Raw genomic sequence first — 461,373 nt, 5'->3', positions numbered from 1 at the left:
TATCTAGACTTGTATAAACAATAGTAATCTACATCGATTTCTGCATTTATCTCAAAGACAGACTTGATAATTTGCTTATTAAAATGAATTACTGGACTTTGTGGATCATAACAATAGATAACACAAGAAATTTCTGTATAGTATTGAGAACAAATCTCTATCAATTTTTCCCAGCTAGGTTGAAGTCTTGCCAGTACATCTTTAATATGACTTTCTAGGTCGGCTGATTGCTCAAGTTGAGATTTTAATACCCAACCATTTTTTTTACGACGTAAAAGACCTTTTCCAATTACATCCCCGATTTTCCAGGTTTTTGTAGGCAAAATTCCTAAAATGCTAGTAATTTCGTCGGGATTATAGTCAAAACCAGTGATTGTAAAAGCTGCGGAAATTTCAGATTCCATATCAACACATTTATCTACCATTATCTAGATTTATGTAAACAGTAATAATCAACACTGATTTGTGCATTTAGCTCAAAAGCAGACCTGATAATTGCTTTATTAAAATGAATTGCTGGACTTTGTTGGTCATAACAATAGATAACACAAGAAATTTCTGTATAGTATTGAGAACAAATCTCTACCAGTTTTTCCCAGCTAGGTTGAAGTCTTGCCAGTACATCTTTAATATGACTTTCTATATCGGCTGATTGCTCAAGTTGAGATTTCAATACCCAGGCATTTTCTTTACGCCGTAAAATGCTTTTTCCAATTAAATCTCCAATTCTAGATGTTCTTGTTGGTAAAATTCCTAAAATGCTAGTAATTTCGTTGGGGTCGTAGTCAAAATCAGTTATTACAAAAGCTGCGGAAATTTCAGATTTCATATCAACACATTAAGTGAGTAGGCAAAAAGAAATCAAACTATGTGTTTTGTAAAGTAAAAAATATTAAAATTAGTTCGTAGAGAGGGCTAAAACCCTCTCTATCTCCTGTCAAAATTCAAAAAAATGTAGATTCATTTAGCTTGTGGCTTCTTGCAGTTTTCTACTTAAAAATTCATCTAATAATTCAAAAAAGTCCTTGAGGGCTTCTTGTTCATCAATTGAATGAAAAAGAATTATCTTGTCCCATGACTGAGGAGAATGGATATCAAATCTTGCCTGCACCCATTCTTGAAATTGTAAAAAGTCTTGTTCTTGATCTGTGAGCGTTACACCTGCTTCCCGACGGGCATAATCGTATCCTTTCAATAACATATAAAGCCGAGTAATTGATGATGTACCTAAGTACATTGCAGGACGCCGCCGAATGCTTTTGAGAAAATCATAGAAATCTTCGTCCCAAATTTGATTACGGGAATCATTATAATCAGCAGCCTCAAGTCTTTTCTCAGATTGAAATTCTGCAAATAGGTCAAAAAATCTATAAAAACCGCTGCGTTCATTGCCACTATCAAACAGAATCATAGCTAACCATGATTGTGATGTTTTCATCTCTAATCTTTCTTTTATCCATGTGTGAAACTCTCTCAAATCTAAACCTATTTGTTGTAGTCCCATATCGGTGCGAGCCATTAAGTACCCACGCAAAAATGAATCAAGGCAAGTAATAGATGGCTTCCCCAGAAAGTAATTGGGATTTTCCTTGATTTGATGTAAGAGACTTGTTAGTTGCAACATAATATTTACTACTAAAAAAGTATTTAACTCCCAAATTCTTAAAAAAGCCGGGGATCTAAGACTGGGGATTTTTGCTGCAATTACATTTGCCGATTTAAAAATTCATCCAATAATTTAAAAAAGTCCTTGAGAGCTTCTTGTTCATCAATTGAATGAAAAAGAATTATCTTGTCCCATGATTGAGGAGAATGGATATCAAATCTTGCCTGCACCCATTCTTGAAATTGTAAAAAGTCTTGTTCTTGAGCCGTGAGCGTTACACCTGCTTCCCGACGGGCATAATCGTATCCTTTCAATAACATATAAAGCCGAGTAATTGATGATGTACCTAAGTACATTGCAGGACGTTGCCTAAGTCGTTTTAGAAAATCATAGAAATCTTCGTCCCAAATTGGATTATGGGAATAATTATAATCAGCAATCTCAAGTCTTTTTTCGGCTTGAAATTCTGCAAATAGGTCAAAAAACTTATAAAAAGCGCTGCGCTCATTGCCACTATAATATAGAATTACTGCTGCCCATGAGTGTGAGGTTTTTAGTTCTAATTTTTCTGGTATCCACTTTTGAAACCATATAATTTCTATATCTAATAGTTCCAAACCCATGTAGTTTCGAGCCAGTAAGTATCCATGCAAAAATGCATCAAGACAGGTAATAGAAGGTTTACCTAAATAGTGATTGGGATTTTCCTTTATTTGATGTAAGAAACTAGTTAGTTGTGACATAATTAGTCTATCTGTTGATGTTGAGTATTTTCTTATAATTTAGGCTAAGTCAATTAGACTTTTGCCACAATTTTCAGAAGAAGTACGCAGCCATTCTAAGAAAAATTTATCTAATGTTTGGATTACTTTGAGTCTTTGTAAATCTTCAGTTTGTTTAGCTATTTCTCTCACTGCAAATGGGTGATTTGCTATAGATTCATAAAACTTTTCCTCTCCATCTTTTTCTAAAGTAAGTTTAAAGTTTTCATCTTTGTACGGTATATATGCTTCAATAATATTTCTAGCGTGTTTTGCCACTTCAATAATTAGCTGTAAATCTGGCTCGATACAGGCAGCTAGAATAGCGCGGATTGCTATTAAAGTTTCCTGTGCTTCATAACAGTCATCACCAAAATCAAGGTCGTCTGGAAATATATCATCTTGACCACATTCGTCTCTTAATTGGCTAATTAAAACTGGATCTAATGGCTTTCCGGCTAAAATTTGCCAAACTTCATCTAGTGCTTCTTTTGGTACACTAGGATTTCCCCAAGGTTCTACTAAGTTTTGACAAAAAGCCTTATAGTTGGGAATCAAACGCTCACAAATAGAAGCTGCAAATGCTAATTGGTGTTGTGTTGGTATCTGTTTTAGCTCTTCTTCCAAAGTGTCATATTCAAAAAAATTGAAGTTCATATGGTTAACTCCTATTGTCTGGGAGGTTCATTTCGTCTGGGATGGTTTAAACCAGGTTTCCATTTATCATTCCATATGCTACCTGGTTTTATGCCTCTCTGTTCTAGCAATGGTCTGCAAAAATGAAATCAAACTATGTTAAGCGAAGTAAAAAATATTAAAATTAGTTCGTAGTGAGTGGCTCTTAGCCCTCTCTATATCCTGTTAAAATTCAAAAAGATGTAGATTCATTTAGCTTGTTGCTTCTTGAAGTGCCATTTGTAAACAAGATGTAAATTTTTGAACGTTTTCAAAAAATTTTACAACTGATTCAGCACCTACATAAGTTCGGCTTGCTTTTTTATCAGCTAGCCAACATTAATTAAAACCTGTAAGCTAAAGCTACCTTCATTATCGGAAAGAACTATCCCTGACAAAGCTTGAATCTGAAAATTAAGTTCGGACGTTACGAAAGTATACTTAAGAGTATATTTATTCTGAGTTATTTTTTAAACTATTCTTTTCCTCTAAAAAATCTTCAAAAATATTAAAAAGTCTATCTAGAGCATCTCTTTCATCAATAGAATGAAAAAGAATTATACTAGCCCATGATTGATTTGTATCGACACTATACAATTTCCTTACCCACTGTAAAAATTCTTCAAATTCTAGTTCTTCATCTGTTTCAGGAATTCCAATTTGGCGTCTAGAAAAATTATATCCAAAATAGAATGACTGAAAATCAAAAATTGATTGTCTACTTAGGTAAAGAGTAGGTCTTTTTCTTATTTCTTGTAGAAGATGATAGAAGATATCCATTGTTTAAACTCCTAGTACAAAACAAAATTTTTATCATTAAAATTGTACTATTTAGTTGGCTATATAGCAATCCTAAATCATTTGTGCGAGAAAAAGAGGCAGAAACGCTTATAAATACCTACTTTTTGTCTATGTATTTTCTCACGCTTCAATTCGCATTGCTATATCTGCTCGTCTCTGACAATATTAAGGCGATTACCTGGGACTGGGGATATTACTAAATTTTGCAACCATTGGTCTCTGGGAAGTCCTTCAGAGTGTACGTCATCAAAAACAATTTCTACCCCGTTTATTTCAATTGAAATACCTTCATGATAACCATTATTTGCAATCTGTTTTCCTGCAAGGTCATCGTAGATAATTCCGGCTACACCACGGTTTGAGGTTGTTTCTACTCTAATATGCTTTCCTGGTATTCCCTGTTCTCGCAAATATCCTTCAAGTTCTGCGGCACATTTATCACAATTAGTACCTGTCCGTCTGTTCCATTTCTGTGTAATCTTATGAATATTGTTTAGTTGTTCATTACTAATCTTTAAAACATGAGTTGTATCCGCTTGCGGCCCAGCACCAAACCCTTCCAGCTTTTCTGGTATCCCTGAAACCGTTGGTGGATGACCGGTATGCGACGGAATCTGAGGTTGTGGCCCTTCACCAAAACCTCCAAGGGGTGGTAATGATTCCGTCCTGGCATAAGTCGTATTGTTCCTAACATCTGCTTGGGGGCCTTCACCAAAACCTCCTAACTTTGGTGGCGGTGCTGCTGGTGTAATTGCTGATGTAGGTTGTCCATAAATCTGATTATTAATAATTATCTTCCCTAGACTGTCTGACCAAAGTCCCACATTACTAGGATTGGGGTTTTTGACATTAATCTTTTCCCCCGTGAGCTTAAAGTATTCTTTTGCGGCTTGCGTAATTACAGCTTCCTGTTGATCAGGTGGCACTTGCTTTAGCTTCTCTCTCCAGACCAGAGTCCACCTATTTTCGTTAGCTTGTCTTTGTGTTGCAACAGAAGTATTTTTTTCAATAGTTGCTCTGGTTCTGGCGTTAATTGCGTTAGTATCTGCAATTGTTGCTCTGGTTTCTGCCTTAATTACTTCGGTTCTTGCGTTCTGATAAGCTATTTGTGCGTTATAAGCAGCTATTTGTGCCTCAGTTAATGCTCTGTTGTTTTGTGTTGGTAAGGGTGCTGGGATATTTTGAGAATGAGATTGAGGTACATGATCTTTATCCTTTGATTTTGGAGGGAATGGAATAGCTAACTCTGGTTTAGTAGGTTCCTGTCCAGATTGAATTTCCATCCAGATACTATTAACAAAACCACCAATTTGTTCTCTAAAAACTTCGGTAGTACTACCAAAGATTTGCTGTAATTTAGAAACAATTTTGTTGGTGATTGAATCAGCTGTATCTTTTGTCCAATCTATAATGACTGGGATAACTTCTTGTCTATCCTTCTCTGTTGCAACCGTCTCACGAAAAAATAGCAACGCAACTTTTAGGCATCTGGTTAGAATCAATTTCATCGTCACAAGTAAATGCAGTACAGTTATGTGGTGTTGAAAGTGCGGCTAACATTAATATTGCGGCTACTGTCTGCTACGGTGCGGGGTGTAATTTGCATATCATTAAGGGCCATACTCTGCCAACTAACCCCAATGACCTTAATTACTTACTGCGACGATGGGAACGAGAAGCATTATTAAACAATAGTACTTTATTGCTGGACTGCCACGAGGTCAGCGTGGCTGATGGGATAATTTTATTTGCTATTAAACAGGTAATCGAGAATATTAATAGTCGGTTAATCATTATTAGTCGCGATCGCTTGCCACTATCCCAAGATGCCTTCATTACCTTTGATGTTCCCAAATTAACGAGTGGTGAACAACTGGCTATTTGGGAAGAGCATCTGGGTGCAAGAGCAACTGAACTTAACGGACAGGTGAAAGCATTAGTGTCTCAGTTTAAGTTAAGTCAACAAGTAATCCGTACTGCTTGCGCTGGGGTTTTGGGAACAAAAAATGCTTTTAACCATCAATCTAATGACCTCGGTACAGCCTTGTGGGATATGTGCCGTAACCAAGCTCGTCCTCAACTCGATGACTTAGCTCAACAGATGAAGACAGATGCTGTCTGGGATGATCTGGTATTACCCCAAGAACAACGTCAAATTCTGCGGGGTATGGCGGCTCATGTGCGCCAACGAATGAAGGTTTATGAAACATGGGGTTTTGCCAGCAAGGGGGGACGAGGCTTAGGTATTAGTGCTTTGTTCGCAGGTGCTAGTGGTACTGGTAAAACTATGTCCGCAGAGGTGGTGGCAAATGAATTACACTTAGACCTTTACCGCATTGATTTGAGTGCGGTGGTGAGTAAATACATCGGTGAGACAGAGAAAAACCTGCGACGGATATTTGATGCGGCTGAAGCTGGTGGTGCTGTGTTGCTGTTTGATGAAGCTGATGCTCTTTTTGGTAAACGCACCCAAGTTAAAGATAGTCATGATCGCCATGCAAATATTGAAGTAAGTTATTTGTTACAACGGATGGAGGCTTATCAGGGTTTGGTGATTTTGACTACTAACCTGAAAGACTCCCTGGATAATGCTTTTTTGCGCCGTATCCGATTTATTGTCAATTATCCTTTTCCTGATGTTAAAGAGCGAACGGAGATTTGGCGGCGCATTTTTCCCCAAGATGTCCCAATTCAGGGATTGGATTTTAGTAAGTTGGGGCAGTTGAGTGTACCTGGTGGTAATATCCGCAATATTGCTTTGAATGCAGCCTTTTTAGCCGCTGATGCTGATGAGTCAGTGATGATGAAACATCTCAAGGTAGCTGCTGATGGTGAATATCGGAAGGTTGGCAAAATGATGACTCAAGCTGAGGTTAAAAACTGGATTTGAGGTTAAGTGGAATGACTAATCACTAACTCTATAGATGTCAACCGCTGCAAAACTTGCTTTAATGCGATCGCAGTCCAATCTATATCCGCTGCTGTTGTATCCCGCCCCAATGTGAGACGAATTCCCCCCAAAGCCGCCTTTTCGCCATAACCCATCGCTAGCAAAATCGGGCTAGGACTAAGTTTACCACTATGACAAGCTGCACCTGCACTGATGCCAATACCGGCGAGGTTCATTTGTCGTACCAAGGTTTTACCGCTGAGTTTTTCCCCGTCAGCTTGTGCAAGATAAAAACTGACATGATGCGGTAAACGGTTAACTAAGTCACCAGTGGGAATTAAACCGGGAACATCTGCTAAATTAGCAAAAAGGCGATCGCGCAATTTGATTAATCTTGGCGTTTCATCGGCTAATTCAGCCAGCGCTAATTCAGCCGCTACCCCAAAACCCGCAATTATCGGTACAGCTTGAGTCCCTGAACGCAGTCCCCTTTCCTGTCCCCCACCAGACACCAAAGGCTGCAAATCCACACCAGGACGCACATACAACGCCCCAACGCCCTGCGGCCCATATATTTTATGGCTAGAAAGACTCAATAAATCAACAGGTAAACTTTGCACATTTATCGCCAAACGTCCCACCGCTTGCACTGCATCTGTGTGAAACAAAGCCCCATGTGCTTGGGTAATCTTTGCCAATTCCTCGATGGGTTGGACTGTTCCCACTTCACTTTGTCCGTAAATCACCGAAACCAAAACGGTGTTATGACGCAATGCAACCTTTAAATCTAGCGGGTTGACAGTTCCATTTTTATCCACACTCAAGCGTGTCACTTCCCAACCCCACCTCTCCAACAACCGCACCGGTTCAGCAATGGCAGAATGTTCTACGCAAGAAATAATTAGATGTTGCGGCACATTATACCAACGGGCAACACCCATAATTGCCAAATTATCTGCTTCTGTACCGCCATTCGTAAAGATGATTGATTCTGGATTTGCAGCGTTGATTAATCCCGCAACTTGGACTCTCGCTTGTTCGACAACCATTGCTGCCCGCTTACCCCACTCATGTAAACTAGAAGGATTGCCCCATTCTTGAGTGAGAACTGCTTGCATTTTAGCGATCGCTTCCGGGCGAGTGGGAGTAGTAGCACTGTAATCTAAATATATTTGCATATAACCAATCGATAGTGAAAACACAAGCTACCTAGATAGTCAGTACCAAATCTGGGTACTTGTGCGTTTATTGGGTGGATTTTTTAATTTGCTGGTGCAGATATTTCTCTACATAATCTCACACGCACCATTTTGGGAATGATAAATACGTGTACCCCTAATCCACTTTTAGCAGATTACCGTGTCTATTTTTCCTCGCCCAAGGTATTTTTCTTATATCTTTGTATTCATCCTCACCCTCACTGCTTGTCAACAAGTCCAATCGTCCAAGCAGCGTCTAGCACCCTTACCGCAAGATCCATTAGTTCAAGTTTACTTTAACCATTCCCAGTCCTCAGAATATCAAGAACCTTATCGTCAGCAAAACCGCTTAGGAGATGACTTAGAAAAACAAATAGTCAATGCCATTTCCCAAGCTAAATCTACAGTTGATGTAGCGGTACAAGAATTGCGTTTACCCAAGGTAGCCCAAGCGCTAGTTGATAGACAAAAAGCCGGGGTAAAGGTGAGGTTAATTTTAGAAAATACCTACACCCGCCCTTGGAGTAACTTCACAGCAGCCGAAGTCGGGAAGTTAGAAAAAAGAGAACAGGAACGCTATCAGGAATTTCGTCAATTTATAGATATTAACCAAGACAAACAACTCAGTCCAGAAGAAATTAATCAACGGGATGCTTTAGTAATTATTCAAAACGCCAAAGTTCCCTTAATAGATGACAAAGCTGATAATTCATTGGGGAGCAAATTAATGCATCACAAATTTGTGATTGTAGACAATCGCATTGTGATTCTCACCTCAGCCAACTTTACCTTGAGTGATACATTTGGTGATTTTACCAATCCCAGTAGTTTAGGTAATGCCAATAACTTATTGCAAATTGACAGTCCAGAATTAGCAGCTTTATTTACAGAAGAATTTAACATTTTATGGGGCGATGGGTCAGGAGGTAAACAGGATAGTCAATTTGGCATCAACAAACCCATACGTCCGCCCAAAGAAATCATTTTAGGAAACACCAAAATTACTGTTCATTTTTCCCCCACTTCCCCAACACAACCTTGGACTAACAGCAGTAATGGTTTAATAGGTAAAACTTTAGATGCCGCCACAAAATCTGTAGATATGGCATTGTTTGTCTTTTCAGATCAGCGACTGGCAAACATCCTAGAAAAACGCCATGAAGAAACTGTAGAAATCCGCGCTTTAATAGAACCACAATTTGCCTATCGTCCCTATAGTGAAGCCTTGGATATGATGGGAGTTGCACTCAGTAATAAATGTAAATATGAACTTGATAACCAACCTTGGAAAAATCCCATTACCACCGTTGGCGTACCAATTTTACCTAAAGGTGATTTGCTACATCACAAATTTGCTGTAATTGATAGCCAAACAGTGATTACAGGTTCTCATAATTGGTCAGAAGCCGCCAATAGTGGCAATGATGAAACCTTGCTAGTCGTTGAAAATCCCACAGTCGCTGCTCATTATGTGCGTGAATTTTCTCGTCTCTACGCCAATTTTAAACCTGGGTTACCACCAAAACTACAAGCAAAAATTACAGCCGAAGCCAAAAAATGTCCCCAAATTAAAACTCCTTCATCAAGTGAAAACAAGGCAATTACAAAAGTCAATCTCAATACCGCAAGTCCAGAAGAATTAGCAACTCTCCCTGGCGTGGGTAAAAAATTAGCGCAAAAGATAATCATTGCCCGTCAACAGCAAAAGTTTACATCTTTACAAGATTTAGAACGAGTACCTGGAATTAGTTCTAGGATGGTAGACAAATGGCAAGAACAGGTAACTTGGTAACAGTCTTGATTTAGTTGTAAACTCGCTATTTCCCAAACAATTGGCATATCCTAAACCAGAATAGACTAGCAATTGTCCTAGTTTGTGATTTAAAACCTCAGATGCACACTGAAAAATTATCTGTGTTTATCTGTAGTGGCATTTTACTAAGCTTGATTTTTGCCAGAGGTCTAATACCCAACTAATACCAATTTTATGTGAGGCTGCACAGAATGAAGAAATTAATTTAATTATCCATCTTTATCTGCGTTTATCTGCGTTTATCTGCGGTTAACTCTTTTTCATATCTTATTCTATTGTGCAGACTACATCACGCCAAATGAGACGATTGACTCTGCTGCATGGCATAATCTCCTTTTTTTTCAATACCACTATTCTAGCGATGAGTATTAATATCATTGCCTCGCTGATTTGAAAATTGTTTGACTCTACCAAAAGTATAGTAATTTTGATCTCTGCTTGCAGAAAGAGGAAAGGCGATCGCTAAATTTATAGCATAAACCCAAGTTAGATGATGATCGGAGCAGGTTTATGTCTTATAACAGCATAGAGGAATTACCTCAGCAAATCAAAGAAGAACTCCCTGTACACGCCCAGCAGATTTTTGTTGCCGGATTCAATGCAGCCCAAAGAGACGGTATGACCGAAGATGGTGCCCTTGAAGTTGCTTGGAATAGCGTTAAGAATGAATACGAACCAGGCAAAGATGGCAAATGGCACAGAAAACCTGAAGACCCCGCCATCCATCATAAAGCTGTTATGTCTGGCGGCAACTAATTTTATTTGACATAAATGTTAAAATAAAGGCAGTTTGTGATATGTATAAACTGCCTTTTATTTTATCAGCAGAATGAACAATACTACAATTCTTTTTCGTCCAATTGGTCAAAAAGAACTTGATTTAATCGTAGCTAGCAGCTATACAGCTTTTCCTCCAAGACTGGCTTACCAACCAATTTTCTATCCTGTACTCAATGAAGCCTATGCCGTACAGATTGCCAGAGATTGGAACACTAAAGATCAAGCTTCTAGCTATGTTGATTACGTGACAAAATTTCGAGTAAAAAAAGATTTTTTAGACCAATATACCGTGCAAACTGTCGGCAGTTCGCAACATCAAGAGTATTGGATACCCACTGAAGAATTAGCCGAATTTAATGCCAACATTATTGGTAAAATCGAAATTATTGCTGAATTTAGAGCAGATGAAGAGAAATGCTGATTATCCAAAATGAAATTACTATCCGTCTTATGGAAGACGATATAGATGATTATCAATTAATGGAGAAATGGCGCACCGACGAAAAAGTTTTGAAATTTTATGGCGGACGAGATTACCCTTATTTTTTAGAAAAAATCATCGAAACATATCAACCTAGAGTCCGAGGAGAGGAAAAAGTAGTTCCTTGCCTTTTCTATTATCAAAATCTTGCCCTTGGTTATTTGCAATATTATTCTCTTAATGATTTACCAGAAAACCATAGACAAATGTATCGTCTAGAGTCAACCGATGCTGTTTATGGAATTGACTTATTTATCGGTGAAACTAACTATTGGAATCAAGGTATTGGGACAAAAGTACTTACAGCAGTGATCAACTATATTTTTACCGAACTTTCATCTGTTAAAATTGTGATTGACCCAGATGTGAAGAATCTCCGCGCCATCCGCTGCTATGAGAAATGTGGTTTTGTGAAAGTGAAGCTGTTACCCTCCCATGAACTGCATGAAGGGAAGTATCAGGATTGCTGGCTGATGGCAATAGAACGCAAGAAATCATTACACTGAAGTTAGTTGCCCTGTTGGGATTTACCTTCCCTTAGAAACCATGACTCAACAACCTGCGAGAATTTGTATACTGGGTGGAGGCTTTGGCGGTCTCTACACTGCCCTACGCTTAAGCCAGTTACCTTGGGAAGCTACGCCAAAACCCGAAATTATTTTAGTAGATCAAAGCGATCGCTTTTTATTCTCTCCCTTACTCTACGAATTACTCACTGGTGAACTGCAAACCTGGGAAATAGCCCCACCCTTTGAAGAACTACTAGAAGGCACAGGTGTCCGCTTTCATCAAGGAATCGTCTCGGAAATTGATATCGACCAGCGACGGGTACAGTTACAGGATGGCACGAAAATTATTTGCGATCGCTTAGTCTTGACATTAGGCGGAGAAACACCCCTAGACTTAGTACCCGGTGCAGCCGACTACGCTTACTCCTTCCGCACAATCACAGATGCCTATCGCCTAGAAGAACGCCTGCGAGTCTTAGAAGAATCCGCACCAGAGAAAATTCGCGTAGCCATTGTAGGCGCAGGTTACAGCGGTGTAGAACTAGCCTGTAAACTAGCAGACAGAATCGGCGAAAAGGGACGCTTCCGACTCATTGAAATCGGCGACCAAATTTTGCGAACTTCCCCAGAATTCAACCGCGAAGCCGCCAAAAAAGCTTTAGACGCAAAAGGCGTATTTATTGACTTAGAAACCAAAGTCCTATCAATTGCCCAAGATACCATTTCCCTAGATTACAAAAATCAGGTAGATACAATTCCCGTAGACTTGGTAATTTGGACAGTAGGAACGCGAGTTGCACCAGTCATCAAAACCCTACCCCTCAAACAAAACCAACGCGGTCAAATCAGCACTACCCCCACCCTCCAAGTCCTCGACCATCCAGACATTTTTGCCCTAGGAGATTTAGCCGACTCTCGTGATGCCGAAGGTCAGCAAGTCCCCGCCACCGCCCAAGTAGCATTTCAACAAGCCGATTATGCCGCTTGGAACATTTGGGCCTCCTTAACCAATCGCCCCTTACTTCCCTTCCGCTACCAACAATTAGGCGAGATGATGACCTTAGGAACAGATAACGCCACCCTCACAAGTTTAGGCATCAAACTAGACGGGCCTTTAGCATACGTCGCCCGTCGGCTAGCTTATCTCTATCGATTGCCCACATTAGACCATAAACTAAAAGTTGGTTTTAACTGGCTAGTTCGCCCAATAATCGAAACCCTTTCAAAGTAGAAATTCACCAGACAACTGTATGTAAGGCTAATGGTAATTCAGTTGACTTTGTGATGTTTAAACCTAGAAGCTCCCCCCCAACCAGTAAGTGGCGTTTGAGTAACAAAACCCAACATTTCCGCGACGAAAGTTGGGTTTAACTTCGTTCTAGCCCTACTACATTTTTCTTAACTGAACCTTATACCTTATTGTCTTAAATCCTCTTCAACCCCCTTTCTAAGGGGGTCGCCACAGGCGGAGAGATCTTATTTGAACGACATTGGAACATGGTGTATACCCAAATTGACAATGATAAAAATATTCAAACTTCTGAAATCAAACTGATTTTGGGATTTCTTTGCCATCTATTTAGAGATTCATAGAAAATTTTAACCTGGCGGCAAAATCTGATTTTAATAATTGGGATAGTTTGGTACTGGATAATTTAAACGAGTTCTTTTCCTTCTTTTTGGCGCTCTCGCTTTAGCATCATAAAAGATCGGATATTTGCAATTTACTATAGCGATACAATTTATGACATGATGATGAATATAATTGGCGGCTTTGTTAGTTTTGCAATTTTAAAATGGAAAACATATAGCGGTTTTCAGATCAGTGAGGTACAGTTTTAAATCGCAAAGTCTGTAGGGGTTTCCCCGCCCTCGACTGTATTTCATCCGACCGAGAATCGCTATAAGTGCAAATCCGCTTTGAACAGTAACATCAGTTGCTTCAACGGGGAAAACTCCTAACCCGCACTGGCTCTACCACTCGGCACTTGGTATTATGGAACGACCGAAAGTAATTTTTTTAGATGCTGTTGGCACAATCATCGACGTCAAAGGTGGCGTAGGCAAAGTTTATAGTGATATAGCCCAGCAATTTGGTGTTACAGTTTCCGCTGAAACATTAAATCAAAGCTTTCGCCAAAGCTTTAAAGCCGCACCACCACCGAGGTTTCTCGATACCGATGTGCAAGATATTGCCCAACGGGAGTTTGATTGGTGGCGAATTGTCGCCCTAAACACCTTTGAAAGCGCAGGTGTTCTCAAGCAATTTTCCGACTTTTCAGGTTTTTTTAGCGAACTCTATATCCACTTTGGCACTGCTGAACCGTGGTTTGTCTATCCCGATGTGCTGCTGGCTTTGGTAAACTGGCGTCGGTTGGGAGTTGAACTCGGAGTGTTGTCTAATTTCGATTCCCGGCTTTACTCGGTATTACAAAGCTTGGGACTGAGAGATTATTTTGACTCCATCACCATATCCACCCAGGTGCGTGCAGCTAAACCCGACCCCCAAATTTTTGCTGTGGCTTTGCAAAAGCATAACTGTTCCCCAGATGAAGCATGGCACATTGGCGACAGCATAACAGAAGACTATCACGGCGCTAAAGCAGCTGGACTCAGAGGTATTTGGATTAACCGCGAGAAGCAGTCGTGAAGCGTAAGTAGGTAGGCACAAATAATTAAAAGATCGTGTAGTAAGGTGTGTTACGGCTGCCGTAACGCACCGAAAACCCTACTTTCTGGGGTTTGAGATTGCCACGTTCCCTATGTCCGAAGGCTCCCGTAAGGGATACGCAATCACAAGTATTTAAAAGCGAAATTTTTTCGCAGATTCCATAATTTCCACGTTTCATAAGTCACAAATTTTACGATAGGCTCTAAATTATCAGTAATTTAACGAGTCCTAGCCAATGAAAAAACGCTTATCGCAAATTTGGCAGCAGTTTCAGCAATCCTTCTCAATAGAAGAGCGTCTAAATACCACTCTGGATACTGGAAAGGCAGTTTTAGAAGCAGCAAAAACCCTTAAAGAACAAAGCCCCAGTTTAGAAATATTACAATCTGTGCTGCAACATTCATCTTCACTATTAGATGTGTTGTGTTTACCAGTAGTTCAGGTAGTGGATGCGGGACTGCCTTTTGCGTCAATTGGTATTGCCTTGCTGAAGTTTTATCGTGAATTAACTCAGCAAGACCCTTCTCTAGAAGACTGTGTATTTATAGTTAGTCAAACAGCATATCTAGAAAGTGCTAAAGAAATTTTATCTTTATACCCATCTGTTGATTGGGATGGCGAACCTAATAATAATGAAATAGTCAGAAAAAAACTGCAAAAACTTAAAGATTTTGAATTAGATTATCAACTTGCCACAAATACAATTGCCTGTTTCCATGAATCAGAATTAGCCAAAGCTTTCAATCAAGTATTAATGGCAAGGTTGACAACAGTCAAAACTACAAAATATCAAGCTCATCTATTAACAGAAAGAATTGCTTGGAATACTCATCGCTACTTAATTAAAGCTTGGATAGAGTCAGGTGAAGCCATTAAGAATGTAATTCAACCTTCTTTCGGTTACTGGCAACAAGAGCAGCAAAACTTCCAAAGCATTAATGAATATTTGCAAGCACATATTGCCACTAGACCTTTAGATAAACTACTTGATGAAAACTTTTTAATTAAAGAAGTTTATATACCTTTAAAATCTCAACCTATAGATAAAAATGGCTCAATAGATAAAAATGCTGATGCCTTAGATTTAGACACATGGGCTAAGAGGAATCTCCTAAAACCAGACAATCTAGAACAGGTGATGTTTATCCAAGGAGCGCCAGGAAGGGGTAAAAGTGTCTTTTGTCGGATATTTGCTGATTGGGTACGGCAACATTTACATCCCCTATGGACACCAATTTTAATTCGTTTAAGGGATATTGACTTTTTTGAACTCCGGCTAGAAGATATCTTAAAAGCAGAACTGAAAGTCAGTTTTATCCAAAGCGATGATAACTGGCTGACGAATAAAAATACCAGATTTTTATTTATTCTAGATGGCTTTGATGAGTTACATATTGAGGCAAGAAAAGACCTCAATTTAGAAGCATTTATCAAACAGGTGGCGAATTTCCAACAAGATTGTCAAATTTACCAGTCAATGGGTCATCGAGTCTTAATTACTGGTAGGTCGATGGCTTTACAAAATATCTCAGAATTACCCCGCAACTTAGAGCGGGTGGAAATTAGCGAAATGGATGGGCAACTGCAAGAAAAATGGTTAAAAAAATGGTCAGCATTACCAGATAACCAGGGTAAACCTACAGACTTGCAAAAATTTTTGCAAAATAAAAGATGTCCAGCATCTGTGCAAAAATTAGCTCAGGAACCGCTATTACTTTACTTATTAGCGGCAATGTATCGAGATGAAAAATTAGGAATTGATAAATTAAAAGAAGCTAACGCCAGAACAGCCAAAGTTTTAATTTATCAAGAAGCTGTGAACTGGGTGCTAACAAAACAGCGCTCTGAGGCAGATGGCACTAATTTAAATAATCAAATTACTAAACAGCTACCTGAAGATTTAAAGCGCATTCTCACAGAAGCGGCTGTATGTGTTGTGCAGTCGGGCGGTGAATTTGCTTCTATGTCAATGTTAGAAGCCCGTTTAGAAGAAATTGAAAAAGCTAAATATAACTTGGGTGATGAATCGCTGAAAACAACTTTAGCAGCTTTTTACATTCGTCCGGCACATCAACAAGAGGGCAGAGTTGAGTTTTTCCATAAAAGTTTTAGTGAATTTCTGTTTGCAGAACGCCTAAAACAAAATATGCAATCTTGGTCAGAATTGACTTCTGAAGACGAAATTAAACAGATGAATTGGCAGATTTACGATTTGCTGGGTTTTGGTGGACTCACATCAGCGATTGTCGAATATGTGATTGGGTTGCTAGTAGAAGTTAAAGATTTACTTTGGGTACGCTTATTTAAGCACTTAGATAATTTTTACAGTGAATGGTGTCAAGGTAAATTTATTGATGATGCTAAGGAGACTTTAGCCCAAACAAAGCTGCGACAGTTGCAAAAGTACGGCATTCACAAACTAGGTCAACGTCAGGTTGATATTTATGTGGGACTGAATGTAATGATTTTGCTGATGGAGTTACAGCGCTATGGTCAAGAGCATGATGTGCTTAAAGAACACATACTTTTCTATCCATCGGGTCAGCCAGAAGAAGGTTTGATAAACCAATTGCTTGAAGTTATTCACTACAGTTATTGTTTGCCGGGTAAGACTTTTAATAGTATGGTTGGGCAATTCTTGAGTGGTGCAAATCTCAGAGGTGTAAACCTGGTACATACAGACCTCAGCTATGTAAATCTCAGCCATGCAGACCTCAGCCGTGCAGACCTCAGCCATACAAATCTCATTCGTGCAGACCTCAGTAGTGCATACCTGATTAATGCTGATATCAGAGGTGCAACCCTTGTAGATGCAGACCTCAGCCAAACAAATCTCATCCGTGCAGACCTCAGCGGTGCAGACCTCAGTTATGCAGACTTGAGTGACGCAGACCTGAGTGGTGCATTTCTCAGTGATGTTAATTTTATGGGCGCTAACCTCAGTGGTGCTAATTTCAGCGGTGCTAACTTTAGTGATTCCTTTGGTAAGGATATTCGCTGGAATGAAGATACAAAATGGGAAAATGTGGACGGGTTAGACATAGCTAAGAATGTGCCAGCAGCTTTAAAACAACAGTTGGGGTTGAATTAAACTCACAAAAATACCCAAGAATCTCGCCCTAATATCATGTCTGGTAAATTACATATTGCTGAAGAACCCCACCCCGCTTTCCTCTGTGCTTTGTCTCCCCTCCCCGCAAGCGAGGAGGGGGTTTTTTTATTACTTCCATCCCAGGGTTAGATTAGTTAATTTCTTTAACGTAGACGCGTAGCGCTTACCGCAAAGGACACCAAGGAAGAAAAGGAAGAGAATTAAGAAATCTTTTGCTGGGAAGGGAGTAATTATTTTTCTCTGTCCACAAGTTATAAATTTTACGCTAGGCTCTAGGTTACTAGCAATACTACGAGTCTAAGCGGATGAGAACGCGCTTATCGCAAATTTGGCAGCTTTTTAACACTGATATCAGGGAGTTAATCTCAGCGGAGACTGTGGGAACAGCGGCTGAGTCTACTAGTGCAGTTGTGGAAATAGCGAAAACTTTGCAAGAACAGGGTAAAAGCCTGGAATGGTTAAAACCTTTGGTAGAAAATTCCGGCTCACTTTTAGGAATTTTGTGTAGTCCAGGAGTGCAACTGATTGGTTCAGGGTTGCAGTTCGTGCCAGTAGCGATCGCACTTTTCAAAGTTTACCGCAAAAGGACTAAGCAAGATCCTTGTCTAGTAGACTGCGTAGCTATCATTAGTCAAGCGGCATATCTAGAAAGCTTTGCCGAGATTTTAGCTCAACACCAGCAATTATTAGCTAGTTGGCAGAGTCAACCTAAGGGTGATGCAACGCTAACTAAGGCACTGCAAGCATTAGAGGATTTTGAGTTGGATTCTGAATCGGCAAAAAGTGCGATCGCATCTTTTCCTGATTCCCAATTAGTGAAACAATACAATCAGGTATTATCAGCCAGGTTGCAACTATCAGGACTGTCTGTAAATGAAGCTGAGGATTTTACTGAATTAGTTGCCCGAAATACCGAAATCTATTTTTTTAACGCTTTATCAGCATCTCGTGATTCTGTCAAGTTATTAGCCGAATTATATAGCAATGGTGGCATAGAAGTACTCAAGAAATACGACAGCATCAGAGTTTACCTAGAAACCGAAATTGAGCCTAAACCCCAGGAAACAGTATTTAATGAAACTTTTTCCTATAGAGATATTTATGTTAAGCCTAAAGCGAGAGGAGTAAACGCTAATGGCAAGATTGATAATCAATCTGAAACATTTGATTTAGAAACTTGGGTTAAAAATCTTCTTTTTGACAAAGACCCCAAAAACCAAAGCCAAGTAATATTTATTCAAGGCGGGCCAGGCAGGGGTAAAAGTATTTTTTGTCGGATGTTTGCAGATTTGGTGCGCCGGGATATATATCGTAGGTGGACACCGATTTTAATTCGTCTGCGAGATATTGAAGAATTTCAGCCGAGTTTAGAAGAAACTTTGCGCTCAAGGTTAAAGTTTGATTTTGCATTGAGAGATAACTGGCTAATTGACCCGCAAACAAGATTTTTGTTTATTTTAGATGGTTTTGATGAGTTAAGAATTGAGCGCAGTAACAACCAAACTGTAGAAAGATTTATTAGGCAAGTAGGAAGATTTCAACACGATTGCCAAGAGAATAAATCTATGGGGCATCGAGTTATAATTACAGGTCGAGAAATGGCTTTGCACGGAATTGACCGCCTACCGCCAAATTTGGAACGGGTGGAAATTGCGGAAATGGATATAGACTTGCAAAGTCAATGGTTTAATAACTGGCGAAGGCATTCTGACGCAGATAAAGCTATAGCATTTCAACAGTTTTTGCAAGATAAAAAACATTGCCCAGAAGCTTTAAAAGAGTTAGCAAAAGAGCCACTATTACTATATATGTTAGTGGCAATGCATCGAGATGACGAATTAGATATTAGCAAGTTTGAGCAAGCAAGTGGTACAGAAGCCAAGATTTTAGTTTATGAACAAGCGCTAAATTGGGTACTGAAAATACAGCGCTCCGATTCTCGCCACCCTGAGTTAAATGACGAACTGACTAAACAAAAACCAGAAGCTTTAAGGAGACTGTTAGCAGAAGCAGCGGTTTGTATTACACAGTTAGAGGGGGAAAGTGCTTCTATGCAGATTGTGAAAGCACGCTTGCAGCAAGATGATGAAGTTAAACAATTAATTGAAGCAGCCGAAAAACAACTTGGTGAAGAAGCGCTCAAAACTGCATTGAGTGCTTTTTATATTAAATCTGATGGTAGTGGGGGAGTTGAATTTTTTCATAAGAGTTTTCGGGAATTTCTCTTTGCGGAAAGGCTGAAACAAAGTTTAGAAGATTGGACAGAACCAGGTAAGCGCGGTAAAAACTTCAATATTGATGAGCAAAAGCTGCATTGGGAAATTTACGATTTACTCGGCTATGGTGGATTAACACAAGAAATTGTGAAATATCTGATGGGATTGCTAGTTAGGAGTAATGAATTTCGACCAGTGCAGTTATTCCAACGCCTTGAAGATTTTTATATTCGTTGGTGTGATGGGGAATTTATTGATGCACCACCAGAAAACTTTCCCCAGAAAAAGATGCGGTTACTACGAGAGCAAGGAAGTAAGCTAGGTCAGCGTCAGGTTGATATTTATGCTGGGTTAAATGTGATGATTTTGCTTTTGGAGTTGCATCGATATGCTCAAGAGCGAGATGATCTTAAACAAGAAATTGTTTTTTATCCATCAGGTAAAGCAGAAGAATATTTTAGGACAACCCAACTGCTTCGCATCATCAACTACAGTGATTGCTTTCAAATTGCAACTTTTAATAGTGTAGTTGGACAATTCCTCAGCGGCGCAGACCTCAGCGGCGCAAACCTCAGGGGCGCAGTCCTCAGCCTCGCAGACCTCAGGGGCACAAACCTCAGCGGCGCATACCTCAGCGGCGCATACCTCAGGGGCACAAACCTCAGTGGTGCAGTCCTCAGCGGCGCAGACCTCAGCGGCGCAAACCTCAGGGGCACAGACCTCAGCGGCGCAGACCTCAGCGGCGCAGACCTCAGCGGCGCAGTCCTCAGGAACGCAGGCCTCAGGGGCGCAGACCTCAGGGGCGCAGACCTCAGCCGCACAGTCCTCAGGAAAGCAGACCTCAGCCGTGCAAACCTCAGCGGCGCAGACCTCAGCCGCGCAAACCTCAGCGGCGCAAACCTCAGCGATGAATTTTCGGGCGATATCCGCTGGGATGAAAAGACAAACTGGGAAAATGTGCAAGGGCTAGACACAGCTATTAATGTCCCAGAAGCCCTAAAACAACAATTGGGACTGAATTAAACAATTAGCTTGAGCAGTTCTCGTTTGGATGCAGTACGCTTTGACCTCTCTCCAAACCTCTCTCCTAGGAGGAGAGAGGCTTTGAGGTTTTCTCCCCTTCCCGCGTCGGGAAGGGGTTGGGGGTTAGGTCTGTATTCGACTCAACTGCAAACCGCGATAATTTCATAAACCCAACAAAAAAGCCCTCTCCCCCTCTTCCTTGGCGTCCTTGGCGTCTTGGCGGTTCGTTCCTCCTCCCACCCCAACAGAAAAAGCGCCCCCTCCTCCTCTGTGTCCTCTGCGCCTCTGCGGTTCGTTACTCTACCTCAAAAACAACTCCCGAATGCCAGTACTGCCAATTTCCACCGCCAGCGCCGCCAACAGAAAACCCAAAAGCTGAGTGATAATCACCCCACCCTCCGCACCAATCCAAAAATCAATGCGGTTAGATAGTCGCATAATTAACCAACTGACAAACATCGCCGCGACAATACCCGGTACCACATCAAGATAGGGACTCTCCGACTTTGTCATTAACAACATTACCGTCGTCAGTGTACCCGGCCCCGCCAGCAACGGCAAAGCTAGAGGTGTAATTGCTACATCCCGTCCTTCTTCTATAATCGGCGTATTTAATTCACCCCGGAGCATTTGCAAAGCGATTAATAGCAACAACAAGCCCCCAGCTACCCGCAAAGACCCCATACTGATTTCCAAATAATTCAAAATTACTTGCCCAGTAAAGGCAAATAGTAACAAGATAGCGATCGCAATCACGACAGCTTTATCTATAACGTGGTTTCTTTCTTCTGGCGTCATACCTTTAGTTAAAACCAAAATTATCGGTATATTGCCCACAGCATCTGCCAAAACAAACACCGCAATAAAACTTTGGACAAATACAGAGGTATCCACAGCAGACAGCGCTTATCATGGTTTGCCCACAACTTTACCACAAACCCTTGCCCTTTCCTATAACCAAGGAGAATGGATGGGAATAGTCAGCATTTTCCCGAAAAGCCAAACATCCGCGATTCTTATGCGGCTCCATGAGGCTTCAAGTAACGATATATTTAAAAATCTGTACTGTATAAATCCACTGTTCTTATTTGAATCTATGAAGTCTTATTTAGCCGCCGCTATTCAAATGACCACCGTGCCCGATTTACAGAAAAACTTGGCACAGGCAGAAGAATTAATTGATCTGGCAGTGCGTCAAGGTGCTGAATTGGTGGGTTTGCCAGAAAATTTTTCCTTTATGGGAGAAGAAAAAGACAAACTAAGCCAAGGAGATGCGATCGCTTTTGAATCAGAAAAATTTCTCAAAACAATGGCGCAACGCTACCAAATTACCATCCTGGGCGGCGGCTTTCCAGTCCCCGTAGACAGCACGGGCAAAGTCTACAACACTGCTTTACTCATCGACCCCAATGGTCAAGAACTCGCCCGCTACCACAAAGCACACCTCTTTGATGTTAACGTCCCCGACGGCAACACCTATCGAGAATCTAGCACTGTCATGGCTGGGACCCAACTGCCCCCCGTCTATTTCTCAGAAAAACTCGGTAACATCGGACTTTCAGTTTGCTATGATGTCCGCTTTCCCGAACTATATCGACATTTGTCAGATAAGGGAGCCGATGTCATATTTGTTCCTGCGGCTTTTACTGCCCTAACTGGCAAAGACCACTGGCAAGTATTACTACAAGCTAGAGCCATTGAAAATACTTGCTATGTGATTGCTCCGGCTCAAACCGGCACCCACTACGCCCGTCGTCAAACCCACGGTCACGCCGTGATTATTGACCCTTGGGGCACCGTTTTAGCTGATGCTGGTGAACAACCCGGAATTGCGATCGCAGAAATCAAGCCCACCAGACTCGAACAAGTCCGTCGTCAAATGCCATCCTTACAACATCGAGTGTTTTAGAAACTTGGATAATCACCTGTCATTCTGAACGCTCCGCAAACGCTCAGAATGACATTTTTTTAAACCGATTTTAGGGTGGGTATTATCTACCCGATAAATACTGTCAATCTAATTTTTACTTGCTATCCCAAATCAAATCTAAACGCTCCTGAGCTTCTTTTAGGGCTTTTTCGGCGGAAGATTTACCTAGTAATGTAGATTCAATTGCTCGACCAAGACTATCAGATAAACGGCTATATCCAGCAATGATAGGTTGAGGATATGCCACAGACAATTGCTCAAAAAATACTTTTAAAATGGGCTTTTTGTTGATGAATTGCTGATAAGCTTCGCTTTGAGCAGATTTGAGGGTGACAGGCAAAAAACCCGTCTCAATACTCCATTCTGTTTGGAATTCTTCACTCAATACATACTCTAAAAATTTGAGTGCAGCTTGCTCTCTTGCTGGTGTGGTTTTCATCACAAAGAAATTTCCAGTACCTGTGACTGTAGCCGGCTTCACACCTGCGGGTATGGGGAAGACTTGATGATCAACTTGAGACTTCGCTATCAACGTCCAAGGGCCTGTGATCTGCATAGCAACGCGTCCCTGAAGAAAAGCGTCCTCTTCATAACCCCGTTCTGGGGGAGAAAGCATTGCTGAACCATCATTTATCAGGTCTTGCCAAAATTGTAAAGCTGCGATCGCACCTTGATTCGTTAAATTCGGTCGATTATTGGTGACAACCTCCCCTCCAGCACCAAATAAGAAAGGGAACCAACTAACCACAGTCCATCCTCCTTTTCCTAAAGGTAGCAATATTCCATACTGTTCAGGTCTGCGATCGCCATTTCGGTCTATAGTCAATTTTTTGGCAACTTGTCGCAATTCTTCCCAAGTCTTGGGTATCTCTGTGATTCCCGCAGCTTCAAAAAGCTTAGGGCGGTAGAAAATACCAAAATTACTGGTGTTCATTGGCACTGACCAGATATGACCGCCTAACTGCATTTCTCCCAGTAGATTAGGTCTGATATCTGACTTCACTGGCAATTTGTCTAACCAATCTTCTAAAGGTCGAATTGCCCCTAATTCCGCAAATTGACCTGTAAATTCAGGGTGAAATGATAGGAGGTCTGGCGGCACATTGGCAACCACTGATGTTAATATTTTTGGTAATTGAGGTTCACTCTCAAAGATAGATTCCACCTGAATATCAGGATGAGTTTGATTAAATTTATCTACTAGCTTTTGAAAAACATCTCGATTTGCAGGGGGATTAATAGCTTGCCATAGTGTCAGATGAATTACCCCATCTTCATTTTGTTTTATGCCCTGACAACTAGATAAAAATATCAGACACAAACTGAGAATAATTCTTAGAAGCGAAAGCTGCCAAGAAACATGCCAAAAATCTCTAACTTTGGAAAATATAAATTTAATATTCATACAAATTATTTAGATCTAAATATTAGGTTACATGGCACATTATTCATCACTAATCATACTCATTGAAAAAGAATTTGCTTGCTCATACTTTCTAATCTGTTAGCGCAGCTAGTTTCACTAAATAATTGTGCAATTTGCTCAGAGCGATCAATCCTCTCTTGAGGAGTTTTTACATGGTCAATAATAGCTGCTGCTAATGCATCCACATCACTTGGTGGTACTATTGTTCCACATTTCAGTACTTCAGAAATTTCACGGGGGCCAACTGGACAATCAGTGGCAATAAATGTTACTCCACTAGCTACAGCTTCTACCAGAACCATACCAAGTCCTTCAAAATGAGAGGTAAGTATAACTGCTCTAGACAGTGAGAAGTAAGCTCTAGGATTGGGGACAGATCCAGCAAAGAGAACAATATCGCCAATGGCTAAAGAATTTGCTAAAGCTTGCATCTCTGTTTCTAAATCACCGTCTCCTAGCAAAATAAGCCGGATATTTAAGTGATTTTTACTAACTTTAGCAAATGCCTTGAGTAAAGTTTTATGATCTTTTTGACGGTGGAATCTAGCAGCACATACAAAGGTAATTAACTGAGAATTATTTAACCAAGAATCGGCTGTAGGATGAAGAGGTTGGTTACTTATATCATCTATGGCTGGATTGTAAGATATCAGTATTCGCTTCTGATTTAAACCAAAATTTGAGAATCTTTCATAAAGAGTCTTGCAAACAAATACTAATCCACTAGCTTGCTGAAGCGCACGCAGATCAATCTGGCTAGTAAGACTTATAGATATGTTCTGGATTAATGCGCTGATGGGATTTGTTTTAGGTTTAACCTGTGATTCAGAGATATAATCACTGTGAATATAACTAATGTAAGGAACAGACAAACTTCCAGGGATGAATTGAGATATATAAAAGAGTTTAGTGATAAATACACTATGACAAACAATAATATCCGGTTTCTGTTCAGCGATGATCCTACTTAATTGTATCGCTACCCATATTTGATGTATTGCTCCGCCAATATAATATAAAGAGCCTGCAATTTTCATCACAATGACTGTTTGGGCTGCTTTAAAAGATATCTCCCATCGTGGATCTAAAATAGTAAGAACCACAGTAGAGATTTTATAACCAGCTTTGACTTGGGAAGAAATTAGCGAATCTGCTACTTTTGGCGCTCCACCAAGGTTATTCAGAACTATATGACAAATATGCATAGTTATAGGTAGTATTTTAGTCTCTAAAGCAAGATAGACAATGAGCCAGATACCCCTAGTGCAGTACTTTCCACTAAGTCTGACTATGCGGACTAAACTGTTTTTGTGGGGCTTTGAAAAAATGAAACAGCCGGGCTTTAAATAAGGGAGGTGAAGCAGCAACTTCTAACCCAAAATTTTATGCTTGCAGTTCCAAAACACTTTTGGTAACACTATTTTCCGCTCTTGTATAAAGATATGTTTGTAGTTCGGGGACTTTTTGTGTTTTGAATATTTTCACTGCTCGTTGCCAAAAGTCTGTATCTTCTCCGTAGTGGATATTTTCAAATCCCCCCAACTCAAAAAATACTTTTCTCTTGCCAAAAAATGTAGGGCCTAAAACACATTCTCGCAAATTAATTGTTTTACCTGGTTGAAAATAATCTGCCACAAAAATCTCTTCTTCACTGGCAAATCCACCTTCAATTAAATCAAGTTCCGGATGATTTTTCATATATTCAAGTCGCGATTCTAGATGATTAGGTTTGTAAGCATCATCACTATCGAGAAGTGTAATATATTTGCCAAAACTTGCCTGAATACCAGCATTTTTAGCGTAGGCTTGTTTCTTATTTTGATGTTTTAGATATCGGATATTTGGAAATTTTTGCACATAACGATTGACAATTTCAAAGGTGTTGTCTTCGCTACCATCATCAGCTATGATCAGTTCCCAATCTTTAAACGTTTGATTAATCACACTATTAATGCCAACATCTAAATATGTAGACCTGTTGTAAGTACAGATAACAACTGATATTTCCGGAATTGGGTCAAATTTTATCGGACTCATATGTATTGTCATTAAAATTAAGTGTTACTACTGGCAAAAGCTGATCACAACCAATTCAGTATGCCATCATCTGCATCTAAATTTACCTCTTCACCCACGGGTAAGGCTGCATTTGGGCTATTGTGACCAAAAGGCAAGTCAGAGACAATGGGAATCCCCAAATCTCCCAAGCGATCGCGCAAAACTTCCTCTACAGTAAAGCTAGGTACATTTGGCGGCGCCTCACATTTAGTAAAGCCCCCCAAGGCAATACCGCAGACTTTAGACAAAGCACCACTTAAACGCCACTGTGTCAGCATTCTGTCGATGCGATAGGGCGCTTCTGTGACATCCTCAAAGGCTAAAATTACACCGTCAAGATGGGGTTGGATTGGTGTACTCAAAAGATGAGTTGCTACTGTGAGATTACCAGGTAACAAAATCCCTGTAGCCACACCGCCACCCCAACCGCTACCTTGCAAAGGTGCTAGAGGACGACCTTCTAGTAAATCAAATAATCGCTGGATTGACCATTCAGGCTCATCTGCAAGGGTGGTAAGGACGGGAGCATGAACGCCAGAAATTCCTACTGTATAAAGGCTCCACAACAGGGCAGTAATATCAGAAAAGCCGATTAGCCACTTGGGTGAGATTGAGTTTTGTTGCCAATGCCAATCTTCCAAAATGCGGGTGCTGCCAAAACCACCTCTGGCACAGAGGATACCACGGCAATCAGGATCAAGCCATGCTGAGGCTAGGTGGTGGCGGCGGTTTTCGTCTGTTCCTGCTAAATAACCCCAGCGGTCATCTATGTTAGGGGTTATTTCTACACGATAACCATGCGATCGCCAAATTTCCACCCCGCGCGTAAATGTCTGTAATTCTCGCAAGGCCCCACTAGGGGCAATTACCCGGAGTAAGTCACCTGGTTTTAAAGGTGGTGGAATAATTTTTGTTTGGGTATTTTCCCTTGGGGTTAACATCAATTATTAAAATTTAGGTTTTTGAAAAAAACTAAGTAGAAAAGATTGATTCAGTTTAGAATACAAACTACTGATAAAAATAGCTAAATTCATGGTTAATTATCCGGCTCCAGCTTTCTTAAGCGACTATTGGCAAAATGCATTTAACTTAAAACAGCATTTACAGGAATTTTTGCATTTAGATTCAGAAACACTAGAAAAAAACTTAGCGGCAGGACAGGAATAAATACCCTTTTCACCTCGATGAGCCTCAAGTAATAGAGACTTTTTACAAAACAATTCAGAGCAAATTCTTAGAAGTTTTTCAGCCTTATTACACTACATCTCGCTGCTACCGTAAATAAGGTTGAGTTTAACTCAATTCCCACAGTACTTTTTATCTGTAAAGATAAAGTACTGTGTTTATAGACTAGCATGGGTATCATACCAAGGTTCTTTGATGTTGAGCGCGTCTAGGAGCATCTTCCCCACAGGGAATCGGTGAATAATCCCCTTGATCCCGAATATTTTGTAATTTAAAAAAATGCCTTTGTAGGCTTTGATTACTTCACTTTGCGAGAGCCAAATACCTGGTGTTTCTTCTCCAAAGAGTCCAGTAGCACCATATTCAAACTGATGGGGGATATAGTTGCCTTGTCTTGCTGGTGAGGGACAAACCTGTTGAGTTACTTTCGCTTGGTTGATGGCTTTGAATTTCTGATAACCAAGTTCTTTTAACAGCGCCAGTTCTTCAAGCAACGCACTCCAAGAAGCCTTTGTCGATTCCATAGATATGAACTGTGGTTTAATCTCAAACTGCCGTAATGCTTGTATGCACAATAAATCAGCACCTTCAATATCTACTTTGAGATAGTAAGGAATACCAAACTCTTCCAAAACCCGTTCAAATGTGCGCCCTTCTACAATCATCTCAACAGAACGCGTACCAAAGGCGCTTTCACCCTCACGTGCCCAATCTACTGAAGTCGTACCCCAAAAAGTTCTGTCCAAGTTGGCGTAAAAGGTGACTGGCTCGTCTTTCGGTGATATGGCAACATTTAGGAGGGTAAGTTGACCATTTTCTATGTATGAATTTAGACGCTTTTTCGTAGATTCGTAAATATCAGGATGAGCCTCAATGCCCACAACTCGAAAGCCTTTTTTTAAGTAAAACTCCGTGTCTTGACCTGTGTGAACACCGACATCTATGATTAAATTGCTATTCATCGTTTAAAATATTTGCTCTTAATTTTCAAAATACTCATTTTTCAAAATACTCATAAATTATATAGGCTTATGGTTGCGGTTCTTGGGGTGTATCTTCCGGTTGATCTTCTTGTTTGGGCAACCCACGCACTCGATTAAGATGATTCAAAGCATATCGTGCTGTTGCTTGCACTTCAGGATCAGTGTCTTCCGCTGCATGGCGCAATATCTGACTCATTTGCCCCATCATGTCATAAACGCGAGCTAAGTCACGAATGGCATTTTGCCGCACATCTGGACTTTCATCTTGCATTGAGACTGCTAAGGCACGGTTCATCGGTTTAAGGGTGCGGATGCCAATTTCCGCCAAAGCTGCCAAAATTAAGCCGTGTTGTTGGGAATCAGCATCAATCATCAGGTCTACCAGTGGGTTAATTGCCCGCGAGTCTCCCTGCTGTCCCAAATCCCAAATGGCCTTCCTCCGCTTGATTGGGTCAGGACTGTGTAAGTCTTTAATCAATTCATCAACGATATTGAGTTTAGCCAGACGGGAAGTTTTTTCTGGTGGTAGTAATTTTGTAGGTCTTGCTGTTGTTTGTATAAAGGTTACTTCCTCAGCATTATCTTCCGACTTTGGTAACGGTGGTGTCACAGGGTCTTGACTAGCTGCATTCAACGTTTCCCTCTCTAAGGTTTGGGACTCTTGGATTTGTGGACTCCTAGTAAATCGTCTGATTAGGTAGAGAATTGCGCCAATAGTTCCCAGAAGTCCCAGTCCTAATAGTGACCACCAGATGAAACCTCGTCGAGTTTGTTTTGGCTGGGTAATTGGTTTAGGGGTGGGTTTAGGAGTGGAGACAACTGAGTTCTTTGCCGTTATTGCTGCTTGCAGACTTTCCCTAGTCGTTTTACCAGCAATACCGTCTGCGATCAAGCCTTTTGCTTGCTGAAATTTAGCAACAGCAATTCCGGTACTTTCGCCGTAATCTCCATCTACCACACCCTTGTAGTAACCTAACTCCTTTAATTGGGTTTGTAGTACTTGCACATCTGGCCCTTGTGTACCAGAACTGAGATCGGTTGACGAGGGGGGTACTGTAGAACTGGCTTGTGCAAGTTCTAAAATTTTTGGTGCTAGGTTAGGCGTAACCGTGCTGGCGTAACTTGGGTAAAAACCCAGGCCAGAAAAACAGGTGAATATCAAGATTGAGGAAGGCCATAGCCTCATATTCCAAGTTTCAGCCTGAACGTGCTTTTTAGTCATTAGTCATTAGTCATTAGTCATTAGTCATTAGTTATTAGTCATTAGTTATTAGTTATTAGTGTCTCCCCATCTCCTACGTTTCACCCCTTGGCTGTGATCTATTTAGGGTAAAAATTCTGGTTCCGATTCTCTTAATGGTAGGGTGACAGGGTTAAGGTTTTGAGCGGTAGATGCTTCTAAAACTGGTTGCTGCTGTGCAGTATTTTTTTCAACTATATTATTTCTCCCTGCTAAGGTGTCGCGCTGATTGATCAGATAGATACTGATTAAAGTCAGAAAGACACCTAGCCACTGTAATGGGCTGAGAACTTCTGAGAGGAAAATATTACCAAATATTAAGGCAAAGACGGGTGTGAGGAAGGTGAGGGAACTGAGGCCGGTGAGATTACCACTTTTAGCAAAGTAGAAAAACAACCCATAAGCGATCGCACTCCCAAATACTGTGGCATAACCTAAAGCTATCCACTCAGATGCTACAAGATTTTCCCACTGTTGGGACTCAACAACTGAAGAAATTCCCCACAAAGGCAACCCAGCCAAAAACAAATGCCATCCTGTGGCGCTTACGGGGTCAGCGTACTTACACACATACCGAATCATCACCGTACCTATTGCCATTGACAATGCCGCCAGCAGCATCAACCACTCACCACGCGCCCAAAAATCTTGCCAATTGCCAATTGTCATATCTGCGCCTGCACCTAGAAGATTAAATATCCAGGGAGAAGGCAAGCCAATTAAACTAATACCTGTGACTCCTAAACCTAACCCCAACCATCCCCATAAACCGATATGTTCTTGAAATAGCCACAAGGACAGCAAAGCCACAAGCAATGGTTGAGAGTCAATCATCACTGAACCTAAGCCAGCGCTGGTTCTGACTAATCCTTCTGCTAAAAAGCCTTGAAATAGCGTCCCATCTACTAGGGCAAATAAGCTAATCCACAGCCATGCAGCCCAACCTTGAGGCTGGGGTCTACCCATAACGACTGCGGCTATGAGAATTAACACCCCCGCAGGTAGCGATCGCACTCCCGCCATAAATAGGGGTGTGGTGTGGGGAATAACGCCTTTCATTGCCACCATTGCTGTACCCCAGAAGAAAAAGGGGGCGATTAGCAACAGGGGAGGGAAGGAAGATGCAGATGCACTGAGTTTCAGTTGCATGGGTTTGCTGAAGCCTTTGTTTAACAAGCGCAAAAATTGCTTTACCCAATTTTACCGAATTGTGTGTTTTTGTGTTCGCGTCGCGTCTGGCAGACAAGGAATTAATACTCAGTTGTACCAAAGCTTACATTAGGCTAACAGTGCAGCCGACAAGATGGATAATTTATTTCTTGGAAGTCCCTAAAGTTGCAGGTTTTGTCCTGTATGAATAAATCCTCCCTCTCAAAAAATTTAGGTCTGCTACCGTACCTCATAAACCTGCAATACGCTGTACATTGCTTTTTTCCCACCCACTTAAGTAAATCCCGAATCTTAGATTACCAAGCGCGGAAACTTAAACAAATTGGTACAGTTGGCGAATATACAGCGCATTTTCCCTACATCTACGGTAGTCAAGAAATCCCATCGCTCAACTACTAAAGATCTAAACTTTACATAAGTGCCCAATATATTTACAGAAACTTTAGTGATTATACCGTTGAATATCAGCGACAATGTTGCCAATAATGAAATATTACTTAAGTAAAGGAGTAGTCAATAAATGAATTAGCAGAAGCAATTTATGTTACTTGAAAAATGTTGTCCTTACTTAATAAATAGATAATAAAAAATTATGGCCGATACCAATCTCTCAATCTTTGAATCAACATTACCGGACACAACCACCAAAGAAGTCACTGCTTACGATACAGCAACAACTACAGTATCTGGTTTGCCCAGCTATTTAAATGTAACAATCAGCAACGGCGGGTTGCTCAATGGAGTTTATGATGCTTGGTGTATTAACAGTAGCTTTGGTCTCGCAAGAAATACTTACGACAACAGTACTGTATACTCTAGCTACGGAACCATACCTGCTGGCATACTTTATACTGGTGAACAGACAGTAAACGCCTCATCTGCCGATCCATACCTGGATAAACTTCAGCAGATCAACTGGCTTTTGAATAACGTTACTGAAGCATCCAACCTAGTAAACAATACTTATCGCTATGGTGGTGTTGACTACACTTGGGGTGATGTGCAACTAGCTATCTGGAAACTGCTTGGCGAGACAAGCATATTAGATAGTACAGACTTCAACTCATTGGAGGTCTATAGTCAGCAGAAAGCTGATGATCTCGTTACTCTGGCGACAATAAACGGCAGCGACTTCCTGCCAGTGGCTGGCAACGATATTGGTGTGATTGTTAAAGCTTCTGGACAGCAGCCGATCTTGCTGGAAGTGAAGACATCTGGTATTGGGGATTTTGTTTGGGAAGATCTGAATGCCAATGGGATTCAGGACGGTAACGAAGCAGGAATCAATGGGGCAACAGTCACATTGCTCGATGCCAACGGTAATGTTCTCAGCAGCACTATTACTGGGGACAATCCCTACACAGCAGAAATTGAGAGCGGCTACTATCAGTTTGGCCCGCTGCTGCCTAGTAACTATCAGGTCAGGTTTACCTTGCCGACTGACTTTAATGCGGTCAGTCCCTACCTCCAAGGCAACAATTCCCTGGACTCCGACGCTAATCCCAACAACAACCTGACCTCGAATCTCCTAACCTTAGTTGGTGGTGAAATTAACAAAACCATTGATGCAGGCTTCTACAAATATGCCTCATTAGGAGACTTCGTCTTCAACGACAGCAATGTCAATGGCATTCAAGATGCGGAAGAAGTAGGAGTCAGTGGTGTCACAGTGCAGTTGATAAACCCCACAGATGGCAGTGTCATTGGCACTACCACCACAGATAGCAACGGGGCGTACACCTTCACCGGACTCACTCCCGGAGAATATCAAGTGCAATTTAGCGCCCCAACTGGTTACAGCTTCACCTCAGTTAACCAGGGAACTGATGATGCCCAAGATAGTGATGCCAACCCCAGCACCGGGTTGACCCAAACAGTTACCCTCACCTCTGGGGAGTTCAATGGCACCCTGGATGCAGGTTTAGTGCAACTAGCGCGTCTGGGAGACAGAGTTTGGCATGATATTAATGCTAATGGGATTCAAGATGCTGGCGAAGTAGGCATTGCTGAAGCCGGCGTTAACCTATTGAATGCATCTGGAAATGTGATTGCCACCACCAATACCGATGCCGACGGACTGTATTCCTTCAGTAACTTGCAACCTGGAGACTACAAAGTCCAGTTTGTCCAACCCAATGGCTTTAACGGTGTTAGTCCGGTTAATCAAGGTGGTGATGATAGCATTGATGCCGATGCTGATACCAACTTAACCACTGGGTTAATCAATCTGTCTGCTGGTGAAAATGACCCCACCATTGATGCCGGCTTCTACAAAACAGCTAGCCTTGGAGACTTCGTCTTCAACGACAGCAATGTCAATGGCATTCAAGATGCTGGGGAAGTAGGAGTTAGCGGTGTAACCGTTACCCTGATTAGCGGGGGAGCAGATGGGATCATCAACGGTATTGGAGATACCACTGTCACAACAACCACCAATGGCAGTGGCAACTACGGTTTTACAGGACTAACCCCTGGTCAAGAATATCAAGTCGAATTCTCTAATCTACCGACAGGATATCAATTTACCCAAGCAGATGCTGGTTCTAATGATGGCTTAGATTCCGATGCCGATCCCAGCACAGGCAAAACTCAGATTGTCACCCTCTCTTCTGGGGAAAATAACACCACTTTGGATGCGGGGATTTATCAAAATGCCGGCGACTTGTCGATTACCAAAACCGATAATTTGACGACGGTCACCCCTGGACAGCAGATAACCTACACCATCGTGGCTCAAAATAATGGTCTGGTAACTGCCACCAACGCCCTGGTGAGCGATATCATCCCCAGTAATCTGACCAATGTGACTTGGACAAGCGTGGCAGCAGGGGGAGCTACAGACAATCAAACCAGTGGCACAGGCAACATCAACGATTACGTCACCCTGACAGCGGGTAGTAGCATCACTTATACAGTGAACGGTACGGTAGCTACCAACGCCCTCTCATCCAGTCCTACTAGCAATTCTGAAACCAGCACTTTTAACTTCAATGGCAATAGTGCGTTGGATGGAACGAATGGAAATATCCGGACGTTCTCGGTTAACGACGTTTCTGTCAAAACGAGTGCCTTTAGTCGAGATAGTTTTGGAACTTGGAAAACCGCCTATCTCGGTAGCTTTACTGGTGGGTTAGGTGTGACTGACAGTAGCGAAGGCGATGGTGGTAACGGACTCCATCGGGTGGACAATGTGGGGCGGAATAACTACATCCTGTTTGAATTCTCCGAGTCGGTGATTGTCGATCGCGCCTTCCTTGATTCTGTAGTTGATGACAGTGATATCTCTGTGTGGATTGGTAACTTTAACAATCCTTACACTAATCACCTCACCTTAAGTGATTCGGTTTTGAGCAGCTTTGGGTTCAGTGAAGTCAATTTAACAGGTAGCAGTAGCGATCGCTGGGCGAATTTCAATGCCAGCAATAACATAGGCAATACTCTAGTGATCGCGGCTTGGACGCAGGACTCATCACCAGACGACAGATTCAAGATTCACTCTCTGGATATTCAGCAACCTGTTGCACCAACGACCGTTTCTCTGAGCAACACGGCTACGGTAACTGCTGCGACTGGTTTCACCGACACCAACCTCAACAACAACAGCGCCACCGATACGAACACAGTGATTGCCGTCTCCACCGTGAAAATTGGCGATCGCGTTTGGTACGACGCTGATGGAGATGGCATCCAAGATACAGGCGAATCTGGAGTTGGAGGAGTCAATGTCAAGCTGTTTAATCAAGCAGGTACTCAAATCGGTTTGACTACCACCAATGCCCATGGTCTCTACGAATTCACCGTCAAAGCCAATCACACCTACAGCGTTCAATTCGACAAACCCACTGACTTCGATGGTTTTAGCCCAGCCAATGTAGGTAACGATGCGGCCGATAGCGATGTTGTGAATGCTAACGGAAAAACAGCTTCTTTCTCAGTCGGAACGAGCGATGACTTGACGATTGATGCGGGGCTAATCAAAAATATCGGCGATTTGTCGATTACCAAAAACGACTGTTTGACCCTAGTAACGCCCGGACAGGAGGTGACCTACACCATTGTGGTTAGTAATGATGGTCTAATGACCGTCACTAACGCCCTGGTTAGCGATTTAATCCCCAGCCTCCTGACAAACGTGACTTGGAGCAGCGTAGCCACTGGGGGAGCCACGGGCAATGAACTCCATGGGACTGGCTCCATTGACGATTACGTCACCCTGACTTCGGGTAGTAGCATCACTTATACGGTGAACGGCACGGTAGCTACCAACGCCCTCTCATCCGCTCCCACTAGCAATTATGAAACCAGCACTTTTAACTTCGAGGGTAATAGTGCGACGGATGGAACGGATGGAAATGTCCGGACATTCTCGGTCAACGGCGTTTCTGTCAAAACGAGTGCCTTTAGTCGAGACAGTTTTGGAACTTGGAAAACCGCCTATCTCGGTAGCTATACTGGTGGATTAGGTGTTACTGACAGTAGCGAAGGATCTGGTTCTGGTGGACTCCATCGCGTAGATAATCTGGGGCGGAATAACTACGTCCTGTTTGAATTCTCCGAATCGGTGAGCGTTGATCGTGCCGAACTCGATTATGTAATTGATGACAGTGATATCTCTGTGTGGATTGGTAACTTTAACAATCCATTCAGTAATCACCTGACCTTAAATAACACAGTCCTCAGCAATTTTGGGTTCAGTGAAGTCAACTTAACAGGTAGCAGTAGCGATCGCTGGGCAGATATCAATGCCAGTCAGAAAATTGGCAACACTCTAGTGATCGCGGCTAAGACGGGGGACTCAAACGATCAATTCAAGATTCGCTCTCTAGATATTCAGAAGCCTGTTGCACCAACGACCGTTTCTCTGAGCAACACGGCTACAGTAACTGCTCCGACTGGTTTCACCGATACCAACCTCAACAACAATAGCGCCACCGATACTGACACAGTGATTGCCGCCCCCGGTGTCCGGACACCAGGATTCTGGCACAACACAGAGTGGCAGAAGTTTTGGGATGGTGTCCAAGGTAACGAACCGTCAGAAAAAACCGACCCCAAATTCCCTGACTGCGATCTTTTGTTTGCACCTCATACTAACTCCGCACAACCTGGAAAAGTTCTTGACCCGGTGAGTGGACAGTATGACATAGGGCTGCTCATTGGTGACTACAACCTAAATGGCAAAACAGATGCTGGTGAGAATACCCTCTTCTACACCCACGCCCAGGCACTCCAGATTGTCGATTCCTCGGCGCAGCCTAACTTGGAAGATAAACGGTACGATCTTGGTAGCTCTCTGGTGGCTAGCTGGCTGAATTATCTCGCTGGTAACCCCATTGATACCGCCAATCAGACTGATAAGGATGCTCGACACTACATCAACCAGGGAATAAATTGGTTGCAAGCCTCAACGCCAGACGAAAATGGCGATCATCAGGGTGATGGTGCGCTGAACCAACTTACTGGCAGCGTTGTCAATAGCCTTCTGGCTAATACCTACTGGAATCTTGGCATTTCCAGTGCGTCGGGTTTACTGAGTCCCCATAACTCCGACACCAACGTTGTTGATCCCTTAGATGCTGGTAGTGTGATCCACACCGCATTGGATAATTACAACAATGGTCTGGGTCTTGCAGATCATGTTTTCTCCGGAGGAAACTCATAACTTGCCACAACTGACGTAATTAAAACCCCTGTAGAGACGTTGCATCCAACGTCTCTACACTGAAGTTTAAATAAATGATTTCTGCTGTCAGAAAATTTGGTCGAAGCGATTGAGTAAAAAAATTTAGTTTAAATGAAGAATGAATATAGAAGATACCTATCTGGAGTCCTGCTCAAATGCTGAAAGATTCTGGCGAGATTTTTTGCGCGGTTTCACAGCCCCTCTCAAGTTATCGGCGATCGCTAATCCTACCTCATCCCCTCCTTGCCGTGGAACCCAAGAAATTCGCCTGACAAGCAGTAAAACCTTAGATTTAACAAATTTAACCCAAAATTATCAATTAAGCCTTTATAGCCTCATTCAAGGGGCAATGGCTCTACTTTTGAGTCACTATAGTGGGGAAACAGATATTTTGTTTGGCGCCACGAGAGCCTGCCGTCAAGCAGATAGCAAGGAACTTTGCCTCAACATTTTACCTGTCCGAGTTTCCATTCATCCCGGTACTTCAGTCTTATCGTGGCTGAGAGAATTACAGGCACAATGGATGGCGTTGCAAGACTATGAATCTATTTCCTTGGGACAAATCAGAAACTGGAGTCAAGTTCCCCCAGAATCACCATTATTTGAGACGCTTGTCATCTTGGCAAATGACGGACTTGAGGCTGAACTCCAGGAACAGGGAGACTATCCTCTAGTTTTGTCTGTTGATGCTGAGTCAGACTTGTTGCTGAAAATTGATTATGAGCGAACTCAATTTGCAGATGATGCGATCGCGCGAATGTTAGGACATCTGGAAACCATATTCACAAGTCTACTTAATCTTCCTCAACAAAGTATTGCAGATATTCCCTTGCTCACAGCAGCCCAAAGACACCAATTATTAGTTGAGTGGAATCAGACAGAGGCAAATTATCCCCAAGACAAGTGCATCCATCATTTGTTTGAAGAACAGGTAGAGAGAACACCGGATGCAGTGGCTGTAGTGTTTGAGCAGCAACAACTCACCTATCGAGAACTGAATCAGCGAGCAAATCAACTAGCACAATACTTGCAAACCCTAGGAGTGCAACCAGAGGTTCTCGTCGGCATCTGTACAGAACGCTCTCTAGAGATGATTGTAGGCATATTAGGCATTCTCAAAGCCGGTGGTGCCTACGTACCTTTAGATATTGCCTACCCAAAAGAGCGTTTGGCTTTCATGTTGTCAGATTCCCAGGTGTCTCTACTGTTAACACAGCAGCATCTAGTAGAAAAACTACCCGAACATCAAGCTAAGATAATTTGTTTAGATGGTGATGGGGATGCGCCAGCTAAAACACCAGAAAAACAGACAGCAAGTGCAGTCAAAGCAACAAACCTAGCCTATGTTATTTATACATCTGGTTCCACCGGCAAGCCTAAAGGCGTTCTCATCCCCCACTGTAACGTCGTCCGTTTGTTTGCAGCCACTCAGTCTTGGTTTCAATTTAACCAGAATGATATCTGGAGTCTCTTTCACTCCTATGCCTTCGACTTTTCCGTTTGGGAACTTTGGGGTGCGCTTTTATATGGCGGACGTCTCGTCATTGTTCCTTATTATGTAAGTCGAACGCCAGAATTATTTTATAACTTATTGTCTCAAGAAAAAATTACAGTTCTTAACCAAACCCCTTCAGCTTTTCAGCAAATCCTTCAACTAGAAGAATCTTTAAATGTCCAGAGAGACTTGAGCTTACGCTACGTTATTTTTGGCGGGGAAACTCTTAATATTCAAAGCTTAAGACCTTGGTTTGAGCGACACGGTGAGCAATCTCCCCAATTAGTCAATATGTACGGGATTACAGAAACAACCGTACACGTCACCTATCGTCCCCTGACCATAGCCGATCTCGACAGTTCAAGAAATGTAATTGGTCGTAAGATTCCCGATCTACAACAATATATATTAAATTCCCAACTCCAGCCCGTCCCCATCGGTGTTCCAGGTGAAATCTACATCGGAGGAGCAGGTTTAGCTCGCGGTTATTTAAATCGACCGGAATTAACCGCCCAAAGGTTCATTCTTCACCCCTTTAGTCAACAACCAGAAGCTCGTCTCTACAAATCTGGTGACTTAGTCCGCTATCTAGCCAACGGTGACATTGAGTATTTGGGGCGTCTCGACAACCAAGTAAAAATTCGGGGCTTCCGGATTGAAATAGGAGAAATTGAAGCTCTATTAAACCAACATTCAGCCATCCGGGAAACGAAAGTTATCGCCAGAGAAGATATCCCTGGTGACAAGCGATTAGTCGCTTATTTTGTCTTCTCCTCAAAGCAAAATTCCCCATCGGAAATCCTAAATCAACTACGCCAGTACCTGCAACAACAGCTACCCGATTACATGGTGCCTTCTGCCTTTGTTTTGTTAGAGTCTTTCCCCTTAACTCCCAACGGCAAAATCGACCATCGCGCCCTTCCCGCCCCCAATTTATTGGGTTTCCGCCGTCCAAGTAATTATCTTGCCCCTCGTACCCCCACAGAAGAAATCCTTGCCAATTTGTGGAGGGAAGTTTTGCAAGTAGAACCCATCGGCATCGATGATAACTTTTTTGAGTTAGGCGGACATTCTTTACTAGCCACACAAGTAATTTCCCGCATTAGACAAGGCTTAAATTTGGAAGTGTCAGTGCGATCGCTATTTGAATTTCCCACCATAGCCCAACTCGCCCCACAAATCAGCACAACTCCTCAAACCGACAGCCTAACATTACCACCGATTCCACCGAGAAAGCACCAAGGAACTCTACCACTTTCCTTTGCCCAACAGCGCCTCTGGTTCCTAGACCAATTACAACCCAACAGCACCGCTTATCATCTCTCCTACATTTTTCAGATTCAGGGGACACTCAACCTCTATGCATTGCAGCAAAGCTTAGGCGAAATCATCCAGCGTCACGAAATTCTGCACACCAATTTTCCCGCAGTCGATGGACAAGCAATTCAAGTGATTGTCGCCAATATCGCCTTCAACTTACCAATCATCGACTTGCAATCACTGCCTGTTACCCAACAAAAACTCGAAACCCAAAGAATAGCTAACCAAGAAGCCCAGCAGCCTTTTAACCTAGCCCAAGATCCGCTACTGCGCTTAAAACTATTGCGATTGAGTCCAGCAGAAAATCTGCTGCTACTCAACATTCACCACATTATTTTCGATGGCTGGTCTTTTGGAGTGTTGTTTACAGAACTCAAAACACTTTATCCAGCCTTTTGTGAAGCACAGCCATCTCAGCTTCCACAACTCCCCATCCAGTATGCCGATTTTACCCTTTGGCAACACCAGTGGCTCTCCGGTGAAGTCTTAGACTCGCAACTGCACTACTGGAAACAGCAACTAGGTGGCACTCTGCCCTTGTTGCAATTGCCTACAGACCACCCAAGACCCCCTGTACAAACTTACCAAGGCGCTTCTTTTTCCCTCATCTTATCCCCAGAACTAACTGCAAACATCAAATCCCTCTCACAACAAGAGGGAGTAACTTTGTTCATGACACTGCTGGCAGCCTTCAAAATATTACTCTATCGCTACACTGGTCAAGAAAATGTGATCGTGGGGACTCCAATTGCAGGTCGCAACCGCAGAGAAATTGAATCATTAATTGGGTTTTTTGTAAATACTTTAGCTCTGCGTACTGACTTAGGTGGCAATCCTAGTTTCCGCGAATTGCTCGGTCGAGTACGGCAGGTATGCTTAGAAGCTTACACCCATCAGGACTTACCTTTTGAACAGTTAGTGACGGCGCTGCAACCGGAACGCCACTTAAGCCATACTCCTGTATTCCAGGTCATGTTTGCTTTGGACAACGCCCCAATGGGGGAATTCGCTCTGCCAGGATTAGCTGTAACGCCTTTAGCATCACCAATTCAGACTGCTAAATTCGACCTCACTCTGTCAATGGAAGAACGAAATGGACAGCTAACAGGTGAGTGGGAATACAATACAGATTTGTTTGAAGCGGCGACAATAGAGCGAATGATCAAGCATTTTCAGACTTTATTATCTGGGATAACCGCTCATCCCAATCAAAGTATCTGGAAATTGCCTCTGCTAACAGAAGCGGAAAAACATCAATTATTAATTGAGTGGAATCAGACAGAAGCAGATTATCCCCAGGATAAATGCATTCATCAGTTGTTTGAAGAACAGGTAGAAAGAACCCCTGATGCCATAGCCGTAGTATTTGAGCAGCAACAACTCACCTATCGAGAACTGAATCAACGTGCTAATCAACTAGCTCACTACCTGCAAAAGCGGGGAGTAGGGACAGAGGCACTAGTAGGGATTTGTGTCGAGCGTTCTCTAGAGATGATCATAGCGGTTCTGAGTACTCTCAAAGCTGGTGGAGCTTATCTACCTTTAGATCCAGCATATCCCCAAGAACGCTTGGCTTTCATGGTGCAAGATGCTCAAGTTTCTATTTTACTAACGCAAACAGAACTTTTGCCGAGTCTACCAGTTTTCTCCACTCAACTTATAAACTTAGATACAGATTGGCAGCAAATCACACAATTCCCATCATCTAACCCAATTAATACCCAATTACAGCCGAAAAATCTGGCTTACATCATTTATACCTCTGGTTCCACAGGCCAACCAAAGGGAGTGATGATTCAACATTGCAGCCTGGTTAATACTTATTTTGCCTGGGAAACAATCTACCAATTGCGTACAACCACAACGTCTCATCTCCAGATGGCCAGCTTTTCCTTTGATGTTTTTTCTGGAGATTTGATTCGTACCTTATGTTCTGGTGGCAAACTGGTCTTATGCCCAAGGCATCTGTTGCTATCACCCGAACTATTATATGGACTGATGCAAAAAGAAAAGGTAGATTGTGCAGATTTTGTGCCAGCCGTTTTGAGAAATTTAGTTCAGTATCTTGAGAGTAGTCAACAGCGTCTAGATTTTATGCGGTTGCTAATTTGTGGTTCAGATAGCTGGAGTAGTGCAGAATATCAAAAAATTTTACAATTATCTAGTTCTCAAACCCGGTTAATTAACTCCTACGGTTTGACAGAAGCTACTATAGATAGTTCTTATTTTGAAACAACAGCAAAAAATTTAGCCCTTAACCAATTATTACCCATAGGGCGTCCATTTCCTAATACTCAACTCTGCATTTTAGATAAACATTTACAACCAGTACCCATAGGCGTTGCCGGAGAACTTTATATCGGTGGTGTTAATCTAGCTAGAGGCTATAGGCATCGGACTGAGTTAACTACCAACAAATTTATTCCTAACCCATTTAGTAAGAATCCGGGTGAGCGTTTATATAAAACTGGTGACTTAGTTCGCTACTTGCCAGATGGAAATATTGAATTTTTACAACGCATTGATAACCAAGTTAAGATCAGAGGTTTTCGGATAGAAATTGGTGAAATCGAGGCAACAATTAATCAAAACCATAATGTAACAAAAGCTGTAGTTATAGTCAGAGAGGATATACCAGACGACAAACGCTTAGTAGCTTATGTCGTTCCCCATTCCACAGAAACTTCTGTACTAGAATTACGTAACTTCTTAAAATCTAAATTACCAGGTTACATGATACCAAGTGCCTTTGTACTGTTAGAAGAAATTCCTCTCACACCCAATGGCAAAATCGACCATCGCGCCCTTCCTGCTCCCAATGTCTCCTTTTCCCAAAGTAATTATGTTGCTCCTCGCACCCCCACAGAAGAAATTTTGGCTAATCTTTGGCGTGAGATACTCAAAGTAGAACTCATTAGCATCCACGATAACTTCTTTGAGTTAGGTGGACATTCATTACTTGCCACCCAAGTTATCTCCCGCATCAGACAAGTTTTTAACCGAGAAATCCCCCTACGCTTACTATTTGAATCTCCCAACATTGCCCAACTCTCATCACAACTTGGCAAAACCAAAAGCTTACCAGTTCCACCGATTCAACCGAGAAAGCAGCCAGAAAACCTTCCACTTTCTTTTGCTCAACAGCGTCTCTGGTTTCTAGACCAATTAGAACCCAATAGCACTGCTTATAATATGCCCTTTACCTTGCGGCTTCAGGGGTTACTCAACATTCATGCATTGTCACAAACCATAGCCGAAATCATCCAGCGTCATCAAATCCTCCACACAAATTTTGCCGCTGTAGCTGGACAACTAACTCAGGTAATTAATGATCATAATGCCTTCAGTTTACCCATCATCGACTTACAGTCACTACCGAATTTTCAAAGGGAAGCAGAAGCTCAAAAAATAGCTAATGAAGAAGCACAGCAACCCTTTAACTTAGTTCATGATTCTCTATTTCGCGTCAAACTATTGCGTCTCAATGAAGCGGAACATCTGCTGTTACTCAACATTCACCACATTATTTTCGATGGCTGGTCTTTTGGGGTGTTGTTTGCGGAACTTAAAGCAGTTTACGCAGCCTTTTGTTTAGGTCATTCTTTACCATTACAACAACTGCCCATTCAGTATGCCGATTTTGCACTTTGGCAAAGACAGTGGCTTTCTGGGCAAGTTTTAGACTCTCAACTTAATTACTGGAAACGGCAATTAGGTGGGACTTTGCCTGTCCTAGATTTGCCGACAGATTATCCCAGACCCCCTATGCAAACATACCAAGGGGCTGCGAAATCTTTCGTTTTGTCCTTAGAGTTAACTGCAAGTATCAAATCCCTTTGCCAAAAAGAGGGTGCGACTTTGTTCATGACTTTACTGGCAGCGTTCAAGATATTACTTTGTCGCTACAGTGGACAAGATGATGTAATTGTGGGAACTCCAATTGCGGGGCGTAACCGCACTGAAATTGAGGACTTAATTGGGTTTTTTGTCAATACTTTGGCTTTGCGTACTGATTTGGCTGGTAATCCCAGTTTTCGGGAATTACTCGGTCGAGTACGGCAGGTATGTTTAGAAGCTTATGCCCATCAGGATTTACCTTTTGAAAAGTTAGTAGAAGAACTGCAACCAGAAAGAAATTTGAGCCACACTCCGCTATTTCAAGTCTGGTTTAACATGATCAACTTATCCAGTGATTCCCTCGAATTGATGGGGTTAAAAGTCGAACCTGTATCGATTCTTGAAACTGCTTCTAAGTTTGATTTATCTCTCTATATTAGAGAAGAAAATCAGCAAATTCATCTGCAACTGGTCTACAATACGCTTCTCTTTAATGCAGATACCATTCAGTGGATGGGAATGCACCTTCAGCGATTGTTAGCAGGAATTGCGGCTAATCCAGAAAAACCCATCTCTACTTTCCCTCTGTTAACTAAAACTGAACGTTACGAATTATCGCACCCTTGTAATCTTATCCGCCCCACTAACTCCTTTAATGAATTCCCTAAACAGGAGATTGAACAATCTATCCCAGCGCGGTTTGAGCAGCAAGCTAAAAAATATCCCCACAATATTGCTGTCAAAACAAAAAATTATCAGTGGACTTATAGAGAATTAAATCTGCAAGCCCATAAGATAGCCCAAATACTTCTGCAAAAAAATCTAAATAGGGATGCTAAAATCGCCCTCTTATTTGACCACGATGCCCCGATGGTATCTGCTATTTTGGGAGTTTTAAAGCTTGGTCAAATTTATGTTCCTCTCGAACCAAAATATCCCAGACAAAGGGTGTTATCTATCCTAGAAGATTCTCTTTGTCAACTGGTTTTAACTAATAATAAAAATTTAGCTGATGCCCAAAAAATAACTGATGGAAAACTTCCAATCATTAATATTGATGACATCAATGTTAATGATTTCCCTGAAGAGATTACCCAAGAAATATCCGCAGATACTCTGGCTTACATTCTTTATACCTCTGGTTCGACAGGAAAGCCGAAAGGAGTTATCCAAAACCACCGCAACGTTCTACATTTCATCAGGAACTATACCAATAACCTTCATGTTTCACCAAATGACAAGTTAACTTTGTTCTCATCCTATAGCTTTGACGCAGCGATTATAGATATTTTTTCTGCTATCTTAAACGGAGCCACTCTCTACCCGTTTAACATCAAAGTAGAAGGTCTAGCTCATTTATCTGAATGGTTGGACGAACAAGAAATTACTATTTATCACTCTACTCCTACTGTTTATCGACAGTTTATTCAGATTTTACCTGTAAAACCATCAATAGAAAAAACACAGCTTTCTAAAGTGCGTTTAGTAGTTTTGGGAGGAGAAGAGGTAGTAAAAAGCGATGTTGAATTATATCAAAAACACTTTTCTCATGAATGTATCTTAGTCAATGGTCTAGGATCTACAGAATCTTCTTTCAACCTCCAATATCTTATTGATAAAAAAACACAGCTTACCCAGAAGCAGGTACCAGTAGGTTATCCGTTTGATGACACCGAAATTATTTTGCTCGATGAATCTGGTAACCCGACCGATATTTTGGGAGAAATTGCGATTAGAAGTCCTCATATTGCACTAGGTTATTGGCAGAAACCAGAACTCACAAAAGTGGTATTTCTAAATGATTCGGAAGGTAGTAATAAAAGAATTTATCGCACGGGAGATTTGGGTCGCTTAAGAGTTAATGGCGCAATAGAATTTTTAGGAAGGAAAGACTTTCAAGTAAAAATTCGTGGTTTCCGTATTGAATTAGGGGAAATTGAAGCAGTTTTAAGCCAGCATCCGGCTGTACAAGAAGCGGTTGTAATTACTAGAGAAGTTATTCCTGGGGAGAAGCGATTAGTGGCCTACATTATCCCTAGGTCAAACCCAAATCTAAACCAGGAAATAGGGAATGAGCCATTTACCCAAAGTCAATCTTTAATTATCAATCAACTAAAGCAGTCCCTAAAACAGAATTTACCCGATTACATGGTTCCGTCTGCCTTTGTATTGCTTGATGTCTTGCCCTTAACTCCTAATGGTAAAATTAACCGTCGTGCCCTTCCTGCTCCCGATTTTGCCAAATTTGAATCAGAAAAATATACAACCCCTACCGATAATTTAGAACTTCAGCTGACAAAGATTTGGGAAAATGTTTTAGGTATTCAGCCAATTGGTTTAAGTGATAACTTTTTTGACGTGGGAGGACACTCACTTCTAGCTATCCGCTTATTTGCTCAAATTGAAAAGATATTTGGCAAGCATCTTGCTCTCACTACTCTCTTCCAATCTCCCACAATTAGGCAATTAGCTAATGTACTTCGGCAAGAAGGATGTTCAACTTCTTGGTCTTCGTTAGTTCCGATTCAACCCAATGGTTCAAAACCACCTTTTTTCTATATCCATACGGTTTATGGAGGTTTGATACACAGCCATAATCTACTTTCAAAAATGAATTCTGACCAGCCCATTTATGGGTTACAAGCACAGGGTTTAGATGGGAAAAAACCTCCTCATACTTGTATTGAGGATATGGCAGGTCATTATATTAAAGAAATACAAACTGTTCAACCACATGGCCCCTATTTTTTGGGAGGATGGTGTGCTGGAGGCATGATAGCCTATGAAATAGCGCAACAACTTTATGCCCAAGGAGAAACTGTTGAATTACTCGTAATTTTTGATGCCTATCCTCCCAAAATGATATCTCAATCAAATACATCTTCAAGTCACCTATCTTGGCGCCAAACCAAGTCTAGTCTCGATCAATCTATATTGCATTTAATTGATACAATTAAGCGCAATCGCAGCTTATTCGCTACCTTAAAAAATCAACAACAGATCATCTCTATTGGCAAAAAAATTAATCACCGAATTTATGACAGAATCAAAGAAATTATTTATAAATTTTATCTCAATAAAAATCTTACTTTACCTCACTCGCTGCGTGAATTAGCAGTTAGAGATGCTATCAGTCAAGCTTACAAAAATTATTTTCCGCAAGTCTATTCCGGTAAAGTTATATTTTTCAGAGCAGTGATTCAACCTAAAGAATATGCTGATTATCTCAAACAGTGGGAGGAATTAGCGGCGGGGGGCTTAGAAATTCATGATATTCCAGGACACCATGATAGTATTTTGTCTGAACCTAATGTACGGGTTTTAGCTGAAAAATTAAGAGCTTGTATTGCTATGCATTAAGTAGGTGGACGGGGAGAACTCAATATACAGCGTATTGCAGGTTTATGAGGTAAGGTAACAACAGTTTGTCAACCAATTTTTTAAATGCTCGGAATTAATCAAATCAAGCGCAGTTGCTTTTTAGTTCATCAACCAGGTTTTCCCTAGCCCTGATTTTTCGTTAGGCATTTTTATTAATCTATGATGATTGAGAATTAACCTGTGGAAAAAGCCACGTTGTTTGGCTGTTTGAGGACTTACGGTGAAAAGTCAGATACTTAAAAAAACTCTATCAGTTAAATTATAGGTTGAAAATTGCGATGGGCTACGCCCCACCGTAGCCCATCGCCTAAAGTCGGGCAATTATGAGATTTTTTTTCAGTACAAACACTAATACCAAAGTAGTATGTTAAAAATAATATAAGTAATCTTATTTCCGATAAGTCAGGAGTATTAGATGCCTGTAGGACTGCCTGAATTCGTTGAAAACCCAGAAAATCGTTGCCCTGTAATTCTCTTAGTTGATACTTCTGGCTCCATGTCAGGTCAGCCTATACAGGAGTTAAATCGAGGTTTGGCAGCTTTTAAAGAAGACGTCATGAGAGATGCTCAAGCTTCCCTCAGTGTGGAAGTTGCTATTGTCACCTTTGGCCCTGTGCGACTGACCCAAGATTTTGTGACTATAGACCAATTTACACCGCCCAACCTAGAAGCAGATGGTGTCACACCAATGGGTGAGGCCATAGAGTACGCTTTGGATTTGTTGGAACAACGAAAACAGACTTATAAAGACAACGGTATTCTCTATTATCGTCCTTGGGTATTTTTAATTACCGATGGGGCACCAACAGATTATTGGGAAGGTGCAGCGCAAAGTGTGAGAGAAGCAGAAGCACAGCGCCGAATGTTGTTTTTTACTGTTGGTGTCCAGGGTGCAGATATTAACAAACTCAAACAAATTGCTCCCCCTGAACGTCCACCAGTGACCCTGAATGGCTTAGATTTTCGCTCTTTATTTGTTTGGCTTTCCACTTCCATGAAACGGGTTTCTAGTGGCAAAGTAGGGGAAGCAGTGGCATTACCACCTGTGGGATGGGGTCAAATTAATACTTAGAATTTGAGGATTTATTGTGGGTTGGAAAGCAATTGCCCGTTCGGCGACGGGAACGAGTCATAAAATTCAGAAAATACCTTGTCAAGATTTTGGGCATTATCGCATTTTTAATGATGTGATTGTAGGCGCTGTTGCTGATGGTGCTGGTAGTGCTAAATATTCTCAAATTGGTTCTAAATTGGCGGTAGAAACAGTACTCAAATGCTTTGCTGAGATTAATCAATATCCTGATAGGCAAGGGTTTTCTCAACCACTTGGCAAAATAGAAGCTGAGAAACTGTTTGCTAAGATTGTGAACCAAGTTATTACTGATTTAAACAACCAAGCAGCCAAAGAAGGTTATTCAGTCAATGACTTAGCTTGTACTCTTTTGGTTTTTGTCGCAACTCCTGACTGGTTTGTAGCTATGCAAATTGGAGATGGATTTATAGTGGTGCGTTCCCAAAATTCAGAATATCAACTGTTGTTTGAACCTGATAAAGGGGAATTTTTCAACGAAACAACTTTTGTCACTTCAGCTAATGCGCTGGATGAGATGCAGGTGCAGGTTATTTCAGCAAAGCAAGAGTTTATTTGTGCTTCTACTGATGGACTAGAAAAAGTTGCAATTCGCTTGAGTGACTGGAAAGCATTTCCACCATTTTTTAAACCTTTTGACGAATACTTGCAAGAAATTGCTAATCCAGACGCAGAAGATCAATATATTATTGATTTCCTCAACTCTGAACGGCTAAATTCTCGCACTGACGATGATAAAACTTTGCTTTTGTGCCTGTTTGAGAGAGAGTAAAATTTGATGACAGTTCTCACCTGTGCCAGTACGGGGAAATCAATTACTCTGTTAGGTGAACCGATAGCTAATAGTGGTGAAGCGAAGGTTTGGCGAACTAATGAAAATGGTGATTTAGCTAAAATTTACCATTCTCCAACTCTTGAGCGGGTGCAGAAATTAGCGGTGATGATATCGTACCCACCCACAGAGCCAAATTCTCACCTCAATCATATTTCTTTTGCTTGGCCTAAGTCGGTGCTGAAAAATGATCTGGGTGATTGTGTGGGCTTTTTGATGCCAGAAGTAAAGGGTGGAAAAGAGCTTCTTGATATTTATAATACCCAACGTCGAAAGGCGTTGAAACTTGAGGTTGATTGGCGTTTTCTACACACAACAGCGCTGAATATTGCCTCAATTATTGAAGCACTTCACACGGCTGGTTATGTATTGGGTGATATCAAACCACAAAATATTCTGGTTAATAATCGGGCTTTACCTTCAATTATTGATACAGATTCTTTTCAGGTGATAAATCCTCAAAATGGTAAAGTTTATCGTTGTTTAGTTGGTTCAGAGGGATATACACCACCGGAAATGATTGGTAAAGATATTGCTAGCATTGAGCAGACGAAAGTACACGATCGTTTCCGGTTAGCAGTAATTATCTATCAATTGTTATTTGGAGGTAATAGCCCTTTTCAGGGAAGGTGGATAGGTGCGGGGGAAACTCCAGAAATTAATGATCTCATCCGTCAGGGTTTATGGCTGTATGCACCAAATAGTTTTATTCAACCTGTAGAGAGGACAATTCCCCTTGAGATTGTTCATCCAGATGTTCAGCAATGTTTTCTCAAATGTTTTAATGATGGGCACCAAAATCCTAATTTACGCCCTACGGCTAAGGAGTGGTTGGAGGCGTTAAGAGTAGGGAATGATCGGCTTAGTGTATGTGGCAGGGTAGACGGTCACTACTATAGCCGAACTTATGGTAAATGTTATTGGTGCGATCGCGCTACAAAACTTGGTGTTGATATATTTCCTGGAGTTGTTAGACCAAAACCACCTGCTGTTGTTGACTCAACACCACAGCCGCAAGTTATTAACACAGACCAAATTTTAGGAAATGTCGCCCCCTCCAGGCTACTCCAAACCATCGCAGGGCATTCCGACAGTGTTTATTCCGTAGCGTTCAGCCCAGATGGTCAAACCCTTGCTAGTGGGGGTGGTGACGAGACTATCAAACTGTGGAATGTCACTACAGGACAACTACTCCAAACCCTCTCTGGGCATTCCGAATCGGTTCGTTCTGTAGCATTCAGCCCTGATGGTCAAACCCTTGCTAGTGGGAGTCGTGACAATACTATCAAACTGTGGAATGTCACTACAGGAAAACCACTCCAAACCCTCTCTGGGCATTCAATCTGGGTTAGTTCCGTAGCATTCAGCCCTGATGGTCAAACCCTTGCTAGTGGGGGTGGTGACGAGACTATCAAACTGTGGAATGTCACTACAGGAAAACTACTCCAAACTTTCTCTGGGCATTCCGACTTGGTTGAGTCGGTAGTATACAGCCCCGATGGTCAAACCCTTGCTAGTGGGAGTAGGGATAAGACTATCAAACTGTGGAATGTTACTACAGGAAAACTACTCCAAACCCTCTCTGGGCATTCCAGAAAGGTTAATTGCGTAGCATTCAGCCCTGATGGTCAAACCCTTGCTAGTGTGAGTGATGACAATACTATCAAACTGTGGAATGTCATTACAGGAAAACTACTCCAAACCCTCCCTGGGCATTACTACTGGGTTAATTGCGTAGCATTCAGTCCAAATGGCAAAACCCTTGCTAGTGGGAGTCGTGAAGAGACTATCAAACTGTGGAATGTCACTACAGGAAAACTACTCCAAACCCTCCCTGGGCATTCCTTAGGTGTTAATGCCGTAGCATTTAGCCCTGATGGTCAAATCCTTGCTAGTGGGTGTGGTGACAAGAATATCAAGATTTGGCAAATTGCAGCACATATCACTACTTCATCTTCAGTCCAGCAAACTCAATCTCAGGTTTCGCAACCAGCAGTTTCTACACCTCAGAGTCAACCTGTAATAACCCAAACAACTGCAACATCTACTACTATAACTACTTCAAATTCCGATAGGAAAGTTTTGGTTCTGCGGCTTGCTGTGATTGGGTTCTTTATAGGGATTGGTCTTGGAAATGCTGCTATAGTTTATTTTTGTTTTGTTTTATTTTGTTTTATTTTGCCTTTGGTTGTTTCTTAAAGCGAAATATCTAAAGCGTTACGGAAAATTTTTAAGATTGCAGTAGTCAGAATCAGGATTTATAGGATTTGCCGGATTCAACCGGATTCAATGAGCTATAGGAATACAAAATTCTGTTAGGAAGAGAAGAATGGAAATAATTTTGAATTAATTAATTCTGGGTACAAGCCCCCGCCACAATCAAAGATTATGGCGGTCAACAAGAAAGTGGTGAGTCTAGAGCTACCACTAATTATCTTTAATTTTGAATACTTCGACAAGCTCAGTACAAGTTTTGAATTTTGAATTGGAGCGAAGCGACTTGACATTATATTTTTTCTCAAAAGAATGCAAGAATTGAATTTTGCAGTATAATATCTAGTTCATCAGGATGCAACAAGTTTCATACAGATTCGTTTAAACCTAGCTTGTATTACCCTGGGGTAAGCAAGTTACAGTCGGGGTTGAAATGCTTTGATGTAACAGTCTTAAATTTTTAATTATTTAAGACTCCAGTTTTTTCATTTTGGGAATTTATACAGGTGGTGAAATTATGTCAGGTGATGAAATATCTCAATCATCGATAGAGCCGACTAAGCAAGTAAATTCTAGATTTCGACTTGATTATTTGGATGGAATCCGAGGTTCAACAGCAATATATATAATTTTATTCCACATTTATTTAGATGTTTCTGCAACGCTTAGTGACACTGAGAAATTTAGCATTATATGGCAAGTAACTGATTTATTTTTCTCCCAAGGAAGATATGGGGTTGTAATTTTTATTGTGCTATCTGGTTATTGTCTAACGTTACCTATTGCTAACTCTGAAAACAGACAGATACGTGGTGGCATTCTTAATTACTTTCAGCGACGCGCATTAAGGATTTTACCTCCATATTATGCGGCTCTGATTTTGTCACTTATTTGTAACTCTCTTATTCCTAAAAATATAATGTTAGCTACAGGAACGCACTGGAATTATGGGCAACCTGCGTTTGATAAAGGGGCAATAATTCCCCATTTATTTTTAGTTCATAACTTTAATGCTGAAGACTGGATGTTTAAAATTAACCCTCCTATGTGGAGTGTAGCCTTAGAATGGCAAATATACTTTTTGCTGCCCTTCGTATTATTACCTGTATGGCGATATTTAGGCATAAGTGCTGTATTAGTCGTAGCATTTTTGCTGAGTTTGCTCTTAAGCAAATTCTGGTATGCATGGTACATCATTTTATTTACTCTAGGTTTTATAGGAGCAGTTATTGGCTTAGATAAACAATCATCTTCATTAAAGTGGAAAAATAGAATTAACTGGGATATAACTTGTATTATTTTTGCTACAATCTGGGTTGTAGCTTCATTTCCGCCTTCACGTTTAAAGCCGTTTTTAGTATTGATATTGACTAAAATATGTCCATTTATAAATAATTTTTCTCAACCGCAACAATTTATTTTTGATCTCATAATTGGCATAGCGGTAATTTGTTTAATTATATCTTGTAGTAGATTTATAGTTGAGGGAAAACCTACTTTTTTTCGGGGTATTTTAGATTTATTACAATCCCGATGGTTAGTTACTTTGGGTGGTTTTTCTTATAGTATATATTTAGTACATGCTCTGATAGAAGCACTGGTTCAATTGTGTCTCAAGGATTTGCATATATTACCATTAGTGAAGCTGGCAATATCAATTACACTCACCGTACCCCTGTCTGTAGTAGGAGGATATGCTTTTTATGTCTTTTTTGAAAAGCCAGTTATTATGCATTTAAAATCAATAAAATGATTTTGTAATATTTCAGTAATCAAGTGCGTTAAGCTGCGTTAACGCACCCAGTTTTTAGGAAATATTGGTAACGGTAGAACTTTCTAAACTTGCTACTAATTTCACCCCGAATTCTTCCTCGAATACTCCTTTTTTGTAATCTAAACTCCAGAGTTCTAAGGCGCAGTCATCACCAACTTGGGAGGGAAAAATTAGCATTTTAAATTCCCCGGTATCGGGACGATAATCACATTGGATTCGAGCGATTGCTCCAATTTGCCTTCTATCTAGAGCAACTGCTAATCTCAAAATGGCACTCAATTGACTGATCATTTGTCGATGCTCTTTAGTTAACAAATTGCGGTAATTTTCATGCTTTTTCTTGGGTGGGGATTTGCGATGATAACGGGCTAAATTGGCAATGAGTTCAATTTCTGTTTCGGTGTAACCAAGTAATTCACCATTGCGAATTAGGTAGTAAGAATGCTTGTGGTGTGCAGAATGGCTGATGTAGTGACCACAATTATGTAATATGGCAGCTGCCCAGAGCAATTGCCGATCGCCTGATTGCCAGTTGTGTAACGTGCCAAAAGTCTGGTCAAATAAGCTCAGGGCGAATACTGCGACGCGATCGCTATGTTCTAAGTTAATCTGGTATTTCTTAGCAGCTTTCAGCACACTCCGCTGACGCACTGAACCTTGATAGCGCAGTCGGTCTTCAATTAAACCATGTGCCAGCATCCAGTCGACAATCACGCCTTCTCGCAGAGAACGCTCACATACTGTCAGCGACTCAGCACCCAAAAGGGTCATGCCTTCCTGTAATATCACTGCACCAGCTAGTATTACTTCTGACCGCTTATCCGGCATCCCCGGAATTATGGCTCTTTCCACATTCGACAATCTCCGCAAGCGATTTACTAACTCCCGCAAGTCTTTGAGAGGAAATTGATAGCCGTTGAGGGTGGAAGGAACATAACCCAGCTTTTCCCGTGCGTGAATCGTCGCTAAGGTTTCAATCGTGCCAGAAGTGCCTACCAAGCGAGGAGATTCACCAAAATTCAGGTTTGCTAACACCTCATCTACAGAACGTTCTAACATCCCCCGTGCGTAGGCTTGCAGGTACTGAAACTCAATATTGCTAATGGGATCGGTGGTAATTAACTCGCCGGTGAGTCGCACAGCACCGACTTTGGTACTCGTGAGACTGCGCGGTTCATGGCTGTCTCCCAAAATTAATTCTGTGGAACCGCCGCCAATATCAATCATAATGTGGGGCTGGTTGTGAAATTCCATCCCCGATAACACGCCTAAATAAATGCGTCGTGCTTCTTCTTGTCCAGAAATCAAGTCAACGCTTAAACCTAACTCGGTTTCGATCCTGTGCAAAAAATCTTTGCCGTTGGGGGCTTCCCGGACAGCGCTAGTCGCTACAGCTACGATGGTTTCGACATTGGACATTTTGGCAATTTCTTGGAAGCGTCCCAAAGTGGCGATCGCCTTTTTGATGATTTCTGGTTTCAAATCTCCAGTGGCCAAATCGCGATCGCCTAATCTCACAGTTTCCTTTTCTTTAGCGATCATGCTAAAAGCTGGTAAGGTCGGCTCAATTTGCACCACTACCATGTGCAGAGAATTTGTGCCAATATCAATCGCCGCAATAATCCGGTGTTGCTTAACTGGCTGAGTTGGTATACTCAAGCAGTTAGCCGAAACTAAACTCAGCATCTAATTTTCTCTCTCTTCAAGAAGGTTAGTTAGCAATTCAAACTTCAAACTTCAGTCCCTGGAATCATGACGGGTATGCCGTCCATCAACTGGATGTAAATAAAAAGCGCGACAGCTTGAAAGCTGGTGTGTCGGGGCAATTGGTACTAAATATTACTTGAAATAAATGTATTTCTCAGGTTGACTGTTTGGCTGTGATACCTGATGAATAAAATTTAACCTGCTGCTGACAACCAAAGGAGCTATTTTGTATTCAAAGCCGCCAATTAAGGTTGTGTTTTAACAAATAGCAAATAACGATATTCTATAGATGTAAAGAAGTGTGTATTCATCTAGTTCAAGTAATTTCTTGATTTCTATGCTAAAGACGCCAGAGAGCAACCAAAAACCCCAGTGGCTGGTGATTATCCGCCTTTTGCGGTGGCATAAACCAGAAGGACGGCTAATTTTAATGATTCCTGCCCTGTGGGCTGTGTTTTTGGCGGCTGCTGGTAAACCACCTTTACCCCTAGTGGGAGTGATTGTGTTGGGTACTCTGGCCACAAGCGCTGCTGGGTGTGTTGTCAATGATTTGTGGGATCGGAATATTGATCCACAGGTAGAGAGAACACGCGATCGCCCTCTGGCTTCCCGCGCTCTTTCGATTAAAGTGGGAATTGTCGTGGCGATCGTCTCAATGGCTTGTGCCGCAGTACTGGCCTTTTATCTTAACCCCCTCAGTTTCTGGTTATCTGTAGCCGCAGTGCCCGTAATTTTGCTTTATCCAGGGGCAAAGCGGGTGTTTCCAGTGCCTCAACTCGTGCTTTCCATTGCTTGGGGTTTTGCTGTGTTAATTAGCTGGAGTGCAGTCACAACAACACTTTCGCCGACAACTTGGCTACTTTGGGGTGCAACTGTATTGTGGACATTGGGATTTGATACTGTTTATGCAATGAGCGATCGCGAAGATGATCGGCGGATCGGTATCAATTCTAGCGCCCTGTTTTTTGGAAAATCGGCTCCTGTGGCGATCGCTATTTTCTTTGCTGGCACAATGTTATTACTTGGTTGGGTAGGTGTCTTGCTTCACCTCCATCTTCCCTTCTGGATTAGCTTAGTAATTGCAACTATTGCCTGGATTTGGCAATCTCTGCGCTTAAGAAAACCACAACTCCCTAACTCTGTTTATGGTGAGATGTTCCGCGAAAACGTCTGGATTGGTTTTATCTTACTTGCAGGCATGATCGTTGGTTCTTTTTAAGTTTTTCGTTTTTCATCGCATTTCTTAGTTAAGTGAGGTACTCTAAGATTTAACCACAGATCAATTTGTACCGTTTCAGATTAGGAAGCACTAGAGTAGATGTCAATTTGCGGTTTTTGACTAGGTAACTATTGACTGCCTTCACGCTAATTTTATAAATTAGCCAGATTTATAAATAATCCGCAAACTTTTCCGAAATATTATGACGGTTGGGTAATTGGGTATATGCCTATAAAATTTAGACGTACCCAACTCGATGAAGCAATCTTATCTTGTCAAAATCGCCACGATAATTTTATTTTCCCTTGGCAGCATGGGTATAGTTGCCGGAAGTTTTTTGTTCAGAAATACTTTTAGCCGTGCAGGTGAAACGCAAATAATCACTGATAAATCACGCTATCGAGAAATTCGGACTAAACTGTGGTCTGATATCCACGAAATCAAGCATTTTCCCTCAGGTATTCCTGCTGATGCTCAAGGTGTACATCTTGCTTACTCTCCTGGCTTAATGCAAGCAAGCAGTTTTTTCCAAATTCGCCTAAAACAATCACCAGAAAAGATTCAGAACTTACTTTCTCACTACAGAAATATTTCTCAGCATCAATATAGAGGTGGTGACACAAACGACCATAGCAACCAACCCAATGGTGTGCCGACAACCTTTTTTTATACTAGCAATTCTGCTAATGAATCCTTTCCAGTCACCTATGAAATATTGGTATTGAATGCCAAAAATCGAGGCACTCCAGGCTTTAAGTGGAATCATGGTGATAGCTATGGTGTAGCAATTGATAGTTCAGCCTCGGAAATCGTCTATTGGGCGGAAAAGTGGTAGATAGATGCAAAACCATGAGAAAAATCATTATTGGCGTAATGGGGCCTGGAGAGAAAGCCACAGAAACAGATTTGCATAATGCATATCAACTAGGTAAACGCATCGCCCTAGAAGGATGGATTTTGCTCACTGGTGGTAGAAATGTCGGGGTGATGGATGCAGCAAGCAAAGGGGCAAAATCTGCCAACGGTTTAACTCTTGGGATTCTTCCTACCGAAAAGAGTAATAGTATCTCTGAAGCAGTTGATATAGCAATTTTTACCGATATGGGCAATGCCCGCAATAATATTAATGTTCTCACCAGTGATGTAGTGATTGCCTGTGGTATGGGTGCCGGTACAGCCTCAGAAATTGCCCTGGCCTTGAAAGCGGATAAGCAGGTAATTTTATGGACTGACGACGCCCAAAGCCGGGCTTTCTTCCAAAAGCTGATGCCAGATCATGTTTATGTTGCCGATAGCTGGGAAAGTGCGATCGCTACTGCCAAAAAAATTTTAGCTTAAACAACCGTTAAACTTCATTGCGAATTAACAAGCTAGGTAAAACAACGTGATAAGTTTTGATGATGTCAAGAAACGGCGCAAAACTCATCATAAGGAGAATTAAAGTGGCAATGGAATCCAATTTACTAACGGGCGCAGTTGTAGAGCATGAAGATTTTAGTGAATACGTAGCCCACCTACAGCTGCACATGACCCTGCAAGCTCGCAATCTGGTTCCAACCCTACAGCAAACAGTGCAAGACAGTCGCCAGCAATTACTCCATCAAACCCAAGCCAACTTTGAAAAGCTAGTTTCTCGACAAGGGCTATAGTATACAGAATTTTCCACCAAATTCCCATAAAATGAAGGCAGAACTTGTCAGGGTAACGCCAAGGGCGTGCTCACAAGCTTCTGCTTTTTCTGTTTTTTTAAGTATTAAGTTAAGAAAATCACTCTTTTGGAGCAATAGCCAGGAGCGGAAAGCCGTTAAGATTATTGCAGCACTACCTCACCAAGAGCAATTAGTAAAGGCTAAATGGCGGCTTGAATCAAAATGACTTCACTACTTCCTCGAAATCTCAGCGTCGTCGTCCGACCAGTCCAATACCGGGATTTGGATGGCATTGAACGCCTAACTCAAGAGTCATTCGCAGCCCGCTCAGACAAGGGAGCTTTCTTTGCCATGCACCAAATGCAATGGCTGCGTAGCTGGTACGGGTTACTCAAATGTTTGAGTTGGTTCCCCAACCCGCTAAAGTATCGATTCTGTAGCTATGTAGCAGAGCAAGGGCGGATGCTTCTAGGAATGATTCAAGTGTCACCGTTTAACCGGACACGAAGCACTTGGCGGATTGATCAGGTGATGCTCGATCGTGCTGCTGATAAGCAAGGAATTGGCTCGCAACTTTTGCGCCATTGTTTTGAATCGATTTTGGAAGCACGCACTTGGGTACTGGAAGTTAATGTCAATGATATGGAGGCGCTGGCACTCTATCGCCAAAATGGATTTCAGCGGCTGGCAGAAATGACATACTGGGAAATTGGCCCAGAGTTGCTAGCTGAATTGGCACAAGCAGAGCCAGACTTACCCAACCTCCTACCAGTGAGTAACGCCGATGCCCAATTGCTATATCAATTAGATACGGCATCAATGCCGCCTTTGGTGCGTCAGGTGTTTGACCGCAACACGCGCGACTTTAAAACCAGTTTATTCGGCGTTTTAACAGATGCTGTCAGACAGTGGATGAGCAAAACCGAAGTAGTCAGTGGCTATGTGTTTGAACCCCAGCGCAAAGCAGCGATCGGCTATTTTCAGGTGCAACTGGCTCGCAAGGGTGAAGCTCCCCACGTAGCAACGCTGACGGTTCACCCAGCTTACACTTGGCTGTATCCAGAATTACTGTCCCAACTGGCTCGCATCGCCCAAGATTTTCCTCAGCAAGGGTTGCAATTAGCTTCTTCAGACTATCAACCAGAGCGAGAAGAGTATTTAGAGCAAATCGGGGCAAATCGCAGAGAACATACCTTGATCATGTCGCGCTCAGTTTGGCACAAGCTGAGGGAGTCTAAATTTGTCTCCTTAGAAGGAATTCAGTGGACTGAGGTGCTGCAAGGTCTGCAACCGGCAAGAAAACCTATCCCCGGTGGGATGTCATGGGTACAACAAAAGCAGCAGCCAAAGTTAGACAGACCAGTGCCAAACAGGCCAGAACCTGTTCCTTTTAGCAGCCCAAACTTTAACATAGACGCACCTCTGGCGCCTGAGTCAGCAGATGCACAGCAGGAGCAGCAATAGGTGAGTTATCAGCCGCAACCAAAGTCTTTGATCTCGGCTTTGGGCTTGGACGTGGGTAGCAAGCGCATTGGCGTGGCAGGGTGCGATGGTACTGGATTGATTGCCACTGGCATCACCACAATCGAACGCAGGTCTCTTAACCAAGATGTGGAGCAGTTTCAACAAATAGTGCGCGATCGCCAAGTGCAAGTTCTAGTTGTTGGTCTACCATACTCAATGGATGGCTCCTTGGGCTTTCAGGCGCGTTATGTTCAGAAATTTGCCACCAGACTAGCTCAAGCTCTTAAACTGCCTGTAGAGTATGTGGATGAGCGATTAACTTCCTTTCAAGCAGAACAACTACTAATTGCTGAAAACCGCTCCCCGTCACGTAATAAAGGTTTAATTGACCGCAAAGCAGCTGCTTTGATTTTGCAACAATGGTTAGATACTCGGCGAGCTGCCTCTAGCAAATCAGTGGCAGATGTTCAGGATTGATACCTTTTAATTACTCCGCCGTAAGTCCCCCACTATAACGGCAGTTGATGCCCATCTGTGAATTTGGGAAGCCTACCACACTATAATCGATACTCCGATTTAGTGTATGGAGATGTCACCATGATATTCTGAAAGCTATTACTCAACTGTTGTATCTACGTCGCCAGCTTTTTGGTTGACATCCACTGTCATTAAACAGTTAAGCGATTTACTCAGTTGCTAATATTTATTAAAGTTCGATAACTCGGTTATGTTTTCCTCTGAATTTCCCGAAGAAAATGATCACGCTCAGGCGGGTTCCATCACTCTGACAGATGACAAAGAGCGATCGCTCGAATGTTACATTGAGCATTCGCTCTCAGTCAATGGGCAAGAATATGTTTTGCTTCTTCCTGTTGACTCACCTGTTGAAATCTTTGCTTGGCAAGGTGAAGGCGATGATGAAGAAGCCATTCTCGTTGAAGATGATGCCACAATTGACGAAATTTTTGCCACTGCCCAAGCAGTTCTCGCTGAACAGAACCTGATAGTTAAGAATACCGCCTATGCTCTGACGGTAGCGGGTGAGTTACCCCCTGTCGAAGAGTCGGAACTCTTTACCTTAGAAATCGAAGACGAAGAGGAAGATTTAGAGCCAGAGCAACTACAGCTACTCGCTAGCTTTTATCATCAAGAGCAAGAGTACGCAATTTATACACCCCTCGATCCACTGCTGTTTTTTGCCCGGATCACCAAAACGGGTAAGCCTGAATTGCTCTCTCCAGAAGAGTTTCGTCAAGTTCAACCGCTATTAGAAGAGCATCTGTTTAATCAAGTTGAGTAATCAGAATGGAAAATTAAAAACTAAGAATTAAAAACCGAAATTTTTAATTGTAAATTTTTAATTTTTAATAGTTATGAGTTATGCATTTATGAGTTTTAACTCTTAACGCCTCATTCTTACCTGGGGGTAAATCTCCAGGTTATGCTTGTTGATCTGACGCTTGAATCTTGACTATGACCTGGAACAATCTTTTACAGCCTGACTTAATTTTGTCAGGTTCAGTGTTGACTCTGACACCAAATATTATCCAACAGTACGGGTTGAAAGGGTTGGTGTTGGATGTAGATGAAACTTTGGTACCGATTTCCGTCGGGATGGCTTCCGTTGAGCTACGACAGTGGGTAGAACAAATTCGCGCCAATACTGCACTCTGCTTGGTCAGCAACAACCTGAGTGAAGCCCGAATCGGTGGAATCGCCCGCTCTCTCAACCTACCTTATTACTTGGGTGCAGCCAAGCCTTCACGCCGCAAAATCAGAGCCGCACTCCGAGGGATGGATATACCTAAGCATCAAGTGGGTATGGTAGGCGATCGCTTATTTACCGATGTTTTAGCGGGTAATCGCCTGGGGATGTTTACCATTTTGGTGGAACCCATTATCCATCCCGATACCGCCCTCCGCTCTCATCCAATCCGCAACTTTGAAGTCTGGGTATCGGAAATATTGGGAGCCTCGATTACTTCTAAGCACAAAAAAATCCACAAAGACTGAAAAACTATCAGGAAAGTAAATCTAAAGAAATCCTTAAGAAATCTTTGGAGAATGCAAAAATCGGAGATGATAAACATCGATAACATCGGGGTCAGCCAAAAAAGACCCTAGCCGATAACAGATAAATATAACCCCGTAAAGCGTCAGCCTTCACTATAGAGGGATTGGCGCTTTACAATTTTGTGTCATTTGTCAATGATTGATAATGACTAATGACCAATGACTAATGACTAATGACCAATGACTAATGACCAATGACTAATGACCAATGACTAATGACCAATGACCAATGACCAATGACCAATGACTAATGACTAATGACCAATGACTAATGACCAATGACTAATGACCAATGACCAATGACCAATGACTAATGACCAATGACTAATGACCAATGACTAATGACCAATGACTAATGACCAATGACTAATGACCAATGACTAATGACCAATGACTAATGACCAATGACTAATGACCAATGACTAAAACGATTGTTGTCAAAATTGGCACTTCTAGCCTTACCCAACCAGAAACGGGACAGTTAGCCCTTTCCACCATTGCCACTTTAACGGAAACTCTGTGCTACTTAAGAAGCGAAGGTCATCGCGTGATTTTGGTTTCTTCTGGCGCTGTCGGGGTGGGCTGTGCGCGGCTGGGCTTAACCGAACGTCCTAAAGCGATCGCACTCAAACAGGCAGTGGCAGCAGTCGGACAAGGCAGGCTAATGCGCGTTTACGATGATTTATTCAGCATCCTTCAACAACCGATAGCTCAAGTGTTGCTGACTCGCGCCGACTTAGTGCAACGCAGCCGCTATCTTAATGCTTATAACACCTTTCAGGAACTGTTGGGGCTAGGGGTGATACCCGTAGTCAACGAGAATGATACGGTGGCTGTGGAGGAATTAAAATTTGGCGATAATGACACCCTTTCAGCATTGGTTGCTAGCTTAGTAGAAGCAGATTGGCTATTTTTGCTCACCGACGTTGATCGATTGTATTCGGCTGATCCCCGTTCTGTACCAGATGCCCGTCCCATCGCTTTGGTAAGTAGTATGAAGGAGTTGGCAGAGTTACAGATCCAAACAGGTGGACAGGGTTCTGGGTGGGGTACAGGGGGGATGGTGACCAAAATTTCCGCAGCTAGAATTGCGATCGCCGCTGGAGTGCGAACTGTAATTACTCAAGGGCGTTTTCCCCGCAACATTCAGAAAATTATCCAAGGGGAACCGATAGGAACTCATTTTGAACCGCAACCAGAACCAACTTCAGCCCGAAAACGCTGGATAGCTTATGGTTTAGTGCCTGCGGGTAAATTATATTTAGATGAAGGTGCATTAAACGCCATTTTGCAAGCGGGAAAATCCTTGTTAGCTGCGGGAATTCAGACGGTAGAAGGGGAGTTTGATACCCAAGCAGCTGTGCAATTGTGCGATCGCACCGGTAGCGAAATTGCTAGAGGACTTGTGAACTACAGCAGCGAAGAACTGCAAAAAATCCGCGGATGTCATTCACGGGATATTTCCACAATTTTGGGTTATGCGGGTGCAGAAACTGTAGTTCACCGGGATAATTTGGTTTTGACTTAAGAGTTTTTTAAACGCAGAGGGGCGCTAAGGGAAGCGCAGAGGTACGCGGATTTTAATATTGAGGAGAGGGTTATGACTCAAGTTTTAGCTGAAACAGCAGAAGCCCCACGTCTCACTCTTAGGAGCGTGGGATGAATGCGAGGTAAAAACGAAACATCATCTTGATTGCTTTTCTGCGTAGCAGTAACAAATAAAGATGATAGTTGAGTTTTTACCAAAATATTTATTTTATTTCTTTAACCACTGGCAGACTGTCAATATACTCTTCAATTAACTGAGTCAGCGTCTTGTCTTTTTCTACAGCATATTCTCTAAATTTTTGCATCCTTCTTGCCGATACCCTTAAACTAATCCTGCAATCTTTCATATCATCCACCCAATAGACGTACTTTATGTTAATATACTTCCTAAGGAGGTAAAACAAATGCGAACTTCATACCAGTACAAGATTAAGCCAACTAAAGAACAAGCAGAAAAGATTGATAAAACGCTAGAAATGTTGCGTTGTCAATACAATTATTTGCTTGCTCAACGGTTTGACTGGTATGAACAGAACCGTTCTTCAGTTGATAGATGTTCTTTGATTTGCTACTTACCGGAGCTAAAAGACAAGCCTAATTATTACAGCCAAAAAGCATCTTTAACTCAATTAAAATTAGACAGACCCTGGTACAAAAATATTCATTCTCAAGTATTACAGGAAGTGCCTAAAAAAGTTGAAATAACTTTTGATAGATGGCTCAAAGGTGATGTCAATGGCAAGAAGTCCGGTAGACCTAGATTTAAAGGGATTGGTCAATACAAAACATTTACTTTCCCACAGTTTAAGCAACATCATTTTGTAAATAGTAAGATTAGGTTATCAAAAATAGGTGATGTAAAAGTAATTGTTCATCGTCAAATACCCGATAGATTTGATATTAAAACCGTGTCTGTCACCAAAAAAGCGGACGGGTATTATGTCACTCTAAGTCTTGAGGATAAGGCAGTTCCGACTATTAAGCCTGATTTCAATGATGTGAATATTGTTGGGATTGATGTTGGTCTGATTGATTTTATTGTTACATCTGATAATGATAGAATTGCAGCGCCTAGATATTTACGTTCATCTGAAGGTAAATTAAAATCAGCACAGCGTCGTGTTTCTCGCAGAAAGAAAGGTTCTAATCGTCGTAAAAAAGCTATTAAAAAGCTGGGTATTCAACATAAGAAGGTGTCTGATACCCGCAAAGATTTTCACTTCAAAACTGCAAATGCTCTACTCAAAAAGTATGCTGTTGTAGCTGTTGAAAAGTTGAATATAAAGGGACTCGCTCAAACAAGACTGGCTAAAAGTATTAATGATGCCGGATGGGGACAGTTTATGAGTATACTTTCAAACAAAGCCGAAAATGCTGGTTTGAAAGTAATAGCTGTAAATCCAAATGGCACTAGTCAAGAATGTTCTAGTTGCGGTCACAAGGTTAAAAAACCGCTATCTCAAAGGATGCACAATTGCCCTGTATGTTATACAAGCTTGTGTAGAGATTTAAATGCGGCTATTAACATCAAGAATCGTGGGGATTATCAAGCAGACTTATCTTATTGCTTTGAAACAGATAAACCTAGACCAGATTTATGTATTGAAGTGGTTATTACTAGCGGTAGTCCCATCAAGTTACAAAAGTACAAATTAATGCAAGTCCCGGAAGTTTGGTTTTGGGAAGATGGAACTCTTGAGGTTTACTGCTTACGAGAACAAGAATATGAGAAAGTTGTTCAAAGCGAGTTGCTACCAGATTTAGATTTATCTTTATTGAATCGTTGTCTTTTGTTATCTTCACCCCTAGAAGCGATTAGAGAATTTCGTCGGGGAATTTCTTAGTTAAAATATATACAATAAGCATAAATAGCGATCGCTCTTTTTCCATTTTCCATAAAAAGAGTGATGCTTAAATATTCTCAACATTTTCTACTTGAGATTTGGCAAGCCTAATTAGTAATCTTAAAGCCTCATTCACCGCATCAGATGTTGGAAAAGCCTGAGCAACATCGGGTGCTAGTAAAACTAAGTTAGTGCCTTCTCTGTAACGTTCCACATACTTACCCCGAACACCTCCCTCTAACTGAGAAAAATCATATTCAGAACGCAGTTCATCATCAAATTCAGAGTTAGTTTCCTTCTTCATAAAATCTCCGTTCTCTGCGCGTTGCTTCTCTTGCACTAATAATTCTTACACGGTTGCTTCTATTCCTCGTTCCCAGGTTCTACCTGGGAATGCAATCAAGAAGGCTCTGCCTTCTGCTAACATTAGATGAGGCAGAGCCTCATAAACTGTATTCCCTGTCAGAGACAGGGAACAAGGAATTTATATTTATCTAAACCTGCACTTTAGTTGCATTCAATGCAATCACATCTTGCAGCCGCGAAATTACAAAAGACTTCTCTAAATAAGAGAACAAACCGCCAGCCTTGGGCCCCCGTTCCTTATTTATAAAGGATAAGTACAAAGCTTTAAAAGCATTTGCTTGTTGAATTTGCAACTCTTTAGTAGTTGAGAAAATCAGAGTTTGCAATTCCTCAGCTTCCCAGTTAGAAATATGCTGCAAATTCTCTACCAGCTTTTCTAAATAAGCGACTTGTTCCGCAGTCAAATCATTCGCTTTTTCCGGCACTTCTTCCAGATAAATAACTAACTTTTCTTCCTCATCTGCATAATCTTGTAACCACCTTTGAGCCGCAGCAATTCTTTGATTAACAATTTGCTGATCATATTCGCTTAAAGGCTGTGTACTGCGTTGTACAACCTCTTCCTGAATATCTAAGCGGGGAATTTGCAAAAGGGAAATCAGCGTACTGAAATCGAAAGGATGGAAAGGTTTAATTTCATCTCCTAATTGCGCGTAGAATAGCGGCATTAATTCCTCAGTCAATTCTGAAGCAGCTTGATACTTGTTAATTAAAGTATCGTAGTCCCGGAAAAGTCGGGTAACTGTTTCATAATTCGGCGCAAAACTGATTACCGACTTCGGTTGAGTCCGCAACATCAAAAAGCGCAGTAATTCAGGAGGAAGTAAAGCAGCAATTTCTTGAGCGCTAGAACCCACACCCTTAGAAGAACTCATTTTTGTGCCATTCACAAGAATAAATTCATAAGGAGAATGGAAAGGTGGTTGCTTTTGCAAAACTTTACGAGAAATAGCATTAGCCACATCTCTAGAACCACCTTTTTGAGAGTGGTCTTTACCAGCCATTTCGATAGTTACACCCAACACATCCCACTTAGCAACCCACTCAACTTTCCAAGGTAATTTACCATTACCATCAAAAGGAGAAACCCAACCAGAATGACCGCAACCTTTTACATAGTTTGTTGCATCTGGTTTGCAAGTGTAAAAAACTTCTGAGCCGTTGTAGTCTGTAGTTACAGTTGTAGCAATTTTGCCGCAATTCTCACAAATAATTTGAAAAGGATACCAATTATTTGGTCGGTCTGCTTTACTTACCTCTTTGTAAGCTTCTCTGACAAGGTGAGCATTTTTGAGAAAAGTATCGATGTAAGAATTTAGTTTGCCAGTGCGATACAAATCTCGCAAAAAATAAGTTTCTGGTTTTATTCCTAAATACTCGAAAACCTCAAAAAATTCACCAATAAAATACTTAGCGTAATCACTCGCTGTCTCTTCTGGAGAAGGTACGTTACACAGGGGAAAACCAAGATAGGGAGTAAATTTTTCTTGGTCTAGGTATTTAGGAACGGTGTCCAAGGCATCGTAGTCGTCAACACCATACAAGAATTTCACGGGCTTACCTGCGTGTTTCAAGGCACGGTAAATAACGTCATGGATAACCACACCCCGCAATGACCCTACGTGTACCCTGCCGGAGGGAGTTTTAGAATCATTAACTACCTGGTAGCCTTGTGCTTCAGCAGCGATTTTATCAGCCCAAAACATTTTGACATCTATTTTTTACGATGCCTTATATTTTAACTCTTACAAGCTTTTGATCAACTCAAGACACTTGTGCATCTGCTGGTGCATCGTTTGGGTGTCACCATGAAAGCGTCTACCGTGACCTGGTAACACCCACTCAAAGGAGTAATTAGCCAATTTCGCCATTGATTTAATTTGTTCTGGCCAGGAATACCAGCAGAAATCGTGAAAGGCCGCTAGTTGATGAAGGTCTTCTGACCATGCGAGATGGTCGCCGGTGAAGAGAAATTTATTTTTATAGAGTAAAACGGTGTGTCCTTTGGTGTGACCGGGAACGGGGATGATTAATAAATCGGGAGTTAACTGAAATGGTTCTGAAGCAGTTAGCTGAATTTCTACATTGCGTGTATCTGTAGAAATATCATCCTGATGGAGGATGCGCTGACATTTAAAATGTTCGGCAAATTTTTGATGGTCGGCTACATCATCTTTGTGAGTTAGGTACATATAACGAATCTGTCCAAACTCTTCGAGACGCTTAACTAAAGGTGGAGTAAAGCGGGGAGAATCTACTAAAATGTTACCTTCGGGAAGATGAATTAAATAACTAGCAGCACCATAAGAACTTTCTGAATGATAGCCGCAATGGTAAACGTTTTCGTCTACTAAAATCGGGAAAGTTTGTTGAGCAACTTTGATATCTTTGGGTTTTTCAACTGTACCAATAGAACTGGTAGGACAAGCTAAAAGTGCTTGGAGTGCGGCTAATCTTTCGGCTTCGGTTGTTGGTTGGTGATAAACTGCTGATTGTTCATCTACTCGATGGAATACTTCGGGTGTCATCCAGCGACAGGTATCGCAATCAATGCAGGTGGTATCTACATAAAAATCGCCGTTGATATTTTGGGTGCGACGCTGATTTAAATGAGCCATGTTAATGCCTCTGGCTAGAGATAAATCTTATATCTCTAATTTAGCAAAGGTGAACTAATTTTGGGGAAATTAGATTGAAGCCCAGCGAAAATCTGTCTTCAGCTTTCTTGAAGAGTTACGAGAGAATTTACCTGGAAAAGCAGTTAGTGAAATTCTTGAGTTTATGAAATCCAATTACTTAAAAACTCTACTTGTCCCTGCATTTCTTCCGCCGTTTTTGTGTTAATCAGCCGTAAAACACCGCGCATCAATTCGCCAATTCCGTATCGTTGCTGTGGAGCCAGAATAATTCCTGTATGGGATAATTCCTGTTCAATTAGAATAGTATGCAGTTGGTAAAAGTCTCTGACGTTGAAGCTGAAGATAGTTCGGTTATTTTCTCTAGCCCAAGCAAGCTGTTCTTCATCCGAACGATAGAGCATTCCCACATCTGCCACTGTTAACACATCGACATTGCAGGATTTCAAAGCTTGTACGAAATCCTCATCCATTGAGTCTTCGTCAATATATAGAAGTATCTTGCTCATCCCCAAACCTGTTAATCTTGCTTGGTGTGCAATGCTGCAAGTCTCCAATATTCCGCATCTACTTCAGCTAAATCTGCCTCAATTTGGTCACGGTTAGCATGGTAATAAGCCAAAGCAGCATAAACTTGGGCTAGGTTTAGGTGACTCATGCGACGGGCAATTTCTTCAGCACTTGCACCTTGTTTATAAAGAACCACCACACGACTTACAGAGGTTCTAGTCCCCGCAATCATTGGACGACCATTATTAATATCTGGAGAATGGTTTACTAGTGTACCGATGTTAGTAGCTGTCGGCATATTTGACAAATTCCTCAGCTAAGGTTCCTCAAGCCTAGTCTATCATTTGGATCGTCTAGCTGAATTCAGCGGGTACGATGGAATTGGTAGCTAAAGGAATCAGATATGACGATTGAGATAAATCATACTCAGCTTATACATGAGTATCAAGAAGTTCTGCAAAATAGAGAATAAATTCAGAATTTCTGGGTTTTTACTGTTTGCAGAGTATATATACGGAACAAGTATGTTATAATAGTTGCTATTGCATTTTAATAAAACGTAAAAAGCATTAGATTGAGCTAAAAGTACCACAACCATGCCAACACGTATTTTCTTAGCGAATCCAGATATTGATGTTGATATTCCTGAATATCTGAATATATTGAAGAAGCATTTGATTACATCCAAGATGGAGGTTTTTATGAAATAACCTGGAGTGCCGGTCAAGTAAAATCAATCCATGCTGGAGATAAAGCCTATTTCAAAAAAACCGGAAAGGGGAAACGTGGTTTCATTGCAGCAGCGGATGTAATCAATGCTAAACCCGAAGATATGTTAAATCAACTTCCTAAAAGCTTGGCGTAATATTCTATTTAGTAGGCTTGGGCTGATATCTCCCTGGTGGGGATTAGGAATTGTCAGCTTAAACTCGCCTTTTACCAAGTACTGATGCTTACCGCCAGAATAAGGGCCATCAAAACCCGCGTTTCTTAGGTAAAAAATCAAATCCCGGCGATTAATTGGCCCAAAAGGTGGCATTAGGCAACCTCTTGACTAAGATTAAGGTTAATGCCATCAAGTATCGGCAGAATATGACCCAAACGCAAACCTAAAATAATCCATCCTTCTAGTGCATCTTGCAATTCTTCCCGACAAGCTTCTAGAGTTTCAGCATTTGCCAATACACCTGGACATTCTGGAATTTCGCCATAAAAAGTTTCATCTTCTAGCAACTCATAGGTTGCTTTATGCATTGCTGTATTAATGTAATTGATTAACATTTATTTTAGATTATTGACAACTTTTGCTTCACCTTCAATCAAGAAAGAACAATGATTAGTATCAAGCAAGTACATATTTATAGTTGCAGAGGCATACGGATATCATGGACAAGTTGAAGGCATTCTCTAATATCATCTCCTGACCAAGAGCCTGCAAATTCTAGCAAATCCTTGGCTTTTGAACCCTTTAGTTTATCTGCATTCAAATTTGGTTCGGTTGGCGAATTTCTTTGGAGGTGACTAGCTTTAATGAAGCGAATAAAATCTAGTGCTTCAGTTAATAACTCTGGTGGTAAGGACTCTATTTCTTTAACTAATAAATCTCTATTTGTCATCTGGCAATTACCTTAACTATTGTTACTCTAACTGCAAAACGTAATTCTAATTATCTAATATCTCAACGACAAAACGATTTTTTAAAATTTTAACAACTCAGCACCCCTCGGCGTTGAAAAAAAGCGATCGCACTATCCCTAGACAATGCGATCGTCTCCGGCGGGCGTTCCGCCATCGCAAATCCTCACCCCTAGCTGATAAAATGCAGCTGATTGATCGCCGCAGTTATCAAACTATGGGTAATCGGCAAACTATCCACCACCATCCCCAGACACAACAGCATCATGTAGGAGATGGAATAGAGGAACAACTCTTTAGCTACAGTGCGATCCTCTGGGTTCTGCAACAAGCGCCAAGACTTGTGGATAAAGAATCCACCCAAACTTAAAGCGATCGCCGCGTATAAAACTCCACTCGCCCCCAAAGGATAAAACAGCAGCACTGTTGCAGCTACTGTAATTAGGGTGTAATACCAAATTTGCCGCACCGTTGCTTTATCACCTGCAACCACTGGCAACATGGGGATACCAACTTTGGCGTAATCATCCCGAATCATCAAAGCCAGCGCCCAGAAATGGGGTGGAGTCCACAAAAAGACGATCGCAAAAATTAGCCATGCAGCCCAGCTTAAAGTATCAGTGACCGCAGCCCAGCCGACTAATGCCGGAATCGCTCCTGCTGCACCACCGATGACGATATTTTGAACGCTGTGGCGTTTTAGCCAGTGGGTATAGACCAATATATAAAAAACGATGCCAGAGAAAGCTAACAGCGCCGCTAGGAGGTTAGCAAATACTGTTAGTAAAGTGAAGGAACCTACCGCCAGTGCGATCGCAAAAATCAAAGCATCACGGGGCTGTACCCTACCGGAAGGCATCGGACGGTGGCGCGTCCGCTCCATTTCATAATCTATATCTCGGTCATAGATACAATTAATCGTCTGGGCGCTAGCAGCCGCCAAAGTGCCACCAATCAGTGTAACTAGCAACAGCAATGGGTCTACTTCACCCTTAGCAGCGATCCACATACTCCCAGCAGTGGTAATTAACAGCAACGGGATAATCCGTGGCTTCGTTAGCTGGTAGTAGCTTTGAATCACTTGCAAAAATGTTTCGTGGTGGCGAGAGACATTAGTCTCAATCATGTTGGCTCTAGTTCCTTATTTTTCAACAACTTATTCGCAACCCCTGCTCAGTCTCGCTTCTCTGAAATCGCAGGCATTGACAGACTTGGCTTAGGTAACAACCCGCGCGGTTGCAGCTTCCATGAAAGAGTGCTACTCAGAACTTTGTGTGTAGAGTCAGTTCATTACTCGTTACTCATTACTCAGCACTGTTTTGGGTGCAGGCGCGGATCATTCTTTTGTATCGTTCCACCACTTCTAGGTGCTAGGGGTTGATGCTAGATGTGATGTCAAGTTCCTTTGATCGCTAATTACTAAATGGCTAATGGCTAATTGCCATTAGTCATCAGTAAAAATGGCATTAGCAATCGTGGGCAAACGAACTTGATTCGGGTTATGGATTTGAGCCATTTGCCTGAGAGCTTGTAGCAGTGACTGTTAAACCAACGGGGTAAGCGCTGATTTTTCGGCTAGCAATCCAATCGCGCAGTGCCAGAACTGTGAAAGCCACCAAAGTACCCAGCAAAGAAGCTCCTACGGCTTGGTGAGAGACGGTGAGTGGCTCAACTTGCAGATGTAATCGGAAAGTGGCAACTCCCAACAAAAGTTGTAAAATCAACAGTCCACCAGCCATGTTTGCCAGTCGCCGCAAAGCTGGATGCAGTGCAGGTGTCCACCAGGAAATCAAGACTATTGCCAAGATGGCTACCGTTGGCGGCACCAAGCCAATAATATGGCTATACATCACTCCACAAAGTTGAGAATCACCAAAGCATTGGTGCAGCGCCCAGCGAGAACCGACTACAGCACCTAGTAAACTTTGGAGATAAACCAAAACAGTGGCTGTTATTCCCACCCAAGGCAACTTACCAACAGTTCCAGTTCCCTGATACGGGGTGAGTGCCGTGCCGACGACGAGGAGGGTAGAGAAAAACAATAGCGCCGTTCCCAAATGGGCGGTAACGATATCAAACCGCAACAGTTCGGTGACGGTGAGTCCCCCCAAAATACCTTGAAAGACGATTAAAAACAGGGCGAAAGTAGATGCCCAAGGTAGCCAGTTAGGTAAGGCACGACGATGCCACCAAGACAAACCGCAAAGTGCGATCGCGCTGACACCAATCAAAGCTGCATCCAGTCGATGAAACCACTCCAAGAATACCTGGAGATTCATTTGCTTGGCTGGCACCAGTTCCCCGTAGCACAAAGGCCAGTCTGGACAAGCAAGTCCAGCATTCATCACGCGGGTGGCACTGCCTATTGCCATCAAAATCAAGGTGGCTATGCAAATTTTCCACACCAAGCGACGAATCAATTCCTTGGGCTTTTGCTGCTCTACAGCCGCTTCATTTTGTTGTTTTAGGACAATTTCGTTCATTAACGATACCTTCTGCCCGCTCTTGATTCAGCGCTCAAAATTATCTATTTGTTAGTACAGACCTATCTCCACCCTAGCGTATAGGCCAGAATTTATAGATTGGCTTGCACTTATACTTTGAATCACTCTAGCTACTTTTAGCCGGAAGCTTTAGGTATTTTTTAAGATGTGAATACTTGATTTATGGCAATTAATTTAATGTTTCTAAAGTTTTCCTTAAATTTTGCTACTTTTTGACATTTACTCTGGGAAATCTCCTATAAATCCCTTTTACTCAAGATTAGTAAGATAGTCAAAAAAATTAATAAAAATTTCAGACCATTAGACCCCATAACTTACAGCCTAGACTACCGTAGTAAGTGAGCAGTTTTGAAATAACGTAGTAAATTCATTTAAGTAAGTAGTGAAAATTCCAAGTTCGATCTGGACATTACTCATTGGCATCGTGCTCACCCTAGCCAGCCTTTGGTACGGTCAAAATCACGGTCTGTTGCCTACAGCCGCAACGGATGAAGCTTTATTGGTAGACGGTCTGTTCAACGCGATGATGATCGTCTCTACAGGCATTTTTCTGATTGTGGAAGGTGTTTTAATTTACTCTGCAATTAAATATCGGCAGCGTCCAGGTGACAACGAAGACGGGCCACCAGTTGAGGGTAATGTGCCGCTAGAAATACTCTGGACGGCGATCCCAGCAATTATCGTGATCGGGATTTCTGTTTATAGCTTTGAAGTCTACAACGACATCGGCGGCTTCGATCCCCATAGCATCCACGAAGCCCCAATGACTCAGGAATCGATGACAATGCCAGGGGCAGCGATCGCGGCAACTCTCAGCGACACACCGCCCAGCACAGAACCCAACCTGAATCAAGCAAAATCTGACGAGGCAATGCAAGACCCTGCTACCGCAGCAGTCCGCAATGCTGACCAAATTCCCCAACTGCGGAATGCCCCTGGGGTAGGTAGCGTGGCTCCCACCCTGGGCGCAAGTCCCGAAAACGAAGGTAAAGCACCCCAAATGGTGATCAACGTCACCGGTCTCCAGTACGCCTGGATTTTCACCTATCCAGAAACTGGGATCACTACAGGTGAAATGCACGTTCCTGTTGGGCGGGAAGTGCGACTGAATATGACAGCTAACGATGTCATTCATGCCTTCTGGGTGCCAGAGTTCCGCCTGAAACAGGATGTTATCCCCGGTAGACAGAGTGAGATTCGCTTCACCCCCAGAGTTACGGGTTCTTATCCCCTGATCTGTGCTGAACTTTGTGGTCCCTACCACGGGGCAATGAATACACAAGTGGTGGTTGAGTCACAAGAAGCATTTGACAGCTGGACGCAAGAGCAGCTAGTTGCTAGCCGTGAAACTCTGAATCAAGCCGTTGCGGTTAATCCTGCGGGTCTATCCCCAGATGAATTTCTCGCTCCTTACACTAAAGAAATGGGTATTCACCCAGAAATGCTTCATCAAGTCCACCATTAATCAATGCTAATTTAGTCAACTGCTGACTAATGACCAATGACTAATGACCAATGACTAATTGATCATGACACGAGCTACATTGCAAGAAACTGCTAATATCCCCGCCCTGAATGAAGAATCAGGGGAAAGACACTGGCGGGACTTCTTTGGCTTCTGCACCGACCATAAGGTGATTGGGATTCAATATCTAGTCACTTCGTTTATTTTCTACTGCATCGGTGGCGTGATGGCTGACTTGGTGCGGACAGAACTACGAACGCCAGAAGTTGATTTTGTGACGCCAGAAGTCTATAACAGCCTGTTCACACTCCACGCCACAATCATGATTTTCTTGTGGATTGTGCCAGCCGGAGCCGGATTTGCTAACTATCTGATTCCCCTAATGATTGGGGCTAAGGATATGGCATTCCCTCGGCTGAATGCTGTGGCTTTTTGGATGATTCCCCCAGCGGGTATTTTGCTCATCGCCAGTTTGGTATTGGGTGATGCACCGGATGCAGGTTGGACTTCCTACCCTCCCCTCAGCTTGGTAACAGGACAAGTGGGTGAGGAAATTTGGATTATGAGTGTCTTGCTGCTGGGTACGTCATCGATTTTGGGATCGATTAATTTTGTCGTTACCTTGCTGAAGATGCGGATTCCCAGTATGGGAGTCCATCAAATGCCCTTGTTTTGTTGGGCAATGTTTGCCACTTCGGCGCTGGTGCTGATATCGACGCCAGTACTTGCAGGGGCGCTAATTCTGCTGTCTTTTGATTTATTGGCAGGGACAACATTTTTTAACCCGACTGGTGGCGGTGACCCGGTAGTTTACCAGCATATGTTCTGGTTTTACTCCCACCCAGCGGTTTACATCATGATTTTGCCATTTTTTGGGGCAATTTCAGAGATTATCCCCGTTCATTCGCGCAAGCCGATTTTTGGCTATAAAGCGATCGCCTATTCCTCTCTGGCTATCAGCTTTTTGGGGCTAATAGTTTGGGCACACCACATGTTTACCAGCGGTATCCCCGGTTGGTTGCGGATGTTCTTTATGATCACCACAATGATCATTGCCGTACCCACGGGAATTAAAATATTCAGCTGGTTAGCAACGATGTGGGGCGGAAAAATCCGGCTCAACAGTGCGATGATTTTCGCCATTAGCTTTGTAGGTACTTTCGTGATTGGTGGTATTAGCGGCGTCATGTTGGCGGCTGTACCTTTTGATATTCATGTTCACGATACCTATTTTGTCGTCGCTCACTTGCACTACGTCCTCTTTGGCGGTAGCGTTTTGGGGATTTTTGCGGCGATCTACCACTGGTTCCCGAAAATGACGGGACGGATGATCAACGAATTTTGGGGTAAAGTTCACGCTGTCTTGACTGTCGTCGGTCTAAATATGACCTTTTTACCCATGCACAAGCTGGGGCTGATGGGCATGAACCGCCGGATTGCCCAATATGATCCCAAATTTACCTCACTCAATGAAATCTGCACCTATGGGTCTTATATACTAGCGATTTCGACATTACCCTTTATTATCAATGCGATTTGGAGTTGGTTGTACGGGCCGAAAGCTGCTAATAATCCCTGGAATGCACTCACGTTAGAGTGGATGACTACCTCACCGCCAGCAATTGAGAATTTTGACAAACTCCCAGTATTGGCGACGGGTCCCTATGACTATGGCTTGTCTAAGGCTAAAGAAGGTGTACCCTTAGACGACCCTAACCCAGTTTTATCTGCTGGACTAAACTCGGTATTAAGAGCGAAACCTGATCCTGCGGTTGCTGCTAACCCTGAAGATTCTAAATAGGGAATTGGTAATAGGTAATTGGTGATTAAATTCTATTACCCATTACCTATTACCCATTACCCATTACCCATTACCCATTAATTAAGATTCATGCAAAGTCAAATAATTGACCCAGCTAAAACTGAACTGAATCATCACCACGCAGCGGTAGCGGCAGATGCTCATCACGAAGCGCATCCAGACCATCGTCTATTTGGGCTGGTTGTCTTCCTGATTGCTGAAGGGATGATTTTTGTGGGGATGTTCGGAGCTTACTTGGCTTTCCGTTCTACCTTACCTGTATGGCCTCCCGCAGGCACACCGGAGTTAGAGCTATTGCTACCCGGTGTCAACACAGTCAATTTGATTGCTAGCAGTTTTGTGATGCACAATGCTGATGTTGCAATCAAAAAGAACGATGCACGGGGAATGCGTATTTGGTTGGCGATTACTGCCGCAATGGGTGCGATTTTCTTGGTTGGGCAGGTGTATGAATACACCCATTTGGAATTTGGTCTGACCACTAACTTATTTGCCAGTGCATTTTATGTTTTGACTGGCTTCCACGGGTTGCACGTGACTATTGGTGTTGTGGCAATTATCGCGGTGTTGTGGCGATCGCGCGTTCAGGGTCACTACAGCAACGAAAAGCACTTCGGTATTGAAGCTGCCGAAATTTATTGGCACTTTGTAGACGTGATTTGGATTATTTTGTTCGGATTGCTGTATCTGCTTTGAGTATTAATTATGAGTTGTTCACTCCACTCGAATAACTTATCAGCCCCCTCCTGGGGGTTTTTTTATTGGTCGTGCCTCTTTTCTGAGTGTCAATAACAGGCTTTTAGGTTAGGCTTTCAATCTATAATATATTTAAAATGTAATCCAATACGCTTGGTGTTAAGGCTTAACTCTTTGTCAAAGTCAATTTTTTTAACGTAGACGCGGAGCGGCGTGCCGCGAAGGACGCAAAGAACGCAAAAGAAGAGAAGAAAGAGAAGGAAGAAATTCTTAACTGAACTGTCTTGGAATATAATCTTATGTTTAACTACAATCCTTTAGCTTGCCTACCTTCTTCCGAAGAGTTGCCAAGTTCTGATGATACTCCTGTGGATAATGAACTACAAATTTTAATTCCCAATTTATTGTTAGCTGTCTTAGCTACTATCTGGGAAAACCGGGATGATTGGTTTTTTGGCGTTAATATGGGAGTTTATTATACTGTTAATAAACCTGCCATTGTTCCTGATGCTTTTTTGAGTTTGGGTGTAGAACGTTTTGTTGGAGAACAAGGACGTTTAAGTTATGTATTTTGGGAAGAAGATGGGATTCCCCCAATTTTAACTTTAGAAATCGTTTCCCAAACTTACAATTATGAGTATGAACAAAAGAAGTTAGATTATGCACAGTTAGGTATTTTATATTATGTAATCTATGCACCAACTCGTCTACGGAAGAGACGCCAACGATTAGAAGTTTATCGTTTAGTTAATGGTGAATATGTTTTACTACCAGGTGATCAAATATGGATGCCAGAAATTGGTTTAGGTATTGGTCGGGAACGGGGAAAATATCAAGGCATTACGCGAGAATGGCTCTATTGGTATGATGAAGCTGGTAATAGATACCTGACACCAGAAGAAGTAAAATTTCAAAGTCAGCAACAATTAGCACAAAGTCAGCAACAATTAGCACAAAGTCAACAACAATTAGCACAAAGTCAACAACAATTAGAGGAACTGTTAATTAAGTTGCAACAGAGGGGAATCGATCCTAACAGCCTTTGAGTTTTTTAATGCTTCGCCGTATCCCTGCTTACTGACTGCGCCAAATATTAATTTTCCGGTCAAATCCGCCACTGGCTAGAAATTGCCCATCGGGGCTAAAAGCGATCGCACTCACCCAGTCAGAATGTTGATAAAGTGTATTGGTTAACGCACCTGTAGTTAAATCCCACAGTTTAACCCCATCTTTGCCAGCACTGGCCAGAGTTTGGCCATCGGGATGAATGGCGATGGCGCGGAGCGCCCGCTGGAAGCGATGGGCTACGCCCCGCCAAAGGCGATCGCATTTACCCAGTTATTATGTCCGGTGAGGGTGAGCACTCTTGTACCCTTGTTGACATTCCACAGTTTAATAGTGCGATCGCGGCTAGCACTAACTAAACTTTCGCCATTGGGTGTAAAAGCCACAGCAGTGACGACTTGATTATAGCCACTCATACTGAATGTGGTTCGTTGCGTGCTAATTGCTCATATGTGTCTAAAATATCCTGTGAGATATCTAAATACTTAGTTTCTTTTGTGGAAGAAGCAGGGAAATCTTTGAGAGCTAAAATATTTAAATAGAAATTTGGTTGACTATTAAAATATTTAGGCAACCTGTGTTGCTGATGCAATAGGCAGTTAAATTTATCGAGAAATAGCTTTAATTTTTGCGTTTTTAATTAGCTTGACTTAAGCTAATTTTGCCCACCGAATTGTGTTCACGGACAATGAATTCTTGGACTATACCTAGTTGGAGATATTTTTCTTTAATACTCGTTGGCAAGTCATGAAAATCCTCGATTGTTTTTCTACAATTTGCTGCTGAACATCCACACTCCATTGTCCATGGTTCATCTTTCTCACTCATACTTGTAGAGTAATCGTAGAAAATTTCCTCATTTTTGCCTATATCAATTAAAGCTACTAATGTATGTGTGTTTACAATTCCGGCATTGGGATTGCAATGATGATTGATAAAAACGCTAGGTTCTTCTAGGTCAATATATGTTTTAGTCTCTATTTGCAATGGATTGCCGACTAATTGCTCGTCTTTTGCTAAAACTTCATCCAAAGTAATTATCTTGCCAGTAAAGGTCAAAATAACTTCACCTTTAGTAATGTTTTGAGCAGCAAAACCTCCTCTACCAAAACTACATTTATCAATAAAAATCTTGCAAGAATTATTATTAAGACTCTTAAGTGTCACAGGATTTGAAGATAACTTTGTTTAGTGTAAGAATAATTATATATCACACATATCAATATTTAGATTAATATAATAAATTCTTTTTTATATCAAAATTGATGATTATTTATAATTTGAGTCAAGCAAGTTTTAACAAAATTAACTTATGCTAGCAAAATATGACTTGACAAATATAGTTGTTCGTGAACTTTATCCGCCGTATCCCTGCTCAAAAATCTTTGCTCAATTACTGCGCCAAATATTAATTTTCCGGTCAAATCCGCCACTGGCTAGAAATTGCCCATCGGGGCTAAAAGCGATCGCACTCACCCAGTCAGAATGACCAGCAAGTGAAGTTAATAACTCACCTGTAGCTAAATTCCACAATTTAACCCCATCTTTGCCAGCGCTAGCTAGATATTGCCCATCGGGGTTGATAGCGATCGCATTTACCCAGTTATTATGTCCGGTGAGGGTGAGCACTCTTGTACCCTTGTTGACATTCCACAGCTTAATAGTGCGATCGCGGCTAGCACTAACTAAACTTTCGCCATTGGGTGTAAAAGCCACAGCAGTGACGACTTGATTATGCGCCGCAACTCGACGGATTAGTTTACCAGTAGTCAAATTCCATAACTTAATTACACCCTTGCTATCACCACTAGCCAAAATCTGACCATCAGGACTAATCGCCAAGGTAAAGATCAAATTATCAAAGCGTACCAGAGTAGCCAGTGGACGCTGTTGTTGCAAATCCCACAGCCGAATTCCATCTAAAGCACCACTGACAAGAATTTTACTATCAGGTGATACCGCTAAAGACAATACATTAGTGGTATGGGCGACAAAAGAGCGGCTAAAATTCTTATTTTTCAGATTCCAAAGATTAATTGTGTTGTCACTACTACAGCTAACGAGGGTTTTACCATCTGGCGCCATCACGATAGATTCCACCGCTTTTTGGTGTGCTTTGCCGATAGTCCCCACTTTTTTGCCCGTTTGAGAATTCCAAAATTGAATTCTGCCTTCATTGTCGGCGCCACCACTAACCAAGATTTTGCTATTTGGACTGAAGGTTAGAGATTTAATAGTTCCCTCATGAGCAATGAAGGAGTGAAGCAACCGAGGATTAGCAAAGCTTGTGTTAGCTGTCAAGTCTAGTAGATTTTCGTTAGCAGCATGGGCAACATACATATCTTGCCCTTGCCAGATGGCAACAGGTAGGGCGACAGCTACCATACATGCCAAGACAAAATAAGGACGAAAGACAGCATTACCCCCACCTGTTCCCTGACTCCTCACCGCTTTTCCTCACGAATTGAATAGGTAGGCAATCATTGACAATCAGCAGCTACTATAGGCGTGGCTTTTTCTTAGAAACTGTCAATATTGGTAAAGCTGAACTGGACGAGCGAGAGGGCAAGTAATGTTGAACTACAGGTTCCTCAGGTAAAGGAGGACGCTGTTGCATCCGCCACAACTTAAAGGCAAGAGCAATCCCTGCTGTTCCCAAACCAAAAGCGAATAACGACCAGCTATCATCCAATCCACCAATTAGGGCATCCACCACACCCATTGTCATTAATGCACTGATTAGTGGTTCTTTCCGGTAGGCTGACTTCAAAAAACGAGGTAATACAGCGTTCATCACAGCTTAGTTAGTTCCAGTTAAGTTTTTCTATAAATCTACCCAGAGTAACCCACCAGTAATTTGCCATGATCATCAAAGGCAAATCAAGACACACAACATTATAATTTCCTAGAGTAGAAGAGCAAGTGTCGTAATTCACCCCCCTGTCTTTAGTAATGTCCGGCTGAGGATATCACCGTTAGTCCTATCTGCTTTATAGCCATAGACGGTAAGTTGCGTCAGGTAGTTCGCTTTCAAGCCAAAACCAGCTGGTTGTTCCAGCTGGTTAGAACTCTTCTAATTAATAGCTTACAACTTGCAAGCCCGTGCTTTCTTCTGGCACTACTTTAAACCGAGCCATGTGAGCACGCCTTGATTGGTAGCGTATTCAATTACCACCATCAAGATGAAGCCAATCATAGCAGCTCGACCATTCAAGCGCTCGGCATATTCATTGAAGCCAAACTTAGGTTCTTCTAATTTGGGGTTAACGGTTGGTTGTGGTTGTGTCATGATCAAAAATTCCTCTCTCTCTTGTCGGCAAACGAAACTTTAAATTGGGTTTTGAGCTAATTGCAGTGCCTGAATGCCAAGGTAGCTTGAGAAATCCAGCGGCAGCTTCCGGGAGGGAGCTATGCAAATGCTTTGTTTACAATTTTTAATTATTCTTTATCTATTGTAAGAATACTGGGGCATTAGTCAAGAGGAAGAGTCAGCAACTCTCCAGCGTTAGTTGAGTTGAGTTAAATCAAAATTCGCTATCCCTAATGCAGAAGTAGCGGGTTGGGGACTGGCAGGCTAAAGTGAAACAAAAAATAATCAGAGGCTGTAAATGGAAATCGGCGTTCCCAAGGAAACTAAAGATCAAGAGTTTCGGGTAGGTTTGAGTCCTTCTAGTGTGCGGGTGCTGCGGGAAAATGGTCATCATATCTTTGTCCAAACCCAAGCAGGTACTGGTGCTGGATTTACAGATGATGACTACAGCAGCGCTGGGGCAGAAATTGTCTCGACACTAGAAGCAGCTTGGAATCGGGAGCTAGTAGTCAAGGTAAAAGAACCGCTGAAAACTGAGTATAAATTTCTGCAAAAAGGGCAAATTTTATTTACTTATTTGCATTTAGCAGCCGATCGCCAATTGACCGAGCATTTAATTGATTGTGGCACTTGTGCGATCGCTTATGAAACCGTAGAACAACCAGGACAAAATAGACTTCCCCTGCTTACCCCCATGAGCATCATCGCCGGTCGGTTGGCGGTACAATTTGGGGCGAGGTTCCTAGAACGCCAGCAAGGGGGCAAAGGTGTACTTTTAGGCGGTGTACCCGGTGTTAAAGCAGGCAAAGTAGTAATTTTAGGCGGTGGCGTTGTCGGCACAGAAGCCGCTAGAATTGCCGTTGGCATCGGTGCGATCGTGCAGATTTTAGACGTCAACGTTGAGCGCTTATCTTATTTAGAAACTTTATTTGGCTCTAGAGTCGAACTGGTTCACAGCAATTCTGCCCACATTGAAGCCGCTGTTAAAGAAGCCGATTTACTCATTGGTGCAGTTTTAATCCCCGGACGCAGGGCACCGATATTAGTATCCCGCGATTTGGTCAAGCAAATGCATCCCGGTTCTGTAATTGTAGATGTAGCGGTTGACCAAGGCGGTTGTGTAGAAACTTTACACGCCACATCTCACACTAGCCCAGTATATATTGATGAGGGCGTAGTCCATTATGGCGTTCCCAATATGCCAGGGGCTGTACCTTGGACGGCAGCCCAAGCACTCAACAACAGTACATTACCTTATGTTGTGCAGTTGGCAAATTTGGGAATTAAGGCTTTGGATGTTAACCCAGCTTTAGGTAAGGGTTTAAATGTCCAAAATCATCGCTTGGTGCATCCGGCTGTGCAAGAGGTTTTCCCTGATTTGGTGAGTTAACTATATATATAGTGGTTTGCTGTTAAGTCTAAGAAAGACCTAACCCCCAACCCCTTCCCTGCTAGGGAAGGGGAGCATGATTTAAAACTAGGGAAGGGGAGCATGATTTAAAACTAGGGAAGGGGAGCATGATTTAAAGCCTTTGCAGTTAAGTCGAAGAAAGACCTAACCCCCAACCCCTTCCCTGCTAGGGAAGGGGAGCAAGATTCAAAACTAGGGCAGGGGAGCAAGATTCAGAACTAGGGAAGGGGAGCAAGATTCAAAACTAGGGAAGGGGAGCAAGATTCAAAGCCTCTCCCCTTGTAGGGGAGAGGTTTGGAGAGAGGTCAAAGTGTATTGTATACAAGCGAAAAACGCTATAGCGCTTTGCTGTTAAGTCGAAGAAAATTGGCTAAAGTAGGCTCAATGTTTTTAACGCTAGTAGTACTCTAAAATCAGTCTAATAGTCTGTTGGTTGCGCGGATGGGTGGGTGTAGAAAATGAGGGGTGAAAAAAAATGGCTGTATCTCTCTCTATGCAAGGCTTTGAGGGCTATCGAACTGAAAAACGATCCGCGCACCTTATGGGGACTGGGTTTCAGCGTTTTTTATGTTTTGCGATCGCGCTGAAACGTGGTATGATTTACCCATCCGCGCAAATGAACCTTGAAAACCAAATACAACCAGGCTTCCAGATCCCAGCCCTTGCAAAACATCAAAATCCCTATTAGGGATTGAAACATTGCAGTGGCTAGCGCACCTTCTACATTTTCTTTAACTTGCAAAACATCAAAATCCCTATTAGGGATTGAAACCCTATAAAATCATCTTCCTCAGAAAGCACTACATCCTTGCAAAACATCAAAATCCCTATTAGGGATTGAAACAACCATAGTAAGATGTAAACATAGAGGCAAGGAAGTAACTTGCAAAACATCAAAATCCCTATTAGGGATTGAAACGAAGTAGAGCTTAATCGCTGCAAAGTTCTTCTGTGCCTTGCAAAACATCAAAATCCCTATTAGGGATTGAAACGAGATAGCCTACTTCCATCGGTTTCCCACAGAACAGCTTGCAAAACATCAAAATCCCTATTAGGGATTGAAACTTGGTCAATCTGCGACCATCTGAGGGTGGTTTTTTGCTTGCAAAACATCAAAATCCCTATTAGGGATTGAAACGCTCACGGGTAAATCACCAATGCTGAAGTGAATACCTTCTTGCAAAACATCAAAATCCCTATTAGGGATTGAAACAGGTGCTCGCAATTACTGCGAAATCACAAATGAAAACTTGCAAAAGTCAAACCCAAGTAATGATGCAAAAAAGTCTTGTTTGGTTGATCAGTTGGACAATAGCTATAGCATCTTTAGGATGCGGTCTAAATCGTGCCGAGTCATCTGGATTAGTTAAAGGAAAACAAACAATGGTACAGTTACCAATGGTTGTAGTGAAGGCGGATATTGAAGAAAACGCTGTTGAGCAAGTCCGCCTCGTAGGACGCTATGTCCAGATTGATGTGCGTCAAAGACCTGACTCTCCGCCGGTTTACAACGGCAATGTTGCATTGGTATTAGAGGATGGCACGGAAGTTTTACTGTACCCAGTTTGGCATGTGGAGGCAAAACGACCGAAGGAAGAAATCAGCCGATTTGAACAGAAACAAGTGACTGTGGTGGGAACTATTTTTCCAAAAGCTCCCTCCAACCCTAGCCATGCTGCTAATTTTTTGATGCCGTGTTTAACTGAAGTTCAATCAATTGAACTAGCTAATTGAGTGCGATCGCTCTTTCTTTGAGCGGGCGCACTCCGCCATCGCCTCCGACACGCTGTACAATCACTCCCACCAAATTCTTAAATATCTAGCTTGCTGGCAAAACACCAAAATCCCTACTAGGGATTGAAACCCTTTAAACTCTATCCAAAGGTGGGTTAATCGATGGCTTGCAAAAGACTAAAATCCCTACCAGGGATTGAAACTTTAATATATTAACCGTCCTTGCTTCTGTTTCAACAGCGCACCAGTACAGCGGAACATTGTTAAAATCATTGCTTAAGTGTTTTAACTTTCCTTGTGTCTCTTTCTCGTTCGTGATAGATTACTTACGTAATTTGTACCTAAGTAGAGAAAAATATGATTGTAATCGGGAAAAAATTGATATCAGGATTTTTAGCACTGGTTGTAAGTAGCTTGATGTTCTTGGCATCTCCAGCTATTGCTGCTACCTCATCAGATGTGGCAACTCTTACTCCAGAAAATTTTGAAACTGAAGTAGTGCAATCCGACAAACCTGTAGTTGTAATTTTGATATCTGACACAACACGTGAAGCCTTTGAAGTTTCCTTAGACAAGCTAAAATCAGAAGCTCAAACCACTTTTGGTGATAATTACAAAATAGTTTTGGGCACTGTCGAAGCTAATCCAGAAACTTACTATCAAACCCCTGTTCCCCGAATCTATCCGCCTATTTCTACCGCTACTATTTATGAAAAAGGTACAAAGGTAGCAAGCGGATTTTTTATTAATCCAAATGACCCCAAACAAGCATTTGAATCAATAAAAGAATTCAATTATTGATGCCTTAAGCGACACTAAAGACTTACTCATGAAAGAGTGAAGAAAGCACTGAAGATTTTAACTAACTTAAAAATCTTTAGTGTTTTTTCTATTATTTAAGCATTCTGCATAATGCTAGGACTTACGCATCGCTAAAAAAAGTCCTATAAATTGTGCGTTAGGGAACGCACACTACGTCTAGTCCACTGACGCATCGAAAAAGCCTGAAAAGAGGGTAAATTTATACGATGCTTAAGTCTACGTAGGTTGGGTTGAGGAACGAAACCCAACATTTGCGGGACATTGTTGGGTTCTCGCACGGTAAGCCCAACCTACATTTTTTTTAACAGAACCGTATTGAAATATAACCCTTTGGTGCATTCCCATCAAAAGAGAAATAGATATTCTAAATAGGACAGCTTGCTAATGGGGAAAATTCGTGGAATTTTTATCCGATTCAGTTGTGCTATCAAGGATGCAATTTGCCCTAACGGCAATATTCCATATACTTTGGCCCGTCCTAACTACAGGAATGGGAATCTATCTCGTTATTATTGAGGCAATTTGGCTCAAAACTCAGAATCCAGATTATTATCTCCATGCTCGTTTTTGGGCTAAATTCTACGTGCTGAATTTTGGGATTGGTGTAGCAACCGGCATCCCAATGGAATTTCAGTTTGGCACTAATTGGGCACCATTCTCGGAAGCAGTTGGTAACTTTTTTGGCAGCGTTATTGGCTTTGAAGCTTCTTGGGCATTTATGCTAGAAGCTGCCTTTTTAGGAATTATGTTATTTGGCTGGGAGCGTGTCAATCCGACAATTCACTTTCTCTCAACAATTTTAGTTGCTGTTGGCGCTAATCTCTCAACTTTGTGGATTTTAACAGCTAATTCTTGGATGCAAACCCCCGCAGGAGGGGAATTAGTTAATGGTAAATTTGTTGTCCATGATTACTTTCAGGCAATTTTAAATCCCTTCATGGTTAACAGTGTTCTCCACATGTTTTTTGCCACATTGGAGACATCTCTATTTGTGATTGGGGGAATTAGCGCTTGGTATATTCTCCAAAGACGACACCCGGCTTTTTTTGCTCAGTCGTTGAAAATAGTTTTAGCAGCTGCGATCGCAGTTGCCCCACTACAAATCTACATCGGACACCTCAGCGGTGAACAAGTTTATCACTATCAACCCACAAAACTCGCCGCAATGGAAGCCCAGTGGGAATCATCACCGGCTGGAAAACCTGCTGACTGGAGTTTGCTAGCGTTACCCAACGAAAAAGCCGAGAAAAACGACTGGGAAATCACCATCCCCAACGGCTTGGGTTACATTCTGGAATTTAAACAAAATCTTTCTCAACCATTACGCGGTTTAAAGGAGTGGAAACCAGAGGATCGTCCGCGAATGGTGGGTTTAATTTATTATGCCTTTCGCACGATGATCGCGATCGCTTTTTTCCTCGCTGGACTGATGCTGTTAAGCACTCTGCAATGGTTACGGGGTAAACTCTCAACCGAAAATATAACCCAGCAACGTTTGTTAATGCTGGCTTGGGTATTCGCCGCACCTCTAGGATACATCGCCGTTGAGTCAGGTTGGATAGTCCGCTGTGTGGGAAGACAACCTTGGACGCTTTACGGACAAATTCGCACGGTTGATGCTGCTTCTCGTCTACCTGCGAGTAATGTTTTAGCTTCACTCACCACCTTTGCTACAGTCTACAGCCTGTTATTTATCGCCGTTTTGTATTTTGGTAGCCGCATTATCCGCAGAGGGCCAAATCTCGATTTACCAATACCAGGTATGGAGATTACTAAACCTGCAATCGATACCACACCAGGAGAATTTATCCCAGATGAACGTCCTGTAGAAGCACAACAGTGAAATTTAAAATTCAATATTAGTAGGACTTACGCACTAAAAAGCTGATTAAAAAGTGGGGTATCTAAAAAGCCCCCTTTTTAAGTGGGTTGGGGATCTCTTTTGTGTAAGTCTTAATCAGGAAAATGAAAACACAGATAAATACAAATAGTTAATCTGTGATTTTCTCTTTTTTGTAATATAATTTGACCTCTCTCCAAACCTCTCTCCTAAAAGGAGAGAGGCTTTGAATTTTACTCCCTTCTCCCACAACGAGAAAGGTTTTGAGAGGATGTTTTAAAAGTCGTTGGTGACGTATCAAAAATCTTTAGATCTCCCCTAACCCCCCTTCCGGGGGGAACTAGAGTCAAAATCCCCCAGGAATCGGGAGATTTAGGAGATCTCGATACGACTTGATACTTTACAAACATCCTCTGAATCTTACTCCCCTTCCCTAGTAGGGAAGGGGTTGGGGGTTAGGTCGATATTTTTGCCGCAGTCTAAATAGGAGATTTTATGGAGACGCTAAAGTATTTTCTCCCCCAAGTTTGGTTTGTAATTTTAGCCCTTTTCCTCTTCCTTTACGTGATGCTAGATGGTTTTGATTTAGGGGTAGGCATATTATCTCTCACTTCCTCTGATGAGAAACGCCGGGGAATTTTAATGACTAGCTTAAGCAATATTTGGGATGCTAATGAAACTTGGTTAGTGCTGATGGCGGGGGGTTTGTTTGGCGCATTTCCCCTTGCTTACGGCACGATTTTAACTGCTTTGTATATACCAATTTTTACAATGGTTTTTGGGTTCACCTTTCGGGGTGTGGCTTTTGAGTTTCGCGAACTTTCCAACCGCAAAATCTTGTGGAATTTAGCTTTTGGTGTCGGTAGTTTTACGGCTGCACTCGGTCAAGGTTTTGCTTTGGGTGCGGTGCTGGAGGGGATTAGGGTTGATGAAGCGGGACATTTTATCGGTACTTCTTGGGACTGGCTGAGTATTCCTTCTGTGCTGGTGGCGTTGACGTTGATTCAGGGATATGTGCTGATTGGTTCAACATATCTCGTGTGGAAAACCACCGGAGAATTACAACAGACTCACTATAAAACAGCGAAGATTGCGGCTTGGACAACGCTGCTAGGGGCGATTTTTATCACGATTAGCACGCCGATATTTTATGAAAGTGTGCGATCGCGTTTGTTCCAGCAACCCCTAGTTTACATCTTTGCCGTCATTCCTGTGTTGGGAGTCTGGTTAATTTGGCAACTCTTAAACAGTCTCAACCGCAAAGAAGAACGCGCACCCTTTGTTTGGACAATTCTGTTGTTTGTGCTGACATTCATCGGTTTGGGTTTGATTGTCTTTCCCTACATCATTCCCATGCAGATAACCATTTATCAAGCATCCGCTGATCCTAGTTCCTTGGTGATTATGCTGATTTTTATCGGCTTCCTCATCCCGGTGATGTTGTTTTACAACCTTTACCAATACATTGTTTTTCGGGGTAAAGTCACTGGTGGTGAATATGGGGAGTAGGTTTTACAAGAATAGTAGATTTCAATTCATCACACCTCACGCCCAACTCGTACAATAGAGAAAGATATTGTTGAGATTTGTATAGTTAGGGATAAGCTGTCATGGCGCCCGCCGTTTTAATTCAAAATCTGCAAAAGCGCTACGGCACCGTGGAAGCCGTCAAAGATGTCTCCTTTCAGGTGGAACCTGGGGAAATCTTTGGTTTACTCGGCCCCAATGGCGCGGGTAAAACAACTACTCTGCGTGCCTTGTGTACTCTGACTACGCCAGATGCTGGCAAAATCGAAGTATCTGGTATATCAGTATTAGATAACCCCAAACTAGCTAGACAAAAGCTGGGTTATGTGGCTCAGGAAGTCGCATTAGATAAGGTGCTGACGGGAAAAGAATTGCTGCAACTGCAAGCGGCGCTTTATCACCTCCCCGGTGCAGTAGGGAAAAAGCGTATTGAAACGGTATTAGATTTACTCGGTTTGCAAGAATACGCTAATAAAAAAACAGGAACCTACTCTGGCGGTTTACGCAAGCGCCTAGACTTGGCTGCTGGGTTACTCCATGCGCCTGATGTGCTGGTGTTGGATGAGCCTACAGTGGGGCTTGACATTGAAAGCCGCTTTGTGGTATGGGATTTTCTCCGGAAGTTGCGGGCATCGGGGACTACAGTATTAATTACCAGCCATTATTTAGAAGAAATTGACGCTTTAGCCGATCGCGTGGCAATTATCGATCGCGGGCTTGTAATCGCCTCTGGCACACCTTCCCAGTTAAAAGATCAAGTGGGAGGCGATCGCATAACTTTGCGAATCCGCGAGTTTTCACCGCTCGAAGAAGCAGAAAAAGCCACCAACCTCCTGCAAGCTTTGCCCTTTGTCCAAGAAGTGATCATCAACAGCGCTCAAGGTAATTCACTCAATTTGGTGGTAAAACCCCAAAATGATGCCCTGATTACCATCCAGCAAACCCTCACTGCTTCTAACTTGCCTATATTCGGCATAGCTCAATCTCGCCCCAGCCTAGATGATGTCTACCTTGCCGCTACGGGACGCACCTTAATGGATGCCGAATTAGCAGCAGTCTCCACCCGCGATCCCAAAGCCGAGAAAAAACAAAATATGCGGTAAGGAATGGGTAATGGGTAATGGGTGATGGGTAATGGGTAATGGGTAATGGGTAATGGGTGATGGGTAATGGGTAATGGGTAATAGTTTTTTCAATGACCAATGACTAATGACCAATGACTAATGACTAATGACTAATGACAAAATTGCTATGAGTGTAACTCCTAAAACTGAGATGAATTGGCAGCAACTAGCAGCACCTGTTGCAGTTGCTGATACCACCTCCAACTTTTTTGGTGAATTGGTACAAGAGACGCTGGCTTTAACTCGTCGCTTGTTTATTCAACTACAACGTCGTCCCTCTAGCTTAGTTGCGGGAATTATTCAGCCGGTGATGTGGTTGGTACTGTTCGGGGCACTATTCCAAAATGCACCTAAAGGCTTATTTGGTAGTACGACAAATTACGGACAATTTTTGAGTGCAGGGATCATTGTTTTTACAGCCTTTGCAGGGGCGCTGAATGCTGGTTTACCAGTGATGTTTGACCGGGAATTTGGCTTTTTAAATCGCTTGCTAGTAGCGCCGCTAGCTTCTCGCTTTTCAATTGTCTTTGCTTCGGCAATTTTTATTATCAGCCAAAGTTTGCTGCAAGCGGCTGTAATTGTAGCAGCAGCAGCGTTTTTGGGCGCTGGATTACCGGATGCAGTGGGTTTAAGTGCGATCGCTTTAATTGTCTTTCTCCTCGCTTTGGGAGTCACAGCCATCTCCCTCGGTTTGGCTTTTGCCCTACCTGGACATATTGAACTAATTGCCGTAATCTTTGTCACCAACCTGCCGCTGTTGTTTGCCAGCACGGCTTTAGCGCCTTTATCCTTCATGCCTCACTGGTTGCAAATTGTCGCCACCCTCAATCCTCTCAGCTACGCCATTGAACCAATTCGGTATCTCTATTTACATAGTGATTGGGGCTTGGCTAGTGTAGTGATGCAGGCTCCTTGGGGTGAAGTGACTTTTGGGGGAGCGTTGCTGGTGTTACTAGGCTTTGCCGTTATTGCCTTGCTCAGTATTCAACCCCAACTGCGACGAACTCTTGCTTAATATAGAAACATGAAAAAACCATTTTTACCTTTCACTAAACATTTTCTGGCTACCTTAGCCGGAATTAGCTTCGCTTCCTTGCTTGTGGCTCAACCTAGCTTGGCTCAACTAAACTCGGTGGATGCCAACACCAGTGCTGATCCTCTAGGGAATAGCAATCCGTTTGGTAACACCAACTCAGAGAATTTCGATATGATGAATTTGATTCATCGGGCAAATCTCGGCACTATCAACTGGAATGCTGAAGCACAGAATCAACAGTTGGACTCAGCCGCAGACTCGTTTAAAGCTAGACAGCAAAAACTATTTCAAAGTCAACAACAGCCAACTCCAGGTACAACCTTAACTACACCAGTTCAGACAACACCGCAATCAATTTCAATTCCTGCAAATAAGTGACCGACAAAGGTATTGGGGATTGAGGACTCTTGACTGGGGGCTGGGCCGAATAAACTATCTACCAATTACCAATTACCAATTACCAATTACCCATTACCAATTACCCATTACCAATTACCCAATCAAAACCCCAACCCCCAGAGGGGTTGAGGTTATTAATTCTTTGGGAAAAAAACTAAATTCCCAGTGCCGTTAAAACATCGCTAGCGTGGGTAGCTGTGCTGACAGCAGTGTCAACATGAACGATTTTGCCGTTAGGATCGATGACATAGGTAACGCGCTTGGCATAACCACCGCCATCGACATCGAAAGCTTTGATGAGGGCTTTGTCAGTGTCAGCCAGTAAGGGGAAATTCAGATTGTATTTGCTGGTGAATGCTTGATGGGCGGCTTCATCATCGGCACTAACTCCCAGAACTACTACATTTTTACTTTGATAGTTAGGTTGGGCATCCCGAAAACTACAAGCTTGTTTGGTGCAGCCTGGCGTATCATCTTTGGGGTAAAAATACAAAACCACCGTTTTACCTGCAAAATCAGATAATGAGATGGTGTTGCCGTTAGTGTCTTTAGCGGTAAATGCAGGTGCATCCGTACCAACTGCTAGGGGCATAATTAACCTTTCCTGTTTCAGATTGTTGATGCAATTGAAATTTTACATTAATTTACAATGATTTAAGAAATTGCTAGAAAAATAAGCAAAATTTACACCGAAGAAAATGCCCGCTGTTGATTCCCCAAACCCAAAAACGTTTTTCTCTACTCCTAAAACAGTAGAACGAGCCAAGCGATCGCTTTTGTGTTCGCCCTTCCATCTCAGTTTATTTGCGCGAATGCGTCACCAGAGTGTGTCCTTGGGTGCGATCGCTTTAGAAAATGGTGTCAAGCAAGGCTACACCCAAAGGCCATTATCAGAATTGGTCTGTGACAATGCTTTAGGCTGGCTGATCCAAGTCGGTGTACTGCGGCGAGAAGTCGATGGACAGGGAATTACAGATGGTTTTCGCCTGACGCCCCTAGGTTATCAATTAGTAGAACAATTACAGGCAGAAAATTTGACTACACCCTCATGGAGCGATCGCCTATCCGATGCTGTAACTCGTTGGATTCGACTACCATTTTAGAATCGAAAAATGAAGAGTTAAGATGAGGTAGTCGAAGTAAACAATAATGTATGGGAGCACCAATTCTGTTAATCAAGTCTTAACCATCACATCTGACCTAATTTGTGAGGTGACGGCAGGAAATACAAAACAGATCTGGGTAGCAGAGGATGTGGGAAACTAAAATCTCCCTCAGCTTCCTCTGCTTTTAAATTCTGAACAGCAGATTGTTATATTACCGTCTACCCCGGCAAATACACTGGCTATCTTAAAAAACTCTTAAATTAAATATGAAAGCAATTATGGTAGTGGGAACAACATCCCATGCAGGGAAATCACTCTTAACTACAGCTATTTGTCGCATTCTGTCGCGACGTGGCTGGCGAGTGGCTCCCTTTAAAGGGCAAAATATGGCTTTAAATGCTTATGTTACCGCCAGCGGTGGAGAAATTGGCTATGCTCAAGCAGTGCAAGCTTGGGCCGCAGGAGTCGTCCCTTGGGTAGAAATGAACCCGATTTTACTCAAACCCCAAGGGGATATGACCTCCCAAGTAATTCTCAAAGGTCGATCTGTCGGTAAAGTCGGCGCTAGCGATTATTACGAGCAATATTTTGAACTAGGTTGGCGGACTATTGAAGAATGCCTCCAGCATTTAGCAACAGAATTTGATTTGTTAGTTTGTGAAGGTGCCGGTAGTCCAGCAGAGATTAACCTCAAGCACCGCGACTTAACTAATATGCGGGTGGCAAAACATTTGAATGCGCCAACTATATTGGTAGTTGATATTGACCGGGGAGGGGCTTTTGCCCACGTGGTAGGAACTCTAGAGTTATTGGAACCGGATGAACGTGCTCTAATTAAAGGTGTAGTGATTAACAAGTTTCGGGGACAACGCTCAATCCTCGAACCGGGGATAAAATGGTTAGAAGAACGCACTGGTATTCCTGTTGTTGCTGTTATCCCTTATTTAGAACAAGTCTTTCCGGCAGAAGACTCTCTTGATCTGCTGGAACGTAAACCAGACAAACACCACGCCGAACTCAACATCGCCGTCATCCGTTTACCAAGAATTGCCAATTTTACAGACTTTGACCCACTGGAATCAGAACCGACAGTTTCAGTAAAATACCTCAGCCCCAAGCAAGATTTGGGACATCCGGATGCCGTGATTATCCCCGGGACAAAGACGACAATTTCTGACTTAATCATGCTCCAAAAAAGCGGCATGGCAGAAGCAATTCAAAATTATGCTGCATCTGGTGGCACAGTGATGGGGATCTGCGGCGGCTTCCAAATGCTGGGACAAATCATTGCCGATCCAGAAGGGTTAGAGGGACAAGCTGGCAGGTTTCAAGCGTTAAATCTATTACCCATCAGAACTGTAATTACTGGCCAAAAAATCGCCCGTCAGCGCCAAGTAAGCTCGAATTTTCCCCAGATGGGTTTGCCGGTGAGTGGGTTTGAAATCCACCAAGGGCGATCGCGCATCGAACAACAAGGCATAGGTTCCCAAGCCTACCATCCCCTATTTGATGATGTTAATTTAGGGTTGGTGGATAGTGGTCAATCAATTTGGGGTACTTATCTCCACGGTATTTTTGACAATGGCCCTTGGCGTCGTGCTTGGTTAAATCGCCTCCGTCAACAGCGAGGTTTGAAGTCTTTACCTACAGGCGTTGCTAACTACCGGGAACAGCGAGAGCAGATTTTAGACTCCCTAGCCACCGAAATTGAAAAGCATCTAGATTTAACCCCATTTTTATCTTAGAAATCTCTGCATAATGCTTTTCTTGTAGAACAGGCGTCTCGCCTGTTCAATGACTGTACATTTACTTAGATATATCGCACCTGTAGAGTGCATTAGGCTTTTAATCCAAAATCTTAAATTCAAAATTACTATGACTATTCGTATCCGTTTTGTACCAGATAACGTCACCATTGATGCCGAAGTCGGAGAACCCCTATTAGATGTAGCCGATCGCGCTGGGGTGTTAATTCCCACTGGTTGTTTAATGGGTTCATGTCACGCTTGCACCGTGGAACTGGAAGATGGCGAAATCATCCGCGCTTGTCTAACCTCAGTTCCACCAGGAAAAGATGAATTGACAATTAATGTGTTTAGCGATCCAACTTGGTAATCTCAACATAGGTGCAGTGAAAATTAAATATGCATTATGCAGAACCTTTGTAGAGACGTTGCATGCAACGTCTCTACATTATTTACCGGAGGTATCTATTAAATATTGATGCTTTGAGGAATATTAGTAGGCAGCAAAAACTTGTAAGGTATTATCCTATCACCCTTACTATTACTATTTCTCTGGTTAATCTCTTGCTCAATATCTTTGAGGTTTGTCTGGAATTTCTCCAAAGCCGATGTTACATTTGGGTCTGTAAAAGCTGATGTGGAGTAATTGCCTAGATTTGTGTAGTAAACAGAGCCAAGCAAATAAAGTAAATTTATCTGGTTTAAAGCTTGTTCTAACGGTGGTAGCCCATTGATGAAATTCTCTGGCTGCTGGGGATCTGTAGGTTCAGGTAAATAACGGGCTAAAGGAAATGCTGGTGTGTACATCATCAGTTCCTTTTGGGGAAAATTAACAGCAGCGTGTTGAGCACTAGCCGTAAAAATAATTGTCGACACAGCTTGCACTAGATAATCTAGTGTTTTAATATGTCCTTGGCCATTGTCACCAAAATTTTGTAAGCGGCCTCCTTCAAGGGAAATTAATGTAGATGCCCAAGTCTGTAAATCTTGATCATTGAGAACTGATGAATTGCTGCTGTAATAGACACTAAAATATTCCCTAACCCAACTTTCAATAGCCTCCCAAATCAGTAACCCGTCATCTCTGTAGGGATAAGTAGGTAATTTGCTAACATCGTCAACACCCCGATTTGTCAAAGTATTGGGAAAGGCAATATCATTAAAGTTAAACAGGTAGCTTTGCGCTCCATTAGCAGCTAAAGTTTGGTCACTGCCAATACTGCTAGCTAGTAGCTCGTCTACACCACCCCCTGGCGCTATTAAAGATGTATGAGCGCCATAATTAATTAGTACAGTCCCCTCAAGATGAGGTATCAGAAGGTTTCTGAGATTGTGGTTTTCAGGTAATTGATTAGTTGCCACAACAAAAGGCTCAACAACTAAGTGAGTACGGCCTAAGTGACTGATTAACTCGTGATAGTTGCTATCTGCCATTTGTACAATGTTCTTAGCAGTCATCCACGTATCTGCGTTAGTATCGGTGACTAAGGGTGTAAATAGTACCCAATCATTGCTAATTGAAGTCTGCTGATAACTAATTGCTACTGGAAATAAAGAGCGATTTCTATAGCTATTTGGTGGAACAGCAAATAGTGCTAAAGGCGCAGAAATATACTTTTGTTGTTGAGGGAAAGTGCCATTTACCATGCTATCTAACAGAGTATAATCTGCTAAATAAATCCGACCTTCAGCTAGTGCCTTATTTAGAGTATCTGAGACTCCGTAGAAGTTAGCAACATCAGAGTATGTGTCTTCGGTAATTGGCAAGCGCGAATCTAGTTGTCCTATTTGCTGGAGCATAACTGGGTTGGGGCCAGCCACCTGCATATAAGCAAAATATTTATCTTCTTGGAAGTGATAAGAAATATCTGGTTTGGCTATAGCTTGAAATTGTCTGTTGTAATTTTCTAGGCTAGAAGCATCAGCAAAGAACTTTAAACTATGGACTTGATACTTAGCTAGTTCTGCTAACTTAGCCGTGGATTTAATTATCTCCTTAAGATTTTGTATTCTAGGTTCTTCACTTAATTTTTCTAAATCAAGAGCAACCTTTTCTGGGTTTGTAATTAAGAATTGAGCTAGCTGTCTGTCAATTTCTTCAAATTCTTCGTCAATTGAAGGTTGAGTAATGCTTTCTGGTTGTTCAGTGAGTCTAGCAAGAGCAAGTTGCTCATCAACTTTCTGATGTTCATTAATTTCTTCTAAGTTTGATTTCAGCTTCAAAAGAATATTGCTTAATTCTTCTTGAATTTCTGGCTTGTTTATTTCGTTACCAATTGCGTCTAAGGAAACAGCAATAATAGATTTAAAAAAATTCGGTTGGGTAATTAAAGATTTGTTTAGCTGAGTAACAACTAATCGGATTACTACTGCAATTACCCATTTGAGGTTGGGAAATTGTTCTTTAGGAAGAAGAGGTATAGTAATGTTTCCAATTTTGAATTGCGGTACATTTGTTATAGCTAAAGGAGTTACATAATCGTAGTTATATTGATAACTAAAACCTTTTGCTGATGCTTCACTTAATTGCACAAGTGCATATAACAGTTTAAGCAAATCTACTATATCTAAGATTAGACTTTTCTGATTTAATGTGGATGAAGAATCTTCAGTGTTAATCTGGGACATGATTTTCCTGTTTGTTGATTTACCGAAATTTGTGGCTATTTTAGTCTTGAAAACAATGAACTTGGCACGAAAATCCAAATGCTCAACAGTATGTATTCAAGCCTGGAATAACTTACTAAGCATTTGAACGTAACTTTTGCTACGTTTTTATTTATCATGTTTAATTTGAATTTTTATTCATTTTTGCAAAAACTTAATGATCGCTATTATTCTCTGCGAAAATAAAATATATTGGCGGCTATAGTTTTCGATCATTAACTACTGATAACCTTTTTTTTCCTATAGAGAGAGAAAAATAAGCCTGATTTTTGCACCCATTCTCAGATGTTGATTTTCGATATTTGCTCAAAAAGGTTAAGGTTTTTCACTTAAACCTTAATCGCAGGTTATTTTGGTTTAAATAATATTTATACGTGTAATTACGGTTTATTCCTGTCTAGATAACTCGTATATTTTTAACTTAGTTGTTTATAACTAAGTTAAAAATATGGCAACATCTAGAGAATTAGAAGCTCTGCTACGCCAACAATTAAATGAAGACCAGTATCAGGTTGAAAAGGTTCTTACTTTAATATCAATGCATTGTGCAGCCCAAAGTAGAAAATATTTTGATAATGAGACGTCAGGGGATAAATACCAGGATTTTCGTTATTGGAGTACCTACGCGAATGGCATAGAAGAACTAAAAACAAAACTACAAAACTATATCCCACCTTCAACCGAGCAAGAAAAGTGAGCAGTTTCGTAGGGTGTGTTAGCGACAGCGTAACGCACCGTTTCCAAAATTGGTGCGTTCGGAGTACCGTAACGCACCCTACGAAATTCATTCAATTAAAGACAAACATTAACCGATTTACCCTTAACATATTTGAACTGTTGAGGGTAAGTAAAACTAAATTAATAAATTATTTGATAACTTCTATTTAAATCTTAAAAAAATGCCTTAAAAGATTTGAGAGCTTAAGAAAATGCTTGTCCATGCCGGTTTTACAGAACTACCAGCAAAAGGAAGTCATGGGTAAGAAAGAAGATGAGTAAACTCAAGTACCAAATGGTTATTCAGTGGTCAGAGGAAGATAATTGCTTCTTGGTAGGATTCCCTGATTTTCCAGGACAACGCTGGCGCACTCATGGGGATACTTACGAATTAGCCGTAGCGAATGGAATTGAAGCCTTAGACTCTCTAATTATTGCTTACGAAGCTGCGGGTGATGCGCTTCCAGAAGCAACAGTTTGTCATGCAGCATAGGGAAGTATTGAGGTGTTTTCGTAGGGTGTTTTAGCGACAGCGTAATGCACCCTACTGGCGTGACCAGACTAAATTTGTGTATTATGATTTTATTGTGGAACAGGCGTCACGAGAGTTCTGGGCGGGCGAGATGCCATTGGTGTCAAGTTAAGAAAAATGGATTTGTGTCAAGAGAGGGAAACCTAATGGTAGAAGTCAACACAGGGGTGTTGAAAAGAGCCATGAGTAAACCACGGAAAAAGCAAGGGAATCCAGATTTTCGCCATCGAGTCAACGTACCGGCTCCGGCAAGTGAAGAGATAGAATCAAGGTTGTTTGAGTTGGTAAGTCCAGGCACATTTACCAACCTCAAAGAAGTAAAAGATAAAGAACGGAGCTTGCGCTCACGAGTACTGACCCTACCAGTAATGGCAGCAATAGTGTTGAGTATAGTGTATAGACAAGTACAGCACTTAACAGATGTATTGCGAATCCTAGAAGTAGAAGGATTGATGTGGGTAGAGGCAACGAAAGTGAGTAAGCAAGCTTTGTCTCAAAGACTCAACAGCCTACCGGCTCATCTATTTGCCAAACTGTTAGAGCAGGTCATAGAGTGCCTAGCAGCTAAAAGGAGTGTAAGGGAATTAGCCCCAGCCTGGGCATCAGTGTCCGAGAAATTTCCCGCCATTTGGATTGGAGACGCCTCGACACTCGAAGCCATGAAAAAACACTTCGGACAACTGCAAGAAAAAACAGGTGCGGTGTTGGCAGGAAAAATGCTGATGGTGGTTGAAGCTTTCACTCACACTCCCGTGGCAGTTTGGTATGATGCCGATGTCAAACGAAATGAGACTCGTTGGTGGCAAGCACTGTTAGAACGTTTACCTTCAGGCGGTTTACTCGTAGTAGACATGGGATTTTATGGTTTTGAATGGTTTGATTCTCTGACTACAGCTAATAAGTATGTGCTGACACGCCAAAAGGAAAAGGTGAGATATAAGGTAGCACGTGTACTTTCTGACGGCTCTCACTACAAAGACGAAATTATTCAAATGGGATGGCATCACACCAACCCATGTCGCCATCCCATGCGCCAAGTTTCCGTATTGTGGGGCAAGACTTGGTATCATTACTTGACTAATGTTCTTGACCCACAACAACTTTCGGCACAGGAAGTTTGCGAATTATACCGTCGACGCTGGCGCATTGAGGATGCATTTTTATTGACTAAGCGTTTATTGGGATTGTCCTATCTGTGGGTTGGTGGCACTAATGGTGTGCAGATGCAAATATATGCTACTTGGATTTTCTACGCTGTTCTTAATGACTTGTGTGCCGATGTCGCAGTAGCTTTACAACAGCCAATTGAGCGCATTTCTGTAGAAATGGTTTTTCGCAGTTTCTATTTTTTCCACCGCGCACTTTTACGTAACCCTGGGTTACAACTTATTCCTTGGCTCGTAGAACATCATCGTTCGATGGGGTTGGTCAAAGCCGTCCGTCAACGTCACCGACGAACGGCTGCTCGGTCACTTGACATCTGGGCTGATGCCTTAACTTGACACCAATGGCGAGATGCCCACCCCACAAGAGCCAGATTTTATTTAATTCACGCTACGGGAGCAAATCCAGATTTTCCCATCAGACAGCAAGAAGCTATTAGACTTTGTTTATTACTGCCTGATATTTGCTGTTTATATCAATTAGCTTTGACATTCAAAGCGTATACCTTAAACCGCTCCAAATCTGCTTGAATTGTGGACTCCACCACCTTTCCCAAAAACAGATTATCCATGATTTTGCCAAGAAAACCGGGGATAGCATAGGAAACAGTCATTTTCACGATACTACTAGCTTGGCGATCGTAAAAGCGAATTGCACCCTGATTTGGCAAACCATCAACCGATTCCCATTGAATAATTTGATTCGGGATAACCTTGAGCATCCGAGATTTCCAAGTAAAATCCCAACCGCTAGTACTCAACTTCCAAAGAGATATATCAGGGTCATCCGGCAAAATCTTCACCGACTCAATCCACTTCATCCACTTAGGCATTTGCTCCAAATCAGACCATAGACTCCATACTAAATCTATCGGCGCTTCCACTTCCACCTGCACACTATGCTCTAGTAAATCTGACATTCTGGCTTTTTCCTCTGCGTCCTCTGCGTCTCTGTGGTTCGTTTCTTATTTCTTCACACTCTCCAAAATCACCTTCGCAGCCTGTCTTCCAGAAATAGTTGCCCCTTCCATGCTGTCGATGTAATCTTGCTGAGTATAACTCCCTGCCAAAAAGAAATTATTCACAGGCGTCTTTTGGCTAGGACGATAGGCATCCATCCCTGGTGCTTCCCGGTAGAGTGACTGAGCCAGTTTTACCACACTGTACCAAGTCATGTTTAACTCACGGGACGAGGGGAACAGTTCATAAACTTGCTTAAGGACGTGTTGCGCGATCGCTTCGTTACTTTGCTTAATAAACGGATCTCCCGGTGTCAGCACCAGTTGTAGCAGCGATCCCTCCCCTGGACGATAATAATCACTAGGGCTAGTCAAAGCCAAATCAGCAAAGCAAGAAAAGTCAGCATCGGCAGTATACAACAAATTATCTATCCCTGCCGCATGATTTAACTGTTTCCGCTTTTCCCCATCTTCAAGTTCTGTTACCCAACCATCAAACCGTAGCTGCACTGTAGCGACTGGTACAGCATCCAGTTTGTAAATGTTGTCAAACTCTGACCACTTGCGCCACTCTGGGGGTAAAACGCGCTGAATTCCTGGCACATCGCAGGCGCAAACATAAGCATCTGCGGTGATAATTTCTTCACTATCGCCTTGAGCAACTAATATGCCAGTAACGCGGGTTTGTTCGTCTGATTCAGCAAACTGAATTTCCCGCAATTGGCGACGAGTATATATTTTTGTGCCTCTTGCTTCTAAATATTCCAGGATTGGCTTGTGTAAGTACTCGTGGGGGGAACCTTCCAGCATTCGCAGAATTGAAGCTTCAGTTCTGACTGCAAAAAACTGGAAAATTGTCAACATACAACGAGCGGAAATATTTTCGCAATCGATAAAGCCGAGGGCGTAGGCGATGGGGTTCCATAAGCGTTTGATGCTTCCTTCGCTACCGCCATGACTGCGGAACCAGTCAGCAAAGCTGATTTTATCCAACTTGCGAATGGTTTTCATTGCGCCGTCAAAATCTATTAAACCCTGAACTATCGGGCTAGTTCCGAGTGCGATCGCATTTTGCAATTTATCCAGCAACGAAAGTTGGGAAGTAGTGAAAAATGCTTTTAATCCATTGAACGGCGCACCTGTGAAGAAGCGAAAATCCAGAGCACCAGTGCGTCCACCTTTGTTGATAAAAGTGTGGCTATGTTCCTTGAGGCGTAAATGAGACAACGCCCCTACTTTTTTCATTAAATCAAATAGCTCATAGTAGCAACCAAAAAACACGTGCAACCCCATTTCAACATGGTTGCCATCGCCATCAACCCAGCTACCGACTTTACCACCAACAAACGGACGAGACTCAAAAATCTGGACTTCACAGCCAGCATCTGCTAAATCTACAGCGGTTGCCAGCCCCGCCAGTCCCGCACCTACGATTGCAACACGCATTCCCTCGATCCTTTTCAGTTTCTTTACAAATTGTAACTGGGTTGGTGTCGGAATTTGCCACTCTTACGTGAAAGGGATTAGGGATTGGGAATTGGGGATGGGAAAAAACTATTACCCATTACCCATTACCCATTACCCATTACCCAGTTCTCTGACTACCTGCTTACATCCTTAGCCTCCTCAGAAAGCAGTAACCCTCTAATCAGTTCCCGAATCACATCGGTGGCAGGTCTACCTGTCTGCTGACAATATCTTTCGAGTTTTTCTGCTTCCTGGGTTGCTAGGTTAACAGTTATACGTTTAACGGCCCATTTTTTATTTGTCATTTCTGTTTTGCCCAAGTTCACCAAACACCTGTATAGAGAACATATACTACAACAGCTAAAATCAAGCTGAGAATTGTTATTATAGTTCCAAGTAGCATACCCCTCTTCTATTACTCTGGGAAGAGAAAAATCATCCCAATTTTTGAAAGCCTCCTCAGACAAGGGTTTTGTCCTTCAAATGGAAATTCAATAATGAGTAAAAGTCTTTGCAATCAATGGTTTCAGAATTTTATCTGGCACAAGTGACACAAGAGGGCTAATCGAAGCATAGTCAAGCTACAAGTTTAACCCCAGTAACGTGGATTGAGTGATCTGAGATGTCGTGTATCGCCTCCGCAGAAGGGTGAAGATGACGTATCTCGTGATCTTGTCACTAATTCCACAGGCGACGCCTAGGTGGGGGTGTAGCCGGACGCAAAAAACCACAGATTCACCCTAATTAACTTAAATTAGTATATTTTTTTTGTTCATCTGTGGCAATTACATAGATATTTATTCAAATTGAAGTTGGGGCATAAGCTGGAGAGTACCGATACCTAAATCTTTCGGTGAAAGAGCTCGCGCTTCAAACAGAGCCATCATATCTCGCAACTGGGGATTACCACGGGAAGCGCCTGTTAGTCCTTTGGCAATGATCAAGCCGCAGTAGCCCTTGGTATTTTTACACCGCTGATTCCATTTTTTTCTAGCTTCTACATGAACTGGGTCTGCATCTAAAAATTCACCGAATAGGAACAAGTCGCCATTTTGTGTTTGTAACAAACCTAAGTCATAGCGATCGCCATCAAATGGATCAGCACCTGGATTAAAGCAAATTGCTTGCAATCCACCAACGGCCTCTATATTCTCAATTACAGTCTTAGCTTTAGGACGGGAAGTTTGAATTAAAATCACAGGTAAACCATCACCCACTTGCTGGATTTCGCCCGCTGTATGGTAATTTACCCCATGACGTAAGTAATCTAACATCTCCCAAGACACCACACCTAGGCTGAGGAAAGAGTCTTCTGGGATCAAATCATCTCGCAATGAGCGGAACATGGGGTCGCCAGACTCATCTTCCTCTTCGATGCCAAAGCCGGCCATTTCCTCTAATTCTGCTGCCAACTCTGGCATGCTTGAGACAGTAACATTCACCGATTTAGTTGCTTCGTCTGACTCCGGCACAGAAATGCGGTAGCGACGACTGAGGGTAGGGAAAGTGTCCCCCTGTAACTGACGACGGTGATCGCGGATAAAGCGGCTGAGACTTTCGAGAGCAACCAAGACTACAAGTGCTTCTTCCTCATACAAAACAGACCGCAGACCTTCTAATGGGTGAATATTGCCGAAGGTGGGTTGAATTTCTGATAGCGCCAAATCCGCTAAATCATCATCCTCGTCTTCATCTTCATCAACGTCTGTGTCGTCCTCTCGCTCAAAGGTGAGAAATAAACAATCTTGCTTGAGAAAAGCTTCTTCTAAACCCTGGGTAGATTCGTCATCACTTAAAACCGCCGCCCGAAACCGCTTCAGAGAATCTTCTGAGCGATACAACAAAATCCCATACTCCATCCCTAGCATTCCCATCACGGAGGCATAGAGTGTGCCAACATCCCACTTATTGATCTCTATTGACAATATTTGCTGTTCTTCCAAAAATTTCCAAGGAGCTGCTTGCCAAATTGCAAATGCCTTTTCTTCTAAAATTTGTGCGTACTGTGGGGGTAAATCAGGGATTTGGCTATCGAGGATATCGGCAAACCCACGGAACAGTTCATCAATCAAAGGCAATTCTGGCGCGTAGTCAATGGCAATTTCCAAATCTTGCAGTACTCCGCGCAAATAAAATTGGATTTGGCGATCGCGCACCACAATTCTTTGAGGTCTGGCGGGTTTAGCAGGAGAGTGGGGATGCTCCATCGCTCGCATTAAGGTGCGGACAATTGCTTCTGGCCCTAGTTCGGCGGCGACTACATCCATGCCGCGGACAATCCCTTGAGAGCCATCTACCCAGAGAATGCATTCCCCCTTCGACTCTGAATCTCTGGGTAGATTTTGTGCTGGTGCCAACGGACGGCGATCGCCCTCCCAAACAGAAGGAATTTGGGTTAGTTTTTTCAACCGACGACTGGTAGAGCGATTAAAACTTGTCATAGAGTAAGTTAATCAAAAGAAGCTATTGAGAACTAAACTTTGGGAAATGGCTAGCCTCGGATGAAATTTTCCTAGCTGCACCTGAAGGGTAGTTGCTGCTCAGACTGCTACAAGGCTTAAACTCCAAAAATACCGAATCTCTAAACACACCGAATCTCTCAATTCTAGGATAAAAATCTTTAGCTGCTTTTGACGGAGTGTTTACAATTTGGTATCTAGAGGCATTAATGTCGCTAGAATAGATACAAAAACTGAAGGGTAACCCAGGGACAGTAAAAGCCTCTACAGGGTATATAGTCAGACCACTTAAGGAGTTGAAACAGCAGATGACACAAGCGACTCAGCCGCAACAACGCGGAATTCAGTTGAGCGAATCAGCATTGCGCCAGGTAAAATCCCTCCGAGACAAGCAAGGCACAGATTTCTGCTTACGGGTAGGAGTGCGTCAAGGCGGCTGCTCTGGGATGTCTTACATGATGGACTTTGAAGACACTAGCAAGATCACCCCTCAGGATGAAGTTTTTGACTATGACGGCTTCAAAATTGTGAGCGATCGCAAAAGCCTATTGTATCTCTATGGTTTGATGCTCGATTTTAGCGATGCGATGATCGGCGGCGGTTTCCAATTCACTAATCCTAACGCCTCTCAAACCTGCGGTTGTGGTAAGTCTTTCGGCGTATAGTGTAATATTTGTTTTGTCCTTGGTCATTTGGATTTTACCTCATGACTAATGACTGACGACTAATGCCTAATGACTGACGACTAATGACTAATACAAATACAGTTGAATTTCTGTTTGATACAGGTTTAGAACGCTATAAAGCCGGAGAATCAGCAGATGCTTTAATCCCCGTATTTAAAGAAGTTTGCGATCGCGCCCCCAAAATTGGCTCGGCTTGGATTTGTTTGGCGTGGTTGTATCTACTCGATAACAAACCCAACCTAGCTTATAAAGCTGCACTCAAGGCAGTCAAGGTCAACCCACAAGACCCACAGGCTAGGGTTAACCTCGCCGTAGCCATGCTGGAAACAGGCCAAAAAGGCTTGCGGCAACACATCGACTTTGCACAACAGTTGATGTTTGTCAACCAAGAATGGGAGGATGAAATTAAAAACAGCATTGAAGATGGTTTAAGCAGAAAACCAGATTGGCAGAGTTTGGCAAAAGTCAAAGCCTGGCTGTTTGAAAAATAATTGGGAATGGGTAATAGGTAACGGGTAATGGGTAATGGGTAAGAGTTTTTTGTCTTCCCTCATTACCTTTTTCCCAATTACTCATTACAGATGACTTACTCTATTCGTTTACAAGATGAAAGATAAATTGTTAAACTGGCTAAACCTACTTTTAGTCGCGGATGTATTCTTAGTTTTGTTGGGTTTTGTCTGGTTAGCGATCGCAGCTATTGGTGATGCCGCTGGCGTAAATCTGGGTTTGGATTTGTGGCATCAACTATGGCAACCCGTTTTTAACCCAGCCATAGGCATCTTGATGGGTGGCGCTATTCTCAGCGGTATTTCCAGTTGGATTTCCAAGAAATTTCTGACTGATTAGTAATTAGTAGATCAGTCAGTCATCAGTAGCAAAAAACAAAAAACTGACAACTGACCACCGACATTTATTGAAGAATTTGTGTCAGAGCCGAGGGCAAATTAGGATATTGGTACTTAAAGCCTGATTCTAAAGTGCGCTTGGGAAGGACCTGCTGACCTTCTAAAACAACTATTGCCCCATCTCCCAAAAGAACCTCGAGTGCTACAGCCGGAACAGGCAACCAGCTCGGGCGATGCATCACTTTTCCCATAGTTTGACTCAAATCTGTCATCCGGACGGGGTTAGGCGCAGTAGCATTATATACGCCTTCCATTTCTGGTTTAGTTAAAGCGGAAAGAATCAGGCTAACCATATCATCTAAATGAATCCACGAGAACCACTGCCGACCACTGCCAATGGGCCCACCGGCAAAGAGTTTGAAAGGAGTAATCATTTTGCCCAAAGCACCACCATTGCCCAAAACAATGCCAAAGCGCAAAATTACCAAGCGCACACCAGCATCTTTCACGAGTTGAGCTTCAGCTTCCCAAGCTTGGCAGACTTGGGCGAGAAAATCCTCACCATTCGGGCTAGTTTCGTCAAAGGTAGCAGTTTCACTAGTGCCGTAGTAGCCAATAGCCGAAGCATTGACTAACACAGCCGTTTTGGGACTAGCCTTGGCTATAGCTTCTACTATTTTTTGTGTACCGAGTTTCCGGCTATTAAGGATTGCTTGCTTGCGTTCTGGTGTCCAGCGTCCCTCAGCGATGGGTTCTCCAGCCAAATTAACTACACCATCACAACCAGCAATTGCATCTTGCCAAGAACCAGAGACACCCGCAGTATAGGCAATTATTTCTAGATTGGGAAAAGCCTCTGAGGGAAAAATCTTTTGAGCAAAGGCGGTGTTTCGGGTTAACACCAGTACTCTATTACCTTCCCTGTGGAGTCGTTCTACCAAACGACTTCCCACAAATCCTGTTGCTCCAGTAATTGCTACTTTCATTTTCCACCTCTAGCAAAGTTTTATTTTAAAGTTTTTTATCAATTTTTTAGCCTAAAAATCTGGCTTCTAGTAATGACTTACCGTTTGTATGCTGCGGTGTTATAGGATGGACGGAGTGTTGCAAGGCGTGGGGCTATTATGGCTCGCTATACCTGTTCATTTATTGTTTCTATCCCTAGTGGCCATCTCCAGCCGTTACTTATAGAACTGCTACAAGACTGTGAGTTGGACGTTCACTACTACACAGCTGACTACATTATGGCTCGTGAGATTCCTGGTAATGTTTCCTTTCCTAAGTTAGTCGCAGTGGAAGTTCTGATAGATAAATCATCAGCTACCGAAACAGAAACTCGGATGAGTATTGTGATTAAAAACGAGGAACTGCCACTTCAACTTGATAATCACTGCCGACAAATGTTTGAATTCGTCAAGCAGGCGATTGAACATAGTCGCCATTGGCATCTGGTGGAAAGTCTTGCGGGATAGCTATTAGTGTTTTTAACATTCTCCCGACTTGAAGTCGGGGGATTCTGAGACTGAGACGAGGAGATAGAAATATTGAGATTGAGTTGTCAAGATCAGTATTAGTGAGATCCTGGGTTTTGTAAGTTGTTAACTACTCTGACTACTATCACCAATTTTCCATATTACTCAGCGATTTAGCTTTCTTCGTCGCGTTCATTTCCTGATGAAAAATTCTTGGCTCTCGGCTTCTTTTTCGTAAGCAGTCTGCTTAACAGAACTAGCTTTGTAGTCAAGCTAGTTCTGTTAAGCAGCTAAAGCTTAATCCAAGTAAGCTGATAGCTGATGTATAGCTGAATTGGTATGTTGTCAGTCCTCCATATCCTCTGTCATGCCAGGGTTTATTAATGTAATGTCATACTCGCTGGAATCAGTTTGGCCTGGGCGCTGAGAATTTTTCAGTAGGTAATAAATAGCCCGTACCTGAGGACCGAAAACGATTTCGTCTTCATTTTTCAGGTCATGGGCTGGGATCTTGCGCCCGTTAATCATCAGACCGTTGGAACTAGGCCGCCCTTTAGCATCACCATCAACAATCCGGTAATAATAGCTAAGACTATTATGCTTTCGTGGCAATCTTACTAATGTGGCATGGCGTCGGGAGACAAACTGTGACATCAAACGGATATCACAATCGCGGTCTCTACCGATAGAATAGACGGCGTTTTCTAGAGGAAACTCTTTGCGCCCTTGGTCATCTTCAAGAATCAGTAGATGGTTTTCATCATTTTCTGCTGCCATTGACAGATAGTTACTATGATTGTGGGAACTTTGATTAGTTAAGATTTTTTGAGTCTCTTTGCCTGCCATTCTCGCGCACTAAAGTCTGTGGTACTGAATCTAATAAGCATTGAAATTGCATATTGCCAAGACATAAGTAGAATATGGTGGTTCTACTCTTGTGGTTATCGGTGCTCCGAGAGGAGTCTAAATAGATTTTGTGAGATGAGTAACACCTGACTAATGACTCAGTTTAACGTGAGAGGGAATTTAGGTTTTTGCCTGGGAATATTACCTCCTAGGGAGGATGTTATGGGCGATGAGCAAACCGCCGTAATAAAACTGAGTTGGTAACAACACTAACCGAACTAAATGCCATTAATGCAGCGGCACTGGATGGGCTAAGAACAAAACCCAAACTGGGTAAGAAAACACCGGCTGCTAGAGGAATACCAATTGTATTATATGCAAAAGCCCAGAATAAATTCTGGCGAATTTTGTTGAATGTGGCACGACTAAGCTGAATTGCTTCGACAACGTCGCTCAAGCAATCACGCATCAGGATAATTTCTGCAGTTTCCATAGCTACTCCTGTGCCACAGTGTAAAGAAATACCAACATCTGCTTGAGATAAAGCTGGAGCATCATTAATCCCATCTCCTACCATGGCCACAACAGAGTGCTGAGTAAGGTTAAGGTCACAAGAGTCAGGAGTTATCCAGATGCCTCCTTTTTGTAGAGACTCAATTGCAGCTGCTTTCTTCGCTGGGGGGACGCCTGCCATCACATCAGCGCTATCTATTCCCAGTTGTTTAGCGATCGCATCGGCTGCTTCTAATCTATCGCCACTGAGCAGCATTACCCGTAAACCCATTTGCCGCAACTGATCTACAGCTGCTTGGGCATCTGGTCTGAGGGTATCAAAGATAGCAATTAATCCGGCTAAAGTCCCGCCAACTGCTACGCAAACGACTGTTTTACCTTCTGCTGCTAATCTCTGAGCGGACTGTTGTGCTCTTTCACTAATCGCAATTCCGTGCCAACTCAACCAGTCCCAGTTTCCTAACAAGACGCTGACACCTTCTACCACAGCAGACACCCCTAGCCCTGGTTCGGTGTGAAAATCCACAGCATCAGGGATTGATAACTTTTGCTGCTGCGCGAACTGTTGAATCGCTTTTGCTAGGGGATGATATGTGCCGCTTTCTACCGCTGCTGCTAGTCGGAGAAGAGTAGAAGAGGCAGAAGGGAGTGGGGTAGGGACATTTTCCCCCTTGCTTTCTGCTCCCAGTTCTTGAGCCTTGATTTTGCCCTCAGCAAAGAGTTCCTCAAATACCAGACAATCTGTAACTGTAGGATTACCTGTGGTGAGAGTGCCCGTTTTATCAAAAACCACGGTGTCTAGCTGGTGTACTCTTTCCAAAACATCGCCGCCTTTGATCAGCAGACCGCGTTCTGCACCCATACCAGTTCCTACGAGAATCGCTGTTGGGGTGGCAAGTCCTAAAGCACAGGGACAAGCGACTACCATAACTGCGATCGCTAATTTTAAGCTAACTAGTATTGGGGAGTGGGGAGTGGGGAGTGGGGAGTGTCCCATCATTTCCATCCCACCTGACATAGTGAGATCAGTCCAGATATGGGTGCCGAAAAAGTACCAAAAAGCGAATGTTAATAAAGCAGCTGTCAACACACCATAGGTAAAATAACCAGCTACCGTATCGACTAATTTCTGCACGGGAGCTTTACGGGTTTGAGCCGCTTCTACCAAGGCAACAATTTGTGCCAGAGTTGTATCATTGCCGGTACGTGTTGCCTGAATAGCGATCGCACCCGACTGGTTGAGGGTTCCCGCTGTGACGATATCTCCTGGTTGCTTGATTGCTGGCACTGCTTCCCCAGTCAACATCGATTCATCCACCGTTGTTTGCCCAAAACGAACCTCACCATCAACGGGGATTTTATCTCCTGGGAGCACCTGTAACCATTCACCAACACGCACCTGCTCGGCAGGGATCTCAACAATAGTTGCCCCTGCTCCTATTTTCTCAGCATCTGGGTTGGCAATCAATCGTGCTATCTGTGGCTGGAGTGCCAGCAATTGTCTAAATGCGGCGGCGGCGCGACCTCTGGCTTGTTGTTCTAATGTCCGTCCTAGAAGGATAAAACCCAGCATCATCACTGGTTCGTCAAAGAAGCACTCCCAACCCATTTGCGGAAACAACAGCGCCACCAAACTAGCACTATAAGCTGTCAGCGTTCCCAAGCCCACGAGGGTATTCATGTTGGGCATATTCCGCCGCCAGCCCCGCCAGCCATCTACTAAAATCGGGCGACCGGGAATTAACAGCGCCACTGTTGCCAGACCACAGTGGAACCAGATGTTATTCAGCATCGGTAGCATAGAGCTACCAATGTTACCAAAATGCCCAATTCCCGACAACCCCAGTAATATCCCAGCAATCACCAACTGCCTGATTGCTGCCAGCATTTCTCGGCGTCCTCGTGCTGCTGGGTCTTGTAGAGCGGATGTCTCACCCGTTACTTTGTCGTTAGCCCTCCTCGTTTGAGTTGGGAATCCAGCTGTTGTTAATTGCTTTGCCAGTGCATCTGCATCTACTGCACCAGTTTCCAACTCCACCACCGCTACCTCTGTCACCAGGTTCACACAAGCGCTCTTGACTCCTGGTTGTTGAGTTAGCTGTCGTTCTACTGCCTTCACGCACCCAGCACACTTCATGCCGCCAACATCTAGAATAATTTTCTCTGTGATTGGGGCAGATTCTGGGGCTAGCTGAGTTTTTGGGACAAGTTGCATAGCAAGTGTTTAGGTACGCTACGAAAGTTTAACGCCTGACAAAAAGCGTCTCTATTTCGAGAGTAGGCGAAATTCGCAGCTATGACTGAGTGTAAATCATATTAACTTTCTTAAGTTATCGGTTCCAGAAAGAGTGTTAATGACGGCGAGGGCGTAAATAAGTTATATGGATCATAGCTAGAATCTGGATAGGCATGATGGCAATCATGCTTTTAAAAAAATAGTTTATTTCCAAATTAGACATAACGTTGAAATAGCCCATGCCTACCAGTAGTAACATTATCCAGGTAATGTGTTTAGGTTTGAGGATTTGCATATTTATAGCTATAAATCTGTATTTACCAGTAAAAATACTGAATTTAAAGTTGATTTTCTAGAACCATCCCTGCTTATTTACAAAGTAGGTATCAACGAATTCTTCATGGTTCTTATTCAAGTAGATCATGCCTTCAATCAAACCTACGAGTTGCATAATCAGCAAGCTAACGCCGTAAGTGAATGTACCCCCCACGAGGGAAATTGCTAGCATGATAAAACCTTCTGCGGTGTAACCGAGAATAAATTTATGCACCCCAAAACCCCCAAAAATAATGCCACAGTAACCAGCTAGAAGTTGTTTGGTAGCGCGAGAGGGGTTAAGATTTGCCATATTTTGTGCTGCTCCTTGATACTATGAGGTATAAAATTAAAGTCTTTATTTTAAGTAATAAGATAAAGAAATATATCTGGTTGCTAAATGTATTTTTACTCTTCTGATAAGAAAATCATTTCCCAAGATAAATAGCCAAAATTAACGTGCCACAATTCCAGAGGTAATATTGAAAGCAGTGGATGACAGCTGTCTTCCAATATCACCTGAAACTAACACGTTCCTCAAGGACTGTTGGTAAGTCTGGTCACAAATCCCAATACAATCAGAGATTTGCTATATTCTGGGCTAAACGTTTCTCTTGAGGAGAATTAACCCCAATAATCGGCAAAAACTGCCATATCATACTACTTTCTACAAGTACACCGATATTATGTCCGGACTTTTTCTGAGTTCGCGGCCATAATAGTGATATAATTTGCGGGTTTGTAAGCGCAGGCGTATGCAGTTAGTCTTCGCTGCTTTTGGAACTTCTGTCAAGTCCTACCCTGCCCTTCGGTATTTCCAAAGGAAAGAGATGCGGCTTGTCATCACACATTCAGAACTGCGGTTAATTTGTTTGGATTGGAGCGCAGCGACGGTCAGTTACTGATCGCCGTTTTCATAGGTGCAAACTGAATTTTCCACCTGCTATTCTCACCACTAATGGCTTAAATTATGCAGATCCAGTCAGTGATTTACCTAATACGTTGTTATCTCTTTAACAGCATCGTTTAAGTGAATTTTGCCATTAGTCTATTTGGCTCGAAGCAGGATTTTATTCCTGCTTATCGCTAATTATAACCAGTAAATTGATGTTACATATGCAGATATAAGCAAATTTTCCGGTTCTTCGCAACTGTGGTATTTAAGTATTAATTATTGCCACTACCCAAGATAAACAAACTGAGTAATGTGCCGCTATTCCAAAGGCTGTGGAGAAGCATAGGAGCAAGGAGGTTGCGCGTAGACCCGGAGGGGCTTGTCGTCAGACATCGCGTGTAAACTAATCCCAAGACAATTCCCAGCGCCGTTAGGGGCAGAATTTCTGACAAGCTGAGGTGAGCAGCGGCAAACAATAAACTACTGACCAGAATGGCTCCCCACACTGGTAAATAACGAGTTAAGGAAGGTAACAAAAAGCCGCGAAACAGAAGTTCTTCAAATAACGGGGCGGCGATCGCAGCTGTAAAGAAAAATATCCCTAGTGCTACACCATCTCGGCTTTCCAGAGCTAGTTGTAACAGCGGATTGCTACCACCTTGTCCTTGCCATAATTGTTGATTAATCAACGATACCAACACCACTATCGGTAAAGCCGTGCAATAGCCCCCCAGTCCCCACAAAAACCAATTACCTTGGAGACGGAAGCCAAACCATAATTCTGGCAGCGGGAAAAAGCGTTTGATCGAGTAATACAGGACTAACAGCGCCCCTGATGCCATCATTAGATAACTAATCAAGACGTAAACAGCCTGAACTCGCACATCAGCGGAACGCGGAATCGGCAGGAGCGCTAACACTGCGGGGACAAAAAGTTGCCCCATCAACAAAAAGCCGAGGACGAAAACCTGTAAAACGGTTTCCCCACCCCAAGGTGTTATCCAAGGTAAATCGCCATTTTGAGCTAATAAGGAGGCTTTACCCTTCAGCAAGCGCTGACCAATTAAAAAAACCAGCAGTACCACACCGATTAAAGCTGACAAAGTGGGAATCGTGGCAATCAGCGCTAACTTCAACACCGCTTGACTAGCAGCTTCTTGTTGCGCCGCTTTAACCGTTGATAAAGCGTCTTGGCGTTGCTGGAGTTGGTATAACTGAATCAAAGCTGTAGAGCGAAACCAACCTTGTAAATTTTTTTGAATCAGCTGTTGAGCATTTGGTAAAAGACGAGGGGGATTGCTCCAGAGTCCGCTTAATGCGATCGCAGTTTTCCCAAATTCTGGATTCACATCTGAGCGCTTTTCTAATTCACTCCAAGTATCGAGGGCGCTAGCCGTCTCACCCTGCTTTGCTTGCAAAATTCCTAGGCGCAATTCTAAAACATCCAGTAATTTTTGCAGTTGCTGAACAGACTGCTGTAACTGCTGTTTCTGTCCCTGTCCAGAGGTTTTGGTAACACGAGAAATTTTTGGTAGGGGTTTAGTTTCTGAGGAAGCAGCAACTTCTTGAGAGGGCAGTTGTGCTATTTGGTTTTTCGATTTATCTAAATTAGTTTGGACTGATTGAAGTGCTTCCTGATACTGCTTTGTCGCATTTTCCAGGGGTTTCTCGTCCACAATCATTTTCCGAATTGCCTGGAAACTCTCATCGTTACTATCTTCTGGTTGCCAGGACTGCGCTTCTAGCACAATATTTGTTTGGTACAATTCCAAGTTACTTTGGAACTGAGGTTTCTGCCAACTACTGAATAAAGACTCACTGGAAATCCAGAGTGCTAGCAGCGTCAGCGCAATTAAAAGCAACCGCTTAAGTGTCATCTATCCCCCTTTGATTAACCAGTGGAGAGCGCGTGCCCCTTGGAAATTATCGCAAGAAAAAGCAGCTATGTGGATAGATATGATCAATATTGTAAGTTTACTATATGTCTGCGTTTATTTCTGGCATCCCCACCATGTTAAATTACAACCCATTACACTGCTTACCATCCGCCGAGGATCTACCTGACTCTGACGATGAACCAGTGGATAATCAACTACAACATTTAATTCCCGGTTTGCTGGAAAGCATATTAGCTTGGTTATGGTCCAGCCGCATGGATTGGTTTTTCGGCGCGGATATGGGTATTTACTATGATCCCGAACAGCCGCCAATTGTACCCGATGGTTTTTTGAGTTTAGGAGTTGAGCGAGTTTTTGATGAGAACTTGCGTTTAAGTTATGTGTTGTGGGAAGAAAAGGTAATGCCAATTATGGCGTTAGAAATTGTTTCTCACAGAAGGCGCGGTGAATATACCGGCAAAAAGAAAATATATGCTGAAATGGAAATTTTATATTATGTTATCTATAATCCTCAACGTCGCCGAAAATCACCTTTAGAAGTTTATCGCTTGGTAAATGGCGCATATATATTACAGCCAGGAAATCCAGTTTGGTTAGCAGAGATAGGTTTAGCAATTGGTTATCAACGGGGAACCTATCAAGGAATTACACGGGATTGGTTATATTGGTATGACGAGCAAGGTGTGAGATATTTATCACCAGAAGAACGGGCAATATCTGCTGAACAACGCGCCGAAAGGTTAGCAGAAGAGTTGCGAAAGTTAGGAATAAATCCTGATAATTTATAACTATACCTCTTGTATGAATATTTTTTGTCTCGCGCAAAGGCGCAGAGAAGAACGCAAAAATAAGAAGCTTGGGAATTTGCAGTATTTTATAGGATGAGCAATTGCTTTTCTAGGACTTATGCACTGACAAAAAAGATAAATATGGTCATCAGTTTTATTTATTCAAAGTCTGATAAATTGTGCGTTAGGGAACGCACACTACGGGTAGGATGCGTCCCCTGACGCATCAAAAAAGTCTGAAAAGAGGGCAAATTTGTACGGTACGTAAGTCCTATTTCAGTAAATACTCTTATTAAAATCTTTGTTAGGCTATTCTTAAGCTAATCTTTATATAAAATTAAGTACATATTTTAGTAATTCTTTTCTGAGAGAAAAATTATGATGATAATCATCTAAGTTTTTTATATTTTTGGCTTTCGAGTATGTCTATCTACCATAAGATTGCTTTAGCTGTCCTTAGCTCAATTTTATTAGAAGTTGGCTTTACACAGTTCACTGATTCTAAATATGTATTAGCCCAAAGCATGAATAATGCTGATACAAGTTGCTATTGGCAGACGACAGATGGTAGGAATATAGATTTGGGTGTCCTATGTGGATCTAAATCTCAACCTCTACCTACATCATCTTCAACAAGTGAGCAAGAATTCAGTATTGAAAATGTTCGTCTAATCAGCATAATCAAGACAAGAGAGTTTTATGTAACTGGTAATCTAACAAATAGAAGTAACAAGACTCAGGGTATTTTAGATATGTCTTATCAGGTTTACAAACAAGTTGACGGTTACTTAAAGCCAGATTATTCTAATAACTTTACCGTTGAGAAAATACAGCTTCAAGCAGGTGAAACTACAAAGTTTGAAGCTCAACTTCGCCGCCGTCCTACTTTGTTAATGTTCACCAGTTTAGATTCAAGTGAGCAAGGATCTATACCACTTGATATTTGTTATACTAATACTGTTGAGCAAGGGGAATTATGTAAGCGTCTTTCTCCCATATCAATCAGGAGATATTCTCCATCAAAATAGTAAAATTAATTCAATCCAATACACTTTAACATTTTTATAAAATAAATCAGATGAAGCTACTGTGGAAAATTCGCCATGTAGGTTTAGCAGTTTTTAACTGGGAAAATACCGTTCTTTAGTATTTCGCGAAGGAAAGGTTGAGTTGGGGGCAAGAATATTAAAAAATTGGTTCCTATTTGCAAAATTACAAATTAATTATTGGCTATATAAGGAAAAAGAAAATCTAAAAACCATAGTTGGTGATGCAATAAATATTGCGAGTATTCTGGAGTGAAAAAATGTTGGATAATAATTTAAAAACGAAAATAGAAAAGCTTGATTTAGAACTGAGGATTAAAAACTTATCTTTAAATGAACGTAAGTCCAAAGTAATTGAAGAAATTTGTCCTAATTTAGAAGAATCAGCAGATAAATTTTGGAATTTTAGTGGCAAGTCGGGTAATAATTATTTTAATAATCTTGAGCTTGTGAATCAAGTTGAGAAATGGTATGAAATTAACTATCCTAATCAAATAAAATGTTCATTAAAGAAGATTAAACCTTTCTATATTCAAGGAGATATTTATTTTTTCGATTATTCAAAAGAAACAGAATTATTTATTAATTGTATAATAAACCTTTCTAAGAAAGACAGAGATTTCTTGGTAGAGAATTACCTTGAGGAAGTAGAGAGAGAATTTAGACAAGGAAAAAAAAATATAGAATCAATATTCTGCCTACAAAAGATTATTTATTTAAGAAATATAAAAAACCTAGAAGAAAAAAATGCCTATGAAAGATTATCAATGATAAATTTAGATAAAAGTGAATATTTAGACCCAAGAGTAATAGAATGGGTCAATTTTGCTATTGAAGATTTAAGTGTTGCTATAAATATTTTAGAATCTACGCGCAATTACCAAATTATAGTTTTCCCAATTTGTCAAGCTATTGAAAAATTTTTTAAAGCTTGTCTTATAGACAAAGAGAAGCAACAAAACCCAGCTATATCAACTGAGCAAATAGAGATAATCATTAAGAGATACAGCCATAAGATTACTTCGATAAAAGATAACTTAATTCAATGTAATTATTTTGATAACCCAAACTTAGTTAGAGAAGAATTAGAACAACTGAAAACAATAATTGAAATTGATAATAGCCCTAGCTATAGGTATCCTATTAAAGAGATTTCGTCCGCTGACGCTGTAAAAATTATAGATATAACATTAAATATTTTTAGTATAATAAAGGAAAAACTGCTGATTCCGCCTTTAAAATTTATATTCAACGAATGATGTATGTTCAATTCCACTAAATCTTAGATTAGCAAATCTAAGTAGTGTTTAAAAAACAGAATTATGTATGTAAGCATCTGAATTTTTTATCTTGTTATAGGTATTGTAAAAAAAAATCAACTTACCCTATCTTACCTCTCACCCAAGCGCGAAAAGATTTCAGCAAGGCAATTTCACCAATACTTTTACTCTGCTGAATAAATCTGCTGATATCACTCACCGATACTAGGGGAAAAGCAATACTAAACTCACATTCAATATATTGTCCTTCTAGCAATCGATAAAATTTTAAAATTTCCCCGTCATATCTCCAAAGTTCAGCTACACCTAAAGCTGCATAAATATTAAATTTATTTACAGAACTGCTGGTAATATCAATTTCAATTGCTAAATCAGGAGGCGGGTCAGTTTTTAAATCTAGTTCTAGCTTCCCTCTAATAGCTGGTTCATTCTGGATATAATAACAATTATCTGGTTCTATTCCCCGCTTAGATACTTTTCGCTTCAAGGTTGTGGAACCAGCACTTCTAACTTCAATATCCAGTTCTTCAGCTAAAGCAATGATAAAGTTACCCAAATTACTTTTGGGGTTTTCGTGTTCAAAAAGTGGAGTCATGATTTCTAAAGTACCGCAGTCATAAGCAAACCGAGAACCTCTATCCTCACCTGTATCTCTCAGTAAGGCTTCAAAGGTATCCCAGCTAACGTTATGTAGTACTGTTCTTTGTTCAGCAGGGGTTGACTTGACAAGCATATTACAATACTTCTTCTGTCAGAATACTAGATAAAATTCCGATAATTTTACCTATATCATTAATATAATATTCGCTTAAGTCAATTTCAACCACCTGCCCAATCAGTTTTAAAAATTTCCAGTTAGTCCCTGTGGTGACAGTTCCATAAATTGTCTGAATGTTATTCCCCTCACGTTCATTAAACAATTTAGCTGCTAACATTTCAGCTATGCATCGTCCTAAGCCTGCGTTGATATTTTCTTTTTTAGCTTCTACAATTGTAATAACTGGGGCATTAACAATTAATAGTTCTGGTGAAAGACTAATGATAAAATCACAATTTCCATTTAATCCTTGGGCAGAATCTACAGTAAAATCTATACCTGAAAATAAGCTTATTTGATTGTTTAAATATTTTCTGACAGCGATTAAAATAGGTGCAATTATCATTTCTGAACGGGATTTTTCCGTATTACTAGCAAGTGCTAAAATAATATTTTCTTTTAATACTTCTGCAAGTAATGCTGGACATTCAACTTCTGGGATAGAGGCAAATATCTCAACTTTGTCAACAAGGGTTAAACCAAAATTTTTCCTAACTTTATCTAGAGTAAAGTCACTGTATGACATTTTGATTAAGTAGGTTGGCGTAAATAATTCAAGGTTGGTAGTGAGGGCTTTAGCCCTACTTTGAGGGCTGAAGCCCTCACTACGAGCAAATTTCAATAGTTTTTACTTTGCTTAACATAGTTTGATTTCTTTTTGCCTACTTACTTACTCCTGAAAATTCAGGTAGTTAGATTGTGCCAAATATTTTTAATAATAAGTGGCACAATTAGGATAAAAACATTACCAAAACTAATCAAGGAAACCAGCAAAAAAGTCAAGGGTTTCTTTCAGTGCTTTGATGAAAACATCAATTTCTTCACGGGTGTTGTAAAAAGATAAACTAGCCCGTGCGGTTGCGGGAAGACCTAAATAGCGGTGTAATGGGTGAGTGCAATGGTGTCCAGAACGAATGGCAATGCCTTCTTGATCTAATAATGTAGATAAGTCGTTAGCGTGGACACCTTCTGCTGTAAATGCTGCTAAAGCGGCTCTACCTTCACCTTTGGCATTTGGCTTAGGCCCGTAAATTCTAATTTGGGGAATTTGTTCTAATTGTTGGAACAAATAAGCGGTTAATTCTGCTTCGTAGGCGTGGATCTTATCCATACCAATACTACTAAGATAATCTACCGCTGCCCCAAGTGCGATCGCTTCCCCAATTGCCGGTGTACCCGCTTCAAACTTATGGGGTAACTCTGCGTAGGTGGAATGGTCTAAATACACCTCTGCAATCATCTCACCACCACCTAAAAACGGCGGCATAGATTCCAGTAGTTCCAACTTACCATACAAAAAGCCTATCCCCGTTGGAGCGCACATTTTATGCCCGGAAGCTACCAACCAATCACAGCCTATTTGCTGCACATCAATAGGCATATGAGGGACACTTTGACAAGCATCAATTAAAACTTTTGCACCGTATCTGTGAGCGATTGCGACAATTTCTTCCACTGGGTTAATACAACCCAAAGCGTTAGAAATATGTACCAAAGACACCAATTTTGTTTTTTCAGAAATCAGTTGTTTAAACTGTTCCAAATCAAAACTTTCTTCTGGTGTCAGTTCGACAAATTTCAAAACTGCACCCGTTTTTTGCGCCACAAACTGCCAGGGAACTAGATTACTGTGGTGTTCCATCACCGACAGAATAATCTCATCTCCAGGCTGTAAATTGCTCATTCCCCAACTGTAGGCTACTAGGTTAATCGCCTCACTAGCGTTGCGGGTGTAGACAATTTCTTGACGCGATGCAGCATTGATAAATTTAGCAACTTTATCTCGCGCACCCTCATAAGCATCAGTAGCTTTAGCGCTGAGGGTATGGGCACCCCGATGCACATTAGAATTATACTGTTCGTAATAATCCCGCAGGGCATTTAATACGAATAAAGGCTTTTGTGAGGTAGCTGCATTATCAAGATAAACTAACGTTTTCCCATTGACTTCCTGACGTAATATTGGGAAGTCAGCGTGAACTTTATCAGCTAGGGTTTTGGTAGGGGTGAAAGTCATTGTCAGTAGTTATTAGTTATTAGTCATTAGTCATTAGATAAAGACTTAAGACTATTGACTGTGTTTAACAGGATTTTTTGCAGAGAGGGAACTGGTATTTGGTTGATGATTTCGGCAGCGAAGGCGTTAACTAAAAGCTTGCGTGCATCGTTTTCATCAATTCCCCGGCTTTGCAGGTAGAATATTTCATCATCTTCCAATTGGCTAACAGTGGCACCGTGAGCGCATTTTACATTATCCGCTGTAATTTCCAATTGGGGTTTGGTATCGATTCTCGCTTTCGGTGATAGTAGCAAATTGCGATTTAACTGAGCCGCATCGGTTAACTGTGCTGGTTTGGGGACAAAAACCTTGCCATTGAACACTGCATGAGCGCGATCGCCTACAATACACTTATGCAATTGCTTGCTAGAGCCGTGAGGATAGTTGAGAGCGATCGCACTGTGAGTATCCGCCACCTGCTTAGAACCTATCATCGTCAAGCCATTGAGACTTGTTTGAGTTTGTTCACCAGCTTGCAAAATCTCCAAATTGTGCCGCGTCAACTTGCCACCAAAAGCGATCGCATAACAAGTATATCGACTATCACGAGCTTGAGTAACAGCAGTCTTCCCCACATGAATTGCCCCTGCGCCTTCCATCTCAACCCTAGTGTGACTCACCTCGGCATTTTCAGCCAGCCAAATTTCCGTAACCGCATTAGTAAAGTAAACCCCCTCTTCCTTGGCGCTCTTGGCGTCTTGGCGGTTCGTAAACTCCTCAACCAAAGTCACCTGCGAACCACTTTCCGCCACCACCAAACAACGAGGCTGAGAAAAAGTCGGCGTTTCACCCACAACCGAAACAAACAGCAGATGAATAGGCGTTTCAACCACCACATTTTTACCCACCAACACCACCGCCGCATCAGTCAACCCTGCGGTATTGAGAGCAGTAAACACCTCCCTAGCACCCTCAGATTGGGCTAAAAAAGGCTGTACAACTTGATAATTATCCAAAAGAGCCAAATTACTTACCACAATTCCCCGTGGTAAATCTGCAACAGCCGATAACTCCGGCGCATAAACGCCATTCACAAAAACCAAACGGCTATTAGCAGCTTCAGGCAGAATATTTGGCTGTAGAGAAATTGTCTCCAACCTCCCTAAATTAAATTGCACCTTTCGCAATTCTGACAAATCAGTAAAACGCCATTCTTCCTCGCGGGTAGTGGGGATAGTCGAGTGACGTACCCAATTAGCCGCACCGTCACGTAATTCCTGCAACCAACCATTTGATTTAGTGGCAATTACATCATTTAACAAACCAGTCAGATAAGCATCTCTATCTAAAAGAGATGTTTCAGGAAGCGTCTCTACAATATTAGGAATAGCGCTGGGAGAAACTTGAATAGACATTACACACCCACCCCAACCGCAGCATCTTCTAAAACCCAGTCATAACCACGAGCTTCTAATTCCAGTGCCAAATCCTTACCACCGCACATGAGAATTTGCCCATTAGCCATCACATGAACATAGTCGGGAATAATATAATCAAGCAAACGCTGATAATGGGTAATCATAATCGTGGCATTATCTGGACTTGCCAACTGATTTACCCCATTTGCCACAATTCTCAGAGCATCAATATCCAAACCCGAATCAGTCTCATCAAGAATTGCCAACTTTGGTTCTAGCAGAGCCATTTGCAGAATTTCATTCCGCTTCTTTTCACCACCAGAAAACCCTTCATTCAAACTACGACTAAGAAAAGAGGGATTCATCTTCACCACATCCAGCTTTTGCTCAATCAAATCATCAAAATCAAAAGCATCCACCTCATCCAAACCCTGTCCCTTGCGACGGGAATTATAAGCCACCCGCAAGAAATCCAAATTACTCACACCAGGAATTTCCAAGGGATATTGAAACGCCAAAAACACACCCGCTCTAGCCCTCTCCGCAGGTTCCATTTCCAGCAGATTTTGCCCCTGAAAAATCACCTCACCACCAGTCACCTTATAAGCCGGATGTCCCGTTAACACCTTAGAAAAAGTACTCTTACCAGAACCATTCGGCCCCATAATCGCGTGAACTTCGCCAGAGCGAACTTCCAAATTCACACCCTTAAGAATCGGCGTACCATCAACCTCAGCCGTCAAATCTCTGACTGACAGCACAACTTCACTATTTTCAATAATCATGTTCTCTCTCTTCTCTCTTCTCTCTTCTCTCTTTCTCTGCGTTCTCTGCGCCTCTGCGGTTCGTTTCACCAAAACACAGGGGAACAGAATCAACTTAAACCGTAGTTTTACTATTACCCAACAGAACCTTCCAACTTCAGACTCAACAACTTATCAGCTTCCACAGCGAACTCCATCGGCAGCTGATTAAAAACATCCTTACAGAAACCGCTAATCATCATCGAAATAGCATCTTCTGGAGAAATACCCCGTTGAGCGAAGTAAAAAAGCTGATCTTCCCCAATCTTAGAAGTAGAAGCCTCATGCTCCACCTTTGCAGTATGATTTTGCACCTGAATATAAGGGAAAGTATTCGCATGAGCATTATCCCCAATCAACATCGAGTCGCACTGAGAATAGTTTCTAGCCCCTTTAGCCGTCGGATTAACCTTCACCAAACCCCGGTAACTATTACTAGATTTACCGGCAGAGATTCCTTTAGAAATAATAGTGCTGCGAGTATTCTTACCAATGTGAACCATCTTAGTGCCGGTATCAGCTTGCTGCATATTATTTGTCAGCGCCACCGAGTAGAATTCACCCACAGAGTTATCACCAACTAACACACAGCTAGGATACTTCCAAGTAATTGCCGAACCAGTTTCAACCTGAGTCCAGGAAATCTTAGAATTCACACCCTGACACAAACCGCGCTTAGTGACAAAGTTATAAATACCGCCTTTGCCATTGACATCTCCAGCGTACCAATTTTGGACAGTGGAGTATTTAATTTCGGCGTTGTCGAGGGCCACGAGTTCCACAACAGCAGCGTGTAGCTGGTTGCTGTCGTACATCGGCGCTGTGCAACCTTCTAGATAAGAAACATAGCTACCTTCTTCAGCGACAATCAAAGTCCGCTCAAATTGTCCAGTATCGCCAGAGTTGATGCGGAAGTAGGTAGACAATTCCATCGGGCATTTGACGCCTTTAGGAATGTAGACAAAGGAACCATCAGAGAAGACAGCAGCGTTGAGGGCGGCAAAATAGTTGTCAGCAATAGGGACGACGCTACCCAGATATTTTTTGATCAGTTCTGGGTGTTCTTGCAGCGCTTCGGAAATCGAGCAGAAAATAACGCCATCTTTGGCTAGTTTGTCTTTGAATGTAGTGGCGATGGAAACGCTATCGAAAATCGCATCAACGGCGACATTTGCCAAGCGCTTCTGTTCTGTGATGGGAATGCCCAGTTTTTCAAAGGTTTCTAGGAGGGTGGGATCAACTTCCTCCAAGCTGTTCAGCTTTTGTTTCTTTTGTTTCGGTGCTGAATAATAGACGATATTTTGGTAGTCAATTGCTGGATACTTGACGCTGGGCCAAGTTGGTTCCGTCATTTTTAGCCACTGGCGGTAAGCTCTGAGACGAAACTCCAGCATGAATTCCGGCTCATTCTTTTTGGCAGAAATCACGCGGATAACGTCCTCGTTTAGTCCACGCGGAATCGTGTCGGCTTCAATGTCGGTGACAAAGCCGTACTTGTAGGGTTGGTTGACTAAGGTATTGACAGTGGCAGTCATCGGTAGTTGTCTCTTGTGTTCGGTTCTGAATCTCTTGAACTAAGGATGGCAGAATGGCTCTGACTAGCCGATTCTCCTTTCGCGTTACCGAGTGGTCACACGGCTGCTAATATAGATGTGGAGAGTAAAACAACGGGGCTGTTGTTTAAACTATCTTCATTTTACGCTAGATTAACAACAACAATGTTGTTAAAGTCAAATTTTCTCAGAAATTTTTTAGGACGAAGATGGCGACTACCCACCAGTCCTCAACGAAGCAAGATATCCTAGAGTATCTGCTGAAACACTCACAGGCAACGGCTTTTGAGCTAGCGGCGATTTTAGAAGTTAGCCCCCAAGCGATTCGTCGTCATCTCAAAGATTTGGAGACGGAAGAGCTAGTTTTGTTCTCAACGCCAGAACAGCCGGGGATGGGGCGTCCGCAACACATTTATCATCTGAGCCGTCAGGGACGCGAACACCTACGGCTCAATGAAAGTGAACGCCGGAGGCGCACTGGGGGAGATTTCTATACTGATGGTTACGGCAAATTCGCCGTTTCGCTGCTGGATACCTTAGCGGAAACGGTAGGACGTGACCAAGTTAAATCGATTTTACAAAAACAGTGGCAGCGCAAGGCCCAAGAATATCGGGAACGCTTGGGTAATGGTTCCCTGGAAGAACGTGTGGCAAATTTAGTAGAACTAAGAAAAGCTGAAGGCTTCATGGCGGAGTGTCACCTTGTAGAAGAGCATGACTCCCCAGCAGGCAAATGCTTTATTTTAATGGAGCATAACTGCGCGATTTCCAACGTTGCTGAGTCTTTTCCTAGCGTCTGCGGTCATGAACTAGAAATGTTTGCCGCTGTTCTTCCCGATTGTACAGTGGAGCGCACCCACTGGATTATCAACGGCGAACATCGCTGTGGCTATTTAGTACGAAGCTCAAAAGCAAAAGCTTCATGAATAAACTTGTTTTCATAAGGATACCCGGTAAGTGGGAAACTCAGTGGCTTTAGCCCTGAGAGGGAAGCGACACGGGCGGTTTTAACCGCCGTAGTATTTTCCGTTACAATGGAGAAGTCAACAAAGTTACTTATGTTACTGGTGGCAAAAAAACAGAAATCAATTGGGGTACAACAGGTTTTGTTGTCTCCTGATAATGAAACTAAAGCGTTACTAGAATATCTTTGTCAACAATCTGGGAAGTTATATAATAGTGGTGTTTATTTCGCTCGACAAACATTTTTTAAAACCGGAAAACTTTTGACTGGTAAGTTTGATTTAGTTTATGAACCCACTGTTTCAAAAACATTAGTTGCTCAATCAATGCCATCAACGCCGATGCAACAAACTTTAATGTCTGTAGCGGAAGGTTTTAAGTCTTTTAAAGAATTGAGAAGTTTATATCTTCAAGGTAATTTACACTTTTTGCCAAAACTGCCAAATTATCTCAAAAGTGCGAAACTTTTTAAAGTTGCTTATCCAAATTCAGGAGGACAAAAGCCAACTCTGGTTAATGGACAACTTAGATTTTCTTTGGGACTGACGGTTAAAAGATGGTTTGGAGTTTCCGAATTTTTTCTACCAATGCCGTCTAACTTAGACTACTCGAAAGTTAAAGAGTTTACTATTCTTCCTAAGAACGGGGCTTTTTATCTAGAGATGTCTTATCAAATAGAAGGACACGAGCCCGAATTAGACATTAATCAAGCACTATCTATTGATTTGGGAACTGCTGATAATTTGGCGGCTTGTGTTGATACATTAGGTAATTCCCTATTGATTGATGCCCGCGTAATGAAAGCGATGAATCAATTGTGGAACAAAAAAGTATCAACAAGAAAAGAGGGTAAACCAGAATCTTATTGGGATAACTGGTTAGACCGTGTTACCCGTAAACGTAACCATCAAATGCGTGACGGCATTAATAAAGCTGCAAAACTAATTATTAACCATTGTTTAAAATATGGCATTGGGACATTATTAATTGGTTGGAATGAAGGTTTTAAATCTAATGCTAACATGGGCAAAATCAACAATCAAAAGTTTGTCCAAATGCCTTTAGGTAAACTAAAAACTCGACTAATGCAACTTTGCGATTTGCATGGTATTAGATTCCAAGAAACCGAAGAAGCTTATACTTCAATTGCTAGTTTTCTAGACGGAGACTCCCTACCCAAATATGGCGAAAAACCTGTTGGGTGGAAAGCGTCTGGAGAACGAATTAAACGCGGTTTGTATAAATCGGGCAATAGCTCGATAGTTAATGCAGATTTAAACGGCAGTGCGAATATTCTGCGAAAAGTAGCCAGCAATCTAAGCTTAGACTTAGGCTTACTGGGTAGGCGTTGTTTGACGAACGCAGCGAGAGTTAGACTTTGGATTTTACCTAAGTATACTCTGTCCGCAGAATCTCAGCGGCTTTAGCCCTGAGAGTGTCAAATTAGTTTCAGCAATTATTGGACTAAGTTTGAGAGAGTAATATATGGATATAGCACCACACCAATCGCCAACACAATTTTTAACTTTAGAAGAGTCAGCAAAGGTAGATGCTGCTTTGCTGTCTTCTCCAGAAAAGTTTTTAACCAGACTGACAATATCATCCTTGAGGATTTTGCAGCACATCGCCCAAGATTATGGTGTTGCTGTTGAAGATTTGACAACACAGCAAATAATTGCCTGGTTTGAAAAAGATGCCAAGATTAGGCGAGAGCAAGGAATTGAAGCGGCATATTTAAAGTGGTAAGCCTAACAAATACGTTAGGCATTGATGACCGTAAATAATATATGATACCCATTTGGGAAAATTTGTATTGTTAGCCTAACCATGAAATCTAAAATCCAAAATTGCTATGAGTGGAAGGCGAGTTTTTCTCAGTCAAAACTTTGCTATATTTGGATTAGTAGGATTATCTCTAGTTAGTTGTCGTTCTGCTAATAGTCGCAGTTCCTCAAAAAAGGAGGCGAAAACTATGAAATTGGCAAGCAGCGCTTTTGAAGCTAATAACTTAATTCCTGCTCAATACACTTGTGATGGTGCAGATATTTCCCCACCCCTAATCTGGGAGCAAGTCCCCAGAGAAACACAAAGCCTAGCATTAATTGTCGATGATCCAGATGCACCTGGAAAGACATTTGTTCATTGGGTGGTTTACGATCTTCCCCCTACAGTTCGCCAATTACCAGAGCAAATTTCTTCGACAAAAACTCTACCGAATGGCGGTGTGCAGGGAAAAAATGATTTTGGCAAGTTTGGTTATGGAGGCCCTTGTCCACCTAGCGGCATCCATCGCTACTTTTTCCAACTTTATGCCCTAGATAAAAAATTGGGTTTAGCCGCAGGTGCTAGCAAAAACCAAATTTTGGCAGCCATTGAGGGTCATATTTTGGCTTCGTCAGAATTAATTGGACGCTACAAACGCCAACGTTAAAGAACAAAAAGCACCTTTTTCAAGGTGCTTTCAAAATTCCAAATATCACGGATTGTAAGTGTTAGTTCGAGGACTGCGAGCACCGACGACTGCTCCCATCAGCGCTGCGGCTAAACCCAACAAGGAACCAAATACAAACCATAACAAAGCTCTAGAGGTTGCAGCCGCAATATCACGAGCTTGTTCAGCAGTTAGCCTCGGTAGGTTTGGCGGTACAGTAGTGCCTGGTTGTTGTACCTGGTTGATCACTACCGCCGTATTGGGAGCAGCAACACCAAAAGCACCCCATACCCCATTTGCTAATAGTAAAGCGCTAACTGCTAAAGTAGTTGCCCAGAGAATTGCGCCGTTGAGCAGGGCGGTGTTGCGGTTCATTGGCCCACAAGCGCGGGTTGTCACCCAACCGCCAATAAATAGGGAAATTAACAAAGCGACAGTTGACCACAGCCCGACATTAGTGGCAACCCCAGGTGTAATTGATCTTGGTGCGCCTGAGTTGGCAATTGTGCCTGCGCCAATTGCACCAAACAAGGAACTCAAAATAAATTGAGTAGCTAAAGCAACCAGAACGCCGGAAATTATTGGTCCCCAGCGAACGCGATCGCGATATTCGCTAACTCTAGCCGCGATCGCAGGCTCAGGAGGTATAACATCATCGCCTACCCGATTTACGTAAGACATACTCTATTTTCTCCCTTGCTATTTCAGCAAAGTTTCTCAGGTATATTCATGCTTATGTTTAAAATTAAATTGCTGGTGATGATTTTTATTATCTATCAATAGAAAGAGTTAGGCGCTATGTCTGTAGTCAGAACAGACTGCGGGGATCAATAAAACTTAATCTCACTTAGTCAATGTTTATATTTGCCCTAATTAACTATCTAACTTAGCTAAAAAGTATCAGATCTAATTCTAATTTAAATTAGACTTCAGGAAGAATTTAGCTTTCATATTTACTCCGGCTTCAAAGCCTATCAACTTTGTAATTAACGGACTTTCACCGCTGTGCCTGTAGCCGTAATCAGCAATAGAACTCCCGACTGGTCAACATTGATTGTACCAGTATCAATTTCAATGCCGATTACAGCATCTGCGCCTAAACGTAGGGCCCGTTGTTCTAATTCTTCGAGTGCTTTTCGTTGTCCTTGCTCAAATAAACGCTCGTAGCTACCGGTGCGTCCACCAACAATGTCTCGAATGCTAGCCAAAAAATCCCGGAGGAAATTACTACCATAGACAACTTCAGCAGTTACAATACCTAAGTATGACTGAATTACGGCTCCTTGAATCACATCGGTGGTAGTTAACAGCATAAATTAGCCTCACAAACTGGATTCTATATTCAAATTACAACTGTGTTCTGACTTTTGGCATTCCTGAGCAGAAGGCAGGAACTGAAAGAAAGTTTCGCGTTTTGGGTTGATCTTATCTTGATTATGAGCAACAAAGGATGATTATTGCCAGATGAATCTGAAAAAAACAAAGTCCCATAAGCCACCAGTTATATCTGCGAGATCTATCTGAATTCTGGATACTTTACACTCGGCTTTACCGTAGATACTCTGAGTCATCTTTCTAATCTGAGGAGACAAAGCTTACCAGTTTATTAATATATCGTAAAGGTGAACAAATACAGTTTTCAAAACGCAATATTTTTGTTTTAATGTACAAGAAAAAAGCTCCTGATGATTATCCAAAATTGACTATGTACAAGCAAGCATCATTTGTAGTTAGTGTGTTATTATTAGGATGTTTCGCCACCACAATACCCTCGATAGCACAGGCTGAGGTATTGATGGCGCAAGCCAGTAACTCTGAATTAAAGCAACTGCTGGAAGAAGGGCGGAGGCTTGTAAATGCTGGGGATTATAATGGAGCGATCGCTATTTATCAGCAAGCTGCCAGTCTAGCTCCCAAGAATGCCAAAATTTACTCCGGAATTGGCTACTCCTATGCTCAACAAAATAACTTCCCTCAGGCTTTAGCTGCTTACCGTCGTGCGATCGCCATCGATCCAAACAATGGTGATTTTTACTACGCTGTGGGTTATATCAAAGGTAATCTGGGAGATACACCTGGAGCTAAGGAAGCTTACCGTCGCTCCATCCAATTGAACCGCAACAATGTTAATGCCTATTTGGGATTAGGTGTGACGCAATCAACTTTGGGTGACTATCAATCAGCGATGTGGGCATACGAGCAAGCAATTAGCCTCGATAAGAACAATGCCCGCACTTATGAGTTGATGGGTTCAATGTTTAAGCAGCGACGGCAAACCAAACAAGCAAACAGCGTGCTGCTAAAAGCACGTGATTTATATCGGCGGGGCAATGACGCAGATAGCGTGGATAGGGTAGAAGCGATGCTGCGACAGTTAGGTGTGTAAAACAGGTAATGAGTTTTATCCATTACCCACTACCTATTACCAATTACTTCATTTAGGGAACTTTTTTAATAAATCATCCCCAGGAATGATTGTGGTGTAGAAAACATAATTGCGATTAGCGAGATAGCGGCGGTCTTGCTTAATAATCGCCATAAATTCTCTATGTCCCTCACGCCTACGTCCCACTAAACAACCTGCGCTGGCAAGGCGAATATCATTCTGGGGAAAATCAAAGCCGTAGTGTTGATTCACATAAAAATTATCACCTTTATCAAGTTTGTCGCCAGTCCGTTTAAAGTCTTTGTTGAAATCTCGACAAACAGTGATCTCTCCAACTTGCACTAATGCTTCGTGAGGCTCTGCGGTGCCGTGGGTGCCAACAGCCCAAGCTTTGTATTGCCCAAACTGAATCCTAGCAGCGCCTTTGGGATTCATCGGATTGTAAGTGTAGTACCTGCCTGGTTCCGTAGTCGCTTGCCAGCTATTCACCATTTTGGGAGTACCATCTACTACTTCAATGACAATCCTTTGATCATTAAATTGATTGGGTGTATCACTGTTAAGAGTCCAGTCCCCATCTATTCCTTCTACGTAAACAATATTGTATTCTTTAGGATTAGTGAATACTTGATACTTTTCTGCCAGCATATACTTCAAAATCCTGCTGGCAATGTCGTTACCTAGTTTTAAGGGGGGTTTTGGTAAGTCTTCTGGTTTGGTTTCAATCAGTTTTTTGGCTGTGACTGCTCCGATAAAGTCAGTCTCTCCAGTTTTTGTTAATGCTTGAAATTTCTTGAGAGATGCCACAGAAACAGGGCCAAATTTAGCATCGGCTGGAGGTTCCAGCAAATTTAAACCAATTAACAGTATCTGAATCTGACGAGATAAATCTGCGTCTTCAGCGATCGCCTCAAAGCCCCATTTATTAGTTGTTCCCAGAAAATCTTGTAGTTTCATATTGCACCTGCTTTGATGAACATATTTGTAAATCCAAATATGGTTTTCAGAGTTGATTATGTTTGAAACTATACAAGTTTAGCCAAATATCGTCAATATTTTGCCGATTAATTGATGATTCGACGCAGATGATCACTGAATACTTAAATCCCAGCCTAATAGTGTATTAAAAACCTACTTATTAATTAATTTTAGGTAATCGGTAATCGGGTATAAGCGAAGAATTACTGATTACTTATTGTCTAGACAATACCAGCAATTACTTAATTCGCGTCTGGGCATCTTGTCCGTCCCAATAGACTAAGGTAGGAGTAGGGATGGTTTGATTCTGGTAGGTATTTTTTACAGCTACCCAGTTACTAGCAATTGGCATTCGCCAACCAGTACCAAAAGCGCGATCGGTGATTTTCAGTCCGGGGGGTGCTTGTCTGCGCTTAAATTCAGCACGGGCTACCATCTGAATCACTCTATCTACAACAACTGCATCGTGACCGGCGGCGATAATTTGGGCTGCTGATTGGTGGTTGTGAATCAGGTGTTGCAAGATATCGTCTAAAATTTCGTAGGGTGGTAGGGAGTCTTGGTCAATTTGACCCGGTTTGAGTTCAGCGCTGGGTGCTTTAGTGAGGATGTTTTCTGGGATGATTTCGCTATGACGATTTAACCAATGGCAAAGTGAATAAACGCGGGTTTTGGGAACGTCAGCAATGACTGCTAACCCACCATTCATATCGCCGTAGAGGGTGCAGTAACCGACTGCCATTTCCGACTTGTTGCCGGTAGATAAGAGAAGATAGCCAAATTTATTAGCGATCGCCATTAATAAATTACCGCGAATCCGGGATTGCAGATTTTCCTCGGCGATGCCAAACTCAGTACCGGTGAATAACTCAGCTAAACTTTGGTCAAAAGATTGCATTAACCCGCCAATTGGTAAGATATCGGTCTTGATTCCCAGATTTTCGGCTAATGCCAAAGCATCGCTGATCGAATGTTCGGAACTGTAGGGGGAAGGCATCAGGACACCGAAAACGTTTTCTTTACCGAGTGCATCTGAGGCGATCGCCGCAACTATTGCCGAATCAACCCCACCACTTAAACCCAGTACAACTTTAGAAAAGCGACATTTGCGGGCATAATCGCGCACTCCCAAAACTAAAGCGTGCCAAATTTCCTCATCTTCTGACTGGTATGCAGGTGCTACCGAACCCAACTGCAAATCTCGCTGCACCTCGTCAAATTCAACTACTAGCAAATCGGTTTCAAACCCACGGGCACAACAGATCATCTCACCTTGACGATTCAAAGCAAAACTGTAACCGTCGAAGATTAAATCATCATTTCCCCCCACTTGGTTAGCATAGATGATTGGTTGTTGAAAACGCCGGGCACTATGCCTGAGAATGGTTTCCCGAAACTTCTGCTTGCTGACAGTGTAGGGCGAGGCAGATAAATTTACAATCAAATCCACACCGATATTTGCTAAATCAGCAATTGGATTGATTGCATAACTTCGTTTACCCCAAAATTCTTCATCGTTCCACAAATCTTCACAAATAGTGATGCCGATATTGATCTTATCCAGGGTGAAATGATTAGCTTGCGAACCTGGTTCAAAATATCTACGTTCGTCAAACACATCATAGGTAGGCAAAAGCCGCTTGTGAAAAATTTGCTTGATCTCTCCTCCTGCTAACAACGCAATGCTGTTAAATAAAGTTTTGCCGCCAGTAACGTGCGCCTTTAAATTTGGGACAACAGTTCCTACTAATACAGCTAAATTGGGCGGTAAATCTCTAGCTAATTGTTGCAATGTGATGTCCATTGCTTCGACAAAACTAGGATCTAACAATAAATCTCTTGGTGGATAACCGCATAATGATAATTCTGGTGTTAATAACAAACGCGCACCCTTTGATGCTGCCTGAAGTGCCGCTTCCAGAATTTTTTGGGCGTTGCCTGGTAAATTACCAATTATAGGATTAAGTTGAGCGATCGCAATTTTCATTTTTGTAGTTTGATTTAAGATTTTTTGTAATTTAGATGTGGTTTGACAGAAGTGATCAAATAGGGCGGGGGAAAGATATCCCCCACGACCGCAGAGTTAAATAAACACCAAAGGTTTATCTTTTAAGGGGGCAAAAGCCTCGGCATCAAACTTATACAAACTAGCGGGACGACCTGCACCCCGCGAAACCTTGGTTCCGGTATCAGATAAAAAACCCAATTTGAGTAGACGCGCCCGAAAATTAGAATAATCTGCGAAGTTGTCTCCTAGAACTGTGGTGTATAACTGATATAAATCATTCAAAGTAAACAATTCTGGCAAGACTTCAAAAGCTACCGGACTATACTCCAATTTATTTCGCAACCGCCTGTGTCCATAGGACAGAATTTCATTATGGTCAAAAGCTAATTGCGGTAATTGCTTGACTGGGTACCAAGCAATGCCTGTAACTTTATCAGCAATTAATTCTGCTTCCTCAAATCTCACCAAAGCAAAGTAACTAACTGATAGATAACGCACTCCATAACTATCAGTGTCTTCTCGTGGATCGCGATTGGGCCCACCAAAGGTATACAATTGCTCTAAATAGAGATTGTTGACCTTGATTTTCTCTGCCATGATGCGATAGGCTGCATCTTCTAAGGATTCTCCTTGACGGACTAAAGTACCGGGAAGACTCCAATAATTGAGAAACGGTTTTTGCTGTCGCATTACTAAGAGAACTAACAGCCGATTTTGTGCCGTATCAACAGAAAAAATTATATTATCAACGCCGACTTTGAAATCAGCCAAAGGTTGTTGATTTAGCAGAGTTGGAATCTTTTTTTGCTGGCGTCCTGGCATTTGTACAAATGCTCTCGATGAATATAGGCAACTACAGGGGGTGTGATGGCTCTCGTATCTCCTTGTGTACGAAAGGCCGTCGAGGAAACATCTAGACCAGTAAATAAGGCGATCGCAATTTTCCCTCCCAGATTTCTGATTTTCTCTAAAACAGACTCGTCTATTGGATATCCTGGTCGGGGTACTACCAGCAGCTTCACTTGGTTTAGCAAATCTGCAACCTGATACCAACGCGGTAGCTGACTCAGTAAATCTGAACCGATTACCAACGTATACTCAGCATCTTCTCCCCAACGAACTTTAGCTTTTTCTAAGGTTTCCAATGTCCTCAAACTACTTAATTCCTGTTCCAAAGCAATGTTCTGCTGTGGCGCATTGATATCTGTAATTAACAGTTGTAGCATTGCCGCCCGATGAAGCAAAGCAGTTTGATGGGACTTAAAGGGATTATCTGCTGCCCAGACTGCTACCCAATCATAACTCTCAGACAACCACTTGAGAATTTCCTGGTGTCCAGCAGTTGGCGGATCGGCACTAGTACCAAACAAAGCAATTCTCATAATTTACCTCTGTGTCTCTGCGCCTCTGTGGTTTGTTTCTGCGTTTCCTTGATCAATTCCTGCAATGCTTCAGAAATCTCGACTTTTACAGAAATCGGCTCATGCAAACGCCTTGTCTGTTCTGGTAAACTGGCAACTGAGGCGGCGGTACGTTGACGAATTGTCGTTAAAGTCTCAGGCGATCGCACCGATTCACCTTCTTTCACTATCAACTGCAACAGAGGTTGTTGATCAATAGGACTTTCACCGACTAACCCCAACCGATCTGTTTGTACCTTACCTTCGACATAAGAGCGAAAAATCTGCTTTCGACCTGGATAAGTAATTTTGCCACTGGACTGTTTCATTACTGGGATGCCATCGATATCTACAAGTTTATAGACTCCATTCACAGGCGAACCTGTAACCAGTTTAGTTCCCAGTCCATAACCATCAATTTGGGCACCTTCGGCTTTGAGTCGGGCTATTTCCCATTCGTCCAAGTCACCGCTAGCGAAAATGGAGACATGAGGCAGTAGCGATCGCACTTTTTTAGATAAGGTAACTAAATCTCCTGAGTCTAACCTCACCCCTGTTAATTCGATTTCGCCGGAATTTACTTTTTCTGCTAACGTCTGGGCAGCTGCAACTGTATCGTAAGTATCAATCAACAATGGCGCACCGGGAAAATATTGATGAAAGGCGCTAAATGCCTGTTCTTCAGTGCCTTCGATGGCTGACAATGCCATCACTAAAGCGTGTGCCATCGTCCCGCTTGGTAATTGTCCCAGTTTTAGCGCTGCTAACACATTTGAGGTGGCATCTAATCCACCTGCTAAAGCCGCCCGCGCCGCCCACAAGGAGCCTTGGGGACTAAAAGCGCGTCGGGTGCCAAATTCCAAAAGTCTGGCATCTTTCCCCGCAATATCGCGCAACCTTGCTGCCCTAGTAGCTATTAAGGTTTGGTAATTGATCGTATTTAAAAGGTAAGTTTCCACCAGTTGGGCTTGCCACAGGGGTGCTTCCACCCGTAATAATGGCTGATTGGCAAATACGGCTGTCCCTTCTGGTACTGCCCAGACATCTCCGGTAAAGCGTCCCTCGGCTAAAAGTGACCAAAAGCGTTCCGGTGCTTGAGCAAAAATTCCCGTTGCTTGTAAGGCTGATATTTGCGAAGAACTAAAGCGGAGTTTGGCTAAATATGCGATCGCTTGTTCCAACCCCATCGCGATTAAATAACCAAAACCCTCTGGTAATCGCCTAACAGATAACTCAAAGCTAGCCCGTTTTTGTTCTATACCTTCACCTGTGTAACAAGCTGCCATCGTCAACTGATAAAGATCAGTCAACAGGCTGTAATCTTCAGCACAAAGGTTTAAATCTTGGTTCTGGTAGCTTTGGTGATTATTGGTTTGTACATAGCCCAAATCTGACAAGGTTCTCATAAAAGAGCGTCCTGACAAGAATGCTTTTGATTTATGGTAGAACCTACCATAATTATTGTCAACTCCTGGGCGAATAATTTTGGAGACTCTCGCCAAACCGTATATTTACAGGGTATTTATCAGCTACTTAACATTTATTAATGGTAAATCCCAATAATTAACCCTCTTCTAATGATTTACGTCACTTTTAGGCAATATGTGGAATACAGCAATGCTAAAAGGTCGAGTGTTAGAATAAGCAGCGTGGGTCGTGAGTATCTGGGATGCCTACTGCTGCTCAATTAGAGAGTTTGTATCGCCTTAGTTATCAGCTGACATATCTTATGCTTCAGCCTATATATCTTATCTGCGTTGATAACAGAACTCGTAATGTATACATTTTAGCTGGATATCACGAAGAACTGGAATTTCAAATCGTACCCAATGGAGAGGTATTTTGATGAGTCAAGTTAACTACGATGCAATGTCCGATGTTGAATTAAAGCAGTACTTTCTCAAAAATCGCCAAGATCAAACCGCTCTTCAGGCATACTTAGATAGACTCAATCAACGTCCACGCGCAGTTATTGCAAGTCCGGGAGATCCCGATTTTGATGAAAAAATTCGAGCAGCAATTCTCAAACAGTTAGAGGTGGCAAAAACTAGTAGTCAGTAGAAATTAATCAAGAGGAATCCATTAAGATATTTATCCAAGCTACTGATATTGGAACATTAATTATTAAAACACCTGAAACTCTGGGTCCGTCCTCGCATTGCTGGTACTAGAGTTTCTATTCACCTCATTACAGCTATTCCAGATTAACTGTAGGAGCATAAAAAATATCTACATTTTTCTGATCAATCAAAAGACTGGATATTTTTATCTTCAAAAGGAGACCACTAATGGAAATTCAGGAACTTAAAGCATTAATTAAAGAGAGCATCCGCGAAGTTTTGCGAGAAGAAAGACTGTTACTCTGCCAAGTTCTCATACCCTACGTGAGTGAAGAAGAACAAGAGGAACTGAATGCAGAATTCGGTTCACCATCAGACTATGAAGCTGAAGAATCAGTTGATATGACAGATTGGGTGAGACATGTCCATAAAATTCCGTAAGAACGCAATTAAGTTCTTAGAAAAGGCAAATATTGAAGATATTGCTAGAATTCAGGAGAAACTCAATCAACTCCTGATTTTTGTTGAGGAACAAGGAATTATTCCTTTCACGGAACTTGATATTAAAAAGATGAAAGGAGATTGGGAAGGATTTTATAGACTGCGTATTGGTAAAATCCGCATTATCGCATTATATTTATAGTTAATATTGATTCTGCTGAAGTCGAAATTTACACAATTGGCGCAAGAGGAGATATTTATAAATAAAGGTATTGCTTCAGAAAACTAGCAAATTCCCATATTTCAGTATCAGTTCTTTCTTCCATCCCCTGAAACTGAACATGGCTAGAATTAGGAAAAACATCTGCTAATCGAGTCACTAACTTGCGACTCAGATTTTGGTCAAAAAGCAGCTTCAACCAGCACCTACCGACGCAACTAAACGATGTTCACGGTCAGCAGCAAATTCCAGACAAGCTCTAATATCCGCTTCTGTTAATTCTGGGAAGTCGTCTAATATATCGGTATGAGACATACCAGCAGCTAACCAGCCTAGAACATCGTACACTGTGATTCGCATCCGTCGAATACAAGGCTTGCCACCGCGCTTATCTGGCTCAATTGTAATAATATCGTGATAGCTCATGGTAGTTATAAACTGCATAGTATTTCTCTAAGTGTAGAACAGCTTAAAAAAATATCCAATCGGTAGGGACACAGCATTGCTGTGTCCCTACAAGTCTATGATTACTGGATAATTTATTTTTTGGTATTCCCTTAGCTGGAGCATACTGACAATGTAGATTACCAAGCTTATTGATAAAGTATTGCAAAGTTATCTGAAAATTGATTGCAGAGATTGTCAATATATTGAGAATATGAGCGCGGGGAGAATATCAGCACTACAGTATAAATATCACAAACAAAGGCTACTTTTAAAAGGAGTCTAATATTATGGCTATTTCCAGAATGCTTGCCAGCATAGCCCAGTATCTTTCTGAAGCTGCAATGCGGATTTTTAGCCCAACTGATGATGCTTATCCTGTTATTGGTGTACAACCTTTTACCGGTGATATTTATAAGCAAGGTACAGCCGACTCTTGGTAGATGCTGACGTTGCATTAATTAACATAATTTTAGTAGAGTGTAAAATAAAGGCGTGAGGTTTTTTCTCACGCCATTCGATTTTTTGACACAGCCCATGTCTAAAAACCGCATAACTTAGGGTTGGGTAGAGTTCTGGAGAATAGATTGTTGTTGCAACCAATCTTGACCTACCTGGATACTAATATCTGAGCCGATATTACCAGTACTTTCTACGCGCACTTCTCCAAACCCCAAAGTGTTGCGAATTGATTCGGCGCTGTCGCCATCTCCTTGTTGGGCAACAACGTGAGTCACTTCTAAAGGTTCACCCAATGGTCTAGAAACAAAGATGTTGCGATACCCAGCTTTTTCCAGCGTTCTAATCAGGGGTCGCAGACTTGAGCGATCGCCACCTGTGCTATCTTGAATTGCGACTCGTAAGGAACCTGGTTCAGTTACCTCTAGTGATTCTGTAGTTGTACTTAATCCAAAGTGCTGGGCCATTACTTTAGAAATACTTTTTTTATTGGGCACCCAATAGCTAGCATCATACTCGCCGTTTTCACTAAAGCGACCTGGTAACATTAACATCTGCATATTCGAGCGATTTGTTCGCACCCCGAAACCGACTAACGCCACTAACTCTTCAACCGTCAAGTTGGTATCAATGTTTTCTTTGACTACTTCGAGAATTTCGGGTAATTGAGTCAAGGTTGCGGGGTTGAGAGTTTGCTCAATCAAGGCCCGCATCACCGACTGCTGGCGTTGAATCCGACCGATATCTCCGAGTTCGTCATGGCGATAGCGCAGTAATTGCAGGGTTTGCTCGCCGTTGAGATGCTGCTTACCCGCCTTCAAATTAATATATAAGTGCTGGGATTCATCCCGATATTTCATATCTTTGGGGACGTAGTATGTCACCCCACCCAAAGCATCAATCAGTTTACCAACGCCCAAAACATTAATCCGCACATAGCGGTCAATACCCACCCCATCTAAGAGGTTACTGACTGTTTTGGCAGTCAAGGCTGGCCCACCATCAACGTTAGCAGCGTTAATTTTTTTTCTTCCATGTCCTTCAATCTCTGTACGAGTATCTCTGGGAACAGAAAGCATAACTATTTTTTTCGTGTCTGGATCAAATTTGACCAAGAGCATCACATCGGCAAGACCATCAAAGGAATTTACCTGGGGTAGATAACCAAGATTTTGAGCGTCAGGGGGAGGGTTTTGCACATCTGGCGGGAGTACACTCATTCCCATAACTAAGATATTCACAGGGCGAGTTAATTGTGAAAATCGCATCCCGTTGCCAGAAATGCGATCGCCATCAAATACCGCCTCCTCTTGTGGACTAAGCTGGGCTTGCTGCAAAGGCGTACTGTCCCAGGAAACCGCCAATAGCGCCCCCGCCATTCCTGACACCATTGCAATACCGCCCATACCCACCGCAAACCACAGCCAGCGTCCAGATTTTGAATTTCGATAATTTTTGCTTCTGGATTTAGTTTTTGCCGATTGGTTATCTTCTGCCGATGTTCTTTGACTGGTCACAGAATTCCTCACACTTAACTGCTCAAATTCGCTAAATTTGTAAACTCAATATATGCAGACAAATCAACTCATAATAGCTAACTCTTGATTAACTGTCGTATTAACCACAACATTTATAGGGATCTTTCTACTGTTTTGCTGCCAACCCGGAGATGTTGATTGAAGTATGGCAATAATAAACCGGATTTGACCAGAGTCGTTGGTAGATAATTTCTAATTTGTTGCTACACAAGTAAAAATACTGTCAAAACAATCACCCTAAAAAATTAAGACAAGTACTTACCCAGCAAGCGATTAGCAAAGTTACTCACGAATGGTAAGCGCACAGACTTGCCCTGAATCAGGCGAAAAATTAACCAGACACTGACTAAAAAGTAGCCAGATGTGAAAAAGCTATTGAGGATTAACAGACGTAGTGTGAAAAATTCTGAAGTTGCTGCCCCGGTTGTTAATAAGAGGTATACCAACATCCAGATAAGCCCCAAACTTGTAGACAGACGACTCACGGCCACTTGTTCCCGACTGCCCTGACGGCGATAGAGAGTCCACAGAGACGGGAAAAAGCCAATGACAGGAATCAAGTACAAAAGCAGCAGTCCTTTAGAGGTGACTGCGTCTTCATCGGTTGGCGGATTGCCAATTGGTTGGAGATTTTCCATGTTGGTTAGAGTCTAATCCTAAACTAAAAGGATGAATCACAGTCATTAAGTTAGAGATAATAAGCTGTAAAGAGAATTCTATTTAGTTGTATCGCGCAATCAGCTGAAAATGCAGACACGCAAGCTACTCGACTGGTGGCAGACACTCACACCAATAGCGCAAATCGGGGCGATCGCGCTATTCGCACCGCTGTTAGTTCTTAATGGTTGGGCGCTTTCGGCAATTTTTAGTTACTTTCACTCTCTGATAGTCATTTTAGTCGGAGCCTCGGTGCTAGCATTTCTGCTCAACTACCCCGTTAGTTGGATGGAACGTCACGGTGCTAGGCGAGAACCAGTTGCTATCTTAGTATTTTTATTGGCTTTATCCATTTTATTGGCGTTGGGTGTCACCCTCTTTCCTCTCGCCCTTACCCAAGCACAGCAACTCGTAGCCCGCTTACCAGAGTTGATTGACTCTGGACGCTCTCAGTTAATGATATTAAATGAGAAAGCAGAAAATCTAGGCTTACCAATAAACCTTGATGCTCTTGTAGTCCAAATTAACGATCGCGTCAAGGGGCAATTACAAGCGATCGCCGGACAAGTTTTGAATTTGGCTGTAGTCACATTCACTAGCCTGCTAGACTTCTTGTTAACAATGGTTTTGACTTTCTATCTGTTGCAACATGGAGATGAACTCTGGCAGAGTTTAGTCGAATGGCTACCCTCAAGATTTCGCGTGCCTTTCTCGAAAACGGTACGCCTCAGCTTTCAAAACTTCTTTATCACCCAGTTGATTTTATCTACTTGTATGGCATCTGCCCTCATTCCCAGCTTCTTGTGGTTGAAGGTGCCATTTGGGCTGCTATTTGGGTTAACTATTGGAATTATGGCCCTCGTCCCCTTTGGCGGTTCTGTAGGTATCGCCCTAACTACTTCGTTGGTAGCGCTGCAAGATTTCTCGATGGGGGTGAGGGTGTTGGTAGCAGCAGTCATCGTCCAGCAAATTCTCGAAAACATAATTGCCCCCCGTATTTTAGGGAGTTTTACTGGTTTAAATCCAGTTTGGATTCTGATTTCTGTCTTGACTGGGGCGAGAATTGGCGGACTTTTAGGTGTGATTGTGGCGGTTCCTACAGCTGTTGTGATTAAAACTGCTTTGAGCGCTATCCGTATTCCTGCCCCTAGCAGCGACATCCATGAAGGCTCTATGATTGGGGAAATAGCTGCACCCGTAGCACCCGCAGAATCTTCTCAAGCTGAAGCCAAAAATCCTCTAACTATTTCCGAAGCTACGTCACCCTAGAGTCGTTAATGCTGCAAAATTCTGGCTTTTTGAATTTTTAACCGAAAATTTTGAGCGCAGTCCCTACCTAGAATTGTTGATTTAGGTGGGGTGCGTTGAAGCCAAACTGATCAATTTTTGTCATTAACATCAATGATTTTTGGCTCAGAATTGACTGTTTTTTTCGACAAGGGAAAATCTGAGCTAGGTAGAGGAGATTGGGCCAGGGCACTCGTACTACTATCCATCGAGGAATAGCCTAATACGCTTAACAGCACGACGCTGGCAGCTGCCAGGGCGTAACGTCTTCCTAAACGCACACCGTAACGTCTTTGCCGGAAATTTTCTCTCTCACCACTAAATTTCTGCCGATTCATTCCGCTACCTCACTTACCAAATATTTTTAGCTATCTATAAAGCTAGACGCTAAGTGATGTGTCAATGATTCACTATCGCATTTACAAGTAAATAAACACTTGATGGTTACAGTTTTGGTAACAGTGAGTATCTCTGAGGAATTAAACACTTGTTAGTTGTTGGTTTTTAATTGAGGCGGTGATGTTACATAATTGCTAAAACCCTTGATTATCAAGGGTTTTAGATTTTTATTTGATAAATGTATTATAGACTACGGAATCACAAAATAACTGTTCTAGTTTGTTTATGGTGCTCATGAATTTGATGATTTGGTCATCTGTTTGGCGGTGAATTTCTCTCTTATATTTAGAAGTTTCACTTCCGGGATAAATACTTTTTTGCATATATCATATAAGCACAAAAAGCGGATGTAGGGTCAAACCCCACATTTATCGGTAGACTTCGGATTTCACTTTGCTGGTACAGTCCACCAAGCTAAAGCATAGGGTTGAGTGGCTTCGTTTACCTGTTGGCGAAACTGGACGCGGATTTTGTAATTGCCAGCAGCAGGAACGGGGCAAAAAATATGTTCTACACTATCGATTTGGCTGATTGAGGAGCAAGCCGTACCAGCATCGGTTTTTTTGGCATCAGCTTTTACTAAGTAGAGGTCAAGGTTATTCAAACCGCGATCGCTAAAATTCTCACCTGCATCATACTGCTGGTTTTTATTTTGATCATCTAGTTCGACCAAACGATCCCAAGTGAGGGTAATCGCCACAAAACTTTTTTGCTTTAACGGTTTGAAGAAGGCATATTCAACAGCAGCCCCGGCATCAACTGTGTGATAATCCCAACCAATAACTGGGACTGAGGCTGATGGCTGCCATTGACCGGGGCTAAATTGCTGATAAGCGCGAAATGCATTTAAATGACCCGTTCCCATTTGGGAATCTAAGGGAATTTTGGGATTTTGGTAGGTATCGGTTGCTAACCAGTCTTGATTTTGTTTATCAATTAATGTCCGAGTCATTCCTAGCCGCAAACCATCGCCGCTATCTTGAATTTTATCGGCTGAATTCAGCAATACAGCTTTCATTACTTGATGATGCCGAGAATCAGTAGTCCAATTCGGTTGTTTTGTCCGCAGTTGTCCATCACCTAATTCTTGTAATAAAGCCACAGTAGCTGTAACGTGAGGCGCAGCAAAACTTGTACCTGTAACCTTATTTTGCCTACGATCTAAATTAAGCACAGGAATGTTACTCCCTGGTGCAACTAAACTAATGGCGCGGCGTTCACCCAGATTAAACTCCTTACCAGCTAGGCGCTGATTAACTCCTGGATTAGTACTCGCCAGATTAGAAACATCTACTTTATTAAAAATTCCCCCGCGCCGGGATGAAAAAGCCACGTTGACTCCGTTAAAATTATCGGTAGGAATGGGAATACCGCCCTTACCCTGGTTGCCTGCGATCGCATACACAACATCATGAACGCGACTAGACCAGTCAATACATAAGGTTAGTAAAGCATTGCCATCTAAAACAGCCTCCGGTCTTGGGTCGCGGTTCAGGGGTTCGCCAAAGCTGAAGTTAATGGCACGGACATCGCCGCCGTTCTGTAAGGCTACGTGCTGCGCCGATAAACACTCTTCTGGCTGTCCCATGTTTTTCGTAGAACCCACAGCAGATGAATACAGTCTTGCTCCTGGGGATACTCCCGGTAAGGCTTTGTCTGTACTCACCATCACACCAGCAACATTATAGGCGTGGGGGTCAACACCGCTATTTGACTTAGCTGGCCCATTGCGTAAAAATACCGCCACTGGTGATATGGCACGATTCTTCGCTCCCGTTTTATCCCACCCGAACATTCCCGGACGCCCAATTTCCACCTGACCAATGGCAATTTTGCGCCCGATTAAATTGTAAGGAGATTGGTGTAGTTTCAGCGCATCAATGCCCTGACTTCCCAAAGAAGATCCTAAAGCTGAAGCAAACACTGGCAAACTCAAGCAGGAAACACTCAATCCCCAAATTACCCAGGTTAGTTTGTTGCCCATTATCAGTTGTCTGTTGTTGGTTGTTAATTCTTATTCTCCCTCCCTGAATCACAATGGCGGGATCAAAGTTATGAGCATGGACTCAATATTTTGTTACAATGCCTACAGACGAGGACGCTTAAAAACCCACCAGCCATGACCCAAAACCTATCTAAAAAGCCCATTGTGATTTCTCCATCCATCTTATCAGCCGACTTTAGTCGCCTAGGTGACGATATTCGCGCTGTAGACGCGGCAGGAGCAGATTGGATTCATGTTGATGTAATGGACGGTCGTTTTGTACCTAATATTACGATAGGCCCTCTGGTTGTGGAGGCGATTCGTCCCATTACAGCAAAACCACTGGATGTCCACTTGATGATTGTGGAACCAGAAAAGTATGTTGAGGGTTTCGCCAAAGCGGGTGCTGATATTATCTCTGTACACGCCGAGCATAATGCTTCGCCCCACCTGCATCGCACACTCGGACAAATCAGAGAACTCGGTAAAAAAGCTGGAGTTGTACTTAACCCCGGTACTCCTCTAGAGCTAATTGAATATGTCTTAGATTTGTGCGATTTGGTGCTAATTATGAGCGTCAACCCCGGTTTTGGTGGTCAAAGCTTTATTCCCACAGTAGTGCCCAAAATTCGCAAACTGCGCCAGATGTGTGATGAACGCGGTCTTGATCCCTGGATTGAAGTGGATGGGGGACTGAAGGCAAATAATACCTGGCAAGTTTTGGAAGCGGGAGCTAATGCGATCGTCGCTGGTTCCGCTGTGTTTAATGCTCCCGATTATGCCGAGGCGATTACCAATATTCGCAACAGCAAGCGTCCTGCACCAGAATTAGCGGCTGTTTAATCCATTTTTTGAGCGATTTGCTCCAAAAAAAAGAAGGGTGGTTATTTTCCACCCTTTTTTTCTAGATTTTTATTTTGGACTGCGGTAGTTATTTGCGACTATACAGCCACTTAGCCGCAGCGATGCTGATCATCCCTGCCACTATGGGATTGCTCCGAAACTTGAGAATACATACCTAGCTACTGTTTAAAGTGGGTAATTTCCGAAATGGTACGTGGTATTGCCAGAAGACCAAAGGCTTGAAATTTAACACAATTAATCAAGCTGTACCGGATGAATGTTGTTTATATTTGTGTGTAATTCAATTTAAAGAGCGCCGCGTCTAGCTAGAAAAATTTTGACTTTAAAAACCATCACCTACTGAGCAAAGGGGAATTGATTCGGGTATAGCTGCGACTTAGAGGATGTTTGAAAAGTTTTTGGTGATGTGTTAAGCACCAGCAGATACCCCTAAATCCACGCCAGTCGCTCATGGGGAGCCACTGCGTTGGGCGGCTCCGCCGACTTGAAGCATGTGGCGTGGAGACCCCCAAGACCGCGCTGGCTCCCCGAACGGGGGACTTTAAGAAGTTTTACCCCCCTTGGAAAGGGGGGCAAGGGGGGATCTCGATCAATTTTGATACTTTTTAAACAACCTCTTACAGTCAAATCCTAAGTCAGATTTACGCCTTTATAGACTAATAACGCTCAATGAGGATATCAAAATAAAAACTTGCTAAGGTTGGATTGATCTACAAAACCCAAACAAACACGTATTTGTTGGGTTTTGCGATTATTTCACCCGTTACTGAACCTCAAATGTTTTTAACTGAAATGAGCAGTATTGGGTCATAGACTTAGATTTGCTGCCAGAAAATACTACAAATCTTAATCAAGCTTTTTTCTGACATTATCTTTCACGTCTTCAACAGCGTGACGTACTTCACTTTCGGCTTGCTTCGCTTTACCTTCAGCTTTATCTTGTGGATCTCCAGTCACATTTCCTAGTGCTTCTTGGGCTTTACCCTCAATATTTTTAGCTGTGGCTTTGGCCTTTTCTTCTAAACTCATTTTGCTCTCCTGATTTTATAAAAAATATGTTTCAAAGCTGATGAACAACTTTGAAATTATTTGTTGTCTCCTTTACAAAGTAGCTTAAAGTTTTTGCTAAAGCCTTCCGTCGTAGGGTATATTAGCTATATATATAAAAAGAGAGATAACAAGAGCTAGTAAATGTATGCTATTGTAGAGCCGACTTGCAACTAGAGTTTTTGCTTAATTTAGACGTTGCCATCTAGATAATCGCTTGCTCAGGGTGCTATCTGAGCAAGTTGGATTTCTACCAAAATACTAATTCTTGGCTCTGGACTTTTTAAATAAAAAAATCGGTTTCGTGAAGAAACCGATTTAATAAATTTATAAAGATGATATCTTTTTCTAATCTAAAAAACCCATCAAAATTGCCGAATCATCAATATCGTTTGATGCCATTGGACGATTACCGAACGACGTATAGCTTTCAGAAATTACCAACGAACTTGAACTAATTGGACGAATACCAGATAAGTTAATACTGCTAACGATTTCAAATGTATGGGCACCAATTGGACGAATCCCCATTGAGTTATAGGTTTCAACTACTTGCAAACTACTGGCGCTAATCGGACGTAACCCAGCGGCTGAGAATGTTTCAGCGATGTTCAAGGCACTGCTGTCAATGGAACTAACTCCAGCAACGGCGAGTGTCCCTTGAGCATCCTGCACTGGCTGTTCAGTACCTGGCTCGACTTGATCTGGATTAAAATTCTGATCTTGGTTATTTGTGTCTTCCACCATTGTTTCTCCCTTGGAATTGGCAAGTTTTGCCGAAAACTAATTGTTTTGCCAGTGCTGCTAATACTCATAACTCAACACATCTGGCTTGTTAACTGAATTTTACAATAATTAAGTAAAGATAAATTTTTTTCCTATATTTATGAGAGCCTAACCTGAAAAAATCACTTAAAGCTATAAGTATTTTCAATACTGACATATAAGTAAAAATGAATAATTACTTTTTGTAAAAAATTATTACTATTTATGAGTTTGTCTAACTCGGTGCAAAGGTTGCCTGGTGGAATCGTTACTATGAGATAGGGTATTCTCGGCAAAACGGTATGGCAGAATTTGGTCTTCAAGCTCCCTTTGCTCCGACTGGCGATCAACCAAATGCGATCGCACAACTCGTTACTAGCATCGAAGCAGGTAATCGTTACCAAACGTTACTGGGAGCTACAGGAACTGGTAAGACATTCTCAGTAGCAGCAGTGATTGAGAAAGTGGGAAAACCTACCTTGGTGCTGGCCCATAACAAAACCTTGGCGGCACAGCTTTGTAATGAGTTGCGGGAGTTCTTCCCGAAAAACGCCGTTGAGTATTTTGTCAGCTACTACGATTACTATCAGCCAGAAGCTTATATTCCCGTCACCGACACGTATATTGAGAAAACGGCAGCGATTAATGATGAAATAGATATGTTGCGGCACTCAGCGACGCGATCGCTATTTGAACGCCGTGATGTCATCGTCGTTGCTTCCATTAGCTGCATTTACGGTTTGGGAATTCCCGCCGAATACCTAAAAGCAGCCATTCCCCTGCAAATCGGCATGGAAGTTAATCAACGTCAAATTTTGCGGGATTTGGCATCAGTGCAATATAGCCGCAACGATATAGAAATGGGACGGGGAAAGTTTCGCGTCCGGGGTGATGTCTTAGAAATTGGCCCCGCTTACGAAGACCGAATTATTCGCGTTGAGTTTTTTGGCGATGAAATTGACGCAATTCGTTATATTGACCCGGTGACAGGTGAAATTATCAAAAGTTTGGAAGCAGTGAATATCTACCCTGCGCGTCACTTTGTCACCCCAGAAGACCGGTTAGAAGTCGCTTGTCAGGACATCGCCGCCGAATTAAAACAGCAAAAATTAGCATTAGAAGCCGATGGCAAATTATTAGAAGCGCAACGCATAGATCAGCGGACACGCTACGATTTAGAAATGTTGCGCGAAGTCGGTTACTGCAACGGCGTAGAAAACTATTCTCGTCACCTAGCAGGAAGGCAAGCCGGAGAATCACCAGAATGTTTAATTGATTATTTTCCTAAAGATTGGCTATTAGTAATTGATGAATCTCATGTCACCGTGCCGCAAATTCGCGGCATGTACAACGGCGACCAAGCCAGGAAAAAAGTTTTAATAGATCATGGTTTTCGCCTTCCCAGCGCTGCTGATAACCGTCCTTTAAAAGCCGAGGAATTTTGGCAAAAAGTCAACCAGTGTATTTTTGTTTCTGCTACCCCCGGAAATTGGGAATTAGAAATTTCTGAAGATCATATTGTTGAGCAAGTAATTCGACCGACTGGAGTAATTGACCCAGAAATTAATGTCCGGCCGACAGAAGGACAAATTGATGATTTGTTAGGAGAAATTAAAGATAGAGTTGACCTCCATGAACGAACGCTGATTACCACATTAACCAAGCGGATGGCGGAAGATTTGACCGAATATCTGCAAGATAAGGGAATTCGGGTCAGATATTTGCATTCGGAAATTAATTCAATTGAGCGCATTGAGATTTTGCAGAATTTGCGCGAAGGTACTTTTGATGTCTTGGTTGGGGTGAATTTGCTACGGGAAGGTTTGGATTTACCAGAAGTTTCCCTTGTGGCGATTATGGATGCAGATAAAGAGGGTTTCTTGCGTGCAGAACGTTCTTTAATTCAAACTATTGGACGTGCGGCGCGTCACATTCGAGGGAAAGCCATCATGTATGCTGACAATTTAACAGGTAGCATGATTAAAGCCATTGATGAAACCGACAGACGGCGAGGAATTCAAATGGCGCACAACCGGATGCACGGAATTACACCGCAACCGATTATCAAAAAATCAAGTAATGCGATTTTGTCTTTCTTGGATGTATCTCGGCGGTTGAATGCAAGTGATTTGAAAATCGTCGATGAACATATAGATGAATTACCGTTAGAACAGATTCCGGCGTTGGTTACCCAGTTAGAAGCGCAGATGAAAGAGGCGGCGAAGAAGCTAGAATTTGAAGAAGCGGCCAAATTGCGCGATCGCATCAAGCATCTGCGAGATAAAATGTTGGGACGTTAACCTGAATCTTATGCTCACCAATAACTTTTAGGTTAGTGATGAAAAACCATCGAAGATTCCCCCAAGCCACGCCAGTCACTTATGGGGAAACCAACAAAACAATACTGGCTACCCTTAAAAAGGTAGCTTAATTTCCCCAACCCTCTTTTAAAGGAGGTCGCTGTATGTGCCGGGATGGAGGAGTCTTAACTGAATAGGATCGAGAAATTGGTATGATAAATTCAGATCCTTCTTCAAAGGAAATATAACCTTTATTAACAGCCATATTAATTAACCTAGCTAAGAAATCTAGTAACTTATTTAATACTTGCTGATTATCTAGCAAAAAAGTCTTTTGTTCAAGTGAGTATCCATACTTTTTCCAAATACATTTTATTTGCCAAAAATCTATAGGTTGTAAATAAATTACCATAGAGCTTTCAGGAAATTCTAACTCAATATTTTTACCTGACAATAATAGAGATACTTTTTCGGGTAATTCATCCAAAACTAGAATTATATCCGGATCTAGAAATAATTCTTGTTCTTCGCATCCAATTTCTAATAAGATTTTATAGTTATTTTCAAAGCATAAACGCTTTAGTCCCATTTCTAAATGAGAAAGCTCTCCTAATGGATCTTCAGGAGGGAGAAACCAGTTCTTAAAACAAGGTTCTAAGAATTGAAGAGAAAAGTTTTGAGTTTGATTCACTTATATCTCTCCTTGGGAATTTTTACAGTATGAACCTATTTAGAACAGGATATGAAGAGTTGAGAGTTCCATCATTATTTCTTTGAACAAATGCACGAGTTACATTTTCAGTTATAGTTCCATCTAAATGATACACTCTGCCAATAGGACGTTTGAAATCAATTATGTACCTGCCTGAATGTTTAGGTATAATCTGTTCGGCCTTTACCCAGTCCTCAGCATTTAACCATTGACCCTGGTAATTTCTTGTACTGGCTACTCTTCCCTTTAACTGCTCTTTTAACTCTTCTAATTGACCAACATTTAAAACATCATTTGGTGGGCAATTCCCTGCATAGAAATCATCTACCACCCTTTATGAGGCAATCGCATTCTGCAACTCAGAGCTTACAAGTCTGTGTAGTACATTTGCAACTGGGGAAGTTCAGCTTAATGGAAAAATGCACGCATTGCGATTGCTCGATAAATATTTTGTGTCCAGTCTCCAGTGCTTTAAGTATTGATTCTGAATTCTTCCTTAACAGTCCTGTTTAACTTTCTTAACTTTCCTTGAATTCTCGCTATCATACTGAGAATATATTGTTGTATTTGTCGGTTTAGTTGATTGAGGCAAAAACCTTCGTCAGGCAAGTACATCAAATTAGAGAAAATCAAATCATGAAAATTTTTCAGTTCCTTAAAAAATCTCTGGCGCTTTTCTTAGTTGTATTCAGCTTGTCTTTTGTGTTTGTTAGTCCTAGTTACGCAGTTAGTTCTGCGGAGATTGATTTTACTAAAGATTGGCAAGAAAACGTCACAGGTCAATTAGCTCCAAGCGGTCAATTAAAAATCATTTATGACGAAAGCCGATTAACTTGCCGACGAACAAATTATAGAGGTATACCAAGTTGGCAAATTCTGGCTGGTTTTCAATTTGAAGATAATGGACAAGTTCAATATAAATCACTCAGAAAAAAACAAGATAATTTCCTCACACCTCTAGAAATTGATATTCCGTCAAATGCTCAAAAGCTGAATATCTGGTTTGAAAATTATGGATATGATCCATATGACACTTCTGAGCAAAATGATATTCGTTGTTATGACAGTGATTATGGAAATAATTACAACTTCCAATTGTCCTAAAAAGTCGTTCACAAAATAATACATGGGACAGATCCCAGAATTTATACTAAATTCTGTACGACTATCCTGTGTCTGAAGAACAAGCTACGCGAGCAAACTAATATTTTCCCATCCCCGCAGATTTTTATGCACCTGCGCTAAGTACCACATATAATCATCAATTTTGTAATTATCAGCAGCTTTAACTATATATTCCTGAGCCAAATCAAGATTATTCTCGACTTCGTAATATAATCCTAAGTAAAGATGACTGTAAAACTTACCTTTTAAACCTTCTAATTTCCCAATATTTAAAACATCATCATGTGTGCAATTCCCTGCATAGAAATCATATATAGACCGCATAATTCGCCGGGGGTCATTTTTTACATTTAATAGGGAATTCCGCGCTTGTAGTACACCCTCATCGCGAGCTATGCAAAGATATTGCCAGACTGTTTCTTCTACATCTTGAGCATTTACTGTTAAATCTATTTCAAATTGTTGAGCACCTTCGGCAAATCTTTCGGCGTAATAATAAGATAGACCACGTTGCCAAAGGTAGGGTTTAAGACGAGAATCTAATTGTTCTGCGGTGTCAAAATCTTGAATCGATTCTGCAATTTTGGCAAGTTGAAAATTAACCATCCCTCGACGAATGTAAGCATTAGAATTTTGCGGGTGATTATGGATGGTATCGTTCCAGCGTTGGAGTTGATTTTCTAGGGAGTTGGTAAAAAACATGAGTTTATTGAGCTTAAACAGCAGGGTTCATTTATTTAGAGACGTTGCCTGCAACGTCTCTACTTTATAGGACAATTTAGTTAAAAAACAACTTAATACTCTGGCAAACTTGTTCAAGTTCGGTAGGAGTTAATCCTTGATAAATAGGTAAACTCTTTGACTGGTATCAATGTTGTAATCCTATTTATAGTTCGGGAAATTCAAGCTAGAAACCAGTAGCCTATACCGCTATATTGTAACATTTTTTAAATCTACTTTGATAGTCTGACTCATCAAGTTAGGGAATACCAAAAAATAAATTATCCAGTAAACATAGATTTGTAGGGACACAGCATTGCTGTGTCCCTACCGATTGGATATTTTTTAAATTGGAAGTCCCTTACCTAGCTCCCAACAGCTATTAAATATTATCTATCTTATGCTACTATCACTGCCTAATTTTATCTTAAGTATTTTTTAATTAACTACTTAACTTTCTCTTCAACCCTATTACAGTATAATTTTATCTGTCTTAACGTTCCCCTCATTGTTGTAATTAGCCATTTTTTTAGTCTCCCTTATGTTTATTTAATAAATAGGTTTTTGCCAATTTAGCCTCATTTGAAGATGATATTGGTATAGTGAGATAGCTAATTTCCTCCTATGACTTTCATCATTTAGACCAGGTTAGTCTCGCTTCAGAAAATAAAGAGCACTAGTTATTTAAGGGTCACTTACTAGGCAAAAAAGATTTTTTTAATTTTCTTTCTAATTAGAAAACAGAAAAAGTAGTATAGGTATAAAGATGTCATTAATTCTACGCGGCAGCTATCTCTATTTTTTACTGATTAGTTTCGCCAACTAGCTACCCTGTTAAAAGCAGACAGCAGGTAGGTTTACTGCTCCTTATTTTCAGAGAGTTACTAATCAAAAATCAGATGAACCGAAATGCAAACAATTTTAGTAACTGGTGGACTTGGTTTTATCGGCTCTAACTTCATTTTGAAGGCTAGAAAAGAACAGTGGGCTAATATTATCAATTTAGATAAGCTAACATACGCCAGCAATCCGCAAAATTTAGCAGAATTGCAGGATGATTCAGCATATCATTTTGTCCGTGGAGACATCGGTGATCTTGAGTTATTGTGCAGTCTGCTAGAGCAGGATCAACCAAATGCAGTTATTAACTTTGCTGCTGAGAGCCATGTTGATCGCTCAATCCTCAGTCCCCAGGATTTTATTCAGACTAATATAGTAGGAACATTCCAACTTTTAGAAGCAAGTAAAATCTATTGGGAAAAATTATCCCCACAAAAACGAGAACAATTTCGTTTTTTACATATATCTACTGATGAAGTATATGGCTCCTTAAGTCCGACAGATCCAGCTTTTCGGGAAGATACTGCTTATGCTCCCAACAGTCCTTATTCTGCGTCAAAAGCAGGGTCTGATCATCTTGTAAGAGCTTACTTTCAAACTTATAATCTTCCCACTTTAATCACTAACTGTTCAAATAACTACGGACCACGCCAGTTTCCCGAAAAACTGATTCCTTTGATAATTCTCAACGCTTTGCATGGCAAACCTTTACCAGTTTATGGTGATGGACAGAATATTCGAGACTGGTTATATGTCCTAGATCACTGCGAAGCCCTCTATCAGGTTTTGGAACACGGTCGAATTGGAGAAACCTATAATATTGGTGGTAATAAAGAACAGACAAACATCACAGTTGTTGAGAAAATTTGTGCGCTCCTCGATGAGTTATTATCTAAACCCAACTTCAGCCACTCTTCTCTGATTACTTTTGTCAAAGACCGTCCTGGTCACGACCGACGCTATGCAATAGATTGTAGCAAAATCTGCTCTGAATTAGGCTGGCAGCCAAAGGAGGACTTTAATAGTGGTTTATTAAAGACAATTCAATGGTATCTGAGCAATCAAACTTGGGTAGAGCAAGTTCAATCAGGCGCTTACCAAACTTGGATTCAGCAAAATTATCAAGACAGAATAATAGTGCTATCACCAAGAGCGGAACCCTAAACCATTTGAGGAATTAACTATGAAGGGCATTATTTTAGCTGGTGGTTCTGGTACACGATTGTACCCGCTAACACAGGTAATTAGTAAACATTTGATGCCTGTCTATGATAAGCCCATGATTTACTATCCCCTGTCCACTCTGATGTTAGCTGGAATTCGTGATATTCTGATCATCTCCACACCCGCACACTTACCACTATTTCAGCAACTTTTGCAAGATGGTAGCCAATGGGGTCTTAAATTTAGCTATGTGGAACAACCAAAACCTGAAGGTATTGCACAGGTATTCATTTTGGCTAAAGAATTTATTGATCACAACCCAGTATGCCTAATTTTAGGTGATAACATTTTCTATGGGAATAGTTTAATTGAGGTAGTAACTCGTGCAGCTAAGTTGCGTGAGGGTGCATTAATCTTCGGTTATAGAGTAGCTGAACCTCAGCATTATGGAGTGATTGAATTTGATGCAACTGGGCAGGTAGTGTGTTTAGAAGAAAAGCCTGATATTCCCAAGTCTATGTATGCTGTGACTGGTATCTATTTCTACGATTCTCAGGTTTGTGAAATTGCTGCCCAGCTTAAACCTTCTATTCGCAATGAGTTAGAAATTACTGATGTAAATCTGGTTTATCTCCAACGAGGGCAACTCAAATCTGAGATTTTGGGTCGAGGCTACGCTTGGTTAGATACAGGTACTCACGATTACCTGCACCAAGCTTCTTGTTTTATTCAAACCTTAGAACAACGGCAGGGTTTTAAAATAGCTTGCGTTGAAGAAATTGCCTATCGTCAAGGATATATCGATGCCGAACAACTTGATCAACTTGCCAAACTACTAGATAAAAGTAGCTATGGGCGTTACCTGTTAGACATTATCCATAGTGATTACTATACTACTCATATTAAGCAAAGTAACTGAATTGTCGTATTTAAGGAAATGAATGATATAAAGGCATAAAAAAGCTAACTTTTAGCGTTTTGTAATTTTTCAATAACCACTGCAAGCATGAGCCAATTACTTTTGCTTATGTGAGACTAGCTGCTTCTAAATTTAAAATACAAAGCTTTTGCGAAGGTTGCTATTAACTACCACAATCGGGTATCCTAGGCAGAAAGTACGTTGGCAGAGTTACAAGATTTAGGCTGTACTAGCAAATTTCCCAGCAATATCCATCCACAGGGTAGAAGAAATTACTGGTAAAGTTCGGTATTTTGAGGCTAAGTTCTCAAAAACTAGGAAAAAAGCCAGTGGTTCCCATTAGTGACGACAATCCTACAAAAACTACGCCTTATGTTACCTTGGTGCTGATTGCAGCGAATATTCTCGCTTTTATTTATGAAGCCAGTCTTCCCCCCCAAGCATTAAATGGTTTTCTGCACCTGGCGGCTGTAGTTCCGCGAGAACTCACCTTAAGCTTTGCTGGTATTTCGGTAAATCAACCAGTCCCGGAATGGGCAACTTTAATTACTTCTCAATTTCTGCATGGTGGGTTATTGCACCTAGCTGGCAATATGTTGTTTCTCTGGATTTTTGGTAATAATGTTGAGGACAAATTAGGACATTTCAAATATTTGCTTTTTTATCTGTCTTGCGGTATTTTAGCATCTTTAACCCAGTGGTACTTTGCCCAAGGTTCTAATATTCCTTCTTTGGGGGCGAGTGGTGCGATCGCAGGTGTGATGGGTGCATACATTCTCCGCTTTCCCCAAGCGGAAATTCTCGGCGTTGTGCCTTTGGGTATTTTCTTTCCTACTTTCCGCGTACCTGCATATTTCTTTTTAGGATTTTGGTTTCTTCAGCAAGCTTTCTATGGAGTCGCCGGTTTAGAAGCACGTACTAACATTGGCATGGAAAGCGGCGGTATTGCTTACTGGGCCCATGCAGGGGGTTTCATCTTTGGGGCAATTCTCGGACCCCTGTTGGGTTTGTTTAGCGATAAATCCCAAGAAGAATCTTTTTACAAATAATTCCAATTTACAGACATTTTCAGGTAAATGAACGATAGAAGGTAGAGACGTTGCATGCAACGTCTCTGAATAAATGAAAACTGCTGTAACTTGCTGCTGGAGTCATTACCAGGAGTTTTTGTATCTGTGCGGTGATGCCAAATTAGCGATGGGCTACGCCCCACCGTAGGCGATCGCATTTCGTCATCTGAGAATGTTTGAAAAATCATAAAGTTTACTGAAAGACTTCTCTCCAAACCTCCGGAGTTGTTTATTACAATGTCGAAATTGTGGGTAAAACTCGACAGGTTTCACAGATTGATGATCCCCCCCAGCCCCCCTTAAAAAGGGGGGAGTATGAGGAATTTATGACGACGATTTGCACTCAATTAATAGAAATTGCTCAAAATCAAGGTAGTAAAAATATCGCCGCTAACTTTCCTTACTTTACAAAAATTTACTTGACAATCTGCCATCAAATTTACAACTCTATTACCAAAATCATTGGCAAAAGATGAATTTAGCGACTAGCAAACAGCAATCAATGGCTTTGCAGGTGTTAAATATTTTAGTCCAACAAGAGAAACTAATATCGGTAGAAATGATAGCGGAAATATTAGATGAAGATGAATATGAAATTAATGTAATTTTAGACAGATGGCGAGAATTTTTACATTTAGAATCAATAGCAGGAGAAATTCGTTGTTGTCTTTATCATGCTAGCTTTCGTAATTGGTTGAGGCAGCAACTTGAGTCTAAGCTGTTGAGCGTTTAATTTGTATAATTATGGCGGGCTGTCCGGCTCACCCCACAAGAGACTTATGTAATTGAAATATGCAAATTAGATGTGTTTTAGCTTAACTGAATATTCTCAGTGTAGAGACGTTGTATGGAATGTCTCTACATTTGCTTTGATGATTTAACAGTAGAAAATTGTAGGTTGGGATTATTGTGTGAGAACCCAACAAATTTATTGATAATGAATGTTGGTTTATGCCGACCGCTCCCGTAATACCAATTCCCCATCAGGTTGAAACACATGAGACCCCCAAACCCCCTGAACAAGGGGGGCTAAGATAAATTATATGTAACAAGCTGTCTTGTGAAATGGTATGAGGGATACGTGCCTCAACCCAACCTACCTAAATAGGGGATTGAGTTATATTACAATTAATGATTATTAGGAAAAACACCTGTGTTTCCCCTTTACGACGAAAATCCGACGCGAAGCACACCGTATTTTACTTACGGTTTGATTGGGATGAATATTTTAGTTTTTCTTCACGAAGTGAGGTTGTCAGATAAGCCATTAGAGCAGTTTTTCCAGATGTATGCGGTAATACCTCAAGAGTTAAGCACTAACTTTGCTGGGGAGTGGACAACGCTAATTACATCGCAATTTTTACATGGCGGTTGGTGGCATCTGATATCAAATATGGTGTTCCTCTGGGTCTTTGGCAACAATATTGAAGACCGCTTAGGTCATTTCAAATATCTGATTTTTTATTTAATTTGTGGTGCTTCAGCCGCTTTGTGTCAGTGGTTTATTGGAATGAATTCTGCGATTCCTTCTCTGGGGGCTAGTGGTGCAATTGCTGGGGTTTTGGGTGCCTATATTCTTTGGTTTCCCCAAGCTAGCGTTGTGACTTTGGTTTTTTTAGGATTTTTCATCACCACAATCAGGGTTTCGGCATGGATAATCATTGGGCTTTTCTTTATCCAGAATCTCATATCCGGTTTTGCCACTCTCCAAGCCGCAGCTAACATGAGTGTGGAATCAGGGGGAGTTGCTTACTGGGCACATATCGGGGGCTTTGTTTTTGGGATTATTTTCGCGCCCTTCTTTAGGTTGTTTAACCGCGATTAAGGGTAATGGGGAAAAGCCTAAAATCTAAAATTGATCATCCCGTTTCCTTATTTTTTGCTAGCACCTGCTGCAACTTCTTCTGGTTTTTCGACAATTTCCGGTTCTGGATTTGGTGAAGGGGGGACAATTTCCAGTTCTATTTCCCTGGAAGATGCGAGTGGTGGTTCGACTGGTTGCGGTAGAGAAACGATGATATCCGCACCGTTAATGATAGCTCCTAACAGCCCTAATTCAGATTCCACTAATTGATCAATTGCTTCATTTAGCATATTTTCTTGTGTATAGTTTGGTCGCGCCACCAGTACTATGCCATCGCTGTAGGGTTGAATTAATAAGGGGTCGTTGGAATAACTGAGGGGGTTAGTGTCTAGAATTACTAAATCGTAACGCTGACGGGCATCTTCTATGAGCCGTCGCATTTCGCTAGATTCGAGAATAGCCGCAGATTGACGCACAGGCCCAGGGCTGGGAAGAATGTATAAATTTTCAACTTCAGGAACTAAGCGGATACATTCGCTCAAACTGGAATAATAGCGCAGGGGTTCAATAGTGGCGTCAGGATCAGGAGTAACGTTCAGGGATGATGCGCCAGAAGGCGATCGCAAATCTGTTTCAATAATCAAGGTTCTCTTGCCAGCACGGGCAGAAGCTATGCCCAAATTATAAACACTCGCGGTCTTACCCTCTTGACTGCTGACGCTAGTAATCAACAGTACCTTCAAGTTTTTGCCACCAATGCGCCGCAAATTACTACGGAACTTTTCATAAAACTCTAAATAAGGAGAATCTGGCGAAAGTACGACTGGTATTGCTCCGGCTGGCAAATCATCAACTGGCATTAAAGGCAATTCTCCCAGCAATAGTACTTCCCGTTGCTTGAGCCTGTCGCGGATATCTTCCTTGGTGTTGAGAATCCCTTCCATTGACCCCAACAAAAATATAACTCCACCACCAATCACAGCGCCCAAAAACCCACCGACAGCCAAAGTAACAGCTACACTCTTTCGTTTGACAACATCAGCGGTGACTATTGGTGGTCTGGCAATGCTGAGACTAGTTACAGTTTCAGCCTCTGCGGTTTTAGCATCAGTTAGCTTGGCCTGCATTTGGTCATATACGGCTTTTTTGAGTCCAACTACTTGTTCTAAGCGCGATCGCTCCAATTGCTTATTCGGTATCAGAGAATACTCTTTCCTTAATTGTTCCGCTTGTTTGATTTCCTGGGTTAGCTGTTGTTGTAGCGTCTCGCGTTGGGTTTGCAAAGACACCATTTGGTTTGCTAGTCCCTGCCTTGTAGGATCGAGACTGCTTTGGGTGCGAATACCCGTCACATTACCCCGAATGGGAGCAGCCGTACCACCACCGCCTAAAACTTCACTGGCACGTTGTTGCAGCAGTTCCTCAGCAGCTGCTTTCTGACGCTGTAACTGAATCATTGTCGGGTGTTCAGGACGCAAATCTTTTCTGAGAAGGGCGATTTGTGATTCAGCTTGATAAATTTGCGATCGCAAGTTGGCAATAATTGGATCGGCACTCAAAGCCGAAGAAACATAAGCCTGTCCAACTGTTAACCCCAACTTATTTTCTAAACTGCGAATTTGGGCATCAATCCCAGAAATAGTAAATTGAATTTGCCGTTGTAGATTTTGGCTAGTAGTAATTCCATTTAGCAAACTGCCATTTTCTGATGCCAGTATTGCTGTTCGCTCTATGCGATCATATTGTTCTAGCTTCTTCTCGGCCGCTTGCAACTCCTGCTTCGCCTGCGGTAAGCGATCGTTAATTTTGTCAATAATTGCTCTTAATCGCCCAGTATTAATCTCACCGCTCAATTTCACCATTGCTTTCATCAGTTCCAGCAATGTCTCCTCGGCTCGCTTTTCCTCACTATCTTGATATTTCAGACCAATGATTGTTGTTTCTAATTCCCCAGTCCTAGTTTTTTTCGGTAAAGTAATAGCTACACTTGAACCAATTTTCTTTGGTTCAACCTTAACTTCTGCTGCCACTGCTTTAATCAACTCATCTGATAGCAAAATTTGATCGTTCAGATCCTGCCCCTGCTGTTGGATTGCAGTACCAGTTGCAGAGAAAGAAACTGGTGGGCGAATATAAGTAAGTGCCGCGCTTGCTACGTAGTTAACAGGTGGTTCTGGTTGTATAGCCACCACCGTTGACCCCGCTACAACTAAAGTGAAGCTGGTTAATCCAATCCACTTGTACTTTTCAAAAGCAATCAGATAGCGCTTAACAATTGGTGGGGTCATAGCATTTTATTAGTCATTAGTCATTAGTCCTTAGTCATTAGTCATTAGTCATTAATCCAAAACTATTTATTCTGCCTTCTACCTTCTACCTTCTGCCTTTTACCTTTTTACTTAGATTGACCACCGAAGGTTTCAAAGAAATTGAGAAAAGACTGAACATTGAAGAAAGGTTGGGTAACAGTATTCAATAAATTAGTGATTTTGCCGATGAGATTTCGACCAACAACAATAACATCATTATCTTGAAGTGCCACATTTTGAGTCGCGTCACCAGCAAGGGCCCTTTTAGCATCAAGTCTTTGGGTAACAGCTTTACCTCTTTCAGGATCAAAACGAACTAGGGTAATATCCCGGAGGCTAGCAGTGTTGAGATTGATTCCTCCCAAAGCATCTATAAATGTACTACCATTAGGCAGCGCTTGAGTGACAATACCTCCCGCAGCATAGTTTAAAACCCGGACTTTAATCTGCGGTACAGCCAAAGTTGAACGCGCTACCAAATTGCGGTCATAACCTTCTTCAGTACCAACTTCACGGCGGGGGACAATTATTGCATCCCCATCTTGCAGGCGCAAACTAGGCAGTGAACCGCCATTTTGTAAAGCTGCATATAAGTCAATATTTTGTAAAATTATGGAACCATCAATCAACTTTCGACGTACTTGTACTTGCCGCAGGTCTGCTGTTAAAGTTGAACCCCCGGCTAACGGCAAAGTATCCGCAATGCGGGGTATTAACGAAGTAACCGGATAAATTCCTGGACGAAATACTTCCCCAGTAATGGTAACTTGAACTGGTCGCGTTCCTGCCAGTGATACTACCACAATAGGATTTAGCATAATGCGACTTAAAGCCAAGCGAATTTTTTCTTCGGACTCTTCCAAGCTCAAACCTTGTAAAGATATTGTTCCCACTTGCGGCACTACAATGTTACCTTCTGGACTAATTGCCGTTTGAAAACTCAAGTCTGGACGCTGCCCTGACAGTGATAAAACTATTATTGGATTAATTAGATAACGATTTAAGCCAAAGCGAATTTTTTCTTGGGCTTCTGGCAAGGTGAACCCTTGTAAGGGCAAAGTTCCCAGTAGGGGCACCACAAGATTGCCTTCTGGATTAATTTGAGATTGAAAGCTTAAATCTGGAAAGCGCTGAACCGAAACACTAATCGTATCTCCAATTCCTAAGCGGTAGGCACCAGGAGGTCGCTGAACTGCAACATTAATTACATCTCCTGCTCCTAAGAAGTAGCGGCTGAATTGGGATGAAATTTCCTCATTTTCATCCGGATTTAAAACATCAGCACTTGGCGGAGGCGAGGGGGGTTGCTCAATTGATTTTCCTGGAGATGGTGAAGGTTGAGCCACAACAGAGGGAAAAGATGTTGTTAAGAAAACACCTACTTGAAGACTGACACAACACAGGGCGCTGAATGCACGCATATGAGCACTGGGAAATATAAACATCGGTGCAGGAAAGATTCGGTCAGAATTGATTGCACCAAAACGGTATTCTACTCCGAAAATACTCTAAATAGCTGGTTCCTCTGCCAGGAGTTACCGAGAAAAAAAATCAAGAATCACAGTTTAAGGCGGTAATTTTACTGTTTATAACTTATAACTCCATATTTTAACCTTATTACTTACTACTTGACCTTTAACTGACTTCTAGCTCTGAGGGATTATTTGCGATCACCATCTCTGCATAAACCCGCCTATGTATTATTTGACAACGGCCCCGCCATCAATGCAGCTTGCACTGTCTCACCAAGAGACTGAGCTAAAGACCAAGATTTCTCCACCTGTCCCAAAGGCTCCATTAAGATCAGAATGCTCACACCCACCCAAGGAATCCGTTTCTTACCCAACTGTGCCAATTGATCTGCCAAAAACCAATGAAAAGGTGAGGGATTACCACCATTTGGCATCGCGTACCATTGCAACACAGCGAAGGTGTCCTGTTGTGTGGAAGCGCGAAAGAACCTAGCTTTGACATTGATTTCGGCTTTGGAATCTGACTTGGCTGGCTGTTTAACAGTAAACTCAGCGGAGCGATATTGAGCAACGTTCCATTTACCCCAATGAGACCTACCCCAACCGCTAATGTCTGTCCATTCCACTTCTGGTTGATCTCTAGGGCCGTTTTGTGGGTGCAAAAGCAGTACAGCTTGGATTGGCGAGTTTTCTTTCTTGATTAACTGCCAAGACCAATGGCCTTCGCCAATTTGTTGTTCTGCTTGTTCAAGAGTTTGCCAACCTCTAAGACTTAATCCCACCTTGCGGATCTGTTTCAATTCCTTGAGGCTAGTGACAGGTGGTGGCTCCTTCCATTGCCAGTCTCCTGTTAGGTAACTAGGAATGCCTCCCATCGCCAATAGTAGTAGTAATAACAAAAGCGCCGCTACCTGAGACAATTGCTGTTGCTTGACAAATTTGGATAAGCCAATCATGAGTAACATTTCTTACAAGATAAAATATTTTACTAAATAAAATGACAGTGTAGGGGACTGGGTACTGGGAAAATATTGCAGAAGTCTCCTGCTAATACCAATTACCCAATACCCAATTGCGTTTAAATTTCCCCTACTGGCTAAGTTTCTGAATCTACAGAGAAATAGCTATTCATCCAATTCAGCAAAGGCACTAATGAAAACAGCATACAAGCGGAGTAAAGATCACCGCCCCAACCATCATGCAGCCAAATAAAAGCAGCTTTTTGAGATGTACCGTGAAAGTATGTAAGTAATGTGTTGCGAATTATATTGGCGCTAATGCTAATTACAAAAGCAATAGATAAAAACCAAATAGTTATGCGGCGAGAAGACAAAGCACTTGTCCAATAAAGCAGCATTAAACAAACGTAGAAAGTAGTAAATAACATTTTCAGTCCAGCACAATATGGGGCAACTTCGACAATTTTTCCACCCACATATAGATTTATGCCATCGATAGTTACTTCCATGCCAAACTGATTCAGAATGAAACCTGCTGTACCAGCGATAAAGCTTTGCAGAGGAAAGGTGTAGGGAGCTATCAGGTAAGGTAATGCCGTTGGGGTTGCTAGAAATATTAGCAGCAAGGAGAAACCTTGCAATCGAAAGCCGGGTATTCCCTTGAGCCACAAACATAATCCTGCCAGTATAGTGGGCAAGGAAAGGTTAACCCATTCTGTGACACCACTAAGATAAAAAACTCCCCCGACTAATAACAAGAAAGCACCTAAAGGGTGGGTCATATCTGGCAACCGTCGCCACTGTTTCCGGTTGATCCAGCCCAGATAAGTGGCAAATGGTAGACCAATTATTCCGTGGCTGAAATATTCGTGTTCTGTACTAATATTTTTGTGCAGCCAACCATCGAACCAGTGCAGCAATATAGGCGCGTAAAGCAGCAGCAAAACACCTAAAATAGCTAAGCTTAATAACCATTGCAACCTATTGGTGTTGTTAACCTGTTGTGAAAGTGCCATAATTTTAAGCAATTAAAAATTTTAAGAATGTCAGTTAGCAGTGAAAAAACAGATGATTACTAGCTAGAAACTGGGCGACAAATTAAATGCACAACAACTTTTGGTGTTCGCTGCTGAAGGTTGAGGCAATTGCCGCTACAACTTCTTTAACTTGGCTACTGGTTAAACCAGGGTACATGGGTAAGGATAATATTTGTTTTGCCAGCTTTTCTGCCTGGGGAAAGTCACCTTGCTGATAGCCTAAGTTGGTAAATGCTGGCTGTAGATGACAGGGAATCGGGTAGTGAATGCCAGTTTGGATGCCTGCTGCTGTTAGTTGTGCTTGAATTTGCTGGCGTTCTAGGGCACAGGAATCATCAACTTTGACGACATAAAGATGATAAATATGTCCTGTGCTGCTTTGGTTGTGCAGAGGAATAATGCCAGTAGACAAGAAGGGTGCTAGTTGAAGATCATACTGCTGGGCAATAATTAGGCGATCGCGATTCCACTGTGACAGATATGGTAGTTTCTGGTGCAACACCGCTGCTTGTAAGGTATCTAAGCGGCTATTAGTACCCGATTCAATATGAACATACTTTTGGGATGCACCGTAATTCCGCAAGCGCAGCATTTTCTGAGCTACATCTGGATCTGCTGTGACTACCATTCCCCCATCACCAAATGCCCCTAAATTCTTGCTGGGATAAAAACTAAACGCTGCTGCTATCCCCACTGAACCAGCGATATATCCATCTCTTTGAGCTAGATGTGCTTGGGCTGCATCTTCAAAAATTAGTAGTTTGTAAGTATCGGCAAAGTCTAGCAAATCGCGTGGCGATACCATCTGACCATAAAGATGCACGGGGATAATCGCTTTGGTTTGAGGCGTAATTGCCTTTGCTGCCGCTTCTAAGTCAATTAAAGCTGTTTGCGGATCGCAATCTACAAAAACCGGCTTTGCCCCCGCATGCAGTACACCAATTAAGGTGGCGACAAAGGTATTTACTGGTAAAAGCACCTCATCACCAGCACCAATATGACACGCTTGCAATCCAAGGGCGATCGCATCGGTTCCTGATGCTACCCCAACTCCATATTTTGTACCAGACGCTGCCGCAAACGCTGCCTCAAAATTTGACAGTGCTTGCCCTAAAATAAAATCTCCCTGTTCCAATACCAATTGGATTGCCTGTTGCAGTTGCGTTTGTATCGGTTCGTGTTGCAACTTAAGGTCTACAAAAGGAACTCTAATAGTCATTTTATTCGTTTACTTAGGTGGACTCAAAAACTATCTATTTAAATACCGCTTTTTCAAAGCTAATACATTTTATACTTCAAGGTAGTCTCTGGTCTCATCAAGGTTATGAAAACTTGGTAAAGTTTCTATGATATTTGGATTTATCTACTGTCAGGGAAATTTCCAGGTTTTGATACCGCGCAGATAGCGCTAATTAAATAATTAAAAATTAAAAATTAAACAAGAATTAAATTCTTAACCCAATACAGTTTATTTAGTTATTTTTATCCCTTAAAGTCTCTATAAAACTCCTGGTTCAGTACAGATATTTTTGGCATTTTTGCAGAGGGGTTAGGGGGAAACAAGTCCGAACTACAATCTATTGACCAGGATAAAAATTCTTTTTATTGCATTCTTGGGATTATTTTACCCAGGCTGAAACCAGAACTAACATTGTCCAGCAACAAAAACTAAAATAATAAATGTTAGTGTCAGTATTAATTATAACTTTCAGCATCAGTAGCTAGAAAATTCTAGAGACGCAACTACCTCCTAAAGCAAGGGGCTAAAAAGATTTTTTTCCAAACTTGTTTATCAGAGGTGAAATTGGGGAATGCTTAAAAATAGCAAATAATAACCCAATAACACCGGTTATATAAATTACAGTATCGAGCAATTATCAAGGTAGCAGTGGCAATGTTAGAGCCTGAAAATAAATTATCTGCCCTCAAAGATGGTTGGGCTTCCTTGGAAACAAAAGAACAACAACGCCTTAAAGCATTGTCAGAATTAGGTTTGCGGCAATTAGAAACGATTCCGGTATTTGAAGAAGCCACTCAAACAGCTGCTCGCTTTTTAGAAGTACCAGTTTCCATTTTGGGCTTTATTGATCAAGAACGCCACTGGTTCAAATCTGCTTTTGGCTTATCTACCTTAGGACTAATGAATCCTCTGGCCCAAAGCCGTCAACTATCACGCCGAGAGTCATTTTGCACCCAAGTGGTTGAGAGTTTTCAGGTGTTATACATTAATGATACAGAAAAAAATACAAATCCCGTAATTACCGAAAGCCAGTTGGTGCAAAATTATGGCATCCGCTCTTACTTAGGAGCGCCATTGATTGATGCTGCGGGAAATTGTTTAGGTGCATTGGCGGTGATGGATTTGGTGCCGCGCAATTTCACACCAAGAGATATTGAATTTTTACAAATCATCGCTCGTTGGAGTATGAGTGAATTTGAGCGCAACCAATTGCTGCAAGGAAAACTAGAAAAAACCATTTCCAACAGCGCTCCTAGTTTGTTACTCAAAGAAGAACGAGTCCGTGATCACCGAACCACCCCACCTACTTCAGAAAAAGGCTCTGTTTCTACCAAACAACTAAAATTGGAACTTTTGGGGCAGCTAACTCAAGAACTGCGTACGCCGTTAACGTCTGTACTTGGTATGGCTAGTGTTCTAGGACGTGAAATTTATGGACCTTTGACGACTAAGCAGAGAGAATATCTGGAGATTATCCAACACAGTGGGCGGTATTTACTTTCTTTGGTCAATGAAATTACCGAATTGGGAGCAATGGATGAAAGCGCAAATGTACTGAACGTAGCTCCTGTAGATATTGAAATGCTGTGTCAACAAGCCATCAATACCTTAGAAGAAGTAGCTAATCGCCGTGAGCAAGATATTCGCCTGTCTGTGGAACCAGGACGTAGTCGCATTTGGCCTTTGGATAAAGAAAAGGTGCGGCAAATTTTGTATCACCTGGTTTTTAGCGTGATTCAACTTTCTGCAACAGGTAGCGTTGTTCGCATTCATGTCTCTTACAAAGAAGATACGCTCAGCATTACTGTGTGGGTTTCCCATCCCTGGCTGGGAGACGGTATTACCGAGGTCGATCCCTACTTTCGCCTCAATCCCTCGCCGCATTTTGACTTGACAAGTGAGGCAGCAACGTACAAGATACAGGCAGAAAATCAGGAGCAAGCAGAGAGTTTACCAATGGCGCTAGACAAGTCACAATACTTGATTGGCACTCACCCAAGTATCTCTGCTGCTAGTTCAACTATAGATTTAGCTAAACGGTCTGGAAGTCTGTCTCGCGAAAGCTTGGGTCTGTTACTTAGCTGTCAGCTGGCAGAATTGCACGGCGGACACATATATATTCAAGGCGCACTAGAATCAGGATATCGCTATGTGCTTTCTTTGCCCTTGCAACTGGCGACTCCCTCGCCAGCAATTAGCGATGTCTGACCCTTTTTAGAGCTACCCGCATTAAGATAAAGTCCAAGTGCTGTGCGGTCGTGCTCATTGGTTAAAATGTTTTTTATGAATTTAGTCTGGCAAAGATTTACTTTATCGTCTTTACCGCTCAAAGAATATCTGGCTACCAGTTACTTGCGTCGTTCTTTAGTCGGAATTCTGCGTTCTTGGCGGCAAACCAGTGTCTTGATACAGTGGGGAGATGCAATAGCGGCTGCTTTACTCAGCTTGGTGTATGCTCTTGCACCTTTTGCTTCTAGTACCTTGGTGGGGTTATTGCTGGTAGCTTGTGTGGGATTTTGGCTGCTGTTAACTTTGTCCGATGATGCAACGCTAGTCAATGCCTCATCAGTCACTCCCATTCACCTGTTGGTATTACTCTATTGGGGAATTGCCGCAGTTGCCACAGCTTTATCACCAGTCAAAAGGGCAGCATTGAGCGATTTGGTAACGTTGACGCTGTATTTGCTGCTGTTTGCCCTTTGTGCTAGGGTGCTGAGGTCGCCCCGCCTACGGTCTTGGATCATCACCCTTTACTTACATGTATCACTAATTGTTAGCATATATGGCATGCGACAATGGTTTTTTGGAGCTACAGCGCTAGCAACTTGGGTTGATCCTGAATCTCCTCTGTCTAAGACGACAAGGGTTTACAGTTATTTGGGCAATCCCAACTTATTGGCGGGATACCTCTTACCAGCCGTGGTTTTCAGCTTAGTGGCGATTTTTGCCTGGCAAAGCTGGGTAAGAAAAGCCTTAGCATTAACAATGTTGATTGTCAATACTGCCTGTCTAATTCTGACTTTTAGTCGTGGCGGCTGGATTGGTTTAGTGGTGGCAGTTTTGACTGTGATAGCATTGCTAGTTTATTGGTGGCGCCTTTCCATGCCTGCATTTTGGCGTACTTGGTCACTGCCAATTATTATGGGAGGTTTGATTGGGGTATTGGTGCTGGCGGCGCTATTTGTAGGAAATGTGAATACCCGGGTTTTAAGCATTTTTGCCAATCGCAACGATAGCAGTAATAATTTTCGCCTGAATGTCTGGGATGCTGTGTTTGAGATGATTCGCGATCGCCCGATTATCGGCATTGGCCCCGGTCACAATGCTTTTAATCTCGTTTACCCCCTCTACCAACGCCCTCGTTTTACTGCTTTGAGTGCTTATTCAATTTTTCTAGAGGTGGCTGTAGAAACTGGTTTAGTTGGTTTAGCTTGTTTCCTCTGGTTAATAACCGTCACCTTTAATGCGGCATTTTTGCAAGTGCAGCGATTGCGCCAATCGAGAAATGTAGAGGGTTTTTGGTTAATTGGAGCGATCGCTACTTTATTGGGTATGCTGGCTCACGGTACCGTAGATACAATCTGGTTTCGTCCCGAAGTCAATACCCTATGGTGGCTAATGGTGGCCTTAATCGCCAGCTATTGGCAGCCTGTTCTTAATCACCAGACATCAGAAATAAATTCACCAGAACCAAGCCCATGATAAAGCTAGTCAGTCGTCAGCAGCAAAACAACTGACAACTGGCAACTGACTAATTTTAAATCTAAAGAATTTCCTAGTCTCTGTAGCTGGTGGCCCCAGGAGCATTGGGGTCACGATAACGGGTAGGTTCGTCATCACGCTTTCTACCTGCTAAACCAGCTAGACCTAATAGACCAATTAGTCCCAACCAACCCCAATCAAAATCGTTACGCTCATAAACGGTTGTCCTCGGTGCAGCGTCAGTTCTCGGCTGGGTATTAACCTGGGCTTGTGTGGGTAGAGTAAAAGGCAAAATTGCCATACTCAAAGTGAGAACGCCAGCGCCAACGGTTTTAGTGAGATTACGTTTCATCGTCAAGGTGCCTCATCTCTTCCAAAGCTACTGCCCACTGTATCGAGTTTTAAAAGGAACAAAATCAATCTGTAGCTATAAACTAGACGTTTTCTAAACTCACGCTAAGGGTATACAAGGTATTTTCTCACCGTGAAGATATTTGGTGGTGGCAGGTTGTCAATATTTTTCCCTTACCCTCTTGCAAAAGTGGATAAACAATCTCAGACTAAATTGTGAGGCTAGACGATCAAACCCGCCTGTGCGGAATCTCACCCATGACTGAAAACAATGATACTTTGCTGCTGAATGCCGCTAAAAGTGGTGATATCAAGCGGCTGCATCTACTACTGGCTGATGGTGCTAAGGTGGATCTGTGCGATCGCTATGGCACCACAGCGTTAATGTTTGCTGCCAATTTAGGCTATACAGAAATTGTGCGATCGCTACTGGAATCTGGGGCAAATATCAACTTACCCAGAAAAACCTATGGTTTGACGGCTTTGATGTTGGCAGCTAGTGCTAATCAGCTTGATATCGTGCAGCTTTTACTATCTTTTGGCGCAGATGTGAATGCTATTAATGAAGACGGCAGCACAGCTTTAATGGCAGCAGCACTCAAAGGTCATCTTGATATGGTGCGAGTCTTATTGGCTGCTGGTGCCAAGGTAGATATCACAGATAAAGATGATGATACAGCTTTGAAACTGGCAATTAAGCACGGATACACAGCAGTTGTCCAAACCATCCTCGAAAATGGTGTTGATGTCAATCGCCAAGACCAAGAAGATGAAACGCCCTTAATGATAGCTGTAGACTTGGGATATCTTGAGGTTGTGCAAGCATTGCTGGCGGCTGGGGCTAATGTCGGAACTGCCTTGTTAGCAGCCGCAGCAGCCGGACATAGTGCGATCGTTACGGCTTTACTAGATGCCGGCGCCGAGATTAATCTCCAAGACAAAGACGGTGAAACAGCCCTACATCTTGCTGTGTTAGAAGGCTACATTGATGTAGTGCAAGTATTACTTCAAAGGGGTGCAGATGTGCAAATTAAAAACCATCTGGGTGATACACCTTTGCTTGTCGCAGCGTTTCAGGGGCACAGCGAGATTGTTGAAGCACTGCTGCGTTCTGGGGGAGATAATTATCGGCAAAACCTCGGTGACGTTCCTTTAATCATGGCAGTAGACCAAGGACACACCCAAACAGTAAAAGTATTGCTAGACTACGGTGCTAACCCCAACACCCTAGGAGATGATAGTAAAACTGCTTTAGTCAAAGCAACGGTAGGCAATCACCCAGAAATGATCCGATTGCTGCTGGCAAAGGGAGCAAATGTGAATTTTCAAGACTTAGCCGGGGCAACAGCACTAATGTGGGCTGTCTCAGGGGGGTTTAGTAAAGCGGTACAGGTATTACTCCAAGCCGGGGCTGATGTGAATTTGAAAAATAGAGGCGGTTATACTGCTTTAATGATTGCCGAATTTAATGGCTTTAGAAATATAGCCCAGAGTCTGCGGCAATTTGGGGCCCAGGATTAGCTGTAAGTTGGGCATTGGTTATTGTCAAACAATTTTGGATTTTAGATTTTAGATTTTAGATTGACCCCAGCAATCAAGTCAGGGGCAAGTCATTTAATTTTAGATTTTGGATTTTTTAGATCCCTCTAAATGTCTCTTAAAAAGGGGACTTTGAGTTCGTTCCCCCCCCCCTTTTCAAGGGTGGTTAACTAAGTGCCTAAAATTACAGCCAACTACTTTTAAAACATCCTCTTAGAAATAGCCTAATCCCTTTACAGGGAAGTGGTAACGGGAAGGATAAACAATCCTTTTTTCATAATTTAGTAAAGCTGGCATGGCTTCCTCACAATTGCTATAGCCTTTCCCAAGCTAATGAGGTACATCAAAATTTTGTAGATCAAGATTTTCGCTTTTTACAGCAGTTTTCATCTATTTGAACCACATCTGTCGTAGGGGCACAGCACTGCTGTTCCCCTACCGTGTGGTCTATTTACCTGAAAATCGCACTCAAGCTGTAAAGTGTACTTCACTTGATAGGGAAACGCTATAAGTCACAATTCTTTAATTAGGAATGTCATAACCTTGTATGCCTTCTAACACATAGCCGTTTGCACCATTACCTAAGAGATAAAAAATATAAAATAAGCAAATATAGACATGAAATTTTTAGCCATATTTAGTTAGCAAAACTCCGCCGTAACTGTTATTATCTTGCTACGACGGAGATAGGAAAAATCGAAAATACCAAGACGAACAGCTTGCGCCACAAGGGTAGAAATAAAGTAAAAATGAAGAAGCAAATTTACCCTTTACTTTTTACCTTGTATCCCCCTTGGCATTTCCTACTGTGCTAGATGTCCAAAATATATCGTTTTTCATTTCTAGGAAAAGTATTGTAATTAGCAATTTTAATGTATCATAGAAAACTTCAACCAAAATAACTCATCCCATAGGTTGAATTTGTGAACTTTTCAGGTATCCGGAAGAATCCTAAATAAAAATTCTAAATAAAAATCCTTTTGTGAATGAGCAAATTCTACAATTACCGTTAGAACCACGGCTTTTATGGGTGGGAATTGGTTGTCAAAGAGGAACTTCACGGCAGTTAATTGAAAAGGCTATTGAGCAAGTCTTTGAAGAATATCAGCTTGTGCATAGTGCGATGGCGAAACGCCCGCTGGAAGCGATCGCAGGTATTGCCACTATCGACTCTAAAGCCTCAGAAGCTGGTTTAGTGGAACTTTGCCACTTATACAATTTACCTTTAAAAACCTTTTCGGCAGAAATACTCAGCGCTGTCTGGGTTCCTAACCCTGCCAAAATCATTGAAAAAACAGTCGGAACCCCCAGCGTTGCCGAGGCAGCCGCTATTCTTGCCGCTTCTCGACTAATCCCCCTAGAGTCATCTTTTGTAGGAAAAACAATAGAGGGATTAGAGTTAATATTGGTTCCTAAACAAATTTTTCGCTTACCAGGACAAGCAGGGGTAGTGACGATAGCTGTTGCCCAAAGCACAAATCAAGTTGCATGTAACATCTCTACATCACTCTGACAGACTACTATTCAACCACCCTGAGAAAATAGTTAATGATGCTAGAAACAATCGATAGCACAATTGAACCCAAAAAAGCAGGCAAAAAGCCCTTAATCTCAAACCCAGAACCAGGAGTCAGTCCACTAGCCAGCCAAAGAGTTAAGGCGTTGATCACCAATGTAAATAAACCAAAGGTGATTAAGGTAATTGGAAACGACAAAATCCGCAAAATGGGACGAATAAACGCATTCACCAAACCGATGACTATTGCCGCAACAAGGGCCGCCTGGAAAGTCGTGAGAATGAATCCCGGAACAATTTGAGCGGTGATCAACAATGCTACCGCAGTACCGAGCCAAGTTAATAAAAAGTGTTTCATACGCTTTAGAGAAATTACATAGGAAGTTTAAATTATTCCACTATACAGGTGGTGTAGCACGAAAAAAATCGGCTACAGCGCCATCAACTAGCCTTATTTGTGAACAAATATTTGTATCAGCCTAACGCTGAGTTGGCGATGGGCTACGCCCCGCTGTTCGCGATCGCTGCAAAAGAGCCTGCCAAGTAGAACCACCAACTACGCCGTCAGCTTCTAATCCATAGCGTGCTTGGGCAGCTTTCACTGCGGCATCGGTTGTCGCACCAAAGTCTCCATCTACACCACCTTTGAGAAAACCCAGCTTTTGCAGTTGTGCTTGTAACTGGACAACTTCAGAACCACGCATCCCTAAACGCAAAATCGGCAATCCATCTGAGGTATATTGAACACCGGGAGTTTGCCCAGTCCGAGGAGTTGGCTGAGTGCGTACTGTTGTCTGAGTGCGTACCGTTGGCTGAGTGCGTACCGTTGGCTGAGTGCGTACCGTTGGCTGAGTGCGTACCGTTGTCTGATTCCTGGGAATTGTCGTCTGTTTTGGGTTAGCTGGTCTTGGTTCAGAGGAAGGCTTAACCTTGGGGACATTACTTGACATGGTGCTAACAGGAAAACCTGTTGCCGAGTTAGGTTTTGTAGTTGATGTAACTATCAGTTCGCTGGGGAAAAGTCTTTGCCAAGTGATACCATCAACAACGCCATCTGGAATTAAGCCCGCTGCTTGCTTGAACTGGGAAACAGCATTGGCTGTAGTCTCGTTATAAATACCATTTACTGTACCTGGATAAAAGCCCAACAGTTTCAGAGCTGCTTGGAGTTCAGATACACGTTCTCCTTGACTACCAACTGTCAGGGTAGGGCGGTTAATGCTACCTGCGGCTGTTACCTGGGCAATTTGTTGCGGTGCTGCCATCGATACTTTAGCAGCGTAGCCAATGAGCAGAGGTGTTGCACAGAACAGGAGTAACCAATCAAACTGATTTGCGCTCAAGTCTTTCAAGATACTTGCTTTCAGGCTACCTTTCATAGAAATACTCGGTAAGTGGGAAACGAGCGTGTCTTTAGACCTGGGTTACTGACAGAATTAGAGGAGGAATCTTCTGATGCTAATATTACCAGCTAGTGCGATAACGTGGAGCACTCGCCGTGTTGTGAATTTCTATAGATAGATATAGCCAGAGATTACTGGTAACTATTAATTGCTTCCTCTTGACCAACTAAAGACAAATATGGCTCCTGTAAATATCGGCTAGCTGCTGTCATAGCATCCGATACACTTACACTGGCAATAAGTTCTTGAAACTTGCTATCAAATTCTATTCCTAAACCCAAAGTTTCATACCAGCCATATATCTGAGCAATTTGCCCGTTAGTTTGTTTACCCAAGGCATACTGTCCCAGGATTTTGTTCTTAGCTGCTTCAAAGGCGCTTGCTGATACCTCTGTAGTACACAATAGTTCGACTTCTTGCCGCAGTCCTTGAAGCGCAATGCTGGTATTTTCGGGCGCTGTACCCATGTAAACCACAAATGAGGCAGGAAATAGCCTAGTTGAGTAAATTGCGGATACTTCATAAGCCAAGCCCCGCTTTTCTCGTAATTCGACAAACAAGCGACTAGAAAGCCCATTACCCAAATAGGTAGAGAGTAACTTCAGGGGGGCGTAGTCAGGAGAATTCACTGCTGGTCCCATATAACCCAGCATAATAATTGATTGCTGTGTATTTATGGGCTTGAGGCACTGTTGCGGTTGTACAAGAATGGAGGGTAAATCTAGGATTGGCAGTGGTTGTGCGGGGGCTTGCCAATCACCAAAAACTTTTGTTACTAGTGCCAGTGCTTCTGGGGGTGTGATTCGTCCAGCAATACTAATTACCACATTATCCGGCCGGAAATGAGTTTGGTGATATTGCACTAAGTCTGCACGAGTTAAGCGGCTAATGGTTGTTTCATTTCCCAATACCGACATGGCATAGGGATGATTTTGGTACATTACCTGCCGCATTTGCTCAAAGGCAATATTAAAGGGTTGCTCTTTTTGGGAGCGAATATCTTGTAGTGCTAGCCGCCGTTCTAGTTCGACTTGGGCTTCGGGAAATGTTGGCGATCGCAAAAGCAGCCCCGCCAATGCTAGAATTTCGACAAAATCAGCAGTTACTGTCTTTAAAGACAGCAAAAAATAATCAGTGCCAGTATCTGCACTCAAACTCGCCCCCACAGACTCGACTTTTTCGGCAATTTCCCAGCTAGATAGTCCATCACAGCCCTTGGTCATCACTGCTGACAGCAAATGCGCCAACCCCGCCTGCTCCCGGTTTTCGTGACAACTACCGGCACGAACAAAAACCCGCGCTGCTACGATATCCGCAGCCGGATTTTCTGCCACCAGTAAGACAATGCCGTTGTCCAATACGGTGCGATTTATTGGAGATAAAGAATTAACTACAGTTTGCATTATTAATTTAGAGTTCAAGGTTAAAGGTTCAAAAGTCCTTAGCTAATGACCTGTTTGACTAATGACTAATGACTAATGACTAACTTGGTTTCAGTATGGTAACAGCGTAATTTTGCGGTGAAAGATACTGTTTAGCTAATTTTTGCAGTTCTTGGGGATTAAAAGACAGAATTTCCTGGGGATAGGTTAAGGCTAATTCCGCTTTGGCGATCGTATTATAGTAACCATAAAGCCCAGTGAGTTGATGTGGTGTTTCCGTAGAAAAGGCAAACTCATTACACAGCACCCTACGGCTGCGGGCAAGTTCTGGCTCGCTAATACTTGTAGTTTGCAAATCTTGCAAATGAGCGCAAATCAAAGACTCAACTCGCTCCAAATATTCAGGCTCCAACCAGGCAGTAATTGTCAATAAACTCGATTCCTGTTGCAAGGAAAAATTACTACAAATTCCCTGAACTAGTTGCTTCTCTTCCCGCAAATCGCTCACTAAGCGCGAAGTCCGGCCTTCTGCTAGTAACACCGACAGTAATTCTAAACCATAGGATGTGCGGAGTTCTTGTACACCTGGCGCTGTCCACGCCATCATTAACCGCGCTTGCTCTAGCCGAGGTAAAGTCAACTCGTGGCGGCGAACTCTTGAGATTACTGGCTCTTGCTCCTTCTTAAACTGTGGACAATCAGAGCGAGTAGCAAAATCCGCAAATATGCGATTTACCAAATCCCAAGCTGGCTGTTGGGCAATTCCCCCGACAATCACTACTGTCATGTTTTCCGGTTGGTAGTGGGCGCGGTGAAAGCAGCGCATAGCTTCTGGTGACTGCTGCATTAGTTCTTCTTCAGTACCCAGCACACAGCGTCCGTAAGGGTGGCGGTGATAGACGCTCTTGAGGAGAGATTGGAATCCTATCCAGTCAGGATCGTCATAGCAAGCACGGATTTCCTCTAGCACCACGTCTCGCTCGCGGATAAATTCATCTTCAGGAATTGCCGCATTGAGCAACATATCCCCCAATTGGGGCAGAGTATCTACTAAGTAAGGAGCTGCTGTCGTGAGGGAGTAATGGGCATAATCATGGCTTGTAGCGGCATTACTCACACCACCACTATTTTCTATATTATGATCGAATACCCCTGGGGGTAAGGTTGCTGTACCTTTAAAAATCATGTGTTCTAAAAAGTGGGCCATACCAAACCACGGTTCTGGCTCCAGGGTAGCTCCAGCACGCACCCAAATATCCGCCACAACTACAGGGGTAGTGGGAATTTCTTGATGAATAAACGTTAAACCGTTGTCTAGTTGGACAACCGAGGATGGAAACACGGTATTAGTTAGTTGTTGTGACAATTTTTTGTAGTTTTAACCACAATTTAACGCAATCTTGCCATTCTAACTCTCCATTTTACTTCAATTAGAGTCAATCTATACAGATTTTGTCTTCGTGGGCGGGGATCACTAACTGTGCATCCATTTTTGGATTGGGAATTTTAGGTTGAGGTTATTTGATAAATTTATGACTATAGCTAGAATGCTTATTCCACCTATTTTCCAGTTTTTGATGGCTGATATTTCCTCTAACTTCTGCTGAGTTTAATATTAAAGCTCCCAAGTTTTTGTTAACTTTGGGAGCTAAAAATTTTGAGTTCACCGCGACGCCGTCTTGCCGAAGTTTATGACCTGGTTAAACCAGGTGGGAACTGATGTATCTCGTTTAAAGTTTCCGGGTACATGCCCGGTATACTGCCACGAGAAATTTTTGGCTCCCTTGTCATTAAAGGCATAGATCAAAAAACTTGTAGGCAGTCACCAACGTCGTAGTGCAACTAACTCATTATAGCTTTCAAAAATAGGATGTGTGTTTAATATGGAAAATTTCTGGGAAATTTAACCTGGATACCAGATAGATTCTATGGTTTGGGAGATGGCTGCACCGACGCCGTTGGCATACGCATTCGCTGTATCCTGGTTTTGCTGCTCTAACAAAACGGTTACGTGTCCCAGCTTACGTCCAGGACGAGATTCTGTCTTAGAGTACCAGTGGACATGAGCGTGGGGAATTTCTGCTAGTTGTTGGCGTTGACTGTGGTAGTCGCTGTGAGAATTTTCATACCCCAGGAGGTTTACCATCACGGCACCAGCGCACTGCAAAGCGGGATTACCTAAAGGTAAACCAGATACGGCTCTCAGGTGTTGCTCAAACTGGGAAGTTTCACAGGCGTCAAGGGAAAAATGCCCAGAATTGTGGGTGCGGGGAGCAATTTCATTTACCAGCACTTTGCCATCGGCGGTGAGAAATAGCTCAATGCCAAAAACTCCCACAACTTGGAGGTTATTTAATAAAGTATGCGCGATCGCTTCAATTGCATCTGCTAGATCGGGTGTAATATCCGCTGGTGCAATCACCCGCCGACACACCTGTTGTTCTTGCTGGGTTTCGACAACGGGATAAATCACAACTTCCCCAGTTACAGAACGCGCAGCAATTACCGCCAGTTCTCTTTCAAAGGGAACAAATTCTTCTAATAAAAACAGTTGTTGACTTAGCTTTTGGTTTATGGTATTCAAATCGAGCTTTGACTGCAAATTAGCTAAATCATGAATTATGAAAGTCCCCTGACCATCGTAACCGTGGCGTCGGGATTTTAAGACGACTGGAAAACCTAGATGTTCTATTTTAGATTTGATATCTTCCTGTTGGTCAAGGGCGAAAAAATTGGGAACAGGCAATCCCAAATCCCGTAAATAGCAGCGCTGGTGGTATTTATCTAGCAGGGGAGCTAAAGCTGTCAATCTAGGTCGAAAGCAAACCCCTTGATCTTCTAGAACTGATAAAGCATCTAAATTAACAAACTCATTTTCAAAGGTGATGACATCGCATTTTGTGGCTAAAACATTGGTGGCGTCGGCGTCATCAACTGCCGCGAAAACTGTTTCCTGAGCAACGGACACAGCTGGATCGTTTTTACTAGGAGTTTGTACTACTAATTCTAATCCTAGCTTCTTCGCTGCATCTCCCATCATCCAGGCAAGTTGCCCGCCACCAATTACACCAACAAGTTTCATCGACATCCCAGAGAATCACGAGTTTGCACGCCAGTTTGAGAATTTACGCCGCTGGCTTTTTCACAGAGTTCTTTGACTTGCGCCCTATCCAAGATGGCATCGGTGAAATCTGCACCTTCGATGTTGACATCAGTAAAGATGGCGCGGAGTAAAAGGGCTTCTATGAAAACGGCATCACTTAAGTCTGCCCTAGTCAAGTTTACCTGATCAACCATTGCATTAGTTAAATCCGCCCCGTGGAGATTCGCCTTTGTCATTACAGAAGCACTTAAAACGGCTCCCCGCAAGTCAGCGCCTGTAAAGTTGGTTAGTTCCAGATTGGCGTTAGAAAACTCAGCAGCTTGCAAGCTTTGACCCGAAAAGTCTTGTCTTCCTAACTCAGCATTGCTAAATGATAGCGGATGAGTCCAGTCTGCCAGTGCGGGAGCAGCCAGGCACCAGACAATAATCCCTAAAAATAATGCCAACCCTTGCCGCCAAGACATATGCTGTAGCCAATTTGGTGTTTAATGCCTTTTAGCTTACCGCATTCTGTTGGTGTGAATGGGCCAAAGTGATGGTTAGTTTCTGCCTTGGCTTAATATTTCTTAATCAAAAACCTGATATTGCCCTGAAGAGAAATCTTCAGAAAAATTTTAGTAACTTTTTTTCTAAAAGCTGATATGAAGATGGGTTAGTGTTAGCTTTTAGAAATATGGCAATATTTAGACACAGTATAAATGGGGCTATCAACCTTTTAACTAGAAATAGACATCTTTGACTAGCTATTACGGTGATCAGGTTGGTTAAAATTTGATTATGATTTATTTAAAGGATATTGAGCAGGCGATCGCTCATTTCGTAGTTTACATTTCTTGACTTGAAAATTTTATTCTGAGGTTATATGTATTCAGCACTCTAGCATTTAGCAAACAATAACTTACATATTTACAATTCTTTATCTGGCTATTTTCAAGTAAAGTTTATTGTCGTTTCAGGCAAACATCTACTATCGACTGTTAGTCTGTTAATTAAGGTAAGCCCTGTTGAAGCATGATTTATATATATGATGTCTCACATGCTTAACAAAGGTTAATCATTGTCAATTTAGCCTGAATGTTATAGCTGTCAACTACTTATATTAACCAACTACACAAAATCAACAACTGGAATTAGTACCCCCGATGATGAATCATTACTCTCTACAATGGATCGAAGAATGGTGTCAAGAAAACGGCTGGACAGAGTTATTTGTCGAGCGGAGTAACAATTACTGGGCTTTTCCTCCAGGAGGAGTAATGCCCGAACCAATTCCAGTTCATGTTCTGAGATTGATTAAAGCGGAAAACGGATTAACTACCGAAGAAAGATTGTGGTCGATGTCAGCAGTCGCTATCACAGTACTGTCTGTGGTTTCTACATTTTTGCTCAAGTGTCCCATGCCGTTAGTTTTGGCTTTCGCCGTTAACGCGGTGACTGTGGCGCAACTTGAACTAGAAGATGCCTAAATTATTAGTTGGGAATCTATGTAAAACTGCTCTTGTCTACACCTTCAGCAAGAGCAGTTTTTTATCAATGCCCGATTGTCAGGTCTAGTATTCTAGACACATAGAATGGGCGAGTCAGACTAGATTTATAGCTGGCTCCAGTACGACCTGTAAAAACCCATAGCAGGGAGCGACCACTATCCCGAAGAATGCGAAGAATGGATTCTTTGGGGTAAGAGGAGGGAACTGATACAGGGGTAAATGTGATACCTTGGCTGCCCAGAACAATAGTGGCTATTGCTTTAGCTCTAGGCATATGGAAATTAGAAGTAATCAGGTAGACGTGCTGAATCCGGCGTTGCTGGAAATCAGGGACAAGGGTTGTAAAGTTGGTAACAGTGTCAACGGCGCGATAATCGAGGCGGAAGCGATCGCTTGAGATATTTGCGGCTTGAAAAATGTCACGGACTACGGTTGGTACTGAGCCACTGGAAACCCAAATGCCTAGGCAGGGATATTTTTTGGCAAATTCGGCAGTAAATTCTTCTCGATCGCTCCCACCCCCAAGAGTAAGAATGGCTTGAGGTTGTGGCGCTTGGTAGGAGGCGATCGCTAGTCTAATGGGAATGACTAGTACCAGAATGAGGATAAAGCCAGCCAGGGCAAAAATCCAATACCGTCTAAAATAATAAAATTGTTTCGCCAACAGATTCACTGATTTGTCAATGCTTTATTGATCAGTCTATCCAGCAAAAATTCATATATCAGGTGATGAAATGCTAAAAAAATCTGGCGATTTTCAAGTATAGAACGTAATACCAATTTAATAAAATAAGGCGACAAATACGTTGAGTATAAGGACGAAAAACCAACATATTCAAAGTTTTAATGTTGAGTTACCTTCATCAAATACCACTTAGAGGAAACGGGGGAAACCTCCGCACGTGAGTTGCTACCCAACCTAAATTTGTAGCTATCATTAAAAAAGATCCTATAAATAGGATCTAAGCTTAGATGTATTCCTTTCCGTCAAAAAATACACTAGCCTAGCGAAAATAACCGTTATTAAAACTAAGGCGACTCCGTAAAAAATATGCAGAGTATCAGGCTGCCATCTTGACTGTTTAATTACTATTGAGAGGATGAATACCAAAAATGGTAGATGAGTCAAATAAATCGTGTATGAAAAATCAGAAAACCAAAGTGAAAATCTGGAAATAATATTTTCTTTTACCTTTCCCTGATGGAAAGACATGACCAACATGAGAATAGAAAAAACCAAGCCTAAAATTATATCTGCATAGCTATCGATAATGTTTAATCGAATTGCAATTAGCGTTATAATAACCAAGATCCAGGCTAACAGCAGGAAAAGTGACTGGTGTTTCTGTGGCAGTTTAATTTTTTTTTGGAACAAGGAAACAAAACTTCCAATTAACCATACTAATAATCCTGGATCATTTTTCAGATTCACCACAAAAAATAAGAATAACAATACAGCTAGATAAATTAAAAAAGTTTTAATTTTTCTGTAATTTACAACTGCCATGAGCACGACTGGCAAAGTCATATAATACCAGAATTCATGGCTGAGGCTCCATAGTGCTCCATTTGAGCCTAAGGTAGGAAAGTAGATATTTTGTAGGAAAAATAGATTACCCATCAATATATATGAACTGATGCTATTTACAACAGGTTCAGTAATAATATTTGTCCCTAGACGACCTGCATAAACAATAGATTCTCCTCGGCTGAGGGCATTACCTGCTAAATCCCAAATAAGACCGAGAAGCAACGCCGGTATTAAGACAATCCACAGTCGTGAAAGACGAGCTATCAGATATGATTTCCAAGTAAATCTATGTTGCTGTAACTTCTTGAAGACTGAGTTACCAATCAATAAACCACTGAGAACAAAGAAAGCAATAACAGCTTCATGAGCAAAGCCAGTTAAAAAGTATAAAAATTTTACGAATAGGTTGCTAGTAATAGTAATTTGGTTATAGTCAACAAAGTATAGGTTCCTGATGTGACTAATAAGAACTTCGAGAGTTGCTATCGCCCTCAAAAAATCTAGCCCTACAGATAGCTTGCTGCCTCGTTTGATCTCAGATACAGAGAGTTTATCGAGAAGTATAAAGGTTTTTTGAGTCATCTTTACTGTGAAGTTTAAGTTAGTTAAATTTTATCTGTTGTCTAAATATTTTTTGCGCCATTTTTTTACGGTCATTTATTTTTGCTCATGTCAGCTATGAGAAGATGAATATCAAAACCCCTATGTGAGCAGGACTAGTGAGTGAGATGAGATATTCTGGACAAAGAGAGGATAATCGGTAGACAGGATCACAGAGTTGCCAAGAAAAAGCGTGTGCAAAGAAAACCCACATTGCGGCAATACCACGCAGTCCTTCTAGGGCATAGTTGTATTCTTTTGAACGATTGATCATTATGGTAGATTTGCGTTGTTAGCCATTCAGAAACAGCGAAGCCCCAGATTATCAGTCTGTGGGCTACCAAATGCCAGCTATGAGATAATTTATTTATTCGACTAAATCCTAGATTATGATTTGATATCCTTGCGTTCTACATAATAAGAACCCAAAGCCAGGGCATCCATCTGCGTTCTTAAGAAACACTGGATTGCTTCTGTCGGAGTCCGGACAATGGGTTCATTTTCATTGAGGGATGTGTTTAGAATCAAGGGAATACCAGTGCGTTGAGAAAAGGTATTAATCAAATCCCAATAGCGGGGATTAGTTTGACGACTGACACTTTGTAAGCGTCCAGTACCATCAACATGGGTGACAGCAGGAATTAGCTCTCTTTTCTCGCGCCGAATTTTAAAGACTTTTTCCATAAATTGTGCTGGTGCATCAATTTCAAAGTATTCACCTACTCGTTCTTCGAGAATACTGGGAGCAAAGGGGCGGAACTTTTCCCGGAATTTGATTTTGAGGTTGATAATATCGCGCATATCAGCACGACGTGGATCTGCAACGAGAGATCTATTACCTAAAGCCCTGGCACCAAATTCCATTCTCCCTTGAAACCAGCCGACGACTTTACCTTCGCAAAGGGCATCAACAACCTGGTGCAGCAGTGCTTCTTCTTCTAGGTGTTTAGGTTGCAGATCATGGGACTGCAATGCTAACAAGCATTCTTCATCAGAAAATTCTGACCCCCAGTAGGCATGATTCAAAACAAATTGACGTGGTTGCTTGAGTAATTGATTCCAAACAAAGAAGGCTGCACCGATGCATGTACCATTATCGGCGGCACCCACTGGGGTATAGACTTGCTTAAAGGGAGTATTTTCAGTAATTTTGCCATTGGCGACAGAATTCATGGCTACACCGCCGGCTAAACAGAGATTTTCACTTTTGTAGCGATCGCTTAATTGGTTGAGTAAATGGAAAATAATTTCTTCTGTCACCGCTTGCACAGAAGCTGCAATGTTTTGATGCTTCTGGGTAACTTCCGCTTTCGGATGTCGCGCCGGTCCCAATAATTTTTCTAGTTCTGGGCTGTGGAAGGGTTCAACACTGGGTGCTCCATTTTCCCACTTCATCGCAATGCCTTGCTCATGGTGAGTAAAGTAATCCAGATTCAACTCAAAGCTATCTCCTTGAGGATAAATAACTCGCCGGAACGCTTCTAAATATTCTGGTTCCCCGTAAGGAGCTAATCCCATGACTTTATATTCATCTCCATAGGCAGGAAAACCGAGGTAAAGGGTGATGGCGTTGTAAAGATAACCAATGGAGTGAGGATAGTGGGTACGGGAGAAATACTTTAGATGGTTACCTTCACCCGCTGCTGAAAGTGTGCTAACGAAGTCTCCCATCCCGTCAACTGATAAGATCGCAGCTTTTTCAAAGGGGGAAACGAAGAAAGCACTGGCTAGGTGAGTTGTGTGGTGTTCCAGTGTATGGATAGTAGCGTGAATTTTTTCCGGTGAACTGAAGCAAGCCTCTGCTAACTGTTGCTGGAGGCTGGCAGATTTACTTTGTTTGTTAAACCGATCCAAGAGTGACGATAGAGAAGGACGTTGTTTGAGGGTAAAGAGAAGTTTGCTATTGAGGTTGGCTTTGGGGTTGAAAGATACTGCTACATGATCTAATTCTGCTCCGCTAATACCACCAACTTTGAGGCAATAGCGAATAGATTCTGCGGGAAATCCCGCCCAATGTTTAACTCTATTAAACCGTTCTTCTTCAACTGCGGCAATTAGTTGACCGTTTTGGATGAGGCAAGCTGACGCATCGCCGTGATAAGCATTAATTCCGAGGATATTCATATGATTAATTTTGATAAATTGGAACGTTTAAATTACTCAGTTACCACTAAGATTTAGGAATTGTTCATCCTATTTTATTCAGACGAGCACCAACGAAATCTAGAGCAGAATTAGCAATTGCTAAAACATTATTGCCTTGTTGTTGTTCAAGTGTGATTGCATAAACTTGGTTGGTTACTGGATTATACGTATACAAGCCGTAGCCATACTCTTGGAGGAAATTAACAATGTCCTGCTTCTGGTAACCAAAATTATTGACAGCATCATTAATCTCCATAATCCAAACCTGATGAAGCTGTTGTTTTAGCAGAGAAATTGCCCCTTTCATTGCTAAGAGTTCTGCTCCTTCAATATCCATTTTGACTAAGGTCAGTTCAGGGATAATTTCAGCTGGTAGTAGATTGTCAAGTGTATCAGTAGGAACTGTAATTGTGTTTTTAGTTACATTTGAGGTAATAAATGGCATAGAATCTCCCTCAGCCAGATTGAGCCCAGTATTTCCAGTAAAATCAGAAATTGCGATCGCATAAGGTTTAACTTGCCAGAATTGGTTGAGTGTTAGGTTTTCTTTCAGGCGTGTGTAATTTTTTGGGAGTGCTTCAAAGCTGTAAATTGAACCAGATTTAATTTTAGAGGCAGCTAGCAGCGTATAGATGCCCACATTAGCACCAATGTCAAGAAATGAATCCCCTGTCCGTAAGTATCGCAACAGAAAATTCATTTCGTCATAGTCATATAGCCCACAATAAAGTGCAGTAGCCGCAGAGTATCCATCTGGATGACAACGAATTTTTACCCCAGGAATAATTTGAATATCAATATATCGCCGGGTTAAACGTTTATAAAATTGCCAACCAACGAATTTGAGAATCGACTGGATTTTTTGCTGTTTACAGTTAGGATGTGACCAGATATATTTAATAGTGTCTATGGCAAATAGGTTGGAAGTCATGGATAATTATTCTATGGATTCATCAGCCAATTTTATGCATCTGAACTTGGCAATTTTTGGTATTCAAATATCCGAATTGCCAGCAAAATTTCTGCTAGAACCCGCTGAAATGCGTAGTACCAACCTTGCCAACCATCAAAAATACCGCCTTTGATGATCAGGCAGTAGACTAAGATGATCAAGGGAGCCAGAATTTTTTGTTTGCGGATGCGATCGCTCAAGCTAAGTTCACTCACTGGTGTTTCGAGGATTTTTTTAGCTTCAATCACCATGTAACGATCTTGTGCCCACAGCCAGCGGCTTAGGGGTTTGCGATCATCATGATGAATATAAGCACTAAGCATTCTCGACTCACCCTGCACACAAACCCGATGGGCATGTCCATCGGGTTTGTAAATTGCTTTTTCTCGTTTGTAGAGTACTTTTCGAGGTGGAAGTAAAGTCCCACGCAAGGGCTTGCCAAAGATACAGTACTTGAATCTGATGCTATAACTTTCTATACCGGGCGTAGCTGAAAGTGCTTTAATTTCGTTAATTAACTCATCAGTGACAACATAATCTGCATCCAGGGAAAGTACCCATTCAGATGTGATTTTTTCTAAGCCATAGTTACATTGAGTAGCAAAGGAATCAAATCTTTTTTGGAAGACTTGTACTTGAGGATATGCGTAAATAATTTCTAAAGTTTCATCTGTGCTGAAACTATCAATTACAACAATTGTTTTTGCCCATTGGAGGGTTTGAAGGGTGCGATCAATATTTGGGGCTTCATTGTAGGTGAGAATCAGTGGCGTAATTTTTTCTTGTATGGATATCATAAATTCATCAAAATTATCTCAACTCACTGTTACAGTACTCGAAGACAGCATGGCTTTCCAGAAATAGGGAAATCTGCCTGCAAACCTAAATTGAATTTGCCCACATCCTTCCTCTTCTAATAACTGAGTGAGTGTCTTGACTGAGAAAAACTTGACATGACCTCCGTCCCAGAGAGGATTATAGTGCTGATCTATTTTGCCCAAAATAGCTAAAACGATATTTTTCCAATAACTGTGGTAGGGAGTTGTAATAATTATTCTTCCACCGGGTTTAAGGCATTTTTTGGCAGACTGAATCAGTTCTCTGGGGTATAGCAAGTGTTCAATTACGTCAGCTGATAAAACAATATCAAATTTGCCTTCTAAGTCACTAAATGGCAAATCATAAATACTGCTTTGAATAAAAGTAGTCTCAGGAAAAGTTTCACGAGCGAATAGAACTCCTGAAACTGAGTCTTCAACCCCGACTACTTCATATCCCTGTTGAGCAATCTTGTCGCTGAGGCTACCGTTACCACATCCCAAATCTAAGACCCGAAGTTTTTCAATGGAATTTGTCTTTTGCTGTGAGATTAGCTCTAATAGTTGAGGAAGCATATAAAGGTGATGTTCAAAAGAACTACCATTGATGTAGGAATATTCGTATTGGTTGGCAGGGTTTTGCATAGTGAATTTGACTAGTTTGTTATTTAATCTTGAGTAAAAGACTTTTTTCGAGGATATTGATGTAGACTTGGTGGATTTTAGAGGTAATCTATGATTTCCTAGAAAATAACCGAGATATCATAAAAAATACTAAAATTAGTTGCTATTGATAATTTTTTCATAAACTACAATCATTTCCTGAGCTACACGCTCCCATGTATAGTTTTCCATAACTACTTGACGGGCGCGATCGCACATTTCCTTTGTTTCTTGGGGATGGCTGAGATAGTGTTCTAGGGCAGATGCGATCGCTAATACATCCAGTTCTGCAATGTAACCCAATTGATGTTGTTGCACAATTGAAGCTAAAGCCACACCAGAGGTAAGCAGGACGGGAACACCTACAGCCAAAGCCTCTAGGACTGAGAGTCCGAAGTTTTCCGCGTGGGATGTGAGGGCAAATAAATCTGATCCTTGCAGGAAGAGGTTTTTTGTCTCTCCGGCAACAAATCCAGCAAAATGAGTGCGTGAGCGAATACCAGTTGAAATCAAAAGCGATTCAATTTCCGCAACGTATTCTTTTGAACCACTACCTGCTAAAACGAAGGTAAAGCGGTGATGAGTGAGTTTGCCTAAAGCGGGAATGAGATACTCTAAACCTTTCTTAGGATGAAGACGGGACAAAAATAAAATGACAGGTTCGTCTGTTGGCAGGTTGAGGTGTTGTCGAAGTAGATAGCGGACGTTGAGGATGGGAGGAGGAATAGAGACACCGTGGGGTAATACAAAGCTAGGGGCATCCAGACCTAAATGGTAAACTTCTTGCTGTTCTTGTTGCGATGTCAGGTGAAGGGCCCGACTATGGCTGAGGTTAGTCCGTTCTATCAAATTGAGATAAATCTGTTTTTTGCGGGCACTTTGTTGAAGTGACCATTCGCTGAGTTGTCCTAGAGGGCGCACAATATAGGGAATACCCTGAAAACGTGCGATCGCCATTGCTGCCGTAGAAGCATAGGAAAAAATAGCGTGGACGTGTAGCAAGTCGTAATTAGAGATATTTTGCCATAACCATCTCGTTAATTGGCTAGAAAAAGCAAATTCTCTGATGGAGTTAACTTTAGGAGAAAAACGAGGAAAGAACCGAACTGGTACTTGCTTGTAATCTATAAGTTTGCCAAGAGGGACATCAAGTAAATCATTGCCATTATCATTAGTAGTAGCAATTTCTGTATCAACTCCTTGATTTCGCAGTGCTTTAACTGTTTCCACTATGGCTTGACTGGGCCCACCTCGCACTGATGCTACTGAAGGAATGATATGTAGGATTTTCATAATTACCCGAAACCTTGACGTTAGATGCAATTACATTAATTATGTACAGCACGAGATGCTTTAATATAACTAATGTGATGAAATTAGCGACAGGTTAAAAATAATCTATTGCTATAAGCATCAAATTTATTGTCATTCTTATTGACTGATTAAGGGATTCTAGCCAGTTATTTGCTGCAACCAATAGTCAAGAATTGCCAGACTCCAACGACGATACCATAGTTTTAGGTCTATATTTTTGCTCAGTTCATGGGCTGGAAAATAATCACTCCACTCTTGATCTATCCATTGCTGAAAAGGAAAAAAGAATCCTCGCTTCGGGCGATCAAGTAACCAATTTGGTAACTCAGGAACGGCTTGGATTAATAACTGTTTACTTGGTGCAAGGCGCATTGCACTGGGAATAGAGGCGATTGTTTCGAGTAAAACGCGATCAACTAAAGGCACTCGCAACTCTAAGCTCCATGCCATACTCATAACATCGCTGTCTCGCAACAACTGATTACGCATATAACAAGTCAGTTCTAAAAAGCTGACTTCATCTTCTAAAGAAGGCAGATTTGTGGTTAGGTTCATATCCTGAAAAATACCCTCTTCCCAAATTGGGAATTTAGTCCAGGAATCTTCGCAATAATGCTGAGTAATTTTCCAGGCTTCTCTTTGAGAAAAAATACCCCTAAAACTGCGATAAGCTGCTGAAGTTGTCGGCTTTTGCTGTAAAAAATCTCCTAAACGCTTCAGCCGTGGTGATTTCCCCCAAGAAGCTAATCCCCTACCTAGTCCAGTGCTGATTGGTTGAATCTTCTGTAATTGCTGACCCCAACGGAGCATATTTGGTACTTGTTGAAATGTTTTATAACCACCAAATATCTCATCTCCCCCTAATCCAGATAATACTACTTTCGTCCCATCTTTATGGGCAACTTGGGAAACACAAAAAGTATTGAAGCCGTCAATACTAGGTTGGTCAATACTAGCTAAAAATTGAGGTAATAATTCTCGCCCTAAAGATGCTGTAACTTTATATTCTGTATGAGCAGTATCAAATTCTTTAGCAATTCTTTGAGCTAGCGCCCCTTCATTCCATTCATTTTCTTCAAAGGCAATTGAATAAGTACGTAAATTACCTTTTTGAGTTTGGCGTGCTAAAGCAACAACTGAGCTTGAATCAATACCACCACTGAGAAATATCCCTACGGGCACATCACTTATAAAGTGATTTTTAATAGAGTCAACAAGAGCATTACGAACTTTTTCTTTAGCCTCAGTTAGAGAGATTGTTGCATTCGTAAAGTTAATTTGCCAATACTGCTGCTGAGTTAGTTTATCTGTCTGCCAATGTAACCAATGACCAGCTTCTAAACAGCGAATACCTTCAATTAAGGTGTAAGGTTCTGGTACTGTCCCACTGATAAGATAACCATATAAACCCTGTGGACTTAAGGCAATAGTAAGTAGCTTAGAAGCTAGAATCGCTCTGATCTCTGAAGCGAATACTAAAGTTGATCCAGATTGCCAATAGTATAGTGGTTTAATTCCTAAAGGATCGCGGGCAATAAAGCAGGTTTGTTCTTGGTTATCCCAAATAGCAAAGGCAAACATACCCCGCAAATTATTTACACATTCTGCTCCTTGACGCTGGTAAAGTTTGAGAATTACTTCAGTATCAGTATTGGAATAAAACTGTTCTCCTTGGGATTCTAAGGAATGTCGTAATTGTTGAAAGTTGTAGATTTCCCCATTAAAAGTAATCCAGTAGCGTCCATCAGATGTAGACATCGGTTGATGTCCTGCTGTACTGAGGTCAATAATAGAAAGCCGAGTATGAGCAAAAGCAACTTGTTTGTTTGGGGAAATATAAATTCCTTGGTCATCAGGTCCACGATGCTGTAGAGCATTTTGCATCCTGAGTATCAAGGGTTCCAAGTTGTTTTTTATTTTAGTTTTAGTTAAAATTCCGGCAATGCCACACATAAAAGTATTGTTTAAGAAATTTTCACAGATTATCAGGTAAACACTATCAGCAAAATATTTCTAAAAAGGTATGATCTCAATGAAGTTTTAAAAGCATAACTCGGTAAATTTCTATTAATCTTGCTGCTATTCTGTCCCAAGTGTATTGTTCTATGATCATTTGATGAGCACGTAGCCCCATTTCTTTAGCTGCTTGAGGATGGCTGAGATAGTGTTCTAGGGCAGATGCGATCGCTAATACATCCAGTTCTGCAATGTAACCCAATTGATGTTGTTGCACAATTGAAGCTAAAGCCACACCAGAGGTAAGCAGGACGGGAACACCTACAGCCAAAGCCTCTAGGACTGAGAGTCCGAAGTTTTCCGCATGGGATGTGAGGGCAAATAAATCTGATCCTTGCAGGAAGAGGTTTTTTGTCTCTCCGGCAACAAATCCAGCAAAATGAGTGCGTGAGCGAATACCAGTTGAAATCAAAAGCGATTCAATTTCCGCAACGTATTCTTTTGAACCACTACCTGCTAAAACGAAGGTAAAGCGGTGATGAGTGAGTTTGCCTAAAGCGGGAATGAGATACTCTAAACCTTTCTTAGGATGGAGACGGGACAAAAATAAAATAACAGGTTCGTCTGTTGGCAGGTTGAGGTGTTGTCGAAGTAGATAACGAGCATTAGAAATCAAACTTGGCTGGAAAATGCCTAGGGGCAATACAAAACTGGGTGCGCTGAGTCCTAATAGAGCAACTTCCTGCTGTTCCAGTTGAGAGGTAAGGTGGATAGCTTGACTACAGTTGAGGTTTTCTTTCTCTATCAGCCTCAGGTAAATTTGCTTTTTGCAGGCATTTTGCTGTAAAGACCATTCACTTAATAAACCATGTGGAATAAGAATATAGGGAACTTTTTTGCAGCGGGCAATTGCCATTGCAATTGTAGATGCATAAGAGAAAATAGCGTGTATGTGTAGAAGGTCGTACTGGCAAATGTTATGCCAAAGCCATACCATTAGCTCCCAAGAAAAGGCATATTCTCTTACAGCTTTAATAGTTGGAGAAAACCGAGAGAAAAACCAAACTGGGACTTGCTGATACTCAACACACCTATGTAAAGGAACATTAAGCAAGCTATCACCGTTGTCGTTAGTTGTGGCAATCTCGATATCGAGATTGTTCGCCCGTAATGCCTTGACTATATCCAAAACAACTTGGCTAGGGCCACCCCTCAGCGGAGAAATAGAAGGAATGACGTGGAGAACTCTCATAACTGAGATCCAATATGTTGGCTAGAATTCCACTTTCTCCTGGATCAATTTTCTGTTTTTTCAGCAGGCAATCGCTTGTATAACCGCTTAAACCTAAGATGTGGTCTATGTATTATATAGCAGAATTTACTTTTATAAGTATAACCTCAAAATTTATTTATTAATCCAATATTTTTAGCCTGAATTTATTATGTTTTTATCGTATTGAATTATGAGTTGATTTTTATCATGGATTTTCTGCTCTAGATTTTGCTTTACTGGGGATATTTTTCCTCAATCGCTTGACAATACAGATTAATATATTCAGAGATCATTTGTACTGCGGGGAATCTTTGATAATTAACAAATCCTTTTGATTTAATTGTTTCTAGTTTAGGAACTTCATCAAGAATTTTTTTTGCAGTTTCTTTAGGTTTATCCGGCTCTATATATATAGCTGCTTCTCCTCCCACATCATTCATTGGAGCACGGTTTGAGGTAAACACAGGACAACCGCAAGCTTGAGCTTCTATAATTGGCCAGCCAAAGCCTTCATAAAACGAAGGAAACATTAAGGCTGTAGCAGCAGAATAGAGAGCTCGTAAATTTTCGTTATCAACTCCTACTAACTCTATTACCTTGTGAGTCAGGTTATGCATATTAATGAACTTATGCATTTCATCAGTTAGGGGTTTACCAACCATGACCAAGTAAAAATCTGGTGGTCTCAGTTGCAGCAGATGATAAAAAATTGATAAAACTCCCAGACGATTTTTGTACCAATGATTTGCACCTACATGAAGAATGAATGGGCAATCATGGGGAACTTTCAAAGCTTCTAAATGTTGTTTATATTCTCTAGACGTCATAGGGGTATAAGGATAGTTTAAACCCATATAAATTAAAGATATAGCGCTTTCAGGTAGAGAAGAGAGACGTAATAAGTCACGTCTAGTTTGCTCTGAAACACAAGCAATTTTTTGCGCTTTTTTAAGTCCATTCATCATCATTTGCTGCAATATTTTTCCAGTCCATCCAGTTCGATATTCTGGAAATTCTCCCAAACCAGAACGAACTGATAATAAATCGTGGCAAGTGACGATATGAGGTATATTTTGCAAATATTTTGTATAAACTGCATTACCATGATCGCATATATGAACTACATCCGCCCAAGATAATGCTTGACGCAGTTGCGCTGGAAACAAAATCAATTTATCAATATAGCCTAACCATTTTTTTAATAGATTTGGTAATAAAATAAGCCTTCCCATCCAGCTTTTTGGACGGATAATACGCACTTGATGCCCAGACTGGATTAAGTATTTTTCCAACATGGAAGCAAATATATCCATACTTTGGATTGCATCTATTTGGTAATTACCTACCAGTAAAATTTTCATTTATTGTGATATATTTAGTTTGAGATTAATTTACGAATTGAACATAATTACAAGCTATTTAAAAACTATCAGTTAGTTTTTTTTGTAGGTTCAATTTTAAATTCCATAAAATCCGCTTGAAATTAATTATTAATTCAGTAGGTAATACGGATTTAACGAGACTTTTACTAAGGGCTTCTAATGTTTGAGGAAATAATTGCTTTTGTAACTTTAAAATATCTTGAGGTTTCATAGTGGCACCTGAAGTGCTAGGGAAAGCTGGATAATCTCTCTTAAAACCAAATCCCAGGTAATCCATCACCTCTGGAGTAAGATTATCAAGGTACTCAGTATTCACGATATTTTTCTCACCGTGACCTAAATTTTCACTACCAATTTGGTCTACTTGAAATAGCAAGGTAGTTCGCTTATAACTTTTATCCTCAAAAGGTTCTGCTCTATGTATTCCGTGAATATCGCACAAGATCAGACTTCCTTTAGGCATGGGTAATGTCAGAATATCTTGGCTATAATTAGCGTCAATAAAGCTATCGCTTAGGTAAATCTCGTTATTATATTTATGAGACCAAGTATGAGAATCCTTAATGTATTGAAAGGCATTACTGCTAACATCAGATAAATAGAACAAAAATAATAGGCCAGGCATATTATGTTTTTTGACTAATTGCTTACCAACCTGTAGATTATTATCTGTATGCCAGGGCATATGTGAGCTTTTAGAGGTTTGATAAACTCTATGATTAGTTATCCTGTAAGTATCATTAAAATATTCTCGGCAAATATCTAAAATTTTTCTAGATGTAATGATATCGTAGGTTTTTTTAGATTTAGCTAGGCAATGAGTTAAGAATTTAATGTTTTGAGCCGTAACTACACCTACATCATTGGTATTAAGCAGAATCTGATTGAAATCTATTTCTTGAAGTAGTTCCTCGACATGCTGTGTAGTCAATGCCTGCTCAAAAACGAAGTATCCCTTTGTTTTTAGCTCATTAACTATTTGATTGGTATTGTAATTTATAAAAGATAAATCGAACATAGATTCATATTACATTTTGATACAGGTCGATATTTATCTGCCCTACCTGGAGCGGGTGGATGTTTGAATTTTCTGATTCCAGAAAACTTTTTTCTATACTTTAGATTAGATAAACCGAAGGTGATTTTCTAGGTAATTGCCAAGTGTGTGTTGAAACGTTTCAAAACCAAATTGGTGAATTACCTTGTTTCTCAATGCCTCTGGTTGATAGAGTAGGGGATTAGGATAAGTACCCTGTATTATTTGAATTAGAGTCTTGGCGATCGCTTCTGTATCATCTGGATCAATAAGTACTCCTAATTCTCCCTGACAGAGGGCATCCAACGCCCCATCTTTATTACCTCCAAGGGTAGGCTTACCACAGGCAAGTGCTTCTAGATAAACAATACCAAACCCTTCACCTTTGCTAGGCATCGCAAATACGTCACAGAGATTATAATGGTCACCTAGTTCTTCGTTAGAAACGTAGCCAGTTAAAGTTACACAATCTTGGAGTTGAAATTGGGAAATTAACTGTTCAACTCTGGAGCGGTCATCTCCCTCACCTACCAAAACATAATGAACATTGGGGATAGCTTGACGAATTTGGGGTAAGGCAGTCAGAATTTTGTCGTAGCCTTTGTACTGCTCTCTTTTGGAAAGCCTAGCAACAGTGAGGATAGTAGGCTGTTTAGGGTTCAATCCATATCGTTTTAGGAGGATAGTCGGTTTAGGTGCAATCCTAAAATTATCCACCTCGAAAGTATTGGGTAGAACTACAACTTTGTCAGGATCTAGGTTTTGTTCTTGGAGGAGGCGATCGCGAGTATAGTGACTCACGGCTAGAATTAAATCAGCGTGCTTGAGAGCTGTCTGTAGAGTCGAGTTTTGAATATTCCAGGCTTCGATTCCGTGAGCTACAACCCAGTAGGGGATGCCGATTAGCTGTTTCAATAGGTACGCAGTCAGGCTAAAGTTGAGATGGGTGGAAAGGATCAGGTTTGGACGCTGCCAAAAACCAAGACTAATTATTTGGCTAGCGAAAGCTAATGTGCGTAGGGATAAGGGCCAGTTGCCAGTCGGATAAAAGCATAGATTAGGTGACTTTGCTGGTACCTCAGTATCGTGCTTAATCGAAATGTCGTAGGCAAAATTGGGGTAGAGAGCTTGGAATGCCTTTAAACAGAAGGTGGAGTAACGTTGAATTCCTCCAGTAGTGTTAAATAAGTCGGGTAGCCAGAGGTGGCAGCGGCATCTATATTCAGGTTGGTGCATAACTCCAGCTTGTTGTTTATATATTTCTAGTCAAGTTGAGCTTGCTTTTAGTCATAGTAGGTAAACGGCTGAGGTGAAATTCTCTCTCCTCGACTAGCTTTCTTGATGTAAACCTGGTTGATGATAGAAACCAAGACTATAGATGCAGATGTGGTAGCCACAACTTCGGACAATGAACCACCAGGCTGAATCATGCCTAGTCCTGGTAAAAACCAGGACGTAAAGCCTACCCAATTACCATAGATTAATTTTTTCCCAGCTACGATATCGATGATACGTATCACCGTGCCCAAGACGACGAATCCTAAAACTACTCCCCATGAACCAAAGTTGATATAAAACTCTAAAACCGAACCAACTCCTACACTGGTTCCATCAGCAAACTTTATACCTGTGTATATGCTCACCAAATCTCCACTACCTCCTACTACTGGCTTATCTGGCCAAAGGAGACGAGGAACTACTGATATTGCTGCCTGCACAAGCGTTGCGCCACCAGCATAATCAACCTTACTACTGGTGATGTAACTGACAGCCTGCCCCACCAGTACATTTTGATTTAGCCGAATATCAATTACTTCTAAATGTTCTTGCTTGGACAGATTAATTAACTCAAAAGTACTCGCTGTTTGCCAAAACTGTTCAAGGCGTGAAGAGGCACTTTGTCCACCCCAAACTTTCGCCCGAATTTCATTGCGATCGCGGAAATAGGTAACAAAGACGGATAAACCAAACACTAGAGCCAGTAATGCGATGACTATGACTTTCCATCGCGGGCGATAAAAATTGAACACGAAAATCAGCACAACCAACGCGGCGGCGGCTCCAAAACCGATAAAGCCTAAAATCAACACCGTAAATAAGGGCAGACTGCAGGTAATCGCTAGCCAAAGTCGAAAGGCTTGCTTATCGCTCATGTACCAAGCTTTCCAGAAAGCCAAGCATAACCCCACAATAAAGAGTGAGATGCCTGAAGTTGATAGAGCAGAGAAGCTAGGAATTTTAGCCAGAATAGGGTACAAGACAAAAGTGAAGAATAGCCCTAGTTCAATATAGGTTTTGGCAAGTTTTAAATTCGGTTGGCGATGAAACTCAGACAAACAGCTAGGTTTAAGCACTTTTAGCAACCAAGGCGCCAGGATAGTGCTACCCAATCCAAATCCGATAACACCATAAACGGTTTGGTTAAAACCAAGATACGTATTAGTCAAAGAGAAATCGGAATTGAGTAAGTAAGCAGACTGGGGTTTATACCAGGGTAGGGCGTAAATCAGTCCTCCAATAAAGTGGAGTATGGATAAATTGAGCAAATAAATCAGTGGCAAACCTGTACTTGGTAACTTTTTATTCCACAGACTGCGGCATACTAAAATTACAACTACAACCCAAACAAATAACCAAAAAATTAACCACTGCTGTTGCTGCTCTGTTGTAAGCATAGTTGCCTAACTTATTCCTTCAGGATACCTGTGCTAATGTGAACAAAATCAGTAGCTACCTCTGCCCAATCTCTAGGTTGAAATTCTTGATAAAGTTCCCGCACCATTTGTGCTAATTCTTGCCGATTTTCATGACACCAATTCAAGCGTTCCACAAATATTTCTGGGCTACGAATTGGCAGCACCCAGCCAGTTTTTCCTTCAATAACTATGTCTGAACCTGAGCAATTTGTTGTTGTTATAATCGGTAGACCGTTAGCTTGAGCTTGGGATAAAACTACTGCATAACCATCTTCAATTGTTGTAAAAATAAATATATCTGCCCAAGCATAGAATTTGGGTAATTCAAATTGTTCTTGCTTAGGAATAAACTCAATGTTTTCACTAGCTTTGGCAAGGTGACTGGCTTCACTGGTAACAGTACCCACAAACTTAAATCGGAAATTTGTAGAGCCTAATTCCGATATATTAACAAAATCGATAGCACCCTTTCGATATGAAAAGGTACCAACCATCAACACATGAAGCGGTAGTTGAGAAATAATTCTGTGACACCGCTCCGCAATAACTTGCTGAATTGGCCGAAATTTTACTAATTGAGTGCCTAAGGGTAAAACCTTGATTTTCGCTGGAGTAATATCTTGATCAATAAAAGATTGTTTAGCAAAATTTGAGAGTACGATAACTAAATCAGCAAGCTGATATTCTCGCTCTTCCCTAGAAATCATCCATTTACTCGGTTTATCAACCGTTACACCAGCCCGCTTCTCCTCCTCTGACAGAATCTTAAATTGGGTGCGAATATGGGCGGAACCTCTCACGAGACATTTCAGTCCACGCTTATCTGACATTGCCTGAAAAATCTCTTCAGCAACTCCACTAAAAACGTGGATAACATCATATTTATCATTTATGAGATTCCGAGCAGCCCACTTGGAAAATTCAGAATGAACAATATATTCAAAATTAGAAATTCCTAAAACTGCATGAAGTTTCTGAATAACACGAGTGAAAATTCCATGTAACAAAAATGTTTTAACAAATTCCTGGGGGATATCAAATTTTTCTACGAATTTCTTTGGGTAATTAGTCAACAAAGTAACATCATGCCCCTGGTTAATTAGCTCCCGTGCCAAGTCAAAGGCATGAAAGCGGCCATGAACTACAATTGCAATCTTAAGTTTCATTGTTTAAACAACAGGTTTGCTGTCTGAGAAAGCATTATCTCTAGCCGATCTTTATAGGTGTGTTTACCATGAAAAATCAATAAATGGGCATTCAGAGCCAGGCGTTGCCGTTCAACTTCGTGATTAAGCAACCACTGCGCTTTCTCCACCATTTCTGAAATAGTTTTGAAATAAACTACTGCTTTTCCCTCGTCACCAAAGATTTCTCGATGTTCCTGGGTATCTTCAGTGAGCATACAGGCTCCTACCGCCGGAACCTCAAATGTCCGCATACAGTTTCCGTCTCGATTTGCCTTACGAACCAGGCAAAGAGCAATTTTTGCACCTGTTAAAGCAAGCCGCAATGTTGCGACGTTAGCTATCCCATGAGTATAAGCTCTTGTTTCCAGGTAACGTTCCCAATATCCTCCATAGAGGTTTACATCTATCCCTGACTCAATTAGTGCAGAAATATACTCTACTCGATCGCGATCAGCACCACCTGCAAAAACTACATCACAACCATACTGAAGTTGTACTTCTGGATTTATGAACACTTCAGGATAAAAGCACTCATGATCAAACCCAAACGGTAAATACTGAACATTGGGGCAACCTGCCTGCACAAGTTCATCAATATTGGCACGGCGAGGAGAAAAAACAATGTCGTAGTGAGGCAATGCTTCAAAAAACCAAGGAGCATAGTGGGCTGAATTCCAGGGATCATCAGTGAGAAAGTTGATTCTCTTGATGCCCATACTTTCCATCTGAACTAATGCTTGTTGATTGATAGGCGCAATGCCAGTAGAAATAAATAATTCAGGTTTTGAATTTTCACATTCCCATACAATTTTCTGGCTCAAGCCTCGTAGTTGTGATGGGTATTTTCCTCGGAAATGCCAATTAATTCGCTGTAGCCATTTTGGACCTGCGTAAGCTAATTTAATATCAAATAATTTAGGGTTTAAATCAAGACACTGAGCAGCCTTAAAAAAGGCACCACCTATATGAGTTCCATCTAACAAGCCAGCTATTAGGAGTCTCATGCTGTTATTTCTTTATATGCTATTGCAATACCCTCAGCAGCTTTTTCTACAGAATAAGCACTTACCTTCTGGCGACATTCTCTCTGAATGTCTGGTCTGCCAATAAGTGACAGCGTAGACGCGGATCTACTTTTTCCCAGACATCGCTCAATTGCTTGAGCCAGACTTTGAGCGGAGCCTGTCTCGAAAATATCTCCAGTAACACCAGGATTAATCAAGTCTGGTGCACAACCAACAGCTTGGGAAACAATAGCAGGTAATCCGTGATGTAAAGCCTCATTCACAACAAGACCCCAAGTTTCAGAATTTTGACTTGGTAATACAAGGAAATCAGCTGTGTGGTAGTAGCGACTTAGCTGAGTCTGGTTCTGAAAGCCCAGAAAATGAGCCGTTATTGCCGGTGAGCTATACGCCAAATCTTTTAAGACCGTTTTCAACTCTCCATCACCGAGAAAGAGAACCACAACTTGACTGCGAATTTCTGGAGATAATAGCTTAACTGCTTGCAGCAACAAATCTGGTCTTTTTCTGGTACTTAGTTTTCCACTAAAAAGTAGCACAATTTGTGTATCTGTAATACCTAAACTTTGGCGAGTGAACTGACGGAATTGACCTCGATCAAGTTCATTGCATTGAAAGGGACTAGTACTGATACAATAAGGTGAAAAAATTAGTTTTTTATCTGAACAGCCTAATCGTTGGAAATGAGCTTTAGAGTATTGACCAATGTAGAGTAATTTAGAACATCTACGGTAAATCCAGTGTAGAAATGAATTCCGTAGCGCCGCTTTGAATGGACTTCTTTGTTGAGCATGATCAGTTGTTTCTCCACGAAACAGAATAGGATACTTGCCTATCAATGCATGATAGAAAGCTGCCTGGTAGAGACTATGGTTGTAGCCTGTAATCAGCAATGCTTTTGGTTGTATTTTTTGTAAGACGGCTGTCAATCCTTGAGAAGAGACTGTTTCAAAAGACTGCGCCCCACCCGTTTTTACTTGAGAAAGAAATTGTGATGCATATCCCGATATCAAATCAATATCCCAAGCAAATTTTGTCCCGAATTCTTTATCTTCGTACCCTATAATACTAAAGTCTGAACCATAAATTACTATTATTGGGATACCAAACTGGTTGCTTAGGGTTCGATATACAGGGGCACGATACTGAATTGGATGTGTTTCTATAACTGCCAGCATTAGCTTTAAAATTATATTTTTATTTAGATTAGCTCAACCAACTATTAATAAACTTATTTTATTAATCTTAGGAACATTAATTATAAATTATATTAAAATTTAATTATTAAGTCTTATAGACGATATCACATAGATAGAAGGTGTGGATAAATATTTAATATAAATAAGTTTATTACAAATTAACAAATGATATTCCTTGATATTAGAGAGATAATTATCCTGCCAGAGGATACTACTAGATATATTTTTTACATAAGCTAAATGTAAATACATAATATCTTAAGCCTAAAATAGCGGAATCTATAAATAAATATCAAGTTAAATTTTATTTAACTTTCAAGAGTCTCACGACTTTAAGCTTTGTTGAGATTTCCTCAGACTGTTTAACAACATAAATAAGACTTGGAAAGATAGCAAAAATCTTTTTGTATTTAGCGTTATTAAAGATTTTATTAATCTCCTAGACATAAATTTAATTTGCTTCATATAGAGATGAAGTAGCTCTGTTGATTCTAATAAATTAATATAGTTAGGCAAAATTTCCATGAATTCCCTAATATCCCGATGGGTCTGAAATGATTTAGAGGAAACACTTGTAGGATTTTGTCTATACAAAATTAATGTTCTCGGAATGTATTCTACAGACCATCCACTATGGAGACAGCGTAATAACCACTCCCAATCACCTAACTGTGGGAGTTTTGGATTAAAGACTCCACAATCCTCAAAAGCTTTAACTCGAATGGCACAGCCCGATATATGCCACCAGCACCCTTTCAATAAAGTACCTCTGACAGCTTCATCATTACCCTCAATGACTCCAACTTGTTTACTAGCGTCGTCTTCTCCCGGGTTTATAGAACCGTCAAGCATTAAATTGTCCCAACTTGAGCAAATACTTCCTACATTTTCTGAACAAGCTTCTATCCTTGATATCATCATTTCTAGCCAATTTGGCTTGGCAATATCATCAGAATGTAAAATCAGAAACCAATCTGTAGTTCCTTTAATTAAGTTTATTACATTATTGACATTTTTTCTTTCACCTAGGTTTTGTTCTCCCTGCAATATATACATTGGTATTGAAGCGTTGCATTTTGTTTTTACTAAGGTAATAGTCCCATCGTTAGAGCAGTCATCAGCGATATATACAGCAGAAATTTTGCCTAGAAATTGACCTTGTGTCTGAAGAACAGAATCTAGGGTTTCTTCTATGGTTTTTACACTATTATAAGTAGGAATAACCAGAGCAATATTCTGCACAAATTTTACCCTTCATTGCTTATTAGATTAGAAGCGCTTAAATACTAAAATGTTTTCTGGGTACATTTTTTCTGCTGCCTTGAGTATTTGTGTCAATTCAACATCATAGTTGTATCCCTCATTCTCGAATTTTTCTATCCAATACTCTGAATACTGCTCGTTAAAATGCCCAAGCCCGCCTTGACCTGGTCTAGCAGCACTCAATACAATTAAATTTGAGTGATTTGAAAAATTTTTTAGCAAAATATCAACGTGTTTGGAATGAATATGTTCTACAAATTCATAAGAGAAAATCATGTCAAATTTACGATTCAGATTTAGTTCTTTGTTCAGATCAAATTGAGTTATAAACTTTGAACATTTTGCCTGTGCAATTACAACTGCCGAGCCTTCAACCCCTAGAACTGTTGGAACACCTTTTTCGATAAAATAACTGACTGCTTGACCAGTGCCACAACCTAGATCAAGAACTGAGGTTGGATTAAATATCTCTATTGCCTTATCTATGAGTTCGGAGGGAAGATTTGAAGCTGTAAATACGTCATTAGTATCGCCTATGATACTGCTTTCATTTACTTGCATTACAAAGCGGTTGTATTTTCCTTTAAGCTTAGGTATTACTTGATTTGGATTCTTTAAAGTTGTAAGTATAAAATTATACAAAGTATTCATTAATGGAAACATAGTTTTAGTCATCTTTTATGCAAAAAAAATTATCTAAACCAAAGTTTTTATGAACTCTATAACTGGTGCAAACTGCATCTCATAATTCCACTCATCCAGGATACGCTGTCTGCCAATATCACCCATTTCTCGCATTTTAACTGGATGATCTAAATACCATTTTAAGGAAGCAGCTATACTTTCTGTATCATCTGGATCACAAGCTAAACCGTAACCAGGCTCCACATACATTTGTTTCCAGTCGGGCAGATTGGAAACCAAGAGTGGCAGCCCACAGGCGAGGTAGTCAAAAGGTTTGTTGGAAGCACCAACCATAGATTGCTGGTTGATATCGTCACCATTTAGAGGCATGAATGCTAGCCCAATATCACAGTCATGACACCATTTTAAAAGTTCATATCTTGGCATGGCGGCAATAAATTCTACCTGGTTGGCAACCCCTAGTTGATCGGCAATCTCTCGCAATTGTTGCGTATAGCTCTGATACCCCACTGTGTCATAGCCAATGACACGCAATTTGATAGTAGGAAACATAACCAGGGCTTTTAATACCTCCGCAGGTAGTCGAGATGGCACGATGGAGCCATGATACAAAATCTGTAAACCGTCTCTTTGAGGAGACAGAGGCTTAGTGGTAGCCTCCACTTGAGTGGGACAATTCCATACGCAGAAAATCTGGTGATGGGTGCCTGTATCTAAGGAAAACTGCTCTACCCGTTTTTGATTCGGCAAGATGCATATTTTAGCTCTTAGAGCCAACCATTTTCGAGTTGTCAAACAGAAGCGAATAAAAAAGCTCTCAGATGTATTGTTAGGTGAATCGTGTTCGTGATATATAACACTCACATTCGGCAGAAAACTCAACACTACAGCAACCGGGCATGATAATAGATCTGAGGCATATATGCATCGAGGTTGCCAGCGTAATGTCCAAATCAGTACCCAGAGACAAAATTGCAAGTAATGCAACTTCTGCCGCCAACCAGCAGGACAAAAGGGCATCAGTTGTACATTGATGTTGGAATGAGGTGGAAAACACAAATCGGATGCACCATAAGCTCCAGTACCTAGAAACACTACGTCCCAACCCTCTTGTGCCAAAATGCGGGAACTGTGCTCTAAGGGTGGATAACCTCCAGGGTTGGTGTATTGGACGTAGAGAATTTTTTGTCCTGTAAGCATTTTTAAGGAAATTTTATCTATTAAACATCTTAACCAAACTTTTTGTCGTTGAAAACATACCATATAGTTTCACTTACGTCAATGATTGACCATTGAAAAATAAAACTCGGAATTTTCCCGACTATGTCGAAGTCGTCTGATTTTGTAATGCCGCACGATAGATTGATAGCATTTGGGTTGCTACTGTCTCCATTCTTTGGGGAGGCTGGATGCCAGATCCGAGGCGCATCAGCAGATCTCTATCCTGGCATAGTCGCTGTAGAGCTTGGCTCCAGGCAGTAACAGAACTAGGTTCTACCAATATGCCGTTGACTTCGGACTGAACTAGCTCGGCGATACCGCCTAGATTAGAACCTATGACTGGAACTCTAGCTGCAAAGGCTTCAAGAACCACCATTGGTCCAGTTTCTAACCACTGGGATGGAACCGCCAACAGGTCATAGTCTACCAGTGTTACTGTCACTTGTTCAGCAGGAACTGGAGGTTTAAAACGGATGCGTGGGTCGTTGGCTGCTAGAGCCTGCAATTCCTGTTGGTAGGTATCACTGGCTATTCCCTGGGAAACGCCATAAATGTCTAAACTGATTGGTAAATCAGGGACTGCTCGCAAAGCTGCGATTAAAATATGGATACCCTTAGTGGGGTTAAGCCGACCCAAGAAAGCAATTTTTAAGGTTGGTGTATAACATTGAGGGCTATAGTTAGCTTTTTTTGTTAGGTCATGACAAAGCCCTTGGGGGATAACGGTAATTTTGGACAAGGGAACGTCGTTGAGTAACAAAACATCCTTGATCCAGTTGCACACTGCCACAATATGATTAACCTCAGACAGTAGAGAATTTAGATTTGCATGGCGAAGATTAACTAATTCTGTCATTCGCAAAGCTGTCCAAACGCCTCCCTGTAAATTCAAGCTGCCTAGCAAATATCCTATTTGGGGCGGGAAACTGCCGATCGCCTTAGCGATGGTTTGATTCAGTCCCAACCCTTGTAAAGTACACTGGCTGCACTTTTGTAAATCCACCTTACCATCACAGATTTCAGTACCCCATTGCATCAGCGTTCCCCGTTGGCAGCTCACAGTGGGAGTATGGTAGGTAAAGACAACGGGGATTTGCCGTTGTTTAGCAGCTTGAACTAACCGCAGAGAAACGCTACTTGTGAAGGCATGAAGATGCACTAAATCAGGTTTTTCTACTTCGAGAATGCGGCTGAATTCTGAGGCAGCAAGGCGATCGCCTTCGCCATAGATTTCTCGGATATTTTGGACTCTTGGCGATACTGCAAAGCGGTGTACTCTCAGCTGATGATGTAGGTAGGACTCACTGACGAACCCTGGAGCGGCAACCAGAACCTCCACTCCCTGTTGCTGCAAGTAGCGCGACAGAGCTTCAACGTAGACCTCAGTACCACCTACAGGATCGGGATAGAAACAGAAAGGGACTTGGATAACTTTCACTTTAGGTTGAAGTGATGAGAAACTTCTGGGTTGGGCTGTGAACTACGTATTTTCTGAGACAATTTTGTCATAATCTTACAAATAAAATGACATTAAATAATTAATTAGGCATATAAAATTCCCTAAATCGGACAGACTGGTAGTTCATCTTGCTAATTTTTTTTTAGTTTGTCGGTAAGCCAAGGCGATTGCCTCTGCCTGTTCATATCCTAGCCATTTTGACAACTGTCGCAAACTTTTTGGACTGGAAGGAAGATAATTGGGATTCAGTTTATGAATTTTAGAAAGCACTTCGTAGAACCTTAAGCGGTCATGTTCAAAGTAAAATCGTGCTAATTGTCCGTAAACTTTTTCTAGTGCAACGCAACGCTCTGGAGTTATACCGCCATTAGCTTTCCATATCTCCTCTACTTGGCAAGCATTCAGAAAGCAATCCTGAACAAAGCTAGCAGGGTTACGGCGAGATAAGCTATTAGTAGTTTTTTGAATTCGATAATCTGCTTGCACACCAGGTACATAAACAAACTTACCTCCCACTAAAGCCGCATCTAAAAAAAAGCGAGCGTCCTGAATGATCGGCAGAGATTCATTCCAAGCTCCAATTGCCTCAACAATCCGGCGGTGGTAAAGTAAAGCAGCAGGTGGTGCCCAAAAATCTGTAAACAGGGCAATCTCTGGGTTAGGATTAATATCTTCAATCCGCCTGGCTACAACTTCCCCTAGTTCAAAGTTGTCATCTTCCCCTTCTTCTAGTCGTTGCCAATCTGAATAGGCTACATCTGCACCACTTTTAACAAGAGCATTTACTCGTTTTTCTAATGCATCTACCCGCAACAGGTCATCTGCATCTAAATACTGAATGAACTGACCTTGAGCCAGGTTTGTCCCTCGGTTACGTGCCGCACTAGCACCTTGATTAGAAGTGAACTCTGCTCTGATACTTGCTCCAAAAGAGCGAATCAAAGTTGCGGTGTTGTCAGTTGAACCGTCATCAATTAGTATAATTTCATAATTTTTTAGGGTTTGATTAAAGACACTTTCTAGGGTAGCTGATAAAAATTTTGCTGCATTGTAGCAGGGGATGATTACCGAAACTAAGGGCATTTAGAGAATCCTAAACTTAATTTGATTAAGGATGAGTGAATATAATATATTATTAATCTTTGAGTCAAAAACATTAACGGAAAAGCAAACAAGAGCGAGCTGGAACTAATTTAAAATTACCTGATATTCGATCAAATAGAGCAGCAGTCCAATCTCGTGAGAATGGTAATGCACCATAAAATACAGCTAATAATAATATGGCGCTAAAGAATTTAGATAATCTGGTTCTCAGTAATCGATGAATAAAACGATGACTTAAAGGTAGTTTTTCAATATAACCATGTATTACTGCTGATTCTGAGTGAATATTGGCACTATTAGCTGTTTTTTGCATTTTGTGCCAACGCATAGCTGAAAAAATAGCAGTAGTTAATAGAGGCTTTTGATATTGCATTAACTGAAAATGAAAAACTGTATCAAATACATTCTGATAATTCTCAGATAATCTAATATTCATTTTTTTGAGAAATTCTAAATTAACAAAAGTAGCATCTTGTGGAAAGTCAACAATTCCTAGACCTATTACACTTGGATCATATCTCCAAGCGGCACATATTTCTCCAAATGAACCTGACTCATTAATTTCAATTCTCATGCCACTAATCCATTGAGGATTGTCAACGAGTTTAGATATCTCTGCAAGTGTTTTTAAAGAATTTTGCAGTAAAATGTCATCACTATTTAGCCAATTGAACCACTTACCTGTTGCTAATTCGATGCCTTTATTAATTGCGCTTGCTTGCCCTTTGTCTTTTTCACTCACCCAATGTGTCAGCCAAGGCTCATACTTTTTAATAATTTCAACTGAATTATCAGTACTCCCGCCATCAATGATAATATATTCTAAATTGGGATAGCCCTGAAGTAATACTGAGCGGATAGTTTCTTCAAGAAAATGACCATAGTTGTAATTTGGTGTGACTATGGTAATCTTGGGCCATTCTGACCCATCTGGCATTTTTTCGGGTAGTTGCTGAGTTTCTGCTGTCCAAGGCCAGTCAATTTTTCCTGAAGGCGATGGGGGCAGTGTACTTAAGTTTTGGCAACTCATTATTCTGCTATCCTATAATTATTTAAAGTGCTGATGAAAGTTGTTTGTATGCTGCTACAGGGAAATATCGTACCATTATTAAAAATAAAACTAGACACTTTTAAAAACTTAATAATTAACTAAGCACTATTATTTAAGTTTGAGATAGCTGATGGTATAGTTCAATATATCGTTGAGCTTGTAGCTCTAATGGGTATTCTTCTAGGACGATTGCTCTACAGTTTTCACTCATGCGATCGCGCTGTTGCCGATCTTCTAAAAGCTGGACAATACCGTTACAGAAATCTTGAGCATCTTCTGGTAGCGCCAAGTAACCTGTGATACCTGGACGCACTAGATCGGGAACGCCGCCAATATTGAATGAGACTATCGGCGTTCCACAGGCCATGCTCTCTTGCAGCACCAAGGGTAGATTATCAGCACGGGTGGGAAAAATGAACAAGTCAGCAGCAGAATAGACAATAGATTTGAGGCGATCGCCATTGACGTAGCCAAAATTTAGGTTGCTCATGCCCACACCTTCAGATATCGCTTCACCGCCATCACCAATAGTGATCAGTACAGTTTCGGCTTTCAGAGATTCTGGTAAGCTTTGTAGAGCTAAAAGAAGCAAGTCGCTACCCTTACGAGTATCTTTAAGGGATTGAGAGGCAAACATCAAAACTTTTTGACTCGGCAGTATACCCAGAAGCGAACGGCATTTTTCTGGATCGAGAGGCTGATAGGCTTCTGTATCGATACCGTTGGGAATATAATGAATTGGCAATTGGTTGAGCATACTCTGCTGCACTTGCTCAGTTAGCCAATGACTTAGAGTAACAATGCTGAGATTAGAGCGACTATAAACCCAGTTTTTTAGCTTCCACTCTAGGCTGGTATTATCTCTGGCAATGGCTGGATAGGTATCTGGATAAGGACATTTGCCACAACCACTTTTCCAGCGATCGCAATCATAACTATAGGCGCAATGCCCCGTAAAGCTCCACATATCATGGAGCGTAAACACAGCAGGTTTACTTTCAGTTAATGCGGGAATCGCTAGGTAGTTAAAAAAACCTGTATGGAGGTTGTGAAAATTGAGGACATCAGCCTGTTTGTAGAAGCTATGCTGGGGAATATCAAAGCTGCTGAATAGGTGGATATAATTTAGCCCAAAACGCCCGGTAAAGCGATAAAGCTGGTTTTCCATGCGGCGTTTAGTGGTAGGAACTGTCGCCACGCGATCGTGACTACTTTTAGCTGATCCCACGAGTAATCGCGAATTAACACCCTGTGCTAGCAAACCTTGGTGTAGTCGGTAGCCGGCAATCCCAGCACCACCACCAATATCTGACTGATTTATATGTAGTATATTCATACTACAGCTTAATCGCCTCCAGAAAAATAGAGTCAGGTTTGTAAACACTTCCGTCGGCTTCTGTATCAAGATTAAAGCTAGTCCAGTTCGGAATATAACTGGCAGTAGCTGTTTGCTGAATAATATTCTGAAAACCGCATTTCTCCAAAAGCATTTTTAGTGAATAGTTGTCATACATCCATTGGTGAACCTCACCTCCTTGGCGAAAGCGCCCAATTTCTAAAGCGATATATTCTTCACCCAACAGTAATTTGAGTAATGTTTCCCATCGGTAGGTCGGATAGCGGAGAAACCGATAAATTTTTTTTAAAAATTGCTTTATTTCGCTTTCTAAAAGCGGTTTATCTTGTTTATTATTTCGACGCTGTTCAGCAGATAAAATAAAATTTTTACCTTCAGCACCAATCCTCTGGATAACAAATTCTCTATTAGAGATCAACTCTTTAGACAAATATTTTCCCATTTCCCCACCAGATTTATTTCTAATGGTTTGATCATACATTTCTAATAATATCCATTCATAGTTATCAACCCATTCCGGGGAACCAGATCTAGCTTTCTCTAGAGCTAATAGATAGGTTATGGCTATTTGTTCTAAATCTGGAACGACTACTCTTATTACCCCTTGAGGGGATAAGACCCGATAGCATTCCTTCAAAAAAAAATCAGCGGATGATTTAGTAAAATGTTCTAGAACATGAGAGTGATAAACAACATCAAATGATGCATCTAGAAACGGAATTCCTTGGACTAAGTTATGGCCAATTATACTTTCATCTGTTGAAGTAAAGTCTATATTAGTCCAAGCATTATGAAAGCGACGACCACAGCCAAGATTCAAATAATTAAACGTTTTATCAGAAGTCAACATATTCTATAGACAGCGCCGATAATTTTCATAACCAATACTATTTAGCCAAGTTTCTCAAAACAAACATATAGCGTATGCCCTGGAATCAAATTTCGCACAAAAGAGTAATTCTTTAGTATGGGTTTTAGAATAGGTTTTACAATATGATGGGAAACTCGACGGGCTATTTTTTCCAACAAGATTATCTTTGGCATCGGAAATAATTGATGTAACAAATAAGAATCAACGTGGTACTCAGCCAAAGGTTCTATCCTGAATTTCTTAACTCTAAGAGGAAAAATAGAGGTAAGGCTATCGAAACTTTTTCGACTCCATCGAGTCACGTGATGAGGTGGCTGATCTAAGAGATGATTTTCTATTCTTTTCAAGAAAGATTCAGCATTCGGTACAGATATGATTAAATTTCCGCCTGGCTTAACTAGCCTAATTAACGATTCTAAAAAAATATAAGGATCTGAAATATGCTCTAAAACTTGAAATGAACAAACGGCATCAAAGTAGTTTGCCATATCAATTGAAAAATCATGTACATCTAATTTTGAAACAGAAATTCCCTTTGCTTGGGCATATTTAACTGCATTTGAATTTAGTTCAATACCCTGGGCTTCTAATTTTAGTTTTGTACAGAGACGTTCTACAAAAGCACCTCTTCCGCAACCCACTTCTACTACTTTCTGACAATTTTCTAAATCTTGCTCTGCAACATTATGCTCCCATTTGTCAGGCATATAATACCAGTCATACTTTTCAAGTTGCTCGTATAGCTGATCAGAACCAGCAATATCAAAAGGTACAAAAAACATCAGATTTGTCTGATTACAGCGATACAGATAAATTTCTTCTTGTCCACCAATTTCTTTTGTAATATCTATTTGAAATTGCTGCTGCCAAGCTTCAATTATCTGACTGGTATTAAAAACACTTAGTCTAGTGACATCGCTAGATTTATTAATAGGACTCAATACAGTCATAGTGACCTCACTGAGGATTAATTAGTTGTTAGCTAAAACGGGATTTTGTTCTTCCCAAGGTAAATCAATCATTACAACACCAATATTATTATATTCTTGATACTTTGCTAACTTAGTTCCAGTTTCGTTAATTGTAAAACTAAGTATATGTTGGTGATCGTCAAAAGTTTGGATCATTGGCTGGTGAGCGCCAATGCTAATGAAGTAATGATCTGGCATTAAAAACATAGAGGGAATTTTTATCGAAACCTGATAAATCCCCACATTTCTTTCATTGATTTTTTCAGGTTGGCAGTCTGATTGGTGAGTAGTAAAGACTACTTTACCATCATGAGTTTCAAACCGAACAGATAGCTCTATATCTTTGATCAAACTTGTAACTTCATAAATGATTTTGATATAAAATGGATAACGAATATCTATTTCCGAGGAAATTTTACTATGATGATCAACAATTGAAAGTTCTCTAAAAAATATGGGTTTATTAGTACTAGGATTTAGCTTTTTAAGGGCACTACTATTAGTATTACTATGTGATGCTAAATATTTATAAACTACTGAATTAACATTTCCAATGCTATCAATCTGACCGGAGTTAAGCAATACTCCCTTAGTGCATAGTTGTGTAACAATGCCCATGTTGTGGCTAACAAAAATAACCGTTCGTCCTTCTTTACCTACATCCTCCATCTTCCCTAAACATTTCTTTTGAAACTGTGAATCTCCTACTGCCAGCACCTCGTCTACAATCAATATTTCTGGCTCTATATGAGATGCAACAGCAAAAGCAAGACGCACGTACATTCCAGAGGAATAACGCTTGACTGGTGTGTCTAAAAACTTTTCTACCTCTGCAAATTCTACAATCTCATCAAATTTGCTTTGAATTTCTGCCTTACTCATCCCCAGTATTGCCCCATTGAGGAAAATATTTTCCCTTCCTGTTAACTCTGGATGAAAGCCTGTTCCTACTTCTAATAAACTGGCAACTCGCCCTTTAATGCGAATCTTCCCTTTTGTGGGTTCTGTAATTCGGCTGAGAATTTTTAGAAGGGTAGATTTCCCGGCACCATTGCGCCCAACAATGCCAACTCTGTCACCTTGCTTAATCTCAAAAGAAACATCATTCAACGCCCAAAATTCTTCATGAGTAGAACTATATATTTCCTTACCAACAGGGGTGAAGATTTTTTTACCCAGTGACTTCGCGCCATTGCTGATTGATTCCCGTAAAGATTTGTATCTGCTTTGCCCTTCTTGTTGATGGCTGAGAACGTACTTTTTACTCAGATTTTCTATTTGGATTACTGTATCAGACATTGGCATTTTACCCTGTCATAATAGCGGTTTTATTAATCTAGATATCTAGTCAGGTTTTAATTTTCCTCCTATTTTTTTCTTAGATCACATCAGCAAATGTCCGTTCCATCTTGCGAAAGTACCAAATTCCACTCCACAGTAACAAAACTACCAGCGCCATAGACAGGCTAAAACCAGGCCAGTAAAGCTTCGACTCTCCCCCTAAAATCGCCCAACGGAAGCCATCAATTACTCCTACCATTGGGTTTAAGGAGTAAAGCAACCGCCATTGTTCTGGCACAATATTACTACTAAAGCCTACAGGGGATACATAGAGACCAAACTGCATTATAAACGGCACTATATAGCGAAAATCTCGATATTCCACATTTAACGCTGCCAGCCATAGCCCTACTCCCATCGAAGCAGCGAAGGCAATGGCAATGAATAATGGCAGTGTGATTATTCGCCAACTAGGCACATAGTTATACCAAGCCATTAGCCCCAACAAAATTATGCCAGAAATCATAAAGTCTACAAAGCTGACAATCACGGCACTGGTGGGCACAATCAGACGTGGGAAGTAGACTTTAGAGATCAAGTTGGCATTGCTAATTAGACTATTGCTACACTCACCCAGGGCATTGGCAAAAAACTGCCAGGGTAACATACCTGCAAATACCAGTATTGGATATGGCACACCCTCTGAGGGTAAATTTGCCAATTTTCCAAAGATCACGGTGAACACCACCATTGTCAAGAATGGTCGGATTAGTGCCCAAACCATGCCAATTGCTGTTTGCTTGTACCGCACTAGAATGTCACGCCAAGCTAGAAAGTAGAATAGTTCTCTGTATTTCCACAGATCGCGCCAATACTGGCGTTCTGTTCGTCCGGCTTCAATCACCAATTCTTGCTTGGAGGCAATCTCTTGACTACTCATGGTATTAATCGCTTAACGCACAAACTGGAAATCCTTGATGCCATAATAGCCAACTTGCCCTGCTTGCCTGCGAGTAAATTCGCCCACAGAAGGGTTCCCTTGAGGATCGATCACTCCTGTTACTTGCTGCCACAGTTCTTGTGGTGCTAACGAAAGTTCGTAGGTGCGCTCATCGCACTTGCAGACGTGATACCAAGTTGTTTGTTGGCACTGATCACACCAGAAGGATTCTAACCATTCTTTCTGTATCAGAACTGTAGTTTGGTTTGCAACTAGGATCAATGCATTCCGGCGACTCATGCCTCGTTGCTGTAATTGCCCTGGTTGATCGGCAAACATATGATATTTCTGACTTCTGCTATCGAGATAGCATCCATGAACTGGACAGTAGATAGCTCGGCGTTTTGAACGTTTCCGATTTCGGTCACACCTTCTCTGCAATTCGACCTCCCACATCAGTGAATAGACAACAAAGTCAGGAAGGTTACGTTAGAAGGACTGAGATCTATAAAGACCATCGAAGCCCATCTTTTTAATTAGAAACTAACTATTTAATGCAGCCTAAGCTGCAAGCCTGGTTATACCCTTGTAAAGGGTAGCAGTCTGCTCTTATACTGTCAAACTTATTTTGTCCGACTGGGAGACATAGCTATCATTTCATCAGCCAGTATCACTTGTTGTAAAACCTCAAGATATTGTTGGGATATGATCCTCGGTGTGAAGTGCGATCGCAAATACTGACGACCGGCTCTACCCATACGCTGCCCTATTTGCTGATCATGAATCAGCAAGCGAATAAATTGAGCCAGACTATGACTGTCTCCATTATCAAATGTGGAACCACATTGAGCTTCGGCGATCAGTTGTTTCAGATAAGAATACTGTGAACAAATCACTGCTACTGGACGTCCAGAGGCTAAGGCTGAGTAGAGCTTACTAGGGACGACCAAATTTTCTGTAGATGCATCCACACTCACCAGTGACAGATCGCAAGCTGTGAGGGAATAGGGCAGTACCTGCTTGTCTTGATACGGGAGAAATAAGAAATTTTTCAAGCCGAATTGCTTCACCTGCTGGATCGCATCATCACGTTTGGCGCCACTGCCGATGAAGACAAACTGAACCGGCTCATCTTGCAGATGCTTTGCTGCTTCCAGGATAGTTTCTATATCGTGACAGCGACCCATATTCCCAGAGTATAATACGGTAAATTTTTTAACTAGGTCATACTTCCAGGCAAACCAGTTTTCTTGCTTGGCAATTGGCACGATCACTTCTGGGTCTGACCAACTGTGAATCACAGAAATTTTATCGGCTATCTGTGGGCAAATGGCAGTTATCTGCTGTTTCATTCCCGGACTCAGTACCACAATCCCCTTAGCGTTTAGCCAAATCTGTCTGTTGATTGCCTGCCAAACTCGTGTGATCCAGTGATCCTTTGAAACTACTCCTAGTGCGATCGCAATATCGGGATAAAGGTCATAGAGTATGCAGATATAAGGAAGTCGGAACAAAAGATAGATCAGATATCCGATAACCGGCAAAAATGGGGGAGCTGTAGTTAGTAACAATATGTTGCTACGACGCCAATTTTTGAACAGATGCAGTGCAGCACGCAAAGTGTAGAGGACACCATTGACGGCTTTGCCACGAATCCGCCCTGGCCATAATTGAGCTGTGCGCGATCGCTGAATTCGGATTCTACCCGCTTGTTCAACAGAGGGAGCTGTATCAGAGCTAAATGCATATCCTGGCTGGCTTGTAAATACCTCAATCTCTATTCCTTGCTGCCCTAACTGTTTCACGAGTTCCTCAATCAACTGTCCCGTAGCAGCATAGTCTGGAGGAAAAAACTGGGTAATTACAGATAGTTTGATGGATTGCTGAATTTTTGTAGAACCATGATTCTGATCTTCTAGTCTGGTCGAAATGGATGGCGACAATTTTTGGTTAATCCATTCATTAAGTCTCATTGGCTGTATCCTACAGTAGAAATCTTGTTGAAGGTGCTGCTGAACTACTCAAGAAGAGGGAAGGATTTACACACCCCAATAAGTTTGATGTTCTGCGTTAACGCCTACTTTATTCCCTAAATAGCAGTTAAAGCAGCTGAACTTTGGTTCTATATTCTTAATGAATTTAAGCCACATCAAAACTATGCCTTTTTGCGAAAGAGATGAAAACAATCTCACCAAATAGCTCATAGACTAGATAGATGGGGCAATACAAACGGTGAATTTGCCCCAAGAGTAGCAGTCCGACAGCCAAAAAAATCGCTGATATTGTTATTAGTAACCGGAGATAAGCACATATTTTAACAAATCTATAATCACGCCACTTGACACAGTGCTGTAGATGCAAACCACAACCTAGGACGCACCTACTGTATGAGTGTTGCACAATATCAAATATGATGCAATTTCGCGAGATATAGTTCCAATCAAATTTATAAAAACAGTTGGCATGAAGGCAAGCAAGACCACCTCTGCCAATATTGCGGCACTTAATAGTTATTCTGTCAACCAATGAGTGCTTTATTGATGACCTTGACTATCTGAGTCAGCAAGGCTGCCATAACTCAAGTTTATGGTTGAAAAGCCACTAGCAATACAAATTTTGCTTGGTTGTGACGCAATTATTAAAAAATTGGCGACTTCAAGCCTACCGATAGGATAAAAATCCCAATCGGATTAGTTGGTGTACTACTTGACTACTGTGTTCCTATCCCTACATAAATTATTTTTTTGTTATGCAACACCGTTGCGATCGCTTGCTAAATAGTGGAAGAATAAAACTCGAATCCCTAAAAATCTACACCTCACACTTGATTGTTCCCGTCAATGCATAAGTTCTAACAGATCATCTCTGCATACGACTGCCAATCTCCTCTACTATTCAACAGTTCACAGGCAAAGAGTTGCACACTCTTATCAACTACGTCAAGATCTACATACTCAACAGTTGTCAGACGGAAGTATTTTGGGTTTTGTCTTAACCCCAATGGGTATGTAACTGCGGACGCAGCTTGCTAATTACACATCGGTAATTACTTATACAACTCGAAGTTATCACTTTTGCAATCAAAATTTAAATAATTTTTGGTAACTTTACCAAATCTTTAATATTATTGTCTAGATTTTGATATATTCGCTTCAGGCACAAAAAAATTAATAACTGTTTCAAAGCCTTTTCTAATTTGGGTTTTGGATTTTCTGGAAAAATGAACCTCATTCTTGATGTAATTACCTAAATTCTCTCCAGTCAAGCAGTTCAGGCTTATTTGGTAGGAAAATAACACCAGAAGGTTGAATATATCTATTTTATGTTGATTATGTAAAGAGCAATATTTAAGTCACATTTTATGGTGTAGCTGATAATTAATGCTGTGCAAACCCTGATCTTTAGAGATGAAGTAAGCAGCTAGCTGTCTAGATATCTAGACTAAAGTCAAAGAATCCCCACGTTTTCGCACTGGGGAGAGGGCCAATATATCTTGTGAACTAATTGTGCATTGACGAGTCAGGCATAATTGTCTCATGGAGGTTCACACTGCTAAGGTTAGCCCCTGTCAAGTTAGCTCCTCTAAGGTTAGCTCCTCTGAGATTAGCACCTGTCAAGTTAGCTCCTCTGAGGTTAGTCCAACTCAAGTCAGCGTTGCTCAAGTCAGCTTCTGTTAGGTTAGCCCGTAACAGGTATGCACCACTCAGGTGAGCCTCAGTTAAATTAGCCTTGTAAAGGTCTGTTTTATAAAGGTAAGCCCCCATCACTTCCGCCTCGTGCAGGGTTGCCTCACTTAGGTCAGCCGCAATCAAGTTTACCGCGATTAGGTTTGCAAAACAGAGGTTAGTTCGGTGAAGCTTCGATGTACCCAAATCGGCATCTCTCAAGTTAGCGCCCCTTAAGTCAGCCCCAATCAGATTAGCGTCAGTGATCACAGCGCCTTTGAGATTCGCCTCACTCAAGTCAGATCCAATCAGATTGGCACAATTCATATCTGCTTGTGTAAGTGTGGCGCCCCTCAAGTTAGCGGCACTGAGATTAGCTGCACTCAGGTTAGCTTCTATAAGCTTGGCATTGTAGAGATTAGCGCCAGTGAGGTCAGCACCACCGAGGTTTGCTCGTACGAGTAAAGCATTACTTAGATCTACCTTGCTCAAGTTAACCCCTTGGAGGTTAGCGCCTCTGAGGTTATCCCCTTGTAGATTCGCGCCTCTGAGGTCTGGTGCAATCTGGGGATTTTTCTTTCTCCACTCAATCCATGTGACTGCACCTGCTTTGAGTAAAGCTAGATGCTCTCGATTTGCCATTTTTTCTCCTTTACTCCTGACGCCTACTCTGAGGATTTACCCGCCCTGCAACTCTATCAATCGCTGTTAAAGCTCCTGCCGCACCTGCAAGAATATCCTGTTCTTGTCCACCTAAGTAAAGCCGTCCAAAGCTGCCTACAGCTTGAACCTCAAGGATGTTAATTGCGGCTGATTTCTCGGCTTCATTTGCAGCCAGTGCGGCGTAAGCAGCAGGCTCAACTTCTAACACATACAGTGTTTGCCCTGCTAGTAGTAGCTGTCCGCGTCGCGTGCGATTGATAAGTTGTGTTTGGTAAGCATCAATGTTGCGGATGATCTGACTAGAAACGACACGGGGTTTGAGACATTCCTCTTTTTCGACTCCTAGCAACGCCAAAATGGCTTGACCAGCGGCTCGCGTTTCGCCTTGGGAGCTAGAATGAACTTCTAATAGACCGTATAGTCGTTCAACTACCTGTACTCCCGGACGGACAGAGGCAGCTTTCAGGGCTACATCTGTAATTTTATTAATTTCGATACCAGGAGAGATTTCAATCCACAGCGATGTATCTCCCGGTAATGGCAAGAACCCTTGGGCTACTGTTCCCATATATGCTGCATGTTGAGGTTGCAGGTTGTCGAGAAATACGAAACTGCGTAGTTCTATTCCCAAGTTTTTGCTCTCCAGTCATGAGGTAAAAGTTATCTATTGCAATACATGAGTGTAGCTTTAAACTACCATAAGGCTAGACACTGGAATAAGCGTGGGTCATGAACTTGTGGTGTGGTGACTGTAGGCTGATGTGCAATGGCCAAACGCGATCGGCACCAAAGCAGCAGCGCTGAGTGCAAAGCACACGCTTTGCGCGTTCGAGATGGCGCGCCGCACTAAAAACGGTATCGCCTTATACTATGGTTTCGTCCGTGGCTTAGTTTAGTGCATGGACTTAAGTTGACAATAACTGAAGTCTACTAACCTATATTTGCTTGGTACACAATCTCATAGTCCTAATAATCGCTGAAGTTCTTCTTCTGACCATTGCTAACCATACCTAAAACATTCATTCGGGAGATTTTCAGGTGCTCTAAAGCTCGCTTAAGTACCGAAGAGTCTGTTTTGTCAATTCTTACTAACATCAACATGCCGTCAGTTAGGGGTGCCAGAAGGCTAGCGTCAGCTAGTCCCACCAAGGGGGGAGCGTCATAAATTACTAAGTCAAAGGTGTTTTGGAAGTCTGCTATCAGTCGCTTCATCTTTTCCGACGATAGCAATTTTGTGGGATCTGGGGGTATGGGCCCAGCAGTGATCACAGATAATTGGTTCATAGAAGGTAACTGCCGAATCACTTCCCCTACTGGCAAGTTTGTAGTAATTAAATTACTCAATCCCCAGAGGTTATTTAAATCTGATAGGGTGTGAATCTTGGGTTGGCGTAAATCCGCATCCACAAGTAGTACTCTTTGCCCCATTCCTGTAGCTATTTGAGCTAGATGGAAAGCAACCGTAGACTTACCGTCACCAGGCATAGCTGAACTGATGATGATCGAGCGAATTTGGCGATCAGTAGAGAGCAGTTGAATATTGGTATAAAGTACCCGTAAAGCTTCTAAAAATTGTGCTGAATATTTAGTGGAGTCTTGCTCAGGTAATACAGCCAATTTGGGAAGATCTTCAGCAAGGGAATTGGCTATTCTTACTATCGTATTTTCCTTTGTAGAAGTCTTGTTTTGATGATTTTGGAGCTGCTTTTCAAATGGAATATTTCCTAACAACGGCAGTTTGGTCTTCTCCTTCAGGATATCGACGCTGTGGTAAGTGTTGTCGATTTTTTCTTTGAGTAAAGCAACACCAATTCCTAAGATGATACTCGCGCTCAATCCTGGGATCAGGGTACGTGTAATATCCGCAGACATTATGGGCTTTTCTGGTTTATTAGGTGGCTGAAGTAATTGCCAATCAAGTTCTGTTTGGGATATTTGAATTTGGAGGGTTTCTCGGGTAGATAAAAAGCGATTTAGGCTTTCATTAGCTATCTGCAATTTCCGCTGTATTTCGCTGTATTGTCGGACTAAAATTGGTAATTGCTTGCGTTGTTGTTCAAGTTGCGTTTCAATTTTATCAAGCTCTTGCCTTTGCACCTCTAGACTTTGAATTTTAGTACTTATTTCTGCGAGCTTTATACCCAAGAAGCGCTGTGACTCTTGGCGTAGCAAGGACAACATACTTTCCCGTTTTTCCTTCAATACTTGCATGGTTGGGTTGTCCTCCTGCAAGCGAGTTGACTCCATAGCAATCTGAATATCTAATTGCCGTTGATAGGCAATTAACTGCTGATAGACAGCCGCGTTGTTTAGCGCTGCCAGTGAGCCATTTTTTCCCTGTAGGAAAGCTATATTAGCCCTAGCTTCGACCAATTGTAAATCCACTATTTGTCGTTGATCAGACAAGCTACCAGATAGTTTAGCGATTTGCCCTACCTGAGTTTCTGGATCGTTGAAGTTATACTTTTGTCGAAAAATTTGCAGTTCTTTTTGGATCTGGTCAACCCGATTCTGTAAGGGCATAAGTTGTCTTTCAACAAATCTCATTCCTTGACGTAACCTGGTTTGGCGTTTTTCCAAACTGTAGTTTAAGTAATCCTGAGCAATCCGGTCTAGAACTACTTTAATTTTATCGGGGTCGTTACTACGATATCGAACTTCTATAATCTTAGTTTGACCTAACCGAGTAATAGTCAGAAACTTGAGTAGAGAATTATAGTTGATGTCTGGATAGAAGGCTTGCAAATGCTTTATAGTTCCTGCCATCAGTTGTGAACTTTTGAGAACCTGAATTTGACTTTCGTAGTCTAGATTAGACTTATCTAAATTAGGATCTTTGACAAGCTCCACTGCTTTGGTGTCATTATTCACAGATTCCACTAACAGCTGAAAATTGCCTTCATATTCTGGTTGCTTTTGGCTCAAACTCCAGCCGATAATTACGGTTGTCATCGCAGTCATAGCTACCCCTGTAATGACCAACCATCGTCGCCTGAGGACTCCTAGAAATTCTGATAAACTCGAATCATCGCCTTGCTCTTCAGACCAAGGTAAAGGTTGAGGCTGAAGGTATGGATTTACAGAGTTCTTATTCTGGGGATAACTTGAAGATTGAGAAGAATTATTCTCCATCATTTATTAATATTTTATTTGCTAATAAGCTAGACAGGACTTGAAATACTGATTGAAAAATCTGATTGAGGCTTTAACTGAAGTCGAGTGGATTGTGAGGATGATTGAAAAAATAAATTATTTTTTTCATATAAAACTATTCATTGAAAATTATTCTGCTCCAAATTTATCCAACTTATTTTTGCATTATGTCTGGGCTGGAGGAGTGAAAAGTTCCTGGTATTTTTTATGTATAAATTAATCTTAAATAACTGTAACATAATTTTATTATGGCTGTGATGATTCTTAGCTTCGCTGAGACTACTTTAGCCATTGGCTACAATTATAGTCTGATAGTAAATTTGTATTTATATCCACTTAGAGCCGATGGAAAAAATCGGGTTGAGAGGATGTCTGATTTGGATCAAAATTGATCGAGATCCCCCTAAATCCCCCAATCCTTGGGGGACTTTGAGAAGTTTTTGCCCCCCGTTCGGGGGGTTGGGGGAATCTACGAGTGTTTTATTTATCACAAACAACTTTTCAGACATCCTCTGAGCGAAATATAATTAAAGCACAAGCAAACTGAATAGTTGTGCTAAATAATTTTCTACCTTGTTTTACCGAAAGGGATTTATCCATGAGTGCGTTCGGCAATGCAGTGTCGTCTACGATAGTCGGGAATATTCTCATGTATCCCCAATTTACAATCTGCTGTACTTTAGCATAGTCATATCTCTTGTCCAAACAAAAATACCGTTGTGTACCAGCCGGGAAGTCATCAGGAACTATAGCTTTGCTTTCGTTGAGTAAAAGAACAGTAACAGAAGAGATAGCTCTCATAGCAAACTGGTGAAAATAAAGGCATATTCATGGGATTTGCGGCAGAAAATTATCAACATCTACGATAAAGAATCGATTTGACAACGTCAACTAGCAAAACACATTAGAAAGCACAGTAGGTGGAAAGCTGCATGGTGGGTCAAACTAACACTGTTGAACACAGCGCGGTGAGAATAACTACGGCAGCTATTGGTACAGAATCACCATAGCACTTGAGAAGAACTATGGCTATTTTTCATGGAATCAAGTACAGCGAAACAGACCTAAATCCCAGTCCCAGAAATACTTCTCTAGATGTGTAGGTTTGACTCAAGCCTGCTGGAGATAGTAATCAAATCGCTCCCGGAGTTGCTCAACTGTCAGATTCTGAGTCCAGTATTCCACCAAGGCGTGACCAAATGCCCAAGCGTTGCGGTCAGGTGAGGCGGAGTTTTCTAGTAACAACGGCCAGAGGGATAGTAGGTCAAAGTTGAGCGGGTTAAAAGTGCCTGTATTCAAAAGTGGAAACAGTTCATAAGCCATCTGGAGCTTGCCAATGACGATAGGCAACTGTTCGACAGGAATTTTTTCTGCTAGCAGATAGGCAAGGGTGGGTGATCCGGTTGATAGGGTGGAAATGAAATGGAGGACGGGACTTTTGAGTAGTGCAGCTAGTCCTTGGGTGGTTGCCATTTGGAAGGTGTAATGGTCAATGATTTTGGCGGCGGTGATGGTTCGGGTTTCTAGGTTACGCAAAAAGCGGGTGAGACGCAGTTGCTTGGCTGGGGCGATCGCATCGACTAGTCCCCAAGATAATGCTTCTACTCCCCAAGCGCTACGATCTGTGTTGATATCAGCGGTGACGATGGGTAAAACCAGATGAGAATATTCACTCAGCCGCTGGGTGCGATACTCTGTAGCTTCCCGGATGGCAATTTCTTTTGGGCGATCGCCTTTTTGCCAATCATAGTTTGCTTCCCACTCACGCAGAGGACGCAGGCGATCGACTTGAGTGACAACGGTAATTACGGGTAAGTCTGCAACTTCTGCTTTGATATCTTGCAGAAAGTCCACATCCATTTGCAAGGCAGGATCGAGGGCTGGAGTAACTAACAGTAGTAAATCGGCGTTGCTGGCATAGTCCAGTACTAAGTCTCGCAGATTCCCACGGTTTACTTGTTCGTAGCCTGGTGTATCCCATAGAGTCAGGGTTTCTCTGCTTTGGGTCTGCCAGTGGTAACTTTGAATCTGGTCGGTACTGGGCAATACATCGACGGTTGCTAAGTCTGCCTGAAATAACGTGTTAATCAGGCTACTTTTTCCGGAACCTGTGCGCCCTGCCAATAGTATATTTACGGGTTTTTGCTCAACGACTGCGGTGGGTTCTGCTTGGGCGAGGATTTCTCGCAGGGTTTGGGTTTTTGCTTTGGGTAGGGTTGGTGTGGCTGTGGGGGATGCGATCATCGCTTTTGGGGTTCTACCGCTGTAAAGTGCGATCGCCTGCCGACATAAATTCCGCAGGGCAGCTTCTCGCAGCAACTGGCTTAAATTCATCAGTAATTCTTGAGTTGCTTGGTTGCTGTAACCCTTGCTGGCTTGCTTTGCCACTGCTGCTACTGGATTTAAAAGCCACTGCGCCCAATTCCAAGCTTGCCAGAATTTGCGAGCGGATGGCTCTAACCGGCGGTAGACTTCATAACCTTGGTATGCTTGCCCAACTGTGACTTGATTGAGGACAGGTGATAATTTTTGGATCCACTGATCTAGGTCATCTACTGTTCCCCGAATCAAACCGTAAGCTTGGGGAACGTAAATGTTGAGTAGGGGATATTTAACTTCAGGATAGTAAATTTTGGCGATCGCGATCACTACATCTTGGCACCTTGTCCAAAAGGTTTGCCAGTCTTCCCAAATGGGGCGATCGCTTAGGGAGGCTTTCAAAATCTCTTGTAGTGCAGTCTCAGCTTGGCTTGTGGCGTCTTTTCCTGCTGATGGCGCTGTAGTATCTTCTGCGGCTGATTCCAGTTCTTGGCGAACTTCTGCTAATACAGTCTCTATCTGGTTTACCGCCGGTTTAGTCCATTTTACCAGTAGCGATCGCCAACCCACAAAAATGAGAGTGAATACAGCCCAAATCCAACTAATCCCCCAAGTGTGGATTTGCAAACCTGCGGATATAAGTAAGAAAATGACGATTGTAGCGATCGGTGTTGCTAATACAACCCATTGCCATATTTTTAAACGTACCATTACCCCATACCTGTTTTAGTTAAAGTTCTCATATTGCTATTGTCGATTAATGAGTACTAGACTGCGAACTGCGGGATAATATGACAAGTTATGGTGAAAGTAGAAAATTTTTCAGCTTTACGATAGCATTTACGTGAAGAAATCACAAAAACCTGCCTCATGTGTGCTGAAATATGCTTGTAGACTTCACTGTTGAAAACTACCGCTCAATTAAAGAACCTGTAACCCTCAGTGCAGTTGCTCAAAAACAAAGTACTCGCAAGACAAGCGAAAGCAGCAAACGCAAAGGGGTAAAATCAGATCATGAAATTGCATCTGGATACCATATTGAAGGTTGGGATATTGATATTTTGCCTGTTCTAGCAATTTTTGGAGCTAACGCATCAGGTAAAAGCAATGTTATCCAAGCTCTCGATTATTTATTGCTGATGATGGAGCGTGGTATACAGGAAGCTGTAAACATCCAGAGAATCTTTAAATCTGCAAAACTAGATCCTTTTAAGTTAGATAGTATCTCTGTTCAACAACCTACAAGATTTGAATTAAGAACTATATTTGATAATGCTATTTACACCTATTCTCTAGAAATTTATCAAAATTATGTAATTTCAGAAAACTTGGATTATGCTTTAAACACAACTAAGCGAACCCGTTGTTTATTTCGTCGTCAATGGGACGAAAGTAGCGAAAAATTTATATGGAAAACTGGAGTTGATTTTGCTGGACCGCATAATCAACTCCAGCAGAGCATCAAAAAAAATGAGTTATTTATTAGTACATTGGTAAAACTGGAAGTTGATAAAATTACATCTTTTATAGAATGGATACAGGAACGCTGTAAGGGACTACACTTAGGAAATGAAGAATTTGATTTGTTTGAAATAATTCCGATTCAAAATATTGACAATGACCTATTCAATGAGTTTATTAATGAGGTATTTAAAATTGTCAGAAAATTTGATACAGGGATTTCTAGAATTGACGTAAAAAAGAAATCAGAAGAAGAATTTGAGTATAATATATATGCTGTACATAATACCCATGAAGGTAATGAAATACAATGGCTTTTAGATGAAGAATCCCTTGGAACTCAACGCATATTTAATCTAGCAGTTCGGATAGTACGAGTTCTGGACTCAGGGGAATTAACGATTGTAGATGAATTAGGCACAAATATTCATCCAAATATCGTAAGAGCCATTATTAAAATGTTTCAGAATCCTAAAACAAATCCAGAAAATGCTCAACTAATTTTAACCAGTCATGACAATACACTACAAAGAAATAACTTATTACGACGTGACCAAATATGGTTTACTCAAAAACGCCCTGATCACAGCACAGAATTATATCCTTTAACTGATTTTCATGTGCGAAACGATTTAGCAATTGATAAAGCTTATTTAGATGGACGCTTTGGAGCAGTTCCGTTTTTACCATCTGATGAGGAAATGATTTTACAGGGTGATTAGCAGTGTCAAGACCGTTAAATCGTCGTCAACCTAGCAAAAAGATTGGTCAGAAAATAATAATTGCTTGTGAAGGAAGTAAAACAGAACCAATTTATTTCAACAGCATTCGCAATGAATTACGTTCACCGACTTTAGAAATTATCGTATTACGTCATCAAGGCAAAACTGACCCAGGTAACATTATTGAAAGACTCATCGAAGAACGACAGCAGATGAAAGATGAGAAGAGATGGAGTAATAAAGATGTTGCTTGGGCTGTGTTTGACGGAGATGAACATATAGAAAAAAGTCGAGCAATTTGGGATAATGCAATTAATAGAGCTAAAAGCCAAAATATCCAGCTAGCAATTACAAACCCCTGTTTTGAACTTTGGTATTTAATTCACTTTCAAGAGCATTTAGGACAAATTAACCGTGACAAGTTAGCTAAATTACTAGAAAAGCATATACCCGACTACGATAAATCAATGTGTCTTTATCCAAAACCTTTGAAATCGTTGACAAAACGCGCAATTCAATATGCTGATAAAATTGCCAAGCAGATAGAACGTAATGAATTAGATGCACATTCTAACCCCTGCTGTAGCGGCTTGCCTAACCTAATTAGTAGTTTGTTAAATTTAGAGAATATTTAGAAAAATTGTATAATGTGATTTTAGCTAAACTGCTAATATACAAACTTTCTATATAGAAATCCATAGCAGGTGAATATGCAGATGAACCAAAAACTCACCCTCCCCAGCATGGGTTGTGGAACTTGGGCATGGGGTAACCAACTGCTCTGGGGATACAATGAAGGCATGGATGACCAGTTGCAAGCCGTCTTTAACTTGTGTGTAAGCAACGGTGTCACCTTATTTGATACTGGTGACTCCTACGGGACTGGAAGATTAAACGGACGGAGTGAGCAACTTTTGGGACGATTTTTTGGGGAATATCAGGGTTTAGGTAAAGATAATATTTGCATTGCTACCAAGCTAGCTGCTTACCCTTGGAGATGGACGAGACAAGCGATGGTGTCCGCTTGCAAGGCTTCTGCTCAACGTTTGGGCAAAAATGTCGATTTAGTGCAGATGCACTGGTCTACAGCCAATTACGCACCTTGGCAAGAGTCAGGACTGTTAGATGGTTTAGCGGATCTTTATGAACAAGGGTTAGTTAAGGGGGTGGGATTATCTAATTACGGGCCAAAACGGCTGCAATATGTGCAGAAAAAGTTTGCTGAGAGAGGTGTACCAATTACTTCTTTGCAAGTTCAATACTCTTTGCTGTCTACCTATCCTGTCACCGAATTAGGGTTAAAAGATGTTTGCGATGATTTGGGAATTAAACTGATAGCTTACAGTCCGCTTGCTTTGGGTTTGTTGACAGGCAAGTTTTCGGAAAAAGGCACTTTTCCTAAAGGTATTCGGGGCTTATTGTGTCGGCAGTTATTACCAGGAATGAAACCGCTTTTAGGCTGTTTGCGTGAGGTGGCAAATTTCCGAAATAAAACTATGTCTCAGGTGGCAATTAATTGGTGTATTTGTAAAGGTACAATTCCTATTCCTGGAGCAAAGAGTTTAAAGCAAGCAGAAGATAATATTGGTGCTTTGGGTTGGTTGTTGAGTGATGGTGAGGTTGCAGATTTAGATCAAGCTGCTGCAAGTGTGGATAAGAAGATGGTGCAAAATATTTTTCAGACCAAGTAAATTCATTGTGTAAATACAATTACTTTTTATTATAGGGCATAGTGAATTCCCTAGAAAAGAATGTATAATTTTGGAAAGATAAAGTAATTTATTAATCAGTCTGAAGCTGGATAGACAATTTTATTTATGAACCAATTGTCTTGAAATAAAAAAATCTTGGGATGAGCTTTGTAAAATGGCTTTGAGTGATGAGATGATTTATAACTGGTTCCTCAACATCTCCAATAAATAGGGCGTCGAAATTATTTGTAAAATGGGTAGAGCGTAAGCGTTACCCACTAAGTTAATGAAAATGTTGGGTTTCGTTCCTCAACCCAACCTACATCTATCAGCAGAATCAAAGCCACAATATTATAAACTGTTCATGAAAATTAAAATTTGAGAGAATAGTAATATCCCTTCTATATAATGAGCATGAAACTAGACCGGATTACCAGCAATCCTGCTCGGATGAATGGACAGCCGTGTATAGGGAATCTGCGGCTTACAGTTCGTCGGGTAATAGAGTTACTAGCAATCTATCCTGAACGTGAAGAATTGCGTCAAGAATTTCCTGAACTGGAAGACGAAGATATCCAGCAAGCCCTAATTTATGCTTCTACTTATTTAGACGATCGCATTATAGAACTATCCCCAAGTTATGAAACTGTTGCCTGACAAGGGATTACCGCTGTCTGCGGCTGCTTTGCTAAAAATTTTCTTAGATGTCATTATTATTTGGTAATAATTAAGAGACGAAGTGATTACAGCTTTTTTCAGGTAAATGAACCACACAGCGAAAATTAAAACCCTGTAGAGACGTTGCATGCAACGTCTCTACACTGTGGTCTAAATAAATGATTTCTGCTGTAATTTGCTAAACTCCAACTTCTGGAGAGCAATTAACCACATTTTGAGCATCGGGAATGCAGAGGGGACTATAGCGTGGCTGATGGTGAAGGTGCAGTCAACATTGAAGAAATTCATCCCAAAGACTTTTTATGGCCGTTCTGGCCTGTTGTGCCAATTTACCCCTATGGCAGACGCCGGACAATCCGTAAAGAAGTAATTAAGGATAGTATCTGGACTTTTGACCAGTTGCAGGGCATTTTTTACGTTGTCGTGCCGATTCGCATGACTGTAGTTAAGCTGGAAAAAGGTGGTTTGCTGGTTTATGCACCGGTAGCACCAACAGCCGAATGTATCCGACTGGTAAATGAGTTGGTGGCAGAACATGGGGATGTTAAATATATCATTCTGCCAACTATTTCTGGTATAGAGCACAAAGTTTTTGTTGGCCCTTTTGCTAGATGCTTTCCCACTGCACAGGTGTTTGTTGCACCTCATCAGTGGAGTTTCCCGTTAAATCTGCCTTTGAGTTGGTTGGGTTTACCTGGTAAACGAACTCAGATATTGCCAGAAGATAGTCATCAAGCGCCTTTTGCTGAGGATTTTGATTATGCGCTGTTGGGGCCGATTGAACTTGGCCCTGGTCGATTTGCAGAGGTGGCTTTTTTCCATAGGCGATCGCATACTCTACTTCTAACAGATACCATAATTGCGGTTCCAGAAGATCCCCCGGCGATCGCCCAATTCGACCCCTACCCCTTGCTGTTCCATGCCAAGGATCAAGCCTCTGACAGCGTTGCAGACAATCAGGCAAACCGCCGTAAGGGATGGCAGCGGATAACTCTATTTGCTTTGTATTTCCAGCCCAGTGTGTTGAAAATACCGGGGTTTGGTGAGGTGTTTGGCGATGCTTGGAAAGCGCCAGAACGCTCACGGCAGGCTTATTTCGGGTTATTTCCTTTTAAATGGGAAGGGGACTGGATGCGATCGTTTGCTGCTTTGCGAGGAGATGGGCGTTTATTTGTTGCCCCAATTTTACAAACTTTAATCCTCAATCGCGCACCAAGGGAAACTATAAATTGGGCTGATAAAGTTGCGAGTTGGGATTTTAAATGGATTATTCCCTGTCATTTTGATGCCCCAATTAAAGCAGAACCTCGGCAGTTTCGCCAAGCATTTTCTTTCTTAGAAAAGCAGCCGGCTTTTACTGCGGGTTTATTTAGTAGTAATAGTTATCCTTTACCGGAGGATGATTTTAAAACATTGAGAGATATTGATGCCGGTTTAAATAAGTTTGGTATTGTCCCGCCAGCGAGAGAGAAGGTTTAGGAATAATCGCTATAAGTTTGTTAAAATTTCGCTCATTTCTCAGATTTTGTTTGCAACTGTTTTATTTTATTCAACAAAAATTTCTTTGTAGCTTTTTGTTGACGTGCTAATTGTGTCACTATTTGTTCATAAGTCCATCCTGGAGAAATAAATGTTATTCCTTCTTTAGTCAAATTCCGTTTTAACAAGTATTCTCCCTGAACAGGCAAGATAAGACAGACAAGATCGTTCAACTCAAATTCTAGATCCTTATTTATACGCCATTCTCGCTCCCATGAAAAATCATGTTTTTCATCCATAGAATTTATAAACGGTAACAACCGCCATAAATTACCAACAAACTCTCCATTTTTCTGGGCAACTTTAAATAATTCTTTTACTGCGTCACGTAACCATAAATTATTATTATAACTATTAATATAAATTGCTGGCTGCCCACCTGATTTGATAATAAAGTCTTTAGTGAAAACAAAGCCGTAAGATTCAAGTTTAATTTGTCTACCTGGAATTTCTTTTATTAGAAGGTGTAATTGGTTCAATGGTACTTCAGTAAAGCAAGCCACATTGAATTTTTCTTTTTCTTGATCTGATAAATCATCTAGCTGCTGATTGAATAAACAATGTGGTCGAGTAGCAAGGATTGTTCTAGATTCCAAAATTGCTTGAAAATTTTTCTTCGCTGTATTACCACCATCTGGAAATGTTTTTTGGTCATTTCTAGTGAGGTGAACAATAAATTGCGATATATCTTCGCGTCCGTCTGTTGCAAGTGATTTAGCTGTATTTTCCATGACAAGACAGACGAGATTAAAATTTTAAGAAATGTGATAACATAAAAATAACATAACGTATTGACACTGTAAATACAGTAGTCTATCCTTTAAGTTATGGATGTCTACTTTGTTTTGAATGGTATCACCTTCGTCTGGAACGATGAAAAAGCTCGAAATAATCCTAGCAACCACAATGGAATAACATTTCAACAAGCAGCAGAAGCCTTTTTTGATCCATTTCTCAAAGTAGTAGATGCTAGTCGCAATGATGAAGCAAGAGATGCCATCATTGGTTTAGATACACGTTGGAATCTTTTATTTGTTGTTCACATCGAATTTCAAGATGATCTAATCCGAATCATTTCCGCCCGAAAAGCTACACGCAAGGAGCGAGAATACTATGAAAGTTGAAACATTGAAACAACGCTTAGACAAAAATCGTCCCATGACTACCGTTACTCTGCGGATGCCAGAAGACGTGATAGAAGACTTGAAGCGAATTGCACCAATACTTGGGTTCTCTGGTTATCAGCCATTAATTCGTGCATATATTGGACAGGGACTCCGGGTAGATTTAGAAAAGGTAGAAAATAATACAATTAATGCTTTAATTGCTAGTTTAAAACGGCATGGTGTGAGTGATGATGTAATTCATGAAGCGTTAAATGAAGTTGTTAATGGTTGAGTTTTCCACATTTATTCGTATTATCTATACAACAAGGAATTTCTGTGGCTGCTATCACTATCAATATTCCAGATGATCAATTGCAAAAACTTCAAGCAATGGCACAAGAGAGCGGAGTTTCTCCTGAAGATTTACTACGCGCTACCATAGAAAATTGGCTCAATCATTCCAACAGCGATTTTGTACAAGCAGCTAGTTATGTACTCAATAAAAATGCTGAATTGTACCGTCGTTTAGCATGATACGTTTTGCTGTTTCTTCAGTTGAAAAACCCAATAACTACCCCTAACGCTTCATCCCCTTAAAACGTTCTTTCGCTTCTGCAAATGCTTCTTGCATCACCGCCTGAATCTTCTGCGGATCTGGTTTTTTCCCACCCATTAAATCACCAAAGTAGACACAGGCACCTTCACCTAAAGACCAAGTGTAAGCAGCTGCCCAGGATGCGGCAATTACACTACCGAAACCAGGGATGAATTTGATTAACTCCCTTGCAACAGCTTGGGCGAGAAAACCACCTGCGATCGCACTCACAATACCCCCAGCTTGAGATGGTGTCAACGTTTGCCCATATAATTGCCCCAACAAACCCACCATCGAAACTTGCAAAGCAGTCAGCACAGGCATTGTAGCGAAAGGTAGAGGCACTGCCGCCAGAGTTGCTGCCATAATCGCAAAAGGCAAAATGTAACGCCTTCCAGCATCCCGGTAGAGATTGCCCAGTTGCTCACCCGCTTGCTGATCTAACAACTGATAAATTGTCTTAGCTTCCGCCTCTGGGAGGAGTTCTGCTAAGTTATCTCGCAACGCTTCCAAGCCGTAAAATACTGGGTTGTAGCCATCTTCTTCTAGGGTAAAGTCGATCATAACAGTGCGATCGCATATTCCAGCAAAAGCTAGCTGCATCGCTTCAAAAGCCCGATTCACTTCCTCATAATTTGGGGGATAATCAGGATGATCGGCAGTTCTCGGCGGATAAGCCTCATGCAAGCAAGTTACCACCAGTAAACAGGGAATCTCTGGAAATTTTTGGCGCAACTGTTGAGCAATTTGTCGCAGCGTCTCAGTTGCGAAATCGTTAATTTTGACAGTCAGAATCAAGACTCTAGCGCGGCGAGTTTCCTTTTGCAAATCGCCAACCAACTCCTGAATAATTGCTTCAGTATTTTGGTTAACATCACCCAATCCCACCGTATCAGTAAAAATCAGTAACGGCAAATCATTAGAAGGATAAGCGTAACGTTCTGTATTTTGGGTATGAGGGCGAAAACCTTGTCCGACAATCTCCGCAGAAACCCCCGTCAGCCCCCGGACAATGGAACTTTTACCAGCTTGGGGTTTACCAATCAGCAAGGCTTCTGTAGTTGGTAATTGGGCGCGAACAGTCTCTAAAATTTCGGCAACTTGTGCTTCACTGACACTAAACCACTGCACCACCGTTTGGGCTACTTGGTCTACAGGTAAAAGTTGCGTTAAACTGGCTGTAGCTTTATTCCAAATACCAGCAATCCGATTTTTCCAAGACTCATCAACCGACTCAGTTGTAACAACGTCAGTCGGTGTACTCAATTGGGGAGAATCGGCTGAAGGTAAATCAGCGTTACGTTGCTCAGTCATGGGCATCAAAACCGCGGATAGATTTTAACTACATCCTATCTTTCCTTCATTTTAGCTGTTTATTACCTATGGGCGATACTGGATTTGAACCAGTGGCCTCTCCCGTGTGAAGGGAACGCGCTACCCCTGTGCTAATCGCCCGCAAACAATCATATTAGCATAGACAGATATGAATTACAAACAAGAATCGCCATCTTCCTCAATCTCCTTGAGGGCAATCATTCCACAAGGTTGTAATTTCGCGCAAACTCTGGTGAGTGCCATTACCTAAGATTAAATGATCTAACAGTGGAATACCTAAAAGCTGCGCCCCTGATAACAATTGACGGGTTAATTCTATATCTGCATCGCTAGGTTCCAAGTTGCCTGAGGGGTGGTTGTGTGCGACTATTACCCTTGTTGCGCCCTGGCGAATGATTTCGCGGAAAATGTCACGGGGAGAGGCTAGGGTTTCGGTGGCGGTGCCAATGGTGATCACTTTTGTGCCCAGCAGGCGATTTTTCACATCTAACAGCAGTACTGCAAACCGTTCTTGGTTTTGCCACATTAAATCTTGGCTGAGTGCAGCAGCGGCAACAACTGGGCTATCAATTGCTGTACCATCTGAGGGACGGGAGAGAAAGGCGCGTTTACCCAATTCAATCGCGGCTAAGATGGTTGTCGCTTTTGCTGGGCCAATACCGGGAATTAGCATTAACTCGGCTGGGGTAACTTCCCGCATTACTGCTAAGGGGTCGCGTTGGTGTTTGCCTAATTCTTGCAATATATATTGTCCCAAACCTACGGCGGAGAGTTTTCCGGGTCCTTGACCGGTGCCTAGAAGAATGGCGATTAATTCTGCTGTGGCTAAAATCTTTGGGCCGTGGGTGATTAATCGCTCACGCGGACGTTCATTTTCTGGTATGTCGGCAATTCTGAGGCAATAAGTCATAGCAAAACGCAGAGATTAGACGCCATAGTGGGGGCTATCTTTATTTATCCCTTGTTTACTCTACAAATTATGCCTATTTGGCAAAATATTTCATGTTTTTTGCCTTTGATGAAAGTTATCGCATTTGCAATGGTGAGGTTTTGGATAAAATGATGAACGTTAAGCTTAACAAAACCCATGAAAATTAAAGCCATTATTCATCCAGCAGAAGAGGGAGGCTACTGGGCAGAAGTTCCTGCACTCCCCGGTTGTATTACTGAAGGGGACACGATGGAGGAAGTGCTGGCTAATCTGAAGGATGCAATTGAGGGCTGGCTTAACGTGTCCAACATTCAGTATTATCCCGCCATTATGCTATCTAATAAATAACTAAGTTAGGCTACGCCACATGAGTAACAGCCCTCTCATCCCTTGTTTTGTTCCCAGCCTGTCCTCGATTTTGCACCGTCATGAGTTGGAAAAAGGCTCACCCTTGACTGAAGATGAGGTTAATTCTATTCGCGATCGCTCCGTTGTGGTTATGCTTCCAAGTGATAGTGTATTAGCTATGGAGCAGAACCGTGGCTACCAAGATGTTGACCCAGAAAATTGTTGGCACGAGTGGCAGTTTTTACGACAGCAACTCGCAGCAACATAAGAAGGATTAAGAGTAGAAACCAGCCACTAAATTGCTTACTGGTAAATTTGCGTAGCTTTGAGCATATGGTAGGTAATAATTAACTGAGTTAGAGCGAGGGGGTAACTTTGCAATGTTTCTCCGGTTGTACCAGCAATTTTGCCGAGTTCGGGGTTACTTTCGCGATCGCAGATATTCCGCAAATAAGGCATATCGGAACACATAATATGCTCTAACTTATTCACCTGTTCCAAGGTGGCATGACCATCTACTTCTAAAACATCTACCGGTTTACTCATATCCCTGTCTAGTCCGAGGCGAATTGCTGACTGATCATTATCGCTGGTAGAGTTGATAATCTCGGTAAAATCTGGGTGGGGAATTGAGGGACGAAGTACCAACCGCACATTTAGATGTCCATTGCTTTCGTCTTCTGCTTCGTTGGGGGGATAGAAACTCACGACTATATCCGACCATTGTCGCTGGGGACGGATATACATATCTGAATCTGGTTCGCGTTTTTCTAATTCTGCCATCACCTGTTCTGGGGTGTAGCCGCGCTTTTGTGTATCCCGCTTAACTTTCCACTTGGCCCGGAGTGGTTCAGGTGGTGCTAGGTAAACTTTGACATCGTAAGAATCGCGGGCGGCACGGGTAGAATAACCGAGTAACCCCTCAATAATCACGAATTTACTCGGCTTAATGTATTGCGGTGGCTCGAATGTCCCGGTTTTGTGGCTGTAAACTGGTTTGAGTATTGGCTGTCCCGTGCGTAGCAGCGAGAGATGTTGCTGCATGATATCTAGATGGTTACAATCGGGATGAAGGGCGGTGATGCCAATTTCTGCACGTTGTTGGCGATCGTAACGGTGGTAGTCGTCTGTACAGATGAGGGTGACGTTTTCCGGCCCAAGTACCTGAGCAATCCCCCTAGTCAGCGTTGTTTTTCCAGCGGCGCTGTCACCGACGATACCTAGAATTATTGGACGGCTCATCATACCCCCTCTGACAAGAGCAAGTTTATTGCTGTAGTTTTCACACAATAGCTTTAATTTTATTCGGGAAGTAGGTAAGTAATTCAAAGAAAGACGTTGGATGCAACATCTCTACACATACAACGTCTCTACGCTCGTTTATTCCAAAATTACAAACTGCATTGGTTCTAGATCCAACTGTATAAATAATGCTGTATTTCCAGCATCTGGGTGTCTTTGGATGGTAACGCTTCCCTCTTTACCGGAAAAAAATTTCATTGTGTCGCCACTATTGTGAATGGAACTGTCTACAATTACAAAATCACTCCGTCGCTCAGTGGTAGAGGGGTAGAGGGATTGTAGGCAATCAAAATCTCGTGATCATCCAACATTCGAGAAAACGCTAGGGTGCAATCCCTACCCCTAGGTAAACCAAAGTCCCGGCTATTGCCAGAGACTCAGCAATTGAAGTTGGATCAGTCATGAATACCTCACCTATTTGTAAAATTAGCTCTACTAGGCTAGTTTTATGACTGCACCCAATACAGCTAGAACTGAAGCATTGGCTGAAAAATTGATATTGGTAATCCGATTCTTGTGGAAAAGAGCCAATTTTTCCTACAACCTGAGAGAGATTAAGATCGTCAAGAGAAACAATTTATGTCAAAAAAAACACTCGGACTAGAACAAAATGTTTATGATTATTTGCTCTCAGTGTCTTTGCGAGAACCGGAAATCCTCACCCAACTGCGGCAGGAAACCGCCCAACATCCGAGGAGTATGATGCAAATTTCTCCTGAACAAGGGCAGTTTATGGCGTTGCTGGTGCAATTGTTGGGAGCAAAGAAGACTTTAGAAGTTGGGGTATTTACGGGTTACAGTTCTCTGGTGGTGGCATTAGCTTTACCGCCAGAGGGTAAGGTGGTAGCTTGTGATATTAGTGAAGAGTTTACAGCGATCGCTAAACGCTATTGGCAACAAGCTGGGGTGGCGGATAAAATTGACCTGCACATCGCCCCGGCGATAGAGACTTTGGATCGGTTACTGGCAAATGGTGAGGCTAAAACCTTTGATTTTGCGTTTATTGATGCTGATAAAAGCGGCTATGACGACTATTATGAGCGATCGCTAAAATTAGTGCGTCCAGGAGGACTAATTGCGATCGATAATGTCCTCTGGTCAGGCAAGGTAGCAGATCCCCAAGTCCAAGATAATCAAACTAACAAAATTCGCGCCTTGAATCAAAAACTACATCAAGACCAGCGGGTGAGTCTCAGTTTGGTGCCAATTGCCGATGGTCTGACTTTGTTGCGGAAGATTGAGGAGTTTTAACGCAGAAGGTCGCTGAGAAAAGACCAGGAATCATTTTTCTCGCTGGATTTTTAATTGCTGCTGTCGCCATTTTTCTTGTTGACGCGCTCTTTTTTCTTCAGTGAGGCTATCAAAGCAGTAGTGGCAAGAAATACCTTCTTCGTACTGTGGTAAAGTTTTATCGTCTTCAGAAATTGGGCGTCCGCAACTCAGGCACAAGTCGTAATTTCCTGCTTCTAAACCGTGACGGACAGCAACTCGCTCATCAAAAACAAAGCATTCACCTTCCCACAAACTTTCTTCTGGGGGGACTTCTTCTAAGTACTTGAGAATGCCGCCTTTGAGGTGATAAACTTCGGTAAAGCCTTGGGAAAGCATAAAGGATGAGGCTTTCTCACAGCGAATACCGCCTGTACAAAACAGGGCAACTTTTTTGTTTTTGGTCGGGTCTAGTTCCTGGCGTACATATTCGGGAAACTCCCGAAATGAAGCTGTTTGGGGATTTTGCGCTTTTTGGAAAGTGCCGATATTCACCTCATAATCGTTGCGGGTGTCTATCACAGTCACTTCAGGATCGGCAATCAAGTCATTCCATTCCTGGGGGTTGACATAAGTGCCAACTTGCTGATTTGGGTCAACTTCGGGCAATCCCAAAGTGACAATTTCTGACTTTAACCGCACCTTCATCCGCTCAAAGGGCGGTGTCTCGGCGACAGATTCTTTGGCTTCTATGTCTGCTAGCCTGGGGTCGGCACGTAAAAATGACAAAACAGCTTCAACTGCCCGACGAGAACCCGCAATGGTGCCGTTAATGCCTTCTGGTGCTAATAAAATTGTCCCCCTAGCACCTTGGTCTATGCAGTAAGATAATAGGCGATCGCGTTTCTCGGCAAAATCCGGCAGACTGACAAATTTATATAGTGTTGCCACAATTTGAGTATTTTCTGACTTCATCCCTTTCGCAAAATCACAATCCTAAGTTAATATAACAACAGCAGCTATTATCACCTGCCTTTTTGAATTTTGAATTTTGAATTGTTTAAGGGGGTTTAGCTCAGTTGGTAGAGCGCCTGCTTTGCAAGCAGGATGTCAGCGGTTCGAGTCCGCTAATCTCCATCACAAATTTTCAGCACGTTGAAATATAACTGAAAGATTATTTGCTGGCATTTCGTAAGTTTCTTTTAATCTGAGGTTTTGTGCTTTAGCCGCTGCCACAACATCCTCTAAGTTCCGCACACCCCAATTTGGGTTTTGTGCCTGTAATGACTCGTCAAAAGCTGCATTACTCGGTGCAGTATGTTCTCCCCATTCTTTAAACGGGCCATATAAATAGAGGATACCACTTGGCGGCAGAATACGACCAGCACCCGCCATTAGTCCCAGACAAGCTGACCAAGGCGAAATGTGAATCATATTAATATTGACAATGGCGACAATTGGCGAGTCAGGTAATGGCTCTTTCTCCACAGGCCAAACTGGCGTGCTAGCATCAAGCTCAAGGGGTGGATAAAGGTTATCAGAGGGAAACTGTTCCGCCCAGGCGGTGATACTAGCCCTTAATTCCGGATTTGGGTCAGAAGGCAGCCATTTGCGAGGTGCCAAGTGCGGGGCAAAAAATACGGCGTGTTCGCCAGTTCCACTTGCAACTTCCAAAATAGTGCCAGTTGCGGGTAGTACTTGTAATAGTACCTCTAGGATAGGTTCACGATTTCGCTGTGTTGCTGGTGCATTATGTCGCGCGTCTGCTGGTGAGTTCATCTTCTCGGCTTTGCTTGAATACATAGAAAGAAAACCGTTCGTAGTCAGGACTTCAGTCCTTAAAACACAGAGGGATAAATCCCTCACTACGAACAAAATGTCATTTTACATTTAATTGTCTCCTGCAAATGTAGAGACGTTGCATGCAACGTCTCTACACCCCCTGAGAGTGTCGGGAAGGGGTTGGGGGGTTAGGTAGGGTTGTATTCCACCAAAGTGAAAACTGCGATAAAAGCGATCGCACAGTTTTAAAAATGGCAGAATTAATGGGATGATCCCCTTGCAGTCGGGTTCGCCCTGTTTCGCCACAACATCTGGAGAGTAACTTGCCAAAATCGATTCATTCCACGCAACCACCACTAAAATTTATTCCTCAGCGTTTTAACCCACTTATACTTAAAACTCTCCATTGGTTGCTGCCATTTTTCCTCCGGTTTCGCACTCGTCCTTGGCTGCCGGCGGGTATTATCCAGATAGAAGCTAAGAATGCCGAAGTATTAGCCGAACTCTACCAAAAATTCCAATCTGGGAAAATTCGCTTTTTGATAGCATTTCGTCACCCAGAGGTAGAAGACCCTTTATCGATGATGTATCTGCTTTCGCGCATTGTGCCACGGGTAGCGCGACAAAAAAATATTCCCCTGGAATATCCGCTGCACAGCTACTTCCTTTATGATCGAGGAATGACCTTATGGGCTGGTAATTGGCTAGGTTGGTTGTTTTCTCGCGCTGGGGGTATACCAATTCGCCGTGGGAAACGCATAGACCGGCAAGCTATCCAAACAGCGCGGGAATTGTTCGCTAATGGCAAAATGGCGATCGCCGTTGCACCCGAAGGCGGTACAAATGGACATAGTGGTATAGTTAGCCCCTTAGAACCAGGTGTAGCCCAGTTAGGGTTTTGGTGTGTAGAAGACTTACAAAAAGCTAACCGTTCCGAAGAAGTTTTTATTATACCCGTCGCCATCCAATATCGCTATCCTCAACCACCTTGGCAAAAACTAGATTGGTTATTGAGTAAATTAGAAGCTGATAGCGGTTTACCAGCCCAAGAAATCAATAAATCTGCCGACCAAAACCGCGAAGAAATTCTTTATCAACGCCTCTGTCGCTTGGCTGAACATCTAATTTCTGAGATGGAAGAATTTTATCGTCGCTTCTACCATCAAGACATCCCAGAAACTATTTCCACTGAAGAATCAGCCAGTCCCAACGAGATATTGATTGCCCGACTACACCGCTTAATGGATAAAGCTTTACACGTCGCCGAAGAATATTTTGGAATTCAGTCACAAGGTAATTATATTGACCGTTGTCGTCGCTTAGAAGAAACCGGCTGGAGTTATATTTACCGCGAAGATTTGCCAGATATGCAAACTTTATCACCCCTCAAACGCGGACTTGCAGATTGGATAGCTGAAGAAGCAGATTTGCGAATGCAGCACATGAGATTAGCAGAAAGTTTTGTGGCAGTTACGGCTACTTATATTAAAGAACAGCCGACAGCAGAAAGATTTGCGGAAACACTTTTACTTATCTTCGATGTGCTTTCTCGCATTAAAGATTCAACTCTTCCAGGACGTCCCCGCTTAGGTTGGAAAGCATCACAAATCACCATCGGTGAGCCAATTTCTGTTACTGAACGCTGGCAAAAATCTCAAGGTGACAGACAGACAACTAGGCAAGGTATGAGCAATTTAACGCAAGAATTGCAAACCGCCTTAGAAAAGTTAATTAGTCCAGATTCCACCCAAAACCTCTAAATCTCCCGAAAAACCTCACCCTGTCCTACCGGACATCCCTCTCCTTGCGAAGGAGAGGGACGGTTTTGCGTAGCAGAACCAGGGTGAGGTTTTAGAGGGCTTTTCAGTAATCGGATAACTTGTGTGTACACCTTAACCCTAAATTTCCCGAAGAACCTCACCCTGTCCTAACGGACATCCCTCTCCTTCGTAAGGAGAGGGAAAGGTTTTTCCATCCCCGTTAGGGGAACTGGTTATGTAAAGGCAACCCAAAATGTAGTCGCCTCCCAGGGGTTAGTGAAGAAGTTTCCATCCCCGTTAGGGGAAGTGGTTATGTAAAGAAGAGAGAAATTTAGAAACGATCCTCTTTCGTATTTGTTTCCATCCCCGTTAGGGGAACTGGTTATGTAAAGTTTGGTGCGAGTTCGGGTGCACTGGGAAATACCACTGCAAGTTTCCATCCCCGTTAGGGGAAGTGGTTATGTAAAGAGTTCACCTTTGGAACGCTTGCTAGGAGCGGGTTTCAGACCCCTAAATCGACGTATCTCTTAAAAAGAGCAAAAGATTTTCAAAAATATCCCAATTTGGCAGCCTGAAAGCCTTACAGTACAAGGCATCGACGCATCTCAACTTTCATTATGCGGTTTTCAAGGTTCGGACGAGATGCGTCGATTAATTCCAACTCAACGTATAAAATAGTAACACGTGTTACTATTTTTGTCAATTTTACTTACACAAGTTGTAGGTTGGGTTGAGGGACGAAACCCAACATCATGGTTGAAATTGTTGGGTTTCGCTTCGCTCTACCCAACCTACGAAAATAGTGAAATAAAAAAAAGACAGGCAAGATGCCTGTCCTACAAGTTAATTATTTAGAATCTTGCAACGTTTGGTCTCAGATATGAAATAAAAAAAAGACAGGCAAGATGCCTGTCCTACGAGTTAATTATTTAGCAGAGAATTTAGAAATTCATTTCGGCTGCTTGGACTTTTTCGATTTGTTTCTTCTTCAGCACTAACATGACTTGCGCTAACATCACGAGTGAGATGAATGCAACCAACCATTTGACTCTGTTCGCGTCTTGGAGGACGATTTCTGCATCATCTTGACCGAAACCACCGACGTTGGGGTTGTTGGTCAAAGCATCACCAGATGTAACTGCTTGGCCTTCAGAAACAATCAGGTCTGGGCCTGCGGGAACTGTATCAGTGACAATATCACCAGTTGCGGTTTTGGTGCTAACTACAAATTTGACGTTACCGTCTTCATCTTCTTCTTTGGCAATTTTGCTAATTGTGCCAGTGGCGGAAGCGTTGTAAATGTTGTTGTTGCTCTTTTCACCGGTGGGGTAAACTTGTCCACGTCCCCGGTTACCGCCTGCGTGTACTGAATATTTACCAAAATTGATATTTTTGTCAGTTGCGGGGTTGGGAGAAAGAACAGGGAAGACGATTTCCTGGTATTGTTCGCCTGGTAGGGGGCCAATGATGACGATGTTTTCTTTCTCTTCACTGTAGGGTTGATAGAATAGACCCTCGATTTCTTCTTTCATCTCCTCAGGAATGCGTTCTTCAGGAGCAATTTTGAAACCTTCGGGTAACATCAACACAGCGCCGACGTTTAAGCCAACTTTAGAACCATCGGCTCCCACTTGCTGCGCGCTGGTGTCGTAGGGAATTTTCACCACAGCTTTAAATACGGTGTCAGGTAGCACCGATTGGGGAATTTCCACTTCTGTGGGTTTGGCTGCTAGGTGACAGTTGGCGCAAACAATTCGCCCAGTTGCTTCGCGGGGGGTTTCGGGATAGGCTGCTTGTGCCCAAAATGGATAGGCTGCGGCAGATTGGGGAAGGGCGAGATCGCTGGTGAAGAAAAACGTCACGGTAGCGATCGCTATTAGCAATGTTTTTACCATTGCTCTAGCACTGCGAGTAATCCTCGCCGTTAAGAAAGCATTTCTCATCTCAATTTAGTCATTAGTCATTGGTTATTAGTCATTAGTCATTGGTCATTAGTCATTGGTCAGGATTTTATCTGAGACTTGGGACTAATAACTCAACAAGGAAGCACTGCTTAAGACCACCAAGGTGCTTCGTCGGTGCGGAAGTCGGTTTCTGTCCAAGGGGTCAAGACGATTTTGTCTTCGTTTACGTTGGCATGGGATAAAGCCAAAGACAGCGGTGCTGGTCCGCGCACAACCTTACCAGTTGCATCGTATTGGGAACCGTGACAAGGGCATTTAAACTTGTTTTCGGCTACATTCCAGGGAACAACACAACCTAGGTGGGTGCAGATGGCGTTAATGCCGTAATCAGCGATCGCTTCTTTGCTTTCGACCACAATATAGGTGGGGTCGCCTTTGAGTCCTTGAACTAAAGTGCGATCGCCTACGTTACGGCTTTCTAGAAATTTACTGACGCTAACTTCGTTGCCCAATTCGTCTTTTGCCGTCACCCCGCCACCAGCACCACCGCTAGCAGGTGGAATAAAGTAATTAACAACGGGATACAATGCACCTAGTGCCACCCCTGTGACAGTCCCAAAAGTGAGCAGATTCATGAATTGACGACGCCCCATATCGGGCACGTCCACGGATTCAGAAAATTGAGCCATAATCTACGCGCTCTTTGTGTATTTTGATAAGCATTAGTGACCAGAGTACCAGTACTTGAGCAACTCTCGTCTGAGTCGAAATGCTAACGCTCACAACGATGCCATACTTCTTTGTTGCAAGATATATTTAGCATCTTTTCTGTTAGCATTACATTTCTTTATATCCCTATCATACTGGAGTTACGGAACTTAATATCATAACTAAATGTAAAATCTAATTGAGAAAAGCCATGACCCCAAATTGGGATAGTCCATATTGTTTCAAATCGATGGAACAGCCCAATCATGAGTCTTCCCAATCGAAAATCTATGAGCCAAAATCCAAAATTGGTATGACAGGACAGGAATTACGCCAAATGTTGATTGACAAGTGGGGCTACTCTTACGATGTCCAGTTTCGGCGGACACAGGGGAAGATATTTCTGCAAGTGATGTGGAAATACCTTGAGCAAGCGTCTTTTCCCTTAAGCGAGGCAGAGTACCAAGAACATCTCGATGGGATTGCTAATTATCTTTCTGCCTTGGGTGGGACAACACAAGTGCAAAAATTCATTACCCAAACACGCGATCGCCCTCGACTCGGTAAAGCTGTTAGCATTCCTCTAGAGTTGGGTGAACGCGCTTCAGAATGGATGTTATGACCTGTTATCGCCCCTATCTGATAAATTTACAGAGCGTAAAAATAGTCCAAAACAAGGCAATAATCAGTTATTTGTTTCATTTACTTGTAAATTGACATTTTGAATGCGTGAATTTTCAATTAGAGCCACCTGATCGTCATTTACCTATGAGCTTAACTAAACCAACACCACCAAAGTAAAGACCTAAAACTGCTCCTGCTAAGAGACTTTGGGTTAGAGGATCAGTAGACGGTGTCAGCACAGCACCCAAAATCACTGCGCCCATAATTACGAAACGCCAACCAGCCACCATTTTTTGTGAAGAGACAATTCCTAAATTACCGAGCAACAATTGGATAATCGGAATTTGAAAAGCTAACCCAGTGCTGAACAACAGCAACAGCACAAATTCAAAATATTTATCAATCGACCACAATTGCTCCACTACATCCGCGCCGTAGCTGATAAAGAATTTTAAAGCGGCGGGGATAAGTAGCAAGTAAGCAAATACTAACCCCCCCAGAAATAGCACACTCGACCCCAAAACTACAGGCGCTAACAAACGGCGTTCGCGGATAGTCAGTCCTGGCAGCACAAACTGGATAATTTGGTAAAGAATAAACGGACTAGCAAGCACCAAGCCGCTATAACCTGCGACTTTGAAGGAGACAAAGAAATATTCTCCGGGAGCTAGTTGGAGAAATTTAACGCCTTGAGCCGGGACTTGCAGTAATTGCACTAGGGGCTTGACGGCGAGAAAACAGCCGATAATGCTGACTGCTACGGCAATTAGAGAATAAAAAATCCGGTAGCGCAATTCTTCAAGGTGGTCGAAAAGCGACATTTCCACCTCATCGGGTAAGTCATCAAGCGGATCAACTTCTGAGTTGCCGTATCCTTCTAGGTCAATATCGGGAGAATTAATAGTATCTATGTCTGGTGAAGGCGTCATAAGTCAAAGCGCTGCACGCGGTACTGATGATTGGGAATTGGGGATTGGGGACTGAGGATTGGGGATTGGGAAAAACTCTTACCAATTACCAATTACCAATTACCAATTACCCAGTCTCCGTTAACTATTTTATCTGGCGAAGCCGCTACCAAAAGAGGTTTTTGGCTGCTGTGAGATTTTTGTCCGGTTCTTTGGGGTTGCGTCTGCATAAGTGAGTAGGAAGCCATCTTGTAGGCAATGCCTACCTTAAAAAAAGGTTAGAATCGGAAATTTAATTGATAAATCAAGTCTCTATGGTCAGCAATATTTAGTAAATTGCCACAATATCAGCATACAATGCTCAGTTTTTAAACTCCGGTTCATCAAGATGGTGTCTCCTATAACGCAATCGGAACTCTTGAACTGAGGTTTTGTATGAATAGGACAATTTGCGCGGGATTAATGGCCTTGCCAGTTTATCTGTACAATTCCAGTGCCGGCTTTGCTAGTAGTGGCGTGCCATTCTTTCAGCAGATGTTTCCCATCACAGTTGTTCAGAGGGTCTTCAGCACAAATACTCAGTTACACCTAGTACCGTGGGCAATAGCTGCTAGAGATGACCAACCAGAAGATTGCCTGCGTTTAGGAATTTGTAAGGATTGATCGGGAATTACTTGCAGTTGGATGTTAACAGCACTTGCTTTGACGGCGAATTTATATTTAAATAACACTAATTTTATCTACATAAATTAACCCAGCTATGAAAATTTTGTGGGGTTAAATTAGCAGGAGCTAAATTTTTAATTGTACTTAATAGTACCTTTTTCTGTTTCAGATATTTTTACAATTTATAGCAATAGATTTTTAATAGTCGGCAGTTTTGGCAGCTTTGACTAGAAAATAAAGCAGAAGGCACGGGGCAGAAAAATATTTGCTTTTGTGTTGTGCAAGTAGTTTATGAGTGTTTTACTTGTAAGGGTATTTCTGCTGCCTTTATTTTTAAATGAGGCATTCCCCTGTAGTACATATATATGTAAAACTATCCGGAGTGCTGCTATTTTGGAATGTAATTTGAGTAAGATGTACTACAGTCAAGTATTAATTCCCAAAAGTAAATATATTTATTGTGTTTTTGTCGTCCCTATTCCTGAGTGAATTCGATTAGTTATGCTCCTAGATTTAGAAAGATTTTATCAGGCTTGCAATCCCAGCAGACCACTAATGATAGGAAATGCTGCCGATCGCCGGTACTATATCGATTTTGCCTCGGTGCGGGGGGGCAAAATTATTGAGGCTTTGCAGCGCACTATCACCCGCATCTCGCCGGATGCACCAACCTGTCAGCTATTTACAGGACACCTTGGTTGTGGTAAATCCACGGAGTTGTTGCGCCTGAAAGCTGAGTTGGAGGAACAGAAATTTCAGGTAGTTTATTTTGAGTCCACCCGTGTGCTGGAAATGGCGGATGTGGATGTGACTGATATTCTGTTGGCGATCGCAGGTCAGGTGAGTGAAAGCCTAGAAGCGATGCAAATTCGCCTCAAACCTAGCTACTTTACCAAGTTGTTTGCTGAGGTGGTGGATTTTCTGCAAACCCCGATTGAACTTGGGGTTGAAGCTGAATTGTCTGTTGGAATTGCCAAAATTACCGCTAAAACGAAAGAAAGCCCCCAATTACGGCGACGCTTAAGAGACTATCTGGAACCACGGACAGAAAATATTCTGTTCTCAATTAACAAAGAACTGCTAGAACCTGCTAACGCTGTACTCAAAGCTAAAGGCAAAAAAGGACTGGTGGTAATTGTCGATAACCTAGACAGAGTAGCAATTCGTCCTTTACCATCGGGGCGATCGCTTCCTGAATATTTATTCATCGAGCGGGGTGAACAATTACGCAAACTGCATTGCCACGTAGTTTACACAATTCCCCTAGCTATCACTTTCTCTAACGATAGCGCCGAACTCCAACACCGCTTGGGGGGTGGGGTAGCACCAAAAGTATTGCCAATGATACCCGTGCGTCTACGTTCTGGGGAAATTTTTCCCGAAGGGCTAGAACTGATGCGGCAAATGGTTTTGGCTAGAGCCTTCCCCGACATTTTGGTAGGCGATCGGTTAGGCTTGATTACGGAGGTATTTGATAGTCTGGAAACTTTAGATCGGTTGTGTCTGATCAGTGGTGGTCATGTGCGCGACTTGCTAGGGTTGCTGTTTGACTGTCTCCGTGACCAAGATCCACCCTTTGACCGTGACTGTGTCGAATTGGTGATTCAAAGACAGCGAGATTACCGAGCCAAAGCCATCGACCCCCATGAGTGGGATTTAATTTTTCAGGTGGTGCAAAAGCAACGAGTTGGCGGTGAAATTGAGTACCACACTCTGTTGCGGAGTTTATTTGTCTTTGAATATCGCGATCGCCAGGGTGCTTGGTTTGCCGTCAACCCAGTGTTAGCCGAAACGCAAAAATTTAAATCATGGTTGAACGACACCCACCAGTAGATATAACAGCGGCTAACGAGCGTGCTCTGCGGAGTTTGGGGAGGGCAATTTCCCTCTCTAGTGGTCAATTCTCGGTGGTTTTGGTGTGCTGTAACTATCAAGTCTTGCAGGAGCTACTCCTGCAAAGACTTACAGAACTGACGATGGGAGCTTACCAAATTCAAAAGGTAGTTTTGCCCCGCAATGCCAGAAGTCTTTATACAACTATCCATTTCCAGCTAACGGTTGATCAACCCTTAGCATTAATGATCTTGGGTTTAGAGTCAGTAGATGGACTTGATGACTTACTAACTTCGATCAATCACATTCGCGACGAATTTCGCAAACGCCACACCTTCCCAATGGTTTTGTGGGTAAATGAAGAAGTATTGCAAAAGCTAGTGCGCTTGGCACCAGATTTCGCTAGTTGGGCAGCAACACCGATTCGGTTTGAAATGACCTCTCCAGATTTGTTGCTATTTCTGCAACAAGAAACTGACTCTTTGTTCGCCACAGTGTTACACGCTAACACTGATCAAAATAATCAAATAAATGTTGATAATTTCACTTTAGAGCAAGTCTGGCAGCGCAGTTATGAACTCCAGTTTGCGATTAAAGAGTTAGAACATCGCGGTATTAGCTTAGAGCCAGAATTAAATGCTAGTCTGCAATTTGTTTTTGGTCTAGATGATTATGTCAGTGACCGGATAAAGTTAGCTTTAACCCACTTTCTCCAAAGCTGGCAATTTTGGCAAGAAGAAACGATAAAAGAAGGACAGAGGCAGCGAAGAGAGAGAAGAAGAGGTATTGTAGAATGGGAAAATTCATCGAAATCTCCTATTCCTGTCTCTCCGTCGCTTCATCTGCTACGCCAGGGAGTTTTATTTTTTTACATTGGTTTATGTTATTCCCGTTTGGCAGAACAAAATCAAACAGAAAATCGCCGTCATTGGTATGACGCTAAATATTATTTTCAGCAATGTTTGAATGTTTTTCATGTAGCTAAACGTGTAGATTTAGTTGCTGAGTTTATTGCTAAACTCGCTGAAGTTTTGCAACATCTCCAAGAATGGTCAGAATTGCAACTTATTGCTCAAGAGTCTCTGGAGTTGCATCAAAATTATGGTAGCCAAATTCAACTGGCCTGCGACTACGGTTTTCTGGCTCAAGTAGCTGTGCAGCAATTCAGGTGGGTGCAAGCGAGTATTTTAGCTCATGTAGCGCTACTGAAATTAGGGGAAGCACAAAAACATCATGAACCACATCACAGCTTGTTTCCCTTGCTGCTGGGACAAATTTATTATTTGATTTTAGCGAAGGCACAGCGTCATATAGGTGAGCAAGACATAGCTGATGAATATCTAGAAAAAGCAACTTTAGAACTGTCAGCAGCTTTAGAAAATAGCGAGCATCAATATGATGCCCATCGTTATATTCGCTTATTGCGGAATATGCGATCGCTTTATTTTGAAGCAGGTCGCTATCTGGAAGCATACATTATTCGCCAAAAACGCCGTTCTGTTGAGCAGCAGTACGGCTTTCGCGCTTTCATCGGTGCCGGTCGTCTCCAACCCCAAAGACAAGCCACCAACCCAGCTTTGATGTCATCTACCGGCAATCGCAGCGTCGCTTTAGAAATTGCTGCCTCTGGTCGGGAAGGTGATATTAATAACTTAATTGGCAGAATTAGCCGCGCTGATCAAAAGTTAACGGTGATTCACGGTCAATCAGGAGTGGGTAAGAGTTCAACCGTCAGCGCAGGCTTAGTCCCAGCATTGCAAAATCGCGCTATTGGTGATCAAATTGCCGTACCTGTGGTACTACAAGTTTATACCGATTGGGTGCGGGAATTAGGGAAATCTTTAACAGCGGCAGTCTCTCTGATTAAGGGAAGTCCAGCCATTGAACTGGCTACACCCACCACCATTGACGAGATTTGGCAGCAATTACGCGAAAATGCTGATAACCATTTAATTACGGTTTTAATTTTTGACCAATTTGAAGAATATTTCTTTGGTTATACTGACCGCAATCAAAAGCAAGAATTTGATAGATTTATTAGCGACTGTCTGAATATATCCTTTGTCAAAGTTATCTTATCTTTGCGAGAAGATTATTTACATCGATTATTAGAATTTAAACATCTCTCGGCACTGGAAGCAATTAATAATAATATTCTTGACAAAAATATCCGCTATCAGTTAAATAATTTTTCCCCAGAATATGCCAGAGCTATTATCCAAAAGTTAACCGAGCGATCGCAATTTAATTTAGAACCTACTTTGATTGATGCCTTAGTCGAAGATTTATCAGCAGAACTAGGAGAAGTCCGCCCGATTGAGTTGCAGGTAGTGGGAGCACAACTGCAAGATGAGCGCATTACCAAATTAGAGCAATATCAGCCCTATCGACCAAATAAACTGATCGAGCGCTACATCAAAGAACTGATTAAAGACTGCGGAACCGAAAATGAACGCGCAGCTTTACTCGTCTTGTATTTATTAACAGATGAAAGTAACAAACGTCCATTTAAAACCCGTGCTGAGTTAGCAGCAGAACTAGCAGAATTAGAAGATGCTGCCAAATTAGAGTTAGTTTTAGATATTTTAGTGCGCTCTGGGTTAGTAGTGTTATTCCCCGATGTTCCCGAACGCTATCAACTAATTCATGATTATTTAGTAGACTTGATTCGCTACCTCCAACAACAAGAATCTAGCTTACAGGCACAACTGAATCAATTACGTGACAAAGTAGACCAAAGTCAAACGGAAATTGAGCGACTTAAAAGCGAACTGCGGCAAAAAAAGCAGCAAGCTAAATTGGTAGATACTCAACCCCAACAGGGATTAGATTTAGTTACAGAACTGCGGGAGCTACGCAAGCGAGAAGAACTGACTCAGTTAGAAATTGAACACCTGCGAGCCGAACTTAAAGAAAAAGAGTTAACTACTCAATTAGTCGAAAGTCAAGAAAAACAACGGCTGAGTGAAGTTCGCTTAAATCGTTCCCTGAAAATTGCCCTTGGTGCTTCTATTTTTGCCATATTCGGGTTAACTATTTCTATAATCACCGCAGTAGATAGCGAAATTAAAACCCTCAGTGCATCCAGTGAAGCACTTTTTGCCTCACAAAAAGGCATCGATGCTGTCAAAGAAGGTTTGAAGGCTGGCAGAAAATTACAACAGAATATCTGGGTAGATTCCTATACGCGGCAACTGGTGCTAACGTCCCTATACCAGGCAGTTTACGGGGTAAAAGAGCGCAATCGCTTGGAGGGACATTTGTCTGGGGTCAATAGCGCTACATTCAGCCCTGATGGTTCTTTGATTGCCTCAGCCAGTGCAGACGCAACTATCGACCTTTGGCGTCCTGATGGTAGCTTGTTACACACCTTGGCGGGGCATGATGATGTGGTGAATAGCGCTACATTCAGCCCTGATAGTCAAATTATTGCTTCCGCTAGTCAGGATAAGACGATAAAACTGTGGAGTCGGGAGGGTAAGCTGCTGGCTACTTTATCAGGGCATCAGGCTGTGGTAAATGGTGTCAGTTTTAGTCCCGATAGTCAAATTATTGCTTCTGCTTCTTTAGATAAAACGGTGAAATTGTGGAGTCGTGACGGTCAACTGCTCAACACTTTAACAGGGTTTGGTAATGCGGTTTTGGGTGTAGCTTGGTCGCCTGATGGTCAAATAATTGCGGCGGTGAGTGCTGACAATATAACCAAGCTATGGAGTCGAGAAGGTAAATTGCTGAAGGTTTTACAGGGACATGAAGATGCCGTTAAAAGTGTAGCTTGGTCACCGGATGGTCAAACAATTGCTACCGCCAGTTTAGATAAGACGGTGAAACTCTGGAGTCGAGACGGTAAGTTTTTGAGAACTCTGTCGGGACATAGTGCTGGTGTGACTAGTGTGAGTTTTAGTCCTAATGGTCAAACAATCTCTTCAGCTAGTACCGACGAGACAATTAAACTCTGGAGTCGGTCTGGTGCACTGTTAGGAACCTTGAAGGGACATAATAATTGGGTAAATAGTGTCAGCTTTAGTCCAGATAGCAAGACTTTGATTTCTGCCGGTCGGGATAAAACTATTAGACTTTGGCGATGGGATGATGTGTTGCTGCGAAACCCCAAAGCTAATAATGATTGGATTACTAGCATCAGTTTTAGTCCTGATGGTAAAACGTTGGCGGCGGCGAGTCGAGATAAAACAGTGAAACTCTGGAGTCGCGATGGTCAACTGCTGAATACTTTACCAGGTGATGAGGATCAAGTCTGGGGTGTAGCTTGGTCAGCTGATGGAGAAACTATCGCTTCAGCTAGCAAAGATAAAACAGTGAAACTCTGGAGTCGCGATGGTCAACTGCTGAATACTTTGAAGGGTCACAAAGATGCGGTTTTAGGTGTAGCTTGGTCAGCTGATGGAGAAACTATCGCTTCAGCTAGCAAAGATAAAACAGTGAAACTCTGGAGTCGCGATGGTCAACTGCTGAATACTTTGCAGGGACATACCAACGCCGTGAATTGGGTCAGCTTTAGCCCTGATAGTCAGTTGTTAGCATCAGCCAGTGATGACGCTACGGTGAAGGTTTGGGGACGTGATGGTAAACTGCTGCACAACTTAACTGGTCATAGCCGGCGGGTAAATGGTGTAGCCTGGTCACCTGATGGAAAAACTATAGCCTCAGCCAGTATTGATAGTACAGTGAAACTTTGGAGCCGGGAAGGGACTTTTCTCAAAACTCTCTCAGGGGATGGTGATGGTTTCATCAGTGTTAGTTTTAGTCCCGATGGTAAAACTCTGGCTGTCAGCAGTGATGATAAGGTGAGGCTGTGGAACCGGGAAGGGACGCTGCTGATTGCTTTGAAGGGTGATAAGGATGAGTTAACCAGTGTCAGTTTTAGCCCTGATGGTAAAACTCTGGCTGCGGGTAGTGGTAATGGTACGGTGATTTGGCGAAATCTGGCAGATATTAAGCTGGAAAGCTTACTGGATAATGGTTGTGGTTTAATAAATGACTATCTGTTGCATAATCCGAAGGTGACGAAAAGCGATCGCACTTTGTGTCCTAATAAGTGATCTAGAAAAATTACTGCTAATTACGCAATAAATTAATCAACCATTGCTGTATTAAAGTTACAAATTTTTTACAGCAAGCGTCTCTGTTCTGCTATGTGTGATGGTGCAAAGTGCCCGCTCTTTGCGCCCTCTCGACTACCTATTAACCAATACGGTTCAGTTAAGAAGAATTGTAGCAACTGTTGTTTTTCCCTCCTATGAAACATCACCCCAAAACTGACTAAAATACACAAATATACTGCTATTCAGCAACTCCTCTACTACTCTAGGGGATGATTTATTTTTGTTGGCATCTCTAATATTCTGAGTACAGTAAATCATGGAAAAAGATTTCAACTATGGCTACAGTTACCTTGGTTGCTGCCAGACAGGTTTCATTAATTCCTGCACAAGAGATTAGAGCTACTCAAGATAAGCTCAAAGAACTTCAGAATTACCAGAATAATAACTGGGCAATCGGTCTCAACGGAGATACTTTTCAACCAGATGGATTCCTGGGGTTCTTTAGTCAACGAGGATTATCATTCAAGTACTACATTAACAATCAAGGTGTTTCAGTAGGTTCACCCTCTGCTTACGGTGAGAATATTACAACACTAGAGAGATACATAGCAAACATCCGTGCCGAGGAACAAGCATCGGTCGAATCTACAATCAAAGAGCTAGAGTATTACAAATCTAATTTCTGGGCAATTGGTCTCAACGGAGATACTCTTCAACCGGATGGATTTAATAATTTCTTTGCTGCTAGGGAATTAACATTTAAGCCTTTTGTGAGAAGCAAAGTTTCCATAGGTCAGGAATCTGCCTATGATGAAAACATCGCCACTCTCAGGAACTACTTGAAGTCAATCGGCTAGATTCGTTACTAGTTAATAGGTTAGGTTAATACGGTTCAGTTAGAGCCAAAAACCCTAAACTGCATAGGTTGGCTTGAGGAACGAAACCCAACATTTCCGAGGTTGTGTTGGGTTTCACTTCTTACTGCTCCGCAGAAGCAAGCTACAACCCAACCTTGCTCATATGACTAAAGTTGTGCGGACTGACGTGGGTTGGGAGATCTTAATATACAAGTTCATAAAGAAGTAGAAGCCAACCCTATATCTGGATTTTCATCTATTTTTATGATAAGTCTCTCATAAACACCTAACTGCTCTCTGAATTCTTCAATTTCAATTAACAATTCAACCTCTTTTCTCCCCTCAAATTTACCTGCTGGTAGTTCCTGTAACCGCTGATCAATACGCCAAAATAATTTATCTAAATCTAGTAGGGCTATTTTTACTGGTGAATTTGCTTCATCACCAGCAAATGAGGGGATACCCAACGATCTGAAAGATTCGGCGATCGCTTCTTGCGCTGATTGTTTATACTGCTATTGTTGCTTTTGTTCTAGTTGCTGTTTTTGAGCAGTTAATAATTCGTCACTTACAGACTGAATTATTGCATCAAATGTCTCTCCCAATTTTTCAGGAGACTTGTCAATGTCGTTAATAAAATTTTGTAAATTAGCAAAAATTAATGGTAAATTCTGCTGAATACTAGGTGAACCCGAAATTTATTCTAATTTATTAGTTAATTCCTCCATTTCTTCACTGATATTGATTCCTTGAGATTGCAGCGTCTCTTGTAAGGAATTGATACGAGAATTTGCAATAACTATTTGCTCAGGGTTTTGTAATGTGCCTTCACTTAATAAGTCTTTTAAGTTTGTGTATAAATTATCAACAGCAGCTTGAGCAATTTCAGGTTTATTTTGCAATTCTTGAGAATTAACCCCTAAGACTGAAGAAATTAGGTTTGACTCTGAAGTAGACTCTAAAGTCTGGGTTGCAAACAACATAAAATCACTAAAGGCATTTTTAGCTGTTTCCAAAGCTTGGTTCATATCAGATTGGAGATATTCTCTAGCCTCTAAATCTGTAATTTCAAAGGAAATTATTATAGTTACCAATCAAAGTAAAAAGTATTAGTGCATTCTCCAAGTCACAACAATTGCAACTTGCTCCTCTCTACACCAGTAACCCATTTTTATCGATAAGTTTTTCCAGCCATTCCAGGAAGCTATCGCAATACCATTCGCATTCTCCACCTTCAATGGAACGGTAAACACCCCAACGCCGAGTTCCGGTAGCATCGAACGTGTAGCCTAAACCTATAGATTCGTTTTCCATATCTTGACCTTCTCCAACTCGAACCACCGAAGTACAAAACGCATAAAATCCATCATCATCAATCACTTCACCCCCATCTTTAATCAGATGAAAGCTTATTTCTTCTAAAAAGCCAAATATTGCTATGACTAATTCTCCTTTAGGCCAATCAACCATTGCTCCAGAATAATATTCCAGAAAATCAATATATCCCGGATCTTTTCGTAGAAAAGAATATTGTTCGAGGAAACTATCAATTTCTTTTTGTAATTCTAGGCTAGGTGATTCAGGATGTTTTGGGCCTCTTCCGACTGTCACATAACCAAGTTCGGTAAATTTTTGCATCAAAGAATGAATATCCATTTTAAAATGTTTATTTCTTTGAAGTATAGATGATTGATCATCTTGACCTGTTAAATAGCTAAATAACGTTCTATTTCTGCAATTGGCTTGATTGTAGCACAACAAGCTATTCCTAGATATAAATGTAGTTCACTTGTCGGGTTTGATGCTAAATCAATTACACCGAAATACAGAGCTTCAACAAATCGTTTGTTCTCAACTAGTTTTTCAATGGGAGGATGAAACATAACAGTTTTCTCAATTCAATTAATTTAGGAAAAATTCCTACATCCTTGACAAACTGGTATATCTCTATCACCAACATTAAGTTTATTCAGACAATTCACTTCTAATTAACTGGAGATGAGATAACTTGTATATTTTGAGATCTCGATCCGCCTACCCTAGCAGAAATGCATAATTTAACATTATCCAAACTAGATGTAATTTAGCTTACTAGAAACTCTGACAGCGATTTTCAGGTAAATAGACTTGCTGAGTTGACATTTTGAATTGCTTACGGCGTTGGTAATTTTGGATGTTCAGCCGAGTATTTACTCACTAGGGCGGATACTTCTGGGTTGTATAGTCGCTGATAATTCCAGTAATTACCAAATACTTGCCGGACGTAATTTTTGGTTTCGTCAAAGGGAATATCTTCAACAAATTCATCTGGATCTTCTCTCGGCAAAGTTCTCAACCACTTGTCAACGTTGCCGGGGCCAGCATTATAACTAGCGATCGCTAATAAGGAGTTATTGTTATATATCTTATGGGTATGCTCCATATACCACGTCCCCAGCATGATGTTATCGTCGGGCTTTTCTAAGTTAATTGTTTTAATGTCTAACTTGATTTGTGGAGCTATCCATTTAGCTGTGTCTGGCATGATCTGCATTAAGCCGGTAGCACCAACAGGGGATTTAACTTTAGCCTCAAACCGAGATTCTTGCCGCATCAGGGCAGTAACTAACAGGGGATTAACTTTCCGTTCCGCAGACCATTTTGAAATCTCCTTGAGATAGGGAAACGGATAACGGGCTTGCCAGTAGGTGATTTGTTTGCTAAGAGCTTCATACTGTGCTTTGTCTTCGGGTGTTTCCCGGTCTTCTAATTTAGAAATTGTGTTAATTCCTAATAAATTTTCTCCCCTTGTCAACTGCATCAACCCTTCGGTAAATTGCTCTGGTACAGTGGGCTGGGCTTTATTGAGAAATTCTGTTTCCCATTGCAACCAAGCATCACGGTCTTGACCTAGCAGATATAATTCTTTAAAAGTCTCAGAACCTGCCGGAGGTACTGGACGCTGGGGTGAAACAACTTCCGGACTCATGAGGCGAACATTATTAAAGCTACCAACATTCAGCCCCAAAATGTTTGCGGCTCGCCATGCGTAATAAGATTGGGGAAATTGGCTCAGTACGTATTCATAAGCCGTTTTAGCCTCTTGCTGTTTGCCTAAGATAGTTGCCCATTTACCCACCCAAAAGCCGGCTCTAGGAGCCAAAATACTGTTGGGGTTGTTGGTAACAATTGGTTCTGCCCATTGCCATGCCCCGATGTAATCTTTGGCTTTGGCTTTCTCTTTGGCTATTTTCCAGCGATATTCTGCTGCTTCATCAGAATTGGCGTACTTGCCTAGGAGTAATTCTCTAGCTGCGCCGGCTGATTTGCTATCCTTCAGGGCTTCTAAGGCTTTGGCTTTTTGTACCAGTGCTGTACTGGCTTGGTCTGGAGATTTACTGATGACTTGGTTAAGGTAGGGTATGGCGTCTTTGGTTGAAGCCATTTCTGCTAACCGCAGTCCGGCAGTTCCAGTTTCTGGTGCTGTGGGGAATTGCTGTACTAGTTGTTTATAGGTGGCGATCGCATTTTCCCGTTCTTTGCCCCCTACTTGTAAACCCCTGCCAGTGCGGTAAAGATTGCGCGCTGTCTTGGGTGCTTTGGCACAAGCCGCTGCCGCTTTCGTAAATTGACTATTTTCCCAATAAGCTGTACCAATGATGTCCCAGTCTTCGGGTTTGAGATTGGGCTGTTTCACCAGCTGATCCAATACACCTACTATTCCTGGTTGGTTAAAGGCATATTTTGCCAGAATTAATTGTAATTTTGGCTGATTGGGATTTTCTTTTAACCGTTTGCGGATAATTTCCCAAGTCAGGGGATGAGAAGGAAATTGAGCGATCGCTTGATCTTGTAGTTTTGGTTGGGCGATCAGATATATAGCTTTAACTGCGGCCGCTTCTTTGGGATACTTTCTCAGCACTTCTCGCCGCAGATCCGAGGCTTTGCCGCCTTCAGACAGCATATCCTGAGCCTGGGCCTGTTTCAGCAACACGTAGGGCGCTAGCGCCGGATAGTCTTTATCTAGTCCTTCGAGTAAACTCAGCGCTTTTTTCGCTTGGGTTCTTTCAACGTAATCACTAGCCAAAAGATAACGGGCACGTTCCCGATCTAGCGATCGCGAACCTTGGGCAATTGTGGCTAGTTTTGCCGCTCTTTCTGGCAGAGACTGTGAGACCAGTGGAAACACGGCTGATGTGGCTTTGTTGGCTTCAGAGACTTGCTCAGGCTCACTCTTACTGAGTTTGAGCCATTGCCCTAGGTTTTTTCCTAACTGAGGCGCTGACACCATTGCCCCGGCGAGAAAGGCACACAGTCCTACACCGGCAATCAGCGAAATTTGTTTTTTCTGTAGTTTCTTCAGCATCGATACCCGCTGAAAATTTCCGATAAATTTCTTGAAACTCTAGCACTACTTGCGGTCAGTGTTATCACTTTTTAGGCAGATATTTGGAATTTTTTTGGGTAAAAACGCAAAATATCAATCTTTTTAAAGATTGATGCTCGGTTACCAGTACCTTAGACTGAGCGTCTAGCGCTCATTCTATTCTATTACATCTATCGTCAGTGTATGGTACGAAAATTTTAGGTTAGCGGCTTACAAGAAAATACTTAATTTAATGTAAAATCTGCCCTTGATTTTTTAAGTAACCTGAATCCAATTTAGGTAGGTTGAATTAAAGATAAAACCGCTGTACTTCTTGTTATTGCCGAAATTACGGCATCTTTTTCGCTTTTCAGGGCGTTACGGAAGCCGTAGCATCGACTACTTATTTCACCGTTTTGCTAATTCGGGAGTTCGCCCTTTCAAACCAATCATCAACTTCAGGGCAAAGATTTTTACCATCGGGACTCGCTGCATAATGCCTAAACCCAGGCGACGAATTACGACTAATGGTAAAAAGTTATTAGAAAAAACCCGATCTAACAAATCGGTGAAACCTAAAATTGCTAGATTTTCCTGTTTTCGCCAGCGTTCATATTTTTTGAGGATTTGGATTTTACCAATATCTTCACCGGCTTGATGTGCTGTTTGGATGATTTGCGCCAAGGCTGCTGCATCACGAATACCCAAGTTTAAACCTTGTCCACCGACGGGATGACAGTTGTGTGCTGCATCGCCAACTAAAGCTAAACGGGGGAGGACATAGCGATCGCTCTGCATTAGTTGTACCTGGAAAATAAAGCGATCGCCTAATAATTCCAATTTACCCATCTGATCACCATAGCGGCGGCTGAGTTCAGCCAAAAATTGCTGATCATCTAAAGCGCACAAAGCCTTTGCTTCTTCATGGGGTGCTGTCCAAACAATCCGGCAGCGGTTTCCAGGCAAAGGTAAAATCGCAAAGGGACCACTAGACCAAAATTTCTCGTAGGCGGTATTATTGTGTGATTTTTCTGGTTTGACAAAGGCCACAATGCAAGACTGCCAATACTTCCAGCCTTTGGTTTTAATCCCCGCAGCTTGCCGAATCGGCGATCGCGATCCATCAGCACCTACTAGTAATTTACTGCGAATTGTCCGCGGCTCACCCTCAACTGTGATATTGATGTTAACTAGATCTTGTTCGTTCTGGGTATTTACCACCAACGCCGGACAAAGATAAGTCACATTCGGACAATTTTGGACAAATTCTTGTAAAGGCTGCAACAGCGCTTGGTGTTCTGCCACATATCCTAACTCTGATGTTCCTAAATCAGAGGTTTGAAAGGCCACCACATCAGGATAATCGGCGTCAGAAAGTTTAACCTGACAATATTTGGCGATTTCGGGCAGTATTTTCTCCCAAATGCCAATTCCCTGGAAAATTTGCGCCGACAGCATATGTACAGCGTAAGCTTGTCCTTTAGCTACTGCGGCTGAGGCCACTTTTGCCTCAATCAGCAACACAGTTAAGCCAGAGTCTTTTAAAGCAGCGGCTAGGGTTAAGCCAACAATCCCACCGCCGACAATTACCAAATCGTAATCATATCCCCGCTTGTCTGTGGGTGTGTGGGGAGGGGAAAAAGTTTGAGTAAGCTGCGTCAGGGACATTGTTAAGATAAATTACAGCGCTTTAACTACTATTGTGACGCGATCGCGCCTTTTAGGGCAAGGTAATTTCTCTAAGCAAAAGTTAAAGTCATTAGATCCTCTGCCATTTCAAAATTAGCTGTCACATTTTGCACATCATCTAATCCTTCGAGACTATCGATTAATTTAAAAAGCGATCGCGCCTGATCAACTTCGGTAACTTCCACCTGATTACCAGGAATCCAGCGCAATTCGGCATCTGTCACCTTAAAGCCTTTGTGTTTTAGTGTCTGACTCAGAATTTCTAATTTGCCGATGTCGGTAAATACCTCAGCCGTCTCATGTTCCGTCATCTCATAAGACTCAGCATCGCCTTCTAGAGAAGCTTCTAAAAGCTGTTCTTCATCAACTACACCCGACACCACACAAACACCTTTTTGGGCGAACATCCAGCTAACACAACCTGTTTCGCCGAGATTGCCGCCATTTCGACTAAAAGCCATTCGCAAGTCCGCAGCCGTGCGATTACGGTTATCTGTGAGGGCTTCAATCAAAATTGCTACACCACCAGGGCCATAGCCTTCATAGCGAATCGCTTCTAAACCGATGTGATCGCTACCAAAAGTACCAGCACCTTTAGCGATCGCTCTTTCGATATTATCGTTAGGAATACTCGCCGCTTTTGCCTTGTCAATAGCTGTGCGGAGTTGAAAATTAAGCGCTGGATCAGGAACGCCGCTTCTGGCAGCTACAATAATCGCCCGTGACAGTTGAGTGAAGGTTTTACCCCTTTTGGCATCCACCACTGCCTTCTGGCGCTTAATATTGGCCCATTTACTATGTCCTGCCATAATCTGAAAAATATCAAAACTCTATTTAAAACTTAGGATATATCTAGCTTTTGCCTTGATGCAAAGGTTAGATACTGTTTCTCAACCTCAGCACCAAATGGGTAAATTGAACAATCATCTACATCAACATTATGGGCTAGGTTTTTTCGCCCCTGACAATTCTTGGCGAAAAAGCAAGACAGCTCGAAACTACCTTAGCAGTTTACTGGGGATACTGCTTGTAGGCATATTAGCTTTGGGTGGGTGTCAGACTATCATGCCTGGTAAAGCAAGTAAAGTGATTCATCTAACTCTGTGGCATGGTGTAAATCCGCCACCAAATCGGGATGTATTGCAAAAGCTGGTAGATAAGTTTAATCAAACCCACCCAGATATTCAGGTAGAGTCTCTTTATGTCGGGCAACAAGATCAGCAAATGCCTAAGATTTTGGCAGCGGTGGTAGGAAATGCACCTCCTGATTTGTTGTGGTTTAACCCGACAATTAGCGGACAGTTGGTGGAATTAGATGCTATTTTGCCTTTGGACGAGAAGTTAGAATTTTCACCAGTCAAAGAGGAAATTGACCCCGCTTTGTATACCTCGATGGAATACAAGGGGCAAATTTGGTCGGTGCCGTTTGCGACAAATAATGTGGGTGTTTTTTACCGTCCGAGTTTGTTTGCAGCGGCGGGAATTAGTGATGTACCGCGCACTTGGGAAGAGTTGCGGCAAGTTGCCAAGAAATTAACTCGTGATACCAATGGCGATCGCAAAATAGATCAACATGGAATAATTCTGCCTTTGGGAAAGGGTGAATTTACGGTGTTTACCTGGTTACCGTTTATGTGGAGTGCTGGCGGCGAATTGGTGATTGGTGATTCACAACAAGCGGCGGGAGTAGTTTTGCAAGATAATAGTGGTGCGATCGCCGCTTTGCAATTTTGGCGAAATTTGATTTTGGATGGTACGGCAGTACTATCGGAACCAGAACGGGGTTATGAGATTGCAGACTTGTTAGCCGGTAAGATTGCCATGCAGGTAACTGGCCCCTGGAGTCTAGGGGAATTTAAACAGAGTGGCGTAGATTTTAATGTTTTTCCGATTCCTGTTGATCAAATACCTGCAACGGTGATTGGTGGCGAAAATCTCTTTTTATTCAAAACCACACCAGAACGAGAAACAGCCGCATTTAAATTTGCTGAATATACTTTGAGTGCAGAATTCCAGACAGAATTAGCCCTAGGAACTGGCTATTTACCCATCAATGTCAAGTCTCGCCAAAGTGCAAAATATCAGGAATTTCTGCAAAAACAACCACAGTTAAAGGTTTTTTTAGATCAAGCCAAGTATGGGCGTTCGCGTCCAATTTTTCCTGGTTATAATCGCATTTCCGACACTTTAGGCAGGACAGTTGAAACAGTATTGTTGGGCAAAAGTTCACCGGCACAAGCCCTCAAAGCATCTCAGCAGCGCTTGGATTTGATTTTCAAGTAATTAACTCTTTTACAGCACATTTGATCATAGAGAAGTATATAATGGCGGGCAAGATGCCCACCCCACAAGAGTTTTACTATTGATATAGCGGTTATCATTCACGTGAGGTACATCCGTAGGGGCAATTCATGAATTGCCCCTACTTGCGATATAATTTCGTACCGCATTTGAGTGAGAACCGCTATATTACAGCACTTCCTGCTGTTATGAAGTACATTTTTCATCAAAAAGTCTGTAGGGGCGGGGTTTCCCCGCCCTCGCTTGTATTGCTACTGTTAATTATTGATTCATTGCAGAGAAAATAGGAGATTTAGATACTTGTGAAGTTATCAAGATATCTTCTTATTTAGAATTGATATTTCCCCAAGAACTTCATATTCATTGATGGTATCTATTCCTGTAGCTTCAATATAGAAATTACTACCAGGTATGACTTTAATAGTATCAAAATTAGCTTTTTTCTTCGCTTTTACTTCTTGAGTGTCTAACGCTGAAGTCCCAGAATCTGTTTTTTGAAAAAGAACAAATTTTACTTTGCCCCTGCTAACTGCAACCGATATTTTATCACCAATCTCTAGTTTATAATTTGTCTTGATCGTGCGTTGTGATTCACCTTCATTAATAGGAACTCTTTCAACACTATTTAACCGAAACTTGAGCATAGATGGCTTAGTGATATTCTCTATGTTAGCGACTTTAAAGGCAACTTCAACGATGCTAGTAGACTGTGACTCAATAGTCTCTTCTATGACAGGGTTTTCTTCTGAAGAATCTGTTTGTGATGTCTCTTCATCAGGTTTAAGATTTGTTTCTTGTAATGTGTTTTCTGATTCATCTGGAAGTATCTCAAAGTGAGCGTTTAAATTTTGAATATGTTCCTCAACTGCTGCTAGTTCATCACCACTGACACTAATAATAAACTCTTGTCCTTTGTCATTCTTAAAGCTGGCGGTGCTTTTGTAATGAGGTTTAGGAGTACAAAATTCTAGTTTTGTTAATTTCGTCATTTTGTCTTTTTCCCTGGTGAATTACTAGTTTGATCAAGCGTAAATTTTATTTTTATGGCTCTTCGGTACTTGTTATGCTAAATACGTCTGCAAATAAGGTTGAAACCCTTACTGCAAAATATTAACAGTCGTTATTCTTAACGTTTTAGGCTTGGTTCTGAAATTTAGGCTACAAATGCCTGTAAGCCTTGATTTTAAAGCCCAGTTATGGACTTTAATTAAAAGTTCAGCATAACACCTACGGAAGAACCATTTTTATTTAGCACAACGCATACCAAATGGATAGTTAGGAGAAGATTCGGAACCTGAATATTCTATTCGTTTTGTAATGCGTGAAATTTGAGCGTTATAACCACCTCCTCTTAAAGCCAGTGTTTTATCAGCAAGTAAATTTTTAGAATCACCATCCCAAACTTGCTGCTTTTCAACATTTGGATATTCATCAAAATAAGATGCGGTCTACTCCCAGGCATTTCCTACTAAGTTGTAAACCTTTTCAGGGCTGGCTCCGTCATCATAATTTTTTACAGGTTGAAGATCGTTTTCAGCTTGACTGAAAAGAAGATTTGCGAGTTGGGGAAATGGATCTAAATCGCCCCAAGGCCAAAGCCTTCCTTTTGGTTTTTCTGGTAGTTTGAGTCCTCTTGCAGAACGTTCCCATTCTACCTCAGTAGGTAGACGTCTTCCTAACCAGTGACAGTATTTTGCTGCTTGAATTGCTGTAATTCCTATAACTGGATGTTGTAAATTTTGATTATTAGAATAGAGAGGCAATTGCGTTATTGGTTCAGTGCAAACCCCAGCCTTTACACATAATTGATATTGCTGATTAGAAACTTCGTATTGTTCAAGTTGAAACTCTCGAACATAAACTGTACGTTCAGGCATTTCTTGAGGATTCGCTTTGATCGGATTTGTGCCAATAACGGCATCACCTGCTGGCATACGTACCATAGGACTTTGGGAAGCTGTCCACCACCCCAGGATGCGAGGATAGACAAGTACAGTTGAAGTGCCGAATGCGATCGCACCAAGTACAACAACTGGCGATCGCAACCGTGTTCGTGACTGTCGCATTAGTGCTAGTTCACGCTGTTGAATCTGTTCTTGTTCCTGCTTCTGGCGATCGCGCAGTGCCAAACTCAACTGTATAAAAGCTCGCTCGTCTAAACTCAGTTCCTCTAAGCGTTGCTGCTGCCAATCTTCCGCTTCTACCAGTAGGACACCTTGCAACAAAGCCTTCTCGTCTTTTCCAGCAGCATCCCATTGCCGCATCGTCATCCGTAAGCGTTCTTGCCAGGTGCGGAAACGGCGCTGATCTTCCATCCAATCACGTAGTTGTTGCCACTCGCGAATTAGTGCTTCGTGGATCACTTCCACTGTTTCTTCTTTAGCTGTTTCATCGCGTCCTGTAACTACCAACCGGAAATTCGCTAACTTTGTCACCAAATCCCAGTTGTTTTCTCCCACCTCTGCACGGGTAGCCAAGCGTCGCGTGTCCTCGGTTCCTTCCCCTGGACGCACTAACTGGATAAAAACCCGCTTTGTTCTTTCTTGGTCGGTTGGAGAAAGCTGTTGATACTGTTCTTGGGCATACCTAGCTAGAGCTTTTTCGACACCGCCAATGTGATCATAAGCCTGATGAGTGAGTTGTCCCTGACTTTGCTGTTTCCACAACTGAGTGAGAGCAAATTCTAGTAAGGGCAGATTTCCTGGTTGCTTCTCTACAGCTTGCAAAATGCGATCGCACAATCCCTCCTGTAATTGAACTAAATTAGCAGCTGGTTTCTCAATCACATCTTGCAGTTCTTGACGGTTCATTGGTCCGAGTAGACAAATTGCTCCCTTTTCTCCCTTGGGATCTGGAAATTCTCCCGCCAACGCACCAAAAAAATCCCTATTAGCCAGGGCATATTCTAAAAAGTCAGCCCGCAAAGTCAGGACTAAAGCCTTTCTCGTGACTTCTCAGCTGTCACAGTCATACCCACAATGCCATCCAGGTTTTCATCCCAGACAGGTGAACCACTGAAACCAGACTCAATGCGATAGGCTGTTTGTTGCACTACCTGCATCTGTACCCGACCACCACTGATAGGGCGACGCAGTTCACCAGATGTCCACACACCAGCATCGCGCCTCACAGGGAAACCAAAAACTTGGAAGGGATGCCCCCATAGATTGTCTGCTGTAACTAATCGCACCTTTTTAGCTTGAACGCTTGGCTTAGTTGACAACTCCAAGACGGCAATATCTGATATCTCTGAGGTGGATGTGCTGTCTTTGACTGGATACCAGTGAATTACCCGCGCTTTCAGTTTCTCAGGAGGCTGAATTAAGGGGAAATCTAGACTGATTTCGCCAGTAGGCTGTTCAGTTGCTTCTAGGGGTTGGGAGAGTGCGGCGTTAACGACATGGGCGCAGGTGATTAGGTATTTTTCGCTAACTAGAAAGCCTGCACCAACGACTTGACCATTGGCTTTAGAAATTCGCACAATAGCAGAATCTAGTTGGGCATTCATCTAGGGCGATTTTTTCCACTTCAAGGTGATTTCATAGTTAGCTTCTACGCCAGTAGCAGCGATAATTGCCCCCGCTGTGACGCTCATCTTCAAGCCAAATTTGACTTCTACTTCATCGGGGGGATCGTTGATGCTACGTAGTTTGGTAATAATTGTCGTCGCGACTGGTTTGATTTTGTCAACTGCGTCTGCAAAAGATTATCTAGTTCTGTCTACCAATTCCCCAGGACGAGCAACTAAATCTGTATCGTCATTTACTTCTGGTTCTTCCACTTCAACCAAGATTGATTCATCACCATCTAAGGAAAATTCAACCAAACGCTTCACGGTAAACCTCACATCAAAATGAATATGCGCTTTTCAGGGAAACAAACGATCACAGATGCCCTAGGGAATGGAAATATTGATTATAAAATTTTCATTAAGCCCGCGTAGGCAGAATTTAGGGTTATGAGCAGTAACCAAAACTACAACCTGCTTGTCACCCTTAGTATTCATTTTGATAGTGGTTAATTCCAAAATTTTCTCAATTTCTTAAGATTCAGTAGGGATGAAACAGGTCAAATATTGCCGACTGGCTTGGGTATAGTCGCGGCTGGGTGCTTCGGTGTCCATTGCACCTATATAGATAAAAATATCTCTGGTTCAATACCGATAATTTGCCCGCGATTAATTGTTTGCCAGTCGATGGCTTGCCAGTGGCGGTTTTGGAATTGTCATGGTAAATCCTGCGGGACTTTTTGGATGCAACACGCGCTATGGGGGCACAGCAATGCTGTGCCTCTACGGATGATCTGATCTAATGCTGTTAGATAATCTCACCTTTTCAAAACTATCTGGAATGAATTTAAATACCCGGTAATGGTTTTAGCTAGAGTCTTGTCCTGCTTTTTGGAAGTTATGGCTGTTACCTGATATAAGTAGCCATCGGCAAAATACATCCGGCTTCTAGTAATTTTACCTCCAGCGTTGACATACTCAATTTCTTTGCCAGGATGACCATTTGAACTCCGAATATTGCGCTCACTTACTAAATTACTTTTCGTAGTTGTTACTGCCGTATACTGTGCTTTATTCAAGATTTCTTGAGGAGTTGCCATTTGAGCATAGTTATAAGGAAAGTCATTGTAAGTAACTATATAGGCTACATCCTGTTTAGGAGGTTGAGCCGCAAATACTTGTAAATTGATTTCCCCCATATAGGTTTTTTGGGTTTGAGTTTCCCTTTTGGGCCTTCCTGGCATCAAAACACTAAAGCGCCCATCTGGGGCTGTGAATGTTTTCCATTTTGGCTGCACTACTTTAACAACAGTTGGTTTTTTGGCAGCAACGCCTGGTTTCTTTTGAGTCACAGAAACCGTAGTTTTGGGTTGAAGTGCCTCGGCTATCACAGATCCACTGCATACAAAAGTGGCAGCGATAAAAGGTAACAAAACTCTGATGGTCATAGTTTTTGCATTTGAAGATGCTGATCTCACTGATGCTGCTAGTTATAACCCAATACAGTTCAGTTAGTGATCTTCAGTTAGCAAAAATCCCCTAAAATTAGTTTTTCTGGTGGCTAAGGTAGCGGTATGGAGTTAAAAATAGGACGTAATTTACTCTAACATAGCCAGACATACCCAGACATACCCAGACATAGCCGGACATTTTGTGGTATAAGTAGGACAAGTAACAAGCTTAGTCCATGCCAGTAAACTATGTACCTCCAAGAGTCGCTGCTACCAGATTGGGAGTCAGCACCAAAACACTCGAAAGGTGGCTTCAAGACGGGAAAATCGAAGGCATCTTCACCCAAGGGGGACAACGAAGATATAACCTCGATTCAGTTATCCCTGTTCGACGCGGTAATCCCGCAGATGAACGAGCCGTACTTATATATGCCAGAGTTTCAAGCCGCAGTCAGAAAAACGACCTCTCTCAACAGATTGAGTTTCTTCAGTCTCGTTACCCCGACGCAGAAATCATTGCTGACATCGGAAGTGGACTCAACTTCAGAAGAAAAGGTCTTCAAACCTTACTGGACAGAGTTCTCACAAACACTTGTAAACTTGTTGTCATTGCCCACAAAGATCGGCTTTGTCGCTTTGGGTTCGATCTTATCTCATGGCTCTGTGCTAGGCAGCAAACTGAGATATTGGTTCTCGACCAGAAGAACCTCAGCCCAGAACGGGAAATGGTCGAAGATATCCTTGCCATTATCCATGTCTTCAGTTGCCGATTGTACGGACTCAGAAAGTACAAAAAACAAGTTGCTGAAGACAGTGAGTTACCGAGTATATCCAACAAAGGAACTTGAATTTATTTGGAAGAAATGGGTTGCTGCTGTTCGCAAGGTTTATAACATTTCCATTGCCTATCTAAACGAAAATCAAGGTTTTAGTAAGGTAAGCAAAAAAGGTGGGAAGATGGGATTCAGAACCATGCTTAAAGGTTCTGGATTAATACCTCAATGGTGTTGGGATTTAAACGTTTCTAAAATACTAGATAATGCTTCAATGGAGGCGTATAAAGCATGGGCAGAAACAGCTAAGAATCCCAAAATCAAAGGTACGGGTAAAGACAAAAAGCCACATCCTCACGCAGGGTTAAAAATTGCTAAATTTCGTAGTATCCGTGACCAAAAACTAACCATTCAGTTTGACCCATCAGCCTATAAAAATGGTAGATGGATGGTATCAACTACCAAACATCTACCACATCCTGAATTTAGAGGGCAAAACTTTTGCATTCTAACTGATGGAGCTTCAGAACTAACCTATAACAAAGGTCGCTGGTTTGCTCATTTCCCTGTAGAATTGGAACAAACAGTAAGTGTGACAAATAAAGTAATCGCACTTGACCCTGGCGTTAGAACTTTTATGACTGGTTTTAATGGTAGCGATTTCTTGGAATTTGGGAATGGAGATTTCAATAAAATAGCTAAACTTTGCTCACATCTGGACAAACTAAAATCAAGACATGATCTGAGTGTTGGACATAAGTTCAAGCGCCTTAGATATAAGATTAGACAAAGCATGGAAAGACTCAGAATCAGAATTAAGAACCTGCGTTATGAGTGCCATAAACAAGTGGGGTCATATCTGGCTAAAAAGTACGACGTGATTGTACTTCCCACCTTTGAAACTTCCCAGATGATTGTCAAAAAGAAACGGAAGTTAAAGAATAAGACAGCCAGAGCAATGATGACCTGGGCATTCTATCAGTTTTCTCAAACTCTTGAACATTTGTGCAACCGCTACGGTTCCAAATTGGTAAGAATAACTGAAGAATATACATCAAAGACCTGTACTAAATGCGGTCACGTTCATAGAAAACTTGGTAGTTCTAAGAACTTTATTTGCCCTAGCTGTGGTTATAAAATACCACGAGATTTTAATGGAGCCGTGGGGATTTTCCTCAAGGCAATGTGGGATACCACCTTCACTGACTCAGTTGGTGATGTTGTACTGGATGTTCACGATATCTCAAATGTCGTAGAATGTCTCGGTTAAAAGTATCAGTTATAACCTAGCTGCACACAAAGCAGCACCAATTAGCCCTACTTGTTGATTGAGGATAATATGCACTGGTATCTCTTCGAGGATGGAACGCATTCTGCCTTTTTGGGTGAAATTTAGCAGAAAACTGCTTTTTTGCATTAAGGGGAGGATTTTGGGGCCAATACCACCAGCAATGTATAAGCCGCCATGAGGTAGAAGTTTGAGGGCGAGGTTTCCGGCTTCTGCGCCGTAAGCCTCGATAAAGATTTGTAAGGTTTGTTCACAAAGGCGATCGCGTCCTTGGAGTGCAGCGCTACCAATAATCGCACCCGGATCAACGCTTTTCTCTGCCTTTCCGGCTTCTTGTTCCCAACTTCTGACGATTTGGGCAATATCTGGTGATTCGGCGGCTAATTGTCTATCGCGCAAAAATTGGTAAATTGCCACAATCCCCAACCCAGAAACCACCCGTTCCACAGAGACACGCTGGATATCATGTTTATCTAGCAGATATCTCATCAGTTGAAACTCTAACTCGTTCCGGGGGGCAAAATCAGCGTGTCCACCTTCTGAGGGAAAAACTTGATAATGGTTGCCCTGTTTAATTAAAAATCCTTGTCCTAAGCCAGTTCCGGCACCAATAATTGCTATTGGGGCTTCTGGTTGGTGTTTACCATCTTGCAAAGTCAGCAAATCTTGTTTGCTTAAACCGAAAATGCCATAGCCAACAGCAGCAAAGTCATTAATTAGAGAGATCGAGGGAATACTGAGTTCTTGTGATAGACGTGCTGTATCCAAAAACCACGCCAAATTAGTCAGTTTGGCAGTATTGTTAACCACTGGCCCTGCGATCGCAAAACAAGCTTTTTCTGGTGTCGCTGCGTTAGCTTTCACCAAAAACTTCCGTACCATTGGCACCAAATCAGGATAATCCCCACTGTGGAAATTTTTCTCACAAAGAGTCTGTAACCCCAGTGTCTCTGATGTCTCAACCAATCGCAAAATAGTTTTCGTGCCGCCGATGTCTCCAGCTAGTAACAATGTCATAAAACTTATCAGCTAATTAGTTACTTTTTCTCTAGTAAAGTGTATCTAGAATCAAGGATGCGATTATTCAAAATCCTGAGCAACAATTGCTACCAAAATTTAAACAAATCGAATTACTTCCTCTATCTGCATCAAATGGGAAGTATCGCCCTTTAGTTCTAACAACCATTCTGATTCTAGACGCACGACTTTTACTAAAGAACATAGAGAAGCTTTAACTTCCGTTTTCGCAATTTCCCCAACTAGCCCCATCGCCGCCCCCAGGACAGATGCGCCATGTCCTACCAATAGAATATCCTCGGAGAAGAATTCCGCAGCCAAGCATCTAGCCGTTTGTCCAGAACGTTCCCGTACTTTGTCCTGAGTTTCTGGATATTTAGCCGCAATACGCGGAGTGTAGCTAGTATCAATTCTCGGAAATAATTCGGCTAAAGCTGGAGTTGAAAGTCTTTCTGGTTCTTCTGTCATCCAAGCTGGATTTAGCCATTCACTCAAGCCAGTCTCTAGTTGAATAGGCAAATTTAGCATTTCTGCGACTGCGTTTGCAGTTTGTACTGTTCGCAGAAAGGGAGAAGCAAAAATATGGGCGATTTTTTCTCCTTGCAACCGTTTAGCTAACTGCTGCGCCTGCACCATGCCATCATCAGATAAAGGCGGATCATAGCGTCTTTCGGCGGTGAGGAACCAGTCAGGGTTGACGAAATCGAGGCGGTTGGCGTGTCTTGCAATCCAGACTGTTTGACTCATGGGTTTAAATATTTAGGCGAATTGGATTTCGCCGCTAGATGAAGATAAACACCCAAAAAACGGGTGTAAATCTAAATATAAGATATATTTGTAATATTTCGTAATAATTTACCGAATTTTGTTTTTAACGAACCGCAGAGGCGCAGAGGGCGCAGAGTAAGAAAGAAGAGTGAGATATCCTGAACTTTTTAGTGGTTGTAGGTTGGGTTGAGGGACGAAACCCAACTATTTCCTTAGGTATGAGGCTGCTGGATATCCAGCATAGGAGAATCGATATCTAAAAGCCAATTTTCATCAATAAATTGCAGATTTTTATCATAAATAAGAATTAATTCACCCATTTTTTGAAAATTATTATTTAGCTGAAAAGTTGCATTGTCGGCAGCTATGAGAAAAAAAAATAATTCTAGAAAGCGTTCTTTATGAGTAACACCAATAGAACTACTGACTAATTCTGATTTTAGGCTGCGAGGTAAAGTAATTGTTTCATAATATTTATCCTGTTCATCCCAATAGCCAGACACTTTATAATCACACTCTTCAAGGTGTTGTTTAACAAGAATATTAGTATCTAAATTTTCTAATATCTCAGTTAAATCTCGCCAAAATTGATAATTTTTTAATTTATTAGGTAAAGCTTCTATACATCTACTAAAGCTTGTTCTGTTACCTAACCCAAATAAGCCTTTTTAATGCGTTCATCATTAATTAATTCTGATGCTGCACCAGTTAAAGTCATAGATCCAGCTTCTAAAACATAACCGCGATCAGCAATTTGTAAAGCCAGATTGGCGTTTTGTTCAACTAACAAAATTGTCACGCCAGTAGCCCGCAGATTTTCAATAATTGAGAAAATTTCTAGGACAATCGCCGGCGCTAAACCTAAGCTAGGCTCATCTAAAAGTAACAATTTTGGTCTACTCATTAAAGCACGAGCGATCGCTAACATTTGTTGTTCACCACCGCTGAGGGTTCCTACTAGTTGATGGCGTCTTTGTGCTAAACGGGGAAATAGTTCAAATTGATGTTGAATATCTGCTTTAATCTCTGCTTGATTCGAGCGAATGTAAGCACCCAATAGTAAATTATCTAAAATTGTTTGCCGTGCTAAAACTCTACGTCCTTCAGGAGAATGAGCGATACCAATCTCTACCACTTCATGAGGTTGACGACGGGTGATATTCCGTCCATTATAAATAATTGCCCCACTTTGAGGATTAACTAATTTTGAGATAGCGCGGAGTGTGGTACTTTTGCCTGCACCGTTGGCACCGAGGAGCGTGACAACTTCGCCTTTTTGAATCTTTAAATTAATCTTTTTCAGCGCTCGAATGCCACCATAATTAACATCCAAGTCTTGAATATCTAAAATAGTAAAATCTTTGCCATTATCTAAATATCGGCTTTCATCGGTGTTCATCATTCATTTCCCAAATAAGCTTCAATTACAGCCGGATTATTTCTGACAACAGAGGGTTCACCCAAAGCAATCAATTGTCCAAAATCTAGAACAGCGATGCGATCGCACAATCCCATTACCAAGGGTACATGATGCTCAATCAGGATAATCGTCAGATTGAAGCGATCGCGCAATTCGCGGATAAACTCACTCAGTTGCTGCTTTTCGCTGGGGTTCATCCCCGCTGCGGGTTCATCGAGAAGTAAGACTTGCGGCTGTAAAGCCAGTGCACGAGCGATTTCCAAGCGACGTTGATCACCATAGGCCAGGTTTCTCGCTTTTTCGTCAGTGCGATCGCTTAAGCCAATCAACTCCAATAACTCTAAAGCCTTCCACCTACTTTTTTGTTCTTCTCTGGAAGCTTGCGGCAATCCCAAAACTCCAGCTATTATACCACTTTTTATATGCAAATGTTGGGCAATAATTACATTTTCTAACGCCGATAATTCCCCAAACAGACGAATATTTTGAAAGGTGCGGGCGATACCTAACCCGGCAATTTGATGGGGGCGTAATTGCGAAATTTCTGCACCTTGATACAGCAATTTTCCCCTAGAAGGGGCAATTAAAGCTGTAATCAAATTAAACAGTGTGGTTTTGCCAGCACCATTCGGGCCAATCAAACCAAAAATCTCATCTTTATTGACTGCAAAAGAGACATTATTCACCGCCACTAAACCCCCAAAGCGGCGAGTTAAATCTCTTGCTTCTAAGACAATACTGTTATTAGCTACTGGAATACTGTAAGACATTGTTTAGCGCACTATTAATTCACAAGGTGCAGGTAGTTCATTAACCAACCAATTTCCAACCCGGAACTTTGGGTTATCAACCCCCATTTTAACGAGAATAATTTTTGCTAACTGGGGACAATTCCAAGTTTGAGATTCAGGTATTGCTGAGTAAAGATATTCATAAAGTTTCACTTCAAAAGTATATCTATTATTTGCTATCTTTCTCCCAGACTTAATCTCAAAAGCTGCATGACTGGGGCTAGATGTTCCTGAAATATAACTAGCCAATTGGTCGTTAGGTACTTTATTTTTAATTTCTGGCGACAAAAGCGCAAGTCCTGCTTCTACATTTCTATTTTTCCATGCGGATAAGAATTTATCAGCCGTAAATAATGCCCTGACGTAATCAGCATTAATTGAAGTACTTGATAACGGTGTAACTGGTTGGGCTTGGGTTGTAGTGCATAAAAAAAGCACAGCAATCAAAGCTATAAATAAAGAGCGAATTCTTTTGCGTTTCTTCATCTTTGCCTATCTTTTATTTTGTGTCGTCTTTTAAAGATATCGGGAGTTACCAGTCCTTGGGGAAAAAAGATTGTGCCGATGACGATTAGTGAACCAAAAATAATTAATCTCCCATCTCGCAAGAATTGTGCTAACCAATTGGGTAACCCCCCTGTGTCAGCTAAATTTCTTAAAACTTCTGGCAAAGCTGTAAATACCATCCCCCCTAATACCGAACCCAAAAAAGTTCTTGAACCACCAATTAACACAAAAGTTAGGTAAATAATACTAGCGTCAAAAGTACCTTGACGCGCATTCCAGGTATTAAGAAAATGGGCGCTAATAGCACCGACAATCCCGGCTAAAATTGCCCCTAAACTGAAAGCTAAAACTTTGTAGTAGGTAGGGTCAATTCCCATCGCCCCCGCTGCTAGTTCATCTTCACGAATGGCTGTAAATGCCCTGCCTACACGAATCCGTTCTAAGCGGTAAAGTAGCACCATACTAATTATTAATAATGGCAAGGCAATCCACAAATATTCAATTGGTGTTTGAAATGGTTGGGGAATGCCAAAAATCCCGACAGCACCGCCAGTAATATCCAGGTTAAGGGAAAGGACGCGCAAAACTTCGACAAAAGCGATAGTAGCAATTGCCAAATAAATTCCCCGCAATCTTAATGCCGGAATTCCCACGACAACGCCCAATAAACCAGTGACTAACCCAGCAATTACCATCTCTAATAACAGTAGGTAAATCGGGAATGAACTACTGCTAGATGTAAAAACTTTTGTGGAGAGAATTGCCGCAATATACCCACCTAAAGCATAAAATCCAGGGCTGGCTAAAGACAATTGCCCTGTCATCAAAGGTAAGTACAATGATAATCCCAGCAATGCCCCCAACACCATAGAGACAATTAGAGAACCGTAAGTAGAGAAAAATTCAGTCATGGAGATATTTACAACTTAAGATTTAGGATTCTGGATTAATCCAAAACCCTAAATTAACTACACCTTCTGTATAAACCGACGTCCTAGCAAACCTTGGGGTCTAACTAACAGCATAATAAACAGTATGCCAAAGGCTACAGCATCTTTATAGCCAGAGTAATCAGCAGGAACAAACGCCTCTACCAATCCAATAAGTAAACCTCCCAATACTGCACCGGGAATACTACCTAAACCACCTAAAACAATTACTGCTAAACCCCGTAATCCGAAAGCAATACCGAAATATGGCCCAGCAATGCTGACACTAGAAGCAACCAAAGTTCCTGCCATTCCTGCTAAGAAACTGCTGATAAAGAATGTCAAGATAATAAAACGATCTGTATTAATTCCTAACAAACTCGCAGTCACTGGATCTTCTGCGATCGCTTGCATCGCCTTACCATATTTAGTACGATTAATAAAATAGGTGAGGATAGAGACAATCACCACCGAAACAGCAAAAATTACTACCTGGACGCTACGAATAGGAATTGGATGATCGATGCTGCCAAAGTTAATCGCTGGGGGTAAATTTCCGTAAGTATTGGCGGGAAAAGTGTAACTTTCTGCGCCTACTAAATACTGGATTAAGTTGACAATTACCACCGCCACACCCAAGCTAGAAACAACTGTCAGCAAGGGGTCAGATCCTTGACGACGCAGAGGTTGAAAGGCGATGCGTTCCATCCCCACCCCTACTAATCCCGCCAAGCTACTTCCTAAAATCAAGGCTACGGCAAATGGTAATTGTATTGGCAAAGCTGCATTAGCCAACAAGCCGTTAAATCCAAAAGTACCACCCATGAGTGTATATGTAAAATATGCACCCAGAGTAAAAATTGCCCCATGAGCTAAATTAATGATACCCAAAATGGAATAAACCAGGGTATATCCCAAGGCAAAAATTGCATAGACGCTACCAATAGATAACCCATTTAACAATTGTTGCACAAACAAATTTATATCCATGTACAACCTATTTTACGAATGAGAATTTTCCTTTATTTCCGTCTTTATCAATCTTAATTTGGGCAACATAGAAATCTTTTTGAATTACTTCACCTATGGGTGTAAAGGCAATTTCACCCAAGGGTGTATTATATTTTCCGGCGAGGATCTGCTTATTCAATTCTGTGCGTAATTGCGGCAATGGTAATTTATTTACTTTGCTCTTTTTATCTAAAGTCTGGAGAGCATCTACATACACCTGTACTGCTGCAAAAGCTTGGGCACTAAATTGGGGTGGTTCTTTTTTGTATTGCTCAACATAAGCTTTGCGAAATACTTTGTTAATCTCACCAGGATGCTCTGGACTGTAAGCTTGAGCAATCAATACACCATCGCAAAGCGCTTTACATACTGGGAATATATTTGAGGTGTTCATGCCATTACCGCCAACAATTAAGCCTTTATAACCTAGTTCCCGCAGTTGTCGCACCAAGTTACCGCCATCCGCAGCTAAACCAGAAATAATGATTAAATCTGGTTTGAGGTTAATTGTATTAGTGGCTTGGCTTTGAAAGTCTGTGTCGCTGGTTTGGAACTTTTGCACTGTTAGCAATTCCAGCCCTTGATCCTTAACTGTTTTCTGGAAAATCTCTGTTTCTGACTTACTAAAGGCATCATTTTGGGCGTAGAGAACTACAACTTTTTTAATCTGGGGATTTTGCTTGAGTGCGGCTTTGACTGAATTAGGAGCGACGATGGAAACTGGCGCAGATACACGAGCCACATAATCACCAATTTCGGGAATTTTATTAGCAGTATTAGATGCGCCAAGAACTGGTACTTTGGCACGTTCAGCAACGGGGTCAGCGCTAAAAGCTTGCTGTGATAAAGTTGGGCCGACAATACCAATAACTTTATCTTTATTGATTAAGGTTTGAAAAGCATTAATCGCTCCTGCCTCATCACCGCTGGTGTCTTGAAATACCAATTTAATGGGAGTGCCGTTGATTCCACCTTGATCATTAAAATACTTCTCGGCTATTTTGGCCCCGGCAACTTGCTCTTGACCGAGTAATGCTACATTGCTAGTCTGGGCGAAAGCGATACCGATGGGGATAGCAGCAGATACACCCGTTGTTCCTGGGGTTTTAGTTGTAGTGATGTTTGGGCTATTATTTACAGAATTTGTGCCGTTGTTAGCGCCACCGCAAGCTGTAAGCAGCATAGTACAAGTAGCTAAGAATGTAGTTGTCAGCGCCGCAGGTCTTTTCATGGATCAATAATCATCTATCTAGGGAATTATTTTAATTTGACCATGCAAAGGTAAAGCTTCCTAGTAGATTTCAAGATAGTTAAATAATTGAATTGTCTCTGCTGCTGTCTAGGGGAGGAAATCATGAAGCTTTTTCTCAGCCGATTCCTCTATCTATGGGTGCTTTTTTGGCAGCAACTTAGTGGATAAGCTTGTTTCGGTGCTCATTGGGAAATCCCATCTACCCACTAGGTTAAAAACATGGCTGACATAATTGATACCGCTGCTAATGCTGGCTCTTTCAACACTCTAATTGCTGCAATCCAAGCGGCTAATTTGGAAGATACTCTTAAAGGTGAAGGTCCATTCACCGTTTTTGCGCCTACTGATGAGGCCTTTTCTAAACTACCACAAGGTACAGTAGATGCATTGCTTCAAGATATTCCCAGACTTCAGAGAATCCTGACTTATCATGTTGTTGCCGGTAGGGTGCTGTCATCTGACGTTGTTAAGCTGAATTCTGCTCACACCATTGAAGGTTCAGATGTGAGCATTGACGCTTCTCAAGGCGTGAAGGTAAATGACGCCAATGTTACCCAGCCTGATATTACTGCTGATAACGGTGTTATTCACGTCATTGATACAGTGTTGATTCCTGCGTAGGCAAAGACGGAGATAGGGAAAATTGGTAATGTTGTATCTCTGTTGGTGAACGGCTGAATAATACAGCAGTTTGCAATTGTATGTAATACAAACTAAATTTTCTTCTACCGTTCTGTAAAACATTTTCTTCGGTGTTTACTTCCTGTTTCATTGTAGTCTCAAGATGACTCTTGAGAGGTTTGTCTACTTCACAGGTTGACACGGTGGAACTCACCGTTTCTGAACGAATAGGAATAAAGTTCCATCAAACCATCGTTGTATATTTTTCGCCGCGTTTAAGTCTCTGTCTTCTATATGACCAGATTTGGGACAGATATAGACGCGGTTTTTTAACGGCATCTGATGACGATGATTAGTACAGTTATACTAAATTGATATGAAGTTGCATAGAATAAGATATGAAAAAGAATTAACCGCAGATAAACGCAGATAAACGCAGATAAAGATGGATAATCAAATTGATTTCATCATTCTGTGCAGCCTCAGATAAAATTTGTATTAGAATGAGTCTGATAACTGGGAAACATTCTATCTACAAGGATTAGCTTGCTTCCAAATTTATCCGTTTTACAGAATAATGGGGATTTCTGGGGGGAGCACTACCCATTTCCAAAACGAATGTCTCAAACAGTAATCTTAGCGGGTAAATCCTAAGTCAGATCATTTATTTTCTAAAAATATTCCAGTCGGCAGGCTTTTCCTGTAATAGTAATCAATATAATATATTAAATTTTTAACTTTTAATTTTTCTACAAACGATAACCTTTTGGTAGGTATCAAGCATTGTGCTGAGATTAATCAAAAATCTTGCCCTGAATTTAAGCAATTATTACACTTTATAGGTTTGTCAATTCGCTCCTTTTCGGGAGTATTCAGCTTTTCTTGAAGAAAAGCGAGCATTTCTAAGAGGATGTCTGAAAAGTATCAAAATTGATCGAGATCCCCCCTATCCCCCCTTAAAAAGGGGGGAACAAGAGTCAAAGTCCCCCTTTTTAAGGGGGATTTAGGGGGATCTACCAGTGTTTGATTTATCACTAACAACTTCTCAGACATCCTCTTAAACTCTCCATGAGTTGCTAAGTGAACAATAGTGTATTTGGCATTTGCTAGATGCTCTTGCAGCGTAGCTTTGAGAAAAGCCTGATCCAGTAATTTTTCACTGTTCGGTAATTGCTTCTCAATTTTTCCTAATTCATCAGCTACAAAGTTAAGTCTAGAAAATAACTGATTTTCTTCCGGAAAAGTCCGCTGTTCACTTATGCCAGCAATCATAGCATTTAGGCGGACATCTGCTAAAGGGCGAGGACTGATCAGTTGAAGACCAGGGGTGATAACTAGGGCATATTTTTGTACTAAATATTCCCGACTGGGGCGATCATAGAGGACTGCCATAGGAATATTTCGTAATACTCCATCCAATACAAATACTAAGGTTTTGATTTGACTATCAACTAGCTTTGTTTGTACTGGTCGCATTAACCATTCGTATATTTGTTGGGATGACTCTTGAATTTCATTGGGAAAGCGTGTTTTATCGTTGAGAAGAGCTATTAGTTGTTTTACGTTGCTTTCTAATTGCTCTTGGGTAACTTTTGTAGTGTAGTGTTCTAAGTTTTCTTGTTTCGGCAATTTCAGTTTCAAAGGCGGTTGTGTAAGCGCTGATGGCTCCTTGTTGGTTTTCCTGAATTCGTCGCAGTCGTCCTAATTGCCATTGCCAACGATAGGCAATGTGTGGTGCATCGAAGGATGAAGCTAGCTGCAAAGCCTGTTCGGTCAACCTTTGAGCATTTGGGATGTCTCCAATTTGTTGATAAACTGCTCCTAAACAACCCAAAGCGTAGGCTTGCGCTTGGTTGTCTTGCAAAACTTGAGCTTGGTTACGTGCGGTGGTGACAATTTTGGCAAGATCTTCCCAAGTAGGAATCAGTGCCGATCGCAAACTATTACCCCCAGCGCTAGTTACTGTTCTTTGGGTTGCACGACACTGTTGAAGTAGGGGAGATGGCAGTTTTGATGGTTGTGGATTCAGTGCTGATTGGAGACACATCATATTTTGCGCCAAGTTGAGTTGAGCATAGATGGCTCCATGACTCATTGGCAGTTTATTAAGCTGGGACTGAATTTTAGGCAGTAGGGTGGGGATATTAGACCATTGTTGAGTCTGGATGAAGAGACTGAGTAAATTCAGTTGTGCCTTGGTGCTGGTGTTGGCTTCGGTGGATAATTCAGCTTGGTGATAGCAGCTTAAGTTCTAAAGCTTCTAGTAATGTCTCACAAGCTCTTGGGTAAAGCCCTAATTCTTCCATTGCCTGGGCTTGGTTAATCTGACTCTGGATGATTCCCTGTTTATTGCCGATATTTTTATATATATCAGATGCCTGTTGCCAAGTTTTTAGGGCTGTTTGCGATCGCCCCATCGCTAGTTGTAGCTGTCCTTGAATGTCGAATGTTTGCGCCTGGATGCGGCGTTGTGCTGGTGTTTTTTCCTGGGTTTCTAGGAGTTTGAGGCTAGTAGCGATCGCCAATTTTGCTTCATCCCACTTGCCTAGTCGCTGCTGGGTGAGGGAAAGATGACTCAAAGCCATTGCCTGATTGAGCTTATTCCCTTGAGCAGCAAAAGCTTCAGCCGTTTGTTGCCAAACTAAAGCGGCTTCTTGAAACTGTCCAGCGGCGTAAAGTTTTTTACCTTGTTCTACCAGCTGTAAGGGATTTTGTTGAGTTTGAATGATGGGGGTTGATGCCCAGACTTGTTGAGCAACCAGGGGAATGCTTAAGGAGAGGACAAATAAAAGTATTAATAGAAAGAGCGATCGCCATTTGCCTAATTTAGGCGATCGCTTGGTGTATAGTTTTTTAACTAAATTCTGCAATCTCTGAACTAAGTTAGACAGTTTGACATACATACTCTGTCTTCCTTGTCAATATTTTCTATAAGAATACTTATATTATCTTGATACCTCTTCAAACCTCTTCCTCCAACAGAGATGCTTAAAAAGCTGATTTTTCTGTCACTCTCCCCTGCTCCCCTTCAAGGTACTGGACAGGCCTCTGAATTGAGGGGACGTTGCGAACCTGTGCCTGTGGGGTTGTAAGCTGTGAGCATCACTTCACCATTTTTGTCAAATATCCATCCTTGGGCAGGCACAATTGGTTTAGAAACTGAAGATTTAGTTTTCTCCTCTGCCCCCCGGCCCCTCTGCTCCCCTGCTCCCCTACTTTCCCCAGGTGCAGGCTCGACTAAATCAACTCGCACAGCATCACCGCTAGTAGCTTCATTTGGGCTAGGTGGTAAGCCACCGCGTCCAGATCAAACTCTTAGCTGCGGAAAAACTATCAGTTGCTTTGACTACTATACTGCCAGCATTTCCTTGACCAGCATTAATAGCCTTGAGAACAGCACCATCAGTGAAAGAAACTGAATCTGCGGAAAGATGAATCGGACTACCATCACCTACTGCCCCAAATTCTACATCGCTGAATATGCCAGTATCTATGCCAGTAAACGAGATGGATTTTACCGCCTTCACAGAGACAATTCCAGGTTTTCCTCGACCGCCAGACCATATCCCAGCTTGCAATTGGGCATTATCGGTTAAAGAAACTGTTCCCGCTTCAATCACAATACTACCAACCTTGCCTTCTGCTGGTCGTCTCTGAGAGTTTCCTATATTGCTCAATATCAAACTATTAGTAGCTGCTGTTACACTGTCAGAAGCTTTAATCACTATATTGCCAGCATTTCCCTTTCCATAAGTATTGGTGGATAGTTGAGCGCCATTGGTTAAAAAGATAGAGCCAGCTTGAATGTTAATATCACCACCCTGGCCGATCGCATCAGGATTGACATTATTTTCAACTTGGCTACCCTGTATAGTTAATATTCCCAGAGCATTGAGCGTAACGTCACCTGCTTTGCTCTCAACAGATCCGAAATTTGATGTTCGTTTACCACAAGTTTTGGTTGCTCCAATTCCCGCACAGACAGCACTCTTTCCTAAGATATCTAGATTTTGAGCATTTTCTATTCCCGCCGGATTGGAAAATAATGCTGCTCGTCCTTCACGTACATTGAATTCCTGAAAACTATGAAATAGGTTCGCCCCCCGACGCGCACCGCCATTAATTCGGTCAATGTTGGTATTTGAGTTGACTACTGACTTTTCAGCACCGAGACTATTATCAGGAGTTATCTGCCCTTCGGCGGTGTCTATAGATGCAAGACACCCCAGTGTGACTATGGGTAAGGTGATAAAAAAGAGCGATCGCCTCAATCCTTGCATACTCTCCAACCTCTAGAATATTAGTTAGAAGGGCGATGGTAAATTTCAACTATTTCACAGAAGGTTGATTAATACTGAGATTGAAAGTTGAGTTATCTGGCAAAAACCTATAGCCAAGTTAGATATTTACTGCCAAAGAGAATTTTTTCTCCCCCAACTCAAATCAAAAGATTGAGAACTTACAAATTAGCCGGTAAGCGTAAAGCTCAGTGGCTTCAGCCCTGAGATATAAGCGACTCGTGCGGTTTTAACCGCATTCAATCTGTCTGAAATGCCAAATTTTTATACCAACTATGGTAGTATAAGATTAGGAGGTATAACTAATGCTTGTTTTTGAGTTCAAAGCTTATGGGAAATCAGCGCAACTAGTCGCAATAGATGATGCAATTCGGACTGCTAAGTTCATTCGCAATAGCTGTATTCGGCTATGGATGGATGTTAAAGATACGGGTAAAAATGATTTGCAGAAATATTGTGCTGTACTTGCGTCTAACTTTCCTTTTGCAAACGAACTTAATTCAATGGCTAGACAAGCTTCTGCTGAACGAGCATGGTCTTCTATCTCTAGGTTTTATGACAACTGCAAGAAGGGTATTCCGGGTTTAAAGGGGTATCCTCAATTCCAAAAAGATTGTCGCTCGGTCGAGTACAAGACTTCAGGATGGAAGCTTGCAGATGACCGAAAGTCTATAACTTTTACTGACAAAAAAGGCATTGGACGACTTAAATTAAAAGGCACTCGTGATTTGCACTTTTACCAAATGAATCAAATTAAGCGGGTTCGGTTGGTTAAGCGTGCTGATGGGGTGTATGTCCAATTTTGTGTTGATGTTAATCGGTCTGAAAATATTAAACCAACTGGCAAGACTGTCGGGTTAGATGTTGGGCTAAAGGAATACTACACTGACTCTGACGGCTTGATGGTTGAGAACCCTAAGTTTTTGCGTAGTGGAGAAAAGGTTCTTAAGCGTTCACAACGTCGAGTTTCGAGAAGGGTAAAAGGTTCAAAAAATCGGGGTAAGGCACGGCTTTATTTAGGTAAACGCCACCTCAAAATAAGTAGGCAACGTAAAGATCATGCTGTGAAATTAGCACGGTGCGTAGTTCAGTCTAACGACTTGATAGCCTATGAAGATTTGAGGATGAAAAATCTGGTGAAAAATCACTGTTTAGCCAAGTCTATTAACGATGCATCTTGGTATCAGTTTCGTGTCTGGATTGAATATTTTGGACTCGTATTTAAACGTGTCACGGTTGCGGTTAATCCGCAATACACAACCCAAGAATGCTCTAGCTGTGGTGAAGTTGTTAAAAAAACTCTATCTACCAGAACACACTCTTGTAAGTGTGGTTGCGTGATGGATAGGGACGAAAACGCAGCTAGAAATATCCTTAGTCGGGGATTGGGTACGGTAGGGCATATCGGAACCTTTGCACTTGATGCAAGCAACGCTTTAGGAGATGAGTCCTCTACTCATGCTGGAGTAATCCTGCATGAGCAAGTCATGTCTTTGATTAAAGAATCTCAGTGTCTTTAGACCTGAGAGTGTCAAGCATCGTACATATGTAGAGTAATTAATGTGCATATCTCCTCCATCATTCTTTAGTCTCATCTTGCTTTAAATCTTTTTTTTCTGTTAGGACTTACGCAAAATATCTCTCAAACTCTCATTTCTCTGTGTCCTCTGCGCCCTTCGGGTTCACCAGTCGCTCATGGGGAGCCACTGCGTTGGGCGGCTCCGCCGACTTGAAGCATGTGGCGTGGAAACCCCCAAGACCGCGCTGGCTCACCTCTGTGGTAGCCTGCGGCACGCCCTCCGGTCTACGTTTTTTCATGATAAAAGCGTAAGTCCTGTCTGTACTTTGGTAATAAAGAAAAAACTTGATTAAAACGACTTAACATTAACAGAAAATGACAGTCCATTTTCTTGCAATGAATTGTTACCGCCATCAACACCAATCAATGGTACTCCCCAATCAACGCGCATATTTAACCAGTCTGACATTTGCCACTGCAAGCCTAAACCCGTTGACAGCAAAGTATTAGAATTTAGTTTAGAGTTTGCGGAACTGTTCCAGCCAACACCAAAATCAACAAAGGGAGTCAGATTTGACACTCTCAGGGAAGACAGCCACTGAGCTTTACGCTTACCGGATATTCCTGTAATAGTTGTATGGCTTGCAGCAAGCGATCGCGATTTAAAGGTCTGCGGGTGGCGATCGCTAATCGACTTTTGATATATTCTGGACTCAAGCGACTTGTGCCTGTCACCTGAATATCTTCTAAGCCGCCTTCCACAATTTGAACTTTGACAACAGCCTGAACTTTAGGAAAACTTTGCTGGGCTGGAATCACTGCACCAGAATTAATATAACCAGCGTCGGTATACAATCGGCTGATAATTGCCTCTACTTGCAGTAGTTCTGTAAAGGTAATCGACTTGCCGATAAATTCCTGAGTTGCTTTCGCCAATTCGTCATTACTAAAGGCAGTATTGCCGATAAATTCAAACTGATTAATGATGATTGTCTGGGGAATTTCGGGGGTTTGTGGCGCTGTAGGCGGACTGGGGGGCGGCGTTTGCAGTAAATCTTCGTCAGATGGTGGCGTGGTTGGTTTTATCGGCGGTTCGGGAACTGTCGGCCTAACTGGGGAGGGAATTTGAGTTAATACAGAGTTGGGTTCTTCCTCTACTTGCCAGTTCGCTGTGGAACTAGCAACAGATTTAGTAGCACTACTAGCGATCGCTATGGTAACTGTACCAAGTACCCATATATTTTGCCAAAGGTTAAGACGAAGATGGGCAAACAAACCTTTGAACAGTTTTCTTGAAGCTTTAGAAGCCTTCCAAACAGCTATGTATGCGTCGATTTTTTGACTTGCTGATCCCCCGGCCAGTTGATGCCAAAAAATAAAACTATAGGCACAGAACACCAAAATAAAATGCCTGAGTAGACTCTTTTTATCTCTGAAATGTCTAAACTCTCTTTTTTGGGCTTTATGAGTAAACACATCATCAAACCTTTTACACCATTTTTTCTCATTTTGGAGGCATGGCGGCGGGAGTTGTCTCTTTCATGAGAGGTCACTTTCACGTGAAAGCTATGCTGAGAAAGCATTATACTTTTTTCCTTTTCTATTTTGTCTAAGTCCCATTAGTTATTTCATCTATCTATTAGTGGATGAAAATTTCCTAAACTAGATATGGTTTCGTACTGCCTACAGTTAATTAATGGAACGCGGAAGTCCCCACCTTCAATGTACTCATAAGGTGGGGATTGTGAGCTCTTGATGAGGATTGCATCTGGAATTGATTTTTTGCACAGCAAAAACAAATATCAGATGGATGACGAATCCCCAGGTTTTCTGGTAAGATATTCATGTCTTGACCACCAATGCCGTAAGCGAAAACCAAGCTGATAGGTAAGTGTCGCAAGTAAAAGGTTTGGGTCTTGGGAACCAGGACTTCTGCCCTTGGAGGGAATGTTAGACCAATAGAACTACGGAGTCCTTGAGGCTATTCCCGATGAATTGGGAAGCTCTGTCCGTCTTACGGCAGAGTAGTTCACCCCTCGTCTTTAAGGAGAGGGGACTAATAGTGTCACAAGATTTTCTGGAAGCGTTCCATGAAGGAGCGGTCGATCCAATCTTTCCAGTGCCACAATAGTTTGTGGGGTGGTATTGTCAAAGCACCTCTGGTGGCGATAGCGAAGCGCTGCTGCGAAGCGCAGATCGCTTTTTTATCTCCTGTACCGATTAAACTCAGGTATTCTTTCTGCGGTTTATAGGGTTTTAGCGACTTACCCAATAAATACCGCTGCAAGTTCTCAAACAATGGCTTACCTTGCCTGACAGCAAACACTCCAGCTTTTGGCAGGGGATGATTAACCATTGTCGCAATGTCGCCGGCAGCAAAGATATTGGGGTGAGTTAGCGATCGCAATCTGTCATCTACCAAAATAAAGCCTTGGGCATCAGTTCCTAGTCCCGCTGCTTTTAACCACTCCGGTGCTGAAGCTTGCGTTACCCAAAAAATTTGATGACAATCTACCGTCAACCCAGATTCACATTTAAGCGCAAATAATTCTCTAGGGCCTCTGGCTATCTTTGGTGCAATTTGACAAACAGCTTCCCCCAAATGCAGCTTGATGCCTTTGCGAGTTAAAACTTGCTGCATTAGACGCCGTACCGATTGATCATAACTAGGCATCAACTCCCCAGTCCGCTGGCATAAATGAATTTCTAGATTTGTGCTTGGTTGTTGATGTTGATGTAAAATTTGCTGCAATTTAGCCATCATTGCTAAAGACAACTCTACACCGCCAGCACCTCCACCCACAATTGCAATGCTAATTGATTCTTGGGGATTTTTCGTCACATCCTCTACTAATTGATACCAGTGTTGTAGTAGTTGTGAAATTGGTTTAGCAGCGATCGCATATTCTGCTGCACCTGATACAGAAATTTTGGCGGGTATGCTGCCAATATCAATGGACAGAAGATCAAAATCTACCGCCAGTCCGTTAGCACAAAGCACTTGATTATTTTCCAAGTCAAGACCAACCACTTGGTCAATATGTAACTGTGCTTGAGCAAATTTAGCTAAGTTTTGCAAGTCAATATGGCATTCATCGTAGCTATAAAATCCGGCAATGTGTCCTGGTAGCATCCCAGAGTAGGGTGTATGTGCATCTGCGGTAATTAACGTCAAACGTACTCCAGATAATGCTTTTGCACCAAACATTTTCAGGACAATGGCATGGCTGTGACCGCCACCAATCAGTACCAGGTTTTGGATTTTTGGGTGTAAATTCTGCTGCATTTTAAGACTAAAGCAAATAGTTTTACTGAGTCAGCTACCAGGACAAATCACAATCTATTTCAATTGGCGATATTCAATCTTCTGGTGATCATCCCCACCCCCCTTTTTTCAAAAACCTAGTTTCTCTCTTTACCCTTTTAAACAGGGGTCAAAAGATGTAGGGGAACTTATCTGAACTGTATTGAGACGACTATATCGGTCTAAAAGTTAGCTAATCTCATAATATTCAAAGATACATTAAAAAATATTATGTCTAACTTCAGATAGTCCAATAACTTATTTTATTTAAAATACTTGTCTAGAGCCTGATTAGAAGGCAAGCAGACTAGGTAATTGGTGGATATATTTAATTATCAGAGATAAAAAAAATTAATCATGATCGGTACCAATTACCTCTGAATAATAAAGAGCGATGAATACAACTAAGGAATGATGCTCATAAGGAGAATACATGCTTATTTATATTTATCTAGTCAATAGTTATATTGTATATTTTTTGAACGGCAACAATGGTTGTATTTACTCAGATTTTCGGTTTATTAATGTATGAATTAGTATTAACCTCTACCGAATTGATCAAAACTACTGTACTACTTTTGTGTATGATTACAGTTATATTTAATGCCTATTATGTCACCAAAAGTAGTATATCAAAGCGGAAGATTATGGTATTAAAAATTATCCGTAAGATACTAACTTTTCCAGATAAATTAACATCCACTCCACAAAATAAGTTAGCCAAACAGCGCTTAAAAATAGCCATTGCCCTGCTGGAAAATAACAGCATAGAAACCATTTTGATGGCAATTAACGATCTAGAACAAATTGCCGTTGATCATCCAGAATACCACTGGGTAATCATGGAGGTTCTGACTAGCTTTGTGCGAAATAATGCCTTATTACCATCCCAAGAACAAGTATCAAGTGAGCCATCGGCAAAAAACCGTGCTGAGATTCAAGCAGCCGTTACTGTAATTGCTAGGAGAGACACAAATAAAGATCCGAAAAATGAGCAAATTGATTTAAGTCACACAAATATGCAGGGTCTAAATCTGAACGGGGCTAACCTCAAGCAGATAAATCTTTATCAAGCTAATCTCTCAGGGGCAAATCTTGCTGGTGCCAATTTAGAAGGGGCAATTCTCAGTGCAGCTAATCTCTCTGGTGCTAACCTCAATTTAGTTAACTTCTCTGGGGCAATTCTCAGTGCAGCCAATCTCTCTGGTGCTAATCTCTCTGGTGCTAACTTGCATCGGGCAAATTTATATTTAGCTAGGCTGCATGGGGCCATCCTCAATGACAGCATACTCAATGAAGCAAACCTCAGAGAAGCCAAATTTTCTAGCTAAGATACAACAGATGACTAGCTGGGCGATGTTCGCCTAGCTGCATAACAAATAATACATAACCCATAGTAAATTCCTTAATTAATTAGTTCTGGCGGCACATATCCAAATCAAAAGCTAAATGCTATACTGAACTTCCCAATCATCTAAGTAATAATTCATGATTGTGAAGAATATCTCTGCTATGTCTCTTGGTAAGACATACGCACCCTTGAGTTGGTTGATAACTATAACAGTTATACTTTCTATCGCTTTGACTTTAATCGTTTTCTCGGTGTCCAATATTGAGAAGTTGCCAATTCAGCAACAACTACAATATCGGAATCAAGCATTAACCACTACTGCGATAATTTTTCTAGGTTTAGGAGTGATGGCTAATGCTTACTACGCAGCGAAGCGAGTCCAAGCTATGCAGAAAAATGCGATCGCTTCTGAGAGAAACCTGGAAATTGGCTTGCAAAATACCAAACTCTCTCAAGACAGACTAATTGCTGAACGCTTTATTGGTGCAATTGCCCAAATCGGCCATGAAAAAGTTGAAACCCGCACGGGTGCAATTTATGCCTTAGAAAGAGTCGCCCAGGATTTTCCGCAAGAACATTGGACAATTATGGAAATCCTCACGGCTTTTGTCCGAGAAAATGCGCCGGTTAGCAGAGAAGGAAAACCACACCAAAAACAGAAAGATTTAGCGGCGATTGACTTGGACAAACATCGGCAAAGAGTAAGTCGTCAACAGCAGTCGGATTTAAATCTGCAACCAGAATTGCCAAAGCTTCGCACCGATATTCAAATAGCCCTGACTGTTATCGGTCGGCGGAATTTTGAGAAAGACCGGAAAGATCAGAAACTTGATTTACGTAATACCGACATCAGACAGGCAAACCTCCGTGGCGCTAACCTCCAACGGGTAGACCTCCGGGGATCTGATTTGTGTGGGGTCGACTTGCGGGAATCTGACCTGCGGGAAGCTGATCTTGATGGCGCTAAACTCACTGGCTCGATTCTCTTTGAAGCTAACTTATTTAAAGCCAGCTTGCGGGGCGCAAATCTGAGTTGGGCTAACCTGAATCGCGCTAACCTGTGCGGTGCCAATCTGCGTGCTGCCAATTTCTTTGGCGCAAGTTTGCGTTCAGCCAGCTTACAAGGTGCAAACCTCTATAAAGCTAACTTGCAACAAGCCACCCTCAAAGCTGCTAGCCTGGCTGGGGCGAAGCTGTTTTTGGCTAACTTGCAAGGTGCAAAACTAGGTAAAGCTAACTTGCATTTAGCGGGTTTGATTGGTGCTAACTTGCAAGGGGCAAACTTGAATGGTGCTAACTTGCAAGGAGCAAACTTAAATGCTGCCAAACTACAGCAAACAGATATCTATTTTGCCGACCTCAGCGAAGCTAGTTTGACGGAAGCTAACCTGCAAGGGGCTAACTTGATGGGGGCTAACCTGCATCGGGCAATTCTCCAAGAAGCTAACCTTGAGGGAGCTAACTTGATGGGAGCTAACCTTTGTGGGGCAATTCTCAGTGATGTCAAACTTACAGGGACTATTCTCACAGGGGTGAAAAACTTAGACTACCAACAAATTAGAATGGCATTTGGCGATCGCACTACTCGCCTCCCTGATTATATCGAAGCCCCCACCCATTGGCGGCAATCAGGGTAATTTACCATAGCTTCGATGGGGTAATTGGGTGCATCTGGCTTTTTTTATTTATATGCTATATTTATTACCTTAATCTCCGTAATATCTTGGGAGATGAGGAATATTAATTTTATGTCTGATAATAAAGATAATTTTGGGATTATATTAACCCTTTTAGCCGTTGTATTTTTTATTGTCTCAGGCTTTGTTATTTGGGTATTTTTATTTTCAGATTTTGCATTTGTGCATTTTTTGGAACCAGAAAAAAGGATAGATTCGGGAATTAAAGCCTTAACAACCATTGGAGCAAGTTTCGGTGGAATTGCGTTATTAACTAATGCTTACTATGCATCAAGAACGGCCAAAGCTGCCAATGATAATGCTAAAGCTGCCAATGAAAATGCTGAAATTGCACGAGACAAGCAAATTACAGAACGCTTTGCCAAAGCAATCGAACTGATTGGTAATGAACGGCTTGAAGTAAAATTAGGCGGAATTTATGCTTTAGAACAAATTGCTAAAGATTCCCCAGAAAAATACCATTGGACAATCATGGAAGTCCTCACAGCTTTTGTGCGAGAAAATGCACCTGTGAAAAAGGTAGCGGAAGAAGATGAGGGTGAAATACCAAAACTTCGCACGGATATTCAAGCAGCCCTTACCGTAATTGGACGACGCAATGCGGAAGAAGATGAGGGTAAAAGACCAAAACTTCGCACGGATATTCAAGCAGCCCTTACCGTAATTGGACGACGCAATTATGAAAAAGAGAAGGAAAATCAGAGGATTGATTTAAGTAATATTGATATTAGGGATGCAAATCTTGATAAAGCCCACCTAGAAAAGGCATCCCTCTATCAAGCTAACCTGCAAGAGGCAGTCCTCTCTGAAGCTAACCTGCAAGAGGCATCCCTCTATCAAGCTAACCTGCAAGAGGCAGTCCTCTCTGAAGCTAACCTGCAAGGGGCAAATCTCTGTCAAGCTAACCTGCAAAGGGCATCCCTCTCTAAAGCTAACCTGCAAAGGGCATTCCTCTATCAAGCTAACCTGCAAAGGGCATTCCTCTATCAAGCTAACCTGCAAGAGGCAGTCCTTTCTGAAGCTAACCTGCAAGGGGCAAATCTCTATCAAGCTAAACTGCAAGGAGCAAAATTTACATCTGCTAAAAATCTAACATCACAGCAGATTGAATCCGCAGAAGGCGATGAAAATACTATTCTGCCTGATGATATTACTAGACCAAAACATTGGACTAAATCTGAGTAATTAGACATTTTTATTAATATCAAATTGTCATCAAACCCATAATTTGCCAGCGATTTAAAACGCCATCTCACCGTTAAAAGGGCGGTTAGAAACCGCGTCTACACAGGCAAAACCCACCTCCGTGGGTTTCAAACCCTCAATTTTCCCTTAGTCCACGGAGGTGGACTTTGTTTGTATAGCCGCGAATTCCATTCGCCCTGGCTTACCAAAAAGGGCGGTTAGAAACCGCGTCTACACAGGCAAAACCCACCTCTGTGGGTTTCAAACCCTCAATTTTCCCTTAGTCCACGCAGGTGGACTTTGTTTGTGTAGCTGCGAATTCTATTCGCCCTGGCTGCCCCTACCGTGTCAGCGATTACGCAAAAACCCTCTCAAACCCTTCTTCCTTCGCGTCCTTCGCGTCCTTTGCGGTAGCCTGCGGCACGCCCTTCGGTCTACGTTCCTCATAATTTCCAAAAATCTCTTTCAAACAGGAAAAACGCATCAAAAAGAAGGACTATGCTCATAATCCCAACACTTGTTATCACGCCAACTTCTACCACTACTCTCACATCTATCTTCATCGCTAATCCAGGGAATAAACGTAGGGTGAATATTGCTTAAACTTGTATTCACACCAGAGATTATTAAAGACGCAAGATAGAAACTAGAAGTTAGGAACATTCCTGAAAAAGTCGTAAACAGAACTATTTTGGCAGCCGAGTTGAGAGCAAACTTACCTTTTTTACCAGGTGGGCGATCATCGCGCATTCATTTTCTCAATGTAATAATAGCGGCAGATAACACCCTGGCAATACTTAAACGCTAGCAATACTATTCGCCGAAATTATTTTCTTCACAGGAAGAAAAATATTTCTGTAACGTAAGAAACACCGTCAAGGTTAAATTAATAAACTACGCGCAGACCCAAAAATCTCGAAAAACCTCACCCTGTCCTGACGGACATCCCTCTCTATGCGTTGGAGAGGGACAGGTTTTGCTACGCAAAACCAGGGTGAGGTTTCTGCCGCTATTCGTCGCTTTCCTTATACATATCTTGCAACGCTTGCAATTGAGTCTTACGGGCAATGCGGCGATATTTTTTACTTTCTAGCTTAGGTTCGTATTGACTCTGTCCCTTACCTTTGCTTTTTAGCTTCATGCTAGATTCGGGATCAGCTTGGTGGTGGAGGTGAGTTTGTTGTGCGATCGCTTCTTCTAAAAATTGCAGATAATGAGGATAACGTTCCCATTCCCCCCGCACCACACAATCAGGCTCATCTCGATGGGAACAATCACTAAACCGACAGCTAGCAACCGCTAACCGCGCTCTGGCTTCTGGGAAATAATATAATAATTCTTCTGGGGTACAATCCAAATCAGGTTGATTAAAGCCCGGTGTATCCGCCAGTAAGCCCCCGTTTGGTAAGTCAAATAATTCGATATGGCGGGTAGTGTGACGCCCACGGGCTAATTTGCCAGATACTTCTCCCACTCGCAGGTTAGTATCGGGAATCAATTGATTAATCAGGCTCGATTTGCCCACACCGGAAGGGCCAGCAACTACAGTAATTTTATTGCTCAGATGCTGGGATACTTGATCAAGATTCAGTTGATTTTGGACGCTGATAAATAACGGTTGGTAACCCCAAGCAGAAAGGCGATCGCTAATTTGCTGCTGCGCCTCTGGGGTAATTAAATCACTTTTATTTAGGCATAAGAGCACATCTACGCCTGTAGTTTCCGCCTTAACGAGGAATCGGCTTAACTGGTAAGGTTCTAAAGGCGGGTCAGCTACTGCAAATACCAGGAGAATTTGATTCACATTCGCGATCGCCGGACGATCTAACTCGCTGTGACGGGGGAGAACATCAGCAACAGCGCCCCGTCCTCCAGCCCAATCTGGTTCTTCGATAATTACGCGATCGCCTACCATCACCTGTTGCCCGATTTTTTTCAGGCGCGTTCTGCGGGTACACAGAAGTATTAGGCGAGAATTATCCTGTATACCCACTTCTACATCCACATGTACTCGATAGAAATTGGCCTGTACAGCCAGCACTGTACCCAGTAACTGTCCAGTAGTAGAAATAGCTTCGCCTTTCATTGGGCAGTCGAGGGACAGCGGACTAACAAGGAAAAATAGCCCGTACAATCTGTAATTTTTTCCACATGATAGCCTGCCATTGTCAGGCTGTCGGGAACCTGCTCAATTGGTTCCCCGGCATCTAGCCAGACTTCCAGCAAAGCGGAAGGTGACATTTTCTCCAGACGAAGTTTTGTCCGTACGAAATTCATCGGGCAAGGAGTGCCGCGTAAATCGAGTTGAGCATCGGGAGTTAAAAGGGGATAGGGCTTCATTACTTAAACAAATTTCCCAAGAATCCTTCTAGACCACCTTTACCAGTGCGGTCTCCCTTAATTTTAGCCAGCTTCTCTAGGAGTTCCCGCTCATCTGGAGTCACCTTAGTAGGAATATCAATCAACACCGTCAGCATATGATCGCCCCGACTGACGGGATTACCCAACCGGGGTACACCACGATTTTCTAGCTTCATCACCGTATTAGGCTGAGTTCCCGCCGGAATTATCAGTTCCACTGGGCCATCAACCGTCTCTACCTCCAAACGGCAGCCTAAAATCGCTTGCAGGTAACTGACTTTGATTTCTGAGATAACGTTAATTCCATCCCGTTGGAATTCTTCATCCTCATTTACTAGCAAGTAGACGTACAAATCTCCAGGTGGTCCACCGCGTTGACCGGCATCCCCTTCTTGGGAAATCCGCAAGCGAGTGCCATTATCCACCCCAGCGGGGATAGTAATTTTCAGTTTCTTCGTGATTTGATTTGCGCCCTTACCGTCACAAGCATCACATTTGTCTTCAACGACCATCCCAGTGCCATTACAGGTGGGACAAGTAGAAACTTGAGTGAAGCTGCCAAAAGGCGTTCTCGTGACACGGCGGACTTGACCTGATCCAGTACAAGTCGCACAAGTCCGGGGGCGCGTTCCTGGTTTAGCACCGGAACCGCTACAAACTTCACAGGTTTCTAGATGGGAAATGCGAATTTCTTTTTCACCACCAAATACCGCTTCCCGAAAATCTAACTTCAGGTCTAGCCGTAGGTCATCGCCCCGCACAGGCCCGCTACGCCGTCTTTGTTGCGTTGGGCCACCCATTCCACCAGCAAAGCCACTGAAAATGCTTTCAAAGATATCGGCAAAACCGCCCATATCGCCCATATCTTGGAAGCCAGCGCCAGCGCCAGCGCCACTGGAAACACCAGCTTCACCAAAACGGTTGTAGCGCTCTCGGATTTCTGGTTCAGAAAGCACTTCATAAGCGCGGTTAATTTCTTTAAAGCGCTCCTCCGCTCCCGGTTCTTTGTTCACATCTGGGTGAAGCTTCCGGGCCAAGCGGCGATAGGCTTGTTTAATTTCTTCTTTGTCGGCGTCACGAGAGACACCCAGAATTTCATAATAGTCGCGGGCCATATAGCAAAGGTAAAAGTTAGAAGGAAGAAAGCAGAAGGACAATTAGCAGAAGGCAAAAGGCAATACTTATTTTTTGTTAATCATTCATTTTACCTTGTTACCTTTTACAAAAATCACCAGCAAGTCCTGAGCAACAAGTCTTTTTCGCTTGGGAGACGACAAAAAATACAGAAGTCATAAACAAAGGAATCAGACTCACCTTGCGGGCAGTCGCTCCGCACCTACGAACTTCTTGCTGGCTGAAGCTGTCTCTTTTACAATTGTGCTACCTAGGTGGGTAAATCTCCCTCTTCAACCAGAGGGGCTATCCGCACTATCAGGTGTGGAAAACTCCCTATATACATTTGATCACATCTGTACTAATAAATCATCTAGCCTACGGCAATTCGCTTCTACAATCTAGCAAACCTTTGGGGGATAAAACCAGGTTTGGCAGGTCGTCGAAATTGTGGGGACTCTTGACTGAGGGGCAAGGAGGACAAGGAGAAATTTTTGAATTCGTCTGTTTCTTGTCTCCTCAGATTACCCATTATCTAATCTATCGCCTCATAATCAGCCTGAGCGGTACTTTCTTCGTCAAAATCAAAGTTGAATTGTGGTATTAGCGTCCCACTCATCGGAGCGTCTGAGTCTGGGGTAAAGGAAATAGAACTATCTGTTGAATCTTTAACCTCATCATTGTCTTCGTCAGTTTGGCCGTTAGCTCGGTTATATACTTCTGCACCAATGGAAAATAGAGTTTGTTGGAATTCTTCAAGGAGTTGCTGCAACTCTGCTATGGACTTGCTCTGATCAATCATTGCGGCTCGGAGTTGTAAAACTTTTTCATTCGCCAAGTCTTTGATTTGCTCGCCAATAAAGTCACTATTATCCTTTAAGGTAGTTTCGTAACTAAACAACAAATTATCTGCTTGATTTTTGAGTTCAACAAGTTCTTTACGTTTTCTGTCTTCTTCGGCAAATAATTCGGCTTCTTGCCGCATCCGTTCAACTTCGCTGTTACTCAAACCACCCGTATTTGTGATCCGGATACTCTGCTCTCTACCTGTGCCTTTATCTTGGGCACTAACCTTGAGGATGCCGTTGACATCTATTTCAAAAGATACTTCAATTTGCGGTACACCACGGGGAGATGGGGGGATTCCGGCTAGGAGAAATTTACCGAGACTTTTGTTATCCCGCGCCATGGCCCGTTCACCTTGGAGGACGTGAATTTCCACAGAGGTTTGCCCATCAACTGCTGTGGAAAAAACCTGCGATTTGCTGGTAGGAATTGTGGTGTTGCGTTCAATGATTTTGGTGAATACTTCTCCTAAAGTTTCAATTCCCAAAGATAGGGGGGTGACATCCAAAAGTAGAAGATTATCGACTTCTCCCCCCAAAACTCCAGCTTGGATAGCGGCTCCTAGCGCTACTGCTTCGTCAGGGTTGATAGAACGATCAGGCGCTTTGCCATTGAAAAACTTGATTAGGGCGTTCTGGACGGCGGGAATGCGAGTAGAACCACCTACTAAAATAATCCGATCGATGTCTTGTGGTTTGAGGTCTGCGTCTTTGAGTGCTTGGCTCATTGGTTCAATGACGCCTTCAATTAAATGCCCTGTGAGTTCTTCAAATTTGGAGCGCCCCATTTCGATCTCCAAATGTTTAGGGCCTGTTTCGTCGGCGGTGATAAACGGCAAGTTAATTGAGGTATTCACCATACTAGAAAGTTCAATTTTTGCCTTTTCCGCAGCTTCTCGCAGGCGTTGTATTGCCATTTTGTCTGGGGAGATGTCTACTTTCTCTATTTCCTTAAAGCGCTGCATCATCCAGCGCACGACACAGTTATCAAAGTCGTCTCCACCCAAGTGGTTGTTACCACAAGTCGCCTTGACTTCAAAAACTCCATCCCCTAGTTGCAGAATGGATACGTCGAAGGTGCCGCCTCCCAAGTCGAATACTAATATCAGCTGCTCTTGGTCTTGCTTTTCCAAACCGAAGGCTAAAGCAGCAGCGGTAGGTTCGTTGATAATCCGCAGAACTTCTAGTCCAGCAATAGTGCCAGCATCTTTAGTTGCTTGTCGTTGGGCATCTGTGAAATATGCAGGTACGGTAATTACTGCTTGAGTGACTGTTTCACCCAAGAAATTTTCCGCATCCTGTTTTAGCTTCTGAAGGATCATGGCGGATAGTTCTTGTGGGGTGTAGTTACGTCCGCGAATTTGGACATCCACAGTCTCGTCTCGACCTTTGACACAGCTATAGGGTACGCGATCGCGTTCTGTTTCGGTATCTTCCCAACGCCGACCGATAAATCGCTTGATACTGTAGATTGTGTTTTCTGCATTAGTTACGGCTTGACGCTTCGCCAACTGACCAACCAAGCGATCGCCACCCTTGCCAAAACCCACAATACTAGGAGTAGTTCGCCCACCTTCGGAATTGGCAATTACAATCGGTTGACCACCTTCCAAAACTGCGACGCAACTGTTAGTAGTGCCTAAGTCGATCCCAATAACTTTTCCCATATCTAAGTATTTCTACTAAGTTGTTAACTGTAAGTAATATTTGTGGACTATCCTTATTTTGCTACCAACGCGAGTTAACGTAAATATCTTTGTCACTCTGATAGCTGGGGTCTTGCAAGAAGTTTCCGCCCAAAGGGTTATTTGATATTTGATTGCTGACCGGTGTCCCGCAGATACCACAGATGCATAATTCAACTCTGACGTTTGGCAACACCAAGTCTGACCAACAAAAAGCGGTTTTCACTCAAAGAGCCGCGCCCCGTGTGAGATAACAATCAAAGGGCGGGCTACAATGCGGCAAACCGGCAGTCAACAGCATCAATTCTGCTGGCGGTGTCAGATGCTCACGCTAGAACCTAGGCACTTTTAGTCAGTGAAGCAACGACTACAGCTTAACTGTTAGCTTGATTCGACTGATTTTCCTGTGCAGGTGGTGCATCTTCCTTGGGAGCAGCCACTTTCACCATTGCATGGCGTAGCACGCGATCGCCCAAGAAGTATCCGCGTACTAACTCTTCTAACACTGTTCCTTCTGGTTGTTCATCCGTAGGTTCCCGCATTACCGCTTCATGGAGGTTGGGATCAAATTCTAGACCTTCAGGGCGCATTGGTGATACACCGAGGCGCTTGAGGCTATCTACTAATTGTTTGTAAACCCCTTGATAACTTTTGTGAATAGTCATCTCGCCTTCGGTTTGCGGTTTGAGATGCGCTCGCGCCCGCTCAAAGTTATCGACTACAGGCAGCAAGTCCGTAATCGTGTTCCGCTTTGAGAGCACCTCTAGGTCATCTTTTTCTTTTTGGGTGCGTTTGCGGTAGTTCTCAAAATCTGCGGCAATCCGCATATATTGAGTACTACGCTCTTCTAGTTGTGTCTTGAGGGACTCAATTTGTTGAGTCAATTCGGCCATTGCTGCCGTATCCACTTCAGTCTTCTGTGCCGCAGCGACGCCATCTTCTAGTGTAAGTGCCGTATCTCCCGGTATATTGGTTTGGGCTGCCACTTGCTCAGTAACCTCGCTGCCAGATTCGTTAGAGTTAATTTGGGCTGGGGAGTCGCTCATCATTACTTGCTTTACCTCTGTTGGTTCACCCAATTGCTGGCTTGTATTGTTTACCTGTTTATTTTCGTCCATCATTGTCTACTTATTCCAGATGCTGTTGATGGCATTGCGTAGCCACATCTTGTTACCGTTACCATTGATGGTTGGCAGATGAGGCTGATCTTATTGCCAACATTTTTCTGGAAGTGATGGCACTATCATCTTATTGTGACAAATGGTGAACCCATTAGCGTAGACGCCCCAAGGGCGGTAACCCGAACGGGTAGGGTAGGGCCAATAGTACGTCTTGAGGACGAGGGGGCGCTCAATTCCCGTCGCCCCCATCATAAGTCAGTTTTTTAACTAATTACTACTTAAAATCTCATCATTAGACCATGAGTCATATTCCATCAATGATCAGCGTGAGTCATGGACTGACTGAAAAAGTCTTTGAGCCGAAAAAATTTGGATTCAAATTTAATTCAGTATAAATGAGCATTCTGCACCACAGTCTGGGAATAATTTAACAAGAGGTTTCCCTACTCATTGCTTATGACTTACTCGTCACCACAACGGCGCAGTACCGCTCTAACTACAAGAACCGAGTTTTCGCCCTTCGGCAACAAGCTGGTGCAATCTGGCTATGTCAATAGCGAACAGATGAGACAGGCGCTGATTGAAAGTCGCAAGTCTGGCAGACCATTGACAGACGTACTAGAGTCAATCACTGGGCAACAACTGTCACCTGAATTACTCCGGCAATACAAGAAACAGCAATTATTTGAACTAAAAATACTATACGGTGTTGAATCCCTCGATCTGGAAATCAACCAAGTTGGCAACACGATGGTGGGCAGCTTGATCGAAAGCCTGATCACAGTGGATATCTGTCGTCGCCATCGTTTAATACCACTGTCGAAACACGAAGACCAAACCCCGCCCAGTGTCCTAGTGGCAATGGTCGATCCGGATAATCTAGAAGCTTCCGATGACCTGAACCGCATCTTGCGCCCCCAAGGCTTGGCATTGCAGCGCATGGTCATTACTCAGGAAGACTACCAACAGCTAATCAACCAATACTTGGATGACTTAGCTGTGCGGCAAAAGCACCTGGAACAAGAAAGCTCAACAGATATTAGTAAGGATTTAGAAAATCTCGATAGCCTAGACATCGACGATGCCCCCGATGATATGGAGGCTGATTTGGGGGCAGCGATGAAAGACGCGGAAGATGCACCAGTCATCAACCTCGTTAACAGAATCCTGGCCAAAGCCTTGCATGAGGGTGTTTCCGATATTCACGTCGAACCACAAGAAGAAAACTTACGCATTCGCTTTCGGAAAGATGGAGTGCTGCGTGAGGCTTTCCCGCTGATGCCGAAAAAAATCATCCCCGCAGTCACAGCCCGGTTTAAAATTATCTCTAATCTAGATATTGCCGAGCGGCGTTTACCCCAAGATGGACGCATCCGCCGGATGTTTGAAGGACGGAAAGTAGACTTCCGGGTAAATACCTTACCCAGTCGCTACGGCGAAAAGGTGGTACTACGGATTTTAGATAACTCCTCGACCCAATTGGGATTGGATAAGTTAATTACCGATCCTGAGACTTTGCATATTGTCCAGGAGATGGTCAGCCGCCCCTTCGGCTTGATTTTGGTGACAGGGCCAACTGGTTCGGGGAAAACAACCTCGCTGTATTCGGCATTAGCAGAAAAGAATGATCCAGGAATTAACATCAGTACTGTAGAAGACCCAATTGAGTACAGTCTTCCAGGGATTACTCAAGTACAGGTGATTCGAGAGAAAGGGCTAGATTTTTCTACCGCTTTGCGGGCTTTCTTGCGCCAAGATCCAGACGTGTTGCTGGTGGGTGAAACACGGGACAAGGAAACGGCGAAAACAGCGATTGAAGCTGCCTTGACAGGTCACTTGGTATTAACAACTTTACACACCAATGATGCCCCTGGTGCGATCGCTCGTTTGGGAGAAATGGGTATTGAGCCTTTCATGGTTTCCAGTTCTCTAATCGGTGTGTTGGCCCAGCGTTTGGTGCGCCGCGTCTGTAGCGATTGTCGGATTGCCTATAATCCTACAACAGCGGAACTAGCTCGCTATGGTCTAACAGCTGCCGCAGATGTGGGAATAACTTTCTACAAAGCTAATGTCATCCCACCAGAAACCCTTACAGAAGCTAAAGATAAAAATCAGGTTTGCCAAAGGTGTAATGGCATTGGTTACAAAGGACGTTGTGGCGTTTATGAAGTTATGCGCGTCACCGAAAACCTACAAACCCTGATCAACAAAGAAGCATCCACAGACCGAATTAAGGAAGTGGCGGTAGAAGAGGGCATGAAAACATTGCTCGCTTACAGTCTGGACTTAGTGCGTCAAGGTGCTACCACTCTGGAAGAGGTGGATCGGGTGACATTTACTGATACTGGTGTGGAAGCTGAGTTGAAAGCTAAACGTAAAAGTGGTCTTACCTGTCTGACTTGTAGTGCTGAATTACAACCAGAATGGCTAGATTGTCCCTACTGTATGACACCTCGGTTTGTAGATTAGATTCAGTTGTCATTAATCATTAGTTCAGTAGCAAAGAAAAAACAACTTACAACTCACAAAAAGGAAGCAGAACTATGGAAATGATGATTGAAGACCTGATGGAGCAGTTGATTGAAATGGGTGGCTCGGATCTGCATTTATCCGCAGGTTTACCTCCCTACTTTCGTCTGAGTGGCAAACTCACCCCCATTGGCGACCAAGCACTAACCGCCGACCAATGCCAAAGGCTGATTTTTAGCATGCTCAATAACACCCAACGTAAAACCTTAGAGCAAACATGGGAGTTGGATTGTTCCTATGGAGTTAAAGGTTTAGCACGCTTTCGGGTGAATGTCTATAAAGAGCGTGGTGCTTATGCCGCTTGCTTGCGGGCATTAAGTTCTAAGATTCCTAACTTTGAAAAATTAGGACTGCCAGATGTAGTGCGAGAAATGTCCGAAAAGCCCAGAGGACTAATTCTAGTAACAGGCCCTACAGGTTCTGGTAAGACAACTACCCTAGCAGCAATGATTGACTTGATTAACCGCACTAGGGCAGAGCATATCTTGACTGTGGAAGACCCGATTGAATTTGTCTACGAACCAATTAAAAGCTTGGTTCACCAACGACAACTCAACGAAGATACCAAATCTTTTGCTAATGCTTTGAAAGCAGCCCTACGGGAAGATCCAGATATTATTCTCGTGGGGGAAATGCGCGATTTGGAAACGATTTCTTTGGCGATTTCGGCCGCGGAAACAGGACACTTGGTATTTGGCACGCTGCACACTAGTTCAGCCGCCCAGACTGTTGACCGGATCATTGACGTTTTTCCACATGAAAGACAAACTCAAGTGCGGGTACAGTTGTCTAACTCCCTAGTCGCAGTGTTTAGCCAAACCTTAGTGCCCAAGAAAAATCCCAAACAAGGCGAATATGGTCGGATAATGGCGCAAGAAATTTTGATCGTTACTCCCGCTATTTCTAACTTGATTCGAGAAGGTAAAACATCTCAAATTTACTCAGCTATCCAGACTGGTGGCAAATTGGGGATGCAAACTCTAGAAAGGGTTTTAGCCGATTTATATAAAGCCGGAACAATCTCCTTTGAAGCAGCAATGTCTAAGACTTCCAAGCCAGATGAAATTCAGCGGCTCATCGGTGCTGCTGCACCGCCACCAGCAGGGGCAAGACCCGGCGCAGGAAATGCTAGAGCACATTAAACTTTTAAATGGGGAATGGGTAATAGGTAGTAGTTTCTCCTTTTTCCCAATTACCTTTTTCCCAATTACCTTTTTCCCAATTATTGAATTACTTAATCTATGCCAACCTATCTTGCCCGTTTTCGGGACTCCCAAGGAAAATCCAGAACTGAAAAAGTTGTTGCCGCATCTTTAATACAAGCTCGTACTAATCTCAGAGATCAGGGTTTTTTAGTCCAAGATATTAAACAATCTCAAGGCTTTCAGACAAGCTTTGACTTTAAAAAATTCCAGACTTCCTTTGTCAAGGTTTCTATTAGAGATAAAGCTGTTTTTTCCCGTCAACTTGCTGCTTTGGTGAATGCGGGCGTAGCAATAGTTAGAAGTCTGGGAGTGCTGTCTGATCAGTGTACTAATCCTAAATTGAAACGAGCGCTGATTAACATTAGCACCGAGGTTCAAAGTGGAGGTAATCTTTCAGATTCAATGCGTAAGCATCCTGAATGTTTTGATGGTTTGTATGTCAGTATGATTCAGGCTGGCGAAGTTGGTGGTGTTCTCGATGAAGTACTCAATCGTTTAGCGAAATTATTAGAAGATGTTGCCCGATTACAAAACCAAATTAAATCTGCCCTGGCTTATCCAACGGTTGTAGGTTTTTTGGCAACTGCTATTTTTCTCGCCATGACAATTTTCTTAATTCCCATTTTCGCCAAAATTTTCCAAGATTTGAAAGTAGAATTGCCTCCTCTCACCCAATTTTTGATGACTTGTAGTGAGATACTGAGAAGTTGGCGGTTAGCGCTTGTTATCGGTATTGTTGTAGCATTCAGAATTGCCTATACGCAGTATTACAAAACCCGTGTTGGTCGCGAAACCATCGACCGTCTTTCCTTAAAGATGCCTTTGTTTGGTGACTTGATTCAAAAATCTTCAATTGCCCGTTTTAGCCGCACCTTTGGTGCTTTAACTCGTTCTGGTGTGCCAATTTTGACTTCTTTGGAAATTGTGCGAGATACATCAGGAAACCAGGTGGTAGCTAATGCCATAGATGCAGCACGTTTAGAAATTCAGCAAGGGGGTATGATTAGCATCGCTTTACAAAAAGCAGAAGTTTTCCCGGTGATGGCAATTCAGATGATTAGTATTGGTGAGGAAACTGGGGAATTAGATGCAATGTTGATGAAAGTCGCCGATTTCTATGAAGATGAAGTCGAACAGGCTGTCAAGGCACTCACCAGCATTTTGGAGCCAATTATGATCGTAGTTTTGGGGGGTATGGTGGGGACAATTTTGCTGGCGATGTATCTGCCTATGTTCAAGGTATTTGAAACCCTGGGCTAGATAATAATCTTTCAAAGGATGAAAATTCTATTTTCCTAACTGTATATATTCAGCCAACAGTTAGTATTTCATCCTTATTTCCATCCCCTAGATTGATTATTTTGGTTAATTCATACTTCACAGAATTATGCCTGTGCAAAAATCCCTATACGAAGATAGCTTGGCTGAGTATAGCCATCATCTGGCGGCGATCGCATTATTAAAGCAGCATCGCCCATACTGGGAGATGATTCCCAGTCTCCGCCGTCCAGATGAAAGTGTGATCACTATTCCTTTACCGATTGTCCGAGTTCGCGACAATCTGACAAAAACCTCACAAACCCTCTGTCTACCTTGTGATGTCGCCATTTTGATGTGCGATCCGGAGTGGAAAATCAAAACCGGCGTCGAAATTTTGCTATTTATTCATCGTCCCCATGAAGATTTTTCTGAGTTGTTGGGACGCTGGCGACAAACCCAGGTTTGGCTAGATAAGGACTATGAGTGGTTGATGCACCCCCGCCACAGCCATATTTTGAGTGAGGGGGCTGATACTATCTATCCTCTGTTTGTGGTTTTCAGTGAAACATCAGAACGTATCCAACGGGGTCTTGTGGGTGCTAATCTCCCATTTATCATGCAAACACCCTCATCTTTAATTGAAGAGGAGACGATAAAGTCTTACAACGCCTAATTTGATACTGAAGGCTGTTTTCATGTGAATGGAATACATAATTTTGTAGAGACGTTGCATGCAACGTCTCTACTGATCTAATCAATCAAAAACTGCTGTAAGGCAAAAGGGTGACAGACTCCAGACACATGGGAGAAGTACTGTTTTAAACAGACTTGGGATTATTTAACAAACTGGGGCATGATTTCGGCAGCGGTGAATATGCCATAAATACCCCGCTGGTGCAATTGCTTACCAGCTTTGAGATAACCAAAGGCGGGGCCGCAGACATTAGCTGCCATGCTGGTTTCATCTCCGAGGGTAAAGGTATGGGTGGAAATTCTACCTTCAAAGGTGCGCCCTATGACTTTAACGTTGGTGCTGAGGGGCTTTTTGGGATTGCGGGTATCGACTACGCCGCCGACTGTAACGCGATCGCGATCGCATATTCCCGCCACTTCTAACATCACATCATCGGCGTGTTCCATATTCTCTAAGGTCAGCACACCATTAGTTTTATCTAATAGGGCTTCAACTTCGGCGTCAGTCATCGCCCTAGCAACTTCTACAGTATAACCAGGCATATGTCCAATATCTTCGCGGACAGTGGCGCGGTAAGCTTCCCAATTAGCAATTCCCACCCCAAAGGTAATTTCTACCTTGTGAATTTCGGCGTAACTTTGGGCGGCTAAAGCAGCAGCAGCGGTTAACAATCCAGGCGTTGCACCACAGCCTGTCATGTAAGTAATTCCCGCTGCTGCTAGTTCTTCTTTCATCGCCAAGAGTTGTTCTACTGCACTGGTGCGTTTAATCGCATCCACCAGCACACCCCGCCAACCGGCTTTGATAAACGCTTTAGCGACAGTGGGGATAAAGTCATTTGGTAAGTTGGGTAAAGCCAGGAAATACCCATCTACTTGGGTACTGGCGATTAAATCTTCAATACTCTGATTTGATAATGTCCCAACTGGTTCTAAATAACCTACAGAACCTTGACTTTGGTAGGTTTTAATGCATTCTTCAATTTTTAAACCTTCAGCAGAGTATGCGTAGCCTTTTTGGTCTGCGACTGCGACTAAAATCATTTCCCGTTTTCCAGCCAAGACTTTAGCGGCTGCTTGTCCCAGTCCACCAAAACCGAGGACACCGACGCGAATAGGTTGATTTGTTGGTTGTGTATTCATAGTGAATTTCTAGAGTTGTGTTAACAGCTATAAAGGTTAATTATGCTCCATTATCCTGGGTTCGTTGGCTGAAGGATGGGTTTTTTTACCAGAATGTTTTGCTGATTTGGGCTTAACTGCAAAGACGGTAATGTTTCGATTACAATTATTATGGAACTTACGCCTTGACAGAAAATACTAAATATGGGTATAAGGCTCAGGCGTTCAAACCTGATTTTGCAGTATGCCAGCTAGAGACATCTATCACAGTACCGTAAAAAACGCACTCATCAAAGATGGCTGGAAAATTCTCCATGACCCTTTGCGGATTCGTTTAGCGAGAGGTAAAAACCTATTTGTTGATTTAGGAGCAGAAAGATTACTAGCAGCAGAGCGAGAAACAGAAAAAATAGCTGTTGAGGTGAAAAGTTTTACACGTCCCTCGGATATGAAAGACCTGGAAGAAGCTGTTGGTCAATTTGTTTTGTATGCTCATTTATTAGCGCGTTATTATCCTGAATATAAATTATTTCTGGCTGTGAGTGAAAGCACTTGCAAAACAGTTTTTGAAGAAGAAGCTGGTCAAACCTTAATTGAAGATGGCGTTATTCGTTTATTTAGCTTTGATATTGAACAGGAGGTAATTGTGAGATGGATTCCTTAACTAATCAATATCGTCAAATCATTAAAAATATTCTCGAAGAATACGCTGATTTTCTTGGCAATGATGAACAAGTTAAAATTGAACTGGTGTTAGATGAAAAAAATGATCGTTATTTATTAGTTGAGTCAGGCTGGCAAAATGGTTATCGTATCTATGGAACTTTATTACATATTGATTTAATTGACCATAAACTTTGGATTCAACATGATGGCACAGAAGAGGGAATTGCAAATGAGTTGGTCGCTGCGGGAATACCAAAAGCACATATCATTTTAGCTTTTAAATCTCCTGAAATTCGGCAATATACAGAATTTGCTGTTTCTTAAATTTGGTCAAGATTCAGAAGCGCATAAGGTTAGTGTAAATATGCTTTGGTAAGATATTATAATTAGTGTAATGTAGGAAAATTGGACAATTTATGACACTTGAACAACTTGAAGCTCAAGTCCTTGCCTTACCAAATAATTCTCTAGCATCATTGGTCGCGCGTCTGCTTGAACATTTAGGACAAGTTGGTGAAATTGACCAACAAATTGCAGATGAATGGTTACAAGAGGCAGAATTACGGGATGAAGATATAAGTAATAGTAAAATTATTGGCGTTTCAGCCGAAGAAGTTTTTAAGAAACTGCGTGCATCTTTGCAATGAAAATCTTATTACGGGATGAGGAGATAAATGACAGAAAGGAAATGGGAAACTGATGAAGATGAAATGATTCATCATTTAGAATCACATAGAAATTTTATAGGCTGGGTAATTGACAAACTAAGAGCAGAGAAAATTACCTGTGATAGAACTAAAGGACGTGATGCTAATGGTGATATTATTTACTACCGAGCAGAGGATGAAGCAAGGGTAAAGCAAATAGTTAGAGATATCAATGCTAAGTACAATCAATTATAATAGCTAATATTAGGTTTATAAGAATGCCATATATTGAAATAAAAACTGGACACAAAACAGGTTCAACTGTAGCTAGAAAAATTGTTGCTAAGGGAACTGTATCTGCTGTTTTAACTACTGGAGTAATTACAAATCCAGCCAAAAAGCTCTTTGAACAGTATGATATAGCTTATGCAGAAAATGTCCCAGAAACAGAATTTATGGAACTGGTAGATAATGAGGAGGGTTAAATGTTAGATATTAAATTCTACTCACAAGATAAAGAAGAATCTGAAATTATTGAAGTTTCCCAAGAATTGTACGAATGGTTAACTCAATCAGAATTTTCTAAGATTGGTAAATCTGAATTACAAGAAATGAAGATAGATGGTGAACCGGAAAGAGTGCCTGTAGTTCAGTTGGAGGGAAACAACCGCAGAAAGTTTAGTAATTTCTTCCGTGATGCAATTGTGCAAGAAAGCGATGAAATGCTAAATAAATTAAGCGGTAATTCATCTAAAAATGATTATCAAGATGCCATTTATAGACTGAATATATTGCAACAGTTACGGAAGTTGATAGAAAATGAGCAATACAAATATTTTCAAAGATTTTCTGTGATTGGTTAAGGTTTTGAAAGGTTCAAAATTAGAAAAAAGCTATAATTGCTTTAATGTTATTTAAGGTAACTTACTTCTGTGATCAAAGTATTAACATTGGAACTGAGCGATGAAGTTTATACAGCTTTGCACCAACAAGCTAATGCTGTTGGACTTTCAGTAGCAGAATTAGTTGGTGCGTCCCTAAATCGTCAATATAGCTTGTCAGTTAGCCCTAAATCCTCTACTGAAGAAGCACGTCAGCGTCTGCTTGGTTATGCTGGTGCAATTAGTCTAGGTTACGCTACAGGTACAGATAATGAAAGCATTGATGCTGATTTAGCTAAAGCTTATGATAATGACTTATAAGGCATAATCTCGTGTTCGCATGAATACTTATAATAAAATCTATTTGTGTAGGTTGGGTTGAGCAACGCGTTCTCGTAGTGTGCCGGAGGCATAACCCAAAGCTTTCATGTATCATTAGTGTAATATAGATAAATTAAATAATTTATGCGCTCCGGTATCTCCGAATTCTCTTATGGTTATGCTGTTACGGAAGCTCTGATTTATGATAACAGAACATCCCTTACAGCAGCACCCTTTTTTCCCTCTTTAATTGACGAAGGAAAGAAGGGTTATGATTTACGTCTAGATCGTCCTGGTCAACCTTTATTTCTGCAATTTAAGCTTTCTGATTATATGAGAGGACGAAGCAATACCACTGAAATTCAGAAAAGCTTGTTCACGGGAGCATTCTATAGAATGCATCTTCGACCAAAAAAAAGCTCAGGAGGACGACACGGATCAGATCAGCATCAACTTCTTATGGATTGGGAATCTAAAGGTAATGAAGTTTATTATGTCGCGCCTGTGTTTCATGAATTGGATGATTTCAATAAAGCCTATCTGAATCACCAAATATTACAAAGATCAATTTATATTCCTCCCAGCGATATTGGCTCATTACCTGATGATAAAGAACACCATGTTGCCTTTCAAGTTCCGGGTAAAGCTTTCCGCCTTTCAGAACCTCAAGAAATACCCTCACCTTTAAGTTTTGAGATTTTTTCTGATAGATTGTTAACTAGGCTTTCTTTCTCAAATGATCTGACTTTGATTAGTTCTGTCCAAAGACTAGTACCTCCATTAGTTGAGATGTACTCTTCTTATAGAAGAAACTTGTTAATGAATATACCAAGTATTGAGCAATTACAAGAGCGTTTTCCTAATTCCTTGCTACAAGTTGCTTTTTTATCTAAGATATTGTTTGATTGCAACTTTTATATTGTTCAAGACTCTGATCGCATTATTGATATAGAGTAGAGAGCGATTATTCAGGATCATCTTGTAAATCAAGTGCGAATTTAATCGCTTGCTTAATTTCCAGCATAACTTCTTCTGGTAACTTTCCCAGTTTTCGCTCTAGTCTTACCGTTGGAATAGATGCAATACCTTGAACATTAGCTGTAGAATCTCGCTCAAGAAATTGCAGTCGAGGTAGTGAAACCTCATAAAGACTTCCCCGATTTTGGGTAGTTAGTGGTACATAAATTACTAAGGCTCGTGGTGGGTCTGGGTCATCACGGGATACAATGACAATTGGGCGTGTTTTTGCAGCTACACCCAAATCCGCAAGCCAAACTTCACCAAGCTTAGGGTTCATCCAACAAATCCAAAACTTCCTGCTCTACTGTACGGGTTCTGAGAATGTCTAAAACATCCTGATCTGCCATTTCGATTATTTCTAGAATACAATGGCGGACTTGATCTGCGATCGCAGGCTGCCAGTAGTTTAACTTTTCGCTGAGTTCTTCAATTAAAGCATCCATAATGATTCGGTATACTTCTAACTATCAATATTAAACCAATTTTGAACCAATGCGATCGCCTATCATAATCCTGAGAGCGATCAGATTGGTTACGATAAAGAATACCTGCTTTTGTATAACCTTAAATTATGTTGCGAGAAAAGCTCAAGCAAGAACTAGATAAGCTAAACGAGGAACAACTCGAAAAAATAGCTGATTTTATTGCCTTTATTGAGTTTCAGGCTAAACAGGTTTCATCTTCTACTCCATTTTGGCAAAAAGCGACACCAGAGGAAAGAGCTAAGGAGTTCCGCAACTGGGTTTTTCAACTTCCTGAAAGTGGTTTGACTTTACCTGATGAAGCTTTTAGCCGGGATAGCATTTATGAAGAATGACGAGATATTTACTGGATATTAATGTTGTTTTGCGTTTCTGTAACCCTTCTGATTTTCTATAGAAAAAGCTGTCGTTCTGGCTCTTGTTCTTCTAATGCCCATTAAAAACTAACAACTACAGCTTGACCTTTCACTACTGTAGATAATATGTCTAAAATCTTGGGAACTAAAGGTTTAAGATCCATTAATCTATTAGAGGGTGCTCGCAAAACAACTACAGCAATATTGAACTGAGACAAATTTTGCTGAAAAGATAAATTCCGGTCAACCCTAATAAAAACATCAAATTCTTTTTCTACTAAAGCCAGTAACTGACCATTTTTAGTTCCAGCCCATCCCATCTGAGGAACAGTTTTGATTTCGTAGTCAGTAAATTCTCTAGCTAACTTGCGGTCAATACACTCATCTATAGCAATCCTATTTGAGTTGTGTATCCCTGACGGGAGCCGTAGGCATCACGGTATTGTTTTTAACGAACCGCAGAGACGCAGAGAGCGCAGAGGAAGATAAAAAAGAGATGTTCACATCTTATTTAGGATCGCTATAGAAGCAGCTTCATGCTAGGCTACCTGACTAATTAGCTGTTTTCCCGCTTCCTCTAGAAATGTAATTACTTGCTCTCTACTGACAGTGGGAAAACCATCTAAAAAATCATCTATTGAATCTCCCGCTTTCAAATAATCTAAAAGTGTTTGTGCAGGAACTCTTGTTCCAGTAAAAATAGGAGTACCACTCATGATTTCAGGAGACACACTTATAACTGAGGAATAGCTAGACATAGCGTTTGATATTTTCAGGTTATATTCATAGTTTAGCTATAAGTGGGAGTAAGTGCGATCAGATTGGTTACGATAAAGGATACCTGCTTTTGATAACCCGCCCAGAACTGATAGCGAAGCGTGGCGTTAGCCATAGTTTAGGGCTAATAACTTTCATTCCGTTTTAACGAACTAGAAATTTATTTTAGTTGTCTAAAGACGACTTTCGCTATTAGACTCAGAATTTATCTGAGGCGGGCTTAAAATTGTTGGCATACTTTAAGACTATCAGCAGGAGAGGTAATAGTTAATGCGGAAATCTTCTAGCAAGAGTAGATCCAAAATCCAAATCATCAATAAATCTGCCTTGACTCGCTTGGCTGGGCTTTTTGCTATTTTGCTGGTTTTGGGTATCTGGGCGTGGTTGATGATGTTTTGGATGCCTGAACAAAGTTACAAAGGGCAACTTCCACCGCTGCAACCAGAAGAAATTGCGCGTCAGAAATCGCTACAACTAGATGTGAAAAAGCTGGCGGTTGATATTGGTATCCGCAACTATAGTCAATATGAACAACTGAATAGTGCAAAAAACTTTTTGGCAACTGCCTTGACTCAAGCAGGTTATGAAGTGAAACAGCAAGATTACAAAATAGATGACAAGCTTTACTACAACATAGAAGCTGAACACAGGGGAATCGGCAAACCCGACGAAATAGTTGTGGTTGGTGGTCATTATGATTCGGCATTTTTCAGCCCCGGTGCCAACGATAATGCTACAGGTGCAGTGGCGACGCTGGAACTTGCACGGATGTTTGCAAATAAGAAAACTACTCGCACGATTCGCTTTGTTGAGTTTACCAATGAAGAGCCGCCTTTCTTCTGGACAGACGAAATGGGCAGTTTGGTATATGCCAAACAGTTGCACCAGCGCAATGAGAAGGTTGTGGCAATGTTGAGTCTGGAAACGATGGGATATTTTTCTGATGGGGTAGATAGTCAAAAATATCCTTTTCCTGTCGGATTATTTTATCCTAATCAGGGTAATTTCATCGGTTTTGTGGGGAATATTAACTCTGGCGACTTGGTGCGAAATGCGATCGCTTCTTTTCGGCGTCATGTCCAGTTTCCTTCTGAAGGATCATCTTTACCTAGCTGGATTCCTGGCGTCGGTTGGTCAGATCAATGGTCTTTTTGGCAACAGGGCTACAAAGCAATTATGGTTACAGATACAGCCCCTTTTCGCTTTCCGTATTACCACACCGAACAAGATACTCTTGATAAAATTGATTTCCAGAAGTTGGCACGAGTCGTGACTGGTTTGGCAAAGGTGATCTCTGATTTAGCTGAGTAAGTCTATATTTTAGCCCCGGAACCTAAAGCCTTTTCTCTGTGGGGAACCCTTGCAACCATCGGGTGAAACCAATCATAATGATAAATATTTTCAATAAACTTTAGGATTTTTTAATCTTTTATCCCTCACTCCGCTGCCAGCAAGCCTAATTTTTAAGAGTTTTTACAACTGAGTGCCCTAAACCAGTTTCAGCTTGACTAATCGATTAGGTTAAGAGAAACTAACTAAAGATAGAAGTGCCAGCTAATAAAATTAATAAGCTTTGTAAAGATTCTGAAATATATATTTTGAGAGATGGAACATTAGTTAACAAATGGCAAGTTTGTATCTAAGTAAAAATGTTCCGACGGCTATATTTTTAGCCTTCTGCTAGGACAGTGCAGTTCAGACGTACTATCGGGGTGGGCGAAGAGCATGGAGACATTAGAATTCATAATTTATCCAGATGGTCGGGTACAAGAAACAGTTACTGGCATTGTGGGCAATTCTTGCGCTGAAGTTACAGCAGCAATTGAGGCACAGCTAGGAGTTGTACTGAATCATGAACCAACATCAGAATTCTTTGCCACCGAGGTGCAGCAATCTGGCTTGGCGAATACGCAAAGCACTTACAGCGATTGGTAAGTTTTCAAAATACTTTATCGTCATTGATCCAAAACCACCATGTCACACTTTAGCCAAATCAAAACTCAAATCCGTAACCTTGACTCCTTAAAAGATGCGCTCACCGAATTGGGCGTAGACTGGAAACCGGGAACACGCGAAGTACGCGGCTATCGTGGCCAAACCCATCCTGCTGAAGTTACCATTGAGCAGGAAAATGGCTACGACATCGGCTTTAGATGGAATGGAAAGGAATATGAACTAGTGGCTGATTTACAATATTGGCAGCAAAACCTATCTGTAGATGGATTTTTGCGCCAGGTAACTCAGCGCTATGCTTACCAAACAGTTGTGAAAGAAACTGCTCGTGTGGGCTTTCAAGTCGCTGAACAGAAGCAACAGGAAGATGGTTCAATTCGCCTAGTAGTACAACGTTGGAGTGCTTAATGTCCGATTTTCTGCCGTCATCGGAAGAACAAGAAGACAATCGTTCCGGTTTAGAACCAGAGTTAGGCGGTTTTTTAAGAGATGCGCCAGAACGTTCGGGTTTTGAGCCGGAATTGGGCGGTGTGCAACGGCAAAAAGGTGTTTATGTTGATGAAATCACCTGTATTGGCTGTAAACACTGCGCCCATGTTGCTCGTAACACCTTTTACATTGAACCAGATTATGGGCGATCGCGTGTGGTTCGCCAAGATGGGGATTCCGAAGAGATAATTCAAGAAGCAATTGACACTTGTCCAGTTGATTGCATCCACTGGCTGGATTACACCGAACTGAAAAACTTAGAAGAAGAGCGAGAATATCAGGTAATTCCTGTGGTGGGTTATCCCGTGGAACACGCGGTAGCTGCTAGCGAACGACGACGTAAAAAACAAAAGTTAAAAACCAAAAAATCTCGTTATTAAATAACAAAAATTTCAATTTAGATAATCAAGCGCTGGAAGAACCAGCGCTTTTGTTTTAAATGCAAAATTGGCAAGTATCCTGGCTGCTGACTCATTCTTGAAATTTTTTCTTTTCTCTGTTTGCGGTTAGTTCAAAAAATTAATTTCCACAACTCAGCTAGGATGGCAATAAATGCCTTTATTTTAAATTTAAAGGATCTTGCTGTGAAAGTAACTTCTCTACTTTTGCCTCGTCGATTCTATTCGTTAATCTTCTAGTTTCATGCAAGTCTCTAGTCGCTTTTGCCAAAGTAAAGGTTGAGCCAGTAGAAAAAGCCAAACCCATACCCATAAAGCCTTTTATCCAGTTATCTACAGGCAAGTTAACAATGCCGAAGGTAGTCATTGAAATAGACAAGATAAAAGCTGCCCATGTTTGAATAATCCAAGCCGGGCTATCTTTTTGAGTCCCAATCGTTTGCATATTACCGACCTTGACGCTTCCTCGATTTAAATCTAATTGTATTGATAAATACACTGCATGGAAACGGTAATATTTCCACTTCGGCAACTGGACTCAAAAAGACCGGCTCAAAAGCAATTAGATCAAGCAACTACTGGTACACACTCTGTACCAGTTTTGCAAGTGGTCTCAAAGGGATGTTTTTAACTATTGGGACTCTGAAAAAATCTGTACCTTGCCATCGGGACTGAGAACAACTCGAATTCTGACATTTTGCCCGTATTTATTGGTGGAAACGAAGGGTTGACCAATATCAGGTATGCCGGCGCTGTCTACATATTGTCTTGCTGCCTGATTCAAAGGCAAAATTCGTTCAACTGAGCCATCAATATCCAGCATCAAACTATACTCTAGTGTTTGCGATAATCCAGCTGGTGGCTGCCAACGCTTTTTCAAGTATTCTCTAGCTTCTACCAGCTGAGGGGTGTCAAACAATGTGCTATCAGTGGCAACTTCTGTTGATATCGGCTTTTTGCTGACTGTTCTCAATCTTTGGGCTAATAAATTATCATCACCTGCCACTGAAGAGGCAGTTGTGGGGGAATTGATTCCTCCCTCTTGCTGTTGTGGGTCTAGTGGGGAGTAGTTTGTGCTGGGGATATTACCACGAGGAGCATTAGGTATGGTGGCAATAGAAGCAGGGATTGTGGGTATTGGGGGCGCGCTGTTGCCTTTGCTATTCCGCAAATTTGGAGGTGCAGAGAGAGCAATTTCTGTTTGGGGGTTTAATGCTGTGCGGTTCTGCTGGGAATTTTGTTGAAAGGCGATTGGCGAATTTGATTTTGTGGCGGGTGCTGCCAACTTTGGATTGGTGGGATTTTCAGCCTGAGGGATAGTCAGTGAATCTTGAGGAGATACTTTAGCGGGGAAGGTGGAATTTGGAAATGTTAGGGGTGCTGCCGGCAAACTGGTAGTGGGAGGTGGCGGAGTGGAACCTAAAAGTGGCAGCGATCGCAAATTATCTGTGGGGGTGATTCCTGGTTGAGGTGTGGGGAAGCTGTTTGCATTTGTTGGTTGGGAAGCAATTTTTGCCGCTTCTGGTTCTGCTGTTTTGGCTGTCTGCTGCTGATTTTGCCGGATCTGATTAGCATATTGCCAGGTTAATGGTGTTAAACCCACAGATAATACCAGCACTGCGGCAACAGGTGCCCAAGTAGGTAAGCTTTGACTGTAACTACGGGTATTGAGATTTGGTAGGGCCATGACGTCAGTTGAGTATTCATCTAAGGCGGTAGCCAAATCAAAAAGTTGCAGCAGAGTAAGTTCAATTAGAGGGACAGATGTCTGGTTAGCGATCGCCAGGCGTCTCGAAGCGAGGGAAGCAAAAAATAGGTTATGTGTGAAATAACTGCTCGGTTCTAAATAAATATATGCCCCGGTTTTTTGTGAGGAAAGAGGATCTAATCTCTTAGCCGACAGTAAAGTCGGGGAAGAATCTTCTGGTGACTCTGGCTGATCAGATACTTGGCTTGACTCTTGGATTCCTGAGAAGCTGACCCAAAAGTTTTCGGGGGACTGTTGGAGTAATTCCTGTACGTAACTTGTTACCGCATCACACAAAGCTTCAAGTTGGTCGCGATCGCCCCGAATTGTAACCCTCTGTTCTTCTGGTAGTCGCGGATCATCAAAGCGTAGTTCAAAACTTAGCTGTTTGAGGACAGTTTTCCCCATCCAACGGGACAAAGGTGAGCTTTGGGCTGATACTTCTAGCGTGCAAGTGGGGGGCGTGTAGCGACGTATAACAGAATTTGATCGTGGCATGACAGGAATAGCGATGGAGACGATTTGGAATTGTGGATTTTGGATTGTGGATTTTGGATGAGAAATCTTAAATCTCAAATCTCAAATCTCAAATTTTGTGGAACGGTCTATTAGTGCTAGCCACAGACGGCGGTGTCCACCAGAAGCACTATAAAAGAGTAAATCTACCAGCAGTTTTAGTGCCAGGTGACCGAGTAAATCAGTCGAGATTTTCTCGTCCTCTTCCATCCGCTCTTGGTAGGTGTTGCAGAATGCATCCATATAGTCTCCAAGTAAAGCGGTCTGATGAGGTTCCCGGTTGTTCTGGGCCGTTTGTTCTAATAGACCAACAGCACGGCGAATCAATTCCTGGTGCTGTTTGGCGAGGTAGCAGGTGATGAGAACTAGCGATCGCGCTTCTTCTACATCGAGCTTTTTTCGCCCTCCTTGACCTTTGCGTAGGGGATTTGACTGACGCAGTCGCCATAAAGCTACGCGATCTGGCACTTTCGACTCTAAATTCAGATTAGTTGCCGCTGTGAGCATCGCCTCAGAACCAATGCCAGTTAAAGTTTCTAGCGCCAATAGCACCAAGTCTAACTGGGTTTTGATGTTGTCCCAATGAACTGAGTTTGGGTCTGGAAGCTTGTTTAAGTCCTCCCACTGGGAATTTGGCGTGGCTGAATTGGCGGCCGAGTGCATAACTTTTAGCATAGGTGATCAGGCTGATAGAGGCTGTTGCTGTTACCCATTTTGAAACCAGACTCTCCAGCAGATAGGTTAGTTTCCTCGGATTTTGTGGGGAATCAATTTGATTAACAGCAGTTGTCTTTGTTTTACTCTAAATGAAAAATTATCTTCCACAAAGCAGAAATTTCATCACTGCATCAGAGTTATAGCTAGTGTTAGTTACCAGCTAAGTACAGTCGTATAAATAAACATAAATCAGATTGCTAATTGCTCATTTAGAAATCGCATCTCAACGTAATTTTGTCATTTTAAATGTAGCTTTATCCCAGGCATAAGAACCGTGTTTTCTAAGCTACACTGCATTTCACTGAGGATGACAAGAAAGCATTTGCGTAAGTCCTGTAATTACTAATTGCTAATTATGATCAGGCAATTAGTAATTAGTAATTAACAATCAACAGCCTTCATTTGTTACATTTATTTCCGCTTTATTGAACATAGGCGATAGTAACTCCACTGCCGCCATCTGTTCGTTCTGCTGCTTCGTAATGATTAACTCTGGGGTGCTGTTGCAAAAAGGCGTGAACACCTTGCCGCAGTTTACCAGTACCATACCCATGAATAATCCATACGGGGCCGGCAGCTTCCGAAATGGCTTTGTCTAACATATATTCGGCATCAGCTACCCGTTTTCCGCGCAAATCGATGGTATTTTGGGAGGTGCGAATGGCTGGGGCTGGTGGCGGTGGTGCAATTACTGCTGCTGGGGCTGGTTTGGGTTTGACGACTGGTTCGGCTTTTTGACCATCTAGAGACTCTACGTCTGCCAATTGCACCATCATTTTCATGATTCCAAAGCGGACGGTTAATTCCCCATCTTCATCGGGGGCGGTTAACACTTCTGCTGTTTGTCCTAATTTAGGAATGCGGATGCGATCGCCTACTTTGGGCATAAACGCAATTTTTGCTTTGGGTGGCGGTGCAGGTTGAGACTTTTGGGCAATTTGATTTAAAGCGTTGGTTGCTTGCTGGGCTTCTTGGGCTGTGGGTGTTCCTTGCTGCAAACGGCGAATCACTTGGGCGATTTCACTTTTGGCACTGGCGATCGCTTGTTGTACTGCTACTTCTTGAGAAACCCGTAGCGCTTTTTCCCGTTCCTGCAAGTCTGCGGCTTTGGCGGATACTTCTTTATATAAGATTTCCGCTTGTCGTAACAAATCTTGGGCTTCAGCAGCTTTAGTTTCTTGGCGGCGGCGTTGTGCTTCTAACCCCGCTATCACCAAATTAACTTCATCAGTTGCTTCTCCCACTTGGGTTTTTGCCTGTTCTATCACTTCTGGTTTTAACCCCAAGCGCAGGGCAATTGTCAAGGCGTTAGAACGTCCTGGAATGCCCCACAGCAGGCGATAAGTGGGTGATAAAGTACTTTCATCAAATTCTACAGAAGCGTTTTCAAACCGCTCATTTTCATATTTCAGCGCTTTCAGTTCGCCGAAGTGGGTAGTAGCGATTGTTAGCTGGGCATGATTAGCGAGATATTGCAATAAGGCGATCGCTAATGCACTACCCTCTACCGGATCTGTGCCTGCGCCGACTTCATCAAGTAAAACGAGGGATTTGGTAATGGGTAATGGGTAATGGGTAATGGGTAATTGTTCAGAGTCTTCCTCATTACCTGTGACCGATGAATTATCCCCCAATGCTTCTAAAATTCGACTAATGCGGCGAATGTGACCAGAAAATGTCGATAAACTCTGCTGTAGGGATTGTTCATCGCCAATATCTGCTAGTACCTTGTCAAACCAAGGGATTTCTACTGGTTCACGGGCGGGGACAAATAAACCTACCTTAGCCATTAAGGCAGCTAACCCCAAGGTTTTGAGAGTTACAGTTTTCCCCCCAGTATTGGGCCCGGTAATCGTCACTACCCGAATTTGGGGACTGATGAACAAGTCTACCGGCACCACTGGCTGTCCTTGTTCGTGTTGTTGCTGCCACACTAATAAAGGGTGACGCAGATGCCGCAAGTTAATGATTTCCTGATCTTGGCGCTGAATAAATCGGGGGGGATTGGCGCCAATCCAGAAGCTGTAACGTGATTTAGCCGTTGCCAAATCCAAGCTGGTAGCGATCGCTAACAACCTTTCTAAATCAGGTTTAACTGCTGCTACTTGTTCTGTTAAAGCGCGGCGAATTGCTTCTTCTTCGGTTTGTTCTTTTCTAATTACCTGCCGCAGTTGGTTCCCTATGGGCACAACGCTGTGAGGTTCCACATACAGCGTCGCTCCACTGGTAGAGGTATCGTGGACAATGCCGGGAATCGCGTCTTTTTGGGGTGCTTTGACGGGGATCACAAAGCGATCGCCTCGTTGCGTAATCAGTTGTTCCTGAACCGCCCCAGATTTTGCCTGGATAATATTTTGCAGCTTTTGGGTAATTTGGCTGCGTAATCGCCGTAAATCAAGGCGAATTTCTCCGAGTTTTTGGCTAGCGCGATCCGTTACTTGGGCGCGTTCATCGATACAGCGGTGAATTTCTTGCTCTAGTTCTGGATAAGTCCGCAAATCGGCAACTAACTCATTCAGGATTGGTAAATCTTCCTGATTGTCAATCACACGCCGCAAATTTCTCGCACCCGCGAGGGTAGTGGCGATCGCTAACAGTTCATCCCCTGTCAAAATTCCGCTGCGTTCTGCCCGTTCTAGGGAATCACCGATATCTTGAATTCCCTCAAAGGAAAGTCCTGGAGTGAGGCGAGATTCCAGTTGGTAGACTTCTTTTGTTTGTGCTAACAACTGTTCGCTTTCTGCCTGAGACTCAGGTATTTTTAATTGACGTGCGGCTATCGCCCCCAATTTAGTGGCCGCAAATGTGGAAAGGTGCTGGCAGAGGCGAGGCCATTCTAGTAGTTCTAAGGTTTCAGATTGGATCAAGGCTTCAACGTCGAATCTGAAATTATAGTAGCAATTCTCGCTGTGCTATGAAACATACTCAACTCTAACTTAGGTGGTAATTAGTTCTTTTACCAAAACGTAGGGTTGGACAATCAGGGTAGTAAACCGCTTGGTGCGATCGCCATTCCATTTTCCCACCTGATCTACTGTGGGTTTGCTAATCAATTGCTGTTCAATCCACTGTTGCACCGAAGGAATGTTATCGCTAGCGATCGCCACCCCCACATCCAGCAAGTCTAGCTCTAATGCCACCACAATCACCGCATCTCGCTGTACATGGGGAATTAACCACTCCCACTCTGCCTCATCTAGAATTTCTGTTAATTCTGCTCTTAAATCCGCCATAATTCCTCATTTTTAAGCTTGTACGCCTGATTTTACCTGATCCTCCACTCTCTAGCTCATAACAAATCACCGAAAAGGCTGCAAGTGGCACTCATGCAATTGTGAATTATTGAATAAGTCTCTTTCTGGCCTCCTCCAATTACCTTTTTCCCAATTACCTTTTTCCCAATTACCCATTACCTTTTTCCCAATTACCTTTTTCCCAATTACCTATTACCTATTACCCATTACCCATTACCAATTACCTCTGATTTCATTTCATCAATTTCAAATAAAGACACAATAACTCCAGCCACAGGAATTGAGATGAAAATACCTAATAACCCGGCGACTCTAGCCCCTATTAACAAAGCAAAAAATACCACTACAGGATTTAGATTTAGGGCACCTTGCATAATTCGCGGCGCAATCAAGTTGTCTTGAATTTGTTGCAGGATAATACAAGCTATGAGAACTCTTAATGCTAACCAAACATTTTGAGATAAAACAATTAAAGTAACTGTGCTAACTCCTAAGGTGGCTCCAATACCGGGAATTATATCTATTATTCCGATTAGCACTGACAGCAATAAAGCAAATGGTACTTTTAATAACAAGAAAACTATAAAAGTGGAAGATGACAAAAACAAAGTTAATAACAACTGACCTCGCAAAAAGCCTAAAAAGCTACGTCTGATGACATTAGTAAATCTACTACGTCGTGACTCTGGCACTATTTTAATGATAAAATTCCATAGCTTTTCTCCATCTAGTAACATGAAGAAAGCGACAACTGCAATTAATATAAAAGTGACAAAATTAGTTAAAAATCCTTGTAAAATAGCCAAGCTAGTCACAATAGTTGATACAGCTTGCTCCCGTAATTGTGTTTCAATCAGACTTAAATCTATCTGAAGATTACGGCTTTTCAGAAGTGCTTCTAGTCGCTCTGTTAAAGGTACTAAAGAGTTTAAAAATCCACTAATACTATCAATTAATTGTTGTCCTTGGGATAAAACTGTTAAACCCACGGTAATAATCAGCCCCCCAAGAATCACAATGCTGAGTAAGAAAACTACAATGACTGCTGCACCGTGGGGCAAAAAGCGCCGTAGCCACTTTACTGGGTAGCTGAGTAAAAAAGCCAAAATTGCGGCGAATGTAAAAATAACTATGACTGCTTCAAAATAAGCCAAAAGCTGAACAACCGCCCAACCGGAAGCAACTAAAAGCAAAAAGCGAACTAACGCTAAATTATTTAAGCGTCGCCAGAAATTATTGGCTTCAGAGCCACTCATACCAATTTTAGATTTTGGATTTTAGATTTTGGATTGGTCATAGTGGTGGTGAGGATGTTTTATTGATTTTAAACAGTAAGACGGATTGCTATTGGGTAGCATAGGGCGTTGATCTGAGATTTACAGAATACAGAGTATTGATATGCGATCGCCACTTCCCTAAAGCATATTTCCTAGCAAAGCCTCTCTCAGCGCGCCAAATCATGCATTTCATTAATCACTGCTGCACACTTTTGTGTCAATGCCTCCAATTCTTGCTTATTAGTGGAACTAGGAGCATCAATCAAATTGCCAATCCTGACAGTGATGGGAACTGCACGGGGAATTGCCGAACTTGATTGTAAAATATTCTCAGTACCCCACAAACACACAGGCAATAGAGGGACTTTTGCTTTTGCTGCTAGCAATGCGGCGCCTTTTTTGGGATCGGTAATTCGACCGTCTGGGGTGCGCGTTCCTTCCAAGAAAACACCAACCGCCCAGCCATTATTGAGACATTCTAGGGCAGAACGGATAGCGGCGCGATCGGCAGTTCCCCGACTCACCGGATAAGCACCATACAATTTAATCGCTTGTGCTAAAACCGGGACACGAAATAACTCTTCTTTAGCCATATACGCTACCGGACGACGTACACAATTGGAAATAATCAGCGGGTCAAAGTAACTAGCATGATTGCTGACTACCACCAAGGGCCCAGTGTGAGGGACATTTTGGGCACCATTGATTTGAACTCGAAAGTAAGCGTGTAACACTGGGCTGACTATTGACCACTTGAAAGCGTGGTAAAGTGCCAGACTAATAAACGGTTCGCGACTCCTGTCCACAAAAGATAATTTAAATCAGGCTGAATTTAGCATAAGCGATCGCCACCATTTTTCGGCAAAGGACAAAAAGCTTGAGGAAACGCCGAGTTTTACGACCGATCAGCCTTAATTTCCCAATGCGATCGCTTGCTGTCCTTGAGGCGAAGTTGCATAACCTAGAAATGCTTGAACCTCAGGGCTAGCAGGGTTTTTATAAACGTAATACAGTGGCCGTTGATAGGGATAACTACCTGCTTCTGGGGTTAATCCATCGATGGGCACAACTCGCACTGTTTGCTGATTGGCAGCCTGAGCAAAGGTAGCATAGCCGATGCCATCGGTTGCCAAAGCTTGAATTAAGGGAGTTGTGGCATCCCGTGGCAGAGTGGTAATGTTGGGCTGAGTCCCAAAATTAGCCCCCTTCAGCACCAATTCCTTAAAAGTTTGATGAGTGCCACTAATTACGGGTCGATTAATCACGCGGATAGTTTTCGGTGAACCACCTACCGCTGACCAATTATTAATTTTTCCCTGAAAGATATCTGCTACCTGACTGCTAGTTAATCCTTGGCTGAAAGGATTGGCTTTACCAATGATGAGAGCGATCGCATCTGTACTCACAGAAACCGCTGTCAATCCCTGACCTTGCTCTTGTGCAGTCAAAGGACGAGATATTGCGGCAATATTAACTTTACCTGCCAAGAGATTCTCAATCCCCTGGTTAGTTCCATTTCCAATTGCTTGCACCGTTGTACCGGGAAACTTTCCCTCAAAACCTATTTTGAGATTTTGGTTAATTGTCACCATGCTAGTAGAACCATCAATTTTCACTCTAGTACCGCTGGCTACTGAAGCTGGCAATGGGAAAGCCGGATTAATCACAGAGTTGGCGTTGCTTGGGGAGTTTGCTGTACTGGATACTGGAGGTGCTGGACGCATAAAAAACCACCAATAACCACCACCCAAAAGCGCCAGAAACAAAAGGATAAAAACAATAGGGGGCGGGCCGCTTTTCTGACTCATATTTACGTACTTTATTCTAGTAGTTGTTTAGGGCTGGAATCTTCTAACCGCTGCAAACGATGGGCAACTTCATCGTCTAATGTCATATTTTCGATTTCCGCCTGTAGTTTTTCCGCTGGATTTTCCGACAATTCTGCTAAAGCCTCTGTGCGTAAATTCCGGCGTTCAACCTTGCCAAAAAGCCAGGGTTTTTGCCGGGTAAGGAAAATCGATTTCTTAATTTTGGATAAAGTCGAGTTAAGCAATGTACCGCCAAGCTCATAATCAGCATTAAAGCTGATTATTTCCGTTCAAATTAATGATTGTTATCAATATCTTTGCCGTATTGGGCAATTTCTTCGCTGCTGATTTCTGGGTTTTTACCGCAGAATACAATTAGTGCGATCGCAACTTATACCAATACGCTTGCAAAATCCACACCAAAATTACGACCGAATAAATATTCGTCCTGCGCTCATATAGTTTTCCAGCGCCAACAAAATCTCAAAAAACAACGTGGCAGATCTTTCCTGATAGCCACGCTTTCAAATGTTAATTCCTTTAAATTAATTTGGACTAAGCAGGCAACTCAGCAGCATTGCGAACATTTTCTAATATTAAGCCGGGGCTAGTGCGCTTAATCAACCCAGTTAGCACGTTACCAGGGCCAATTTCCACTACTCGCTCAATGCCATTTGCTGGTAATTGTAGACAAATTTCTCGCCAACGTACTGAACCCGTCATTTGATTACTGAGGCGCTGTTTTAAAATTTCGGCATCAACTGAGGAAACTGGCTCAACATTAGATAAAACTGGTACAGTAGCTGGCTGAAATACCACAGATTCAAGCACTTCTTGGAATTCTGTCGCCGCAGCTGCCATTAAGGGTGAGTGAAATGCTCCCGAAGTTTTTAAGACAATTGCCCGCTTGGTCTTAACTTGGGTCATTACCGCGTGTACACCGTCAGGAGTGCCAGAAATTACCACTTGAGCGGGACTGTTGTCATTTGCAAGCACAACATCAGGGGTTTGGGCAATGGCCATGAACAACTGTTCGCGGTCAAAGTTCATTAAAGCCGCCATCATCCCACCTGCGGCATTATCCATGAGTTCAGCCCGACGCTTGACCAAGTGCAACCCAGTAGACCATTCAAAGACACCCGCGACGTAAAGGGCGATGTATTCACCCAAACTGTGACCAGCAACTAAATCTGGTTGGTTTCCTCGTTCCCGAACTAAATCAGCGAGAATGCTTTCTACCACATAAAGAATTGGCTGAGTATAGAGGGTACGTGATAAGTTTTCGGCATCGCTTTGACAGATTTCTGTTACAGACCAGCCCAAAATTGCCTCAGCTTGGGCAAATTTTTCTTTAGCAGATGGTATATCCAATAAGTCCATTCCCATGAACAGTGTTTGCGAACCTTGTCCGGGAAACACCCATGCAGTTTTAGTCATCTAAACCTCCCAGGAAACCCACACTATATCGGTACTCCGATTAGTGTCGGGAGAAATGGGAGAGAAATTACTCAACGTTTCCTGACAATTTTTCTGCATAGCAGAAACCGTGAGAGAAACAGTTGAGTAATTTCTAAATCCTTGATTTTCCATATTCGTAGCCATCTTTTTTGTGAATGTGTTTACAAGCCTTGTAACTAATTCCTTGAACTAGACAACTCTGGGTTGAGATATTGAAACTGCCACTAGTCCTGACTGCTATTCGTCCAATGTATTCACCGATTTTTTTGCCCCTAGTGACAATGGCTTTAACAATATCTCCAGTTTGAAAACCTAAAACATACTTGAATCTCGGTACATAGCGAGATGGAAAGCCAAATTTGTCTGTCCGGCATGATTGGCGTGTCCCGTGACCATTAGCTTTAATTAACAAATCTTTGATACCTTTAACCTTGAGAACAGGTGTTGATTTGCCAACACAAGCCGCATCTAACCAATGGCTTTTTTCTAGTTTTAGCTGGCTCCGATTGAATTTTGTTAAACCTCCTGAACCTATTTCTACTGGTAATCCAGTTGATTTTAAGACGAATAGTAATGCCAATCTAGTTGTGTTTACTGCTGCGGCATCAGACAATGGTCGTTTTACTTGTTTGATGGGTTTTTCCAATCTAGATGGGTCTTTCTGGAGAAATTCTTTAATATCTTTAGTCCCTTTTTTTCTATTGCATTTCTCACAACTCAAGGTGAGATTAGTGATTGAATTAGAACCTCCTCTTGCTCTGGGATGAATATGTTCTATTTGAAGAGGAACGTCTTTCACTCCGCAGTATGCACATTGCCTATTCCACTTTTCTAATAGAAATTCCCTAGTTTCATAACCCGCAAGAGTACCTTGTTGATACTCTTTACCCTGGATATCTGGGTTACTTATTAACTGCATATCAAAGCGGACTAATTCTTGACTAATCGCTTCTATTGGTGCAAATTTGACTAACTTATTTACCCAGGTTTTAATATTTTCAACTCGACTTTGTAAGCTTGGTGCTAACCATCCTTGTGGACGATTTCTATTCATAAATCTTGGTTGACGGTATCTAGTTTTCCGGTTTCTTCTACTCCGTCTTAACTGCCTTCTAGTGGTTAAAGAGTCTCTGATGGCAAAACCTCTATGCTCAAGGTCGGCTGCAAAAACCACCTCGCCAGTAGAATCGTTAACTAATGCAATTCCTGTATGTTTGGCTCCGGGGTCAATTTTTAATCTCAGCGGGGATGAAGGCGAATTAGTCCGAGATTCTTTCAGGATTAAAGTGAATGGAAACCGTCTAAAAATTGCTGCTTTTTTGTTTCGTAATAACTGCCTTGCTTGTGCTGGGTGGATTGGATTTAATGGTTGCCTGTCTGTATCAATTACAAAAATTTTGGACATCTTGTCCCTGTTTATGGCTGGTGCCATACTCCGCGAACGGGTAATGTTAGCCAAAGCCTCCGGCACGCTGCGCGAACGCTAATGTTTTGAGTCGGTAACTATCCAAACTACACTTCCTTAACCCTTGTAAAGATGTTTAATAGTTCGGTTCTAGTGCAGGAAACTGGCTACGTATCCCCTGGTAGGTCTTTAACTCTAGCTCAAAACGTAGTACTCGAAGTACTTAAGCTGGTCAACTAGGCTCTTTCAAGCCTTCACTATATCGGTACTCCGATTAGTGATGGGTGGTTGACTGCTAATTGGTAATTGCTAATTGGTAATTGGCGATTGGTGATTGGTCTATTTCTATTACCCATTACCCATTACCCATTACCCAATTCCTATCTTCCCCATTGAAAAATTGCTGCGCCCCAAGTCAGACCAGCACCAAAACCGGATGTAGCAATGATGTCATTGGGTTTAATTTTGCCTTGCCGCACTACTTCATCTAAAGCTAAAGGGATGGAGGCGGCAGAGGTGTTGCCGTAATGGGCGACGTTGCTGATAACTTTATGCTCTGGAATATTTAGGCGTTGGGCCACAGCATTGAGAATCCGCTGATTGGCTTGATGTAATAGTAGCCAATCTATTTGGTCAACACTGAGGTTAGCTTGAAATAGGGCTTTGTCGATGACTTCTGGCACTCGTTGGACGGCGAACCGGTAGACTTCTTTGCCGTTCATCGTAATGGGCATATATGTACCTTTGGCAACACTGACGCCGGGAATCAGTTCTTGGGCAGAAGGATTGTAGGCTAGGTTGAGATAGTGGTTTTGAGTGCCATCGCTTTTAAGTGAAAAACCTAGTAAGCGATCGCTCTTATTCGCCTGCAACACTACTGCCCCGGCACCATCGCCAAATAGTACACAAGTCCGCCTATCTTCCCAATCTACCCAACGAGAGAGGATATCTGCCCCGATCAAAAGTACATTTTGATAAACACCTGTTCTAATGTATTGGGCTGCCGTTACCAGTCCAAACAGAAAACCAGAGCAGGCAGCTGTTAAGTCAAAGGCTACTGCTTTGGTCGCTCCCAATTTAGCCTGAACTTGACAAGCACTGCCAAACAGATCATCAGGGGTGGATGTTGCCAGTAGAATCAGATCGATGTCTGATGCTTCAAGTCCTGCTGCGGCGAGCGCTTGATTGCCGGCAATGGTTGCAAGCCCGCTTAAGGATTCTGTTGGTAGTGCTAACTGTCTTTGACTAATTCCTGTTCTCGTGATGATCCACTCATCTGAGGTTTCAACTACTTCGCTCAGTGCCTGGTTGTCCACGGAAGTCGCAGGTAGGGCCGAGCCACTTCCGATAATTGCTACGCCTAAATTTTGCACTCCTAATCTCACTCGCTATCAGTTATCAGCTTTTGGTCGTTGGTTATTTGTCATTAGTCGTTGGTCATTGACCGCTGACCAATGACTATAATTTAGCTGTTGATTGCTCGTCTTCTAGATGAATGCTAACCACTCTCACTTTGTAGGATTTGATATTGAGACTGAATTCGTTGTAGCACCTTGTTGTCAACAGCTTCTTTTGCCATCCGAATGGCATTAAAAACTGAAGGTGCTTGCGAACTACCGTGACCAATAAAACAAACTCCGGCAACACCTAAAAGCAGGGCACCGCCATGTTCTGCATGATCCATCCGTTGCTTAACCCGCTTGAGGTTTGGTTTTAACAGTGCTGTGCCAATTTGACCGTGCAAGCCTTGGGGTAATTCTTCCCGCAAAATTTGCAGAATCACTCCTCCGACTGCTTCGGCAAATTTCAATAACACATTACCTGTAAAACCATCACAGACTATCACATCAAAGTTACCGGAAAGCACGTCACGCCCTTCGGCATTGCCAATAAAATTAATTTGGGAATTTTCGCGTAGCAATTGGTGGGCACGAACAGCGGCATCGTTGCCTTTCGAGTCTTCTTCCCCAATATTCAATAAACCTACCTTGGGTTCGTTTGTACCCAAGACACACTGACTGTAAGCCGATCCCATGACGGCAAATTGCTCTAAAAACTTAGGACGGCAGTCTACATTTGCGCCGACATCAAGTATCAGCACAGGCTTGCCAGCTAAAATTGTCGGAAAAACTGTCCCAATTGCTGGGCGGTCAATTCCCGGCAAGCGTCCTAAGCGAAGTAAAGCCGCTGCCATAGCTGCCCCAGAGTGACCGGCGGAAAATACAGCATCTGCCTGCTGTTTCTTCACCAAATCCATCGCTACGTTGATAGAAGCCTTGGGTTTGCGTCTAACGGCGCTTAAAGGCTCTTCATCCATCGCGATCGCTTCCTCAGCCGAAACTATCTCCACCTGCGCCAGGTTAATTTTTGGCGGCAGGGCAGCTTCAATTTGTTGGGAATCACCTACCAACAAGACTTTCACACCCAATTCTTCCCGTGCCCGCAGTGCGCCAGCTACGATTTCACCGGGTGCGTGATCCCCTCCCATTGCGTCAATTGCGATCCGTACGCCAGTAGATCCCATTGCTCCTAGCTCAAAGAAACCTTACAAATTTTACCAGATGGCTTTGCCGAAAAAGCTTAACTTTCTCAATCCCAAATTTTGCCTGTCTTTTATTAAGTACAGGTTTTGGCTACTAGTCCAAGATAGCATAAGTATCCCCCAATAATCCTAGAAATTGCATCTGTGTTAGTGTCAAATAAGACAGGCGAATCTTGTGGGTTATTGTGATGAAAGATAATTTTTGTACAGTCAAACCGCCCTGTAGGGCGGTCTGTTGAAGTTGATTTTTCGGCTGGATAACGCCGAGAGCCAATTAACTCAGCACCCAGTTGACCAATGTTCGTACCCCGAAGCCTGTCGCACCTGGCCCGTTGTAGCCATTTTCTTTATCTTCCCAAACTGGGCCAGCAATGTCTAAGTGTGCCCATGGGGTTTCTTTGACGAACTGCTTGAGGAAAAGGGCAGCTGTAATCGAGCCACCAGGACGGGGACCTGTGTTTTTCATGTCGGCGATGCCAGACTTTAGCCCTTCAAAATATTTGTCTTCCATTGGTAGACGCCAAATTTTTTCCCCGGCACTTTCAGCTGCTTTTTCTAACTGCGAAGCTACAGCATCGTCGGGTGTAAATAAACCAGCAATATCGTTACCCAAGGCAACGACGCAAGCACCAGTCAGGGTGGCTAAATCAACGATCGCATCTAATCCCAATTTGTCGGCATACACCAAGGCATCTGCCAGGGTTAAACGTCCTTCAGCGTCGGTGTTATTCACTTCAATTGTTTTGCCATTAGAGGCTGTGAGAACATCGCCAGGGTGCATGGCATGACCGCTAATCATGTTCTCGGTCGCTGCTGAAATAAAGTGTACTTCGACATCTGGCTTGATTTGGGCGATCGCTTTAGCCGCACCCAAGGTAGCAGCAGCCCCACCCATGTCTATTTTCATGGTTTCGATGCCGCTACCAGCACCTTTAATGTTCAGTCCACCAGAGTCAAAGGTGAGACCTTTACCGATAATTGCTAATTTCCGTTTGGCTGTTGTTTCTGGCTTATAAGTCAGGTGAATAAATTTTGGTGGCAAATCAGATGCCTGGGCGACTCCCAAAAACGCACCCATGCCTAGCTTTTCACAGTCTTCCCGTTCCAGAATTTCTACTTGCAAACCGTGTTCAGTGGCGATCGCTTGGGCTGTTTCTGCCAAGGTAATCGGTGTTACCGCGTTTGCTGGGGCGGCTACCAACTGCCGGGCCAAATTTACCCCAGAAACAATCTGATTGGCACGGGTGACGGCTGCTTCTTGTCCACTTAATCCCAGTAAATCTATGGTTTCGATTTGTGGCCCTTTATCTTCAGGTTCTGACTTAAAGCGATTATCTTGATAAAGTGCCAGTTGTGCACCTTCAGCGATCGCTTGAGCCGTAGCTGCGGGATCGTTATTCCATAGTGGTAAACTAATTCCTAAGGTTTTAGTTTTTTGCTTTTTGGCAACCTTCGCCACCGCAGCAGCGACGCGGCGCAAGGTATCTAGTTTCAGCGCTTCTGGTTTTCCTAAACCAACCAAAATCACTTTCTTAACTTGGTTGACCGCACCCACCCGCGTAAAAATGGTGCTATTGGCTTTAGCTGTAAATTCCTCTTCAGCAATCAGTTCTTTGAAAATTCCGGCGAACTTCTGATCCAAAGCCGCTAAATCGCCTGTTAACTCTACTGCATCTTCAAATAAGCCAACTGCTAAAGTATCACCCGCCCACTCTAATAAAGGCGTATCACTAAGTCGAATCGTCATTTTTGTATCTTCTGTAAACCAACCTTCTTGTACCAGTATTGCTTAAAAATCTTTTTTCATGGGGAGTAAGCAACTGGGGCGGGGGACAAGATAAGGGGGCAATTTTTCCTAATCTCTTCCCAATGACCAATGACTAATGACTAATGACTAATTTGCTAGCTATTTTGGTGATGATTTCTTGCTCAACTGGTGTAGTTTCTCCATCTGATTGGGCAATTTTTTCACACTGAGCTAACAAAGGTATAGCAAAATCACGATTTAGCTGATTGAGTAGTGTATCTAAAGGCTGAGGTGACTTGATGTTTTGGGCGATCGCCGCCAATGAGTTAGAACTAAGGTTGATAGCCTGCAACTGTGGCAAAATGTCTTCCCAGGACTTTTCTGGATGACTGGCAAGGATCATGTGAACTAAGATTTGATCCATGATTGCTTGTTGCGCGATCGCTATTTCTAGATATTTTTCACTCTCTGCTTTTAAAGTTGCCAGTGTCTCTTCATCCGTCAACGAAGTTGCTGTATCTAGCTTGGCTTCATAAAATCGACAAGCAGCATATCCCAATGAATAGATCATCGTTGCATTGGAACTCGCTGCGATCGCTGCACCAGCAAAAGGCATATTTCTCAACAAACCCAATCCTGCCGCTTTCAGCAAACGACCACCGCCTAAGCCTAAACCAAAAATTGCTAAAATCTCCCCCTTACGGCTAGGATCTTTTAAATCTAGTCCATAGTCAGCAGCAATCTGATAAAGCATTTCTGACTGTAATTCTGTCGTTGCTACTAAATCAATCGCCAACAACGCCACCGCTGCTCCCGGTAAAATACTCGTTGCGAACCCAATTCCCCCTGCTTTGGTTGCTTTCTCCACCATAATCCGGTGAGCAATTTGGCTGGGTGACTCCTGGGGATACTGTTGCTTAAGAGTTTTCACCGACGCCGCCGCTTTTTCTAAATCAACATTCTCAGCAGGGTGAATCAGCCAATTTAGATTTAATACACCAGATAATTTGCGAATTAGCCAATTTTCGCCGAGGTTGTTGACAACCTCTCCCGTGGTATGAGTTGTTTGCTCAATTAATCTATGTGTTTGTCTAGCCGCCTCAACCCCCACCCCAACAGCTGCATCAACAATAAATTTACCCGTTTGGGTAATTGCTTCTCCCACTGTGGCTACTGTATTGGTAAAAGTCTCTAAATGTGATGGAGTATGCTTTTGGGGTGAATTATCTGATGTATTCACTCCGTTTTCTGCTTGGGGTTTGTCTGCCATTGTTCAAAACTGACCTCAAAGCCTCTGTCTTTTGGTTGTAGCGAAAAAGTCAGGGGCAAGACATCTGCCAGAGAGGATAAATGTTTTATTCCCTCGGACTAAATCGAGCTAAAATTTGATTGACAAAAATCTCACCGTCAATCGGTGCTGTCTGTTCTGAAACTACTATCGCCGCATCAATTTTTTCCCGTACATCCCTGACCCATTCAGTTTCAGCACGATCATACTCATCCAGCAATCGTAGGGCGATTTCTAGAACTTCCTCTACAGATTGGTATTTCCCAGCTTCGAGCTTTGTTTGAATAAAGCGTTCTTGGTTAGGTGTGAGACTGATGCTCATAAGAAACTTCGATTAAGTGAGTCTATATAGATAATATTTTAAGTGCAAAAGTGGTTTGGGTAACTTGTGCAATTACCTGATGAGGCTGGATTGTTTGGTTGAGGAAAGTCAAAGACTGAGGGAACATTAAAACAAAGTGGTTCAACTTTTAAATATTTATCGCCACATATTTTGTCCTGTGCGTTCTTAAGTTTCATCGCTACAGCTTGAGAGAGCGCCCAAGTAACTACTTCTGAGCGTTCTTGATCATTAAGTTTTTCGGCAATAATTTGCAAAGCTCTCAGCGTCCATGCTTGATCAATCGCTCTAGAAAACAATGTTACCTCATCAAACTCTAGCATCTCAGCATCTTGAAGGTTCTCGTAGTTTGAAGGTGAGACAGTATGCTCTAATACAGACTCAATTTCATGACGCCGCTCCGAACTCACCAGATTGGCAATATCTGGGAGAATTGGAACTAGTGCAGCAGGGGGAGATATTCGATTACTATGAAAATTTGCCCGGCGACACACATAACGTAAAATTAATTCCCATATCTCAAGGGCTGAACTAACTTCTTCAGAGAAGAATTGCCACCTTACCCATTGCTCAAATTTAATAGCAACATCCTGTCCAAGTTGTTGAGCGAGATCAAATAGTGCATTGGTAACTACCAACGGTACAATTTCACTCTCCTCTTGATGAATATTGATTGTAGAGTTACGTTTCTGTAAGCGTGTCTTATATTCAATAACCGCCCGTTCATAAATAGCTATCCAGACATCTAAATTTTCAATTAGTGCATTTGGTAATTCCAAAATAGAAAGAAAAGGTTTTGCCCAATGTAAAGTCGGCAGAGACAAAATTGGTAGCCAAAATTTACTTTCATCTTCTCTCCAGAGGTTTTCAAGTTGCATAGGTTTCTCTGCTGATGATTTACCTAACTTCGTTTATAACTGAATTTCTTCTTGGGTGTTTAAGTAGATTTTTCCAAAAAGAGTTGTTTGTTGTAAATTGCAATATTGTTCCAAAATAAGTCTTCTGCAAAGAACATAATCAGACAGTAACAACTCTCAGATTCAGAGCTTGGGTAATCCAACCAAGTGACTACAATTTTTCCTGTAAATGACTCTCTTAACTGTTCAAGTTGATGCTCAATTTGAGCAATACCACTGCATATCAAGGTTAAGTCTAGCCATTTACCAGAGGGTTCATGGAAAAGTCGCTTGAGAAATACTTCTTCATACTCAACTAGGTCTGCTGAGATATTGGAAAGTCTATCTTCTATCTTTAGAAATTCCATAAATCTTTCATAATTTGCATAAAAATGTTAAACTCTGCTTCCGTCACTATTCGCCGATCACCCTTTCTCAGTAACTTGAGATGTTGATCTCGACTACGGTTAGCAACAGTAGTAACTTGCTTTCCTTTAGGAGAAAAGAAATGTTCCCTGGTCAGCTATCTATTGCAGCGAATGGAGACTTATCAAGGTTTGTCAATTTTGACTACAAACTTGAAAGACTCCCTGGATAATGCCTTTTTGCGCCGTATCCAGTTTGTTATCAATTACCCCTTCCCTGATGTCAAAGAGCGTACAGAAATTTAGCGGCGAATCTTTCCTAAAAATGTACCAATTCAGGAATTAAATTACGCTACTTTGGGGCGGTTAAATGTATCTGGTGGTAATATCCGCAACATCGCTTTGAATGCCGCCTTTTTAGCAGCTGATGCTGACGAGCCTGTGATGATGAAACATCTCAAGGTAGCCGCTGAAAGTGAATCTCGGAAGATTGGAAAAATATTGACTGATACTGAAGTAAAAAACTGGATATGAGGTTAGACGCTACTTTGTTTATCCCCTCACCTCTAATTCTTGAACTTTCGGCGCATTACTTTCTAAAAAATTTTGACTCTTGAGAATTTCATAGAGGTTAGTCTCTTCCTCCAGCAAACAAGCGTGTCCACTATCAGGTAATACCACCATTTTGGAATTGGGTATAATCTCAACTAACCGTCTCACCTCCATCTCAGAAGGTAAAAGGCGATCGCTACCACCGGCAATTAATAAAACTTGTTGAGTCAGGCTACGTAACTGATCTTCATCCACCTGAAACTCTCGCAATAAAGATAACCGCCAGTTGATGGTTTCTGGCGGCACGGAACGCATAGTTTTTAGTAGTTCATGGCGAACATTGCGACACATCCGTACCAAAGAGGCGAGAAACGGTAATAGCCCCAGGGCGCCGACATCATAAAAATAAGCTGGCACAAAATCAGTTAGTTGTGATGCCCAATTATACCAAGGGCGGAGTTGAAAGCTAGAAGCTGGGTTAATCAGGATAATTCGCTTAAATAAGTGTGGTGCTTGGGTACTAACTTTCATCGCCAAACAACCCCCAAAGGACTCACCACATAGGTAAACAGGACGCTGGGAGCTTTTTTCTAATTCCGCGTGGATCAAGTCCAATACGCTGTTAGTTAGGACATCCCAGGTGTTGAGGTCTTGTCGGGGGATCGCCAAACAACGGACATCAAAGCCAGCTTCTAATCCAGCAGTTTGCGATCGCAATAATTGACCAGTTCCATCCATTCCTGGCAAATACACAAACAGCGGATACTCTAGTTGTATTCGTTGAGGAGTCAGGAAACATGGCTTCAGTTGAACTTCAGACATATAAAATATAATTTCAAGTTTTTTGGTTTTATCTAATTTATCCTGTAAAGATTTTATACTTTTCAGTCTGATGTAGCTCGTCATTTAAGCAGGGAAGGAAAAGCCACACCAGCGAACGTTAGTTGCGACAACTTACCCCAGAGCACCGCGTTGCCTGCTTTAGCCGCCTTCATACTCTCTAATCAATGTATCTGCTAATTCTCTAAAACGTTCTTGCCATTTAGGAACATTTCTGAGTTTATCCCTGACGCCTTGTCTCACCTTAAAACAGACAGGCTTGGTATCATATGCTTCTGATTCGTTAGGCGTAAATAGAATTTTCGGCATCTTTAAATTTCACTGAAATGTCTGATATACTGGACAGTATATAGCAAAAAAGTTTATTAAGTACCTTAATGTAAAAATTAATTAGTCTCATCAAAAAGTTGAAAGCAGTTCTTGTAAGGAAAGAGAATTTGGGAAAATTGGGTCAAAAATAGACTAATAACAACCTTGAAGCAGTAATTTAGCAATTTCTCCATGACAGTGTTCAGTGAGTTCATTAACCACATGTTTTGCTTGTTTCCCTTGATATTTTTGCTGATGTTGAGGTGTAATCCAATAAGGACGACCGATTAACACCGCCACCCGACGATAGACGACTAAGGGATGCAAACCAGGTTGATTAAATAAAGGTTCGTTCGGGTCAAATAAACTCAATAGCCGCAAAGGGAAACCAGGGGTGTTAACCTCCTCTAGAGATGCGATCGCAATTGGTAAAATTGCCAAATCCGGTACAGCCGCGCGCAATGCCAAATGAGCAAATCCCCGCTGAAATTCACCCACCATGTCCGGCTGAGTAAATTTCACCATTGGTTGGGTTCCTTCTGGAAACACCCCCACCATTTGCCTAGACTGCAACAGCATCTGTGACTGCACAAAAAAGCTTTGCTGGCGGTTTTTCGTTTCTTCTAAGGGAAAGCACCCCAATTGTTTGGTGACAATCTCCCGCATGACTGGAACTTGTCCCATATAGTGATGACAAGCAAAGCGAATCGGACTCGACAGGGCCGCCATTAAAACCAGTGCATCCATAAAGCTACGGTGATTGCTCACTACCAAAACGCTAGCATCATGGGGAATCCGATCCTCATGATAGCGAAACATTTGTGTTGAAAGTGATGCCAGGAAACAACGAGAAATCTCCAGTGGGCTATTTAGACTCATAGCTGATCAATATATTTTTTCACAAAATATCGCAGTTTATCTTGACTTAATTTTTACATTTCTTTACCACAATTATGACCATCTTAAGGTAGAAATGCCTTGACTACAGAGCCAGGTAAATTTTTCTGAGTTCAGGATTATGTATTCTCCGTCACAATAAATTAAAGAAAAACCTTTTGCTAAGATTATGAGGGGCTAATTTCTCTATTTTGGGGATAAATTAGCTAGATTTATACACATTATAAAATTGGGAAATTTGCTAATATTAGGATGTTGTGTGAAAAAAAGGTAGGAATGTTATATAATTACGTGGTTTTGCCGAGATAACTTCGATAGATAAGGTTTTAATAAGTTGTTATTTATTCTGCATGAATCTAGTGGATAAAACAGAAAAAACATTTGCGCTGACAACACCGCTATATTATGTCAACGATGTCCCCCACATTGGCAGTGCTTATACAACGATGGCAGCAGATGTAGTGGCGCGATTTCAGCGGCTTTTGGGTCATCGAGTACTGCTGATTACCGGCACAGATGAGCATGGACAGAAAATTCAGCGGGCAGCAGCAACTTTAGGGAAAGCACCACAAGAGTTTTGTGATCAAATTGTGCCTAGCTTTGTTAGCTTGTGGGAGTTGCTAGGTATTGAATACGATCGCTTTAGTCGGACTACCGCGAATCGCCATGAAGCGATCGTCAAGGAATTCTTTCAGCGAGTATGGGAGAGTGGTGATATCTACCAAGGGCAACAACAAGGCTGGTACTGCGTATCTTGCGAAGAATTTAAAGATGAACGGGAACTGCTACCAGGAAAACATTGCCCCATACATACTACCAAAGAAGTTGAGTGGCGAGACGAGCAAAACTATTTCTTTCGCTTATCCAAGTATCAAGCGAAACTAGAAGAATTTTATCAATCTAGACCAGATTTTATCCAGCCAGCAAGCCGGCGAAATGAAGTCCTCAGTTTTGTGAGTCAAGGTTTGCAAGACTTTTCGATTTCACGGGTAAATCTAGATTGGGGTTTTCCCGTACCAGTTAACCCAAAACATACCCTTTATGTCTGGTTTGACGCGCTGCTGGGTTATGTCACCGCATTGCTAGAACCAGATGCAGAACCGACTTTAGCAAATGCCTTAGAGACATGGTGGCCAATCAACCTGCACCTGATTGGTAAAGATATTCTCCGCTTCCATGCAGTTTATTGGCCAGCAATGCTGATGTCAGCTGATCTACCCTTGCCAGAACGAGTATTTGGCCATGGCTTTTTGACCAAAGACGGTCAAAAAATGGGGAAAACTCTGGGTAATACCCTTGATCCTATAGCCCTAATCCAGCGATATGGTAGTGATGCCGTTCGTTATTACTTCCTTAAGGAAATTGAATTTGGCAAGGATGGAGATTTTAATGAAGTTAGGTTCATTAATGTTCTGAATGCAGATTTGGCAAATGATTTAGGTAATTTGTTAAATCGCACCTTGAACATGGTGAAGAAATACTGTGCTGGCAATGTACCGTTAATCGCCAATGAAGCCATTCCGGCTGAAAATCCTTTAAAAAGGATTGGTTTACCCCTAGGGGAACAGGTGAAACAAGCTTATGAAGCGCTAGCTTTCAATCAAGCCTGCGAAGCCATTCTTTTGCTGGTGCAAGCCAGTAATAAGTTTATTGATGAACAAGCTCCTTGGACATTATATAAACAAGAAAAGCAGCAGGAAGTGGAAGCAGTACTGTATGCAGTTCTAGAATCGGTTAGACTAGCAGCTTATCTGTTCTCCCCCATTATTCCAAATATCAGTAGCGATATCTATCAGCAGCTAGGCTTTGGAATAAACTTTAACAATCAAACAGAAAGTTCAATTGCTGCACCTTTTGCCACCCATGCAACCTGGGGCTTACTATCCCATAAACAACAGTTGGGCACACCTCAACCAGTTTTTAAACGCATAGAAACCCTGAAAAACGATTAGTTCTTTCAATTTTTGATTTTCTCAAAAAATTTATTCGGGGCTTAACTTATTAGCCCCGGAAGCTTATCATAAGCCGCTCTAACAAGCATCTAAAAGTTGGTAATTTGTATCAAAATTTACAGGTAAAACAACAATGTTGAATAATTTGGAAAACGACTCAATATTTACGCCAGAACAGGTTTTGGAAAATCGGGGTCGTGTGGCCATCTTTATTGATGGCTCAAATCTATTTTATGCTGCACTGCAACTAGGAATCGAAATTGATTACACGAAGTTGTTATGTCGCTTAACTGGTGGTTCTAGGCTGTTGCGTTCTTTCTTCTATACTGGGGTAGACCGGACAAACGAGAAGCAACAGGGGTTTTTGCTGTGGATGCGCCGCAATGGCTATCGAGTTATTGCTAAGGATTTGGTACAGCTACCAGATGGCTCCAAAAAAGCCAACTTGGATGTAGAAATAGCTGTAGATATGATGGCGTTGGTAGATTCATATGATACCGCTGTCTTAGTCAGTGGTGATGGGGATTTAGCTTATGCTGTGAATTCGGTAAGCTATCGCGGTGTGCGGGTAGAGGTGGTAAGTTTGCGTTCGATGACGAGCGATAGTTTAATCAATGTGAGCGATCGCTATATTGATTTAGAAGCGATCAAAGAAGATATCCAAAAAACCCCCCGTCAAAGCTATCCATATCGACCCTTATCCGGTGTAAGTTTTTTGGAAGACCCACGATTAAGTGATGGACACCTAGAAATTCAAGAGTAATGAAGCATCAACAAGGCAGGAATAATGGGAGAAGAACTTCAGAGATGCAAGGGGGAAGTAAAACACAATCCCCCCACTTTTATACATCCCCGTTTCTTTTTTATTTACAATCGAAAGTAAATTGGTGTTACCTGCCTTTGAGCTTATTCTTGGTAATCGGTTTAGCTGCCTGCGGGGGTAAATCCCCCACAGCCTCTAAACCAGATGCGGCTAACCAAAAATCGGATAGCAATTTGACTTTCTTTGGTGTTGATTTTGAACAGTTTGATGAAGTGGGGCGACCGATTTGGAAAGTCAAAGCTAAACAAGCAAAATATACCAAAGAAAAGCAAATTGGTCAAGCTGAAAGTCCCTCTGGTGAACTATATCAAGACGGCAAAGTGGTTTACCAAATTAAAGCAGAAAAGGCAGATATCGAGCAAAATGGAAAACAACTGTTTCTCAAGGGTAAAATCCTCGCCACCGATCCGGTTAATGGCATTGTGTTGCAAGGCAATGAATTAGAATGGCGTCCCCAAGAAGATTTGCTAATTGTTCGCAACCAGATCAACGGAACTCATAAACAATTACAGGCCGTGGCCCAGGAAGCACGAGTCAAAACCCGCGAACAAATCATGGAATTTTCAGGAAAGGTAGTAGCTAATTCTGCCGAACCACAATTACAAATGCGAACCGAGCATTTGACCTGGCGAATCAAAGAAAATAAATTAATTGGCGATCGCCCTATACAAATTGACCACTATAAAAATAATCAAATAACCGAACGTGGTAGTGGAAATGCTGCCGAAGTCAACTTAAAAACTAAAATTGCCACAATCAAACAAAATTCCCAACTAGAGTTACTAGACCCACGAATGCAAATAACGAGTAACGCTATGACCTGGAATATGAACACGGAAACTGTCGCTACAAATTCACCCGTGCGCGTGTTCCACCGTGCCGAAAATACGACTGTAACTGCCAATCAAGGCGAAATGAAGATCCCACAAAGAACGGTTTATTTAACAGGCAATGTCAATGCGATTGGACAACGTCGCCAGTCTTTAAAATCGAATACACTAACTTGGTATCTGGACAATAAGTTGCTGTCAGCTCAGGGAAATGTAGTTTATCGCCAAGTTGACCCGCCATTAAATTTTACTGGTGCAACGGCTGAGGGTAATCTGCAAACCGAAAATATTGTTGTCAAAGGTGGCAATTCTGGCGGCAGGGTAGTGACAGAAATTATTCCCCAAGAATGAGTTAAGGGTCAAATGATTTTGGATTTTGGATTTTGGATTGCCCCCATGCATCAATGCAGGGACTTGAATAAAGAATTGTAGATTTTGGATAATGGAATTGTTCCACAAACAAATTTGGTTGCTCTGAGACCTTTTTAGATTTTGAATTTTGAATTTTCAATTCCATTATCTAATATCTAAAATCTAAAATTTGGTCAAGACTAATGACTTATGGATCTTGCCTCTTGCCTGACTAACTTCTCAACAAAATTTCATTCCGGCTGGCTGCACCCAGTTTGGGTAGAGAGTTGATTGCCGAATGGGGAGTGAGGGTAGTGGGAACAACGGCAGGTATTTGCAATTTTTGAATCAGACTTTGCAAAAATTTGTCTTGTCCAGTCCGAAATCCTGATACATTTGGGCCACGGTTGAGGATAGCAAACCAGACCAAACCGCGATCGCGTGTGGGTATAACTCCAGCTAAAGCGCTGACATCTCGGAGAGTACCAGTTTTAATCACAGTAGCGCTGGGGAGGTGTCTAGCGTGCATTGTCCCTCGGTGATCAAAGCCAGACATGGGGAACAAGTCAGCCAAAGTTAGCTGATGAGCGACGGCTTGCTGTTGCAGTGCCATGAACATAGCACATACTGCTCTGGGGGAAATGCGATTTTCTGGGCCCAGTCCCGAACCATTGATTAACTGAATTTCTGAGTGCGGCACTCTAGCCAAATTAGCAGCCATTGATTGGACTACAGTTGATCCTCCCACTGACTCCGCCAACATTTCTGCCATGTCGTTGTTGCTGAAAACATTCATCTCCTTGATCAGTTGCTGCAAGGGTAATGAGCGATGACGTACCAGCAAGGTTTGTTGAGGGTTAGGCTGTGCTTCTACTTTGACGGTACCAGCGATGACGACTTGGGGCTTGGGTGTTCCCTTGGGCATAATCGAGTATATATAAACAGCAGGACGGGACCAAGCGGCTGAATTCAGCGCTTGCTTGAGTATTTGACCTGCTAGTTGGGGATGACGCTGGAAGTTCATGGCAAAATTGCCAGTGATCACCAAATTTCCCTTTACCTGCTTGATTCCCAGCTTATTTAGACTATTCCCCAAGGCGATCGCTTCCTCCCAAACAAACATCGGGTCACCACCACCAGTAATGACCAAATCGCCTTGCAACACCCCATTAACTATTGGCCCTGTAGCACTGACCAAAGTCTCAAATTGGTGGTCTGGTCCCCAAGTTTTGAAGGCAACTAATGAGGTAGCAACCTTAGTCAAAGAAGCAGCAGGTAGAGGCGTCGTACCTTGGTGATTAGCCATGAGCATCGGTCCCGACTGCATCCAAATTCCCTGACTCTGAATTAAATTCTGCGCCACTAGCTTCGAGGTGATCAGTCCCTTGAGATATTCCTGCACTGTCGTCGGTCCAGCTGGATTTGGATCAGGGGCAATAACCAAGCCAGGACTACTTTGCCAAGCCAATGCATCTAACGCATCTAAAGGTTTGATCTGTACCCCAGCCATTTCCAGCCAGAGTGAAACCAAACCTGAACCCAATAATTCCAGCATGTTTTATTCCTCTGTCTTTGTTAGGATGTCCTATATTGTTTCCTGTGCTAATATACAAGCTTTTTCATGCTGATCAGCATTGAGTCATCATAACTGGTGTTTTTTACATTAAAAAAGTAGGCTATATCACATGCTTTTAGTTGCTCACTAAAGAATTCCAGAAAGCTTATCATTTTAGGCGCAGGAACGCACAACAAAAATTTGCATTTGAACCTACCACAGTGTAGAGACAATTCATCAATGGTCTCTACCTAGAGAGAGAAGTTCACTTTGTGTTTTTCACTCAGTTGATAACATCTGTAAAGTCAATCATTGGTATTGCAGATTTATTTGTATTGAAAATGATGATTTGTGCAGTGGGCAGTGCATAGTACTATTAATCACTGTGAACACTACCCATTCAAAGAATATGAAATTTTATAAATAGAAATATTGGCAAATTATTCTGGTAATTAGACCTGGCAATCGTGGGTTGAAAATTTAATCAAGGGTGGCAAAATCCACCCCTATTGCCTACTTCCTTTCTGGATGCACAGCTTCTTCTGTCGAAGGAGTAACCATCTGGTTAATCGCTGCAATCATCTGATATAAGCGCCCTAAGTCCCGTTGATTGAAGTACAAAACAAGACGGGGTAGCTCGACTGTTTCATCTTGCCCTTCTTGAGGTAAAGCAATACTTTTTTCAATTCGTCCTTTCACAAGAATATCGTTGAAGTTAGCATTGAGTTGCTCAACCTCAGCAGCTGATAAATCTTTGCTCAGACGAATCACCAACTGCTCACCTACGTAGCGGCTAGAGTGATAAACCTGGTAAAAACGAGTAATGGCATTGCAAGCTACTTCTAAGTTGTCTGTCACCGTGTAAAGGCTGGGGTCTTCGGGACTGACAAGACCTTTTTGCACCAGTTGCTGATCGATATATTGGCTCCAAGACAGCCAGTAATCACCGCCAGGAGAGTCAATCAAAACCAGAGGGACTGGGCCAAATTTACCCGTCTGGCTCAATGTCATACATTCAAAAGCTTCATCTTGGGTGCCAAAACCGCCCGGAAACAAGGCAACAGCATCACTTTCTTTCAAAAGAAACAGCTTGCGGGTAAAGAAATACTTGAAGTGAATTAGCTTGGGATCACCATCAATAAAGGGATTAGCCTGCTGCTCAAAGGGTAGCTGAATATTTAAGCCAAAGGAATTTTCTCGTCCAGCACCTTCGTGACCTGCCTGCATGATACCGCCACCACCGCCTGTCATCACCATGAATCCTAACTGAGAAACAGCGCGAGCAAATTGAAGTGCCATGTGGTACTCTGGGGTCTCTGGCGCTAGACGAGCCGAACCAAAGATAGTCACTTTGCGGATATGTCGGTAAGCATAAAAGAGCTGGAAACCCCGCTCCATATCTGCTAAAGCAGCAGACAGTATCTTCCAATCAAGACGTTCAATTTCACTATCAGCCAAACGTACTATCGTGGCAAGTGCCTGCTGGATTAATTGCCGATTTTTTAACGTTGGTAAACGATCAATCAATTCAGCGATATCCGCTTGGAGAGACTCTAATGTGTCAAACGACGCAGATGAGGTCATGAGAACCGCCGCAACAATGGCATTATATTTTACCTAAATTTGGCGTGCAATTTATCAATTGTCTCCCATTACTTATGAGTCAACAATCCGAAGTAATATCTGTTGATTTTTAACTGCGGCGTCACAATAAAAAGCACCTTTGGTTAACCATTTACCAAGGCGCTGGTGACAACTGTCATTTTTCTGCAATCGTCTAAAACACAGATCTATTCCTTTAGCAGGATATATCCTCGGTGACGTTTAAACTTCCAATTTTTCTTGGCAAAAAGTTTTGCAGAGGCACAAAGCTCGCGCCTCCCAAACTTGTTTACAAATATTTACCTAAAACTAGAGCAAATGGGCAACTCAAAAGGATTTTGTTGCCGATTGGGTTTCAAAGATACTTTTCCAAAGTGTTAGATAGTGTAGTTTTAGGCACGGCACCGACAACCATATCTACTTTCTCTCCTTTCTTAAAAATCATTAATGTGGGAATACTGCGGATACCATACTGGCTGGCGATCTGCGGATTTTCATCAGTGTTTACTTTCACGACCTTTAGCTGACCTTCATACTGCACTGCAATTTCCTCGACAACAGGAGCTACCATCCGGCAGGGGCCGCACCAGGGGGCCCAAAAGTCAACTAACACAGGACAATCGCTGTCGAGTACTTCTTGCTTAAAACTCGAATCCGTTACACTTGTGGCTGCTGACATGCCTAAAAACCTTTGCCTATTATATTTCTCAGTTTCGTGAAAATTCTACCATAGCAAAAACATCTGCTTGGGAGTGAAGGATGTACATTTGCAAAGAAGCTCTAGAATTTATTCACAAATAAGGAACCGCCCGAACAGTAGTCCGGGCGGAGTGTGGTGTGAGGAGTGAACGGAAACATGCGTCTCCGCTATCTCTATTGTAGGCGACAGATGTGATTTTTCCAGAGATTGTTTAAAGCTCTAGAAAAATTTCTTTAATGGGTAAGGGCGAAAAAGATAAGGGGGAAAAAGGTAAGAGTTTTTCCCCTGGACAGTCCCCAGGGACTAGTCCCCTTACTTACCCATGCCTAATTGTTGAGCTTTTTGGTAGACTTTACCTTCTGTTAACAGGGAAGGCGCAATCACTACTTCAACTTGCTGCATTTCTTTAATGTTTTTGGCTCCCAATGTGCCCATGCTAGTTTTTAAGGCTCCCACAAGGTTATGAGTGCCATCATCTAGTCCAGCAGGACCAATGAGTATTTGTTCTAAGCTACCGGTAGTACCAACGCGAATGCGGGTGCCACGGGGCAATATTGGGCTGGGAGTCGCCATGCCCCAATGGTAACCCCGTCCTGGGGCTTCTGCGGCTCTGGCGAAGGGGGAGCCAATCATCACGCCATCAGCACCACAGGCGATACACTTGCAAATATCGCCGCCGGTGATTAAACCGCCATCAGCGATTATGGGGATATAAATCCCAGTTTCCTGGTAATAATCATCTCGTGCTGCGGCACAATCGGCGATCGCAGTTGCTTGGGGTACTCCCACACCCAACACCCCACGGGAGGTACATGCGGCACCAGGTCCAATTCCTACCAACACCGCTGCTGCACCAGCTTTTAACAAATTCAAAGTGACTTCATAAGTCACGCAATTCCCCAACGCCACAGGGATGGGCATCTTCGCGCAAAATTCTGCTAAATCAAGTGGTACTAAGGACTCCGGCGACAAATGCGCCGTAGAAACCACCGTTGCTTGTACAAAAAATAAATCTGCCCCAGCTTTTGCCACCACCGCACCATATTTACTTGCACCTGCTGGTGTAGAACTCACCGCCGCAATGCCGCCTTGTTGTTTAATTTCCTGAATACGTTGTTCAATTAATTCCGGCTTTATTGGTTCGGCATAGAGTTCTTGCATTAGGGAAACAAATTCATCTTTGCCCACAGAGGCGATCCGATCTAAAATCGGCTCTGGGTCAGCATAGCGAGTTTGGATACCTTCTAAGTTGAGGACGCCTAATGCTCCTAACTGTGACAAACGTACAGCCATACGAACATCGACTACGCCATCCATCGCACTAGCAATTATCGGGATTTCTCGCTCAACATTACCAATACGCCACTTAGTATCTGCCAAACTCGGATCGAGTGTTCTGTTACCGGGAGCTAGAGCAATTTCATCAATTCCATATGCTCTGCGAGCTTTTTTTCCCCGCCCAAGTTGAATTTCCACGCTTTAACTTTTCTCAAATCTGTTTAAGCTAGGGTATCAAATTGTGGGCGTATTGGGGGTAGTTTTTTGCAAGTAATTTCTAAGAAGCTAAGGAATCAAAGAAAGTGTGTCAGGACAATATAGTGCCAATTAAAATAACTGAATTTAGCGTTTATTTTTAGCTGCATCGGCACCAGTATAACCAGTTGCTACCCAAATGATTGCTCTAGCTCCATCGCGGATAGATTTTTGAATTGGTTCTGGACTTTTTTCCGAAGGAACTGGTACTGGCTTAAACTCAATTCCCCGACTGCCCAAAATAATCTCACCAATAACGCAAGCGCGGCGCATATGAAAGTCGGAAGTAATTAAATAAACGCTTTTGATGCCACGAGCTTGCAAATCATCTACTAACGTAGTAAAATTAGTGACTGTATCAACCGCTTCATAATCCAAGTGTAAACGTCTGGGATCAACTCCAGCCTTAGAAAATACCTGTTGGGTGAACCTCGGTGGGCTACCCCCAGTAATCCAAATGGGTATATTTGGATGCTCACGGGCAAAATCTGCTGTAAACTTCTCCCGCTCTAAACGTCTAGTTGAACCGCCCAAAACTAACATCGCTTGGGGGTGCGAAAATTGGTTTTGCACTTCTTTATATCCCCACCACATTAACAGTGGTAGAACAAAAGCTATAAACCGAAAACATTTACCTGTAAACAGTAGCTTATTCAAGGCTCGATAGGTTCGTCTGTTAAAACAAAAACTTTCTTTAACAAGAATAAAAACAACAAACACAATTATCTGGAGTAGCAAAGTTCTGCAAAGTTGCCCGAATAAAAATTTGGGTAATCTTGTGTCTCAACGCGATTAAGCGCGTTAAAACGGTCTCATTGTAATTGATGCACCATACTAACCTGGATCGGAAAATTCTTAAAGAATGCCCGACCACTTAATTTATGCAATTGTTTTTAGACGACGGGACTGGCCAGGTTCGAACCGGCGGCCTAGCGCTTAGGAGGCGCTCGCTCTATCCAACTGAGCTACAGCCCCAACAGAAGAAGCATACATAATTATAGCAGCAGTTTTAGGGAGACTGCCAACTATTATTCCAAGTACCGCCGCCTATCTCTAAACCACACAGATAACTATGTGCCTTCAGGATTGTTTTAGATTTTCCCCCACCTATTTCTCGCAACTCTATATCTAATTGCCCTTGCATGGTGTCCCGGCAACAGAATGCTAAACCATTGGTGGTGGGTGCTCGCAGCTCGGTACCTTTTAGATGAGTGGTTCCTGTCAACTCAACCTCATACTCTAAGTTTCTAGCTCGCATGTGCCATCCACCCCAAGGCTGAATTTGCCATTCTACTTGTGAATTCCAGGGTACGAATTCATAAAACTTGCCTTGGGAGTGCAAGCCAATCATCGCTACAGATTCCATCCACCACAGCACACCACGCCTTCCCCCACCAGCGGTTAAGGCCAAGTCTGGTTCACCCTCAAAGGAATTGCAATTTAGCCAAAACCATTTTTGTGGAAAAGCACCGCCCCAATTTTTTTCTCCATAGGCTGGGGCGTTGCTGAATTGGTAGATTTTACCATTCCAGTCAATCCAGCCGCTGGCTAAACCGTGAGCCATCAAGATTTGCCACCCAGGTTCAAAAATTTGCAAAAAAGATAGCCAACCAGCAGTTGATTGCTGAAGGCTATTTTGATTGCCCCAAGCATAAATTGGCTGAATTTGATAATGCCAACGGCAATAATTACCAGTTGCCGGATCAGTAATTATGCCCTGATTTAAGGTAGCTGTGGCTTGATAGCCTTCTTGAACATGATGCTCAAACTCTGCTGGTAAAAGGTAAATGGGTGAAACTTGTAAGTCAGTTTTGCCCCAATGTCCTAAACCGAGGACATCTCGACTACCCCAAAATTTCTGGACATCGGGAAAAGTGCGGCATAGATACTCATCATCTAGTCCCAGGACTTGGGCTGCACCGCCGCTGTGGGGCTTACCACCGATAGGATCTTCGATGGAGTACATGAAAGCGAAGGTTTGCCCAATTTCGGGCAAAGTAACGCGATAATACCAGCCCTCAAAGAAACGGCGGCTACTACCGTCCCAATGGTAGCCGCTATGAGGTGTTTGGGTTGAGTTCAGGAAGTTTCTGGGAATACTAACCATAGATTCCAATTTATTACCTATTTCCCAGTATGCGCTGACGGTGTTACGCTGTACATCTCTGGACAAACAGATCATACGCGATAGCAATACTCTCACTACTAATAGAGAGAGCAAAGGAGCCGTCCCTCAAAGCTCGAATCATAATGTTTCGAGCGCCGCCCCAATCGCGGTCATGTTCGTGGCCACAGTTGGGGCATTTAAATATCTTAGAACCGCCTAGCAAGTCGTGCTTGTGACCGCACTTGGTACAAGTCTTGCTGGTGTAAGACTCGTTAACATCAATGACAACAACACCCCGTTTTTTAGCCGCTTGCTTTAAGTGGCATTCAAATCGGTAGTGCCCCCAGGTGAGCATCTGCCTAGCTGTCTTGGTGTGTAACTTGCGTTTGGATTTAACCACCATCTGAGACGTTTCAAATGTTGGCAGCAAGATAACTTTGTATTGACTTGTTAAATAATTAGTTACTTGTTTGTGGCATTCATCAACTAAATTACGAATCCTGATTCTCAGGCGGTGAGCTGCTTCGTACATCCGGCGTTTTTGGGTTCTACTAGCTTTTGACGCTCTGCCCATAAGTGAGTCAAGGTGAGAACACAATCTTTGAATGCGTCCAATGTCTGCCTTGCCAAACTCTTGAAAAGAATCACCATCATAGCTAGTCAAAAACGTTCTCACGCCTGGGTCAAGTGCAATTACTTTGTCTAATTCCTTCGGCTCAACCTCTTCTGTTACTGGAATACAAGCGAACCAGCGCTTTCTATCCCTGACAAGTTGAGTCGCAAATTCAGTCTTTTCTATTGGTTCTGTAGACTTGAAGCTAAGTCCTTTGACCAACGACGGAAACCAAGTCTCGCCATTGAAATTAACTTTGTGAAACTTGATTGATTGTGACGGCTGACGGCAACTTCTAAAACTTGCCTCCCCCTTTACGGCACGAGCTTGTTTCCAAGCATCCCAAGCATCAAAAATTGCATTTTCTTTTGGGTGAGATGGTGCAGACTTGACCCACTCAGGTAAGTCTAGCCCTAATACGTAATCTCTCAAAGAATAAGCACTGGTTAATTTCTCACCTGCTTTTAATGCTGCAATAGCTTTGTTGTAGCAGTGGCGCGATGCTGACAACCAAGACTTCCATAATTGGTGTAACTCAAGTTCAGGATAAACCCGAATTTTGAGTGTTTTGTTAGGCGACTTCTTCTCTTTCTTGTGCCTCGGTTTCGACTTGTAACTCTTGTTTGATTTGGTTTTCAAGTCTTCTAATGGAGTAAAGTCGGCTTGAAAAGCTGTGGAGAATTGCAACGATATCTTGAACGAGTTCGGCGTGTGGAGAGAGGCTGATTTGGTTGAGAACCACGATTTTGCAGTCAAACTGTTCACATAACCACTCGATAATGTCAAATCCGAATCTTGCAAGTCGGTCTTTGTGGGCAACCACAATAACTCCGATATCACCTCGCAGAACTCGTCCCAAAAGAGCGATGAGTCCTTTCCTCCGCAGATTAAGTCCTCCTCCCACTTCCTTAACGACTTCAGCGCCGCTCTAGAGCGCTGATAATCGTTCAACTTGTCTATCAAGGTCAGCATGAAGTGGTCTGGTAGAGACGCGAGCATAGACAACAGTGGCGCGTCTTCCATCTGGTTCTGACTCTTGTTTAATAAACCTTTCGACGTCGTATCGCCTTTGACCTGACGGCGTTTTGACGGTGCTGATTTTACCTTTTGCTTCCCATCGTCTGAGGGTTCGCAAACAAACTCTCAGAGTGTTAGCTGCATCCTCAAGGTTTCACATATTTAGCCATAGGGAAACTATAAACTAATATGTACTCATTGTCCATCTTTGTCCAGTTAATTAACGATTAGAGGTATAGCGATCGCTAACGATAACCCACATCTATCGCTCAAGTAGCAGTTTCTCCTTTCAGCACCAGACAAAAAAGTATGAATAAACGTCACTGGCTAGAAATTACCGAGTATGGATTGCTTGGTTTCTCGATATTGGGAACCATTACAGCAGGGGTAACTCAGCAGGTAGTTTACGTAAGATGGCAAGATTTTAGCTAGTGGGAGTAAAGATCAGACTGTTAAGTTATGGGATGTGCAAAGCCGTCAAGAAATCTGTACTTTTACAAGTGCCCAAGATGAGGTATATTCTGTTGCTTTTAGCCCAGATGGTAAGACTTTAGCTGCTGGCTGTGGCGATAAAACTATTATATTGTTTCCTTGTCAGGAGGCTGTGATGCGTTAAATATGGGACAGTTGCGTTGATTATAGGCAAATTATGGGAATAATAATCAAAGATTCTGATTTATTGCCTATTTCTTAGGATGAGCGATGTCTAACGACAAGCTGCAAGAGTGGCTACCCTTCGATATCAATAATGCTTACATAATTCTTGGCTTGAAACCTGGTGCATCGATGGAGGAAGTCAAGCAAGCTTACCGCCAAATGGCTAAAATTTGGCATCCAGACCGGATTCTGGAACCTCAAAAAAAGCTAGAAGCAGAAGAAAAAATCAAAGAAATCAATCAGGCTTATGAAAAGTTAAAGTTTTATCAGCCAAGTGCAACCAATAAATCTGCACATCAATCTACTTCTACTTCTATCAAAATTGATTCAATTCCATCCAATGCGGAACGTTTCTATAACCAGGGAATGGAGAACGAGAAACAAGGGAAATATACTGAGGCAATTGCAGACTTTACCCAAGCGATTCGCCTTAACCCCAACTATGTAGAAGCCTATAAATTCCGGGGGCTGACTTGCTCAAAACTGGGATATGAAAATCGAGCTAAGTCAGATTTGAAAAAGGCCAGAGAACTGGAACTGGAATTGAAACTAAAAAAGGCACAGCCCAAACCAACATCACCACCACCCAAAGCATCAACACCGCCCAAACCAACATCGCCACCACCACCTAAATCACAGTCTCAACCGTCGCCGTGGAAATGTATACACACCCTGAGTCATAGGAACTTGGTTTTTAGCACTGTAATTAGTCCAGATGGGAAGACTTTGGCTAGTGGCAGTAGTGATCAGACTATCAAGATTTGGCAACTTGAAACAGGGCAATTACTACATACTCTCACTGGTCATCAAAACTTGGTTAGATGTCTTGCATTTAGCTCAGATAGCCAAACTCTAGTGAGTGGTGGTGATGACAGTAAAATTATAATTTGGCAGGTGTCTACAGGTAAATTACTCAGCACTCTTAAAGTACATTCAACCCCGGTTTTGTCTGTAATTGTGAGTCCAGATGGTCAAAGTATCTTGAGTGGCGGTCAAGACAATACTATCAAGATTTCCCATATAGAGATGGGACAGTTGCTGCATGTCCTCAAGGGTCATGCTGATTTGGTTTACTCCCTTGCTATTTGTCCAAAGCGGCAGATTTTAGTTAGTGGCAGCGCAGATAATAGAATTAAACTGTGGAATTTGCAGAATAGGCAATCGTTGTATACTCTCGTCGGGCATTCAGGTGCGGTGAACAGTGTCGCTATTAGCCCTGATGGCAAGATTTTAGCTAGTGGTAGTTCTTGCCAGACTATCAAGCTGTGGGATATGGAGACAGGGAAGTTAATTAACACCCTTGCGGGACATCACAGCTATGTTTGGTCTGTTGCTTTCAGTTCTGATGGTCAGCACCTTGCCAGTGGTAGTGCAGACAATACCGTGAAGTTGTGGCAAGTTAGCACTGGAGAACAACTTTACACTCTAGGCAGTCATGACGATTGGGTTAATTCTGTTGCTTTTAGTCCAGATGGTAAAACTGTTGTTAGCGGTAGTCGAGATATGACAGTTAAGATTTGGCGGTGCGATGTCGGGTAAAAGGCGCGGGTAAAAGGCGATCGCTAATATCTCAACCAGGGCTTATCTATCACATATTGGTAAAGAGAATGTTTACAGTTTACTCGTTCAAAATAATTGGTTAAACAGCCTATTTTGTGAGTAAAAATCAAATAATTTGAGCAAAACACTAAATTTTATTTCTATCCATCGGCTAATAGCTAGCAAAATTTATCGAACGCTCCGTCTTTTGATGGACTATGAACTCCTTCCCTGAGGTAGAGCCATAGTTGCTAATCCAGAGGTTATTCTGAGACTTGTTTAAGACAAAGGTAGCTAATCAAACAATTTCTACCTAAAAAATTGTTTAAATCTGCTCATATCTCTTTGTTCTTGCAAAGATTTAGTTTGTCAATATATTGGGGAGTGAAATCAAAATTTATGGCTAATCTAAATGAGCATGAAGTCGATAAAACCGTAGTTAGTAAAGAATCTTCCACAGATATTAATGGTAATACTCACACTAACTTAACGCGCAACACTGAAACAGTTAGTAATAGCAAAACGAATCCTCAGTCTTACCAGCAGGGTTATGTACAGGGACGAAATAATGCCCAAGCTAATTTAGCTGAACGTGATGACAGCAATGCTTCTCGTGGTTTGCTGTTAGGTATTATCTTCACGTCTCTAATTGGTTTGATTGCGGGTGCAGTCTGGTACTCTAACCAGCGCAACAACGAAGCTGTGGAAAATGCTGCACCTATCGTGATTCCTGTACCTAATAAAGTTGCTCCATCTCCCGCAGCTGTTCAATCTCCTCCAACACAAACCACCATTATTGAAAGAACTAGAGAAGTACCTGTTCTGGTTCCACAACAGCAAGTTCGTCCCGCAGCTGCACCTTCACCACCAACGATTAACGTGACTGTCCCACCCGCAGCTGCACCTTCACCACCAGCGGTTAACGTGACTGTTCCACCCCAACGGCCTGCGGCTGCTCAAAAAGCACCTTCTGCTACGCAGACGATTCCTAAAGAGATCCCAAGCCCAAAAACTCCAATCAGTAATACTCCTGTTCTAGAGCAGAAGAACGACACCTCTAAAACTACTGCGCCTAAACAGGCAGAAACCTCCAACAGCACATCTGATAGTGATTCATCTACCATTAGTACTCCTAGTACTCCTAGTAGCAGCGGTTCCACTCCCTAGCCGTCTCTGAATGCGTTCATCAGGGGTAATGGCTTGGTAGTCTTCTCCATAATTCGAGGGGACTACTACATTGTGTATAAATCATAAACAAAGCGCCTAACACAGTATTTATAAGCAAACTTGTTTAAATGTTACAGGAGATTAACGGTAGTAAACTTTAGTAAATACACGGCACAGGTTAACAATCTTGGTGTTAGATTAAGAGCAAGGTACAAAAAGGTTAAAAGTTAAACCAAAACCTTCTAGTTAGAGCCTGTGCCTCCTGCTCTAATATTTTCGCAATCTCTGTTAGGTTGTGGCATCCTGTAAATGTGTTTTCGCTTAAAGTCCACCGAGTTGTATTGGAGGTTTTTGAACGCACAGCCAGATAAATGCCTGCCTATTTAGAATCGATGATGCATAATTCTTCCTTAATTGATTGCGAAAGTTGTCCACCTTAGTTAAGTTAAGTCGAATTCTCTGATTTTCTTAAAAAATTGCATGATAACGGAACCGCTTTAAGCTACTGATATCTATCCATCGTAGCTTGGGGCGGTTTCTCCTATGAGTTAGTCAAAAATCTAGAGTCTAGAGTTGTATTGACTGCTTGATTAAGTACTAATTAAGGTAATTACAGTAACTTCTGGTGGGCAAAATAGGCGTCCTGGGCGATAGGTTCCTAAGCCGCGATTGACATATAATTGATTTTGTTCAATTTTGTGAAACCCTTGCGCCCATTCCCAATAACGCACCACTTTAGAGCAGTCTCCTAACAACAAAGACACCCAACGCCGTAATTTTTTGGGAATTTGTTTCAACAGCTTTTTATAATAAAGCACTGCGGGACCAAACCCTGGAATAACAATGTGACCTCCGTGGGTATGACCAGATAGTTGCAAGTCTACTCGCCATTTTTGCAATATTTTGGCTGTATCTGGGTTGTGGGATAGAACAATGCGCGGTGTGCTGGGATCTAGTTGGTTCATAATTGGTGCGGGGTTGAATTCCCGTGACCAATAATCAGCTAGTCCTACCAGTGGTAATTCTTCTCCTAGTGGATAGGCGATTTCATTCCACAGGACATGGACTCCAATGCTAGTCAGCGCATCTGTAACTTCGGCTTTTGAGTGGCTGTAATGGATATCGTGGTTGCCAAGTACGGCATAGATTCCACTGAAGCTTTGCAGATGTTTGAGTCGCATTACCAGTTGGTGAATTGGTGTGGGATCGTCGGTTACGTAGTCACCAGTTAAGAGAATTAAATCGGGTTCAGCTTCGTTAGTAAGTGCGATCGCCTTTTCTAACATTTTTTCCGATAGCCGCAAGCCATCGTAGTGAAAATCTGACAACTGTACCAACTTTATTCCTTGTAAAGATGCCGGTAAATCTGCAATCTTAACCGTTAATTTATCTACTCTTAAGTGTCCTGTAAACAACCAGTGCATAGTTTAAAAAATGCTCCTCATACTAGCGTTTACAGCTTATCAAAAATTAAAATGTATCTTGAGTGAATACAATATTTTATGTCATGGAATCTAATTTAATAAATTAGTTTAATTTATGACGACATTCTAGTCACTTTCTAGGGTAATTACAGCACTTGCGTCTGTTATGAGGTACACTAAATTAAAATATAAATACCTTTAAATGAAGTCATACTCTGTCGAGTTTCGAGAAAAAATAGTTGCAGCACATCTTCAAAAAAACATCTCAATCAGGAAAGTAGCTAACATATTTTCCGTCTCAAAGAGTTTAGTGCAAAAGCTTGTAAAGCAACAAAAACTTGAAGGAAATTTACAACCAAAGCCGCGAGGGAAACCACAATTTAGTCATTTAACAAATGCGGAAGTAGAGTTAAGGGAATTAGTTGAAGCACATCCAGATGCAACATTGATAGAGTTATGTGAATTCTTGGCAGACAAGACTGGTAATTGGGTGGGTCGAAGTGCAATGTGTCGGGCCTTACAGAAATTAGGATTAAATCGTAAAAAAAACAAAGCGGAGTACCCAAGCCGGGACTCTTAGAGTCTTAAATTTAAGATTAGATTATTGGGAAAAGGTCAAACATATAGAGCCAGAAAATTTAGTATTTTTGGACGAAACTGGCGTTCTACTTGGGTTAACGAGGACTCATGCCCGTTCACAAATGGGAACAAGAGCTTACTCTCTTAACCCCTTCTATAGAGGTTCAAAAGTTACAGTAATTGGAGCAATTAGTATTAACAAAGTAGTTGCATTAATGACAATGAATAATTCAATGGATGGCAGGGCATTTGAATTATTTGTTGAGAAGTTTTTAGTGCCAAATTTATGGTCAGGAGCAGTAGTAGTCATGGATAATTTATCCGCACATAAACTAGATTCAATTGTGCTAATGATTGAAGCTGTAGGCGCGAAAGTTATTTGTTTATCCTCATACTCTCCCGATTTTAATCCAATTGAATTATGGTGGTCACAACTTAAATCTTTTCTACGCCGTTTCGCTCCAACTACAACGGAAATGGTTGATAAACTAATCTCAGTTGCACTCGACTTAATAAATCCTCAACAATTAAGAAACTGGTTTGCTAGTTGCTGCTACTGTACCTCATAATAGCCGGAAACGCTGTAATGTAACTTCTGGCGGGCAAAATAAACGTCCTGGGAGATAAGTTCCCAGTCCCCGATTGACATATAGCTGATTTTTTCCTAGCTGATGTAAACCCTGTGCCCATTCCCAATGGTCGATTACAGAGTAATCTTTTCGCAAGAATGACACTCGACGCCGGATTTGCAGAGGGATGTTTCGCAATATCTTTTTGTAATAACGCCCTACAGGGCCAATTCCAGGAATGACGATTTGACCACCGTGAGTATGACCAGATAATTGCAAATCTACTCGCCATGCTTGCAATATCTCCGCAGTGTCTGGGTTATGGGATAAAACAATGCGGGGTGTGGCGGGGTCTAGCTGGTTCATGGCTAGTGCGGGATTGAATTCCTTGGAGTAACTATCTGCAAGTCCTACCAGTGGCAATTCTTGCCCTAATGGATAGGCGATTTCGTTCCACAAGACGTTAATTCCAATGCCAGTCAGGGCTGCTGTGACTTCTGGTTTTGATTGTCTGTAATATATATCGTGGTTGCCAAGTATGGCATAGATACCACAGCGACTTTGCAGTTTTTTAAGTCGTAGTACTAGTTGATGAATTGGTGCTGGGCTTGTGGTTACGTAGTCGCCTGTCAATAGAACTAAATCTGGTTTGGCTTGATTGCAAATTGCGATCGCCTTTTCTAACATTTTTTCTGTTAGCCGCAAACCATCATAGTGAAAATCTGACATCTGCACCAGCTTTTTACCTTGTAATGATGCAGGCAATCCTGCAATCTTGACCGTTACTCTCTGTGTACTCAACGGCCCAGATAACAAACTGTGCATAAGGCATTCAATAATTCTTAATGATCGGATTTATAGCTTAACGAAAATTTCTCGGTTTGCCTGTAGGAACCGCATAACTTTTTGAAAGTTTCATGAGAACTATAGATTTTAGCGTATTTATACTGGGTTTCATTAACCGTAAATTTACTATATTTTGTCCATAAATAATTTTTGTTTCGCGCCAAGGCGCCAAGACGCAAATAAGAACACAAAAAGAAGTACATTTACGAGAAGTTTACTATGCAATTCTGCCAAATTTCTGAGAATTGACTCCGAGATTTTAGGTGGCATCAAGCTTTTGATATTTTCTAAGCAGTGGTCGAAATTACATATAAAGATTAACCTATCTTAGACAAATTTGCTGTTATATAATATACTAAATTTCATATATAACTCTGAGCCAAAAAACTTAAAGCTGTTTATGCAGTCGTATTTGGAGTCACAGTACATGGATTTTAGGGAATTCGAGCAGCACGTAGCCAGAATTTTTCATAGGGGTGGTTGGGGCGTTGAAACTCCTAAACAAAACCAAGTTGGTTATGATTTAGTTGTTAAAAAAGGCGAGATACTTGGAGTAGTCCAGGTGAAATGGCTAAAAGCTAATGTTCAGAAACCCCAAATTTCAAAATTTGTTGATTTTTTAGAAACGAATGAAGGTAGACAATTTAATTGTGGTTTTTTTGTAACAACACAAGGTTATGGTGGACCAGCACGCGCCCTAATAAAATCCTGGGGACAAGATGCTCAAATACATTGTGGAGTTGCATCTGAAAATAAGATTATTTGGTTAGGTAAGAATGAAGATTTACCCCCGCCTAAACCACCAAAGAAAGGAAAGATTTATTTTGGAGTTTTTACTTGTAAAGGTGGAGTTGGGAAAACAACTGTTTCTGCCCATCTGGCGGGAGCATTTGCCCTCCAAGGGTTTAATGTAGCGCTTGTGGATCTAGATCCGGAACAAAATCTGCAAAAGCTAGTAGGCGATGGTGTTTTTGTTCCCAATCCTAAAGGAGTTGGCACAACTATCCAAGTATTTGATGGTAGTGACTGGCATGAGGATGCTGCCCGTGATTGTAAGATAGTAATTTGTGATTGCTCACCTGCACTAGAAAGAAATCCCAAAGAGCTAATTAAGCAATTCGACTACTGCATTATACCAACTACTTTAAATCCACTCGGTATTAATAAGCATGGAAAAGTAATCCAAGATACTGTTGAAAAGATACGTCGGATCAATAACAGTGCACATCTGTTTGTCTTAGTCAACAACTTTAAAGATCCTAAAGCTACCAAACGCATGGAGCTTCTTAAAAAGACTTTTTTTGATGCTTATAAGCAAATTAGCAAAACAGATAATAAATTTCATTGTATAGATCCACAGAAAGTATGTATTCGTAGCAGTGATCAACTTTATTATTGGGGTATGCATATCCTCGAAAGCCCTGACAATCCGCGCAGTGAATTAGCATTTAATCTCATAGGTGGAAGATGCCATCCGCGAGAGGACTTTATTAACTTAGCTGATTACATTGAAACAGAAGCTGGTATAGGAATTCTCAGGGAAAAAGAAGATGCTGAAGTCAATTAGTTTGCACCCCGTTCTCATCCCTAAGTTAATATATAACCCAAGTTGCTAGTTACTCTCCAAGGGAGATGACATAGGGCTACAGAAACAAGAAAATCCATCCAGCTAGAAAATTAGGAGGGAGATATGTTAAATGAAATAGTTACTATCTATGCTATCGTGGATGACCTATTAAAGACGATTGGACATCGTGAAGATATGCGCCGTGAAATGAGTGATGCAGAAATTATCACAACGGCAATCATCGCGGCTATGTTCTTCAGTGGTAATCATAGTGGGGCTTGCAGCTATATGAAAGACCATAACTTGATACCGCAGATGTTAGAAAAATCACGATTTAATCGGCGATTACATCATGTCTCAATGTTAATTAACGATTTATTTCATCAAGTGGGAACAGCACTAAAACAAATTAGTGAAAATACAGAGTATCTTTTAGACTCCTTTCCTGTACCCATATGTGATAACATTCGCATCTTTAATGCGAAGTTAATTCAATCAGAAGAATATCGAGGTTATATCGCATCCAAGAAACGCTATTTTTATGGAGTAAGAGTACAGTTATTAACTACCAAAACTGGTATTCCTGTTGAATTTGTGTTCATGCCGGCTAGTGCAACAGATATACGGGGATTAACTGCTTTACCGCTGAATTTACTACCTGGGAGTCAAGTTTACAAGGCAGCGCGTTGGACGGGTTCCCCGGCTTGAAGCGACTGCCGCGCCGATTCTGCCTATCTTGATTACACTGTTGAAGATGACTTAGTTAAAACTAGTCATATAGAGATACAAGTCATGCGAAAGAAGAACTCTAAACGCCAAGATGCACCGTGGAATCAATACATTAAACAGTCTATTCGTCATTACATTGAAACTGTATTTAGCGGCATCACAAGGTTTTTTCCAAAATCGATTCATGCGGTAACATATCAAGGATTTTTACTTAAAATCCAAGCTTTTATTTTTGCCTACACTCTGCAACAAGCTTTTATTGAATAAGTTGCATTTGTAACTTTCTCTTGAACTTGGTTGAATATTTCTTATTGCATTTCATGGCGGTTGTGGTTAGTACAACCCCTCATTTACTATGCCTATGCTTCCCTTATCCTCATCTGCATTCTATTACCCGCAACTTGGGTTATATATGTACTAATCTTAAACTTGGGGAAAGTTGCACCATATCGTCTGACACCACAAAAGAGACAATCTGCCAAAAAGTAAAACAGTGGAAAAGGGAAATTTGCTGTTTTTACCAGAGGAAGCAGCCCAAGCTAAAGCTGAAGGAGAAAGGTTGAATAGCGATCGCTTGGCTGCACCATTACGCACACTGAGAACGGCTGAAAATTTACTCAGCAACAGACAGCGGATTTGGAAAACCTTGTCTATTGCTAAAATCTCGCTCTGGGCGCTGGAATTTGAATACCTGCTTGACTACCTGCATCAGAATACTAGGGTGGAATAAGGCGCTGGGTGGCTTAATCATGTGCATTACTTCTAAGAAAACCTGATGGATTTGAGGACTCGTGGCTTGCAGAACCAGCACTTGCTTCAGATATCGCTGCATAATTTTGGTCATCAAACTGGGTTTTCCGCCTTCGGTAGTAGACCAACGGAAATCTTCACATGTTGTGATCAACCAAGGTACAGTAATTACCTTGTGGAGTTGTTTTTGAAAGTGTCGGGATAGACCAATTAAATTACCGTCTGGGTGCTGAAATCGTTGCTTGCTTAAACACTCATCCAGAGTCAAAGCACCTAAAGCAGCAGTAGTCATGCCTTGACCATAGACAGGATTAAAGGCACAGACGGCATCACCTAATACCGCCAAGCCTTCTGGTAATCGAGAAAGCTTTTCATAATGACGGAGACAATTTTCTGTGCGCTTATAGGCGTAGACAGGGGAAAGGGGTTTGGCGTCTTTGATGGTTTCGTAGATAATAGGCGATCGCAAACTCCGGGCAAAGTTGAGAAATTCAGCCTCGTTAGTTGGTGGATAATCACGAGCTACACCCATTAAGATCACCATCCAGCGATTACCTTCAATTTTAGACATGGCACTGCCACGAGTGCCTGGTGCTTGTACTGTTACATAGACACTATTCCAGTCAACTTGCTTCTCAGCAGCCAGTTCATAGCAGCGGCTAGCGTAGCCCAAAAAAGAGTTGATAATTGTCTCCTGGGGCGGCTCATAGCCCATTGCTTGCAACCATTGAGGCGATCGCGAATTTCGCCCACTAGCATCTACGACTAAATCAGCAAAAATTTCTGTTACTACTTCTTTGTCCACACGCACGCACACACCCGTCATCTTAGTTTTATCTTCGTTAGACAGTAAGCTAGTAACCTGTCCTCCTTCGACAAATGCAACACGCTTATTAGCAGCCAAGCGACGGCGGATTGTCCTCTCCAACAGATTTCGGCTACAGGTGTGGGTAATCAAATCAGAACGAAAACGGGGTGCCCAACCGCTAAGACCCAACCAGGCACCGTCTGCTGTCCAATCCATAGCTGGTGCACCTGACTCTGCTAATTCAGCCTCTATCCCAGGAAATAGCTGCTCCAGAATTTGCTTACCCCGCAGAAGTAGCACGTGCAAATGATGTGCTTGGGGTAAACCCTGGCGCTGTTCTGGTTCTTGAAAAAGGCGATCGCGTTCTACAATTGTTACATGGTCAAAGTGCTTGGTCAGTACCTGAGCCGCTAGCAGTCCAGCAATACTTCCCCCAATCACAAGAGCCTTTTTCTCTGTATATATTCCCTGATTGAAATTTAACATTTTATACTTCAGATTTTATTGAGGTATGGCCGAATGATATCTACTAAACCTGGGTTTCATGCTTATTTATCAACCCTCGGTTCAGTATTTATGCAGCTACCCATAAATTTATTACATTTCTGTGGATTTTTTCTAGAGGCTTTTCTAATTATTTTAGACTTAAGATAATTTCTTATTTTCCTACCATTACAAAATAAAAATACATCCGCAATTCTTTAAGTTTCCGTTAAATAACTTTTAACTTTCTCTTAATCGCTCTTGCTCCAGGTAAAACTGAATTTTATGAAGCAGCAGGCGCATAAAAATGGGCTAATTTCCGCTATTGGGTAAAATTGAGAGATTGAGATGCCATTTATTTAAGTTTGGCTTAAGTAGGTGGGCGTTAAAAAATCTAAGATAGACCTAACCCCCAGCCCCCAACAACCTCTCCCTAACCCTCTCCTAAGAGGAGAGGGAAGCAGATAAACTTTTGTTGCAGGTTCGGGGGAGTCAAAGCCTCTCCCCACGCCCCAAGTTCCCCCTTCCTGGGGGGAGTCCATATGTTCCCTCAAGAGAGCAGGGGAGGGTTAGGCAGAGGTGGCGAAAGGAATGGAAGCGAGGTTTTATATTTAATTGCGCCAGGCTACTTAATCACTCTACCAAAAAGCAACTTGTTGTTTCATTTCTGCCAAATCTAAATAATCGCTAGCATAGGCTTTCCGTAAAAGTGCGTGGGGAATAAATTTATCATATTTTTGCATTTCTGGAGCTTCTGCATCACTAACTAAATCTTCAGGAGTAATTCTTTGCTCACATAAAGCAATAATTTCTGGGTAAAGATATTGAAACTTATCTTTACCTAATTTTATGGTCAAATAATATGGATTTGCACCACCAATGCTGATGATTTCTAAAGATTCCCGACAGCAGCAATTGAGCAATCTTTCTAAAGTGCGGTAAGCAACAGTACCCATCCAGGGAAAGATGCAACATTTACCCTTAGATAATAGCAGGATATTTTGTTTATCTAATCCAGCCTTTCGCACCAGTTGACGAACCGTCTGCAAACGTTGTAGAGCATTTTTTTGCAAATAGCTATACTCTGTATCTTCAAGTAAAACCTGCCGCATCCGTTGCAAAATCCTTGTGTGGATAGTGCCGCTACCACCACGCCAATAAATACTAGCCTTCCCCTCAACTTGCTTCACAGAAACAGACTTTTTTTTGAAGTCAACTTCTAAAACTTCCCAACTTCTGCCAGCCAAAGCAAATTGGTTACCAACAACAGGCGGCGTAATAATACTACCAATTTCCACTGTACCTTGCTTCACAACATATTCCTGGCTATCAGCAAACACAGCATAAAACTGAAACTTGCTCACCACCTTTTCCCCTGACAACCCGATAATCAATTTACCTTCTTCAGTTTTTTCAATATGATTAATATCAATTAAATAGCGTAGCAATAGCAGGAAATCTGCTTGAGAAATAGCAGCAAATGGTGGTAGATTTAGAACTTGTTTAGCGAGAGCAGTCGGCGAAAGTTCCCCCGTTGCAGCTAAAATGCTCATTGTTTGGTGATAAAGCAAACTCAAAGGATATTTGATCGGCCTTATCGGTTCCAGCCAACGCTCCTCTAAATAAAGTTGGATAATAGCAATACACTGCAAAAGTTGCCAGGGAATTTGTTCCGGTAAAGACGCTTCTGATAATGGTTTATCTTCAGCACATACAAAGCGCATATCCGCAGCTTCACCTCTTCTCCCACTACGTCCCAAACGTTGTAGAAAACTGGCTACAGACAGAGGTGATTCTAACTGAATAACTCGCTCTAAATGACCGATATCTATACCTAATTCTAGAGTCAGAGTAGCAGCAGTAACAGCCAGATTGTTAGGTTCACGCATCGCATCTTCCGCAGCTTGCCGCAAACTAGCAGATATACTGCCATGATGCACGTGATATATATCTGGGAGTGCTTGTTTGTCCGCGATTTGGCGCAAAGAAGCAATTATAGACTCAGTTTGCGTGCGATTATTTGCAAAAATGAGGCATTTACGAGATTTAGTGAGATTAAAAATATATTGTTCGTAAACTGTTATCTCTGATTCATCAACTTCATTATAAAAATGTTCTACAGCCAGTTTAATTTGACGTTTTATCCCATCAATTTTTGGAGTAATCACTGGCTCAACTGTTCCAGAACGCAACCAATCTTCAGCCATTGAGTAATCACCGAGAGTCGCAGATAAACCAATACGACGAGGTTGTTTTTGCGTCAAATTTGCTAACCGCTGTAATTGGCAAATTATTTGGCATCCGCGTTCCGAACCCATAAAGGCATGAATTTCATCAATGATGATAAACTGTAAATCACCAAATAAGCGAATTAGGTCATTATTTTTGTTAATTAACAAACTTTCCAGAGATTCTGGCGTAATTTGTAGAATACCCTGGGGATTTTTCAAAAGCTTGTTTTTTCGATTTTGAGCCACATCGCCGTGCCAGTGATAAACGGGGATATCTGCTGCTTTTAACAAGTTATTCAGGCGCTCAAATTGGTCATTAATTAAAGCTTTAATTGGACTAATATATAATACGCCTATGGTGGTGGCAGGTTTTTTGTGTAATAAAGTTAAAACTGGCAAAAACGCCGCTTCCGTTTTCCCCGCAGCGGTGGCAGCGGTAACTAATAAATGAGCATTAGTGTCAAATATAACTTCACAAGCGGCGATTTGTACAGGTCGTAATTCAGTCCACTCATGATGATAAATATATTCTTGAATGAAAGGTGCGAGTCTTGAAAAAGTACTATTGCTCATACAAATTTTTGATTTTAGCTTACAGTTTTGCCCAGAGTATCGAAGAAGTATCCCAGAAAAAACACTGAGACTCATGCTTATGGTTACCTTAAGCAAGGTTGGTATAAGAGCAAATAGCAAAGTTATAAAATAAATTGAACTAGACTGGTTATAGTAAAGAATAAATATTAGACTAAAAAATTGTTAATCACAGACAAAAATCTGCTGTGTCATCTTCACCTGAATTAGCATCTTGACCCGCAGCAGTAGCTTTAAAATTAGACCCGTGAATTAATTCTGTAAACTTAACTTCTGGGTTTTGATAGAGAACATTTAACACACTAATAAAATCTCGGATAATTTCTCCTGGCGTCAGTAAAGCTTCTGCACCTAAGCGATTAATAATTTCTTGCACAAATTCTTTTAACTCACGATTTGTTAAAGTCTTTTCATACCCAAAATTGAGCGCATGAATTTCTGTTAAGCGCTGCAAAAGTGTGAGGATTTCCGTTTCGGTTAATGGGTTGAGACGAATTACTGGCCCTAAATATTCTTGGACACCAGCCTGGGCAACAAAACGGCTTTCTTTTGTCCGTCTGCGCCAAGCTTGGTCGGCAAAAAGTCCCCGATTTGGGTCTTCTAAAAACTTGGTTGTGCCACCAATTAAAATGCCAAGATTTTCTGCTTTACATTGCATGGTGTCGTTGAACATTGTTAGAAGTCTGTTATAGTTTTTCTCACGAGTTACTGTAGTGGATATTTGATATAAATTTACTGCTTCATCAACTAAAACTAAAAGTCCTTTATAGCCAATTTCCGCCACAAACTTAGCCCATAATTTGATGTAATCATACCAACTATCATCATCAATAATCACACGTACACCCAAAGCTGATTTTGCTTCAGTTTTAGTATTAAATTCTCCCCGTAACCAACGCAGAGCCGCATTTTTTAATTCATCATCATCCAAGCGGTAGCCACGCCAATAAGCGATAACAATGCTGCCAAAATCAAATCCATGAACTAAGTCTTCAATATACTGAACTACTTCCCTAATTTTTGTTTCCACTTGGTTATCAAAACCTTCATCATTGGGGCGCATTCCACTATCTTTAGCCACTTCTTGCTGGATTTTATTAATCCATCCTTCCAAAATTGAAACTAAAGCACCGCCATCAGGACGAGTTTTTGTGGCGAGGCGACTCATCAATTCTCTATAGGTCGCTAAACCTTCATTGTTGGTTCCTGCTAAACGGCGCTCAGAGGATAAATCAGTATCGGTGACTACAAAACCTTGCTCTATAGCACGGTTACGAATCATTTGCAGCATGAAGCTTTTGCCGGAACCGTAGTTGCCAATTATAAAACGAAATGCCGCAACACCTTCGGCGATATCGTTGAGATTTTGTAATAAGCTTTGGAGTTCTTTTTCACGACCTACGGCTATATGTTCAACTCCGACTCTGGGGACTACTCCCGCACCAAGGGAATTAATTAAAGCAGTAGAGACTTTTTTCGAGATTTTAAGTTTTGCCATGTAGTTCACTTCACTTAATTTTTAACGCCGAACCAGGCAGCCAGTAAGTAAGGAATCTACCCTGACTAATTATCCGACAGCGGCTCAGTATAATTTAATTTGGTGTGGCATATCTATCCATCAGGTCATCATACATTGCAATCATTTTTTTGACGTTGTTTATATGCTCTTGATAAACTTCTGGAATTTCCGCCCCTGTCTCAATTATTAATTCGCCAATAGTATTATTTGCTCGTTCATTAATACCATCAATTAATAGATTCGGCATTGTGATATTTGCTTCGGCAATCTGTTTAATGGTAGCTTTAGGATTTTCTTGCTCGACTATAGCTTTTAATATCTGTAATTCATAGCCTGGTAGGTTTTCTAAAAAATTAGTCCATTCTTCAGGTAAATTTTTAGATGTATCGACTTGAGTATTTATTGGTTCTAAGGTTTCAAGTAATTCAGCGAAAGGAAACAACTCAATATTATCTTCCTGTGCAGCGTCAAGTAACTCTTCTGGATTGAGTGTTTCCATTTGTTGGAGTAACTCCCAAACCTGGCTTTGTAAGAGGTCGCGTTCATCTTGTAATAATCCAACTTGCCCTTGTATTTGCTTGAGTTCAGCTTGTTGTCCCGCTATTTGAGTATGTATTAAATTTAGGGTGGTTTCTATACTTTCTTTTTCAGCTTTTGTAGCTGTGAGTAATTGGTTTTGCTTAATTGTCTCGGTTTCTAGATCTTGAATTTCAATTCGCAGTTCATAAAGTTTTTCCTCTAGTTGGGGTTTGAGTCTGCCTAGCAGAGTTAAATTGCTTTCGACTTCTTGTTTCTCCTGCTGGAGTTCATCAATTTGCATTTGCAACTGAGTAATTTCCGAGCGAGATGTATGACAATTTAATTCTAATCGGCGTTTTTCAGATGTGAGGATAGAAACAGAATTACTCAGTTCTGCTTTATTTTTTCCCAGGCTATTGACTTCAGTTTTTAGGCTGTTAATTTCTGAGTCAAACTGCTTTTTTTGTCCAGAAAAATTGCTTAACTCGCGATGGAGGCTATCTCTTTGGTTACGACATTCTGCTATTTGATTTTGCAGTTGCTTTGACTCAGCATATAATAAATTATTATGCTGTTCTATTTGGTTAATTTCTCTAAAAATCCGAGATTTCAATCCCTCAAGCTCTTTAATTCGCTTGCTGAGTGAGCCTAAAACTAGCATTTCATAATTTCTGCGTCGCTTATCAACAAATAATGCAGCTGCGTAGGTAGCTAATACGGTAATTATACCTGTGAGAAAGGCTTTAGTAAAATCCCAGTTGGGGACGAGACTCAAACCAAAACTCACACTAAAGGCAGCTATGCCGAGAATCAATCGATTACTTACTATTGCTGATTGCATATTACTGGTTTTTAGCGTAGTAAAGTTGTCAGAATAAGTAGTCTTTAAGGCCATTAATCCTCACATTTTTGCTTTTGAAAGTACGATTCTAAGTTAGTGTGTATAACATAGTCTATTTTTAATAAAAAATTGAATTCACCAGCAAATTTATTTCATGATGAGGTTTCAGATATATTGTTATTGGCACCAAACAGGACTAAGTCGGCTTTCAAGTAATCAATAAACTGCCGTGCTGTTCTACCAGAACGACCATTATGGCGAGTTGCCCACTGTAAAGCTTGATATTCTAAATCTTCTTGGGTAAGATTAATGTCTGCTTGTGCTGCTAGATGCTGGACAATTTTTAAATAAGTTTTCTGATCTGCTGGTTCAAATGTTAAGGTCAGACCAAATCGATCGCTAAAAGAAAGCTTTTGTTGCATTGTATCCCAAGCATGGATTTCATCGTTATTCTGGGGAGCAGGGCGATCGGCAAAAAACTCCCGAATCAAATGTCGGCGATTAGAAGTGGCATAGATGACTACATTTTGCGGTCGTGCGGTTAAATTACCTTCTAAAACTACTTTGAGTGATTTAAAAGCATCATCATCTGCTTCAAAGGAAAGGTCATCGACAAAAATGATAAATTTCTGGGGTACTCCCCGCAACTGCTCGACAATTTTTGGTAAGTCTTGCAATTCTGATTTTGCCACTTCTATCAAGCGTAGGTTTTGATCGCTATACTCATTTAACAAAGCTTTGACTAAAGAAGACTTACCAGAACCGCGACTACCGTAAAGTAATACATGTAGTGCTGCTTCCCCTGATAATAAAAATGCTGTATTCTTTAACAAAGCATCTTGTTGAGATTCATAACCTACGAGTACATTTAGCTTGACTGGATCGGGATACTTAATACCAATAAAATGTCCAGATTGCCAGCGTAAAGCGCAATATTCTGCAAATATACCTGTGCCAAACTGGCGGTAATAAGCTGCTAAATCTTCTACAGCATCAGCCCAGTTTTCCAACTGTTGTAGAGATGCAACTAATCCCTTCTCTACTCCTACCGCTTCTGGTTCCTGATACCAGACTACGGGTGAAATGGGTAGATAGGCTACGTCTTGTACCCACTCGCTCAAAGAAGCACTGCTACATTCATAGAGACTCTGCAATACTTGTAAATCATGCTGTGCTGCTGCTACTAAAGCTGGGGGCAAATTGGTAAATTCTCGCTGTTGAGCAAGCCGGCTAAAGGGATTGTCAGAAATCAGTATTTGAGTAATTAAATATTCCTCCCAGTTTTGATTTCTCGCAGCCAAAGCTTGAAAATAACTGCCGTAGGCTTGGAGGCAACCCCTTGCATCGGCGTTAGTGTAACGTATAGCTTGTAATAGGTCAAGGAATGTACTTCCTACTTCGCTTTCGAGGACAGATTGGTACAGTAAGAGTGACGCTGCTTGGCGCTGGAGGAATTGAACCTTTGTGTAAGACGAAGTACTTCCTGTATGCATCGCTTGATTATCCATCAATCAACTGGGTGATGAGAGCTACTCAGCTATGGTAAATTGTCTGCCGACACTGGCAGTAAAAACAAAATCTACATAGGTTTTAACAATGAATTTAGGTATAATTGCCACCCTTGGCTACGGCATATTGTTCTGATTAGCGGCATCATTGGCTACATAAAGGCTACTAGCAAAGTTTCGTTACTGAGTGGTAGTATTAGCGGTTTATTACTAATTTTTGCTGCTTACTTGCAATTCCAAGGACAAACCTGGGCTTTGATCTTAGCAGGTTTTGTTACTGCTGTTTTAGTAGTTTTCTTTACGCTTAGGCTGGCTAAAACACGCAAATTTATGCCTGGGGGATTGATGATTGTTTTGGTTATGCTGGCACTGGCAGCGATGGTAAATCAAATTGTAGTCTCAAGGTAGTCTCCTCCTATTTTTTTGAAAAAGCATAACTCTCTCTGCTTTAGGTAATTAAAATAGTACATTTATATTACCTTGGGGAAGAAGGTTTAAAGGTGGTGATGACAACAGTGTGTTGATACTGAGGGTTTTAGGCATCAATAATCAGAATCCGACGACTAGCCGAAAAATTCGGCACTACCCGCCTAAAATATCCGGTTTTATTGGCTTTGTGATGATAAATAAAGATATAAATGTTGAATGTCATGCTTAGTTGAGCAAAGTATCTCTTTGGTTCGGATCTGGTATCAGGATGACATAATTTTTCTGGGTACTATATTTTCTCCAATTATATCAGGAGAAGCAAACGTCCTAAATTAATCAATGACCGCGGAGAGAGTAAACAACGTTGCTAGTAATGTTGATTCTCGATAAAACTGAAGATGGAAATGCATCAACAAGATGAATTACAGGACGGGACTTATACCAGAGTTACTATTCTCAAGGGTGTAAAGACTTTATTTTGTCTTCAACAAATATTAAAAGAATATTCAAAGCTATCTTGCCATTTTGGCAGGTTTTTCTAGTGGAAATGAGATATTAGTAGATAGTACCAATCATTATTGATATTCGCACTTTTGTTGGTATCTACCGAAAACTGCTAAGGCTAAGTTAATCCTGAGATAGGTGATTCTCTCAGCAATTTAAGGAACTAGGAAATAATACATGTTATTATCACTGTCTTCTCACAATGTTATCCAGTATCTGCAAGATGTGGGTCTGTGTAGCTCAGAAGATGGCGCATCATACGAATCTGAGTTGCCAGAAAGCGGTAATAAAAATATCAATTTACTGGTGACTTTGGCAGGCAATCGTAAACTGCTGGTTAAACAAGAACGTAATGTTAACAATGATGGAACTCCTCATGAGTTTTTGAATGAGTGGCTGTTTCACCAATTGTTGCAGCAGTTTCCAGTTCTCGGCAATATTTCTGCGATCGCATCATTAGTGCTACATTTTGATGAGGAAAATTCCATCCTTGTCAGCAGTTACCTGACTGAATATCTAGAACTGGGGCGGTTTCATCAAAACAACGATACTTTCCCAGATTCGATTGCTGCTGCCATTGGCACTACATTGGCGGGATTGCATCGTGCCACTTTCCAAGTCCGAGAGTATCGTGATTTCATGGCAACTGCTCCCCAAGGACAGTTTCGCTATAGCTTTTACAACCCGGCCCAGGGGATAGGCTCAATTAGTCCAGAAATTTATGGCATGGTTCCCACCGATGCACTGGAATTCTATGCTTTCTATCAACGCTGTGAGGATTTGGAATCAGCAATTGCAGACTTGTCCTATGAATGGAAACCTTGCTGCTTAACTCACAACGACTTGAAGTTGAATAATATTTTGGTTCATTCCCGGTGGGAGCAGCTAGATAATTGCTTGGTGCGACTGATTAATTGGGAAGCTTGTGGTTGGGGAGATCCAGCTTTTGATTTGGGAACTCTACTGGCAAGCTATTTAAGAATTTGGCTTTCGAGTTTGATTGTAGACCCCACCATCGAGTTAGAAGAATCTCTGTGTCTGGCGGTGACTCCGCTAGAGGTTATTCAACCTTCAATAGTGGCTTTGATTCAGGCTTATCTTGATGCTTTCCCCATGATTTTAGAGTATCGCCAAGATTTTATTTTGCGCGTTGTCCAGTTTGCAGGGTTGGCACTAATTCATCAAATTCAAGACAGAATTAAGAGCCGTAAATATTTTGATAATTGCGAGATTTGTATGCTCAAAGTTGCCAAAAGTCTACTGACTATGCCTGAGCAAGCCTTATTGACTATTTTTGGAATATCCGAGTCAGAAATTATCCAAACTGTAGTCAAATTGCACCAACTGTCTCAGCCTGAAAAAGAGCAAAAATTGCTTCGCATTTATTACGATAAAACTCGCCTGCGCGGTTGTTAATATGCAGAAATTTAAACTTTTGATAAATAATTGTGAGTTTAAATTAGAAATATTGATTTTAGCAAACAGTCTATAAAACAGCCATGATCTTTATCGGCCAGTGCTTTTCTAATTCTGAATATTGATTTGTGAATTGATTAATGCTAGATTATCCTACCAATCAACTACTGAATTCTTTGTCCGATATTGCCAGTAATATCCAGATTGAATCAAACTTTTGTATCTATCATCCCAATTATCAACCTTTTGCCCTGCCAACTAAAGTGGCAGACAGATTTCAGCAAAATTCGGCAGCTTTACAACAAAAATATCTGACGCTATTACTGCGAAATTTTCTTTATGGAATCTATTACAATGGTTCCTTACAAACGACTTTGGCTGTAAATGGTGACCAGTCTAATTATTCGCCACACCAAAGCTTAGATAATAACTCCAGCTTGGGGATTGATGGTGGTTTTTACGAACAACTTCACAATGGCAATCACGGCGTAGGTTATTATGATCCTAATTGGCAGGTATTGCGGCTAGAACCTGATGGTAGTATGGCTGTAACTAAAGGCGATTTGACATTGTATGTTGAGCCAGAGTGCTATCTCAAATCTAGAAAAAAATCGGCCAAGGTGGGTGAGTTGATTGCAATTTGGATGCCTAAAAATCGACTGCACAATGGCTGTTACGTGGCTGTTAGCAATATTGGACAGGAACGTTTGGGAAATCCAGATGGTGATTTGGGAGTAGGGCGAATTTACTTTAATGTCACTTCATCTGGTGCGATCGCACTCATGGATAGCTTAACACTGCTCCTAAACGCTGCTGCTATTCCTTTCAGCTTTCAGGTTCTCTACAATCCCGCTGCTTATGGACGCTACGACGCAGGGATTCTCCACTTTGAACGTCACGACTATCCAGCTATCCGCAAAATCCTTCAGGTTGTTTATCTAGAGCATCAATCTCATTTTCAGCCAGAAATCCCCTTATTTACCAAGTTTTTAGCCCCAGGACTGAGTTTAGCTGAGGAACCAAGCCAAAAATTTGCCACTGAGGAAACTTTTGGCATGAACCGTTGCCAAATTGTTGCTAATGCTTTGTTGGAAGCTTGGCAAAAAGGTAAGAATGCTCTTGAAGAACGGATGCGGACTATTGATCAACATTTTGCACAGCACTTAATTGATGTGCAGCGTCCCTACCTCAATCCCAGTTCTGAGGATATCTATAACCCCTTAATTGAGTAGCAATCGAAAATTCTGGACAGTTAGCGTTAACAACATTCTGAGTGGCTGATTGTTCAGTCATTGGCAGAAGAGATGATACAGCAGATTTCATCTGAGTGAGATACAGAAGGGCAGGCAAGACTTCGGCGTGAGCGCTCAGTCGAACGCTGCCTACCCTACAAGAGTTTTATTATTTATATCTGTACCTCATTTACCTGCAATTTGCTGTATACTGCCAGAACTCAAACAGCACCTAATGGAAAGGACTTACAATAATAGCAGCCACCGAGAGAGGTGAATTATGGTTCAAGCCTTAACAAAACCAGTAACCTTTGAAGAATTTATAGATTGGTATCCTGAGACAGGGGTACGCTACGAACTTCACAATGGGGTAATAGTTGAAATGACGCCGCCAGTAGGAGATCATGAGGAGATTGTTGGATTTTTAGTTGAAGAACTAGTCACAGAATATAAACGGCTAAAGCTTCCTTATTTGATTCCTAAGACTGCATTTGTTAAACCCCCTGAAGCAGACTCCGCCTATTCACCGGATATTCTGCTATTAAATCGCTCCAACTTGGTTAACGAACCGTTTTGGAAGAAAGGATCTACAGTTAGCCAAGCGGCTTCAGTTCCTTTGGTAGTTGAGGTTGTCAGCACCAACTGGAGAACTGATTACTTAACCAAGGTGAATGACTATGAGGAAATAGGTATTCCTGAATATTGGATTGTTGATTATTTGGCATTGGGTGGTAGGCGCTTCATCGGTAATCCCAAACAGCCAACTATATCAATTTATTCTTTTATTGAGGGTGAATACCAAGTTAGTCAGTTTAAGGGTAATGACCAGATAATATCACCAACTTTGCCAGGGTTGAGTTTGACTGCTGAAGAGATTTTTCAGGCTGGTATGACGATTTAGTTGTAGATTTAACCCGCCCTGAACTCAAGTTCAAGGCTAATAACTAAAGTCCGTTAAAACGGACTAGGAATTTTTTTAGTCGTCTTTAGGCGAATGAGTGCTATTAGACTCAAAATTCATTCTGAGGCTTGAGTTCACCCGCTTGAAAAATTTGTCTGGCCGTTAAACTCAATTCTGGGAAAGTTGGTGATATTATTCTGTCATCACCTCTAAATTGGCTAACCTGATACTCCCCATTAAGTAATGAATAAACAGAGAAAGTTGGTTGTTTGGGATTGCCGATAAATTTTCTACCACCCAATGCCAAATAATCCGCAATCCAATATTCTTGTATACCCAGCAACTCGTAATCTTCCAATTTTCTGGCGTAGTCATCTTCCCAATTGGTGGAAACAATCTCTACAACTAATGGAATAGATGTTCCTAATGTAATGATAGATTCCCTCTCCCATCGAGGTTCTACCCTATCAACTTTTTGCCCATCTAAAATAATTACATCTGGCTCATATCCTGACTCTTGTGCTGGCTTGATGACGCATTCTTTTGGAATAAAGTAAGGCAGTTGCAAGCGTTCAATTTCTATAAATAGCTTGCCAGAGATAAACCCAGCTATTTTTGAATGTTTGCCAGTTGGCTTAGGCTTTTCTACAATTTCCCCATCATGTAATTCATAGCGTTGTCCCGTATTCTCTGGATACCAAGTAATAAATTCATCAAAGGTTATCGGTTTGGTTAAGGCTTGAGTCATAACTTATCCCATTGGCTGTAGTAAATATAACTCTTTTTCCGGTGGTGACTCAGGTGTTTGACTCGGATGATGCGATCGCAGAATTGAGAAAAGGAGATTTTGAGGAGGAGTAGAAAGGGCTTGATATATATCAGTGATTTACGGTACTGTTCAACAACAGTAGGTATTATACCGCACTTACAGTATAATTTAATGTTAGACCGCTTTGGTTTATATGTTAATACAATGTTTCAAAGTTATGGGTGGCTGTATTTGACTTCTTCCTGGCTTTCTATAATTTATGGACAATCCGAACGATTTATTGCTTCATTTACAAAACGACTACACTACTGAATTATGAGCAAAAACATTAGGTTTGCATTTTTTTTTACAGCAAGCATTTTCACATTTTGTTTTATTTCCCAAGTTTTATCCCTGTCCTCTTACGCGCAGGTTGTTAGTCAAGCAACCAGTAAAACAAGTCAATCTTTACCTAGTTCCAACGAACTGGGTAACGGAATTATTATTGCGGTTGTTTCTGCCATCTTAGGATTTTTAGCAAATATAGTTGTGGAAAATATTAAGAAGAGAAATGAACCCAAAAACAGCTTTCCTATACTGAAGTTATAAAAGGTGGAATTATCGGCACTATTGAGAAAGATGTTGAGAAGAAAGGTAGCATTTTGTACGACGGTAAACCAGCCAAAAATATGTTTTATGCTCTTTTTGACGTAGAGAATACAGGCAATCAGCAAGTTAAGAACCAAGAGATAAGATTTGAGTTTACAGATGATAGTGAAATCCTTGATGTATTTTTCGAGCCTCAGAGGATTGCACCAGAGATAGGGTTTGAGGAGATGAACATTCCAAACCTGGGTAAAAATGAGAAGAAATATAAAATAGGCACCATAAGACCCCAAGAAAGAGTAGGGTTTAGATTCATAGTTCAGAGTTCGGAAAACAAAGTTACCACTCTAAAATACTATACAAAAAATGATGATGATGTAAGCTTTATTGCACGAGAAGCTAAGAAAGCAGAAGATGATATTGATCAAGTCAAGTATTTTCTGAGTATATGTCTCACAGTTCTTATTGTGTTACCACTATTAGGAAACATTTTAGGAAACATTCTTCCATTTAGTGAGCTATTTATTTCCATAGCTGGCTTAGTGATTTCTGTTTTGATTATTCTTCCGCGCCTTGGAAGCTTTATAGAGTCTGTTGTTAATTTAGTGTCAGGTTCATTACAACCAGATATTGATGCCCAGAAAGTTGCATTTATAGCACTAAGTGGCTCTCAGGTGAATGTTGACACGATTACGATGATAAATGAAAATAAGAGCAATTAACAGTGCAGTGCGATCACTAATCTCGCAGTGGCACAGTAAAATTAGTTTGTAGAGCAGGCAAGATGTCTGCTTTTTGTTTTTAAGAGGAAATTTTGCAAAATGGTTTTTACATATAACCGCACCGTTCACTTTCAAGATACTGATGCTGCTGGGGTAGTTTATTTTGCTAATGTTTTGAGCATTTGTCATGAGGCTTATGAAGCATCTCTAGGGGTATCTGGTATTAATATTAAAGATTTTTTTACTAATCCATCTGTGGCTTTTCCTGTTGTTCAGGCTAGTGTAGATTTCTTTCGCCCGATGTTTTGTGGGGATAATTTGGTGATTAGTTTAGTACCCCAAAAACTAGGTGTCGGTAAGTTTGAAATTGCTTATGAAATTACAGTGGATAATTTTGTAGTGGCTAAGGCAATTACTCGGCATGTTTGTATTGATGCGGGTACTAGAAGTAAGCAGGAATTGTCTGATGATATCAGTCAGTGGTTGGAAACGAACCGCAGAGACGCAGAGGGCGCAGAGAGAAGAAGGTTAAGGGAGGAGATTATGTGATGGGATTTGAGAGGAATTTTTGGGCGATTTGTTGTAGTTGTTGATGGTTGATTTTGCCTTGGGCGTTGCGGGGTAAGGTTTGTAGGGGAATCCAGTATTTAGGGATTTTGAATTTGCTGAGTTTGTCTTTGAGTAGTGTTTGGATTTGTAAGGTTGATGTGTTTGAGTTTTTGGGAATGTAAATGGCTGTTACGGCTTGTCCCCAGTGTTTATCTGGGATGCCAATTACACAAATATCAGCAACTATGTTTGTTTGTCTTATGGCTAATTCAATTTCTGCGGGATAGATATTTTCTCCACCAGAAATAATTTTATTGCTACTACGTCCGACGATATTTAAATAACCTTTTTCATCTAAATAGCCTAAGTCATCTATTGAAAATTTATCTTGATTTTCCCAAGGTTGTGGATAGTAACCAAGGGCTAGGGATGTGGACTGAATCTTGATATTTCCTGTTTGATTTGGTTTTAAGATTTCTCCCTTTTGATTGTGAATTGTTACTTGGGCATGGGGGAGAATTTGACCACTGCTAATTTTGCCTTTGAGAAAATCATCAGGTTTGAGGGTGGCGATTTGGGAGGCGGTTTCTGTCATCCCATAGGTTGGTGCTAATTTAATGTTGTGGAATCTCGATTTTTCTAGTAGTTCTTCCCAAGCTGGCGCACCTCCTAAAAGTACTGTTTGAAATTGGCTGATCCATTGAGTTAATTCTGGGGATTCTAATAAATGTTGTAATTGAGTTGGGACTAAAGATATAAAAAAGTCTGCGGGTTGAATATTATCTATTTGACTAGATTCTAATAGTTTAAATGGAAGAATAGCTAGTTTACCACCAGTTGTAAAAGAGCGCATAAATTGCATTAATCCGCTAACGTGATATAGCGGCAATACACACACAGAATTAACTTGTTTTAGCTGAAAATATGCTGTAAATCCTTGGACGGATGCTATGAGAGTTTCCCACGTGTGGATGGCAAATTTAATTTGTCCTGATGATCCACCTGTGGGAATCATGATACTGTGAGGAATTGGTAATTGGTAATTGGTAATTGGTAATTGGTAATAATGCTCGTTTTCCATTCCTAAAATTATATCTGGCTGTACTAAATCAAAGACTTGTTGCCATTCTTGTTTTCCCCAATCGGGGTTACAAAGAAAAACTGGGCAGTTAGCGGCACAAGCGGCGATAAAACTTGCTAAAAACCGCACTGGTTCTCGTTCGGCTAAGATGATTTTTTGTGGGCTTTTTTGGATTAGTTCTAAATATAATTCTGCTGCTATTTGCTGAAATTTATCACTGTTATCAGCAATCAGCCAAGTATGATTTTCTAAATTTTTCAGATAATCTAAAACTCGTTCCATAGACTTTGTAGCCAGTTTGATTTTTCTGGTGCAAAAAAGTGGTTGGTACCAAAACCTACTGCGCGATTTTGGGGAGATAACTCTGCTGCTAGCTGGAGGGCGGCTTGTCTACCAATTGCGGTTTCAAAGACGGAGGAAAAGACCAAATCGAGTTGATGCTGCTGGCAAAATTGGCGTAGACGAGATGGTGAACCGGCGATCGCTACTTTAATCACAAATATTCCTCGCCAACCTTGCTGGAAGCAGCTTTCGAGTTGTTTTAGTGTGGCGACGGATTCATCTAACGCGATCGCACTCTGATAACACTCACTCAACCTCAACATCCCCGCTAAATCCCCAACCGGTAAGGGTTGTTCGATAAATTCAATCTGTGCTTTGAACTTGTCGCAAGTCTCCAGCCATAATTCGGCTTCTTCATAACTGAGTCCCCCGTTAGCATCTAATCGCAGTTTTGCTGAGTTTGGTAAGCTGCGAATCAGCAAGTTAAAAACTTCTAGTTCTTTTGCAACCGCCTCAACGCCAATTTTCCATTTAAATGTGCGATATCCCTGTTCCCACAAGCTTTGCCATACATGTATTGCCGCTTCCCCCGCTGGTAATAAGCCACTGTAGGTAAGGGTGGGGAGATTCGTCATTTTTTCCCCTACCCTCTCTAAAGCTGATTCAAAGCCAAATTGACAGGCTGGTAAATCATCGGGAATGGCGAAAATTGCCTCAGAGGTGATTTTTCCTGAAAGTTGGCGACAAAAATCTAAAGCTTGTTTTAGGGTTTCCGAACCAAACCAACTGATGGGGGCGATTTCTCCCCAACCAACTCTACCTCTGGCATCTGTGAGGCGCAGGATAATGCTGTTGCGGTGTTCCCAGATGCCATGATTGGTAGTTAGGGGCGGCGCAAATTTCCGCTGATAACGACGAAATTCAAACTGATAAAGCATTAGCCAAGGATAAATCCCACACCCAACAGTAAGCAACTCCAGAAATGCACCGCGACGGCGATAAATTTACAGTTATTGACTTTTTCCGGTTGGTTGTGATTTTCTTGAACGTGGCGACATAATTTAATTGCAAAGGGTAAACTCACCCAACTCAACAATGTCCATACTGGGAACAGCCCCGACAAGACAAACAGCAGCGTCAGGGGATAAATGCTAGCTGTAAACCCAATCAAGACTAAAGCGCCTTTTGCAGTACCAAGCCGGACAATTGGCGATCGCTTACCTGCGGCTATGTCATCCTTAACTTGGTGAAAGTGTGAGCAAAATAAAATTAAACTTGTGGCAATGCCGACAACCGCTGAAGCTGCTAAATTCGTGATTGACCAAGTTTGAGTTTGACTGTAATATGCTGCCCCCATTCCCAAGGGGCCAAAGGCAAAAAAGCAAAGAATTTCTCCTAAACCCTGGTATCCTAAGCGGAAGGGCGGCCCTTGGTACATATAGCCCAAACCACAGCAAACCGAAATTATGCCGATCACGGTTGGATCTTGTTGCCAAAAGGCGATCGCGAGTATCCCCAGCAAACCCAACCCTAAACACAAATTTCCTAACCAAAATACTAATGATTTTTTGCCAGTTAGGTTTACCAGGGAATGGTGTTTATTTAGATCAATTCCCGTTTCCGAATCAAAAACATCATTACTGATATTTTCCCACGCCAAAATCAAAATCGCGGCGGCTAAAAAAATAGAAAATACTACAGCATTAAAAATTTTGGTTTCTGCAAAGGCTACCGCTGTTCCTACCCAAATGGGCATAATAGCCACGCTGTACATTGGTGGTTTAATCGCTGCCATCCATAATTTAGTGTTGGGATATAAAATCTGCTTGGTAGTCATCGGCGGTGATTAATTAAATTGCTGGAATTTTAGATATACGTTAAATTTTATTATTTTGAGAGACACCAAATGTTAGTCAGGGGCAAAAACTCCTGTTCTTACTGTGGCTGCTAAAAGTGGTGATGGCAACACTTACCCTGATATTGCCGCCTAAAACTGGGTATGGCTTGTCAGGTTCTGAGAACACCAAGACCAAGGCAAATCATACTCTGGTGAAATGGCGACTGAATATGTTACCTGTAGAAATACGACCACGTTTAATTACTCTTTAGGAAGAAAACTTAAACAAAATTTACTATAACTAGATATATGACAGTTTCACAATGTCGCAGTAACTTCTTTGTAGATCACAAAGACCTATATCAATTTCTGTCAGCAGTTCAGGAAAATTGCCTCCAACATAATTGCCAGCAAATTGTGAGTATTTCCCTGGAGATTAACTTAGTTGACCCCTTAGTTGTATTAGAGAAACTAGCGCAAGCAAATGAAATAAATTTTTACTTTGAGAATAAGGGCAAAGGGGAAGCGATCGCCGCCATTGATGCTGTAGCCAAATTACACGGTGATGGTTCAGAGCGTTTTACTCAAACTGAGGATTTTATCAAAACTTGTCTAAAAAATATTATTAATTTTGGTAACGCTAATCTACCTTTTGCTGGTCCTCACTTCTTCTGTTACTTCAGCTTTTTTCATCAGAATCAACAAGCAGATTATCCATTTCCATCTGCAACCATTTTTCTGCCTCGTTGGCAAATTGCTGTGAAAAATCAGCGTTGTATATTAGTAGCGAATACAATTATCAATGCTAGCGCTAATATTACCAAAATACTGCAAAACTTGGAGACCAAAATTGAACTTATTAATTCTTTAGAAAATTCTTTTTCCAATATTGATTATTTACCAGGACAATTTCACAAAAAATCCGTCACGAATGCCGCTCGATTTAAGCGTTCAGTTGTATCAGCTTTAGAACAAATCCGCTCTAGTCATTTAAGCAAAATTGTTCTGGCAGATGCACTAGATGTTAAGTCAAACAAACACTTTAACTTAGGCAAATCTTTAAATAACCTGCGACAACTATATCCTAATTGTTATGTTTTTTCTACAAGCAATGGTCGGGGGCAAAATTTTATTGGTGCCAGTCCAGAACGCTTAATTAGTATTCACAAGCAACAATTAATTACAGATGCTTTGGCAGGTTCGGCACCACGAGGTAAAACACCTGCCGAAGATGCAGATATTGCTAATAGTTTAGTGAATAGTACCAAAGAAAGGCATGAACATAAATTGGTGATTGATTTCATTACTCAACGTTTATCTCAGCTAGGTTTGTTACCCCAGGTATTAGCACCGCGTCTGAGACAATTATCTAATATCCAGCATCTATGGACACCCATTAGCGCCGTAGTTCCTGCTAATGTCCACCCATTAAAAATTGTTGCCCAATTGCATCCTACACCAGCGGTAGCAGGTGCAGCTAGAGACGTTGCTTGTGCAGAAATTCGCCGTTACGAAAGCTTTGAGAGGGGTTTATATGCGGCACCACTGGGTTGGGTAGATGCTGAAGGTAACTGTGAGTTTATTGTGGGTATTCGTTCTGCATTAATCAATGGCGATCGCGCTAGACTTTATGCAGGTGCTGGTATTGTCGCCGGTTCAGACCCTGAAAAGGAGTTTGCTGAGGTGCAACTTAAACTTCAGGCTTTGCTAAAAGCTTTAGTTTAATTAATTGACCTTTTTTGAATACTTCGACAAGCTCAGTACAAGTTTTTAATTTTGAATTGGAGCGAAGCGACCCGACATTAGACATCTTCCAATCCGGTTGTTGGTGCGTTAGGAACGCACCCTACGAGATTAAATTTTTGTTTGTATTTATTTAATTTAATTCACATTCATTGATGATTCATGTTCACTAGCAAAATCAGCTAAATTATTGACTAAATTAGTACAAATTTCATCTAAAGGTAAATCATTTGGATCGTTACCAAAGGGGTCTTCTATCTGATTTCCGATTTCTTCAATACCTAGTAAAATAAAACTAATTAAAGCTACAATTACTCCTGTCCATAAATGCAAATCATGGACAAGTTTTAACGGCAATGCAAAGCAGTATATCAATAAAAGTCGTTTGAGATAAATGGCATAAGCTAGGGGTATTGGTGTTGTTAAAATTCGTTCACAACCGATGAAAGCTTCTACCATGCCGTCTAGTGAAGTATTCATTGCTAGCAATTCATCCATACTTAAGCGCTGATCAATCTGCTGTTTTTGGAGATAATCGCCAATCCATAAAGCAATCTTTAAGGGGGGATTTTTTACTTCTTTAAGTTGTGAATATTGGGATTGGGTAAGCAACGTTTCTAATTCGGTATTTATCGGCAACCGACGTAATTGTAATTTTGTGGCAATGGCAAAAGCACCTAATAGCTTTAATGCTGCTATTTTATTATCTTTATCTTGAGGTTCAGTTTCGGCGACTGCTAGCCAAATCTTTCGCCCTAAATTCAGGCTGTTAATAATTATCCCACCCCAAATTTTTCGACCTTCCCAATATCTATCATAAGCGGTATTTGTCCGAAATACTACTAATAAACCTAAGACAAGATTGTAGGCTACATTAGTAATTACACTGCCGAAAATTTGCTCTGGTAGAGAATAACCATAGTAGTTGATAAGAGATATGATAAATCCCAATGCACTACATAACAAAACGCGTGGAAAAATAGCAGGAAGTATAGAACCTCTTAGCTGCCAAACCGCTTGAAACCAACTTGTTGTATCAGTAGTCATGGTACATCCTCATCTCAATAGGCAAAATACACCATATTTTCAGGTGGAATTACAGCCTTTCAAGCACGTATTCTGTACGAATTTTTCAGCCCAAATCTTGATGAGTGAAGGCTTTAGCATTTGCCCCTGTGTAAGTAGCGGCAATATGTCCATTACCTGTCATTTGATATTTATATGTGATTAATCCTTCTAAACCAACAGGGCCACGAGGTGGCATTTGTTGGGTACTAATTCCGACTTCTGCACCAAAACCGTAGCGGAAACCATCAGCAAAGCGGGTAGAACAGTTGTGGTAAACGCCTGCTGCATTCACCAGTCCGAGGAATGATTCAGCGGTTGTTAAATCTTCAGTGACGATCGCTTCTGTGTGACGAGAACCATATTCATCAATATGCGCGATCGCATCTTCTAAGGAATCCACAATTTTAATCGCTAAAATCAAATCGCTGTATTCTGTTTCCCAGTCTGCTTCTATAGCTGGGGCGAGATGAGGTAAAATCTCTAGGGTGCGTTGATCACCTCTTAATTCTACATGGTTGTTTTGCAAGGCTTCGGCAACTTGGGGGAGAAACTCGGCGGCGATATTGCTGTGAACTAGCAAGGTTTCAATAGCATTACAAGCAGCAGGATAGTGAGTTTTCGCATCGACGGTGATAGTAATGGCCTTGGCAATATCAGCAGCTTGATCTATATATAGATGACAAATCCCATCAGCGTGACCTAATACCGGAATTCGGGTATTTTCTTGCACAAACCGCACAAAGGAATTAGAACCTCTAGGAATAATTAAATCTACATATTTATCTAATTGCAAAAGTTCTTGAATTTCTTCTCTCGTTGTCAGCAACTGCACGGCATCAGGGTTAACAGCGGTGTGAGATAATCCTTGTTTAATCGCTGTGACGATCGCTTCACAAGAACGGACAGCTTCTTTGCCACCTTTGAGGATAACGCCATTACCCGACTTGATCGCCAGCGAGACAATTTGGATTGCGGCTTCTGGACGTGCTTCAAAAATAATCCCCAAAACGCCTAAAGGACAAGTAATCCGCTTGAGAGTTAAGTTAGTATCGAGTTCGCGGTGAATCTGCACCTTACCCACAGGATCAGCTAACTTGCCGACATCTCGCACACCGGCGATCGCATCTCTTAACTTATTTTCATCTAACTGCAAGCGTTTATAAAGCGGTTTGGCAATGCCTTCAGCCGCAGCCGCTTGACAATCAGCCGCGTTTGCTGCCAATATTTCCGCTCTTGCTGATTCTAAAGCTTGAGCGATCGCTTCAATTGCTTGATTTTTGGCTTCAGTCCCCAGCAATGCCAGCTTACTGGCAGCTTGGCGGGTTCTGATCGCGATCGCAGTTAGGGGAGAAGCAACTTGCACAATAGTCATAGTACAAAATACTTTTAAAGTATGGCAAATATCTTTACTGTCTATCCTATCAACACTTAGTCCTTAGTCACGTCACTTGACATCCTGCTATTGGGTGAACCAACTGGGTAATAAAAAACTCCTCTCATCGGGTGAAGTCTGGCAAGGAACAAAATACTTATTGTGTAGTTATGCATCCAAGGTGAACCTTAATTTAGTGACTCGGTAACCCTACGGTCAAAATATCAAAGCTATTTAAGCGTCCGATAGACTAGAGAGACAAAGTTAACCATGTTTCTCTAGTTTTTTTTGAAAAAATATAATTGATACACTAATTTATTAAACTTTTACGAAAAAGTGATGACGAATATTGGATCTATTGAGTATTGATAGATCAAATATCACTCCTTACGCTAGGGAGATTATATGTCATTGCAATCTGGGTTAGATGCATTTCAACAAGGGCGCTATCAAGAAGCAGTGCAATTACTGGAGCAATTCCTCAGGAATTGTGTTGATCATAATTCTCCAGATTATCTGACAGCGCAGATGTGGCTGATGAAAGCTTATCAGGGCACAGGTGACATCGAAAAAGCGACAAGCCTGTGGCAAAAGTTAATCAACAGCGAAAACCCACAGATTCGCAGTTGGGCAGAACAGTCCCGCGAATCCTTACCGCAACAAACCCCCACCCAGTCTAGCAGCTTCCAAAAAGCTGGACGTGCAGCTACAACTGGTGTGGCGTTAGCAATGGGGGGTGTAGGTGGAAGTTTAGCCTTAGCCTCTGGTGTCACCATTGCCTTGCTATTGGGGATGGTGTTGGCTTTAGGTTTGAGTTTAGTATTTATTATCGGTAGCAACGATCCACTCACCGGATTAGCGATCGCGATCGCCATTACCCTAATTTTCAGTTTAGCTTCCTTTTTCCTCTCTCCCTTCATCATGGACTTAAGCCAAGGTTGGCTTTACCAAACCCGTTGGGTAGACTTGGCAGAAGTTGAAGCCCTCAGTCCAGAGACAGCAAAAACTCTTCGCAACATCTGTCAACAGAAAAACCTGAAAATTCCCCGCCTGGGCATCATCAACGACCAAAACCCCACGGCTTTTACTTATGGTTCCTTGCCTAACAGCGCTCGATTAGTCGTCAGCCAAGGACTTTTCACTTATTTAGACGATGATGAAATTGCTACCGTCTACGCCCACGAACTAGGGCACATCGTCCATTGGGACTTTGCAGTAATGACAGCAGCTTCTACCTTAGTGCAAATATGCTACCTGATTTACAGCACAGCCAGCAGACTTGGTCGTGGCGGTGGCGATAACAAAATTAAAGATGCTTTGCAAGCTGCTAGTTTAGTTGCTTATGTGTTTTATACCATTGGTACTTACCTGTTGCTGTACCTCTCCCGCACCAGAGAATACTTTGCCGACCACTTCGCCGCCGAAAGCACCGGCAACCCCAATGCACTATCCCGCGCTTTAGTAAAAATTGCCTACGGAATTTTAGAAGAAGGTTCCCGGGCACAAGAACCCAGCCGGTTGATAGAAGGCACTCGCGCCTTGGGCATCTATGATGCAAAAGCAGCAGCTTCCACCGGTACAGCTTACCGCATTGCCTCCGACCCACAAAAAATTGGTCGCGTCTTTTTGTGGGATATGTTTAACCCTTGGGGTTGGTGGATGGAGTTAAATTCCACCCATCCCCTGACTGGTAAACGAGTCCGTGCCCTCAGCACATACTCCGAACAACTCGGTTTAGCGACTGAATTCGATATGGGACGAGTTATCGGCGAAGGCAAAACCCTGAATAAGAGTAAGCTTTACGGCAACTTCTTGTTAGATGTAGTGCTGTATGGTGCTGAAACCATCGGTTTCTTCGCTGGCTTGGTTTTGGGTGCGATACTCTGGTCAGCTTCCCCCGCTTCCGGCTTAATCTTTGGTGCGCCATTCATCGGCTTAGGAATAGGAATTCTTATCAAAGCCTTTGTGATGTTTCCCAACTATATGCAAGCACCAGCAACTGACATTCTCACCTTGATGTCAGACCCTTATGCCAGTCCCTTGCGCGGACAACCTGCAAAACTGGAAGGACAACTTATTGGTCGTGGTGACTCCGGTTATAAGTTTGGTTCCGACTTAAAAATTCAAGACCCCAGCGGAATGCTTTATTTACATTACGCCTCACGGTTTGGCCCCCTCGGCAACTTTCTGTTTGGCATGAAGCGAGTGCAGAGTTTAATTGGTCAACAAGTCGGGGCTATGGGTTGGTTCCGTCGTGGGGTTGCACCTTGGATGGATTTAATTCAACTTGAAAGTGAAAACGGCACCACTGTCAACAGTTATCATCGCTTCTGGTCATTCATCCTTGGTGGTGGTTCGATTATTTTAGGAGTGGTTTTGACGATATATTTGAGCGGCTGATAGTCTGCTGTCAAAGCAATTTCTAATTTTTCCAAATGTGATTTGTTAGGGGGTAGTTTGCAACTACCTCCATTTTTTTGGGGAATACTCAACTAGACAATATTAGGACTTAGTTTGTAGTGAGGACTTTAGTCCTCAAAATAAGGGCTGAAGCCCTTACTACAAGCTGGGCATCAAAACTACAGGTAGGATGCGTCCCCTGACGCATCAAAACACCATTAAAAAAGCCCAAAATTAGGATGAATTTCCAAAGGAAGTAAATCCTATGAGTTTATTCTTTGGTAGAATTGCGATCGCCTTTGGCGGGGCGTAGCCCATCGCTTCCACCGGGACGTAACCCATCGCCTTCTTTCCCTTCCTCCTCTCGGTGGCTAATGTGTTGCAGTACCGGGATGCACTGATTAATTAGCCAAATCAGCGTTTCTGTCACCGAGTCACCTTGTTGAATGCGGTCTGTAGCTTCGATACCCGTAAGTGTTACCTTTACAACTAACAAGCCTGTAATGATTCTTTGGCGAAGTTTTTGGTTGAGTTTCATTTCTTTCCACCTCAAGGAATTGTTGGATATAGCTTCTCTTTGGGGTGGTGAGACAAAGCAAATTCCAGCTACAGGGGCAAAACTCTTATAATCATGAATATATAAGTTTGGGGTGGTATCTCAAAGTCGGGGTAGCCCCAAACTTATTTATAAATTCTCGATGCTGGTCTAATGGCGAAGGTAACAAGAGGGACTGATATTAGAAACCGTGTCTGGTGCTTTATAGAAGCATTACTAACTCTTGAGCCGCAGCCTGAGAATTTCCCAGATATTAAAATCCACTGGGAGAAAAAAAATACTGACAGGCCTGAGTTGGTGGTAGATACAGAGCGGAGATATCTCAAAACATACACCAAGTTAAAACCGCACGAAATTACCACAGTAATTCATCTGCTAGGTAAACATGAATTAAATATTTGGGATGACAGGCGTTTAAACCAAAATCAAGGTTCGGAGATAGGGAAGTTTGCGCTGAAGCTTTGGAGTTTTGACAAACAAAAGAACCACGAAGAATTTAAGAAACTATGGGAACTTAATAAAAGTTCCAAGTCGAAAGGCTTAGAAGCTATTGATCAAAATAATCCAAAGACTGCTGAAGTTGCAAAAGCAAAGTTTGACTGGCGTGATATTTGCCACAAAAGGCTGGAAAAGCAGCAAGAAGATGCAAAACTCAGACACAAAGCCACAGAGAAAGGATCTGAAGTCAATGTTTATGTTCCTTTAGGACTGGTGGAACGCAAACAGCAGCAACGCCGAGGTGAACAAGAACAAGCAAATCCCTATGCATTAGAGAAAGAAGTCATTGTCAAAACTTATGAACATGACGACTTTCTTCAACAAGTGATTGGACAAAAACCAGCCGGAAATCACAAGCATATTGCCATCATCGGAGAACCAGGTGCAGGTAAGACAACTTTATTAACTAAAATCGCCTCTTTTATTAAAGATAAAACTGAAGATTTACCCATCTTTATATCCCTGGCTAACTTGCAAGGGAAGACTATTGAAAACTATTTACTCAAAATATGGCTGCCTCAAGCCATGAAATTAGTTAAAGTTGTCGTTACTCCAGAAATTGAAAATCAGTTAATCGAACGCTTTAACAAAGGAGGGATTTGGCTGCTGTTAGATGGCGTGGATGAAATGGGTGAAAATTCTCCTATCCAAGCATTAAGCAAAATTAATAATGAACTCACAGAATGGCTGAGACAAGCGCGGGTGGTGCTGACTTGTCGGTTAAATGTTTGGGATACTAATGTTAATAATACACTTACAGGTTTTGACACCTATAAAACTCAAGAGTTTAAACCAGAACAAATTGACGACTTCATTCAGCAATGGTTTACCTGTGCTGAACGGCAACAGCGCGGTGAAGAACTCAATGCGAAATTAAAAGAAACTAAATATGAAAAAATCTGTAAATTGGTAACAAATCCTTTGCGGTTGGCGCTGTTGTGTCAAACTTTCTATCTGGATGACCAAGGAGAATTACCAGAAACTAAAGCCGCACTTTATCAGAGATTTACTCGCTATTTCTATGAATGGAAACCTGAACAACTTACTGAACTGATTAACTCTGATGATTTGAAGGATGAATTACACAAGGCTTTAAGTAAATTGGCTTTTGCAGGTATTAACAGTGCGGCTAGATTTCGCTTGAGGCGGAGTTTAGCGCGGCAACAAATGGGTGAAAAGCTGTTTAAATTAGCTTGTGATGTTGGTTGGTTGAATTTAGTAGACAGGTTAGCGGGAAATGATGAAGAAGTTTATGCTTTCTTTCATCCCAACTTTCAGGAATATTTTGCAGCGTTAAAGGTTAATGATTGGCGCGAGTTTTTTAAACATATTCCCAACAAACCTACGCAAGGTGTTTACCGCATTTTTGAACCGCAGTGGAAAGAAGTAATTTTGCTGTGGTTGGGAAGAGAAGATGTAAAGCTGGGAGAGAAAGAGGCGTTTATTAAAGCGTTGGTAGAATTTGATGATCAATGTGGAGATTGGAGCAATATCCATGTCTTACTTCATGGATATTATAAATTTAGAGCTTATTTTATTGCTGCTGCGGGTATTACAGAGTTTAAATATTCCAAAGCAAACGAGATAGTTAAGCAAATCCTTAAATGGTGCTTTGGTGAGTTCGATATTGCTAAATATAAAGTGAAATTTCTTGACCCAATTGCAGACGGAGCAAAAGCAGCACTCCTACAAACAGAACGCGCAACAGCCATTGATGCCTTGGTGAACTTAATCGCCGACTCCAATGTGGATAACTCTAGCAAATACAAAGCAGCATCTAGCTTAGGGAAAATTGACCCTGGTAACCAAACTGCCATTGATGCCTTGGTGAACTTAATCGCCGACTCCAATGTAGATGACTTTACCAAACGCCTTGCGGTATCTAGCTTAGGGAAAATTGACCCTGGCAACAAAACAGCCATTGATACCTTGGTGAACTTAATCGCCGACTCCAATGTGGATTACTCTACCAAAAGCGAAGCGGCATATAGCTTAGGGGAAATTGGCTCTGGCAACAAAACGGCTATTGATGCCTTGGTGAAGTTAATCGCCGACTCCAATGTGGATAACTTTACCAAACGCCATGCGGCATCTAGCTTAGAGAAAATTGGCTCTGGCAACAAAACGGCTATTGATGCCTTGGTGAACTTCATCGCCGACTCCAATGTGGATAACTCTACCAAATGCCAAGCGGCATATAGCTTAGGGGAAATTGACCCTGGCAACAAAACGGCTATTGATGCCTTGGTGAACTTAATCGCCGACTCCAATGTGGATGACTCTACCAAATACCAAGCGGCATATAGCTTAGGGGAAATTGACCCTGGCAACCAAACAGCCATTGATGCCTTGGTGAAGTTAATTGCCGACTCCAATGTGGATGACTCTACCAAATACCAAGCGGCATATAGCTTAGGGGAAATTGACCCTGGCAACAAAACGGCTATTGATGCCTTGGTGAACTTAATCGCCGACTCCAATGTGGATGACTCTACCAAATACCAAGCGGCATATAGCTTAGGGGAAATTGACCCTGGCAACAAAACGGCTATTGATGCCTTGGTGAAGTTAATTGCCGACTCCAATGTGGATGACTCTACCAAATACCAAGCGGCATATAGCTTAGGGGAAATTGGCTCTGGCAACCAAACAGCCATTGATGCCTTGGTGAAGTTAATCGTCGACTCCAATGTGGATGACGATACCAAACGCGATGCGGCATCTAGCTTAGGGAAAATTGGCTCTGGCAACAAAACAGCCATTGATGCCTTGGTGAACTTCATCGCCGACTCCAATGTGGATGACTCTACCAAATACCAAGCAGCATCTAGCTTAGGGGAAATTGACCTTGGCAACAAAACAGCCATTGATGCCTTGGTGAAGTTAATTGCCGACTCCAATGTGGATGACGATACCAAATACCAAGCGGTATCTAGCTTAGAGAAAATTGGCTCTGGCAACAAAACAGCCATTGATGCCTTGGTGAACTTCATCGCCGACTCCAATGTGCATTACTCTACCAAATACCGAGCGATATCTAGCTTAGGGGAAATTGGCTCTGGCAACCAAACAGCTATTGATGCCTTGGTGAAGTTAATCGCCGACTCCAATGTGGATAACTCTACCAAACGCGAAGCGGCATCTAGCTTAGGGAATATTTTGACAAAAGAACAGATGGCGAGTGTTGTCACTGTGTTGAAGAATTGTTTATCAGCTAAAATTTATAAAAGTAATGTTGACCTCTTCAATAAATATTACTCTCTCATTTGGCACTGCGCCCAAAATCTAACCTACCCAGATTTTTATCAAGCACTGCACGCTGGGGAGAACTCAGAAAATGTAGATTCGCCTGGCGAGACTTTTACACCCCAAAACCTGCAAGCTGCCGTTAACAGCGATCGCATACTCAGTCAATCCATCCGCCTCATCTGCATCGATACTAGCCAATTTATTGACCCCAATAACCCAGCATCTAAAATTTATACGGAAATCGTCAAAGCTGGCTGTCCCAAGTCCGAAGATGGCACACCAACGACAATGACGGAACTGCAAACCTATTGGGATTTGCTAGAAAGTGACAAACCTGTGTTTTTAGTCTTTTATCAAGGTATGGGTTCACAATCACCACAATTAAGCGATCGCATTCTCAACAACCTCAGCAAATTTGATAAGGCTATTTGTGTCATCAGCGACCAAGGAATCGACGATATTTTAAACCGGCTGCGGAGTCTGTAATCTCACATCTTGCACCAGACGATTAAAATCGCGGCTACCAGAACAAAGCCTGCCTACGCAGGCTCTAAAACCTTTCATTTTTCTTAGACCAGGTCGGTGGACTTCGTTTGTGTGCCCGTAAACTCGCGACTTCCAGTCGTTAGGGCTAGGTGCAAGATGTGAGTAATTCAATCGTGATGTGAAAATTTATCAACAAATCCCACCGAGATGTTGAATTTGAACAAACATAATTAATAGATTTAAGCAATTTTTTCTAAAAAAGCTTAAGGAGAACCTGATGGTTACAGCAACAGTACCAGAACAACAGGTCAAAATCGGCCCAACTCAGCTACTAATTAACAATGAGTGGGTAGAAAGTTTAAGCAGGCGACGATTTGAAACTATCAACCCTGCTACCGGTGAAGTAATCTGCTCTGTGGCAGAAGCAGACGCCCCAGATGTAGATCAGGCAGTACAAGCAGCCCGTAATGCCTTTAAGAGTGGGGAATGGAGAAAGATATCAGCCACCCGTCGCGGTGAATTACTCTACAAGCTAGCTGACCTAATTGAGCAAAATACTGATCAGTTGGCACGGTTGGAAACTTTAGATAACGGCAAGCCACTGCAAGAATCTTTGAACGACTTGTCATTCGTCATCGCCTGCTACCGCTACTATGCAGGTTGGGCTGACAAGGTGCAAGGTAAAACCATTCCAATTAGCGGGTCGTACTTCTGCTACACTCGCCATGAGCCTGTGGGTGTGGTAGGTCAGATTATACCTTGGAACTTCCCATTGATGATGCAGGCGATGAAGCTAGCACCGGCTTTGGCAACTGGCAATACTGTGGTTCTCAAAACCGCTGAACAGACACCTTTATCAGCGTTGCGAGTAGGTGAGTTAATTATTGAGGCTGGGTTTCCCCCTGGTGTGGTGAATATTTTATCAGGGTATGGGCCCACAGCCGGAAATGCGATCGCACGCCACATGGATATTGACAAAGTTGCCTTTACCGGATCAACAGAGGTAGGGCATCTAATCATGGAAGCATCTGCTAAAAGTAACCTCAAGCGGGTTACTCTTGAACTCGGTGGCAAAAGTCCTAACATCGTCTTTGCCGATGCTGACATAGATGCAGCAATTGCAGGTGCCCATAACGGCTTATTCTTTAATCAAGGGCAATGCTGTTGTGCCGGTTCGCGTCTGTTCGTTGAAGAAAAATGCTATGACGATTTTGTGGTCAGGACTGTAGAAAAAGCCAGGCAGCGCATTGTTGGTAATCCTTTCGATCCGCAAACAGAACAAGGGCCCCAGGTAGACAAAGACCAATTCGACAAGGTGATGAGTTACATCGAGTCGGGGATGCGAGAAGGTGCCCAGATGCTTTGTGGTGGTAATAGAGTTGGGGAAGAGGGTTTTTTCATCGCACCTACAGTTTTTGCAGATGTCCGCGATGAGATGAAGATTGCCCAAGAGGAAATTTTTGGCCCCGTGATGAGCATCATCAAATTTAAAGACATCGACGAGGTAATTGAACGGGCAAATGCCACGATGTACGGACTCGCAGCGGGTGTGTGGACTCAGGATATTACCAAGGCACATGCGATCGCTAATAACGTTCGCGCTGGTACAGTCTGGGTTAATTGCTATAACGTCTTTGACGTTGCTGCACCCTTTGGCGGATTCAAGCAGTCTGGGATTGGTCGGGAACTCGGCGAGTATGGCTTACAGCAATATAGCGAAGTCAAAAATGTCACCATCAAACTATAGTTCCGCTGGCTGAATGCTCTGGCGATTTTTTGAAAGTTAACTTGGCAATATCCCCCCTGATTCTACTTGTCGAAGGGAATTAAGGGGGGATAAAATTTGATATTTGCTATCGGGTGACGACTACAGATATTGTATTGCTTGCAACCCATAGAAAATTCGAGATGTTAATTGCGATCGCTAGTAGATTTCGCCAAGTCATGGCAGGGTGGAACAGATTTATTACCTACTTTTACAGGCATCACAGTAAAAACCAACGCAGGCATTCCCTGACACCGCATATTTGCCTGGCATTAGTCGCTGGGCTTCTAGTACTATTGCTCGTAGGGCATCCAGTAATCGCCCAAACACCCCAACCAACACAACCATTAATAGTAGCAACGCGAGCCATACCCCCCTTTGTGTTTACAGACAAAGGTCAGCTAGCAGGTTTTAGTATTGACCTTTGGCGCAGTATCGCCAGCCAGCTAGGTGTGCAGTCTAAGTTTAGTGAATATTCAACCGTGGTGGATTTGCTCTCTGCTGTGAAGAACGGCACAGCTAATTTGGGAATTTCTGCCATTTCAATTACAGCCGAACGACAGCAGAATTTTGATTTCTCCTTACCGATGTTTGCAGCAGGGCTTCAGATTCTAGTCCGAAACCCAGAGGCAAACAGCGGTGGTGTCCCCAATATTTTACAGATATTTTTCTCAGCTGCCTTCTTGCAGCTAATTGTGGTGGCGTTGGTGCTAATTGTTATCTCTGCTCACATCATTTGGTTATTTGAGCGCCGACACGAAGACGGAATGATTGCCAAAGCATACTTTCCTGGCATTTTTAAAGCTTATTGGTGGGCAGCTGCCACATTGGCAACCCAAGCAGACGAAATGCCCAAAGGCCCACTCGGTAGGCTAATAGCGATTATCTGGATGTTTATCGGAGTTCTGTTTGTCACCTACTTTACAGCGATCGCAACCACTTCTCTAACTGTGCAGCAGCTTCAGGGAGATATCAAAAGTGTCAGCGATCTCCCCGGCAAAGTCGTGGCAACAACATCTGGCAGCACAGCAGCGGCATTCCTGCGAGAACGCAAGATTTCTGCCCTAGAAGTCCCGAATATTGACCAAGCTTACAAAGCTCTATTGCAGAAAAAAGCTGATGCTGTGGTATTTGACGCTCCCGTAATCCTCTTTTATGCCGCCAATGAAGGTAAAGGGAAGGTAGAAGTTGTTGGCAGTATCTTCCGTGAAGAAAACTACGGCATTGTCCTGCCTAATAACAGTCCTTACCGCAAACAAATCAATAGTGCATTGCTGAGTCTGAAAGAAGATGGCACTTATCAAACGTTGTACGATAAGTGGTTTAAAGCTAAAGAATAGAATTATTGCCAAAATCCTGGTTGATTATTTGGAACCACAAATAAACACCGATAAATTATCTGTGGTTTCAATAGACCTCTTGCAAAATTATTTTATTGGTTCTCCTGAAAGTTAAAAATTTGAGTGTTTTAAACTGGCTTGTGGGTTCGATCAGCCTACTGTCGTGCCATAATGGTACGCATTTCAGCTTCCTGATCTTGAATCAAATCTCCACTAACATCCACTATCACACTATGAATCTTGCCCGTAAACTTAAAAGGCGGCTCATAATCGGGTGTTACAGGCGCACCAGGGGCAATTCCACAGGTTACACCACTGGTCAAACCTAGTGCTAAGGGAGTAGTTACAGGCACATCAACTTGCCCGACCAATTTCTCATCAATATACAGTTGGGCGCGTCCTGGCGTTCCTTTCCCCTTGGCTAAATCTGGTTGACCCGTGACTTTAAACTCAAAGCGCAACTGGTGACGACCTGCCGGCACAGATGACCCAGATTCAACATGATATAGCGATCGCCCCACATAGTTATGAACCCAGTGCAGTTTGCCATTTTGGACATAGAAAGAATAGCCACTATCATTGCCCCCGTGAGCCAGTAATACCCCTTCGGCCCCACCTGAGGGAATCTCCACGTCAGCCGTAATACTGTGGGGACGATTTAACACTCTCACCGCACTATTAGCTGGGATTGCCTGAGTGTCAGGATAGTAAGTATAGCGGCTACGATTGACGGCAATTTGCGGGCGTTCTTCCGCAAATCGCTGCGTACCACGTCCATCCACAGGCAATACATTATACTTACCCGCCTCAACATACCAAGTAGCAATCATCTCAATCAACTTGGGGCGGTTGTCAGCCGCAATATTGTGATTTTCCGCAAAATCTGAGGCAACATGATACAGTTCCCAATGATGAGTATCCAAATCCGTCAGAGTTTCCGCCGAAATTGCCGCACCAAAAAACTGTCCTGCTTCTGTAAATGACGGACCGGGCCAAGGACAAACCGCCCGCCAACCATCATAGTAGAGAGAGCGATGTCCCATCATCTCGAAATACTGGGTAAGGTGTTTAGTGGGTACGGCACTATGATTAAAAGTGTGGGCAAAACTGACACCTTCAATGGGAGATTGAGTCACACCCTTAATCGTTGTCGGTGGTTCAATTTCCAGTAATTCCAGCACCGTCGGCACTAGGTCAATAGCATGGGCGTACTGAGTACGGATTTCACCTTTTGCCTCAATGCCTTGATTCCAATGGACAATTAAAGGGTCGCTGATTCCACCCCGATAGGTTTCCCGTTTCCAACGACGGAAAGGCGTATTACCTGCCCAAGTCCAGCCCCAAGCATAATGGTTAAAAGTTTCTGGACTGCCTAGCTTATCTAGTGCCTTGAGATTTTCCTCTAGGGATTCTGGCACATTGTTAAAAAAGAGGTTCTCATTCACTGAACCAGTTGGTCCCCCTTCCGAACTTGCGCCATTGTCCGAAATCACCATAATTACAGTATTCTCGAACTCACCGATAGATTTAAGGAAATCGAGTAAACGACCGATGTGGTAATCAGTATGGGTTAAAAAACCAGCATATACTTCCATCATCCGGGCATAAAGCCGTTTTTCTGCGGCTGAGAGGGAATCCCAGTGCGGGACATCGGGATCATGGCGGGAGAGTTCGGCATTAGCGGGGACGATACCCATTTCTTGCTGACGGGCAAAAACCTTCTCCCTGTAAGCTTCCCAACCATCATCAAACTGTCCTGTGTAGGCATCAGCCCATTCTTTGGGGACATGATGAGGGGCGTGCATCGCACCAGGACAGAAATACATGAAAAAGGGTTTATTCGGGGCAATTTGCTTGGCATCAGCGATAAAGCTAATGGCCTTGTCTGCTAAATCTTCGGTTAAATGGTAGCCTTCGGCGGGGGTCTTTTCTGGGTTGACGGTGTGGTTATCATAAACCAAATCTGGATAATACTGGTGGGTTTCTCCGCCCAAAAAACCATAAAAACGTTCAAAACCGCGACCGAGAGGCCAGCGATCATAGGGGCCGGCCGCAGATATCTGGTCTGCGGGCGTTAAATGCCATTTGCCGATCGCATAAGTGTTATAACCCTTCTGTAGTAATATCTCTGAGAGAAACCCATTCTCAAAGGGAATATTCCCATTACCACCTGGATAACCCGTAGACCCTTCTGTAATGCAGGACATGGCGTTAGAATGGTGATTGCGCCCAGTTAGAAGGCAAGAACGGGTGGGTGAACACAACGCCGTCGTATGTAGATTGTTGTAGCGCAAACCATTGGCAGCTAGTGCGTCTAGGTTGGGTGTTTTGATGGGACTTCCGTAACATCCAAATTGTCCAAAACCTGTATCATCGAAAACGATAAATAGGACGTTTGGTGTACCTTCTTTGGCTCGCAACGGTTCTGGCCAAGTTGGACTGGATTTATCAACGGTTCGTCCTATGACACCAGGGAAAGTATTTCCGGGTTTGTATTCACGCAGAGACATAAATCTGTCCTCTTGAGAATATGTAATTTTTAACAAAAACCCCGCAATTCTATATCCTCTTTAGGACTGGTTAATTTATAAATTCATTGCCCTAATTAGCACACCAATAAAACTAACTAAGCCAATTATGAGTAAAGCCACTCCGATAATTTCCGCACTGTGAGAGGTTTCGTAGGTATAGCGATTATTTTGGATTTGTTTGAGTAACCGATTGTGTTCTCTCAACCCTAAAACCATTCCCAACATTCCCGTAACAATGAAAGACAACCCCACAATTACCGAAAATCTGACTGGGTTCAGGTGATGACTCAGATGAGTATTTTCAATCGCTCTGACAATGGTGGGGATACCAAAACCAAAACCAATTAACGAAAGACAGGTGCGTATCCACGCCATTAATGTGCGGTCTGCTGCTGCCCGACTGCGGTATTTAGCTAGTTCTGTTCTATCTGCTGCTAAGTCATTGGTAGACAACTGTTCAGGTGTTTCTGGGTTTCTGGTCATTAGAACCGCACAGGTAAAGCATCAAATCCTTTAAAAACAAAGGTATTACGACGGGGAAGGGGAGGTTTTGTCGAATCAAACTGAAGATTTGGGAATCGCTTCAGCAAGGTAGAGAAGCAAATATTTAATTCCATCCGAGCCAAAACTGCACCTAGACAGAAATGGATACCAGGACCAAACGCTAAATGTTCATTAGGCGACCGCTCAATGTCAAAATTGTCTGGTAAAGTAAATTTTGCTGGGTCGTGATTAGCTGCTGCTAATCCCAACGCAATCACACTACCTGCGGGAATTTTTTGACCACCAATTTCTATATCTTCTTTGGCAATGCGAAATACAAAGGACACCGAACTGTCATAGCGGATGATTTCTTCAATCGCTGATGAGATGAGGGCGGGATTATCCTTGAGTTTCTGTAGCTGTTGGGGGTGATTGAGCAAAGCTGATACCCCATTGGGGATTAAATCAGTAGTAGTTGAACGGCCAGCATTGAGAATGAGAATGCACAGGGAAGGTAATTCGGCAAAATCCAGGTTTTGCTCTGTGTAAGCCATTGTCAGCAAGCTAATCATATCTGTTCCTGGTTTTTGACGGCGTTCAGCTACGAGTTGGTTAATGAAAGCCGTGAATTGAGCAGCACTAGTATCAGCTTTCCGCACCAATTCTTCTATGTTCTTACCAGATGGAGCACCCCAGAAAGAGCTGATATCCTTCGCCCAGTGAATTAGGTGAGCGCGATCGCTTTCTGGTACACCAAAAATCTTGGCGATAATTAAGCTAGGTAAAGGTACAGATAGGTCAGAGACAATATCCATATAACCCTGATGTTGCACTTGATCTAATAAGGTATCAGTCGTTTTTTGAATAATGCTCCGCCAGCTTTCTAAGGCACGGGTTGTAAAGCCTTGATTCGCTAGTTTTCGCATTCGCGAGTGCTCAGGTGGATCTTTTTCAATCATTGAGTTATCTGTCAGTTGCAAAAAGTTTTGAATCAAACTGACATCTAGATTGCCCAATTGCTGAATAAACAAAGTCCGTCGCTCAGAACTAAGCCGTTCATCTCGCAAGGCAGCTTCTACATCTTGATACCGAGTTAAAATCCAGTAGCCCAAGGATGCTTCATAGTAAACCGGATTTTCTTCGCGGATACGTTTATACAGTGGATAGGGATTAGCAATTACTTCTGGCGCAAATAAGTCATAAGTTGGGACTGATTGCGGTTTTGCCAAAACACTTTGGTTATCTTCTTCAAATCCTAAATGCTCTGGGGGCATTAATGGGGTAATAGGTGTATGCATAATTAGTAGGAGATGGCGATGTTGGCAAAGTAGGATTTATTTAGGCATTTTGAAGTTTTTTCAGGACTAAAAGCCTTGGCAACTAAACTATGAATGGTTTTCTCTTGATTTAGAGTTGGCAACACCGCCAGAATAAAAGTTTGAAAAATAATTTACGTCTGTCGAGAAAAAGATATACGTGCTAGACAATTTCTACCTATGGAGTGATTTGGGCAGAACTTTTTTATAGTAATTTCCTTTATTCTCCTTGGGAAAGTTGAGCCTTCGCTTGTTGCCAAAGAGCATCTAATTCCTCCAAGCTGTAATCTGAAAAAGGGCGGTTGACAACTGCCTCCATTTTTTGTAACCGTTGAATGAAACGCTGACTTGTACCCTGTAAAGCCTCACTAGGCTCAAGATCATGCCAACGGGCTATTTGAATGATCGCAAATAGTAAATCACCTAGTTCTGCTTGTTGTCGTGCTGGTGTTTCTTCAGCTATAGCTTGTTGTAATTCTCCCAACTCTTCGTGAAATTTACCCCATACCTCATCAATATTTTCCCACTCAAAACCAGCCGCAGCAGCCTTTTGAGATATCTTCATTGCTGCTGTTAATGGGGGAAGGGTACGCCCATAACGACTGAGTTTGTCACTGAGTTTTTGGGCTTCTTTGTCTGCTTCTCCCTTTTCTTCGGCTTTGATTTGTTGCCAGTTTTGCTGCACTTCATCCATGCTTGCTACTGTCACGTCACCAAAAACATGGGGATGACGGCGAATCAACTTTTGAGAAATGCCTTGGGTAACTTCTTTCAGGGAAAATTGCCCAGATTCACTAGCGATTTGGGCTTGCAGTACTACTTGTAATAGTAAATCGCCTAACTCTTCAGCGATCGCATTTTTGTCACCACTTTTAATCGCATCTACCACCTCATACGCTTCCTCAATCACATAAGGCGTCAGCGTTTCGGGTGTTTGTGCTAAATCCCACGGACAACCACCATCAGGCGATCGCAATTTCGCCACTACCTCAATTAACTCTTGCAATGCCGCCAATGTCTGATCTTGATTAGAATCCATATTTTCTCAAAACTCTAAATTATTATTTGGTGCGGCTTTTGCTGGTTCTTGACCCAGATCGACGTTTACCGCGATTAGTAACAATCCGTTTCTTAATTTTGCCACTTGGCAGCAAAGCTTGAATACCTTGCTTTCGCACCCGCTTGTAAGCCGAATTGCCCCAATCGCTGAGAGAATGGCTCATAGCACCGAGTTCCAACCCCAAAAACAGCGCGAAAAATTCTCCACCGTAAAGAAAAAGCGATCGCCCCAAATCCGCCAAATTAAACCTAACATTCCCCAACTTAGCCCCAACAACCGCCAAAATTGCCAGCAAAGTCCCCAAATACAGCACCCGCAGCATCGTGCCAATAATCGGCCCGTGAGATAAAAAAGAACGATGGCGCAAACTTCTTTGATAAGGTAGCCAAATCCAGCGCAAAAACCCCCAACGCTGGAATTGAAGAGAGTAAATATCCAAATCAGGGCCAAACATCAGCCCCCCAAACAAAAACCCGCCTGCAACCAACAAAGTTAGATTGCCACTACGAGTCTGCCAAAAACTCACACCCGCCACCACCGGCAGAGCATACAAAGTAATGCTATCGTGTGTCCTACCAGAGGGCATTCTACCAAGTCCTTCCTTTCTGAGTGCTGGCGTTAGCATTAAGAGTATCAGAGAAAAAATATTTTCCCAAAACACTTGCGCGATCGCACAATCTTTTGCTATATTGAATAAAGTGACAAACGGGCGGTTAGCTCAGTTGGTAGAGCGCCTGCCTTACAAGCAGGATGTCATCAGTTCGAGTCTGGTACTGCCCATTTAAAAAAATTAAATTTGATTTGTAGAGTAGGCGTCTCGCCTGCTCTAAATCTGTTTGCAGACTTTGACTGACAGGCGAGACGCCTGTCCTACAGCAACTGACAGGCGAGACGCCTGTCCTACAGCAACTGACAGGCGAGACGCCTACAGCAACTGACAGGCGAGAAAAATTGTAATAAATTGTTCAATGTAATACATTCTTTGATACTATCAAATCTCCGACTCCTTAAATATTCATTTGGCGTATGAGCAAAGGTACCCTGTTTGATAAAGTTTGGGACTTACACACCGTTGGTACACTTCCTTCAGGGCTGACGCAACTATTTATCGGGCTACACCTCATCCATGAAGTGACCAGTCCCCAAGCCTTTGCGATGCTGCGGGAGCGGGATTTAAAAGTACTTTTTCCAGAACGGACTGTAGCTACAGTTGATCACATAGTACCGACCGAAAATCAGGCGCGTCCCTTTGTTGATAGCTTGGCAGAGGAAATGATTCAAGCACTAGAAAAAAGCTGCCAAGATCATAAAATCACATTTTATAACATTGGTTCAGGCAATCAGGGTATAGTTCACGTCATTGCTCCCGAACTGGGACTTACCCAACCAGGCATGACGATCGCTTGTGGAGACAGTCATACTTCTAGTCATGGAGCATTTGGGGCGATCGCATTTGGGATTGGTACCAGCCAAGTGCGGGACGTACTCGCCTCCCAAACCCTAGCATTATCTAAACTAAAAGTCCGGAAAATCGAAGTTAACGGCATCCTCAAACCTGGGGTTTACGCCAAAGATGTGATTTTGCATATCATCCGCACCCTCGGCGTCAAAGGTGGCGTCGGCTACGCTTATGAATTTGCAGGTACCACCTTTGAGCAAATGAACATGGAAGAAAGGATGACAGTCTGCAACATGGCCATCGAAGGTGGTGCGAGATGCGGTTACGTCAATCCCGACCAAATTACTTACGATTATCTCAAAAATAGAGACTTTGCCCCCAAAGGCGGAGATTGGGAAAAAGCGATCGCTTGGTGGGAATCCATCCGCAGTGCTAGCGATGCTGAATATGATGATGTCGTAGTCTTCGACGCCGCCGAAATCCCCCCCACCGTTACCTGGGGAATCACACCCGGTCAAGGTATCGGCGTTAATCAGAAAATCCCCACACCCGACGAACTCCTAGAAGAAGACCGATTTATCGCCGAAGAAGCTTACAGCTACATGGACTTGTTCCCCGGTCAACCGATCCAAGGCACAAAAATTGATGTCTGCTTTATTGGTAGTTGCACCAACGGAAGAATTAGCGATTTGCGGGAAGCCGCCAAAATTGCCAAAGGTCGTCATGTAGCCGAAGGAGTCAAAGCCTTCGTCGTCCCCGGTTCCGAACGAGTCAAAAAAGAAGCCGAAGCCGAAGGACTCGATAAAATTTTCCAAGCAGCAGGATTTGAGTGGCGCGAACCCGGATGTTCCATGTGTCTAGCAATGAATCCCGACAAACTTCAAGGAAGACAAATCAGCGCCTCCTCCTCCAACCGTAACTTCAAAGGTAGACAAGGTTCATCCTCCGGTCGTACCTTACTCATGAGTCCGGCGATGGTTGCAACCGCTGCGATTAAAGGCGAAGTCTCCGACGTTCGCGACTTACTGTAACTTACGTTAAAACTTTCTCAATTGGAACCTACGCAAAAAATGCCTCAACCCTCAATCCCCCTAACCCTCTAAAGCCCCCTTAGAAAGGGAGTTGGGGGATCTCTTTTGCGTAAATCCTCTCAAACCTTTCTTCCTTCGTGCCCTTCGCGCCTTCGTGGTTCATTAATATTAATTATGGTGAGTGAAGTTAAAACAGTATCCGGTCGCGCTGTACCCTTAATCGGTAACGACATTGATACAGACCGCATCATACCCGCCCGCTATTTAAAAGCCGTCACCTTTGATGGTTTAGGCGAAGGCGTGTTTATCGACGACCGAAAAGCCCTAAACGGCGAACACACCTTTGACCAACCCCAATATCAAGGGGCGAAAATTTTAATAGTCAATCGTAACTTTGGCTGTGGTTCCTCACGGGAACATGCACCTCAAGCCCTGGCTAAATGGGGCATTCAAGCCGTCATTGGTGAAAGCTTCGCCGAAATCTTCTTTGGTAACTGCGTCGCCATGGGGATACCTTGCGTTACCGCCGATAATGACGCAGTCAAACAACTACAAGATTTAGTAGCAGCCAATCCCCAAACGCCAGTCACCATAGATTTAGAAAAATTGCAAGCGCAAATTGGTGATTACACAGCACCAATCTTTATTGGTGAAGGTACCAGAAGCACCTTCATCTCTGGGACTTGGGATGCTTGCGGACAGTTGGTAGCGAATGCTGACAAAGTTCAGGCGATCGCCACAAAATTGCCTTATGTTGGATGGGGTAAGTTAGCTGCGAGTTAGTTTTTTTACTTCCCCTTCCTCGCAAATTCATATTGCGTAGGACAGGCGTCTCGCCTGTCCAGCATTAAGATAAAACTATATCCGTACCAAAGACTGTATAATCCCAATCAGCGAACCCAGAAGTAATACTACACTGCTGAGAGAACTGATAGCAAAGCCAACTCCCCGCTTTTCAGCAGCTTGATAATATCCCCAAGCGTAAGCAGCGCGACCGACAAGCCAAGCCCCACCAATACCAGCACCCCACAAAGGGTTAACGTAAAAAGAGAACAACCACAGAGCCGGAAAAAACAAAACCAACTGCTCAAGGGTATTTTGCTGGACGCGCAAAACTCGCTCAAAGTTGGGATCTCCCGTCATTTGCGGAACCGGCACTTTGTATTTAGCTCTAGCTCTGCCGACATTGATTATTACCACAAAGTAGAGCAAGAGTGCAAGAGCAGTTATTAGACTAGTCCAGGGCGACATACCAAAATCCTTATACAGCAAAAAGCTCAGTATACCCTTAGGAATTACACACCGTACAAATTTACCCTCTTTTCAGGCTTGTTTGATGCGTCTCTTTACTCACATCTTGCACCAATAAAATTTATGTACTTTTATTACACAATATTAAAACAAAACTTAATACTATCAATCCTGCCCCTTTAATGGTGGCAAAAGATGAGGAATTTTTATCATCTGTTATCATGACCATTACCCCACTGGGGACCCCGAAAGAGGGTGCCATTAGGCATAGTGGTGTTCCAAATCAAATTCATGCCTCGACAAATCATGCCATTATCGATATGAGCGCCTCTGAAGTCAGCTTCGATGAGAATAGCATCGTCGAGAGTTCCCATTTGAACTTCCCAGAAATGACCAAATATGGCATTCATTTGATCTAAATGGCTACCTCGCAAGTCGGCTTTATCGAAGGAACTGTGCGTCACATTAGCAGCAAACAAATTAGCATCGCGGATAATTGCTCCTGTCAAATCACAACTTTGCAAGCAAATCCCGCCCAAATCGGCTCCAGTCAAATCGGCTCCAATCAGATAGACTTCATGGAGGTAAGCCCCTCGCAGGTTGATATCTCGCAAAACCACACCATCGAGATCGAGTTGCCTACCATATTTGGAGCGGCGAAATCCATAGAGTCCATAATGAGCCAATTTGATTCCAGCAAAATTACGCTCCCCATCAGCATAACGCTCCAGCAATTCTTCAGCAGTAATTTCCCAGACCATTATTTACAAATTAGCCGATAGGCGTAAAGCTCAGTCACGAAGAGTGCTGAGATATAAGCGACTCGTGCGGTTTTAACCGCATTCAAAATTAATTTTTGGTACAGGGCGTGGTATAATATAGTTATACCACAGGTAGAATAACCGCTAGCACAAATGGATAACCAACCCCAAAACGACTGGCTAGGAAAAAATAATGGATAGTGGGTAGCGAGTAAACCACAATAAACAAAGCTAGGATGCCAACGCGCATTCAGACCAGTGAACAACACTATTTATTGATTGTAAAAAGTACCGTAGGGCATACGGGAACTGGAGAAATGATTCTCTAACGCTTAGGGAGATGAAGCCCACTGGGGTCAACCAAATTAGGCTAGAAACTTTGTTCAATAAACGGGTTTCCGGTTTAAGTATTGCCGAAAGGATGGATGATTTTAAGGTACGTCGATGAACTAAGAATCGAGCGTGTCTTCAGACCTGAGAGTGTCAACTCCCGTCTTAATTAATATAACCGCCCTAGTCGGCACCGCCACCGGACTCACCCAAACCGACTTTCTCCTCAACCTCCAGCAATCCGGCAACGCATACTTCAGTGATCAAGTGACAGTCGCAGGCGCTAACACCTCCGCCGACAGAGTTACCCTCAACACACCGCGCACCGTCAAAATCGACATCAGCAACATGAGCATCTTGCCCACCCTTGTGCAATAGATCAGCAAAGCTAGTAATGATATGAAAATTAGTAATTTTTTGTCAAGATGATTTAGACTGAAACTATTATTCACTTGTCAGGTTTTTGCAATGCCAGCCCTATTAAAGAAGCACATCCAAGTGCATACACACCTGACAACAGATAATCCACGGCATACAACCATCAGCTTCAGGCAAGATATGATCAGTAGGCATAAATGCCCTTGCTGCTCAAATACATTACTCCGTCATATCCGTTTGGATGGACTTTACTGGCGTTGTAGTCAATGTAAGCAGGAAATGCCAGTTTAGAAATTATTACCGAGACTCAGGTAAGCAGTTCTGGCGAGCTTTCCTTGAGAGAAATGCTGTATTATTACCTACTGAGGAGTTAGTGCCAAGTAGGCAAGTGACGGGGGTGAAAGCTGAAAACGTTGCTACTCATAGCTTTTTATACGTAAGAGTACCCAAGGGTTTCAGCCACTCTAGTTTTTTCCCAATACAAAGTGAATTTTTATTATGCCTAAAGGCCCTTTGCGTGAAGAACCTCGTAACCAACGAGCCACCGTAATTCGTACAAGTAATGAGTTTATTCTTCTAGAATGGCTAAAGTCCACCGGTCGCCTAATACCGCGTGAACCTGTAGAATCTGAATATCTCAATGAAGTAGAAGAAATCTCAGAGATGATCGATCTTGATGATATCCCTTACGATCATGATGATGACGACACAGAAATTAGTTTAGATGAATAGTCAATTTTCCTGTCTGTGAGCGGAAACGCTGACGGCGATTTGTATTTGAATAGACGACACTGTAGAGACGTTTGATCAAACGTCTCTATTTTGGTTTGAATGGACGGTATGTATTTCCTGTGTGGAATACCCTACCTATCTTATCGGCTAGCACACCATGTAGATAGATTGCAAGTTTTACCTCAACTGCGTTATATTTATTTACATAAAGCAACAAAAGTTAAACACAGAGGTTTCAAATGACTATTTTAATTGCATTATTGGTTGTCGGTTGGGTCGCTGGTTCAGTTTTAGGCTCTCTAGCTTATTTTCTGGGAGAGCAAAGCAAGCCCATCCATGAGCGCAACTGGCGTTCTGATTCTTTTGAGAAGTTGGCTAAATCTATTACTGGCTTAGATACAGACTATAGCGATCGCACTCCAGCCTATGCAATGGATGCTTACGCTAGTCGCTCTCTGCCCCAATAAGCAGTAAATGCATCTGGCAATAATGTCAATAAAAATAACCCCCGGCATCGTGACTGGGGGTTTCGCTTTTGGAGGGGAATAAGTTTATCACTGCCTATGCAAAAGCTGTTCTTGAGTCTGCTGGATGATTTCTGAGAACATCAACAGCTAAGTTTTCCTGTCTACTTTTTTCCGTCAATTTTTAGCCAAGGTCGCTAAGTTCACCAACTCTGACCACTGAAACTGTTAATTTGCCATCATTATCTTCCTTATAGGTATCAAAGAAGAAGGCGCGGAGTTGTGATGTTTCTGATACTGCTAGGGTTAGGGTATCATCATAACCGTTTAGTGTTGACCAGGTTGCTGGAATTTCTTTATTAGTTTTTAGGTTTTTGAATTTACCACCGTAGATCCAGAGTATAACCAGAGGTTCTCCTGTTTGGTTATCACCTTTGATGTAATCGAAAGAACCTTCACGAATTCTAATTACATATACTCCTGGTTCCAGAGTTTCTTTAACAGCAACGTTGTTCTGGATACTGTTTATCTGTTGCTCATCTAGCTGATAGGTATTGTCCTTGCTATCAAGTTGCAAATCAGTAATTACTGCACTAGCGGTTGTCATGTTTTTAGAGTTTTTGAGAAAATAGAGTTTTATTTTGACAAGAAATTGAGTTCAGCTAACTCGCCTTTTGCAATCGCAAGAGAGCGGGCGCTTTGCGCCATCGCTATTCCAGTTTTTATCAAGGGTACAAAAACTATTAATCGAAAGTTTACTGATAATTAAAATCAGAAATCCTGTACCGCAAGTTATAGTCAGAGACTGTTAAGCATTATATTTAGTGAATTTTTATACTTTTTTGAAAACCAATAGCCAAGTGCTTTGAAGTGGTAAAGGCGGATAGATGATTTTCAAGAAGAAACAAACCAGAGAAACGAAGGTCAACATAGCCCTGTAGGCGCTCCAAGGGATTTCAGGGCAATGTTGGGTAGGCGATTGACACCCACCCGACAACTAATTTTTGGGACTAAGTGTGAGAGTACTACAACGGACGGTAGACGCGATAGTTAATTTCTGGGAAGATATTGTCTATTAATTCGACTTTTTCCAGCCAACCGCTATCGATTTTACCGATTTTCACATCTTCGTAAAGCTTGTTGAAGCGCATGAGGTGCGATCGCGTTCTTCTCACAGCGTAAGGCACCATTGTCCCTGTCCGCATAATAAACGCCCAGTCAGAAGATTGTGCCAATAGCAGTTCCCGCGCTGCTTGGTTCAGCGCCTTCCATTGCAATTCATCCTCTGGTTCCAGTGTGGAAATTTCAATCATGCGTTCAGCAGCTTTGTGCAAATGCGGGTAAATCCACGCATTCGTTTCATTCAACCAATACTCATGGAAACCCTTATAACCCCAACTAGATTGCGAAGGACGACACACTTGCTGAGTTGGGTTATCCCGTAAATAATCTGCTAAATGGGTCATGGCATAGGTTTTTTGGTCATACCAGGACTTGCGGAACAGATAATCAATAAACCAAGGGCCTTCATACCACCAATGTCCAAACAACTCTGCATCGTAGGGCGAAACAATCACCGGCGGACGCTGCATAATCCCATAGAGATGGGCTGATTGTTGCTCGCGGTTATACATAAAGTTAGCAGCGTGTTCTGCTGCCTTTTCCCTAGCCCAATAGGGATCATAGAGAGCTTTATCTGATAATCCTAAGCCGCGTCCAGTAATTTTGTGGTACTTAATGCCCGTATTTTTCCGCTGACCATTGGGCATGATATAAGGCTTGATGTACTCATATTCTGCTTCCCAGCCCAAATCTTTGTAAAATTCCCGATATTCTGCCGCCCCAGGATAGCCAACTTCAGAAGACCATACCTGTTGAGAAGATTCATGATCTCGACCAAAAACAGCCACACCAGTTTCCGAATAAATCGGGGCATAGGTGCCAAAGCGCGGACGGGGACGAGCGTAAAGAATCCCATGTCCATCAGTGAGGAAGTAGCGCAAACCAGCATCTGCTAGCATTCGCTCCACACCTTCATAGTAAGCACATTCAGGCAACCAAATGCCTCTAGGCGCTTGTCCAAAGGTTTGCTCGTAGTGTTCGCAAGCCACCTGAATTTGCGCCCACACAGCTTGCGGATACATTTTCATCAATGGCAAATAGCCGTGAGTAGCACCGCAAGTAATAATTTCTAGGTTATTTGTGTCTTGAAACTGCTTAAAAGCTGTTACCAAGTCACCGTCATAACGTTCCCATAGCTCACGCGCTTCGTTAAACTCAGTGGCGTAATGTTCGGCTAAATAACGCAGATGCCCATTGTGGACATTACGCTCCGCTTCTAGCTCTATAAGTTCTTCTAGTTGGGCTAAGTGTGCGTCATAGCGTTCTTGTAGTAAAGGATCACGGAGCATTGACACTAGGGGGGGTGTCATACTCATGGTGATTTTAAAGTCGATACCGTCTCGCTTTAAGCCTTCAAATACTTTCAATAAGGGAATGTAAGTTTCGGTAATGGCTTCATAGAGCCATTCTTCCTCTAGCACGTAGTCACTTTCTGGGTGACGAACGAAGGGCAGGTGTGCGTGAAGTACGAGCGCAACGTAGCCTATAGCCATAGTAATTCTGGGGTAGTGCTTATAAATTGAAGGACGAGAGGTTCGGCAGAAATTAACAGTATTTTAAGACTTTATTGGGATCGTATTAGTAGTTTTATATTTAGCTAGACTAATTCGCCTGAAAACGTTACGTGGTAGGGGCACAGCATTGCTGTGTCCCTACCGATTGGATATTGTTTTAATTGGAAGTCCCTAAGCGCAAAATTTTTCTACACAACGCACAAAGAGTTCTACACCCATTGCCAAGGCGGTTTCATCAAAGTCAAATCGGGGGTGATGATGGGGATAGTCCAATTTCTTGGCGGGATTGGCAGCACCGAGGAAGAAATAACAACCAGGTATCTCTTGCAGGAAAAATGACATATCCTCACCGCCCATAGTTTGGCATTCTGGCACGATACCCACAGGGGTTTCTATCACTTGTTCTGCCACGGACTGCACCAGCGCGGCTATATCAGCATCATTGATTACTGGTGGATATAGTTTCGAGTAATCCAAGTTATATTTTGCCCCATGACTCTGGCAAACTCCGGCAATAATCTGCTCGATGCGCTGTTTAAAAAAGTCGGTTAAATCAGGATTAAAATACCTGACAGTGCCGCTCATCTTGGCTGTATCAGCAATCACATTTTCCCTTGTGCCGGCGTGGAGTTCGCCGACTGTCACTACTGCGGAATCTAACGGGTTGACGTTCCGAGCCACAATGGTTTGTAGGGCATTGACTATTTGGGCAGCAACCACAATCGAATCAACGGTTTGATGGGGCATGGCACCATGTCCACCTTTACCCGAAATTGTGCAGTTAAAGCATTCCACAGCTGCCATTAACGCGCCAGCACGGACGCCTACTGTCCCCAAGGGTAGATTATTCCACAGGTGCAAACCGATAATTGCATCAACATCAGGGTTTTTCAGTACCCCAGCGGCAATCATCGGTTTTGCGCCTCCTGGACCTTCTTCTGCTGGCTGGAAGATAATTTTGACGCTACCGGCAAAGTCTTGGCGATGCTGTTGAAGATAGTAAGCTGTGCCTAAGGCGATCGCAGTATGTCCGTCATGTCCACAAGCGTGCATCACTCCATCATGCTGTGAGCGATACGGCACCTCATTAAGTTCTTGGATTGGCAAAGCATCCATATCTGCCCGAATCGCCAACACTTTTTCAGAACCAAGTTTATTACCTTTGATCGTGGCAACAATACCAGTTTGGGCTATGCCAGTTGCATGCTCAATTCCCCATTCTTGCAACTTGTGGGCGACAAATTCAGATGTCAGTTTTTCTTGAAAACCTAACTCTGGTTGTTGATGTAGTCGCCGCCGCCATTCTACAAGTTGCGGTTGCAATGAGCAAATCGACAGTCGCAAGCGAGATAAATCTACAGCAGAGGCATTGGGAAATGTGGAAACCATTTTGAAGACTAGCTAGTTAAACTAAGCTAACTTAGGTTATTTCCTTAGTTTAGGCGTTTTGGAAATGTAAGGTTTCCCAATCTAAATTTGATGCTGCTTGGGCGAGTTTGTCCAAATCTGTGAGGTTATCTAGATAAGGTAAGCAGCCTAAAACGGGGATGTTAGTCAGTGATTGAATTAACTCTGGTGGTGTCCAGTCGGCTATTTCAGCTTCTGTGCGAGGTTGGACACAGTTGAGAATAATGCCTTGGAGATTCACCTTTTTTTGTCTTGCTAAGGCTACATTGGCTACGGCTTGCGCGATCGCACCCAACCTCACTGGTACGACTAACAGTGTTGGTAAACGCCATTCTCCCGCTAAATCAGCTATGGTAAATTCCTCGGTTATTGGTGAGCCTAAACCACCTAAAGCTTCTACCAAGACGAAATCACGACGCTTTTGCAACTCTGTCAAAGCTTGCCAAACTACGGCTAAATCAACGCGGCGATTTTCTTTGGCGGCGGCGATCGGAGGCGCGAGGGGCGCTTGAAAATACAACGGTGTGATTTCTGCGGCTGATTGCTCTAGGGCAAATAGATTTTGGTACCATTCGCGATCGCCTATCCCCGCTTGAATCGGTTTCATAATTCCCCAGCTGTGTTGAGGATAATATTTTTGCCAATAGGCGGCCAAGGCTGTTGTTAAAACCGTTTTGCCAGCCTCTGTATCAGTTCCCGTAATCAGTAGTGTTTTCAAATTATTTTAGCAGCGTTATTACTTTTGAAGTCATTGATCATAAATCAATCATAATCAATTATTTTTTAATTGCCGGAGGATTTAATCTAACATCAAAAAAGAGATGATGTACAGGTTATTATTTGTCAGAAAGTAATAAATAATAATTATTGAATTAATTCAACGTTTACATCCCCAATGAATAAATCCTATATTACAGTGTAATTTAGGCATCCTAAACGATAGCATCTGTCATTGTTAAGGATGCCATCAATACTGCTTAATTTAGGGTGAACTTGTTTCACCAGGGGCTGGTGTTGGTGTTATTTCCGCCTCTGGTTTTTGTGGTTCTTCGCTAGTAGTGGGGCTTGGTGTTGCTGTTGGTGTTATTGTGGGCGTTGGTGTTGGTGTGACTGTTGGCGTGGGCGTTGGTGTCGGCGTTGCTTTAACTGGGTTTTCTAAAGAAACATTTAGGGTATAATCACTTGCGGCAACCGATGGAGCCAAACTTAATTGAATAGTATATCTACCAGTAGAAGGCAATATTCCTTCGTATGCTTGAACTTCCAGGGATTGATTATCAATTGGTTGGCGATTGGAACGTAAGATAGTTAACAAAATACCACTTCCTTGGTCAACAGACGCAGTTAACTTTTGCCCTACTTCGCCAATAAAGGAGTACCGGAATATTTGATTTGCTTTGAGAGTGTCATCTACTTTAGTTGTGTTAGATGCTCCTAAATTGAGGCGCTTATTCAACACAACAAATTCAATTTTGGTGGGTGTGGGTGTGGGTGTAGATGTGGGTGTGGCTGTGGGTGTTGGTGTTGTACTACCAGAAATAACTGGTGAGGGGAAAGTTTGTGGCGGTGCTGCTTCTGGTGTTGTTTTTGATTGACTGCGGATCGAATTCACCAGCGCCCAAGAACCTAATCCCGCTAGAATCACTACAGCGCTACCAATTGCCCCAACTGCAAACGGGCTATCTAAGATTGAGCCATCGCGACTCTTTAGAATTACAGGATGGGGTTTGTTGGGGAAAGATGAAGGTGGTAAGGGGTCAGGACGATGACCCACAGCGATAGTTTGCAGGTGAGATACGGGAATAGAGACATGGGGTTGATCTAAAGATTGCAGGGCTTGGAGTACATCCGCAGCACTTTGATAGCGATCGCTTGGTTTATAATTCAACATCCGCTGCAAAACCTCGGCAAATAGCGGATTAACTCCCACCCACTGTTGCCAATTCCAAGTTAATTGGGTTTGATCAAATAGCGCCGTTGCTTCTTTACCAGTCAGCAAAACGATCGCCGTTACCCCTAAAGCATACAAGTCACTACTAGGATAAGCTTGCCCTGTTTGCATTTGCTCACTGGGAGAATAGCCTAATTTACCCACAGAGGTGACTGGCGTTGTGTCTGGGGATTGCAATCTGGTTGCTAATTCTTTCACCACCCCAAAATCGATTAACACTGGCTTGTCGTCACCAGCTCGCAAAATAATATTTTCTGGTGAAATATCCCGGTGAATAATCCCCAGACTATGAATATGCTGCAAAACGGGTAACAAAGAAATCAGCCACTGCAATACTTCTGCCTCGGTGAAGGCAAGACCTTCAGCAAGACGTTCAGCCAGCAGCGCCCGGTAGGTCTTACCTGCAACATAGTCCTCCACCAAAAACAAGCGATCGTCTTGTTCAAACCTCTCTCGGAATTTAGGTACTTGTGGATGATCGATTTGATACAAAATAGCAGATTCTCGCTGGAAAAGCTCTTGCGCCTTTTCAAGAGCGAAAGACCCCGTTGCTGTGAGAATCAACTCTTTAATCGCGCAAGGTTCATTAAAGCGCCTCTGGTCTTCTGCAAGATAGGTTCTACCAAATCCTCCCTGTCCGAGAATTTGAATTATGCGGTAACGGTTTTGTAGGACAGTACCAACTGTAATGGGTGGTTGCATGATCAATTGATAGAGTGTAGTGGCAACTGAGGAGAAAGTCTTCTACAGCATGAAGTATAAAGGCTAAAGGCTGAAGTATCCAGAACGTGAACCTTTATGTTTCGTTGCCATCTCCATCATTGCTCTCCCTTGGGGAAAGTCAGAACTTTCGCACTTTTGCTTGTGTAGTAAGTTTTTAATCTATTTTCAGCTATTTTCGCAAAGACGCTAACGCTAACGCTACTCTAGCTCGTAGCAGCAGAGGCGAGCAACTAGTGCCGGGTGGCAGAAATAACTATCCAGTTTAAAAAATAGAACAAGCCTATCAAATAAGCTTTCTTGCCTCTTACCTCTGGCCTACTTGGACTAGGTTTTGCTGTGCAGTACAGGTATAGTGGCGAGAGAACTGCTGGCAACAACCAGAGTTTCGGCAACCGAGTTCAGCATCAGGATCATATAGCATGGGTATGTTGAATTTTTCCTCAACCTGTGAATTGGTTGCTATCAGTTATAAAATTAAGCAAGTAGAATTTAGTAATCTACCACACCAGGTTTTCATGATTTGCGTTGTTTACCTCAACCCAAAAAATTTGCACAAAAAATCTAGTTGACAGACTTGATGTCAGTTAAGCTATCAATGGTTTGTTTAGCATCAGGGCTAAAAAATTAGCCCATTGTTAATTTTATGGAGAAATGTTTAAAGTTTGTGTGAAATTTTCAACAAAACTTACAGGCGTTGTTTAGGCTATTTCGGTTAAATCTGCTAAATATCTAATGATAATATTGCCATGAATGCACATCGAGGATCTGCTGTGCTCAGTTCTGCAACTTTAAAAGTGCAGCCAGTGACAACAGGACTGACTGAAAATCATCGCCTGCGGTTATTTTCTGGCTCTGCCAACGTACCACTGTCTCAAGAAGTCGCTCGTTATCTGGGGATGGACTTGGGGCCAATGATTCGCAAAAGATTTGCGGATGGAGAACTCTACGTTCAAATCCAAGAATCGATTCGGGGTTGCGATGTCTATTTAATCCAGCCAACTTGTCAACCTGTAAACGATCATTTAATGGAATTGTTGATTATGGTTGACGCCTGTCGTCGAGCTTCTGCGCGACAGGTTACAGCAGTAATACCCTACTATGGTTACGCTCGTGCCGATCGCAAAACGGCAGGCAGAGAGTCAATAACTGCCAAGCTAGTTGCTAACCTGATTACTCAAGCAGGTGCTAACCGGATTCTGGCAATGGATTTGCATGCAGCGCAAATTCAAGGTTATTTCGATATTCCCTTTGATCATGTTTACGGTTCGCCAGTTCTGCTGGATTATTTAGCCAGCAAAGAACTACAAGACATTGTGGTTGTTTCCCCCGATGTCGGCGGTGTCGCACGAGCCAGGGCATTTGCGAAAAAGCTAAATGATGCCCCACTGGCAATTATTGATAAACGTCGTCAGGCTCATAATGTAGCCGAAGTGATGAATGTTATCGGTGATGTCAAGGGGAAAACGGCTGTGTTGGTAGATGACATGATCGATACTGGTGGCACGATTGCAGAAGGAGCCAGGTTGCTGCGGGAGGAAGGCGCAAGTCAGGTATATGCCTGTGCAACTCATGCAGTGTTCTCTCCGCCGGCAATTGAGCGGTTGTCAAGTGGCTTATTTGAGGAAGTTATAGTCACTAATACAATTCCTATCCCCGAAAACAATCACTTTCCCCAATTAGTGGTGCTTTCAGTGGCTAATCTGCTAGGTGAAGCCATCTGGCGAATTCATGAAGATAGTTCACTCAGTAGTCTGTTTCGCTAACAAACAAAGGACTGTGATCAACTGGCATATTAGTAGGGTGCGTCAGATATCGAAAATCTGTTATGGTTACCGAATTATTGAGTCTGACGCACCCGACAAAAGTCTGTTTCGCTAACAAACAAAAGACAGTAATCAACCAAATTATGAAGTGTGAAGGATGAAATGATTCAGCCTTCATCCTTCATTTTTTATGGTTTGTCAGCATCTCTAACTCTAAAACTACCCGTTCTAGTTCTTCTACCAGGGGAGTTACTTTCGTTTTGTTAAAAGCATCCACCAGCGCTCGATAATACCACAGTGTACCCGTTCTACCGCCCTGAAAGCGTTGCCACAGTGTTTCACCGACGATGCGATAATCTCTGAGAATTGACTGAGCATTGTAGAGTTTATCCGCTGCGGAAACTAGCAGCACTGATGGGGAAGCGGTGGGAATATGGGCAATATATGCTTGTTTGCGCTGTTTCCAAGGGGGTTTGGGTGTGGTGTCGGCGTCTGTGCAAGCATCGACAATTGCTGTCACGTTCTCACCAAAGCGCTGGCGGATTTCTGCTCTTGTGGCAGCACCGCCTTGATCTTCGATGGCATCATGTAATAAAGATGCGATCGCTTCGTCTTCGTTAGCACCATGTTCTAATGCAATACTGGTGACACCCAATAAATGGGCAATATAAGGGACTCCTGAGCCTTTACGCACCTGTTTGGCGTGGAGTTCGGTGGCGTAGGTAAGGGCTGCGGTAAAGCGTTCTGATAGCATTTTGGTTAAACAGGAACTTCGGAGCTAGTGACAGCATTAGTGATGTTATTATCTTCTACCTTTTCAGCAACAGCAACGGTTAGTTTTAATCCCAAAGCATTTAGCCAAGTTCCCAGATTATAAATTGCTTCACTTCCCTGTTGGGATAGCAATTCATCTAGTTTTTCTCGATGCAGTTTTGCTTCTTCAGGTGTCATATTTTGTTCACTCAGTGCTTCGGCTACATTGCTGAGTACAAGTTTGAGTAGTTCAGGTTCGGGATCTTGTTCTTCAAACACAGCTTCAATATAACCAGCCGCATGATTTTTGTCTTTGAGATGTGAGATTAAAAAGTCTTGGTAAGGTAAACTTTTAAGCATTTGTTTAACTCCTGTAGGCTTTCCAGTATTCTAGAGCTTGGCGAATATCTTGCTGTTGACTACTTTTGTCTCCACCGCATAGTAGAAGTACTATGGTTGTGCCAATTTGTCCAAAATAAACACGATAACCAGGCCCAAAGTCAATTCTTAATTCGTATACTCCTTGTTCAATTGAGCGGTAATCACCTAAATTACCTAGCTTTACTCGCTCCAATCTCACAATAACTTTATCTTTAGCTTTAGTATCTCGTAAAGAATTAAACCAGTCATCAAAGGGAATCTTGTTATCAAGTGTAATATATCTTTGAATTTCTCGCGGTAGTGCTTCCATGATGTAATTTTATGTTATCGCATTTTCATGTTGGTGTTGGGGTTGATGGGGAAACGAACCGCAGAGGCGCAGAGGACGCGGAGTTAAGATGTAGAGAGAGTTAACGCTTTTCTATTCTTCTAAGGAAAGTTCAATAACTTCTAAGAACAATTCGTCTATATTTAAACTCGTAATTTTTGGTACTTTTAAAAGTTCTAACCATTCTTGAACTGACTGAGGACGGTTATCTGGTTGTAACTCCATTCCTTTAAGAATTGCCTTATTAATTCTATTACTAATACTAGAATTAAGTTTTTTGGGTTCCGCTAGTTGACAACCAATTGCTCTAGAGACTGCGGATTCAGGTTCTGATCCCGTTAGCAATTTGTATAGGGTTGCAGCTAAAGAGTATACATCCATAAAAGGGCCGCGCTTGGCACGAGGATTATATTGCTCAGGTGGTGCATAGAAAGGTGTAAAAAATGCTGTATGAGTCTGCGTTACATTAGGGGCAAACTCACGGGAAATTCCAAAATCAATCAGAACGGCTTCAGATTTATTACTTCTTACTAGGATATTTTTTGGTGTGACATCCCGATGTAATAAACCATTTTGATGAACAACTGTTAATGCTTCACCAATTTGTCGAATATAGCCTAAAGCCTGAGACTCTGGTACATTTCCTAAACTGCCTAACTCTTCCCCTTCAATATACTCCATGACCATACCCAATAGTCCACCCTCATTGATACAGTTGTAAACTTTAACAATATGAGGATGACTGCATTTAGCTAATCTGAGTGCTTCATTAACAAAATCTTGCTGGCGTTTATCAAAATCATCATTGTCTATATCTGTATCCTTCAGGGTTTTGATAACAAATGGATTGCCATTTTTATCTCTGGCAAGATAAGTAATGCCAAAACCGCCCTGTCCTAACTTCCTTTCAATGGTATACTTACCATCCTGCAATCGCTGTCCTGATAGCCAAGCCATTACTTATAAATTTATAGAGATATAAGTTAATTTTGGCACGGACTTTAAGTAAATGCCCGTGAAAAAGGATACCAAAATCAATGTCTAACAAATTGATGTAGAGACGTTGCATGCAACGTCTCTAGGTTTTTTCTAAGCTTATTCTTCGACTACATCAAACAAGTCTTCAATTAACACATCAAAAGTCCGTGCTAGTCTTCGCAAGGCAGTTAAATCAGCCATCACCATTCCCGGAGACACGGCATAACTTTTCACGGTACTATATGGCACTTTAGACCGCTCAGAAACTTCCTTGAGTGTCCAGCCTTCTCTAGCGGCAAACTCTTTAATCCGTAACTTGACCAAACCCATTGTTGACACTTGGCGGATGTATCGACTGACAAGAGCAAATTTTGGTAAATGCAACTCCGGCGGGCTTCCTTGGACATCGCCACTGGTTTGTCAAACTCAGGCGATCGCGATCTTAAATCAACAGCCCATCTAAAATCATAACACCGCCATCTCAACCCGAATCCTCCAGCAATTATGCCTAGCCATTGATCTTTCCCAACTCTGCACTTGGGGTCATTGGTAAACTTAATTAAATTTACCCTTTCCCCAAAAAGTCCGAGAATCCTTACCAAGTAAATATTTCACAGCCAAATACACCCTTCAAATCGCCTCAAATTTTTGTTGCGGACGCAGTTGCAAAATTTTACTTAATTGTGACAATTAAGCTAGAATTGTTAAAGGTTCTTTACAGAATTTGCTGATCGTGCCTAATTCTGTTAGAAAAGCCTATCACTCTAACATTTAGTTGTTAATCCAAAAATCCCTTCTAAGAGTTCGCAAAAAGCTTCTATGACGCTCCCAATTCGTAACGTCGCCATTATTGCCCACGTTGACCACGGCAAAACCACCCTCGTTGATGCACTCCTCAAACAATCCGGCATTTTCCGCGAAGGGGAAGACGTTCCGGATTGCGTCATGGACTCCAACGCCCTAGAAAGGGAACGAGGAATTACTATCCTTTCCAAAAATACAGCGGTTCGCTATAAAGAAACGCTGATTAATATTGTTGATACCCCTGGACACGCTGACTTCGGCGGTGAAGTGGAACGGGTACTCGGCATGGTTGACGGATGTCTGCTGATTGTTGATGCCAACGAAGGCCCCATGCCCCAAACGCGCTTTGTCCTCAAAAAAGCGTTGGAAAAAGGTCTGCGCCCAATTCTTGTTGTCAACAAAATCGACCGTGGACAAGCTGACCCCCACGTTGCGGTTGATAAAGTTCTCGATCTGTTCTTGGAATTAGGGGCAGATGAAGACCAGTGTGATTTTACCTATCTGTTTGCCTCCGGTATGGGAGGTTACGCCAAGGAAAGCTTGGAAGCAGAAGCGGTAGATATGCAACCTTTATTTGAAGCAATTCTCCGCCACGTACCAGCACCTGTAGGTGACCCCAATAAGCCCCTGCAATTGCAAGTCACAACCCTAGATTATTCTGAATATTTGGGGCGGATTGTCATTGGGAGAATTCACAATGGGACTATCCGCTCTGGGCAGCAAGCCGCGCTGGTTACAGAAGATGGCACCATTGTCAAGGGTAAAATCACCAAGCTGATGGGCTTTGAAGGCTTGAAGCGGGTGGAAATGGAAGAAGCAACCGCCGGCTATATCGTTGCCGTGTCTGGTTTTGCTGATGCTTATATCGGGGAAACGATCACTGACCCCAACGAACCCCAAGCTTTACCACTAATTAAAGTGGATGAACCAACTTTGCAAATGACCTTCTGGGTGAATGATTCTCCCTTTGCTGGTCAAGAAGGTAAGTTGGTAACTTCTCGCCAAGTGCGCGATCGCTTATTCCGCGAATTGGAAACAAACGTCGCCCTGCGGGTTGAAGAAACCGATTCACCAGATAAATTCCTGGTTTCCGGTCGGGGAGAATTACACCTGGGTATCTTAATCGAAACCATGCGCCGCGAAGGTTTCGAGTTCCAAGTATCTCAGCCTCAAGTAATTTACCGTGAAGTTAACGGTCAACCTTGCGAACCTTATGAACTCCTAGTGTTGGACGTTCCCGCCGATGGCGTCGGTAGCTGCATCGAACGCTTGGGACAACGCAAAGGCGAAATGCAAGATATGCAACCTGGTAGTGGCGATCGCACACAACTAGAGTTCGTGATTCCCGCCCGTGGCTTAATTGGTTTCCGGGGTGAATTTATGCGGATGACTCGTGGTGAAGGCATCATGAATCACAGTTTCCTCGACTACCGTCAATTCAGTGGCGAAATTGAAGCCCGGAACAAAGGCGTTTTAATCTCCTTTGAAGAAGGTGTTTCTACCTTCTACGCCATGAGAAACGCTGAAGATAGAGGTTCATTCTTTATCACTCCCGGCACCAAAGTTTACAGAGGCATGATTGTTGGTGAACACAATCGCCCCCAAGACTTAGAACTGAACATCTGTAAAACCAAGCAGCTAACCAACCACCGCGCCGCTGGTGGTGATGAACTGGTACAGTTGCAAGCACCCATAGACATGAGTCTAGAACGTGCCCTTGAGTACATCGGCCCAGATGAATTAGTGGAAGTAACACCCCAATCAATTCGTCTCCGCAAGATGTCCAAGAAATTAGCAAAACGGTAACCCGTAGGGGCGGGGTCTCCCCGCCCTCTTTATTCATCTTTTGAGATTAATAATTTTCGCTTATATCAATTTTTAGAAAAATTGTAGAATTAACAAGTTCTCAATAAATAGCCTCTATTCTCAATATTATTGATACTATTCTCAATTATTTTACGAAGATTGGTGTTTTCAGCGATTGATATTGACAGAGTAATTTTTTTTTGGTATTTTTAGTTAAACTGACAAGACGTTGCCATGAGGTTTTGGGTTCTTTTTTCACGCAGAGACGCGGAGGGAAGAACTAGAGGTTTCTACTAGTTTTAGAATATTTGAACTTTGATATTTTGCAAGGAGTGGAAATGATGTTGTTGGAGCTAAAGCGCATCTATGTACCACCAGGACAAAGAGTTTTATTGCAAAATGTCACTTGGACAGAATTAGAAGCATTTATCGAAGAATTAGGAGAGCATCGTGCAGCACGAATTGCTTATGACAGGGGAATGTTAGAACTTATAACTCCATTACCAGAACATGAAGACGATAAAGAAATTATTAGCGATTTAGTCAAAGCACTATTAGAAGAACTAGATATTGAATTTAGATGTCTTGGTTCTACTACCTTTAAAAATCAATTTATGGAGAAAGGTATAGAACCTGACCAATGTTTTTATATTAAAAATGAAGCTTTAATTCGTGGGAAAAAGTGACTAGATTTAACAATCGATCCTCCACCAGATTTAGCCTTAGAAATTGATATTACTTCCCGCACTCATCCAAATATTTATCAAGCTTTACAGGTTTCAGAACTCTGGCGTTTTGAAAAAGGTAAGTTAAAAATTAATCTTTTACAAGATGGGAATTATGTAGAGTCTCAGTCAAGTTTAAATTTTCCCGATTTACCCTTAATTGAAGTGATTCCCCAATATCTTGAGAAAAGTAAAACCGCAGGGAGAAATGCAACGCTTAAAGCTTTTCGCAATTGGGTAAGAAATAAAGGGGTAGATTGATTTTATGATAATAATAAATAATAATTTTTGATTTGTTTAGTTATATCTAAAGGATCAATTGTATTAAAATTTATGTTTTCAATTGAGTTATCAATATCTTTAATCTTTTGTTCTAATTTATTTAAGGATTCATTGTCCGCTCCAAAATTTACATTTTTTAAACATAATTTATAAAAAATACCAAGCCACAATTGAAGTACAAAAGCATCAAACCAATCACGAGCATTATGAGATTGAGAAAAAGGTTTTTGTAAAATACGTTTGGCTCGTTCAAAAATTTTATTTATTTCTTTTAAATATTCATCTCTATTTTCACTACTTGTATTTATAAGTGACCAACTACAAATTTCTATAATTTCTAAATCGTATGGATAATCCAATGCTTTAATATTTTCTGGTATTTCTTGACCTAGATTAACTTTTAAACGCTTTAATAATATATCAAACCAAAGCTTTACAAGATTATCAAGATTTAATTTTTTAGCATTCAGTAAAGGTAATAACAAGTCACGGTTATTAGAAACAGCCCAACTACCTTCTATTGGGCCACTTAAGCGACGAATAATATCACCCAAAATTGTTTCTTGAGAAAAATCAGGTAGCCATAATTGACAAATATGAACATAAATCTGTTTTCGTAGTATTTCTTGAGCAGGCTTCTCTTGATGATCATTTTGAGCTTGAATTCTTAGATTATAAATCCATTCAGCCAAAGAATATACTTGTTCTTCTATACTCGTTAATTTACTAACCATAGATGATGCGAATTTTAAATTAATTTTTTTGCAGTTTAAAGAAAACCATAAACTTTGTGTTCCAATTGCTCTAATTAATGGAATATCGCTGCTAGGTAATAAATCTAATAATTTTTGATTTGTCTTATTTCCCATAGAAATATATGTTATCTCTTGTACTAACTGTTTGATGAGATAAAATAAAATACTTGCATTTATCCAATTGGTTGAATTTTGATGTTTTAAATTGGTATATAGATTAGATATCACTTCTAGAAAATCTTGAGGAGAATTTTCAATTAAAACTTTACCCGCATATTGTATACTCCAACTATTGGGAGAAGTATACCAATTATTTTCAGATTTTTGTATAAAGTCCCCTGTATATAGAAGTATATCTTTAAAATCTTTTTGGACTAAATTTATAGTTACTCTTACATCTCTATTTTGAGATAATTCAAATGAATTAATTACTTTTTCTTGAATTAAGATTGATGAATTTAATAAAAAATCTCTGATTTTTACATAAAAATTTATACTAACTTGGCTCACTAAAATATTCAAGTATTCTAAATTCTCAACCGTTGCTAAAAGTGATGAAAAAGATATCCATAATTTGGTAAAATTGTCCTGGCTGGCTTGATTGATAAATTCGCTAAAATAATTAATTCTACTATTAATTTCTTTGGTAATTATAAAGCTATCATCTTGATTTAAAATGCCTTTGCTCTGAAGTTGATTCGTTAAATCTGATTGACTAAGATAAACCAAACTATGTTCATTTAGCAATGCTGCAAAGAATAAATTATTGTAAGGAATAGCAGATAGTCCAGTTAGTCTTTGATCGGAACAAAATATTTGTTGATGTTCAACAGATGAAAAAAGAGTCTTCACTTCTCTTTTTTCATTATCTTGAAGTAAATCTGCAACGTATAATTCAACATTATTAATAATGTCATCAGGTATTGGAGTAATCAGCAAAGGGTGATTACTGGTTGCACTTTGAAGAGAGTTGGATAGATGATATCCTGTTTTGACCTTACCTTGTTGATCAAAAATTAAAATGTAGCGATCATGAAATAATTGTTTATCTCCTCCTCCTTTACTTGTAATATCAAGTAATCTAAATTTTAAATTTATTAATAAAAGTAAATTATGTTCACAAGCTGCTTTTAATCCTAAAGATTTGTATTGTGAGATAGTTTGTGTATTTGTGACCACTACATATTCTGTTTGAATAGCTTCTGCTCTTGCGACTACTTCAAAAATATCAGTAGCATCAAAATAAGGATCAAGAAATAAAACTTTGGTAAATTGATGATTGTTAGTTATAGATTTAAGCCATTCGAAAAAACTTAAACGACCTGGATCATTATCTGAATTTTCCCAACCTTTTTGAAAAAATTGACCTCCAGAAGACTGAGGGTAAAGTTTATTGGTTAATTTACGAATATCTTCATTAGCTGATTTCCAAGGAGAAATTTGAGCTTGAGTAATAGTTACATTTTCAGAATGGAATTGTTGAATAACTTCATTTTTTTTAATTCTTGCTTTTAGTTTTGAATTTTTCCACTTTTCCAACCAGTTTGATGGTAATCGAATTTCTGGCTCTAATTTACTTATCCCAGAAACTATTTCATCTATTAAAGTAATGGAATTTTCATAAATAATTTCCCAAAATTCTTTTCCATCTCTCCTAACCCAAACAGTTATCATAGCTGCTTCTACTTGTTGCTCACTATTAAACTCTAGTTCTATAGGTTTCTGAGTATCAATATGGTCATTTTTACACTGATCTAAAACAACCTCTTCTTGATTCCAGCAGCGACAGCGTATTAATAAATTAGTATTAGGGTTAAAAGTATCTGTTAAGATATTTACCTTGGTAGTATAATTATTTACTATTTTAAAGCTAATTTTTTCTTGTTCATAGTCATCTGCAAGAGGAAAACACAACCATTCAATATTGCCTAAACGCTTACTATCTATGTAGCAAAAGTCTAATCCTGTTTCTTCTTTTAAATGAGATAAACAGTTTTTAATTAGTTGATCTGTACAAGGTAAATCAGAATTTTTATTTTGCTCTTTAAATAAAGATAGCTTATTACAATTCCATAAAGAAGCTGAAAATCCTGATACTTGCTCAAAAGGATTTGTAATATGTCGTTTTACATTGCTCAGTCTAGTTTCTAGTAGAATTGTAGGTCGAATAGCAAACTTCTTACTTAAATCTTTTTGATTCAACGCAAGCTTTAGCGTACCATAATTATGATGTGTTGGATTAGCTATGTTAATATTTGTACAAGCTTGTGTTAAAGATAAACCTTGGCATAGTTCTTTAATAAGACCAAAAATTACATTACTGTTAGAGTACAAGGTTAATTTAGCAATACGAAATTTGTATGAATTTTGTTGCTCTCCTAATGATTGTTTTTTACCACCATCAGCCTCAGACCATTTATCGGGTTTATAATAAGTAGAAGGAATAATCCATCCGTATAACAATCTATATTCTGTTGAGTTTGACTGTGTTATTTCAAGAAGCCATAAATTAAGAGAACAATAATTATTAATATTATTACTGATGACTCTATTTAATCTAGAATCTTGGCGAAGCTTTTCTAGCTGTTCAATTACCTGTTTACTATGCTCATCATTTGGATTCACTATTTTAACTCTCCTCTACAAGTTTGTAAGGTGGGTTAGACACGTAACCCTCTATTAATTTTTAACTATCCAAACTAGCTTTATTGTTTAATCAAGCAACCAAATCAGCCTCAGTTGTAAAATCCAACAAATCTAAAGCTAAATTCCCATAAATCAGATAAGACTGATTTACTTAAGGTAAATAATTGTCATCTAATAATTGTGCAAGAGTGTAAGGACATTTTTCGGGGAAAATAGTTAACTCAGTTTTAATTTGCACAAAATCAACTGCACTTTGATAAATATTCTCTAAATCATCCTGTAACTTGTTTATTAAATTAGTCGTTAAATGATTATTTAAGTCATATCTAAATGTTTTAATTTCTCCAATCCAATGACGATAGTTTCTTTCATATTCTACCTGCCAATATTGGAGTAATAATATATGAATGATGATTTGTCTTAAAAGGCTTTTTGCTTTGGCTAAATCTCTTTTACCCAAGCTTATTAATTCCTCAATTAAGTTTTCTAAATCTAGTTGGTTAAATTGTTTTTGTTTCAATAATTCAATGGTTTCTTCTAGCCATAAATTGTCGTCGGTTTCATAGAGTTGCTTTAAGTTGGTAGTAATTGTCATAATTTCACCTTCTACCTACATTCCATAACGACGCAAACCAAGTGTGATGTCTACGACAAGCTGCTTTGCATCAACGCAGAATCAACATTTTCATCTAGATGAAAGCGAATTCGTTCACTCATTTCTCAATCGTCTGATTTTCTCTTGGAGATGCGAGGGATGATTTTGCTTTAGCCCTTCAACCAACTTATCCTCTTCTGCTGTGCGGCTATCAATCTCGTCTCGGTGATCAAAGTAATAGGCCATTGCTGCATAAACAGATGCCAGTGACAAGTCATATTTACCCGCAATTTCTACCAAGGAATACCCCAGCTTTAAATGCATCACCGCTACATCCTCGACAGCAATGCGGGTGCCAGCAATCCGGGGCTTCCCACTCCGCACATTAGAAGAGATTTCAATATACTCCCGGCTGACTAACTGCATCAATGAATATTCCACCTTTGTTCCATAATTTAATCATACACAGCAGTCCCAGCTCTGATAGAGTTATCGATGGAAAGCCCCAAAATGCTAGACATCGACCTAAATAAAATATGCTTTATCCAGAGACGTTGTACACAACGTCTCTACATTTGTTTTCACTCCTATGCCTACTGTGCATTTCAGCCGTTGTTGAGCTAAAAAGGAAACATGAAAATTACTAAACGCTTTACTAATTGGCTAGAAATCCGCGCTAGTAGCCCTAGTTATGGCGGTTGGGTATTAGCCGGAACTGCTATTTGTTTTTTTGGGGCTGCCGTTAATACAATGGCTGGCTGGTTGTATGTCATCAGTGGAGTTAGTTTCGCTCTTTTGGGTATAGGAGCTTTCTTGCCGCCGCGATCGCTATCTGGTCTAGTTGTCAAACGCCGTTCCATCCAGCCAGTCTCAGCAGGAGACGAATTGACAGTGGAATTAGAAATCCACAATCAGAAACAGCAACCTGCCACCGACCTGCAAATTGAAGATTTATTGCCCTTCGTTTTGGGTAACCCAGTTAAAAGCGCGATCGCACTAATTCAGCCTCAAGACAGTTACACATGGGTATACTCCCACCCCACCCAACGCCGGGGCGTTTATCGCTGGCAGACAACAGAACTCGCTACAGGTGCGCCTTGGGGATTGTTCTGGTGTCGTCGTCCTCAAAAATGCCTAGGAAAAGCGATCGTTTATCCGACAGTCTTACCCCTGGGCACCTGTCCCCTCGTCGATGAAATGGGACAAGAAGATAGCCAAAGAGGTGATCCTCGTGGTAGACCATTGCAGACAGCAACCACAGGATTAGTGCGATCGCTTCGTCCCTACCGCATTGGAGATCCTACCCGTCTCATACATTGGCGTACCAGCGCCCGTTACGGGGAATTACGGGTACGAGAATTAGAAATTATTACAGGTGGAGAAGAAATCATTATTGCCCTTGATACTGCTGCAAATTGGGAAGAAGCGCAGTTTGAACAAGCAGTCATCGCCGCGGCATCTTTGTATTTTTACGCACAACAGCAACAATTGCAAGTACAACTTTGGACAGCATCGACGGGTTTAGTAAAAGGCGATCGCATTGTACTAGAAACCTTGGCCGCAACCACCACCCTAGAAGACGACAGCGCTGTACCTGAAAGCTACCCCTTAATTTGGCTAACACAAAACCCCCTCAGCTTCTCTTCCCTGCCATTAGGTAGCCGCTGGGTATTGTGGGAGAATACTTCTTCAGCATCAGCACAACTGATAATCAATAAAGATTACCCTGGCATTCTCTTGCAAAGTCAGCAAGCACTGCAACCCCAGTTGCAAAAATCATTGCGTTCATATTGAATCCAAATTGTGATGTGTTGAAATTTGTATTTAATTTAAATTAAGTTAAGTTTTTGTGATTTCCGAGATTTCTTCTGATCCCAGCACACTAGATAAACAAGCCTTTGAGCAAAGGTAGGTTAAATTAAAAAACTCAGGTTGGGGAAATACCCCCAGTAATACACCAGTGAGGCTGAGGTACAATGCAAAGAAATATTTAAATTATGAGCAGCCGATCCGATGATCTCATCAGAAGTTAACACAAAATCCAGCGATAAAAGCCTCGAGGCAATGCGGCATTTTTCTGAACAATACGCCAAACGTACTGGTACGTACTTCTGTTCTGAACCTTCTGTCACCGCAGTCGTGATTGAAGGACTAGCTAAACACAAAGATGAAATCGGTGCGCCTTTGTGCCCCTGCCGTCACTACGAAGACAAAGAAGCTGAGGTTGCTGCTGCATATTGGAACTGTCCCTGTGTGCCAATGCGAGAACGCAAAGAGTGCCACTGTATGTTGTTCCTAACCTCAGAAAACGAGTTTGCTGGAGACCAGCAAGAAATCTCTCTCGAAACCATCAAAGAAGTGCGAGAAACTATGGGATGAGCGAAATCATGCCCCAAGAGTTTTGGCAAGGTGTAGAACAGTTCAATTCTGGACAGTTCTATGCCTGTCATGACACTTTAGAAGCTCTGTGGATTGAAGCCACAGAGCCAGATAAAAGCTTTTATCAAGGTATTCTGCAAATAGCAGTGGCGCTGTATCATTTGGGTAATGGCAACTGGCGAGGAGCAGTAATTTTGCTGGGAGAAGGTACTAATCGCCTGCGACGTTACCCAGCTATTTACGGCAGTATTGATGTCGAAGAATTCTTAAATCAGAGTTGGGCATTATTGGCGATACTACAAAAAACAGGCCCAGATAAGATTGCTGCTGGTGACTTCGGTGAAAATGAAACCTTGTCCTTGCCCAGAATTTCGCTAGTAGATAATTTGGAATCAGGACTTGGGAATGGGGAAATAGTGTCCTAGTTCCCAATCAGCAGCGAAAGAATGTGAGAGACTTTACATTTGCGAAGCTAAGGTGTGACGGTAGCGAAACCTTAAGGCTAAAGAAAGCGTCAGCATTAGTAAACAAAGAATTATCCGCAATTATTCCAGACAGTAAATTCTATCTCTGGATCAAGTACTTGACATAATTGAAATACAAGCCGAGATCCCCTTTCCCCCATTTGCTATGATGCCCTGCTCTCAATTGCCCAAATCAAAAATGCGTCGCTTCGGATTAGCCTTAATGCTACCAGTGGCACTCCTCGGCGCAACTTTATTTCCTACCCAAGTACAAACTGCTACCGCACAAGCAACAGCAGGAAATCGTCCGCTGACTATCCGTTCTGATATTCAAGAATATGACGCCAAAACTCAAGTAATTACCGCTCGCGGTAACGTGCAAATGTTTTATCCATCTCGCCAAATTCAGGCAACGTCTGCTCAAGCACAATATTTTAGCAAAGAACGGCGAATTGATTTCACTGGCAATGTCTATATTTTGCAACAGGGCGCTAATAGCATTCGGGCAGAGAAGGTAACTTATCTAATCGACCAAGGAAAATTTGTCGCCTTACCCCAAGCCAACCGTCAGGTAGAATCTATCTACATGGTAGAGGACGCAGGTAATAGCGGACGAGCTGCTACACCAGCCCCAGGAACGCCAGGTTTTAAGCGTTCTAACTAGCATCAACCACCAAGAACGGGTGCTTCTCGCGTGAAAATTGTTTTAGAGAATATTCACAAATCTTACGGCAAAAGAGTTATTGTCAATCGCGTTAACCTTTCTGTTGCTCAAGGTGAAGTCGTCGGGTTACTAGGCCCCAACGGTGCTGGTAAAACGACGACTTTTTATATCGCCACAGGCTTAGAAAAACCCAATCAGGGAAGAGTCTGGCTAGATAATATAAATATTACTGCAATGCCAATGTACAAAAGGGCGCGACTAGGCATTGGCTATCTAGCACAGGAACCAAGTGTTTTTCGTCAACTTTCCGTGCAGGATAATATTCTCCTAGTGCTAGAGCAAACTAATGTGCCACGATGGGATTGGTCAAGGCGACTGCAAACTTTATTGCGGGAGTTTCGTTTAGAAAATGTAGCTCATAGTAAAGGTATTCAACTTTCTGGTGGTGAGCGACGACGGACGGAATTAGCCAGGGCTTTGGCATCTGGGAAAGAAGGTCCACAATTTTTATTTTTGGATGAACCATTCGCTGGAGTTGACCCGATAGCAGTTTCGGAAATTCAGCAAATTGTCGGGCGATTGCGCGATCGCGGAATGGGTATATTAATTACAGATCATAATGTCCGCGAAACCCTTGCCATCACTGACCGTGCCTACATTATGCGCGAGGGGCAAATCCTCGCTTTTGGCACGGCTGAAGAACTATACAGTAATCCCCTCGTCCGTCAATACTACTTAGGCGATAATTTCCACGCCTAATTTCATTCGGATTAATTAATAATTAATCAAGCTATTTTTTGATTTTTATAGCGTTTCCTGTTTCACCCTTAATTCTTTACTAATGGCAATTATATTGGCATATTAAATATCGTACAAATGCTTTGCCTTATCCAGGTTGCAGATATTTAAATTTAAAGAAGAGTTTATGTTATCCAAGAAGAAAACATCTTTTTACAGCCTGAGTTCGCTGCTGCCTTTGTCGATCATGGATCGCTACTTGATTATGCAGCTACTCCCGCCATTTTTGTTCGGCGTCGGGGCTTTTACTTCTGTGGTCTTGGCAATCGATAGCTTATTTGAATTATTACGGAAAGTTGTCGAATCTGGACTACCAATTGCGATCGCCTTTCGGGTGTTTTTCTTAAAGCTACCCTTTGTGATGGCTTATGCCTTCCCCATGTCTACCTTGCTGGCAACTTTGATGACCTACAGTCGTCTTTCTAGCGAAAGTGAACTTATCGCCCTGCGTGGCTGTGGGGTAAGCGTCTATCGCATGGTGACAACGGCTGTGATTTTTAGTTCTTTGGTGACAGCAATGACATTTGTCTTTAACGAGCAAATTGCCCCAGCCGCCAATTACCAAGCAACTCTCACCCTCCAGCAAGCCGTGAGGTCAGACAAGCCAAGTTATAAACAGCAAAATATCTACTATCCTGAATACCGAGATATCAAGCAGCCAGATGGTAGCAAAAACAAGATACTTGCACGCTTGTTTTATGCTGACCAATTTGATGGTAAGCAGATGAAAGGTTTAACGATCATCGACCGTTCAACAGAAAACTTAAATCAAATTGTCGTCGCCGAATCTGCCCAATGGAATGGCCCTCAAGGCGTCTGGGATTTTTATAACGGCACCATCTATTTAGTAGCTGCCGATCGCTCATATCGCAATATTTTGCGGTTTGAACACCAACAACTGCAACTGCCCCGCACGCCCTTAACCCTGGCAGAAAGCAACCGAGACTACGGCGAAATGAATATCGTTGAAGCACTAGAAAGATTACAAATTGAGCGCCTAAGTGGCGATCGGCAAAAAATTCGCAAACTTGAAGTGCGAATTCAACAAAAAATCGCCTTTCCATTTGTCTGCGTCATTTTTGGCTTGGTTGGCTCTGTTATGGGAACTATACCCCAGCGCAGTGGACGAGGGACAAGTTTTGCCATTAGCGTCGTCGTTATTTTCAGTTACTACTTACTTTTGTCAGTTTGTGGTGCTTTAGCTCAAGCGGGTATCGTCTCTCCCTTTATTGGCGCTTGGTTGCCCAATTTCTTTGGGTTAGCAATAGGTATATCTCTCCTACTTCGGGTTTCCCGAAAATAAACCCATGAAATTAGTACAAAAAACAAATTGCTAGAGGATTAGCGCTACCTACGAATTAGCGACTGGAATGGTTAGCGCCTGAGTTGAAGTATAGTTTAGGACTAAAAATTACCAGGGGGTAAATCCTTTCTATGATTGATAAAATCTTAGGCAATCGCTACGAAATTCAGCAAGAGTTGGGAAAAAAGGCTGGGCGACGGACACTTTTAGCTAGAGATTTGGTAACTAATGAGTTAGTAGTAATAAAATTACTCTCTTTTACCAATGACTTTGAATGGGATTCACTCAAGCTGTTTGAGCGAGAAGCCAACACCTTAAAGTCTTTGTCACATCCTTTTATCCCTCACTATTTAGATTATTTTGAGGTAAATTTACCTACTATCAAAGGATTTGCTCTTGTTCAAACTTATATCCCAGCCCAAACCTTAGAGCAATATTTACAAGCTGGTCGAACTTTTACAGAAGCTGAACTCAGAGAGATAGCTTCATCAGTTCTCTCTATTCTCATTTATCTGCATGGACTAAATCCACCTGTTATTCACCGTGATATTAAGCCTAGCAATATTTTATTGGGGGATCGTTCTGGTAATAGTGTTGGTCAAGTTTATCTGGTAGATTTTGGTTCTGTGCAAACAGCCAAAACAGCAGAAGTTGGGACGAGAACTGTGGTAGGAACCTATGGCTATATGCCACCAGAGCAATTTGGTGGACGCACAGTAAACGCCTCTGACCTTTATGGTTTAGGCACAACGTTAATTTACTTGGTAACGGGTACTCACCCAGCAGATTTACCACAAAAGGATCTTCGCATTCAGTTTGAGCAAGCGGCTCATTGCAGTTCCAGACTAACTACTTGGTTGAGGTGGATGACAGAACCCAGTTTGGAAAAGCGTCTGAGTTCTGCGGATAAAGCACTCGAAGCTTTGGATGAAATGGAAGTGCAAAGTTCTAGAACTTTAATCGCTAAAAAACAAACTCCTATTAAAAACCAACTGACAAAAATTCAACTTGATAAAAATGAGGATGTTCTGGAAATTATCATCCCACCGAATGTTTCTTTCTCAGCAATTTTTAAACTTCTTTGGGTTTTCCCAGTGATTTTATTTTCGTTAGCTCGGATAATTTCGGCTTCTGCTGATCTCACTATTATGGTTTTTTGTTTTATTGCCTTCTGTGTTTTATGTCAAGCTATTTTTGATTTATTTGGATACATTCGACTGTGTATAGATAGCCAACAAATCACCTTAGCCTACAATTTATTTGGGGTTATATTTTATTTTTGTCAGTCATCACGTCGAGGCCGTCACAGTATTTCTAAACTGGTGTACATTCGGAGCCACTTTATAGAAACGGCTCGTGGACAAACTGAAGAATCGGCAAAATTGCAGATTTGGGCAGGTGAAGAAAATTATCAACTTAGTATTCCTAGCGATAGGGTCACAACTGAAGCTGAAATTGAATGGTTAGTTAGTGAAGTAAGCGATTGGTTAGGTGTAGAGATCACAAATCTTTAAGTCCCGTTAACAGGTTTATTCATAGGCTATACCTCGTTTAAGTTGCTTAACAGCCTTGCGCCCCTCTAACATGAAGACACCAGGATTTTCCGAGTTGATAATCAAAATAAAGCTTAGTAGCGGTTACGCCCACCACCGCCACCGTACCTGCCGCGATTACCACCAGAAGAAGCCTTGCAGAGACGTTATATGGAACGTCTCTACATTCTTTTCTACTAGATGTCTAATAGATTGCCTGATGCAACCAACATATCTGCACTAAGACTGATGACTCCGGCATTCTGGAGCTTCCGGATTTTCTCTACAGTATGCCTCAAAAGAAACTTTGGCTGATACCATACCTTCAGCTTTCTGATGAGCAGCTTCTGCTTGGAGTTCTTCAACCTCATCCCAAGCGGTAGCACAAGCTTTAGAGTAAGCTCCTTGCTGGGTACAAGTAGCACGAGCTTCATCAATCGCTTTTTGAATTTTATCCTCCAGTAGCAGCGCTTTGGGAGCTTCGACAAAATCACTCTTTGTCAGAATGTCAGTAACCGAGATAATGCCCAACAGCTTGCCTTGAATTACGGGTGCTCTGCGAATTCCAGTATTGGCAAACAACCGCGCTACATATTCCACACCCAAATCAGGATTGACAACAATGCAAGGCTTGCTCATAATTTCGTAAATCCGCACTGCCTTGGGGTCTTTGCCGTAGGCTGTGATCTTGTAGACAATATCCGTTTCTGTAACAATGCCGTAGGCATCATTATCATAGCGACGATCCACAACCAGAGCACGCAATCCTTTTTCCTTCATTAGCTCGACCGCTTCAGCAACAGTTGCCGAACCGCGAATGCTAACTACGTCCTTGGTCATGATATCTTCGGCTTTCATCATTACTAAAGTCTCCTGGTAAATAGTACTGTGTGGAGCGAAGCATTGCCGCACACAGTTTGGTAACTAGAGAAAAAGTTAAACTGCTATCCAGCCACAACAATAAAATTAGTTCAGCTTTCAACTCGTGATGCTATCCAAAGTGACCGATGCCCAAAAACAGAGCATAATTTACCTTAACTTTTTAGAAAGCCTTGCCAAATCGAGTAGAAAGTAAATTTTTGACTCATAACTCTGTATTACTAATGACTAATTAACTGTTGAGGGGCTAGGATGAAATGAGCATCCAACTGTAGTTGCGATCTTCCCTACTGAGAATTTGCTCTCAACTTGGGTCAAGTTTTACCAGTTTTTAGTCAATTTCAATTACCCAACCCATGCCACCACGTCAATATCCCCCCGCCTACTTACGCTATCTCAGAGCCAGGTTATGGAATTTAGCGCGACCTGGTTTTTGGGGAACAGCAATTTTTTTATTTGTTGTCGGGTTTGTAGTTAACGAATACTGGTTACGCCCAGATATTTTGACGCCCAAGCAAAATACACCAGTCACCACGTCAAAGCCTGCTGAATCTTCTACACTTTCAGATGAAGATAAAGCTGTGGTGGCGGATATTGATAACTTGCCAGTCCTGTTGAATGAATTTGAGAAAGCAACTCTCTCGGCCACAATTAATCCCCAGGAAGATGCTCAGGAAGATAACAGCGAAAGCTTATTTGAGGATGTAATTAAAAAGCAGAATACTGCCAGTGATGCCAAATCCACTCCTGGCCAGGGGATAGTTAATAGCCCACCCCCAGCAAATGAGAAAAATCCCTTTGTGGTTCAAGCAGAAAAGTTACTGCTGTCTGGGACAAATGATGGTGATGGCCAATTTTTAGACGTCAAGTCTTTAAATCCATCCCCGGCACAAACAGAAACAACAACCTTCTCTAGCTTGGAGATGGGATTAACTAATAAGACTAAAAAGAATCAAAAGTCTGTCTTAATTAGCCCTTTGCAAGCAGAAATCAATCAATTGACACAGCAGAATTTCTCTAGTCTCAATAATGCCACTTCATCTCAAATAAATCCTTTGGCGCAAACCTCCTCTAATGAAGCAACGAGGATACTACCCAACAACAGCTTACCCAGTCAGAGTTTGCCACCTAGTACGGGGATCGGCTACATTCAGCCAACGGTTACTAACCAGCCGCAAAACCCCTACAGTAACTTCAATAACGGTCAAACTTTGCCAAGTGTGGTAACACCAACCACGGGGGTATCGCCAATTACTCCTGCTGCACCTAATAATACAACCAACTCTGTTCAATCTTCAAGTCGAAGCATTACTGATAGCACAACTCCTGTGGGATATGCTAACTATGGTAATTCTGGCTTGCAGCAGCCTATATATGGCAATTCTAGCTTACAGCAACCAACTAATCCTTCCGCGATTCCAGGGCAGTACACAGGCGGATATCAGAGATAGTGGAGATAGTTTAGCGATCGCTTTTTTATTGTAGAGCGAAATTCCCTTAAACTGCTGCACTCAACAAAGACACGATATATTGATTCAGACTCACCCCTTGCTGTTCAGCAGTTTCAGCCAAACGACGATGCAGAGATTTAGGCATCCGCACCAGTAACTTACCGCTATAGTTATCATCTTTACTGGGTAAAGGAATCTCATCACCAGCTTCATAAGCTGTTTCAATCCACAATTCCCGCGCTTCATTGATATTTGCTACAGTTTCTTCTAAGCTTTCACCTTGGGTAAGACATCCTGGTAATTCTTTTATTTGTGCTACATATCCCCCTTCTGGGTCAGGGTAAAGTGTGACAGGATATTGAAGAGTTAAATAATATTCTAGAGATAGTTTTTCAAGCATGATCTATCTTGACAATATTTTATTGATGAACAATTATCGTATCTCTACTCATTTCGATAACCGAATATTGCTGAAATAATTCTATTAGTTGTGGTAAATTTTTGATAAATATTGCCTCAAGTTCTGTGTTCTTAATATTGCCTGTTGTAACTTGTAGTAGCTTGTAAGGTTGTTGGCTAATTATGAAAGAATCGAAAAAGTCAGAATCTTTACTAATAACAATCCGACTTTCCTGAATTGAAATTGTATTTATTTCTTCATCAGTGGTGGCATTTCTGTTAGGTAAATCTTTAGTATGGATTGTGTCATAACCAGCAGATTGCAAGATAAGCGCCACATTTCTTGGTAATTGGGCATCTACTAAAAACTTCATTATGCTATTTTGTGTATGCTTTTTACCTGACTAAGACGAGCCGCAAATAACAAAACAGCTAAAATATCCTCACGTTCTAAATCATCGTAATCGGCTAAGATATCCTCAATACTCATACCCGCACTGAGTAATTCTAAAATAAATTCAACTGGGTAACGTAAACCTCGAATACATGGTTTACCGTGACAGATATTTGAATCAATTGAGATTCGTTGTAAAAGTGTGTTGTTCATCTTTTCTTTACTATTATGGGGTGGGCGTCTTGCCAGCCCTATTGTAACAAGCTTCATTTTATCTTAGTGGTATACGGTAGATGGGGTATTTTGGAAGTTGATGGGCCGCATCACACGGCAGAACGCAGAGTTGAGGAACAAGAGAGAGAAAGGATTTTTAAGAAAAACGGTATTAAAGTAGTAGAAAGATTTGACGCTAAAAGGTGTTATGAAAATCCCGATGAAGTAGTGCAGGAATTTTTCAAAATGATAGAAATTGGCTATTCTTGAATGACAGGTAATTATTTAAGCATATATAAGAGATTATTTGTTTTTATTTGTGGGCTGTATTTTTAAACGTATCCCTTCGGGAGCCGGAGGCATACCGCAGAGACGCAGAGGGCGCAGAGGTAGAGAAAGAAGAGAGAAAGAACAGATGTGAATATCTCTTTTAGGATTGCTATATTTATTCTGTAGCACCTGCCTTAAAAATTTGTTCTGCGGTCAATTTTAAATTTGGGAAAGTGGGTGAATTAATCATCTCAGTACCTCTAAATTGAGTAACTTGATACTCTCCCTTAATTAACTGATAAATAGAAAAAGTAGGTTGTTTGGGATTACCTATATATCTTCTACCACCCAAACCAAGATAATCAATAATCCAATATTCAGGAATACCTAAAGATTCGTAATTTTCTAACTTTAGTGCGTAATCGTCACTCCAATTTGTGGAAACTACTTCTACAATCAACTTAACGGAACTGCCTATAGTGATGATTGATTCTTTTTGCCAACGTAACTCATTATTATTGACATTGCGCTTATCTAAAACAATCACATCTGGTTCATATCCTGATTCTCCTGGCGCTTTAATAATGCATTCCTTGGGGATAAAATAGGGTAATTTAGAATTACGAATTTCTAAGAATAATTCACCAGAGGTAAACCCAGCAACTTCTGAGTGCATTTTTGTTGCTTTCGGCATTTCTATAATTTCCCCATCATGTAATTCATAGCGTTTTTCGCTTTTTTCTGGATACCAAGCAATAAATTCATCAAATGTTACTTGCTGGGGTAAAGCCTGCGTCATAATTTTTTCTCGATAACTCCTGCGGACTGATACGGGTTAGGGGTTAATCTGTAGGATTTTGCTTAAACTAAATATATAACTCAAACTTTACTCTATCGCTATGAGTTTACAAGACTACACTACAGTTATTCGTCCTGATGACAACGGTACTTATGTTGCTTATATCCCAGCGATTACTGGTTGTCATGCTTGGGGACAAACACCAGATGAAGCACGTGCTGAACTTATCAATGTATTTGCAATGATTCAAGAAGAATATGCAGAAAAAGGGTTGCCAATGCCTCATGATGTTGAGTTAGTAATTGCCAATGCCAGCTAAAGCCAGTGAATTAGAAAGAGTTGCGCGTAAACTCGGTTTTAAAAGAGTACGGCAAAAAGGTAGTCATGCACGCTGGCAACATTTAGACGGACGTGCGACCACTATTCCTACTCACGGAAATGCTGAAATTGGTGGTTGGTTGTTTCATGAAATTCTTAAGCAGTTAGGTATTACTGAAGAAGAATTTAACGAACTAAGATAATTTACAGTGATTTTCAGGTAAAAAGACTCGCAGTTTAGGGGCACAGCATTGCTGTGCCCCTACGACAGATATGGTTCAAATAAATGAAACCGGCTGTAATTTGGTGGGTAATCCCCACCATAGTTTTCTGAATCACGCCAAAGCTGCTTCAGGAATTGCCCCTTGCATTTTTCCGAAAGCGTCAATTAGGTTTTGCAATTGCTGATCTGCTTTAAAAACTCCCAAACCGCGTACCGTTACCTTACCCGGAGAATAGACAAAACGCGATCGCATATTTTCCGATAAATTCGCCGCTAACAAGTTCCAAGCAGGTTCTGCCATTGGCGTTTCTAAAACGACGTGTTGCTTGTTTTCTGGCTTAATCCGGCTAAATCCGAGCTTTTTACCTAACTGCTTCAGTTCCATCACCCGCAATAGCTGATTTGCCGGTACGGGAATTGTCCCAAAGCGATCGCTCCATTCGGCAGCAATCTGCTTTAATTCTCCCTTAGATTTAGCCGTGGCCACCGCCCGATAAGCACTCATTTTTTGATCCAAATCGGTAATGTAATCAGCAGGAATAAAGGCGGTGAGATTAAGGTCAATTTGGGTATCATCCACCTTGGGTATTTCTTGTCCCCGGATTTCCCGAATTGCCTCTTCTAACATTTCCATATACAAATCAAACCCGATGGCATCCATTTGACCAGATTGTTCTGCACCTAGCAAGTTACCCACGCCGCGAATTTCCATATCCCGCATTGCTAGCTGATATCCAGAACCTAGCTGAGTAAATTCCTGAATTGCCCGTAACCGTTGCCGCGCCGCATCAGATAACACCCGCTGCTTAGGGTAAAATAACCAGGCGTGAGCTTGTATTCCTGCACGTCCCACACGTCCACGCAATTGGTACAACTGCGCTAACCCAAAGCGATGAGCATCTTCAATTAAAATGGTGTTAACTCGCGGAATATCTAAACCAGATTCAATAATAGTCGTACAAACGAGGATATCTGCTTCACTGCTGCTGAAAGTGAGCATGGTAGATTCTAACTCGCTTTCATCCATTTGACCGTGAGCGATCGCAAATCGGCCCCCTGGAATCATTTCTCGCAAATTCGCTGTTGTCTCTTCAATTCCCTCCACACGCGGCACCACATAAAACACCTGTCCCCCTCGGTCTAATTCTTGACGAATGGCGCTGCGGACGATTTCCGGGTTTAGGGGTGCCAGATGAGTTTGAATCGGTCGTCTCGATGGCGGTGGTGTGGTAATCAAACTCATTTCCCGAATTCCCGACATCGACATATACAAAGTTCGGGGAATGGGAGTTGCCGAAAGCGTCAAAACATCAACTTGAGTTTTCAGACTTTTAATTTTTTCCTTCTGGTTCACCCCAAACCGCTGTTCTTCATCTACCACCAACAGTCCTAAATCTCGGAATTGCACACCTTTACCCAAAAGTTGGTGCGTCCCGACAACGATATCTAATTCACCCGTTGCCAGTCGCTTTTGGATATCGCGGCGTTCTTCAGCGCTGCGGAAGCGGTTGAGTAAACCCACATTCACGGGGTAAGGGGCAAAGCGTTCTTTGAGTGTGTGATAGTGCTGTTGCGTTAAAATAGTAGTAGGCGCAAGGAGTGCAACTTGTTTACCGGCGGTGACGGCTTTGAAAATGGCACGAATTGCCACTTCTGTTTTACCAAAACCGACATCACCGCAAACTAAGCGATCCATTGGGCGATCGCTTTCCATATCGCGTTTGACATCTTGCACGGCTTTGAGTTGATCCGTGGTGGGTTGGTAAGGGAAAGAATCTTCTAATTCCTCTTGCCAAGGCATATCTGCGGGATAGGCAAAACCTTGTTGTTGCGATCGCGCTGCATACAACTTTAACAAGTCCACAGCTAATTTTTTAATCGCTTTGCGGACTTTGTTCTTGGTATTATCCCAAGCTTTCCCCGACATTTTGTGTAGTTCTGGCGCTTTATCGCCATTGGTGCGGAAGCGGGAGAGGGAACCGACTTGATCAGCTGCCACTCTCAGCAACCCATCGGCATACTGCACCACCAAATAATCACGGGTTTCGTCGTTAATCGTCAGACTTTCCAGCTTGACAAATTTACCAATTCCGTGGCTTCTGTGAACTACATAATCCCCTGGACGCAGCTTGTTGGGGTCAACTTGCTTAGAAGTAGCATTGCGGCGTTTGCGAACATAGCCAGGAGTCGCGAGAGAATGCTGCCCATAAAATTCCCGGTCGGTGACAATCACCAATCGATATGTAGGCAGAATAAAGCCTTCCAATTCCGCTAGACCCGAATATTTGAGGGCGACTGGTGTATGGTTGATTTGTAACTTATCAATCGCTTGGTAGTCGCGAGGATTAGGGATAAACTGCGCCGGACAGTCGTGTTCTTGGAGGAGGGAGACAGAACGGGAAGGTTGAGCCGAAAGCAGCCAAGTCGAAAAATTGCGATCGCGATTTTGTCTGATCGTTTCCGCTAGTTTGGCAAACTGGTGTGGTGTAACCGGAACAGGTCTACTCGCCAGATTAATTCCACTATTTTCCTCAGCCAGTTCTGATAAATATAATCTTTTAAATTTGCCAGCTTCAGCTAAACATTGATCAAATGAACGATGAATCTGCGGCAGTCCACCCACAACCGACCACTGACTATCAGCATTTTCCACCCAGCGATCGCTATGAGCATGACACTGTTCTGGCTCATCAATCGCAATCAGAGTATTTTCTGGCAAATAGTCGAGGATAGAAGCTGGTTTCTCAAAGGCTAACCCCAAAAAACGCCGACTACCTTCTAATAATGTTGAGTCTTGATTGCTGAGTTCCGAGTCAGAATTCAAAACTTGGAATTGGGCATTATCTTGCAACGCTGACATGACAATCGGAGCAAAGCTAGTGGGAGTCAGAGTTAGCTGTTCAACTTTGTCGAGGGCAGAACGCTGAGTTGCTGGGTCAAATTCCCGAATTTGCTCGATTTCATCACCAAACCATTCCAGCCTGACTGGCAACTCAGAAGAGACCGGGAACACATCCACAATATCGCCCCGCCGACTCCATTGCCCTTCCGTTTCCACCAAAGGCACTCGCTCATATCCCAGAATAGTCACTTTTTGACTAAAAGCATTCAAGTCGCATTCCATCCCCTTTTTCAGGGTGAGGCAAAAAGAGCTAAAAATTTCTGGTGGTGGTAAGTGGGGTTGTAGCGCCCCCGCAGTCGCAATAATTGCGGTTTTCATCGCCGCCCCTGGTAACTGTACGGCTGGGGAAACCCCGCCCCTACCCAGCAAATCTGCCAGTACCTGCATTTGTCCCCAATTCAACTCAGTTTCTGGGTCAAAGGGTTCGTAGGGGGAGGCTTCGGAGGTAGGGTAAAAATGTACAGTCTTCCATCCCATCGCCTCCATCTGTGCGTAAACGCGTCCGGCTTCTTCCAGAGTGGCGCAGACCACGAACAAATCCCTGCCCTCATTGTTCGCTAATGCCGAAGCCACCAAGCCTTTGGGCAGGCGGGAAATGCCATTTAACCGCAATTCTTGTTGTCGATTGAGCTTGGAGATCAGTTCTGTGGTGAGTGGCGATCGCGCCAAAGCACGCACAATAGAAGAAAATGCCATAAGTTCTATTAGAGTGGGAAGTCTTTGCAGGTGAGAAAATCTATCTTGTCGTTTATGTCAACTATTTTAAAAGTGTTAACAGCCTAAATTAAAATTCCAGCAGACTATCTACCTGGCAGATGGCCACAATATCGTGACCACCACCAAAAAAAACCAGATTCTAGATTTATTGAGCGAATTATCTCTGTTCTGACTTTACGGGGAGAACGAGGTTTACCCCTGAAGCAGCGAAAGTCAATACTTTATGTACAGTCAAAGCATTTATAGAATCACCTTTAATACTAGATACTAGGGTTTAAGCTACATTCGCTCTCGATAGCGGCAATTCTAAACATGTCCTCCATCACTTTTGAAATTTTAATCATTTTGGTGCTAATTATTGCCAATGGTGTCTTCTCCATGTCGGAGATGGCAATAGTCTCGGCGCGGAAGGTCAGGCTACAACAGCTAGCCAACCAAGGAGACCCAAAAGCACGGGCGGCATTAAAACTAGCTGAGTCGCCAAATCATTTTTTGTCCATTGTGCAAGTGGGAATTACACTGATCAACATCCTCAACGGTGTTTTCGGTGGAGCTACCATTGCTAAAAGGCTGGCAGAGTTTGTCCGGCTAGTCCCTTTTTTAGCGAGTTACAGCGAACCAATCGCTTTTGGGGTAGTGGTTTTGCTGATCACCTATTTTTCGCTGATTGTCGGCGAACTCGTACCAAAGCGACTGGCATTAAACAACCCAGAACGGACTGCGGCACTTGTCGCTATTCCCATGCGAGCTTTGGTAGCGCTTGCTTCCCCAGTGGTATATTTATTAGGTGCTTCTACAGACCTAGTGCTGCGAATGTTGGGTATTACAGCCTCTACCGAGCCGCAAGTGACTGAAGAAGAAATTAAAATCTTAATTGAGCAAGGCACTGAAGCGGGAACCTTTGAGGAAGCCGAACAGGATATGGTGGAACGAGTCTTTCGTTTAGGCGATCGCCCTGTGAGTGCCTTTATGACACCTCGACCGGATATTGTCTGGCTGGACTTGGAAGATCCACCTGAAGAAAACCGCCAGAAAATGGTTGAAAGTGCCTATTCTCGCTATCCAGTTTGTCAGGAGGGTCTTGACAATGTGTTGGGCATTATCCCCGTCACGGACTTGTTAGCGCGGAGTTTTCGAGGGGATTCCCTTGACTTGACTATGGGATTACGACAGCCTGTATTTGTACCCGAAAGTACCCGTGGGTTGAAAGTTTTGGAGTTATTCAAGCAAACTATCACCCACATGGCCCTGGTAGTTGATGAATACGGCGTCATTCAAGGATTAGTCACTCTTAATGACATCATGAGCGAAATCGTCGGTGATGTTCCGGCTGGCCCTGGACAGGATGAACCACAAGCTGTACAACGGGAAGATGGTTCCTGGCTTCTGGATGGAATGTTACCTGTAGAACAGTTCTTAGAACTTTTCGGCATGGAGGAGTGGGAATCTGAGGAACGGGGAAGCTATCAAACCTTAGGCGGTTTTGTGATTACCCATTTAGGACGTATCCCCGCCGCTGCCGATCATTTTGAATGGCAGGAGATGCGTTTTGAAGTTATGGATATGGATGGCAACCGTGTTGATAAGGTGCTAGTTGTGCCTAGGGTTAATCAATCGGTAGATGTTGGTAATAGGTAATGGGTAATGGGTGATTGGTAATAGGTAATAGGTAATAGGTAATAGGTAATAGGTGATTGGTAATAGGTAATAGGTAATAGGTAATAGGTAATAGGTAATTGAGTTCTGTTACCTATTAGCCATTACCCATTAGCCAATTAACTTTGAGATAACCGTTTCACTTCTGCACCTGCTAACATTTGATGGGCTTTTGCCAGCATTTTGGGGATTTTATCAGCTTGGGGACTGTGGGCGAGACATTGCCGCAGGTCTAGTTCGTCTAGCTTATCTGCTTTGTTGCCAGGAAACCAATCACTGCCATTACCCAGCAGGTTGTAGCGCATTTTGCCGTAATCAACCATATCGTAAGCGATCGCTAAATTTAACAGCCATAAAATTACCCGAATGTTTACCTGGCCTGGTGTTTGTTCCCAGGTGGGTAAATTAGTTTGCCAAGTTTTTACCCAATCTGATCCCAAAGTAGCGATCGCTTCTGACTCTAACCGTGCCAAAATCGGGGGTAAGATTTCCCCAGCTTGCTCCAGCAATGCTAAAGTTTTCACGTGTTCATCAAAATCTTCTGGTTTTGCTGCCCCTACACTCAGAGTATGTACCTCTGGATGACTCAAGCAAAACAAATCATTAAACACCATCGGACTTAAAGGGGCACAAAGATTAACTAACTTTTGCGGTGGTTCATATAACAAACCTCCTTTATTCGATGGGCTAATAATAAACACCCCCATATCGTGGCGTTTAGCGGCTTCAATCGCTGCCCAATTCCATTGATTAATGTAGTACCAATGCAAGTTAACGTAATCGAATTGATTAGTATTAATCGCCTGCACAATCGTATCTGTTGCCCCGTGGGTAGAAAAGCCAATAAATCTAACTTTTCCTTCCGCTTGTAGCTGCTGTGCCACGTCCAAACAGCCACCGGGACGGATGCTGTATTCTAAAGATTCAGCAGTATTGATTCCGTGTATTCCCAGCAAATCAACATAATCTAGCTGGAGATACGCCAGTGATTGTTTAAATGTCCGCCGAAATTGTTTCGCATCTGCCACAGGCCCGACTTTAGTCTGAACAATTAACTTCTCACGGGGAAACTTGGGCAGTATTCTCCCCAACTGCATTTCTGATGTTCCATAACCACGGGCAGTTTCGATATGATTAATCCCTAGATCAACTGCCCGGCGAATAGTCGCTTCTAAATTTTCCTGCTGTGCTGCCGGAATATCCTTTTGGGAAACATCCTGCCATTTGAACTGATATCTCATGCCGCCGCAGGAAAAGACTGGCATTTGTAATTCTGTGCGTCCAAATCGTCTATATAGCATCAGTATATGTTGGATTCCTTGCCAAGATAAAATTTAAAATTGATAGCCTTTAAAGACTCCAGTGTCAAAATCATCTCCTTTATTCAATCTATGACACCAGCAACATTCCTGCTCAAATCGATTAGGTCTTTTAGTTAATTAGACAGCAACTTGTGTTTTTGTCTCACGGACTAAATATCACATTTTAGCGGGGAAAAGCAAGTATTTTTGTTAATTTACTCTATCTATGGAAGTATTTATGCCAGCAAATTTCACCACTCAGCCAACCGCCAACTCCTTGCCTGTAAACTCCAAGAGTCTGACTGATACATCTGTTAACATTTTCATCGGATTTTGCCTGATCATGCCCATTATTATATTTTTAGGGTTTAATACATATAAAAAATACCGTGCTGCTGTTCGCCGTCAAGAAATTGCTACTTTAGAGAAACAGTGGCTTTTAGACATTAAAAAGAAAAATGTTTGAAAAACTGGAATTTTGAGAATGAAATACTTATTTTTAGTAGTGGTGCTTGTATTATCCTTAATTGTGCCAAGAGAGGCGATTGCTCAAACAAAACAGCCCTATACCTTAATATCTGGACTCGGTACACATCAGCATCAAGTTTCTACCCGTAATCCAGAAGCGCAAAAGTTTTTTGATCAGGGGCTAAATTTGATTTACGCCTTTAACCATGATGAAGCGGTGCGTTCCTTTAAACAAGCTGCCGAACTTGATCCGCATTTGGCGATCGCATTTTGGGGTATTGCCCTTGGTGTAGGCGCAAATATAAACTTAGATATCGACCCTGACCGAGAAGAAGTCGCTTATCAAGCGGTACAGCAAGCTTTAGCACTTTCTCCCCAAGCATCAGTCCCAGAACAAGACTACATTACCGCTCTAGCAAAGCGTTACTCTCACAATCCCCATGCAGATTTGCATCAACTGGCGGTAAACTATGCTAAGGCGATGCAAAACCTCGTCCAGCGCTATCCTCAAGACTTAGATGCAGCAACACTTTACGCTGAAAGCCTGATGGATTTGCATCCTTGGGATCTTTGGAGTCATGATGGCCAACCACAGGCAGATACAGCAGAGATTATTGCTGTTTTAGAATCGGTAATTGAACGCGATCCCAACCATCCTGGAGCCAATCATTACTATATCCACGCAGTTGAAGCTTCACTTTCTCCAGAACGTGCCCTCAAAAGTGCTCAACGACTAGAAACTCTAGTACCAGCAGCAGGACACTTGGTGCATATGCCTTCCCATATTTATTTTCGTGTGGGAGATTATCAGAGGGCGATGGCAGCAAATCAGCAAGCGATCGCGCAAGACGAAACTTATTTCCAAACAAATCATGTCGTCGAGGGCATTTATCCCTTGATGTACTATAACCACAATATCCATTTTCTTGTGATCGCCAGCGCTATGGCAGGCAGACATGAGGAGGCACTTCAAGCCGCAGATAAGTTGGTGGCAAATGCTACGCCCCTTATCCCCGTTTTACCAATGATTGAAAGCTTCCTCAGCACCAAAACTTTGATTCAGGTGTACTTTGGTGATTGGGATGATATCTTAAAGACTTCTGTTCCCGATGCCAAATTAGTGACTACCAAACCACTCTGGCATTTTGCTCACGGGATGGCGAACGCCGCTACAGGTAAAATTGAAGAGGCAAAAGGCGATCGCAATACATTACTAGAGTGCCAAAAAACAATTCCTGTCACATCAATCATTGGCTTAAGTCCGGCAAATCAAATTCTCGACATTGCCGCCAACTTGTTACAGGCTAAAATTGCTACAGCCGAGCAAAATTATGACTCTGCCATTAAATTTTTAGAAACAGCCGTATCACAAGAAGATGCCCTCAATTATATCGAACCTCCAGCTTGGTATATTCCCACAAGGTTCGCTTTGGGTGATGTGCTGTTAGCTAAGGGTGACTATACAGCCGCTGAAAAAGTCTTTCGTGCAGATTTACAAAAATATCCCCATAACCGACCTTCTCTACTTGGCTTACAAGCAACTTTGCAAGCACAACTTGTACAAGCCGAATAGACATCTGGCAGAAACCTTGTAGAGACGTTGCATCCAACGTCTCTACATTCTTTTTTACTGAAGCTGAGGATATTTTCTCAAACCCTAATTTTACAGTTGTCTGACCACCGGTTGACCATCGATAACTTCGCCAATCAAAACTAAATCAACGCAATTAACGAAGATACCATTTTCAAGAACACCGGGAATATTATTCAGTGTTTTTTCGAGGTTAACGGGGTCATCAATAGAATCAAATCTAACATCCAAGACAAAGTTGCCTTGATCAGTGATGACTGGGCCAGCTTTTTTCACACCCATACGGAGTTCTGGTTTACCGCCGAGTTTTTTGATAGCATTAGTTACGGGTGCGATCGCCATTGGGATAACTTCTACCGGCACAGCAAAGCTAGAACCCAAGCGTTCCACCAACTTACCGCTATCCACCACCACAATAAATTGCTCTGCTAGATAATCTACAACTTTTTCCCGCGTATGTGCCGCACCACCGCCTTTAATCAAGTTTTTGTGGGGGTCAACCTCATCCGCGCCATCAATAGCAATATCGATATGGTCAATGGCGTCTAAAGTGGTGAGAGGTACGCCATACTCTTTCGCTAGCACTTCCGACTGAAACGAAGTCGGGACGCCGATTATATCTTTAAGTTCACCAGATTTGAGACGTTCTCCCAAAAACTGAATCGTGTACGCCGTCGTTGACCCCGTACCCAAACCAACTATCGAGCCTGATTTTACCAAAGCGGCGGCGGCTCTGCCAACTTCTTGCTTCATCAACTTCACGGGATCTGCTGCTGCGGTCATTCCCAAAACTCCTAAAAAATCAACTAAATCGAAGGCACTATCACAGCCGAATATACTACATTCGCACCAGCGAAAAAGTCCCTCATGCCAAATTCCTCTTGATTTCGGCGAAATAACCCTATTTTTTATACACAAAATATCCGTAAATAGACTAAAATCAAAACAAAAATATATGCAGTTCTCAGTTAAATGAATTACATCTTGGAACCACTCCCCCAACCCCCTCCACAAAACAGCCTAAGGTGTACACACAATTTATCCAATTACCCAAAAATATTCCTCACCCCTCCCTAACACACATCCCTCTCCTTACGAAGGAGAGGGACAGGTTTTGCTACGCAAAACCAGGGTGAGGTCAACCCGTGCGACACAAAACGGAGAAACCCTATAACTTTAAGTTTTCTGCAACTTGTTATTAAAAGCAATATGGGAAAAGTAAATAGACAATTTTTTATCTGGTCTTTCTCCGGATTAATCATAACATCAGCAATTTGGCTCGTTGTCGGTAACTTGATTGCTGCACAACAAGAGCAAAAAATTGACGCAGCAAAAGAACAGTTTAGAAAACAATTCCCTAATACAGAAGCTAATAACTCAGCCTTAAAGCTAGAAGAATTAACCGCTAAATTAGGCGTTCCTATAAATCCAGGTTTAAAAACAACACCTACTCGTTATCTTCATAGTTATGGATATGAAGCAAAAGCAAAACAATTTCAGGATATTCAGAAAGAATTAGGTGATTACTTAGATGCTCAGTTAGGAAAACCAACTGATGAAATAGATATTCCACCGGAAAAATTGCGGAAATATCTCTCATCTAATGCAAGTTTGTTAGAAGCAGTTCAAAATCACGTCCTCAATAGTGAATTACCTCAATGGGAAATTGAGGATATTAGTAATCTCACTGTTGAAGATGCTTTACCTAGTTTTTTAGTTTTCGCCAATTTCCAAAGATTGCTTACTCTAAATATTTTAGAAAAAACTCGTTTAGGACAAAATAAGGAAGCTTTAAATAGTCTAGAAGTCTCATGGAAACTAAATCAATTTCTTGTTAAAAGACCTGAATTTATTGCTCAACTTGTTGCTATTATCATAGCTAGACAAGCAACATCAGTAATGCGGAAAATGTCGAACCTACCTACTGTTTGGCAATCACGCATTGAACGGGTTGCTAAGTATCATCTCCCCCAATCTTTTTTGACACCTTTTGTAATCGAAGCATTCTTTTTTAGCAATACAGCAAGAACAATTCCTGTGAGTAATTTTAAAGAAATACTTGACTACCAGAAGCGGGCATCTCCTGCCTTTCTTTTACGACTACCAGAACTATTAACTACTCTGATATACGGGCTTCAGGGCTACTCTGATTATTATCCTGATATACCTGATTCTATTGATTTATCAGTATTAAATCCACTCTATAAACCATACTTTCGGCTAGCAGGTGTTGACTCTTGGGAGAAAATGAACCAAACAGTCCGTGAATTACCCAAAGAATATCTTTGCTCATTTGAACCAGAAGAGTTTGCTAAAAACTATAAAATTGCACCTGCATCGTGGAATTTAGTAGATACATCATTGGTATCTCAATGGCGAAAAGTGATTAAAATTGCAGTACAAATGGAACTAACCCAAAAAATTCTCCGAATTAAAGAAATTGCTAACAAGCAAGGTAATTGGCCTCAGCAAATTCCGGGAATTGAAACTTCTGCAATATGTAAAGACGCTAAATGGATTTATCAGGTTTCTGAAAATGGCACAATGTCTATTTCCTTGAGTAAAGAATTTGATTGGTTGCAAGAAAAACCAGAAGATAGTAATTATATCCCTCTTAACTATAGTGCCAAATATAAAAGAAACTTGAATTTAAAATAAAAATTATGAATCAGCACAAAAGACAAAAATTATTTCCATTCCTCAAGTTTATAAGCTTGGGACTTTCATTGTCTTTGCTGATAACTCCTACTGGCTGTACACAAAACCCGATAAAAGAAGAAATTTCTACTTACACTCAACAATTAAGCGACAAAAACGACCAAGAACGCTGGAATGCAGCTATGGCTTTAGGGAGAATTGGCCCCGAAGCAGAAAGCGCAATTCCTAAACTTATCGAAACACTCAAAGATGAGAATCCCTTAGTGCGGATGAGTGCAGTTACGGCTTTAGGAAAAATTGGTTTAAAAGCTCAAATTGCAATTCCTGATCTAATCGCTAGATTACAAGATCAAGATGAAGATGTCAGACAAGAAGCAGCTACAGCTTTAAATAGGATTGGTTCACCTGCTGTTTCTCCGCTAATTACTACCTTAAAAGATAATAATATAGATGTTCGGTTAAATGCAATTTTGGCTTTAGGTAAAATAGGTGTAGATGCAAAAGCAGCAGTTCCCGCTTTAATGGACGCGCTGAAAGATAATAATCCCACAATTCAATACAAAGTAATTGCAGCATTAGGACAAATTGGCCCAGAAGCACAAGCAGCAGTTCCAGTTTTAACAACTAAACTCAATGATCCAAATTGGCAAGTACGCGCAAATACAGTTCATGCTTTGGGTAACATTGGTACTCAGGCAAAATCAGCGGTTCCTGTGCTGCTAAACTTACTTAAAGATGAAGATGCAGTAGTTCGTCAAAGAACAACTTTTGCTCTAGGTAAAATTGGTGCTGTTCCTCTACTTGTGGAAGCATTAAAAAATGATAATGAAGCGGTTCGTCAAGGTGCAACTTATGCTCTAGCTGAAATGGGATTACCAGTTGTTCCTAATCTCAAAGAACCGCTGAAAAGTGATAACCAGTTTGTCCGTCAAGGGTCTATTTCTGCGCTGGGTATAATTAGTAAAAGTCTTCAGGATAAAGCAGTCAAACTATCCACAACAGATTTAGACCAAGCTATATCAAATTTAGCTCAAGCCGTATCAGTTTTGCAGCCTACTCAAAAAGAACTTCTAAAAGCTAGTAGATTTGAAGCAAAAGATATAGAACCTATTACTCAGACATTGAATGCACTCAAAGACCAACAAAGAGTTCGCGGTCTTGATTTAACTCTCAATGTTGTTTTTTGGATATTTATTTTATTTTCATCAACTGGAGTTTCACTTATTTGGCTACGTCCAGTATTTTTCTTGCGGTTCACGAGAGCAATAGTAACAGCTAGACAAGAGCAAGAAATTTTAAATCAGGTGTTAGCATCTGCACAACTCTTTTTAGAACAAACAGGAGCAAAAGTCAGCCGCGAAGGTAAGCGGGGATTAAAGATTGTATCAATATCAGGACGTCTCGAAGCTTATTCCCCCTTACCTGTTTTACTAGCAATTGATCAACCTCATGACCAAGATGTAACTGAGTTAGTGCAGTATGCTGAAAGGCTAGCAAATAATCGCCAAAAACGTGCCGGGATATTACTTTATCGAGAAACACCAGATACCATATTTCGGGTGCGGATGGCTGAGGTGCGCTTGTCTGAGCATTTTGTCCTGATTCCCATCCCCTTAGCAGCAGTAGAACAGGTGGTGGTGGATAGTGCGGCTTGTACAGGGTTGCTGGCTGAATATTGCGATCGCTATTTACCTGGTGCAGACTTATTTGATGATCGTAATGCTATTGGGGATACTCTTTCATTTTTTGGTCGAGGGAAACTGCTGCATCGTCTAGAAGAAGAATTACTCAGAAAACAAGGAGTTGGACTCTTTGGACTCCGCAAATCAGGAAAAACCTCGATTTTGCTACAGTTGGGTTTTTCTTTGCGACACCACCCAGTTGTACATATTGACCTACAACCTTATGGTGGTAAACCGCGCTATGGTGCAGAATTTTTCAATGAAATACTCCAAAAACTTTCTTTGCTGCTAAAAAACCGTGAAGCGTCCCAAAAGTTGCAGTTTACACCATTTAGCCGTGACCTGCCAGCCACAGATTTAACTACAGAATTCATCCAACGTATCAGCCAACTAACTGAAGTATTGACCAAAGCTGGTTATGAACCACCGATTATTTGTTTTTTAGATGAAATAGAACGGATTCTGCCTACTCCGACAGATCCTCCCGAAAAAGTAGAAGAATTTAACGCCTGTTTTGGAGTATTGCGATCGCTTAGTCAAGAACAGCGACAGCTTGGGTTTCTCATTGCCGATGTTCATCCTGATTGTAACCGGATTAATCAATGGCAGCAAACAGGAGTACCCACAAACCCAGTTTTTAGCTTTTTTAAAGAAGTGTTTCTTGCTCCCTTTTCAGCAGAAGAAACAACAACTATGCTCACTGATATTAGTCGGTTAATGGGTCGAGCATTTGACCAGGAGACTTTAACTGCTATTCATCAAGAAAGCGGTGGTCATCCATTTATAGCCAGACAACTTGCCAGTCTTCTTTGCGCTAAAGTGTCAGAAGTTGAAAATGGTTTAATTTCTTGGTCAGATGCACAGCGTTACATCAAAAAACCTTTTGCTTATTCTAGCATTTTGAAAGACTATTTCGGGCAAAATATTTGGGCAGATTTACAGAAACGCAACTTTGCATCAGCAATGGCTGTTCTGCGAGTGCTGGCTTGTAAACCAGAATTAGCTAATGGCATGAACCAAGAAGAATTACAGGCATTTGTGGGTAAAATGTTTACTGAAAGTCAGTGTTTAGATGCTCTACTTTGGTTAGAAATGGTGGGATTAGTGGTTAGAGTAGAACAAGAAAACAATGATTATTATTACAGCAAAGTGCCGATGCTGTCTCGTTGGTTGCAATTGGAAATAGGAGAGGAGGAAATTAAAAAATGGCAGATTCACTAGAGCAGCGTCCCTTTGATAATTTTCGAGTCGCAATTACAGATCTTCCTTACTTTTTTGGACGAAATGAATTGCTGGAAAAAGTTAAACGTTCGCCTTTTCAAGTTCGTATTCTCCTAGGTGGACGCCGCATCGGCAAAACCTCTCTTCTCCGCGCCATTGAGTGGAACTTACTAAATCTCAATACTCACTCAAATCAAGGTTCAGATATCAACAACAATTCCGAATGGCTAGAAAAGTTATTTCCTACATTTTATAAAATATTTAAACATCAAGCCAAAGCATCTAATAATACTCAAGAAACCTCAGTTAGAGATATTATTCCAGCTTTTCCAGTTTTTATTAGTTTACAGGTAGAACAACCCAAGGATTTAGATAGTTTCAGATATTTACTAATTGCTCGTCTACGGGAGGCAATTAATCGTTGGCGGCAGATACCGGGAGCAGACTTACGGCAGATGTACCAACAGTTTCTCCGTCAAGTAGTGGGAGGTGAAGTAACTGTTAGCTTCCTGACAGCAATCAATGTAAAGTTAAACGTTAATAATCCTGACCATGAGCGAAAATTAAACCATGAAGATTTTCGCAAAGCTTTACTAAAGACAATTAAGGAACTTCAAGAATTGCACTTTGAAGGCGTTTGTTTTCTTTTGGATGGGTCAGAGTTTATTGTTAGCCAAGCTTGGGCAAATGATGCTTGGAGTTATCTTAGAGGTTTAAAAGATACTGACACGGCTCTGAAACCTTTTATCGGATTATTATTATCTGGATACCGAAATTTAAAAGATTACCAACAAGCTGTAGGTTCACCGCTACTAAATATAGCTGAAGTTGGTTGGTTAACAACCTTGGATACTTTAGAAATCCGCGAACTAATTCTTCAAAGAAGTCAATCTGAGGAGATACCTTTAACTGAAGAACAAATTCAACTAGTCATCGAATGGGCAGGTGGGCATCCTTATTTAACTCAGCAAATGCTCAACATGATTTTTGATGATTTTCGCAACAATAAATCCCGTTCTTTAGAAAACATAAAACTTGAGCTTTTACGTCAACATGACCGCGATTTTTCAGCTTGGTGGAACAATCCTCAACGCTCCTATAGCTTTGGTGAGCATGAACGAAAAGTGTATCATGCTTTGATTCACAATCATCAGGGCAGTGTTGAAACTTTAGTTCAGCAAACCCGTCTTAGTTATAGTGAAGTGGCAGATTCCTTAGATGTGCTTACAGGAACTGGTATAGTTTTGAGAAAAAATGATGAGCTTTATACAATTGGGTCGCTGATTTTTGCTGACTGGGTTGCACAACAGTAACCATGATAAGTCATCCATTAAAATCGCGGTCGCTCGTAGAACAAACTAGAGTAAAAATAGCAGATTCAAAATTGGATTATGAGGAATATGCAGCATTTACTGGGTACACTTTCCTTAGTAGCATTACTACAAAGCTTTCCTGCAATTGTTCAGGCTCAAGCCCTAGAAAGTAGCATTGAGATAGAACCTAATACTATCCAACAGGTGCTAAATGCCAAGCTGATGACTAATTTACCAGATGGGCAATTTTATCCAGAAAGGTTAATTAGTCGTGCAGAATTAGCCTCAATTTTAGTCAAGTCATTTCAACTAGACAAACGCCAAGCGGCTAAACAAAAAAATGCCGTAACAGTGCCAGATGTTCCTAGTTCTTATTGGGCATTTAACGATATACAGATAGTGCTTAAAACAGATATTATGAAAGGCTACCGGGGGAATCTATTTTTCCCGAACCAAAGAATAACTAGAGCGGAAGCTTTAGCCATTTTCGCCCAAGCTTATGGCGTCTTTCAATTTTCTGATGACAGTGTTAACGAAATTCTTAGCCCTTATGCAGATGCAGCCACTATCCCCCCGTGGGCGAAAAAGGCGATCGCTACAGTAGTCAGTGAAGGCTTTATCAATACTGACCCCCAAGGTAACATTGCCCCATTACGACCAATGACACGCGGCGATATGGCCTACCTATTGAGCAAATATTTGCAACGCCAACAGCAACAACCAGACACACCAGTAGTTCCTGGTGCGCCCCAAAGTTTATAGTTATATACTGAATAAGCTGTCGGAGATTTAACTTGCGTAATTAGGGTGGGCTGTCTAGCCCAGCCAACAAGACTTTTCTACTTTAGTAGCTAATGAGAGCAATTCGTACCTAATATTTAAATTTACGCTTGATTTGGGAAGTAAGCCCTAACATACCCAAAGACAAAAGACCTAAAATAGAATTTGATTCAGGTATAGCTTGAACAAGCAAAGATCCTGAATTTCCATCAATGATGAAATCAGCCCCTGATTGCGGAACCTGAAACAGCGATAACTCAGAATTAACTACTCCTTTTAAATAAGTATCGCCTGCTACCTCACCACCAAAATCGATTAAGCCGAAAATTTCTTGTGTGTTTGTATCGAAATTGAACTTGAAATAGTTAGTTGTCGAGATGCCGTTAACAACATTATCATAAGCAGAAATAAAATTATTAGCAGGGTCAAAAAACGAGATATTGAGGGATTGTAAAAAATTAGTTGCTCCTGGGCCACTCTCGGAAAAGGAAGTTGGGACTATGTTCTCATCAAAACTAAAGGAACCCTTAGCTGAATAATTACTATTGCCACTCCAGCTAAAATCATAGGTAATAGCCTGAGCAGGAGCTATTGCTATAAATGCGATCGCTACAGCTGTGCTCATTGTCAAGGTGAGAGTTGAAAATAGATTTTTCATTTTTTTGCGCTTTTGCTAATAAAAAACACTAGTACCGCAGAAAACGGACATCGAACCACAGACAGATTTTACCACGCTGAGTATCAGACTAATTCGGTAATTTTTCCAGTACTTACATTCAGTAAAGCCAATATTTTGTATCATAAAATACTCTAAATTGCATTTGTTGCTGACATAACTGGCTCGAATCATCAAAAGCTATTAGCTAATTACCTTAATTATGTTTTAGATTACAACTTGGTAACAGTATGATTCTTGTGGCTGTCCCAGCATGGGAAAATCAAAAGAATGCCAGAAATAGAGTTTAGAGAGAGGAAAATCCTATAATATGCACCTGAGTGAAATCACCCATCCTAACCAGTTGCATGGTTTGTCGATTCGGCAATTGCAACAGATTGCCCGTCAGATTCGAGATAAACACTTACAAACCGTAGCAGCAACAGGGGGGCATTTGGGGCCCGGTTTGGGAGTTGTAGAATTAACCCTAGGGCTTTACCAGACGCTCGACTTGGATCGGGATAAAGTTATTTGGGATGTAGGACATCAAGCTTATCCCCACAAACTACTCACAGGACGCTACAGCAACTTCCACACTCTCAGGCAAAAAAATGGAGTTGCCGGTTATCTCAAGCGCTGTGAAAACAAGTTTGACCACTTTGGGGCGGGACACGCTTCAACCAGTATCTCCGCAGCTTTGGGTATGGCTTTAGCCAGAGACTTGAAAGGGGAAAAATTTAAAGCCGTCGCTGTAATTGGCGATGGGGCCCTGACTGGGGGTATGGCTTTAGAAGCCATTAACCATGCTGGACACTTACCCAAAACTAGCTTGCTGGTTGTTCTCAATGACAACGAGATGTCCATCTCTCCCAACGTGGGCGCGATTCCCCGCTACCTCAATAAAATGCGCCTCAGTGCTCCGGTGCAGTTTATTAAGGATAATTTTGAGGGACAACTCAAACAAATTCCCTTTGTTGGTGAATCCCTGTCTCCCGAACTAGAACGCATCAAAGAAGGTATGAAGCGCTTGGCCGTTCCCAAAGTTGGCGCAGTTTTTGAAGAACTGGGCTTTACCTATATGGGACCAGTCGATGGGCATAATTTAGAGGAATTAATTGCTACCTTCCAACAGGCGCATCAAATGCCAGGGCCTGTTTTGGTGCATGTAGTCACAACCAAAGGCAAAGGCTACGAAATTGCCGAACTAGACCAAGTCGGTTACCATGCCCAAAACCCGTTTAATGTGGCAACTGGCAAAGCTATTCCCTCCAACAAGCCCAAACCCCCCGCTTATGCTAAAGTCTTTTCTCACACCTTAGTAAAACTTGCTGAACAAAACCCGAAAATTGTGGGGATTACGGCGGCAATGGCAACGGGTACAGGTTTAGACAAGCTTCAGGCAAAACTGCCCAATCAATATATTGATGTTGGGATTGCCGAACAACACGCTGTCACCTTGGCAGCAGGACTGGCAACTGAAGGAATGCGCCCTGTGGCCGCCATTTATTCTACTTTCCTACAACGTGCCTACGACCAGATCATCCACGATGTCTGCATTCAAAACCTGCCTGTGTTCTTCTGCTTAGATAGGGCAGGAATTGTCGGTGCTGATGGCCCTACCCATCAAGGTATGTATGATATTGCTTATCTGCGTTGTATTCCCAATATTGTGGTGATGGCACCTAAAGATGAAGCGGAACTGCAACGCATGGTGGTGACAGGTGTTAACCATACCGACGGACCAATTGCTATGCGCTTTCCCCGTGGCAACGGCTACGGCGTCCCTCTGATGGAAGAAGGTTGGGAACCTCTAGAAATCGGCAAAGGCGAAATTCTCCGCCAAGGCGATGATGTGTTAATCCTTGGCTATGGTTCGATGGTGTACACAGCGATGCAAGCTGCGGAAATTCTCAGCGAACATGGCATTGAAGCGACTGTGATTAATGCCCGTTTTGTCAAGCCTTTGGATACTGACTTGATATTGCCTTTAGCGAAGCAAATTGGGCGCGTTGTCACTTTAGAAGAAGGCTGTCTCATGGGTGGCTTTGGTTCTGCGGTGGCAGAAGCCTTGATGGATGCTGATATTTTGGTGCCGGTGAAGCGTATCGGTGTGCCAGATATATTGGTAGATCACGCTACACCAGATGAATCTTATGCAGCATTAGGTTTAACTAGTCGGCAAATAGCGGAAAAAGTTCTGCAAACTTACTTTCAAAAGCAAGCATCTGCTGTTGTCTAGTTAATTGTTAATTTAAGCTAGGGTGGGTATTACCCACTCTACAAAGAAAGCTGAATTAGCCAAATTTCTCAAGTCAAGACTTTATTAAATTTGATGGCTGAACTATCTTTAGACAGAAATTGTCTCTAATTTCCTAAATATATATCTGAAAACAGTTACCGATGGGATTAGCGTTTTGAGATGGTACTAGAGATTTGATTTCAGTGTAGTTATAGTGCCTAACAAACATCTATGAACCCAAATGCGATTGCAACTTTGTGGCTGAGAGTGAGTGATTTACCGCTGTCTGCAATATTTACCACACCTTTAAAAGACCCGGTGCCCGTTTTTCTGATGATTTTGGGGATTATGCTGATTGCACCCCTGCTGTTTGAAAAAATTCACCTACCGGGGATTGTGGGGTTAATTCTGGCGGGGGTTGTGGTCGGGCCAAATGGATTGGGACTGCTGGCACGAGATAACACGATTGTGCTTTTAGGTACAGTTGGTTTGCTGTTTCTCATGTTCATGGCAGGGCTGGAAACTAGTTTAGATGACATGAAATATAACGCTGATAAGGCGGTCATCTTTGGATTAGCTACCTTTGCGATCCCGATGGGATTAGGTACTGTAGCCATGTTGTCCATCGGCTACAGTTTTTTGCCTTCAATTTTGGTGGCTTCTTGTTTCGCTTCCCATACCCTGCTTTCCTTACCGATAGCTAGTAAGTTGGGAATTATGCGATCGCCAGTCTTAACTGCCACTTTGGGAGGTACCTTAATCACCAATACTTTAGCGCTTTTGGTGTTAGCGGTGGTAGTCAGAGCGCATGAAGGCAGTTTAACCCTGAGTTTTTGGCTGTTTCTGATTCCTTCATTAATTATCTACACTTTTCTCACCCTTTGGGGCGTTCCTCGCATTGGACGGTGGTTTTTTCGGCGGTTCGGCCATGACGAAGGAGCAGAATTTACCTTTGTTTTGGCTACCTTATTTGTGGTTTCCTATGGAGCAGAATTAGTCCAGATTGAGCCGATTATTGGCGCTTTTTTAGCAGGTGTGGCAATTACTCAACTGATTCCCCAACTCAGTCCCTTGATGAATCGGATTCAATTCATTGGAAATACGCTGTTTGTGCCGTTTTTCCTGATTTCTGTGGGGATGTTGGTGAATCCAAAAATTTTGTTTCAAGAACCGCGAGCGCTCTTGGTGTCAGGTGTGATGGTGGCTGTGGCTATTGTTGCCAAGTTTCTCCCCGCTTGGGGTGCGGGCAAGTTATTTGGATACAACTTTAACAATATTATGGTGATGTTTGGGCTATCGGTGGCTCAGGCTGCGTCAACTTTGGCAGCAATCACCGTTGCTTACAATATTCAGCTAGTTGATCAATTAACTGTGAATGGAACGATCGCCATGATTTTAGTTACCTGTGTTGGTTCTCCTTGGATAACCGCTAAATGGGGACAAAATCTCAAGTCAGAAGCTACCGTTACCCAAACCAGTCGAGGAGAAAATTTAGGCGATCGCGTTTTAGTCCCAGTTGCTAACCCCAATACCGAAGATAACCTGCTAAAGTTGGCAATCATCCTCGCGAAATCTGCGAAGGGCACACTGTTACCACTGCACATTTTATTGGAGGCGGGTACACCCATTTCTCCAGAAGCTAAAGCTAGACAAAATCAGTTACTCTCAACCGCAGAGATGATTGCCCATGCATCAGTGACTAATGTTATCCCCATTGGTCGGATTGATGAATCAATTGACAAGGGAATTGCCCGTGTAGCCGAAGAAAAGCAAGCAAGTGTCATTGTTTGCGGTTGGAAGGGTTACTCGACTTACCAGGAAAACTTGTTTGGTAACGTCATCGACAAAATTGTGCTTCGTAGTTCAGTGCCGGTGTTGGTAACTCGATTTCCCTTACCCATTGAGCATACGAAACGCGTATTTTTCGCTTTCACCACCCAACAAACTGACGCTAGTTCTTTTGGACAAAGTATCCTCTTAGCCAAAAGTTTGGCCACGGAATTTAAAGCCTCTCTGCAACTATTGCAAGTCGTGTCTATCCGAGGGGCCAACGCTGATTTGGATGTCGCCGAACTCCCAGCAGATATACCTATGCAAACAGTGCGGGGTAATTTTGTCCGCCAAGTTTCACAGTTACTCAAAACCAACGATTTGCTGTTGTTGAATGGGGCTGTTGAGCAGAAAACTCAAATATTTTCGCTTCTCGGTGATGTACCAGAAGCGATCGCTCGCACTCAACCTCAAGTTTCTATGATTATTGCCTATTTCCCTCACTAGGGCAGGCATTCGAGCAAAAATTCATAACTGTTTCACAGCCTCTCTCCACGTCAAAGAGAGGTTAAACTGTATTTCCAATCCAAAATCTAAAATCTAAAATCCAAAATTGCGATGACATCTTCCACAAATCAGGTTTATCCCGTTATTTGGCACAATAACTCAGTCTCTCTCATCGACCAAACCCGTTTACCTAACGAGTATAGTTTCGTAGAAATTCACCGCAGCGACGATATGGCGCTGGCGATAAAAACTATGATTGTCAGGGGAGCGCCTGCAATTGGTGTCGCTGCGGCTTATGGAATGTATCTTGGAGCGAGGGAAATTGAAACCAGCGATCGCCGCGAATTTTTGGATAACTTAGAGAAAGTCGCCGAGTTGTTGCGTTCCACCCGTCCCACAGCGGTAAACTTGTTTTGGGCAATTGGCAGAATGATGAAAACTGCCTACGAAAGTTTAGGAACAGTAGCAGAAATTAAACAAACCCTCTTACAAACCGCCCAAGCTATTAATACTGAAGATTTGCAAACCTGTCAGGCTATAGGTGATCGTGGTTTAGCCGCATTACCCAAAACTCCAGAAAAGCTGACGATTTTGACTCATTGCAACGCTGGAGCCTTAGCAACTGCTGGTTATGGTACTGCACTTGGTGTAGTCCGTTCCGCTTGGAGAGAAGGAAGGTTAATGCGGGTGTTTGCTGATGAAACCCGTCCCCGGTTGCAAGGTGCAAAACTCACCGCTTGGGAATGTGTGCAAGAAGGTATACCCGTGACTGTGATTACAGATAACATGGCGGCCCATTGTATGCAACGGGGTTTGATTCATGCTGTAGTTGTCGGTGCTGACAGAATTGCTGCTAATGGGGACACTGCGAATAAAATTGGGACTTACAGTTTAGCGATCGCATCTCTTGCACATAATATTCCCTTCTTCGTCGCAGCACCCCTTTCTACCATTGATTTTCAACTAACCGACGGTAGCCAAATCCCCATTGAAGAACGTGAACCAACAGAAATATACCAAATTGGTGAAACTATTCTCACACCATCAGGAGTCGAATATTACAACCCAGCTTTTGATGTCACTCCAGCAAAGTTAATTACAGCCATCATTACAGAAAATGGTGCATTTGCTCCTAGTGACTTAGCAAAAGCTCAAACAAAGCAAGTGGGTTAAATCTAAAAGCTAGGTACAAATTTCCCAATGAAAACATTAATTCCGACAATTTCCTTAATTCTTTGCAGTATTTGGCTAGTGAGTTGTAGTAATTCTCAACCTGATCTAGTAAAGCCAACTCCCTCAAATAACGTCGAACAAGTCAAAACCGAAACTTCCCCAAAACCTGTAACAGCTAATCCAGCCAACACCACTGAACAACCAAAAATTGGCACAATCAAAGAGTTGGTAAACGGTGATCTCAAATGCTACGCCACCCTAGTAGATGAAAACGGAAAAGAACATAATCTTGGCGCGTCATTTGAAGTTTGTGAACCCGAAAAGTTTTTAAATAAGAAAGTGAGTTTAGCTTATGGGATAGAATCAGTTAATGATTGTCAAAGTGCTGAACCTTGCGGTAAAAGCAAAAAAGAATCTCTGATTATAAAAATGGAGATTTTGGCTGAAAAATAAACCTAAAAACCCGAAATATCAAAATGGTGTTATGGTCTGCGGCGCTAACACAAAAAATGTTAGCCGCGAATAACCTCATTTTAAGGGATACAAAGTCTCGCCCGTACTAGAGTCAAATACAAATAACTGATTTAAATCTAGTTGTAGCGAAAGCCGTTCCCCCGGACGCAAACGCACACCTCCACCCACCTGCACATTTAGCAACACCGATGAACCAAGTAAACTCGCACGAATCAAAGTTTCCCTCCCCAAAGGTTCTACCACCTTCACCTCAACAACTAACTCTCCCCCCTCTTCCTCTCTGTGTTCTCTGCGCCTCTGCGGTTCGTTAATATAAATATGTTCTGGACGAATACCCAAATCAAAACTTTGTCCTTGAGGCAACTTTAAACTCTCCAGCACATCTGAGGGAACAGTTAATAACTGCCCACTTACATCAAAACCATTACTCTTATAGACTGCTGGCAAAATATTCATCGGGGGATTGCCCAAAAAAGTCGCTACCATCAAGTTAGCGGGACGGGCGTAAATACCTTGGGGTTCGCCAATTTGTTGAATTCGTCCCCGGTTTAGTACCACAATTTTATCGGCCAAGGTCATCGCCTCAACTTGATCATGGGTTACATAGATAGTCGTAATCCCCAACGATTGATGTAACTGTTTTAATTCAGCCCTGGTATCATCGCGCAATTGGGCATCTAAATTAGACAAAGGTTCATCAAGTAAAAAAAGTTGTGGTTGACGGGCGATAGCTCTTCCCAATGCTACCCGTTGTTGCTGTCCCCCTGAGAGCTGCTTGGGTTTGCGGTCTAAAAGGTGTTCAAGAGAAAGCGATCGCGCAACGGTCACCACCCGTTCCTGAATAGTCTTGGAGTCAACTTTTCGCATCTGCATGCCAAAGCCGATGTTTTCCGCCACCGTCATGTGAGGATAAAGGGCATAGTTCTGGAACACCATCGCCACATCCCTTTGTCTGGCTGGGACATCGTTCACTAAGCGATCGCCTATAAACAATTTGCCAGATGTGGCAGTTTCCAAACCAGCGATAGTTCGCAAAATCGTAGACTTACCACAACCAGAAGGTCCAACCAATACCCAAAACTCGCCGTCAGGAATTTCAAAGCTAATGTCCTCAATAGCAGTGACGTTGTTAAATCTACGCTTAATGTTTTCTAGAATAACTCTTGCCATTATTCAATTTTGTCCTTTTTGATTTGTCATTTGTCCTTGATAAATAAGGACTAATGACTACTAATTAATAGCTAATTCCAAGCTGGATGACCTAGTAAAGCAGCCATCACCCGTACCCCACGCAGTTGATTTGAGAGGGGTAGATGACCTCTGGGGGCGCTTAAATCCCAGGTGAATTCGTGGGGATATCTTGTCCAGTTATTACCACTCTTCCAGCCGATTTTCGGCCAGAAATTGTCCCAATTTTTCGCCAAACTCAACCAAATTTCTCGTTGTACTGAAAAGCCAAACTTGCCTTCTGAGTGGACTAACCACAGATTGTTAATCGTTTGCAAGTCCTGAGTAGGGAAATTTTCTGCCTCAGTAAAATACAACCATTTTCTTTGTACTGCCTGGGGGCCTGCTACTTCACACATTTTTTGAATGGTAACTAGATCAGCCGCTTGGAAGTCTTGGAGGGCAAGTAGCTGTTGCAAAGAATTGTAATTAATCCCGCACTCTGATTTTAGAGGTACAATTCCCTCAGGATAATAAGTTTGTAGAAATTCCTTGGCTGTAGGTGCATCAGATTTGTAAAGGACTTGGTAGGCTTTGCCATCAATCCAAGTTGCTGGGGTATCACGACGTTTCAGTAAAAATTCCCTCAACACATATTCCCCCTCATTGCCCAAATCAGCTAACTGCGGGATTATTTGTTGTTGGACTTTTTCCGACCCAGCGTTTAACGACTTTCGCAGGGAGTCGATGTCATTAGCAGTGCCTGATACAATCATTGGGTCTGTCATGCCATTACTCGTGTTAGCGGTCAGTGAATAGGCAGATTGCCTAAGGCGCGTCGAAGACGAACGGCTATCGGGTGTTCACATCAGCGAAGCACTGATAGCGAAAAGTAGTTTACTATTTTAGATTGCCTCCGGCACGCTACTCGCGTTCGCACAAAATAGCGATTTTCTCACTGATATTCCACACCTTAGCCCCAAATATTGTACAAGGGGAAGTAGGGGATAATCTGCGCTTCATGATTTGGTGAAAATAAGACACAGCAAAATCGGCTAGCCAACCAAAGAAAAATTTTCTCACTTTGAGTGGCGGCGTATCTATCTGGAGTGTGTAATGTATGTACGATAAGATTATTCCCCCCACAACAGGATCAAAAATCACCTTCAAAAAAGGTGAGCCGATTGTGCCGGACAATCCAATTATCCCCTTTATTCGCGGTGACGGCACGGGTATAGATATCTGGCCTGCTGCCCAAAAAGTTCTGGATGCGGCAGTAGCAAAGGCATACAAAGGCACACGAGAAATTAACTGGTTTAAGGTTTATGCTGGCGATGAAGCCTGTGATTTATACGGCACATACCAGTACTTGCCTCAGGATACTCTCACAGCAATTGAAGAATATGGCGTTGCTATCAAAGGGCCACTAACCACCCCCGTCGGCGGCGGGATTCGTTCCTTAAACGTGGCGTTGCGGCAAATTTTTGACCTTTATGCCTGCGTGCGTCCTTGTCGCTACTACGCAGGTACGCCATCTCCGCACAAAAACCCCGAAAAACTAGATGTAATTATTTATCGGGAAAATACGGAAGATATTTATTTGGGCATTGAGTGGAAACAAGGAAGTGAAATTGGCGATCGCTTAATTAAAATCCTCAACGAAGAACTCATCCCCGCCACCCCAGAACATGGTAAAAAGCAAATTCCCTTAGATTCTGGCATTGGCATCAAACCCATCAGCAAAACCGGTTCTCAGCGCCTAGTCAGACGCGCGATCCAACACGCCCTGCTATTGCCCAAAAACAAGCAGCAAGTGACTTTGGTGCATAAGGGCAACATTATGAAGTACACCGAAGGCGCTTTCCGCGATTGGGGTTATGAAGTCGCCACCAGCGAATTTCGCCAAGAAACAGTCACCGAAAGGGAATCTTGGATTTTGAGTAACAAGGAGAAAAACCCGAATATCTCCTTAGAAGACAACGCCCAGCAGATTGATCCTGGGTTCAACTCCCTGACCCCAGAGAAAAAGGCACAAATTGTTAAGGAAGTTGAAGAAGTTCTTAACTCAATTTGGGCAACCCACGGCAACGGCCAGTGGAAAGAGAAGATTATGGTCAATGACCGGATTGCTGACAGTATTTTTCAACAAATCCAAACTAGACCGGATGAATATTCGATTTTGGCGACGATGAACTTGAATGGCGATTACTTGTCAGATGCCGCAGCGGCGATTGTTGGCGGCTTGGGAATGGGGCCAGGAGCTAATATTGGCGATTCCAGTGCGATTTTTGAAGCAACCCACGGCACAGCACCAAAACACGCGGGATTAGACCGAATTAACCCCGGTTCCGTGATTCTTTCGGGTGTGATGATGCTGGAGTTTCTGGGTTGGCAGGAAGCAGCGGATTTGGTGAAAAAAGGTTTAGGAGATGCGATCGCTAACGGTCAAGTCACCTACGATTTAGCCAGGTTGCTAGAACCACCAGTCGAACCTTTAAAATGTTCTGAATTTGCCGAAGCAATTATTCAGCACTTTGGTTAATTGTCGGGGTGGGGTTTCCCCAGCTATCTATCACCTAAAGTCTGAATTTACCAAAGCAATAATTCAGCATTTTGGTTAATTGTCAGGGCGGGGTTTTCCCGCCCGTCTGCTGATGACATTATTCAGCATTTTGGTTAATTATCTAAGACGGAATTTCCCCATCCATCTATTCCCAATGCCCGATTTGTGACGTCTAATTTCTTTGGTATCATTTGCACTCAGAATCGAAAGAAATACTAATAGATTGGCTGCAAAAAAACCTATGAATCTTAATCGTCGTCACTTCTTGCTTTTATTCGGATCTGGTGTAGCTGCTTTTGCACTAGAAAATTATGCTTTGGCCGAGAAATCTCCTAGTGGGAACGCCACAACTCCCAGTACCTCCGGGGCTATTGAATTACCACCTTTGCCATACGCCTACGAAGCGCTGGAACCGCATATTGATGCCAGAACAATGCAGTTTCATCATGATAAACACCATGCAGCTTATGTAAACAACCTGAATGCAGCCTTAGATAAACACCCAGAACTCAAAAGCAAAACTGTTGAACAACTGTTGCAGAACCTTGACCAAGTCCCCGCAGATATTCGCACCACAGTCCGCAATAATGGCGGTGGCCATGTGAATCACTCCATGTTTTGGAAAATTATGAAACCCAATGGCGGCGGCGAACCAACAGGAGAAATAGCCACCGCAATCAATCAAACTTTTGGCAGTTTTGAAAATTTCAAAAAAAAGTTTAACTCAGCTGGTGAAGCTCGTTTTGGTAGTGGTTGGGTTTGGCTAGTCCGCACTCCTGGTGGCAATTTAGAAATTACAACCACAGCTAACCAAGATAATCCCCTCATTGAAAGCCAGTACCCCATTTTCGGTAATGACGTATGGGAACACGCTTATTATCTTAAATACCAGAACCGTCGCCCCGATTATTTAGATGCTTGGTGGAACGTGGTTAACTGGGATGAAATTAACCAGCGGTTTGCCGACGCCACTAAAAAATCATAAGTTCTGAGTAGGAATACAGAGGAGAAGGGGACGGTGAAATGGTCTCGTTTTAAAGCGGATTTTGAGTTGGTATACCAATAGCACGGGGAAATTGAACAGGTGTGTTTACCACTTTCCGCAAGTACAGGCAATGACGAATACTATTAGTTAGGGGAGTTGTAAATTGTTCGATTGATTCAATTACCCCACCCAACTGGTTAGCAGCATTTTGCAAAGCTGTTGTTTCATCCTCTGTCCAATTACCACGATAAATTACAGCCAAACCGCCTTGTTTGACCAATGGTAGGGCATATTCGGCACAGACGGAGGGTGTACCAACAGCACGAATCAGGGCGATATCGTAGGTTTTGCGGTGCTGGCTTTGTTGACCAATTTCTTCGGCTCTACCAATGAGAGTTTTGATGTTGGTTAGGGCCAGTGTAGTTAATATCGTTTCAATAAACGTAATTTTTTTGCGCGTTGAATCCAAAAGGGTAACTTTGCAATTAGGAAAAGCGATCGCGATCGGTATACCCGGAAAACCTGCACCGGTGCCAATATCAATCACAGACCCACCCTCTGGAAGGACTGGGATAAATTGCCGCTGTGGCGCAATTCCCCTTAGAGAATCCCAGAGATGTTTTTCCCAAAACTCTTGGGGTTCAGTGATGCGAGTGAGATTTAACTGGCGATTTCCTTCCAGAACTAATTCATAAAGCTGCTGGAATTGCGATCGCTGTAGGGCTGTTGGTTGCCAATTAAGAGTTTGTTGCCAAATTTCTGCCATCTCAGGCAGCAAGGGAGAGGTTAAGTTAGTCATTAGTCACTAATCATTGGTCGTTAGTCATTATCGCCTGCTCCCCTGCCCTCTTTGCCCTATTTTATGCCGCGGGTAGAGGTTGTTTCACTTTAGCTCCCAGTGTCTTCGGGTCAACTGGTTTTAGTTCACCGTGGTTGAGTGTCCAGCAACGATCTGCGATCGCTAACAAATCCCCAGCGTCGTGTGTTACAACCAACAAAGTCCAATCTTGTTTCAGTTTCGCCAATAAATTTACCAGTTGCCGACGCATTGACCAATCTAACCCAGCTGTGGGTTCATCCATCAATAATAAATTCGGTTGGCGGATTAATTGCACCGCCAAAGCTAAACGCCGTTGCTGACCACCGCTCAAAGCATAAGGTGCAGCAGAAAGGGATAAATGCTCTAATCCCACTTCACTCAATGCCTGTTTCACCCGCTCAGAGCCTAACTCAGGATGCCCTAAACGCAATTCCTCTAAAATCGTCCCGCCACAAAAATGCCGCTCTGGAAACTGAAACACCAACCCAGCCAACTGTTGTAGCTGTTCAGCAATCAGTTCTTGATCCCGCCAGCAGACTGCTCCAGATGTGGGGTCAGCTAGACCAGATAGAATTTCTAATAAGGTACTTTTACCGGAACCGCTAGGGCCGATAATCAGACCCAGTTGCTGGGGTGCTAATTCCAGGTTGAGAGATTTGAGAATCGGAGTTGGGCAGGCTGTGGGATGATAAATCAGATTTCTGAGATAGAGCATTTGTTAAGATTACCAAAAAGTCAGCGAATAACTGTTTAACTACACCGAGAGCAACTGGAAAATTCCCCAAAGTTTCATCGCGCATTACCTGCACTAAAACCTTTATCTGGTACCAAGAATCAACCGCTTTCTCTCCATTGTGGCAGAATTACCCTAGAACAATGGCTACAACAACTGTGGGAACCTGGAAAAATTACCACAGTCAACCTGTATAGAAAATCTTGATAGCAACAAATGCACATTATAGTTAACTATTTTTTGCATTTTAAGTAACAGATACAACTATTTCAACCGCAATTATTCTGAGTATTTCTATGACTAAACAGTTTTTTGTTCCTCAGTCAATTGTCTTTGCCAAACTAACTGACCTTGCCAAGGTGACTTTTACTGCGGCGATCGCTCTAAATCTCTGGGTAAGTCCCTCTCTTGCTGGCGATCCGTTTCGGACTAGTAAGCCTCATGAAATTGGTGCCCAAACGGAGGCAGCTTTTAACGCCATGTTCCAACAGGGTGACTATCTAGCTGCTGATCGTTATCTGAAACAAGCAATATCCAGTGAGCCAAATGAACCTCTCGCTTATGCCATGAAGGCATCCTTAGCCTATGGAAACAAGGACTGGGCTAAACTAGAAAATTACAGCAAGAAAACCCTAGAAACTGGACAAAAGCTAATTGTTAGTGATCCATTGCGTGGTAACTTGTACACTGCTGTTGGTCATTTTTTAGAGGGAGCGGTAATTATCACCCGTAAAGGCACAGTCAACGGCGCTTCACCAGCCTTAAGCCGGTTGCGGCAAGTGTATGAATACTTAGACAAAGCAGAAGCGGTTTCTGCCAACGATCCAGAATTGAATTTAATCAAGGGCTATATGGATTTAATGCTAGCTGTCAATCTGCCTTTTGCTAGCCCAGATCAGGCAATTGAACGCTTAGAACAAAATGCTGCTCCTCGGTATCTAGTGGATCGGGGTATTGCCCTAGCCTACCGGGATTTAAAACAATACTCTCAGGCCCTAGAGTATGCAAACCAGGCTTTAAAAACGACAGCCGATAACCCCGAAATTCATTACCTCAAAGCCCAAATCCTCCAAGAACAAGGGAAGAAAGAAAAAAGTCGGCAATTGTTCCAGGAAGCGATCGCTAATTTTGACAAAGCATTGACTAAAAAAGCCCAACTTCCAGGCAATTTGGTAAGACAAATTGAACGTGAACGCAGTCAGGCGGCTAACCGCTTAAATAATCCTGGTGGGTAATTAGCTGGTGATAAGTGCTTAAGTGCTGACTACTAACCTATGAACAGCCCTGATATGCTTATTTTCAGTACACATAAATTTTGATATTGGACGCAAATGCAAATTCAGTTCCGCGAGATTAATCCTTTTGATGTCTGGATTTGGCTAAAATTCAGCACAATTCCTTCCGAACGTGAAAAGCAATATGTAGAAGAGGTATTCAATTCCTGGTTTTATCTGGGTAAATTGGGTGCATTTAATGCCGAAAATCTCCAGGTGCAGGACTCAGGTCTTGATATCAGCTATATGGGTTATGACTCAGAAGGTTATGAAAAAAGCCTGCTAGCGCTAATGCACAACATGGGTGAGTTTGAGTATGAGGATGGCTGGGGGCGATGCTGGTTTGATTTGGGAACCGCTGATGCGATCGCCCTTGATATTCTCATCAACGCCCTCACACAGCTAAGTGCCGAATATGTCAACATTGAAGAATTGTACATCGGCGGCGAAAATCAAGACTGGCCTGTGGAAGATAGCGACAGTCGTTCTTACTCTATGTACGATAATTGACAAGAATGAACAATCCAGGTGAAATTCGGGTCATAGCTCTGGGGCTAATTCGGGATGGCGATCGTATATTTGTTTCTGAAGGACACGACCCCGTCAAGCAAGAAACATTTTATCGCGCTTTAGGTGGTGGTGTAGAGTTTGGTGAAACCAGCCGTATAGCCTTAGAACGAGAATTTCAAGAAGAAATTCAGGCAGAATTAACGAATATTCGCTATTTGGGTTGTATAGAAAACCTGTTTACATTCGACGGTAGGCAGGGGCACGAAATTATTCAGCTTTATCAATGTGACTTTGCCGAACCCAAGTTTTATCAACTGGAAAACTTGATGTTTTCTGAGTCAGACACTCATAAACACCAGGCGCTATGGATAGATATTAACCGCTGTAGATCTGGTAATTTAAAATTAGTGCCAGAGGTATTTTTTGATTATTTGTAAAGTACATTCAGGATAGTGATTGCAGGTAAACCAGTATATTAGTTAACTACGCCTTATTGTTACCTATGGTTCTCAGTGCTACTATTAGTTGGGCGTCCGCTAGATGCCATCAATTCGCGCTATCCCACTTTCGACGTCAGTTCATATATTATATGTGGGCTAGCTATGTGGGCACAAATCTAAAACCTAACTTTATCTGAGTTCTGGGGATAGGCTGCAAGGGGGGCAGTACGAACTACACATAGGGACGTTGTAGAAATGCCACAGCCGACAGAAAGCCAGACCACACATTGATGCTATCTATTCCATATCAGCATCATCAATCCCATCAGAAGTTGGTTTCGTTTTGAGCGAAGCGCTAGACCCTGACCATTTGTACACTTGACTAACCTCAAGAGTCTTGACGTTACAACCAAAGCATTTAAGACTTTTTGTGCAAAAGTGACGTACATTATCTGGACTTAGACCTAAAAAATTTTTAGCTGTTGCCTCCCGCATTATGCTTAACTAGCAAGGATTAGAGGCGATTCTCATTCGGTTCATGTGGCTGCCCAGAAAAAAAAATGGTTTACCCCTTGACAGAACAGAAAAGGTATTGCTATATTAATTGAGGTGAAGGGCAAGCGCCCCAACCGCCGAACCGAGAAAAAAAAATACTTTGAAAGTTTAAAGACAACCATACCTCGTCAAGAGATTTAAGTTTGGGTTTACCCAAAACGGAATCGAAAAAATAGAGGATTCCGAAACATAAAGTTTTCGGAGCCAACAAACTCGAGTCACAACAAAACGGAGAGTTTGATCCTGGCTCAGGATGAACGCTGGCGGTATGCTTAACACATGCAAGTCGAACGGTCTCTTCGGAGATAGTGGCGGACGGGTGAGTAACGCGTGAGAATCTGCCTTCAGGTCTGGGACAACCACTGGAAACGGTGGCTAATACCGGATGTGCCGAGAGGTGAAAGGTTAACTGCCTGAAGAGGAGCTCGCGTCTGATTAGCTAGTTGGTGGGGTAAAAGCCTACCAAGGCGACGATCAGTAGCTGGTCTGAGAGGATGATCAGCCACACTGGGACTGAGACACGGCCCAGACTCCTACGGGAGGCAGCAGTGGGGAATTTTCCGCAATGGGCGAAAGCCTGACGGAGCAATACCGCGTGAGGGAGGAAGGCTCTTGGGTTGTAAACCTCTTTTCTCAGGGAATAAAAAAATGAAGGTACCTGAGGAATAAGCATCGGCTAACTCCGTGCCAGCAGCCGCGGTAATACGGAGGATGCAAGCGTTATCCGGAATGATTGGGCGTAAAGCGTCCGCAGGTGGCTATGTAAGTCTGCTGTTAAAGAGCAAGGCTCAACCTTGTAAAGGCAGTGGAAACTACATAGCTAGAGTGCGTTCGGGGCAGAGGGAATTCCTGGTGTAGCGGTGAAATGCGTAGATATCAGGAAGAACACCGGTGGCGAAAGCGCTCTGCTAGGCCGCAACTGACACTGAGGGACGAAAGCTAGGGGAGCGAATGGGATTAGATACCCCAGTAGTCCTAGCCGTAAACGATGGATACTAGGCGTTGCTTGTATCGACCCGAGCAGTGCCGTAGCTAACGCGTTAAGTATCCCGCCTGGGGAGTACGCACGCAAGTGTGAAACTCAAAGGAATTGACGGGGGCCCGCACAAGCGGTGGAGTATGTGGTTTAATTCGATGCAACGCGAAGAACCTTACCAAGGCTTGACATGTCGCGAATCTCCTTGAAAGGGGAGAGTGCCTTCGGGAGCGCGAACACAGGTGGTGCATGGCTGTCGTCAGCTCGTGTCGTGAGATGTTGGGTTAAGTCCCGCAACGAGCGCAACCCTCGTTTTTAGTTGCCAGCACTTCGGGTGGGCACTCTAGAGAGACTGCCGGTGACAAACCGGAGGAAGGTGGGGATGACGTCAAGTCAGCATGCCCCTTACGCCTTGGGCTACACACGTACTACAATGCTACGGACAGAGGGCAGCAAGCTAGCGATAGCAAGCTAATCCCGGAAACCGTAGCTCAGTTCAGATCGCAGGCTGCAACTCGCCTGCGTGAAGGAGGAATCGCTAGTAATTGCAGGTCAGCATACTGCAGTGAATTCGTTCCCGGGCCTTGTACACACCGCCCGTCACACCATGGAAGCTGGTCACGCCCGAAGTCGTTACCCCAACCCTTGTGGAGGGGGATGCCTAAGGCAGGACTGGTGACTGGGGTGAAGTCGTAACAAGGTAGCCGTACCGGAAGGTGTGGCTGGATCACCTCCTTTTAGGGAGACCTACCCACTCAGATATCGAAAACAATCAGCGATTAGATATTGAGTTGGTCATCCTAAGGTCGGTCGAGATTGGTTGAAACTTTCAAAGTATTAATGGTTCGGTTAATCAATGCTCAAAGCTATCTCAAATATCTGGATATATAAACTCAGCAACTAGGCTTATATGCCAGACTGCTGGGAATGAAACCAGCCAGAACCTTGAAAACTGCATAGTGACGCGAAAAAAATTGCAGGCAGACACAGACATAAGTCATGTTCGTGGATGCTTTAAAGTGAAACACCAAAATGTTTGAGTGGTCAAGCTAATAAGGGCTAACGGTGGATACCTAGGCACACAGAGGCGATGAAGGACGTGGTTACCGACGATATGCTCCGGGGAGTTGGAAGCAAACAAAGATCCGGAGATTTCCGAATGGGGCAACCCTAAATACTACCTGCTGAATATATAGGCAGGAGAGAGCCAACCCAGCGAACTGAAACATCTTAGTAGCTGGAGGAAGAGAAATCAAATAGAGATTCCCTAAGTAGTGGTGAGCGAAAGGGGAAGAGCCTAAACCAATTGGTTTACCGATTGGGGTTGTGGGACAGCGAGATCGAATCTAGAGACTAGACGAAGCAGCTAAATACTGCACCAGAGGAGGTGAAAGTCCTGTAGTCGAAAGTCAAAGGATAGTAGCTGAATCCCGAGTAGCATGGGGCACGAGGAATCCCATGTGAATCCGCGAGGACCACCTCGTAAGGCTAAATACTACTGTGTGACCGATAGTGAACCAGTACCGCGAGGGAAAGGTGAAAAGAACCCCGGAAGGGGAGTGAAATAGAACATGAAACCGTTAGCTTACAAGCAGTGGGAGGACGATTTAACGTCTGACCGCGTGCCTGTTGAAGAATGAGCCGGCGACTTATAGGCACTGGTAGGTTAAAGCGAGAATGCTGGAGCCAAAGCGAAAGCGAGTCTGAAGAGGGCGATAATCAGTGTTTATAGACCCGAACCCTGGTGATCT

At 42.1% G+C, this 461,373-nt stretch carries 415 protein-coding genes, 4 tRNA genes, 2 rRNA genes, 1 other RNA gene, 8 pseudogenes and 1 CRISPR repeat array (2 of these 431 running past the window's edge); of the genes and pseudogenes, 183 read left to right on the top strand and 247 right to left on the bottom strand.

Annotation, left to right across the window (positions count from 1 at the left end):
* The 7 genes from CYLST_RS29155 to CYLST_RS32570 form a co-directional block, all read right to left on the bottom strand.
* On the bottom strand, window positions 1–404 hold the 5' portion of the coding sequence (locus CYLST_RS29155; RefSeq protein ID WP_041234004.1) for a DUF4279 domain-containing protein. 1 nt of this gene lie to the left of the window's left edge; only the first 404 of its 405 coding nucleotides appear in the window; the start codon lies at window positions 402–404; the stop codon is cut by the window's left edge — 2 of its three bases fall inside, at window positions 1–2.
* 20 nt (window positions 405–424) lie between these two features.
* Window positions 425–829, bottom strand: a complete 405-nt coding sequence (locus tag CYLST_RS29150) for a DUF4279 domain-containing protein (RefSeq protein ID WP_015211330.1) — start codon at window positions 827–829, stop codon at window positions 425–427.
* A gap of 135 nt (window positions 830–964) precedes the next feature.
* Window positions 965–1,624, bottom strand: coding sequence for a hypothetical protein (locus CYLST_RS32860; protein WP_015211329.1), 660 nt, complete (start codon window positions 1,622–1,624; stop codon window positions 965–967).
* Window positions 1,625–1,704: 80 nt separating this feature from the next.
* Window positions 1,705–2,349 carry a hypothetical protein gene (locus tag CYLST_RS32575; protein ID WP_015211328.1) on the bottom strand — a complete coding sequence of 215 codons (645 nt, stop codon included), beginning with the start codon at window positions 2,347–2,349 and terminating at the stop codon, window positions 1,705–1,707.
* Between the two features lie 39 nt (window positions 2,350–2,388).
* Complete coding sequence (locus CYLST_RS29125; RefSeq protein WP_015211327.1) at window positions 2,389–3,024, bottom strand: YjaG family protein; 636 nt, start codon at window positions 3,022–3,024, stop codon at window positions 2,389–2,391.
* A gap of 471 nt (window positions 3,025–3,495) precedes the next feature.
* Complete coding sequence (locus CYLST_RS29120; protein WP_015211326.1) at window positions 3,496–3,822, bottom strand: hypothetical protein; 327 nt, start codon at window positions 3,820–3,822, stop codon at window positions 3,496–3,498.
* Window positions 3,823–3,983: 161 nt separating this feature from the next.
* On the bottom strand, window positions 3,984–5,315 hold the full coding sequence (locus tag CYLST_RS32570; protein WP_157162652.1) for a papain fold toxin domain-containing protein: 1,332 nt from the start codon (window positions 5,313–5,315) through the stop codon (window positions 3,984–3,986).
* Between CYLST_RS32570 and CYLST_RS29110 the strand changes: the two genes are divergently transcribed.
* Window positions 5,288–6,733: an ATP-binding protein gene (locus CYLST_RS29110; protein ID WP_245587446.1), complete on the top strand. Its 1,446-nt coding sequence runs from the start codon at window positions 5,288–5,290 to the stop codon at window positions 6,731–6,733. The genes CYLST_RS32570 and CYLST_RS29110 overlap by 28 nt on opposite strands.
* 2 nt (window positions 6,734–6,735) lie before the next feature.
* Here CYLST_RS29110 and CYLST_RS29105 read toward each other — a convergent pair whose 3' ends face one another.
* Window positions 6,736–7,911, bottom strand: coding sequence for a cysteine desulfurase family protein (locus CYLST_RS29105; RefSeq protein WP_041233330.1), 1,176 nt, complete (start codon window positions 7,909–7,911; stop codon window positions 6,736–6,738).
* Window positions 7,912–8,092: 181 nt separating this feature from the next.
* Between CYLST_RS29105 and CYLST_RS29100 the strand changes: the two genes are divergently transcribed.
* The 9 genes from CYLST_RS29100 to CYLST_RS29065 all read left to right on the top strand — a co-directional run bounded on the left by CYLST_RS29100 (window position 8,093) and on the right by CYLST_RS29065 (window position 20,537).
* Entirely contained in the window at window positions 8,093–9,724 is a 1,632-nt protein-coding gene (locus tag CYLST_RS29100; RefSeq protein ID WP_015211323.1) for a DUF655 domain-containing protein, read from the top strand.
* Window positions 9,725–10,022: 298 nt separating this feature from the next.
* Window positions 10,023–10,139, top strand: a complete 117-nt coding sequence (locus CYLST_RS36440; protein ID WP_281172801.1) for a DUF1345 domain-containing protein — start codon at window positions 10,023–10,025, stop codon at window positions 10,137–10,139.
* A 116-nt stretch (window positions 10,140–10,255) separates the two neighbouring features.
* Window positions 10,256–10,501 (top strand): ChaB family protein, encoded by a 246-nt coding sequence (locus tag CYLST_RS29095; RefSeq protein WP_015211322.1) that lies wholly within the window; start codon window positions 10,256–10,258, stop codon window positions 10,499–10,501.
* A gap of 73 nt (window positions 10,502–10,574) precedes the next feature.
* Window positions 10,575–10,946: a hypothetical protein gene (locus tag CYLST_RS29090; RefSeq protein WP_015211321.1), complete on the top strand. Its 372-nt coding sequence runs from the start codon at window positions 10,575–10,577 to the stop codon at window positions 10,944–10,946.
* Window positions 10,940–11,512, top strand: coding sequence for a GNAT family N-acetyltransferase (locus CYLST_RS29085; RefSeq protein ID WP_015211320.1), 573 nt, complete (start codon window positions 10,940–10,942; stop codon window positions 11,510–11,512). Before CYLST_RS29090 ends, CYLST_RS29085 begins: the two co-directional genes overlap by 7 nt.
* Before the next feature lie 40 nt (window positions 11,513–11,552).
* Window positions 11,553–12,746, top strand: coding sequence for an NAD(P)/FAD-dependent oxidoreductase (locus CYLST_RS29080; RefSeq protein WP_015211319.1), 1,194 nt, complete (start codon window positions 11,553–11,555; stop codon window positions 12,744–12,746).
* 765 nt (window positions 12,747–13,511) lie between these two features.
* On the top strand, window positions 13,512–14,165 hold the full coding sequence (locus tag CYLST_RS29075) for an HAD-IA family hydrolase (protein WP_015211318.1): 654 nt from the start codon (window positions 13,512–13,514) through the stop codon (window positions 14,163–14,165).
* Between the two features lie 256 nt (window positions 14,166–14,421).
* A complete protein-coding gene (locus CYLST_RS29070; protein WP_015211317.1) occupies window positions 14,422–17,277 on the top strand; it encodes an NACHT domain-containing protein in 2,856 nt (951 codons plus the stop codon).
* A 326-nt stretch (window positions 17,278–17,603) separates the two neighbouring features.
* On the top strand, window positions 17,604–20,537 hold the full coding sequence (locus CYLST_RS29065; protein ID WP_015211316.1) for a pentapeptide repeat-containing protein: 2,934 nt from the start codon (window positions 17,604–17,606) through the stop codon (window positions 20,535–20,537).
* A gap of 300 nt (window positions 20,538–20,837) precedes the next feature.
* Here the strand turns inward: CYLST_RS29065 and CYLST_RS29060 are convergent, their stop codons facing one another.
* On the bottom strand, window positions 20,838–21,431 hold the full coding sequence (locus CYLST_RS29060; protein WP_015211315.1) for a MarC family protein: 594 nt from the start codon (window positions 21,429–21,431) through the stop codon (window positions 20,838–20,840).
* A 202-nt stretch (window positions 21,432–21,633) separates the two neighbouring features.
* On the opposite strand from CYLST_RS29060, the gene CYLST_RS29055 reads away from it, so the two are divergent.
* Window positions 21,634–22,446, top strand: a complete 813-nt coding sequence (locus tag CYLST_RS29055; protein WP_041233996.1) for a carbon-nitrogen hydrolase family protein — start codon at window positions 21,634–21,636, stop codon at window positions 22,444–22,446.
* 115 nt (window positions 22,447–22,561) lie between these two features.
* Here the strand turns inward: CYLST_RS29055 and CYLST_RS29050 are convergent, their stop codons facing one another.
* The 7 genes from CYLST_RS29050 to CYLST_RS29020 form a co-directional block, all read right to left on the bottom strand.
* The gene (locus tag CYLST_RS29050) at window positions 22,562–23,872 is read right to left on the bottom strand and encodes an ABC transporter substrate-binding protein (RefSeq protein ID WP_015211313.1); all 1,311 of its coding nucleotides are present in this window, start codon (window positions 23,870–23,872) and stop codon (window positions 22,562–22,564) included.
* 59 nt (window positions 23,873–23,931) lie between these two features.
* Window positions 23,932–25,098: a glycosyltransferase gene (locus CYLST_RS29045; protein WP_015211312.1), complete on the bottom strand. Its 1,167-nt coding sequence runs from the start codon at window positions 25,096–25,098 to the stop codon at window positions 23,932–23,934.
* Between the two features lie 178 nt (window positions 25,099–25,276).
* Window positions 25,277–25,930, bottom strand: coding sequence for a glycosyltransferase family 2 protein (locus CYLST_RS29040; protein ID WP_015211311.1), 654 nt, complete (start codon window positions 25,928–25,930; stop codon window positions 25,277–25,279).
* 44 nt (window positions 25,931–25,974) lie between these two features.
* Window positions 25,975–26,892, bottom strand: a complete 918-nt coding sequence (locus CYLST_RS29035; protein ID WP_015211310.1) for a S66 peptidase family protein — start codon at window positions 26,890–26,892, stop codon at window positions 25,975–25,977.
* 402 nt (window positions 26,893–27,294) lie between these two features.
* A complete protein-coding gene (locus tag CYLST_RS29030; RefSeq protein WP_015211309.1) occupies window positions 27,295–28,098 on the bottom strand; it encodes an FkbM family methyltransferase in 804 nt (267 codons plus the stop codon).
* Window positions 28,099–28,165: 67 nt separating this feature from the next.
* Window positions 28,166–29,341: a peptidoglycan-binding protein gene (locus CYLST_RS29025; protein ID WP_015211308.1), complete on the bottom strand. Its 1,176-nt coding sequence runs from the start codon at window positions 29,339–29,341 to the stop codon at window positions 28,166–28,168.
* Between the two features lie 102 nt (window positions 29,342–29,443).
* Window positions 29,444–30,508, bottom strand: a complete 1,065-nt coding sequence (locus tag CYLST_RS29020; RefSeq protein WP_015211307.1) for a DMT family transporter — start codon at window positions 30,506–30,508, stop codon at window positions 29,444–29,446.
* A gap of 204 nt (window positions 30,509–30,712) precedes the next feature.
* Here CYLST_RS29020 and CYLST_RS29015 point away from each other — a divergent pair, with 204 nt between their 5' ends.
* The 7 genes from CYLST_RS29015 (at window position 30,713) to CYLST_RS28985 (ending at window position 52,134) form a co-directional block, all read left to right on the top strand.
* Window positions 30,713–30,928: a hypothetical protein gene (locus CYLST_RS29015; protein ID WP_015211306.1), complete on the top strand. Its 216-nt coding sequence runs from the start codon at window positions 30,713–30,715 to the stop codon at window positions 30,926–30,928.
* A gap of 193 nt (window positions 30,929–31,121) precedes the next feature.
* Window positions 31,122–36,191, top strand: coding sequence for an SdrD B-like domain-containing protein (locus CYLST_RS29010; RefSeq protein ID WP_015211305.1), 5,070 nt, complete (start codon window positions 31,122–31,124; stop codon window positions 36,189–36,191).
* Between the two features lie 139 nt (window positions 36,192–36,330).
* Window positions 36,331–46,224, top strand: a complete 9,894-nt coding sequence (locus tag CYLST_RS29005) for a non-ribosomal peptide synthetase (RefSeq protein ID WP_015211304.1) — start codon at window positions 36,331–36,333, stop codon at window positions 46,222–46,224.
* 436 nt (window positions 46,225–46,660) lie between these two features.
* The gene (locus tag CYLST_RS29000) at window positions 46,661–47,317 is read left to right on the top strand and encodes a vWA domain-containing protein (protein ID WP_015211303.1); all 657 of its coding nucleotides are present in this window, start codon (window positions 46,661–46,663) and stop codon (window positions 47,315–47,317) included.
* 16 nt (window positions 47,318–47,333) lie between these two features.
* Window positions 47,334–48,107 (top strand): PP2C family serine/threonine-protein phosphatase, encoded by a 774-nt coding sequence (locus CYLST_RS28995; protein ID WP_015211302.1) that lies wholly within the window; start codon window positions 47,334–47,336, stop codon window positions 48,105–48,107.
* 6 nt (window positions 48,108–48,113) lie between these two features.
* Entirely contained in the window at window positions 48,114–50,366 is a 2,253-nt protein-coding gene (locus tag CYLST_RS28990) for a WD40 domain-containing protein (RefSeq protein ID WP_015211301.1), read from the top strand.
* A 532-nt stretch (window positions 50,367–50,898) separates the two neighbouring features.
* Window positions 50,899–52,134, top strand: coding sequence for an acyltransferase family protein (locus tag CYLST_RS28985; RefSeq protein WP_015211300.1), 1,236 nt, complete (start codon window positions 50,899–50,901; stop codon window positions 52,132–52,134).
* 54 nt (window positions 52,135–52,188) lie between these two features.
* Here the strand turns inward: CYLST_RS28985 and CYLST_RS28980 are convergent, their stop codons facing one another.
* Window positions 52,189–53,841 (bottom strand): Ppx/GppA phosphatase family protein, encoded by a 1,653-nt coding sequence (locus CYLST_RS28980; protein WP_015211299.1) that lies wholly within the window; start codon window positions 53,839–53,841, stop codon window positions 52,189–52,191.
* A gap of 358 nt (window positions 53,842–54,199) precedes the next feature.
* Here CYLST_RS28980 and CYLST_RS28975 point away from each other — a divergent pair, with 358 nt between their 5' ends.
* The 11 genes and pseudogenes from CYLST_RS28975 to CYLST_RS35615 all read left to right on the top strand — a co-directional run bounded on the left by CYLST_RS28975 (window position 54,200) and on the right by CYLST_RS35615 (window position 63,659).
* Complete coding sequence (locus tag CYLST_RS28975) at window positions 54,200–55,081, top strand: 4-hydroxybenzoate solanesyltransferase (RefSeq protein ID WP_015211298.1); 882 nt, start codon at window positions 54,200–54,202, stop codon at window positions 55,079–55,081.
* A 256-nt stretch (window positions 55,082–55,337) separates the two neighbouring features.
* Window positions 55,338–55,916 (top strand): hypothetical protein, encoded by a 579-nt coding sequence (locus CYLST_RS28970; protein WP_015211297.1) that lies wholly within the window; start codon window positions 55,338–55,340, stop codon window positions 55,914–55,916.
* Window positions 55,917–55,930: 14 nt separating this feature from the next.
* Complete coding sequence (locus CYLST_RS28965; RefSeq protein WP_041233329.1) at window positions 55,931–56,419, top strand: TIGR00725 family protein; 489 nt, start codon at window positions 55,931–55,933, stop codon at window positions 56,417–56,419.
* A gap of 110 nt (window positions 56,420–56,529) precedes the next feature.
* Window positions 56,530–56,730 carry a hypothetical protein gene (locus CYLST_RS28960; RefSeq protein ID WP_015211295.1) on the top strand — a complete coding sequence of 67 codons (201 nt, stop codon included), beginning with the start codon at window positions 56,530–56,532 and terminating at the stop codon, window positions 56,728–56,730.
* Between the two features lie 222 nt (window positions 56,731–56,952).
* The gene (locus CYLST_RS28950) at window positions 56,953–58,194 is read left to right on the top strand and encodes a GNAT family N-acetyltransferase (RefSeq protein ID WP_015211294.1); all 1,242 of its coding nucleotides are present in this window, start codon (window positions 56,953–56,955) and stop codon (window positions 58,192–58,194) included.
* Entirely contained in the window at window positions 58,195–58,671 is a 477-nt protein-coding gene (gene ruvX / locus CYLST_RS28945) for a Holliday junction resolvase RuvX (protein ID WP_015211293.1), read from the top strand.
* Window positions 58,672–58,921: 250 nt separating this feature from the next.
* Complete coding sequence (locus CYLST_RS28940) at window positions 58,922–59,494, top strand: DUF3727 domain-containing protein (protein WP_015211292.1); 573 nt, start codon at window positions 58,922–58,924, stop codon at window positions 59,492–59,494.
* Window positions 59,495–59,667: 173 nt separating this feature from the next.
* Complete coding sequence (locus CYLST_RS28935) at window positions 59,668–60,207, top strand: YqeG family HAD IIIA-type phosphatase (RefSeq protein ID WP_015211291.1); 540 nt, start codon at window positions 59,668–59,670, stop codon at window positions 60,205–60,207.
* A 478-nt stretch (window positions 60,208–60,685) separates the two neighbouring features.
* Window positions 60,686–61,795 (top strand): glutamate 5-kinase, encoded by a 1,110-nt coding sequence (proB, locus tag CYLST_RS28930; protein ID WP_015211290.1) that lies wholly within the window; start codon window positions 60,686–60,688, stop codon window positions 61,793–61,795.
* 424 nt (window positions 61,796–62,219) lie between these two features.
* Window positions 62,220–63,362, top strand: a pseudogene (locus tag CYLST_RS28920) (RNA-guided endonuclease InsQ/TnpB family protein); the annotation flags it as partial.
* Window positions 63,336–63,659, top strand: a complete 324-nt coding sequence (locus CYLST_RS35615; RefSeq protein WP_281172838.1) for a Uma2 family endonuclease — start codon at window positions 63,336–63,338, stop codon at window positions 63,657–63,659. The pseudogene CYLST_RS28920 and the gene CYLST_RS35615, both read left to right, overlap by 27 nt.
* A gap of 67 nt (window positions 63,660–63,726) precedes the next feature.
* On the opposite strand, the gene CYLST_RS28915 is transcribed toward CYLST_RS35615, so the two are convergent.
* The 10 genes from CYLST_RS28915 to CYLST_RS28870 all read right to left on the bottom strand — a co-directional run bounded on the left by CYLST_RS28915 (window position 63,727) and on the right by CYLST_RS28870 (window position 71,289).
* On the bottom strand, window positions 63,727–63,963 hold the full coding sequence (locus CYLST_RS28915) for a hypothetical protein (protein WP_015211288.1): 237 nt from the start codon (window positions 63,961–63,963) through the stop codon (window positions 63,727–63,729).
* A 190-nt stretch (window positions 63,964–64,153) separates the two neighbouring features.
* A complete protein-coding gene (gene lysS, locus CYLST_RS28910; protein ID WP_015211287.1) occupies window positions 64,154–65,731 on the bottom strand; it encodes a lysine--tRNA ligase in 1,578 nt (525 codons plus the stop codon).
* A gap of 39 nt (window positions 65,732–65,770) precedes the next feature.
* Complete coding sequence (locus CYLST_RS28905) at window positions 65,771–66,643, bottom strand: MBL fold metallo-hydrolase (RefSeq protein ID WP_015211286.1); 873 nt, start codon at window positions 66,641–66,643, stop codon at window positions 65,771–65,773.
* Between the two features lie 161 nt (window positions 66,644–66,804).
* Complete coding sequence (locus CYLST_RS28900) at window positions 66,805–67,170, bottom strand: DUF5615 family PIN-like protein (protein ID WP_015211285.1); 366 nt, start codon at window positions 67,168–67,170, stop codon at window positions 66,805–66,807.
* Between the two features lie 11 nt (window positions 67,171–67,181).
* On the bottom strand, window positions 67,182–67,469 hold the full coding sequence (locus CYLST_RS28895) for a DUF433 domain-containing protein (RefSeq protein WP_015211284.1): 288 nt from the start codon (window positions 67,467–67,469) through the stop codon (window positions 67,182–67,184).
* A 537-nt stretch (window positions 67,470–68,006) separates the two neighbouring features.
* On the bottom strand, window positions 68,007–68,210 hold the full coding sequence (locus CYLST_RS28890) for a type II toxin-antitoxin system HicA family toxin (RefSeq protein WP_015211283.1): 204 nt from the start codon (window positions 68,208–68,210) through the stop codon (window positions 68,007–68,009).
* The gene (locus tag CYLST_RS28885; protein ID WP_015211282.1) at window positions 68,210–68,452 is read right to left on the bottom strand and encodes a type II toxin-antitoxin system HicB family antitoxin; all 243 of its coding nucleotides are present in this window, start codon (window positions 68,450–68,452) and stop codon (window positions 68,210–68,212) included. Before CYLST_RS28885 ends, CYLST_RS28890 begins: the two co-directional genes overlap by 1 nt.
* 77 nt (window positions 68,453–68,529) lie before the next feature.
* On the bottom strand, window positions 68,530–68,787 hold the full coding sequence (locus CYLST_RS28880) for a DUF2281 domain-containing protein (RefSeq protein ID WP_015211281.1): 258 nt from the start codon (window positions 68,785–68,787) through the stop codon (window positions 68,530–68,532).
* 191 nt (window positions 68,788–68,978) lie between these two features.
* Window positions 68,979–69,932 (bottom strand): heme o synthase, encoded by a 954-nt coding sequence (locus CYLST_RS28875; RefSeq protein WP_015211280.1) that lies wholly within the window; start codon window positions 69,930–69,932, stop codon window positions 68,979–68,981.
* A gap of 373 nt (window positions 69,933–70,305) precedes the next feature.
* Window positions 70,306–71,289, bottom strand: coding sequence for a COX15/CtaA family protein (locus tag CYLST_RS28870; RefSeq protein ID WP_015211279.1), 984 nt, complete (start codon window positions 71,287–71,289; stop codon window positions 70,306–70,308).
* Window positions 71,290–71,692: 403 nt separating this feature from the next.
* On the opposite strand from CYLST_RS28870, the gene CYLST_RS28865 reads away from it, so the two are divergent.
* The 4 genes from CYLST_RS28865 to CYLST_RS28850 all read left to right on the top strand — a co-directional run bounded on the left by CYLST_RS28865 (window position 71,693) and on the right by CYLST_RS28850 (window position 76,339).
* Complete coding sequence (locus CYLST_RS28865) at window positions 71,693–72,775, top strand: cytochrome c oxidase subunit II (RefSeq protein WP_015211278.1); 1,083 nt, start codon at window positions 71,693–71,695, stop codon at window positions 72,773–72,775.
* Window positions 72,776–72,839: 64 nt separating this feature from the next.
* Entirely contained in the window at window positions 72,840–74,576 is a 1,737-nt protein-coding gene (gene ctaD / locus CYLST_RS28860) for a cytochrome c oxidase subunit I (protein WP_015211277.1), read from the top strand.
* A gap of 90 nt (window positions 74,577–74,666) precedes the next feature.
* Complete coding sequence (locus tag CYLST_RS28855; protein ID WP_015211276.1) at window positions 74,667–75,293, top strand: cytochrome c oxidase subunit 3; 627 nt, start codon at window positions 74,667–74,669, stop codon at window positions 75,291–75,293.
* 299 nt (window positions 75,294–75,592) lie between these two features.
* On the top strand, window positions 75,593–76,339 hold the full coding sequence (locus CYLST_RS28850; RefSeq protein ID WP_015211275.1) for a Uma2 family endonuclease: 747 nt from the start codon (window positions 75,593–75,595) through the stop codon (window positions 76,337–76,339).
* A 28-nt stretch (window positions 76,340–76,367) separates the two neighbouring features.
* On the opposite strand, the pseudogene CYLST_RS33815 reads toward CYLST_RS28850, so the two are convergent.
* The 5 genes and pseudogenes from CYLST_RS33815 to CYLST_RS33810 form a co-directional block, all read right to left on the bottom strand.
* Window positions 76,368–76,765: pseudogene (locus tag CYLST_RS33815) on the bottom strand (WD40 repeat domain-containing protein); the annotation flags it as partial.
* Window positions 76,766–76,994: 229 nt separating this feature from the next.
* Window positions 76,995–77,525 (bottom strand): SET domain-containing protein, encoded by a 531-nt coding sequence (locus tag CYLST_RS28840; RefSeq protein WP_015211274.1) that lies wholly within the window; start codon window positions 77,523–77,525, stop codon window positions 76,995–76,997.
* Between the two features lie 222 nt (window positions 77,526–77,747).
* Complete coding sequence (locus CYLST_RS28835) at window positions 77,748–78,806, bottom strand: WD40 repeat domain-containing protein (RefSeq protein ID WP_015211273.1); 1,059 nt, start codon at window positions 78,804–78,806, stop codon at window positions 77,748–77,750.
* A 52-nt stretch (window positions 78,807–78,858) separates the two neighbouring features.
* A complete protein-coding gene (locus CYLST_RS28830; RefSeq protein ID WP_015211272.1) occupies window positions 78,859–79,152 on the bottom strand; it encodes a hypothetical protein in 294 nt (97 codons plus the stop codon).
* Between the two features lie 324 nt (window positions 79,153–79,476).
* The gene (locus CYLST_RS33810) at window positions 79,477–79,647 is read right to left on the bottom strand and encodes a chlorophyll a/b-binding protein (protein WP_015211271.1); all 171 of its coding nucleotides are present in this window, start codon (window positions 79,645–79,647) and stop codon (window positions 79,477–79,479) included.
* Between the two features lie 319 nt (window positions 79,648–79,966).
* On the opposite strand from CYLST_RS33810, the gene ald reads away from it, so the two are divergent.
* The 8 genes from ald to CYLST_RS28785 all read left to right on the top strand — a co-directional run bounded on the left by ald (window position 79,967) and on the right by CYLST_RS28785 (window position 89,540).
* On the top strand, window positions 79,967–81,058 hold the full coding sequence (gene ald, locus CYLST_RS28820) for an alanine dehydrogenase (protein WP_015211270.1): 1,092 nt from the start codon (window positions 79,967–79,969) through the stop codon (window positions 81,056–81,058).
* Between the two features lie 682 nt (window positions 81,059–81,740).
* A CRISPR array of direct repeats spans window positions 81,741–82,292; the repeat unit is 37 nt; unit sequence CTTGCAAAACATCAAAATCCCTATTAGGGATTGAAAC.
* Window positions 82,293–82,321: 29 nt separating this feature from the next.
* A complete protein-coding gene (locus CYLST_RS32845; RefSeq protein ID WP_425389060.1) occupies window positions 82,322–82,813 on the top strand; it encodes a hypothetical protein in 492 nt (163 codons plus the stop codon).
* Between the two features lie 357 nt (window positions 82,814–83,170).
* Window positions 83,171–83,614, top strand: a complete 444-nt coding sequence (locus tag CYLST_RS28810; RefSeq protein WP_015211268.1) for a YbbN family protein — start codon at window positions 83,171–83,173, stop codon at window positions 83,612–83,614.
* 418 nt (window positions 83,615–84,032) lie between these two features.
* A complete protein-coding gene (locus CYLST_RS28805) occupies window positions 84,033–85,478 on the top strand; it encodes a cytochrome ubiquinol oxidase subunit I (RefSeq protein ID WP_015211267.1) in 1,446 nt (481 codons plus the stop codon).
* Window positions 85,479–85,970: 492 nt separating this feature from the next.
* Window positions 85,971–86,984, top strand: coding sequence for a cytochrome d ubiquinol oxidase subunit II (locus tag CYLST_RS28800; RefSeq protein WP_015211266.1), 1,014 nt, complete (start codon window positions 85,971–85,973; stop codon window positions 86,982–86,984).
* Window positions 86,985–87,085: 101 nt separating this feature from the next.
* Window positions 87,086–88,105, top strand: coding sequence for a daunorubicin resistance protein DrrA family ABC transporter ATP-binding protein (locus CYLST_RS28795; protein WP_015211265.1), 1,020 nt, complete (start codon window positions 87,086–87,088; stop codon window positions 88,103–88,105).
* Window positions 88,106–88,253: 148 nt separating this feature from the next.
* Window positions 88,254–89,141: an ABC transporter permease gene (locus CYLST_RS28790; protein ID WP_041233989.1), complete on the top strand. Its 888-nt coding sequence runs from the start codon at window positions 88,254–88,256 to the stop codon at window positions 89,139–89,141.
* A 9-nt stretch (window positions 89,142–89,150) separates the two neighbouring features.
* Entirely contained in the window at window positions 89,151–89,540 is a 390-nt protein-coding gene (locus tag CYLST_RS28785; protein WP_041233326.1) for a hypothetical protein, read from the top strand.
* A gap of 175 nt (window positions 89,541–89,715) precedes the next feature.
* On the opposite strand, the gene CYLST_RS28780 is transcribed toward CYLST_RS28785, so the two are convergent.
* Window positions 89,716–90,153, bottom strand: coding sequence for a peroxiredoxin (locus CYLST_RS28780; RefSeq protein WP_015211263.1), 438 nt, complete (start codon window positions 90,151–90,153; stop codon window positions 89,716–89,718).
* Between the two features lie 106 nt (window positions 90,154–90,259).
* Between CYLST_RS28780 and CYLST_RS28775 the strand changes: the two genes are divergently transcribed.
* The 3 genes from CYLST_RS28775 to CYLST_RS28765 all read left to right on the top strand — a co-directional run bounded on the left by CYLST_RS28775 (window position 90,260) and on the right by CYLST_RS28765 (window position 92,782).
* Window positions 90,260–90,664, top strand: a complete 405-nt coding sequence (locus CYLST_RS28775; protein WP_015211262.1) for an Npun_F0494 family protein — start codon at window positions 90,260–90,262, stop codon at window positions 90,662–90,664.
* Window positions 90,665–90,933: 269 nt separating this feature from the next.
* A complete protein-coding gene (cobQ, locus tag CYLST_RS28770; protein WP_015211261.1) occupies window positions 90,934–92,412 on the top strand; it encodes a cobyric acid synthase CobQ in 1,479 nt (492 codons plus the stop codon).
* Between the two features lie 130 nt (window positions 92,413–92,542).
* Window positions 92,543–92,782, top strand: a complete 240-nt coding sequence (locus CYLST_RS28765; protein ID WP_015211260.1) for a 2Fe-2S iron-sulfur cluster-binding protein — start codon at window positions 92,543–92,545, stop codon at window positions 92,780–92,782.
* Between the two features lie 98 nt (window positions 92,783–92,880).
* On the opposite strand, the gene CYLST_RS28760 is transcribed toward CYLST_RS28765, so the two are convergent.
* Window positions 92,881–95,040, bottom strand: a complete 2,160-nt coding sequence (locus tag CYLST_RS28760; RefSeq protein WP_015211259.1) for a lipoxygenase family protein — start codon at window positions 95,038–95,040, stop codon at window positions 92,881–92,883.
* A 487-nt stretch (window positions 95,041–95,527) separates the two neighbouring features.
* Here CYLST_RS28760 and CYLST_RS28755 point away from each other — a divergent pair, with 487 nt between their 5' ends.
* The 3 genes from CYLST_RS28755 to CYLST_RS28745 all read left to right on the top strand — a co-directional run bounded on the left by CYLST_RS28755 (window position 95,528) and on the right by CYLST_RS28745 (window position 97,830).
* Window positions 95,528–95,776 carry a hypothetical protein gene (locus tag CYLST_RS28755; RefSeq protein WP_015211258.1) on the top strand — a complete coding sequence of 83 codons (249 nt, stop codon included), beginning with the start codon at window positions 95,528–95,530 and terminating at the stop codon, window positions 95,774–95,776.
* A 294-nt stretch (window positions 95,777–96,070) separates the two neighbouring features.
* Window positions 96,071–96,289: a type II toxin-antitoxin system HicB family antitoxin gene (locus tag CYLST_RS28750; RefSeq protein WP_015211257.1), complete on the top strand. Its 219-nt coding sequence runs from the start codon at window positions 96,071–96,073 to the stop codon at window positions 96,287–96,289.
* Window positions 96,290–96,510: 221 nt separating this feature from the next.
* On the top strand, window positions 96,511–97,830 hold the full coding sequence (locus tag CYLST_RS28745; protein ID WP_041233351.1) for an IS4 family transposase: 1,320 nt from the start codon (window positions 96,511–96,513) through the stop codon (window positions 97,828–97,830).
* A 137-nt stretch (window positions 97,831–97,967) separates the two neighbouring features.
* On the opposite strand, the gene CYLST_RS28740 is transcribed toward CYLST_RS28745, so the two are convergent.
* The 4 genes from CYLST_RS28740 to CYLST_RS28725 form a co-directional block, all read right to left on the bottom strand.
* Entirely contained in the window at window positions 97,968–98,411 is a 444-nt protein-coding gene (locus CYLST_RS28740; protein ID WP_015211256.1) for an SRPBCC family protein, read from the bottom strand.
* A gap of 45 nt (window positions 98,412–98,456) precedes the next feature.
* A complete protein-coding gene (gene zds / locus CYLST_RS28735) occupies window positions 98,457–99,896 on the bottom strand; it encodes a 9,9'-di-cis-zeta-carotene desaturase (RefSeq protein ID WP_015211255.1) in 1,440 nt (479 codons plus the stop codon).
* 155 nt (window positions 99,897–100,051) lie between these two features.
* Window positions 100,052–100,222, bottom strand: coding sequence for a ribbon-helix-helix domain-containing protein (locus tag CYLST_RS28730; RefSeq protein ID WP_041233325.1), 171 nt, complete (start codon window positions 100,220–100,222; stop codon window positions 100,052–100,054).
* A gap of 492 nt (window positions 100,223–100,714) precedes the next feature.
* Window positions 100,715–102,358 (bottom strand): DUF6930 domain-containing protein, encoded by a 1,644-nt coding sequence (locus CYLST_RS28725; RefSeq protein ID WP_015211253.1) that lies wholly within the window; start codon window positions 102,356–102,358, stop codon window positions 100,715–100,717.
* A 326-nt stretch (window positions 102,359–102,684) separates the two neighbouring features.
* On the opposite strand from CYLST_RS28725, the gene CYLST_RS28720 reads away from it, so the two are divergent.
* The 3 genes from CYLST_RS28720 (at window position 102,685) to CYLST_RS28710 (ending at window position 103,911) form a co-directional block, all read left to right on the top strand.
* Window positions 102,685–103,041 (top strand): HesB/IscA family protein, encoded by a 357-nt coding sequence (locus CYLST_RS28720; RefSeq protein WP_015211252.1) that lies wholly within the window; start codon window positions 102,685–102,687, stop codon window positions 103,039–103,041.
* An 83-nt stretch (window positions 103,042–103,124) separates the two neighbouring features.
* Window positions 103,125–103,553 (top strand): tetratricopeptide repeat protein, encoded by a 429-nt coding sequence (locus tag CYLST_RS28715; protein ID WP_015211251.1) that lies wholly within the window; start codon window positions 103,125–103,127, stop codon window positions 103,551–103,553.
* A gap of 115 nt (window positions 103,554–103,668) precedes the next feature.
* Entirely contained in the window at window positions 103,669–103,911 is a 243-nt protein-coding gene (locus tag CYLST_RS28710; RefSeq protein ID WP_015211250.1) for a hypothetical protein, read from the top strand.
* Between the two features lie 64 nt (window positions 103,912–103,975).
* Here CYLST_RS28710 and thyD read toward each other — a convergent pair whose 3' ends face one another.
* Window positions 103,976–104,896 carry a thylakoid membrane protein ThyD gene (thyD, locus tag CYLST_RS28705; protein ID WP_015211249.1) on the bottom strand — a complete coding sequence of 307 codons (921 nt, stop codon included), beginning with the start codon at window positions 104,894–104,896 and terminating at the stop codon, window positions 103,976–103,978.
* Between the two features lie 138 nt (window positions 104,897–105,034).
* On the opposite strand from thyD, the gene CYLST_RS28700 reads away from it, so the two are divergent.
* Window positions 105,035–105,382: a hypothetical protein gene (locus CYLST_RS28700; protein ID WP_015211248.1), complete on the top strand. Its 348-nt coding sequence runs from the start codon at window positions 105,035–105,037 to the stop codon at window positions 105,380–105,382.
* A gap of 345 nt (window positions 105,383–105,727) precedes the next feature.
* Here CYLST_RS28700 and CYLST_RS28695 read toward each other — a convergent pair whose 3' ends face one another.
* The 4 genes from CYLST_RS28695 to CYLST_RS28680 all read right to left on the bottom strand — a co-directional run bounded on the left by CYLST_RS28695 (window position 105,728) and on the right by CYLST_RS28680 (window position 112,064).
* A complete protein-coding gene (locus CYLST_RS28695; RefSeq protein WP_015211247.1) occupies window positions 105,728–106,228 on the bottom strand; it encodes an FHA domain-containing protein in 501 nt (166 codons plus the stop codon).
* Between the two features lie 220 nt (window positions 106,229–106,448).
* The gene (locus CYLST_RS28690; RefSeq protein ID WP_015211246.1) at window positions 106,449–108,956 is read right to left on the bottom strand and encodes a heavy metal translocating P-type ATPase; all 2,508 of its coding nucleotides are present in this window, start codon (window positions 108,954–108,956) and stop codon (window positions 106,449–106,451) included.
* A 373-nt stretch (window positions 108,957–109,329) separates the two neighbouring features.
* Window positions 109,330–109,605: a TM2 domain-containing protein gene (locus CYLST_RS28685; protein WP_015211244.1), complete on the bottom strand. Its 276-nt coding sequence runs from the start codon at window positions 109,603–109,605 to the stop codon at window positions 109,330–109,332.
* Window positions 109,606–110,459: 854 nt separating this feature from the next.
* Window positions 110,460–112,064, bottom strand: a complete 1,605-nt coding sequence (locus CYLST_RS28680; protein ID WP_015211243.1) for a CPBP family intramembrane glutamic endopeptidase — start codon at window positions 112,062–112,064, stop codon at window positions 110,460–110,462.
* Between the two features lie 134 nt (window positions 112,065–112,198).
* Here CYLST_RS28680 and CYLST_RS28675 point away from each other — a divergent pair, with 134 nt between their 5' ends.
* The 3 genes from CYLST_RS28675 to CYLST_RS28665 all read left to right on the top strand — a co-directional run bounded on the left by CYLST_RS28675 (window position 112,199) and on the right by CYLST_RS28665 (window position 115,178).
* Complete coding sequence (locus CYLST_RS28675) at window positions 112,199–112,873, top strand: Uma2 family endonuclease (RefSeq protein ID WP_041233986.1); 675 nt, start codon at window positions 112,199–112,201, stop codon at window positions 112,871–112,873.
* Between the two features lie 422 nt (window positions 112,874–113,295).
* On the top strand, window positions 113,296–113,901 hold the full coding sequence (locus CYLST_RS28670) for a hypothetical protein (RefSeq protein WP_015211241.1): 606 nt from the start codon (window positions 113,296–113,298) through the stop codon (window positions 113,899–113,901).
* Between the two features lie 278 nt (window positions 113,902–114,179).
* Window positions 114,180–115,178, top strand: a complete 999-nt coding sequence (locus CYLST_RS28665; protein ID WP_015211240.1) for a HEPN domain-containing protein — start codon at window positions 114,180–114,182, stop codon at window positions 115,176–115,178.
* Between the two features lie 121 nt (window positions 115,179–115,299).
* On the opposite strand, the gene CYLST_RS28660 is transcribed toward CYLST_RS28665, so the two are convergent.
* The 6 genes from CYLST_RS28660 to sufB all read right to left on the bottom strand — a co-directional run bounded on the left by CYLST_RS28660 (window position 115,300) and on the right by sufB (window position 121,771).
* The gene (locus tag CYLST_RS28660) at window positions 115,300–115,932 is read right to left on the bottom strand and encodes a Uma2 family endonuclease (protein WP_015211239.1); all 633 of its coding nucleotides are present in this window, start codon (window positions 115,930–115,932) and stop codon (window positions 115,300–115,302) included.
* A 1-nt stretch (window position 115,933) separates the two neighbouring features.
* Window positions 115,934–116,542 (bottom strand): hypothetical protein, encoded by a 609-nt coding sequence (locus CYLST_RS28655; protein ID WP_015211238.1) that lies wholly within the window; start codon window positions 116,540–116,542, stop codon window positions 115,934–115,936.
* Window positions 116,543–116,770: 228 nt separating this feature from the next.
* On the bottom strand, window positions 116,771–118,033 hold the full coding sequence (locus CYLST_RS28650) for a cysteine desulfurase (RefSeq protein WP_015211237.1): 1,263 nt from the start codon (window positions 118,031–118,033) through the stop codon (window positions 116,771–116,773).
* A 26-nt stretch (window positions 118,034–118,059) separates the two neighbouring features.
* Window positions 118,060–119,430 (bottom strand): Fe-S cluster assembly protein SufD, encoded by a 1,371-nt coding sequence (sufD, locus tag CYLST_RS28645; RefSeq protein WP_015211236.1) that lies wholly within the window; start codon window positions 119,428–119,430, stop codon window positions 118,060–118,062.
* Window positions 119,430–120,218, bottom strand: coding sequence for a Fe-S cluster assembly ATPase SufC (sufC, locus tag CYLST_RS28640; protein WP_015211235.1), 789 nt, complete (start codon window positions 120,216–120,218; stop codon window positions 119,430–119,432). The genes sufD and sufC overlap by 1 nt, the downstream gene beginning before the upstream one ends.
* A 113-nt stretch (window positions 120,219–120,331) precedes the next feature.
* The gene (gene sufB, locus CYLST_RS28635; RefSeq protein WP_015211234.1) at window positions 120,332–121,771 is read right to left on the bottom strand and encodes a Fe-S cluster assembly protein SufB; all 1,440 of its coding nucleotides are present in this window, start codon (window positions 121,769–121,771) and stop codon (window positions 120,332–120,334) included.
* Between the two features lie 227 nt (window positions 121,772–121,998).
* Between sufB and sufR the strand changes: the two genes are divergently transcribed.
* From sufR to CYLST_RS28615, 4 genes are all read left to right on the top strand, one after another.
* A complete protein-coding gene (gene sufR, locus CYLST_RS28630) occupies window positions 121,999–122,715 on the top strand; it encodes an iron-sulfur cluster biosynthesis transcriptional regulator SufR (protein ID WP_015211233.1) in 717 nt (238 codons plus the stop codon).
* A gap of 132 nt (window positions 122,716–122,847) precedes the next feature.
* The gene (locus tag CYLST_RS28625; RefSeq protein WP_015211232.1) at window positions 122,848–124,179 is read left to right on the top strand and encodes an RNA-guided endonuclease InsQ/TnpB family protein; all 1,332 of its coding nucleotides are present in this window, start codon (window positions 122,848–122,850) and stop codon (window positions 124,177–124,179) included.
* A 58-nt stretch (window positions 124,180–124,237) separates the two neighbouring features.
* On the top strand, window positions 124,238–124,498 hold the full coding sequence (locus CYLST_RS28620; protein ID WP_015211231.1) for a hypothetical protein: 261 nt from the start codon (window positions 124,238–124,240) through the stop codon (window positions 124,496–124,498).
* 106 nt (window positions 124,499–124,604) lie between these two features.
* Window positions 124,605–125,183 (top strand): YbhB/YbcL family Raf kinase inhibitor-like protein, encoded by a 579-nt coding sequence (locus CYLST_RS28615; protein WP_015211230.1) that lies wholly within the window; start codon window positions 124,605–124,607, stop codon window positions 125,181–125,183.
* Window positions 125,184–125,228: 45 nt separating this feature from the next.
* On the opposite strand, the gene CYLST_RS28610 is transcribed toward CYLST_RS28615, so the two are convergent.
* Both CYLST_RS28610 and CYLST_RS28605 read right to left on the bottom strand, forming a co-directional pair.
* Window positions 125,229–125,864 carry a hypothetical protein gene (locus CYLST_RS28610; protein WP_015211229.1) on the bottom strand — a complete coding sequence of 212 codons (636 nt, stop codon included), beginning with the start codon at window positions 125,862–125,864 and terminating at the stop codon, window positions 125,229–125,231.
* A gap of 305 nt (window positions 125,865–126,169) precedes the next feature.
* A complete protein-coding gene (locus CYLST_RS28605) occupies window positions 126,170–126,496 on the bottom strand; it encodes a YbjQ family protein (protein WP_015211228.1) in 327 nt (108 codons plus the stop codon).
* A 392-nt stretch (window positions 126,497–126,888) separates the two neighbouring features.
* Between CYLST_RS28605 and CYLST_RS28600 the strand changes: the two genes are divergently transcribed.
* Window positions 126,889–127,569, top strand: a complete 681-nt coding sequence (locus tag CYLST_RS28600; RefSeq protein ID WP_041233985.1) for a tetratricopeptide repeat protein — start codon at window positions 126,889–126,891, stop codon at window positions 127,567–127,569.
* A 48-nt stretch (window positions 127,570–127,617) separates the two neighbouring features.
* Here CYLST_RS28600 and CYLST_RS28595 read toward each other — a convergent pair whose 3' ends face one another.
* The 5 genes from CYLST_RS28595 to CYLST_RS28575 all read right to left on the bottom strand — a co-directional run bounded on the left by CYLST_RS28595 (window position 127,618) and on the right by CYLST_RS28575 (window position 133,361).
* Window positions 127,618–128,526 (bottom strand): peptidoglycan-binding domain-containing protein, encoded by a 909-nt coding sequence (locus CYLST_RS28595; protein WP_015211226.1) that lies wholly within the window; start codon window positions 128,524–128,526, stop codon window positions 127,618–127,620.
* Window positions 128,527–128,785: 259 nt separating this feature from the next.
* The gene (locus CYLST_RS28590) at window positions 128,786–130,534 is read right to left on the bottom strand and encodes an NAD+ synthase (RefSeq protein WP_015211225.1); all 1,749 of its coding nucleotides are present in this window, start codon (window positions 130,532–130,534) and stop codon (window positions 128,786–128,788) included.
* 96 nt (window positions 130,535–130,630) lie between these two features.
* Entirely contained in the window at window positions 130,631–131,377 is a 747-nt protein-coding gene (locus CYLST_RS28585; RefSeq protein WP_015211224.1) for an NUDIX hydrolase, read from the bottom strand.
* Entirely contained in the window at window positions 131,338–131,937 is a 600-nt protein-coding gene (locus tag CYLST_RS28580) for a nicotinate-nucleotide adenylyltransferase (RefSeq protein ID WP_015211223.1), read from the bottom strand. Before CYLST_RS28580 ends, CYLST_RS28585 begins: the two co-directional genes overlap by 40 nt.
* On the bottom strand, window positions 131,934–133,361 hold the full coding sequence (locus CYLST_RS28575) for a nicotinate phosphoribosyltransferase (protein WP_015211222.1): 1,428 nt from the start codon (window positions 133,359–133,361) through the stop codon (window positions 131,934–131,936). Before CYLST_RS28575 ends, CYLST_RS28580 begins: the two co-directional genes overlap by 4 nt.
* Window positions 133,362–133,624: 263 nt before the next feature.
* Here CYLST_RS28575 and CYLST_RS36880 point away from each other — a divergent pair, with 263 nt between their 5' ends.
* The 4 genes from CYLST_RS36880 (at window position 133,625) to CYLST_RS28560 (ending at window position 134,658) form a co-directional block, all read left to right on the top strand.
* Window positions 133,625–133,801, top strand: a complete 177-nt coding sequence (locus CYLST_RS36880; RefSeq protein WP_015211221.1) for a DUF6888 family protein — start codon at window positions 133,625–133,627, stop codon at window positions 133,799–133,801.
* Entirely contained in the window at window positions 133,801–134,016 is a 216-nt protein-coding gene (locus CYLST_RS28570; protein ID WP_015211220.1) for a DUF6887 family protein, read from the top strand. The genes CYLST_RS36880 and CYLST_RS28570 overlap by 1 nt, the downstream gene beginning before the upstream one ends.
* Window positions 134,017–134,243: 227 nt before the next feature.
* Window positions 134,244–134,456 (top strand): hypothetical protein, encoded by a 213-nt coding sequence (locus CYLST_RS28565; RefSeq protein ID WP_015211219.1) that lies wholly within the window; start codon window positions 134,244–134,246, stop codon window positions 134,454–134,456.
* Entirely contained in the window at window positions 134,437–134,658 is a 222-nt protein-coding gene (locus CYLST_RS28560) for a type II toxin-antitoxin system RelE family toxin (RefSeq protein WP_015211218.1), read from the top strand. The genes CYLST_RS28565 and CYLST_RS28560 overlap by 20 nt, the downstream gene beginning before the upstream one ends.
* 55 nt (window positions 134,659–134,713) lie before the next feature.
* Here CYLST_RS28560 and CYLST_RS34925 read toward each other — a convergent pair whose 3' ends face one another.
* Window positions 134,714–134,875 carry a DUF5615 family PIN-like protein gene (locus tag CYLST_RS34925; RefSeq protein ID WP_157162651.1) on the bottom strand — a complete coding sequence of 54 codons (162 nt, stop codon included), beginning with the start codon at window positions 134,873–134,875 and terminating at the stop codon, window positions 134,714–134,716.
* The gene (locus CYLST_RS28555) at window positions 134,872–135,102 is read right to left on the bottom strand and encodes a DUF433 domain-containing protein (RefSeq protein WP_041233324.1); all 231 of its coding nucleotides are present in this window, start codon (window positions 135,100–135,102) and stop codon (window positions 134,872–134,874) included. Before CYLST_RS28555 ends, CYLST_RS34925 begins: the two co-directional genes overlap by 4 nt.
* Window positions 135,103–135,410: 308 nt before the next feature.
* Between CYLST_RS28555 and CYLST_RS28550 the strand changes: the two genes are divergently transcribed.
* Complete coding sequence (locus CYLST_RS28550; protein ID WP_015211216.1) at window positions 135,411–135,563, top strand: hypothetical protein; 153 nt, start codon at window positions 135,411–135,413, stop codon at window positions 135,561–135,563.
* 114 nt (window positions 135,564–135,677) lie between these two features.
* Here CYLST_RS28550 and CYLST_RS28545 read toward each other — a convergent pair whose 3' ends face one another.
* Both CYLST_RS28545 and CYLST_RS28540 read right to left on the bottom strand, forming a co-directional pair.
* On the bottom strand, window positions 135,678–137,096 hold the full coding sequence (locus CYLST_RS28545; RefSeq protein WP_015211215.1) for an LCP family protein: 1,419 nt from the start codon (window positions 137,094–137,096) through the stop codon (window positions 135,678–135,680).
* A gap of 266 nt (window positions 137,097–137,362) precedes the next feature.
* Window positions 137,363–137,755: a hypothetical protein gene (locus tag CYLST_RS28540; RefSeq protein WP_015211214.1), complete on the bottom strand. Its 393-nt coding sequence runs from the start codon at window positions 137,753–137,755 to the stop codon at window positions 137,363–137,365.
* Window positions 137,756–137,864: 109 nt separating this feature from the next.
* Here CYLST_RS28540 and CYLST_RS28535 point away from each other — a divergent pair, with 109 nt between their 5' ends.
* The gene (locus CYLST_RS28535; protein WP_015211213.1) at window positions 137,865–139,043 is read left to right on the top strand and encodes an AI-2E family transporter; all 1,179 of its coding nucleotides are present in this window, start codon (window positions 137,865–137,867) and stop codon (window positions 139,041–139,043) included.
* 110 nt (window positions 139,044–139,153) lie between these two features.
* Here CYLST_RS28535 and CYLST_RS28530 read toward each other — a convergent pair whose 3' ends face one another.
* A complete protein-coding gene (locus CYLST_RS28530; protein ID WP_015211212.1) occupies window positions 139,154–139,399 on the bottom strand; it encodes a hypothetical protein in 246 nt (81 codons plus the stop codon).
* Window positions 139,400–139,848: 449 nt separating this feature from the next.
* Entirely contained in the window at window positions 139,849–141,444 is a 1,596-nt protein-coding gene (locus tag CYLST_RS28525; RefSeq protein ID WP_015211210.1) for a S8 family serine peptidase, read from the bottom strand.
* Window positions 141,445–141,579: 135 nt separating this feature from the next.
* Here CYLST_RS28525 and rpe point away from each other — a divergent pair, with 135 nt between their 5' ends.
* Window positions 141,580–142,287 carry a ribulose-phosphate 3-epimerase gene (gene rpe, locus CYLST_RS28520; RefSeq protein ID WP_015211209.1) on the top strand — a complete coding sequence of 236 codons (708 nt, stop codon included), beginning with the start codon at window positions 141,580–141,582 and terminating at the stop codon, window positions 142,285–142,287.
* 867 nt (window positions 142,288–143,154) lie between these two features.
* Here the strand turns inward: rpe and CYLST_RS28515 are convergent.
* On the bottom strand, window positions 143,155–143,337 hold the full coding sequence (locus tag CYLST_RS28515) for a CsbD family protein (protein ID WP_015211208.1): 183 nt from the start codon (window positions 143,335–143,337) through the stop codon (window positions 143,155–143,157).
* A 366-nt stretch (window positions 143,338–143,703) separates the two neighbouring features.
* Window positions 143,704–144,102, bottom strand: coding sequence for a hypothetical protein (locus CYLST_RS28510; protein WP_015211207.1), 399 nt, complete (start codon window positions 144,100–144,102; stop codon window positions 143,704–143,706).
* A 320-nt stretch (window positions 144,103–144,422) separates the two neighbouring features.
* Here CYLST_RS28510 and uvrB point away from each other — a divergent pair, with 320 nt between their 5' ends.
* Complete coding sequence (gene uvrB / locus CYLST_RS28505) at window positions 144,423–146,420, top strand: excinuclease ABC subunit UvrB (protein WP_015211206.1); 1,998 nt, start codon at window positions 144,423–144,425, stop codon at window positions 146,418–146,420.
* Window positions 146,421–146,547: 127 nt separating this feature from the next.
* Here the strand turns inward: uvrB and CYLST_RS28500 are convergent, their stop codons facing one another.
* Window positions 146,548–147,111: a hypothetical protein gene (locus CYLST_RS28500; protein ID WP_015211205.1), complete on the bottom strand. Its 564-nt coding sequence runs from the start codon at window positions 147,109–147,111 to the stop codon at window positions 146,548–146,550.
* Between the two features lie 22 nt (window positions 147,112–147,133).
* Window positions 147,134–147,463, bottom strand: coding sequence for a hypothetical protein (locus CYLST_RS28495; protein ID WP_015211204.1), 330 nt, complete (start codon window positions 147,461–147,463; stop codon window positions 147,134–147,136).
* Between the two features lie 305 nt (window positions 147,464–147,768).
* Here CYLST_RS28495 and CYLST_RS28490 point away from each other — a divergent pair, with 305 nt between their 5' ends.
* On the top strand, window positions 147,769–148,236 hold the full coding sequence (locus CYLST_RS28490; RefSeq protein WP_015211203.1) for a DUF6209 family protein: 468 nt from the start codon (window positions 147,769–147,771) through the stop codon (window positions 148,234–148,236).
* An 84-nt stretch (window positions 148,237–148,320) separates the two neighbouring features.
* On the opposite strand, the gene CYLST_RS28485 is transcribed toward CYLST_RS28490, so the two are convergent.
* Entirely contained in the window at window positions 148,321–148,959 is a 639-nt protein-coding gene (locus tag CYLST_RS28485) for a tetratricopeptide repeat protein (protein ID WP_015211202.1), read from the bottom strand.
* A 927-nt stretch (window positions 148,960–149,886) separates the two neighbouring features.
* Between CYLST_RS28485 and rfbB the strand changes: the two genes are divergently transcribed.
* From rfbB to CYLST_RS28470, 3 genes are all read left to right on the top strand, one after another.
* Entirely contained in the window at window positions 149,887–150,981 is a 1,095-nt protein-coding gene (gene rfbB, locus CYLST_RS28480) for a dTDP-glucose 4,6-dehydratase (RefSeq protein ID WP_015211201.1), read from the top strand.
* A gap of 19 nt (window positions 150,982–151,000) precedes the next feature.
* Complete coding sequence (rfbA, locus tag CYLST_RS28475) at window positions 151,001–151,900, top strand: glucose-1-phosphate thymidylyltransferase RfbA (protein WP_015211200.1); 900 nt, start codon at window positions 151,001–151,003, stop codon at window positions 151,898–151,900.
* 329 nt (window positions 151,901–152,229) lie between these two features.
* Entirely contained in the window at window positions 152,230–152,949 is a 720-nt protein-coding gene (locus CYLST_RS28470; protein WP_015211199.1) for a rhomboid family intramembrane serine protease, read from the top strand.
* On the opposite strand, the gene CYLST_RS34920 is transcribed toward CYLST_RS28470, so the two are convergent.
* A complete protein-coding gene (locus CYLST_RS34920; protein ID WP_157162650.1) occupies window positions 152,940–153,158 on the bottom strand; it encodes a hypothetical protein in 219 nt (72 codons plus the stop codon). The genes CYLST_RS28470 and CYLST_RS34920 overlap by 10 nt on opposite strands.
* A 138-nt stretch (window positions 153,159–153,296) precedes the next feature.
* On the opposite strand from CYLST_RS34920, the gene CYLST_RS35610 reads away from it, so the two are divergent.
* The 3 genes from CYLST_RS35610 to CYLST_RS28455 all read left to right on the top strand — a co-directional run bounded on the left by CYLST_RS35610 (window position 153,297) and on the right by CYLST_RS28455 (window position 154,795).
* Window positions 153,297–153,446: a hypothetical protein gene (locus CYLST_RS35610; protein ID WP_216595227.1), complete on the top strand. Its 150-nt coding sequence runs from the start codon at window positions 153,297–153,299 to the stop codon at window positions 153,444–153,446.
* Window positions 153,443–153,703, top strand: coding sequence for a hypothetical protein (locus tag CYLST_RS35605; RefSeq protein WP_041233322.1), 261 nt, complete (start codon window positions 153,443–153,445; stop codon window positions 153,701–153,703). The genes CYLST_RS35610 and CYLST_RS35605 overlap by 4 nt, the downstream gene beginning before the upstream one ends.
* Window positions 153,704–154,123: 420 nt before the next feature.
* Complete coding sequence (locus CYLST_RS28455; RefSeq protein ID WP_015211198.1) at window positions 154,124–154,795, top strand: rhomboid family intramembrane serine protease; 672 nt, start codon at window positions 154,124–154,126, stop codon at window positions 154,793–154,795.
* A gap of 47 nt (window positions 154,796–154,842) precedes the next feature.
* Here the strand turns inward: CYLST_RS28455 and CYLST_RS28450 are convergent, their stop codons facing one another.
* The 5 genes from CYLST_RS28450 to CYLST_RS28430 all read right to left on the bottom strand — a co-directional run bounded on the left by CYLST_RS28450 (window position 154,843) and on the right by CYLST_RS28430 (window position 161,770).
* Window positions 154,843–157,062: a GumC family protein gene (locus CYLST_RS28450; protein WP_015211197.1), complete on the bottom strand. Its 2,220-nt coding sequence runs from the start codon at window positions 157,060–157,062 to the stop codon at window positions 154,843–154,845.
* A gap of 107 nt (window positions 157,063–157,169) precedes the next feature.
* Complete coding sequence (locus tag CYLST_RS28445; protein WP_015211196.1) at window positions 157,170–158,528, bottom strand: polysaccharide biosynthesis/export family protein; 1,359 nt, start codon at window positions 158,526–158,528, stop codon at window positions 157,170–157,172.
* Between the two features lie 248 nt (window positions 158,529–158,776).
* Window positions 158,777–159,511, bottom strand: coding sequence for a cyanoexosortase B system-associated protein (locus CYLST_RS28440; RefSeq protein WP_041233321.1), 735 nt, complete (start codon window positions 159,509–159,511; stop codon window positions 158,777–158,779).
* A gap of 140 nt (window positions 159,512–159,651) precedes the next feature.
* The gene (gene crtB, locus CYLST_RS28435) at window positions 159,652–160,530 is read right to left on the bottom strand and encodes a cyanoexosortase B (RefSeq protein WP_015211194.1); all 879 of its coding nucleotides are present in this window, start codon (window positions 160,528–160,530) and stop codon (window positions 159,652–159,654) included.
* 82 nt (window positions 160,531–160,612) lie between these two features.
* Window positions 160,613–161,770, bottom strand: coding sequence for a DegT/DnrJ/EryC1/StrS family aminotransferase (locus CYLST_RS28430; protein ID WP_015211193.1), 1,158 nt, complete (start codon window positions 161,768–161,770; stop codon window positions 160,613–160,615).
* 675 nt (window positions 161,771–162,445) lie between these two features.
* Between CYLST_RS28430 and CYLST_RS28425 the strand changes: the two genes are divergently transcribed.
* Window positions 162,446–163,999, top strand: a complete 1,554-nt coding sequence (locus CYLST_RS28425; protein WP_015211192.1) for a GAF domain-containing sensor histidine kinase — start codon at window positions 162,446–162,448, stop codon at window positions 163,997–163,999.
* A gap of 75 nt (window positions 164,000–164,074) precedes the next feature.
* Window positions 164,075–165,493: an IctB family putative bicarbonate transporter gene (locus CYLST_RS28420; RefSeq protein WP_041233982.1), complete on the top strand. Its 1,419-nt coding sequence runs from the start codon at window positions 164,075–164,077 to the stop codon at window positions 165,491–165,493.
* Window positions 165,494–165,566: 73 nt separating this feature from the next.
* Here the strand turns inward: CYLST_RS28420 and CYLST_RS28415 are convergent, their stop codons facing one another.
* On the bottom strand, window positions 165,567–165,845 hold the full coding sequence (locus CYLST_RS28415; protein WP_015211190.1) for a WGxxGxxG family protein: 279 nt from the start codon (window positions 165,843–165,845) through the stop codon (window positions 165,567–165,569).
* A gap of 257 nt (window positions 165,846–166,102) precedes the next feature.
* Here CYLST_RS28415 and CYLST_RS28410 point away from each other — a divergent pair, with 257 nt between their 5' ends.
* Together CYLST_RS28410 and CYLST_RS28405 are read left to right on the top strand one after the other, a co-directional pair.
* Entirely contained in the window at window positions 166,103–167,365 is a 1,263-nt protein-coding gene (locus CYLST_RS28410) for an ankyrin repeat domain-containing protein (RefSeq protein ID WP_015211189.1), read from the top strand.
* A gap of 1,000 nt (window positions 167,366–168,365) precedes the next feature.
* The gene (locus CYLST_RS28405; RefSeq protein ID WP_015211188.1) at window positions 168,366–168,896 is read left to right on the top strand and encodes a cobalamin biosynthesis protein; all 531 of its coding nucleotides are present in this window, start codon (window positions 168,366–168,368) and stop codon (window positions 168,894–168,896) included.
* 7 nt (window positions 168,897–168,903) lie between these two features.
* Here the strand turns inward: CYLST_RS28405 and CYLST_RS28400 are convergent, their stop codons facing one another.
* The 7 genes from CYLST_RS28400 to CYLST_RS28375 form a co-directional block, all read right to left on the bottom strand.
* Window positions 168,904–169,257 carry a phage holin family protein gene (locus CYLST_RS28400; protein ID WP_015211187.1) on the bottom strand — a complete coding sequence of 118 codons (354 nt, stop codon included), beginning with the start codon at window positions 169,255–169,257 and terminating at the stop codon, window positions 168,904–168,906.
* 121 nt (window positions 169,258–169,378) lie between these two features.
* Complete coding sequence (locus CYLST_RS28395) at window positions 169,379–170,278, bottom strand: peptidoglycan-binding domain-containing protein (RefSeq protein ID WP_015211186.1); 900 nt, start codon at window positions 170,276–170,278, stop codon at window positions 169,379–169,381.
* A 155-nt stretch (window positions 170,279–170,433) separates the two neighbouring features.
* Window positions 170,434–171,705 (bottom strand): M16 family metallopeptidase, encoded by a 1,272-nt coding sequence (locus CYLST_RS28390; protein WP_015211185.1) that lies wholly within the window; start codon window positions 171,703–171,705, stop codon window positions 170,434–170,436.
* 79 nt (window positions 171,706–171,784) lie between these two features.
* On the bottom strand, window positions 171,785–173,026 hold the full coding sequence (locus CYLST_RS28385; RefSeq protein WP_015211184.1) for a M16 family metallopeptidase: 1,242 nt from the start codon (window positions 173,024–173,026) through the stop codon (window positions 171,785–171,787).
* Between the two features lie 317 nt (window positions 173,027–173,343).
* A non-coding RNA gene (gene ssrS / locus CYLST_RS32840) (6S RNA) lies at window positions 173,344–173,527 on the bottom strand.
* A gap of 60 nt (window positions 173,528–173,587) precedes the next feature.
* The gene (locus CYLST_RS28380) at window positions 173,588–174,766 is read right to left on the bottom strand and encodes a 5-(carboxyamino)imidazole ribonucleotide synthase (protein ID WP_015211183.1); all 1,179 of its coding nucleotides are present in this window, start codon (window positions 174,764–174,766) and stop codon (window positions 173,588–173,590) included.
* Window positions 174,763–175,251 (bottom strand): pentapeptide repeat-containing protein, encoded by a 489-nt coding sequence (locus CYLST_RS28375; protein WP_015211182.1) that lies wholly within the window; start codon window positions 175,249–175,251, stop codon window positions 174,763–174,765. Before CYLST_RS28375 ends, CYLST_RS28380 begins: the two co-directional genes overlap by 4 nt.
* A 678-nt stretch (window positions 175,252–175,929) precedes the next feature.
* On the opposite strand from CYLST_RS28375, the gene CYLST_RS28370 reads away from it, so the two are divergent.
* The gene (locus CYLST_RS28370) at window positions 175,930–176,253 is read left to right on the top strand and encodes a slr1957 family protein (protein ID WP_015211181.1); all 324 of its coding nucleotides are present in this window, start codon (window positions 175,930–175,932) and stop codon (window positions 176,251–176,253) included.
* 64 nt (window positions 176,254–176,317) lie between these two features.
* Here the strand turns inward: CYLST_RS28370 and CYLST_RS28365 are convergent, their stop codons facing one another.
* The 35 genes from CYLST_RS28365 to CYLST_RS28195 form a co-directional block, all read right to left on the bottom strand.
* Complete coding sequence (locus tag CYLST_RS28365; protein WP_015211180.1) at window positions 176,318–176,947, bottom strand: YdcF family protein; 630 nt, start codon at window positions 176,945–176,947, stop codon at window positions 176,318–176,320.
* 276 nt (window positions 176,948–177,223) lie between these two features.
* Entirely contained in the window at window positions 177,224–178,387 is a 1,164-nt protein-coding gene (locus CYLST_RS32565; protein ID WP_015211179.1) for an acyltransferase family protein, read from the bottom strand.
* Window positions 178,388–178,481: 94 nt separating this feature from the next.
* Window positions 178,482–178,679: a hypothetical protein gene (locus CYLST_RS35325; RefSeq protein ID WP_015211178.1), complete on the bottom strand. Its 198-nt coding sequence runs from the start codon at window positions 178,677–178,679 to the stop codon at window positions 178,482–178,484.
* Window positions 178,680–178,792: 113 nt separating this feature from the next.
* Complete coding sequence (locus tag CYLST_RS28355) at window positions 178,793–180,529, bottom strand: carbamoyltransferase family protein (RefSeq protein ID WP_015211177.1); 1,737 nt, start codon at window positions 180,527–180,529, stop codon at window positions 178,793–178,795.
* 64 nt (window positions 180,530–180,593) lie between these two features.
* Window positions 180,594–181,481, bottom strand: coding sequence for an FkbM family methyltransferase (locus CYLST_RS28350; RefSeq protein ID WP_015211176.1), 888 nt, complete (start codon window positions 181,479–181,481; stop codon window positions 180,594–180,596).
* A 32-nt stretch (window positions 181,482–181,513) separates the two neighbouring features.
* Window positions 181,514–182,299 carry a glycosyltransferase family 2 protein gene (locus tag CYLST_RS28345; RefSeq protein ID WP_015211175.1) on the bottom strand — a complete coding sequence of 262 codons (786 nt, stop codon included), beginning with the start codon at window positions 182,297–182,299 and terminating at the stop codon, window positions 181,514–181,516.
* A gap of 18 nt (window positions 182,300–182,317) precedes the next feature.
* Complete coding sequence (locus CYLST_RS28340; RefSeq protein ID WP_015211174.1) at window positions 182,318–182,965, bottom strand: class I SAM-dependent methyltransferase; 648 nt, start codon at window positions 182,963–182,965, stop codon at window positions 182,318–182,320.
* A gap of 135 nt (window positions 182,966–183,100) precedes the next feature.
* The gene (locus CYLST_RS28335; RefSeq protein WP_015211173.1) at window positions 183,101–184,276 is read right to left on the bottom strand and encodes a glycosyltransferase; all 1,176 of its coding nucleotides are present in this window, start codon (window positions 184,274–184,276) and stop codon (window positions 183,101–183,103) included.
* Between the two features lie 159 nt (window positions 184,277–184,435).
* On the bottom strand, window positions 184,436–186,250 hold the full coding sequence (gene asnB, locus CYLST_RS28330) for an asparagine synthase (glutamine-hydrolyzing) (RefSeq protein WP_015211172.1): 1,815 nt from the start codon (window positions 186,248–186,250) through the stop codon (window positions 184,436–184,438).
* A gap of 76 nt (window positions 186,251–186,326) precedes the next feature.
* The gene (locus tag CYLST_RS28325; protein ID WP_015211171.1) at window positions 186,327–187,505 is read right to left on the bottom strand and encodes a glycosyltransferase; all 1,179 of its coding nucleotides are present in this window, start codon (window positions 187,503–187,505) and stop codon (window positions 186,327–186,329) included.
* Between the two features lie 254 nt (window positions 187,506–187,759).
* Complete coding sequence (locus CYLST_RS28320; RefSeq protein WP_015211170.1) at window positions 187,760–188,887, bottom strand: glycosyltransferase family 4 protein; 1,128 nt, start codon at window positions 188,885–188,887, stop codon at window positions 187,760–187,762.
* Between the two features lie 58 nt (window positions 188,888–188,945).
* Window positions 188,946–189,926, bottom strand: coding sequence for a phytanoyl-CoA dioxygenase family protein (locus CYLST_RS28315; protein WP_015211169.1), 981 nt, complete (start codon window positions 189,924–189,926; stop codon window positions 188,946–188,948).
* Between the two features lie 105 nt (window positions 189,927–190,031).
* Complete coding sequence (locus CYLST_RS28310) at window positions 190,032–191,180, bottom strand: glycosyltransferase (RefSeq protein WP_015211168.1); 1,149 nt, start codon at window positions 191,178–191,180, stop codon at window positions 190,032–190,034.
* Window positions 191,181–191,227: 47 nt separating this feature from the next.
* The gene (locus CYLST_RS28305; protein ID WP_015211167.1) at window positions 191,228–192,619 is read right to left on the bottom strand and encodes a hypothetical protein; all 1,392 of its coding nucleotides are present in this window, start codon (window positions 192,617–192,619) and stop codon (window positions 191,228–191,230) included.
* A gap of 11 nt (window positions 192,620–192,630) precedes the next feature.
* Window positions 192,631–193,806: a glycosyltransferase family 4 protein gene (locus CYLST_RS28300; RefSeq protein WP_015211166.1), complete on the bottom strand. Its 1,176-nt coding sequence runs from the start codon at window positions 193,804–193,806 to the stop codon at window positions 192,631–192,633.
* Entirely contained in the window at window positions 193,803–194,831 is a 1,029-nt protein-coding gene (locus CYLST_RS28295; RefSeq protein ID WP_015211165.1) for a CgeB family protein, read from the bottom strand. The genes CYLST_RS28300 and CYLST_RS28295 overlap by 4 nt, the downstream gene beginning before the upstream one ends.
* Complete coding sequence (locus CYLST_RS28290) at window positions 194,828–196,030, bottom strand: glycosyltransferase family 4 protein (protein ID WP_015211164.1); 1,203 nt, start codon at window positions 196,028–196,030, stop codon at window positions 194,828–194,830. The genes CYLST_RS28295 and CYLST_RS28290 overlap by 4 nt, the downstream gene beginning before the upstream one ends.
* Window positions 196,031–196,375: 345 nt before the next feature.
* Entirely contained in the window at window positions 196,376–197,293 is a 918-nt protein-coding gene (locus CYLST_RS28285) for a glycosyltransferase family 2 protein (protein WP_015211162.1), read from the bottom strand.
* Between the two features lie 27 nt (window positions 197,294–197,320).
* Window positions 197,321–197,989 carry a methyltransferase domain-containing protein gene (locus CYLST_RS28280; RefSeq protein ID WP_015211161.1) on the bottom strand — a complete coding sequence of 223 codons (669 nt, stop codon included), beginning with the start codon at window positions 197,987–197,989 and terminating at the stop codon, window positions 197,321–197,323.
* 21 nt (window positions 197,990–198,010) lie between these two features.
* Window positions 198,011–199,222, bottom strand: coding sequence for a glycosyltransferase (locus CYLST_RS28275; RefSeq protein WP_015211160.1), 1,212 nt, complete (start codon window positions 199,220–199,222; stop codon window positions 198,011–198,013).
* A 58-nt stretch (window positions 199,223–199,280) separates the two neighbouring features.
* Window positions 199,281–200,618, bottom strand: coding sequence for a glycosyltransferase (locus CYLST_RS28270; RefSeq protein WP_015211159.1), 1,338 nt, complete (start codon window positions 200,616–200,618; stop codon window positions 199,281–199,283).
* 144 nt (window positions 200,619–200,762) lie between these two features.
* Window positions 200,763–201,722, bottom strand: coding sequence for a glycosyltransferase family 2 protein (locus CYLST_RS28265; RefSeq protein ID WP_015211158.1), 960 nt, complete (start codon window positions 201,720–201,722; stop codon window positions 200,763–200,765).
* Window positions 201,723–201,795: 73 nt separating this feature from the next.
* Window positions 201,796–202,773: a glycosyltransferase family 2 protein gene (locus CYLST_RS28260; RefSeq protein ID WP_015211157.1), complete on the bottom strand. Its 978-nt coding sequence runs from the start codon at window positions 202,771–202,773 to the stop codon at window positions 201,796–201,798.
* A 133-nt stretch (window positions 202,774–202,906) separates the two neighbouring features.
* Entirely contained in the window at window positions 202,907–204,130 is a 1,224-nt protein-coding gene (locus CYLST_RS28255) for a glycosyltransferase (protein ID WP_015211156.1), read from the bottom strand.
* 1 nt (window position 204,131) lies between these two features.
* Window positions 204,132–205,001 carry a class I SAM-dependent methyltransferase gene (locus CYLST_RS28250; protein WP_015211155.1) on the bottom strand — a complete coding sequence of 290 codons (870 nt, stop codon included), beginning with the start codon at window positions 204,999–205,001 and terminating at the stop codon, window positions 204,132–204,134.
* 41 nt (window positions 205,002–205,042) lie between these two features.
* Window positions 205,043–205,972, bottom strand: a complete 930-nt coding sequence (locus tag CYLST_RS28245; RefSeq protein ID WP_015211154.1) for a class I SAM-dependent methyltransferase — start codon at window positions 205,970–205,972, stop codon at window positions 205,043–205,045.
* A 21-nt stretch (window positions 205,973–205,993) separates the two neighbouring features.
* Window positions 205,994–207,292: an ABC transporter ATP-binding protein gene (locus CYLST_RS28240; protein ID WP_041233975.1), complete on the bottom strand. Its 1,299-nt coding sequence runs from the start codon at window positions 207,290–207,292 to the stop codon at window positions 205,994–205,996.
* A gap of 79 nt (window positions 207,293–207,371) precedes the next feature.
* On the bottom strand, window positions 207,372–208,214 hold the full coding sequence (locus CYLST_RS28235) for an ABC transporter permease (protein ID WP_015211152.1): 843 nt from the start codon (window positions 208,212–208,214) through the stop codon (window positions 207,372–207,374).
* A 12-nt stretch (window positions 208,215–208,226) separates the two neighbouring features.
* Window positions 208,227–208,655 carry a hypothetical protein gene (locus CYLST_RS28230; RefSeq protein ID WP_015211151.1) on the bottom strand — a complete coding sequence of 143 codons (429 nt, stop codon included), beginning with the start codon at window positions 208,653–208,655 and terminating at the stop codon, window positions 208,227–208,229.
* A 182-nt stretch (window positions 208,656–208,837) separates the two neighbouring features.
* Complete coding sequence (locus CYLST_RS28225; protein ID WP_015211150.1) at window positions 208,838–210,187, bottom strand: glycosyltransferase family 4 protein; 1,350 nt, start codon at window positions 210,185–210,187, stop codon at window positions 208,838–208,840.
* Window positions 210,188–211,714: 1,527 nt separating this feature from the next.
* Window positions 211,715–212,521: a pentapeptide repeat-containing protein gene (locus CYLST_RS28220; RefSeq protein WP_015211149.1), complete on the bottom strand. Its 807-nt coding sequence runs from the start codon at window positions 212,519–212,521 to the stop codon at window positions 211,715–211,717.
* A gap of 10 nt (window positions 212,522–212,531) precedes the next feature.
* Window positions 212,532–213,173, bottom strand: a complete 642-nt coding sequence (ccmP, locus tag CYLST_RS28215) for a beta-carboxysome protein CcmP (RefSeq protein WP_015211148.1) — start codon at window positions 213,171–213,173, stop codon at window positions 212,532–212,534.
* 335 nt (window positions 213,174–213,508) lie between these two features.
* Window positions 213,509–215,674 (bottom strand): GumC family protein, encoded by a 2,166-nt coding sequence (locus tag CYLST_RS28210; RefSeq protein WP_041233318.1) that lies wholly within the window; start codon window positions 215,672–215,674, stop codon window positions 213,509–213,511.
* Between the two features lie 522 nt (window positions 215,675–216,196).
* A complete protein-coding gene (locus CYLST_RS28200) occupies window positions 216,197–216,496 on the bottom strand; it encodes a hypothetical protein (RefSeq protein WP_015211145.1) in 300 nt (99 codons plus the stop codon).
* Between the two features lie 309 nt (window positions 216,497–216,805).
* Window positions 216,806–218,725, bottom strand: a complete 1,920-nt coding sequence (locus CYLST_RS28195; protein WP_015211144.1) for a GTPase family protein — start codon at window positions 218,723–218,725, stop codon at window positions 216,806–216,808.
* A gap of 173 nt (window positions 218,726–218,898) precedes the next feature.
* Here CYLST_RS28195 and CYLST_RS28190 point away from each other — a divergent pair, with 173 nt between their 5' ends.
* The 5 genes from CYLST_RS28190 (at window position 218,899) to CYLST_RS28170 (ending at window position 224,045) form a co-directional block, all read left to right on the top strand.
* Window positions 218,899–220,197, top strand: a complete 1,299-nt coding sequence (locus tag CYLST_RS28190) for an AAA family ATPase (protein ID WP_015211143.1) — start codon at window positions 218,899–218,901, stop codon at window positions 220,195–220,197.
* A gap of 2 nt (window positions 220,198–220,199) precedes the next feature.
* On the top strand, window positions 220,200–220,832 hold the full coding sequence (locus CYLST_RS28185; RefSeq protein ID WP_015211142.1) for an RloB family protein: 633 nt from the start codon (window positions 220,200–220,202) through the stop codon (window positions 220,830–220,832).
* A gap of 75 nt (window positions 220,833–220,907) precedes the next feature.
* On the top strand, window positions 220,908–221,888 hold the full coding sequence (locus CYLST_RS28180) for an aldo/keto reductase (protein WP_015211141.1): 981 nt from the start codon (window positions 220,908–220,910) through the stop codon (window positions 221,886–221,888).
* Between the two features lie 408 nt (window positions 221,889–222,296).
* Window positions 222,297–222,545 (top strand): DUF433 domain-containing protein, encoded by a 249-nt coding sequence (locus CYLST_RS28175; protein ID WP_015211140.1) that lies wholly within the window; start codon window positions 222,297–222,299, stop codon window positions 222,543–222,545.
* 267 nt (window positions 222,546–222,812) lie between these two features.
* Window positions 222,813–224,045 (top strand): DUF4336 domain-containing protein, encoded by a 1,233-nt coding sequence (locus tag CYLST_RS28170; protein ID WP_015211139.1) that lies wholly within the window; start codon window positions 222,813–222,815, stop codon window positions 224,043–224,045.
* Window positions 224,046–224,077: 32 nt separating this feature from the next.
* Here the strand turns inward: CYLST_RS28170 and CYLST_RS28165 are convergent, their stop codons facing one another.
* Window positions 224,078–224,836, bottom strand: coding sequence for a DUF2743 domain-containing protein (locus CYLST_RS28165; protein WP_015211138.1), 759 nt, complete (start codon window positions 224,834–224,836; stop codon window positions 224,078–224,080).
* A gap of 96 nt (window positions 224,837–224,932) precedes the next feature.
* Between CYLST_RS28165 and CYLST_RS28160 the strand changes: the two genes are divergently transcribed.
* From CYLST_RS28160 to CYLST_RS28150, 3 genes are read left to right on the top strand one after another with little or no spacing between them, the layout of a single operon-like run.
* Window positions 224,933–225,229, top strand: coding sequence for a BrnT family toxin (locus CYLST_RS28160; protein ID WP_015211137.1), 297 nt, complete (start codon window positions 224,933–224,935; stop codon window positions 225,227–225,229).
* Window positions 225,219–225,503, top strand: coding sequence for a hypothetical protein (locus tag CYLST_RS28155; protein WP_015211136.1), 285 nt, complete (start codon window positions 225,219–225,221; stop codon window positions 225,501–225,503). The genes CYLST_RS28160 and CYLST_RS28155 overlap by 11 nt, the downstream gene beginning before the upstream one ends.
* A gap of 44 nt (window positions 225,504–225,547) precedes the next feature.
* Window positions 225,548–225,745 (top strand): ribbon-helix-helix domain-containing protein, encoded by a 198-nt coding sequence (locus CYLST_RS28150; RefSeq protein WP_015211135.1) that lies wholly within the window; start codon window positions 225,548–225,550, stop codon window positions 225,743–225,745.
* Between the two features lie 43 nt (window positions 225,746–225,788).
* Here CYLST_RS28150 and CYLST_RS28145 read toward each other — a convergent pair whose 3' ends face one another.
* From CYLST_RS28145 to radC, 3 genes are all read right to left on the bottom strand, one after another.
* The gene (locus CYLST_RS28145) at window positions 225,789–227,120 is read right to left on the bottom strand and encodes a GTPase family protein (protein ID WP_015211134.1); all 1,332 of its coding nucleotides are present in this window, start codon (window positions 227,118–227,120) and stop codon (window positions 225,789–225,791) included.
* A gap of 69 nt (window positions 227,121–227,189) precedes the next feature.
* Window positions 227,190–227,261, bottom strand: a tRNA-Val gene (locus CYLST_RS28140).
* A 58-nt stretch (window positions 227,262–227,319) separates the two neighbouring features.
* A complete protein-coding gene (gene radC, locus CYLST_RS28135; protein ID WP_015211133.1) occupies window positions 227,320–228,051 on the bottom strand; it encodes a RadC family protein in 732 nt (243 codons plus the stop codon).
* 177 nt (window positions 228,052–228,228) lie between these two features.
* Here radC and CYLST_RS28130 point away from each other — a divergent pair, with 177 nt between their 5' ends.
* On the top strand, window positions 228,229–228,420 hold the full coding sequence (locus tag CYLST_RS28130) for a type II toxin-antitoxin system HicB family antitoxin (RefSeq protein WP_015211132.1): 192 nt from the start codon (window positions 228,229–228,231) through the stop codon (window positions 228,418–228,420).
* A gap of 19 nt (window positions 228,421–228,439) precedes the next feature.
* Window positions 228,440–228,688 carry a hypothetical protein gene (locus CYLST_RS28125; protein ID WP_015211131.1) on the top strand — a complete coding sequence of 83 codons (249 nt, stop codon included), beginning with the start codon at window positions 228,440–228,442 and terminating at the stop codon, window positions 228,686–228,688.
* Window positions 228,689–228,723: 35 nt separating this feature from the next.
* Here CYLST_RS28125 and CYLST_RS28120 read toward each other — a convergent pair whose 3' ends face one another.
* On the bottom strand, window positions 228,724–229,662 hold the full coding sequence (locus CYLST_RS28120; RefSeq protein ID WP_015211130.1) for a phosphoribulokinase: 939 nt from the start codon (window positions 229,660–229,662) through the stop codon (window positions 228,724–228,726).
* Window positions 229,663–230,301: 639 nt separating this feature from the next.
* Here CYLST_RS28120 and CYLST_RS28115 point away from each other — a divergent pair.
* Entirely contained in the window at window positions 230,302–230,973 is a 672-nt protein-coding gene (locus tag CYLST_RS28115) for a class I SAM-dependent methyltransferase (RefSeq protein ID WP_015211128.1), read from the top strand.
* A 30-nt stretch (window positions 230,974–231,003) separates the two neighbouring features.
* Here CYLST_RS28115 and trhO read toward each other — a convergent pair whose 3' ends face one another.
* The gene (gene trhO, locus CYLST_RS28110; protein WP_015211127.1) at window positions 231,004–231,906 is read right to left on the bottom strand and encodes an oxygen-dependent tRNA uridine(34) hydroxylase TrhO; all 903 of its coding nucleotides are present in this window, start codon (window positions 231,904–231,906) and stop codon (window positions 231,004–231,006) included.
* A gap of 89 nt (window positions 231,907–231,995) precedes the next feature.
* Between trhO and CYLST_RS28105 the strand changes: the two genes are divergently transcribed.
* Window positions 231,996–232,068 (top strand) — tRNA-Ala (locus CYLST_RS28105).
* Here CYLST_RS28105 and CYLST_RS28100 read toward each other — a convergent pair.
* A complete protein-coding gene (locus CYLST_RS28100; protein WP_015211126.1) occupies window positions 232,069–232,710 on the bottom strand; it encodes a DUF938 domain-containing protein in 642 nt (213 codons plus the stop codon).
* A gap of 326 nt (window positions 232,711–233,036) precedes the next feature.
* On the opposite strand from CYLST_RS28100, the gene CYLST_RS28095 reads away from it, so the two are divergent.
* Window positions 233,037–234,473, top strand: coding sequence for a lysophospholipid acyltransferase family protein (locus CYLST_RS28095; RefSeq protein ID WP_015211125.1), 1,437 nt, complete (start codon window positions 233,037–233,039; stop codon window positions 234,471–234,473).
* Window positions 234,474–235,414: 941 nt separating this feature from the next.
* Here CYLST_RS28095 and petA read toward each other — a convergent pair.
* Both petA and petC read right to left on the bottom strand, forming a co-directional pair.
* Entirely contained in the window at window positions 235,415–236,416 is a 1,002-nt protein-coding gene (petA, locus tag CYLST_RS28090) for a cytochrome f (protein ID WP_015211124.1), read from the bottom strand.
* 110 nt (window positions 236,417–236,526) lie between these two features.
* Window positions 236,527–237,066 carry a cytochrome b6-f complex iron-sulfur subunit gene (petC, locus tag CYLST_RS28085; RefSeq protein WP_015211123.1) on the bottom strand — a complete coding sequence of 180 codons (540 nt, stop codon included), beginning with the start codon at window positions 237,064–237,066 and terminating at the stop codon, window positions 236,527–236,529.
* Window positions 237,067–237,398: 332 nt separating this feature from the next.
* Here petC and CYLST_RS28080 point away from each other — a divergent pair, with 332 nt between their 5' ends.
* Entirely contained in the window at window positions 237,399–237,707 is a 309-nt protein-coding gene (locus tag CYLST_RS28080) for a DUF3067 family protein (protein ID WP_041233974.1), read from the top strand.
* 136 nt (window positions 237,708–237,843) lie between these two features.
* Here the strand turns inward: CYLST_RS28080 and tatC are convergent, their stop codons facing one another.
* Window positions 237,844–238,638 (bottom strand): twin-arginine translocase subunit TatC, encoded by a 795-nt coding sequence (gene tatC, locus CYLST_RS28075; RefSeq protein WP_015211121.1) that lies wholly within the window; start codon window positions 238,636–238,638, stop codon window positions 237,844–237,846.
* Between the two features lie 414 nt (window positions 238,639–239,052).
* On the opposite strand from tatC, the gene CYLST_RS28070 reads away from it, so the two are divergent.
* From CYLST_RS28070 to CYLST_RS28055, 4 genes are all read left to right on the top strand, one after another.
* Window positions 239,053–239,280 (top strand): hypothetical protein, encoded by a 228-nt coding sequence (locus tag CYLST_RS28070; RefSeq protein WP_015211120.1) that lies wholly within the window; start codon window positions 239,053–239,055, stop codon window positions 239,278–239,280.
* 504 nt (window positions 239,281–239,784) lie between these two features.
* On the top strand, window positions 239,785–241,116 hold the full coding sequence (locus CYLST_RS28065) for a P-loop NTPase fold protein (RefSeq protein WP_015211118.1): 1,332 nt from the start codon (window positions 239,785–239,787) through the stop codon (window positions 241,114–241,116).
* Window positions 241,092–246,176 (top strand): WD40 domain-containing protein, encoded by a 5,085-nt coding sequence (locus CYLST_RS28060; protein ID WP_015211117.1) that lies wholly within the window; start codon window positions 241,092–241,094, stop codon window positions 246,174–246,176. The genes CYLST_RS28065 and CYLST_RS28060 overlap by 25 nt, the downstream gene beginning before the upstream one ends.
* Before the next feature lie 338 nt (window positions 246,177–246,514).
* Window positions 246,515–247,036 carry a hypothetical protein gene (locus CYLST_RS28055; protein WP_015211116.1) on the top strand — a complete coding sequence of 174 codons (522 nt, stop codon included), beginning with the start codon at window positions 246,515–246,517 and terminating at the stop codon, window positions 247,034–247,036.
* 215 nt (window positions 247,037–247,251) lie between these two features.
* Here the strand turns inward: CYLST_RS28055 and CYLST_RS28050 are convergent, their stop codons facing one another.
* The 7 genes from CYLST_RS28050 to CYLST_RS28025 all read right to left on the bottom strand — a co-directional run bounded on the left by CYLST_RS28050 (window position 247,252) and on the right by CYLST_RS28025 (window position 253,879).
* A complete protein-coding gene (locus CYLST_RS28050) occupies window positions 247,252–247,503 on the bottom strand; it encodes a hypothetical protein (RefSeq protein WP_015211115.1) in 252 nt (83 codons plus the stop codon).
* 231 nt (window positions 247,504–247,734) lie between these two features.
* Complete coding sequence (locus CYLST_RS28045) at window positions 247,735–248,064, bottom strand: hypothetical protein (protein ID WP_015211114.1); 330 nt, start codon at window positions 248,062–248,064, stop codon at window positions 247,735–247,737.
* 124 nt (window positions 248,065–248,188) lie between these two features.
* On the bottom strand, window positions 248,189–248,692 hold the full coding sequence (locus CYLST_RS28040) for a hypothetical protein (RefSeq protein WP_015211113.1): 504 nt from the start codon (window positions 248,690–248,692) through the stop codon (window positions 248,189–248,191).
* Between the two features lie 50 nt (window positions 248,693–248,742).
* Window positions 248,743–248,919 (bottom strand): hypothetical protein, encoded by a 177-nt coding sequence (locus CYLST_RS34915; protein ID WP_015211112.1) that lies wholly within the window; start codon window positions 248,917–248,919, stop codon window positions 248,743–248,745.
* A 269-nt stretch (window positions 248,920–249,188) separates the two neighbouring features.
* Window positions 249,189–251,381, bottom strand: a complete 2,193-nt coding sequence (locus tag CYLST_RS28035) for a lytic transglycosylase domain-containing protein (protein WP_015211111.1) — start codon at window positions 251,379–251,381, stop codon at window positions 249,189–249,191.
* Window positions 251,382–251,789: 408 nt separating this feature from the next.
* The gene (locus tag CYLST_RS28030; RefSeq protein WP_015211110.1) at window positions 251,790–253,049 is read right to left on the bottom strand and encodes an FAD-dependent hydroxylase; all 1,260 of its coding nucleotides are present in this window, start codon (window positions 253,047–253,049) and stop codon (window positions 251,790–251,792) included.
* A 71-nt stretch (window positions 253,050–253,120) separates the two neighbouring features.
* Window positions 253,121–253,879, bottom strand: coding sequence for a YebC/PmpR family DNA-binding transcriptional regulator (locus CYLST_RS28025; RefSeq protein WP_015211109.1), 759 nt, complete (start codon window positions 253,877–253,879; stop codon window positions 253,121–253,123).
* Window positions 253,880–253,976: 97 nt separating this feature from the next.
* Here CYLST_RS28025 and CYLST_RS28020 point away from each other — a divergent pair, with 97 nt between their 5' ends.
* Entirely contained in the window at window positions 253,977–255,353 is a 1,377-nt protein-coding gene (locus tag CYLST_RS28020) for an ABC transporter substrate-binding protein (RefSeq protein WP_157162649.1), read from the top strand.
* A gap of 329 nt (window positions 255,354–255,682) precedes the next feature.
* On the opposite strand, the gene CYLST_RS28015 is transcribed toward CYLST_RS28020, so the two are convergent.
* The 6 genes and pseudogenes from CYLST_RS28015 to CYLST_RS28000 all read right to left on the bottom strand — a co-directional run bounded on the left by CYLST_RS28015 (window position 255,683) and on the right by CYLST_RS28000 (window position 260,327).
* Complete coding sequence (locus CYLST_RS28015) at window positions 255,683–256,360, bottom strand: hypothetical protein (RefSeq protein WP_015211107.1); 678 nt, start codon at window positions 256,358–256,360, stop codon at window positions 255,683–255,685.
* 459 nt (window positions 256,361–256,819) lie between these two features.
* Window positions 256,820–258,295, bottom strand: coding sequence for a formylglycine-generating enzyme family protein (locus CYLST_RS32560; RefSeq protein WP_015211106.1), 1,476 nt, complete (start codon window positions 258,293–258,295; stop codon window positions 256,820–256,822).
* Between the two features lie 8 nt (window positions 258,296–258,303).
* Window positions 258,304–258,879 carry a S1 family peptidase gene (locus tag CYLST_RS28005; protein ID WP_015211105.1) on the bottom strand — a complete coding sequence of 192 codons (576 nt, stop codon included), beginning with the start codon at window positions 258,877–258,879 and terminating at the stop codon, window positions 258,304–258,306.
* Window positions 258,880–259,065 (bottom strand): annotated as a pseudogene (locus tag CYLST_RS36180) (CU044_2847 family protein); the annotation flags it as partial.
* A 12-nt stretch (window positions 259,066–259,077) separates the two neighbouring features.
* Window positions 259,078–259,206, bottom strand: a complete 129-nt coding sequence (locus CYLST_RS36435; RefSeq protein ID WP_281172800.1) for a hypothetical protein — start codon at window positions 259,204–259,206, stop codon at window positions 259,078–259,080.
* A gap of 491 nt (window positions 259,207–259,697) precedes the next feature.
* Complete coding sequence (locus tag CYLST_RS28000; RefSeq protein ID WP_015211104.1) at window positions 259,698–260,327, bottom strand: hypothetical protein; 630 nt, start codon at window positions 260,325–260,327, stop codon at window positions 259,698–259,700.
* A 239-nt stretch (window positions 260,328–260,566) separates the two neighbouring features.
* Between CYLST_RS28000 and CYLST_RS27995 the strand changes: the two genes are divergently transcribed.
* Together CYLST_RS27995 and CYLST_RS27990 are read left to right on the top strand one after the other, a co-directional pair.
* Entirely contained in the window at window positions 260,567–261,178 is a 612-nt protein-coding gene (locus tag CYLST_RS27995) for an IS607 family transposase (protein WP_015211103.1), read from the top strand.
* A complete protein-coding gene (locus CYLST_RS27990; RefSeq protein WP_245587445.1) occupies window positions 261,084–262,373 on the top strand; it encodes an RNA-guided endonuclease InsQ/TnpB family protein in 1,290 nt (429 codons plus the stop codon). Before CYLST_RS27995 ends, CYLST_RS27990 begins: the two co-directional genes overlap by 95 nt.
* A gap of 9 nt (window positions 262,374–262,382) precedes the next feature.
* Here CYLST_RS27990 and CYLST_RS27985 read toward each other — a convergent pair whose 3' ends face one another.
* From CYLST_RS27985 to CYLST_RS27945, 9 genes are all read right to left on the bottom strand, one after another.
* Complete coding sequence (locus CYLST_RS27985) at window positions 262,383–263,408, bottom strand: glucokinase (RefSeq protein WP_015211101.1); 1,026 nt, start codon at window positions 263,406–263,408, stop codon at window positions 262,383–262,385.
* 99 nt (window positions 263,409–263,507) lie between these two features.
* The gene (locus tag CYLST_RS27980; RefSeq protein WP_015211100.1) at window positions 263,508–264,155 is read right to left on the bottom strand and encodes a histidine phosphatase family protein; all 648 of its coding nucleotides are present in this window, start codon (window positions 264,153–264,155) and stop codon (window positions 263,508–263,510) included.
* Window positions 264,156–264,388: 233 nt separating this feature from the next.
* The gene (locus CYLST_RS27975) at window positions 264,389–264,799 is read right to left on the bottom strand and encodes a hypothetical protein (protein WP_015211099.1); all 411 of its coding nucleotides are present in this window, start codon (window positions 264,797–264,799) and stop codon (window positions 264,389–264,391) included.
* A gap of 26 nt (window positions 264,800–264,825) precedes the next feature.
* Window positions 264,826–265,575, bottom strand: a complete 750-nt coding sequence (locus tag CYLST_RS27970; RefSeq protein ID WP_041233313.1) for an ABC transporter ATP-binding protein — start codon at window positions 265,573–265,575, stop codon at window positions 264,826–264,828.
* Window positions 265,575–266,366, bottom strand: coding sequence for an ABC transporter ATP-binding protein (locus CYLST_RS27965; protein ID WP_015211097.1), 792 nt, complete (start codon window positions 266,364–266,366; stop codon window positions 265,575–265,577). Before CYLST_RS27965 ends, CYLST_RS27970 begins: the two co-directional genes overlap by 1 nt.
* 3 nt (window positions 266,367–266,369) lie before the next feature.
* Entirely contained in the window at window positions 266,370–266,873 is a 504-nt protein-coding gene (locus tag CYLST_RS27960) for a hypothetical protein (protein ID WP_015211096.1), read from the bottom strand.
* The gene (locus CYLST_RS27955) at window positions 266,870–267,805 is read right to left on the bottom strand and encodes a branched-chain amino acid ABC transporter permease (protein ID WP_015211095.1); all 936 of its coding nucleotides are present in this window, start codon (window positions 267,803–267,805) and stop codon (window positions 266,870–266,872) included. Before CYLST_RS27955 ends, CYLST_RS27960 begins: the two co-directional genes overlap by 4 nt.
* A 57-nt stretch (window positions 267,806–267,862) precedes the next feature.
* On the bottom strand, window positions 267,863–268,813 hold the full coding sequence (locus tag CYLST_RS27950; protein ID WP_015211094.1) for a branched-chain amino acid ABC transporter permease: 951 nt from the start codon (window positions 268,811–268,813) through the stop codon (window positions 267,863–267,865).
* Window positions 268,814–268,820: 7 nt separating this feature from the next.
* A complete protein-coding gene (locus tag CYLST_RS27945) occupies window positions 268,821–270,065 on the bottom strand; it encodes an ABC transporter substrate-binding protein (RefSeq protein ID WP_015211093.1) in 1,245 nt (414 codons plus the stop codon).
* Window positions 270,066–270,305: 240 nt separating this feature from the next.
* Here CYLST_RS27945 and CYLST_RS27940 point away from each other — a divergent pair, with 240 nt between their 5' ends.
* Window positions 270,306–270,707: a fasciclin domain-containing protein gene (locus CYLST_RS27940; protein ID WP_015211092.1), complete on the top strand. Its 402-nt coding sequence runs from the start codon at window positions 270,306–270,308 to the stop codon at window positions 270,705–270,707.
* Between the two features lie 210 nt (window positions 270,708–270,917).
* On the opposite strand, the gene CYLST_RS36170 is transcribed toward CYLST_RS27940, so the two are convergent.
* The 6 genes from CYLST_RS36170 to CYLST_RS27915 form a co-directional block, all read right to left on the bottom strand.
* Window positions 270,918–271,046, bottom strand: coding sequence for a zinc ribbon domain-containing protein (locus CYLST_RS36170; RefSeq protein WP_245587444.1), 129 nt, complete (start codon window positions 271,044–271,046; stop codon window positions 270,918–270,920).
* 585 nt (window positions 271,047–271,631) lie between these two features.
* On the bottom strand, window positions 271,632–272,336 hold the full coding sequence (locus CYLST_RS27935) for a CHAT domain-containing protein (protein WP_157162648.1): 705 nt from the start codon (window positions 272,334–272,336) through the stop codon (window positions 271,632–271,634).
* On the bottom strand, window positions 272,239–272,802 hold the full coding sequence (locus CYLST_RS27930; RefSeq protein ID WP_041233311.1) for a hypothetical protein: 564 nt from the start codon (window positions 272,800–272,802) through the stop codon (window positions 272,239–272,241). Before CYLST_RS27930 ends, CYLST_RS27935 begins: the two co-directional genes overlap by 98 nt.
* Before the next feature lie 130 nt (window positions 272,803–272,932).
* Complete coding sequence (locus tag CYLST_RS27925; RefSeq protein ID WP_041233310.1) at window positions 272,933–273,610, bottom strand: hypothetical protein; 678 nt, start codon at window positions 273,608–273,610, stop codon at window positions 272,933–272,935.
* Between the two features lie 125 nt (window positions 273,611–273,735).
* Window positions 273,736–273,960, bottom strand: coding sequence for a hypothetical protein (locus tag CYLST_RS27920; RefSeq protein WP_041233309.1), 225 nt, complete (start codon window positions 273,958–273,960; stop codon window positions 273,736–273,738).
* 28 nt (window positions 273,961–273,988) lie between these two features.
* Complete coding sequence (locus tag CYLST_RS27915) at window positions 273,989–274,987, bottom strand: two-partner secretion domain-containing protein (protein WP_015211091.1); 999 nt, start codon at window positions 274,985–274,987, stop codon at window positions 273,989–273,991.
* A gap of 323 nt (window positions 274,988–275,310) precedes the next feature.
* On the opposite strand from CYLST_RS27915, the gene CYLST_RS27910 reads away from it, so the two are divergent.
* Window positions 275,311–276,525 (top strand): RNA-guided endonuclease InsQ/TnpB family protein, encoded by a 1,215-nt coding sequence (locus CYLST_RS27910; protein WP_015207686.1) that lies wholly within the window; start codon window positions 275,311–275,313, stop codon window positions 276,523–276,525.
* Between the two features lie 348 nt (window positions 276,526–276,873).
* Here CYLST_RS27910 and CYLST_RS27905 read toward each other — a convergent pair whose 3' ends face one another.
* The 4 genes from CYLST_RS27905 to CYLST_RS27895 all read right to left on the bottom strand — a co-directional run bounded on the left by CYLST_RS27905 (window position 276,874) and on the right by CYLST_RS27895 (window position 279,810).
* Complete coding sequence (locus tag CYLST_RS27905) at window positions 276,874–277,104, bottom strand: hypothetical protein (protein ID WP_041233308.1); 231 nt, start codon at window positions 277,102–277,104, stop codon at window positions 276,874–276,876.
* 2 nt (window positions 277,105–277,106) lie between these two features.
* Complete coding sequence (locus CYLST_RS27900; protein WP_245587542.1) at window positions 277,107–277,799, bottom strand: POTRA domain-containing protein; 693 nt, start codon at window positions 277,797–277,799, stop codon at window positions 277,107–277,109.
* A 44-nt stretch (window positions 277,800–277,843) separates the two neighbouring features.
* Window positions 277,844–278,107 carry a hypothetical protein gene (locus CYLST_RS35320; RefSeq protein ID WP_172642143.1) on the bottom strand — a complete coding sequence of 88 codons (264 nt, stop codon included), beginning with the start codon at window positions 278,105–278,107 and terminating at the stop codon, window positions 277,844–277,846.
* Window positions 278,108–278,589: 482 nt separating this feature from the next.
* Window positions 278,590–279,810 carry an FAD-dependent oxidoreductase gene (locus tag CYLST_RS27895; protein WP_015211089.1) on the bottom strand — a complete coding sequence of 407 codons (1,221 nt, stop codon included), beginning with the start codon at window positions 279,808–279,810 and terminating at the stop codon, window positions 278,590–278,592.
* 509 nt (window positions 279,811–280,319) lie between these two features.
* On the opposite strand from CYLST_RS27895, the gene CYLST_RS27890 reads away from it, so the two are divergent.
* The 3 genes from CYLST_RS27890 to CYLST_RS27880 all read left to right on the top strand — a co-directional run bounded on the left by CYLST_RS27890 (window position 280,320) and on the right by CYLST_RS27880 (window position 284,061).
* On the top strand, window positions 280,320–281,159 hold the full coding sequence (locus CYLST_RS27890) for a pentapeptide repeat-containing protein (protein WP_015211088.1): 840 nt from the start codon (window positions 280,320–280,322) through the stop codon (window positions 281,157–281,159).
* A gap of 181 nt (window positions 281,160–281,340) precedes the next feature.
* Window positions 281,341–282,816 (top strand): pentapeptide repeat-containing protein, encoded by a 1,476-nt coding sequence (locus CYLST_RS27885; RefSeq protein ID WP_041233967.1) that lies wholly within the window; start codon window positions 281,341–281,343, stop codon window positions 282,814–282,816.
* A gap of 111 nt (window positions 282,817–282,927) precedes the next feature.
* Complete coding sequence (locus CYLST_RS27880; RefSeq protein ID WP_015211086.1) at window positions 282,928–284,061, top strand: pentapeptide repeat-containing protein; 1,134 nt, start codon at window positions 282,928–282,930, stop codon at window positions 284,059–284,061.
* A 483-nt stretch (window positions 284,062–284,544) separates the two neighbouring features.
* Here CYLST_RS27880 and CYLST_RS27875 read toward each other — a convergent pair whose 3' ends face one another.
* The 6 genes from CYLST_RS27875 to grpE form a co-directional block, all read right to left on the bottom strand.
* Window positions 284,545–284,811 carry a hypothetical protein gene (locus tag CYLST_RS27875; RefSeq protein WP_015211085.1) on the bottom strand — a complete coding sequence of 89 codons (267 nt, stop codon included), beginning with the start codon at window positions 284,809–284,811 and terminating at the stop codon, window positions 284,545–284,547.
* Between the two features lie 259 nt (window positions 284,812–285,070).
* Window positions 285,071–286,147 carry a small ribosomal subunit biogenesis GTPase RsgA gene (gene rsgA, locus CYLST_RS27870; protein ID WP_015211084.1) on the bottom strand — a complete coding sequence of 359 codons (1,077 nt, stop codon included), beginning with the start codon at window positions 286,145–286,147 and terminating at the stop codon, window positions 285,071–285,073.
* A complete protein-coding gene (locus tag CYLST_RS27865) occupies window positions 286,144–286,401 on the bottom strand; it encodes a sulfurtransferase TusA family protein (RefSeq protein ID WP_015211083.1) in 258 nt (85 codons plus the stop codon). Before CYLST_RS27865 ends, rsgA begins: the two co-directional genes overlap by 4 nt.
* Window positions 286,401–287,537, bottom strand: a complete 1,137-nt coding sequence (gene dnaJ / locus CYLST_RS27860; protein WP_015211082.1) for a molecular chaperone DnaJ — start codon at window positions 287,535–287,537, stop codon at window positions 286,401–286,403. The genes CYLST_RS27865 and dnaJ overlap by 1 nt, the downstream gene beginning before the upstream one ends.
* A gap of 533 nt (window positions 287,538–288,070) precedes the next feature.
* Entirely contained in the window at window positions 288,071–290,047 is a 1,977-nt protein-coding gene (gene dnaK / locus CYLST_RS27855; protein ID WP_015211081.1) for a molecular chaperone DnaK, read from the bottom strand.
* Between the two features lie 392 nt (window positions 290,048–290,439).
* Window positions 290,440–291,186: a nucleotide exchange factor GrpE gene (gene grpE / locus CYLST_RS27850; protein ID WP_015211080.1), complete on the bottom strand. Its 747-nt coding sequence runs from the start codon at window positions 291,184–291,186 to the stop codon at window positions 290,440–290,442.
* A gap of 456 nt (window positions 291,187–291,642) precedes the next feature.
* On the opposite strand from grpE, the gene CYLST_RS27845 reads away from it, so the two are divergent.
* The 4 genes and pseudogenes from CYLST_RS27845 (at window position 291,643) to CYLST_RS27830 (ending at window position 296,853) form a co-directional block, all read left to right on the top strand.
* Window positions 291,643–293,655, top strand: a complete 2,013-nt coding sequence (locus CYLST_RS27845; protein ID WP_015211079.1) for a GspE/PulE family protein — start codon at window positions 291,643–291,645, stop codon at window positions 293,653–293,655.
* Between the two features lie 68 nt (window positions 293,656–293,723).
* Window positions 293,724–294,857, top strand: a pseudogene (locus CYLST_RS27840) (type IV pilus twitching motility protein PilT); the annotation flags it as partial.
* Between the two features lie 99 nt (window positions 294,858–294,956).
* Window positions 294,957–296,180, top strand: coding sequence for a type II secretion system F family protein (locus CYLST_RS27835; protein ID WP_015211077.1), 1,224 nt, complete (start codon window positions 294,957–294,959; stop codon window positions 296,178–296,180).
* A 127-nt stretch (window positions 296,181–296,307) separates the two neighbouring features.
* Window positions 296,308–296,853: a hypothetical protein gene (locus CYLST_RS27830; RefSeq protein ID WP_015211076.1), complete on the top strand. Its 546-nt coding sequence runs from the start codon at window positions 296,308–296,310 to the stop codon at window positions 296,851–296,853.
* Between the two features lie 161 nt (window positions 296,854–297,014).
* On the opposite strand, the gene bioU is transcribed toward CYLST_RS27830, so the two are convergent.
* Window positions 297,015–298,016, bottom strand: a complete 1,002-nt coding sequence (gene bioU / locus CYLST_RS27825) for a (S)-8-amino-7-oxononanoate synthase BioU (RefSeq protein ID WP_015211075.1) — start codon at window positions 298,014–298,016, stop codon at window positions 297,015–297,017.
* 223 nt (window positions 298,017–298,239) lie between these two features.
* On the opposite strand from bioU, the gene CYLST_RS27820 reads away from it, so the two are divergent.
* From CYLST_RS27820 to CYLST_RS27785, 8 genes are all read left to right on the top strand, one after another.
* Complete coding sequence (locus CYLST_RS27820) at window positions 298,240–298,659, top strand: XisH family protein (protein WP_015211074.1); 420 nt, start codon at window positions 298,240–298,242, stop codon at window positions 298,657–298,659.
* Window positions 298,647–298,985 (top strand): XisI protein, encoded by a 339-nt coding sequence (locus CYLST_RS27815; RefSeq protein ID WP_015211073.1) that lies wholly within the window; start codon window positions 298,647–298,649, stop codon window positions 298,983–298,985. Before CYLST_RS27820 ends, CYLST_RS27815 begins: the two co-directional genes overlap by 13 nt.
* Before the next feature lie 92 nt (window positions 298,986–299,077).
* Window positions 299,078–299,308 (top strand): addiction module protein, encoded by a 231-nt coding sequence (locus CYLST_RS27810; RefSeq protein ID WP_015211072.1) that lies wholly within the window; start codon window positions 299,078–299,080, stop codon window positions 299,306–299,308.
* 27 nt (window positions 299,309–299,335) lie between these two features.
* Window positions 299,336–299,563, top strand: coding sequence for a hypothetical protein (locus tag CYLST_RS27805; RefSeq protein ID WP_015211071.1), 228 nt, complete (start codon window positions 299,336–299,338; stop codon window positions 299,561–299,563).
* Between the two features lie 23 nt (window positions 299,564–299,586).
* Window positions 299,587–299,793, top strand: coding sequence for a hypothetical protein (locus CYLST_RS27800; protein ID WP_015211070.1), 207 nt, complete (start codon window positions 299,587–299,589; stop codon window positions 299,791–299,793).
* Window positions 299,794–300,171 carry a hypothetical protein gene (locus tag CYLST_RS27795; protein WP_015211069.1) on the top strand — a complete coding sequence of 126 codons (378 nt, stop codon included), beginning with the start codon at window positions 299,794–299,796 and terminating at the stop codon, window positions 300,169–300,171.
* 69 nt (window positions 300,172–300,240) lie between these two features.
* Complete coding sequence (locus tag CYLST_RS27790) at window positions 300,241–300,510, top strand: hypothetical protein (protein WP_015211068.1); 270 nt, start codon at window positions 300,241–300,243, stop codon at window positions 300,508–300,510.
* 144 nt (window positions 300,511–300,654) lie between these two features.
* Window positions 300,655–301,467 (top strand): hypothetical protein, encoded by an 813-nt coding sequence (locus tag CYLST_RS27785; RefSeq protein ID WP_015211067.1) that lies wholly within the window; start codon window positions 300,655–300,657, stop codon window positions 301,465–301,467.
* A gap of 7 nt (window positions 301,468–301,474) precedes the next feature.
* On the opposite strand, the gene CYLST_RS27780 is transcribed toward CYLST_RS27785, so the two are convergent.
* Complete coding sequence (locus CYLST_RS27780; protein ID WP_015211066.1) at window positions 301,475–301,807, bottom strand: type II toxin-antitoxin system PemK/MazF family toxin; 333 nt, start codon at window positions 301,805–301,807, stop codon at window positions 301,475–301,477.
* Window positions 301,797–301,973 carry a hypothetical protein gene (locus tag CYLST_RS35315; RefSeq protein WP_015211065.1) on the bottom strand — a complete coding sequence of 59 codons (177 nt, stop codon included), beginning with the start codon at window positions 301,971–301,973 and terminating at the stop codon, window positions 301,797–301,799. The genes CYLST_RS27780 and CYLST_RS35315 overlap by 11 nt, the downstream gene beginning before the upstream one ends.
* Before the next feature lie 128 nt (window positions 301,974–302,101).
* Here CYLST_RS35315 and CYLST_RS27775 point away from each other — a divergent pair, with 128 nt between their 5' ends.
* The gene (locus CYLST_RS27775; protein ID WP_015211064.1) at window positions 302,102–302,347 is read left to right on the top strand and encodes a hypothetical protein; all 246 of its coding nucleotides are present in this window, start codon (window positions 302,102–302,104) and stop codon (window positions 302,345–302,347) included.
* Window positions 302,348–302,448: 101 nt separating this feature from the next.
* Here CYLST_RS27775 and CYLST_RS27770 read toward each other — a convergent pair whose 3' ends face one another.
* Window positions 302,449–302,688 carry a hypothetical protein gene (locus CYLST_RS27770; RefSeq protein WP_245587443.1) on the bottom strand — a complete coding sequence of 80 codons (240 nt, stop codon included), beginning with the start codon at window positions 302,686–302,688 and terminating at the stop codon, window positions 302,449–302,451.
* Between the two features lie 219 nt (window positions 302,689–302,907).
* Entirely contained in the window at window positions 302,908–303,126 is a 219-nt protein-coding gene (locus tag CYLST_RS27765) for a DUF433 domain-containing protein (protein ID WP_015211062.1), read from the bottom strand.
* A gap of 289 nt (window positions 303,127–303,415) precedes the next feature.
* On the opposite strand from CYLST_RS27765, the gene CYLST_RS27760 reads away from it, so the two are divergent.
* The 4 genes from CYLST_RS27760 to CYLST_RS27745 all read left to right on the top strand — a co-directional run bounded on the left by CYLST_RS27760 (window position 303,416) and on the right by CYLST_RS27745 (window position 305,967).
* Window positions 303,416–304,456 (top strand): M28 family peptidase, encoded by a 1,041-nt coding sequence (locus tag CYLST_RS27760; RefSeq protein ID WP_015211061.1) that lies wholly within the window; start codon window positions 303,416–303,418, stop codon window positions 304,454–304,456.
* Window positions 304,457–304,870: 414 nt separating this feature from the next.
* Window positions 304,871–305,080, top strand: coding sequence for a DUF2997 domain-containing protein (locus CYLST_RS27755; RefSeq protein ID WP_015211060.1), 210 nt, complete (start codon window positions 304,871–304,873; stop codon window positions 305,078–305,080).
* 39 nt (window positions 305,081–305,119) lie between these two features.
* Window positions 305,120–305,506, top strand: a complete 387-nt coding sequence (locus CYLST_RS27750) for a DUF1257 domain-containing protein (protein WP_015211059.1) — start codon at window positions 305,120–305,122, stop codon at window positions 305,504–305,506.
* Complete coding sequence (locus CYLST_RS27745) at window positions 305,506–305,967, top strand: ferredoxin (protein ID WP_015211058.1); 462 nt, start codon at window positions 305,506–305,508, stop codon at window positions 305,965–305,967. The genes CYLST_RS27750 and CYLST_RS27745 overlap by 1 nt, the downstream gene beginning before the upstream one ends.
* Window positions 305,968–306,145: 178 nt before the next feature.
* Here the strand turns inward: CYLST_RS27745 and CYLST_RS27740 are convergent, their stop codons facing one another.
* From CYLST_RS27740 to CYLST_RS27650, 18 genes are all read right to left on the bottom strand, one after another.
* The gene (locus CYLST_RS27740) at window positions 306,146–306,430 is read right to left on the bottom strand and encodes a YiaA/YiaB family inner membrane protein (RefSeq protein ID WP_015211057.1); all 285 of its coding nucleotides are present in this window, start codon (window positions 306,428–306,430) and stop codon (window positions 306,146–306,148) included.
* Window positions 306,431–306,616: 186 nt separating this feature from the next.
* A complete protein-coding gene (locus CYLST_RS27735) occupies window positions 306,617–308,230 on the bottom strand; it encodes a DUF4335 domain-containing protein (RefSeq protein WP_041233306.1) in 1,614 nt (537 codons plus the stop codon).
* 81 nt (window positions 308,231–308,311) lie between these two features.
* Window positions 308,312–308,923: a DUF3038 domain-containing protein gene (locus tag CYLST_RS27730; RefSeq protein WP_015211055.1), complete on the bottom strand. Its 612-nt coding sequence runs from the start codon at window positions 308,921–308,923 to the stop codon at window positions 308,312–308,314.
* 464 nt (window positions 308,924–309,387) lie between these two features.
* Entirely contained in the window at window positions 309,388–311,832 is a 2,445-nt protein-coding gene (locus CYLST_RS27725) for an endonuclease MutS2 (RefSeq protein WP_015211054.1), read from the bottom strand.
* Window positions 311,833–311,901: 69 nt separating this feature from the next.
* A complete protein-coding gene (locus tag CYLST_RS27720; protein ID WP_015211053.1) occupies window positions 311,902–312,198 on the bottom strand; it encodes a DUF2288 domain-containing protein in 297 nt (98 codons plus the stop codon).
* Window positions 312,199–312,425: 227 nt separating this feature from the next.
* Window positions 312,426–313,475 (bottom strand): AI-2E family transporter, encoded by a 1,050-nt coding sequence (locus CYLST_RS27715; protein WP_015211052.1) that lies wholly within the window; start codon window positions 313,473–313,475, stop codon window positions 312,426–312,428.
* Between the two features lie 188 nt (window positions 313,476–313,663).
* A complete protein-coding gene (locus CYLST_RS27710; RefSeq protein WP_015211051.1) occupies window positions 313,664–314,302 on the bottom strand; it encodes a lysophospholipid acyltransferase family protein in 639 nt (212 codons plus the stop codon).
* 105 nt (window positions 314,303–314,407) lie between these two features.
* Entirely contained in the window at window positions 314,408–315,304 is an 897-nt protein-coding gene (locus tag CYLST_RS27705) for a phosphate ABC transporter substrate-binding protein (RefSeq protein WP_015211050.1), read from the bottom strand.
* Between the two features lie 11 nt (window positions 315,305–315,315).
* Window positions 315,316–315,549: a hypothetical protein gene (locus CYLST_RS27700; RefSeq protein WP_041233305.1), complete on the bottom strand. Its 234-nt coding sequence runs from the start codon at window positions 315,547–315,549 to the stop codon at window positions 315,316–315,318.
* Between the two features lie 310 nt (window positions 315,550–315,859).
* The gene (gene fabD, locus CYLST_RS27695) at window positions 315,860–316,741 is read right to left on the bottom strand and encodes an ACP S-malonyltransferase (protein WP_015211049.1); all 882 of its coding nucleotides are present in this window, start codon (window positions 316,739–316,741) and stop codon (window positions 315,860–315,862) included.
* A gap of 133 nt (window positions 316,742–316,874) precedes the next feature.
* Entirely contained in the window at window positions 316,875–318,167 is a 1,293-nt protein-coding gene (iscB, locus tag CYLST_RS27690) for an RNA-guided endonuclease IscB (protein WP_015211048.1), read from the bottom strand.
* 380 nt (window positions 318,168–318,547) lie between these two features.
* A complete protein-coding gene (locus CYLST_RS27685) occupies window positions 318,548–319,540 on the bottom strand; it encodes a beta-ketoacyl-ACP synthase III (protein ID WP_015211047.1) in 993 nt (330 codons plus the stop codon).
* A gap of 125 nt (window positions 319,541–319,665) precedes the next feature.
* Window positions 319,666–320,691, bottom strand: coding sequence for a phosphate acyltransferase PlsX (gene plsX / locus CYLST_RS27680; RefSeq protein ID WP_015211046.1), 1,026 nt, complete (start codon window positions 320,689–320,691; stop codon window positions 319,666–319,668).
* A gap of 292 nt (window positions 320,692–320,983) precedes the next feature.
* A complete protein-coding gene (locus tag CYLST_RS27670; protein ID WP_015211045.1) occupies window positions 320,984–322,456 on the bottom strand; it encodes a leucyl aminopeptidase in 1,473 nt (490 codons plus the stop codon).
* Between the two features lie 133 nt (window positions 322,457–322,589).
* Window positions 322,590–323,726, bottom strand: a complete 1,137-nt coding sequence (locus tag CYLST_RS27665; protein ID WP_015211044.1) for a hypothetical protein — start codon at window positions 323,724–323,726, stop codon at window positions 322,590–322,592.
* A gap of 85 nt (window positions 323,727–323,811) precedes the next feature.
* Complete coding sequence (locus CYLST_RS27660; protein WP_015211043.1) at window positions 323,812–324,066, bottom strand: ribbon-helix-helix domain-containing protein; 255 nt, start codon at window positions 324,064–324,066, stop codon at window positions 323,812–323,814.
* Window positions 324,067–324,104: 38 nt separating this feature from the next.
* A complete protein-coding gene (locus CYLST_RS27655; RefSeq protein ID WP_015211042.1) occupies window positions 324,105–324,962 on the bottom strand; it encodes a hypothetical protein in 858 nt (285 codons plus the stop codon).
* A gap of 59 nt (window positions 324,963–325,021) precedes the next feature.
* Complete coding sequence (locus CYLST_RS27650) at window positions 325,022–325,348, bottom strand: hypothetical protein (RefSeq protein WP_015211041.1); 327 nt, start codon at window positions 325,346–325,348, stop codon at window positions 325,022–325,024.
* A gap of 354 nt (window positions 325,349–325,702) precedes the next feature.
* Here CYLST_RS27650 and CYLST_RS36600 point away from each other — a divergent pair, with 354 nt between their 5' ends.
* Window positions 325,703–325,879, top strand: a complete 177-nt coding sequence (locus CYLST_RS36600) for a hypothetical protein (protein WP_216595226.1) — start codon at window positions 325,703–325,705, stop codon at window positions 325,877–325,879.
* Window positions 325,880–325,897: 18 nt separating this feature from the next.
* On the opposite strand, the gene CYLST_RS27645 is transcribed toward CYLST_RS36600, so the two are convergent.
* The 3 genes from CYLST_RS27645 to CYLST_RS27640 all read right to left on the bottom strand — a co-directional run bounded on the left by CYLST_RS27645 (window position 325,898) and on the right by CYLST_RS27640 (window position 327,925).
* Window positions 325,898–326,719 (bottom strand): alpha/beta fold hydrolase, encoded by an 822-nt coding sequence (locus CYLST_RS27645; protein ID WP_041233963.1) that lies wholly within the window; start codon window positions 326,717–326,719, stop codon window positions 325,898–325,900.
* Between the two features lie 159 nt (window positions 326,720–326,878).
* Complete coding sequence (locus CYLST_RS35310) at window positions 326,879–327,046, bottom strand: hypothetical protein (RefSeq protein ID WP_015211039.1); 168 nt, start codon at window positions 327,044–327,046, stop codon at window positions 326,879–326,881.
* A gap of 153 nt (window positions 327,047–327,199) precedes the next feature.
* Window positions 327,200–327,925 carry a lysophospholipid acyltransferase family protein gene (locus CYLST_RS27640; protein WP_015211038.1) on the bottom strand — a complete coding sequence of 242 codons (726 nt, stop codon included), beginning with the start codon at window positions 327,923–327,925 and terminating at the stop codon, window positions 327,200–327,202.
* A gap of 368 nt (window positions 327,926–328,293) precedes the next feature.
* On the opposite strand from CYLST_RS27640, the gene metG reads away from it, so the two are divergent.
* The 3 genes from metG to lptC all read left to right on the top strand — a co-directional run bounded on the left by metG (window position 328,294) and on the right by lptC (window position 331,899).
* Window positions 328,294–329,895, top strand: a complete 1,602-nt coding sequence (metG, locus tag CYLST_RS27635; RefSeq protein ID WP_015211037.1) for a methionine--tRNA ligase — start codon at window positions 328,294–328,296, stop codon at window positions 329,893–329,895.
* 133 nt (window positions 329,896–330,028) lie between these two features.
* On the top strand, window positions 330,029–330,658 hold the full coding sequence (locus tag CYLST_RS27630; protein WP_015211036.1) for a LabA-like NYN domain-containing protein: 630 nt from the start codon (window positions 330,029–330,031) through the stop codon (window positions 330,656–330,658).
* Entirely contained in the window at window positions 330,658–331,899 is a 1,242-nt protein-coding gene (lptC, locus tag CYLST_RS27625) for an LPS export ABC transporter periplasmic protein LptC (protein ID WP_015211035.1), read from the top strand. Before CYLST_RS27630 ends, lptC begins: the two co-directional genes overlap by 1 nt.
* Before the next feature lie 232 nt (window positions 331,900–332,131).
* Here the strand turns inward: lptC and CYLST_RS27620 are convergent, their stop codons facing one another.
* The 9 genes and pseudogenes from CYLST_RS27620 to CYLST_RS33780 form a co-directional block, all read right to left on the bottom strand.
* A complete protein-coding gene (locus CYLST_RS27620; protein WP_015211034.1) occupies window positions 332,132–333,454 on the bottom strand; it encodes a D-alanyl-D-alanine carboxypeptidase in 1,323 nt (440 codons plus the stop codon).
* A 513-nt stretch (window positions 333,455–333,967) separates the two neighbouring features.
* Window positions 333,968–335,038: an LOG family protein gene (locus CYLST_RS27615; protein WP_015211033.1), complete on the bottom strand. Its 1,071-nt coding sequence runs from the start codon at window positions 335,036–335,038 to the stop codon at window positions 333,968–333,970.
* Between the two features lie 373 nt (window positions 335,039–335,411).
* Window positions 335,412–335,756 (bottom strand): annotated as a pseudogene (gene trxA, locus CYLST_RS27610) (thioredoxin); the annotation flags it as partial.
* 312 nt (window positions 335,757–336,068) lie between these two features.
* Complete coding sequence (locus CYLST_RS27605) at window positions 336,069–337,232, bottom strand: GuaB3 family IMP dehydrogenase-related protein (protein WP_015211031.1); 1,164 nt, start codon at window positions 337,230–337,232, stop codon at window positions 336,069–336,071.
* Window positions 337,233–337,376: 144 nt separating this feature from the next.
* Window positions 337,377–337,907, bottom strand: a complete 531-nt coding sequence (locus CYLST_RS27600; RefSeq protein WP_041233961.1) for a YdcF family protein — start codon at window positions 337,905–337,907, stop codon at window positions 337,377–337,379.
* Between the two features lie 283 nt (window positions 337,908–338,190).
* A tRNA-Arg gene (locus CYLST_RS27595) sits at window positions 338,191–338,264 on the bottom strand.
* A gap of 34 nt (window positions 338,265–338,298) precedes the next feature.
* The gene (locus tag CYLST_RS27590) at window positions 338,299–339,396 is read right to left on the bottom strand and encodes a tocopherol cyclase family protein (protein WP_041233303.1); all 1,098 of its coding nucleotides are present in this window, start codon (window positions 339,394–339,396) and stop codon (window positions 338,299–338,301) included.
* 43 nt (window positions 339,397–339,439) lie between these two features.
* Window positions 339,440–340,648: an RNA-guided endonuclease InsQ/TnpB family protein gene (locus tag CYLST_RS33785; RefSeq protein WP_281172836.1), complete on the bottom strand. Its 1,209-nt coding sequence runs from the start codon at window positions 340,646–340,648 to the stop codon at window positions 339,440–339,442.
* Window positions 340,581–341,196: pseudogene (locus CYLST_RS33780) on the bottom strand (IS607 family transposase). The gene CYLST_RS33785 and the pseudogene CYLST_RS33780 overlap by 68 nt, the downstream one beginning before the upstream one ends.
* Window positions 341,197–341,335: 139 nt before the next feature.
* Here CYLST_RS33780 and CYLST_RS36430 point away from each other — a divergent pair.
* From CYLST_RS36430 to CYLST_RS27575, 4 genes are all read left to right on the top strand, one after another.
* Complete coding sequence (locus CYLST_RS36430; protein WP_281172799.1) at window positions 341,336–341,458, top strand: hypothetical protein; 123 nt, start codon at window positions 341,336–341,338, stop codon at window positions 341,456–341,458.
* 34 nt (window positions 341,459–341,492) lie between these two features.
* Window positions 341,493–341,642 carry a WD40 repeat domain-containing protein gene (locus tag CYLST_RS33775; protein WP_245587442.1) on the top strand — a complete coding sequence of 50 codons (150 nt, stop codon included), beginning with the start codon at window positions 341,493–341,495 and terminating at the stop codon, window positions 341,640–341,642.
* 86 nt (window positions 341,643–341,728) lie between these two features.
* Entirely contained in the window at window positions 341,729–343,222 is a 1,494-nt protein-coding gene (locus tag CYLST_RS27580) for a WD40 domain-containing protein (protein WP_015211027.1), read from the top strand.
* 399 nt (window positions 343,223–343,621) lie between these two features.
* The gene (locus CYLST_RS27575; protein ID WP_015211026.1) at window positions 343,622–344,389 is read left to right on the top strand and encodes a hypothetical protein; all 768 of its coding nucleotides are present in this window, start codon (window positions 343,622–343,624) and stop codon (window positions 344,387–344,389) included.
* A 590-nt stretch (window positions 344,390–344,979) separates the two neighbouring features.
* Here the strand turns inward: CYLST_RS27575 and CYLST_RS27570 are convergent.
* The gene (locus CYLST_RS27570) at window positions 344,980–345,813 is read right to left on the bottom strand and encodes a metallophosphoesterase (protein WP_015211025.1); all 834 of its coding nucleotides are present in this window, start codon (window positions 345,811–345,813) and stop codon (window positions 344,980–344,982) included.
* Window positions 345,814–346,015: 202 nt separating this feature from the next.
* Between CYLST_RS27570 and CYLST_RS27565 the strand changes: the two genes are divergently transcribed.
* Window positions 346,016–346,393: a helix-turn-helix domain-containing protein gene (locus CYLST_RS27565; protein ID WP_041233187.1), complete on the top strand. Its 378-nt coding sequence runs from the start codon at window positions 346,016–346,018 to the stop codon at window positions 346,391–346,393.
* A 67-nt stretch (window positions 346,394–346,460) separates the two neighbouring features.
* Window positions 346,461–346,961 carry a transposase gene (locus CYLST_RS27560; protein WP_085960646.1) on the top strand — a complete coding sequence of 167 codons (501 nt, stop codon included), beginning with the start codon at window positions 346,461–346,463 and terminating at the stop codon, window positions 346,959–346,961.
* Here CYLST_RS27560 and CYLST_RS27555 read toward each other — a convergent pair.
* Window positions 346,956–347,786, bottom strand: a complete 831-nt coding sequence (locus tag CYLST_RS27555; protein ID WP_015211024.1) for a metallophosphoesterase — start codon at window positions 347,784–347,786, stop codon at window positions 346,956–346,958. The genes CYLST_RS27560 and CYLST_RS27555 overlap by 6 nt on opposite strands.
* 448 nt (window positions 347,787–348,234) lie before the next feature.
* On the opposite strand from CYLST_RS27555, the gene CYLST_RS27550 reads away from it, so the two are divergent.
* A complete protein-coding gene (locus CYLST_RS27550) occupies window positions 348,235–349,374 on the top strand; it encodes a nucleotide-binding protein (protein ID WP_015211023.1) in 1,140 nt (379 codons plus the stop codon).
* A gap of 123 nt (window positions 349,375–349,497) precedes the next feature.
* A pseudogene (locus CYLST_RS27545) lies at window positions 349,498–350,370 on the top strand (IS982 family transposase).
* Between the two features lie 156 nt (window positions 350,371–350,526).
* Here the strand turns inward: CYLST_RS27545 and CYLST_RS34900 are convergent.
* The 6 genes from CYLST_RS34900 to CYLST_RS27520 all read right to left on the bottom strand — a co-directional run bounded on the left by CYLST_RS34900 (window position 350,527) and on the right by CYLST_RS27520 (window position 359,353).
* Complete coding sequence (locus CYLST_RS34900) at window positions 350,527–350,727, bottom strand: hypothetical protein (protein ID WP_157162647.1); 201 nt, start codon at window positions 350,725–350,727, stop codon at window positions 350,527–350,529.
* Entirely contained in the window at window positions 350,717–352,147 is a 1,431-nt protein-coding gene (locus CYLST_RS27540; protein WP_015211021.1) for an FAD-dependent oxidoreductase, read from the bottom strand. The genes CYLST_RS34900 and CYLST_RS27540 overlap by 11 nt, the downstream gene beginning before the upstream one ends.
* A gap of 635 nt (window positions 352,148–352,782) precedes the next feature.
* Complete coding sequence (locus tag CYLST_RS27535; protein WP_015211019.1) at window positions 352,783–354,948, bottom strand: DEAD/DEAH box helicase; 2,166 nt, start codon at window positions 354,946–354,948, stop codon at window positions 352,783–352,785.
* Window positions 354,949–355,135: 187 nt separating this feature from the next.
* Window positions 355,136–356,464 carry an ATP-binding protein gene (locus CYLST_RS27530; RefSeq protein WP_015211018.1) on the bottom strand — a complete coding sequence of 443 codons (1,329 nt, stop codon included), beginning with the start codon at window positions 356,462–356,464 and terminating at the stop codon, window positions 355,136–355,138.
* Window positions 356,465–356,558: 94 nt separating this feature from the next.
* Complete coding sequence (locus CYLST_RS27525; protein WP_041233958.1) at window positions 356,559–357,845, bottom strand: tellurite resistance TerB C-terminal domain-containing protein; 1,287 nt, start codon at window positions 357,843–357,845, stop codon at window positions 356,559–356,561.
* 152 nt (window positions 357,846–357,997) lie between these two features.
* The gene (locus CYLST_RS27520; protein WP_041233302.1) at window positions 357,998–359,353 is read right to left on the bottom strand and encodes an ATP-binding protein; all 1,356 of its coding nucleotides are present in this window, start codon (window positions 359,351–359,353) and stop codon (window positions 357,998–358,000) included.
* A gap of 39 nt (window positions 359,354–359,392) precedes the next feature.
* Between CYLST_RS27520 and CYLST_RS27515 the strand changes: the two genes are divergently transcribed.
* The 4 genes from CYLST_RS27515 (at window position 359,393) to CYLST_RS27500 (ending at window position 363,835) form a co-directional block, all read left to right on the top strand.
* Complete coding sequence (locus tag CYLST_RS27515; protein WP_342663859.1) at window positions 359,393–359,761, top strand: TMEM14 family protein; 369 nt, start codon at window positions 359,393–359,395, stop codon at window positions 359,759–359,761.
* Window positions 359,762–360,463: 702 nt separating this feature from the next.
* Window positions 360,464–361,702: a phosphotransferase family protein gene (locus tag CYLST_RS27510; protein WP_015211015.1), complete on the top strand. Its 1,239-nt coding sequence runs from the start codon at window positions 360,464–360,466 to the stop codon at window positions 361,700–361,702.
* A gap of 140 nt (window positions 361,703–361,842) precedes the next feature.
* The gene (locus tag CYLST_RS27505) at window positions 361,843–362,934 is read left to right on the top strand and encodes a T3SS effector HopA1 family protein (protein ID WP_015211014.1); all 1,092 of its coding nucleotides are present in this window, start codon (window positions 361,843–361,845) and stop codon (window positions 362,932–362,934) included.
* 280 nt (window positions 362,935–363,214) lie between these two features.
* Complete coding sequence (locus CYLST_RS27500) at window positions 363,215–363,835, top strand: Uma2 family endonuclease (RefSeq protein WP_015211013.1); 621 nt, start codon at window positions 363,215–363,217, stop codon at window positions 363,833–363,835.
* 109 nt (window positions 363,836–363,944) lie between these two features.
* Here CYLST_RS27500 and CYLST_RS27495 read toward each other — a convergent pair whose 3' ends face one another.
* On the bottom strand, window positions 363,945–364,583 hold the full coding sequence (locus CYLST_RS27495; RefSeq protein WP_015211012.1) for a Uma2 family endonuclease: 639 nt from the start codon (window positions 364,581–364,583) through the stop codon (window positions 363,945–363,947).
* A 662-nt stretch (window positions 364,584–365,245) separates the two neighbouring features.
* Between CYLST_RS27495 and CYLST_RS27485 the strand changes: the two genes are divergently transcribed.
* Window positions 365,246–365,911, top strand: coding sequence for a hypothetical protein (locus CYLST_RS27485; protein WP_157162646.1), 666 nt, complete (start codon window positions 365,246–365,248; stop codon window positions 365,909–365,911).
* A gap of 99 nt (window positions 365,912–366,010) precedes the next feature.
* Window positions 366,011–366,460, top strand: coding sequence for an acyl-CoA thioesterase (locus CYLST_RS27480; protein WP_015211011.1), 450 nt, complete (start codon window positions 366,011–366,013; stop codon window positions 366,458–366,460).
* Here the strand turns inward: CYLST_RS27480 and CYLST_RS27475 are convergent.
* The 3 genes from CYLST_RS27475 to menA are packed head-to-tail and all read right to left on the bottom strand — an operon-like array spanning window position 366,453 to window position 369,660.
* Window positions 366,453–367,823 carry a 2-succinylbenzoate--CoA ligase gene (locus CYLST_RS27475; RefSeq protein ID WP_015211010.1) on the bottom strand — a complete coding sequence of 457 codons (1,371 nt, stop codon included), beginning with the start codon at window positions 367,821–367,823 and terminating at the stop codon, window positions 366,453–366,455. The genes CYLST_RS27480 and CYLST_RS27475 overlap by 8 nt on opposite strands.
* A complete protein-coding gene (locus CYLST_RS27470; RefSeq protein ID WP_015211009.1) occupies window positions 367,808–368,761 on the bottom strand; it encodes an o-succinylbenzoate synthase in 954 nt (317 codons plus the stop codon). The genes CYLST_RS27475 and CYLST_RS27470 overlap by 16 nt, the downstream gene beginning before the upstream one ends.
* Window positions 368,761–369,660, bottom strand: a complete 900-nt coding sequence (gene menA, locus CYLST_RS27465; RefSeq protein WP_015211008.1) for a 2-carboxy-1,4-naphthoquinone phytyltransferase — start codon at window positions 369,658–369,660, stop codon at window positions 368,761–368,763. The genes CYLST_RS27470 and menA overlap by 1 nt, the downstream gene beginning before the upstream one ends.
* A gap of 309 nt (window positions 369,661–369,969) precedes the next feature.
* Between menA and CYLST_RS27460 the strand changes: the two genes are divergently transcribed.
* Window positions 369,970–371,385 carry an isochorismate synthase gene (locus CYLST_RS27460; RefSeq protein WP_015211007.1) on the top strand — a complete coding sequence of 472 codons (1,416 nt, stop codon included), beginning with the start codon at window positions 369,970–369,972 and terminating at the stop codon, window positions 371,383–371,385.
* A gap of 156 nt (window positions 371,386–371,541) precedes the next feature.
* On the opposite strand, the gene CYLST_RS27455 is transcribed toward CYLST_RS27460, so the two are convergent.
* Window positions 371,542–372,450 (bottom strand): bestrophin family protein, encoded by a 909-nt coding sequence (locus CYLST_RS27455; protein ID WP_015211006.1) that lies wholly within the window; start codon window positions 372,448–372,450, stop codon window positions 371,542–371,544.
* A gap of 85 nt (window positions 372,451–372,535) precedes the next feature.
* Complete coding sequence (locus CYLST_RS27450; protein ID WP_015211005.1) at window positions 372,536–373,843, bottom strand: glutamate-5-semialdehyde dehydrogenase; 1,308 nt, start codon at window positions 373,841–373,843, stop codon at window positions 372,536–372,538.
* Between the two features lie 405 nt (window positions 373,844–374,248).
* Here CYLST_RS27450 and CYLST_RS27445 point away from each other — a divergent pair, with 405 nt between their 5' ends.
* Window positions 374,249–376,243 (top strand): M48 family metalloprotease, encoded by a 1,995-nt coding sequence (locus tag CYLST_RS27445; RefSeq protein WP_015211004.1) that lies wholly within the window; start codon window positions 374,249–374,251, stop codon window positions 376,241–376,243.
* Window positions 376,244–376,514: 271 nt separating this feature from the next.
* Here the strand turns inward: CYLST_RS27445 and CYLST_RS27440 are convergent, their stop codons facing one another.
* On the bottom strand, window positions 376,515–376,781 hold the full coding sequence (locus CYLST_RS27440) for a hypothetical protein (protein ID WP_015211003.1): 267 nt from the start codon (window positions 376,779–376,781) through the stop codon (window positions 376,515–376,517).
* A gap of 171 nt (window positions 376,782–376,952) precedes the next feature.
* Here CYLST_RS27440 and CYLST_RS27435 point away from each other — a divergent pair, with 171 nt between their 5' ends.
* From CYLST_RS27435 to CYLST_RS27425, 3 genes are all read left to right on the top strand, one after another.
* Window positions 376,953–381,032, top strand: coding sequence for a HEAT repeat domain-containing protein (locus CYLST_RS27435; RefSeq protein ID WP_015211002.1), 4,080 nt, complete (start codon window positions 376,953–376,955; stop codon window positions 381,030–381,032).
* Between the two features lie 277 nt (window positions 381,033–381,309).
* A complete protein-coding gene (locus CYLST_RS27430) occupies window positions 381,310–382,779 on the top strand; it encodes an aldehyde dehydrogenase family protein (RefSeq protein WP_015211001.1) in 1,470 nt (489 codons plus the stop codon).
* A 161-nt stretch (window positions 382,780–382,940) separates the two neighbouring features.
* Entirely contained in the window at window positions 382,941–384,137 is a 1,197-nt protein-coding gene (locus CYLST_RS27425) for a transporter substrate-binding domain-containing protein (RefSeq protein WP_015211000.1), read from the top strand.
* 155 nt (window positions 384,138–384,292) lie between these two features.
* Here the strand turns inward: CYLST_RS27425 and CYLST_RS27420 are convergent, their stop codons facing one another.
* The 5 genes from CYLST_RS27420 to CYLST_RS27400 all read right to left on the bottom strand — a co-directional run bounded on the left by CYLST_RS27420 (window position 384,293) and on the right by CYLST_RS27400 (window position 390,113).
* The gene (locus CYLST_RS27420) at window positions 384,293–386,647 is read right to left on the bottom strand and encodes an arylsulfatase (protein WP_015210998.1); all 2,355 of its coding nucleotides are present in this window, start codon (window positions 386,645–386,647) and stop codon (window positions 384,293–384,295) included.
* Window positions 386,648–386,722: 75 nt separating this feature from the next.
* Complete coding sequence (locus CYLST_RS27415; RefSeq protein ID WP_015210997.1) at window positions 386,723–387,151, bottom strand: YidH family protein; 429 nt, start codon at window positions 387,149–387,151, stop codon at window positions 386,723–386,725.
* Window positions 387,151–388,449: a cytochrome P450 gene (locus CYLST_RS27410; RefSeq protein WP_015210996.1), complete on the bottom strand. Its 1,299-nt coding sequence runs from the start codon at window positions 388,447–388,449 to the stop codon at window positions 387,151–387,153. The genes CYLST_RS27415 and CYLST_RS27410 overlap by 1 nt, the downstream gene beginning before the upstream one ends.
* 238 nt (window positions 388,450–388,687) lie before the next feature.
* Window positions 388,688–389,506, bottom strand: coding sequence for a nucleoside triphosphate pyrophosphohydrolase (gene mazG, locus CYLST_RS27405; RefSeq protein ID WP_015210995.1), 819 nt, complete (start codon window positions 389,504–389,506; stop codon window positions 388,688–388,690).
* 22 nt (window positions 389,507–389,528) lie between these two features.
* A complete protein-coding gene (locus tag CYLST_RS27400) occupies window positions 389,529–390,113 on the bottom strand; it encodes a metal-binding protein (RefSeq protein ID WP_015210994.1) in 585 nt (194 codons plus the stop codon).
* A gap of 121 nt (window positions 390,114–390,234) precedes the next feature.
* Here CYLST_RS27400 and CYLST_RS27395 point away from each other — a divergent pair.
* The 3 genes from CYLST_RS27395 (at window position 390,235) to leuD (ending at window position 392,740) form a co-directional block, all read left to right on the top strand.
* Window positions 390,235–390,307: transfer RNA gene (locus CYLST_RS27395), tRNA-Val, on the top strand.
* 246 nt (window positions 390,308–390,553) lie between these two features.
* Complete coding sequence (gene leuC / locus CYLST_RS27390; protein WP_015210993.1) at window positions 390,554–391,957, top strand: 3-isopropylmalate dehydratase large subunit; 1,404 nt, start codon at window positions 390,554–390,556, stop codon at window positions 391,955–391,957.
* Window positions 391,958–392,131: 174 nt separating this feature from the next.
* A complete protein-coding gene (leuD, locus tag CYLST_RS27385) occupies window positions 392,132–392,740 on the top strand; it encodes a 3-isopropylmalate dehydratase small subunit (protein WP_041233299.1) in 609 nt (202 codons plus the stop codon).
* Window positions 392,741–392,815: 75 nt separating this feature from the next.
* Here leuD and CYLST_RS27380 read toward each other — a convergent pair whose 3' ends face one another.
* Both CYLST_RS27380 and CYLST_RS32555 read right to left on the bottom strand, forming a co-directional pair.
* Window positions 392,816–393,208: an MAPEG family protein gene (locus tag CYLST_RS27380; RefSeq protein WP_015210991.1), complete on the bottom strand. Its 393-nt coding sequence runs from the start codon at window positions 393,206–393,208 to the stop codon at window positions 392,816–392,818.
* Window positions 393,209–393,417: 209 nt separating this feature from the next.
* Complete coding sequence (locus CYLST_RS32555; RefSeq protein WP_015210990.1) at window positions 393,418–393,969, bottom strand: pentapeptide repeat-containing protein; 552 nt, start codon at window positions 393,967–393,969, stop codon at window positions 393,418–393,420.
* Window positions 393,970–394,449: 480 nt separating this feature from the next.
* Between CYLST_RS32555 and CYLST_RS34895 the strand changes: the two genes are divergently transcribed.
* From CYLST_RS34895 to CYLST_RS27360, 3 genes are all read left to right on the top strand, one after another.
* Window positions 394,450–394,677, top strand: a complete 228-nt coding sequence (locus tag CYLST_RS34895; RefSeq protein WP_157162645.1) for a hypothetical protein — start codon at window positions 394,450–394,452, stop codon at window positions 394,675–394,677.
* A 498-nt stretch (window positions 394,678–395,175) separates the two neighbouring features.
* On the top strand, window positions 395,176–395,409 hold the full coding sequence (locus CYLST_RS27365) for a DUF3134 domain-containing protein (RefSeq protein ID WP_015210988.1): 234 nt from the start codon (window positions 395,176–395,178) through the stop codon (window positions 395,407–395,409).
* Window positions 395,410–395,648: 239 nt separating this feature from the next.
* On the top strand, window positions 395,649–395,876 hold the full coding sequence (locus tag CYLST_RS27360) for a photosystem II protein, Psb35-related (RefSeq protein ID WP_015210987.1): 228 nt from the start codon (window positions 395,649–395,651) through the stop codon (window positions 395,874–395,876).
* 181 nt (window positions 395,877–396,057) lie between these two features.
* On the opposite strand, the gene CYLST_RS27355 is transcribed toward CYLST_RS27360, so the two are convergent.
* From CYLST_RS27355 to CYLST_RS27335, 5 genes are all read right to left on the bottom strand, one after another.
* Window positions 396,058–396,480, bottom strand: a complete 423-nt coding sequence (locus CYLST_RS27355; RefSeq protein WP_015210986.1) for a hypothetical protein — start codon at window positions 396,478–396,480, stop codon at window positions 396,058–396,060.
* Window positions 396,481–396,898: 418 nt separating this feature from the next.
* The gene (locus CYLST_RS27350) at window positions 396,899–398,488 is read right to left on the bottom strand and encodes a glycoside hydrolase family 57 protein (protein ID WP_015210985.1); all 1,590 of its coding nucleotides are present in this window, start codon (window positions 398,486–398,488) and stop codon (window positions 396,899–396,901) included.
* A gap of 192 nt (window positions 398,489–398,680) precedes the next feature.
* Entirely contained in the window at window positions 398,681–399,898 is a 1,218-nt protein-coding gene (locus CYLST_RS27345; protein ID WP_015210984.1) for a M20 family metallopeptidase, read from the bottom strand.
* 49 nt (window positions 399,899–399,947) lie between these two features.
* Window positions 399,948–400,634: a dethiobiotin synthase gene (gene bioD, locus CYLST_RS27340; protein WP_015210983.1), complete on the bottom strand. Its 687-nt coding sequence runs from the start codon at window positions 400,632–400,634 to the stop codon at window positions 399,948–399,950.
* 264 nt (window positions 400,635–400,898) lie between these two features.
* A complete protein-coding gene (locus CYLST_RS27335) occupies window positions 400,899–402,569 on the bottom strand; it encodes a serine/threonine-protein kinase (protein ID WP_015210982.1) in 1,671 nt (556 codons plus the stop codon).
* A 767-nt stretch (window positions 402,570–403,336) separates the two neighbouring features.
* On the opposite strand from CYLST_RS27335, the gene CYLST_RS27330 reads away from it, so the two are divergent.
* A complete protein-coding gene (locus CYLST_RS27330) occupies window positions 403,337–404,353 on the top strand; it encodes a ribose-phosphate pyrophosphokinase (RefSeq protein WP_015210981.1) in 1,017 nt (338 codons plus the stop codon).
* Between the two features lie 181 nt (window positions 404,354–404,534).
* Here CYLST_RS27330 and CYLST_RS27325 read toward each other — a convergent pair whose 3' ends face one another.
* The 5 genes from CYLST_RS27325 to CYLST_RS27305 all read right to left on the bottom strand — a co-directional run bounded on the left by CYLST_RS27325 (window position 404,535) and on the right by CYLST_RS27305 (window position 407,123).
* Entirely contained in the window at window positions 404,535–405,107 is a 573-nt protein-coding gene (locus tag CYLST_RS27325) for an HD domain-containing protein (RefSeq protein WP_015210980.1), read from the bottom strand.
* Between the two features lie 5 nt (window positions 405,108–405,112).
* Window positions 405,113–405,466 (bottom strand): helix-turn-helix domain-containing transcriptional regulator, encoded by a 354-nt coding sequence (locus CYLST_RS27320; protein WP_015210979.1) that lies wholly within the window; start codon window positions 405,464–405,466, stop codon window positions 405,113–405,115.
* A 4-nt stretch (window positions 405,467–405,470) separates the two neighbouring features.
* Entirely contained in the window at window positions 405,471–405,797 is a 327-nt protein-coding gene (locus tag CYLST_RS27315; RefSeq protein WP_015210978.1) for a type II toxin-antitoxin system RelE/ParE family toxin, read from the bottom strand.
* A gap of 111 nt (window positions 405,798–405,908) precedes the next feature.
* Window positions 405,909–406,772, bottom strand: a complete 864-nt coding sequence (locus CYLST_RS27310; protein WP_015210977.1) for a serine/threonine protein kinase — start codon at window positions 406,770–406,772, stop codon at window positions 405,909–405,911.
* Between the two features lie 138 nt (window positions 406,773–406,910).
* Entirely contained in the window at window positions 406,911–407,123 is a 213-nt protein-coding gene (locus CYLST_RS27305) for a helix-turn-helix domain-containing protein (protein ID WP_015210975.1), read from the bottom strand.
* Window positions 407,124–407,612: 489 nt separating this feature from the next.
* Between CYLST_RS27305 and typA the strand changes: the two genes are divergently transcribed.
* Window positions 407,613–409,403, top strand: coding sequence for a translational GTPase TypA (gene typA / locus CYLST_RS27300; protein WP_015210974.1), 1,791 nt, complete (start codon window positions 407,613–407,615; stop codon window positions 409,401–409,403).
* Window positions 409,404–409,744: 341 nt separating this feature from the next.
* A pseudogene (locus CYLST_RS27295) lies at window positions 409,745–410,389 on the top strand (Uma2 family endonuclease).
* 2 nt (window positions 410,390–410,391) lie between these two features.
* Here CYLST_RS27295 and CYLST_RS27290 read toward each other — a convergent pair.
* The 3 genes from CYLST_RS27290 to CYLST_RS27280 all read right to left on the bottom strand — a co-directional run bounded on the left by CYLST_RS27290 (window position 410,392) and on the right by CYLST_RS27280 (window position 414,832).
* Window positions 410,392–413,790, bottom strand: a complete 3,399-nt coding sequence (locus tag CYLST_RS27290; RefSeq protein WP_015210973.1) for a VPA1262 family protein — start codon at window positions 413,788–413,790, stop codon at window positions 410,392–410,394.
* 172 nt (window positions 413,791–413,962) lie between these two features.
* Window positions 413,963–414,406, bottom strand: a complete 444-nt coding sequence (locus tag CYLST_RS27285; protein WP_015210972.1) for a DUF29 domain-containing protein — start codon at window positions 414,404–414,406, stop codon at window positions 413,963–413,965.
* A 114-nt stretch (window positions 414,407–414,520) separates the two neighbouring features.
* Window positions 414,521–414,832, bottom strand: coding sequence for a DUF433 domain-containing protein (locus CYLST_RS27280; RefSeq protein WP_015210971.1), 312 nt, complete (start codon window positions 414,830–414,832; stop codon window positions 414,521–414,523).
* Window positions 414,833–415,039: 207 nt separating this feature from the next.
* Here CYLST_RS27280 and CYLST_RS27275 point away from each other — a divergent pair, with 207 nt between their 5' ends.
* From CYLST_RS27275 to CYLST_RS27245, 7 genes are all read left to right on the top strand, one after another.
* Entirely contained in the window at window positions 415,040–416,200 is a 1,161-nt protein-coding gene (locus CYLST_RS27275; RefSeq protein WP_015210970.1) for a DUF58 domain-containing protein, read from the top strand.
* 219 nt (window positions 416,201–416,419) lie between these two features.
* On the top strand, window positions 416,420–416,785 hold the full coding sequence (locus CYLST_RS27270) for a ferredoxin thioredoxin reductase catalytic beta subunit (protein ID WP_015210969.1): 366 nt from the start codon (window positions 416,420–416,422) through the stop codon (window positions 416,783–416,785).
* On the top strand, window positions 416,782–417,210 hold the full coding sequence (locus tag CYLST_RS27265; RefSeq protein ID WP_015210968.1) for a DUF309 domain-containing protein: 429 nt from the start codon (window positions 416,782–416,784) through the stop codon (window positions 417,208–417,210). Before CYLST_RS27270 ends, CYLST_RS27265 begins: the two co-directional genes overlap by 4 nt.
* Before the next feature lie 205 nt (window positions 417,211–417,415).
* Window positions 417,416–417,913, top strand: coding sequence for an LptA/OstA family protein (locus tag CYLST_RS27260; RefSeq protein ID WP_015210967.1), 498 nt, complete (start codon window positions 417,416–417,418; stop codon window positions 417,911–417,913).
* 30 nt (window positions 417,914–417,943) lie between these two features.
* A complete protein-coding gene (gene lptB / locus CYLST_RS27255) occupies window positions 417,944–418,672 on the top strand; it encodes an LPS export ABC transporter ATP-binding protein (RefSeq protein ID WP_015210966.1) in 729 nt (242 codons plus the stop codon).
* 226 nt (window positions 418,673–418,898) lie between these two features.
* Window positions 418,899–420,014, top strand: a complete 1,116-nt coding sequence (locus CYLST_RS27250; RefSeq protein ID WP_015210965.1) for an LptF/LptG family permease — start codon at window positions 418,899–418,901, stop codon at window positions 420,012–420,014.
* A 131-nt stretch (window positions 420,015–420,145) separates the two neighbouring features.
* Window positions 420,146–421,528 carry a serine/threonine protein kinase gene (locus CYLST_RS27245; RefSeq protein WP_015210964.1) on the top strand — a complete coding sequence of 461 codons (1,383 nt, stop codon included), beginning with the start codon at window positions 420,146–420,148 and terminating at the stop codon, window positions 421,526–421,528.
* A gap of 258 nt (window positions 421,529–421,786) precedes the next feature.
* Here the strand turns inward: CYLST_RS27245 and CYLST_RS27240 are convergent, their stop codons facing one another.
* Complete coding sequence (locus CYLST_RS27240; RefSeq protein ID WP_015210963.1) at window positions 421,787–422,407, bottom strand: CBS domain-containing protein; 621 nt, start codon at window positions 422,405–422,407, stop codon at window positions 421,787–421,789.
* 374 nt (window positions 422,408–422,781) lie between these two features.
* On the opposite strand from CYLST_RS27240, the gene CYLST_RS27235 reads away from it, so the two are divergent.
* Window positions 422,782–423,876, top strand: a complete 1,095-nt coding sequence (locus CYLST_RS27235; RefSeq protein WP_015210962.1) for a hypothetical protein — start codon at window positions 422,782–422,784, stop codon at window positions 423,874–423,876.
* A 46-nt stretch (window positions 423,877–423,922) separates the two neighbouring features.
* Here CYLST_RS27235 and CYLST_RS27230 read toward each other — a convergent pair whose 3' ends face one another.
* The 3 genes from CYLST_RS27230 to CYLST_RS27220 are packed head-to-tail and all read right to left on the bottom strand — an operon-like array spanning window position 423,923 to window position 424,882.
* On the bottom strand, window positions 423,923–424,276 hold the full coding sequence (locus CYLST_RS27230; protein WP_015210961.1) for a toxin-antitoxin system HicB family antitoxin: 354 nt from the start codon (window positions 424,274–424,276) through the stop codon (window positions 423,923–423,925).
* A gap of 19 nt (window positions 424,277–424,295) precedes the next feature.
* Window positions 424,296–424,649, bottom strand: a complete 354-nt coding sequence (locus CYLST_RS27225; protein WP_015210960.1) for a DUF5615 family PIN-like protein — start codon at window positions 424,647–424,649, stop codon at window positions 424,296–424,298.
* Window positions 424,649–424,882, bottom strand: coding sequence for a DUF433 domain-containing protein (locus CYLST_RS27220; protein WP_015210959.1), 234 nt, complete (start codon window positions 424,880–424,882; stop codon window positions 424,649–424,651). The genes CYLST_RS27225 and CYLST_RS27220 overlap by 1 nt, the downstream gene beginning before the upstream one ends.
* Before the next feature lie 66 nt (window positions 424,883–424,948).
* Between CYLST_RS27220 and CYLST_RS27215 the strand changes: the two genes are divergently transcribed.
* Window positions 424,949–425,152, top strand: coding sequence for a DUF559 domain-containing protein (locus CYLST_RS27215; RefSeq protein ID WP_245587439.1), 204 nt, complete (start codon window positions 424,949–424,951; stop codon window positions 425,150–425,152).
* A 175-nt stretch (window positions 425,153–425,327) separates the two neighbouring features.
* On the opposite strand, the gene CYLST_RS27210 is transcribed toward CYLST_RS27215, so the two are convergent.
* Window positions 425,328–425,951 (bottom strand): Uma2 family endonuclease, encoded by a 624-nt coding sequence (locus tag CYLST_RS27210; RefSeq protein WP_015210957.1) that lies wholly within the window; start codon window positions 425,949–425,951, stop codon window positions 425,328–425,330.
* Window positions 425,952–426,051: 100 nt separating this feature from the next.
* On the opposite strand from CYLST_RS27210, the gene CYLST_RS27205 reads away from it, so the two are divergent.
* Window positions 426,052–426,270 (top strand): type II toxin-antitoxin system HicB family antitoxin, encoded by a 219-nt coding sequence (locus CYLST_RS27205; protein ID WP_015210956.1) that lies wholly within the window; start codon window positions 426,052–426,054, stop codon window positions 426,268–426,270.
* Complete coding sequence (locus CYLST_RS27200) at window positions 426,260–426,472, top strand: type II toxin-antitoxin system HicA family toxin (protein ID WP_015210955.1); 213 nt, start codon at window positions 426,260–426,262, stop codon at window positions 426,470–426,472. Before CYLST_RS27205 ends, CYLST_RS27200 begins: the two co-directional genes overlap by 11 nt.
* Window positions 426,473–426,604: 132 nt before the next feature.
* Here the strand turns inward: CYLST_RS27200 and mfd are convergent, their stop codons facing one another.
* Window positions 426,605–430,090, bottom strand: coding sequence for a transcription-repair coupling factor (mfd, locus tag CYLST_RS27195; RefSeq protein ID WP_015210954.1), 3,486 nt, complete (start codon window positions 430,088–430,090; stop codon window positions 426,605–426,607).
* A gap of 333 nt (window positions 430,091–430,423) precedes the next feature.
* On the opposite strand from mfd, the gene CYLST_RS27190 reads away from it, so the two are divergent.
* Window positions 430,424–431,749 (top strand): hemolysin family protein, encoded by a 1,326-nt coding sequence (locus CYLST_RS27190; protein WP_015210953.1) that lies wholly within the window; start codon window positions 430,424–430,426, stop codon window positions 431,747–431,749.
* Window positions 431,750–431,886: 137 nt separating this feature from the next.
* Here the strand turns inward: CYLST_RS27190 and CYLST_RS27185 are convergent, their stop codons facing one another.
* Window positions 431,887–433,068 (bottom strand): aldo/keto reductase, encoded by a 1,182-nt coding sequence (locus CYLST_RS27185; protein ID WP_015210952.1) that lies wholly within the window; start codon window positions 433,066–433,068, stop codon window positions 431,887–431,889.
* A 238-nt stretch (window positions 433,069–433,306) separates the two neighbouring features.
* Between CYLST_RS27185 and CYLST_RS27180 the strand changes: the two genes are divergently transcribed.
* On the top strand, window positions 433,307–433,534 hold the full coding sequence (locus CYLST_RS27180) for a hypothetical protein (RefSeq protein ID WP_015210951.1): 228 nt from the start codon (window positions 433,307–433,309) through the stop codon (window positions 433,532–433,534).
* An 18-nt stretch (window positions 433,535–433,552) separates the two neighbouring features.
* Window positions 433,553–435,109: a tetratricopeptide repeat protein gene (locus tag CYLST_RS27175; protein ID WP_015210950.1), complete on the top strand. Its 1,557-nt coding sequence runs from the start codon at window positions 433,553–433,555 to the stop codon at window positions 435,107–435,109.
* 90 nt (window positions 435,110–435,199) lie between these two features.
* On the opposite strand, the gene rpiA is transcribed toward CYLST_RS27175, so the two are convergent.
* Entirely contained in the window at window positions 435,200–435,910 is a 711-nt protein-coding gene (gene rpiA / locus CYLST_RS27170; RefSeq protein ID WP_015210949.1) for a ribose-5-phosphate isomerase RpiA, read from the bottom strand.
* Window positions 435,911–436,336: 426 nt separating this feature from the next.
* Here rpiA and CYLST_RS27165 point away from each other — a divergent pair, with 426 nt between their 5' ends.
* The 4 genes from CYLST_RS27165 (at window position 436,337) to CYLST_RS27150 (ending at window position 442,763) form a co-directional block, all read left to right on the top strand.
* Window positions 436,337–437,785, top strand: coding sequence for a hypothetical protein (locus CYLST_RS27165; RefSeq protein ID WP_015210948.1), 1,449 nt, complete (start codon window positions 436,337–436,339; stop codon window positions 437,783–437,785).
* 5 nt (window positions 437,786–437,790) lie between these two features.
* Window positions 437,791–440,688 carry a HEAT repeat domain-containing protein gene (locus CYLST_RS32550; protein ID WP_015210947.1) on the top strand — a complete coding sequence of 966 codons (2,898 nt, stop codon included), beginning with the start codon at window positions 437,791–437,793 and terminating at the stop codon, window positions 440,686–440,688.
* On the top strand, window positions 440,673–442,001 hold the full coding sequence (locus CYLST_RS27155) for an ATP-binding protein (RefSeq protein ID WP_015210946.1): 1,329 nt from the start codon (window positions 440,673–440,675) through the stop codon (window positions 441,999–442,001). Before CYLST_RS32550 ends, CYLST_RS27155 begins: the two co-directional genes overlap by 16 nt.
* A gap of 87 nt (window positions 442,002–442,088) precedes the next feature.
* Window positions 442,089–442,763 carry an S-layer homology domain-containing protein gene (locus CYLST_RS27150; RefSeq protein ID WP_015210945.1) on the top strand — a complete coding sequence of 225 codons (675 nt, stop codon included), beginning with the start codon at window positions 442,089–442,091 and terminating at the stop codon, window positions 442,761–442,763.
* A gap of 109 nt (window positions 442,764–442,872) precedes the next feature.
* Here CYLST_RS27150 and CYLST_RS27145 read toward each other — a convergent pair whose 3' ends face one another.
* Window positions 442,873–443,439 carry a hypothetical protein gene (locus tag CYLST_RS27145; RefSeq protein ID WP_041233295.1) on the bottom strand — a complete coding sequence of 189 codons (567 nt, stop codon included), beginning with the start codon at window positions 443,437–443,439 and terminating at the stop codon, window positions 442,873–442,875.
* A gap of 328 nt (window positions 443,440–443,767) precedes the next feature.
* Here CYLST_RS27145 and dxs point away from each other — a divergent pair, with 328 nt between their 5' ends.
* The 4 genes from dxs to CYLST_RS27125 all read left to right on the top strand — a co-directional run bounded on the left by dxs (window position 443,768) and on the right by CYLST_RS27125 (window position 449,578).
* Entirely contained in the window at window positions 443,768–445,675 is a 1,908-nt protein-coding gene (gene dxs / locus CYLST_RS27140) for a 1-deoxy-D-xylulose-5-phosphate synthase (RefSeq protein WP_015210943.1), read from the top strand.
* Window positions 445,676–445,906: 231 nt separating this feature from the next.
* Window positions 445,907–447,952: a cation:proton antiporter domain-containing protein gene (locus tag CYLST_RS27135; protein WP_015210942.1), complete on the top strand. Its 2,046-nt coding sequence runs from the start codon at window positions 445,907–445,909 to the stop codon at window positions 447,950–447,952.
* A 111-nt stretch (window positions 447,953–448,063) separates the two neighbouring features.
* The gene (gene mtnA, locus CYLST_RS27130; RefSeq protein WP_015210941.1) at window positions 448,064–449,125 is read left to right on the top strand and encodes an S-methyl-5-thioribose-1-phosphate isomerase; all 1,062 of its coding nucleotides are present in this window, start codon (window positions 448,064–448,066) and stop codon (window positions 449,123–449,125) included.
* 27 nt (window positions 449,126–449,152) lie between these two features.
* Window positions 449,153–449,578 carry a hypothetical protein gene (locus CYLST_RS27125; RefSeq protein WP_015210940.1) on the top strand — a complete coding sequence of 142 codons (426 nt, stop codon included), beginning with the start codon at window positions 449,153–449,155 and terminating at the stop codon, window positions 449,576–449,578.
* 75 nt (window positions 449,579–449,653) lie between these two features.
* Here the strand turns inward: CYLST_RS27125 and CYLST_RS27120 are convergent, their stop codons facing one another.
* Window positions 449,654–450,769 carry an ABC transporter ATP-binding protein gene (locus tag CYLST_RS27120; protein WP_015210939.1) on the bottom strand — a complete coding sequence of 372 codons (1,116 nt, stop codon included), beginning with the start codon at window positions 450,767–450,769 and terminating at the stop codon, window positions 449,654–449,656.
* Window positions 450,770–450,840: 71 nt separating this feature from the next.
* Window positions 450,841–451,554, bottom strand: coding sequence for a GUN4 domain-containing protein (locus CYLST_RS27115; protein ID WP_015210938.1), 714 nt, complete (start codon window positions 451,552–451,554; stop codon window positions 450,841–450,843).
* A 332-nt stretch (window positions 451,555–451,886) separates the two neighbouring features.
* On the opposite strand from CYLST_RS27115, the gene CYLST_RS27110 reads away from it, so the two are divergent.
* Together CYLST_RS27110 and CYLST_RS27105 are read left to right on the top strand one after the other, a co-directional pair.
* Window positions 451,887–453,308: an NADP-dependent isocitrate dehydrogenase gene (locus CYLST_RS27110; RefSeq protein ID WP_015210937.1), complete on the top strand. Its 1,422-nt coding sequence runs from the start codon at window positions 451,887–451,889 to the stop codon at window positions 453,306–453,308.
* A gap of 262 nt (window positions 453,309–453,570) precedes the next feature.
* Window positions 453,571–454,314 carry a superoxide dismutase gene (locus tag CYLST_RS27105; RefSeq protein WP_015210936.1) on the top strand — a complete coding sequence of 248 codons (744 nt, stop codon included), beginning with the start codon at window positions 453,571–453,573 and terminating at the stop codon, window positions 454,312–454,314.
* 49 nt (window positions 454,315–454,363) lie between these two features.
* Here the strand turns inward: CYLST_RS27105 and rsmG are convergent, their stop codons facing one another.
* Window positions 454,364–455,113, bottom strand: a complete 750-nt coding sequence (gene rsmG, locus CYLST_RS27100) for a 16S rRNA (guanine(527)-N(7))-methyltransferase RsmG (RefSeq protein WP_015210935.1) — start codon at window positions 455,111–455,113, stop codon at window positions 454,364–454,366.
* Between the two features lie 61 nt (window positions 455,114–455,174).
* Complete coding sequence (locus CYLST_RS27095; protein ID WP_015210934.1) at window positions 455,175–455,849, bottom strand: ABC transporter ATP-binding protein; 675 nt, start codon at window positions 455,847–455,849, stop codon at window positions 455,175–455,177.
* A gap of 314 nt (window positions 455,850–456,163) precedes the next feature.
* On the opposite strand from CYLST_RS27095, the gene CYLST_RS27090 reads away from it, so the two are divergent.
* The 5 genes from CYLST_RS27090 to CYLST_RS27065 all read left to right on the top strand — a co-directional run.
* Complete coding sequence (locus CYLST_RS27090; protein ID WP_015210933.1) at window positions 456,164–457,102, top strand: Sll0314/Alr1548 family TPR repeat-containing protein; 939 nt, start codon at window positions 456,164–456,166, stop codon at window positions 457,100–457,102.
* A 96-nt stretch (window positions 457,103–457,198) separates the two neighbouring features.
* A complete protein-coding gene (locus CYLST_RS27085; protein WP_015210932.1) occupies window positions 457,199–457,651 on the top strand; it encodes a DUF3531 family protein in 453 nt (150 codons plus the stop codon).
* Window positions 457,652–457,656: 5 nt separating this feature from the next.
* The gene (locus CYLST_RS27080) at window positions 457,657–458,088 is read left to right on the top strand and encodes an NUDIX hydrolase (protein WP_015210931.1); all 432 of its coding nucleotides are present in this window, start codon (window positions 457,657–457,659) and stop codon (window positions 458,086–458,088) included.
* A 783-nt stretch (window positions 458,089–458,871) separates the two neighbouring features.
* Window positions 458,872–460,360, top strand: a 16S ribosomal RNA gene (locus CYLST_RS27070).
* Window positions 460,361–460,664: 304 nt separating this feature from the next.
* A 23S ribosomal RNA gene (locus CYLST_RS27065) occupies window positions 460,665–461,373 on the top strand; it runs 2,120 nt beyond the window's last position.
* The 16S and 23S rRNA genes sit together here, the layout of an rRNA operon.

Source organism: Cylindrospermum stagnale PCC 7417 (assembly GCF_000317535.1).
GTDB classification, from domain to species: Bacteria; Cyanobacteriota; Cyanobacteriia; order Cyanobacteriales; family Nostocaceae; genus Cylindrospermum; species Cylindrospermum stagnale.
This window is presented reverse-complemented; position numbering and strand designations above follow the sequence as displayed.

What these genes read in the sequence shown, in the direction of transcription:
- CYLST_RS32565 (WP_015211179.1), bottom strand. Translation starts at nt 178,387, where the DNA reads ATGACTCAAAAAACCTTTATACTTCTCGATAAACTCTCTGTATCTGAG.
- CYLST_RS27230 (WP_015210961.1), bottom strand. Translation starts at nt 424,276, where the DNA reads ATGCTTGAAAAACTATCTCTAGAATATTATTTAACTCTTCAATATCCT.
- uvrB (WP_015211206.1), top strand. Translation starts at nt 144,423, where the DNA reads ATGGCAGAATTTGGTCTTCAAGCTCCCTTTGCTCCGACTGGCGATCAA.
- CYLST_RS27275 (WP_015210970.1), top strand. Translation starts at nt 415,040, where the DNA reads ATGAAAATTACTAAACGCTTTACTAATTGGCTAGAAATCCGCGCTAGT.
- CYLST_RS27780 (WP_015211066.1), bottom strand. Translation starts at nt 301,807, where the DNA reads ATGAACCCTAAGCTTGGTGAAGTTTGGCTTGCGGATTTGGGTGTAGCT.
- zds (WP_015211255.1), bottom strand. Translation starts at nt 99,896, where the DNA reads ATGCGTGTTGCAATCGTAGGTGCGGGACTGGCGGGGCTGGCAACCGCT.
- CYLST_RS28905 (WP_015211286.1), bottom strand. Translation starts at nt 66,643, where the DNA reads ATGGCTCATTTAAATCAGCGTCGCACCCAAAATATCAACGGCGATTTT.
- proB (WP_015211290.1), top strand. Translation starts at nt 60,686, where the DNA reads ATGACTAAAACGATTGTTGTCAAAATTGGCACTTCTAGCCTTACCCAA.
- CYLST_RS28560 (WP_015211218.1), top strand. Translation starts at nt 134,437, where the DNA reads ATGTCCATAAAATTCCGTAAGAACGCAATTAAGTTCTTAGAAAAGGCA.
- CYLST_RS27445 (WP_015211004.1), top strand. Translation starts at nt 374,249, where the DNA reads ATGTCATTGCAATCTGGGTTAGATGCATTTCAACAAGGGCGCTATCAA.
- CYLST_RS28490 (WP_015211203.1), top strand. Translation starts at nt 147,769, where the DNA reads ATGAAAATTTTTCAGTTCCTTAAAAAATCTCTGGCGCTTTTCTTAGTT.
- dxs (WP_015210943.1), top strand. Translation starts at nt 443,768, where the DNA reads ATGCACCTGAGTGAAATCACCCATCCTAACCAGTTGCATGGTTTGTCG.
- CYLST_RS28870 (WP_015211279.1), bottom strand. Translation starts at nt 71,289, where the DNA reads ATGAACGAAATTGTCCTAAAACAACAAAATGAAGCGGCTGTAGAGCAG.
- CYLST_RS27720 (WP_015211053.1), bottom strand. Translation starts at nt 312,198, where the DNA reads ATGGCGGATTTAAGAGCAGAATTAACAGAAATTCTAGATGAGGCAGAG.
- CYLST_RS27090 (WP_015210933.1), top strand. Translation starts at nt 456,164, where the DNA reads ATGACTAAACAGTTTTTTGTTCCTCAGTCAATTGTCTTTGCCAAACTA.
- sufD (WP_015211236.1), bottom strand. Translation starts at nt 119,430, where the DNA reads ATGTCTATTCAAGTTTCTCCCAGCGCTATTCCTAATATTGTAGAGACG.
- CYLST_RS27580 (WP_015211027.1), top strand. Translation starts at nt 341,729, where the DNA reads ATGTCTAACGACAAGCTGCAAGAGTGGCTACCCTTCGATATCAATAAT.
- CYLST_RS28515 (WP_015211208.1), bottom strand. Translation starts at nt 143,337, where the DNA reads ATGAGTTTAGAAGAAAAGGCCAAAGCCACAGCTAAAAATATTGAGGGT.
- CYLST_RS28590 (WP_015211225.1), bottom strand. Translation starts at nt 130,534, where the DNA reads ATGAAAATTGCGATCGCTCAACTTAATCCTATAATTGGTAATTTACCA.
- CYLST_RS27175 (WP_015210950.1), top strand. Translation starts at nt 433,553, where the DNA reads ATGAAATACTTATTTTTAGTAGTGGTGCTTGTATTATCCTTAATTGTG.
- CYLST_RS28195 (WP_015211144.1), bottom strand. Translation starts at nt 218,725, where the DNA reads ATGGTACGTTTAAAAATATGGCAATGGGTTGTATTAGCAACACCGATC.
- CYLST_RS27730 (WP_015211055.1), bottom strand. Translation starts at nt 308,923, where the DNA reads ATGCTAAAAGTTATGCACTCGGCCGCCAATTCAGCCACGCCAAATTCC.
- CYLST_RS28350 (WP_015211176.1), bottom strand. Translation starts at nt 181,481, where the DNA reads ATGACTTCCAACCTATTTGCCATAGACACTATTAAATATATCTGGTCA.
- sufB (WP_015211234.1), bottom strand. Translation starts at nt 121,771, where the DNA reads ATGACTGCCACTGTCAATACCTTAGTCAACCAACCCTACAAGTACGGC.
- CYLST_RS28800 (WP_015211266.1), top strand. Translation starts at nt 85,971, where the DNA reads ATGGAGACGCTAAAGTATTTTCTCCCCCAAGTTTGGTTTGTAATTTTA.
- CYLST_RS27400 (WP_015210994.1), bottom strand. Translation starts at nt 390,113, where the DNA reads ATGCCCTCTGGTAGGACACACGATAGCATTACTTTGTATGCTCTGCCG.
- CYLST_RS29050 (WP_015211313.1), bottom strand. Translation starts at nt 23,872, where the DNA reads ATGAATATTAAATTTATATTTTCCAAAGTTAGAGATTTTTGGCATGTT.
- CYLST_RS28680 (WP_015211243.1), bottom strand. Translation starts at nt 112,064, where the DNA reads ATGACACTTAAGCGGTTGCTTTTAATTGCGCTGACGCTGCTAGCACTC.
- CYLST_RS27415 (WP_015210997.1), bottom strand. Translation starts at nt 387,151, where the DNA reads ATGACCAGAAACCCAGAAACACCTGAACAGTTGTCTACCAATGACTTA.
- CYLST_RS28570 (WP_015211220.1), top strand. Translation starts at nt 133,801, where the DNA reads ATGAGTCAAGTTAACTACGATGCAATGTCCGATGTTGAATTAAAGCAG.
- CYLST_RS28725 (WP_015211253.1), bottom strand. Translation starts at nt 102,358, where the DNA reads ATGACAAGTTTTAATCGCTCTACCAGTCGTCGGTTGAAAAAACTAACC.
- CYLST_RS27080 (WP_015210931.1), top strand. Translation starts at nt 457,657, where the DNA reads ATGAACAATCCAGGTGAAATTCGGGTCATAGCTCTGGGGCTAATTCGG.
- CYLST_RS28940 (WP_015211292.1), top strand. Translation starts at nt 58,922, where the DNA reads ATGTTTTCCTCTGAATTTCCCGAAGAAAATGATCACGCTCAGGCGGGT.
- CYLST_RS28325 (WP_015211171.1), bottom strand. Translation starts at nt 187,505, where the DNA reads ATGAGAGTTCTCCACGTCATTCCTTCTATTTCTCCGCTGAGGGGTGGC.
- CYLST_RS27225 (WP_015210960.1), bottom strand. Translation starts at nt 424,649, where the DNA reads ATGAAGTTTTTAGTAGATGCCCAATTACCAAGAAATGTGGCGCTTATC.
- CYLST_RS28615 (WP_015211230.1), top strand. Translation starts at nt 124,605, where the DNA reads ATGAGTGGAAGGCGAGTTTTTCTCAGTCAAAACTTTGCTATATTTGGA.
- CYLST_RS28225 (WP_015211150.1), bottom strand. Translation starts at nt 210,187, where the DNA reads ATGAGACTTAATGAATGGATTAACCAAAAATTGTCGCCATCCATTTCG.
- CYLST_RS27305 (WP_015210975.1), bottom strand. Translation starts at nt 407,123, where the DNA reads ATGGGTTTGGTCAAGTTACGGATTAAAGAGTTTGCCGCTAGAGAAGGC.
- CYLST_RS27750 (WP_015211059.1), top strand. Translation starts at nt 305,120, where the DNA reads ATGTCACACTTTAGCCAAATCAAAACTCAAATCCGTAACCTTGACTCC.
- CYLST_RS28395 (WP_015211186.1), bottom strand. Translation starts at nt 170,278, where the DNA reads ATGAAAGGTAGCCTGAAAGCAAGTATCTTGAAAGACTTGAGCGCAAAT.
- CYLST_RS27285 (WP_015210972.1), bottom strand. Translation starts at nt 414,406, where the DNA reads ATGACAATTACTACCAACTTAAAGCAACTCTATGAAACCGACGACAAT.
- CYLST_RS27990 (WP_245587445.1), top strand. Translation starts at nt 261,084, where the DNA reads ATGTCTTCAGTTGCCGATTGTACGGACTCAGAAAGTACAAAAAACAAG.
- CYLST_RS28040 (WP_015211113.1), bottom strand. Translation starts at nt 248,692, where the DNA reads ATGGATATTCATTCTTTGATGCAAAAATTTACCGAACTTGGTTATGTG.
- CYLST_RS27915 (WP_015211091.1), bottom strand. Translation starts at nt 274,987, where the DNA reads ATGCAAGGATTGAGGCGATCGCTCTTTTTTATCACCTTACCCATAGTC.
- CYLST_RS28960 (WP_015211295.1), top strand. Translation starts at nt 56,530, where the DNA reads ATGGAATCCAATTTACTAACGGGCGCAGTTGTAGAGCATGAAGATTTT.
- CYLST_RS28665 (WP_015211240.1), top strand. Translation starts at nt 114,180, where the DNA reads ATGTTGGATAATAATTTAAAAACGAAAATAGAAAAGCTTGATTTAGAA.
- menA (WP_015211008.1), bottom strand. Translation starts at nt 369,660, where the DNA reads ATGACTACCAAGCAGATTTTATATCCCAACACTAAATTATGGATGGCA.
- CYLST_RS27880 (WP_015211086.1), top strand. Translation starts at nt 282,928, where the DNA reads ATGTCTGATAATAAAGATAATTTTGGGATTATATTAACCCTTTTAGCC.
- CYLST_RS28025 (WP_015211109.1), bottom strand. Translation starts at nt 253,879, where the DNA reads ATGGCAGGACATAGTAAATGGGCCAATATTAAGCGCCAGAAGGCAGTG.
- CYLST_RS27360 (WP_015210987.1), top strand. Translation starts at nt 395,649, where the DNA reads ATGACTATTTTAATTGCATTATTGGTTGTCGGTTGGGTCGCTGGTTCA.
- CYLST_RS28115 (WP_015211128.1), top strand. Translation starts at nt 230,302, where the DNA reads ATGTCAAAAAAAACACTCGGACTAGAACAAAATGTTTATGATTATTTG.
- thyD (WP_015211249.1), bottom strand. Translation starts at nt 104,896, where the DNA reads ATGAAAGTAGCAATTACTGGAGCAACAGGATTTGTGGGAAGTCGTTTG.
- CYLST_RS29105 (WP_041233330.1), bottom strand. Translation starts at nt 7,911, where the DNA reads ATGCAAATATATTTAGATTACAGTGCTACTACTCCCACTCGCCCGGAA.
- CYLST_RS28055 (WP_015211116.1), top strand. Translation starts at nt 246,515, where the DNA reads ATGGCTACAGTTACCTTGGTTGCTGCCAGACAGGTTTCATTAATTCCT.
- CYLST_RS28780 (WP_015211263.1), bottom strand. Translation starts at nt 90,153, where the DNA reads ATGCCCCTAGCAGTTGGTACGGATGCACCTGCATTTACCGCTAAAGAC.
- sufC (WP_015211235.1), bottom strand. Translation starts at nt 120,218, where the DNA reads ATGATTATTGAAAATAGTGAAGTTGTGCTGTCAGTCAGAGATTTGACG.
- CYLST_RS28660 (WP_015211239.1), bottom strand. Translation starts at nt 115,932, where the DNA reads ATGCTTGTCAAGTCAACCCCTGCTGAACAAAGAACAGTACTACATAAC.
- petA (WP_015211124.1), bottom strand. Translation starts at nt 236,416, where the DNA reads ATGAGAAATGCTTTCTTAACGGCGAGGATTACTCGCAGTGCTAGAGCA.
- CYLST_RS27210 (WP_015210957.1), bottom strand. Translation starts at nt 425,951, where the DNA reads ATGACGCAGGCTTTACCCCAGCAAGTAACATTTGATGAATTTATTGCT.
- CYLST_RS28130 (WP_015211132.1), top strand. Translation starts at nt 228,229, where the DNA reads ATGAAAATTAAAGCCATTATTCATCCAGCAGAAGAGGGAGGCTACTGG.
- CYLST_RS28035 (WP_015211111.1), bottom strand. Translation starts at nt 251,381, where the DNA reads ATGCTGAAGAAACTACAGAAAAAACAAATTTCGCTGATTGCCGGTGTA.
- CYLST_RS28255 (WP_015211156.1), bottom strand. Translation starts at nt 204,130, where the DNA reads ATGAATATACTACATATAAATCAGTCAGATATTGGTGGTGGTGCTGGG.
- CYLST_RS27645 (WP_041233963.1), bottom strand. Translation starts at nt 326,719, where the DNA reads ATGTCTGAAGTTCAACTGAAGCCATGTTTCCTGACTCCTCAACGAATA.
- CYLST_RS27345 (WP_015210984.1), bottom strand. Translation starts at nt 399,898, where the DNA reads ATGGTTTCCACATTTCCCAATGCCTCTGCTGTAGATTTATCTCGCTTG.
- CYLST_RS28120 (WP_015211130.1), bottom strand. Translation starts at nt 229,662, where the DNA reads ATGAGCCGTCCAATAATTCTAGGTATCGTCGGTGACAGCGCCGCTGGA.
- CYLST_RS27845 (WP_015211079.1), top strand. Translation starts at nt 291,643, where the DNA reads ATGACTTACTCGTCACCACAACGGCGCAGTACCGCTCTAACTACAAGA.
- CYLST_RS34920 (WP_157162650.1), bottom strand. Translation starts at nt 153,158, where the DNA reads ATGATTTTTCAAACATTCTCAGATGACGAAATGCGATCGCCTACGGTG.
- CYLST_RS27500 (WP_015211013.1), top strand. Translation starts at nt 363,215, where the DNA reads ATGGTTCAAGCCTTAACAAAACCAGTAACCTTTGAAGAATTTATAGAT.
- leuD (WP_041233299.1), top strand. Translation starts at nt 392,132, where the DNA reads ATGGTGAGTGAAGTTAAAACAGTATCCGGTCGCGCTGTACCCTTAATC.
- CYLST_RS27115 (WP_015210938.1), bottom strand. Translation starts at nt 451,554, where the DNA reads ATGACAGACCCAATGATTGTATCAGGCACTGCTAATGACATCGACTCC.
- CYLST_RS28550 (WP_015211216.1), top strand. Translation starts at nt 135,411, where the DNA reads ATGGCTATTTCCAGAATGCTTGCCAGCATAGCCCAGTATCTTTCTGAA.
- CYLST_RS29045 (WP_015211312.1), bottom strand. Translation starts at nt 25,098, where the DNA reads ATGCATATTTGTCATATAGTTCTGAATAACCTTGGTGGAGCGCCAAAA.
- rpiA (WP_015210949.1), bottom strand. Translation starts at nt 435,910, where the DNA reads ATGACCGCAGCAGCAGATCCCGTGAAGTTGATGAAGCAAGAAGTTGGC.
- CYLST_RS27875 (WP_015211085.1), bottom strand. Translation starts at nt 284,811, where the DNA reads ATGCGCGATGATCGCCCACCTGGTAAAAAAGGTAAGTTTGCTCTCAAC.
- fabD (WP_015211049.1), bottom strand. Translation starts at nt 316,741, where the DNA reads ATGACTAAAACTGCATGGGTGTTTCCCGGACAAGGTTCGCAAACACTG.
- CYLST_RS28690 (WP_015211246.1), bottom strand. Translation starts at nt 108,956, where the DNA reads ATGCAACTTGTCCCAAAAACTCAGCTAGCCCCAGAATCTGCCCCAATC.
- CYLST_RS28200 (WP_015211145.1), bottom strand. Translation starts at nt 216,496, where the DNA reads ATGAGAGCTATCTCTTCTGTTACTGTTCTTTTACTCAACGAAAGCAAA.
- tatC (WP_015211121.1), bottom strand. Translation starts at nt 238,638, where the DNA reads ATGACGCCTTCACCAGACATAGATACTATTAATTCTCCCGATATTGAC.
- CYLST_RS36170 (WP_245587444.1), bottom strand. Translation starts at nt 271,046, where the DNA reads ATGCCGTTAAAAAACCGCGTCTATATCTGTCCCAAATCTGGTCATATA.
- CYLST_RS27260 (WP_015210967.1), top strand. Translation starts at nt 417,416, where the DNA reads ATGATGCCCTGCTCTCAATTGCCCAAATCAAAAATGCGTCGCTTCGGA.
- CYLST_RS28580 (WP_015211223.1), bottom strand. Translation starts at nt 131,937, where the DNA reads ATGAGAATTGCTTTGTTTGGTACTAGTGCCGATCCGCCAACTGCTGGA.
- CYLST_RS27865 (WP_015211083.1), bottom strand. Translation starts at nt 286,401, where the DNA reads ATGAAGCCCTATCCCCTTTTAACTCCCGATGCTCAACTCGATTTACGC.
- CYLST_RS29120 (WP_015211326.1), bottom strand. Translation starts at nt 3,822, where the DNA reads ATGGATATCTTCTATCATCTTCTACAAGAAATAAGAAAAAGACCTACT.
- sufR (WP_015211233.1), top strand. Translation starts at nt 121,999, where the DNA reads ATGGCGACTACCCACCAGTCCTCAACGAAGCAAGATATCCTAGAGTAT.
- lysS (WP_015211287.1), bottom strand. Translation starts at nt 65,731, where the DNA reads ATGTTTTGGGCTGATAAAATCGCTGCTGAAGCACAAGGCTACCAGGTA.
- petC (WP_015211123.1), bottom strand. Translation starts at nt 237,066, where the DNA reads ATGGCTCAATTTTCTGAATCCGTGGACGTGCCCGATATGGGGCGTCGT.
- CYLST_RS28975 (WP_015211298.1), top strand. Translation starts at nt 54,200, where the DNA reads ATGCTAAAGACGCCAGAGAGCAACCAAAAACCCCAGTGGCTGGTGATT.
- CYLST_RS28450 (WP_015211197.1), bottom strand. Translation starts at nt 157,062, where the DNA reads ATGACCCCACCAATTGTTAAGCGCTATCTGATTGCTTTTGAAAAGTAC.
- CYLST_RS27775 (WP_015211064.1), top strand. Translation starts at nt 302,102, where the DNA reads ATGTTGCGAGAAAAGCTCAAGCAAGAACTAGATAAGCTAAACGAGGAA.
- CYLST_RS28335 (WP_015211173.1), bottom strand. Translation starts at nt 184,276, where the DNA reads ATGAAAATCCTACATATCATTCCTTCAGTAGCATCAGTGCGAGGTGGG.
- CYLST_RS28275 (WP_015211160.1), bottom strand. Translation starts at nt 199,222, where the DNA reads ATGGTATGTTTTCAACGACAAAAAGTTTGGTTAAGATGTTTAATAGAT.
- CYLST_RS32555 (WP_015210990.1), bottom strand. Translation starts at nt 393,969, where the DNA reads ATGGTCTGGGAAATTACTGCTGAAGAATTGCTGGAGCGTTATGCTGAT.
- radC (WP_015211133.1), bottom strand. Translation starts at nt 228,051, where the DNA reads ATGACTTATTGCCTCAGAATTGCCGACATACCAGAAAATGAACGTCCG.
- CYLST_RS28310 (WP_015211168.1), bottom strand. Translation starts at nt 191,180, where the DNA reads ATGCACCAACCTGAATATAGATGCCGCTGCCACCTCTGGCTACCCGAC.
- CYLST_RS28165 (WP_015211138.1), bottom strand. Translation starts at nt 224,836, where the DNA reads ATGGAAAATACAGCTAAATCACTTGCAACAGACGGACGCGAAGATATA.
- CYLST_RS27510 (WP_015211015.1), top strand. Translation starts at nt 360,464, where the DNA reads ATGTTATTATCACTGTCTTCTCACAATGTTATCCAGTATCTGCAAGAT.
- CYLST_RS28700 (WP_015211248.1), top strand. Translation starts at nt 105,035, where the DNA reads ATGGCTCGCTATACCTGTTCATTTATTGTTTCTATCCCTAGTGGCCAT.
- CYLST_RS27320 (WP_015210979.1), bottom strand. Translation starts at nt 405,466, where the DNA reads ATGCTTAAAAGTTTACCTTACCAAGACTTTTTAATCTCACATCTCAAA.
- CYLST_RS27180 (WP_015210951.1), top strand. Translation starts at nt 433,307, where the DNA reads ATGCCAGCAAATTTCACCACTCAGCCAACCGCCAACTCCTTGCCTGTA.
- CYLST_RS29125 (WP_015211327.1), bottom strand. Translation starts at nt 3,024, where the DNA reads ATGAACTTCAATTTTTTTGAATATGACACTTTGGAAGAAGAGCTAAAA.
- CYLST_RS27755 (WP_015211060.1), top strand. Translation starts at nt 304,871, where the DNA reads ATGGAGACATTAGAATTCATAATTTATCCAGATGGTCGGGTACAAGAA.
- CYLST_RS27670 (WP_015211045.1), bottom strand. Translation starts at nt 322,456, where the DNA reads ATGACGATTCGACTTAGTGATACGCCTTTATTAGAGTGGGCGGGTGAT.
- rfbB (WP_015211201.1), top strand. Translation starts at nt 149,887, where the DNA reads ATGCAAACAATTTTAGTAACTGGTGGACTTGGTTTTATCGGCTCTAAC.
- CYLST_RS27200 (WP_015210955.1), top strand. Translation starts at nt 426,260, where the DNA reads ATGCCAGCTAAAGCCAGTGAATTAGAAAGAGTTGCGCGTAAACTCGGT.
- CYLST_RS27240 (WP_015210963.1), bottom strand. Translation starts at nt 422,407, where the DNA reads ATGATGAAAGCCGAAGATATCATGACCAAGGACGTAGTTAGCATTCGC.
- CYLST_RS35320 (WP_172642143.1), bottom strand. Translation starts at nt 278,107, where the DNA reads ATGCTTTCTCAGCATAGCTTTCACGTGAAAGTGACCTCTCATGAAAGA.
- CYLST_RS28830 (WP_015211272.1), bottom strand. Translation starts at nt 79,152, where the DNA reads ATGAACGCTGTATTACCTCGTTTTTTGAAGTCAGCCTACCGGAAAGAA.
- CYLST_RS29020 (WP_015211307.1), bottom strand. Translation starts at nt 30,508, where the DNA reads ATGCAACTGAAACTCAGTGCATCTGCATCTTCCTTCCCTCCCCTGTTG.
- CYLST_RS28415 (WP_015211190.1), bottom strand. Translation starts at nt 165,845, where the DNA reads ATGAAACGTAATCTCACTAAAACCGTTGGCGCTGGCGTTCTCACTTTG.
- CYLST_RS28180 (WP_015211141.1), top strand. Translation starts at nt 220,908, where the DNA reads ATGCAGATGAACCAAAAACTCACCCTCCCCAGCATGGGTTGTGGAACT.
- CYLST_RS27820 (WP_015211074.1), top strand. Translation starts at nt 298,240, where the DNA reads ATGCCAGCTAGAGACATCTATCACAGTACCGTAAAAAACGCACTCATC.
- CYLST_RS27970 (WP_041233313.1), bottom strand. Translation starts at nt 265,575, where the DNA reads ATGAACACCGATGAAAGCCGATATTTAGATAATGGCAAAGATTTTACT.
- CYLST_RS28730 (WP_041233325.1), bottom strand. Translation starts at nt 100,222, where the DNA reads ATGACAAATAAAAAATGGGCCGTTAAACGTATAACTGTTAACCTAGCA.
- CYLST_RS27925 (WP_041233310.1), bottom strand. Translation starts at nt 273,610, where the DNA reads ATGTATGTCAAACTGTCTAACTTAGTTCAGAGATTGCAGAATTTAGTT.
- CYLST_RS27995 (WP_015211103.1), top strand. Translation starts at nt 260,567, where the DNA reads ATGCCAGTAAACTATGTACCTCCAAGAGTCGCTGCTACCAGATTGGGA.
- CYLST_RS28370 (WP_015211181.1), top strand. Translation starts at nt 175,930, where the DNA reads ATGATGAATCATTACTCTCTACAATGGATCGAAGAATGGTGTCAAGAA.
- CYLST_RS28855 (WP_015211276.1), top strand. Translation starts at nt 74,667, where the DNA reads ATGCAAAGTCAAATAATTGACCCAGCTAAAACTGAACTGAATCATCAC.
- CYLST_RS27615 (WP_015211033.1), bottom strand. Translation starts at nt 335,038, where the DNA reads ATGACCTCATCTGCGTCGTTTGACACATTAGAGTCTCTCCAAGCGGAT.
- CYLST_RS28790 (WP_041233989.1), top strand. Translation starts at nt 88,254, where the DNA reads ATGAGTGTAACTCCTAAAACTGAGATGAATTGGCAGCAACTAGCAGCA.
- CYLST_RS28240 (WP_041233975.1), bottom strand. Translation starts at nt 207,292, where the DNA reads ATGTCTGATACAGTAATCCAAATAGAAAATCTGAGTAAAAAGTACGTT.
- CYLST_RS36880 (WP_015211221.1), top strand. Translation starts at nt 133,625, where the DNA reads ATGCCTACTGCTGCTCAATTAGAGAGTTTGTATCGCCTTAGTTATCAG.
- CYLST_RS29005 (WP_015211304.1), top strand. Translation starts at nt 36,331, where the DNA reads ATGAATATAGAAGATACCTATCTGGAGTCCTGCTCAAATGCTGAAAGA.
- CYLST_RS27310 (WP_015210977.1), bottom strand. Translation starts at nt 406,772, where the DNA reads ATGGCTTGGCTATCAGGACAGCGATTGCAGGATGGTAAGTATACCATT.
- CYLST_RS28625 (WP_015211232.1), top strand. Translation starts at nt 122,848, where the DNA reads ATGTTACTGGTGGCAAAAAAACAGAAATCAATTGGGGTACAACAGGTT.
- CYLST_RS27835 (WP_015211077.1), top strand. Translation starts at nt 294,957, where the DNA reads ATGCCAACCTATCTTGCCCGTTTTCGGGACTCCCAAGGAAAATCCAGA.
- CYLST_RS28265 (WP_015211158.1), bottom strand. Translation starts at nt 201,722, where the DNA reads ATGCCCTTAGTTTCGGTAATCATCCCCTGCTACAATGCAGCAAAATTT.
- CYLST_RS27440 (WP_015211003.1), bottom strand. Translation starts at nt 376,781, where the DNA reads ATGAAACTCAACCAAAAACTTCGCCAAAGAATCATTACAGGCTTGTTA.
- CYLST_RS27085 (WP_015210932.1), top strand. Translation starts at nt 457,199, where the DNA reads ATGCAAATTCAGTTCCGCGAGATTAATCCTTTTGATGTCTGGATTTGG.
- CYLST_RS27420 (WP_015210998.1), bottom strand. Translation starts at nt 386,647, where the DNA reads ATGTCTCTGCGTGAATACAAACCCGGAAATACTTTCCCTGGTGTCATA.
- CYLST_RS27220 (WP_015210959.1), bottom strand. Translation starts at nt 424,882, where the DNA reads ATGAACAACACACTTTTACAACGAATCTCAATTGATTCAAATATCTGT.
- CYLST_RS27150 (WP_015210945.1), top strand. Translation starts at nt 442,089, where the DNA reads ATGCAGCATTTACTGGGTACACTTTCCTTAGTAGCATTACTACAAAGC.
- CYLST_RS27590 (WP_041233303.1), bottom strand. Translation starts at nt 339,396, where the DNA reads ATGGTTAGTATTCCCAGAAACTTCCTGAACTCAACCCAAACACCTCAT.
- leuC (WP_015210993.1), top strand. Translation starts at nt 390,554, where the DNA reads ATGAGCAAAGGTACCCTGTTTGATAAAGTTTGGGACTTACACACCGTT.
- CYLST_RS34915 (WP_015211112.1), bottom strand. Translation starts at nt 248,919, where the DNA reads ATGTTTCATCCTCCCATTGAAAAACTAGTTGAGAACAAACGATTTGTT.
- CYLST_RS29090 (WP_015211321.1), top strand. Translation starts at nt 10,575, where the DNA reads ATGAACAATACTACAATTCTTTTTCGTCCAATTGGTCAAAAAGAACTT.
- grpE (WP_015211080.1), bottom strand. Translation starts at nt 291,186, where the DNA reads ATGATGGACGAAAATAAACAGGTAAACAATACAAGCCAGCAATTGGGT.
- CYLST_RS27110 (WP_015210937.1), top strand. Translation starts at nt 451,887, where the DNA reads ATGTACGATAAGATTATTCCCCCCACAACAGGATCAAAAATCACCTTC.
- CYLST_RS27330 (WP_015210981.1), top strand. Translation starts at nt 403,337, where the DNA reads ATGAATGCACATCGAGGATCTGCTGTGCTCAGTTCTGCAACTTTAAAA.
- CYLST_RS27570 (WP_015211025.1), bottom strand. Translation starts at nt 345,813, where the DNA reads ATGCACTGGTTGTTTACAGGACACTTAAGAGTAGATAAATTAACGGTT.
- CYLST_RS28125 (WP_015211131.1), top strand. Translation starts at nt 228,440, where the DNA reads ATGAGTAACAGCCCTCTCATCCCTTGTTTTGTTCCCAGCCTGTCCTCG.
- CYLST_RS27095 (WP_015210934.1), bottom strand. Translation starts at nt 455,849, where the DNA reads ATGCTCTATCTCAGAAATCTGATTTATCATCCCACAGCCTGCCCAACT.
- CYLST_RS36430 (WP_281172799.1), top strand. Translation starts at nt 341,336, where the DNA reads ATGAATAAACGTCACTGGCTAGAAATTACCGAGTATGGATTGCTTGGT.
- CYLST_RS28290 (WP_015211164.1), bottom strand. Translation starts at nt 196,030, where the DNA reads ATGCTGGCAGTTATAGAAACACATCCAATTCAGTATCGTGCCCCTGTA.
- CYLST_RS28785 (WP_041233326.1), top strand. Translation starts at nt 89,151, where the DNA reads ATGAAAAAACCATTTTTACCTTTCACTAAACATTTTCTGGCTACCTTA.
- CYLST_RS27435 (WP_015211002.1), top strand. Translation starts at nt 376,953, where the DNA reads ATGGCGAAGGTAACAAGAGGGACTGATATTAGAAACCGTGTCTGGTGC.
- typA (WP_015210974.1), top strand. Translation starts at nt 407,613, where the DNA reads ATGACGCTCCCAATTCGTAACGTCGCCATTATTGCCCACGTTGACCAC.
- CYLST_RS27565 (WP_041233187.1), top strand. Translation starts at nt 346,016, where the DNA reads ATGAAGTCATACTCTGTCGAGTTTCGAGAAAAAATAGTTGCAGCACAT.
- lptC (WP_015211035.1), top strand. Translation starts at nt 330,658, where the DNA reads ATGAAGCATCAACAAGGCAGGAATAATGGGAGAAGAACTTCAGAGATG.
- CYLST_RS27185 (WP_015210952.1), bottom strand. Translation starts at nt 433,068, where the DNA reads ATGCTATATAGACGATTTGGACGCACAGAATTACAAATGCCAGTCTTT.
- CYLST_RS29030 (WP_015211309.1), bottom strand. Translation starts at nt 28,098, where the DNA reads ATGAATAGCAATTTAATCATAGATGTCGGTGTTCACACAGGTCAAGAC.
- CYLST_RS28420 (WP_041233982.1), top strand. Translation starts at nt 164,075, where the DNA reads ATGAATTTAGTCTGGCAAAGATTTACTTTATCGTCTTTACCGCTCAAA.
- crtB (WP_015211194.1), bottom strand. Translation starts at nt 160,530, where the DNA reads ATGGCACTTTCACAACAGGTTAACAACACCAATAGGTTGCAATGGTTA.
- CYLST_RS28970 (WP_015211297.1), top strand. Translation starts at nt 55,338, where the DNA reads ATGAAGCAATCTTATCTTGTCAAAATCGCCACGATAATTTTATTTTCC.
- CYLST_RS28375 (WP_015211182.1), bottom strand. Translation starts at nt 175,251, where the DNA reads ATGTCTTGGCGGCAAGGGTTGGCATTATTTTTAGGGATTATTGTCTGG.
- CYLST_RS27460 (WP_015211007.1), top strand. Translation starts at nt 369,970, where the DNA reads ATGACAGTTTCACAATGTCGCAGTAACTTCTTTGTAGATCACAAAGAC.
- CYLST_RS27955 (WP_015211095.1), bottom strand. Translation starts at nt 267,805, where the DNA reads ATGACTGAATTTTTCTCTACTTACGGTTCTCTAATTGTCTCTATGGTG.
- CYLST_RS28000 (WP_015211104.1), bottom strand. Translation starts at nt 260,327, where the DNA reads ATGACCATCAGAGTTTTGTTACCTTTTATCGCTGCCACTTTTGTATGC.
- dnaJ (WP_015211082.1), bottom strand. Translation starts at nt 287,537, where the DNA reads ATGGCCCGCGACTATTATGAAATTCTGGGTGTCTCTCGTGACGCCGAC.
- CYLST_RS28210 (WP_041233318.1), bottom strand. Translation starts at nt 215,674, where the DNA reads ATGGAGAATAATTCTTCTCAATCTTCAAGTTATCCCCAGAATAAGAAC.
- CYLST_RS27520 (WP_041233302.1), bottom strand. Translation starts at nt 359,353, where the DNA reads ATGGATAATCAAGCGATGCATACAGGAAGTACTTCGTCTTACACAAAG.
- CYLST_RS28045 (WP_015211114.1), bottom strand. Translation starts at nt 248,064, where the DNA reads ATGAACCAAGCTTTGGAAACAGCTAAAAATGCCTTTAGTGATTTTATG.
- CYLST_RS28070 (WP_015211120.1), top strand. Translation starts at nt 239,053, where the DNA reads ATGAATAGGACAATTTGCGCGGGATTAATGGCCTTGCCAGTTTATCTG.
- CYLST_RS27640 (WP_015211038.1), bottom strand. Translation starts at nt 327,925, where the DNA reads ATGAGTCTAAATAGCCCACTGGAGATTTCTCGTTGTTTCCTGGCATCA.
- CYLST_RS27745 (WP_015211058.1), top strand. Translation starts at nt 305,506, where the DNA reads ATGTCCGATTTTCTGCCGTCATCGGAAGAACAAGAAGACAATCGTTCC.
- CYLST_RS27505 (WP_015211014.1), top strand. Translation starts at nt 361,843, where the DNA reads ATGCTAGATTATCCTACCAATCAACTACTGAATTCTTTGTCCGATATT.
- CYLST_RS28565 (WP_015211219.1), top strand. Translation starts at nt 134,244, where the DNA reads ATGGAAATTCAGGAACTTAAAGCATTAATTAAAGAGAGCATCCGCGAA.
- CYLST_RS27355 (WP_015210986.1), bottom strand. Translation starts at nt 396,480, where the DNA reads ATGACAACCGCTAGTGCAGTAATTACTGATTTGCAACTTGATAGCAAG.
- CYLST_RS28985 (WP_015211300.1), top strand. Translation starts at nt 50,899, where the DNA reads ATGTCAGGTGATGAAATATCTCAATCATCGATAGAGCCGACTAAGCAA.
- ctaD (WP_015211277.1), top strand. Translation starts at nt 72,840, where the DNA reads ATGACACGAGCTACATTGCAAGAAACTGCTAATATCCCCGCCCTGAAT.
- CYLST_RS28885 (WP_015211282.1), bottom strand. Translation starts at nt 68,452, where the DNA reads ATGTTAATCAATTACATTAATACAGCAATGCATAAAGCAACCTATGAG.
- CYLST_RS27885 (WP_041233967.1), top strand. Translation starts at nt 281,341, where the DNA reads ATGTCTCTTGGTAAGACATACGCACCCTTGAGTTGGTTGATAACTATA.
- CYLST_RS28950 (WP_015211294.1), top strand. Translation starts at nt 56,953, where the DNA reads ATGACTTCACTACTTCCTCGAAATCTCAGCGTCGTCGTCCGACCAGTC.
- CYLST_RS28585 (WP_015211224.1), bottom strand. Translation starts at nt 131,377, where the DNA reads ATGCCAGGACGCCAGCAAAAAAAGATTCCAACTCTGCTAAATCAACAA.
- CYLST_RS27655 (WP_015211042.1), bottom strand. Translation starts at nt 324,962, where the DNA reads ATGCAACTTGAAAACCTCTGGAGAGAAGATGAAAGTAAATTTTGGCTA.
- mazG (WP_015210995.1), bottom strand. Translation starts at nt 389,506, where the DNA reads ATGGATTCTAATCAAGATCAGACATTGGCGGCATTGCAAGAGTTAATT.
- CYLST_RS27965 (WP_015211097.1), bottom strand. Translation starts at nt 266,366, where the DNA reads ATGTCTTACAGTATTCCAGTAGCTAATAACAGTATTGTCTTAGAAGCA.
- rpe (WP_015211209.1), top strand. Translation starts at nt 141,580, where the DNA reads ATGACCCAAAACCTATCTAAAAAGCCCATTGTGATTTCTCCATCCATC.
- CYLST_RS28795 (WP_015211265.1), top strand. Translation starts at nt 87,086, where the DNA reads ATGGCGCCCGCCGTTTTAATTCAAAATCTGCAAAAGCGCTACGGCACC.
- CYLST_RS27740 (WP_015211057.1), bottom strand. Translation starts at nt 306,430, where the DNA reads ATGCAAACGATTGGGACTCAAAAAGATAGCCCGGCTTGGATTATTCAA.
- CYLST_RS27530 (WP_015211018.1), bottom strand. Translation starts at nt 356,464, where the DNA reads ATGGCAAAACTTAAAATCTCGAAAAAAGTCTCTACTGCTTTAATTAAT.
- CYLST_RS28245 (WP_015211154.1), bottom strand. Translation starts at nt 205,972, where the DNA reads ATGACTGTATTGAGTCCTATTAATAAATCTAGCGATGTCACTAGACTA.
- asnB (WP_015211172.1), bottom strand. Translation starts at nt 186,250, where the DNA reads ATGTGTGGCATTGCCGGAATTTTAACTAAAACTAAAATAAAAAACAAC.
- CYLST_RS28775 (WP_015211262.1), top strand. Translation starts at nt 90,260, where the DNA reads ATGCCCGCTGTTGATTCCCCAAACCCAAAAACGTTTTTCTCTACTCCT.
- CYLST_RS28850 (WP_015211275.1), top strand. Translation starts at nt 75,593, where the DNA reads ATGTTTAACTACAATCCTTTAGCTTGCCTACCTTCTTCCGAAGAGTTG.
- iscB (WP_015211048.1), bottom strand. Translation starts at nt 318,167, where the DNA reads ATGTCCAAAATTTTTGTAATTGATACAGACAGGCAACCATTAAATCCA.
- CYLST_RS28530 (WP_015211212.1), bottom strand. Translation starts at nt 139,399, where the DNA reads ATGAATCGGCAGAAATTTAGTGGTGAGAGAGAAAATTTCCGGCAAAGA.
- CYLST_RS27380 (WP_015210991.1), bottom strand. Translation starts at nt 393,208, where the DNA reads ATGTCGCCCTGGACTAGTCTAATAACTGCTCTTGCACTCTTGCTCTAC.
- CYLST_RS27895 (WP_015211089.1), bottom strand. Translation starts at nt 279,810, where the DNA reads ATGCAGCAGAATTTACACCCAAAAATCCAAAACCTGGTACTGATTGGT.
- CYLST_RS28380 (WP_015211183.1), bottom strand. Translation starts at nt 174,766, where the DNA reads ATGAAACTTGTTGGTGTAATTGGTGGCGGGCAACTTGCCTGGATGATG.
- CYLST_RS28890 (WP_015211283.1), bottom strand. Translation starts at nt 68,210, where the DNA reads ATGCCACCTTTTGGGCCAATTAATCGCCGGGATTTGATTTTTTACCTA.
- CYLST_RS27270 (WP_015210969.1), top strand. Translation starts at nt 416,420, where the DNA reads ATGATCTCATCAGAAGTTAACACAAAATCCAGCGATAAAAGCCTCGAG.
- CYLST_RS28160 (WP_015211137.1), top strand. Translation starts at nt 224,933, where the DNA reads ATGGATGTCTACTTTGTTTTGAATGGTATCACCTTCGTCTGGAACGAT.
- CYLST_RS28355 (WP_015211177.1), bottom strand. Translation starts at nt 180,529, where the DNA reads ATGAATATCCTCGGAATTAATGCTTATCACGGCGATGCGTCAGCTTGC.
- CYLST_RS29150 (WP_015211330.1), bottom strand. Translation starts at nt 829, where the DNA reads ATGAAATCTGAAATTTCCGCAGCTTTTGTAATAACTGATTTTGACTAC.
- CYLST_RS28740 (WP_015211256.1), bottom strand. Translation starts at nt 98,411, where the DNA reads ATGTCAGATTTACTAGAGCATAGTGTGCAGGTGGAAGTGGAAGCGCCG.
- CYLST_RS27660 (WP_015211043.1), bottom strand. Translation starts at nt 324,066, where the DNA reads ATGAGCATCAGTCTCACACCTAACCAAGAACGCTTTATTCAAACAAAG.
- CYLST_RS27950 (WP_015211094.1), bottom strand. Translation starts at nt 268,813, where the DNA reads ATGGATATAAATTTGTTTGTGCAACAATTGTTAAATGGGTTATCTATT.
- CYLST_RS27365 (WP_015210988.1), top strand. Translation starts at nt 395,176, where the DNA reads ATGCCTAAAGGCCCTTTGCGTGAAGAACCTCGTAACCAACGAGCCACC.
- CYLST_RS27335 (WP_015210982.1), bottom strand. Translation starts at nt 402,569, where the DNA reads ATGCAACCACCCATTACAGTTGGTACTGTCCTACAAAACCGTTACCGC.
- CYLST_RS28100 (WP_015211126.1), bottom strand. Translation starts at nt 232,710, where the DNA reads ATGAACTCACCAGCAGACGCGCGACATAATGCACCAGCAACACAGCGA.
- CYLST_RS28880 (WP_015211281.1), bottom strand. Translation starts at nt 68,787, where the DNA reads ATGACAAATAGAGATTTATTAGTTAAAGAAATAGAGTCCTTACCACCA.
- CYLST_RS28670 (WP_015211241.1), top strand. Translation starts at nt 113,296, where the DNA reads ATGTCTATCTACCATAAGATTGCTTTAGCTGTCCTTAGCTCAATTTTA.
- CYLST_RS28190 (WP_015211143.1), top strand. Translation starts at nt 218,899, where the DNA reads ATGCTTGTAGACTTCACTGTTGAAAACTACCGCTCAATTAAAGAACCT.
- CYLST_RS28965 (WP_041233329.1), top strand. Translation starts at nt 55,931, where the DNA reads ATGAGAAAAATCATTATTGGCGTAATGGGGCCTGGAGAGAAAGCCACA.
- CYLST_RS28510 (WP_015211207.1), bottom strand. Translation starts at nt 144,102, where the DNA reads ATGGTGGAAGACACAAATAACCAAGATCAGAATTTTAATCCAGATCAA.
- CYLST_RS27805 (WP_015211071.1), top strand. Translation starts at nt 299,336, where the DNA reads ATGACAGAAAGGAAATGGGAAACTGATGAAGATGAAATGATTCATCAT.
- CYLST_RS28445 (WP_015211196.1), bottom strand. Translation starts at nt 158,528, where the DNA reads ATGTTTATATTTCCCAGTGCTCATATGCGTGCATTCAGCGCCCTGTGT.
- CYLST_RS28175 (WP_015211140.1), top strand. Translation starts at nt 222,297, where the DNA reads ATGAGCATGAAACTAGACCGGATTACCAGCAATCCTGCTCGGATGAAT.
- rsmG (WP_015210935.1), bottom strand. Translation starts at nt 455,113, where the DNA reads ATGACTAACTTAACCTCTCCCTTGCTGCCTGAGATGGCAGAAATTTGG.
- trhO (WP_015211127.1), bottom strand. Translation starts at nt 231,906, where the DNA reads ATGAAGTCAGAAAATACTCAAATTGTGGCAACACTATATAAATTTGTC.
- CYLST_RS28295 (WP_015211165.1), bottom strand. Translation starts at nt 194,831, where the DNA reads ATGAGACTCCTAATAGCTGGCTTGTTAGATGGAACTCATATAGGTGGT.
- CYLST_RS28650 (WP_015211237.1), bottom strand. Translation starts at nt 118,033, where the DNA reads ATGACTTTCACCCCTACCAAAACCCTAGCTGATAAAGTTCACGCTGAC.
- CYLST_RS29095 (WP_015211322.1), top strand. Translation starts at nt 10,256, where the DNA reads ATGTCTTATAACAGCATAGAGGAATTACCTCAGCAAATCAAAGAAGAA.
- CYLST_RS28755 (WP_015211258.1), top strand. Translation starts at nt 95,528, where the DNA reads ATGGCAACATCTAGAGAATTAGAAGCTCTGCTACGCCAACAATTAAAT.
- CYLST_RS27815 (WP_015211073.1), top strand. Translation starts at nt 298,647, where the DNA reads ATGGATTCCTTAACTAATCAATATCGTCAAATCATTAAAAATATTCTC.
- CYLST_RS28005 (WP_015211105.1), bottom strand. Translation starts at nt 258,879, where the DNA reads ATGAATGCCCAACTAGATTCTGCTATTGTGCGAATTTCTAAAGCCAAT.
- CYLST_RS27120 (WP_015210939.1), bottom strand. Translation starts at nt 450,769, where the DNA reads ATGGCAAGAGTTATTCTAGAAAACATTAAGCGTAGATTTAACAACGTC.
- CYLST_RS28030 (WP_015211110.1), bottom strand. Translation starts at nt 253,049, where the DNA reads ATGTCCCTGACGCAGCTTACTCAAACTTTTTCCCCTCCCCACACACCC.
- CYLST_RS28605 (WP_015211228.1), bottom strand. Translation starts at nt 126,496, where the DNA reads ATGCTGTTAACTACCACCGATGTGATTCAAGGAGCCGTAATTCAGTCA.
- CYLST_RS27235 (WP_015210962.1), top strand. Translation starts at nt 422,782, where the DNA reads ATGCCACCACGTCAATATCCCCCCGCCTACTTACGCTATCTCAGAGCC.
- CYLST_RS28220 (WP_015211149.1), bottom strand. Translation starts at nt 212,521, where the DNA reads ATGGCAAATCGAGAGCATCTAGCTTTACTCAAAGCAGGTGCAGTCACA.
- CYLST_RS28895 (WP_015211284.1), bottom strand. Translation starts at nt 67,469, where the DNA reads ATGCCGACAGCTACTAACATCGGTACACTAGTAAACCATTCTCCAGAT.
- CYLST_RS28155 (WP_015211136.1), top strand. Translation starts at nt 225,219, where the DNA reads ATGAAAGTTGAAACATTGAAACAACGCTTAGACAAAAATCGTCCCATG.
- CYLST_RS27735 (WP_041233306.1), bottom strand. Translation starts at nt 308,230, where the DNA reads ATGCCACGATCAAATTCTGTTATACGTCGCTACACGCCCCCCACTTGC.
- dnaK (WP_015211081.1), bottom strand. Translation starts at nt 290,047, where the DNA reads ATGGGAAAAGTTATTGGGATCGACTTAGGCACTACTAACAGTTGCGTC.
- CYLST_RS28065 (WP_015211118.1), top strand. Translation starts at nt 239,785, where the DNA reads ATGCTCCTAGATTTAGAAAGATTTTATCAGGCTTGCAATCCCAGCAGA.
- CYLST_RS28715 (WP_015211251.1), top strand. Translation starts at nt 103,125, where the DNA reads ATGACTAATACAAATACAGTTGAATTTCTGTTTGATACAGGTTTAGAA.
- CYLST_RS28750 (WP_015211257.1), top strand. Translation starts at nt 96,071, where the DNA reads ATGAGTAAACTCAAGTACCAAATGGTTATTCAGTGGTCAGAGGAAGAT.
- CYLST_RS27455 (WP_015211006.1), bottom strand. Translation starts at nt 372,450, where the DNA reads ATGACTACTGATACAACAAGTTGGTTTCAAGCGGTTTGGCAGCTAAGA.
- CYLST_RS27475 (WP_015211010.1), bottom strand. Translation starts at nt 367,823, where the DNA reads ATGGAACGAGTTTTAGATTATCTGAAAAATTTAGAAAATCATACTTGG.
- CYLST_RS27550 (WP_015211023.1), top strand. Translation starts at nt 348,235, where the DNA reads ATGGATTTTAGGGAATTCGAGCAGCACGTAGCCAGAATTTTTCATAGG.
- CYLST_RS35610 (WP_216595227.1), top strand. Translation starts at nt 153,297, where the DNA reads ATGACGACGATTTGCACTCAATTAATAGAAATTGCTCAAAATCAAGGT.
- CYLST_RS29055 (WP_041233996.1), top strand. Translation starts at nt 21,634, where the DNA reads ATGAAGTCTTATTTAGCCGCCGCTATTCAAATGACCACCGTGCCCGAT.
- CYLST_RS28305 (WP_015211167.1), bottom strand. Translation starts at nt 192,619, where the DNA reads ATGCTTACAACAGAGCAGCAACAGCAGTGGTTAATTTTTTGGTTATTT.
- CYLST_RS28595 (WP_015211226.1), bottom strand. Translation starts at nt 128,526, where the DNA reads ATGAAACTACAAGATTTTCTGGGAACAACTAATAAATGGGGCTTTGAG.
- CYLST_RS27105 (WP_015210936.1), top strand. Translation starts at nt 453,571, where the DNA reads ATGAATCTTAATCGTCGTCACTTCTTGCTTTTATTCGGATCTGGTGTA.
- CYLST_RS29075 (WP_015211318.1), top strand. Translation starts at nt 13,512, where the DNA reads ATGGAACGACCGAAAGTAATTTTTTTAGATGCTGTTGGCACAATCATC.
- CYLST_RS27155 (WP_015210946.1), top strand. Translation starts at nt 440,673, where the DNA reads ATGGCAGATTCACTAGAGCAGCGTCCCTTTGATAATTTTCGAGTCGCA.
- CYLST_RS27890 (WP_015211088.1), top strand. Translation starts at nt 280,320, where the DNA reads ATGGTTGTATTTACTCAGATTTTCGGTTTATTAATGTATGAATTAGTA.
- CYLST_RS35605 (WP_041233322.1), top strand. Translation starts at nt 153,443, where the DNA reads ATGAATTTAGCGACTAGCAAACAGCAATCAATGGCTTTGCAGGTGTTA.
- CYLST_RS28980 (WP_015211299.1), bottom strand. Translation starts at nt 53,841, where the DNA reads ATGCTGAGTTTAGTTTCGGCTAACTGCTTGAGTATACCAACTCAGCCA.
- CYLST_RS28525 (WP_015211210.1), bottom strand. Translation starts at nt 141,444, where the DNA reads ATGGGCAACAAACTAACCTGGGTAATTTGGGGATTGAGTGTTTCCTGC.
- CYLST_RS27555 (WP_015211024.1), bottom strand. Translation starts at nt 347,786, where the DNA reads ATGCACAGTTTGTTATCTGGGCCGTTGAGTACACAGAGAGTAACGGTC.
- CYLST_RS28765 (WP_015211260.1), top strand. Translation starts at nt 92,543, where the DNA reads ATGACTATTCGTATCCGTTTTGTACCAGATAACGTCACCATTGATGCC.
- plsX (WP_015211046.1), bottom strand. Translation starts at nt 320,691, where the DNA reads ATGGGATCTACTGGCGTACGGATCGCAATTGACGCAATGGGAGGGGAT.
- CYLST_RS27620 (WP_015211034.1), bottom strand. Translation starts at nt 333,454, where the DNA reads ATGCTGGAATTATTGGGTTCAGGTTTGGTTTCACTCTGGCTGGAAATG.
- CYLST_RS27145 (WP_041233295.1), bottom strand. Translation starts at nt 443,439, where the DNA reads ATGAAAAATCTATTTTCAACTCTCACCTTGACAATGAGCACAGCTGTA.
- CYLST_RS32860 (WP_015211329.1), bottom strand. Translation starts at nt 1,624, where the DNA reads ATGTTGCAACTAACAAGTCTCTTACATCAAATCAAGGAAAATCCCAAT.
- CYLST_RS27125 (WP_015210940.1), top strand. Translation starts at nt 449,153, where the DNA reads ATGAAAACATTAATTCCGACAATTTCCTTAATTCTTTGCAGTATTTGG.
- CYLST_RS28390 (WP_015211185.1), bottom strand. Translation starts at nt 171,705, where the DNA reads ATGCAAACTGTAGTTAATTCTTTATCTCCAATAAATCGCACCGTATTG.
- mfd (WP_015210954.1), bottom strand. Translation starts at nt 430,090, where the DNA reads ATGGCATTTTCTTCTATTGTGCGTGCTTTGGCGCGATCGCCACTCACC.
- CYLST_RS27430 (WP_015211001.1), top strand. Translation starts at nt 381,310, where the DNA reads ATGGTTACAGCAACAGTACCAGAACAACAGGTCAAAATCGGCCCAACT.
- CYLST_RS28300 (WP_015211166.1), bottom strand. Translation starts at nt 193,806, where the DNA reads ATGAAACTTAAGATTGCAATTGTAGTTCATGGCCGCTTTCATGCCTTT.
- CYLST_RS27765 (WP_015211062.1), bottom strand. Translation starts at nt 303,126, where the DNA reads ATGTCTAGCTATTCCTCAGTTATAAGTGTGTCTCCTGAAATCATGAGT.
- CYLST_RS27650 (WP_015211041.1), bottom strand. Translation starts at nt 325,348, where the DNA reads ATGGAATTTCTAAAGATAGAAGATAGACTTTCCAATATCTCAGCAGAC.
- CYLST_RS28345 (WP_015211175.1), bottom strand. Translation starts at nt 182,299, where the DNA reads ATGATATCCATACAAGAAAAAATTACGCCACTGATTCTCACCTACAAT.
- CYLST_RS28260 (WP_015211157.1), bottom strand. Translation starts at nt 202,773, where the DNA reads ATGAGTTGCCAAAACTTAAGTACACTGCCCCCATCGCCTTCAGGAAAA.
- CYLST_RS28620 (WP_015211231.1), top strand. Translation starts at nt 124,238, where the DNA reads ATGGATATAGCACCACACCAATCGCCAACACAATTTTTAACTTTAGAA.
- CYLST_RS28675 (WP_041233986.1), top strand. Translation starts at nt 112,199, where the DNA reads ATGTTAAATTACAACCCATTACACTGCTTACCATCCGCCGAGGATCTA.
- CYLST_RS28080 (WP_041233974.1), top strand. Translation starts at nt 237,399, where the DNA reads ATGACAGGACAGGAATTACGCCAAATGTTGATTGACAAGTGGGGCTAC.
- CYLST_RS28720 (WP_015211252.1), top strand. Translation starts at nt 102,685, where the DNA reads ATGACACAAGCGACTCAGCCGCAACAACGCGGAATTCAGTTGAGCGAA.
- CYLST_RS28990 (WP_015211301.1), top strand. Translation starts at nt 48,114, where the DNA reads ATGACAGTTCTCACCTGTGCCAGTACGGGGAAATCAATTACTCTGTTA.
- CYLST_RS29035 (WP_015211310.1), bottom strand. Translation starts at nt 26,892, where the DNA reads ATGTTAACCCCAAGGGAAAATACCCAAACAAAAATTATTCCACCACCT.
- CYLST_RS32845 (WP_425389060.1), top strand. Translation starts at nt 82,322, where the DNA reads ATGAAAACTTGCAAAAGTCAAACCCAAGTAATGATGCAAAAAAGTCTT.
- CYLST_RS28440 (WP_041233321.1), bottom strand. Translation starts at nt 159,511, where the DNA reads ATGATTGGCTTATCCAAATTTGTCAAGCAACAGCAATTGTCTCAGGTA.
- CYLST_RS28400 (WP_015211187.1), bottom strand. Translation starts at nt 169,257, where the DNA reads ATGAAACACTTTTTATTAACTTGGCTCGGTACTGCGGTAGCATTGTTG.
- cobQ (WP_015211261.1), top strand. Translation starts at nt 90,934, where the DNA reads ATGAAAGCAATTATGGTAGTGGGAACAACATCCCATGCAGGGAAATCA.
- CYLST_RS27535 (WP_015211019.1), bottom strand. Translation starts at nt 354,948, where the DNA reads ATGAGCAATAGTACTTTTTCAAGACTCGCACCTTTCATTCAAGAATAT.
- CYLST_RS27575 (WP_015211026.1), top strand. Translation starts at nt 343,622, where the DNA reads ATGGCTAATCTAAATGAGCATGAAGTCGATAAAACCGTAGTTAGTAAA.
- CYLST_RS27800 (WP_015211070.1), top strand. Translation starts at nt 299,587, where the DNA reads ATGCCATATATTGAAATAAAAACTGGACACAAAACAGGTTCAACTGTA.
- CYLST_RS27325 (WP_015210980.1), bottom strand. Translation starts at nt 405,107, where the DNA reads ATGCTATCAGAACGCTTTACCGCAGCCCTTACCTACGCCACCGAACTC.
- CYLST_RS28410 (WP_015211189.1), top strand. Translation starts at nt 166,103, where the DNA reads ATGACTGAAAACAATGATACTTTGCTGCTGAATGCCGCTAAAAGTGGT.
- CYLST_RS27315 (WP_015210978.1), bottom strand. Translation starts at nt 405,797, where the DNA reads ATGGAAGCACTACCGCGAGAAATTCAAAGATATATTACACTTGATAAC.
- CYLST_RS28145 (WP_015211134.1), bottom strand. Translation starts at nt 227,120, where the DNA reads ATGACTGAGCAACGTAACGCTGATTTACCTTCAGCCGATTCTCCCCAA.
- CYLST_RS27945 (WP_015211093.1), bottom strand. Translation starts at nt 270,065, where the DNA reads ATGAAAAGACCTGCGGCGCTGACAACTACATTCTTAGCTACTTGTACT.
- CYLST_RS27985 (WP_015211101.1), bottom strand. Translation starts at nt 263,408, where the DNA reads ATGACATTGTTACTAGCTGGAGACATCGGCGGCACGAAAACTATTTTG.
- CYLST_RS27165 (WP_015210948.1), top strand. Translation starts at nt 436,337, where the DNA reads ATGGGAAAAGTAAATAGACAATTTTTTATCTGGTCTTTCTCCGGATTA.
- CYLST_RS28540 (WP_015211214.1), bottom strand. Translation starts at nt 137,755, where the DNA reads ATGGAAAATCTCCAACCAATTGGCAATCCGCCAACCGATGAAGACGCA.
- CYLST_RS27495 (WP_015211012.1), bottom strand. Translation starts at nt 364,583, where the DNA reads ATGACTCAAGCCTTAACCAAACCGATAACCTTTGATGAATTTATTACT.
- CYLST_RS27760 (WP_015211061.1), top strand. Translation starts at nt 303,416, where the DNA reads ATGCGGAAATCTTCTAGCAAGAGTAGATCCAAAATCCAAATCATCAAT.
- CYLST_RS27480 (WP_015211011.1), top strand. Translation starts at nt 366,011, where the DNA reads ATGGTTTTTACATATAACCGCACCGTTCACTTTCAAGATACTGATGCT.
- bioU (WP_015211075.1), bottom strand. Translation starts at nt 298,016, where the DNA reads ATGAATACACAACCAACAAATCAACCTATTCGCGTCGGTGTCCTCGGT.
- CYLST_RS27940 (WP_015211092.1), top strand. Translation starts at nt 270,306, where the DNA reads ATGGCTGACATAATTGATACCGCTGCTAATGCTGGCTCTTTCAACACT.
- rfbA (WP_015211200.1), top strand. Translation starts at nt 151,001, where the DNA reads ATGAAGGGCATTATTTTAGCTGGTGGTTCTGGTACACGATTGTACCCG.
- CYLST_RS28555 (WP_041233324.1), bottom strand. Translation starts at nt 135,102, where the DNA reads ATGAGCTATCACGATATTATTACAATTGAGCCAGATAAGCGCGGTGGC.
- CYLST_RS27470 (WP_015211009.1), bottom strand. Translation starts at nt 368,761, where the DNA reads ATGCTTTATCAGTTTGAATTTCGTCGTTATCAGCGGAAATTTGCGCCG.
- CYLST_RS29065 (WP_015211316.1), top strand. Translation starts at nt 17,604, where the DNA reads ATGAGAACGCGCTTATCGCAAATTTGGCAGCTTTTTAACACTGATATC.
- metG (WP_015211037.1), top strand. Translation starts at nt 328,294, where the DNA reads ATGAATCTAGTGGATAAAACAGAAAAAACATTTGCGCTGACAACACCG.
- CYLST_RS29085 (WP_015211320.1), top strand. Translation starts at nt 10,940, where the DNA reads ATGCTGATTATCCAAAATGAAATTACTATCCGTCTTATGGAAGACGAT.
- CYLST_RS28340 (WP_015211174.1), bottom strand. Translation starts at nt 182,965, where the DNA reads ATGCAAAACCCTGCCAACCAATACGAATATTCCTACATCAATGGTAGT.
- CYLST_RS28655 (WP_015211238.1), bottom strand. Translation starts at nt 116,542, where the DNA reads ATGTCATACAGTGACTTTACTCTAGATAAAGTTAGGAAAAATTTTGGT.
- CYLST_RS29010 (WP_015211305.1), top strand. Translation starts at nt 31,122, where the DNA reads ATGGCCGATACCAATCTCTCAATCTTTGAATCAACATTACCGGACACA.
- CYLST_RS28535 (WP_015211213.1), top strand. Translation starts at nt 137,865, where the DNA reads ATGCAGACACGCAAGCTACTCGACTGGTGGCAGACACTCACACCAATA.
- CYLST_RS28280 (WP_015211161.1), bottom strand. Translation starts at nt 197,989, where the DNA reads ATGACTAAAACTATGTTTCCATTAATGAATACTTTGTATAATTTTATA.
- CYLST_RS28485 (WP_015211202.1), bottom strand. Translation starts at nt 148,959, where the DNA reads ATGTTTTTTACCAACTCCCTAGAAAATCAACTCCAACGCTGGAACGAT.
- CYLST_RS28710 (WP_015211250.1), top strand. Translation starts at nt 103,669, where the DNA reads ATGAAAGATAAATTGTTAAACTGGCTAAACCTACTTTTAGTCGCGGAT.
- CYLST_RS29070 (WP_015211317.1), top strand. Translation starts at nt 14,422, where the DNA reads ATGAAAAAACGCTTATCGCAAATTTGGCAGCAGTTTCAGCAATCCTTC.
- CYLST_RS27350 (WP_015210985.1), bottom strand. Translation starts at nt 398,488, where the DNA reads ATGGCTATAGGCTACGTTGCGCTCGTACTTCACGCACACCTGCCCTTC.
- CYLST_RS27715 (WP_015211052.1), bottom strand. Translation starts at nt 313,475, where the DNA reads ATGAGTGGCTCTGAAGCCAATAATTTCTGGCGACGCTTAAATAATTTA.
- CYLST_RS28745 (WP_041233351.1), top strand. Translation starts at nt 96,511, where the DNA reads ATGAGTAAACCACGGAAAAAGCAAGGGAATCCAGATTTTCGCCATCGA.
- CYLST_RS35315 (WP_015211065.1), bottom strand. Translation starts at nt 301,973, where the DNA reads ATGGATGCTTTAATTGAAGAACTCAGCGAAAAGTTAAACTACTGGCAG.
- CYLST_RS27630 (WP_015211036.1), top strand. Translation starts at nt 330,029, where the DNA reads ATGTTGAATAATTTGGAAAACGACTCAATATTTACGCCAGAACAGGTT.
- CYLST_RS35325 (WP_015211178.1), bottom strand. Translation starts at nt 178,679, where the DNA reads ATGATCAATCGTTCAAAAGAATACAACTATGCCCTAGAAGGACTGCGT.
- CYLST_RS28900 (WP_015211285.1), bottom strand. Translation starts at nt 67,170, where the DNA reads ATGAGCAAGATACTTCTATATATTGACGAAGACTCAATGGATGAGGAT.
- CYLST_RS28020 (WP_157162649.1), top strand. Translation starts at nt 253,977, where the DNA reads ATGGGTAAATTGAACAATCATCTACATCAACATTATGGGCTAGGTTTT.
- CYLST_RS28575 (WP_015211222.1), bottom strand. Translation starts at nt 133,361, where the DNA reads ATGAGAACCTTGTCAGATTTGGGCTATGTACAAACCAATAATCACCAA.
- CYLST_RS28425 (WP_015211192.1), top strand. Translation starts at nt 162,446, where the DNA reads ATGTTAGAGCCTGAAAATAAATTATCTGCCCTCAAAGATGGTTGGGCT.
- CYLST_RS27245 (WP_015210964.1), top strand. Translation starts at nt 420,146, where the DNA reads ATGATTGATAAAATCTTAGGCAATCGCTACGAAATTCAGCAAGAGTTG.
- CYLST_RS29015 (WP_015211306.1), top strand. Translation starts at nt 30,713, where the DNA reads ATGAATAAATCCTCCCTCTCAAAAAATTTAGGTCTGCTACCGTACCTC.
- CYLST_RS32550 (WP_015210947.1), top strand. Translation starts at nt 437,791, where the DNA reads ATGAATCAGCACAAAAGACAAAAATTATTTCCATTCCTCAAGTTTATA.
- CYLST_RS28315 (WP_015211169.1), bottom strand. Translation starts at nt 189,926, where the DNA reads ATGTTCGATTTATCTTTTATAAATTACAATACCAATCAAATAGTTAAT.
- CYLST_RS27205 (WP_015210956.1), top strand. Translation starts at nt 426,052, where the DNA reads ATGAGTTTACAAGACTACACTACAGTTATTCGTCCTGATGACAACGGT.
- CYLST_RS27135 (WP_015210942.1), top strand. Translation starts at nt 445,907, where the DNA reads ATGAACCCAAATGCGATTGCAACTTTGTGGCTGAGAGTGAGTGATTTA.
- CYLST_RS27190 (WP_015210953.1), top strand. Translation starts at nt 430,424, where the DNA reads ATGTCCTCCATCACTTTTGAAATTTTAATCATTTTGGTGCTAATTATT.
- CYLST_RS28015 (WP_015211107.1), bottom strand. Translation starts at nt 256,360, where the DNA reads ATGACGAAATTAACAAAACTAGAATTTTGTACTCCTAAACCTCATTAC.
- CYLST_RS29080 (WP_015211319.1), top strand. Translation starts at nt 11,553, where the DNA reads ATGACTCAACAACCTGCGAGAATTTGTATACTGGGTGGAGGCTTTGGC.
- CYLST_RS27910 (WP_015207686.1), top strand. Translation starts at nt 275,311, where the DNA reads ATGCTTGTTTTTGAGTTCAAAGCTTATGGGAAATCAGCGCAACTAGTC.
- CYLST_RS28685 (WP_015211244.1), bottom strand. Translation starts at nt 109,605, where the DNA reads ATGGCAAATCTTAACCCCTCTCGCGCTACCAAACAACTTCTAGCTGGT.
- CYLST_RS27930 (WP_041233311.1), bottom strand. Translation starts at nt 272,802, where the DNA reads ATGAGTCATGGAGCCATCTATGCTCAACTCAACTTGGCGCAAAATATG.
- CYLST_RS27785 (WP_015211067.1), top strand. Translation starts at nt 300,655, where the DNA reads ATGCGCTCCGGTATCTCCGAATTCTCTTATGGTTATGCTGTTACGGAA.
- CYLST_RS33810 (WP_015211271.1), bottom strand. Translation starts at nt 79,647, where the DNA reads ATGACACAACCACAACCAACCGTTAACCCCAAATTAGAAGAACCTAAG.
- CYLST_RS28810 (WP_015211268.1), top strand. Translation starts at nt 83,171, where the DNA reads ATGATTGTAATCGGGAAAAAATTGATATCAGGATTTTTAGCACTGGTT.
- CYLST_RS27665 (WP_015211044.1), bottom strand. Translation starts at nt 323,726, where the DNA reads ATGGCAGACAAACCCCAAGCAGAAAACGGAGTGAATACATCAGATAAT.
- rsgA (WP_015211084.1), bottom strand. Translation starts at nt 286,147, where the DNA reads ATGAAAGGCGAAGCTATTTCTACTACTGGACAGTTACTGGGTACAGTG.
- CYLST_RS27705 (WP_015211050.1), bottom strand. Translation starts at nt 315,304, where the DNA reads ATGAGTCAGAAAAGCGGCCCGCCCCCTATTGTTTTTATCCTTTTGTTT.
- CYLST_RS27540 (WP_015211021.1), bottom strand. Translation starts at nt 352,147, where the DNA reads ATGTTAAATTTCAATCAGGGAATATATACAGAGAAAAAGGCTCTTGTG.
- CYLST_RS27525 (WP_041233958.1), bottom strand. Translation starts at nt 357,845, where the DNA reads ATGCAATCAGCAATAGTAAGTAATCGATTGATTCTCGGCATAGCTGCC.
- CYLST_RS27810 (WP_015211072.1), top strand. Translation starts at nt 299,078, where the DNA reads ATGACACTTGAACAACTTGAAGCTCAAGTCCTTGCCTTACCAAATAAT.
- CYLST_RS28610 (WP_015211229.1), bottom strand. Translation starts at nt 125,864, where the DNA reads ATGTCTTACGTAAATCGGGTAGGCGATGATGTTATACCTCCTGAGCCT.
- CYLST_RS29000 (WP_015211303.1), top strand. Translation starts at nt 46,661, where the DNA reads ATGCCTGTAGGACTGCCTGAATTCGTTGAAAACCCAGAAAATCGTTGC.
- CYLST_RS28235 (WP_015211152.1), bottom strand. Translation starts at nt 208,214, where the DNA reads ATGAGTAGTCAAGAGATTGCCTCCAAGCAAGAATTGGTGATTGAAGCC.
- CYLST_RS28060 (WP_015211117.1), top strand. Translation starts at nt 241,092, where the DNA reads ATGGTTGAACGACACCCACCAGTAGATATAACAGCGGCTAACGAGCGT.
- CYLST_RS28915 (WP_015211288.1), bottom strand. Translation starts at nt 63,963, where the DNA reads ATGAAGAAGGAAACTAACTCTGAATTTGATGATGAACTGCGTTCTGAA.
- CYLST_RS27450 (WP_015211005.1), bottom strand. Translation starts at nt 373,843, where the DNA reads ATGACTATTGTGCAAGTTGCTTCTCCCCTAACTGCGATCGCGATCAGA.
- CYLST_RS28875 (WP_015211280.1), bottom strand. Translation starts at nt 69,932, where the DNA reads ATGATTGAGACTAATGTCTCTCGCCACCACGAAACATTTTTGCAAGTG.
- CYLST_RS27830 (WP_015211076.1), top strand. Translation starts at nt 296,308, where the DNA reads ATGCCTGTGCAAAAATCCCTATACGAAGATAGCTTGGCTGAGTATAGC.
- CYLST_RS28760 (WP_015211259.1), bottom strand. Translation starts at nt 95,040, where the DNA reads ATGTCCCAGATTAACACTGAAGATTCTTCATCCACATTAAATCAGAAA.
- CYLST_RS27960 (WP_015211096.1), bottom strand. Translation starts at nt 266,873, where the DNA reads ATGAAGAAACGCAAAAGAATTCGCTCTTTATTTATAGCTTTGATTGCT.
- CYLST_RS27425 (WP_015211000.1), top strand. Translation starts at nt 382,941, where the DNA reads ATGTTAATTGCGATCGCTAGTAGATTTCGCCAAGTCATGGCAGGGTGG.
- CYLST_RS27770 (WP_245587443.1), bottom strand. Translation starts at nt 302,688, where the DNA reads ATGGGATGGGCTGGAACTAAAAATGGTCAGTTACTGGCTTTAGTAGAA.
- CYLST_RS27980 (WP_015211100.1), bottom strand. Translation starts at nt 264,155, where the DNA reads ATGAGTCAAACAGTCTGGATTGCAAGACACGCCAACCGCCTCGATTTC.
- CYLST_RS27410 (WP_015210996.1), bottom strand. Translation starts at nt 388,449, where the DNA reads ATGCATACACCTATTACCCCATTAATGCCCCCAGAGCATTTAGGATTT.
- CYLST_RS32575 (WP_015211328.1), bottom strand. Translation starts at nt 2,349, where the DNA reads ATGTCACAACTAACTAGTTTCTTACATCAAATAAAGGAAAATCCCAAT.
- CYLST_RS28695 (WP_015211247.1), bottom strand. Translation starts at nt 106,228, where the DNA reads ATGGCAGGCAAAGAGACTCAAAAAATCTTAACTAATCAAAGTTCCCAC.
- CYLST_RS28600 (WP_041233985.1), top strand. Translation starts at nt 126,889, where the DNA reads ATGTACAAGCAAGCATCATTTGTAGTTAGTGTGTTATTATTAGGATGT.
- CYLST_RS28430 (WP_015211193.1), bottom strand. Translation starts at nt 161,770, where the DNA reads ATGACTATTAGAGTTCCTTTTGTAGACCTTAAGTTGCAACACGAACCG.
- CYLST_RS35310 (WP_015211039.1), bottom strand. Translation starts at nt 327,046, where the DNA reads ATGCCGAAAATTCTATTTACGCCTAACGAATCAGAAGCATATGATACC.
- CYLST_RS27795 (WP_015211069.1), top strand. Translation starts at nt 299,794, where the DNA reads ATGTTAGATATTAAATTCTACTCACAAGATAAAGAAGAATCTGAAATT.
- CYLST_RS27265 (WP_015210968.1), top strand. Translation starts at nt 416,782, where the DNA reads ATGAGCGAAATCATGCCCCAAGAGTTTTGGCAAGGTGTAGAACAGTTC.
- CYLST_RS28250 (WP_015211155.1), bottom strand. Translation starts at nt 205,001, where the DNA reads ATGTTGACTTCTGATAAAACGTTTAATTATTTGAATCTTGGCTGTGGT.
- CYLST_RS29040 (WP_015211311.1), bottom strand. Translation starts at nt 25,930, where the DNA reads ATGAGTCCGATAAAATTTGACCCAATTCCGGAAATATCAGTTGTTATC.
- CYLST_RS28320 (WP_015211170.1), bottom strand. Translation starts at nt 188,887, where the DNA reads ATGAAAATTTTACTGGTAGGTAATTACCAAATAGATGCAATCCAAAGT.
- mtnA (WP_015210941.1), top strand. Translation starts at nt 448,064, where the DNA reads ATGACATCTTCCACAAATCAGGTTTATCCCGTTATTTGGCACAATAAC.
- CYLST_RS28935 (WP_015211291.1), top strand. Translation starts at nt 59,668, where the DNA reads ATGACCTGGAACAATCTTTTACAGCCTGACTTAATTTTGTCAGGTTCA.
- ald (WP_015211270.1), top strand. Translation starts at nt 79,967, where the DNA reads ATGGAAATCGGCGTTCCCAAGGAAACTAAAGATCAAGAGTTTCGGGTA.
- CYLST_RS27250 (WP_015210965.1), top strand. Translation starts at nt 418,899, where the DNA reads ATGGATCGCTACTTGATTATGCAGCTACTCCCGCCATTTTTGTTCGGC.
- CYLST_RS27280 (WP_015210971.1), bottom strand. Translation starts at nt 414,832, where the DNA reads ATGCAGTTAGTCAGCCGGGAGTATATTGAAATCTCTTCTAATGTGCGG.
- CYLST_RS29025 (WP_015211308.1), bottom strand. Translation starts at nt 29,341, where the DNA reads ATGACTAAAAAGCACGTTCAGGCTGAAACTTGGAATATGAGGCTATGG.